The organism is Faecalibacterium sp. HTF-F (assembly GCF_023347535.1).
Lineage (GTDB): Bacteria > Bacillota > Clostridia > Oscillospirales > Ruminococcaceae > Faecalibacterium > Faecalibacterium wellingii.
Map to the genome: position 1 here is coordinate 1198301 of NZ_CP094473.1, position 461373 is coordinate 1659673.

General features: G+C 56.5%; 421 protein-coding genes, 12 tRNA genes, 2 other RNA genes, 5 pseudogenes, 1 riboswitch and 1 other annotated feature (1 of these 442 running past the window's edge). Of the genes and pseudogenes, 248 read left to right on the forward strand and 192 right to left on the reverse strand.

All coding sequences use genetic code 11. From position 1 onward, the window contains the following. Positions 1-162 precede the first annotated feature (162 nt). The 6 genes from rpsL (at position 163) to guaA (ending at position 7304) form a co-directional block, all read left to right on the forward strand. Positions 163-591: a 30S ribosomal protein S12 gene (rpsL, locus tag MTP37_RS05780; protein WP_005926182.1), complete on the forward strand. Its 429-nt coding sequence runs from the start codon at positions 163-165 to the stop codon at positions 589-591. Positions 592-752: 161 nt separating this feature from the next. Then, positions 753-1223 carry a 30S ribosomal protein S7 gene (gene rpsG / locus MTP37_RS05785; RefSeq protein ID WP_005930552.1) on the forward strand — a complete coding sequence of 157 codons (471 nt, stop codon included), beginning with the start codon at positions 753-755 and terminating at the stop codon, positions 1221-1223. Positions 1224-1247: 24 nt separating this feature from the next. Next, positions 1248-3374 carry an elongation factor G gene (gene fusA, locus MTP37_RS05790; protein ID WP_256469125.1) on the forward strand — a complete coding sequence of 709 codons (2127 nt, stop codon included), beginning with the start codon at positions 1248-1250 and terminating at the stop codon, positions 3372-3374. Between the two features lie 175 nt (positions 3375-3549). After that, positions 3550-4755, forward strand: a complete 1206-nt coding sequence (gene tuf, locus MTP37_RS05795; protein ID WP_249238530.1) for an elongation factor Tu — start codon at positions 3550-3552, stop codon at positions 4753-4755. Between the two features lie 266 nt (positions 4756-5021). Continuing rightward, positions 5022-5651, forward strand: coding sequence for a GyrI-like domain-containing protein (locus MTP37_RS05800; protein WP_249238531.1), 630 nt, complete (start codon positions 5022-5024; stop codon positions 5649-5651). A gap of 102 nt (positions 5652-5753) precedes the next feature. Beyond that, positions 5754-7304, forward strand: a complete 1551-nt coding sequence (gene guaA / locus MTP37_RS05805) for a glutamine-hydrolyzing GMP synthase (RefSeq protein ID WP_249238532.1) — start codon at positions 5754-5756, stop codon at positions 7302-7304. 157 nt (positions 7305-7461) lie between these two features. On the opposite strand, the gene MTP37_RS05810 is transcribed toward guaA, so the two are convergent. After that, entirely contained in the window at positions 7462-7965 is a 504-nt protein-coding gene (locus MTP37_RS05810; RefSeq protein WP_097770294.1) for a helix-turn-helix domain-containing protein, read from the reverse strand. 333 nt (positions 7966-8298) lie between these two features. Between MTP37_RS05810 and MTP37_RS05815 the strand changes: the two genes are divergently transcribed. The 6 genes from MTP37_RS05815 (at position 8299) to MTP37_RS05840 (ending at position 14506) form a co-directional block, all read left to right on the forward strand. Beyond that, entirely contained in the window at positions 8299-8484 is a 186-nt protein-coding gene (locus MTP37_RS05815; RefSeq protein ID WP_015538532.1) for a hypothetical protein, read from the forward strand. A gap of 4 nt (positions 8485-8488) precedes the next feature. Further along, positions 8489-8926 carry a tyrosine-type recombinase/integrase gene (locus MTP37_RS05820; RefSeq protein WP_249238533.1) on the forward strand — a complete coding sequence of 146 codons (438 nt, stop codon included), beginning with the start codon at positions 8489-8491 and terminating at the stop codon, positions 8924-8926. Then, complete coding sequence (locus MTP37_RS05825; protein ID WP_396343912.1) at positions 8923-9882, forward strand: AAA family ATPase; 960 nt, start codon at positions 8923-8925, stop codon at positions 9880-9882. Before MTP37_RS05820 ends, MTP37_RS05825 begins: the two co-directional genes overlap by 4 nt. A 44-nt stretch (positions 9883-9926) precedes the next feature. Then, positions 9927-10160: a complexin-2 gene (locus tag MTP37_RS05830; protein ID WP_097778380.1), complete on the forward strand. Its 234-nt coding sequence runs from the start codon at positions 9927-9929 to the stop codon at positions 10158-10160. 253 nt (positions 10161-10413) lie between these two features. After that, on the forward strand, positions 10414-11682 hold the full coding sequence (locus tag MTP37_RS05835) for a plasmid recombination protein (RefSeq protein ID WP_249238534.1): 1269 nt from the start codon (positions 10414-10416) through the stop codon (positions 11680-11682). Between the two features lie 268 nt (positions 11683-11950). After that, complete coding sequence (locus MTP37_RS05840) at positions 11951-14506, forward strand: DUF262 domain-containing protein (RefSeq protein WP_249238535.1); 2556 nt, start codon at positions 11951-11953, stop codon at positions 14504-14506. A gap of 792 nt (positions 14507-15298) precedes the next feature. On the opposite strand, the gene MTP37_RS05845 is transcribed toward MTP37_RS05840, so the two are convergent. The 5 genes from MTP37_RS05845 to MTP37_RS05865 form a co-directional block, all read right to left on the reverse strand. Beyond that, positions 15299-16942: a CTP synthase gene (locus MTP37_RS05845; RefSeq protein ID WP_249238536.1), complete on the reverse strand. Its 1644-nt coding sequence runs from the start codon at positions 16940-16942 to the stop codon at positions 15299-15301. Between the two features lie 137 nt (positions 16943-17079). After that, the gene (locus MTP37_RS05850; RefSeq protein ID WP_005937320.1) at positions 17080-17658 is read right to left on the reverse strand and encodes an ANTAR domain-containing response regulator; all 579 of its coding nucleotides are present in this window, start codon (positions 17656-17658) and stop codon (positions 17080-17082) included. 41 nt (positions 17659-17699) lie between these two features. Beyond that, positions 17700-19019, reverse strand: a complete 1320-nt coding sequence (locus MTP37_RS05855; protein WP_249238537.1) for a glutamine synthetase family protein — start codon at positions 19017-19019, stop codon at positions 17700-17702. A gap of 149 nt (positions 19020-19168) precedes the next feature. Then, the gene (locus MTP37_RS05860) at positions 19169-21256 is read right to left on the reverse strand and encodes a glutamine synthetase III family protein (protein WP_249238538.1); all 2088 of its coding nucleotides are present in this window, start codon (positions 21254-21256) and stop codon (positions 19169-19171) included. 663 nt (positions 21257-21919) lie between these two features. Beyond that, positions 21920-23146, reverse strand: coding sequence for a class I SAM-dependent rRNA methyltransferase (locus MTP37_RS05865; protein WP_249238539.1), 1227 nt, complete (start codon positions 23144-23146; stop codon positions 21920-21922). A 141-nt stretch (positions 23147-23287) separates the two neighbouring features. Here MTP37_RS05865 and MTP37_RS05870 point away from each other — a divergent pair, with 141 nt between their 5' ends. The 8 genes and pseudogenes from MTP37_RS05870 to trpA all read left to right on the forward strand — a co-directional run bounded on the left by MTP37_RS05870 (position 23288) and on the right by trpA (position 29769). Continuing rightward, positions 23288-23776 (forward strand): CYTH domain-containing protein, encoded by a 489-nt coding sequence (locus MTP37_RS05870; protein ID WP_249238540.1) that lies wholly within the window; start codon positions 23288-23290, stop codon positions 23774-23776. A 319-nt stretch (positions 23777-24095) separates the two neighbouring features. Further along, a complete protein-coding gene (locus tag MTP37_RS05875; protein ID WP_249238541.1) occupies positions 24096-24683 on the forward strand; it encodes a rhomboid family intramembrane serine protease in 588 nt (195 codons plus the stop codon). Between the two features lie 511 nt (positions 24684-25194). Then, positions 25195-25374, forward strand: a pseudogene (locus MTP37_RS05880) (glutamine amidotransferase-related protein); the annotation flags it as partial. A gap of 4 nt (positions 25375-25378) precedes the next feature. Continuing rightward, entirely contained in the window at positions 25379-26410 is a 1032-nt protein-coding gene (gene trpD, locus MTP37_RS05885; RefSeq protein WP_249238542.1) for an anthranilate phosphoribosyltransferase, read from the forward strand. Then, entirely contained in the window at positions 26407-27189 is a 783-nt protein-coding gene (trpC, locus tag MTP37_RS05890) for an indole-3-glycerol phosphate synthase TrpC (protein WP_249238543.1), read from the forward strand. The genes trpD and trpC overlap by 4 nt, the downstream gene beginning before the upstream one ends. Beyond that, complete coding sequence (locus tag MTP37_RS05895; protein ID WP_249238544.1) at positions 27186-27806, forward strand: phosphoribosylanthranilate isomerase; 621 nt, start codon at positions 27186-27188, stop codon at positions 27804-27806. Before trpC ends, MTP37_RS05895 begins: the two co-directional genes overlap by 4 nt. Positions 27807-27812: 6 nt before the next feature. Beyond that, complete coding sequence (gene trpB, locus MTP37_RS05900; RefSeq protein ID WP_249238545.1) at positions 27813-29003, forward strand: tryptophan synthase subunit beta; 1191 nt, start codon at positions 27813-27815, stop codon at positions 29001-29003. Then, the gene (gene trpA / locus MTP37_RS05905) at positions 28996-29769 is read left to right on the forward strand and encodes a tryptophan synthase subunit alpha (protein WP_249238546.1); all 774 of its coding nucleotides are present in this window, start codon (positions 28996-28998) and stop codon (positions 29767-29769) included. The genes trpB and trpA overlap by 8 nt, the downstream gene beginning before the upstream one ends. A 240-nt stretch (positions 29770-30009) precedes the next feature. Here the strand turns inward: trpA and MTP37_RS05910 are convergent, their stop codons facing one another. The 7 genes from MTP37_RS05910 to thiD all read right to left on the reverse strand — a co-directional run bounded on the left by MTP37_RS05910 (position 30010) and on the right by thiD (position 36772). Beyond that, positions 30010-30723: an ABC transporter ATP-binding protein gene (locus MTP37_RS05910; protein ID WP_249238547.1), complete on the reverse strand. Its 714-nt coding sequence runs from the start codon at positions 30721-30723 to the stop codon at positions 30010-30012. Continuing rightward, entirely contained in the window at positions 30716-31558 is an 843-nt protein-coding gene (locus MTP37_RS05915; RefSeq protein WP_249238548.1) for an ABC transporter ATP-binding protein, read from the reverse strand. The genes MTP37_RS05910 and MTP37_RS05915 overlap by 8 nt, the downstream gene beginning before the upstream one ends. Beyond that, entirely contained in the window at positions 31555-32715 is a 1161-nt protein-coding gene (locus MTP37_RS05920) for a branched-chain amino acid ABC transporter permease (protein WP_396343905.1), read from the reverse strand. Before MTP37_RS05920 ends, MTP37_RS05915 begins: the two co-directional genes overlap by 4 nt. Then, complete coding sequence (locus MTP37_RS05925; RefSeq protein ID WP_005943319.1) at positions 32715-33593, reverse strand: branched-chain amino acid ABC transporter permease; 879 nt, start codon at positions 33591-33593, stop codon at positions 32715-32717. Before MTP37_RS05925 ends, MTP37_RS05920 begins: the two co-directional genes overlap by 1 nt. Positions 33594-33689: 96 nt before the next feature. Continuing rightward, a complete protein-coding gene (locus MTP37_RS05930; protein WP_249238550.1) occupies positions 33690-34907 on the reverse strand; it encodes an ABC transporter substrate-binding protein in 1218 nt (405 codons plus the stop codon). 394 nt (positions 34908-35301) lie between these two features. Next, a complete protein-coding gene (locus MTP37_RS05935; RefSeq protein WP_249238551.1) occupies positions 35302-35979 on the reverse strand; it encodes a thiaminase II/PqqC family protein in 678 nt (225 codons plus the stop codon). Then, positions 35972-36772: a bifunctional hydroxymethylpyrimidine kinase/phosphomethylpyrimidine kinase gene (thiD, locus tag MTP37_RS05940; RefSeq protein ID WP_249238552.1), complete on the reverse strand. Its 801-nt coding sequence runs from the start codon at positions 36770-36772 to the stop codon at positions 35972-35974. Before thiD ends, MTP37_RS05935 begins: the two co-directional genes overlap by 8 nt. A gap of 262 nt (positions 36773-37034) precedes the next feature. Here thiD and MTP37_RS05945 point away from each other — a divergent pair, with 262 nt between their 5' ends. Beyond that, entirely contained in the window at positions 37035-37571 is a 537-nt protein-coding gene (locus MTP37_RS05945) for an LOG family protein (RefSeq protein WP_249238553.1), read from the forward strand. A 42-nt stretch (positions 37572-37613) separates the two neighbouring features. Here MTP37_RS05945 and MTP37_RS05950 read toward each other — a convergent pair whose 3' ends face one another. Further along, entirely contained in the window at positions 37614-38510 is an 897-nt protein-coding gene (locus MTP37_RS05950; RefSeq protein ID WP_249238554.1) for an NAD(P)-dependent oxidoreductase, read from the reverse strand. Between the two features lie 15 nt (positions 38511-38525). After that, entirely contained in the window at positions 38526-39326 is an 801-nt protein-coding gene (locus MTP37_RS05955; RefSeq protein ID WP_249238555.1) for an aspartate dehydrogenase domain-containing protein, read from the reverse strand. A gap of 108 nt (positions 39327-39434) precedes the next feature. On the opposite strand from MTP37_RS05955, the gene MTP37_RS05960 reads away from it, so the two are divergent. Both MTP37_RS05960 and MTP37_RS05965 read left to right on the forward strand, forming a co-directional pair. After that, positions 39435-40007: a chromate transporter gene (locus tag MTP37_RS05960; RefSeq protein ID WP_249238556.1), complete on the forward strand. Its 573-nt coding sequence runs from the start codon at positions 39435-39437 to the stop codon at positions 40005-40007. After that, a complete protein-coding gene (locus MTP37_RS05965; protein WP_249238557.1) occupies positions 40004-40576 on the forward strand; it encodes a chromate transporter in 573 nt (190 codons plus the stop codon). The genes MTP37_RS05960 and MTP37_RS05965 overlap by 4 nt, the downstream gene beginning before the upstream one ends. Before the next feature lie 175 nt (positions 40577-40751). On the opposite strand, the gene MTP37_RS05970 is transcribed toward MTP37_RS05965, so the two are convergent. Beyond that, on the reverse strand, positions 40752-41027 hold the full coding sequence (locus MTP37_RS05970; RefSeq protein ID WP_249238558.1) for a hypothetical protein: 276 nt from the start codon (positions 41025-41027) through the stop codon (positions 40752-40754). Between the two features lie 447 nt (positions 41028-41474). On the opposite strand from MTP37_RS05970, the gene MTP37_RS05975 reads away from it, so the two are divergent. Both MTP37_RS05975 and MTP37_RS05980 read left to right on the forward strand, forming a co-directional pair. Beyond that, positions 41475-42218, forward strand: coding sequence for a ZIP family metal transporter (locus MTP37_RS05975; RefSeq protein WP_249238703.1), 744 nt, complete (start codon positions 41475-41477; stop codon positions 42216-42218). Between the two features lie 269 nt (positions 42219-42487). Further along, a complete protein-coding gene (locus tag MTP37_RS05980; RefSeq protein ID WP_249238559.1) occupies positions 42488-44002 on the forward strand; it encodes an alanine/glycine:cation symporter family protein in 1515 nt (504 codons plus the stop codon). Positions 44003-44050: 48 nt separating this feature from the next. Here MTP37_RS05980 and MTP37_RS05985 read toward each other — a convergent pair whose 3' ends face one another. After that, positions 44051-45136 carry a mechanosensitive ion channel family protein gene (locus MTP37_RS05985; RefSeq protein ID WP_249238560.1) on the reverse strand — a complete coding sequence of 362 codons (1086 nt, stop codon included), beginning with the start codon at positions 45134-45136 and terminating at the stop codon, positions 44051-44053. Positions 45137-45298: 162 nt separating this feature from the next. Beyond that, positions 45299-45500, forward strand: a riboswitch (FMN riboswitch). Positions 45501-45726: 226 nt separating this feature from the next. On the opposite strand from MTP37_RS05985, the gene MTP37_RS05990 reads away from it, so the two are divergent. Then, positions 45727-46326 (forward strand): ECF transporter S component, encoded by a 600-nt coding sequence (locus MTP37_RS05990; RefSeq protein ID WP_249238561.1) that lies wholly within the window; start codon positions 45727-45729, stop codon positions 46324-46326. A 125-nt stretch (positions 46327-46451) separates the two neighbouring features. Here the strand turns inward: MTP37_RS05990 and MTP37_RS05995 are convergent, their stop codons facing one another. After that, positions 46452-47870 carry an MATE family efflux transporter gene (locus tag MTP37_RS05995; protein WP_249238562.1) on the reverse strand — a complete coding sequence of 473 codons (1419 nt, stop codon included), beginning with the start codon at positions 47868-47870 and terminating at the stop codon, positions 46452-46454. A 313-nt stretch (positions 47871-48183) separates the two neighbouring features. Between MTP37_RS05995 and MTP37_RS06000 the strand changes: the two genes are divergently transcribed. Continuing rightward, positions 48184-49137, forward strand: a complete 954-nt coding sequence (locus tag MTP37_RS06000; protein WP_249238563.1) for a phospho-N-acetylmuramoyl-pentapeptide-transferase — start codon at positions 48184-48186, stop codon at positions 49135-49137. Between the two features lie 106 nt (positions 49138-49243). On the opposite strand, the gene MTP37_RS06005 is transcribed toward MTP37_RS06000, so the two are convergent. The 3 genes from MTP37_RS06005 to MTP37_RS06015 form a co-directional block, all read right to left on the reverse strand. Further along, entirely contained in the window at positions 49244-50098 is an 855-nt protein-coding gene (locus MTP37_RS06005) for a bifunctional 5,10-methylenetetrahydrofolate dehydrogenase/5,10-methenyltetrahydrofolate cyclohydrolase (protein WP_249238564.1), read from the reverse strand. Between the two features lie 162 nt (positions 50099-50260). Then, positions 50261-50896, reverse strand: a complete 636-nt coding sequence (locus MTP37_RS06010) for a cyclodeaminase/cyclohydrolase family protein (protein WP_249238565.1) — start codon at positions 50894-50896, stop codon at positions 50261-50263. Continuing rightward, entirely contained in the window at positions 50887-51459 is a 573-nt protein-coding gene (locus tag MTP37_RS06015; protein WP_249238566.1) for a 5-formyltetrahydrofolate cyclo-ligase, read from the reverse strand. The genes MTP37_RS06010 and MTP37_RS06015 overlap by 10 nt, the downstream gene beginning before the upstream one ends. Positions 51460-51701: 242 nt before the next feature. Here MTP37_RS06015 and glyA point away from each other — a divergent pair, with 242 nt between their 5' ends. The 4 genes from glyA (at position 51702) to MTP37_RS06035 (ending at position 55069) form a co-directional block, all read left to right on the forward strand. Then, positions 51702-52955, forward strand: a complete 1254-nt coding sequence (gene glyA, locus MTP37_RS06020; RefSeq protein ID WP_249238567.1) for a serine hydroxymethyltransferase — start codon at positions 51702-51704, stop codon at positions 52953-52955. Positions 52956-53056: 101 nt separating this feature from the next. Further along, positions 53057-53572, forward strand: a complete 516-nt coding sequence (locus tag MTP37_RS06025; RefSeq protein ID WP_249238568.1) for a cob(I)yrinic acid a,c-diamide adenosyltransferase — start codon at positions 53057-53059, stop codon at positions 53570-53572. 240 nt (positions 53573-53812) lie between these two features. Beyond that, the gene (locus MTP37_RS06030) at positions 53813-54073 is read left to right on the forward strand and encodes a heavy-metal-associated domain-containing protein (RefSeq protein ID WP_249238569.1); all 261 of its coding nucleotides are present in this window, start codon (positions 53813-53815) and stop codon (positions 54071-54073) included. A 36-nt stretch (positions 54074-54109) separates the two neighbouring features. Continuing rightward, complete coding sequence (locus MTP37_RS06035) at positions 54110-55069, forward strand: ketopantoate reductase family protein (RefSeq protein ID WP_249238570.1); 960 nt, start codon at positions 54110-54112, stop codon at positions 55067-55069. Between the two features lie 83 nt (positions 55070-55152). Here the strand turns inward: MTP37_RS06035 and MTP37_RS06040 are convergent, their stop codons facing one another. From MTP37_RS06040 to MTP37_RS06050, 3 genes are read right to left on the reverse strand one after another with little or no spacing between them, the layout of a single operon-like run. Then, positions 55153-57642 (reverse strand): ATP-dependent DNA helicase, encoded by a 2490-nt coding sequence (locus tag MTP37_RS06040; RefSeq protein WP_249238571.1) that lies wholly within the window; start codon positions 57640-57642, stop codon positions 55153-55155. 45 nt (positions 57643-57687) lie between these two features. Continuing rightward, the gene (locus MTP37_RS06045) at positions 57688-58773 is read right to left on the reverse strand and encodes a hypothetical protein (protein ID WP_249238572.1); all 1086 of its coding nucleotides are present in this window, start codon (positions 58771-58773) and stop codon (positions 57688-57690) included. A gap of 57 nt (positions 58774-58830) precedes the next feature. Next, entirely contained in the window at positions 58831-59400 is a 570-nt protein-coding gene (locus MTP37_RS06050; protein ID WP_249238573.1) for a uracil-DNA glycosylase, read from the reverse strand. 198 nt (positions 59401-59598) lie between these two features. On the opposite strand from MTP37_RS06050, the gene pta reads away from it, so the two are divergent. The 8 genes from pta to ssrA all read left to right on the forward strand — a co-directional run bounded on the left by pta (position 59599) and on the right by ssrA (position 65861). Further along, positions 59599-60624, forward strand: coding sequence for a phosphate acetyltransferase (gene pta / locus MTP37_RS06055; RefSeq protein ID WP_249238574.1), 1026 nt, complete (start codon positions 59599-59601; stop codon positions 60622-60624). Between the two features lie 681 nt (positions 60625-61305). Further along, a complete protein-coding gene (locus tag MTP37_RS06060) occupies positions 61306-61629 on the forward strand; it encodes a helix-turn-helix domain-containing protein (protein ID WP_249238575.1) in 324 nt (107 codons plus the stop codon). A gap of 135 nt (positions 61630-61764) precedes the next feature. Further along, positions 61765-61863: signal recognition particle sRNA small type (gene ffs / locus MTP37_RS06065), an RNA gene on the forward strand. Positions 61864-61949: 86 nt separating this feature from the next. Next, positions 61950-63812, forward strand: a complete 1863-nt coding sequence (dnaX, locus tag MTP37_RS06070) for a DNA polymerase III subunit gamma/tau (RefSeq protein ID WP_249238576.1) — start codon at positions 61950-61952, stop codon at positions 63810-63812. Between the two features lie 88 nt (positions 63813-63900). Next, a complete protein-coding gene (locus MTP37_RS06075) occupies positions 63901-64239 on the forward strand; it encodes a YbaB/EbfC family nucleoid-associated protein (RefSeq protein WP_249238577.1) in 339 nt (112 codons plus the stop codon). A gap of 19 nt (positions 64240-64258) precedes the next feature. Continuing rightward, complete coding sequence (gene recR, locus MTP37_RS06080) at positions 64259-64858, forward strand: recombination mediator RecR (RefSeq protein ID WP_249238578.1); 600 nt, start codon at positions 64259-64261, stop codon at positions 64856-64858. Between the two features lie 99 nt (positions 64859-64957). Then, positions 64958-65440, forward strand: coding sequence for an SsrA-binding protein SmpB (gene smpB / locus MTP37_RS06085; protein WP_249238579.1), 483 nt, complete (start codon positions 64958-64960; stop codon positions 65438-65440). Positions 65441-65510: 70 nt separating this feature from the next. Further along, positions 65511-65861: a transfer-messenger RNA gene (ssrA, locus tag MTP37_RS06090) on the forward strand. A 60-nt stretch (positions 65862-65921) separates the two neighbouring features. On the opposite strand, the gene MTP37_RS13205 is transcribed toward ssrA, so the two are convergent. Next, positions 65922-66386 carry an IS3 family transposase gene (locus MTP37_RS13205; RefSeq protein WP_396344068.1) on the reverse strand — a complete coding sequence of 155 codons (465 nt, stop codon included), beginning with the start codon at positions 66384-66386 and terminating at the stop codon, positions 65922-65924. Between the two features lie 9 nt (positions 66387-66395). Then, on the reverse strand, positions 66396-67028 hold the full coding sequence (locus MTP37_RS06095) for an IS3 family transposase (protein WP_249238580.1): 633 nt from the start codon (positions 67026-67028) through the stop codon (positions 66396-66398). A gap of 231 nt (positions 67029-67259) precedes the next feature. Between MTP37_RS06095 and MTP37_RS06100 the strand changes: the two genes are divergently transcribed. Further along, a complete protein-coding gene (locus MTP37_RS06100; RefSeq protein ID WP_249238581.1) occupies positions 67260-67940 on the forward strand; it encodes a DUF3800 domain-containing protein in 681 nt (226 codons plus the stop codon). Between the two features lie 235 nt (positions 67941-68175). On the opposite strand, the gene MTP37_RS06105 is transcribed toward MTP37_RS06100, so the two are convergent. Further along, positions 68176-69045, reverse strand: coding sequence for a tRNA 2-thiocytidine biosynthesis TtcA family protein (locus MTP37_RS06105; RefSeq protein ID WP_249238582.1), 870 nt, complete (start codon positions 69043-69045; stop codon positions 68176-68178). Between the two features lie 17 nt (positions 69046-69062). Then, entirely contained in the window at positions 69063-70184 is a 1122-nt protein-coding gene (locus MTP37_RS06110; RefSeq protein WP_249238583.1) for a cysteine desulfurase family protein, read from the reverse strand. Positions 70185-70576: 392 nt separating this feature from the next. On the opposite strand from MTP37_RS06110, the gene MTP37_RS06115 reads away from it, so the two are divergent. From MTP37_RS06115 to MTP37_RS06140, 6 genes are all read left to right on the forward strand, one after another. Further along, positions 70577-71938 carry a uracil-xanthine permease family protein gene (locus tag MTP37_RS06115; protein WP_249238584.1) on the forward strand — a complete coding sequence of 454 codons (1362 nt, stop codon included), beginning with the start codon at positions 70577-70579 and terminating at the stop codon, positions 71936-71938. A 255-nt stretch (positions 71939-72193) separates the two neighbouring features. After that, positions 72194-72745, forward strand: coding sequence for an NADH peroxidase (locus tag MTP37_RS06120; RefSeq protein WP_005926148.1), 552 nt, complete (start codon positions 72194-72196; stop codon positions 72743-72745). A 156-nt stretch (positions 72746-72901) separates the two neighbouring features. Beyond that, positions 72902-73672 carry a heparan-alpha-glucosaminide N-acetyltransferase domain-containing protein gene (locus tag MTP37_RS06125; RefSeq protein WP_249238585.1) on the forward strand — a complete coding sequence of 257 codons (771 nt, stop codon included), beginning with the start codon at positions 72902-72904 and terminating at the stop codon, positions 73670-73672. A gap of 151 nt (positions 73673-73823) precedes the next feature. Further along, positions 73824-74240 carry a flavodoxin gene (locus MTP37_RS06130; RefSeq protein WP_005940293.1) on the forward strand — a complete coding sequence of 139 codons (417 nt, stop codon included), beginning with the start codon at positions 73824-73826 and terminating at the stop codon, positions 74238-74240. Positions 74241-74571: 331 nt separating this feature from the next. After that, positions 74572-74928, forward strand: a complete 357-nt coding sequence (locus MTP37_RS06135; RefSeq protein WP_249238586.1) for a nitrous oxide-stimulated promoter family protein — start codon at positions 74572-74574, stop codon at positions 74926-74928. 58 nt (positions 74929-74986) lie between these two features. Beyond that, entirely contained in the window at positions 74987-75145 is a 159-nt protein-coding gene (locus MTP37_RS06140) for a DUF1540 domain-containing protein (protein ID WP_249238587.1), read from the forward strand. A gap of 66 nt (positions 75146-75211) precedes the next feature. Here the strand turns inward: MTP37_RS06140 and MTP37_RS06145 are convergent, their stop codons facing one another. Continuing rightward, positions 75212-75826 (reverse strand): HAD family hydrolase, encoded by a 615-nt coding sequence (locus MTP37_RS06145; RefSeq protein ID WP_249238588.1) that lies wholly within the window; start codon positions 75824-75826, stop codon positions 75212-75214. A 130-nt stretch (positions 75827-75956) separates the two neighbouring features. Between MTP37_RS06145 and MTP37_RS06150 the strand changes: the two genes are divergently transcribed. From MTP37_RS06150 to MTP37_RS06170, 5 genes are all read left to right on the forward strand, one after another. Beyond that, positions 75957-76256 carry a PRC-barrel domain-containing protein gene (locus MTP37_RS06150; protein ID WP_249238589.1) on the forward strand — a complete coding sequence of 100 codons (300 nt, stop codon included), beginning with the start codon at positions 75957-75959 and terminating at the stop codon, positions 76254-76256. A gap of 135 nt (positions 76257-76391) precedes the next feature. Continuing rightward, positions 76392-78329, forward strand: coding sequence for a sulfatase-like hydrolase/transferase (locus MTP37_RS06155; protein ID WP_249238590.1), 1938 nt, complete (start codon positions 76392-76394; stop codon positions 78327-78329). A 202-nt stretch (positions 78330-78531) separates the two neighbouring features. Beyond that, positions 78532-79254 (forward strand): 30S ribosomal protein S2, encoded by a 723-nt coding sequence (rpsB, locus tag MTP37_RS06160; protein WP_022257112.1) that lies wholly within the window; start codon positions 78532-78534, stop codon positions 79252-79254. A 48-nt stretch (positions 79255-79302) separates the two neighbouring features. Then, positions 79303-80226, forward strand: coding sequence for a translation elongation factor Ts (gene tsf / locus MTP37_RS06165; RefSeq protein WP_249238591.1), 924 nt, complete (start codon positions 79303-79305; stop codon positions 80224-80226). A gap of 191 nt (positions 80227-80417) precedes the next feature. Next, on the forward strand, positions 80418-81110 hold the full coding sequence (locus MTP37_RS06170) for an alpha/beta hydrolase (protein WP_249238592.1): 693 nt from the start codon (positions 80418-80420) through the stop codon (positions 81108-81110). 287 nt (positions 81111-81397) lie between these two features. Here the strand turns inward: MTP37_RS06170 and MTP37_RS06175 are convergent, their stop codons facing one another. Then, positions 81398-83125: a carbon starvation CstA family protein gene (locus tag MTP37_RS06175; RefSeq protein WP_249238593.1), complete on the reverse strand. Its 1728-nt coding sequence runs from the start codon at positions 83123-83125 to the stop codon at positions 81398-81400. A gap of 701 nt (positions 83126-83826) precedes the next feature. Here MTP37_RS06175 and MTP37_RS06180 point away from each other — a divergent pair. The 12 genes from MTP37_RS06180 (at position 83827) to hslO (ending at position 96506) form a co-directional block, all read left to right on the forward strand. After that, complete coding sequence (locus tag MTP37_RS06180) at positions 83827-84144, forward strand: YerC/YecD family TrpR-related protein (RefSeq protein WP_249238594.1); 318 nt, start codon at positions 83827-83829, stop codon at positions 84142-84144. Positions 84145-84218: 74 nt separating this feature from the next. Continuing rightward, positions 84219-84542: a hypothetical protein gene (locus tag MTP37_RS06185; protein WP_005940334.1), complete on the forward strand. Its 324-nt coding sequence runs from the start codon at positions 84219-84221 to the stop codon at positions 84540-84542. A gap of 335 nt (positions 84543-84877) precedes the next feature. Beyond that, on the forward strand, positions 84878-85522 hold the full coding sequence (locus MTP37_RS06190; RefSeq protein ID WP_249238595.1) for an HAD-IA family hydrolase: 645 nt from the start codon (positions 84878-84880) through the stop codon (positions 85520-85522). A 121-nt stretch (positions 85523-85643) separates the two neighbouring features. Beyond that, complete coding sequence (locus tag MTP37_RS06195) at positions 85644-87536, forward strand: SGNH/GDSL hydrolase family protein (RefSeq protein WP_249238596.1); 1893 nt, start codon at positions 85644-85646, stop codon at positions 87534-87536. Between the two features lie 56 nt (positions 87537-87592). Further along, positions 87593-87814 (forward strand): hypothetical protein, encoded by a 222-nt coding sequence (locus MTP37_RS06200; protein ID WP_249238597.1) that lies wholly within the window; start codon positions 87593-87595, stop codon positions 87812-87814. 146 nt (positions 87815-87960) lie between these two features. Further along, complete coding sequence (locus MTP37_RS06205; protein WP_249238598.1) at positions 87961-88701, forward strand: YjjG family noncanonical pyrimidine nucleotidase; 741 nt, start codon at positions 87961-87963, stop codon at positions 88699-88701. Between the two features lie 34 nt (positions 88702-88735). Beyond that, positions 88736-90628 (forward strand): ABC-F family ATP-binding cassette domain-containing protein, encoded by a 1893-nt coding sequence (locus MTP37_RS06210; RefSeq protein WP_249238599.1) that lies wholly within the window; start codon positions 88736-88738, stop codon positions 90626-90628. Positions 90629-90641: 13 nt separating this feature from the next. Next, a complete protein-coding gene (locus tag MTP37_RS06215; protein ID WP_249238600.1) occupies positions 90642-91190 on the forward strand; it encodes a Gx transporter family protein in 549 nt (182 codons plus the stop codon). A 314-nt stretch (positions 91191-91504) separates the two neighbouring features. Continuing rightward, complete coding sequence (gene lon / locus MTP37_RS06220) at positions 91505-93964, forward strand: endopeptidase La (RefSeq protein WP_249238601.1); 2460 nt, start codon at positions 91505-91507, stop codon at positions 93962-93964. A 274-nt stretch (positions 93965-94238) separates the two neighbouring features. Beyond that, a complete protein-coding gene (gene yihA, locus MTP37_RS06225) occupies positions 94239-94838 on the forward strand; it encodes a ribosome biogenesis GTP-binding protein YihA/YsxC (RefSeq protein ID WP_249238602.1) in 600 nt (199 codons plus the stop codon). A gap of 3 nt (positions 94839-94841) precedes the next feature. Beyond that, a complete protein-coding gene (locus tag MTP37_RS06230; protein WP_249238603.1) occupies positions 94842-95591 on the forward strand; it encodes a class I SAM-dependent DNA methyltransferase in 750 nt (249 codons plus the stop codon). A gap of 3 nt (positions 95592-95594) precedes the next feature. Then, the gene (hslO, locus tag MTP37_RS06235; RefSeq protein WP_249238604.1) at positions 95595-96506 is read left to right on the forward strand and encodes an Hsp33 family molecular chaperone HslO; all 912 of its coding nucleotides are present in this window, start codon (positions 95595-95597) and stop codon (positions 96504-96506) included. A gap of 403 nt (positions 96507-96909) precedes the next feature. Here the strand turns inward: hslO and MTP37_RS06240 are convergent, their stop codons facing one another. Beyond that, positions 96910-98052, reverse strand: a complete 1143-nt coding sequence (locus MTP37_RS06240) for a sporulation protein YqfD (RefSeq protein ID WP_249238605.1) — start codon at positions 98050-98052, stop codon at positions 96910-96912. A gap of 11 nt (positions 98053-98063) precedes the next feature. After that, positions 98064-98348: a YabP/YqfC family sporulation protein gene (locus MTP37_RS06245; protein WP_249238606.1), complete on the reverse strand. Its 285-nt coding sequence runs from the start codon at positions 98346-98348 to the stop codon at positions 98064-98066. A 72-nt stretch (positions 98349-98420) separates the two neighbouring features. On the opposite strand from MTP37_RS06245, the gene MTP37_RS06250 reads away from it, so the two are divergent. Beyond that, positions 98421-99515, forward strand: a complete 1095-nt coding sequence (locus MTP37_RS06250; RefSeq protein ID WP_249238607.1) for a hypothetical protein — start codon at positions 98421-98423, stop codon at positions 99513-99515. A gap of 43 nt (positions 99516-99558) precedes the next feature. On the opposite strand, the gene MTP37_RS06255 is transcribed toward MTP37_RS06250, so the two are convergent. The 5 genes from MTP37_RS06255 to rpmB all read right to left on the reverse strand — a co-directional run bounded on the left by MTP37_RS06255 (position 99559) and on the right by rpmB (position 104041). Then, entirely contained in the window at positions 99559-102129 is a 2571-nt protein-coding gene (locus MTP37_RS06255) for a heavy metal translocating P-type ATPase (protein WP_249238608.1), read from the reverse strand. A gap of 43 nt (positions 102130-102172) precedes the next feature. Next, positions 102173-102565, reverse strand: a complete 393-nt coding sequence (locus MTP37_RS06260; protein ID WP_249238609.1) for a metal-sensing transcriptional repressor — start codon at positions 102563-102565, stop codon at positions 102173-102175. 187 nt (positions 102566-102752) lie between these two features. Next, positions 102753-103508 (reverse strand): esterase family protein, encoded by a 756-nt coding sequence (locus MTP37_RS06265; RefSeq protein ID WP_249238610.1) that lies wholly within the window; start codon positions 103506-103508, stop codon positions 102753-102755. 98 nt (positions 103509-103606) lie between these two features. Then, on the reverse strand, positions 103607-103783 hold the full coding sequence (locus tag MTP37_RS06270) for a DUF4250 domain-containing protein (RefSeq protein ID WP_097777911.1): 177 nt from the start codon (positions 103781-103783) through the stop codon (positions 103607-103609). A gap of 69 nt (positions 103784-103852) precedes the next feature. Beyond that, complete coding sequence (gene rpmB, locus MTP37_RS06275) at positions 103853-104041, reverse strand: 50S ribosomal protein L28 (protein ID WP_080545321.1); 189 nt, start codon at positions 104039-104041, stop codon at positions 103853-103855. A 182-nt stretch (positions 104042-104223) separates the two neighbouring features. On the opposite strand from rpmB, the gene MTP37_RS06280 reads away from it, so the two are divergent. The 11 genes from MTP37_RS06280 (at position 104224) to MTP37_RS06330 (ending at position 114994) form a co-directional block, all read left to right on the forward strand. Continuing rightward, entirely contained in the window at positions 104224-104898 is a 675-nt protein-coding gene (locus tag MTP37_RS06280; RefSeq protein ID WP_249238611.1) for a site-2 protease family protein, read from the forward strand. 2 nt (positions 104899-104900) lie between these two features. Then, entirely contained in the window at positions 104901-105623 is a 723-nt protein-coding gene (locus tag MTP37_RS06285) for a segregation and condensation protein A (RefSeq protein ID WP_249238612.1), read from the forward strand. Beyond that, complete coding sequence (scpB, locus tag MTP37_RS06290; protein ID WP_249238613.1) at positions 105620-106171, forward strand: SMC-Scp complex subunit ScpB; 552 nt, start codon at positions 105620-105622, stop codon at positions 106169-106171. The genes MTP37_RS06285 and scpB overlap by 4 nt, the downstream gene beginning before the upstream one ends. A gap of 3 nt (positions 106172-106174) precedes the next feature. Continuing rightward, complete coding sequence (locus MTP37_RS06295) at positions 106175-106909, forward strand: DUF2953 domain-containing protein (RefSeq protein ID WP_249238614.1); 735 nt, start codon at positions 106175-106177, stop codon at positions 106907-106909. A 118-nt stretch (positions 106910-107027) separates the two neighbouring features. After that, complete coding sequence (ytfJ, locus tag MTP37_RS06300) at positions 107028-107432, forward strand: GerW family sporulation protein (protein ID WP_249238615.1); 405 nt, start codon at positions 107028-107030, stop codon at positions 107430-107432. A gap of 248 nt (positions 107433-107680) precedes the next feature. After that, positions 107681-108511 carry a pseudouridine synthase gene (locus MTP37_RS06305; RefSeq protein ID WP_249238616.1) on the forward strand — a complete coding sequence of 277 codons (831 nt, stop codon included), beginning with the start codon at positions 107681-107683 and terminating at the stop codon, positions 108509-108511. A gap of 64 nt (positions 108512-108575) precedes the next feature. Beyond that, the gene (locus MTP37_RS06310) at positions 108576-108875 is read left to right on the forward strand and encodes a hypothetical protein (RefSeq protein ID WP_249238617.1); all 300 of its coding nucleotides are present in this window, start codon (positions 108576-108578) and stop codon (positions 108873-108875) included. Further along, positions 108857-110227 (forward strand): sodium-dependent transporter, encoded by a 1371-nt coding sequence (locus MTP37_RS06315; RefSeq protein WP_249238618.1) that lies wholly within the window; start codon positions 108857-108859, stop codon positions 110225-110227. The genes MTP37_RS06310 and MTP37_RS06315 overlap by 19 nt, the downstream gene beginning before the upstream one ends. A gap of 219 nt (positions 110228-110446) precedes the next feature. Continuing rightward, positions 110447-111169: a LytR/AlgR family response regulator transcription factor gene (locus tag MTP37_RS06320; protein WP_249238619.1), complete on the forward strand. Its 723-nt coding sequence runs from the start codon at positions 110447-110449 to the stop codon at positions 111167-111169. Next, positions 111162-112448, forward strand: coding sequence for a sensor histidine kinase (locus MTP37_RS06325; RefSeq protein WP_249238620.1), 1287 nt, complete (start codon positions 111162-111164; stop codon positions 112446-112448). The genes MTP37_RS06320 and MTP37_RS06325 overlap by 8 nt, the downstream gene beginning before the upstream one ends. A gap of 689 nt (positions 112449-113137) precedes the next feature. After that, a complete protein-coding gene (locus tag MTP37_RS06330) occupies positions 113138-114994 on the forward strand; it encodes a hypothetical protein (RefSeq protein ID WP_249238621.1) in 1857 nt (618 codons plus the stop codon). 83 nt (positions 114995-115077) lie between these two features. Here MTP37_RS06330 and MTP37_RS06335 read toward each other — a convergent pair whose 3' ends face one another. From MTP37_RS06335 to MTP37_RS06345, 3 genes are read right to left on the reverse strand one after another with little or no spacing between them, the layout of a single operon-like run. Then, positions 115078-115515, reverse strand: coding sequence for an aspartate carbamoyltransferase regulatory subunit (locus tag MTP37_RS06335; protein ID WP_249238622.1), 438 nt, complete (start codon positions 115513-115515; stop codon positions 115078-115080). Position 115516: 1 nt separating this feature from the next. After that, positions 115517-116458 carry an aspartate carbamoyltransferase gene (gene pyrB, locus MTP37_RS06340; protein WP_249238623.1) on the reverse strand — a complete coding sequence of 314 codons (942 nt, stop codon included), beginning with the start codon at positions 116456-116458 and terminating at the stop codon, positions 115517-115519. Positions 116459-116474: 16 nt separating this feature from the next. Beyond that, complete coding sequence (locus MTP37_RS06345) at positions 116475-117230, reverse strand: GntR family transcriptional regulator (RefSeq protein ID WP_249238624.1); 756 nt, start codon at positions 117228-117230, stop codon at positions 116475-116477. A 201-nt stretch (positions 117231-117431) separates the two neighbouring features. Between MTP37_RS06345 and MTP37_RS06350 the strand changes: the two genes are divergently transcribed. Continuing rightward, positions 117432-117980, forward strand: coding sequence for a GNAT family N-acetyltransferase (locus tag MTP37_RS06350; protein ID WP_249238625.1), 549 nt, complete (start codon positions 117432-117434; stop codon positions 117978-117980). Between the two features lie 40 nt (positions 117981-118020). On the opposite strand, the gene MTP37_RS06355 is transcribed toward MTP37_RS06350, so the two are convergent. Both MTP37_RS06355 and MTP37_RS06360 read right to left on the reverse strand, forming a co-directional pair. Continuing rightward, positions 118021-119385, reverse strand: a complete 1365-nt coding sequence (locus MTP37_RS06355; protein WP_249238626.1) for an MATE family efflux transporter — start codon at positions 119383-119385, stop codon at positions 118021-118023. Positions 119386-119591: 206 nt separating this feature from the next. Continuing rightward, entirely contained in the window at positions 119592-121607 is a 2016-nt protein-coding gene (locus MTP37_RS06360) for a glycoside hydrolase family 31 protein (RefSeq protein ID WP_249238627.1), read from the reverse strand. 419 nt (positions 121608-122026) lie between these two features. Here MTP37_RS06360 and MTP37_RS06365 point away from each other — a divergent pair, with 419 nt between their 5' ends. From MTP37_RS06365 to spoIVA, 3 genes are all read left to right on the forward strand, one after another. Continuing rightward, positions 122027-122650, forward strand: coding sequence for a sugar transferase (locus MTP37_RS06365; protein WP_249238628.1), 624 nt, complete (start codon positions 122027-122029; stop codon positions 122648-122650). A 343-nt stretch (positions 122651-122993) separates the two neighbouring features. After that, positions 122994-124328, forward strand: a complete 1335-nt coding sequence (gene aspS / locus MTP37_RS06370; protein WP_249238629.1) for an aspartate--tRNA(Asn) ligase — start codon at positions 122994-122996, stop codon at positions 124326-124328. A gap of 733 nt (positions 124329-125061) precedes the next feature. Continuing rightward, positions 125062-126552 carry a stage IV sporulation protein A gene (gene spoIVA, locus MTP37_RS06375; protein ID WP_249238630.1) on the forward strand — a complete coding sequence of 497 codons (1491 nt, stop codon included), beginning with the start codon at positions 125062-125064 and terminating at the stop codon, positions 126550-126552. 263 nt (positions 126553-126815) lie between these two features. Here spoIVA and MTP37_RS06380 read toward each other — a convergent pair whose 3' ends face one another. Together MTP37_RS06380 and MTP37_RS06385 are read right to left on the reverse strand one after the other, a co-directional pair. After that, positions 126816-127367, reverse strand: a complete 552-nt coding sequence (locus tag MTP37_RS06380; RefSeq protein WP_316543760.1) for a DUF4364 family protein — start codon at positions 127365-127367, stop codon at positions 126816-126818. Positions 127368-127417: 50 nt separating this feature from the next. Further along, positions 127418-128353 carry a S1 RNA-binding domain-containing protein gene (locus tag MTP37_RS06385; RefSeq protein WP_249238632.1) on the reverse strand — a complete coding sequence of 312 codons (936 nt, stop codon included), beginning with the start codon at positions 128351-128353 and terminating at the stop codon, positions 127418-127420. Positions 128354-128581: 228 nt separating this feature from the next. Between MTP37_RS06385 and MTP37_RS06390 the strand changes: the two genes are divergently transcribed. From MTP37_RS06390 to MTP37_RS06415, 6 genes are all read left to right on the forward strand, one after another. Next, a complete protein-coding gene (locus MTP37_RS06390) occupies positions 128582-128770 on the forward strand; it encodes a DUF951 domain-containing protein (protein WP_249238633.1) in 189 nt (62 codons plus the stop codon). Between the two features lie 123 nt (positions 128771-128893). Further along, on the forward strand, positions 128894-129985 hold the full coding sequence (prfA, locus tag MTP37_RS06395) for a peptide chain release factor 1 (RefSeq protein WP_249238634.1): 1092 nt from the start codon (positions 128894-128896) through the stop codon (positions 129983-129985). An 86-nt stretch (positions 129986-130071) separates the two neighbouring features. Next, the gene (locus MTP37_RS06400) at positions 130072-131100 is read left to right on the forward strand and encodes an L-threonylcarbamoyladenylate synthase (protein WP_249238635.1); all 1029 of its coding nucleotides are present in this window, start codon (positions 130072-130074) and stop codon (positions 131098-131100) included. Then, entirely contained in the window at positions 131097-131714 is a 618-nt protein-coding gene (coaE, locus tag MTP37_RS06405; protein WP_249238636.1) for a dephospho-CoA kinase, read from the forward strand. Before MTP37_RS06400 ends, coaE begins: the two co-directional genes overlap by 4 nt. Next, on the forward strand, positions 131711-132379 hold the full coding sequence (locus tag MTP37_RS06410; RefSeq protein ID WP_249238637.1) for a lytic transglycosylase domain-containing protein: 669 nt from the start codon (positions 131711-131713) through the stop codon (positions 132377-132379). The genes coaE and MTP37_RS06410 overlap by 4 nt, the downstream gene beginning before the upstream one ends. A 15-nt stretch (positions 132380-132394) precedes the next feature. Continuing rightward, the gene (locus MTP37_RS06415) at positions 132395-133801 is read left to right on the forward strand and encodes an aminopeptidase (protein ID WP_249238638.1); all 1407 of its coding nucleotides are present in this window, start codon (positions 132395-132397) and stop codon (positions 133799-133801) included. 250 nt (positions 133802-134051) lie between these two features. Here the strand turns inward: MTP37_RS06415 and MTP37_RS06420 are convergent, their stop codons facing one another. The 3 genes from MTP37_RS06420 to spoIVB all read right to left on the reverse strand — a co-directional run bounded on the left by MTP37_RS06420 (position 134052) and on the right by spoIVB (position 137194). Further along, positions 134052-134888, reverse strand: coding sequence for a polysaccharide deacetylase family protein (locus tag MTP37_RS06420; protein WP_249238639.1), 837 nt, complete (start codon positions 134886-134888; stop codon positions 134052-134054). A 183-nt stretch (positions 134889-135071) separates the two neighbouring features. After that, entirely contained in the window at positions 135072-135830 is a 759-nt protein-coding gene (gene spo0A / locus MTP37_RS06425) for a sporulation transcription factor Spo0A (protein ID WP_249238640.1), read from the reverse strand. Positions 135831-135964: 134 nt separating this feature from the next. Continuing rightward, positions 135965-137194, reverse strand: coding sequence for a SpoIVB peptidase (spoIVB, locus tag MTP37_RS06430; RefSeq protein ID WP_249238641.1), 1230 nt, complete (start codon positions 137192-137194; stop codon positions 135965-135967). Positions 137195-137346: 152 nt separating this feature from the next. Here spoIVB and MTP37_RS06435 point away from each other — a divergent pair. After that, positions 137347-137428, forward strand: a tRNA-Leu gene (locus MTP37_RS06435). 71 nt (positions 137429-137499) lie between these two features. On the opposite strand, the gene MTP37_RS06440 is transcribed toward MTP37_RS06435, so the two are convergent. Both MTP37_RS06440 and MTP37_RS06445 read right to left on the reverse strand, forming a co-directional pair. Beyond that, positions 137500-137826: a sporulation initiation factor Spo0A C-terminal domain-containing protein gene (locus MTP37_RS06440; RefSeq protein WP_249238642.1), complete on the reverse strand. Its 327-nt coding sequence runs from the start codon at positions 137824-137826 to the stop codon at positions 137500-137502. A 164-nt stretch (positions 137827-137990) separates the two neighbouring features. Further along, a complete protein-coding gene (locus tag MTP37_RS06445) occupies positions 137991-138194 on the reverse strand; it encodes a hypothetical protein (RefSeq protein ID WP_249238643.1) in 204 nt (67 codons plus the stop codon). 333 nt (positions 138195-138527) lie between these two features. Here MTP37_RS06445 and MTP37_RS06450 point away from each other — a divergent pair, with 333 nt between their 5' ends. Beyond that, positions 138528-138773: a hypothetical protein gene (locus tag MTP37_RS06450; protein WP_249238644.1), complete on the forward strand. Its 246-nt coding sequence runs from the start codon at positions 138528-138530 to the stop codon at positions 138771-138773. Here MTP37_RS06450 and MTP37_RS06455 read toward each other — a convergent pair. Continuing rightward, entirely contained in the window at positions 138754-138918 is a 165-nt protein-coding gene (locus tag MTP37_RS06455) for a hypothetical protein (RefSeq protein ID WP_249238645.1), read from the reverse strand. The genes MTP37_RS06450 and MTP37_RS06455 overlap by 20 nt on opposite strands. Before the next feature lie 166 nt (positions 138919-139084). Between MTP37_RS06455 and MTP37_RS06460 the strand changes: the two genes are divergently transcribed. From MTP37_RS06460 to MTP37_RS06480, 5 genes are all read left to right on the forward strand, one after another. After that, positions 139085-139468, forward strand: coding sequence for a helix-turn-helix domain-containing protein (locus MTP37_RS06460; protein ID WP_249238646.1), 384 nt, complete (start codon positions 139085-139087; stop codon positions 139466-139468). A gap of 272 nt (positions 139469-139740) precedes the next feature. Further along, positions 139741-140544 carry a hypothetical protein gene (locus tag MTP37_RS06465; RefSeq protein WP_249238647.1) on the forward strand — a complete coding sequence of 268 codons (804 nt, stop codon included), beginning with the start codon at positions 139741-139743 and terminating at the stop codon, positions 140542-140544. Positions 140545-140616: 72 nt separating this feature from the next. After that, positions 140617-140883, forward strand: a complete 267-nt coding sequence (locus MTP37_RS06470; RefSeq protein ID WP_249238648.1) for a DUF4177 domain-containing protein — start codon at positions 140617-140619, stop codon at positions 140881-140883. Further along, positions 140883-141320: a virulence RhuM family protein gene (locus MTP37_RS06475; protein WP_249238649.1), complete on the forward strand. Its 438-nt coding sequence runs from the start codon at positions 140883-140885 to the stop codon at positions 141318-141320. Before MTP37_RS06470 ends, MTP37_RS06475 begins: the two co-directional genes overlap by 1 nt. Positions 141321-141334: 14 nt before the next feature. Continuing rightward, positions 141335-141868: a site-specific integrase gene (locus tag MTP37_RS06480; protein WP_249238650.1), complete on the forward strand. Its 534-nt coding sequence runs from the start codon at positions 141335-141337 to the stop codon at positions 141866-141868. A 182-nt stretch (positions 141869-142050) separates the two neighbouring features. On the opposite strand, the gene MTP37_RS06485 is transcribed toward MTP37_RS06480, so the two are convergent. The 3 genes from MTP37_RS06485 to MTP37_RS06495 form a co-directional block, all read right to left on the reverse strand. Continuing rightward, positions 142051-142126: transfer RNA gene (locus tag MTP37_RS06485), tRNA-Thr, on the reverse strand. 154 nt (positions 142127-142280) lie between these two features. Continuing rightward, positions 142281-142520: a GlsB/YeaQ/YmgE family stress response membrane protein gene (locus MTP37_RS06490; protein ID WP_249238651.1), complete on the reverse strand. Its 240-nt coding sequence runs from the start codon at positions 142518-142520 to the stop codon at positions 142281-142283. An 18-nt stretch (positions 142521-142538) separates the two neighbouring features. Then, positions 142539-143231, reverse strand: coding sequence for an endonuclease III domain-containing protein (locus tag MTP37_RS06495; RefSeq protein ID WP_249238652.1), 693 nt, complete (start codon positions 143229-143231; stop codon positions 142539-142541). A 178-nt stretch (positions 143232-143409) separates the two neighbouring features. On the opposite strand from MTP37_RS06495, the gene MTP37_RS06500 reads away from it, so the two are divergent. From MTP37_RS06500 to nrdR, 35 genes are all read left to right on the forward strand, one after another. Beyond that, complete coding sequence (locus MTP37_RS06500; RefSeq protein ID WP_249238653.1) at positions 143410-144684, forward strand: replication-associated recombination protein A; 1275 nt, start codon at positions 143410-143412, stop codon at positions 144682-144684. A 39-nt stretch (positions 144685-144723) separates the two neighbouring features. Further along, complete coding sequence (locus MTP37_RS06505) at positions 144724-145116, forward strand: Fur family transcriptional regulator (protein ID WP_249238654.1); 393 nt, start codon at positions 144724-144726, stop codon at positions 145114-145116. A gap of 134 nt (positions 145117-145250) precedes the next feature. Beyond that, complete coding sequence (miaB, locus tag MTP37_RS06510) at positions 145251-146630, forward strand: tRNA (N6-isopentenyl adenosine(37)-C2)-methylthiotransferase MiaB (RefSeq protein ID WP_249238655.1); 1380 nt, start codon at positions 145251-145253, stop codon at positions 146628-146630. Positions 146631-146682: 52 nt separating this feature from the next. Beyond that, positions 146683-147090, forward strand: a complete 408-nt coding sequence (locus tag MTP37_RS06515) for a YlbF/YmcA family competence regulator (RefSeq protein WP_097775655.1) — start codon at positions 146683-146685, stop codon at positions 147088-147090. A 219-nt stretch (positions 147091-147309) separates the two neighbouring features. Then, on the forward strand, positions 147310-149925 hold the full coding sequence (gene mutS / locus MTP37_RS06520) for a DNA mismatch repair protein MutS (RefSeq protein ID WP_249238656.1): 2616 nt from the start codon (positions 147310-147312) through the stop codon (positions 149923-149925). A 35-nt stretch (positions 149926-149960) separates the two neighbouring features. Then, positions 149961-152120, forward strand: a complete 2160-nt coding sequence (gene mutL, locus MTP37_RS06525) for a DNA mismatch repair endonuclease MutL (RefSeq protein ID WP_249238657.1) — start codon at positions 149961-149963, stop codon at positions 152118-152120. Further along, positions 152104-153048, forward strand: a complete 945-nt coding sequence (gene miaA, locus MTP37_RS06530; protein WP_249238658.1) for a tRNA (adenosine(37)-N6)-dimethylallyltransferase MiaA — start codon at positions 152104-152106, stop codon at positions 153046-153048. The genes mutL and miaA overlap by 17 nt, the downstream gene beginning before the upstream one ends. A gap of 5 nt (positions 153049-153053) precedes the next feature. Further along, complete coding sequence (locus MTP37_RS06535; RefSeq protein WP_249238659.1) at positions 153054-154373, forward strand: HlyD family efflux transporter periplasmic adaptor subunit; 1320 nt, start codon at positions 153054-153056, stop codon at positions 154371-154373. 111 nt (positions 154374-154484) lie between these two features. Continuing rightward, positions 154485-154952 carry a cell division protein SepF gene (locus MTP37_RS06540; RefSeq protein WP_249238660.1) on the forward strand — a complete coding sequence of 156 codons (468 nt, stop codon included), beginning with the start codon at positions 154485-154487 and terminating at the stop codon, positions 154950-154952. Continuing rightward, entirely contained in the window at positions 154936-155763 is an 828-nt protein-coding gene (locus tag MTP37_RS06545; RefSeq protein ID WP_249238661.1) for a YlmH family RNA-binding protein, read from the forward strand. The genes MTP37_RS06540 and MTP37_RS06545 overlap by 17 nt, the downstream gene beginning before the upstream one ends. A 15-nt stretch (positions 155764-155778) precedes the next feature. Further along, positions 155779-156612, forward strand: coding sequence for a DivIVA domain-containing protein (locus MTP37_RS06550; RefSeq protein ID WP_396344272.1), 834 nt, complete (start codon positions 155779-155781; stop codon positions 156610-156612). Between the two features lie 39 nt (positions 156613-156651). Continuing rightward, the gene (gene ileS / locus MTP37_RS06555) at positions 156652-159447 is read left to right on the forward strand and encodes an isoleucine--tRNA ligase (RefSeq protein WP_097775650.1); all 2796 of its coding nucleotides are present in this window, start codon (positions 156652-156654) and stop codon (positions 159445-159447) included. Positions 159448-159537: 90 nt separating this feature from the next. After that, on the forward strand, positions 159538-160011 hold the full coding sequence (gene lspA, locus MTP37_RS06560; RefSeq protein ID WP_249238663.1) for a signal peptidase II: 474 nt from the start codon (positions 159538-159540) through the stop codon (positions 160009-160011). A 3-nt stretch (positions 160012-160014) separates the two neighbouring features. After that, complete coding sequence (locus MTP37_RS06565) at positions 160015-160947, forward strand: RluA family pseudouridine synthase (protein WP_249238664.1); 933 nt, start codon at positions 160015-160017, stop codon at positions 160945-160947. After that, a complete protein-coding gene (locus tag MTP37_RS06570; protein WP_249238665.1) occupies positions 160944-161774 on the forward strand; it encodes an HAD hydrolase family protein in 831 nt (276 codons plus the stop codon). The genes MTP37_RS06565 and MTP37_RS06570 overlap by 4 nt, the downstream gene beginning before the upstream one ends. Positions 161775-161840: 66 nt before the next feature. After that, the gene (locus MTP37_RS06575; RefSeq protein WP_249238666.1) at positions 161841-162200 is read left to right on the forward strand and encodes a ComEA family DNA-binding protein; all 360 of its coding nucleotides are present in this window, start codon (positions 161841-161843) and stop codon (positions 162198-162200) included. 30 nt (positions 162201-162230) lie between these two features. Next, positions 162231-164666 carry a polyphosphate kinase 1 gene (gene ppk1 / locus MTP37_RS06580; protein ID WP_249238667.1) on the forward strand — a complete coding sequence of 812 codons (2436 nt, stop codon included), beginning with the start codon at positions 162231-162233 and terminating at the stop codon, positions 164664-164666. 209 nt (positions 164667-164875) lie between these two features. Continuing rightward, positions 164876-165322: a M23 family metallopeptidase gene (locus MTP37_RS06585; RefSeq protein WP_249238668.1), complete on the forward strand. Its 447-nt coding sequence runs from the start codon at positions 164876-164878 to the stop codon at positions 165320-165322. Beyond that, the gene (locus tag MTP37_RS06590) at positions 165309-165794 is read left to right on the forward strand and encodes a zinc metalloprotease (protein WP_249238669.1); all 486 of its coding nucleotides are present in this window, start codon (positions 165309-165311) and stop codon (positions 165792-165794) included. Before MTP37_RS06585 ends, MTP37_RS06590 begins: the two co-directional genes overlap by 14 nt. Before the next feature lie 65 nt (positions 165795-165859). Beyond that, positions 165860-167722, forward strand: a complete 1863-nt coding sequence (locus tag MTP37_RS06595; RefSeq protein ID WP_249238670.1) for a TIGR03960 family B12-binding radical SAM protein — start codon at positions 165860-165862, stop codon at positions 167720-167722. Beyond that, positions 167697-168341 carry a TIGR03936 family radical SAM-associated protein gene (locus MTP37_RS06600; protein ID WP_249238671.1) on the forward strand — a complete coding sequence of 215 codons (645 nt, stop codon included), beginning with the start codon at positions 167697-167699 and terminating at the stop codon, positions 168339-168341. The genes MTP37_RS06595 and MTP37_RS06600 overlap by 26 nt, the downstream gene beginning before the upstream one ends. Positions 168342-168556: 215 nt before the next feature. Then, the gene (gene rplS / locus MTP37_RS06605) at positions 168557-168898 is read left to right on the forward strand and encodes a 50S ribosomal protein L19 (RefSeq protein ID WP_022257134.1); all 342 of its coding nucleotides are present in this window, start codon (positions 168557-168559) and stop codon (positions 168896-168898) included. Next, positions 168895-169026, forward strand: a complete 132-nt coding sequence (locus MTP37_RS13125) for a hypothetical protein (protein WP_256469128.1) — start codon at positions 168895-168897, stop codon at positions 169024-169026. Before rplS ends, MTP37_RS13125 begins: the two co-directional genes overlap by 4 nt. Positions 169027-169068: 42 nt before the next feature. Beyond that, positions 169069-169617 carry a signal peptidase I gene (gene lepB / locus MTP37_RS06610; RefSeq protein ID WP_249238672.1) on the forward strand — a complete coding sequence of 183 codons (549 nt, stop codon included), beginning with the start codon at positions 169069-169071 and terminating at the stop codon, positions 169615-169617. Next, on the forward strand, positions 169614-170537 hold the full coding sequence (ylqF, locus tag MTP37_RS06615) for a ribosome biogenesis GTPase YlqF (protein WP_249238673.1): 924 nt from the start codon (positions 169614-169616) through the stop codon (positions 170535-170537). Before lepB ends, ylqF begins: the two co-directional genes overlap by 4 nt. Continuing rightward, positions 170534-171181 (forward strand): ribonuclease HII, encoded by a 648-nt coding sequence (locus MTP37_RS06620; RefSeq protein ID WP_249238674.1) that lies wholly within the window; start codon positions 170534-170536, stop codon positions 171179-171181. Before ylqF ends, MTP37_RS06620 begins: the two co-directional genes overlap by 4 nt. Continuing rightward, entirely contained in the window at positions 171178-171540 is a 363-nt protein-coding gene (locus tag MTP37_RS06625; protein WP_249238675.1) for a YraN family protein, read from the forward strand. The genes MTP37_RS06620 and MTP37_RS06625 overlap by 4 nt, the downstream gene beginning before the upstream one ends. 99 nt (positions 171541-171639) lie before the next feature. Further along, complete coding sequence (thrC, locus tag MTP37_RS06630) at positions 171640-173100, forward strand: threonine synthase (protein WP_249238676.1); 1461 nt, start codon at positions 171640-171642, stop codon at positions 173098-173100. 35 nt (positions 173101-173135) lie between these two features. Continuing rightward, positions 173136-173819 carry a metallophosphoesterase gene (locus MTP37_RS06635; RefSeq protein ID WP_249238677.1) on the forward strand — a complete coding sequence of 228 codons (684 nt, stop codon included), beginning with the start codon at positions 173136-173138 and terminating at the stop codon, positions 173817-173819. 251 nt (positions 173820-174070) lie between these two features. Continuing rightward, the gene (tig, locus tag MTP37_RS06640) at positions 174071-175387 is read left to right on the forward strand and encodes a trigger factor (protein WP_249238678.1); all 1317 of its coding nucleotides are present in this window, start codon (positions 174071-174073) and stop codon (positions 175385-175387) included. Positions 175388-175534: 147 nt separating this feature from the next. Next, entirely contained in the window at positions 175535-176134 is a 600-nt protein-coding gene (gene clpP, locus MTP37_RS06645) for an ATP-dependent Clp endopeptidase proteolytic subunit ClpP (RefSeq protein ID WP_249238679.1), read from the forward strand. A 41-nt stretch (positions 176135-176175) separates the two neighbouring features. Next, on the forward strand, positions 176176-177501 hold the full coding sequence (gene clpX / locus MTP37_RS06650; protein ID WP_249238680.1) for an ATP-dependent Clp protease ATP-binding subunit ClpX: 1326 nt from the start codon (positions 176176-176178) through the stop codon (positions 177499-177501). A gap of 218 nt (positions 177502-177719) precedes the next feature. Continuing rightward, entirely contained in the window at positions 177720-179003 is a 1284-nt protein-coding gene (locus tag MTP37_RS06655) for a PLP-dependent aminotransferase family protein (RefSeq protein WP_249238681.1), read from the forward strand. Positions 179004-179188: 185 nt separating this feature from the next. Further along, positions 179189-181525 carry a protein translocase subunit SecF gene (secF, locus tag MTP37_RS06660; RefSeq protein ID WP_249238682.1) on the forward strand — a complete coding sequence of 779 codons (2337 nt, stop codon included), beginning with the start codon at positions 179189-179191 and terminating at the stop codon, positions 181523-181525. A 38-nt stretch (positions 181526-181563) separates the two neighbouring features. Then, on the forward strand, positions 181564-182034 hold the full coding sequence (gene nrdR, locus MTP37_RS06665; RefSeq protein ID WP_249238683.1) for a transcriptional regulator NrdR: 471 nt from the start codon (positions 181564-181566) through the stop codon (positions 182032-182034). A 60-nt stretch (positions 182035-182094) separates the two neighbouring features. Here nrdR and MTP37_RS06670 read toward each other — a convergent pair whose 3' ends face one another. Further along, entirely contained in the window at positions 182095-182463 is a 369-nt protein-coding gene (locus MTP37_RS06670) for a DUF4363 family protein (RefSeq protein ID WP_249238684.1), read from the reverse strand. Between the two features lie 9 nt (positions 182464-182472). After that, complete coding sequence (locus tag MTP37_RS06675; RefSeq protein ID WP_249238685.1) at positions 182473-183165, reverse strand: DUF421 domain-containing protein; 693 nt, start codon at positions 183163-183165, stop codon at positions 182473-182475. A gap of 80 nt (positions 183166-183245) precedes the next feature. On the opposite strand from MTP37_RS06675, the gene MTP37_RS06680 reads away from it, so the two are divergent. From MTP37_RS06680 to MTP37_RS06690, 3 genes are read left to right on the forward strand one after another with little or no spacing between them, the layout of a single operon-like run. Next, positions 183246-184748, forward strand: a complete 1503-nt coding sequence (locus MTP37_RS06680; RefSeq protein WP_249238686.1) for a spore germination protein — start codon at positions 183246-183248, stop codon at positions 184746-184748. Then, positions 184706-185503 carry a hypothetical protein gene (locus tag MTP37_RS06685; RefSeq protein WP_249238687.1) on the forward strand — a complete coding sequence of 266 codons (798 nt, stop codon included), beginning with the start codon at positions 184706-184708 and terminating at the stop codon, positions 185501-185503. Before MTP37_RS06680 ends, MTP37_RS06685 begins: the two co-directional genes overlap by 43 nt. Further along, complete coding sequence (locus MTP37_RS06690; RefSeq protein ID WP_249238688.1) at positions 185500-186471, forward strand: hypothetical protein; 972 nt, start codon at positions 185500-185502, stop codon at positions 186469-186471. The genes MTP37_RS06685 and MTP37_RS06690 overlap by 4 nt, the downstream gene beginning before the upstream one ends. A gap of 18 nt (positions 186472-186489) precedes the next feature. Here MTP37_RS06690 and MTP37_RS06695 read toward each other — a convergent pair whose 3' ends face one another. Genes MTP37_RS06695 through MTP37_RS06705 form a run of 3 tightly spaced genes read right to left on the reverse strand, consistent with a single transcriptional unit; the run spans position 186490 to position 190309 of the window. Next, positions 186490-187839, reverse strand: coding sequence for a sensor histidine kinase (locus MTP37_RS06695; RefSeq protein WP_249238689.1), 1350 nt, complete (start codon positions 187837-187839; stop codon positions 186490-186492). After that, entirely contained in the window at positions 187836-188525 is a 690-nt protein-coding gene (locus tag MTP37_RS06700; protein ID WP_249238690.1) for a response regulator transcription factor, read from the reverse strand. The genes MTP37_RS06695 and MTP37_RS06700 overlap by 4 nt, the downstream gene beginning before the upstream one ends. Next, positions 188522-190309, reverse strand: a complete 1788-nt coding sequence (locus MTP37_RS06705; protein ID WP_249238691.1) for a Na/Pi cotransporter family protein — start codon at positions 190307-190309, stop codon at positions 188522-188524. Before MTP37_RS06705 ends, MTP37_RS06700 begins: the two co-directional genes overlap by 4 nt. Before the next feature lie 367 nt (positions 190310-190676). Between MTP37_RS06705 and hprK the strand changes: the two genes are divergently transcribed. From hprK to MTP37_RS06745, 7 genes are all read left to right on the forward strand, one after another. After that, entirely contained in the window at positions 190677-191612 is a 936-nt protein-coding gene (hprK, locus tag MTP37_RS06710; protein WP_249236580.1) for an HPr(Ser) kinase/phosphatase, read from the forward strand. Positions 191613-191629: 17 nt separating this feature from the next. Continuing rightward, on the forward strand, positions 191630-192526 hold the full coding sequence (gene murB / locus MTP37_RS06715) for a UDP-N-acetylmuramate dehydrogenase (RefSeq protein WP_249236581.1): 897 nt from the start codon (positions 191630-191632) through the stop codon (positions 192524-192526). Positions 192527-192563: 37 nt separating this feature from the next. Next, positions 192564-193427, forward strand: coding sequence for an RNase adapter RapZ (gene rapZ, locus MTP37_RS06720; RefSeq protein WP_249236582.1), 864 nt, complete (start codon positions 192564-192566; stop codon positions 193425-193427). A 15-nt stretch (positions 193428-193442) separates the two neighbouring features. Next, positions 193443-194384, forward strand: a complete 942-nt coding sequence (gene whiA, locus MTP37_RS06725) for a DNA-binding protein WhiA (protein ID WP_249236583.1) — start codon at positions 193443-193445, stop codon at positions 194382-194384. After that, entirely contained in the window at positions 194368-197886 is a 3519-nt protein-coding gene (locus MTP37_RS06730; protein WP_249236584.1) for a DNA polymerase III subunit alpha, read from the forward strand. Before whiA ends, MTP37_RS06730 begins: the two co-directional genes overlap by 17 nt. 158 nt (positions 197887-198044) lie before the next feature. Further along, complete coding sequence (gene pfkA, locus MTP37_RS06735; protein WP_249236585.1) at positions 198045-199019, forward strand: 6-phosphofructokinase; 975 nt, start codon at positions 198045-198047, stop codon at positions 199017-199019. Positions 199020-199323: 304 nt separating this feature from the next. Then, positions 199324-199854, forward strand: coding sequence for a terminase TerL endonuclease subunit (locus MTP37_RS06745; RefSeq protein ID WP_316543667.1), 531 nt, complete (start codon positions 199324-199326; stop codon positions 199852-199854). A gap of 371 nt (positions 199855-200225) precedes the next feature. On the opposite strand, the gene MTP37_RS06750 is transcribed toward MTP37_RS06745, so the two are convergent. Then, positions 200226-201128 (reverse strand): zinc ribbon domain-containing protein, encoded by a 903-nt coding sequence (locus tag MTP37_RS06750; RefSeq protein WP_249236586.1) that lies wholly within the window; start codon positions 201126-201128, stop codon positions 200226-200228. Between the two features lie 132 nt (positions 201129-201260). Between MTP37_RS06750 and MTP37_RS06755 the strand changes: the two genes are divergently transcribed. The 10 genes from MTP37_RS06755 to MTP37_RS06800 all read left to right on the forward strand — a co-directional run bounded on the left by MTP37_RS06755 (position 201261) and on the right by MTP37_RS06800 (position 215206). Continuing rightward, the gene (locus MTP37_RS06755; RefSeq protein ID WP_249236587.1) at positions 201261-201833 is read left to right on the forward strand and encodes a hypothetical protein; all 573 of its coding nucleotides are present in this window, start codon (positions 201261-201263) and stop codon (positions 201831-201833) included. Positions 201834-202132: 299 nt separating this feature from the next. Continuing rightward, positions 202133-204133 (forward strand): NAD-dependent DNA ligase LigA, encoded by a 2001-nt coding sequence (gene ligA / locus MTP37_RS06760; protein WP_249236588.1) that lies wholly within the window; start codon positions 202133-202135, stop codon positions 204131-204133. Between the two features lie 340 nt (positions 204134-204473). After that, complete coding sequence (locus MTP37_RS06765; RefSeq protein WP_396344397.1) at positions 204474-206741, forward strand: hydratase; 2268 nt, start codon at positions 204474-204476, stop codon at positions 206739-206741. 177 nt (positions 206742-206918) lie between these two features. Further along, the gene (locus MTP37_RS06770; RefSeq protein WP_249236590.1) at positions 206919-207776 is read left to right on the forward strand and encodes a PHP domain-containing protein; all 858 of its coding nucleotides are present in this window, start codon (positions 206919-206921) and stop codon (positions 207774-207776) included. Between the two features lie 98 nt (positions 207777-207874). Then, positions 207875-208138: a TIGR03905 family TSCPD domain-containing protein gene (locus MTP37_RS06775; protein WP_249236591.1), complete on the forward strand. Its 264-nt coding sequence runs from the start codon at positions 207875-207877 to the stop codon at positions 208136-208138. Between the two features lie 138 nt (positions 208139-208276). Next, positions 208277-210577, forward strand: a complete 2301-nt coding sequence (locus tag MTP37_RS06780) for an ATP-dependent Clp protease ATP-binding subunit (RefSeq protein ID WP_249236592.1) — start codon at positions 208277-208279, stop codon at positions 210575-210577. Positions 210578-210700: 123 nt separating this feature from the next. Then, positions 210701-211690, forward strand: coding sequence for a diacylglycerol/lipid kinase family protein (locus MTP37_RS06785; protein ID WP_249236593.1), 990 nt, complete (start codon positions 210701-210703; stop codon positions 211688-211690). Between the two features lie 332 nt (positions 211691-212022). Further along, entirely contained in the window at positions 212023-212310 is a 288-nt protein-coding gene (locus tag MTP37_RS06790; RefSeq protein WP_249236594.1) for a co-chaperone GroES, read from the forward strand. A 51-nt stretch (positions 212311-212361) separates the two neighbouring features. Then, positions 212362-214002 carry a chaperonin GroEL gene (groL, locus tag MTP37_RS06795; protein ID WP_249236595.1) on the forward strand — a complete coding sequence of 547 codons (1641 nt, stop codon included), beginning with the start codon at positions 212362-212364 and terminating at the stop codon, positions 214000-214002. A gap of 454 nt (positions 214003-214456) precedes the next feature. Further along, positions 214457-215206, forward strand: coding sequence for a hypothetical protein (locus MTP37_RS06800; protein ID WP_249236596.1), 750 nt, complete (start codon positions 214457-214459; stop codon positions 215204-215206). Between the two features lie 87 nt (positions 215207-215293). On the opposite strand, the gene MTP37_RS06805 is transcribed toward MTP37_RS06800, so the two are convergent. Both MTP37_RS06805 and MTP37_RS06810 read right to left on the reverse strand, forming a co-directional pair. Next, positions 215294-215671: a type II toxin-antitoxin system HicB family antitoxin gene (locus MTP37_RS06805; RefSeq protein ID WP_249236597.1), complete on the reverse strand. Its 378-nt coding sequence runs from the start codon at positions 215669-215671 to the stop codon at positions 215294-215296. Between the two features lie 96 nt (positions 215672-215767). Next, positions 215768-216070 carry a helix-turn-helix domain-containing protein gene (locus tag MTP37_RS06810; protein ID WP_118657350.1) on the reverse strand — a complete coding sequence of 101 codons (303 nt, stop codon included), beginning with the start codon at positions 216068-216070 and terminating at the stop codon, positions 215768-215770. Positions 216071-216244: 174 nt separating this feature from the next. Between MTP37_RS06810 and MTP37_RS06815 the strand changes: the two genes are divergently transcribed. From MTP37_RS06815 to MTP37_RS06865, 11 genes and pseudogenes are all read left to right on the forward strand, one after another. After that, positions 216245-218230: an Eco57I restriction-modification methylase domain-containing protein gene (locus MTP37_RS06815; protein ID WP_249236598.1), complete on the forward strand. Its 1986-nt coding sequence runs from the start codon at positions 216245-216247 to the stop codon at positions 218228-218230. Further along, complete coding sequence (locus MTP37_RS06820) at positions 218230-221538, forward strand: DEAD/DEAH box helicase family protein (protein ID WP_249236599.1); 3309 nt, start codon at positions 218230-218232, stop codon at positions 221536-221538. Before MTP37_RS06815 ends, MTP37_RS06820 begins: the two co-directional genes overlap by 1 nt. A 1625-nt stretch (positions 221539-223163) precedes the next feature. Beyond that, positions 223164-224189, forward strand: coding sequence for a hypothetical protein (locus tag MTP37_RS06825; protein WP_249236600.1), 1026 nt, complete (start codon positions 223164-223166; stop codon positions 224187-224189). Between the two features lie 76 nt (positions 224190-224265). Next, positions 224266-225628, forward strand: a pseudogene (locus MTP37_RS06830) (virulence-associated E family protein). Between the two features lie 212 nt (positions 225629-225840). Then, complete coding sequence (locus MTP37_RS06835; RefSeq protein ID WP_249236601.1) at positions 225841-226035, forward strand: excisionase; 195 nt, start codon at positions 225841-225843, stop codon at positions 226033-226035. 127 nt (positions 226036-226162) lie between these two features. Beyond that, positions 226163-227317 (forward strand): site-specific integrase, encoded by a 1155-nt coding sequence (locus MTP37_RS06840; RefSeq protein ID WP_249236602.1) that lies wholly within the window; start codon positions 226163-226165, stop codon positions 227315-227317. A 438-nt stretch (positions 227318-227755) separates the two neighbouring features. Then, positions 227756-229351, forward strand: coding sequence for a peptidoglycan D,D-transpeptidase FtsI family protein (locus tag MTP37_RS06845; protein ID WP_249236603.1), 1596 nt, complete (start codon positions 227756-227758; stop codon positions 229349-229351). 101 nt (positions 229352-229452) lie between these two features. Then, the gene (secG, locus tag MTP37_RS06850) at positions 229453-229704 is read left to right on the forward strand and encodes a preprotein translocase subunit SecG (RefSeq protein ID WP_249236604.1); all 252 of its coding nucleotides are present in this window, start codon (positions 229453-229455) and stop codon (positions 229702-229704) included. A 166-nt stretch (positions 229705-229870) separates the two neighbouring features. Beyond that, a complete protein-coding gene (gene rnr / locus MTP37_RS06855) occupies positions 229871-231991 on the forward strand; it encodes a ribonuclease R (RefSeq protein ID WP_249236605.1) in 2121 nt (706 codons plus the stop codon). Positions 231992-232208: 217 nt separating this feature from the next. Further along, entirely contained in the window at positions 232209-233981 is a 1773-nt protein-coding gene (locus tag MTP37_RS06860; RefSeq protein WP_249236606.1) for an oleate hydratase, read from the forward strand. Positions 233982-234247: 266 nt separating this feature from the next. Next, complete coding sequence (locus MTP37_RS06865; protein WP_249236607.1) at positions 234248-236008, forward strand: bifunctional metallophosphatase/5'-nucleotidase; 1761 nt, start codon at positions 234248-234250, stop codon at positions 236006-236008. Between the two features lie 98 nt (positions 236009-236106). Here MTP37_RS06865 and MTP37_RS06870 read toward each other — a convergent pair. Further along, positions 236107-236180: transfer RNA gene (locus tag MTP37_RS06870), tRNA-Gln, on the reverse strand. A gap of 256 nt (positions 236181-236436) precedes the next feature. On the opposite strand from MTP37_RS06870, the gene MTP37_RS06875 reads away from it, so the two are divergent. The 9 genes from MTP37_RS06875 (at position 236437) to MTP37_RS06915 (ending at position 245357) form a co-directional block, all read left to right on the forward strand. Further along, positions 236437-236730, forward strand: a complete 294-nt coding sequence (locus MTP37_RS06875; RefSeq protein ID WP_249236608.1) for a DUF2508 domain-containing protein — start codon at positions 236437-236439, stop codon at positions 236728-236730. 122 nt (positions 236731-236852) lie between these two features. Continuing rightward, complete coding sequence (gene scfA / locus MTP37_RS06880; RefSeq protein WP_005926683.1) at positions 236853-236999, forward strand: six-cysteine ranthipeptide SCIFF; 147 nt, start codon at positions 236853-236855, stop codon at positions 236997-236999. A gap of 66 nt (positions 237000-237065) precedes the next feature. After that, entirely contained in the window at positions 237066-238517 is a 1452-nt protein-coding gene (gene scfB / locus MTP37_RS06885) for a thioether cross-link-forming SCIFF peptide maturase (protein WP_249236609.1), read from the forward strand. Next, on the forward strand, positions 238514-239935 hold the full coding sequence (locus MTP37_RS06890) for an aminotransferase class I/II-fold pyridoxal phosphate-dependent enzyme (RefSeq protein WP_249236610.1): 1422 nt from the start codon (positions 238514-238516) through the stop codon (positions 239933-239935). The genes scfB and MTP37_RS06890 overlap by 4 nt, the downstream gene beginning before the upstream one ends. A gap of 109 nt (positions 239936-240044) precedes the next feature. Further along, on the forward strand, positions 240045-241565 hold the full coding sequence (locus tag MTP37_RS06895) for a DUF3794 domain-containing protein (RefSeq protein WP_249236611.1): 1521 nt from the start codon (positions 240045-240047) through the stop codon (positions 241563-241565). Positions 241566-241703: 138 nt separating this feature from the next. Then, a complete protein-coding gene (locus tag MTP37_RS06900) occupies positions 241704-242489 on the forward strand; it encodes an AzlC family ABC transporter permease (protein ID WP_249236612.1) in 786 nt (261 codons plus the stop codon). Further along, a complete protein-coding gene (locus MTP37_RS06905; RefSeq protein WP_249236613.1) occupies positions 242479-242784 on the forward strand; it encodes an AzlD domain-containing protein in 306 nt (101 codons plus the stop codon). Before MTP37_RS06900 ends, MTP37_RS06905 begins: the two co-directional genes overlap by 11 nt. Before the next feature lie 81 nt (positions 242785-242865). Then, the gene (locus tag MTP37_RS06910) at positions 242866-243708 is read left to right on the forward strand and encodes an SDR family oxidoreductase (RefSeq protein WP_249236614.1); all 843 of its coding nucleotides are present in this window, start codon (positions 242866-242868) and stop codon (positions 243706-243708) included. Between the two features lie 299 nt (positions 243709-244007). Continuing rightward, on the forward strand, positions 244008-245357 hold the full coding sequence (locus tag MTP37_RS06915; RefSeq protein WP_249238705.1) for a uracil-xanthine permease family protein: 1350 nt from the start codon (positions 244008-244010) through the stop codon (positions 245355-245357). A gap of 3 nt (positions 245358-245360) precedes the next feature. Here the strand turns inward: MTP37_RS06915 and MTP37_RS06920 are convergent, their stop codons facing one another. Next, positions 245361-246020 (reverse strand): nucleotidyltransferase family protein, encoded by a 660-nt coding sequence (locus MTP37_RS06920; RefSeq protein ID WP_249236615.1) that lies wholly within the window; start codon positions 246018-246020, stop codon positions 245361-245363. Positions 246021-246117: 97 nt separating this feature from the next. Between MTP37_RS06920 and MTP37_RS06925 the strand changes: the two genes are divergently transcribed. The 10 genes from MTP37_RS06925 to yqeB are packed head-to-tail and all read left to right on the forward strand — an operon-like array spanning position 246118 to position 255317. Beyond that, positions 246118-246921: an FAD binding domain-containing protein gene (locus MTP37_RS06925; RefSeq protein WP_249236616.1), complete on the forward strand. Its 804-nt coding sequence runs from the start codon at positions 246118-246120 to the stop codon at positions 246919-246921. Further along, positions 246922-247392 carry a (2Fe-2S)-binding protein gene (locus MTP37_RS06930; RefSeq protein ID WP_249236617.1) on the forward strand — a complete coding sequence of 157 codons (471 nt, stop codon included), beginning with the start codon at positions 246922-246924 and terminating at the stop codon, positions 247390-247392. Next, a complete protein-coding gene (locus tag MTP37_RS06935; RefSeq protein ID WP_249236618.1) occupies positions 247389-249677 on the forward strand; it encodes a xanthine dehydrogenase family protein molybdopterin-binding subunit in 2289 nt (762 codons plus the stop codon). Before MTP37_RS06930 ends, MTP37_RS06935 begins: the two co-directional genes overlap by 4 nt. A gap of 8 nt (positions 249678-249685) precedes the next feature. Then, a complete protein-coding gene (yqeC, locus tag MTP37_RS06940; RefSeq protein WP_249236619.1) occupies positions 249686-250393 on the forward strand; it encodes a selenium cofactor biosynthesis protein YqeC in 708 nt (235 codons plus the stop codon). Beyond that, a complete protein-coding gene (selD, locus tag MTP37_RS06945) occupies positions 250390-251424 on the forward strand; it encodes a selenide, water dikinase SelD (RefSeq protein WP_249236620.1) in 1035 nt (344 codons plus the stop codon). Before yqeC ends, selD begins: the two co-directional genes overlap by 4 nt. Before the next feature lie 26 nt (positions 251425-251450). After that, on the forward strand, positions 251451-252056 hold the full coding sequence (gene yedF / locus MTP37_RS06950; RefSeq protein ID WP_249236621.1) for a sulfurtransferase-like selenium metabolism protein YedF: 606 nt from the start codon (positions 251451-251453) through the stop codon (positions 252054-252056). Beyond that, the gene (locus MTP37_RS06955; protein ID WP_249236622.1) at positions 252053-253195 is read left to right on the forward strand and encodes an aminotransferase class V-fold PLP-dependent enzyme; all 1143 of its coding nucleotides are present in this window, start codon (positions 252053-252055) and stop codon (positions 253193-253195) included. Before yedF ends, MTP37_RS06955 begins: the two co-directional genes overlap by 4 nt. Before the next feature lies 1 nt (position 253196). Further along, entirely contained in the window at positions 253197-253427 is a 231-nt protein-coding gene (locus MTP37_RS06960) for a DUF3343 domain-containing protein (protein WP_249236623.1), read from the forward strand. 22 nt (positions 253428-253449) lie between these two features. Then, positions 253450-254505 (forward strand): XdhC family protein, encoded by a 1056-nt coding sequence (locus tag MTP37_RS06965; RefSeq protein ID WP_249236624.1) that lies wholly within the window; start codon positions 253450-253452, stop codon positions 254503-254505. Next, positions 254502-255317 (forward strand): selenium-dependent molybdenum cofactor biosynthesis protein YqeB, encoded by an 816-nt coding sequence (yqeB, locus tag MTP37_RS06970; RefSeq protein ID WP_249236625.1) that lies wholly within the window; start codon positions 254502-254504, stop codon positions 255315-255317. Before MTP37_RS06965 ends, yqeB begins: the two co-directional genes overlap by 4 nt. A 94-nt stretch (positions 255318-255411) precedes the next feature. Here the strand turns inward: yqeB and MTP37_RS06975 are convergent, their stop codons facing one another. Then, positions 255412-255606: a DUF3873 family protein gene (locus tag MTP37_RS06975; RefSeq protein WP_249236626.1), complete on the reverse strand. Its 195-nt coding sequence runs from the start codon at positions 255604-255606 to the stop codon at positions 255412-255414. Between the two features lie 369 nt (positions 255607-255975). Between MTP37_RS06975 and MTP37_RS06980 the strand changes: the two genes are divergently transcribed. The 6 genes from MTP37_RS06980 (at position 255976) to MTP37_RS07005 (ending at position 262821) form a co-directional block, all read left to right on the forward strand. After that, complete coding sequence (locus MTP37_RS06980; protein WP_249236627.1) at positions 255976-256935, forward strand: PhoH family protein; 960 nt, start codon at positions 255976-255978, stop codon at positions 256933-256935. A gap of 55 nt (positions 256936-256990) precedes the next feature. Then, positions 256991-257482: an rRNA maturation RNase YbeY gene (gene ybeY / locus MTP37_RS06985; protein WP_249236628.1), complete on the forward strand. Its 492-nt coding sequence runs from the start codon at positions 256991-256993 to the stop codon at positions 257480-257482. 49 nt (positions 257483-257531) lie between these two features. Then, entirely contained in the window at positions 257532-258470 is a 939-nt protein-coding gene (gene era / locus MTP37_RS06990; RefSeq protein ID WP_249236629.1) for a GTPase Era, read from the forward strand. Between the two features lie 195 nt (positions 258471-258665). Beyond that, complete coding sequence (recO, locus tag MTP37_RS06995) at positions 258666-259412, forward strand: DNA repair protein RecO (protein ID WP_249236630.1); 747 nt, start codon at positions 258666-258668, stop codon at positions 259410-259412. 16 nt (positions 259413-259428) lie between these two features. Further along, the gene (locus MTP37_RS07000; RefSeq protein WP_249236631.1) at positions 259429-261840 is read left to right on the forward strand and encodes an endonuclease MutS2; all 2412 of its coding nucleotides are present in this window, start codon (positions 259429-259431) and stop codon (positions 261838-261840) included. A gap of 114 nt (positions 261841-261954) precedes the next feature. After that, the gene (locus tag MTP37_RS07005) at positions 261955-262821 is read left to right on the forward strand and encodes an N-acetylmuramoyl-L-alanine amidase family protein (protein WP_249236632.1); all 867 of its coding nucleotides are present in this window, start codon (positions 261955-261957) and stop codon (positions 262819-262821) included. 611 nt (positions 262822-263432) lie between these two features. Here MTP37_RS07005 and MTP37_RS07010 read toward each other — a convergent pair. From MTP37_RS07010 to queA, 7 genes are all read right to left on the reverse strand, one after another. Then, positions 263433-264632: a tyrosine-type recombinase/integrase gene (locus MTP37_RS07010; protein WP_249236633.1), complete on the reverse strand. Its 1200-nt coding sequence runs from the start codon at positions 264630-264632 to the stop codon at positions 263433-263435. Between the two features lie 15 nt (positions 264633-264647). Further along, positions 264648-265994 carry a DNA repair protein RadA gene (gene radA / locus MTP37_RS07015; protein WP_249238706.1) on the reverse strand — a complete coding sequence of 449 codons (1347 nt, stop codon included), beginning with the start codon at positions 265992-265994 and terminating at the stop codon, positions 264648-264650. A gap of 153 nt (positions 265995-266147) precedes the next feature. Continuing rightward, positions 266148-266897, reverse strand: coding sequence for a hypothetical protein (locus MTP37_RS07020; protein WP_249236634.1), 750 nt, complete (start codon positions 266895-266897; stop codon positions 266148-266150). A 28-nt stretch (positions 266898-266925) separates the two neighbouring features. Next, complete coding sequence (locus MTP37_RS07025) at positions 266926-267321, reverse strand: TIGR04086 family membrane protein (protein WP_249236635.1); 396 nt, start codon at positions 267319-267321, stop codon at positions 266926-266928. 75 nt (positions 267322-267396) lie between these two features. Further along, complete coding sequence (yajC, locus tag MTP37_RS07030; RefSeq protein WP_005942086.1) at positions 267397-267708, reverse strand: preprotein translocase subunit YajC; 312 nt, start codon at positions 267706-267708, stop codon at positions 267397-267399. 73 nt (positions 267709-267781) lie between these two features. After that, a complete protein-coding gene (tgt, locus tag MTP37_RS07035) occupies positions 267782-268927 on the reverse strand; it encodes a tRNA guanosine(34) transglycosylase Tgt (RefSeq protein ID WP_249236636.1) in 1146 nt (381 codons plus the stop codon). 96 nt (positions 268928-269023) lie between these two features. Next, positions 269024-270052, reverse strand: coding sequence for a tRNA preQ1(34) S-adenosylmethionine ribosyltransferase-isomerase QueA (gene queA / locus MTP37_RS07040; RefSeq protein WP_249236637.1), 1029 nt, complete (start codon positions 270050-270052; stop codon positions 269024-269026). A 174-nt stretch (positions 270053-270226) separates the two neighbouring features. Here queA and asd point away from each other — a divergent pair, with 174 nt between their 5' ends. The 5 genes from asd to MTP37_RS07065 all read left to right on the forward strand — a co-directional run bounded on the left by asd (position 270227) and on the right by MTP37_RS07065 (position 274943). Next, the gene (asd, locus tag MTP37_RS07045; protein ID WP_249236638.1) at positions 270227-271309 is read left to right on the forward strand and encodes an aspartate-semialdehyde dehydrogenase; all 1083 of its coding nucleotides are present in this window, start codon (positions 270227-270229) and stop codon (positions 271307-271309) included. Positions 271310-271351: 42 nt separating this feature from the next. Further along, positions 271352-272245 carry a 4-hydroxy-tetrahydrodipicolinate synthase gene (gene dapA, locus MTP37_RS07050; RefSeq protein WP_249236639.1) on the forward strand — a complete coding sequence of 298 codons (894 nt, stop codon included), beginning with the start codon at positions 271352-271354 and terminating at the stop codon, positions 272243-272245. Between the two features lie 91 nt (positions 272246-272336). Continuing rightward, positions 272337-273095 (forward strand): 4-hydroxy-tetrahydrodipicolinate reductase, encoded by a 759-nt coding sequence (dapB, locus tag MTP37_RS07055; RefSeq protein WP_249236640.1) that lies wholly within the window; start codon positions 272337-272339, stop codon positions 273093-273095. Between the two features lie 111 nt (positions 273096-273206). After that, on the forward strand, positions 273207-274424 hold the full coding sequence (locus tag MTP37_RS07060) for a CapA family protein (protein ID WP_249236641.1): 1218 nt from the start codon (positions 273207-273209) through the stop codon (positions 274422-274424). Between the two features lie 51 nt (positions 274425-274475). Then, positions 274476-274943 carry an ACT domain-containing protein gene (locus MTP37_RS07065; RefSeq protein ID WP_249236642.1) on the forward strand — a complete coding sequence of 156 codons (468 nt, stop codon included), beginning with the start codon at positions 274476-274478 and terminating at the stop codon, positions 274941-274943. Between the two features lie 133 nt (positions 274944-275076). Here the strand turns inward: MTP37_RS07065 and tyrS are convergent, their stop codons facing one another. The 39 genes from tyrS to MTP37_RS07265 all read right to left on the reverse strand — a co-directional run bounded on the left by tyrS (position 275077) and on the right by MTP37_RS07265 (position 313023). Then, positions 275077-276297, reverse strand: a complete 1221-nt coding sequence (gene tyrS, locus MTP37_RS07070) for a tyrosine--tRNA ligase (RefSeq protein WP_249236643.1) — start codon at positions 276295-276297, stop codon at positions 275077-275079. A gap of 64 nt (positions 276298-276361) precedes the next feature. After that, positions 276362-276619 (reverse strand) — a binding site (T-box leader). A 67-nt stretch (positions 276620-276686) separates the two neighbouring features. Further along, the gene (gene recN, locus MTP37_RS07075) at positions 276687-278351 is read right to left on the reverse strand and encodes a DNA repair protein RecN (RefSeq protein ID WP_249236644.1); all 1665 of its coding nucleotides are present in this window, start codon (positions 278349-278351) and stop codon (positions 276687-276689) included. A gap of 15 nt (positions 278352-278366) precedes the next feature. Next, positions 278367-278855: an arginine repressor gene (locus MTP37_RS07080; RefSeq protein ID WP_249236645.1), complete on the reverse strand. Its 489-nt coding sequence runs from the start codon at positions 278853-278855 to the stop codon at positions 278367-278369. A gap of 18 nt (positions 278856-278873) precedes the next feature. After that, positions 278874-279725, reverse strand: coding sequence for an NAD(+)/NADH kinase (locus MTP37_RS07085; RefSeq protein WP_249236646.1), 852 nt, complete (start codon positions 279723-279725; stop codon positions 278874-278876). 40 nt (positions 279726-279765) lie between these two features. Continuing rightward, entirely contained in the window at positions 279766-280569 is an 804-nt protein-coding gene (locus MTP37_RS07090; RefSeq protein ID WP_249236647.1) for a TlyA family RNA methyltransferase, read from the reverse strand. Continuing rightward, entirely contained in the window at positions 280566-282449 is a 1884-nt protein-coding gene (gene dxs / locus MTP37_RS07095; protein WP_249236648.1) for a 1-deoxy-D-xylulose-5-phosphate synthase, read from the reverse strand. Before dxs ends, MTP37_RS07090 begins: the two co-directional genes overlap by 4 nt. A gap of 46 nt (positions 282450-282495) precedes the next feature. Further along, entirely contained in the window at positions 282496-282963 is a 468-nt protein-coding gene (locus tag MTP37_RS07100) for a divergent PAP2 family protein (protein WP_249236649.1), read from the reverse strand. A gap of 31 nt (positions 282964-282994) precedes the next feature. Beyond that, entirely contained in the window at positions 282995-283876 is an 882-nt protein-coding gene (locus MTP37_RS07105; RefSeq protein ID WP_249236650.1) for a polyprenyl synthetase family protein, read from the reverse strand. Beyond that, on the reverse strand, positions 283876-284091 hold the full coding sequence (gene xseB, locus MTP37_RS07110; protein ID WP_249236651.1) for an exodeoxyribonuclease VII small subunit: 216 nt from the start codon (positions 284089-284091) through the stop codon (positions 283876-283878). Before xseB ends, MTP37_RS07105 begins: the two co-directional genes overlap by 1 nt. After that, positions 284069-285292, reverse strand: coding sequence for an exodeoxyribonuclease VII large subunit (xseA, locus tag MTP37_RS07115; protein WP_249236652.1), 1224 nt, complete (start codon positions 285290-285292; stop codon positions 284069-284071). Before xseA ends, xseB begins: the two co-directional genes overlap by 23 nt. Then, positions 285280-286221, reverse strand: coding sequence for a tRNA (adenosine(37)-N6)-threonylcarbamoyltransferase complex transferase subunit TsaD (locus MTP37_RS07120; RefSeq protein ID WP_249236653.1), 942 nt, complete (start codon positions 286219-286221; stop codon positions 285280-285282). The genes xseA and MTP37_RS07120 overlap by 13 nt, the downstream gene beginning before the upstream one ends. Next, complete coding sequence (gene nusB / locus MTP37_RS07125; RefSeq protein WP_249236654.1) at positions 286218-286664, reverse strand: transcription antitermination factor NusB; 447 nt, start codon at positions 286662-286664, stop codon at positions 286218-286220. The genes MTP37_RS07120 and nusB overlap by 4 nt, the downstream gene beginning before the upstream one ends. A gap of 75 nt (positions 286665-286739) precedes the next feature. Then, complete coding sequence (locus tag MTP37_RS07130) at positions 286740-287126, reverse strand: Asp23/Gls24 family envelope stress response protein (RefSeq protein WP_249236655.1); 387 nt, start codon at positions 287124-287126, stop codon at positions 286740-286742. Between the two features lie 193 nt (positions 287127-287319). Further along, positions 287320-287943: a SpoIIIAH-like family protein gene (locus MTP37_RS07135; RefSeq protein ID WP_249236656.1), complete on the reverse strand. Its 624-nt coding sequence runs from the start codon at positions 287941-287943 to the stop codon at positions 287320-287322. 32 nt (positions 287944-287975) lie between these two features. Next, positions 287976-288497: a stage III sporulation protein AG gene (locus tag MTP37_RS07140; protein WP_249236657.1), complete on the reverse strand. Its 522-nt coding sequence runs from the start codon at positions 288495-288497 to the stop codon at positions 287976-287978. Then, a complete protein-coding gene (locus tag MTP37_RS07145; RefSeq protein WP_249236658.1) occupies positions 288494-288964 on the reverse strand; it encodes a hypothetical protein in 471 nt (156 codons plus the stop codon). The genes MTP37_RS07140 and MTP37_RS07145 overlap by 4 nt, the downstream gene beginning before the upstream one ends. Position 288965: 1 nt before the next feature. After that, positions 288966-290042 carry a stage III sporulation protein AE gene (locus tag MTP37_RS07150; RefSeq protein WP_249236659.1) on the reverse strand — a complete coding sequence of 359 codons (1077 nt, stop codon included), beginning with the start codon at positions 290040-290042 and terminating at the stop codon, positions 288966-288968. A gap of 376 nt (positions 290043-290418) precedes the next feature. Beyond that, positions 290419-290613, reverse strand: a complete 195-nt coding sequence (spoIIIAC, locus tag MTP37_RS07160) for a stage III sporulation protein AC (RefSeq protein ID WP_249236660.1) — start codon at positions 290611-290613, stop codon at positions 290419-290421. Between the two features lie 18 nt (positions 290614-290631). Further along, positions 290632-291090, reverse strand: coding sequence for a stage III sporulation protein AB (locus MTP37_RS07165; protein ID WP_249236661.1), 459 nt, complete (start codon positions 291088-291090; stop codon positions 290632-290634). Next, complete coding sequence (locus tag MTP37_RS07170) at positions 291087-291989, reverse strand: ATPase, T2SS/T4P/T4SS family (RefSeq protein ID WP_249236662.1); 903 nt, start codon at positions 291987-291989, stop codon at positions 291087-291089. The genes MTP37_RS07165 and MTP37_RS07170 overlap by 4 nt, the downstream gene beginning before the upstream one ends. 284 nt (positions 291990-292273) lie before the next feature. Continuing rightward, positions 292274-292357: transfer RNA gene (locus MTP37_RS07175), tRNA-Leu, on the reverse strand. Positions 292358-292432: 75 nt separating this feature from the next. Continuing rightward, complete coding sequence (locus MTP37_RS07180; RefSeq protein WP_249236663.1) at positions 292433-293950, reverse strand: nicotinate phosphoribosyltransferase; 1518 nt, start codon at positions 293948-293950, stop codon at positions 292433-292435. Between the two features lie 203 nt (positions 293951-294153). After that, positions 294154-295668 (reverse strand): IMP dehydrogenase, encoded by a 1515-nt coding sequence (locus MTP37_RS07185; protein ID WP_249236664.1) that lies wholly within the window; start codon positions 295666-295668, stop codon positions 294154-294156. A gap of 573 nt (positions 295669-296241) precedes the next feature. After that, entirely contained in the window at positions 296242-296970 is a 729-nt protein-coding gene (locus tag MTP37_RS07190) for an acyl-[acyl-carrier-protein] thioesterase (RefSeq protein WP_249236665.1), read from the reverse strand. A gap of 140 nt (positions 296971-297110) precedes the next feature. Further along, positions 297111-298343: an ABC transporter substrate-binding protein gene (locus MTP37_RS07195; RefSeq protein ID WP_249236666.1), complete on the reverse strand. Its 1233-nt coding sequence runs from the start codon at positions 298341-298343 to the stop codon at positions 297111-297113. Continuing rightward, the gene (locus tag MTP37_RS07200) at positions 298343-299188 is read right to left on the reverse strand and encodes an ABC transporter permease (protein WP_249236667.1); all 846 of its coding nucleotides are present in this window, start codon (positions 299186-299188) and stop codon (positions 298343-298345) included. The genes MTP37_RS07195 and MTP37_RS07200 overlap by 1 nt, the downstream gene beginning before the upstream one ends. Further along, complete coding sequence (locus tag MTP37_RS07205; protein ID WP_249238708.1) at positions 299188-300003, reverse strand: ABC transporter permease; 816 nt, start codon at positions 300001-300003, stop codon at positions 299188-299190. Before MTP37_RS07205 ends, MTP37_RS07200 begins: the two co-directional genes overlap by 1 nt. Before the next feature lie 9 nt (positions 300004-300012). Further along, positions 300013-301059: a spermidine/putrescine ABC transporter ATP-binding protein gene (gene potA / locus MTP37_RS07210; protein WP_249236668.1), complete on the reverse strand. Its 1047-nt coding sequence runs from the start codon at positions 301057-301059 to the stop codon at positions 300013-300015. Positions 301060-301376: 317 nt separating this feature from the next. Continuing rightward, entirely contained in the window at positions 301377-302372 is a 996-nt protein-coding gene (locus tag MTP37_RS07215; protein ID WP_249236669.1) for a DUF4340 domain-containing protein, read from the reverse strand. Positions 302373-302384: 12 nt separating this feature from the next. Beyond that, on the reverse strand, positions 302385-303818 hold the full coding sequence (locus MTP37_RS07220; RefSeq protein ID WP_249236670.1) for a Gldg family protein: 1434 nt from the start codon (positions 303816-303818) through the stop codon (positions 302385-302387). A gap of 15 nt (positions 303819-303833) precedes the next feature. Then, positions 303834-304706: an ABC transporter permease gene (locus MTP37_RS07225; protein WP_249236671.1), complete on the reverse strand. Its 873-nt coding sequence runs from the start codon at positions 304704-304706 to the stop codon at positions 303834-303836. After that, a complete protein-coding gene (locus MTP37_RS07230; protein ID WP_249236672.1) occupies positions 304703-305677 on the reverse strand; it encodes an ABC transporter ATP-binding protein in 975 nt (324 codons plus the stop codon). Before MTP37_RS07230 ends, MTP37_RS07225 begins: the two co-directional genes overlap by 4 nt. Before the next feature lie 188 nt (positions 305678-305865). Further along, a complete protein-coding gene (rpmE, locus tag MTP37_RS07235; protein WP_005937210.1) occupies positions 305866-306066 on the reverse strand; it encodes a 50S ribosomal protein L31 in 201 nt (66 codons plus the stop codon). A 235-nt stretch (positions 306067-306301) separates the two neighbouring features. Beyond that, a complete protein-coding gene (locus tag MTP37_RS07240) occupies positions 306302-307642 on the reverse strand; it encodes a TRAP transporter large permease (protein ID WP_249236673.1) in 1341 nt (446 codons plus the stop codon). 1 nt (position 307643) lies between these two features. Further along, entirely contained in the window at positions 307644-308165 is a 522-nt protein-coding gene (locus MTP37_RS07245) for a TRAP transporter small permease (RefSeq protein WP_097774911.1), read from the reverse strand. A gap of 99 nt (positions 308166-308264) precedes the next feature. Next, positions 308265-309347 (reverse strand): TRAP transporter substrate-binding protein, encoded by a 1083-nt coding sequence (locus tag MTP37_RS07250; protein ID WP_249236674.1) that lies wholly within the window; start codon positions 309345-309347, stop codon positions 308265-308267. Positions 309348-309692: 345 nt separating this feature from the next. Continuing rightward, positions 309693-310703 (reverse strand): TRAP transporter substrate-binding protein, encoded by a 1011-nt coding sequence (locus MTP37_RS07255; RefSeq protein WP_249236675.1) that lies wholly within the window; start codon positions 310701-310703, stop codon positions 309693-309695. Beyond that, positions 310700-311503, reverse strand: a complete 804-nt coding sequence (locus MTP37_RS07260) for a response regulator transcription factor (RefSeq protein WP_249236676.1) — start codon at positions 311501-311503, stop codon at positions 310700-310702. The genes MTP37_RS07255 and MTP37_RS07260 overlap by 4 nt, the downstream gene beginning before the upstream one ends. Continuing rightward, positions 311500-313023, reverse strand: a complete 1524-nt coding sequence (locus MTP37_RS07265; RefSeq protein WP_249236677.1) for a sensor histidine kinase — start codon at positions 313021-313023, stop codon at positions 311500-311502. The genes MTP37_RS07260 and MTP37_RS07265 overlap by 4 nt, the downstream gene beginning before the upstream one ends. Positions 313024-313162: 139 nt before the next feature. Between MTP37_RS07265 and MTP37_RS07270 the strand changes: the two genes are divergently transcribed. Continuing rightward, the gene (locus MTP37_RS07270; protein WP_249236678.1) at positions 313163-313696 is read left to right on the forward strand and encodes a YcxB family protein; all 534 of its coding nucleotides are present in this window, start codon (positions 313163-313165) and stop codon (positions 313694-313696) included. Positions 313697-313832: 136 nt separating this feature from the next. Here MTP37_RS07270 and MTP37_RS07275 read toward each other — a convergent pair whose 3' ends face one another. The 8 genes from MTP37_RS07275 to MTP37_RS07310 form a co-directional block, all read right to left on the reverse strand. Continuing rightward, the gene (locus MTP37_RS07275) at positions 313833-315419 is read right to left on the reverse strand and encodes a mannitol dehydrogenase family protein (RefSeq protein ID WP_249236679.1); all 1587 of its coding nucleotides are present in this window, start codon (positions 315417-315419) and stop codon (positions 313833-313835) included. A gap of 5 nt (positions 315420-315424) precedes the next feature. Continuing rightward, complete coding sequence (uxuA, locus tag MTP37_RS07280; RefSeq protein WP_249236680.1) at positions 315425-316525, reverse strand: mannonate dehydratase; 1101 nt, start codon at positions 316523-316525, stop codon at positions 315425-315427. Positions 316526-316852: 327 nt separating this feature from the next. Next, the gene (locus tag MTP37_RS07285; protein ID WP_249236681.1) at positions 316853-317962 is read right to left on the reverse strand and encodes a DegT/DnrJ/EryC1/StrS family aminotransferase; all 1110 of its coding nucleotides are present in this window, start codon (positions 317960-317962) and stop codon (positions 316853-316855) included. Positions 317963-318002: 40 nt separating this feature from the next. Beyond that, positions 318003-318998 (reverse strand): NAD-dependent epimerase/dehydratase family protein, encoded by a 996-nt coding sequence (locus tag MTP37_RS07290; protein ID WP_249236682.1) that lies wholly within the window; start codon positions 318996-318998, stop codon positions 318003-318005. Next, a complete protein-coding gene (locus MTP37_RS07295) occupies positions 318995-319957 on the reverse strand; it encodes a hypothetical protein (RefSeq protein WP_249236683.1) in 963 nt (320 codons plus the stop codon). The genes MTP37_RS07290 and MTP37_RS07295 overlap by 4 nt, the downstream gene beginning before the upstream one ends. Positions 319958-319970: 13 nt before the next feature. Continuing rightward, the gene (locus MTP37_RS07300; protein WP_249236684.1) at positions 319971-320675 is read right to left on the reverse strand and encodes a WbqC family protein; all 705 of its coding nucleotides are present in this window, start codon (positions 320673-320675) and stop codon (positions 319971-319973) included. 84 nt (positions 320676-320759) lie between these two features. Beyond that, positions 320760-322223: a lipopolysaccharide biosynthesis protein gene (locus tag MTP37_RS07305; protein ID WP_249236685.1), complete on the reverse strand. Its 1464-nt coding sequence runs from the start codon at positions 322221-322223 to the stop codon at positions 320760-320762. After that, positions 322210-323175: a glycosyltransferase family 2 protein gene (locus tag MTP37_RS07310; RefSeq protein ID WP_249236686.1), complete on the reverse strand. Its 966-nt coding sequence runs from the start codon at positions 323173-323175 to the stop codon at positions 322210-322212. Before MTP37_RS07310 ends, MTP37_RS07305 begins: the two co-directional genes overlap by 14 nt. Before the next feature lie 278 nt (positions 323176-323453). Here MTP37_RS07310 and MTP37_RS07315 point away from each other — a divergent pair. Continuing rightward, positions 323454-323537 (forward strand) — tRNA-Leu (locus MTP37_RS07315). Positions 323538-323870: 333 nt separating this feature from the next. Here the strand turns inward: MTP37_RS07315 and MTP37_RS07320 are convergent. From MTP37_RS07320 to MTP37_RS07395, 16 genes are all read right to left on the reverse strand, one after another. Next, a complete protein-coding gene (locus MTP37_RS07320; protein ID WP_249236687.1) occupies positions 323871-324506 on the reverse strand; it encodes a thiamine diphosphokinase in 636 nt (211 codons plus the stop codon). A gap of 18 nt (positions 324507-324524) precedes the next feature. After that, the gene (gene rsgA / locus MTP37_RS07325; protein ID WP_249236688.1) at positions 324525-325403 is read right to left on the reverse strand and encodes a ribosome small subunit-dependent GTPase A; all 879 of its coding nucleotides are present in this window, start codon (positions 325401-325403) and stop codon (positions 324525-324527) included. Between the two features lie 11 nt (positions 325404-325414). Then, positions 325415-327322: a Stk1 family PASTA domain-containing Ser/Thr kinase gene (gene pknB, locus MTP37_RS07330; protein WP_249236689.1), complete on the reverse strand. Its 1908-nt coding sequence runs from the start codon at positions 327320-327322 to the stop codon at positions 325415-325417. After that, the gene (locus MTP37_RS07335) at positions 327322-328062 is read right to left on the reverse strand and encodes a Stp1/IreP family PP2C-type Ser/Thr phosphatase (protein ID WP_249236690.1); all 741 of its coding nucleotides are present in this window, start codon (positions 328060-328062) and stop codon (positions 327322-327324) included. The genes pknB and MTP37_RS07335 overlap by 1 nt, the downstream gene beginning before the upstream one ends. A 17-nt stretch (positions 328063-328079) precedes the next feature. Continuing rightward, on the reverse strand, positions 328080-329120 hold the full coding sequence (rlmN, locus tag MTP37_RS07340) for a dual-specificity RNA methyltransferase RlmN (protein ID WP_249236691.1): 1041 nt from the start codon (positions 329118-329120) through the stop codon (positions 328080-328082). Between the two features lie 51 nt (positions 329121-329171). After that, positions 329172-330494, reverse strand: a complete 1323-nt coding sequence (rsmB, locus tag MTP37_RS07345; protein ID WP_249236692.1) for a 16S rRNA (cytosine(967)-C(5))-methyltransferase RsmB — start codon at positions 330492-330494, stop codon at positions 329172-329174. Beyond that, positions 330494-331414, reverse strand: coding sequence for a methionyl-tRNA formyltransferase (gene fmt / locus MTP37_RS07350; RefSeq protein WP_249236693.1), 921 nt, complete (start codon positions 331412-331414; stop codon positions 330494-330496). Before fmt ends, rsmB begins: the two co-directional genes overlap by 1 nt. Further along, positions 331414-331950, reverse strand: coding sequence for a peptide deformylase (def, locus tag MTP37_RS07355; RefSeq protein WP_249236694.1), 537 nt, complete (start codon positions 331948-331950; stop codon positions 331414-331416). Before def ends, fmt begins: the two co-directional genes overlap by 1 nt. A 16-nt stretch (positions 331951-331966) precedes the next feature. Continuing rightward, positions 331967-334225: a replication restart helicase PriA gene (priA, locus tag MTP37_RS07360; protein ID WP_249236695.1), complete on the reverse strand. Its 2259-nt coding sequence runs from the start codon at positions 334223-334225 to the stop codon at positions 331967-331969. A gap of 20 nt (positions 334226-334245) precedes the next feature. Further along, complete coding sequence (gmk, locus tag MTP37_RS07365; RefSeq protein WP_249236696.1) at positions 334246-334818, reverse strand: guanylate kinase; 573 nt, start codon at positions 334816-334818, stop codon at positions 334246-334248. Continuing rightward, positions 334808-335086, reverse strand: coding sequence for an extracellular matrix/biofilm regulator RemA (remA, locus tag MTP37_RS07370; protein ID WP_249236697.1), 279 nt, complete (start codon positions 335084-335086; stop codon positions 334808-334810). Before remA ends, gmk begins: the two co-directional genes overlap by 11 nt. 23 nt (positions 335087-335109) lie before the next feature. Beyond that, positions 335110-335988 carry a YicC/YloC family endoribonuclease gene (locus tag MTP37_RS07375; RefSeq protein WP_249236698.1) on the reverse strand — a complete coding sequence of 293 codons (879 nt, stop codon included), beginning with the start codon at positions 335986-335988 and terminating at the stop codon, positions 335110-335112. A 230-nt stretch (positions 335989-336218) separates the two neighbouring features. Further along, a complete protein-coding gene (locus MTP37_RS07380) occupies positions 336219-336560 on the reverse strand; it encodes a transposase family protein (RefSeq protein ID WP_249236699.1) in 342 nt (113 codons plus the stop codon). 229 nt (positions 336561-336789) lie between these two features. Beyond that, complete coding sequence (locus MTP37_RS07385; protein WP_249236700.1) at positions 336790-338193, reverse strand: oxaloacetate decarboxylase subunit alpha; 1404 nt, start codon at positions 338191-338193, stop codon at positions 336790-336792. Between the two features lie 16 nt (positions 338194-338209). After that, positions 338210-338590 carry a biotin/lipoyl-containing protein gene (locus MTP37_RS07390; RefSeq protein ID WP_005940233.1) on the reverse strand — a complete coding sequence of 127 codons (381 nt, stop codon included), beginning with the start codon at positions 338588-338590 and terminating at the stop codon, positions 338210-338212. Positions 338591-338638: 48 nt separating this feature from the next. Continuing rightward, positions 338639-339958: a carboxyl transferase domain-containing protein gene (locus tag MTP37_RS07395; protein WP_249236701.1), complete on the reverse strand. Its 1320-nt coding sequence runs from the start codon at positions 339956-339958 to the stop codon at positions 338639-338641. A 482-nt stretch (positions 339959-340440) separates the two neighbouring features. Here MTP37_RS07395 and MTP37_RS07400 point away from each other — a divergent pair, with 482 nt between their 5' ends. From MTP37_RS07400 to MTP37_RS07450, 11 genes are all read left to right on the forward strand, one after another. Then, positions 340441-342399: a glycerophosphodiester phosphodiesterase gene (locus MTP37_RS07400; RefSeq protein WP_249236702.1), complete on the forward strand. Its 1959-nt coding sequence runs from the start codon at positions 340441-340443 to the stop codon at positions 342397-342399. A 97-nt stretch (positions 342400-342496) separates the two neighbouring features. After that, the gene (locus MTP37_RS07405) at positions 342497-344992 is read left to right on the forward strand and encodes a LuxR C-terminal-related transcriptional regulator (RefSeq protein WP_249236703.1); all 2496 of its coding nucleotides are present in this window, start codon (positions 342497-342499) and stop codon (positions 344990-344992) included. Positions 344993-345129: 137 nt separating this feature from the next. Then, on the forward strand, positions 345130-346782 hold the full coding sequence (locus tag MTP37_RS07410) for an InlB B-repeat-containing protein (RefSeq protein ID WP_249236704.1): 1653 nt from the start codon (positions 345130-345132) through the stop codon (positions 346780-346782). A 272-nt stretch (positions 346783-347054) separates the two neighbouring features. Beyond that, positions 347055-347873: a hypothetical protein gene (locus MTP37_RS07415; protein WP_249236705.1), complete on the forward strand. Its 819-nt coding sequence runs from the start codon at positions 347055-347057 to the stop codon at positions 347871-347873. A gap of 3 nt (positions 347874-347876) precedes the next feature. Further along, positions 347877-348314 (forward strand): hypothetical protein, encoded by a 438-nt coding sequence (locus MTP37_RS07420; RefSeq protein ID WP_249236706.1) that lies wholly within the window; start codon positions 347877-347879, stop codon positions 348312-348314. Between the two features lie 39 nt (positions 348315-348353). Further along, positions 348354-348944, forward strand: a complete 591-nt coding sequence (locus tag MTP37_RS07425) for a hypothetical protein (protein WP_249236707.1) — start codon at positions 348354-348356, stop codon at positions 348942-348944. A 15-nt stretch (positions 348945-348959) separates the two neighbouring features. After that, positions 348960-349790 carry a hypothetical protein gene (locus MTP37_RS07430; protein ID WP_249236708.1) on the forward strand — a complete coding sequence of 277 codons (831 nt, stop codon included), beginning with the start codon at positions 348960-348962 and terminating at the stop codon, positions 349788-349790. A 16-nt stretch (positions 349791-349806) separates the two neighbouring features. Continuing rightward, positions 349807-350433: a hypothetical protein gene (locus MTP37_RS07435; RefSeq protein WP_249236709.1), complete on the forward strand. Its 627-nt coding sequence runs from the start codon at positions 349807-349809 to the stop codon at positions 350431-350433. Positions 350434-350444: 11 nt separating this feature from the next. Continuing rightward, positions 350445-350636, forward strand: coding sequence for a hypothetical protein (locus MTP37_RS07440; protein ID WP_249236710.1), 192 nt, complete (start codon positions 350445-350447; stop codon positions 350634-350636). Between the two features lie 19 nt (positions 350637-350655). Beyond that, positions 350656-351699, forward strand: a complete 1044-nt coding sequence (locus tag MTP37_RS07445; protein WP_249236711.1) for a hypothetical protein — start codon at positions 350656-350658, stop codon at positions 351697-351699. Positions 351700-351724: 25 nt separating this feature from the next. Continuing rightward, positions 351725-352459 carry a DUF3137 domain-containing protein gene (locus tag MTP37_RS07450; RefSeq protein ID WP_249236712.1) on the forward strand — a complete coding sequence of 245 codons (735 nt, stop codon included), beginning with the start codon at positions 351725-351727 and terminating at the stop codon, positions 352457-352459. A 187-nt stretch (positions 352460-352646) separates the two neighbouring features. Here the strand turns inward: MTP37_RS07450 and MTP37_RS07455 are convergent, their stop codons facing one another. From MTP37_RS07455 to murD, 4 genes are all read right to left on the reverse strand, one after another. After that, positions 352647-353825, reverse strand: coding sequence for a pyridoxal phosphate-dependent aminotransferase (locus MTP37_RS07455; protein ID WP_249236713.1), 1179 nt, complete (start codon positions 353823-353825; stop codon positions 352647-352649). A gap of 17 nt (positions 353826-353842) precedes the next feature. Next, a complete protein-coding gene (locus MTP37_RS07460; RefSeq protein WP_249236714.1) occupies positions 353843-355111 on the reverse strand; it encodes a methionine gamma-lyase family protein in 1269 nt (422 codons plus the stop codon). Positions 355112-355395: 284 nt separating this feature from the next. Further along, on the reverse strand, positions 355396-356154 hold the full coding sequence (locus tag MTP37_RS07465) for a GNAT family N-acetyltransferase (RefSeq protein WP_249236715.1): 759 nt from the start codon (positions 356152-356154) through the stop codon (positions 355396-355398). Next, complete coding sequence (gene murD, locus MTP37_RS07470; protein ID WP_249236716.1) at positions 356151-357554, reverse strand: UDP-N-acetylmuramoyl-L-alanine--D-glutamate ligase; 1404 nt, start codon at positions 357552-357554, stop codon at positions 356151-356153. Before murD ends, MTP37_RS07465 begins: the two co-directional genes overlap by 4 nt. A 253-nt stretch (positions 357555-357807) precedes the next feature. Here murD and MTP37_RS07475 point away from each other — a divergent pair, with 253 nt between their 5' ends. The 5 genes from MTP37_RS07475 to MTP37_RS07495 all read left to right on the forward strand — a co-directional run bounded on the left by MTP37_RS07475 (position 357808) and on the right by MTP37_RS07495 (position 361967). Then, on the forward strand, positions 357808-359379 hold the full coding sequence (locus MTP37_RS07475; RefSeq protein ID WP_249236717.1) for a peptide ABC transporter substrate-binding protein: 1572 nt from the start codon (positions 357808-357810) through the stop codon (positions 359377-359379). Between the two features lie 53 nt (positions 359380-359432). After that, positions 359433-359508, forward strand: a tRNA-Gly gene (locus tag MTP37_RS07480). Between the two features lie 176 nt (positions 359509-359684). Next, on the forward strand, positions 359685-360059 hold the full coding sequence (locus tag MTP37_RS07485) for a hypothetical protein (protein ID WP_249236718.1): 375 nt from the start codon (positions 359685-359687) through the stop codon (positions 360057-360059). A gap of 3 nt (positions 360060-360062) precedes the next feature. Beyond that, positions 360063-360977, forward strand: a complete 915-nt coding sequence (locus tag MTP37_RS07490; RefSeq protein ID WP_249236719.1) for a DnaD domain-containing protein — start codon at positions 360063-360065, stop codon at positions 360975-360977. A 9-nt stretch (positions 360978-360986) separates the two neighbouring features. Next, positions 360987-361967 carry an ATP-binding protein gene (locus tag MTP37_RS07495; protein WP_249236720.1) on the forward strand — a complete coding sequence of 327 codons (981 nt, stop codon included), beginning with the start codon at positions 360987-360989 and terminating at the stop codon, positions 361965-361967. A gap of 38 nt (positions 361968-362005) precedes the next feature. On the opposite strand, the gene MTP37_RS07500 is transcribed toward MTP37_RS07495, so the two are convergent. The 3 genes from MTP37_RS07500 to MTP37_RS07510 form a co-directional block, all read right to left on the reverse strand. Then, positions 362006-362794 (reverse strand): MBL fold metallo-hydrolase, encoded by a 789-nt coding sequence (locus MTP37_RS07500; RefSeq protein ID WP_249236721.1) that lies wholly within the window; start codon positions 362792-362794, stop codon positions 362006-362008. A gap of 67 nt (positions 362795-362861) precedes the next feature. Continuing rightward, entirely contained in the window at positions 362862-364145 is a 1284-nt protein-coding gene (locus tag MTP37_RS07505) for a UDP-N-acetylglucosamine 1-carboxyvinyltransferase (RefSeq protein ID WP_249236722.1), read from the reverse strand. A 266-nt stretch (positions 364146-364411) separates the two neighbouring features. Further along, the gene (locus MTP37_RS07510) at positions 364412-366430 is read right to left on the reverse strand and encodes a fructose-1,6-bisphosphatase (protein WP_249238709.1); all 2019 of its coding nucleotides are present in this window, start codon (positions 366428-366430) and stop codon (positions 364412-364414) included. Positions 366431-366589: 159 nt separating this feature from the next. Here MTP37_RS07510 and MTP37_RS07515 point away from each other — a divergent pair, with 159 nt between their 5' ends. Further along, a complete protein-coding gene (locus tag MTP37_RS07515) occupies positions 366590-367510 on the forward strand; it encodes a 4Fe-4S cluster-binding domain-containing protein (protein ID WP_249236723.1) in 921 nt (306 codons plus the stop codon). Between the two features lie 347 nt (positions 367511-367857). Further along, positions 367858-368946 (forward strand): sugar kinase, encoded by a 1089-nt coding sequence (locus tag MTP37_RS07520; protein ID WP_249236724.1) that lies wholly within the window; start codon positions 367858-367860, stop codon positions 368944-368946. A gap of 148 nt (positions 368947-369094) precedes the next feature. On the opposite strand, the gene MTP37_RS07525 is transcribed toward MTP37_RS07520, so the two are convergent. Both MTP37_RS07525 and MTP37_RS07530 read right to left on the reverse strand, forming a co-directional pair. Next, complete coding sequence (locus MTP37_RS07525) at positions 369095-369259, reverse strand: MATE family efflux transporter (protein WP_396344334.1); 165 nt, start codon at positions 369257-369259, stop codon at positions 369095-369097. A gap of 18 nt (positions 369260-369277) precedes the next feature. Then, positions 369278-370267, reverse strand: a complete 990-nt coding sequence (locus MTP37_RS07530) for a helix-turn-helix transcriptional regulator (protein ID WP_249236725.1) — start codon at positions 370265-370267, stop codon at positions 369278-369280. A gap of 170 nt (positions 370268-370437) precedes the next feature. On the opposite strand from MTP37_RS07530, the gene MTP37_RS07535 reads away from it, so the two are divergent. After that, the gene (locus tag MTP37_RS07535; RefSeq protein WP_249236726.1) at positions 370438-371601 is read left to right on the forward strand and encodes an MFS transporter; all 1164 of its coding nucleotides are present in this window, start codon (positions 370438-370440) and stop codon (positions 371599-371601) included. Positions 371602-371685: 84 nt separating this feature from the next. Here the strand turns inward: MTP37_RS07535 and MTP37_RS07540 are convergent, their stop codons facing one another. Further along, positions 371686-372063, reverse strand: a complete 378-nt coding sequence (locus tag MTP37_RS07540) for a PH domain-containing protein (protein ID WP_249236727.1) — start codon at positions 372061-372063, stop codon at positions 371686-371688. Positions 372064-372208: 145 nt separating this feature from the next. Here MTP37_RS07540 and MTP37_RS07545 point away from each other — a divergent pair, with 145 nt between their 5' ends. Then, positions 372209-373198 carry a nucleoid-associated protein gene (locus MTP37_RS07545; protein ID WP_249236728.1) on the forward strand — a complete coding sequence of 330 codons (990 nt, stop codon included), beginning with the start codon at positions 372209-372211 and terminating at the stop codon, positions 373196-373198. Positions 373199-373390: 192 nt separating this feature from the next. Here MTP37_RS07545 and MTP37_RS07550 read toward each other — a convergent pair. From MTP37_RS07550 to MTP37_RS07570, 5 genes are all read right to left on the reverse strand, one after another. Then, a tRNA-Gly gene (locus MTP37_RS07550) sits at positions 373391-373466 on the reverse strand. A 3-nt stretch (positions 373467-373469) separates the two neighbouring features. Then, a tRNA-Phe gene (locus MTP37_RS07555) sits at positions 373470-373545 on the reverse strand. Between the two features lie 164 nt (positions 373546-373709). After that, positions 373710-373783 (reverse strand) — tRNA-Asp (locus MTP37_RS07560). A gap of 3 nt (positions 373784-373786) precedes the next feature. Further along, positions 373787-373862 (reverse strand) — tRNA-Val (locus MTP37_RS07565). Between the two features lie 5 nt (positions 373863-373867). After that, positions 373868-373943 (reverse strand) — tRNA-Gly (locus tag MTP37_RS07570). Positions 373944-374281: 338 nt separating this feature from the next. On the opposite strand from MTP37_RS07570, the gene MTP37_RS07575 reads away from it, so the two are divergent. Then, positions 374282-375124: a sulfide/dihydroorotate dehydrogenase-like FAD/NAD-binding protein gene (locus MTP37_RS07575; RefSeq protein WP_249236729.1), complete on the forward strand. Its 843-nt coding sequence runs from the start codon at positions 374282-374284 to the stop codon at positions 375122-375124. A 1-nt stretch (position 375125) separates the two neighbouring features. Next, on the forward strand, positions 375126-376520 hold the full coding sequence (gene gltA, locus MTP37_RS07580) for an NADPH-dependent glutamate synthase (RefSeq protein ID WP_249236730.1): 1395 nt from the start codon (positions 375126-375128) through the stop codon (positions 376518-376520). Positions 376521-376601: 81 nt separating this feature from the next. Here the strand turns inward: gltA and MTP37_RS07585 are convergent, their stop codons facing one another. The 4 genes from MTP37_RS07585 to MTP37_RS07600 all read right to left on the reverse strand — a co-directional run bounded on the left by MTP37_RS07585 (position 376602) and on the right by MTP37_RS07600 (position 384569). Further along, the gene (locus MTP37_RS07585; RefSeq protein ID WP_249236731.1) at positions 376602-377258 is read right to left on the reverse strand and encodes a sortase; all 657 of its coding nucleotides are present in this window, start codon (positions 377256-377258) and stop codon (positions 376602-376604) included. Continuing rightward, complete coding sequence (locus MTP37_RS07590) at positions 377255-378154, reverse strand: pilin N-terminal domain-containing protein (protein ID WP_249236732.1); 900 nt, start codon at positions 378152-378154, stop codon at positions 377255-377257. Before MTP37_RS07590 ends, MTP37_RS07585 begins: the two co-directional genes overlap by 4 nt. Positions 378155-378161: 7 nt before the next feature. Then, positions 378162-383363 carry a SpaA isopeptide-forming pilin-related protein gene (locus MTP37_RS07595; protein ID WP_249236733.1) on the reverse strand — a complete coding sequence of 1734 codons (5202 nt, stop codon included), beginning with the start codon at positions 383361-383363 and terminating at the stop codon, positions 378162-378164. A 210-nt stretch (positions 383364-383573) separates the two neighbouring features. Next, positions 383574-384569, reverse strand: coding sequence for a Na/Pi cotransporter family protein (locus tag MTP37_RS07600; RefSeq protein ID WP_249236734.1), 996 nt, complete (start codon positions 384567-384569; stop codon positions 383574-383576). A gap of 199 nt (positions 384570-384768) precedes the next feature. On the opposite strand from MTP37_RS07600, the gene MTP37_RS07605 reads away from it, so the two are divergent. From MTP37_RS07605 to MTP37_RS07615, 3 genes are read left to right on the forward strand one after another with little or no spacing between them, the layout of a single operon-like run. Beyond that, the gene (locus MTP37_RS07605) at positions 384769-385275 is read left to right on the forward strand and encodes a MarR family winged helix-turn-helix transcriptional regulator (protein WP_249236735.1); all 507 of its coding nucleotides are present in this window, start codon (positions 384769-384771) and stop codon (positions 385273-385275) included. Beyond that, complete coding sequence (locus MTP37_RS07610; RefSeq protein WP_249236736.1) at positions 385272-387578, forward strand: ABC transporter ATP-binding protein; 2307 nt, start codon at positions 385272-385274, stop codon at positions 387576-387578. The genes MTP37_RS07605 and MTP37_RS07610 overlap by 4 nt, the downstream gene beginning before the upstream one ends. 1 nt (position 387579) lies before the next feature. Next, complete coding sequence (locus MTP37_RS07615; RefSeq protein ID WP_249236737.1) at positions 387580-389391, forward strand: ABC transporter ATP-binding protein; 1812 nt, start codon at positions 387580-387582, stop codon at positions 389389-389391. Between the two features lie 203 nt (positions 389392-389594). Here the strand turns inward: MTP37_RS07615 and MTP37_RS07620 are convergent, their stop codons facing one another. Then, positions 389595-390521 (reverse strand): LysR family transcriptional regulator, encoded by a 927-nt coding sequence (locus MTP37_RS07620; protein WP_249236738.1) that lies wholly within the window; start codon positions 390519-390521, stop codon positions 389595-389597. A gap of 172 nt (positions 390522-390693) precedes the next feature. Here MTP37_RS07620 and MTP37_RS07625 point away from each other — a divergent pair, with 172 nt between their 5' ends. The 4 genes from MTP37_RS07625 to MTP37_RS07640 all read left to right on the forward strand — a co-directional run bounded on the left by MTP37_RS07625 (position 390694) and on the right by MTP37_RS07640 (position 396660). Further along, positions 390694-392724, forward strand: a complete 2031-nt coding sequence (locus MTP37_RS07625; RefSeq protein ID WP_249236739.1) for an FAD-binding protein — start codon at positions 390694-390696, stop codon at positions 392722-392724. 201 nt (positions 392725-392925) lie between these two features. Beyond that, positions 392926-393846: an AAA family ATPase gene (locus tag MTP37_RS07630; RefSeq protein ID WP_249236740.1), complete on the forward strand. Its 921-nt coding sequence runs from the start codon at positions 392926-392928 to the stop codon at positions 393844-393846. Beyond that, positions 393846-395600 (forward strand): vWA domain-containing protein, encoded by a 1755-nt coding sequence (locus MTP37_RS07635; protein WP_249236741.1) that lies wholly within the window; start codon positions 393846-393848, stop codon positions 395598-395600. Before MTP37_RS07630 ends, MTP37_RS07635 begins: the two co-directional genes overlap by 1 nt. Positions 395601-395898: 298 nt before the next feature. Continuing rightward, on the forward strand, positions 395899-396660 hold the full coding sequence (locus MTP37_RS07640; RefSeq protein WP_249236742.1) for a hypothetical protein: 762 nt from the start codon (positions 395899-395901) through the stop codon (positions 396658-396660). 83 nt (positions 396661-396743) lie between these two features. Here the strand turns inward: MTP37_RS07640 and MTP37_RS07645 are convergent, their stop codons facing one another. The 20 genes from MTP37_RS07645 to MTP37_RS07735 form a co-directional block, all read right to left on the reverse strand. Then, on the reverse strand, positions 396744-398027 hold the full coding sequence (locus tag MTP37_RS07645) for an amidohydrolase family protein (protein WP_249236743.1): 1284 nt from the start codon (positions 398025-398027) through the stop codon (positions 396744-396746). 136 nt (positions 398028-398163) lie between these two features. Further along, on the reverse strand, positions 398164-399123 hold the full coding sequence (locus MTP37_RS07650) for a substrate-binding domain-containing protein (protein WP_249236744.1): 960 nt from the start codon (positions 399121-399123) through the stop codon (positions 398164-398166). 71 nt (positions 399124-399194) lie between these two features. Further along, positions 399195-399944 (reverse strand): amino acid ABC transporter ATP-binding protein, encoded by a 750-nt coding sequence (locus MTP37_RS07655; RefSeq protein ID WP_316543719.1) that lies wholly within the window; start codon positions 399942-399944, stop codon positions 399195-399197. Between the two features lie 6 nt (positions 399945-399950). Further along, positions 399951-400625 (reverse strand): amino acid ABC transporter permease, encoded by a 675-nt coding sequence (locus MTP37_RS07660; RefSeq protein ID WP_249236745.1) that lies wholly within the window; start codon positions 400623-400625, stop codon positions 399951-399953. Beyond that, on the reverse strand, positions 400606-401265 hold the full coding sequence (locus MTP37_RS07665; RefSeq protein ID WP_249236746.1) for an amino acid ABC transporter permease: 660 nt from the start codon (positions 401263-401265) through the stop codon (positions 400606-400608). Before MTP37_RS07665 ends, MTP37_RS07660 begins: the two co-directional genes overlap by 20 nt. A gap of 443 nt (positions 401266-401708) precedes the next feature. Further along, entirely contained in the window at positions 401709-403868 is a 2160-nt protein-coding gene (locus MTP37_RS07670; protein ID WP_249236747.1) for an S-layer homology domain-containing protein, read from the reverse strand. Between the two features lie 85 nt (positions 403869-403953). Then, positions 403954-404298 carry an ABC transporter permease gene (locus MTP37_RS13155; protein WP_316543720.1) on the reverse strand — a complete coding sequence of 115 codons (345 nt, stop codon included), beginning with the start codon at positions 404296-404298 and terminating at the stop codon, positions 403954-403956. Next, positions 404295-405152, reverse strand: a complete 858-nt coding sequence (locus MTP37_RS07675; RefSeq protein WP_316543722.1) for an ABC transporter permease — start codon at positions 405150-405152, stop codon at positions 404295-404297. The genes MTP37_RS13155 and MTP37_RS07675 overlap by 4 nt, the downstream gene beginning before the upstream one ends. Further along, on the reverse strand, positions 405149-405898 hold the full coding sequence (locus MTP37_RS07680; RefSeq protein WP_249236748.1) for an ABC transporter ATP-binding protein: 750 nt from the start codon (positions 405896-405898) through the stop codon (positions 405149-405151). Before MTP37_RS07680 ends, MTP37_RS07675 begins: the two co-directional genes overlap by 4 nt. Next, positions 405898-407685, reverse strand: coding sequence for an efflux RND transporter periplasmic adaptor subunit (locus MTP37_RS07685; protein ID WP_249236749.1), 1788 nt, complete (start codon positions 407683-407685; stop codon positions 405898-405900). The genes MTP37_RS07680 and MTP37_RS07685 overlap by 1 nt, the downstream gene beginning before the upstream one ends. Before the next feature lie 227 nt (positions 407686-407912). Further along, entirely contained in the window at positions 407913-409292 is a 1380-nt protein-coding gene (locus MTP37_RS07690) for a HAMP domain-containing protein (RefSeq protein ID WP_249236750.1), read from the reverse strand. Continuing rightward, entirely contained in the window at positions 409289-410014 is a 726-nt protein-coding gene (locus MTP37_RS07695; RefSeq protein WP_249236751.1) for a response regulator transcription factor, read from the reverse strand. Before MTP37_RS07695 ends, MTP37_RS07690 begins: the two co-directional genes overlap by 4 nt. A gap of 119 nt (positions 410015-410133) precedes the next feature. After that, complete coding sequence (locus MTP37_RS07700) at positions 410134-411120, reverse strand: TRAP transporter substrate-binding protein (protein WP_249236752.1); 987 nt, start codon at positions 411118-411120, stop codon at positions 410134-410136. 123 nt (positions 411121-411243) lie between these two features. Then, a complete protein-coding gene (locus tag MTP37_RS07705) occupies positions 411244-412545 on the reverse strand; it encodes a TRAP transporter large permease (protein WP_249236753.1) in 1302 nt (433 codons plus the stop codon). A gap of 3 nt (positions 412546-412548) precedes the next feature. After that, positions 412549-413103: a TRAP transporter small permease gene (locus tag MTP37_RS07710; protein WP_249236754.1), complete on the reverse strand. Its 555-nt coding sequence runs from the start codon at positions 413101-413103 to the stop codon at positions 412549-412551. 11 nt (positions 413104-413114) lie between these two features. Further along, positions 413115-414152 (reverse strand): TRAP transporter substrate-binding protein, encoded by a 1038-nt coding sequence (locus MTP37_RS07715; RefSeq protein ID WP_249236755.1) that lies wholly within the window; start codon positions 414150-414152, stop codon positions 413115-413117. Between the two features lie 216 nt (positions 414153-414368). Next, positions 414369-415160, reverse strand: a complete 792-nt coding sequence (locus MTP37_RS07720; RefSeq protein WP_249236756.1) for a response regulator transcription factor — start codon at positions 415158-415160, stop codon at positions 414369-414371. Next, entirely contained in the window at positions 415157-416644 is a 1488-nt protein-coding gene (locus MTP37_RS07725; RefSeq protein WP_249236757.1) for a sensor histidine kinase, read from the reverse strand. The genes MTP37_RS07720 and MTP37_RS07725 overlap by 4 nt, the downstream gene beginning before the upstream one ends. 121 nt (positions 416645-416765) lie before the next feature. Next, on the reverse strand, positions 416766-418082 hold the full coding sequence (locus MTP37_RS07730; protein WP_249236758.1) for a sensor histidine kinase: 1317 nt from the start codon (positions 418080-418082) through the stop codon (positions 416766-416768). A gap of 21 nt (positions 418083-418103) precedes the next feature. Further along, on the reverse strand, positions 418104-418826 hold the full coding sequence (locus MTP37_RS07735; RefSeq protein WP_249236759.1) for a LytR/AlgR family response regulator transcription factor: 723 nt from the start codon (positions 418824-418826) through the stop codon (positions 418104-418106). 354 nt (positions 418827-419180) lie between these two features. Between MTP37_RS07735 and MTP37_RS07740 the strand changes: the two genes are divergently transcribed. The 4 genes from MTP37_RS07740 to MTP37_RS07755 all read left to right on the forward strand — a co-directional run bounded on the left by MTP37_RS07740 (position 419181) and on the right by MTP37_RS07755 (position 422037). Next, a complete protein-coding gene (locus MTP37_RS07740) occupies positions 419181-420266 on the forward strand; it encodes an acyltransferase family protein (protein WP_249236760.1) in 1086 nt (361 codons plus the stop codon). After that, positions 420259-420702: a helix-turn-helix domain-containing protein gene (locus MTP37_RS07745; RefSeq protein WP_249236761.1), complete on the forward strand. Its 444-nt coding sequence runs from the start codon at positions 420259-420261 to the stop codon at positions 420700-420702. The genes MTP37_RS07740 and MTP37_RS07745 overlap by 8 nt, the downstream gene beginning before the upstream one ends. A 181-nt stretch (positions 420703-420883) precedes the next feature. Continuing rightward, the gene (locus MTP37_RS07750) at positions 420884-421237 is read left to right on the forward strand and encodes a hypothetical protein (protein ID WP_249236762.1); all 354 of its coding nucleotides are present in this window, start codon (positions 420884-420886) and stop codon (positions 421235-421237) included. A 170-nt stretch (positions 421238-421407) separates the two neighbouring features. Next, positions 421408-422037 (forward strand): TetR/AcrR family transcriptional regulator, encoded by a 630-nt coding sequence (locus MTP37_RS07755; protein WP_249236763.1) that lies wholly within the window; start codon positions 421408-421410, stop codon positions 422035-422037. A gap of 92 nt (positions 422038-422129) precedes the next feature. On the opposite strand, the gene MTP37_RS07760 is transcribed toward MTP37_RS07755, so the two are convergent. Continuing rightward, the gene (locus MTP37_RS07760) at positions 422130-422333 is read right to left on the reverse strand and encodes a helix-turn-helix transcriptional regulator (RefSeq protein WP_186851585.1); all 204 of its coding nucleotides are present in this window, start codon (positions 422331-422333) and stop codon (positions 422130-422132) included. Positions 422334-422335: 2 nt separating this feature from the next. Beyond that, positions 422336-422743 carry a hypothetical protein gene (locus MTP37_RS07765; protein ID WP_249236764.1) on the reverse strand — a complete coding sequence of 136 codons (408 nt, stop codon included), beginning with the start codon at positions 422741-422743 and terminating at the stop codon, positions 422336-422338. A 291-nt stretch (positions 422744-423034) separates the two neighbouring features. Between MTP37_RS07765 and MTP37_RS07770 the strand changes: the two genes are divergently transcribed. The 9 genes from MTP37_RS07770 to MTP37_RS07810 all read left to right on the forward strand — a co-directional run bounded on the left by MTP37_RS07770 (position 423035) and on the right by MTP37_RS07810 (position 428236). Next, complete coding sequence (locus MTP37_RS07770; RefSeq protein ID WP_015536987.1) at positions 423035-423460, forward strand: RNHCP domain-containing protein; 426 nt, start codon at positions 423035-423037, stop codon at positions 423458-423460. Positions 423461-423617: 157 nt separating this feature from the next. After that, the gene (locus MTP37_RS07775) at positions 423618-424055 is read left to right on the forward strand and encodes a LytTR family DNA-binding domain-containing protein (RefSeq protein ID WP_249236765.1); all 438 of its coding nucleotides are present in this window, start codon (positions 423618-423620) and stop codon (positions 424053-424055) included. A gap of 10 nt (positions 424056-424065) precedes the next feature. Next, the gene (locus tag MTP37_RS07780; RefSeq protein WP_249236766.1) at positions 424066-424515 is read left to right on the forward strand and encodes a hypothetical protein; all 450 of its coding nucleotides are present in this window, start codon (positions 424066-424068) and stop codon (positions 424513-424515) included. Further along, entirely contained in the window at positions 424508-424693 is a 186-nt protein-coding gene (locus MTP37_RS07785; RefSeq protein ID WP_249236767.1) for a cysteine-rich KTR domain-containing protein, read from the forward strand. Before MTP37_RS07780 ends, MTP37_RS07785 begins: the two co-directional genes overlap by 8 nt. A gap of 95 nt (positions 424694-424788) precedes the next feature. Continuing rightward, positions 424789-425535, forward strand: coding sequence for a GNAT family N-acetyltransferase (locus tag MTP37_RS07790; protein WP_249236768.1), 747 nt, complete (start codon positions 424789-424791; stop codon positions 425533-425535). A 22-nt stretch (positions 425536-425557) separates the two neighbouring features. Then, on the forward strand, positions 425558-426052 hold the full coding sequence (locus MTP37_RS07795) for a cysteine hydrolase family protein (RefSeq protein WP_249236769.1): 495 nt from the start codon (positions 425558-425560) through the stop codon (positions 426050-426052). Positions 426053-426098: 46 nt separating this feature from the next. Continuing rightward, a complete protein-coding gene (locus MTP37_RS07800; protein ID WP_396344356.1) occupies positions 426099-426530 on the forward strand; it encodes a GNAT family N-acetyltransferase in 432 nt (143 codons plus the stop codon). A 17-nt stretch (positions 426531-426547) separates the two neighbouring features. Continuing rightward, complete coding sequence (locus tag MTP37_RS07805; RefSeq protein ID WP_249236770.1) at positions 426548-427291, forward strand: CPBP family intramembrane glutamic endopeptidase; 744 nt, start codon at positions 426548-426550, stop codon at positions 427289-427291. A gap of 36 nt (positions 427292-427327) precedes the next feature. Next, positions 427328-428236 carry a class I SAM-dependent methyltransferase gene (locus MTP37_RS07810; RefSeq protein WP_249236771.1) on the forward strand — a complete coding sequence of 303 codons (909 nt, stop codon included), beginning with the start codon at positions 427328-427330 and terminating at the stop codon, positions 428234-428236. Here the strand turns inward: MTP37_RS07810 and MTP37_RS07815 are convergent. From MTP37_RS07815 to MTP37_RS07850, 8 genes and pseudogenes are all read right to left on the reverse strand, one after another. Then, entirely contained in the window at positions 428209-428478 is a 270-nt protein-coding gene (locus tag MTP37_RS07815; RefSeq protein ID WP_249236772.1) for a DUF6036 family nucleotidyltransferase, read from the reverse strand. The two genes, MTP37_RS07810 and MTP37_RS07815, sit on opposite strands and share 28 nt — an antisense overlap. A gap of 99 nt (positions 428479-428577) precedes the next feature. After that, positions 428578-428733: pseudogene (locus tag MTP37_RS13210) on the reverse strand (type I restriction enzyme endonuclease domain-containing protein); the annotation flags it as partial. 149 nt (positions 428734-428882) lie between these two features. Beyond that, positions 428883-431042 (reverse strand): 1,3-beta-galactosyl-N-acetylhexosamine phosphorylase, encoded by a 2160-nt coding sequence (gnpA, locus tag MTP37_RS07825; RefSeq protein ID WP_249236773.1) that lies wholly within the window; start codon positions 431040-431042, stop codon positions 428883-428885. A gap of 39 nt (positions 431043-431081) precedes the next feature. Next, complete coding sequence (locus MTP37_RS07830) at positions 431082-431270, reverse strand: DUF6903 family protein (RefSeq protein WP_005926920.1); 189 nt, start codon at positions 431268-431270, stop codon at positions 431082-431084. A gap of 11 nt (positions 431271-431281) precedes the next feature. Beyond that, positions 431282-432178: a carbohydrate ABC transporter permease gene (locus MTP37_RS07835; protein WP_249236774.1), complete on the reverse strand. Its 897-nt coding sequence runs from the start codon at positions 432176-432178 to the stop codon at positions 431282-431284. 12 nt (positions 432179-432190) lie between these two features. Beyond that, positions 432191-433075 carry a carbohydrate ABC transporter permease gene (locus MTP37_RS07840; RefSeq protein WP_005926926.1) on the reverse strand — a complete coding sequence of 295 codons (885 nt, stop codon included), beginning with the start codon at positions 433073-433075 and terminating at the stop codon, positions 432191-432193. A gap of 87 nt (positions 433076-433162) precedes the next feature. Then, positions 433163-434533: a carbohydrate ABC transporter substrate-binding protein gene (locus tag MTP37_RS07845; RefSeq protein ID WP_249236775.1), complete on the reverse strand. Its 1371-nt coding sequence runs from the start codon at positions 434531-434533 to the stop codon at positions 433163-433165. Further along, positions 434530-434766: a hypothetical protein gene (locus MTP37_RS07850; RefSeq protein WP_249236776.1), complete on the reverse strand. Its 237-nt coding sequence runs from the start codon at positions 434764-434766 to the stop codon at positions 434530-434532. Before MTP37_RS07850 ends, MTP37_RS07845 begins: the two co-directional genes overlap by 4 nt. Before the next feature lie 185 nt (positions 434767-434951). Here MTP37_RS07850 and MTP37_RS07855 point away from each other — a divergent pair, with 185 nt between their 5' ends. The 10 genes and pseudogenes from MTP37_RS07855 (at position 434952) to MTP37_RS07900 (ending at position 441627) form a co-directional block, all read left to right on the forward strand. Continuing rightward, a complete protein-coding gene (locus MTP37_RS07855; RefSeq protein WP_176923278.1) occupies positions 434952-435818 on the forward strand; it encodes a helix-turn-helix domain-containing protein in 867 nt (288 codons plus the stop codon). A 19-nt stretch (positions 435819-435837) separates the two neighbouring features. Then, positions 435838-436947 (forward strand): phosphotransferase enzyme family protein, encoded by a 1110-nt coding sequence (locus tag MTP37_RS07860; protein ID WP_249238712.1) that lies wholly within the window; start codon positions 435838-435840, stop codon positions 436945-436947. A gap of 392 nt (positions 436948-437339) precedes the next feature. Then, entirely contained in the window at positions 437340-437543 is a 204-nt protein-coding gene (locus MTP37_RS07865) for a helix-turn-helix domain-containing protein (RefSeq protein ID WP_249236777.1), read from the forward strand. After that, a complete protein-coding gene (locus tag MTP37_RS07870; RefSeq protein ID WP_249238735.1) occupies positions 437462-437668 on the forward strand; it encodes a hypothetical protein in 207 nt (68 codons plus the stop codon). The genes MTP37_RS07865 and MTP37_RS07870 overlap by 82 nt, the downstream gene beginning before the upstream one ends. A gap of 229 nt (positions 437669-437897) precedes the next feature. Then, positions 437898-438434 (forward strand): flavodoxin family protein, encoded by a 537-nt coding sequence (locus tag MTP37_RS07875; protein WP_249236778.1) that lies wholly within the window; start codon positions 437898-437900, stop codon positions 438432-438434. Positions 438435-438467: 33 nt separating this feature from the next. Continuing rightward, the gene (locus tag MTP37_RS07880; RefSeq protein WP_249236779.1) at positions 438468-439628 is read left to right on the forward strand and encodes an iron-containing alcohol dehydrogenase; all 1161 of its coding nucleotides are present in this window, start codon (positions 438468-438470) and stop codon (positions 439626-439628) included. 35 nt (positions 439629-439663) lie between these two features. Further along, positions 439664-440509, forward strand: a complete 846-nt coding sequence (locus MTP37_RS07885; RefSeq protein ID WP_249236780.1) for an aldo/keto reductase — start codon at positions 439664-439666, stop codon at positions 440507-440509. A gap of 79 nt (positions 440510-440588) precedes the next feature. Further along, positions 440589-440954: pseudogene (locus MTP37_RS07890) on the forward strand (aldo/keto reductase); the annotation flags it as partial. Between the two features lie 129 nt (positions 440955-441083). Beyond that, positions 441084-441434: pseudogene (locus MTP37_RS07895) on the forward strand (family 1 glycosylhydrolase); the annotation flags it as partial. 49 nt (positions 441435-441483) lie between these two features. Beyond that, entirely contained in the window at positions 441484-441627 is a 144-nt protein-coding gene (locus MTP37_RS07900; protein ID WP_249236781.1) for a tyrosine-type recombinase/integrase, read from the forward strand. Between the two features lie 134 nt (positions 441628-441761). On the opposite strand, the gene MTP37_RS07905 is transcribed toward MTP37_RS07900, so the two are convergent. From MTP37_RS07905 to MTP37_RS07920, 4 genes are all read right to left on the reverse strand, one after another. Further along, positions 441762-441839: transfer RNA gene (locus MTP37_RS07905), tRNA-Pro, on the reverse strand. Positions 441840-441974: 135 nt separating this feature from the next. Then, positions 441975-444839 (reverse strand): excinuclease ABC subunit UvrA, encoded by a 2865-nt coding sequence (gene uvrA, locus MTP37_RS07910; protein ID WP_249236782.1) that lies wholly within the window; start codon positions 444837-444839, stop codon positions 441975-441977. Further along, positions 444826-446883 carry an excinuclease ABC subunit UvrB gene (uvrB, locus tag MTP37_RS07915; protein ID WP_249236783.1) on the reverse strand — a complete coding sequence of 686 codons (2058 nt, stop codon included), beginning with the start codon at positions 446881-446883 and terminating at the stop codon, positions 444826-444828. The genes uvrA and uvrB overlap by 14 nt, the downstream gene beginning before the upstream one ends. A gap of 169 nt (positions 446884-447052) precedes the next feature. Next, positions 447053-447772: a JAB domain-containing protein gene (locus tag MTP37_RS07920; RefSeq protein ID WP_249236784.1), complete on the reverse strand. Its 720-nt coding sequence runs from the start codon at positions 447770-447772 to the stop codon at positions 447053-447055. Between the two features lie 164 nt (positions 447773-447936). Here MTP37_RS07920 and MTP37_RS07925 point away from each other — a divergent pair, with 164 nt between their 5' ends. Both MTP37_RS07925 and MTP37_RS07930 read left to right on the forward strand, forming a co-directional pair. Further along, the gene (locus tag MTP37_RS07925; protein WP_249236785.1) at positions 447937-448944 is read left to right on the forward strand and encodes an RluA family pseudouridine synthase; all 1008 of its coding nucleotides are present in this window, start codon (positions 447937-447939) and stop codon (positions 448942-448944) included. Next, on the forward strand, positions 448937-449557 hold the full coding sequence (locus tag MTP37_RS07930) for a CatA-like O-acetyltransferase (RefSeq protein ID WP_249236786.1): 621 nt from the start codon (positions 448937-448939) through the stop codon (positions 449555-449557). Before MTP37_RS07925 ends, MTP37_RS07930 begins: the two co-directional genes overlap by 8 nt. 50 nt (positions 449558-449607) lie before the next feature. On the opposite strand, the gene MTP37_RS07935 is transcribed toward MTP37_RS07930, so the two are convergent. From MTP37_RS07935 to MTP37_RS07950, 4 genes are all read right to left on the reverse strand, one after another. Further along, entirely contained in the window at positions 449608-450012 is a 405-nt protein-coding gene (locus tag MTP37_RS07935; protein ID WP_097775441.1) for a hypothetical protein, read from the reverse strand. A gap of 12 nt (positions 450013-450024) precedes the next feature. Beyond that, entirely contained in the window at positions 450025-451311 is a 1287-nt protein-coding gene (locus MTP37_RS07940) for a diaminopimelate decarboxylase family protein (RefSeq protein ID WP_249236787.1), read from the reverse strand. Positions 451312-451444: 133 nt separating this feature from the next. Further along, positions 451445-453340: a nucleoside-diphosphate sugar epimerase/dehydratase gene (locus MTP37_RS07945; RefSeq protein WP_249236788.1), complete on the reverse strand. Its 1896-nt coding sequence runs from the start codon at positions 453338-453340 to the stop codon at positions 451445-451447. A 227-nt stretch (positions 453341-453567) separates the two neighbouring features. Continuing rightward, a complete protein-coding gene (locus tag MTP37_RS07950; protein WP_249236789.1) occupies positions 453568-455151 on the reverse strand; it encodes an oligosaccharide flippase family protein in 1584 nt (527 codons plus the stop codon). Positions 455152-455344: 193 nt separating this feature from the next. Here MTP37_RS07950 and MTP37_RS07955 point away from each other — a divergent pair, with 193 nt between their 5' ends. The 4 genes from MTP37_RS07955 to gltB all read left to right on the forward strand — a co-directional run. Beyond that, positions 455345-456175, forward strand: coding sequence for an Mrp/NBP35 family ATP-binding protein (locus MTP37_RS07955; RefSeq protein ID WP_249236790.1), 831 nt, complete (start codon positions 455345-455347; stop codon positions 456173-456175). Positions 456176-456553: 378 nt separating this feature from the next. Then, positions 456554-457906 (forward strand): NADP-specific glutamate dehydrogenase, encoded by a 1353-nt coding sequence (gdhA, locus tag MTP37_RS07960; RefSeq protein WP_249236791.1) that lies wholly within the window; start codon positions 456554-456556, stop codon positions 457904-457906. 113 nt (positions 457907-458019) lie between these two features. Continuing rightward, entirely contained in the window at positions 458020-459600 is a 1581-nt protein-coding gene (hcp, locus tag MTP37_RS07965) for a hydroxylamine reductase (protein ID WP_249236792.1), read from the forward strand. Between the two features lie 251 nt (positions 459601-459851). Continuing rightward, positions 459852-461373, forward strand: partial view of a glutamate synthase large subunit gene (gltB, locus tag MTP37_RS07970; protein ID WP_249236793.1) — the beginning only. 3014 nt of this gene lie beyond the right edge of the window; 1522 of the gene's 4536 nt are visible here — the first part of the coding sequence; the start codon lies at positions 459852-459854; its stop codon lies off the right edge, out of view.

Genomic DNA, 461373 nt, shown 5'->3' on the forward strand with positions numbered 1-461373 from the left:
CTAAAAGAAAAAAACTGGAATAAACGAAAAAAACTTTGCAAAAACTGTTGACATCCGCCTGTAAAGCGAGTATTATATAACTGTTGCGCGTCCCTCATGGGGATAGTGCGGCAAAAAAGTCGGAAAAAGTCCGATGTTCATCATTAAGAAAGGAGAAACAAAATGCCTACTTTTAACCAGCTTGTACGCAAAGGCCGTGAGGTTCTGACTACCAAGAGCACCGCTCCCGCCCTGCAGAAGACCTACAACTCTCAGAAGAAGCAGTATTCTGATCTGAGCAGCCCCCAGAAGCGTGGCGTGTGCACCGCTGTTCGTACCATGACCCCCAAGAAGCCTAACTCTGCTCTGCGTAAGGTTGCTCGTGTCCGCCTCACGAATGGTATCGAGGTCACCTCTTACATTCCCGGTATCGGCCATAACCTGCAGGAGCACTCCGTCGTGCTGATCCGTGGCGGTCGTGTTAAGGACCTGCCCGGTGTGCGTTACCACATCATCCGTGGTACCCTGGATACTCAGGGTGTGGCAGGCCGTAATCAGGCCCGCTCCAAGTACGGCGCAAAGCGTCCTAAGGCCGGTGCTGCAAAGAAGTAATTGAGGACAACCGCCATAAACGGCTTTCCATTATATAAATAACAAGTCCGCTGATAAAGCGGAGGGCAACAGTTTATGTAAAGGTCAGCTCTTTGTGACACAACGGGAGTTTTATTACTTTCGAGTACCGATGATATCATTCTGTGAAGGAGGGAAGAAAGATGCCTAGAAGAGGTAACATTGCTAAGCGCGATGTCTTAGCTGATCCTATTTACAATTCCAAGATGGTCACTCGTCTGGTCAACAGCGTTATGCTGGATGGCAAGAAGGGCGTCGCTCAGAAGATCGTTTACGAGGCTTTCTCCATGATTCAGGAGAAGACCGGCAACGATCCTCTGGAGACTTTCGAGAAGGCGATGGAGAACATCATGCCCAGCCTCGAGTGCAAGACCCGCCGCGTTGGCGGTGCTAACTACCAGGTTCCTCTGGAAGTCAGCCCGGCTCGCCGTGAGACTCTGGGTCTGCGCTGGCTGACTGCCTACAGCCGCAGCCGTGGTGAGAAGACCATGGCTCAGCGTCTGGCTGCTGAAATCATGGATGCTGCCAACAACACTGGTAACGCCGTGAAGAAGCGTGAGGACACTCACAAGATGGCAGAAGCTAACAAGGCTTTCGCTCATTTCCGTTATTGATCTGTTCTGTAGGAGGTTAATTTCATGGCTACACCCAGAGAAGTTTCTCTTCAGATGACGAGAAATATCGGCATTATGGCCCATATCGATGCTGGTAAGACTACGACTACCGAGCGTATTCTGTACTACACTGGCATCAATCACAAGATCGGCGAAGTTCATGATGGCGGCGCTACCATGGACTGGATGGTTCAGGAGCAGGAGCGTGGTATCACCATCACTTCCGCTGCTACCACCTGCTACTGGAGCCACTCTGAGACCCAGAAGGATCCGGTCGCATTCAAGAAGAACCGTCACCGCATCAACATTATCGACACTCCGGGCCACGTGGACTTCACTGTTGAGGTTCAGCGTTCCCTGCGCGTGCTGGACGGTTCTGTGACCGTTCTGGCTGCTAAGGGCGGTGTCGAGCCTCAGTCTGAGACCGTCTGGCGTCAGGCTGACGAGTACAAGGTCCCCCGCATGGTGTACGTCAACAAGATGGATACCATGGGTGCTGACTTCTTCCGCTGCATCAAGATGCTGCACGATCGTCTGCACGCAAACGGCGTGGCGATCCAGCTGCCCATCGGTCAGGAGGATACCTTCCGCGGTATCGTTGACTTGGTCGATATGAACGCTGAGGTCTACTACGACGATATGGGCAACGACATGCGCACTGAGCCCATCCCCGAGGATATGCGTGAGCAGGCCGAGGAGTACCACAACATTCTGGTCGAGGCTGTTGCCGAGAACGACGAAGAGTTGATGGAGAAGTACCTCGAGGGTGAGGAGATCACCCGCGAGGAACTGAAGAAGGCTATCCGCAAGGAAACCATCGCCAACACTCTGGTGCCTGTGACCTGTGGCTCTTCCTATAAGAACCGCGGCGTGCAGAAGCTGCTGGATGCTATCGTTGACTATATGCCCGCACCTACCGATGTCGAGGACATCAAGGGTGTGAATCCTGAGACCGAAGAGCAGGAGACCCGTCCGTCTTCCGACGACGCACCCTTCGCAGCTCTGGCCTTCAAGATCGCTACCGACCCGTTCGTTGGTAAGTTGGCATACTTCCGTGTTTACTCCGGTAAGGTTGAGGCAGGTACCACTGTCTACAACTCCGTGAAGGACAGCAAGGAGCGTATGGGCCGCATCCTGCAGATGCATTCTAACCACCGCAAGGATATCGACTGCTGCTATGCAGGTGATATCGCTGCTGTTGTCGGTCTGAAGAACACCACCACCGGTGACACTCTGTGTGATGAGAATCATCCCATCATTCTGGAGTCCATGAAGTTCCCCGAGCCTGTTATCCGCGTTGCCATCGAGCCTAAGACCAAGGCCGGCAACGAGAAGATGGGCATCGCGCTGGCAAAGCTGGCTGAAGAGGATCCGACCTTCAAGACCTACACCGACGAAGAGACCGGTCAGACCATTATCGCTGGTATGGGCGAGCTGCATCTGGAGATCATCGTTGACCGTCTGCTGCGTGAGTTCAAGGTTGAAGCAAATGTGGGTGCACCCCAGGTTGCTTACCGTGAGACCATCCGCAAAGAGGCCAACCAGGAGACCAAGTACGCACGTCAGTCCGGTGGTAAGGGCCAGTACGGTCATGTTAAGATCAAGATCGAGCCCAACGAGCCCGGCAAGGGTTACGAGTTCGTCAACGCCATCGTTGGCGGTGCCATCCCGAAGGAATACATCCCGGCTATCGACAATGGTATCCAGGGTGCTATGAAGTCCGGCGTTCTGGCTGGTTATCCTGTCGTTGATGTCAAGGTCACCCTGTGGGATGGTTCTTATCATGAGGTCGACTCCTCTGAAATGGCCTTCTCCATTGCTGGTTCTATGGCATTCAAGGATGCTATGCGCAAGGCTGATCCGATCATCACCGAGCCCATCATGAAGGTTGCAGTTATCGTTCCCGATGAGTATCTGGGCGATGTTATCGGCGACCTGAATGCACGCCGTGGTCAGATCCAGGGCATGGAGGCTATGGCCGGTACTCAGCGTGTCAATGCATTTGTGCCTCTGGCTCAGATGTTCGGCTACGCTACCGACCTGCGTTCCAAGACTCAGGGTCGTGGCCAGTATGTCATGGAGCCGTCTCACTACGAGCCGGTGCCCAAAAACATTGCTGACCAGATCATTGCTGGCCGCACCAAGGGCTGATTCCTGAAAAATGGATAAAGATTTTGCCGGGGTAGTGTAACTCCGGCAAAATTTCCTGTAAAAGCACTTGATTTTACAGGACAAATTTAGTAGAATAGCCTTGCAATGCAATGTCTGCATCTTGCAGGGTTGTTGTAACCAAATATCAAAACCTAAATTAAGGGAGGATATTCCAATGGCTGAAAAGGCAAAGTTCGACCGTTCTAAGCCGCATGTGAACATCGGCACCATCGGTCACGTTGACCACGGCAAGACCACTCTGACCGCCGCTATCACCAAGTACCTGGCTCTGAAGGGCGACGCAGACTTCATGGACTATGCCAACATCGATAAGGCTCCTGAGGAGCGTGCTCGTGGTATCACGATCAACTCCGCTCACGTTGAGTATCAGACCGAGGCTCGTCACTATGCTCACGTTGACTGCCCGGGCCATGCTGACTACGTTAAGAACATGATCACTGGTGCTGCTCAGATGGACGGCGCTATTCTGGTCGTTGCTGCTACCGATGGTCCCATGCCCCAGACCCGTGAGCACATCCTGCTGGCTCGTCAGGTCGGCGTGCCCTATATCGTCGTGTTCATGAACAAGTGCGATATGGTCGACGACGAAGAGCTGCTGGATCTGGTCGAGATGGAGATCCGTGAGCTGCTGAGCGAGTACGACTTCCCGGGCGACGATACCCCGATCATTCGTGGTTCCGCTCTGAAGGCTCTGGAGTCTACCTCTACCGATCCCAATGCTCCCGAGTATGCTTGCATCAAGGAGCTGATGGACGCTGTTGACAGCTATATCCCCAACCCCGATCGTGAGGAAGACAAGCCCTTCCTGATGCCCATCGAGGACGTCATGACCATTTCTGGCCGTGGTACCGTTGCAACCGGTCGTGTTGAGCGTGGTATTGCTAAGGTTGGCGATGCTATGGAGATCGTCGGCATCAAGCCCGATCGTCTGAGCACCACCATCACCGGTCTGGAGATGTTCCGTAAGTCTCTGGACTTCGCTGAGGCTGGCGATAACATCGGCGCTCTGCTGCGTGGTGTTGATCGTACCCAGATCGAGCGTGGTCAGGTTCTGGCTAAGCCCGGTTCCGTGCACCCCCACAAGACCTTCGAGTCTCAGGTGTACGTTCTGACCAAGGACGAAGGCGGCCGTCACACTCCGTTCTTCTCCAACTATCGTCCTCAGTTCTACTTCCGCACCACCGACGTGACCGGTATCATCACTCTGCCCGAAGGCACTGAGATGTGCATGCCCGGCGATAACGTCATGATGCACGTTGAGCTGCTGACCCCTGTTGCTATGGAAGAGGGCCTGCGTTTCGCTATCCGTGAGGGTGGCCGTACCGTTGGTTCTGGCGTTGTTGGCAAGATCATTGAGTGATTTTGACCCTTCGCGCCTTTCCTAAGGCTAAAGGTTAAACTTACGAGAGACCTTCCCATTCCGGAGAGTGGGAAGGTCTCTTTTTGCTTTAGATCCTCTGTCCGTAAGGGCAGGGGATTTTTTTGCGGCATGTCACAACTCTTTGTTTACAAAACAAGGTTGTTCTGGTATACTGAAAAAGGAAATGCCGGAAAAGTCCTATCGGCTGGTGCTGAGGGGATTTAGCAAAAAGAAGCAGTGAGAACTTCCGGAAGGGGTAAAGAGTAATGCCGTTTGATTATAAGAAAGAGTACAGGGAATTTTATCTCCCGCCGAAAAAACCGCATCTGATTACGATACCGCGTATGAATTTTGTGGCAGTGCACGGCAAGGGCGACCCGAATGCTCCGGGTGGAGCCTATCAGGAGGCTATGGGAGTGCTGTACGGCATTGCTTTCACCATCAAAATGAGTTATAAGGGCAGCCACAAGATGGACGGCTATTTTGAATATGTGGTTCCACCGTTGGAGGGCTTGTGGCATCAGAAGGGCGTGGATGGCGTTGACTATGCACATAAAGAAACATTTGAGTGGACATCCATGATCCGACTGCCAGAATTCGTGACGTCGGAAGCGTTTGATTGGGCCGTACAGGAAGCAACGGCAAAAAAGAAAAAGGATTTTTCCAAGGCGGAATTCCTGACCTATGACGAGGGACTTTGCGTTCAGTGCCTGCATATCGGCCCTTATGATGAAGAACCGAAAACGCTGGCGCAGATGGATGCCTTTGCCGTAGAGCAGGGGTATAGGCTTGATTTTTCAGAGACACGCTTCCACCACGAAATTTATCTGAGCGATCCTCGCCGTGCTGCACCGGGGACACTGAAAACGGTGTTGCGGCATCCGGTGAAAAAATAAATACAGGAAAATTCACAAATGATGTCGCTTTTATTTGGCAGATGTGCTATACTAAAGTTACCTGTAGAAACACATTGAATGGATAAGGGAGGAGAGAATATCATGCAGCATGAAACTGTTATCGTGCTGGATTTTGGCGGCCAGTACAATCAGCTGATCGCGCGCCGTGTCCGCGAGAACAATGTCTACTGTGAGATCTATTCCTATAAAACCGATCTGTCGGTCATCAAGGCAAAGAACCCCAAGGGCATCATCTTCACCGGTGGCCCCAACAGCGTTTATTTGGAGGATTCTCCCACGATCGACCCAGAGATCTTTACATGGGGTGTGCCTGTGCTGGGCATCTGTTATGGCAGCCAGCTGATGATGCATCTGCTGGGCGGTCATGTCTGTCGCGCACCGGAGCGTGAGTACGGCAAGACGGAGGTGTTCGTGGACAATAACAGTAAAATGTTCACGGATGTACAGCCGTCCACCATCTGCTGGATGAGCCACAACGACTACATTGAGCAGGCGGCCCCGGGCTTTAAGATCACAGCCCACACGGTCAACTGCCCTGTAGCTGCGGCAGAGAACGAGGAAAAGGGCCTGTACGCAGTTCAGTTCCACCCGGAAGTGCTGCACACTGCGGAAGGCAAAAAGATGCTGCGCAACTTCGTGTACAACGTCTGTGGCTGCACCGGCGACTGGAAGATGGATTCCTTTGTGGAGAACAATGTCAAGGCCCTGCGTGAGCGCATCGGCGATGGCAAGGTGCTGTGCGCCCTGTCCGGCGGCGTGGATTCCTCCGTTCTGGCAGCTATGCTGGCTAAGGCCATCGGCAAACAGCTGACCTGTGTGTTCGTGGACCACGGTCTGCTGCGTAAGAACGAGAAGGAAGAGGTCTGCGCAGTCTTCGGCCCGGGCAATGCCAATGGCTTTGATATCAACTTTATCTGTGTAGATGCCCGCGAGCGCTATTTCAGTAAGCTGGCAGGCGTCACGGAGCCGGAACGCAAGCGTAAGATCATCGGTGAAGAGTTCATCCGTGTGTTTGAAGAGCAGGCCAAGAAGATCGGCAAGGTGGATTTCCTCGCACAGGGTACGATCTACCCTGACGTGGTCGAGAGCGGTCTGGGCGGCGAGTCTACCGTTATCAAGAGCCACCACAACGTAGGCGGTCTGCCCGACACCGTGGACTTCAAGGAGCTGGTGGAGCCGCTGCGCAACCTGTTCAAGGATGAAGTGCGTCAGGCCGGCCGTGAGCTGGGCCTGCCCGAATATCTGGTCAGCCGTCAGCCGTTCCCCGGCCCGGGTCTTGGCATCCGCATCATCGGTGAGGTGACCCCGGAGAAGGTGGCTATCGTGCAGGACGCCGATGCCATCTGGCGCGAAGAGATCGCAAAGGCTGGTCTGGATAAGGAAATCAGCCAGTACTATGCAGCCTTGACCAACATGCACAGTGTGGGCGTCATGGGCGACGAGCGCACCTATGATTACGCTGTGGCGCTGCGTGCTGTGACCACCACCGACTTTATGACGGCCGAGAGCTACAATATGCCTTGGGATGTTCTGGGCACTGTCACTAGCCGCATCGTCAATGAAGTCAAGCATGTGAACCGCGTGTTCTACGATTGCACCGGCAAACCGCCGGCAACGATCGAGCTCGAGTAATCTGCAAAACCTGAAAAGTATTGATACAATGCGATATTTTGAGAACCAAAAGGTGCTCTGATACTGCTTTGATACTATCAGACGATTATTCATAAAGAGAGACATGAAAATGCCCTCTGAGAAACGGTAAGTTTTTCAGGGGGCATTTTTGTGTCTTTTATTCTTTACGCCACTTTTTCTTCGGCTCGTACCGGCCGCAGCCGTCGGCGGTCTGTGGCCAGTTGAGCTTCCATTCCAGATACTCTTCCTTGGTGATCTCGCCCTCCCGGAGCTGCTTCTTACGGAGCTGCCACTCCTTTAAGAAGTCATCCAGCAGACGATACCGGAAACTGACTGCCATGTGCTTTTCAGGGAAATCCGGGTCGGTGGTGTCTGTGACCTCGTAGAGCCGGGTGCCGGGATAGTGCTCGTCCAGCTCGAACAGAGTGTACATCACATCCTCTGCGGCGTACAGGGTCGGCTCATAGAGAGACCGATAGTTCACATCCAATACCTCCGCAATCTTGCGGAGCAACTCTTCCTTGGGCGTACGGGTGTTGCTTTCGTATTGTGCGATACGGATGTCTGCGCTCTTCTCCTCAAACCCGATGGCAATGCCCAGTTCTTTCTGGGTCATACCTCGGAGGTTGCGGGCACGTTTGATGCGGTCACCGACTGCCATGCGATTGCCTCCTGACTTAAACATATTTGTTGAACCTAGTATAGCACAGAAAAATAGGAGGTGCAATAGAAAATAAACAAAAAAGTTTAATATTTTACCCGAAAGCCTCTTGACTTAACGGAATGTGTTTAGTATAATGAGAGCACAAAAAGATAAGCAAAAATGCTTAGTAAAATTGAATGGCCGCCAAACTGACCCAAACCGCCAAGACCTTCCGAAAGGAAGCGAGCGCTCCGCAAGGGGACGGCACAGCACCGCAAAGGGGATATGCCTGCCGGAAGTCAGCGTGGATGAAGCGGCACCGAAACGAAACCGACAAAGAAAGGACAAAAAATGGCAAATAGCATTTTTATCAAGGCAGACGAGCTGGCAAAGGAGCTGGACATCTCGCAGGGTCTGGCGTACAAGATGATCGCCCAGTGGAACGAAGAACTGAGAGCCAAGGGCTACACGACCGTGGGAGGCCGGGTGAGCAGGAGGTACTATCAGGAGAAAATCTACGGGGCAGGAGAGGAGTGATAGGATGCCAGCCTACAAGGACAGCAAACAGGGCACATGGTACGCTTCCTTCTACTTTGAGAACTGGCAAGGTGTGAAGCAGAAGAAGCTGAAACGGGGGTTTGCCACCAAGAAGGACGCTCTGACGTGGGAGCGGGAGTTCCTTCTTCAGCAGGCAGCAGACCTGACCATGACCTTTGAAGCCTTCGTGGAAATTTATGTCACGGACAAGAAAAAGCGACTCCGGGAAAACACATGGTTTACCAAGGAGCATATCATCCGAACGAAAATCTTACCGTATTTCAAAGAAAAGCGGCTCAGCGAGATCAAGCCGCGGGATGTAATCGCATGGCAGAACGAGATGCTGAACTACCGGGACAAAAACGGCAAGGCCTACTCGCCGACCTACCTCAAGACGCTGCATGGACAACTCAGTGCCATCCACCCCGGAAGCCCATCGTGAACGACCTGCTGTACAGCGGCACCTACCTCTTTGTAGGTGCGCCCAAGGTGGGTAAGTCCTTCTTCATGGGGCAGCTTGCCTACCATGTGGAGATGGGGCTTCCGCTGTGGGAGTACGAGGTGCATCAGGGCACCGTCCTCTACCTGGCATTGGAGGACGATTACGCCCGGCTGCAGCGGCGGCTCTCCCGGATGTTCGGGGTAGAGGAGACCAGCAATCTCTACTTCGCAACGCAGGCCAAGTCCGTGAGCGAGGGACTTGACCAGCAGTTGGAAGGCTTCATCCGGGAGCACCCGGATGTACGGCTCATCATCATCGACACCCTGCAGAAGGTGCGGGAGATCGGCGGTGACCGATACAGCTACGCCAGCGACTACGAGATCGTGACCAAACTGAAAACTTTCAGCGACAGGTACGGCATCTGCCTGCTGGTGGTTCATCACACCCGGAAGATGGAAGCCGAGGACAGCTTTGATATGATCTCCGGTACCAATGGCCTGCTGGGTGCAGCGGATGGCGCGTTCATCATGCAGAAGAAGCGGCGCACGGACAACACCGCCCTGCTGGACATCGTGGGGCGTGACCAGCCGGATCAGGAGCTGACATTGGAGTTCAACCGGGAACGCTGTGTGTGGGAGTTCCAAGGAGCCGAAACGGAACTCTGGAAACTGCCGCCCGACCCGCTTCTGGAAGCGGTGGCAAAGGTGCTCACCCCGGAACAGCCGGAGTGGAGTGGTACGCCCACGGAACTGCTGGAACGGCTGTCGGGTGTGAGCATACAGGCAAACATCCTGACCCGGAAGCTGAACGTGAGTGCCGACAGGCTCTACAACGATTATGGAATTCGGTACGAAAGCAGGCGCACTCATGAGGGCAGGGTAGTCAAATTAACGCTGGAAAATTCTGGGGGCGTGACGATTCGTGACGGTTGTGACGGTATTTTTGCTACTATGTAAAATACCGTCACAATCGACACAACCGACACGGGATGGTGATAATGATGAAAAATGTGCAGATTTCGCAGGAACTTTTCGTCGCCTTGCTGCATTATCATTTGAGCGGCGAAAATGAGTACGAAGAGGTCATTGAGCAGGGTCTGGAGCAAAAATTGGATGCGATGCTGCGGCATGAGCTGTATGCCCAGTACAAGACAGCACCTACCGAGGAACAGCGGGAGCAGGCTCGGCAGGAGTATCTGGACAGACGAGGCGTGCCAGAAAGCTTCCGCTGGTGAGTCCCTCTATTGGCAAAGTACAGGAGCGTGTCACGCTCCTGTGAATGCAATCACGCAGGAAGGTGGTGTTGGACCGGGCAACGGCGAGGTACAGCGAAACCCCGTCCGCAGACGGAAGCCCCCGGCAGGGCGCAAAGGCATCTTTTGATGGACGGAACGTCTGTCAAAAGTGCTTTTGCGTTACTTTCGACGAAAGTAACAAAGCCTTTGCCGTGTCCGGCACCAGTTACTTCCACAGAGAAAGGACGTGCGATTGAAAAGAACCATTTCCGCAATGCGGGGTCCCGGCTCCCTCAACCATAACCGGAGAAGTTTCACCGCTGAAAACGTAAACCCGGAGCGCAGCAGCCTGAATGTTGTGTACCGGGATGAACCGATTCAGAAGGTGTACCACGAACTGTTTGACGAGGCAGTGAACCGCTACAACGCCAAGCAGAAGCGCAAGGACCGCTGTATCAACGACTACTATGAGCACCTGCGGACAGGCAAGCAGGAAAAGCTCTTCCATGAGTTGATCGTCCAGATCGGCAACAAAGATGATATGGGCGTCCTGACCGAGAACGGCGCACTGGCAAAGAAACTGCTGGACGAGTATATGCAGGGCTTCCAAGAGCGGAACCCGACACTGCGGGTGTTCGGAGCATTCCTCCACATGGATGAAGCTACGCCCCATCTGCACATCGACTTCGTGCCGTATGTGTCCGGCTGGAAGGGCGAAGGACTGGACACCAAGGTCTCCCTGAAGCAAGCTCTGAAGGCCTTGGGCTTTGCAGGCGGCTCCAAGCGAGAATCCGAGCTGAACCAGTGGATCAACGCCGAGAAAGAGCAGCTTGCTGCCGTGATGGAGCGGCACGGCATCGAGTGGGAACAGAAAGGCACCCACGAAGAGCACCTGTCTGTACTGGACTTCAAAAAGCAGGAGCGTAGTAAAGAGGTAGCGGCTCTGGAAACTGCCAAGCAGGAGTGCCAGACCGATCTGACCGAGATGCAGGAACAGCTGGAAACAGCGCAGACAGCCGTAGAAGCCGCTGAACAGCGGGTACAGAAAGCAGAGCTGACCTACCAGAAGCAGAGCCAGAAGCTGAACAAGCTGGCTCCCATCATGGAAGGGTTGGAAAACCTGTCAGCGCAGTACTCCCAGCGGCCGGAGGAATGGGTGCCGGAAGCAGCCACGTTTGAAACAGCCAAGAGCTACCGGGAGAAAAAGGCCATACCGCTGATCCAGAAGCTGGTGAAGGTACTCTTTGCCCTCCATCGGAAGTACTGGGAGGTCAAGGATGAGCGGGATAAGTATCTGCACTTCTATCAGGACGAGAAGAAAGCTACCCATCATCTAAGCCAGCGGCTGAAAGAGGTGGAGGCTGAAAACTCTCAGCTCTATGCGATGAAACGTGATTTCAGGCGAGTATGGAACTATTTCGGTGCCGAAAAGATGCAGCAGGTCATTGGGCTTATGAGGGAGCAGGAGCAGACCACAGATAGGAGCCAGAAGAAGAACAGGCAGAACAGCGTAGAACTGTAAGCATAGCAGACCCCCGCCAGCATCTGCTAGCGGGGGTCTGTACATATAGGGGCAACTTTTCGGAAATTCCGAAGAGTTCAGGGCAGTTGTTAAGCGTTGCTTAATAACTTGGGCGGTCTGTCAACTATCCGGGATTTCCAGATGGTTCGAGTTTGGTGATGGGAATCATTAAGAAAAACTTAATGGTTGGAGCTTTTGAACAGGAAAGATTGAAAGAAAAAAGCATATTTGGTATAATCAGAAAAAATGATGGGAGATGGACTGCGGCGTGAAAATTGAAGAAGGTCGAATTATAAATGACTTTATCGAACCGAATAAGTGCCAATATGCAATTCCTGTTTACCAACGCAACTATGAATGGTCAGCTGAACAGTGTAGGAAACTGTTTGTCGATGTAGTAACTGCGCATAAAAGAGATCGTAGACATTTTTGCGGATCGGTTGTATATGCGCCTTTGAAGAGCGAAAAGAAAATCAACTACTATGTTGTTATTGATGGTCAGCAGCGACTGACAACAATTTATATTCTGATAAAAGCACTGATAGATAAAGCTGTTACAGATGAGGAAAAGAAATCGTTGGCGGAAGTTCTATTCAATGTTGACAAATTCAAAAGATACAATATTGATGATTCTAGCAAACTAAAGCTAAAGCCAATAAAAAGCGATAATAATCAACTCATGCTGTTGATGGAAGATCATGCTGAACAGATGGATAGGACGAGTGGCATTTATCGGAACTATGAGCTGTTTTGCGATTTGATTCAGGAATTTTTAAATGATAACCCGGACATGGGGGTTGGCAATATCTACGATGGTCTTGAACATTTGACCTGCGCAGAGATTAAGCTGGATGATGATGACGATAATGCACAGGAAATTTTTGAACGAATCAATTCTACAGGCGTTCCGCTAAGTTTGTCAGATAAAATCCGAAACTTTGTTTTAATGACAGATACAGACCAAGATCGTTTATATGAGGATTACTGGCTGAAAGCAGAGCAGATGCTGTCCAAAGATCAGTTGGAGGGATTCTTCCTTGACTATCTGAATTTCAAAATGGATGGATTTGCTAAGGAGAGTACGGCCTATGATGAGTTTAAGGCTCTCTATGCACGTGGGCAGTATACCAATGAATCTATGCTGGAAGAGATTTACCACTATGTCCAGCAATATCATGCTTTCTATTATGGCGATGAAAAACGGTTCAGCAGTACAGTAAACCATTTGCTGAGAAGTTTGCAGACCCTGAAACAGACTACGGTGTATCTGTTCCTGTTCAGTGTGTTTGATGACTTCGATGCTGGCGTAATCGATGATGAAACACTCTGCAAAGTTCTTCGGTTGCTCCTGAATTACAGTATCCGCCGCTTGATTTGCGAAGTAGGTTCAAACTCGCTGCGTGGCTTGTATAAGACCCTTTACGGACGGGTGTTCAATCGCCCGGAAAATAAGAACAACTACTATGATTCCATCGTGTCTTTCCTACTTCAGCTGACATCTAAGGATGTGATGCCCAGCGATGCAGAGTTCGTGGCAGCACTGAAAGAACGTAATCTTTATCGGAAGAACGCGCTGTGTAAGTATTTGCTTGTGGCAATCGAAAATCAGGGTAAAGAGCAAATCAAGACAGATGCTTTGACCATCGAGCATATCATGCCGCAGAACAAGAATCTATCGACTGCATGGCAGAGAATGCTCGGTACGGATTGGGAGTTAGTGCGAGAACGATATCTGCATACATTGGGTAATTTAACGCTGACAGGTTATAACAGTGAACTAGGTGATCTGCCGTTTGCAGAGAAACTTGATAAGCTTGCAGAGGAAAATACTCATGTTACCGTCCTTTATAGTGATGTAAAGAACAAAACAGAGTGGAATGCGCAGACAATGGAATCTCGTGCAGAGCGTCTATCTGAAGAAGTTTTGAAACTCTTTCCCATTGAGTTGCCAACAACAAAGGTTGATTTTTCTGATCCGCGCTATCGGCTGTACACGGTGTCTGACCCACATAATGCGACCTATAAGTTCGTCAACTACTATGAGCTTCTAGGTGAAAGGGTCAGTGCTGATAGTTTTGCCTTTATGGTTCGTTCGGTGGCTGGTAAGCTGTACGACTTAAACAGTAGCATTATTGATCGTATGGCGCGAAATTTGGAAGTGTTTCCAGCGTGGCAAAATCCGGTATTTGCTTACGATAAGGACGCCATCCGAAATGCAGTAAAGCTGAAAAATGACAGCGATATTTACATCAGCACGGGATATTCTGCGTATGACTGCATCTGTTTTATCAAGGCACTTTTGAAGAAGTATGACCTTGATTTGGAAGAAGACTTTGTTTACAGTGCTCGGCCAAATAGCACAGCATTGACTGGAATAAATTGGAAAAATATTGCACAGGAGTGGTGCGAAGAACGGGACAAGAGAGGTGAAATTGTATTTGATATAAAGAATTGCGAAGGCAGATATGTCCGTTTTACAACCCCATTCTTGAATAGCGTGATACCGACAAATGAAGACATACTAAGTCCATGGAAGACAAACAATTACTATTTCTATGAAATTACGAGCGATAAAAATGAGTTGTATGTACAACTTTATTTTTACTGTAAGGGCATTACCGACGAAATGCGAACGGCATTCCAGAAGTTGGCTAATCTAACCGATGGAGGAAAGTTGACACAGGGATACAGATTATTCTTCAAATCATCTGTATTTACTCAGGCAGAGAATAGTACGAAGTCGGAAATCAAGAATCACTTATATCGATGCTTAGAAGAAGTGCGTGCGTTTGAAATGACGATTCAAGATAAATGGGACTCCTAAAAGGCAGTTGCATCTTGAACGTAAATACGTTATAATACTCACAGAGATCCCGCTGGTTGTGTGATACTATCCTGATACTAAAAAATCAACAAACCACATCTACCACGGCAATCTCATGAAAAAGTGAACATCCAAGAATAGACTTACTAAACAAATTTGTTTAGTAAAAATCCGGACTTACCGAGCTCGAATAATGGAATTACGCGAACTTTCAACGTTGCTATGAGCAAAATTGAAAGATAAATCGCACCGTGACATTAGTTTGACATTAAGCCGCGAAAAAGCACACAGAATTATAATTCAACGAGCCTTCGCAGTTTAACATTTGAGAATAATTTGAAAGACCCCTGAAAGTGACGAGAAATCGAAACTTTCAGGGGTCTTTTTGACATTATTGACATTAAGAAATGACCGTGACATTATCGAAAATAAGGCACTGTTGCCTGACAGTGGGGTGATACTATATCGCTGATATGTGGCCGTTGGCTTCATCGTCATTCTCCTGCTCAGCCCGAAGTTCTTCGAAATCTTCCACGGCTATTTGGCTGATCTGAAGCGGAAAGAACGTTCCTAAGCCATATCATACCTCCCCCAATAAACTTCATGGAAGTCTTGGCTGCGGCGCAGACAGTCCACGCTTGTCCATCGTTACCAGTGCTATGTATGATACTATATAAAACCAAAAGAAACCCGGGGCCCTCTGAGTCGTTTGACTTTGAAAGGGTTCCGGGTTTTGTGCGATGTATTCTTGAGAAGCTGTTCTGCTGCAGCGACCCTCATTTATTGGAGACTTTACATGTGCAGCAGGCTGCGCTGCTCGCTGGCGCGAAACTTGAGCGCAGCAGCGATAAAGGCCTTGAACAGCGGGTGAGCGCGGTTGGGACGGCTCTTGAACTCCGGATGGAACTGTGCGCCCAAATGGAAGTCACGGCCGGGCAGCTCCACAGTCTCCACCAGACGACCGTCCGGGCTGGTGCCGGAAATGACAAGACCGGCATCCTGCATTTCCTGACGGAATTCGTTGTTGAACTCGTAGCGGTGGCGGTGGCGCTCCCAGATCTCGGCCTCGCCGTAGCATTCGGCCATCTTGGTGCCGGGTGCAACCTTGCAGGGATATTTACCCAGACGCATGGTGCCGCCTTTGGGAATGTTGCCCTGCTGGTCGGCCATCAGCGCGATCACGTTGTGCTTGCCGTCCGGGGTGAATTCGCTGGAATTGGCGTCCTTGTAGCCCAGAACGCCCCGGGCAAACTCCATTACCATGATCTGCATGCCAAGGCAGATGCCGAAGTAGGGAACATGGTTCTCGCGGGCATACTGTGCAGCCTGGATCATGCCCTCAATGCCGCGGTCGCCGAAACCGCCCGGCACGATGATGCCGTCCACATCTGCAAAGGCCTCCCGGCAGGCGGCCTGATCGGTCAGGTCCTCACTCTCCACCCAGCGGATCTCTACCTGACTGTCGTTCTCAAAACCGGCATGATACAGGCTTTCCATCACAGAAAGGTAAGCATCATGCAGCTTGACGTACTTGCCCACCAGTGCAATGCTGCAGGTCTTGCTGCGGGTGGCAATGCGGGACACGACCTGCTTCCACTCGGTCAGGTCGGCAGGAGGAACGTCCAGCTTGAGTTTCTTCACCACGACCTCGTCCAGACCACCGGTGTGCAGCATCAGCGGGCACTGGTACAGGCTGGGCATGGTCAGGTTCTCGATCACACACTCCGGCTTCACATTGCAGAAGGTGCTGATCTTGCGGCGGATGTCGCCGCCCACGCTGCCGTCCGCACGCAGGATGATAATGTCGGGATTCACACCCATGCCCTGCAGCTCTTTCACAGAGTGCTGTGCGGGCTTGGATTTGTATTCGTCCGAGCCGGAAATGTAGGGCACCAGCACCACATGGATGTAGCAGCAGTTGTCACGGCCCTGCTCCAGACCCACCTGACGGATGGCCTCGAGGAAGGGCTGGCTTTCGATATCACCGGTCGTGCCGCCAATCTCGGTAATGACCACGTCAGCCTCAGTGGAGGAAGCCAGATTGTAGATGTAGCTCTTGATCTCGTTGGTGATGTGGGGGATGATCTGCACGGTCTGGCCCAGGTATGCACCCTGACGTTCCTTGTTCAGCACGTTCCAGTACACCTTGCCGGTGGTCAGGTTGGAGTATTTGTTCAGGTTCTCGTCGATGAAGCGCTCGTAGTGGCCCAGATCCAGATCGGTCTCGGTGCCGTCATCCGTCACGAACACTTCGCCGTGCTGCAGCGGGCTCATGGTACCCGGGTCTACGTTCACATAGGGGTCCAGCTTCTGGCTGGCTACCTTCAGACCGCGGCACTTGAGCAAACGGCCCAGCGATGCGGCCGTGATGCCCTTGCCCAGACCGGAAACGACACCGCCGGTGACAAAGATGAATTTGGTTTGTTTCTCTGCCATAGAATTTCCTCCTCTATTTTTGCTTTTCTGAATTTTTCCCTTATAAACCTTTGTAAATTCTTTCAGGCAAACGGTCTTGCTCTCTGCCTCTCCCAAAATGAGCCGGTGAAAGCAAGGATACTTTTCCCAATCCAATATTATACACCCATGTCCTCATAATTTTCAAGGACTTCCTGTGCAATTTCTGTGCGGTCACGACGGGTATCCATGGCCTGTTTTTCTATGTAGCGGTGTGCTTCGGCTTCGGTCATGTGCTCGTGCTCCACAAGGCAGCACTTTGCACGGCTGACCAGCCGCACCTGTGCGATCTTTTCCTGTAAGCGGGCGTTCTCCTGCCGGGCACGCAGCAGCCGGTGATTGCCGGCCGCTGCCATGTGCATGGCCTGCACAAAAAAGGCAGTGCTGAAGGGCTTTGACAGCAGCAATACCCCCTGCTCGCTCAAAGGGCCCAGCAGCTGCTCAGCCTGTGCGGCTTTGACCAGAAACACAACGCCGGCATCTGTTTTTTCCACAGCATTGATGCACACCTCATGCCCGAATTCATCGGGCAGGGGAGAGTTGACCACGATCAGCTCAAAATCCGATTCCGTCATGCGACGCCGGGCTTCGGCTCCGCTGGGAATGATCACCGGGCGGCTGTAGCCCATTTCGGTCAGCCGTGCAGCGATATACTCGTTGGAGCTTGCACCGGCACTTACGATCAGTGCACGTCCCATTTCCCTCGCTCCTTTCTCCTACACACTCTTTTTTGCAGGGGTCAGATGGCGTTGAAGTAATGGGTGCGCTCGTATTCAGCAGGGTCGGATGCATGTTTCAGTGCTTCACAGCGCTTGAGCTCCTCGGTGAAGTACCGGGTGGCAAGCTGCTCGGGCAGCACTCGGCGCAAAAATTCGCTCTCCTCAGCGGCCTGCACGGCCTCTTCCAGACTGGCGGGCAGAGTCTCAAGACCGAGCCCCTCAGCCATGGAGGGGTCGAACAGATTCTTGTTCACGGGGGCAGGAAGCACCATGCGGTTCTCAATGCCGTCCAATCCGGCAGCCAGCACCAGACCAATGGCCAGATAGGGGTTGCAGGCAGGGTCCGGGCTGCGCAGCTCCATGCGGCAGTTGTCGCCCTTTACCTGCGGGATGCGCACCAGCTGGCTGCGGTTCTGGCGGCTCCAGCTCACATAGCGGGGCGCTTCATCGCAGCCAAAGCGCTGATAGCTGTTGGGCAGAGGGTTGGTGAACACGGTCAGCTCCCGGCTGTGGGCCAGCACACCGGCCATAAAGCTTCCTGCAATGCTGTCCGGGGCAATGTCGCCCTCAAACAGGTTGCGGCCATCCATGTAAAGGGACAGGTTGATGTGCAGGCCGCTGCCCGCCTGATCCGGCAGGGGCTTGGGCAGGAAGCTTGCGTGGATGCCGCTGCGGGTGGCAATGGCGCGCACGATCTGCTTGAACATCATCACGTTGTCGGCGGTCTTGAGGGGGCCTGCGTGGTGGCAGTCGATCTCGTTCTGGCCGTTGCCGCTTTCGTGATGGCTGTGCTGAGGGCTCATGCCCATCTGCTCCATGGTCAGGCAGATGTCCCGGCGGAGGTTCTCGCCTGCGTCCAGCGGGGCCACGTCAAAGTAGCCGCCAAAGTCGATGGGGATACGGGTGGGGCGGCCCCGGTCATCGTTCTCGAACAGGTAAAACTCACACTCTGCGCCCACGTTGCAGGTGATGCCCAGCTTTTTGAATTTGCGGTTCACGCTGCGCAGAAAGCCGCGGCAGTTGCCGCCAAAGGGCTGGCCGTCCGGCTTTTCCACATCACAGAAGAACTGCATCACCCGGCCCTCGGTAGGGCGCCAGGGAAGAATGGTCACGGTGGACAGATCCGGCCGCAGCACAAGGTCGCTTTCCTCCACCTTCATGAAGCCGGCAATGGAACTGCCGTCGAAGCAGACACCGTCTTCCAGAGCTTTGGGCAGATCGTTTGCCAGCACGGCAATGTTCTTCTGAGTGCCAAAGATATCGCAGAAGGCAAAGCGCACAAATTTGACGTTGTTGTCCTCCACAAAATCAAGGATGTCCTGTTGGGTCGAATAGCTCATAATGGTTTCCCTTTCAAATAAAACGCCTAAAGGCCTGCCCTCAGAATGGGAGCAGGTCTTTAGGCTGGTGTAAGAAATAGGAAAAGGAGAATGGCAATTTTAAATTCCGCAGCCTACGGATGCTATTCTGCTGTTACGCTGATGAAAGATCAGACGTAGTAGAGCATCTTGCTGTAGCTGGGCAGAGGCCAATAATCCTCACCGCAGATGGTCTCGGCGTCGTCCGCAGCGGCACGCAGAGCATCCATTGCAGGCAGCACGTTGTCGTGGAAAGCAACGGCCTTTTCTGCCTCGGTGGGCAATGCCTTGGAAGCATCCACTGCATCCTGCAGGGTATCGACGGCGTCGCTCATAGCATCGGCATCGGCAGAGAGCTTGGTCAGAGTCTTGGTCTCACTGCGCACGCTGATGTTCTCGCTGACGGCCAGCTTGGATGCGGCGGTATTGGCAAGCTCGCTCATGTAGGAGTTGACGGCAGGCAGCAGCTGCTTGCGGGCCATTTCCAGCATGGTCAGAGCCTCGATGTTGATGATCTTGGAGTAGTGCTCCATTTCCACCTCGTAGCGGCTCTCCATCTCCACCTTGGTCAGCACGCCGAACTCTTCCATCAGGGCGATGTTCTTGGGCTCGATCAGGGCAGGCAGGGCAGCAGGGGTGTTCTTCTTGTTGGGCAGACCGCGCTTTGCAGCTTCCTCTTCCCACTCGGCAGTGTAGCCGTTGCCGTTGAAGATGACGCGGCGGTGGTCGCGGATGGTGCGCTTGACCAGAGCGATCACAGCGCTGGTAAAGTCCTCAGCACCCTCCAGCTCGTCGGCGTAGCCCTTCAGTTCCTTTGCAACGGCGGTGTTCAGGATGGTGTTGGCATCGCTCAGGTTCTCAGCGGAACCGGGCATACGGAACTCGAACTTGTTGCCGGTGAAGGCAAAGGGAGAAGTACGGTTGCGGTCGGTGGTATCCTTGCTGAACTTGGGCAGGACATCAACACCCAGATCCATCTTCATCTTGACGGGGCCGGCATAGGGAGAATCGGATGCGATAGCATCGATGACGGCTTCCAGCTCTTCGCCCACGAAGATGGAAATGATAGCCGGAGGTGCCTCGTTAGCACCCAGACGGTGATCGTTGCCGGGAGTGGCAACGGAAGTGCGCAGCAGATCGGCGTACTCGTCAACAGCCTTGATGACAGCAGCCAAGAACACAAGGAACTGCAGGTTCTCCATGGGGGTGTCGCCCGGGTCGAGCAGATTCTCGTGGGTGGTGGACATGGACCAGTTGTTATGCTTGCCGCTGCCGTTGACGCCCTCGAAAGGCTTCTCATGCTGCAGGCAGACCAGACCGTACTTGGGAGCAATCTTCTTCATCATCTCCATCGTCAGCAGGTTGTGGTCGATGGCAACGTTGGTGGTGTCGAAGATGGGAGCCAGCTCATGCTGGCAGGGAGCAACTTCGTTGTGCTTGGTCTTGGCGGGAATGCCCAGCTTCCACAGCTCTTCGTCCAGCTCCTTCATAAACTCGGAGACCTCGGGACGAATGACACCGAAGTAGTGCTCTTCCAGCTCCTGACCCTTGGCAGAGGGAGCACCGAACAGGGTGCGGCCGGTGAGGATCAGATCCTGACGGGCTTCGTAATCCTCCTTCTTAATAAGGAAGTACTCCTGCTCGGGGCCGACGGTGGTAGAAACGTAATCCACATCCTTGCCGAACAGCTTCAGGATGCGAATTGCCTGATTGGACAGTGCGTTCATGGAACGCAGCAGCGGGGTCTTCTTATCCAGAGCCTCGCCGGTGTAGCTGACGAATGCGGTGGGGATGCACAGCACATCATCCTTCACAAATGCGTAGCTGGTGGGGTCCCATGCAGTGTAGCCGCGAGCCTCGCAGGTGGCGCGCAGACCGCCGGAGGGGAAGGAAGATGCATCGGGCTCGCCGCGCACCAGCTCCTTGCCGGAGAACTCCATGATGGCGGTGCCGTCGCCCACAGGGGAAACAAAGCCATCGTGCTTCTCACTGGTGATGCCGGTCAGCGGCTGGAACCAGTGGGTGTAGTGGGTGGCACCCAGCTCCATGGCCCAGCGCTTCATCACGCTGGCCACAACGTTTGCCACCTCAATGTCCAGCGGAGCACCCTTGTGCAGGGTGTTCTTCAGGCTCTTATAGGTTGCGCTCGGCAGGCGCTCCTTCATCACATGTTCGTTAAAGACCTTGCTGCCGTAGATTTCCATAACATTCGCTGCCATAAATCCTACTCCTTACTTGATCTTATTTTTCTTACCCTTTCGTCTGCATTCTGGTCTGCCGCAATGCCGCACCCAGAAGTACGAAAGCTTCTTAACAAAAACAGCGCTGCGAGTCAGGAGGTGACCCACAGCGCCGTTGCTGTCTATGGTTTGATTATAGCCGCTGCCGGGCAAAAAGGCAATTGACAAATCTGACGATTCTGCACAAGCAGCTTCCGGCATTTTTGGAGCATCCGCACTTGGTATGACTTTTTAAGAGGACGAACCCTCTCCGCCCGATGGGAGAAACCCTCTCAGTCATTGCTTGCGCAATGCCAGCTCTCCCGAAGGGCGAGCTTTTATCCAGCTGCTGGGTAAGTTTATTCATCATCGGAAAAAATCGTTGTTTTCCGTCCCTGCTCATAAAGCTCCCCCCTCGGGGGAGCTGGCAAAGCCGTCAGGCTTTGACTGAGAGGGTTCAGGCAGCGCAGCAAAAAGATGCATTTACCCGATGGGGTCCCTTCTGGTGAAAATGTGTTTTTAATATACGGTGCCATTACCCGCTACGGCCCCGCTTCGTGAAAAAGAGCTTCCGGAAAATCCGCAGATTTTCCGGAAGCTCAAACATTAAAAATAAAATTTCCGCTGAAGATGCCCAGAGTGAAACGGAGGGCATTCAAATCGTCAAATTACCTGAAAGAGGAAGAACTTCAGATAATTCGTTTCCGGCACGCCCCACAGGATCGGGTGATCCGGAGCCTGCTGCTTCACTTCGATCTGCCGCAGCTGGCGGTGCGCATCCTTTGCTGCTGCACGCAGCATCTTGATGAACAGCTCCTCGGTGGCAAAGTGGGAGCAGCTGGCAGTTGCCAGATAGCCGCCGCGGGGCAGCAGCTTCATGGCGCGGTAGTTGATCTCCTTGTAGCCGCGCATGGCGTTTTCTACGGTGCGGCGCGCCTTGGTAAAGGCCGGCGGGTCCAGAATGATAAAATCGTAGGGGTGCCCCTCTTTTTCCAAGCGGGGCAGCAGCTCAAAGGTGTTCTCGCACAAAAAGTCCATATTGGTCAGACCGTTGCGCTGGGCATTGCGCTGCGCCATGGCAATGGCCTCGGCGCTGATGTCGGCGGCGGTCACACGGGCAGCGCCGCCCGCAGCGGCGTTCAGTGCAAAGCTGCCGGTGTGGGTAAAGCAGTCCAGCACGGTGTGGCCTGCGGCAAGGCGTGCCACAGCCCGGCGGTTGTACTTCTGGTCAAGGAAGAAGCCGGTCTTCTGCCCATTCTCGAAGTCCACATGGTAGTAAACGCCGTTCTCGCAGATCTCGGTCTGGGTGCTTGACGGATGAGTCTCACCGGGCAGCTCAAACCAGCCTTTGTTCTGCTCAAGACCTTCCTTGGCGCGCAGAGCCTCATCGTTGCGCTCGTAGATGCCATCGATGGTCTGGCCGTCGGCACGCAGGACTTCTGCCAGAATGGGAAAGAGGACGGGCTTGAGCTTTTCCATGCCCACGCTCAGGGTCTGGGTGACGAGGATGTTGCTGAACCGGTCCACCGTCAGCCCGGGGAACTGGTCGGCCTCGCCAAAAATGACGCGGCAGGCAGAAAGGTCTGCGGGTTCCAGCACGGTTTTGCGGTAACTCCATGCATATTCCACCCGGCGGCGCCAGAAAGCTGCATCAAAGGTGTCATTGGCGTTGCGGGAGATCAGCCGCACGCGGATCTTGCTCTTGAGCGAAACGAAGCCGGTGCCAAGGTAGGAACCCTTGGTGCTGACCACATCGGCCAGAGTGCCGTTTTCCGGCTCATTTTCCGGGGAATTGAGGATGTCGTTCTCGTACACCCATGGATGCCCGCCCACCAGCAGGCCCTCGGCGTGTTTGTTGACGGTATACACAGGGTAAGCGCGTTCTTTCATATGGTTCTCCTTATCATGAACGAACTCCCTTCGTCCCGCGTTTGCAGACAGAAGGAGTAAAAATCTACTCTTTATAATAGCACAAAATCATGTTATTATAAATAAGAAATGCCAAAAAACCGCATGAAAGAGGGATGCATTATGGAAATCGAACGCAAATGGATGGTGAAGGGCTGGCCGGAGGGGCTGCCCCTCAGGGAGGAATTTGCCATGCGGCAGGGCTATATCAGCGTGCGGCCCACCGTGCGTATCCGGGAAGAAGCCCTCACCGGCGGCAGAACGGACTACATCCTCTGCTTCAAATCCGGGGGCGGCCTTGCCCGCGAGGAGATCGAGCGCAGCATCGACAAAGCGCTGTTTGAGGATCTGGAACACAAGATCATCGGCAAACCTCTCATTCCGAAGCTGCGCCGCAGCTACACCCTGCCGGACGGTTCTGTGCTGGAAGTGAACCATGTGGACGAAGGCCAGCCCACCGAGTTCTGGTATGCCGAGGTGGAGTACCCCACGGTGGAAGCGGCCCTTGCATGGCAGCCGGAAAACTGCGGCCTTGGTGCATACCTCAGCGATGAGGTGACCGGTCAGCCCGGCCAGAGCATGGGTGAATACTGGGTGGAGACGAGGGGATAAACGTCGGCCAGCGGGTCGGAAGTTTCCTCCTCGGACACGAAATACGGGTTGCGGTACCCAGCAGCTGCTTCGCATCCGCTTGCATCTCGCTGTCCGCGGCCTCAACAACAGCTCCCTGCTTCCGCCACTGGCGGCGGTCACTGTTGTTGCAAGCCATTCCATCGCCCGCCCTATTGCCTGCGGCAACAGGGTCCCACCCCAGCGGACGGTCCTCGGAGAAACTTCCGACCCGCTGGCATGTCCTACAGATATACAAAGAAGGGAATGACAACTCACGAAAAAAGTCAAATTAAAACTGGAGCTGCAATACAACTCCCCTGTGATCCTCACATTTTTCCTGCTGTCACTTCTGGTGCTGTTCCTCGACCAGTGGACGGACGGGTGGACAACCATGCACCTGTTCTGCGTCTACCGCTCCTCGCTGAAAGACCCGCTGTTCTACATCCGGCTGTTCGGCCATGTGCTGGGCCATGCCAGCTGGGACCACTTTCTGAACAACATGCTACTGCTGCTCGTTGTTGGCCCGCCAATGGAAGAAAAGTACGGCAGCAAGCCGCTTTTGTGCGGCATGGTGTTCACTGCTCTGGTCACCGGTGTGCTGCAATGCGTGCTGTTCCCGCGTTCGGGGCTGCTGGGCGCGTCCGGCATCGTGTTCATGCTCATCATGCTCTCCTCGCTGGCGGGCTTTTCCGGAGGCATCCCGGTCACCATGCTGCTGGTTGCAGCGCTGTACTTTGGTCAGCAGGTGTACGATATCATTTTTGTGCATGATAATGTGGCAAACTTCATGCACATTGTGGGCGGCTTATGTGGCACAGCCTTTGGCTATTACAGTGCACTGCACAGCCGCCGCAGACCGGCAAAAGCGGTGAAGTTTTCCAGCACGAACGGCCGCCGGAAGCACTGAACCCACTGCAAACATAGGCTGATTTTGAAAAATTTGCAAACAGGTATTGACAAACGAAAAATCCGTGGTTTAATATAGCCAAATTCAATACACTAAACCGTTGAAGCGGAGATAACGGCGAACCACGCCTGTACAGAGAGCCTGCGCAGCTGAGAAGCAGACCGGAAACAGTTCGTCAAGGAAAGTGTGATTTTGCGTCACTTTTCCCGAAATGGACCGCTGAGGGTGCAGGGAACTGCGGTGCTTTTACCGCACAGTATTCTGCAACGTGAGGGCGTACGTCAGTTGCCGGGGATGTGTTGGCATCCCGCCAAGTGCATGGGGTCATACCCATGAAATCAGGGTGGTACCGCGGATAAAAGGCCAAGCTTTATTCGTCCCTGACAGAAGAGCGTTCTTCTGTCGGGGGCGTTTTGTTTTATACTCCTTCGGCAGAAGAGCCGGGGGAGTTTTTGTTTTACCGGGAGGGAAAAAGCCATGAAGATACGGCCCACACTGGACGAAGTATCACTCGCTGGCAGCAGACCCCGCCACCATGCCGCCGGAACTCAAAGTAACGGCCCGCACCGCCGATGGCGAAGTGATGGCAGTGCAGCACACAAAATATCCCATTTACGGTGTGCAGTTCCATCTGGAATCCATCCTGACCCCGCAGGGCCGGTCGATCTTGAAAAATTTTATGGAGGGTTAAGAAAATGATCAAGGAAGCAATCGTGAAGATCGTCAGCAAACAGGACCTGACCTATGACGAAGCCTACGCCGTGATGAACGAGATCATGAGCGGCGAGACCACGCCCACCCAGAACGCAGCCTTTCTGGCGGCACTCTCCACCAAGAGCGCCAAGGCGGAGACGACCGACGAGATCGCAGGCTGCGCTGCTGCCATGCGGGACCACGCCACCAAGGTGGATGCCGGCATGGAGCTTTTCGAGATCGTAGGCACCGGCGGCGACAACGCCCACAGCTTTAATATCTCCACCACCTCGGCGCTGGTGGCGGCGGCAGGGGGCATGAAGGTGGCCAAGCACGGCAACCGGGCCGCATCCTCCCAGTGCGGCACCGCCGACTGTCTGGAAGCACTGGGCGTGAACATTCAGCAGAGCCCCGCCCGCTGCGTGGAACTGCTGAACGAGGTGGGTATCTGCTTCTTTTTTGCCCAGAAGTACCACGCCTCCATGAAGTACGTGGGCCCCATCCGCAGGGAACTGGGCTTCCGCACCGTGTTCAACATCCTTGGACCGCTCACCAATCCCGGTTCGCCTGCCATGCAGCTGCTGGGCGTCTACGATGAATACCTTGTAGAGCCGCTGGCACAGGTGCTCATCAGTCTGGGGGTCCGGCGCGGTATGGTGGTCTACGGCAAGGATAAACTGGACGAGATCTCCCTCAGTGCTCCCACCAGAGTGTGTGAGATCAAGGATGGCTGGTACAAGTGCTACACCATCACGCCGGAGCAGTTCGGTCTGACCCGCTGCGAAAAGGCCGACCTTGTGGGCGGTGCCCCGGCAGAAAATGCCGCCATCACTCGCGCCATTCTGGCAGGCGAGAAGGGCCCCAAGCGTGACGCCGTTCTGCTGAACGCGGGCGCATCCCTCTACATCGGCGGCAAGGCCGAGACGGTGGCGGAGGGCATCGCACTGGCTGCACAGCTGATCGACAGCGGCAAGGCAGCGGCTGTGCTGGAAAAGTTCATCGAAGTGAGCAACCGTCCGGAGGAAAATGCATGAACATCTTAGACCAGATGGCCGAACACGCCCGGCAGCGGGTGGAAGCGGCAAAGCAGACCCTGCCGCTGGCCGAAATAAAGCGGCAGGCGCTGTCCCTGCCCAAAGGGGACTTCCGGTTTGAAAAAGCCCTTGCAAAGCCGGGGCTTGCTTTTATCTGTGAGTGTAAAAAAGCATCGCCCTCCAAGGGGCTCATCGCACCGGAGTTCCCATACCTGCAGATCGCAAGAGAATACGAAGCCGCCGGGGCAGATGCCATCTCGGTGCTGACCGAGCCAAAGTGGTTCCTTGGCAGTGACGACTATCTGAAGGAGATCGCTTCTGCTGTCTCCACACCCTGCCTGCGCAAGGATTTTACCGTGGATGCGTACATGATCTACGAAGCAAAGCTTCTGGGCGCTTCGGCGGTGCTGCTCATCTGCGCGATTCTGAACGATGCACAGCTCAAAGAGTATCTTGCCATCTGCGAGGACTTGGGACTCTCCGCTCTGGTGGAAGCCCATGATGACGCCGAAGTGGACCGGGCACTTGCCGCCGGGGCACGCATCCTCGGTGTGAACAACCGCAACCTGAAAACCTTCACGGTGGACACCGAAAACAGCCGCCGCCTGCGGGCCCGTATCCCGCAGGATGTGCTTTTTGTCTCGGAAAGCGGCGTAAAAACTGCCGAAGATGTTTCCGGGCTTGCAGCCATCGGGGCAGACGCAGTGCTCATTGGTGAAACGCTCATGCGTGCGCCGGATAAGACCGCAAAGCTGCGGGAATTGAAAGGACTGCTATGACAAGGATCAAATTGTGCGGCCTGACCCGTCCGGAGGAGATCGCAGCGGCAAATGCCCTGCAGCCGGAGTACATCGGCTTTGTGTTTGCCCCCAAAAGCAGACGGTATGTTTCCCGGGAATTGGCCGCAGAATTAAAAGCACAGCTTTCCCCCGGGATCCAGGCCGTGGGCGTGTTCGTGAACGAAGCACCGGAAACGGTGGCGGGCCTGCTGAATGCGGGCATTATCGATATTGCCCAGCTCCACGGGCAGGAGGATGCTGCTTACCTTGCCCGGCTGCGGGGGCTGACCGCAAGGCCGCTCTGGCAGGCATTCCGCGTGACGGATGCCGAAAGCCTTGCAAAGGCGGAAAAAAGCCCGGCAGACCTTGTTCTGCTGGATTCCGGCGCAGGCGGAACGGGCAGGGCCTTTGACTGGGCGCTGCTGGAAAATTTCAAGCGGGATTATCTTCTTGCCGGAGGGCTTGGCCCGGAGAATGCGGCCGATGCTGTGGAGCGTCTGCACCCCTATGGGGTGGATGTGAGCTCCGGCATTGAGACGGCAGGGAAGAAGGACCCCGAAAAGATGGCGGCATTCGTGGCCGCGGTACGCAAAAACGACCAATCAGGAAAGGAATGAACGACCATGACAAACCCCAACGGACGCTTTGGCATCCACGGCGGACAATATATCCCCGAAACGCTGATGAATGCCGTCATTGAACTGGAAGAGGCCTACAACCATTACAAAGATGACCCGGAGTTCAATCGGGAGCTCACCGAACTGCTCAACGAGTACGCAGGCCGCCCCAGCCGCCTGTACTATGCAAAAAAGATGACCGAGGACCTCGGCGGTGCAAAGATCTACCTCAAGCGCGAGGACCTGAATCACACCGGTGCGCACAAGATCAACAATGTTCTCGGGCAGGCGCTGCTGGCCAAAAAGATGGGCAAGACCCGCCTCATCGCCGAGACCGGTGCCGGTCAGCATGGCGTTGCCACCGCCACTGCCGCTGCCCTGATGGGCATGGAGTGCGTGGTGTTCATGGGCGAGGAGGACACCAAACGTCAGGCACTGAACGTCTACCGGATGCGTCTTTTGGGCGCAGAGGTCATTCCCGTCACCAGCGGCACCGGCACGCTGAAGGATGCCGTGTCCGAAGCCATGCGCGAGTGGACCAGCCGCATCAGCGACACCCATTACTGCCTTGGCTCGGTGATGGGCCCGCATCCGTTCCCCACCATCGTGCGTGATTTTCAGGCCGTTATTTCCAAGGAGATCAAGGAGCAGATGCTGGAAAAGGAAGGCCGCCTGCCGGATGCCGTCATTGCCTGCGTGGGCGGCGGCTCCAACGCCATTGGCAGTTTCTACAATTTCATCAACGACAAAACCGTGCGTCTCATCGGCTGTGAGGCCGCAGGCCGCGGCACCGATACCTTTGAGACTGCCGCCACCATCAATACGGGCCGTCTGGGCATTTTCCACGGCATGAAGTCCTATTTCTGTCAGGATGAATACGGTCAGATCGCGCCGGTCTACTCCATTTCTGCCGGTCTGGATTATCCCGGCATCGGCCCGGAGCACGCATGGCTGCATGATATCGGCCGCGCCGAGTATGTGGCAATTACGGACGACGAAGCTGTGAACGCATTTGAATATCTGGCACGCACCGAGGGCATCATCCCGGCCATTGAATCGGCCCACGCCGTGGCCCATGCCATCCGGCTGGCACCCACTATGGACAAGGACCAGATCATTGTCATCACCATTTCCGGCCGCGGCGATAAGGACTGCGCCGCCATTGCCCGCTACAGAGGGGAGGATCTTCATGAGTAACATTGCAAAGGCCTTTGCCAACGGCAAGGCGTTCATTCCGTTCATCACCTGCGGCGACCCGGATCTGGAAACCACTGCCGCCGCCGTCCGCGCCATGGCGGCAAACGGTGCCGACCTCATTGAGCTGGGCATCCCGTTCTCGGACCCCACCGCCGAGGGCCCGGTCATTCAGGGGGCCAACATCCGCGCCCTGAAAGCGGGGACCACCACGGATAAGGTCTTTGACTTCGTCCGCGAGGTGCGGAAGGATGTTTCGATCCCCATGGTGTTCATGACCTATGCAAATGTCGTGTTCTCCTACGGCGCAGAGCGGTTCATCTCCACCTGCGCGGAGATCGGCATTGACGGGCTGATCCTGCCCGATCTGCCCTATGAGGAAAAGGACGAATTTCTGCCCATCTGCCGCAAATACGGCGTGGACCTGATCTCAATGATCGCCCCTACCTCTGAAAACCGCATTGCCATGATCGCCAAAGAAGCCGAGGGATTTTTGTATATCGTGTCCAGTCTGGGCGTCACCGGAACCCGCAGCGAGATCAAGACCGACCTTGCGTCCATCGTGAAGGTGGTGCGGGAAAACACCGCAGTGCCCTGTGCCATCGGCTTTGGAATCTCCACACCGGAGCAGGCGGCAAAGATGGCGGGCATCGCCGATGGTGCGATCGTGGGTTCCGCCGTCATCAAGCTGCTGGAGCAGTACGGCAAGGATGCCCCGGAGCAGATCGGTGCCTATGTCAAGCGCATGAAGGATGCCGTAAGAGGATAAGAATATTCATAGAATATAACTTTACCGTTTGCGAAGAAGAAATGACTGGGGGTCATTTCCTCTTCGCTTTTTGCTGTAAATTTTGGAGCTCAAAATGCATTGAACGGAACGGCCTTTCTCGTGAAAAAAGTGGTCTGGAAACAACCGCGGTTGTTTCCAGACCACAAATAAAATTATAAATTCCTCTGCTTATGCTCAAAGCGAAGCGGAGAGCATTCAAATCGTTCTGAAAGCAAAAAATCAATTGCGCTTTTTGCCAAGGTAAGCTGCCTTGACGCTTTCGTCTGCCAGCAGTTCGGTGCCGGTACCGGAAAGGGTCAGAGTGCCGGTCTCCAATACGTAAGCGTAGTCGGCCACCTTCAAGGCCATGTTTGCGTTCTGCTCGTTCAGCAGCACGGTGATGCCCTGCTGGTTCACGGTGCGGATGATGTCAAAGATCTCCCGCACCACAATGGGCGCAAGACCAAGGCTGGGCTCGTCCAGCATCAGCAGCTTGGGCTTGCTCATCAGAGCGCGGCCCACGGCCAGCATCTGCTGCTCGCCGCCGGAAAGGGTACCGGCGCTCTGCCAGCTGCGCTCTTCCAGACGGGGAAAGAGCTTGAACACCCACTGCAGGTCTTTCTCGGTTTCAGCTTTGTCCTTGCGCAGGTATGCGCCGATCTTCAGGTTTTCCAGTACAGTCAGGTCGGCAAACACCCGGCGGCCCTCCGGCGACATGGCAATGCCGCTGGCAACGATCTGGTCAATGGGCTTGCCCAGTATTTCCTGACCGTTCCACAAAATGGAGCCGCTCTGTGCCTTTACAAGGCCGGAAATGGTGCGCATCAGGGTGGACTTGCCTGCGCCGTTGGCACCGATCAGGGTGACGATCTTTCCCTCGGGTACGGTCAGCGACACGCCGCGCAAAGCCTGAATCCCGCCGTAGGAAACATGTAAATCCTTGATCTCAAGCATCTTCGTCCACCCCCAGATAAGCGTCAATGACCCGCGGGTCGTTCTGCACCTCGGCAGGCGTGCCCTCGGCGATCAGACGGCCAAAGTCCAGTACATAGACCCGGTCAGAAATATCCATCACCAGATCCATATGGTGCTCGATCATGAACACCGTCAGTCTGAAATCGGTGCGGATGCGGTCGATAAAAGCAGTCAGCTCTTCGGTCTCCTGCGGGTTCATACCGGCAGCAGGCTCATCCAGCAGCAGCAGCTTCGGTTCGGTGGCAAGGGCACGCGCGATCTCCACACGGCGCTGCAGGCCGTAGGGCAGGCCGGTAGCCAGTTCATTGCGCACATCCTCAAGGCCCAGCACATGCAGCAGGTTTTCGCACTCCTCACGCTGACGCTTTTCCTCATCTGCATTCAGCCGGAAGGTAGCGCTCAGCAGGTTGGCCGAGCGACGGCAGTGCTTGGCGATGAGCACGTTCTCAAACACGGTCTGGCTCTTCCACAGACGGATATTCTGGAAGGTGCGGGCAATGCCCATTTGGGTGATCTTATCGGGCGTGGGGGTAATAATGTGGGAATACTTGCCCGCGTTCTGGCCCTTATAGAGCTTTTTCATCTTGCCGTGGGGCGTGTTCTCAATGATCTTGCGCCCCTCGAACCACACTGCGCCATTGGTGGGCGCATACACGCCGGTAACAACGTTGAACGCGGTGGTCTTGCCGGCACCGTTGGGGCCGATGAGGGAGACAATCTGATCTTTATCCACCTTCAGGTTCAGATTGTCCACAGCCACCACGCCGCCAAACTGCATCGTGGCGTTTTCAATGGTCAATACGTTTTCACTCATTTGGAACGCGCCTCCTTTTTGGCAGCTTTTGCAGTGGATGCGGGCTTTTTCTGGAACAATTCACGGTCGCCCATGATGCCCTTGCGGAAGAACAGCACCACCGCCATAATGATGATGCTGAACACCACCATGCGGAAGCCGGAACGCAGCAGCGGCACACGGAAGCCGCCGATCCAGGTCTCGTTGTCGAGGAAGCGCAGCAGCCATTCGGAGCTGGCAATGAACAGGAAGGACGCGATGATGGAACCGGACACCGAGCCGATGCCGCCAATGACCACGATCAGCAGGATCTCGTAGGTCATGCTGGATTTGAAGGTGGTGGCCTGCACGCTGGCCTGATACATGGCCAGCATTGCGCCGGAGATACCGGCAAAGAAGCTGCTGATGATAAAGCTCATGCGCTTGTGGCTGGCAAGGTTGATGCCCATGGCTTCGGCAGCGATCTCATCGTCACGGATGGCCTTGAAGGCACGGCCATAGGTGGAGTTGATGAGCAGCAGGATGATGGCGATGCACACACCGGAAAAGAGAAAGGGCATCACCGTTTCCAGATGCAGGGTCGTGCCGCCCAGCGAAAGGTTGAAGCTGGCAAAGCTGGTGAAACCGTACAGAAGGTTGGAGCCGTTGGTCAGCGGGCCAAAGCCTTCGTAAACCACGGCGGCACGGATGATCTCGGCAAAGCCCAGTGTGGCAATGGCAAGGTAGTCACTCTTCAGCTTCAGCACCGGCAGGCCGATGAGGAAGGCGAACAGCGCTGCGATAAAACCGGCCAGGATCAGGCAGAAGACAACGCCCAGCAGCAGGCCGAAGCCGCCCAGAGGTTTGGAGAGCAGCTCCGGGATGGAGAAGCCGATGCCGCCGTTTGCATAGCGCTGGTAGATGGATTTCTGCGAAGCGGCGGGAATGGTGAGGATGGCGTAGGTGTAGGCACCCAGCAGCATAAAGCCTGCCTGCCCCAGACTGAACAGGCCGGTAAAGCCGTTCAGCAGGTTCATGGACACCGCCACCAGCGCATAAATGGCGCCCTTGCGCAGCACGGTCAGCAGCATGGAGGGCACAAAGCTCAGGTTATCCAGTGCCAGCAGCACCAGCAGCAGGGCGGCCAGCGCCAGCGCAGCCCGGAGATAGATGCGTTTTTTCTCTTGTTTCATGGTCATCACACTTTCTCGGTCAGGTTTTCACTGAACAGGCCGGTAGGCTTTACCGCCAGCACCACGATCAGCAGTGCAAAGGTGAAGGCATCGCTGAAGGTGGTGGCACCGGCACCCTTGATCAGGCTTTCACAGATGCCGATGATGAAGCCGCCGATGACAGCGCCCGGAATGGAACCGATGCCGCCGAACACGGCTGCCACAAAGGCTTTCAGGCCCGGCATGGCACCCACGGTAGGCGTGACCGCCGTGTAATTGGAAAAATACATCATGGAACCGATGGCCGCAAGAAAGCTGCCTACCGCAAAGGTAAAGGAGATGACATTGTTGATCTTGATGCCCATCAGCTGAGCGGTCTCAAAATCGCGGGAAGCTGCGCGCATTGCCATGCCGATCTTGGTCTTCTGGATCAGGGTGACAAGCGCTGCCACCAGCACAATAACGAGGAACGGCGTTACGACTGTGACCCGCTTGGTCTGGCAGCCCAGCACCGTGACAGTGTCGCTGATCCAGGGCAGAGCCGGGTACTGCTTGGCCAGACCGCCGGTGACATACCACATGGAGTTCTGCAAAAGGTAGGACATACCGATCGCAGAGATCATCACCGACATGCGCGGCGCAGTGCGCAGGGGCTTGTAGGCGATCTTTTCCACTGCGATGCCCAGCAGCACCGTTGCCACCACCACCAGCGGGATGGAAATGGTCAGCGGAAGGGAAGCAGTAGCGTACACCATCAGAAAACCGGCTACGGTAAAGATATCGCCGTGGGCAAAGTTGATCAGGCGCAGGATGCCGTACACCATCGTGTAGCCAATGGCAATCAATGCATACTGGCCGCCCACCGAGATACCTGCCAGCAAATAGGGCAGAAACTTTGCAGCCATAAGGGAAACCCTCCATTTCTTACAACTTTTATTTTGATACAAGCAAAGCGCAGGCGGAGAATGGCTCCTGCCTGCGTTTTGCGGTTTAAAACCTTATCAGCCTTCCACGCTCTGGGTCTTGACGAACTCGAATGCGCCGTCGGCGGCCTTCTTGATGTAGGCCATATCCTTGTTGGCATCACCGGTGGTCTGGTCAAAGGTGATGCTGCCGGTCACGCCGTCGTAGTTTACGCCGTACAGGGCATCGCGGATGGCGGTGCCGTCGGTGCTGCCTGCTGCCTTGATGGCTTCCAGAGCTACCATGTAGGCATCGTAGCCCAGAGCGGAAACAGCTGCCACGATGTCGTTGCCGCCGTTGTTGGTCAGCTTCTGGCTGTCGGCGTTCAGCCACTCCTTAAAGCCGGTGACGAACTCCTTGGCTGCGCCGGAATCATCGTTCTCGTCGAAGAAGGTAGAGCAGTAGACCTGCACGCTGGTGCCCTTCTGTGCGTCCAGAATAACGCTGGACTCCCATGTGTCGCCTGCGGTAATGGGCTTGTCAAAGCCTGCAGAGGCGGCCTGTGTGATGATCTGGGCGGCATAGGTGGTGGCGCAAGGTGCAAAGATCACATCTGCACCGGCGTTGATGGCGTTCTGGATGTAGGCAGAAAAGTCCGAGGTGCCCTCGGGGAACTGCTCGCTGGTAACAGTGCCGCCCAGATCCTCAAAAGCGTTGACGAAGTAGGTGGCCAGACCGGAGCCGTAGTCCTCGCCCAGCATGCTCAGCACGTAGGCGTTGGCAGCACTGAACTCATCCTTTGCAAAGTTTGCCATGACCGAGCCCTGGAACGGGTCAAGGAAGCAGACACGGAAGTAGTAGGGGTTGGCCTCGGTCACGGCGGGGTTGGTGCAGGAGCAGCCGATGGCCGGGATGGAAGCGGACTGGAAGGTGGGAGCGGCTGCAATGGAAACACCGGAGCCGTAGCTGCCCAGCACGATGGACACCTTCTTGGAGACCAGCTCCTGTGCAGCAGTCACGGCCTTATCGGTGCTGGACTGGTTATCCACCTCTACCAGTTCAACGTTATAAGTCTCACCGCCGATCTCCACGGTGGGAGCAAGGCTGTTGGCGTACTCGACGCCCAGCACTTCCTGCTTGCCGCCTGCGCCATTATCACCGGAAGCTGGCTCAAACACGCCAACGCGGATGGTCTTGCCGCCTGCAGAAGAGCCGCTTGCGGAACCGCCAGAAGAAGAGCAGCCTGCCAGAGCTGCCGCAGCTGCGGTAATGCCTGCAGCCTTCAGAAAATCACGGCGAGAAATGAATGCTTTCATAAGAAACGCCTCCTCTAATTTCTTAACACTTTCCCAGAAAAACAAAAAGCCCGCAATGGCGCACGTGACCTGAAGGCCTGCACCATTGCGGGTTCCTGACATTGTTTTAGCACAGCCGGGCGGCATTGTCCAGCAGAAAATGCATTCCGGGCAAAACTTTGGCAGATGAGAAGAATCTGCCGCGCTTTTTGCAGAGGCATTTTGTTCACTTTTTGCAAGAAGTGTACTCCGTGGAAAAACAGAAACTGCCCGCAGTGGTTTGCACCACGGACAGCGTTTGCGAAAAAATCACGAGAAGTCGGACTTTTAATGCCTGCCTGACTGCGCAAAAGAAAATGCACCCGGCTGCTGTGGTCCTGCCCACACGCCGGGTGCATTTTTATGTTCAGAATAATTACAGGTCGCTGCGGGGCAAAGCCGCCATGGCCCAGAAATCCAGCTCATACACAGAGCAGGCATGGAAGATCTCGCGGCAGCGGGCAAGGCGCTCCGGGCTCAGGCCCTTACAGGTCTTTTCTGCAAATGCAGCCCAGTCGCGGCAGGCTTCCTCGTAGTCCCTGCCTGCATAGTCTGCCACCAGCGCACCATAGGGGGCATCCTGCACAGCGGGGTGCTCTTTCAGCAGCTTCTGGAAGATCCAGCTGTAGCTCAGCATGCAGGGCAGGCAGGCCATCATGCACTCGGCTGCGTCCTCGCTGTTTCTGGCGGTGTCGATCATGTAGTCCACATAGGCGCGGTTCTCCGGCCGCAGCGGCAGGCTCTGGATGCCCTCATCGGTCAGCCCGAACTGCCTCAGGCAGCGCAGGCGTTCGGCGTCCTCGTTCTCGTTTACGAAGGACAGCAGGGAATAGTAGGTGCGGATGGTCTGCATATCTGCCGCCTTGGTCATGCCCCATGCGAACACCTTGGCATATTCCCGCAGGTAAAGGCTGTCCTCTACAATGTAGCCCTTAAAGCAGGCTTCGTCCAGCGTGCCGTCCGCAAGTCTTTCCAGAAATTCCGAATGCAGGCACTGCTCCCACACGGGCAGGCTTTCCTGTACCAGCTGCTGCACAAAAGACTGCTCACTCACCAACAAATTCTCCCTTCAGTGCAAACATGTGGTTCATGGGGCCGGAGCCATGGCCCAGATCCAGCATGGCAGAAAGACAGCCGGAAATATAGGCTTTTGCCCGCTCCACAGAAGTATCCAGATCATAGCCCTTTGCCAGATTGGATGCAATGGCGCTGGACAGGGTGCAGCCGGTGCCGTGCGTATTGGGGTTGTCAATGCGTCTGCCCCGGAACCACTTGCCGCAGCCGTTCCGCCACAGCAGGTCGTCGGCGTCATTGATCTGGTGGCCGCCCTTGCACAGCACGGCGCAGTGATATTTTTCACTGATGCGCTGTGCGGCAGCTTCCATGCCTGCCGCGTCGGTGATCTTCATGCCGGAGAGGATCTCGGCCTCCGGGATATTGGGGGTGACGACCTCTGCCATGGGCAGCAGCTTTTCGGTCAGTGCCTGCACGGCGTCATCCCGCAGCAGCTTGGAACCGGAGGTGGCTACCATCACGGGATCCACCACGATATGCTTTGCATCATAGCTGCGCAGCTTCTCAGCAATTACCCCGATCAGCTCAGCCGAGGATACCATGCCGATCTTGACGGCGTCCGGGTAGATGTCGGTAAAAATGGCGTCGATCTCCTGCGCCAGAAATTCCGGGGTGGCTTCAAAAATGCCGGTAACACCGGTGGTGTTCTGGGCGGTCAGGGCGGTGATGGCGCTCATGGCATACACGCCGTTGGCGGTCATGGTCTTGATATCGGCCTGAATGCCGGCACCGCCGCTGGAATCGCTGCCGGCAATGGTCAATGCGGTTTTCATAGCAATAACTTCCTTTGCATCAAAATGCGGAAATGCCCACAAGGAGACATTTCCGCATGCTGAAGCAGTGGTATCTCCCTACGTTGGCATTATCCAAATCAGGTCACAGGTCTGGGCAGACAGCCCACTCTCAGCCTGCTTTTGCAAGCTCCCTTTTCTGTGCACAAGCATACCACAGTGCAGCTTTATTTGCAAGTAGTGCCGGGCTTTGCAAAGCGTAGCGAACGTGGTAAAATGAGAAAAAACAAAAAGGGGAAACACCATGAACATTACAGTCTATCTTGGGGCAAATGAAGGCAGCGATCCGGCATTGGCAGCGGCTGTCCGGGAGCTGGGCAGCTGGATCGGCGCAAACGGGCATCACCTTGTATACGGCGGTTCCCGCAGCGGTCTGATGGGCCTGCTGGCGCAGAGCGCACTGGATGCGGGCGGCACCGTGACCGGTGTAGAGCCGCAGTTTTTTATTCAGCAGGAGCTGCAGCATGATGGCCTGACCGAATTGATCGTTACCAGAGACATGGCTGAGCGCAAGACGAAGATGATCGAGCTGGGGGATGCCTTTATCGCATTCCCCGGCGGCACCGGCACGCTGGAAGAAATTGCAGAAGTGATGTCCCGGGTCTCGCTGGGTCAGTTGGATGCGCCCTGCATCCTTTATGATCTGAACGGCTACTACGACAGCCTGAAGGCACTGCTGGACAAAATGATCGAGAAGGGGCTTTCCACGCCGCAGCGCCAGCGGGGCATCCGATTTGCGGCGAATCTGGAAGAGATCACAACAATTTTGAATAAAGCCTAAAAGGGAACGCTTCTCACGGCCGGGAAGCGTTCCCTTTTTATATCATTCTCCCAGAGCAGTGCGGATATTTGCCAGCACCTTCTGGCTCAGCAGCACAAAGGCCTGCTTGGTGCGCCCGGCGGAAACATTGGCGCAGTGTACGTTCTCGCGTTCAAAAAAGCCCTCGCCCACCGGGCCTGCAGCGGCGCGGGTATCGCAGAAGAAATGGGTGCCTGGCAGAGTGAGCCAATCTTCCAGTGCGGCCGAGTCAAAGCCCGGACCGATGGAGGTGTTGAACAGCACCTTTCCCTCGCCCAGCTGCGCAAATTCGTCTTTGCCCAGCAGCAGGACGTTTTTGTTCAGGCAGGTGAACACCACCTCGCTCTCGGTCAGCAGCTGTGCCAGCGGCTTGTAGGCCATGCCGGAGGCTTCGGCATCGGACTTGCGGGTGCGGCTGTAATAGGCAATGTCGGCACCCATAAACTGCAGCGCATCGGCGATCATTTTGCCGGACACACCCAGCCCGACGATGCCGACCTTCAGCCCGGTGATCTCCACAGGCTCGTCCCGCAGCATGGGCATTCCAAAACCGTGCAGGATGCCGATGAGCTCGTGCAGAACGTACTCCACAACGCCGCGGTCGCCGTAGTCCCGGATGCCCAGCACTTTGATGCTGCGGGTGCGGGCATAGGCGATATCTACGTTGGCGCTCTCCTCCGAGTACAGACTGCAGCACATGCCGATGTAACGGATATTCGGGCAGCGCTCGATCACGCTTTTGCCCATGCGGGAGGTATAGCTCAGAAGCGCGGCATCTGCATCCCCGATACGCCGCACGATCTCGTCATCGTCCGCCGGGATATCGCGGTACAGGGTCACCTCTTCTGCATACTGATGCAGCTCCTGTTCAGCGGAGGGGATCAGGCTGACCGGCTCAATGGCTACCAGTTTATGGAACATGTGCAGATCCTCCTTTTAATAGAAACACACAGGGGAAGCGAGATTGCGCAGCAGGGAAACCACACTCCAGCCAGCAATGGCGCTGGTGGAAGAGCAGATGTCCACCACAGCCTTCACACCCTCGATCTCGGCAGTGATGCGGTGATCGTCACCCACCCAGCCGGGGACCGAATGCATGGTCACGCCGGTGATCTCCGGGCCGGTGGTGGCCAGAGAGGTGGCCACGGCTACGTTGACCCGGCGCGGGAAGGTGGCAATGGCTTGCTTGGCATTGCCGGTGAACACAGTGGTCTTTTCCGTATCGGTGAGCAGGTGCTCCTCCCATACGGGCGTGTTGCGGAAGCCCCTTGCGCCGGTGTGGGTCTCGATGCCTGCGGTCTCGGCCAGCTGCTGGGCCTGAGCCATCAGGGTGACGGTCTGCAGTACATCAAAGCCGCCGATGGCACCGCTTGCCAGATGCACCTTGGCATCACCCTCTGCGGCAGCGGCCTTGACCTGCTCATAAAAGGCAAGGTCTGCAAACGCGCCAATGGAAATGATGACCAGGTTCACGCCTTTTTTCAGCACAGGCACAGCCATGGCGCGCACAGCCTCCACCGAAGCGGTCTCCACGATGTACTCTGGCTCCAGCGCCAGCAGAGCATCCACATCGTCACACACGGCACAGCCCACTGTTTCGGCAGTCTTTTCTGCCGAAGCACGGGTGCGGCTGGTCACGCCCACCAGCTCGTAGTCCGGCAGAAGACCGTTCTTCCATGCATCGGCCACAATGTTGCCCAGAAATCCGCAGCCTACGATACCAAATTTTGTTTTCATATCCTAAACTCCTTTTTCTGCTTTTTCCAAAGAAAGCAGCATATTCCATTAAAGTATATCATATGAAAACAAAAAATGATATAATAAGGTGCAAGAAAGGAGAAAGCTATGTCGAAAACAAAGGAGCTTTTCTGGACGTTTTTCAAAATTGGAGCGTTCACGTTTGGCGGCGGCTATGCCATGGTGGCTTTGCTGCAGAATGAATTTGTGGAAGAGAAAAAGTGGTTGACAAAAGAAGAATTTCTGGACATGGTGGCAATTGCGGAGTCTACGCCCGGCCCGGTGGCGGTGAACAGTGCCACCTATATCGGCTACAAGATCGAGGGTGCGGCAGGCGCGGCGGCGTCCACGGTGGCGGTGTGTCTCCCGTCCTTCGCGGTCATTTATCTGATCTCGCTGTTCTTTGACCAGTTCCTCCGCCTTTCGGTGGTGGCAAGTGCGTTCCACGGTATTCAGGTGTGTGTGATCTATCTGATCCTTTCCGCCGGACTGAAGATGCTGAAGGAGCTGGAACACAGCGTCTTCAATATCGTCATCCTGACCACGGTTGCGGCAGCGATGGTGGGCTGTTCCATTGCAGCAGTGTCCTTCTCTTCCATTTTTTACATCCTGTTCAGCGGTGCGGCCGGGCTGCTGGTGTATGCAGTACAGCAGCTGCGGAAGGGGGAGAAGAAGCCGTGATCTATGTAGAACTTTTCTGGAATTTCCTCGTGATCGGTGCGCTGTCCTTCGGCGGCGGCTACGGGATGATCTCGCTGGTGCGGGAAACGGTCTTAGGACACGGCTGGCTGACGGAAGGCGAATTTCTCAGCTTCATTGCCGTGTCGGAATCCACACCCGGCCCGCTGGCCATCAATATGGCCACCTTCATCGGTGCTTCACAGGGCGGCTTCTGGGGTGCGCTGTGCGCGACATTGGGCGTGGTGCTGCCGTCCTTTGTCATTATCCTGCTCGTTGCATCGGTGCTGCAGAACCTGATGAAGTATGCGGGAGTCAACGCAGTTCTTGGCGGCGTTCGTCCCTGTGTGGTGGCGATGATCCTGGCAACTGCTGTCAACATGGCGCTTTCTACGCTGGCCGGGTTTGCAGCGGACAAGGCAGGCATTGCACCGGATCTCCGTTCCATTGTGGTGTTCCTGCTGCTGTGGGGGCTGCATGCCCTTTGCCGCCGGAAAAAGGGCAAAGCACCATCGCCCATTGGGATGATCCTGCTCTCTGCAGGACTGGGGATCCTGTTCTGGGGAATATAAGAATAAGCATTGCACGCTGCCTGAGGGGCATCCTGCTTCGGATGGCAGCTCCTGAAAAATGCGCCGGGAGGTTCCCAATAAACCTTTCCGGCGCATTTTTGCTGCAAAAAAACCGGGCACAGAAAAAGTTCCGTGCCCGGTTTGATCGTTCCTTGAACTAAGAGTGCTGCCTGAATTATGCGGCAACAGAAGAAGCAGCTTCGCTGGAAGCAGCCTCACTGGAAGCGGCCTCAGAAGAAGCAGCCTCGCTGGATGCAGCCTCAGAAGAAGAACCGTTCTCCTCTGCAACAGCGGAAGAAGCGTCCTCCTCGGCCTCAGCAGCAACAGAAGTGCTGGTAGAAGCAGCCTCGGAAGAGGATGCAGCAGTGGAGGAAGCAGAACCGCCGCAGGCAGTCATGCCAACAGCCAGAGCCAGAGCGACAACAGCAACACAAACATTCTTGAGTTTCATATCTAAAATCTCCTTGCTTCATGCAAAAGTATTCTTGCAGCTGCCCCACAGGAGGAGCCTTGCTGCAAGAAGATATTCTAGTCTTTTTATTTGAAAAATCAAGAGCTTTTTGGGCAAAGAAGTGATATCTTCAAGAAAATCTACGCTTTTGTTATAATTTGTTGACGAAAGTCAAAGGCTTTTTGGCAAAATTGAACCGGAAGGCAAAGAAACGGCAGATGAGCTGGAACAACTTTTTATGAGGGTGGAAGGGTCGTATAATTTGTTCAGATAAAACCTGCGGAATAAGACTTTGCTCCGGACAGAAATAAAGCTGAGAGAATCTCGGGTGCGGATGCGGCCGACGCATTGCACGGGAAAGCTTTTTCAGGGCGTTCCGGACAGCTCTGCACCTTTTTACCTTTGCGCACATACAACGGGCAAAGGGGGAATGCTGTTTTGAACCGGATGATCTTGACTGCATGGGTGCTGCTGTTTCCGGCGGCGTGCACTACATTGGGCGCAGCGGGGGTGTTTTTGCTGCGGCGGCAGGCCCGGCCCTGCACACAGCGCATTTTGTGCGGCATGGCGGCAGGCATTATGCTGGCGGCCAGCGTGTGGAGCCTTTTGCTGCCCGCCATTGAGCGGGGACGCGGTCTGGCACTGCCTGCGTGGATCCCATCGGCGATAGGGCTCGTACTGGGCGCAGTGGGCCTTTTGCAGGTGGAGCAGTTTGCCGGGCAGCTGCTGGCAGGCGGGGCAGGGCACAGCGGCCGCATGATCCTGGCTGTGACCTTACACAATCTGCCCGAGGGCATGGTGGCAGGGCTTGCCGCTGCCATGGCGTCGACCGGGGAGCCGGATGCCATCAGCGGGGCACTGGCACTGAGCCTTGGCATCGGCCTGCAGAATATCCCGGAAGGTGCGGCGGTCAGTCTGCCGCTGGCCCATGGCTCCTGTACACGGCTTCGGGCGTTTCTGGCGGGCGCTGCGTCCGGGCTGGTGGAGCCGCTGGGCGCATTGCTGGCCTTCGCCCTTGCGGAGCAGGTCGGTGCTGCACTGCCGTGGCTGCTCAGTGCGGCGGCAGGCTGCATGGTGTGCGTGACCGCGCAGGAGATGATCCCGCAGGCGGTGGAAGAGGATGAGCCTGCCGGTGTGGTGAGCATCGTGCTGGGGTTTGCGCTGATGATGGCGCTTGATGTGGCATTATAACCGATGAAAAGTCATACGATAACAAAATTCAGCACAGGCGTGGTCAAACTGAAAATTCCTGCATTTTTCGGAAAATCTTGCGTATGCGGAAATTTTATGATACCCTGTATGCAACGTATCCGCAAGAGGGTACGGGGCAAGAACGAACAGACACAAAGGTGTGACTGCCTGCTGAGGTGCGCACCGGAGTGTGGAATAAGCATCCTGACATGCGGGCAGAGCCTTGAAAGGTTCCTGCCCGCATTTTTTAACAAGAGGGGGAAATCAGGATGCTGGATACCATCACAAGCATCAACAGCGCGGTCAATGGAGTGGTCTGGGGGCCGATCGGTCTGGCGCTGCTGTTCGGCACCGGTCTGGTCATGACGGTGCGGACAGGCGGATTTCAGTTCGGGCACGTTGGCCACTGGATGAAAAACACCATTGGAGCCATCTTTACCAACAAAAAGGTAACGGCCCATACGAACAAAGAGGATATGGCCATCAGCCAGTTCCAAAGCCTTTGTACGGCGCTTGCGGCCACCATTGGTACGGGCAACATCGTGGGTGTTGCCACGGCGATCATCAGCGGCGGCCCGGGTGCCATCTTCTGGATGTGGGTCATGGCGATCCTCGGCATGATGACCAACTACTCCGAGAATGTTCTGGGTATTTTCTACCGCCGTAAGAACGAAAAGGGCGAGTGGTCCGGCGGTGCCATGTATTATCTGGCTGACGGTCTGGGGGCCAAGAAGGGCTGCAGGGCTCTGGGCCGGGTGCTGGCGGTCCTGTTCTCCTGCTTCTGCGTGCTGGCATCTTTCGGCATTGGCAACATGAGCCAGATCAACTCCATTGCAGGCAATATGAGCTCTGCGTTCAACATCCCGAACGTGGTCACAGGCGTTGCGCTGGTGCTTCTGTCCGCTCTGGTCATTCTGGGCGGTCTGAAGCGTGTGGCGGCTGTCACAGAGAAGATCGTCCCCGTTATGGCGATCATGTACATTGTAGGCGCGCTGATCGTGGTGGGTGCACATTTCACGGCGATCCCTGCCGCATTTGCAGCCATCTTCAAGGGTGCGTTTGCACTGCCTGCAGCGGGCGGCGGTATTCTGGGCTACGGCATCTCGCAGGCCATCACATGGGGCTTCAAGCGCGGCGCATTCTCCAACGAAGCGGGCCTTGGCTCATCGGTCATGGTGCACTCGTCCTCCAATGTCCGGGAACCGGTGCAGCAGGGCATGTGGGGCATCTTTGAGGTCTTTGCTGACACCATCGTGGTCTGTACGCTTACGGCGCTGGTGGTGCTGACCACTGGCTTTGTGGATCTGGAAACCGGACACATGCTCTCCGATGTGCAGGGCAGTGCACTGGTGGGGCAGGCATTCTCCACCGTGTTCGGGCACTACGGGCCCAAGTTCGTTGCAGTATCCATCCTGCTGTTTGCCTACTCCACTGTGCTGGGCTGGAGCCACTACGGCACCAAGGCCTTTGAGTATCTCTTTGGCACGAAGGCCAGCGTTGGCTACAAGGTCGTGTTCGTGGGCATGGTGATGGTAGGTGCCACCATGAAGCTGGGCCTTGCATGGGACCTGTCCGATACCTTCAATGGTCTGATGATGCTGCCGAACCTGATCGGTGTGCTGGCACTGTCCGGCACGGTGGCAAAGATCACGAAGAACTACATTGAGCGCCAGCTCTGCGGCAGGAACATTGCCCCCATGTGGTCGGCATTTGAAATCTATCAGAAGGAAGAAGAGGCGCAAGAAGCTGCAGAGGTGCAGCTGGATAAGGCTGCAAATGAATAAACAAAAAAATGCCGCTCCGGTTTGGCTGGAGCGGCATTTTTTCTGGTGTCAGGAATTTTTTTCAATGTACACGCTGGTGGAGGGAAAGGCAAAATCCACACCGTCAGCCTGCATGATATCCATGATGTTCAGGTTCAGGTCGTTCTGCATCTGCAGGAACTCGGCGTAGACATTGGTCACCAGATAGGCGGAGACCAGAATGTTGATGCTGGAATCCCCAAAGTTTGCCAGCTGCACGATGTTGGTGCCCTTGTTGGTATACGGGCTGGCATCCAGCATGGCCTGCAGGTCTTTCATCAGCTTTTCCAGCTTGGGACGGGTAGTATTGTAGGTGACGCCAAGGTTGAATTTATAGGGACGCATGGTGCGCAGGGCCGCGTTCTTTACCGTGGAAGCACAGATCTGGCTGTTGGTGACGATATTGATGGTCTTATCCAGAGAGCGGATGCGGGTGGAGCGGAAATTGATGTCGATCACTTCGCCCTCCACACTGCCCACGGTGATCCAGTCACCCACCGAGAAGGGCTTATCCAGCAGGATGACGATGCCGGAAAACAGGTTGCTGGCGCTTTCCTGTGCAGCCAGCGAAATGGTCAGGCCGACAAGCCCGGCACCGGCTACGATGCTGCCGATGGGAAAGCCCACCTCCTGCGCCAACGCAGCCACGCACAGCACGATGACCAGCACCTTGTAGGTGGTATCCAGCAGAGAGCGCAGCGTTTTGTTGGAGCGGATCTCCGGGCTGCAGGAAGCCAGCAGCAGGTCGGCCAGATCGGATGCGGCATGCAGCCCTTCGCAGACCAGAAGGGTCATGGCGAGACGGAAACAGAGCAGCAGCAGCTTTGGAATGCCGGAAATGGCCCATGGCAGGGAAGCGGCGGCCAGATACACACCAATGACGCTGCACATGCGCAGGATGGGGGTGGAAAAACTGCGCAGCAGGATGGGCGTGCCGGTAAAATACCAGCTGCGGGCAAGCAGCGCCGGAATGCCCTTTTTGTTCAGCCAGCGGCGCACGAGCCATGCGGCCAGCAGGATGAGCAGGGCGCACACCGCACGCGCAGCCAGCGCCAGCCAGCCTTCCAGAAGCAGCGAGCCAAGTTCAAACGAGAGATCACGGATCGAGAAAATCATTTTAACCTCCTGAATTTTTACAGCGCATCCATGATATCATATCACACCCGCCGGAGCAAGGCTGAGAGGAAAACAAAAAAGGAATACTTTGATAAAAAATATACAAATCAAAAAGTTTCCTCTTGACAAGCCGGGGCCGGCACGCTATACTCTGTGCCAGAAAGTTCGTTTCAGGGCGGGGCGTGATTCCCCACTGGCGGTAAGGAAGTTGCTTTCGTTGCCGGAGCGTGCCAAAGGAACAAAAAAGTTCAAACGGCGCGCAATGACAATGAGAGAGATCTCCAAGTCCGCGACCACCTTTTGTGGGTGCTGACCCGGTGCGATTCCGGGACCAACGGTATAGTCCGGATGTAAGAAACGGCAGGCAAATTGTTGTCTACGCGCCCTGTTGCAGTGTTTTTTGTTGCAGCAGGGCGCTTTTCTGTTTGTCCTTCCCGTTCCAAAATAAGAAACTGCTTTCATGAGCAGGGCGTAACGAATGACAAAGACGCTCAGGCGGTGTGCAATGCTTACGGGAACAGCTTCTGCGATACGAAAAGAGCTTTCGGAACATTTTTACAGGGCCTTTTGCCCGGGAAGGAATCATAACCATGAAAAAGAACACGACCCACAATCTTACCGTTGCCGCCATGCTCAGCGCGGTGGCCTTTATCCTGATGTTCATTGAGTTTCCCATCCCGATGCTCATCCCGTCCTTCGTCAAGATGGACTTCTCCGACCTGCCCGCTCTGCTGGGCGCATTCGCACTTGGCCCGGTGTACGGCGTGGTCATCAGCTTTATGAAGAACCTGCTGCACATCGTCATCAAGGGCACCTCCACCGCGTGTGTGGGTGAGCTGTGCAACTTTATGCTGGGTGCGGTTTTCTCCGCTGTGGCAGGCGTTGTCTATAAGCACCACAAGAGCCGCAAGACCGCCATCATTGGTGCTATTGCAGGCGCTGCAGCCATGGCTGTGTTCAGCGTACCGTCCAACTACTTTATTACTTATCCGGCCTATGTCACCTTCTACCATATGCCGCTGGAGGCGATCCTTGGCATGTATCAGGCGATCCTGCCCTCCGCAGACAGCCTCATCAAGTGTCTGGTCATCTTTAACATGCCCTTTACGCTGGTCAAGGGCCTGCTGGACGCAGCACTGTGCCTGCTGATCTACAAGCCGCTGTCTCCCATCCTGCACGGCAGAAAGTAACTTGTTCTCCACTTTTTTCTTCTCAAATCAAATAACCACAGCAAAACTCCCCGGTCAGGTCCCGCAGTGCGGTTCCCGGTCGGGGAGCTGTTTATTTACAGGAAAATAGATTCGCCAGCAGTCGATCAGGCCAGTGCGCCCTTGTCCAGCCATCTGCCGCGTGCCAGCCGCACAAGGAACAGCACGCCGCGCATGGTCAGCTCAAAGCTCATGGCAAACCACACGCCCACCAGCTCAAAACGCGGGGCCAGCAGGGTGGCAAGGGTGAGCCGGATGCCCCACATGCTGACGAGGTTCAGCACAAAGCAGCCGGCACTGTCGCCGGCGCCCTGCATGGCCCCGCTGGCAACGATGCTGGCTCCGAACATGGGCTCGGCCAGAGCTTCGATCCGCAGCACCTGCGCACCCAGTGCAATGACTGCGGTGTCTGCGGTGAAGATGCCCATCAGATTGGGCGCAAACAGATACATGCCTGCACCGGTCAGAGCCATGATGCCTATGCCCATGCAGGTGCACAGCCATGCAAAACGTCTGGACATATCCCGGCGGTTTGCGCCTACAGCCTGACCGACCAGTGCAAGGGCGGCATCCTGAATGCCGTAGCCTGCCATATAGCACAGGCTTTCGGCGCTTACGCCCAGACTATTGGCAGCAATGGCAGTGGTGCCAAGGCCGGACACGATGCGGATGAGCAGGACCTGTGCGGAGGAAAGGGCCGCGCGTTCGGCGGCCAGCGGTGTGCCCACCTTCCAGAGGTTCTGCAGGCAGGCTCTGGTGATCTGCCAGGAGCCGGGCTTGCGGATGCACAGCGGGCCATCGCGGAGCAGCAGCAGTGCCAGCGTCAGCGTGCCGCTGATGGCAGTGGCAAAGGCGGTGCCCAGCGCCGCGCCCGGCACGCCCCAGCCGAGACCCCATACGGTCATGGTGCGGCCCAGCACCGTCATCTGCCGGGTGGGGTTGATGAAGAAGAAGTTGAAGATCACATCCAGCACGCAGGTCAATACGCTGATCAGGCCCGGCGTCAGGGCGTCGCCGCAGGAACGCAGCATAGAGGAATAGGTGCCCATGACCATCAAAAAGGGCAGGGAAGCGGACCAGATGGCAAAATAAGCCGATGCATCCGCCCGCAGGGACGGGTCTGCCCCCAGCCATCCGGGCAGAAACCGGCTGATGCCGATGCCAAAGGCGGCTGCCGCAAGGCCCACTGCAAGGTTGAAGATCATAGACTGGCGCAGCACACCGCGGGCGTCTGCCTGCCGGTCGGCCCCCAGATACTGCGCCACCTGAATGGCAAAGGACATGTACAGACCGGCCAGCATCCCATGCATGAGCCAGGTGCTGGAGCTGACGATGCCGATGGAGGCTGTAGCCGATGCACCGATGTGGCCTACCATGGCCGCGTCGATGTATTCCACCGCTGTTACCACGATCTGCTGCAGGATGGACGGAATGCTCAGAGTCAGCACCACCTGCATGGTGTGCCGCAGCGGTACCTGTTCGCCCCGGCGCATCTGTGCCGAGAGCTGCTCAAGGGAAATGGTCATTGGTTCTCCTTATCCTGATTACACATTAAAAAATGGCGCCGCATACGCTTTGCCATATTCAGCGGAAAATATATTTTTATAGTTTGCGTTTGCTGTGGGCTGCGGCCCGCTCCAAACGCTTTTTCACGAATAAAAGCCCGGAAAGCAAGCAACAGCCCAAACAGCAAAATTTGACAAACTAATACACTATTATAGGTGCAGGCACGACAAAAGTCAATCAAAGACACATTTTTCGCTGTGAGTGATTGATTTTTTACGGGCAGCGTGATACACTTCTTTCACAGTAAGAATAAAAGAAAGAGGAACTTTGAATATGATCGAACTGCTGCTTTCGGTCGTGGGACAGCGCGGCGTGGATGCTCTGGCATTTCTGCTGGCATTTGCTCTCACGGCTCTGATGGATTCCGTTTTTCATGACAGGCTCCCCCATGACCATGGCCGCGAGTTTGCGGTGAATGGTGCACTTTCCAAGGGCAAGGCCCGCGGTTCCGGCCTGATCTTCGTGCTGTGCATCGCGCTGGTGTCGATGGCCTTCCTGCCCTTCAAGGTGGAGTATGTCATCTATACCGTGCTGCTTATTGCGTCCATGCTGTCCGGTTACTTTGACGATGCGGCAGAGACCGCATGGAATGAGTACAAAAAAGGCCTGATCGATTTTGTGATCGCCATTGTAGCCGGTGCCACTTACCTGAACTTCAACGGCTGCGGCGTGCACTTTTTGCAGTGGAGTTTCACCCTGCCGTATGCAGTGTACCTGCTGCTCATCGTCATTCTGATCTGGGCCAGCATCAATGTGGTCAACTGCACCGACGGCGTGGACGGTCTGTCTGCCAGCGTGGCAGTCGTGACCATCGGCACCTACCTGCTGGCCTATAAAACAGAGCTGGCCGAGTACGGCACTGCAGGCGTTGTGTTCATGGGTGCACTGCTGGCCTATCTGTGGTCCAACGCAAAACCTTCCAGCCTGCTGATGGGCGACGCCGGAAGCCGCGCCATGGGCTTTTTCATTGCAATGCTGTCGCTCAAGTGCGGCCACCCCTTTGCCTTCCTGCTGGCTGCCATCGTGTTCATCGTGGATGGAAGTCTGGGCATTATCAAGATCAGCCTGAAGCGCTTCCTGCATATTTCGATCCTCAAGAACACCCGCACCCCGCTGCACGACCATGTGCGCAAAAACAAGGGTTGGAGCGACGAACAGGTGGTGGCCCGCTGGCTGATCCTGCAGTGCGTGGCGTCGGCCTTGCTGCTGCTCCTTGTCCGCGGCTAAAATATAGCAATAAAAAAGACGCTTGGCCTTGTCTGAATAGGTTTCCCCGGCAGGGAAGCATACAGCAGTGGATCAAGCGTCTTTTATTTTATAGTTCTATGATTCGTTACAGCCCGGCCTTTTTCGCTGCGGCCTGCACCACGTGGCCTACCAGCACCGAGGTGGTCACAGTGCCAACGCCGCCGGGCACAGGGGTAATGGCATCCACGATGGGTTCAGCCTCGGCAAATTTCACGTCACCGCACAGCCTGCCCTCTTCGTTCACATGGATGCCCACATCCACCACGGTCTGGCCCTCCCGCAGGCAGTCGGCACCCACGGCACCCATTTTGCCCATGGCGACCACGACCACATCGGCTTCTCTGCACAGGGCGGGAAGATCCCGGGTGCGGGAATTGCAGATGGTCACAGTGGCGTTCTCACGATCCAGCATCATGGCGGCGGGCTTGCCCACCACAAGGCTGCGTCCCACTACGACAGCACGCCTGCCGGAAAGCGGAATGTTGTAATACTTCAGGATCTCAAGGCAGGCCTGTGCAGTGCAGGGAGCGTAGCCGAGGTCGGTATTGGTGAATACTCCGGCCAGCGATCCGTCTGTGATGCCGTCAATGTCCTTTTCCGGAGCCAGAGCCGCACGCACAGTGCGGTCGTCAAACTGTTTGGGCAGAGGACGGAACAGCAGACAGCCATGGATGGCATCCTCTGCGTTGATCTCTGCGATCACCTTCAGCAGCTCGTCCTGAGAGGCATCGGCAGGCAGCAGAAACTGCTTTACCTCCACGCCGACCTTGCCGCAGCGGGCGATCACGCCGCGCTCGTAGGAGAGGTCGTCCTCCCGTTCGCCCACACGAACTACGGCCAGCGTGGGCACGACGCCTTTTGCTTTGAGCTGCTCGCACAATGCGGCGTTGCGCTCGTTCATGGCGGCCACAACCGGCGCACCTTTTAAAATCGTTGCCATAATACTTTCCCTCTCTCGATGATTGATAGTAAAAGCAGCTTCTCAGGTCGGAGGGCAGGAAATTTCTCCGGCGAATGTCCTGGGGCCCCGGCGCGTAAGCGTTGGGGCGGGACTGGAGTCCCGGGCTGTTCGCGGAGAAAGCTTCCTGCCTTCGACCGTAGGTCACCGCATCCGTAATTTCTCCGTCACCGATGCAAACACGGCATCTGCTTTCGGTACAAATTCACCCAGCAATTTATCCGCCTTGGCATCCAGTTCCGCAGCGTGTGCACGGTCTGTCATCAGCTTTGTGTTGATGAACACATTCAGGCTTGCGGCCTGCAAGGCTGCCTTGCACAGAGCGGCTGCGCAGCCTGCGTCCGAGACGGCCAGCACGCTGCCCTTGGCGGCGTATTCTTCCACCAGCACAATGCCCTCGGCGCATTTTTCCATGATCTGCAGCGGCACCGCACAGGCGGCGTCCAGTGCGCTTTCCAGCACGGCGGCTTTGTGTGCGGCCTGTTCCGGCGTGTCCTTTGGCAGGCCATAGGCTGCGGCCAGCGGCGCAAAGGCCTCCGCGTCGGCCTGCACCAGAGCTTCCAGCTCTTTGCGCAGGATGTCAGACCGGGCATTCAGGGCCTGAATGTCCGCTTCCGCAGCAGCATATTTCTTTTTGCCGATGGTCAGGCTGCCCACCATGCTGCCCAGTGCTACACCGGCGGCACCCACCAGTGCCGCTGTGCCGCCGCCGCCCGGCGTGGGCGCTTTGCCGGCCAGTTCTGCCAGAAACTGCTCACAGCTCCGCTTCATCATTTCCATTGGTAAATACCTCTCTCTGTTACATAGGCGTCCAGCCGCTGGTCATGCCCGTCCACGGCGGCATGGGTGACCCGCTGCGCTTCAAATGCAATGCCGATCTTTCCCGCATGGGTGCAGCGGGGAAGAAAGCGGTCGTAATAACCCTTGCCCATGCCGACCCGGAAGCAGTCTGCATCAAAAGCCGTGCAGGGCACAAGGACCAGATCCAGCGCTTCCGGCAGCAGGATCTCCGACCGGCTCAGGATGGGGGTGCGGATGCCGTACTGCCCCACCTCCCAGCCGTCCGGGCCGGGCACAGCGGCGGTAAGGGAATACGCCTCGCCGCATACCGGATAGGCCAGCGTTTTGCCTTGCGCCTGCGCCTTTTCCGCAAAGGCAGAAAGGTCGGCTTCGGAACCAGACGCCGCGTACAGCAGGATGGTCTGCGCATTCTGTACGGCATCCAGCCGCCAGAGGTTCGCACACAGGGCTGCATTTGCTGCGGCGCGTGCCTGAGCAGAAAGCGCCCTGCGTGCGGCACGGCCTGCCCGGCGCTGTGCCTGCTTTTGTTCACTGACCGTCACCGGAGAACACCTCGCTTCATCTGAGGGTTGACTGATTTGAAAAATATACAAAAACAACATTGCATTTTTATACAAGTATAATAAACACTTCAGACGAAAAAAGCAAGCCTTTTGTCAAAATGGAAGTTGAAGATTCTGCAGCTTTCTGCTATGATAAGAGAAAGCAATTCGGTTCGTGCGCGGAGCAGGGTGGCTTGAAGAGATCCGGGGCTTTCTCCGGAAATTGAGAGGGGTAGAATATTATGTACAATGAAATGATGGACACCATCGGTCTGGTCAATACCGTTGATCCGGAGCTGGCTGCAGCCATGGATCGCGAGCTGAACCGTCAGCGCCAGAACATTGAACTGATCGCCAGCGAGAACATCGTCTCTCCCGCCGTCATGGCCGCAATGGGCAGCATCCTGACCAACAAGTACGCCGAGGGCCTGCCCGGCAAGCGCTACTATGGCGGCTGCGTCTATGTGGACGAGGTGGAAAACATCGCCATTGAGCGTGCCTGCAAACTGTTCGGCGCAAAATATGCCAATGTTCAGCCGCACTCCGGTGCACAGGCCAATCTGGCAGTTTATTTTGCTCTGCTGGATCTGGGCGATACCGTCATGGGCATGGATCTGTCTCAGGGCGGTCATCTGACCCACGGCTCTCCGGTGAACATGTCCGGCAAGAACTATAACTTCGTCTCTTACGGTGTCAACGCCGACGGCGTGATCGATTACGCCGAGCTGGAAAAGCAGGTCAGGAAGGTCCGCCCCAAGCTGATCGTAGCCGGTGCATCCGCCTATCCGCGTGCCATCGACTTTGAAAAGATCGCTGAGATCGCCCACGGCTATGGTGCATATCTGATGGTGGATATGGCCCACATTGCCGGTCTGGTGGCAGGCGGCTATCACCAGAGCCCCGTGCCCTATGCAGATGTTGTGACCACCACCACCCACAAGACCCTGCGCGGCCCCCGCGGCGGCCTGATCCTAACCAACAACCCGATCCTTGCAAAGCGCATCAACTCCGCTGTGTTCCCCGGCACGCAGGGCGGCCCGCTGGAGCATGTCATTGCTGCAAAGGCTGTCTGCTTTGGCGAGGCGCTGAAGCCTGAGTTCAAGGAGTATGCCCGCAAGATCGTAGAAAATGCAAAGGCTCTGGCAGATGCGCTGCAGGCTCGCGGCGTCAAGCTGGTATCCGGCGGCACCGACAACCATCTGATGCTCATTGACCTGCGCGACGAGGAGTGCACCGGCAAGGAACTGGAAGCACGTCTGGACAGTGTGCACATCACCGCCAACAAAAACACCGTTCCCGGCGAGACCCGCAGCCCCTTTGTGACTTCCGGCGTGCGTCTGGGCACTCCGGCTGTCACCACCCGCGGCATGGGCGTGGCCGAAATGAAGGTCATTGCGGACTGCATTGCCGACTGCATTTGGCATTATGACGAAAAGAAGGACGAGATCAGCGACCGTGTGCTGAAGCTGACTCAGGACTTCCCGCTGTATCAGTAAATATCGCTCTGTTTGAAAGAGGAAGCGCCTTCGGGCGCTTCCTCTTTCTTTTTTGCTGGGTTTGTGTTACCATAAACGCAAAGACAAAAGGAGAAATGACTATGGAGCGTACAGGGCTGTTACATCTATACTACGGCGACGGCAAGGGCAAGACCACCGCTGCCATGGGCCTTGCGCTGCGAGCGCTGGGCAGCGGAAAAAAGGTGGTGGTCCTGCAGTTTCTCAAGGGAGGACAGAGCGGCGAGATCCCGCTGCTGGAGCAGCTGGGCGCAAAGATCTACCGGGGCAAGGCCGGGCAGAAATTTGTGTTCCAGATGGACGAAGCAGAAAAGGCCGCCACCCGCGATCTGCAAAACCGGAACCTTGCTGCTGCTATGACCGAAGACGCTGACCTGCTGGTGCTGGACGAAGCGGGCAGTGCGTGGGAACTGGATATGGTGGATAAGGCCCTGCTGCAAAAAGCTGTGCTGGCCCGGCCTGCAGCACAGGAGTGTGTCCTGACCGCTCATGCCGCTCCGCAGTGGATGCTGGACGCTGCGGACTATGTGACCGAGATGAAGTGCTGCCGCCACCCGTACCAGAAGGGCATCGCGGCCCGGAAGGGCATTGAATACTGACACAGACAGGACACCGGTGCGGGGTATTTTTATCTTGCATTTATCCGACCGGTGTGATATGATGAAAGCAAGAAACCATGCGTGCATTTTTCTGAGCAGACCCGACAGCAGAAAGGGAACCGCTCCGCACCGCTGCCGGGGCAGTTCCCGGCGGCGTTTTGTTTGAAACGGCGGTTAGCATTTCCTAACAGAGCGGATACCTGTGGGCCGGTGTGCGCAGGACATCTGGAGGGGAATAAAATGATTGAAACGATCGTAAAAGTAGATGGTATGATGTGCGGCATGTGCGAGAGCCATGTCAACGAAGCTGTGCGCAAGGCCTTTCCGGAGGCGAAAAAGGTCACATCCTCGCAGGCCAAGGGGCAGACCGTGATCCACTCGGAGCAGCCGCTGGATGAGCAGAAGCTGCAGGATGCCATCAATGCCACCGGTTACGAGGTCAAAGGCGTAAAGAGTGCACCTTACGAGAAAAAAGGCTTTTTCTCGTTCTTGAAAAAATAAGCGGACCCTAACACACATCAAGGGAGGCGTATCGGTATGAGGATCCTGGTTTATGGTGCGGGCGTTTTGGGCTGTGAGCTGACACATGTGCTGCTGCAGAACAAAAAGAACGTTGTGACGCTGCTTGCACGCGGTGAGTGGAAGGAGATGATCGACCAGAAAGGTCTGGTCATCCGCCACTGGGCGCAGCGCAGAACGACCACAGAACGTGTAAAGACCATTGATGTCCTTGCACCGGATGACTTCTATGACCTTGTTTTTGTGGTGGTGCAGGCAGGGCAGCTGCCGGATGTGCTGCCTGTGCTCAAGGCGAACAGGAGCCAGTACTTTGTGTTCGTGGGCAACGACCCTCATGCAAAGCAGGTCTTGGAGTACATGCAGCGTCCGGCTGATAAGATCGCATTCGGCTTCCAGAACTCCGCAGGGCACCGGGAACATGGCCGCGTGGTCAGCGCACACGTCGGGGTGGGCATGACGGCAGGCGGCGCAACAGCACCGCTGTCCGGTGCGTTCCGCATCCGGCTCAAGACTGCCTTTGACGGCACGAAATATAAGCTTACCTTCTACAGTGATATGGACGAGTGGCTCAAGTGTCACATTGCTTTTATCCTGCCGGTGTGCTATGTCTGCTACGCCTGCAATGGAGACCTGACCCGCGCCACCCGACAGCAGCGCGGAGCGATGATCGATGCCGCCTATGAAGCCTGTCTGATGCTCAAGGATGCCGGCATCCCGGTGAATGACAAGGAAAACACGGATGTTTACAAGCCGGGTTCTGCAGGCCGCCGTCAGGTGGAAGCCATGGTGCTCGTGATGGCAAAAACGCCGCTGGGCCGTTTGTGCGCATCGGACCACGCAATGAACGCGGTGTCCGAAATGAAATATCTGGATGAGGCCTTTGAGGCTCTGCGCAGGCAGACCGGTACGGCAATGCCCATGTGGGAAAAGCTGCGCAGCGAGATGCCGCCCTGGGAGACGCTGCAGCACCAGAAATGATGCCGGGCCGTCGCAAATAAGACAAAATAAAACCACCGCCGGACCGATCAGAAGATCGGAAAGGCGGTGGTTTTTGTCTGCGGCTATTTCTGCCAGAAATCCTGCAGCGCCTGCCCAAGCTCCTCGGCGCTGTGCAGATACCGGATGTGCTGCCAGTGCGGCGGGAACAGCCGGGCATAATCCGGCCGGGCAAAGCGGTCGTCCAGCAAAAGCACTACACCCCTGTCCTCCGGTGTGCGGATGACCCTCCCGGCGGCCTGCAGCACCTTGTTCATGCCGGGATAGCGGTAGGCATAGTCGAATCCGGAGCCGTTTTGTGCATCGTAATAGCGGCGCAGCATTTCCTGCTGGGGGTTCACCTGCGGCAGACCGACCCCCACGATCGCACACCCGATGAGCCGGTCGCCTGCAAGATCCACACCTTCGCCAAAAACACCGCCCAGCACCCCAAAACCCAGCAGAGTTTCTTTTGGCTGCGGCACAAATTGTGCAAGAAATTCTGCCCGGGCAGCATCGTCTGCGCCGCTCTCCTGCACAAGCGTGCGGATGTCCGGGTGACGTGTTGCAAAATCTTCATATACCTGCCGGAGATAGGCGTAGCTTGGAAAAAACGCCAGATAGTTTCCGGTTTTTCCACTGGTCAGCCGGGCCAGTGCGTCCGAAACGGCCTGCACACTGGTTTCCCGGTCGCGGTAGCGGGTGGAAATATTTGCCATGCAGTAAAGACCGAGATTTTCGGCGGGGAAGGGACTGGGCAGTGCCACGGCCCGGGCATCCGCGCAGCCCAGTACACCGCGATAATAGCTGGGCGGGGTAAGTGTTGCACTGAACAATGCGGCACAGCGCCCGGCGGAAAGGCTGGCCTCCACAAAGGGCGCCGGGTCCAGACACAACAGCTGCAGTTCCAGCTCACTGCTGCGGGCAGTCAGCTGGGTGACAAAATGGCTGTCGTACCGTTCGGAAGAGCGGAGGATATCCTGCACCGCAAAATAAAGCTCCAACAGCTGTGCATGGGCATCCGCGTCCGGGTTCGCTTCCAGCCAATCCTGCAAGGGAGCCTGCACCGCCCGCAGCGGGCTGAGCAGGGCAGACGGAAGCTCCCGCAAAAACACGGTACCGTCCTGTGCATACAGCGGCTCGGGCAGTTCCGGCACAGGGTCCTGCAAAGACGGCAGAAGGGTGGTCTGAGCGGTGTCGGTTTCCGGTGCGCCGGTCTGGCCGCGGCGCGGTGCCAGACGCACGCAGGCTTTCCGGATATCCAGAAACGCCCGGTCTGCGCGGGTCAGCGCGGTCCGGAGGGAACTTTTCCCTTTGCCAAGGGCGCGTTTTGCCTCGGTCAGACTGCTTTTGAAAAAGCGTGCGGAGTACATGGCTCTGGCCCGGTCCGGAAGATTGTGTGCCTCGTCGATCAGGAACAGCCAGTCGCCGGAAGCATCAAAGAACCGCTTCAGGTGTACGACGGGGTCGAACAGATAATTGTAGTCGCCGATCACCACATCGCACCATTCGCTCAGGTCCAGCCCCAGCTCAAAGGGACACACCGAAAAACGCTTTGCCGCCCCGGCCAGCGCGGCGCGGTCAAAGCTGCCGGTATCGTCCAGCAGTGCGGACAGGGCATCTTTGATGCGATCATAGTAGCCGTTGGCATAGGGACAGAGTTCCGGCAGACAGGCGGGATGCCCTTCTGAGTCCGGGTGAAGACAGACCTTTTCCTTGGCGGTCAGGGTCACGCTGCGCAGAGCAAGCTCCGGCGCGGCAGTGCGCAGCCGGGCAATGGCATCCTCGGCCGCGGCCTGAGTCGTATTGCGGGCGGTGAGGTAAAAGAGCTTTTCGCCGCTGCCCTCACCCATGGCCCGCAGGGCGGGGAAGAGGACGCTCATGGTCTTGCCGATGCCGGTGGGTGCCTGACAGAACAGACGGCTGCCGCCTTTGTGGTCGGCATCCCTTCCGGCGCGGCAGGCACGGTAGACTTCCCCCGCCAGTGCCCGCTGCCCGGGGCGGTACTGCGCAAAAGGAAACGGCAGAGCGGCAAGGCTCTGGCTGCGCCTTGCCGCCCAGTCCAGCTGCTGCCGTGCCCATGGTGCGTACTGACAAAGAAGTTTGTGCAGAAACTGCTCCAGCTCCGGTGCGGAAAAGCGGCGCATAAAGCGGATGATCTGATCCGTATCGATCTGATAATAGGTCAGCTGGACGTTCAATTCCGGCAGACTTTGCCGGGAACAGTAAATGGCACCGTATACCATGCCCTGCGCCCAGTGACAGGGGTTCATATCCTCGGTGATCGCTTCATAGGGGACAGCGGTGGTCTTGATCTCGTCAATGACCGTCGTGCCGGAACCGTCGGTAAAAATGCCGTCTGCACGTCCTTCCAGAAGGAACGTGAGCCCCTCTGCCTGCCGCTCGGCAGAGAAAAACACCTCGGCCTGATAGTCTTCTCCGGCCGCTTTTTGCAGCTTGCGGTGAATGCGTGCACCTTCCAGTGCACGGTCAAAGCCGGTAAAACGGCTGTCGATGCTGCCGGTGCGCAGCAGAAACTCCACCAGCTGGCGGATGGGCAGATGGATAGAGGACAAGGCGGTTCACTTCCTTTGCTTTGAAATGCTCTTTCCGTAAAAAAGCTAATCCAATTCAAACATTCTAATGCATTCCTTTGCTGCTGCATCCACCTTGCCAAAATCCACGGCTGCACGGTAGTAGGTCTCCAGCTCGTCGTGGCAGCTCTTGGCCTGTGCCATCAGGGCACTGGCCTGTTCCAGCAATTCTGCAGCCGCACGCTCGTTGAAGCGCAGCCGTGCACGATACCCGGCCAGATTTTCCCGGTCAAGGAAGCGGCTGCATCGCACGGCCTGCACGCCGGGCAGCTGCACCGGATGCCAGCGATTGTCCGTGAGGAAGGCAAGCTTCAGCTCCGGGATGAGGATGTGGTCGATCTTGTCATCCGGGTGCATGGCGCAGGGGCAGGTGATGAGGTGGTAGCCCCGGGTCAGGGCTTCGGCGCGGATGAGTTCCAGCAAAAGCCGCGACACTGCGCCGTAATCGTCCCGGAACACGATGAACTTGCTGGCAAGTGCCTGCACGGTGCCCTGATAGAATACCTCACCCTTGGGCGTGACGGCGGAGAGCAGCCGCAGCTCCTCGGTGCCGGTGCCCTCGGTGCGCGGCAGCATCCGGGCGCACAAACGCTTGACGTAGCGGCGCACCTTGTCAAAATTGGCACTGCATGCCTCGGCCCGGCGGCTGTCCAGGAGCAGACTGCCCGCCGAAGCGATATACCGTGCCGCCCGGATGCGCAGGATGGCGTTGCGGGCAAACAGCGCTTTTACCTCCTCAGTGTGCAGATGCAGCTTTTCAGCATCGATGGTATGATACAGGCTCACCACCACCTCATCCGCTCCCGGGGCATCCGGTTCCACCACGTGGGGCGCGGTGGCGTCCACAATGGCCCGATGCTGCCCGGGCAGGATCACGCCGTCCAGACTGTCCGGGTCGCTGGCACAGTGGATGCGCTGGGTAAGCAGCCCGTTCTGCTCTGCAGCACGGGCCAGCCGCTTCATCAAAGTGGATTTGCCGCAGCCCGGCCCGCTTTTGATCAGGTACATCTGCATCCCGGGTTCGCGGCGCAGCGGTTCAAAGTAGCCCTTGAACCCGGCGGGTGTGGTCGCACCCAGAAAAAAATCAATGGGATCGTGCCGTGTGGTTTCCATAACTGAACACCTCTCTTTTGCTTTACAGTATGCAAAAGGGAAGGGTTTGGTTCGTTCTTATTGATAGGTATGGTCACACACCTTTTCAATGGTCTCCCGCAGGGCGACAAAATCCTCGAAAGCAGTGGGCTTGTTCTGCGGCTGACGCAGCAGGGCAGCAGGGTGGAAGGTGCCCATGAACAGGATGCCGCCCTTCTCGATGAACTGTCCGTGCTCCTTTGTCACCGAAAAGTCCGGGCGGATCATCCGCTGCGCGGCAATGCGGCCCAGACAGACCACGATCTTTGGCCGCAGCAGACGGAACTGTTCCCGCAGCCAGGGCATGCAGGCCTCGCTCTCGGCGGGCAGCGGGTCCCGGTTCTGGGGCGGGCGGCATTTGACGATGTTGGCAATATAGCAGTTCCGGCTGCGGTCCAGATCGATGGCGAACAGATATCGATCCAGCAGCTGGCCGCTGCGGCCCACAAAAGGCAGGCCCTGCTCATCCTCGCTCTGGCCGGGGCCTTCGCCTACAAACAATACTTCGGCATTTTCAACACCCTGACCGAACACCACGTTGGTGCGGGTCTTGCACAGCTCGCAGCGTGTGCAGGCCAGACAGCCCGATCGCAAAGTTTCCCAATCCATGACGACACGATCTCCTCTTGAAACAGTATGATATTTTATTCACAAATGGAAACGCTTTTTCTCCTAAAATAATAGCACAAAAAGCTAATTTTGTCTTGAACTTTTTGCCGGGTGTGCTAGAATAAAGAAGAAAGGCATCCTTGTGTCCAACAGACGCCGGGATGCGAATATTGGAAAGTTAATTCGGAGGTAATCACAATGGCTGATATGTTTGCACCGCTGGTAGCACAGCTGAAGGCAAATCCCAAGACGATCGTTTTCACCGAGGGCAATGATCCCCGTATTCTGGAGGCTGCTGCAAAGCTGCTGGCTGAGGGCGTGCTGAAGGTCGTCATGGTGGGCAACGAGGCTGAGTGCAAGGCTGCTGCCGCCGCCGGTAATTTTGATATTTCCGCTGCCGAGATCATCGACCCTGAGAACTACGCAGGCTTCGATGAGATGGTCAGCACCATGGTGGAGCTGCGCAAGGGCAAGCAGACCGCTGAGGAGTGCACTGCTCTGCTGAAAAAGTCCAACTACTTTGGCACCATGCTGGTGAAGATGGGCAAGGCTGACTGCCTGCTGGGCGGCGCTACCTACTCCACCGCCGATACCATCCGTCCCGCCCTGCAGCTGGTCAAGACCAAGAAGGGCGCACATCTGGTGAGCTCCTGCTTTATTCTGGACCGCGACTGCGGCGAAGAGGGCCTGAAGCGCATTGCCATGGGCGACTGCGCCGTGAACATCGACTACACCGATACCGTTGATAAGGCTACCGGCGAGGTCAAGATCCCTGCTGCCGCAAAGCTGGCTGAGGTCGCTGTTGAGACTGCCAAGACCGCAAAGCTGTTCGGCATTGACCCGAAGGTCGCAGTGCTGAGCTTCTCCACCAAGGGCTCCGGCAAGGGCGGCACGGTCGCTCTGAGCCATGACGCTGTCATCAAGGCTCAGGAAATGGATCCCGAGCTGGCTGTGGACGGCGAGCTGCAGTTTGACGCTGCCGTTGCTCCCGAGGTTGCACAGGTCAAGTGCAAGGGCAGCAAGGTGGCTGGTCAGGCCAACACCTTCATCTTCCCCTGCATCGAGGCCGGCAACATCGGCTACAAGATCGCTCAGCGTCTGGGCGGCTACGCAGCTTACGGCCCCATCCTGCAGGGCCTGAACGCTCCCATCAACGACCTGTCCCGTGGCTGCAACGCCGACGAGGTCTACAAGATGAGCCTGATCACTGCCTGCCAGTCCTGATAAGGCGTTGAGTACGTCTCATAAATAATTGAAAATACACAGCATCTCAAAAGGGATGCTGTGTATTTTTTGTCTGTAAGAGTTATGAAACTTGATTTCACATAAACAGAGCAGGAGCCGCTGCCCGTAACAAGGGACAGCGGCTCCTGCTCAAAAGATAAAACGATTCTTTATCCGTAAGTTTTAAATTGAATTACTGAAATCTGCTCGGAAGATAGCTGCTGAAAGTGATTCTTTCACGGACACAAAGGGAGCAGAAATTCTTGTGAAGCGCAACTGCTGAATACGCAAAAGGCTGAGTGAAATAACTATTGCTTGTTACGTAGTTCTGGCAATACGGGCTGGTAGTATACCAGTATGTTACTGTTCCGCCACCGGAAATCTCGTACTGCTCTTCTTTCGGAATCAAAGTCATCATATAATTCCACCTCAACATTCTTGACGAAGATGATTTATACTGCCTGCAAATGGAATCGTCATTTGTCAGCAATATGCAATATAATGAAAATTGAAAAATATAAAATGAAGCAATAAAAACTATAGAATTATCGTAGTTTTCAATATAATTATATGATACATGCAATAGCTTGTCAAGCAAAAATATAAAATAAGGAATAGTTTTACAATTCGACTATCAAGACTGACTATACTTAAAACAGTTTGACAGTTGGAGGCTGAATCGTGTTTGGCGAATTGTTGTGTGAATTGAGAAAAGACCGTGGAATGACTCAGGCAGAGCTTGCAAGATTGCTCTCGCTTTCTCCACTGACGGTTTCTTCTTATGAGTGCGGGCGCAGTACGCCAGACGATGCGACAAAAGTGAAAATTGCAAAAATCTTCAATGTTTCGCTGGATTATCCACTTGGACTGATTCGGGAACCATTGCCGTATGAGAGAGATGCTCACATCATTTATTGCGTGCCGGAATTTACACCAGAAGAAATTCAAAAAGTACAAGAATACACGGAATTTCTACAGTATCGCAAGGAAAACAATAAAAAATAAAAGTTAATTGAAGGGAAGATTCAAGAGGGGAAAATTGAGAAGTTTTACTCTTGCAATCTGCCTGCGTTTATGGTACAATATTCTAGCATTCAATGAATGTGTCGGACAGCGCCTGCTGCGTGGTTCGGCATACGGATGCGGGTCCTGTACGATGGATTCGCTGTGAACCAGGTCAGGTGGGGAACCAAGCAGCCTTAAGCAGTGCGTTCGTGCGTTTCAGTAAGCCTGCATCCGTATGCCGAGTTACGCAAGGCGGGGACAAAACCCCGTCGTGCGCTGTCCTTTTTGTTTGCAGATTTGCCGGGAAGGGGGAACAGACCATGTATCGCGCATTGTACCGTAAGTGGAGACCCCAGCGTTTTGAAGACGTGGTGGGCCAGCGGGCCATCGTCACCGCTCTGAAAAATCAGATCACGGCAAACCGTGTGGGCCACGCCTATCTGTTCACCGGTGTGCGCGGCACCGGCAAAACCACCTGCGCTAAAATTTTTGCAAAGGCGGTCAACTGCCTGCATCCGGTAAATGGCGACCCCTGCGGCGAGTGCGAGATCTGCAGGGGCATCGACAACGGCAGCATTCTGGATGTGGTGGAAATGGATGCCGCCTCCAACAACGGCGTGGATGATATCCGCGACCTGCGCGATGAGACTGCTTACACGCCCAGTGCCTGTAAATATAAGGTATACATTATCGATGAGGTGCACATGCTGTCCACAGCAGCCTTCAATGCACTGCTCAAGACACTGGAAGAGCCGCCTGCCCATGTCATCTTTATTCTGGCAACGACCGAGATCCAGAAGGTGCCTGCCACCATTCTGTCCCGCTGTCAGCGGTATGACTTTACCCGCATCGGGCCGGAGGACATTGCCCGCCGGGTGGAGTATATCGCAGGGGAGGAAAAGCTGGAGCTGACCCCGGACGGAGCTGAGCTGATCGCCCGTCTGGCAGATGGCGCACTGCGTGATGCGCTGTCCATTCTGGACACCTGCGCCGGCGTGACGGCGAAGATCGACGCAGATGTGGTGCGCCGTATGGCCGGCGTGACCGACCGCAGCTATTTGTTCCGTATTTCGGATGCGCTGGAAGCGCAGGACGGTGCTGCGGCACTGGCACAGCTTGCCCAGCTGCGTCAGCAGTCGGTGGACGTTAAGCGCCTGACAGAGGAGCTGATCGCCCACTATCGTGCTCTGATGCTGGCGGCACTGCCCGGCGGACAGGCCCTGCTGTCCGGTGTTTCGCCGGAAGAGGAAGCACTTTATCTGGAAAAAGGCCCTCAGCTGGGACAGCGGGAGGCCATCCGTGCGATCCGTGCTCTGGGCAGTGCGCTGGAGCACATGACCCGCGGCAGCGACCAGCGCATTGAGCTGGAACTTGCCTTGTTCAGCCTTTCGGAGCCGCCTCAGCAGATGCAGGCGGTACCCGTACAGGCCGTGCCTGCCCGTGCGGCGGCTCAGCCTGCAGTCGTGCAGCCGTTTGCTTCGGCACCGGCGGCGCAGCCATTTGCAAGTGCTCCGGCCCGGCTTGCTCCGACCGCCGAACCGACACCGGCGCAGCCCCAGGAAGCTGTTCCGGTGCAGCCGGCGGTGCCTGCTGCATCCGTGCCGCAGACTGCAGTATCGGAACAGGCAGAAATATCTTCTGCTCCGGCAGAGGAAACACTGCCGCTTCCCGAGGAACCTCCGGTGCAGCAGACAGAAACTCCTTTGCCGTGGGAGGAACCACCCGCATCGGTGGAGCAGCCCACTGCCCCGGAACCGGTTCAGCAGCCGTCTGTCCCGCCGGTGCAGGAAAAAACGGCAGACCCTGTACCCGGCAAGTCCGATAAGACGGTACAGGAGGGAATCGCTCCCTTCCCGTACTGGGAGCAGGTGGTGCAGCAGCTGCAGGAAAAAGACCCCATGCTGTATACCTACCTGCGCAAGTCAAAAGCCTATTTCGACGGTACCCGTGTGCTGATCGACGGCGGAAAGACCTTCCGGGATTTTATCCGTGCCAATAGAGACAGCCAGCGGCTCATCAAAAAGCTGATCGCCAATGTATCCGGCGTGGCAGTGCCCATCGGACCCTATGAGCCCAAAACGGCAGGCAAGGCTGTTTCCAATGCGGAACAGTCTCTCCGAGCACTGGAAAAACTGGGCCTGGATGTGTCCATTGAAGATTCCGCAAGAAAAAAGAGATCATAAGCAATAAAATCCTCTCAGGCGCATGCGCGCCAGCTCTCCCGAAGGGGTTGACTGAGAGGGTCAAATAAATAAAAGGAGTAAACCAACTATGAAAGCAAGAATGCCCGCAGGCTTTGGCCGCCCCGATATGAACGCCCTCATGCGTCAGGCACAGAAGATGCAGGAGGACATGAAGGCAAAGCAGGCCGAACTGGAAGCTGCTGAGTACACTGGCAGTGCTGCCGGTGAAATGGTCACGGTCAGGATGAATGGCAAGCACGAGGTGCTGTCCATCAGCATCAAGCCGGAGGCTGTGGACCCGGATGATATTGAAATGCTGGAAGATATGGTGGCTGCAGCCATCAATGCTACCGTCAAGCAGGTGGACGAAACGGCCGAAGCTGAAATGGGCAAGCTGACCGGCGGCATGAACATCCCCGGTCTCTGATCCGGCAGGAGGGAAGAACATGGGCTATACTGCAGCCCCGCTGGAAAAGCTGATCGAAGAGTTCAGCAAATTTCCGGGCATCGGGCGCAAGGGTGCTACCCGTATGGCATATCAGGTGCTGAGCATGTCGGATGAAGACGCTGCAGCTCTGGCAGGTGCGATCCAGGGTGCTCACACCAAGCTTCATCGCTGCCGCATCTGCCAGAACTATACGGAGGCAGAGCTTTGCCCCATCTGTGCCAGCACAAAGCGGGATCCCTCTGTCATCTGCGTGGTGGAAACGCCCCGCGATGTTCAGGCATTTGAGCGCACCCGGGAGTATCATGGCCTGTACCATGTGCTGCACGGTCTGCTCAGCCCGATGGACGGCATCACCGCAGAGCAGCTGTGCGTCAAGGAGCTTCTGGCCCGCCTGGGGGATGGCAAAGTGAAAGAGGTCATCATGGCTATGAACCCGACGGTAGAAGGAGAGGCTACTGCCATGTATCTGGCAAAGCTCATCAAACCGCTGGGCATCAAAACCACCCGTCTGGCCTACGGTCTGCCGGTAGGTGCAAGTCTGGAGTACACAGACGAGACCACCTTGTACCGTGCACTTTCTGGCCGTGGCGAGCTGTAATTTGGAAATAATTTACAGTTTCTTCAAAAAACAGCTCTTGCAAAACCGTGAAAAAATGGTATACTGATACAACAGAAACGGAGAAAGGAGGCGCGCAGCATGGCATCCACCAAAGAGCGTCCGGCGACCAAAACCATCGCCACAAACCGTGAAGCGCGCCACGAGTATTTTGTTCTGGAAGCGCTGGAAACAGGTGTGGAGCTGAAAGGCACAGAGGTGAAAAGCCTGCGTGCCGGAGGCGTCAACCTGAAAGACAGCTGGGTCGATATTGAAGATGGTGAGCTGCTGGTGAAGGGGATGCATATCAGCCCCTACGACCACGGAAACATGTTCAATCAGGACCCCATGCGTGTCCGGCGTCTGCTGGCACACAAAAGTGAGATCCGGCGGCTGCACCAGCAGTGCAAGCTGCAGGGCTACACCCTTGTGCCGCTCTCGCTTTATTTCAAGCATGGCCGCGTAAAAATGGAAGTGGGCCTTTGCAAAGGCAAAAAGCTCTACGACAAGCGTGCAGACGCCGCACAGCGCGACGCAAAGCGTTCCATTGACCGTGCCATGAAGTCCAACGGCAAGTATTATTGATCCTTTCAGACCGCTTCCTGAAGCGGAACTTTTCCAAAGCTTTCTGCACACCGCAGGGTGTGCTTTATAAGGGGGCGTAAAGGTTTCGACGGGGAGAGCGAGGTCTGGGCAGCGGGTAGCAGTGGGGGAACTGCTCTATAACTCCTCCAAAAAAATTAACTGACAATAACAATTCTCAGTTGCTCGCAGCCTGAGTGCTGCGCGTTCCGCCCACTCTTGTGTCGTGTGGGGCCGGGGCGTCCTTTAGACACAGCACCTGAACGGACCTAAGCTTTGCGGACCGGCAGGAACTCATGAAGCTACCAATGCGCTAGCCTGACGATCGGCGTGGCGCGGCGGGAATGTTGTAGATCGCCTGCACCCGGAGACACCTGCACTGAACTCTTTTCGGACATGGGTTCGACTCCCATCGCCTCCACCACTTGAAAGGGCGAGGGTATTTAGTACTGTTATTTTCGGACAGTATCGGATACTCTCGCCTTTATTTTTGTTGCTGATATGATTCCTCAAATTGATTTGGGGTTTGCTGTTTAAGACATTCATGTAGTCGGTAATTGTTATAAAAATCAATATATTCTGATAGACTTTCCTCTAATTCGGAGACAGTTTCATAAAAATGAAATTTGAACTGTTCCTTTTTAAGCGAAGCAAAGAAAGATTCCGCCACAGCATTATCAAGTGGATTGCCTATATTGGAAAAAGATTGGTGTACATTAAAGTCAAGAAGTAGTTGACGAAAGTTGAAGGCGGTATACTGTGCGCCTTGGTCACTATGAAATGTTACCCCTTGCGGATGGTTCCGATTTTGATAGGCCAATTTGAATGTGTGGATCGTGAGTTCTGCATCGGCGAATTCGGCAACGGCATGTGAAACGACTTTTCGAGAAAACAGGTCGATGATAACACAGACATATGCGACAGAAGTGTTTACCTTAACATAGGTGATGTCACTGACCTAAATGCTGTTTGGTTTTTCAACGATAAAATTTTGCTTTACGAGATTGGGACGATAAGTATAGTGCCGCTGAAAAGTAGCATTCTCTGGAAGTGCTTGTTTACGTTTTAATCCGTGCTCTTTCATGAGCCGCACAATACGTTTTGTGCTAACGGTATAGCCTTGCTCCATCAATTTTGCGCGAATCTTTTTTGCACCGAAACGGTAATCGCTTTTCTGGAAGATGATAGCGATTCTTTCTTTCAAAAGCGTATCTTCTACATCTAGTTGTTTTTCAATCAGTGCACTTTTCTGCCTATTTATGTAAGTGGATTTTGAAAGATTCAGCAAACGGCAAAGTGTGTAGAGGCTGTATTCTGACTTTAAGGCATCAATAATTTGCACCTTGTTGTCTATGGACAAATCAAGAGCAGCAAGAGATTTTTGATAGATGGAATTTTCATTTTCCAAGGTTGCAACATGGCGTTGAAGCGTTGCAAGATCGCGTTTAGAAATGTTTGAGACTTTTGCTTCTTCGATCCATTGGTATAAGATACTGCGAGAAATATGGAACTGGGCACAGAGATCAGCGGTACTTGTGCCACCGTTGTATAGCTGGACAACATGATTTCTAAGGTCAGCAGAGTAAGTCATAGTGTTCTCCTTTGTAATATGAAATATTGTTAGTATCTCACAAAGAAGAAAATATGTAAACTTTATATGAAGTACTTGACAATTAACGAAAAGTAACATATACTATTCTTGCAGGTAGAAATACGCTGTATACTCGTGTATCCGAATTTACGTTTAAGCGACATGTAATGTCGTCGGGCACGAGGGATGAGCCGCCTTCGGGCGGCTTTTCTGTTTATATGGAGGATTTTCATGGACGTTTATGTATATTCGGATGAGTCTGGAGTATTTGATAAGAAGCATAACGACATATATGTGTTTGGCGGACTTATCTTGCTAGGAAAAGACTCAAAAGATGAATGGAGCAGGCGTTATATTGCAGCGGAAAAAGCAATTCGGTCTAACTATGAGGAAAAGGCTGAATTAAAAGCATCTTACGTTCGCAACAAAGATAAGTATAAGCTATTCCGATCATTAAATGGTTGCTATAAGTTCGGAGTGGTTATTCAGCAGCAAAGAGTCCTTGATCGAATTTATAAAAGTAAAAAGGACAAGCAGCGATATTTAGATTACGCATATAAAATTGGATTAAAGAGAGCGATGGAGGCTTTGATTCGAGATGGCCTTGTTTCGGATAAGGATGTAAAAAATTTGAGGGTGTATGTGGATGAACATACAACAGCGACAAATGGAAGGTATGAATTAAGAGAAGGTCTTGAACAAGAGTTTAAGAATGGTACATATAATTATAACTATGGAACATTCTATGAACCACTGTTTGGTGGCTTGCAGAGTGTACAACTTACGTTTTGTAACTCGGCAACAACTACGTTAGTACGGGCAGCGGATCATGTTGCAAATAGAATATATCATGAATCGTTGACATGTATTCCGGCTAGTAAAGAAAAGATGACGATTACGATTTTACCTTAGTTAGAAAGACTGTAATTGTTACAGAATAAGGACAGATAATAATCGAACAGTTCGTCTGGCGTTGCAGTTCGTCCACCAAATGTGAATCAGGCGAACCACCCACGATCTGCTTCGTGGGCGCGTTCTTCGTCCTGACCATGCCGCTCTTCGAGCGGTAAAAAATAAGCACTCGGCTTTCGTTGCCGGGTGCTTATTTTTTGCTCGCATCGTTTTGACAGAATGCCTCTAAAAGAGATCAATCTTCGGCATGAAATTCCTGCTCTTTTTCGTTGAAGCGTTCCAGAAAGCTGTGCTCCACACCTTCGGACTTATAGCCCGGCATGGTGTCCAGCGCCACAGCGTGGATGCTGCGGAAAATGCTGTTTTCGATGTTGGGATTCTCACGCTTCAGGCGGCGCAGCAGAGTCTTGACCTCCTGCCGTTTGGAACCGCCGCCGCCGTTGTCGCACATGGTGCAGTTCTCCGTAAAGCGGCAGGCGCACTGGATGAATTCCAGTTCGTTGTAGCGCTTCCAGGCCAGAATGTCCTCTTCACGGATGCAGTACATCGGGCGGATGAGGGTCATGCCGGGGAAACTGGTGCTGTGGAGCTTGGGCGGCATGGCCTGCAGCTGGGAACCGTAGAACATGCTCATCACGGTGGTCTCGATCACATCATTGAAGTGATGGCCCAGCGCGATTTTATTGCAGCCCAGCTCCCGGGCCTTGCTGTACAGGTGGCCGCGGCGCATCCGGGCGCAGAGGTAGCAGGGGTTTTTGTCGGTGTTGTTGGCTACGGCAAAGATGTTGCTCTCAAAAATCGTTACCGGGATGTGCAGCAGTTCGGCATTGCTCTCGATCTTCTGGCGGTTGATCTCGTTATAGCCGGGGTCCATGACCAGAAATACCAGCTCAAAGGGCACATCGCTGTGGCGCTGCAGCTCCTGCATGAGCTTTGCCATAAGCATGGAATCCTTGCCGCCGGAAATGCACACGGCAATGCGGTCGCCGGCCTGCACCAGTTCGTAGCGCTTTACCGCCACGATGAAGGGGGTCCACAGCTCTTTGCGGTATTTTTTGATGATGCTGCGTTCGATCAGCTGATAGGGCTCTAAAGTCTTTTTCATGGGTCACCTCATATATCTCACTGAGTCAGAGCGTTGTAACAGACATCGAAGGCCTGCATAAAATCGTTGAGTTCCTGTTCGGTGGTCAGGTGGCTCAGGCTGATGCGCCACGAGGACAGTGCGTTGCGCCGGTCATGGCTCACGGCAAATACCGCTCGGGAGGGCAGACCGTCCGAAGAACAGGCAGATTTGACCGAGACGCAGACGCCTCTGGCGTCCAGCTCCCGCTGGAACACGGTGCCCTTTACATTCTGCACACTCAGATTCAGGATCTGCGGCACAGCCCCTTCCGGACTGTTGATGCGCACCTTGGGGTATTTTGCAAGGACGGTGCGCAGGCGGGCGTTCAGGGCGCGGATGTGCTCCACCCGGGCGGGCAGCTCGGTGACGGCCTTATCCAGCGCCAGCGCCAGCGAACAGGCCAGCGCCACGGTAGGGGTGCCGCTGCGGTAAATGGTGGTGCTCTCGCCGCCATGGATGAGCGGCTCCAACGCAAGGCCGCGCCGTTTGACCAGCACACCAATGCCGTTCAGCCCGTAGAACTTGTGGGCAGTCAGGCTCATGGTGTCGATGCCTTCAAAGCTGACCGGAAGCTTTCCGATGGCCTGCGTGGCATCCACATGGAAATGGCAGTGGGGATAGGCCTTTAAGATCTCTGCGATCTCGGCCACCGGCTGCACCACGCCCAGCTCGCTGTCCACAGCGGTGACGGCCACCAGAATGGTGTCCGGGCGCAGCAGTTCTTTCAGGTGGGCAAGGTCCACCGTGCCGTTCTGCCGGATGTCCAAAAGATCGATCTCGTAACCCTGCTCCTGCAAAGCGGTCAGACTGCCGCTCACCGAGGAATGCTCCAGCGGCGTGGAAATAATGTGTTTGCCATGGTGGCGCTCCAGCCGGGCGATGCTTTTGATAGCAAAGTTGTTAGCTTCACTGGCACCGGATGTATAGATGATCTCGGCGGGCTGCACATTCAGACTGCGGGCAATGCTCTGGGTGGCGGCGTCGATGGCAGCCTTTGCGGCAGTGCCTGCTGCATGGCGGGAATTTGCATTGCCCGGGCAATTGCGCTCTACTTCGCAAAAACGCTGCAAAACCGCTTCGTCTACCGGGGTATTGGCGGAATAATCCAGATAGATCATAAACTCTCCTGATAATTCTCTTATAATACAGATTGCAATGGTAGGTTATATTATAGTGCGATTTGGGTTGGATTGCAAGAGAGCAGGCGCGATCTTCCGGGCTGAAAATACAGGAGAATTGTGCAAAATGGTTGCACACGGGCCAAAAGTCTGCTATAATCTCTTGAAGGACTGCCCGCTGCGGCCTTTTGCGGGGCTTGGGCGGTGGTTTGGAAAGAGCCTGAATGAAAGGGGGAGCGCACCATGCTGCACAAGAATCATCGACTGCGCTGCATTGCACTTCTCATTTCCGGGCGGAATCATTGTTCCCAAATTTCAAGGGCATTGCCGTTTTGCTGACGGCGGTGCCTCTTTTTTTGGGCTGCGAGTTCTGTAGGAGGCAGAAAAACTTCATGAGTGAAAAGATCGATTACTCCAAAGGCGTTTACGACGCGCGCCAGCTGGGCGCAGGCCGCATGTTCATTCTGGGCGTGCAGCACATGTTTGCCATGTTCGGTGCAACGGTGCTGGTGCCGCTGCTCACCGGCCTGAGCGTTTCCACCACCCTGCTGTGCGCAGGTCTGGGCACCCTGCTGTTCCACCTCATCACCAAAAAGAAGGTGCCTGCTTTTCTGGGCTCTTCCTTTGCGTATCTGGGCGGCTTCTCCATCGTGGCCCCCATGCTGGCTGATGCGGACGGCAACCTGACCGTGGCCAATACCAAGATGCTGCCTTATGCCTGTGCAGCCATCGCATTCTCCGGGTTGGTGTATCTGGCAGCCAGCGTGCTGATCTCCACCTTCGGCATCCGCCGCATCATGAAATTCTTCCCGCCGGTGGTCACTGGCCCCATTATCATTTCCATCGGCCTGATCCTGGCCCCCTCTGCTATCAACAACTGCCAGTCCAACTGGATCCTGGCCTTTGTGGCGCTGGGTACCGTCATTGCATGCAATATCTGGGGCAAGGGCATGGTCAAGATCCTGCCCATCCTCATCGGCGTGCTGGTATCCTACGCAGTGGCGCTGGTCACCGGTGCGGTGGACTTCCAGCGCATTTCTGAGGCAGCATGGGTGGGCATCCCCCTGCACAGGGAAGCCATGGGTCTGTTTGCGATCGACGGCAGCCCGGAGTTTATCAGCGCCCTGTTCACCATCATCCCCATTGCACTGGCTACCATGATGGAGCATGTGGGCGACATCGCCGCCATCAGCGCTACTGTTGGCCACAACTATATCAACGACCCCGGCCTGAACCGTACCCTGCTGGGTGACGGTCTGGCAACCACCATGGCCGGCCTGCTGGGCGGCCCGGCCAACACCACCTACGGCGAGAACACCGGCGTGCTGGCTCTGAGCAAGATCTACGATCCGCTGGTCATCCGCATTGCTGCCGTGCTGGCCATCATCCTGAGCTTCAGCCCCAAGTTTGAGGCTGTCATCAACACCATCCCCACCGGCATCATCGGCGGTATCAGCTTTGTGCTGTACGGCATGATCTCCGCCATCGGTGTGCGCAATGTGGTGGAGAACCGCGTGGACTTTACCAACAGCCGCAACCTGATCGTGGCCGCTGTCATTCTGGTGTGCGCTCTGGGCTTCAACTCTGTGGGCGGCGTCAGCTTTGCCGTTGCAGGCGTCACCATCAACCTGTCCGGTCTGGCTGTGGCCGCGATCGCCGGCATCCTGCTGAACGCTGTGCTGCCCGGCAACGACTACGAGTTCGATGCTGCCGATGGCTCCGAGGCTGCTTCCAGCAGCAACCTGCAGGTGTGATCGGACCTGACTGAAATACAGCAGTTCTTTCTGGGCACGCTTTCCCGGTTCCGCTTTGGCGGGGCCGGGGAGGGCGTGCCCTTTTTGGAATGCCAACGGGTTTATTTTTTAAAAAGTAGGAATAATTCTTAAAATTATCCTTGACTAACTAGGAATCATTCGCTATAATAGAGCCATGAGAAGGGCCGGTGAGTACCAACACCCGCACTTCAAAAACCAGTGAATGATAAAAGATAATGATGGAGGTCAATTCTTATGAAGAAATATGTTTGCACCGTCTGTGGTTATATTGCTGAGGGCGAGATCCCCGCTCAGTGCCCCGTTTGCAAGGCTCCTGCTTCCGCTTTTGTGGAAAAGACCGGCAACACCTATGTGACCGAGCATGTTGTGGGCATCGGCAAGGCTGAGGGCGTGCCTCAGGAGATCGTGGACGGCCTGCGCGCAAACTTTGAGGGTGAGTGCAGCGAGGTCGGCATGTATCTGGCAATGGCTCGTGTGGCTGAGCGTGAGGGCTATCCTGAGATCGCCGAAGCTTACAAGCGCTATGCCTACGAGGAAGCAGATCACGCTTCCCGCTTTGCAGAGCTGCTGGGCGAAGTTGTCACCGACAGCACCAAGAAGAACCTGATGATGCGTGCTGAGGCCGAGTGCGGCGCCTGTGCCGGCAAGATGGACCTGGCCAAGAAGGCAAAGGCTCTGAATCTGGATGCCATCCACGACACTGTCCACGAGATGGCAAAGGACGAGGCCCGTCATGGCCGCGGCTTTGAGGGCCTGCTGAAGCGCTACTTCAACACCGAAGTCTGATAAGGTTTCCCCAGTTATCCATTTGACCGCTGCATGGCTTTGCCGCTGTGCAGCGGTTTTTTGTTCAACCTACGGAACGGTTCCGTTGACAGACACAGCGGCGGCGGGTTATAATTTATCTCATGTCAAATGAACTGCGAAAGGGGAGACGGGGGAATGAAAAACGGACACACCACCCGGCAAAAGGCCCCGGCGGGCCGCTACGCCCTGCTGGACGAGCTGCGCAGGCTGGATCTGATCAGCATGATGCTGTTCCATGTCTGCTGGGATCTGGTGTTTCTGTTTGACGTGAATATGAGGTGGTATGCCGGTACGCCGGGCCGTTTGTGGCAGCAGACCATCTGCTGGGTGTTCATTCTGCTGTCCGGCTTCTGTGCGCCCTTTGGGCGGCATATGCTGCGGCGCGGTGTTACCGTGTTTGCCGCCGGAGCGCTGGTAACGGCGGTGACGCTGGTGTTCATGCCGGGAGGCCGGGTCGTTTTTGGCGTGCTGACCTTTCTGGGTACGGCCATGCTGCTGACCGGTGTGCTGGAACCGCTGCTGAAAAAAGTGATGCCCGCTGTGGGCCTTGCGGTGTCGGCGGTGCTGTTTGCGGTGTGCTACCCGGTCGGCTTGGGCTGGGTGGGCCTTGGCGGCTGGAAGCTGATGCTGCCGCAGAGCCTGTATGCCAACTACTTTACTGCATTTTTTGGCTTTTACCCGGACTGGTTCTACTCCGCCGATTACTTTGGCCTGCTGCCGTGGCTGCTTTTGTTCTGGGCGGGGTACTACCTGCACAAGGCGGTGGGCCGCAGACGCATGGAACCGCTGCGCCGCTCGGTGTGCCCGGCGCTGGGCTGGATGGGCCGGCACTCGCTTTTGCTGTATCTGCTGCATCAGCCGGTGATCTATGGCGTACTTTCGGCTGCGGCAGTTCTTTTTGCATAAAAGGCTTGACACAGCCGGGAAGCTGTGGTATTCTATCGGTGGTTAGAAGACACTAACCAAATGGGAATGCGTCTGCGTGGTTGGACGCATTTTCATGGAACATAAAGTTAGATATATCTAACTAATATTGATTTGAGAGAGGACGATCTTTATGAGCAAAGTAGCAGTCGTATTCTGGAGCGCAACCGGCAACACCGAGACCATGGCAAACTGCGTCGCAGAGGGCGCAAACGGCACCATCGTGCCCTGCAGCGAAATGAACGCCGCAAAGCTGGCTGAGTTTGATGCAGTTGCTTTTGGCTGCCCTGCAATGGGTGCTGAGCAGCTGGAGGAGAGCGAGTTTGAGCCGATGTTCTCTGATCTGGAGGGCTCGCTGAACGGCAAGAAGATCGCCCTGTTCGGCTCCTACGGCTGGGGCGACGGCCAATGGATGCGCGATTGGGTGGAGCGTGCTCAGGGCGACGGCGCGCAGGTGCTGAACGGCGAGGGCCTGATCTGCAACGAGGCTCCGGACGATGATGTTCAGGCTGCATGCCGCAAGCTGGGCGCTGATCTGGCTGCATGGTAAGCCGGAGAAGCTTCTCTTGACAAACAGAGACTGCTGCGATAAACTATGAGAGCACCGCAAAACGGTGTTTTTACAGAACAGAAAGTTAGTAAACACTAACTTTCACGCAAAAGCAGCAGCCTCTGTACAGGATGCATCAAAACTGCGGCAGGGGACGGCAGACGGAAAGGTCTGTGCTCCTGCCGCTTTGATTTCAGAAGGCGGTGTATATGGCAGTGGCTGCAGCAATTGGTGTTACAGTAGGCTTTGCACTTCTGCGCAGTATGGTGCGCCGCGCTGCGATCCGGTCGGGCCGCTGTAAAAAGGAATAAAACTACAGGAGGCCCGCCCCATGCAGGATACCCCAAAGGATCTGGACAAAAAACGCGCAGACGAAAAGCTGCTGGTCAGTGAAATGATCGCTCTTTACTGCCGCAGGCAGCACAGAACACCCAAAGGAACCCTGTGCCCGGAATGCAGGCAGCTGCACGACTATGCCCTGATGCGCATTGATAAGTGCCCATTCATGGAGACCAAGAGCTTCTGCTCAGCCTGCAGGGTGCACTGCTACCAGCCCGCCATGCGGGAAAAGATCCGCACGGTGATGCGCTGGGCAGGCCCCCGGATGCTGCCGGTGCACCCGGTGCTGTCCATCCGGCATGTGGCAGTCACACTCCGGTCTAAGCGCGAAGCAAAAAAGGCTGGATGATATTTCCAGTATAAACCCGCTGCCTGCGGGCCATGCTAAGGGCAGTGAGGTGATAAATATGGAAAACATCGGCGTTACCTGTGATGTCTGCGAGTGCAGCCACAATGTGAGCGGCTGCAAGTGCGAGCTGCCCCAGATCAAAGTGACAGAGCAGTGCACCTGCAATACGCAGCAGGTGGAGACCCCGCACTACTGCCAGAACTACGAGAAAAAGTAACCCCAGCGCACAGCAGCCCCCGCCGGATGGACCATCCGGCGGGGGCTGCTGCTGGTTCTATGGAAATTACCGCAGGGTCACATTGCAGGTGGCAAGGCTGCGCACCAGAGTGCCTACGTTCTCCTTCATCTGGATGCCGGCAAAGCCCAGCGCAAAGGCGGCCTGCACGTTGGCCAGATTGTCATCGATGAAAACGCACTCGCTGGCCCGGAGGCTGTATTTGTCCAGCAATGCCTGATAGATGCGGGGGTCTGGCTTGTTGATGTGTACCTCACAGGAGGCCACGCCGCCGTCGAAGTTGTCCAGAATGCCCCGCGTCTGGAACAGCTCCAGCACGTCCTGCGGGATGTTGCTCAGGTAATACACGCTGTAGCCATGGTTCTTCAGGCGCTGTACCAGCTCCTGCATCCGGCGGCGCGGACGCAGAATGTGCAGCCAGTCGTCCAGCACGCCCTGCACCTCGAACTCACGCCCGGCGGCCTTTGCCTTTTTGAGCATGGAGCTGTTGCCGTTAAAGCGGGAGACCAGCCCGGCATCCAGCTGCTGCCATTCTTCACTGCCAAAGGTCAGGTCGTAGACCTGCTCTTCAATGGCGGCGTTGCACAGGCGGTCTACCAGATAGGCTTTGGGATCAAAATCCACCATGACGCCGCCCAGATCAAAAATGATGCTTTTATACATTTATAATATCCTCGATTTTCTGATGGAATGCTTTCTCTCAGTATACCACAATCTGCCATGCGGTTTCCACTGCTTTTTGCATGAGCAGCCCGGCGGCTGCATAAGCTGTGGCAGAAAGGGGAGAGCAGCATTGACCATCCGGGAATTGTGTGAAAAGGAAGTGGTGCAGCTGGAGCAGGGCGTCTGCCTTGGCCGGGCCGATGATCTGGCCTTTGACCCCGCCACCGCCCAGCTGCAAAACCTGATCCTGCTGGGCAGGCCCCGGCTGTTTGGGCTGCTGGGCCGGGATGAGAGCCTGACCATCCCATGGCAGGAGATCGAGACCATTGGCGCGGATGCCATCCTGGTGCACACGGCCCTGCCGCAGGCACCACCGCAGCCGGAAAAGCCCGCGTTCTGGCGAAAGCTGCTGGCAAAATGGGGAACATGAAAATTTTTTGTAAAATCGGGGTAGACTTTTTCGGTAAAGTGACTATAATAATCGCAGGAGCTTTGTGCAAAAAGCGTAGAAAACGTTGTTTCTGCGTTGAATGAAACCATCGGGATGAGGAAAGGAACAGGAACTATGAAAACTCCAAAACCGCTTTTGACGCTGCGGATGGTGTTTCCGCTGGCGGCATCGCTGATCGCGCTGCTGCTGGGCGAATGGATCGCCCGCGGAAGCCTGAGCGCAGATGTATTTGCAGAATTTATCTTTCCGCATATCGGGGCCTACCTGCTGGCATGGCTGCTGCTGTTTCTGGTGTGGCTGCTGCTGGACTGGGTATTCCGCTGCCCGCCGCTGTCCACGCTGGGCATGGCGGTGCTGGGCTGTGCGCCCTGTGCGGTGAACTTCTATACCTTGCAGCTGCGCGGCGAGCCCTTTCTGCCGTGGGATCTGGCACAGGTGTCGGAAGCTGCCGGTGTGGCGTCCGCTGCAGGCCTCAAGATCCAGACCAGCATGGTCGTCACCATCATCGTGGTGCTGGCACTGACGGTGGGCAGCTTCTTCCTGTTCCGCGGCCGTCACAAACAGCGCTGGCTGCCCCGGCTGGCGGGCTCTGCCGCCACGGTTGCAGCCCTCTGCCTGCTGGTGTTCGGCGTGTACTTACAGCCTGCCGTCACCCGGGCCGTCGGCATTGTGCCGGACGCATGGATGCAGGATCGTTACTATCGCTACTATGGCGTGATCACCGGCTTTATGACGAACCTTACCAATCTGGAGATCGACAAGCCTGAGGAATACTCGCAGGAAGCAGTGGATGCTCTGCTGGACAATGTGGACGAGAGCCAGAAGTTCAACACCAGTCCGCTGTATTCCACCAGCTACAGTGCCGTCACTCCCAAGGACGAGCAGGTGAAGGACCCCACCATCATCTATGTGATGGACGAGTCCTATTGGGATGTCTCGGAGCTGGAACAGTACGGCATCACCTTTGATACGGATGTCTCCCAAAACCTGCATGCATTGCAGCAGACCAGCGCCTACGGCCGGGCCTACAGTCCCAGCTTTGGCGGCGGCACCTGCGATGTGGAGTTTGAGGCGTTGACCGGCTATTCGGTGTCCTTCCTGCCCAGCGGCAGCAAGCCCTACCAGCAGCATGTGACCAAGCCCATGTTCGCCATGCCCAATTATCTCAAGAGCCGGGGCTATCAGACCGCTGCCGTGCACTGCTTCTGGGCAAAATACTGGAGCCGCGACAAGGCTTACCCCAATCTCGGCTTTGACGATTTTATCAGCCTTGAGGATATGCATGGCGTGACCAAGGTCCGGAAACACTACTGGACGAGCGGCCTTGTTACCGATGATTCCATGGCAGACCAGATCATCCAGCAGTACGAGAGCATGAAGGCATCCTCGGATAAGCCGGTGTTCCTGCACGCCGTCACCATGCAGAACCATACCAATTATAATAAGGACAACTACCCGGACGACGAGCGCGTAAAGGTGGTGTCCCATCCCACGGGCCTCAAGCCCAGCACCGTGGGTGCACTGGAGGACTTTGCCACCGGCATCCGGGACGCGGACGCCATGCTGGGCAGGCTGACCGAATACTTCTCTCAGATAGACGAGCCGGTCATTCTGGTGCTCTGGGGCGACCACTACAACCCTATCGACTCCAATTATGACGTTTATACCGCCACCGGCTATGCCAGCGATTCCAGCGCAGACCCCCGCCTGCACCAGACCACCCTGCTGATGTGGTCCAACTACTCCGACCAGCAGGTAGACCTTGGCACCATTGCCGCTTACGATATCTCGCCGGTGATGATGGATATCTACGGTCTGGAAGAGCCGCTCTACTTCCAGTTCCTGAACCGTCAGCTGCGTGTGGCCAGCCGCACCAACACCCGCGGAACCACCATGAATCTGGACGGCACCACCACGCAGGAGCCCACAGAGTTCCAGCAGCGGTGGTGCGCGGAGCACTGGCTGCTGCAGTACGATCTGATGTTCGGCAAAGGATATGCGCTGGATCGCATGGGCCTTTCGGCCTTCAGCGCACCGCCAAAGGGCAAATAAGAGAAAAATAACGTTTTTCTTTGTAAAAAACAGAGAAAAACACTTGCAACCGCATTCTTTTTGTGGTACTATAACAAAGCATTACACACGCATCACTATGCCCTTTTGTGCTCTTACGAGTGGAGGGCAGTCTGCCGGTACCCGATGTACTGTGCAGATCACGGTGTGCGGAGGCAAAACAATATCTGGAGGTATTTTTATTATGGCAGTCGTTTCTATGAAGCAGCTTCTCGAGGCAGGCGTGCACTTCGGTCACCAGACCCGCCGTTGGAACCCCAAGATGGCTAAGTACATCTTCACCGAGCGCAACGGCATCTATATCATCGATCTGCAGAAGACCGTGAAGAAGCTGGACGAGGCTTACAACTACGTGAAGGAAGTTGCAGCTGAGGGCGGCGACATCCTGTTCGTCGGCACCAAGAAGCAGGCTCAGGAGTCCATCCGTGACGAGGCTCTGCGCTGTGGCATGCACTATGTCAATGCTCGCTGGCTGGGCGGTATGCTGACCAACTTCCGCACCATCCGCAAGCGCATCGACCGTATGGATCAGCTGGCTAAGATGAAGGAGAACGGCACCTTCGAGCTGCTGCCCAAGAAGGAAGTTGCCAAGCTGGAGCTGGAGATGGAGAAGCTGGACAAGTACCTGGGCGGCGTCAAGAACATGAAGACCCTGCCGAAGGCTATGTTCATCGTCGATCCTCACAAGGAGCGCATCGCTGTTGCTGAGGCCCGCAAGCTGAACATCCCCATCGTTGCTATCGTTGATACCAACTGCAACCCCGACGAGATCGATTACGTGATCCCCGGCAACGACGACGCAATCCGTGCTGTCAAGCTGATTGCTGGCGCTATGGCTGACGCTGCGCTGGAAGGCAAGCAGGGCAACCAGGAGGCCGCTCCCGCTGAGGATGCAGCAAACGCCTGATTTCCCATCCCACAAACAACAAAATAACGTGTAAGGGAGAATACGAAAATGGCTATTTCTGCAAAGGACGTTATGGAACTGCGCAAGCAGACCGACTGCGGCATGATGGAGTGCAAGAAGGCTCTGACCGAGGCTGACGGCAACTTCGAGAAGGCAATCGAGATCCTGCGTGAGCGTGGTCTGGCTACCGCTGCCAAGAAGGCAAGCCGCACCGCTGCCGAGGGTATGGTCTACGCTGACTACTGCCCCGAGTGCAAGGTGGGTGTTGTCATCGAGGTCAACGCTGAGACCGACTTCGTTGCCAAGAACGACAAGTTCGTTGCTTTCGTCAAGGAGGCAACTCAGGTCATCATGAAGCAGAACCCTGCTGATGTTGAGGCTCTGATGGCTTGCAAGACCGAGTCTGGCGAGACCGTTGACGAGGCTCTGAAGAACCTGATCCTGGTCATCAAGGAGAACATCAAGGTTCGCCGTTTCGTCCGTTACGAGGGCGTCTGCTCTGCATACGTCCACGGCGGCGGCACCCACGGCATTCTGGTCAACTTCGAGACCACCAACGGCATCGAGGCTAAGGACGAGTTCGCTGCTTACGGCAAGGACATCGCCATGCAGGTCGCAGCTGCAAACCCCGGCTATGTCGATGAGGCTTCTGTCCCCGCTGAGGTCGTGGCTAAGGAGAAGGAGATCATGCTGGCTCAGATGGCTGGCGATCCCAAGACCGCTAACAAGCCCGAGGCTGTGAAGCAGAAGATGATCGAGGGCAAGATCAAGAAGTTCTTCAAGGAGAACTGCCTGGTCGATCAGGAGTTCGTCAAGGACGGCGACCTGACCGTTGCTCAGTACACCGCTAAGGTCGCTAAGGATCTGGGCGGCGACATCAAGATCGTCAAGTTCACCCGCTTCCAGAAGGGCGAAGGCCTGGAGAAGCGTGCTGACGACTTCGCTGCTGAAGTTGCAAGCATGGTGAAGTAATTTAACCTTTGGGTTGAATCTGGGAGCTGCAGTACCCGTAACAGGGCGCTGCGGCTCCTTTTTTGTTTGTGTTTGCCGGGCGGATGTGCTATCATAGAGAAAACAGAAAGAAGGGAGGACGAAAAGCAATGCGCAGTGTAAACAAAACGTCTCTCCGAATGGAGAGCATGATCGGATAAGGAGAATCCCTTATGAAAAAACAAACCATGACTCTTGCGGGCGTCCCTGCCGTCCTGTACGGCGAACGGAGCCGCAGAGCCTATCTCTATCTCCATGGTAAGAACGGCTGCAAGGAAGAGGCAGAACGTTTTGCTGCTACAGCCTGTGAAGCTGGCTGGCAGGTGCTGGCTATCGACCTGCCCGAGCATGGCGCACGGAAAAACAGCCCGGAGCAGCTACTGCCATGGGTGGTGGTCCCGGAACTGCAGGCTGTCTATGCCCGCATGAAGCCGGTGTGGGCGCATATCCGGCTGTATGGCGTGAGCATCGGCGCATGGCTTGCCATGCAGGCACTGCAGGCCGACGCCCCGGAAAAGACCCTGCTGGTCTCTCCGGTGGTGGATATGGAAGCTCTCATCACGAATATGATGCAATATGCCCATGTGACCGAGGAACAGCTGCGGCGGGCAGGGGAAATCCCCACGGATCTCGGTGAGACCCTCTCATGGCCGTATCTGTGCTGGGTGCGGGAACATCCGCTGAGCTGGCATGGCCGCACGCAGGTGCTCTACGGAGATCAGGATGCCCTGACCAGCCGCACCATGATCGAGCGCTTCCGTCAGGAAAGCGGGGCGCATCTGACGATCATGGAAGGCGGGGAGCACTGGTTCCATACCCCGGTGCAGATGGCGGTCCTTCAAACGTGGGAAGAAGCGAATTTTTGATTTAGAATGCCCTCCGTTTCACTCTGGGCATAAATAGAGGTATCATTATCTTTAGTTTCTGTATTTTAGAAACGACTGCGGTCGTTTCTAAAATACTTTTTCACGGGAAGAGTCCCAAAGGCAAAATGCAGCTATGTACAGTTACAATTCCTCTGGTGAAAAAGTGTTTGGAGCGGCCCGCAGAACGCCACAAACACGAATCATATAAAATAAAAATGCCGCCGACGGCTTTTATTCCGTCAGCGGCATTTTGCCTATTCTGTTAAGCGATGCTCAAACCTGAGAGATCAGACCTTTGCCTCGCTGTTGTGCTCAGCGTTTTTATAGGCCTTGAAGGAGTGGAACACGATGTTCAGGCCCAGAACGATCAGCAGCACAGCCAGGATCAGCTGCAGGCCGTTTGCAATGAACACAGCACCCCAAGTGGTCTCGCCAGCGGGGATGGTGACAGCAGCGGCATTGCTGATGGCCTTGACCATAGCAATCAGGCGCTGCACCAGAGCGGTGAAGGTGACGCACAGCATGATGACCAGCGGAGGGAAGATCATCTTGTTGCTGCGGCCGGTGACCTTCAGGAACACGCACAGAGTGGCCAGAACCAGAGCGCTCAGCAGCTGGTTTGCAGAACCGAACAGGGGCCAGATGTTGGCGTAGCCGATCTTGGTCAGCAGGAAGCCGAAAGCCAGAGTCAGGAAGGTGGAGAAGTACACGTTGCACAGCAGCTTGCGCCAGCCCTCAGCATGCTCCATGTCATCCACGCTGAACAGCTCCTGGAAGCTCATGCGGCCGATACGGGCCACAGCATCCAGACTGGTCAGAGCCAGTGCGGAAACGCACATGGTCATAAACACAGAGGCAAAGTGCTGGTTCAGGCCGAAGCCCACGAAGAAGCTGGCAACGCCGCGGCTGAAGATCTGGAACGGAGTGCCGTCTGCGGGGGTGCCGTCTGCAGCAGCAGAAGCACCGGCAACACACAGAGCGATGACAGCCAGCAGGCTTTCCAGCACCATGGCACCATAGCCGACCTTCAGCATATCCTTCTCATTGGTAACGGTCTTGGAGGAAGTGCCGGAAGACACCAGACTGTGGAAACCGGAAACAGCGCCGCAGGCAACGGTAACGAACAGGATGGGGAACATGGTGCCCAGCTTGGCGTTGGTAAAGCCGGTGAACACCGGCAGGTTCATGACGGGATGGTTGACGATCAGGCCCAGAACAGCGCCCACGATCATGGCCACGAACATAAAGGTGGTCATGTGGTCACGGGGCTGCTTCAGCAGCCACATGGGCAGGACAGCGGCAAAGAAGATGTACACAAAGGTGATGTAGCTCCATGCAGCCTTACCCAGAATGATGGGGAAGTTTGCACCCACCACAAAAGACAGCACGATGAATACAATGCTGATCACATTCTCTTTCCAGCCGGTGAAGTGCAGGTTCTTCTGCAACAGGCCAAAGACCACGGCGAACACCATGAACATGATGGAGACCATGCCAGCAGCACCGTTGGTCTGGGCAGCCTCCACCAGAGCACCGTCAGCACCGTAGGCATTGAAGGTGCCGGCCACCATGTCGGCAAAGGCGGCAATAACAATGCCGCAGAACAGCCAGCAGAACAGCAGGAACAGCTTGCGGCCGGTCTTGCCGATGTACTTTTCGATCAGCATGCCCATGCTCTTGCCGTCGTTCTTAACGGAAGCGTACAGAGCGCCGAAGTCGGTGACGGCACCGAAGAAGATGCCGCCCAGCAGCACCCACAGCAGCACCGGCAGCCAGCCGAAAGCAGCGGCCTGGATCGCACCGGTGACAGGGCCTGCACCGGCAATGGAGCTGAACTGGTGTGCAAACACGGTCCAGCCGTCGGTGGGAACATAGTCCCGGCCGTCCTCATGGACAACTGCCGGGGTCTTGGCAGAGGGGTCGATGCCCCACTTGTTAGCCAGCCAGCGGCCGTAAAGCATATAAGCGCCAAACAGACACACGGCTGCGATCAATACGATGACCAGCGTATTCATTGTTTTTACCTCTTTCCTTTCTTGGCATCCGGCAAATGTCAGCGGCATGGGCTCTTTTGCGGCGGCAGGGTGTAAAAAAGGCCCCGTCCTCCCGGGCTCGTTCCATTTGGGACGAACCATCGAAGACGAAGGCCTTCACATACACTGCACATTGTGTATGGAATACTCCGCGGTACCACTTCGTTTGCTGCACAGGCAGCCACTCCCAGCGTACATACATACGCAGCCCCGTAACGTGGGCAAAACGGCCATACATTACTGCGGACGGGGTCGGCGTCCGGTTCACACAGGCTGCTCGCAGGGGAGAACGCTTTGCTCCTGACTACCGCCGTTGCATCAGATGGGCGGCTCTCTGGGAGAGGGTGCTGCAAAGAATCATGTCCTGTTCATCGCATTTGCCGAATGATTGTCCGTATTTTAGTGCGGAATTCACAAATTGTCAATATCTTTGGCACAAGTTCGGAGGATGCACTAATTCAGAAAAGCGTTCTGCAAAAATTTTTAGGTGATTTTTGTTCATGCGTGAAACGAAAAAAACTATACACGTCCACGAATGAAAAGAGTTCACACTCAGGGCTTGACTTTCACACTTTGATGTGCTAAAGTGATGATGCAAGAAAGAATCTGAATATTTCCGAAACATTTAAGATAGGGAACGCCCCAAAACCGGACAGTCCGCTGCGGCGGCAAGGAGAACATTTATGGCAGAAAAAAATTCCAGAAGAAACCAGACCACTGATGCACTGTTTGATGCGATCCTCAGCCTGAGAACACGGGAAGAATGCTACAATTTTTTTGAGGATCTGTGCACGGTAAAGGAGATCTCCGATATGGCGCAGCGGCTGGAAGCGGCCAAAATGCTGCTGGACGGCAGTACCTACGACCAGATCGTGAAGGCGGTGGAGATCAGCACGGCGACCATCAGCCGCATCAACCGCTGCATCCAGTACGGCTCCGGCGGCTACCGCGCGACCATTGAAAAGGTGCGCGGCACCCAGAATCCACAAAAGCAGGAGTAACACCGGCACACCCGGCAGACATAGAATGGGGCGTACACCGCCCCTGACCTGATGAACGAAAGGAAGGTTTTGTCATGTCTGCTGAAAACTGTATCGATACCACCCGCTGCCCCTGCCCCTGCCTGCCCAAGGTGACGCTGGAGCAGGCGGTCGTTGATCTGGTAGAGAGCATCGCGCTGCAGGAAAATGCCCTGAGCCACATCCTCTGTGCCGAAAGCCGGAAGATGGACGCCGCCATGAAACTGGACGGTCTGGATCTGTGCAAGCTGCTGGAAGTAAACGATTCGGCCACCAACATGGTGCACGCCGTGGCAAATCTGGAACTGGTGCTCAAGGATAAGCTGGAGTTCGTCTCCAACAACCTGTACTATCCGCCTGCGGATGCCGCAGCGAAGTAAGAAGATGTTGAAAGGCCTGTCCGGATGCCGGGCGGGCTTTTTATATTAACGGGCTCGCCCTCTCAGTCTCGCATTCGCTCGACAGCTTCCCCAAAGTGGGAGCCTTTGGCAGTCCATGCAAAGTTTATCTATATGCCAAGGCCTCTCCCTTTGGGAGAGGTGTCACCGAAGGTGACGGAGAGGGCGAGGACGCTGGCCTTGTGCTGCGGCTGTTTGAAATACTGACAATAACCAAATGCATAATTTTTGTAAAAACCATTTGTTGGAATTGCTGATAACGGGATTCTGTGCTATACTATAGGATGTATCACCATGAAAGTGAGGAAAGTTGAACATTGCTGAATTACGATGCGATCCTGTTCGATGTGGACGGAACCCTGATCGATTCTGCCCCGGGTATTATAAATACATTAAAAGAAGTCTTTGATAAGATGGGCGTGGACACCACGCACGTCAACCTGCGCCGCTATCTCGGGCCGCCGCTGCGCAAAAGCTTTGGCGAACATTTCACGGACCCGGCCCTCATTGAAAAGGCCACGAACCTTTACCGTGACAGCTACGCCGTCAAGGGCAGCCACGAGTGTGCCGCCTATCCGGGCGCAGCAGAGATGCTGCAGCACCTGAAGGCTGCGGGCCTGATCCTGTGCACGGCCACCTCCAAGCCCACGCAGGTCGTTACGCCGATTCTGAAAGAAAAGGGTCTTGCAGATTATTTTGATTTTATCGGCGGCGCGTCCATGGACGAGAGCCGCGATACCAAGACCGATGTGGTACGCCATGTGCTTGCTCAGCCCATGATGCAGGGCAAGCGGGTGCTGATGGTGGGCGATCGCAACGATGATATGCGCGGCGCAGCAGACTGCGGTCTGGACGCCGCCGGTGCGCTGTATGGTTACGGCAGCAGGGAGGAACTGGCCCCCTTCCACCCCATGCTGCTGGCAGAAAGCTGTGCCGACCTTGCAGCGCAGATCCTGGACTGAAGTGGAAACGCATAGACCCAGTGTTTACGCCGGAAAATAAGAAGCCGCTCCGGGAGCAGAAAGAACCGCGTAAACGGTACGATGCTCCGGAAAAACGGTTTTCAGGTGAATGGTGAGAGATATGAAAAAAACACAACCGGAAAAGCAATCACTTACCCCCATGCAGAAGCAGGCGGTGCTGGTGTGCGCGGTGTGCGCGCTGGCCGCTGTTTTGACCATCGGCATCACGCTGACCCTGCTCAAGCGCGGCAAGAACCCCTCCGCCCCGGTGGAGCAGCCCTCCAGTGAGGTTCTGGTGCCGGGTGAAGAGGATATCTCGGATCACTATCAGATCAACGAGACCTCCAGCGCCCTGCTGCCGGAGACCGCCGATGCGGGCGAGGACTATCAGAAAGAGACCCTGTTCATCGGTGATTCCAACACGGTGCGCCTGTATGCAAACGGCCTTGTCAGCCTGCAGCAGTTCTGCGCCAAGGAGGGCATTGGCACCCACGCGGCCCTGACCGAGGGCATCGTCACCTTTAAAAAGGACAACAACAGCTACACCATCGCGCAGGCAGTGGCCAAAATGAAGCCCCGCCGCGTGGTCATTATGCTGGGCACCAACGACAACGGCATGGCGGTGGAGGAGTTCATCAATAATTACACCGCGCTGGTGCAGGCCATTCAGGAAAGCTACCCCTATACCGACATCATCGTGAACACGGTGCCGCCGGTGCCTGCAAACCACGCAAACTATCCCAATATGGATCAGACCAAGATCGACGACTTCAACATGGCGCTGCTGTCCATGTGTGAGCAGATGGGCCTGAAGTTCCTCAATACGGCTGAGGTGCTGAAGGATGCCAACGGCTATGGCCGTGAGGACTACTATCAGAGCGGGGACATTCACCTGAAGCCCGCCGGCCTCAAGGCATTGCTGAGCTACCTGCGCACCCATGCTTACCAGACCGACGACCGCCGCCCGGACACCGCCAACATTCCCAAACGCGCGGAATACACGGCAAATCCCAGTTCTGCGGTGGCAGCACCCAGCAGCTCGGAGGCTGCGAGCTCTTCCGAAGGGCAGAGCGTGCTGTATCAGGCCGCCTATCGTGTGGATAAGAACGGCGGCGGTACCCTGTCCAGCGGCAGCGACAGCGGCAAGACGGCACTGACCTATGATGTGACCAACACAGCTCAGTCTGTCAGCGTGACTGCCGTGCCGCAGGAGGGTCATGTGTTCGTCCGCTGGAGCGACGGCGTCACCCAGAAGACCCGCACAGACACCAATTTCAAGCAGAATGTGGATGTGACCGCCATGTTTGCACAGGCATCCATCAGCATCAGCAGCACCGGCAAGGCGGTTTTGGGCGATTACTACACCTTTACCGCAAAGCTGGGCGGTAAGCATCTCACTGCCGACAGCATCCGCTGGTACGCCAACGGTGTGGAAGTGCCGCAGGCTGCGGGCAAGACCGCTGTGAAGGTGGAGATCGATCCTTCCATGCTCAATGCGACCTTCAAGGTCTATGCAGTGGCAAGCTACAACGGCTGCACCGTTGCCAGCAACACCCTGAACGTGACGGTCAGCGGCGTGAGCGCTGGCTCTGCCAGCTCTTCCGGCAGCACGTCCAGCTCTTCCAGCGGCAGCACCAGCAGTTCTGGCAGCTCTTCCGCTGCTTCGTCCGGAGCTTCCTCCGGATCTACATCCGCTTCCGACAGCACCTCGCACGGCACTTCCAGCAGCGAGAGCACGGCTCCCTCGGCAAGCACGTCCAGCTCCAACGGTGAGTCCAGCTTCTCCCACAGTACGAGCAGCAACACCTCTTCCGGCTCTTCTCATAGTACGGGCAGCAGCGTTTCTTCCAGTGAGAGCACCTCGTCCTCCCATAGCAGTTCTGCGACGGAGAGCGGTTCTCACACAGGCAGCAGTTCCACGACGGAAAGCGGTTCTCACACAGAGCCTTCGGAAGCAAATGCCAGCAAGGAAACTACCAACGAGCAGGCAGCACCCACGGACTCTGTGTCCTGAGGCTGTCACCCCTTCCTGCCGTGCCGCATAGGCTGGCAGGAAGGGAGGCGTTTTGATTGTACTACGAGGAGCCCCGCACCCCGGCTCTGCCGGGCGAAGAGAACGTGACCGACGGCAGTGTGGACGATTACGGCACCGATTGGGAGAATGTGGACAACGGCGCGCTGGAAGAGGAAATGGCAAAGTGCGCCGCCACCCCCTGCGATGCAAAAACCACCTGCCCGGATAACGACCCGGAGCAAACCGATGCACCGATGTACGAAATGATCTCAGAATAATATGAAGCTGTTTTTGCAGCCAGTGCAGAGCGCCTGACGATGAAAGCAGCTTCCGGAAGCCAGCTCTGCGGGGGCAGGGCTGGCTTCTCCCTGTTGTTGAGCGCATGGCATTTGCGGCCATGGCAGAAGGAAAAGAGGGAAGACATATGGCAAAATACTATTGCATCCTGTTCGATGCAGACAACACGCTGCTGAATTTTGACGTAGCAGAAAGCAAGGCACTGGCCGAAACGCTGGTGAACTACGGCATTGAGCCGGACGCTGAGACCGTGCAGACCTACCGCACCATCAACGAGGAGCTGTGGCGTCAGCTGGAAAAGGGCCAGATCAAGCGGGAAAAGCTCATGGCGGAGCGGTTCACCCGCTTCCTCAAGGCCGTTGATGCCGCCGGTGACGGAGCCGAGATGAACCGCTTCTATCTGGAGCAGCTCTCCACCCACCCGGATCTGATGGGGCCGGAAGTGCTGGATGTGCTGCGGGAGCTCTCCGAGGTGGCAACGCTGGCCGTTGTGACCAACGGCTTCCAAAAGGTGCAGACCCGCCGTCTGGCAGAAAGCGGCATCCTGAACTTTATGGAGGATGTATTCGTTTCCGAGAAGATGGACGCCGAAAAACCCAACCGGAAGATCTTTGACGCAGCCCTGCGCGCCCTTGGCGTGGAGAACCGGGAGCATGTGCTGATGGTGGGCGACGGCCTGAGCAGCGACATTCAGGGCGGCGCGAATGCAGGTCTGGACACCTGCTGGTATAATCCCAATCACGCTGAGAATCCCGGCAAGGTGGTGCCCACCTACGAGATCGCAGACCTGAAGGAGCTGTATCCTCTGGTGATGGAGCAGGAAGAGCTGGTCAATGTGGGCCTGAAAAACCGCCGCCACCAGTGTTGAGCCAATAAGTGGATAGAGAACGGATCATAAAACTATGCTGATACATTTGGAAAAACTAGGCAAAAGCTTTGGCGAAAAGATCGTCCTGCATGATGTGACCGCCAGCGTCGAGCGGGAGGACCGCATTGGCATTGTGGGCCAGAACGGCGCGGGCAAGACCACCCTGCTCAAGATCCTTACCGGCGAATATCAGGACTACGACGGGGAATTCAGCGTGACCCACGGCGTGATGCTGGGCTATCTGGAACAGAACGCAAAGCTGGATGCCACGCTGGATATCTACGGCGAAATGCGCTCCACCTTTGCGCCGGTGCTGGACGCCATGGCTCAGATGCAGGTGCTGGAGCGCCGGATGGCTGCAAACCCGGAGGACGCATCCCTGCTGGCCCAGCACGACCAGCTGCAGAACATCGTGGATGCCGCCGACGGCTACAACATGGATGTGAACATCAAAAAGGTGCTGTCCGGCATGGGCTTTCCGCAGGATACATGGCAGAAGAACATTGCGGTGCTCTCCGGCGGCGAGCTGACGAGACTGCGGCTGGCCAAGCTGCTTTTGAAAAAGCCGGATGTGCTCATTCTGGACGAGCCCACCAACCATCTGGACTTTGCCACCATGGAATGGCTGGAAAACTACCTTAAGGGCTATTCCGGCGCGGTGCTGGTGGTCAGCCATGACCGCTATTTTCTGGATAACGTGTGTACAAAGATCTGGGAAGTCTCGTTCCAGACCATGACCACCTACAAGGGCAACTTCTCGACCTACCTGCCCCAGAAGGAAGCTGCCGATGCCCTGCGCCAGAAGCAGCACGATGCGGACGTGGCGCTGGCTGAAAAGCTGCAGGACTACGTGGACCGCAACCTTGTGCGCGCCTCCACCACCAAAATGGCCCAGAGCCGCCGCAAGCAGCTGGAAAAGCTGGAGATCACCGAAGCACCCAAGGACGAGACCAACCAGCTCAAGTTTCGGTTTGAATATGACGTAGAACCGTGGAATGAGCTGGTGCTGCTCAAGAACCTGACCATCAAAATAGGGGAGCGCACCCTGCTGGAGCCCTTCACCTACACGGTGTGCCGCGGCCAGAGACTGGTGATCGCAGGTCCCAACGGCGCAGGCAAATCCACCCTGATGCAGGTGCTGGACGGCAAGCGCCGTCCTTCCGGCGGTATGGTGCGGCTGGGCACCGGTGCACGGCCCAGCATTTTTGCTCAGCAGCAGAACCGTCTGGGTCAGGGCCGGGTCATCGATGTGATCTGGAACAAGTATCCCCGCATGACCGAGCTGGAAGTGCGCAGCCATCTGGCAAAGCTGGGCTTCCGGGGGGAGACGGTGTTCAAGCCCTGCGAGGCGCTTTCCGGCGGCGAGCTGGCACGCCTGCGCTTTGCGGAGATCGTGCTGGAACGGCCCAATCTGCTGTTTCTGGACGAGCCCACCAACCATTTGGACATTTACACCCGCGAAAATCTTACCGAGGCCCTCATGGCCTACACCGGCACGCTGCTGCTGGTCACCCATGACCGCCACCTGATGAACAGTCTGGCCTGTCCTATCCTCTACCTTGAGGACGGCAAGGCCACCATCTACCCCAGCTACGACGCGCTGATGGGCCGCAGCGCCCCGGCCCCTGCCGTGCAGAAGGCCGCCGAGCCCGCTAAGATCGGTTATGGCAAGGAACAGCGCCGCCGCCGCGCCGAGCTGAGGGCCAAGATCAAAGCCTGTGAGGATGAGATGGAAGCCTGCGGTGCCCGCGAGGTGGAACTGGACAACGAGATCAACTCCCCTGAGGTGTACAACGACCCCGACCTGCTGCGCCAGAAGAGCGACGAGCTGAGCGACCTGCGCTTCCATCAGGAGGAGCTGTTTGCCGCATGGGAAGCTGCCATGGAAGAGCAGGAAAGCTACGAGCAGAGCCAGACCGAAGAATAAAGGAGGGGACAGAATGCCAGGGAATCGACGCAGCTATGAAAAAACACGGCACATTGCGCTTTCCGGCCTGCTGTTTGCGCTGGCCATGGCGCTGTCCTTTATTGAGGGCACACTCACCATCCCGGGCCTGCTGCCGGGTATGAAGCTGGGCCTTGCTAACATCGTAGTGATGTACGCGCTGTTTTTCATGGGGCCAAAGCAGGCACTGGTGCTGGATGTGCTCAAGGCGCTGTTCATGTTTCTGGTGTCCGGCTTCACGGCGGGCTTCCTCTCGCTGTGCGGCGGCCTTTTGTCCCTGCTGGTGATGTGGGTGCTCTACTATCTGCTGCCGGTGCGGCCCACATGGTTCATCCTGTCCGTATGCGGCGCACTGGCCCACAACATCGGCCAGCTGCTGGGTGCAGGTGTGATCATTTCGTCCTCGCTGTCCTTCTACTATGCGCCGGTCATGCTGGTGCTGGGCCTTGTGATGGGCGCACTGACCTCCATCACCCTCAGGGCCCTGCTGCCCGCTCTGGGCAAAATGGGTTTTTCCACGCAGGAAAAACGGAAGGAAGATTAAAGAATTCTTTGTTTTTAACGGCCTCGCCCTCTCCGTCACGGCTTACGCCGTGCCACCTCTCCCAAAGTGAGAGGCCTTGGCAGTACGGTAAACTTTCCGGTTTTGCCAAAGGCTCCCCCTTTGGGGGAGCTGGCGAACGGAGTGAGACTGAGAGGGCGAGGACGCTGACGAAAAAACCAACGAGCCATGCACCACAGTTGCATTTTGGCCGGAAATCAGTATAATAAGGAAACAACATACTTTATAGATAGGAACTCTTGCATACGGCGCTGCCGCCGTGGGAAAGTACGCGGCAGCCGGGAGGTGTTTGCACAATGAGTGAAAAAGTTACCATCAAGGTGGAGCGCAAAACGCTGCATCTGCCCACCATCGCCCTGCGGGGTCTGGTGGTGTTCCCCAACAATCTTGTCCACTTTGAGGTGGGCCGCGAAAAAAGCATTGCCGCCGTGGAGTGGGCAATGGCAAATAATTCCAACGTTTTTCTGGTGGCGCAGAAGTCCATGGATACCACGGACCCCGCTCAGGCCGACCTGTTCACCTACGGCGTAGTGGCCGAGGTGAAGCAGGTGCTGCGGGTCTCCGAGGACCTTGTAAAGGTTCTGGTGGAGGGTAAGTACCGTGCAAAGCTCACGGAGCTGGATGCCAGCGGCGATTTCCTGCTTTCGGAAGTGCGCCCGGCCCCGGTACGCCCCGGCAAGCCCGAGGAAGCCGTGGAGACCGAAGCGTTGCTGCGCGCCCTCAAGACCGGGTTTGACGAGTATCTCGGCATGAACCCGCGCCTTGGCAAGGACGTGGTGTTTGCCATCGTTTCCAGCGACGACCCTGCCTTCCTCAGCGAGTATATGCCCGCGAACCTGCTGTTCCGCTACGAGGACAAGCAGGCTGTCATGGATGAGGGCACCCTGAACGGGCGGCTGAAAAAGCTGGTCGAGATGCTGCGCCGCGAGTGTCAGGTGATGAAAATTGAAAAGGAGATCGCGGAAAAGGTCAACGAGTCCATGGACAAGAACCAGCGCGATTATTACCTGCACGAACAGCTGCACATCATCAGCGATGAACTGGGCGAGGGCGACGACACCCACGCTGAGGCCGACGAGTACCGCCGCAGGATCACGGAACTGCACCTTGCAGAGGACAGCGAGAAAAAGCTGCTCAAGGAGGTAGACCGTCTTTCCAAGATGCAGGGCTCCAATCAGGAGGCAACGGTCATCCGTACCTATCTGGACACCTGTCTGGATCTGCCGTGGAACACTTTCACGGTGGATGACCTTGATATCGGCCGTGCGCAGCAGATTTTGGACCGCGACCACTATGGCCTGAAAAAGGTGAAGGATCGCATTCTGGAAACGCTGGCCGTGCGCAAGCTGGCACCGGACGTCAAAGCCCAGATCATCTGTCTGGTGGGCCCTCCGGGCGTCGGCAAAACCAGTATTGCACGCTCCATCGCTGAAAGCCTTGGCCGCAAGTATGTGCGCATCAGTCTGGGCGGCGTGCGGGATGAAGCTGAGATCCGCGGCCACCGCCGCACCTACATCGGTGCCATGCCCGGCAAGATCATCAATGCCATGATCACCGCCAAGAGCGCGAACCCTCTGATGCTGCTGGACGAGATCGACAAGCTGGCAGGTGACTTCCGGGGAGACCCGGCCGCAGCCCTGCTGGAAGCGCTGGACCCGGAGCAGAACAGCACCTTCAACGACCATTTCATCGATATCCCGTTTGATCTGAGCCATGTATTCTTCATTACCACGGCCAACGATTTGGGCAGCATCCCCGGCCCCCTGCGTGACCGCATGGACGTCATCGAACTGCCCAGCTATACCCGTGTGGAGAAATATAACATTGCCCGCAAGCATCTGCTGCCCAAGCAGCTCAAGGCCTGCGGCCTGACCGGCAAGGTCACTCTGAGCCAGAGCGCGCTCTACGGCATCATCGACGGCTACACCCGCGAGGCCGGTGTGCGCAATCTGGAACGCACCATCACCAGTGTACTGCGCAAGTGCGCCCGTAAGATCGCCTCCGGCGAGGTGGAGAGCGTGTCTGTCACCGGCACCATGCTGGAAGATCTGCTGGGCCCCCGCTTTGTCAAGCCCGATTTCCTCAACCGTACCAATATGGTGGGCGTTGCCAACGGTCTGGCATGGACCAGCGTAGGCGGCGAGACCCTGCCCATTGAGGTGCAGGTCATTCCGGAGGGCAGCGGCAAGATCACCGTCACCGGTTCGCTGGGCGACGTGATGAAGGAGAGCGCTCAGCTGGCCGTTACGTGGGTGCGGGTGCACGCCGACGAGTACGGCATCGACCCGGAAAAGCTCAAGAAATGTGATCTGCATATCCATGCCCCCGAGGGAGCAGTGCCCAAGGATGGCCCTTCTGCCGGTGTCACCCTGACCACGGCGCTGGTATCCTGCCTGTCCGGCATCCCGGTGCGCGGCGATGTTGCCATGACTGGCGAGATCACCCTGCACGGCAATGTGCTGCCCATCGGCGGCCTGCGGGAAAAGAGCATGGCAGCCTACCGCGAGGGCATGAAAACGGTGCTCATCCCCAAGGACAACGAGCCCGACCTCTACGATGTGGACGATGAGGTGAAGAAGAGCCTTACCTTCCTGCCCATGCAGAGCCTGACGCAGGTGCTGAATGCAGCCCTGCTCAAGCCCCAGAACGCAAAGAAGACCAAGGCTCCCAGCCGCACCCATGCAAAGAAAAAGGCGGCAGACGCCGCCATTGTGCCGCCTACCGCAGAAAAGCCCCAGCCCGGCGCGGTGTGCTGAGAATAGGGCAGGAATCTGCCCGGCCTGCGGGTCTGGAGTTTCTCTGAGAAATGAGAGAATTGTAAGCATCCTCGCCCTCTCAGTCACCTGCGGTGACAGCTCTCCCAAAGGGAGAGCCCTTGGCATAAAGATGCACTGTATGTGGATTGCCAAAGGCTCCCACTTTGGGGGAGCTGTCGAGCGAATGCGAGACTGAGAGGGCGAGGCCGCTGTCCGGGAGAATCTGTCCCGACGGGATATATTTGAAAGACGTACCACAAGAAAGGAAAGCTCCATGAATTACAACAAAGCTGATTTCATTGCCAGCTACGGCATTTCCAGCCAGCTGCCCGAGAGCGACCGCCCGGAACTGAGCTTTTCGGGGCGGTCCAACGTGGGCAAATCCAGCCTCATCAATAAGCTGTGCAGCCGCAAAAACCTCGCCCGCGTGTCCAGCACGCCGGGCAAAACGGCCACCATCAATTTCTATTCGGTGGACGACTGCTATTTTGTGGATCTGCCCGGCTATGGCTACGCCAAGGTGAGCAACGCTGACCGTGAGCGCTGGGACGACCTCATCAACAGCTATTTTGAGGCCCCGCGCAACCACACCCTGCTGGTGCAGCTGCTGGACTGCCGCCATGCACCCAGCGCTGACGATGAGCAGATGCTGCGCTACCTGCACTATCACCAGATTCCCTATGTGGTGGCCCTGACCAAGGCTGATAAGCTCAAAAAGAGCCAGCTGGCCAAGACGCTGGAAGACTTTGAAAACCTCTGCCGCCCCTATGGCTGCCAGAAGGTGGTGCTGACCAGCGGCGAGAATGGCTACGGCATCCCGGAGCTGCAGGCGGTGCTAAACGCCGCTGTGGCCGGGGAACAGGAAGCGGAGTAAACCATGGCCTACAACGAATTTGCCTATTTCTACGATGAATTCAACGGCGAGGCCGATTATGACGCGCTGTATGCGCACATCCGTGCCGAACTGCAAGCCCATGGCATCCAGGACGGCATCCTTGCCGACCTTGGCTGCGGTACCGGTGAGCTGACCCTGATGCTCACGCAGGCGGGCTATGATATGATCGGCATTGACCAGTCAGAGGAAATGCTCTGCGTTGTGCGGGACAAGGCCGAACAGCTGGGCCTTTCCGGCAGGCTGCTGCTTTTGCGGCAGGATCTGCTCAAGCTAGATCTGTACGGCACCATCCGGGGCGCAGTGTCCACCTTTGACACCTTCAACCACATCCCGGATCTGGACACGGCCATTGCCAACGCAGGCTTCTTTATGGAGAAGGACGGCGTGTTCCTCTTTGATATGAACACGCCCTACAAGCACCGGAACGTGTTGGGCGACAACGAATTCACCTTTGAGGAAGAGGATGCCGCCTGTGTGTGGCGCAACCACTACGATGCCGTGAACCGCCGTGTGGAGATCACCGTGGACATCGACTACCACGAGACCGGCGAGCACTTCCACGAGCAGTTCTACGAGTACACCTACGACCTTGACACCATCCGCACCGCGCTGGAAAAGCACGGCTTTGCGCTGGAAAGCGTCTGCGATGGCGAGACCTTCGGCCCGCTGACCGAGGACAGCCAGCGCTATTTCTTCTGCGCAGTCAAGCAGTATACACAATTGGAGGAATAACCTATGGCAAATCTGATCCGCGGCCTGTCGGAGAACGGCGGCGTCGTGTTCTGCGGCGTGGACTCCACCCAGATCGTCCGCAAGGCCGAAAAGCTGCACACCACCAGCGCCACCTGCAGCGCGGCACTGGGTCGTCTGCTCACCGGCGCAGCCCTGATGGGCTCCATGCTCAAGGACGACCGCGATAAGATCACCCTGCGTGTGTCCGGCGGCGGCCCCGCCGGCGTGGTCATTGCCTGCACCGACGGTACCGGCAACGTGAAAGGATGCATCGATAACCCGCTGGTGGAGCTGCCTGCAAAGCCGAACGGCCATCTGGATGTGGGCGGCGCTGTGGGCAAAGACGGTGTGCTCACCGTCATCCGGGACAACAGCCTGCAAAAGGAGCCTACCGTGGGTCAGGTGCCGCTGGTCTCCGGCGAGATCGCCGAGGATCTGACCGCCTACTACGCCTACAGCGAGCAGGTGCCCACCGTCATGGCACTGGGCGTGCTGGTGGACAAGGACCTGTCCATCCTGTGCGCAGGCGGTTTTATGGTGCAGCTGCTGCCCGGTGCTACCGATGCAGAGATCGATCAGCTGGAAAAAAATATCGCAGCCATGCCTTCCGTCACCACCATGCTGCACGAGGGCAAGACCCCCGAGGACATGATGCAGCTGGCTCTGGCGGGTTTTGAACCCAACGTGCTGGACGAGCGCGACGTGCACTACCAGTGCGACTGCAGTGCGGAACGCACGAAGGAAATGCTGTTCAGCCTTGGCCGCAAGGAGCTGGTGAAAATGCGTGACGAGGACCCGAACTGTGAAGTGGTGTGCCACTTCTGTCACAGCAAGTACCAGTACGACCTGAACGACCTGATCGCGGAGTATGACGCGCAGGCAGCGGAACGTGCCGCTGCAGAGCAGGGGACTTGACAAACCGCTAAAAAACAACTATACTACAAATAGAAAAGGCGCTGTCCGCAATGGTCAGCTCCTTCCGGTTAGATCAATAAGAATGACCGCCACGGTTTGGAGATTGGGGCGGTCATTTCTTATTGTTATGGATCTCTTTGAAGATTGCCCATGCGATCTGAAATGTAATCCCAACTGTGCCGCCAACAATGACGAACAGCTGCAGAACATCGTTCAACACCATGATGCATCCCCCCTTCCGCGTTTGCGAACGGGGGAACAAACAATAAGCTTTTACGTCCCCCGGACGCTTGCCGGAGGGAAGCATGACCACCTGCGCTTGCAGACAGCACCTTAACGCCACCCTTTTGGGGTGGCATTTTTAGTTTAGCATACTTTTTGACGAATTACAACGGGAATCCTTTCACCCGCAAATATCAGCCACAACGGTATACGTCACGGTGTAATTCAACCTGCCGTCGTTCACAGTGCAGTCCTCTTTGCGGGCAATGCGCTCCGCATCCGGCCATGCGGCGTACAAAGCCTGCAGGCTCTGCAGCCGGGCCAGTGCCGCCGCCTGCTCCTCGGTGCGGCAGAGCGTTTCCGGCTGCTGCCCGTACCGGCAGGTCTCCCGGATGGAGCAGGGGAGCGCAAGGCCAAGCAAAGGCAGCTCCGGCTGGTAATGCCGGGCGGTGAGAACGGCGTTTTTCGGCGCAGACGCGGCAGGCAGGGCAAATGCCTGCCCGAACACCAAAAGCTCTATGCTGTGGGTACAGCCTCCGGTGTATTGAAAGATATTCTCTTCCAGCAGCACAGTGCGGGTGTCGTTCCATTCAAACTGCGCAAGCACCGTCCCGGCGGCGGGGGCAAAGATCAGCGTACCGTCGCGCTCACTGCGCGCCGTGCCAATGAGGCCCTGCCCGGCTTCCACCTGCTGCCCGGGCACCACCAGCATGGTGCCGCTGACAAGGTTCGTGCGCACCACGGTGCCGCTGCATCGGGCCCGGATGCCGTGCAGCGTCCCGGCGGCAATGTCGGGCTTGGGCTTGGCCGCAGCGGCTTCCACTTCCAGCCGTCCTTTGGCAAAATTCAGGCTGGCCCATGAGAACTCACCACTGTGCAGCAGGGCGTATTCCCCGGCGGCGAGCTTTGCTTCGGTCACGGCAGAGCCGGGCTGCAGGCCCGCCTCTCGCAGGATGGCAGACGTCCGCGCAGCCTGTCCGGCGGTGAGGGTGGAGACGTCAGCAAACCAGATGAACTGCTGCGTCCAGAGCAAAAGCGGCAGAAACACCGCCAGCCCGGCCCAGAGCCCGGCCCGGCGCAGCAACGGGCGCACCCGGAAGTACAGCCCCTGCTTCTTGCGCACCCGCAGCCGTACCCGGTATCTGTGGGCCAAAGCAGCAAGGCGCGGATACTGCCGGGCGGCACAGTGGCCGCAGAAGCCCCCGGGCAGAGCCGTCACGCCGTAGAGATGCAGCCCGGCCCGGGCGGCAGCGGTGAGCAGGGCCTCGGTGCTGCCGCTGCGTGCAGTGAACTCCACTGCGGCCCAAAGCCTTACCGGTTCCATGGGGGCACCTCCTATTCATCTGCGAAGTCCGTCCGCAGAAAGCGGCCCCGCAGGGTCAGGCGGGTGGCGGTGAGGGTGATGATCTTCAGCTCATCGCCGTGAACGGTGAAACGGCCATGGGGCATCTGCAGGCAAAGACAGTCCGGGCTGTAGGTCAGGATGCACCGGAAATGCTCGATCTCCATCTGTCCGCCGCTCAGGTAGACGGCGGGTGTGCGGTAAAACCCCTTGGGCGGCTGACGGAACAGTGCTGCAAGCCAGCGGTGCGGCGGCTGCGTTTTGTGCTTGGCCCACATGCCACTCCCTCCCATCCCGCAGTTCTGCCCGCGGCGCGCTGCTACATATATATGGATGCGGAGGGCTTGCTTATGAATCGAACCCACAAATTCCGGCAGGGGCTGCTGCTGGCGCTGGCAATGTTCACGGCAGTTTTGGTGTTTGCCGCACCGCAGCGCTGCGCGGATGCCCTGCATGCAGGCCTTGTGCTCTGCGGCGGGCCGCTGCTGGTATCGCTGTTTCCATTCCTCATCGTTTCGGCGCTGCTCATGGGCTGCGGGGCCGGACCGCTGCTGGGCTTTGCGTTCCAGCCGGCAGCCCGGGTCATCGGGGTGCGGGCAAAGGCCGCAGGCAGTGTGCTGCTCATAGGTTTTCTGGGCGGGTTTGCACCGGCAGCGGCCGCAGCGGCACAGGCGGTACGCACCGGTCAGCTGACGCCCCGGCAGGCATCGGCGCTGCTGCCTGCCTGTGTGTGCAGCGGGCCGTCCTTTGTCATCCTCACGGTAGGGGAGCAGATGCTGGGCAGCCGGGCGCTGGGGGTGCGGTTGTTTGCAGCCCAGCTGCTGGCGGGGTATCTTACGGCTGCGCTGCTCTGCCGGATGCAGGGCGGTGCCGGACAGTGTCTGCCCGCAAAGGCAGAGGATATCCCGCCGCCCACTCTGGATGCCGTGGTGTCGCAGGCAGCGGTCACGTACCTGAAACTGTGCGGTTTTGTGCTGTATTTCCGGCTGCTGGCGGCGGGAGTGGAGACTTTGCTGCCAAAACCGTGGTCGGTGCTGCCTGCAATGTTGCTGGAGGTTTGCTCCGGCTGCGACTGCGCGTCCCGCACCGGACTGTGGGCCAGCACCCTTTGCTGTGCAGCCCTCAGCATGCAGGGAGCCTCGGTGCTTTTGCAGGTGCGTACTATCTGCCCGCCGGAGGTGTCACTGAGGCCATTGCTGGCCGCGCGGGTGCTGCATCTGCCCCTGTCACTGGCACTGTTCTGGCTGGTGATGCCGGGGACAGAGCAGGCTGTGCAGGCGTTCAGCACCCTGTCCGGGCGGGTGGCGGTCATGCACCGCGTGCCGCTGGACTGCGCGCTGCTGGCCTTTGCCGTGTGCTGCATTACTGTGGCAGAGCTGCAGAAGAGGTGCAGCGGACAGTGCGGGGCGCTCCATGACCAACACAAAAAGACCGCTGCACGTTGATGTTTCGTGCAGCGGTCTTTCGCTTGCGGTCAGGCTGTTTGGGTCACTGGATGTCGGTTACGGGATAGTCCTGATCCTCAACGGCCTTTTTCAGCACGTCATCGGCGACATCGGCGTTCAGGGTGACTATGGCGGTGCCGGCCTCGTGGCTCACCACGGCCTCGGTCACTTCGGGCAGGGCTTCCAGAGCCTTCTTTACGCGGGCCTCGCAGTGGCCGCACATCATGCCTTCAACCTTCAGGGTCTTTTTCATAGCAGTGTCCTCCTTGATGGAACTCTCTTTATTCTCATCCACTGCGGGCTGCGTGAGGGCAGCAGGCAGGGAAGCGGCGTTTTTGGGTGCACGGTCATGCTTGGTGCTGTGCACATCGAACAGATTCAGACGCAGGGCATTGCTCACCACGCAGAAGCTGGAAAGGCTCATGGCGGCGGCACCGAACATCGGGTTCAGGGTCAGGCCGAAGGGGATGAACACACCGGCCGCCAGCGGGATGCCGATGATGTTGTAGATAAAGGCCCAGAACAGATTTTCGTGGATGTTGCGCAGGGCAGCGCGGCTCAGGCGGATGGCAGCAGGTACGTCCGAAAGACGGGAGTTCATCAGCACCACGTCTGCCGCGTCAATGGCAACATCGGTGCCTGCGCCGATGGCAATGCCGGTGTCGGCACGGGTCAGAGCCGGGGCGTCGTTGATGCCATCGCCCACCATCGTCACCTTGCCGTAGGCCTGCAGCTGGCGGATGACAGCTTCCTTGCCGTCAGGCAGCACGCCTGCAATGACCTCGTCCACACCTGCCTGCCTGCCGATGGCGTCGGCAGTGCGCTGGTTGTCGCCGGTGAGCATCACCACGCGGATGCCCATGGCCTGCAGCTCCCGGATGGCACGGGGACTGTCCTCCTTGAGGGTGTCGGCCACTGCAATGATGCCCAGCAGATGGCCCGCCCCGCCGAAGAAGAGGGGAGTCTTGCCCTGTGCGGAGAGGGCTGCGGCCTTCTCCTGCAGCTGTGCAGGCACGGTGACTTTGGTACCAATAAAGGACGCGCTTCCGCCAAAGATCTCCACGCCGTCTAGCTTTGCAGCCAGACCGTTGCCCGGCAGTGCAGTAAAGTCGGATACCTCGGGGGCGGCGAGCTTCTGCTCGTCGGTGCAGGCCAGCACGGCCTTGGCCAGCGGATGCTCGCTCTTGCGTTCCAGTGCGGCGGCAAGGGTGAGCAGCTCGGTCTCGGAAACGCCACCGGCGGGCAGAATGTCGGTGACCTTGGGCTCACCGCTGGTGATGGTGCCGGTCTTGTCCAAAGCCACGATCTGGGTGCGGCCTGCAGCTTCCAGCGAAGCGGCGGTCTTGAACAGGATACCATTTTTGGCACCCAACCCGTTGCCTACCATGATGGCAACGGGCGTAGCCAGACCCAGCGCACAGGGACAGCTGATGACCAGCACGGAAATGCCGCGGGCCAGTGCATAGCCCAGCTCACGGCCCAGCAGCAGCCACACGATGGTGGTAATCACTGCAATGGAAATGACCGCAGGCACGAAGAAACCGGACACGGTATCGGCGATCTTTGCAATGGGGGCCTTGGTGGCAGCGGCATCGCTGACCATCTTGATGATCTGGGACAGGGTGGTGTCCTCGCCCACACGGGTGGCCTGACACCGGAGGAAGCCGGACTGGTTGGTGGTGGCGGCACTTACCTTATCGCCCTCGGCCTTGTCTACGGGGATGCTCTCGCCGGTCAGGGCGCTCTCATTCACGGCGCTGCTGCCTTCCAGCACGATGCCGTCCACGGGCACATTCTCGCCCGGGCGCACCACAAAGATGTCTCCCTTCTGCACCTGCTCGATGGGCACAGTCATTTCGGCACCGTCCCGCAGCAGGTTGGCGGTCTTGGGGGCCAGCTTCATCAGGCTCTTAAGGGCATCGGTGGTCTTGCCCTTGGAACGGGCTTCCAGCATTTTGCCCACCGTGATGAGGGTCAAAATCATGGCAGCCGATTCGAAGTAGAACTCCATCATATAGTGCATGACCAGCTCATTGTTGCCGTCCACCTGAGCGCGGGTCATGGCGAACAGGGCGTAGGTGCTCCACACAAAGCTTGCCATGGAGCCCATGGCCACCAGCGTATCCATGTTGGGAGCGCCGTGGAGTAGCCCTTTGAAGCCGCTGATGAAGAATTTCTGGTTGATGACCATTACGATGCCTGCCAGCAGGAGCTGCACAAGGCCCATGGCAATGTGGTTGCCATCAAACCAGTGGGGCAGGGGCCAGCCCCACATCATGTGCCCCATGGAAAAGTACATCAGCACCAGCAGAAAGCCCAGTGATGCGATCAGGCGGCGCTTGAGCTTGGGGGTCTCGTGGTCGGTCAGGGCATCAAGGTCGGCACTGGTGCCGGGCGCAGCCGAAGCCGTCCCCGCCTTTTTGGGGCTGGCACCGTAGCCTGCATCCTGCACGGCCCGGATGATAGCGGCGTCGGATGCTGTGCCTTCCACACCCATGGAGTTGGTCAGCAGGCTCACCGAGCAGCTGGTGACGCCGGGCACCTTCTTCACGGCCTTTTCCACCCGGGCAGAGCAGGCCGCGCAGCTCATGCCGGTAACATTGAATTGTTCCATAAAATCTCACTCCTGCGTTCAGTATGCTTGTAAAAGGAGCTTTTTATTTCATGAGCTTGGGCAGAAGCTTTATCAGTTCGTCCAGCTTTTCCTCGCTGCCCGCGCGCAGGTCGTCAGCGACGCAGGTGGAGATGTGCTGTGCCAGCAGCTCTTTGGAAAAGCTGTTCAGCGCGGAGTTTGCTGCTGCCACCTGCACAAGAATGTCCACACAGTAGGCGTCTTTTTCCAGCATTCCGCGGATGCCGCGCACCTGACCCTCGATACGGCTGAGCCGATTGAGCAGGGCCCTGTGCTCCTCAGGGGTGCGGTCTTTGTGGCGGCAGCAGGCTATACCTTCGGTGTCGGCTGCAGCGGGACAGCAGCTTTCGGCAGCTGCCTCGGGGGCTGTTTGGGCGGGTGTGCCGCAACGGCAGCAGGATTTTTTTTCGTTATCCATAAAAATCTCCTTTACCCTAATGGGGTATATAGCTTACAATGTGAGTATAGCACGGCATATCCGATAAATCAAGTAGGGATTTGAAATTTTCACAAATAGGGTAGCAGGGTATACAACAAAACAAAAAAGAACCCTCTCAGTCTTGCTGACGTTGCGCAGCAATGACTGAGAGGGTTAAAATGCTATTTTACTGTTCCAGAATCCGCGGCACGAACAGGCCCAGCATCTTGCCCCACCAGTACCACTCGTGGGAGACATCGCCGCCCCACAGTTCCAGATGTGCAGGCAGGCCTTCCGCCTGCAGCAGGTCGGCCAGCGCCTGCGTGTCGGCTTTGGCATCGTCCTCGTAAGCACCCTGACCGGCACAGAGCATCAGGCTGTTTTCTTCGGCCTTTGCCAGAGTCAGCTTGTTGGCAATGCCCTTTTCGTCCAGATACAGCAGGGGAGAGGATCGCAGTACCAGATCATCCTTCTCGCTGCCCCAGAAGCGGGCCAGATCATAGATGCCGGAAAGGCCGATGGCCCCCGCAAACTGCTGCGGGCGGCGCAGGCGGCAGTTCACTGCGTGCACAGCGCCCAGATCAATGCCTACACACCACAGCCGGGTGCCCTTTGCGGCACCGTTCAGGGCCAGCACACGGGGAGCCAGCTCAGCGGTAAGGTAGACGAAATACTTTTCTTCCATCTCGGCTCGGCGGCGCACCGGGGCATCGCCGTTCAGCACGGCCTCACCATCGATGCTGTCAGCGCAGAACAGCTGCACCTTGCCTTCATTCAGCAGCTGGGCGATGGCGTCCGGCATACCGTTGTTCTCCCAATCGTAAAAGCGGCCGCCGCGGGCGGGCAGAGCCAGCACCGGAACACCGGCACTGCCATACACCTTGAACTCCATTTCGCGGTTCAGCACACTGCTCCACTCTTTGTAATAGGTACCCTGGATCATAAATCAAGCACTCCTTGTTTCTATATTCACCAGCCCGGGCACAGTCGCTGCGCACCGGCACTGATCGTTAGCGATCAAAAGAAAGCTTTCTGGTAAAATCACACAAACTGGTTGCGCTGGGCGTCGTACTCGTAGCCCACAGCTTTGAGCTTTGCACACAGATCTGCCTTGTCGGCATCCAGATCTTCGCACAGAGCATCGAGATTTTTGTAAAAATCCCGCAGCTTCAGGTTCACCACGCTCAGCAGCATGATGGGGTCATTGGGCAGAGCCATTTGTTTTGCCTCCTTACAGCAACAAAAAAAGCCGGCCACTCGACAAAGTGACCGGCCACATACACCAAATTAGACAGCGCGGGTAACTTTGCCAGCGCGCAGGCAACGGGAGCATGCGTAGACGTACTTGGGAGAACCCTCAACGACCGCCTTGACACGACGGACATTCGGCTTCCAGGTACGGTTGGAACGACGATGAGAGTGAGAAACCTTGATACCAAAGGTAACACCCTTGCCGCAGCATTCACATTTAGCCATGGTACTTGCACCTCCTGCAGTGAAGTAAGGAATCAAAATAATCAGCTTGACTATTGTAACAGATTGACCTGCAAAATGCAAGCCTTTTTTCAAAAAATATCCGTGTTTTTTGCCGGGGACTTGTGTGCAGGGCAAAAAGATAGTATTATATATGGTATAATGAAAAAAGGCAGGAATATCGCATGACCTCTCAGGGCATCTATTATCTCATCCGCGCACTGGTGGCACTGGTGGCCATCCCCTTCCACGAAGCGGGCCATGCGCTGGCCGCGTGGCTGCTGGGCGACGACACCGCAAAGCGGCAGGGCCGTCTTTCGCTGAACCCTTTTGTACACTTTGACCTGCTGGGTACGCTGTGCATGGTGTTTGCGGGCGTGGGCTGGGCAAAGCCGGTCTCCACCGATCCCCGCAACTTCAAAAACCCGAAGTGGGGCATGGCCCTTACCGCGCTGGCAGGCCCTGCGGCAAACATGATCCTTGCCTATGTGGGCATGGTGGCGTGGAAGCTCATGTACTACTGGGCCCCGGTGAACGATGCCACCCTGTATGTTGCCATGTTCCTGCAGTACCTTGTGCTGATGAATGTGAGCCTTGCCGTGTTCAACTTCATCCCGGTGCCGCCGCTGGACGGCAGCCGCATCCTGCTGGTGGTGCTGCCCCGGCAGATGTACTTTGGCCTGATGCGGTACGAGCGCTACATCATGATCGCCCTGCTGGCTGCAGTGTGGTTTGGCGCGCTGGATACGCCGCTGTACTATCTGAACAACATTGTGTGGGATCTGCTGGGCAAGGGCACCGGATACATCGATAAGATCGCGTATTCCATCTACTACGCAGGCCTTGGGACGGTGGTGTGAGCGTGGCAGAGGAACTGACCTTCCATCTGGAAGATTTTGACGGCCCGCTGGAATTATTGCTGGCACTTGTGGCCAAACATAAGATGGATCTGCACAACATCCCCATTCTGGAGCTGATCGATCAGTACACCCGCACGGTGGAGCAGGCAGACCCCGACCCGGAAGCCGCCAGCGCTTTTATTGAAATGGCTGCGCGGCTTGTGGAGATGAAGAGCTATCTGCTGTTGCCCCGCAGCGAAGAGGGCGAGCGGCTCAAGCAGGAGTTTACCGGTCAGCTCATTGAGTACGACCAGTGCCGCCGTATGGCTGCGCTGCTGCGCGAAAAAGCGGAGGCCGCGCCGGTGTTTGTGCGCCCGCCTGCAGAAATGGAGTTCGATACCGCCTATGACCTGCACCATGCGCCGCAGGTGCTGGCAGACTACTGGGCCGCACTTTCGGGCCGCACCAAACTGCGCAGGGAGCCCACACAGCAGCAGTTCGAGCCGCTGGTAACGGCACCCATGGTGTCGGTGACGAGCCGGGTGGTGTACATTTTGCGGCACCTGATCAGCGGTACAGCGGCGAAAATGAGCCAGCTGTTCAGCCGCCAGCAGACCCGCAGCACCAATGTGGCCACCTTTCTGGCCCTTTTGGAACTGGTGCGCGGCGGCCGCGTAAAGTTGGACGAACAGGGCCAGCTGACCATGCAGCGGGGCCGCATCCAACGTGACAAGGAGAAAGAATGAACCAGAAACAGATCCGTGCAGCCGTGGAGGCTATGCTGTTTGCCTGTGGGGACCCCATTGGCGCAGACAAGCTGGCTCAGGCGGTACAGCTGCCGCAGGTCAGCGTGGAAGCCGCGCTGGAAGCCTTGCGGGAGCATTACACCAGAGAGGACAGCGGCCTGTGTCTGCTGCATCTGAACACCCGCTGGCAGCTTGCCACGAAAACGGAGTGGGCCGACTGCATCCGCCGCCTGCTGGACAGCCGTCGCTCGGTGCCGCTGGGGCCTGCCGCCATGGAGACCCTGACCGTCATTGCCTACAATCAGCCGGTGTCCCGTGCCTTTATTGAGCAGGTGCGCGGCGTGGACTCTTCGTCCAGTGTGTCCGGTCTGCTGGAAAAGGGCCTCATTGAGGAAGCCGGACGTCTTGACCTGCCGGGCAGGCCGGTGAGCTTCCGCACCACGGATACCTTTTTGCGGGTGTTCGGCCTTTCCAGCCTGGCGGATCTGCCGCCGGTGCACGGCGCGGAAACAAAGAGTGACACGGCATCGAAGGAAAGTGAGGGGTAACGCATGGGAGCATTCCTCGCCGCGCTGGGCGCAGTGCTGTTGTTTGTGCTGAAAGCCGTCGGCATCCTGCTTTTGGTGGTGCTGGTGCTTGTGGTGCTGCTGCTTTTGTGCCCCTTCTGTGCGGATCTGTGCTGGGAGCACGGTGTGCTCACCGTAAGAGCCGGCGCACTGGGGATCACCTTCCCGGTGTTCCAGTACCCGAAGCCGGAGACGCCGCCCGCGCCGGAAAACCCGGAGCCGCCCAAAGGCTTTGGCAAAGTGAAGGCAAAATTTGCTGCATGGCGCGCTGAGCGCAAGCGGAAAAAAGCCGAAGAAAAGGCCCGCAAAAAGGCTGCCGCCGGCAAGCCTGCCCGGCCCCGCAAAAAGGCAAAGATCACGCTGGAGATCCTCTGCACCATGCTCAGGGGGGCGGGCAGGTTGATGAAGGCTGTGTTCGGGGCCCTGCGCATCACAAAAATACAGGTGCGCCTTGGCGTGCGCGGGGAGGACCCTGCTGCAGCGGCCCGCGATTACGGCAAGCTGCAGGCGTGGCTGTATCCGGTGCTGGGCGTACTGGATCGGTTCCTCTGGCTGCAATTTGACGAGCTGCGCATCCTGCCGGACTTTGGCAGCAGTCAGCCCACGGTAGAAGACCGGGTGTCCTGCCGGGTGAGCGCGCAGGCACTGTTCATTGTGATCGCGGCTCTGCGCGTTTTGTACGAATTTTGGCGCAAAAAAGTGTTGGACATCTTCCTGTAAAATGTGGTACACTATATAAAAATATCAATGCAAGTTTTCCGCTCTGTCTGCCGCAAGGCAGAGAAGAGTGCTGACACGGGCACACTGCCCGAATTGAATGAAAAAGGAGCACTGTTTTATGGCTGAACATCCCATTCAGGGCCTGATGAACGTTACCATGGAGAAGATCCACCAGATGGTGGACTCCAACACCATCATCGGCAAGCCCATTACCACCGAGGATGGCATCACCATCCTGCCGGTGTCCAAGGTTTCCTTTGGCTTTGCCTCCGGCGGCACCGATTTTGACGGCAAAAATGCTGCCAACAAGGATCTGTTCGGCGGCGGTTCCGGCGCGGGCGTAAACATCCAGCCCGTGGCATTTCTGGTCATCAAGGATGGCTGCGTGCGCACCATCCAGCTGTCCGATACCTCCAACACCATCGACCGTGCGCTGACCATGCTGCCTGAGCTGGTGGACAAGCTTGCCGCCATGGTGAAGAAGGACGATAAGACCCCGGAAGCCGCACCTGCGGAGAAGTAAAATATACCAGCAGGACGGCAGGGAGTTTCTCCAGCGAATGTCCTGGGGGTGGGGCCCCGGCGCGCAAGCGTTGGGGCGGGACTGGAGTCCCGGGCTGTTCGCGGAGAAAGCTCCCTGCTGGCCTGCCGATCACCATCGCCGTAACTGTGAGCTTCCAACTCATAGTTTTGATACAGGCGCATCCGCACCCCAAAGCAGGGGAAAGGTGCGCGTTTTGAGCGCCGGGAGGCGCACAAGGAGTTTGAATTATGGCAGAAGAACGTATTCAGAAGATCATGGCCGAGCAGGGGCTTTGCTCCCGCCGTGCCGCCGAACAGATCATCGCCGAGGGCCGCGTCAAGGTCAACGGCCATCCCGTCAAGGTGGGCGACAAGATGGACCCCAACCGTGACGTGCTGCATGTGGACGATGAGCGCATCTATATCCGCAAGGATCAGCAGATGTACTATCTGGCACTGTATAAGCCCCGCGGCTATGTGACCACCGCCAGCGATGAGCTGGGCCGCAAGACCGTGATGGAGCTGGTGAGCGATATCCCTGCCCGCCTGTACCCGGTGGGCCGTCTGGATAAGGACAGCGAAGGCCTGCTGCTCATGACCAACGACGGCGCTTTTGCACAGGCTGTCACCCATCCGTCCGGCGGCATCTCCAAGCTGTACCGCGTCACCGTGCAGCCCCGCGCCGATGAAAGCCAGATCCTGAAGCTGAGCAGCGGCGTTGTGCTGGATGATGGGACCAAGACCATGCCTTGCGCCATCAACGTTGTTACCGACGAGCCGGGCCGCACCGTGATGGAAATGACCCTGAAAGAGGGCAAGAATCGCGAGATCCGCCGTATGTGCGAGACCGTAGGTCTGGAAGTGGTGCGTTTGAAGCGCAACGCCGAGGGTGTCGTGAAGCTGGGAATGCTCAAGCCCGGCACCTATCGCGAGCTGACCAAGGCGGAGATCAACGGTCTGCGTGCCGCTGCCGCCAAGGGCCGCGCCCAGACCCGCAGCGCCGCAGTGCAGTCCAAGGCTGCCGAGCGCCGCCCCCGCGGCCCGGTGGGCAAGGGTAATGCCCCCAAAAAGCGGAAGTAAATACACCTGTAAAGGGGAGAAGCGTCCAAAGATGCTTCTCCCTTTTTTGCTGCGGGGTAGAAAGATGAATAACTGTCAGCTCTTCACCTTTCAGGTGAGAAAAATTGCAGTCCACCGCAAATACACCGAAAACGGACGCACCTGCAACGAAAATTGCTGCGTGACCCTGCGGCAGGACGGGCTGTGCATGCGAGAAATACAAAAAATACTTTTGACAACAAAAGTTCATCTTTCTGAAGCAGACCTGTTCATCGACAGAATTTGTGCTATAATACAAAAGCAACGCTTTGTCCGGCCTGATGAAGGCGGGGCGGAGCAGATCGGAAAACAAGGAGTTTTGGAATCATGGAAAGAGAAAAACTGAAGTCCCGGCTGGGCTTCATTCTGCTTTCGGCAGGCTGTGCCATCGGCATCGGCAACGTGTGGAAGTTCCCTTATATTGCCGGTCAGGGCGGCGGCGGCGCATTTGTGCTGTTCTACCTGCTCTTTCTGGTCATTCTGGGCCTGCCCATCATGACGATGGAGTTTGCGGTGGGGCGTGCTTCCCGCAAGAGCCCGGTGCGGGCCTATCAGGCACTGGAAAAACCGGGCCAGAAGTGGCACATCCACGGCTATCTCACCCTCGTGGGCTGCTACCTGCTCATGATGTTCTACACCACCGTTGCAGGCTGGATGCTGCACTATTTCTACATGACCGCAGTCGGCAAGCTGGCGGGTCTGGACGCCGATCAGGTGGCCGGTAAGTTCACCGAAATGCTGGCAGACCCCGGTGTTATGACCTTCTGGATGGTCTTTGTTGTGGCGCTGGGCGTTTTTGTGTGCGCCAAGGGCCTGCAGAACGGCCTTGAGCGCGTGACCAAGGTCATGATGATCGCCCTGCTGGTGATCATGGTGGTGCTGGCCGTCAACAGCCTGTTTATGCCCGGTGCAAAGGAGGGCCTGAGCTTCTTCCTTGTGCCTGACTTCAAGCGGATGGAAGAGGTGGGCGTGGTCAACACACTGGTGTCCGCCATGAATCAGGCCTTCTTCACCCTGAGCCTTGGCATCGGCGCAATGTCCATCTTTGGCAGCTACATCGACAAGGAGCACTCCCTGCTGGGTGAGTCCGTCCGCATTGTCATTCTGGATACCTTTGTGGCCATCACCGCCGGTCTTATCATTTTCCCGGCCTGCTTCACCTACGGCGTGGACCAGACCAGCGGCCCCAGCCTGATCTTCATTACCCTGCCCAACATCTTCGCCAATATGGCCATGGGCCGGTTGTGGGGCTCCCTGTTCTTCCTGTTCATGGCCTTTGCGGCGCTTTCCACCGTGCTGGCCGTGTTCGAGAACATCATCTGCTGCGGCATGGAGCTCACCGGCTGCAGCCGCAAAAAATCCAGTCTGGTGAACCTTGTGCTCATCACGGCGCTTTCGCTGCCCTGCGTGCTGGGCTACAACCTCTGGGCATGGGACGGCTTTGCCGTGTTCGGCGGCGCTGTGCTGGACTTTGAAGACTTCCTCGTCAGCAACCTGTTCCTGCCGCTGGGCAGTCTGGTGTATCTGCTGTTCTGCGTTACCCGTTACGGCTGGGGCTGGGACAACTATAAAAAGGAAGTCAACACCGGCAGCGGCCTCAAAATGCAGGACTGGATGCGCGGCTACCTGACCTATGTGCTGCCGGTCATTGTGCTGTTCATCTTTGCCTTTGGCATCTACGATAAATTTTTTGCGTAAATAAATGACTTCGACCTCTCCGCCACCTTCGGTGACGCCTCTTCCAAAGGGAGAAAACCGGACAGAAAGATGCACTTTGCATGGACTGCCAAAGGCTCCCACTTTGGGAGAGCTGGCAAACCCGAAAGGGTCTGGCTGAGAGGGCAGGCAGGTTAACGAAAGGCTCCTCTTATTCCATAAATAAGAGGGGCTTTTTGCAGAAGAAAGGAGTTCTCCGGGATGCACATTCTGATCTGTGATGACGATGCGGCCTTTGGCACCCGCATGGCAGAATATGTGGCCGCTTACTTTGCGGCCCGCAGCATTCTGGTACAGACTGCCGTCTGCACCAGCGCGGGGCAGGCGCTGGAAACGCCGGAGCTGGAGCTGTACCAGCTGGCGTTTCTGGATGTGGACATGCCCAACGTGAACGGTATGGTGCTGGGGCGCCAGCTCAAGCAGAAATGCCCCGGGCTGAAGCTGGTATACGTATCGGCCTATCTGGAATTTGCATTGGAGGGCTATACGGTCAATGCATACCGCTACCTGCTCAAGCGGGACATTGCGCACACCCTGCCCAGCTGTCTGGACGACCTGCTGGCCGAACTGACCGACCAGCGCAAGACCCTGACGGTGCACCACAACCGCGCCGCCACAGAGATCCCGCTGGATCAGATCTATTATCTGGAAAGTGATCTGCGCCAGATCAACGTTTATGGCGACATCCCCCGCCAGCCCATCTGCACCTACTACGGCAAAATTGCCGACCTGCCGCAGATGCTGTACGAGAACGGCTTTTTGCAGGTGAGCCGCAGCGATGTGGTCAACATGAAATATGTGTGCGGCATCCGCAGCTATAAGATGACGCTGAAAAACGGGGTGGAACTCAGCATCAGCCGCCCGGGCTATGCCGCTATCCGCAGCGCATATCTGGAATGGAAGGGGCAGTACGTCGATGAGTGAGGTGTTCACAGATGCGCTGCTCGGGCATCTGGTCTGTCTGGTTCAGGCGAATGCTTTTATTATGGTAGAATGGGCCTACCTTGGCAGGGGGAAATTGCGCTGGCCGGTGCTGTGGGCAGAGCTGCTGTGTATGGGGCAGCTCTGCCTGTCATTCGTGACAGAAATGCCTTTTTTCAATGCGCAGACCATTCTGCTCAATGTATTGTATCTGTTCGTTACCGCGCAGCTGTTTGGCGGAACAATGACGGATAAGCTCACGGCCTGCCTCATCAACGGCACCATGTGCCTGCTGGTGGAGAACACGGTCAACTATACCTATTCCTGGTTCACAGGAGTGCGCACCGGCGAAGCATGGCAGCACCCCGGCTGCCTGATCGCGCTGTGCGCCGCAAACTTCATCGTGGGTGCAGCAGTTGCGCATTCCCTGTACAGCTGGAACCAGAAGTGTGCTTTGCAGCCGCTGCAGGCGCTGGTGATGTCCTTTTTCCCCGGGGTGGCTGTGGTGCTGAACATTGTGCTGATGGTCACAGGGACCCGGCAGCCCGCCACCCTGGTGACCATGCTGCTGACCTTTGGCATGAGCGTGGCGGTGCTGGTGCATATCGCCATCGTGCAGATGTTCAACGATCAGGTGGTGCAGCGGGAAAACTCCCGCTACCGTGCCCGGCTGGAGCAGCAGCGTGCAGAAGCACTGCTGGATTCCTACACGGAGCAGCGCCGCCTGACCCACGAGTTTACCAACCACATGAGCGCTCTCAGCGCGCTGCTGGATCAGGACGACCTGAAGGGAGCCCGCACTTACATTGCAAGTGTGAGCAAACTGGTGGCGGCAGGCACCACCATCATGGACACCCACAACCCGCTGCTGGATTCCATCCTGAGCAAAAAGTACGAAGAAGCGGCCCAAAAGGGTGTGACGGTCTATTTTGACCTGTGCGACCTCAAGGAGATCCCCTTTGATGGCATGGACATGGTCATCGTGCTGTCCAATCTGCTGGACAATGCCATCCGTGCCGCAGCGCAGGCCCTGCCGCCGGAGGTGCATGTGCGCATCCGCAAAACACCGGAGGAGTACCTGCTCTCGGTGCGCAACCGCGTGCAGGATGATCTGGATCTGGAGGACAACAAGCTGCCCGGCACCACCAAAAAGGAGAGCGGCCACGGCATGGGCTTAGCCAATGTGCAGGAGGTGCTGCGCAAGTACGGCGCAGAGTATACGGTCAGCTGCCGCGACCGCTGGTTCCGCTTCACCTGCGCCATCCCGGTGTGCAATTCATGACATGGGCACCGACAGTTTATGACAAGTTTTCTGCAACAGGACCGCAACCGTGCTATACTGAAAACGGTAAAGGTGATGCCTGCACGGGCAGAGTGGATTGCGGCTGAGGCAACTCGGGAAACACTTTACATACGGTGCGGTGCTTCGGACAGCGGTGCGTGTTAAGCTGTCCGCCTTCCCTTTGCTGATTTCCTGCCGGCCTACGGGCCGCGCAGTGTATCCGATGGCGCTTTTGGCGGCGGTCCTTGGGGCTTTGCTGTACATAAAGGTTCGCCCGGCCCGTGCCCTGTGTGGGAACGGAGCATTGGCCGGGTCTGTGATTCACGCCGCGAAAAGCTTCATCGGAATTTTCTGAAGATCGTTGCAGCGGAAGAACAGCTGCTGCAAAATGGAAAGGCTGTTGTGCAAATTTTGCGCGGCAGCTTTTTTGTGTGACAAAATTTCACCTAAAATTCCCCGGAAACTGTAGAATCTTGACGAAAAAAGTGCTATATTGGAACTTGTAAAGCATTTTTGCATCAAATTGGCAAAGCGTGCAAAAGACTGCACGGTGTTTGCCCAATTATGAAGGAGGCAGTGTTCTATGATCTCGTATCGAAATCTTGCCATGCGTGCTCTGAACCACGAGCCCTGCGTTCGGGGGGGGGGGGGGAGGGAAGCCACTGACCCGGAGACTGGCGGCGCTGGCCGTGGCGGCGGCACTGATGGCGGGAACGGCTGTTCCGGCCTTTGCCGAAGTTTACGACATCGGCGCGGGCAGCATCACCATTGAAGCCAACGGCGACGGCACCGCCAAGGTGACTCAGAACGAAAACGTGACCGACAAGGACGACGACGTGGCGGTGACGGGCAGCAATGCAGGCACCAGCAACGCGGTGGACATCATCAACAACACGGACGACGACCTGAAAGTCACCCTCTCGGATGTTACCATCACGGACACAAAAGGTGACGCAGCCGTGAGCGTCTCCGGCACCGGCGACACCACTATTGAGCTGAACGGCAGCAACACGCTGGAAAGCAGCGGCTGGCACGCGGGCTTGGAGCGGAACGAGGAAAAGGACTCCGCCGGGAACGTGGTCAGCGGCAAGCTGACCATTCAGGATGAGGACAAGAACGGCAGTCTGGACGCCACCGGAGGCTACGGCGGCGCAGGTATCGGCGGCGCAAACCTCAAAAATTCCGGCGCCCTCGAGATCACCGGCGGCACCATCACCGCCACCGGAACGCAGGACGGTGCAGGCATTGGCGGCGGTGGCAGCGGCGGCGACGGCACGGTGATCATCTCGGGCGGCAATATCACGGCCCGGGGCGGCTCCTCGGACAACCCGAACGCTATCTGCGGTGCAGGCATTGGCGGTGGCGGCGGCTACGGCAACGCCACGGTGACCATCACCGGTGACGCCGTGATCGAGGAAGCCACCGGCGGCGGTGGGTGCGCAGGCATCGGCAACGGCTATTACGACTCCAAGACTGACATCACCATCTCCGGCAATGCCGAGGTGAAAAACGCTCAGGGCGGTGCCCAGGGTGCGGGCATTGGCGGCGGTGGTTTCGGCGGCACGGGTACGGTGACCATCACCGACAACGCTAAGGTAGACAATGCCACCGGCGGCGAGGGTGCTGCGGGCATCGGCAGCGGTGTGTTTGGTAATGTGACGGTGAATATCTCCGGTAATGCCACGGTCAACGCCGAGGGCGGCGCAAATGGCGCAGGCATTGGCGGCGGCTATGCATCAGCAGGCGATGTGACCATTGAAGGCGGCACGACGGTCAGCGCAGCTGGCGGTGTGGGCGGCGGTGCCGGAATCGGAGGCGGCGCGGATCTGGAAGGAGACGAGGATACCCGGAACCGTGTCACCATCCGCAGCAACGGCGACGGCTCCCCGGATGTGTCCGCTGTGGGCGGTGCCCCGGAGCCGGGTCAGGACGGTGAAGATGCCAGCAAGGGCGGCGCAGCCATCGGCAGCGGCGCACTCATTGACCCAGACGAGGACGCTGCGGAAGCGGATGCCGACATCACCATTGAGGGCAAGGTCACCATCTCTGCCGTTGCAGGCAAGGATGGCGTTGCCATTGGTGCAAACGGCGAAGAGCAGGCTTTTGACGGCCTGCTGCCGGGCTCTTCCATTGACCGGAGAAATACCGACGGCAAGGATATCTCTCTGCCGGGCGACAAAACAGCAGAGGAAACACCCGCGGTGGAGTCAGCCAACAGCGGCCGTCTGGATGCGCTCACGGGCCTGACCGTCACGGATGCGGCGGGCAAGGCAGTGGCGTACACGCTGACATGGCAGGACGGCACGGTGACCGTGAAGGCGGATGCCGCGTTTGCATCCCTGCAAATGACCTATGATGCACTGTGCTGGCTGCGCAGCCACGGGATGCAGACCATGCTCTTTTGCACGCAGGAGCGCACGGCGTCGGTCTCTGCCGTGGAGCTGCTGGGCGTGTGCACTCAGGGCACCACGGTGGTCTGGAACAACGACGGCGCATCGTCGGCTCTGCGAGTGAACGGCGCAGACCACAGCACACTGCTGAAATGACAGCCGATAAAAGATCATAAAGCAATAAAAAAGACCGCTGCATCGTGTGAAATCACGTGCGGCGGTCTCTTTTTTGGTTCGATTTACTCCGGCTTTACCTGCAGTTCCTGCTCGCAGTAGATGCAGCGATACTTGCCGTTGGAGCTCAGCTCAAAGATCTGATCGCACCCTTCCTCAATGGAGGAGATGCAGCGGGGGTTCTTGCACCGCACGATGTTCACCAGACGCTTGGGAGGCTTGGGTTTTTCCTTGCGCACAGCCTTGCCGTTTTCGATGATGGTTACGCTGATGTTCGGGTCAAGGTAGGCCAGCACATCCAGATTCAGCCAGGAAGCATCGCCCTCCACCTTGAGGATGTCCTTGCGGCCGTTCTCGCTCTTGTTGCTGCGTGCATTCTGGATCAGTGCCACGCTGGCGGTGCGGTTGCCCGCAATGCCCAGCAGGTCCATCAGGCCGACGGCGGTGCCTGCCTTGATGTGGTCGATCACGATGCCATTCTGGATCTCGTCAATGTTCAGCATATCAGTTTTCCTCCTTAGATGCCTTGGGGTCGCGCAGGCCCAGCAGGGTCATAATCAGCGCCATGCGGACGTACACACCGTTCTGCACCTGCTCAAAATAAGCGGCGCGGGGGTCATCGTCCACATCCAGCGCGATCTCGTTAACACGGGGCAGGGGATGCAGCACCGCCATATCCGGCTTTGCAAGGCTCATCTTTTCCTTGGTGAGGATGTAGCTGTTCTTCAGGCGGATGTAGTCCTCCTCGTTGAAGAAGCGCTCCTTCTGCACGCGGGTCATGTACAGAATATCCAGCTCCGGCATGGATTCCTCCAGACTGCGGGTCTCCTTGTAGGGGATGCCGTTGGCCTCCAGCACGTCCTTCACGATATAGTCCGGCACCCGCAGCTCTTCCGGGCTGATGAGCACGAAGCGGATGTTCTTGCAGCGTGCCATGGTCTTGATGAGGGAGTGCACGGTGCGGCCGAACTTCAGATCGCCGCACAAGCCGATCGTCAGATCATCCAGCCGTCCCATGCGGCGGCGAATGGTCATCAGGTCGGTCAGGGTCTGGGTGGGGTGCTGGTGTCCGCCGTCGCCCGCGTTGATCACCGGAATGCGGGAGTAGCGGCTTGCACGCAGCGGTGCACCCTCTTTCGGGTGCCGCATGGCCACGATGTCCGCATAGCAGGACACCACGCGGATGGTGTCGGCTACGCTCTCGCCCTTGCTTGCACTGGATACGTTCTCACTGGGGAAGCCCAGCACATGTCCGCCCAGATTCAGCATGGCAGCCTCGAAGGAAAGGCGGGTGCGGGTGGAAGGCTCATAAAACAGGGTGGCCAGCTTTTTGTGGCTGGCTGCGTCCTGATAGGCTGCCGGGTCATCGTGGATGCGGTCGGCCAGATCAAGCAGCGTGGAGATTTCCTGCTGGGTAAAATCCAACGGGTCGATCAGATGTCGCATGGGTACATACCTCCGTTTAAAGCAGTTTGCGTAGGATAGAAAAATCAAAGAAGTTTGTGTAGTAGCTCAGCGAACGCATCACCGGGCGGCACAAACGATTGAAACACACTTCGTCCAGCAGCAGCATGGCTTCGCCGGGAGCAAGGCGCATGGCCGAGCGGATGGCGTCATCGCCGCAGCTTGCCTTCAGGTGGGCAACGTTGGAGGAGATCTGCTGGTGGCATTCCCGTTCCAGAATATCGAACACCCCGCCGGTCAGGTCGATGCGGGTATAATCCCGTGTACCGAACAATGCCCTGGGCAGGTAGTCGATGGAATAGATCACCGGGGTGGTGTCGGCCAGAATGCGCTTTTTGATGCAGATCACATCATCGCCGGGTGCGATGTCCAGATTGTGGGCCAGTTCCTCCCCGGCACGGATGGGAAAGACCTGAATGCCGTCAGCGTGGGGATAGCTGCCAAAGCTGCGGATCAGCGGGTAGTATTCCAGCTTCTGGTCCAGACGGCTGCGCAGGCTCAGCACCGTACGGTTCACCACCGTGCCAATGCCGCGCACTCGCTCCACGTAACCAGCGCGTTCCATTTCGCTCAGCGCATCACGGATGACGGTGCGGCTCACGCCCAGCTCGGCGGCAAGGTCCACCTCGGCAGGCAGACGGTCGGCCCGGGCATAGCGCCCGGTGCGCAGCTCTTCAAGCAGACTGGCAACGATGCGGTCGCTGATGACAGCGCCGCCCAACCGGCTGGAAGATGCAAGTGCAGATTCCTTCATGGTTTGGTTCCTCCGTTCACAGGCAGCGCAGGGCACTGCCGGGACTTGGAGCCCTGCGGCGCACGGCCCCGTTTTGTGACCACGGCCATGCACCGCAAAACCCCTTTCTACTTTATTATAGCATAAATTGACATTTATAAAAGCGGCATTTATACTGGAATCGGCCCAAAAGTACGATTTTATTTTGGAGGGGATAGCAAGATGGAAATTTTTCTGCACAGGATATGCGGCAAAACCGCAGAGCCGCCGGTGCCCATGCTGCTGCGCCGCTGTACGGCAGAGGAAGCCCCGGCGGTGTACGCTTTGCAGAATGAGGTGCGCGCCGCCATGCCGCACCCCGAGCAGTTTGTGCCAGACACGCTGGAAAATATCACGACCTATGTCCGCAAGGACCTGTGCATTGGTGCATGGCAGGGCAGCAGGCTGGGCGGGTACCTCATCGTGCGCTTCTGCGGGCAGAGCGAGCACAACTACGCGGCCTTCATGGACGTCCCGCGTACCGAGTGGGAGCACTGGGCCAATGCCGACAGCGCCATCGTCCACGCAGACTTTCGCGGCAACGGCCTGCAAAGGCTCATGCTGGAAGCAGCCCTGCCGCTCTTCCCGGGCAGGATCACCCACATCGGGGCCACCGTCAGCCCGGAAAACCAGTACAGCCTGAACAACGCCCTTGCATCGGGCTTTGCCATCGTCTCCCGGCGGGAAATGTATGGCGGATACGACCGGTATCTGCTGAAAAAAGACTTGTAAAAAACAGGGCTGCGTCCCCAAACGGATGCAGCCCTGTTCTTCAGTCGATGGATAGTTTAAGTTTGTTTTTCATCTTGTGCCGCACCACAAGCAGACAGGCCAGATGCACGGCGGCGGTCAGCACCCAGCTGATGGGGTAGCTGATGTACAGCATGAACGGTGTGCGGTTCAGCTGGAAGATGGTAGCGATCCACACCAGACGCAGCAGGCAGCTGCCCACAAGGCTCACCACCATGGGCAGCACGCTGTAGCCAAGGCCGCGCAGGCTGCTGGCCAGCGTGTCCATGATGCCACACAGCAGGTAGGTGCCGCAGATCACCCGCAGGCGCTCATATCCGGCGGCAATGACCGCCGCATCCGAGGAGTAGAAGTGCAGCAGCCGGGTGCCTGCCAGCACTGCGCCGCCGCCCAGCACCACGCCGGTGACGATGGCGCACAGCAGGCAGTTGAGGACAACACGGTTCAGGTTCTGGTACTTGCGTGCACCCATGTTCTGGCTGGTAAAGGTCACCGCTGCCTGCGCAAAGGCGTTCATGGCGGTATAGACGAAGCCCTCCAGATTGGCGGAGGCCGAACTGCCTGCCACCACCGTGGAGCCGAAGGAGTTGATAGCCGACTGGATGACCACGTTGGACAGGCTGAACACGGTGCTCTGCAGACCGGCAGGCAGGCCGATGAGCAAAATCTGCTTCAGGGCACCCATGTGGAAGCCCAGATGATGCAGATCCAGATGCAGAGCGCCCTCCTCCTTCATCAGCATCCGCGTCACCATGCAGGCAGAGACGGTCTGACTGATGATGGTAGCCAGTGCCACGCCTGCCACGCTCATGGAAAAGCCAATGACGAACACCAGATTCAGCACCACATTGATGATGCCTGCCGCCGCCAGACAGTACAGGGGACGCTTGGTGTCACCCACGGCGCGCAGCAGTGCCGAGCTGAAGTTGTACAGCATGGTCATGGGCATTCCGATAAAATAGATTTTAAGATACAGCGCAGAGAGGTCGATCACATCCTCCGGGCAGCTCATCAGCTCCAGCAGGCCACGGGCCGCAAAGAACCCCACCACAGCCAGCAGCACGCCGCTGACAAGACCCAGCGTCACCGAGGTCTGCACCGTGTTCTGAACACCGCGCTCGTCCTTTGCGCCAAAACAGCGTGCGGCCACCACATTTGCGCCCAGCGAAAGCCCCACGAACAGATTCACCAGCAGATTGATGAGGGAGCCGTTGGAGCCCACTGCCGCCAGTGCGGTGCTGCCCGCAAAGCGGCCCACGACCACTACGTCCGCTGCGTTGAACAGCAGCTGCAGGATGCTGGAAGCTGCCAGCGGGATGGAGAACAGGATGATCTTTTGGAGCATCGGGCCGCTGGTCAGGTCAGCGGAGCGGCTTGTCTGAGCCATGAGAAGAGTGCCTCCTTTTTATCGTTTACGCGGAGAAGCTGTTTTCCTGAGCATTGCACACTGCTTAGGAGGACGGCATCTGAAATGTAAATATTTCGTAAATAAAGGGAACCGAAGGCATATTATAACGCGCGGCGCAGAAAAATACAAGTGGCACCGCCGAAAAAAGACAGCTTTTTCCGGCAATGCCACAGGAAAACGGCTTTTCAGTTGGATTCAAGCACCTTCCAGTGCTCCGGTGCGGCAAAATCGCTCGTTTCGCCATCATCGGTGTACATCCGGCAGCGGGCGCTGCCGTTTTCGTCCGGGCAGGCCCACAGGGTCAGGCTGGTATCGTCCAGCTGGGCGGTGCAGCTGGCGGGTCTTGCCACCGGTACGGCATGGCCCGGGCGGATGAACAGCAGGACCTCGTCCAGTGCACAGCGGACATAATGGTGCCCGGCGGGCAGAAGCTCGGTGTCGTAGTCGTCCACACTGCGAATGCGGTAGAGCTTCATGGTCTCGGGCAGGTAGACATGGCGTCCGCTGGCGTTCTGGGTGTAGACGGGTGCCACCATCACACCCTCGCCCAGCAGCAGCTGGTCCTGTACCTCGCGGGCGTCCGGGTCGGCGGGGAAGTCAAAGCCCAATGGCCGGAAGTAGCTGGTATTTTCCAGTGCCGCCTTCATGAACTCACTATAAAGGTAGGGCAGCAGGGCATACCGCAGCCGGAGCATCTTCCGCAGGGCGGGCAGCATGTCCGCAAAGCGGTAGTATTCCTGCATCCGGGAACCATCGGTGGAGTGATTGCGCATCAGCGGCGTGAACAGGCCGAACTCCAGCCAGCGTAGGGCGAGATCAGGCGTAGTATCGTAGGAAAAACCGCACAGGTCGGCACCGGTATAAAGAAAGCCGCACAGCTGCACGTTGGGCATCATCTGGATGTTGGCCAGAAGCTGTGCCCATGTGGAAGCGTTGTCACCCAGCCAGATGCCGCCGTAGCGGTGGCTGCCGATGAAGCTGGAGCGGCTGTACAGCAAAGTGCGTCTGCCGGGCCGCAGGCGGGCAAAGGCTTCGCCTGCCGCGCGGGTCATATTGCCGCCGTAGAGGTTGTGCACCCTGTCGTGGCGCACCCGTCGGCCATCCACGTCGTGGTAGAAGCTGGCGTAGTCCGCAGGGGCGTTCATCAGGCCCAGCGCACCGCCTACCACCTTGCCGAAGAATTCATCCTGCACGATGTTGTCCTTCCGGCTCAGTTCGTCCATGCTCTCAAAGAAAGCCTTGAGCCGCTCCGGCGAATAAAACAGCGCAGGCTCGTTCATATCATTCCAGAAGCCATCGATGCCGCAGTCGGTCAGCGCCTTGTACTGCCGGCCGAACCACTCCCGCACCTCCGGACGCAGGAAGTCCGCAAAGTAAGCCTTGCCGGGCCACACCGCCGCCACAAAGGGCGTGCCGTCGGCTTTGGTGCAGAAGTAACCGTTTGCAAGGCCCTCGGCACAGACGGGATTTGCCGGGTCGATGCGCACACCTGCATCGATGATGGGCACCAGCCGGATGCCCTGCGCTTTCAGTTCGGCGCTCAGGGCGGCAAGGTCCGGGAAGCGCTGTTTGTTTACGGTAAAATCCGCGTAATCCTGCATATAATCGATGTCCATACAGATCATATCCAGCGGCAGATCGTTCTCTTTGTACTGACGGGCCACCTCCCGCACGTCCTCAGCGGTTTTGTAGCCAAAGCGGCTCTGTGCCAGACCAAAGGCCCACTTGGGCGGGATATAGCTGCGGCCGATGAGCTGCCGGAACTGGCGGCTGATATCGTTCAGGCCGCCGCCGGTAATGATGTAAAGCTCATAGTCCGGCTCTTCGGTAGAAAAGCGCAGGGTGTCGTATTCGGTGTAGCCGATATCGTAACGCACTTTGCCCGGGAAATCGATGAACACACCAAAGCATTCACAGCCCGCACCGCCATCAATGAGCAGAAAATTGTGCGCACCATAGTAGGAAAGCTTATCCTCGCTGTGGCGGGCTTCATCGGTGTTGTTGGTAACGTAGTGCCAGCCGCGCTTGTTGATGCCGCGGGGCATTTCGCCCAGACCGTACACGATGGCATCCGGAGCCATCCGGTATTCCCAGCCGCCATTCTCAGCGGTGAGAAAGGGCACCGGCCCGGCGAAAACGGGAATGTCCTGCACCACACTGTCGGTGGGCAGGGGAGCGCCAAAACGGAAATGCTGGATCATAAGCGTGAAACCTCCTGTTGGAACTCCTTCAGTCAAACCCTGTGGGTTTGCCAGTGTTCCCCACTCTGTCGCCTTTGGCAGGGCGTTAAGCTTTCCCTCTTTGCCAAAGGCCCCATCTCCGAGGGGGCTGTCGAGCGAAAGCGAGACTGGGGGAGTTGACTTCTTATTTTCTTTATCTTACGTCCTTCTGCCGCACAAAACAAGAGACAAAACCGGCGTTTTTCTGCAATAAAACCGGCAGAATGCGGCCAAATTATCAAAATACCGGCATCTGTTACGGTATACGATTGCAAATGGAGAGGGATGCTGGTATACTGGTAACGCTGTTCCAGGGTGTATCTGAAAACAAAGAAATAGACGATCTTTTCGACTTTTCAGGGACACCTTGGCAGAACAATGGCAAAAAATGGAGGAAGCTCATGTATCGTAACGGTATCAAGCGCCTGCTGGCGATCGTGCTGTCCCTGTGCGGCATGGTCTGCCTGTCATGGCTCTTTCTGATCCTGGCCGTGGCTATCAAGCTGGATTCGCCCGGCCCGGTGTTCTTCAAACAGAAACGTGTGGGTATTGGCAAAAAGCACTTTTACATTTTAAAGTTCCGCACCATGCGCATCGACACGCCCCACGATATGCCTACCCACCTGCTCCACGACCCGGACCAGTATATCACCCGGATGGGGCATTTCCTGCGCAAGACCAGTCTGGACGAGCTGCCCCAGCTGTGGAACATCTTTGTGGGGGATATGGCGGTCATCGGCCCGCGGCCTGCGTTGTGGAACCAGTATGATCTGCTGGCAGAGCGCGACAAGTACCATGCCAACGATGTGCGCCCGGGCCTGACCGGCTGGGCACAGATCCATGGCCGTGATGAGCTGGAGATCGCGGAGAAAGCCAAGCTGGACGGCTGGTATGTGGAGCATCTGAGCTTTGGGCTGGATGTGAAATGCTTCTTCGGCACCATTGCGGCTGTGCTCAGGCACGACGGCGTGGTGGAGGGCGGCACCGGCACTCTGCACGAAGAAACAGGCAAAGAGAACCATTAAGAATAGCCGCGGCCCTTTCACAGAAGGAGTCGGGAGCAGAAACTGCATTTTTCCTCGTGAACCCGAAATCATACGGAAATCAATTTTTGCGGCTTGACCCAGAGCTAAAGCCTTCACCCCTTGGGGGGAAGGTGGCGCGTAGCGCCGGATGAGGGGTATTTAGGGTAAAATGCAGCTGTCCTGCGCCCTCATCAGTCACCTTCGGTGACAGCTTCCCCCGACCGGGGGAAGCCTTTATTCGGAAAGGTGATTTCCGTGCCGAAATCACCATATCTCTTGATTTATCCCCGGAAAAGCGTATAATAAAACAGTACACAAGACGTCAAAGGAGGATTCCTGTATTATGGAACGCACCTATATCAACGAGGCCCAGAAGGCCATCGGCGGCACGGTCAAGGTGCAGGGCTTTATCGAGAACCTGCGCAACAGCAAGTATATGGCCTTCATCGTGCTGAAGGATATTACCGGCAAACTGCAGATCACGGTGGAAAAGGAAGATCACCCCGATCTGGTGGATACCATCGATAAGCTCACCCCGGATTCCGTCATTACCGTCACCGGCAAGGTGATGGAAAACGACTACGTCAAGATGGGCGGCGTGGAGATGATCCCCGAGTCCATCGAGATCGAGAGCATTGCCGATGCACTGCCCATCGTCCGCAAGGAGATCGCAGCCACCAAGAAAAAGAAGGCTGTGGAGCGCTCCAGCATCGACCAGCGCATCGACTACCGCTGGATCGACCTGCGCACCGACGAGAACCAGCTGATGTTCAAGGCACAGAGCTGCTTCGTCAACGCCATGCGCAAGTTCCTGCTGGACCGTAACTTCATCGAGATCCACACCCCCAAGCTGATCGCTGCTGCCAGCGAGAGCGGCTCTGAGGTGTTCAAGGTGGATTACTTCGACCGCAATGCCTATCTGGCACAGAGCCCCCAGTTCTACAAGCAGATGGCCATGGCTGCAGGCTTTGAGCGCATCTTCGAGACCGGCCCTGTGTTCCGCGCCGAGAAGAGCTACACCAACAAGCACTCCACCGAGTTCTCCGGCTTCGATCTGGAGTTCAGCTACATCACTTCCTATAAAGACGTGATGAAGATGGAAGAGGAGCTGCTGACTGCCGGTCTGCAGGCCGTCAAGGACAACTACGGCGATCAGATCAAGGAGATGTTCGGTCAGGAAGTCATCGTGCCCACCACTCCGTTCCCGGTGGTCAAGCTGGCAGACCTGTACAAGGGCTTGGAAGAAGAGTTCGGCTATACCGTCGATGAGAGCGAGAAGGGCGACCTGACCACTGAGGCCGAGCGCCTGAGCTATGAGTGGGTGAAGAAGCACTACGGTCACGAGTTCCTCTTCATCACCGATTATTCCGCCGAGAAGCGTGCCTTCTACCACATGCGGGATGAGAACGGTGTGCCGCAGGGCTACGACCTGATCTGGCGTGGTGTTGAGATCACCACCGGTGCCCAGCGCGAGCACCGCTACGAAGTGCTGAAGAAGCAGGCTGAGGAAAAGGGACTGGCTGAGGACGTCAAGTTCTATCTGGAGTTCTTCCAGTACGGCTGTCCGCCCCACGGCGGCTTCGGCATTGGCATCGACCGCCTGACCATGCTGCTGTGCGGCCTGACCATCAAGGAGGCCGAGTTCCTGTTCCGCGGCCCCAACCGCCTGACCCCGTAATTTCATAGGAACCATACCGAGAGCTGCTGTGCATTTTGCGCGGCAGCTCTCTTTTTGTTGGACGATTTAAAATGGCTCCGCTTCGCTCTGCCATTCTTAGCGGAAAATAATTTTTAGATTTTGGTCTAGCGGAATGCCTGCGGGCATTCCGCTAGACCATTTTCACAGATGGGGCTGTGACGGAAAACGGCTTTTGCATGGCATCAGTATCGATTGCAATAAGAAGGTGTCCGGCTTTGACAGAGGGAGTTCAGCCGTCCCCTTGGGAGAAGGGGAAGCATCCTCGCCCTCTCGGTCAAATCCTTCGGATTTGCCAGCTCCCCCGAAGGGGGAGCTTCTGACGCATCCGCAAGGCTTGAATTTTATCTGGAAACTGCGCCGTTACTGCAAAAAGCTCCCCCTTCGGGGGAGCTGGCGAACGAATGTGAGCCTGAGAGGGTTCAGCATGCTGAAAGCAAACAGGTAGCCCCTCCACAGCGCCGCGCTTTCGCAGAAAGCGGCGCTGTAAATGCTGTTTCCCTCTACGACCCCATCTGTGAAAAAGCAATTCAGGAAAATCCGCAGATTTTCCTGAATTGCAATTATAAAGTAAATTTTCCGCTGAATATGCCCAGAGCAAAGCGGAGGGCATTCAAAATCGTTCCGGCATAATGCCCCGTCCTGTTTCATACGATACAACAAGCGGACCGGAAACCTGTCCGGTGCACAGCGCAAACGGGAAGGGGAGAGCAATTTGGCAAATCAGGAACAGAATGGCATCTGCCGTGAGATCGGCGCACGCACCGGCGGAGATATCTACATTGGGGTGGTGGGCCCGGTGCGCAGCGGCAAATCCACCTTCATCAAGCGTTTCATGGAGCAGCTGGTGCTGCCGGCCATCGGCCCGGCGGCAGCCCGGGAACGTGCCCGGGACGAGCTGCCTCAGTCGGCCGCAGGCCGTACCATCATGACCACCGAGCCGAAATTCATCCCGGAAACGGCCGTGCCCCTGCAATTGGAGGGCGGCGGCGAGTGCAGGGTGCGGCTCATCGACTGCGTGGGCTACATGGTGGAGGGGGCCATGGGACACGAGGAAAACGACAGGCCCCGCATGGTCAAGAGCCCATGGTTCGACCACGAGGTCCCCTTCGATCTTGCCGCCGAGACAGGCACCCGCAAGGTGATCTGCGAACATTCCACCATCGGCATCGTGGTCACAACCGACGGTTCGGTAAGTGACATCCCGCGGGAGGGCTATGCCAGAACCGAGAAGCGCATCGTGGAAGAACTGGATGCGCTGGGCAAGCCCTACATCATCCTGCTCAACAGCACCCACCCGGATGCCCCGGAGACGAAGCAGCTGGCCGAGGGCATGGCCCGGGACTATGACCACACCGTTCTGCCGGTGAGCTGCGTGGATCTGGACGCGGAGGCACTCGGCAGCATTCTGCGGCAGGTCCTGTACGAGTTTCCGGTGAGGGAGCTGGATTTTGCCCTGCCGCGCTGGGTCACGATGCTGGAAAACGGCCACTGGCTGCAGACGCAGGTGTATGATGCCGCCATGCAGCTGGCAGAGAAGGTCTCCCGCATGAAGGATGTTCCGGCCGGGAGCGACACATCGGCATTGGAATGCGACGCGGTGCAGCGGTCGTCCATCAGCGGCATCGACCTTGCGGCCGGCAGCGTGCGCATCACGGTGGAGCTGAAGCCGGAGATTTTTTATCAGGTGCTGAGCGAGCAGACCGGCCTTGCCATTGGCGACGAAGCGGGCCTGATGCCCTGCATCATGGAGCTGGCGCGGGCGAAGCGCGAGTACGAGAAGGTGCGCAGTGCCCTTGAGCAGGTGGAAGCCACCGGCTATGGCATCGTGATGCCTTCGGTCAGCGAACTGAAGCTGGAACAGCCCCAGATCGTGCGACAGGGGGCAAGCTATGGGGTCCGTCTGGAAGCCTGCGCGCCCTCCATCCAGATGCTGAAGGCGACCATCCACACCGAACTCAGCCCCATCGTGGGCACCGAAAAGCAGAGCGAGGAGCTTGCCCGCAGCCTGTTGGCCGGTTTTGAGGACGACCCGGAGAAACTGTGGGAGTCCAACATCTTTGGCAAGAGTCTGCACGAGCTGGTGAACGAGGGCCTGCAGAGCAAGCTGCTGCATATGCCGCAGGAGGCCCGCACCCGGCTGCAGGAAACGCTGGAACGGGTCATCAATGAGGGCTGTACCGGGCTCATCTGCATCCTGATTTGATTTTTTATTGAGAATGGCCTCCGTTTCACTCTGGCCATGCTCAGCGGAATTATTTTTATATTCAAAAACCGGAAAAGTCTGCGGACTTTTCCGGTTTTTGACTTTCACAGTAAAGGTCGTAAGGAAAAATGCAGTTTGAAATTTGGATACTTCTCGTGAAAAAAGCGGTTTGGAGGTGTCCGCAGACACTTCCAAACCGTAAATAAAATCATGAAATTTCCGCTGTTTATGGCTAAAGCGTGCGCGGCAGCCATTCCGGATCGTTACTTTTCTTCTTCGGTCAGCTTATTGATGAGCATCTGATAGATCTCGTTGCCCTTGAGGATGAACTGCTTTTTGATCAGGTCAGCCGAAAGGCGGTCGGGAGCCCCCAGCTCCAGACAGAACAGCTCCGCATCCAGTCCCTTTACGGTGCAGCGCACGGTGCAGTGACCGTCTGCCTTTTCGGTGATGCTGGCGCTGTACTTGGCCTCCTTGCGGGCCCAGGTCTGGCAGCGCAGCACAGCAGCCACAGCGCGTTCCCGCACACTGCGGGGCAGGTCGTAGGCAAGCTCCTGCGCGACCTTGCGGCCCTTATCGGTAATGGTGTAGCTGCCCTTTGTCAGGGTGACGAGCTGCTGCTTGGTGATATCGTCCAGACACGAGCCGATCTCAAAATAATTCACCAGAGCTTCTTCCATCAGGGCGTTTTCAATCTCCTGCCGGGCAATGGGTCCGGCATTTTTGACCAGATAGCACAGCAGCAGCCGGATCTCGGTGCTGCTGGTCAGCCCGCCGGGACGTACACCGGCGGTAAAAGCATCATTAGCGGCCATCGTTCCATACATCCCCCTTGCATTCCTTTTCTTTTATAGTATAAAGGGTTTCACGCCGGATTGCAAGCCGCAGCGGCAAAATCTGTCTCGATCCGCTTCGGGCTTTCCGGTGTGGAGTAGACCCACCGGTCAAGACGGCCCTCGGTGATGAAGTATTTCAGCTCGAACCGGTGGCGCTGGTTCAGGGAATGGTTCACGATCACCAGCTTGATCTTCATCTTTTCCGGCAGGATGTTCTTGATGTAGACGCTGACAGCCTGCCCGGGGGTCAGGTCGGCACAGCTCTCCGCAAGGCCGGCCAGATTGGGTGCGATCTCAATGAAGGTGCCGTATTCCTCCACACTGCGCACGATGCCCACCACGGTCTCGCCCACGGTGAACCCGGCGGCGTTTTCCTCCCAGGTGCCCAGCAGCTCCCGGATGGTCAGCACAAAGCGGCCCTGCAGGTCCCGGCTCTTGATGGCGCATAGGATCTGCTGCCCCACACTCACCCGGTCGGCAGGGGAGGAGATGCGACTCACCGACATGCAGTCGATGGGCAGCAGGGCGCTGATGCCGCAGCCTACATCACAAAAGGCACCAAAGGGTTCAATGTGGGTCACCGTGCAGGGCAGGATATCGCCGGGCTGCAGGGCGTCCAGATAGTCGGCCTTGCACATCCGCTGTGCCTCAGCACGGGAAAGCCGGTACACCGGCTGTCCGGTCTCGTCGGTGTCCAGCGACTCAATGACAAAGCAGGTGGGGCGGCCTACCCGGGTCAGTACGGCAATGTCCCGCACGGTGCCGTTCTCGGCGCCGTCGGCGCACTGGGCAAAGGGCATCACGGCCTTCACTCCGCCCAGCTCAAACCGCAGCTGACGCTGGGTATCAAAGGCCAGAGCGGTGGATTGCAGGATCTCACGGTTGGCCATGGCGGCACGCAGCTCGGCGGCGGTCATGCGGGCAGCAGAACGGTAGCTGCCTTCGGTACGATATGCATGCATCATCTTTCATTCCTCTTTCTGTTGTTTTTGGGAGCTGGACAGGTGCCGTCTGGGAAAGCCAGCTCCATTTCATTAAAACTTATGCATCTGCTATTGCGGATATTTGCATTTTATGCGGCTTTGCATTATACTATATTTGTATGCGCTGTGCCCGGCACACCGGGGGCGCGCACACGCGCCGCCTGCCCACAGACGACTGAAAAAGGCAGGCAGAAGGGAGAAGCCAAGGTTATGGACATTGCTGTAGGCGATACCATCCTCACCCGCAAAAAGCACCCCTGCGGTGCGCAGAGCTTTGAAGTGCTGCGCGTCGGCATGGATTTCAAGATCCGGTGCACTGGCTGCGGGCATGAGGTGATGCTGCCGCGTGCTAAAATTGAAAAGAACATCAAAAAGGTGATAAGGCCCGGGCAGGTCTAGCGTCCGGCACAGCTCGCATGGGAAACGTATGCCTTTGCATGTGCGGGTGTGAGACGTGCCCTGCCGGGGCGTCCTGCTGCGCTGCAGATGCAGATTTGAGTTGTTAGGAGAACTGCCGGAATTATGCCGAACATGTTTACCCAAATGGATGCTGTCTGCCATCGCTTTGAGGAGCTTTCCGTCCGCCTGAACCAGCCGGATGCCGCTGCCGACCCTGCGCTGTTCCGCAAGCTGATGCGGGAGTATCACGACGCAGAGCCTGTTGTGCAGGCCTACCGGGAGTGGCAGACTGCACAGGATCATCTGGAACAGGCAAAAGCCCTGCTGGAAGAGTCTGGTGCTCTTGACCCGGACTTTAAACAGATGATACAGCAGGAAATCAGCGAAAAAAGTCAAGATGTGGAAAAACTGGAAAATAATCTCAAAATTATGCTGCTGCCCAAAGATGTGAACGATGGCAAAAATGTCATTGTGGAGATCCGCAGCGGCGCAGGCGGCGAGGAAGCGGCCCTGTTTGCCCACAGTCTGCTGCGCATGTACACCATGTATGTGCAAAGCAGGGGATGGAAGCTGGAAATGCTCAACCTGAACGAGACCGAGCTTGGCGGCGTGAAGGAAGCCATCTTCTCGGTGGATGGTGCCGGGGCCTACAACCGCCTCAAGTACGAGAGCGGTGTGCACCGGGTGCAGCGCGTGCCGGAGACCGAGACCCAGGGCCGCATCCACACCTCCACCGCTACGGTGGCCGTTATGCCTCAGGCCGAGGAAGTGGACTTTGCACTGGACCTGAAAGACCTGCGCATCGACACCTTCCGTTCCTCCGGCGCGGGCGGTCAGCACATCAACAAAACCTCCAGCGCCATCCGTGTGACACATATCCCCACCGGCACGGTGGTAGAATGCCAGAACGAGCGCAGCCAGTTCCAGAACAAGGATAAGGCACTGGAGATCCTGCGCAGCCGCCTGCTGGCACAGAAGCAGAAACAGCAGCAGGACGCCATCAATTCGGAGCGGCAGGGGCAGGTGGGCACCGGTGACCGCAGCGAGAAGATCCGTACCTATAACTTCCCGCAGGACCGCTGCACCGACCACCGCATCGGCCTGACCGTGCACAATCTGGATAAGATCATGGACGGCAATCTGGACGACGTGATCGACGCGCTTGCCACCCGGGAACAGACCGAAAAACTGCAGAAGCTCAACGAACAACACTGAAAATATGATTTTAAAATAACACGTTATCCTGTTGAAATACGCCGAAAAGCAAAAATACTTTACAGATAGAAAGAACGATGATCCGTATGGAATTTAAGACTGAAGTTTTATCCGCTGCAGAAGAAAAAAGCATTGAAAAAGCGGCTGCCCTGCTGCAGAAAGGCGAGCTGGTGGCGCTGCCCACCGAGACGGTTTACGGCATTGCTGCCGATGCACGCAACGGCGAGGCGGTCAAAAAGATCTTTGTGGCGAAGGGACGTCCGCAGGACAATCCCCTCATCGTCCATGTCACCGGCCCGGAAATGCTGCCCGGCCTTGTCAGCGAGGTGCCGGAGCGCGCCCAGCTGCTGATGGCGGCGTTCTGCCCCGGCCCGCTCACCATCATCATGCCCCGCGGCCCGGAGGTGGCAGCGGAGTGCTGTGCAGGTCTGGATACCGTGGGCATCCGGATGCCCAGCCACCCGGTGGCCCGTGCAGTCATTGAAAAGAGCGGCTGCGCCTTTGCCGCCCCCAGCGCCAATCTTTCCGGCAAGCCCAGCCCCACCAACGCGCAGGATGTGTTCACCGATATGGACGGCCGCCTGCCGCTGATTCTGGATGGCGGCGAGTGCGATGTGGGCGTGGAAAGCACCGTGGTGTCGGTGGTAGGCGAAAAGCCCACCCTGTTCCGCCCGGGCCACATCACGCTGGAAGACCTCGAGCGTGCCCTCGGTGAAGAGGTGGAAGTGTCCAAGGCCATCCTTGAAAAGCTGCCGGAGGGTGCTGTGGTGCGCAGCCCCGGCATGAAGTACAAGCACTATGCGCCCAAGGCAGATGTGACCCTGCTGGACGGCACCTTTGAGCAGTTCAAGGCATATGTGGACGCCCACGCTGACCAGAATCCCAGCTGCCTGTGCTTCACCGGCGAGGCAGAAAAGCTGGGTGTGCCCTGCGTGGAGTATGGCCGCGAAGGGGACGGTGCCGATCAGGCAAAGCACATTTTCCGCTCTCTGCGTGCGCTGGATGAGCAGGGGGATGCGGTGGTCTACGCCCGCTGTCCCAGAAAAGACGGCCTTTCCATGGCGGTGTACAACCGCCTGATCCGCGCTGCGGCTTTCCGGGTGATCAAGCTATGATCTGTTTGGGAATCACCGGCCGCAGCGGCTGCGGAAAATCTACGGTCACCTCGGTGTTTTCGGCCCACGGCGTGCCGCTGGCCGACGCCGACCAGATCAGCCGCGAAATTTTGCTGCCCGGCTCGCCGCTGCTGCCAAAGCTGGCGCGGCGGTTTGGCGCGGACATTTTAAAGCAGGATGGCACATTGAACCGCCGCCTGCTGGCCGACTGTGCTTTTGCCACCCCTGAGGGCAAAGCAGCGCTGGACAGCCTGACCCATCCGGAGATCGTCCACCGCATCCGTGCGGCAAAGCAGGCGGCACTGGATGCCGGAGCACCGCTGTTCGTGCTGGATGGTGCGGTCATCGTGGGGACTGCGGCACAGGCCGAGTGCGACCGCCTGTGCGTGGTCACGGCACCTTTTGAGACCAGTGTGGCCCGCATCGTGGCCCGGGACGGCATTTCGGCTGAAATGGCTGCCCGCCGCCTGAACGCACAGACGCCGGAAACCGTGCTCACCGCACAGGCAGACTATGTTCTGCGCAACGACGCAGACCTTGCACATCTGCAGGCTGCGGCTGAGGAGCTGTGCGGGAAGCTTCTGGCAGAAGGAGGTGCGGGAAAAGAGCTTTGAACGAACGATATAACGAACAAGATCCTGCACCGCAGTACGACCCGGAGGCGGCCCGCATCCGCCGCGCTCTCCGCGCCCAGAAGGCACGCCGCCGCAAAAAAATGCGCAGCCGCAGGCTGTTCCTGCTGGGCATGGCGCTGATCCTGCTGTTTGTGCTGGTGCCCAACTTGTGGGGCAGGGCAGAACGGCTTTTATACCCCCGTAAGTACGAAGCGCTGGTGGAGCGCTGGGCCGACACCTACGACCTTGACCCGCTTCTGGTGGATGCCTTCATCCGCACCGAAAGCGGCTTTGACCCGCAGGCCACCTCCACTGTGGATGCCCGGGGCCTGATGCAGATGACCGAGGAGACCTTTATCTGGCTGCGCAGCAAGATCGCACCGGACGAAGGGTTGCTCTTTGCAAATCTCTACGACCCGGAGACCAGCATCCGGTTCGGATGCTATTACCTGCACCTGTGCATGGAGCGCTACAACGGCGATGTTGCCACTGCCGCTGCTGCTTATCACAGCGGGTGGGGCACGGTGGATGCTCTTTTGCAGATGGAAGAGCACTCCGCAGACGGCGAAACGCTGCAGGGCTTCCCTTACAGCCAGATGAACCACTACGTAAAAAAGATCACTTTCTGCTATGCGGAATATCAGCGCATCTATGCAGGAAGCTGAGAGGAGATAAGGAAAATGAGCGAAAAACTTACCGCAAAGCAGGCTGCCGAACAGCTGCTTTATAAGCCAGAGTATGCTGCCGACAAGAACACCGGTGTCAAGAAGGAAGCCGCAGCCTTTGCCGAGGGCTACAAAGCGTTTCTGAACACCGCCAAAACCGAGCGCGAAGCGGCTGCCGTCAGCGAAAAAATGCTGCTGGAAGCCGGCTATGAGAAGTTCGAGCCGAAAAAGACCTATGCCCCCGGCCAGAAGATCTACTTTGTGCAGGAACACAAGGCGGTGGTGGCCGCTACCATCGGCCAGAGATCTTTTGAAGAGGGCTTCCGGCTGGTCATTGCCCACATCGACAGCCCCCGGCTGGACCTGCGCCCGAATCCGCTGTACGAGGCCGACCATTTCAGTTATTTCAAGACCCACTACTACGGCGGCATCCGCAAGTATCAGTGGGGCACCATGCCGCTGGCCATCCACGGCGTGTTCACCCGTGCAGATGGTTCCAGCGTTTCGGTGTGCGTGGGTGAGGATGAGAGCGACCCCGTGTTCTGCATCACCGACCTGCTGCCCCATCTGGGTGCCGAGCAGAACGACCGCAAGCTCAGCGAGGGCATCAAGGCAGAAGAGCTGAACGTCCTCATCGGCTCCGATGCCGTGGAGGACGCCGACATCAAGGAAGCAGTCAAGCTCAACACCCTGATGCTGCTGCACGAAAAGTACGGCATCACCGAGCGGGACTTCACCCGTGCCGAGATCGAGGTGGTGCCCGCCCACAAGGCCCGGGACGTGGGCTTTGACCGCGCCATGGTGGGCGGCTACGGTCACGACGACCGGGTGGACGCCTATCCCGCACTGATGGCAGAGATCGAGACCAAAGACCCGGTGCACACCACTGTCTGCGTGCTGACTGATAAGGAAGAGATCGGCTCCGACGGCGTCACCGGTATGCAGAGCATGTATGTGTTCCACTTCATGCAGCTGCTGTGCCGCGCAGCCGGTCAGGACGATATCCTTGCCTTCCGCAACAGCGTCTGCCTGTCTGCGGACGTGACCGCTGCCTATGACCCGTCCTGGGCAGGTGCCTTTGAAAAGCAGAACGGCACCTATGCCGGACGCGGCGTGGCGTTCTTCAAGTATACCGGTAGCCGCGGCAAGAGCTCTGCCAGCGATGCCAACGCCGAGCTGGTAGGGGACATCACCCGCCTGCTGGACGCCAACGATGTGGCGTGGCAGATCGGCGAGCTGGGCCGTCTGGATCTTGGCGGCGGCGGCACCATTGCCAAGTATGTGGCAAACCGGGGTATTCCCGTGCTGGACATCGGTGTGCCGGTGCTGTCCATGCACTCGCCCTTCGAGGTCATCCACAAGACCGACCTGTACATGGCCTACCGTACCTTCTCGCTGTTCTGCCAGAACGCGGACGAATGATTTGAAAATGGCTCCGTGTGCGCTCGGCCATTCTTAGCGGAAAATCGTTTTAACTTGCAAAAGGGAAGCGTCTGCGGACGCTTCCCTTTTGCTTTTTCACGAAGGAGCCGCAGAGGAAAAATGCAGCTATCCCGGTTAGTCCCTATTCGTGAAAGAGTGTTTGGAGCGGCCCGCAGGCCGCGACAAACACGAATAAAAATAATTTTTCCGCTGAATATGGCCAGAGTGAAACGGAGGCCATTAAAATCGTTTACCCAATCGGCAGCGCTTCGGCCACCGTCAAAAACGCAAAACCCTGATCCGCATACCACCGGATGATGTCGGGCAGCGCCTCGGCGGTGGTGCGGGTGGTGGCGGAATCGTGCATCAGAACGATGCAGTTCGTCTGCTGCCCGGTCTCCCGCACCACATTGCGGTAAATGGTGTCCGCGCTTGGATGCCCGCCTACGGCGTCCTCGGCGCAGACGTTCCAGTCCACCCACTGCCAGCCCTTCTGCTCTACTTCGGCTTTCAACTGCTTCATCAGGCCTTTCCCGCCGTAGCGTCGGCTCACCGTGTTGGTGCTGCCGCCCGGGAACCGCAGATACCGGATGCTTTCTGCGTCCACATAGGGAGCAATGCGCTCCTTCAGCAGTGCAATGTCCGCCCAGTAGGCTTCGCTGCTGCGGTAGATATCGCTGTACTCGTGGGAAGCAGAGTGCAGTGCGATCTGATGCCCGGCGCTGACCGCTTCGGTGAGCAAGGGCAGATACTTTTCGTTGTGGCCGGTAGCCACCACAAAAAAGGTGGCGTGCACCCCTGCAGCGTTCAGGGCATTGAGCACATCCGGCGTGGTTTTGCTGGGGCCGTCATCAAAGGTCAGACAGACCCACTTTTCCGGAAGAACAGGAGCAGCGGGCTCGGCCTGCACCGGAACAGAAATGGCAGGGGAGAGCACCGAGGTGTCCGGTGCCGGGGTCAGATCCTGCGCCTGACATCCGGTGACGACTGGCGGCGCAGCAGATACAAACCCCATGATAAGGGCAAACAACATCATCGCCGCAACTCTGGCCCGCCTGCGCCGGGCAAGGTATTCTGATCGTTTCAAGGGCAAAACCTCCTTTGCCTGCATGGCTTGCTCTTATCAGAATATGAACGGCAGCGGATTCTATGAAAGACAGGAACCCAAAGAAAAAGCCGGTGCGTGCAGCATCGGCTTTTAAGCAGGAAGATTATGGAACAACTTGTGTCAATAAAAACGGTGGAACGCTGAATTGTGCGGAAGCAACACTCACCCCACCCTCTGCCGTTTATCCAGCCGCATCTTGTCAGCTATCATTGCAATGAACTCGCTGTTGGTGGGTTTTCCGCGCAGGTTATGGATGGTGTAGCCGAAGTAGCTGTTGAGGGTGTCCACATCACCCCGGTCCCACGCCACCTCGATGGCGTGGCGGATGGCGCGCTCCACACGGCTGGCGGTAGTGCCGTTTTTCTTGGCGATTTCCGGGTACAGACGCTTGGTCACAGCGTTGATATACTCCGGCTCGTTCATGGTGAGCAGGATGGCATCCCGCAGGAACTGGTAGCCCTTGATATGGGCAGGCACGCCGATCTGGTGCAGGATCTCGGTCACGGTCAGTTCATCGCTGTCCACGCTGGTGTGCAGGATGCGGTTTTCCGTCCCGAGCGCAGCCTTGAGGACCCGGGCGGCAAGCACGGTCTCATCAAAGGGCTTTACAAAATAGTAGGAAAAGCCCTCATCCAGCAGCTCCTGAACCATCTCTTCGCTCTGGAAAGCGCCTGTCACGAAGAAGGAAGTGTGCCGTTCCCCGGCGGCATTGTAGCGCTGCTTGACTGCCAGGGCATCCAGCCCGGGCATAAAGGCATCCAGCAGCACTACCTGCGGACGCACAGCCAGCATTTTCTGCAGCACCTTGTTGCCGTCCTTTTCCACGACGGTCACATCCACACCCTTCTGCTCCAGTGCCTCACGGCAGGCGGCAGTAATTTGTGCACCAGTGTCTGACATCAAAAATCTCACTTTGTCCATGGTTGTTTCCTCCAATGTGTGCAGTTCCCTTAACACCATGGATTTTACCATAATTTTCCAGAACTTTCAACGGCTTATATTGGTAAATTTTGGCAAAGAAAATCGAAATGCGCAAATTTTTTTGCAAATCAGCTTTATGGCTGCGCAGCATCGTCTGTTTTTTCAATGGAATGCGCCTGTTTCAGCATGGTCTGCGCAAAAATGCCGTAGCCGCGTGTCGGGTCATTTACCAGTACGTGGGTCACGGCACCCACCAGCCTGCCGTTCTGCAGGATGGGACTTCCGCTCATGCCCTGCACAATGCCGCCGGTCTTTGCCAGAAGCCTCCGGTCCGTCACATGCAGGATCATGTTGCGGTGCGGGTCGGCATCGTTTACCTTTTCAATGCGGATCTGGTAATGCTGAGGCGCTTCTCCGTCCACTGTGGTCCAGATCTCTGCATCGCCGGGCACGATCTCCTGCGCAAAAGCGATCTCTGCTTCCGGGCCGGAAAATACAGTGCGTGTCCGGCCATAGACCCCGGTCTCGCCGTTGATGCAGATACTGCCCAGCGCATGGGTGCTCAGAAAGCGGCCCTTCAGCTCACCCGGGCTGCCCACAGTGCCGCCGGTACACCCCACGATCTGGCAGGGGACGATCTCGCCGCTGCGCAGCGCAACGCTTTCGCCGGTGTCACTGTCGCTGATGGGATGCCCCAGACCGGCAAACACCTCAGCATCGTTGTCCACAAAGGTCATGGTGCCTACGCCTGCGGAGGAATCACGCACCCACATCCCGGCGCGCCACTGCCCGGCGGTGCTGTCCCATGCGGGCGTGAGCTGAGTCTGGAACTGTTCACCCTCGCGGATATAGATCAGCCGCACCGGGGCGCCTGCTGCGGCTTCCAGTGCATCGTGCACCGCATCGTTGGTCTCGGTCAGAACGCCGTCCATGCGCACCACGCGGTCACCCAGCCGAAGCCCGGCTTTCTTGGCGGGGTTTATGGTGCCTTTGGCCGTGTTCAGATCGGAAAAGCCCACGATGAGTGCGCCTTCTGAGAACATTTTGACTCCGAAAGGTGTGCCGCAGACTGTGACAGCAGGCCGGGTCTCCACAAGGGCGCGCACGGTTTTGATGGGCAGCCAGCCGCCCAGCGACAAAGTGACCTGATAGCTGCCTACAGCCTGCGTGCTGGCTGCATTGCGGGAGCCGGTGCTGCGCAGAGGCTCGATGAAAGAAAAGCGGGGCAGGGAAAGGGACTGCCCGGGCTCCAGCAGGATCTCAGAAGGCAGACTGTGCCAGAGCCATCCCAGCGCAGCCAGAATAGCAACCAGAAGATAAGCTGCCGCAATGCGGAAAAAGCGGCGGAGTTTTGCTCTGCGCATGGGGACCCCCTTCCGGCGTCGCAGAATGATACGACTGCCCGGCGATAGTATGCGCGGGAGCGGGTGAAAATATCAGTGCAGAGATTGACTTTTGTGCATGGAACTGATACTATATTAGAGCAGTTTCTTTAAAGTTGCACAAATACACATTTGCGGGTATGGTGGAATTGGCAGACGCGCAGGATTTAGGTTCCTGTGCCGCAAGGCGTGTGGGTTCGACCCCCACTACCCGCATGAGAGAAAAAGCACGTTGGTTCGTACAGAACCTGCGTGCTTTTTCTTATCATGGTAACACTATTAAATTTTCAGACTGCTCTCACCGCCGCGTTGTACAGCATCTCCAGAAACTGCACCGCGCTGGGCGCACCGGTCAGCGGGTAGCCTGCCAGCTGCTGCACATAGTCGGGGTTTGTGTCCCACGCGGTTCTCGTAGCCCTGCGGATCGCGCTTTGGATCGCCTTAGGGTCACAACATCGCTGATCTGCGATCGGAGTGTAGATCTCTTTCTCCACAGCCTGCAGGCGGTCCTCCTGCTCATAGGTCAGTTCGATACACCGGAGCAGGATGCTGTAGGCGCTCACATTGCGTGTGATGCCCATCGGGCGCAGCAGGTCATTGACTTGAGCGGACAAATCGGAAACGATCATGCAATCATGAAGAACAGCCGGGCACCGTTCAGCAGAACGATCTCAAGCAGCGCGAGGATCATCAGAGTGATAAGAACTGTAGTAACCATAGTGTACCTCCTGAAAAATTGGCAAAAGAAAACCACCGTCCGGGTGGATGGCGGTTAAGATTATTCGATGCCGGGCGGGAGCTTGCCAATCCCTTTCAATGCATCATAGGCACAGCGCGATGCAAGTTGCTCAGGCGGAACATCATTGTCGTATGCTTCACATTCTTCATCATACGAGTGGTCAATCGGATGTTTCAGCAATGTTTCTTGAAGTTCTTTAATTACTTCTGGTGTGAAATAATCACTCATAGAACCGGATGCCATATTTTTTCATCTCCTTGATTGAATCACGAATTATGGATTCGGCTTCCTGAAGCAGTTGTTTGTCGGGCAATTGTTCCCTTGGAATGTCACTCAATGCGTTTACTTTTGTGAAAAGCCGGGAAGAAATAGCCTTGATGGTATTCGAATCATACTCTGACGTTTTCTCAATCGCGTAAATGTGCCCGTTATGACCAACTGCAGTCAGAAGCTTTATAGAATCGTCGTGTGCGAAGTTGTATAAATCGCCCTGCGAAAAAATACTGCAATCAGGATGGGTGTGAATGAAGATATCCTGATGAAGCCTTTTCCATTTATCAGATGGGAAAGTGTGGCATGACCGTCAACTTTGAAACGATGCAATGGCTGACGGACAAAAATATGGTTTTTCGTTATGAAGATGAGGATGCGTTCCGGTATGAGTATGAAGAACCGGAGTACACCTATCAGATCAATGCTGGTGGTCGTGTTGCGCTGGAAGAACAAAAGCATTTCACAAAGACTGAAAGGCGTGCCAACATTGCTCTTGGTTTGTCGGTTTTGAGCCTGCTTGTTGCCATTGCTACAGCCTTAAAAGGTTGATGACGTTGATGAGCAGCGCAATGATGGACAGAGCGAAAGCAATACCGTATTTCAGGTCAAGGCGTGCATAGTATCGCTCGGTTTCCTCCAGCGTCTTCTTGTCAAGCTGCTCCTGTTCTTCCGGCGTGCGGGGAGAGTGATCCATCTTCTTCACCTCCTTTCGCTGAGAGTTCGTTACGATTTGTTGATTACATGACAAGTATAGGCCGTTAAACAACATTTGTCAAGAGCAGGTTTGTTGATTTTTCCAACAAATCATCTTGACGTGCTGATTTGTACCTGCTATAATGATGGCGAAGGAGGTGAACAAAATGACGATAGGCGAACGAATTAAAGAAGTTAGAAAAAATGAAAAGCTGACTCAACAAGAGTTTGCTGACCGGCTGAACCTTAAACGGAACACCGTCGGCAGCTACGAGGTTAATGTTGTTGAACCCAGCGACCGTACTATTAAAGACATCTGCGATAAGTTCGGCGTCCGGGAAGCGTGGCTGCGTACCGGCGAGGGTGAAATGTTTGTGCAGGACACCCAGTCGGAGCAGGTGGCGGCTTTTCTGGCTGAGCTGACCAAGGATGACAGTGACACCTTTAAAAAGCGTTTTGTTGAAATGCTGGCAGGCCTGAGCCCGGCGGACTGGGAGCTGCTGGAGCACATGGCCGAAAAATTGACGCAAAAAAAAGAGGAAAGCCCATAAAGGCTTCCCTCGCGTGGTGGCTGGTTGCTTATCCGATCAGGTGGCTTGCGTACACCCACACAAGCCGCAGCTGGCGGAAATCGGCTTTTTCCAGCAGTTTCAGAATGGCGTTGATGGTTTCTTGTCGTGTCATGTTGCAATCCTCCGATCGGGTTTATGTTCAAGAACATTATACAACAATTTGGAGTTACATACAACAACTTTTGACAACTGAAAAGGCGCGAAAAATCCACAAAAAATGGATTCTTTTCAACAGAAAAGGAGTGTCATGTATGAAAAAAGTAGTTAAAGCACTCGCTGTATCACTGTGTATTGCGGCAACATTCATGTCTGCTACGGTGCCTGCGATGGCTGTTAGCCCGGCAGAGTATACAAGCACAGCCGTTCTGGAACAGTGCAACACAGCAACAGTGGCCGCGGTAGAGAACCTTATCAGTCAGATTGGAACAGTAACAACTGCCCGCCGCCCGGCAATTGTGGCTGCCGTAAATGCCTATAATGAATTGGACGATGCAAGCAAGGCGCAGGTCAGTAACTTTGCGGTTCTGGCTGAAGCCCAGCAGGTGCTGGGACTGAAAGACGCTCTTGCAAAGCTGAAAATCAGTTACGATAAGGTCGAGGACGCAAGAAGCTATGTGTCACCCACGGAAGACCGACTGAGCAATCAAGGCAAAAGCTATATACTGCCCTTCTTTGTAAATGGCAGCACCAATGATCCGTCAATGTTTTTCATGGTCCTGTGTAGCGGCAACAAATATGTGTACTTGGACACGATCACGATTCGCGCAGGCGAGTATAAATACACCTACACGATCGATTGGACGGATGTGGACTGCGGCTATGATGGAAAGCATTACTGGGAACTGACATCTTTTATGGGCGATGATGAAGATATCCAGTGGTTTAAGAATATTTTGAGCGCTGATGAAATCATTATCCGATACAGCGGCGATGGTGGCAGCATCGACCACACAGTCACCCCGGAAGAGCGTCAGGCAATTACGGATGTCTTGAACGCATATGATCTGTTCAAGGCAGCAAGCCCGACTGTGCGCGCAAAGGCTTTGAATAACTGATGTAAACTAAACAAAAACTCCCCCGGCGCGCCAACGCCGGGAGAATCAACAAGAATACAGGAGGACAAAATCATGGGCTTTATGGATACTTTACAGAAAGAATCTTCTTACTCTACTGCATCCGGCAATTCGTACCAGTATGTGGTGCTGCAGGTGACCTTGAAGGAAAAATTCATCGGTACTGGTTCCGGCAACCTGACTGAGCTGGAGAATGTCATCAACGAGCAGGCGGCCAAGGGCTATCGGCTGCATACCATCACCACAGCCAACGGCGGCAGTAAGGGTCTGATGGGTGGTGACCGCATTCAGGCAACCATGGTGTTTGAAAAAGTGAACTGATGGAGAACCAGAACAAGGGCGAGATCATCATGTATCGGACCGAGGACGGTCTGACTGAGATACAGACCACGCTGGTGGATGATACGGTATGGCTGAACAGAGCGCAGATGGCAGAACTGTTTCAGCATGACCGTTCTGTCATTGGAAGGCACATCAAGAACGTATTTGAAGAGGGTGAACTTGACCGAGAAAGGAATGTGCAAAATTTGCACATTCCAAATTCTGACAAATTGGTTGAGTTCTATAGTCTGGATGTTATCATCTCCGTTGGCTACCGTGTCAAGTCTCTTCGCGGCACCCAGTTCCGTATCTGGGCCAATGGTATTCTGAAAGAATATCTGAAGAAGGGCTTTGCCATCTGCAAAAGGCAATTGACATGTCTTTCAAAAAGCGCTGCCTCAAAAAAGGGGGAAAGCGCACGAGTGATAAACCTCTGAGCCGCAAGACCCTTATGACGATCCGCTCAACAGAGATCAGCTTTGTGAAATGGTGCCGCCGGAACAAGTACAGCGCCCTGTTCCCTGAGCTGTCTATCCCGAAGAATGCCCGCATGGGGAAGAAAAATATTTTACAGCCGTCTGCATTGAAAATCCTGTTTGACGTGGACACCCGCCTTTACTATGGCAAGCTGGTCTTTGACGAGTATATCTATGCCTACCGGTTTGCAGTTGCTACAGGTGTACGCCCCGGTGAACTTGTGGGGCTCTGGTACGGCGACATTAAGGGGAACACGGTCAATCTGCGCCGCAGCATCAACCGGATGGATGAAGAAACCACCGGAAAGAATGAAAACGCTATTCGTTCGTTCGACATGGGGAAGAAAGCCTGTGAGGCATACGAAGCGCAGGTGGCCTTGCTGAAGGCTTCCGATATCCCGCTGAACTATACCACCCCTTTGTTCCAGATCCCGAACCAGAGGGCTTTATTCAAGCGCTGGAAGAAGTACCAGATGGTGCGCTTTTTGACGATAGCACATCAATTTTAATTGCTCACCCCCACTACCCGCACTAAAAAAGCACGCTGATACGTTTGTATTGGCGTGCTTTTTCTTTGTACCATTTTGCAGGCAGCGTTGGGTTTTGCGCTGTATTTTTTTTTGAAAACACCAAAATAGAAACAAAAAATCCTACGGACATTGCGTTTTCCAACGCAAATCCGTAGGATTTTTGGAGCTACTGACCTGATTCGAACAGGCGACCTGCTCATTACGAGTGAGCTGCTCTACCAGCTGAGCCACAGTAGCACACAGGCCTGATAACGAAAAATATTTTATCATACTTCCGGAATACTGTCAAGGCCGGATTTTTGCGCCTGCAATGGTGCGAAAGATGCATTTGATAAAATAAAACTGCCCTTCGAGAAAAACTCAAAGAGCAGCCATGGCATAAAGTGAAAAATTACTTGAACAGCTTGCGGCCGATCCAGATGCAGACGCAGGCACCCACAACGGACACGAGGATCTCGCCCACGATGCCAGTAGCACTCAGGCCGATCAGGCCGAACAGGATGCTGCCCACAAAGCCGCCCAGAATGCCCAGCACAATGTTGCGCAGGGTGGAAGTTTCGCTGCCCATGATGCGGCCCGCAATGTAACCGGCCAGTGCACCGACCAGCAGACTGAAGATGAAACCTAACATATCAATACCTCCTGAAATTTATGATCCTGCCGTCTGCGTACCGGATTGCTCCTGCGCATAGCGGCAGATGGCCTTCAAACAACAGTGTTCGCATTCCGGTTTGCGCGCATTGCACACAGCCCGGCCATGCATCACAAAACGATGACACAGATCGCTGCCTTCCTCGGGCGGGATGATCTTCCACAGGGCCATTTCTACTTTCTGCGGCTCCTTGATGCCGTCCACAAGGCCGATCCTGTTGCACAGCCGGATGCAGTGGGTATCTGTCACGATGGCTGGCTTGCCAAACACATCGCCCATGATGAGGTTTGCGCTCTTGCGGCCCACGCCGGGCAGAGCCAGCAGTTCTTCAAAAGTGGCGGGGACCTGACAATCGTATTTGTCCCGCAGCATCCGCATACAGGCAGAGATATCCCGCGCTTTGGAGTGCCCAAGGCCGCAGGGCTTCACAATGGCTTCGATGTCCTCCGGTTCTGCGGCAGCCAGTGCGGCTACACTGGGGTACTTGGCGAACAGGTCCTCGACCACGATATTCACGCGGGCATCCGTACACTGCGCGGCCAGCCGGACACTGACAAGCAGCTGCCATGCATGGGCGTAGTCCAAGGTGCATCCGGCATCCGGATACTCTTTTTTCAGACGGTCAATGACCTCCAATGCCAGAGCCTTCCTGGCGGTAAGATCCTCCGGCACTTTTTGGCGAACAGACATTGTTCCACCTCCTTTGACAAAAAGCTAAGATGATAATACCATGTTTTGCATTTTTTGTAAACTGCAGCCGGGCATTATCTGAGAATGATTTTCAGATAAAGTATTGCTCTCGCCGCATAAATGCGATATACTATAGAAAATACCGGGTTCTTTGCCCGGTATGGGAGGAGGGAACACGATGAACGAACCATTGGCGCAGCGCCTGCGGCCCAAAACTCTGGCAGACGTCTGCGGCCAGCAGCATCTGCTGGCACCGGACAGGGTGTTCCGCCGTACCATCGAGAGCGGGCGTATCCCCAATATGATCTTCTATGGCCCATCCGGCACGGGCAAGACCACCGTGGCCCGCATCATTGCAGAAAACAGCGGTATGACGCTGCACAAGCTGAACGGCACATCCTGCGGCACAGGGGACATCAAGGCGGTGCTCAAGGACATCGGTACGCTGGCGGGAGCGGGCGGCATCCTGCTGTATCTGGACGAGATCCAGTATCTGAACAAAAAGCAGCAGCAGAGCCTGCTGGAATGCATTGAGGACGGCTCGGTGACGCTGATTGCATCCACCACCGAAAATCCGTACTTCTACATTTATAATGCGCTGCTGTCCCGGTGCACGGTATTCGAGTTCAAGGCCCTGTCTGCAGCGGATGTGGAGCGCGGCCTGCACAATGCGGTGCAGAAGCTCTCGGGAGATGGGGAACCGGAGCTTGATATGGACGAGGATGCCTGTGCCTACCTTGCAGAGAGCGCAGGCGGCGATCTGCGCAAAGCACTGGGCTGTCTGGATTTTGCGGTAACGGCGGCACCCATCGAGGACGGAAAAAAGCATATCACGCTGGAGATGATCCGGCAGGTCACCCGCCGCACAGCCATGCGCTACGACCGGGAGGGCGACGACCACTATGATATCGTGTCAGCCTACCAGAAGTCCATGCGGGGCTCCGACCCGGATGCGGCTTTGCACTATCTGGCCCGTCTGCTGGAAGCAGGTGACCTGCCTTCGGCCTGCCGCCGTCTGATGGTGTGCGCCTGTGAGGATGTGGGCCTTGCCTACCCGCAGATCATCCCCATCGTGAAGGCAGCGGTGGATGCCGCCAATATGGTGGGCCTGCCGGAGGCGCGGCTTCCGCTGGCAGACGCCGTTGTTCTGGTGGCCACCAGTCCCAAATCCAACAGTGCTTACGATGCCATCAATGCAGCCATTGCGGATGTGCAGGCGGGCCGCACCGGGCCGATCCCGCGCCAGCTGCAGAACAAACACTATGATGGTGAGGATGCACTGGTGAAGGGCCAGAATTACAAATACGCCCACGACTACGATCATCACTGGGTGGAACAGCAATACCTGCCGGATGCAATCAAAGACGTGAAATACTACACCTTTGGCGACAACAAAAACGAGCAGGCTGCCCGGGCCTACTGGGCAAAGATCAAGGGCGAAGAGAACGTCTGAACAAGACCTTTTGTATGAGGAGAAAGCAAAGGAGAAGTTATGCGATATTCCAAACAGCGCGAGCTGGTCATGCAGACCGTACAGGCCTTGTGCGACCACCCCACCGCCGAGGAAATTTATGATGCTGCGGTCAAGGAGTGCCCGGGCCTGAGCCTTGGTACCGTGTACCGCAACCTGAACAGTCTTGTGGATGCGGGCCGGGTGCGCCGGGTCTCCATCCCGGGCAAGGCAGACCGCTTTGACCACACGCTGCCCTGGCACAGCCACCTGTACTGCACGGTATGCGGCAGCGTGACCGACGCCGAGGTGGACGAAGAACAGGTGATGAAGCTGGTCAGGAACCAGAAGGGCTGCGTGCAGGACTGCGCTGTGGTGCTCATTGGCGTGTGCGAAGCCTGCTGTGAGGCACAGATGCAGGAAAATATGCAGTGACCTTTGGGAAAATTGCGCACTACCCCTTGCCCGAAACGCGCAAAGAGCGTATACTAAAGAGAGCTTTCTGCAAAGGCAGAAAAAAGAGTTTCGCCGTGCGGGGAGAAGCTTCCCGGCGGAGAAGGATGGTTTGATTGGAATACATTAGTTTTGAACATAATAACATCGCCGCTGAGCTGGTAAAGCAGGCCTATGATACGCCGCCGCTGGCCTTTGTGCACAGCTATGGCTGTCAGCAGAACATGAACGACGGCGAGCGGATCAAGGGCGTGCTGATGGACATCGGCTATGGCCTGTGCGATAAGCCCGAGGACGCCGACCTGATCCTCTTCAACACCTGCGCCGTGCGTGAGCATGCCGAGCAGCGTGTGTTCGGCAACGTAGGTGCCCTGAAGGGACTCAAGGAAAAAAAGCATGACCTCATCATCGGGCTGTGCGGCTGCATGGCGAACCAGAAGCATGTGGTGGAAAAGCTGCGCAAGAGTTACCCCTATGTAGACCTTGTGTTTGGCGTGGATGGCATCGACACCCTGCCGCAGCTCATTGCCCAGAAGCTGCAGAAGCATAAGCGTGTGCTGATGGAGCCTGCCCAGCGCCCGGTCATCGTGGAGAATATCCCCATCCGGCGTGAGAGCGAGTTCCGCGCATGGCTGCCCATCATGTACGGCTGCGACAACTTCTGCACCTACTGCATCGTGCCCTATGTGCGCGGCCGTGAAAAGAGCCGCAAGCCCGGCGATATCCTTGCCGAGTTCCGCGGTCTTGTGGAGGCAGGCTATAAGGAGATCACATTGCTGGGACAGAACGTCAACAGCTACGGCAAGGGTCTGGAAGAAAAGGTGGACTTTTCCGATCTGCTCAACCTGCTGTGCACGGTGCCCGGCGATTACCACATCCGCTTTATGACCAGCCACCCCAAGGATGCCAGCCACAAGCTGATCGACACCATTGCCGCCCAGCCGAAGCTGTGCAGGCACCTGCATCTGCCGGTGCAGTGCGGCTCGGATGAACTGCTGAAGAAGATGAACCGCCACTACACCGTGGAACAGTATCTTGAACTCATTGAATACGCCCGCAAAACGGTGCCCGGCATCACCTTTTCCAGCGACATCATCGTTGGCTTCCCCGGCGAGACCGAGGAGGATTTTGTCAAGACGCTGGAGCTGGTGCAGAAGGTGGGCTATATGCAGCTGTTCACCTTTATCTATTCCAGGCGCACCGGCACCAAGGCTGCCGAAATGCCCGATCCCACCCCCCGCAAGGAAAAGACCGACCGCATGACCCGCCTGCTCAAGCTGCAGGACGAGATCGCCATGTCGCTGGTCAAGGCGCAGGTGGGCCAGACCGTGAAGGTGCTGGTAGAGGGCTTTGGACGCAGCGAGGGAAGCCTTTCCGGCCGGCTGGATAACAACCTGACCGTAGAATTTGCCGCAGATGCTTCCCTGATGGGCAGCTATGCCAACGTACATCTCACGGGCGCACGGGCGACTGTGCTGCTGGGTGAGCTTGCCTGAGTGATTCCGGGGCAGTGCCCCTGAACGTATAAATAAGAAGGAGACCATTCAAATGGATTGCATTGATCTTTTCAAGCGCGCAGCCGTTGCGCTGCAGACCGATAGCCGCTACCTCGTTCTGGATCAGACCCGGAAGGCAAACGATAAGGACGAAGAGCTGCAGAACCTGATCGGCGAGTTCAACCTCGCCCGCATGGATCTGAACAACGAGATCGGCAAGAGCGAGCGCAACGATGCCCGCATCGCCGAGCTGAACGAGAAGGTGAACAGCCTGTACGGCCAGATCATGGGCAACGAAGGCATGGTGGCTTACAACGAGGCCAAGCGTGACTGCGAGAACCTTGTGAACTATATTGATGCCATCATCAACACTGCCATGAATGGCGGCGACCCCATGACGGTACAGGAGCCTTCTGCTTCCTGCACCGGCAGCTGTTCCACCTGCGGCGGCTGCCACTGAGAAGTTCATTTCATAACGCATGAAAACCGGTGTGCCGGTGCTTCTTTCCGGCAAAACAGCCGCAGCCTGATTTTTGGCAGGCTGGCGAGAGATGTGGGATGAAAACGACTTTCGAGCCAAAAACTTCGACAGAACGCGGCTGTGCAAAACAGACCGCGTTTTGTTTGCCGCAGCGGTTACAAGCCGCAAACTATGCACAGAACGGGAGAGGGAAATAACATGGCAGAGCTGTCGCCCATGATGCAGCAATATCTTGAGATCAAAAAACAGCATAAAGACGAAATTCTCTTTTACCGCATCGGTGACTTTTACGAGATGTTCTACGATGATGCCCTCACGGCATCCAAAGAGCTGGATCTGACTCTGACCGGCAAGCAGTGCGGTCAGGCCGAGCGTGCGCCCATGTGCGGTGTGCCCTTCCACAGCTACGAAGGCTATGTGGCCCGGCTGATCGCCAAGGGCTACAAGGTGGCCATCTGTGAGCAGGTGGAAGACCCGGCCAAAGCCAAGGGACTTGTCAAGCGGGACATCATTCGTGTGGTCACGCCCGGCACGGTCATTGAGAGCAGCATGCTGCAGGACGACCGCAATAACTACATTGCCAGCATCTTCCTCAAGGGGAAAAAAGCCGGTCTGTGCTTTGCAGATGTCTCCACCGGCACGGCGCATATCACCGAGCTGAACGCGGATAAAACGGCACCGGCTGTGATCACGGAGCTGTGCCGCTATCATCCCAGCGAAGTCCTGATGAATCCGGGCCTTCTGGACTGCCGCGAGGTGACGGCGTACATCAAAAAGAACATGACCTGTTCGGTGGAGCTGATCGAAGAGGAACGCTATGCACCGGGCCTTGTGGCGGCATCACTGGAAAATCAGTTTGGCCGCGACTGGACGCAGACCACCGGCGTTGCCGCCGACGGCCTTGTGCGCTTTGCCATGGCAGCGCTTCTGGAATACCTCCACGATACCCAAATCAAGGGCGTCGAGCGTCTGAAAACGGTCATCAGCTACAACAAGGCGCAGTTCATGCGGCTCTCGCCGGTGACACGCGCCAATCTGGAGCTGACCGAGACCCTGCGCGGCCGCGAAAAGCGGGGAACACTGCTCTGGGTGCTGGATAAGACCAGCACCTCCATGGGCAAGCGTATGCTGCGCAGCTGGATCGAACAGCCGCTTGTTTCCAGCGCACTCATCAACCACCGCCTGAACGCTGTGGAAAGTCTGGTAAAGCAGACCATGGCCCGGGGCGATCTTGTGGAAGAGCTGCACTACATTGCGGACATGGAACGCCTGATGACCCGGACGGTCTATGGCTCGGCCACACCCAAGGAGATCTATACGCTGGCCCAGACCTGCGACCGTCTGCCCGGCCTGCGCAGGCAGGCTGAAGCCTGCAGCTGCCCGGAGCTTTCCGGGCTGGCAGCACAGATCGACCCGTTGGAGGATATCAAGGCCCGCATCTATGCGGCGGTGGACCCGGAAGCACCTTCCACCCTCAAGGATGGCGGTGTCATTGCCAAAGGCTACCATGCCGAGGTGGACGAGTTGCGCTCCATCCGCGACAACACCAAGGGCGTTCTGGCGCAGCTGGAAGCCCGTCTGCGGCAGGAGACCGGCATCCCCAAGCTGAAGATCGGCTATAACCATGTGTTTGGCTACTATATCGAGGTCAGCAATTCCTACAAGGCACAGGTGCCGGAGACCTACATCCGCAAGCAGACCCTGACCAGCGGCGAGCGCTACATCACGCAGGAGCTCAAGGAGCTGGAAAGCAAGATCTTAGGTGCGCACGAGCGGCTGATCACGCTGGAACACCGCCTGTTCAGTGAATTGCTGGAAAGCATCAGCGCTCAGCTGGACCGCATCCAGCGCACGGCAAACGCGGTTGCAGAGCTGGATGTTCTCACTGCACTGGCGCAGGCGGCGGCAGAAAACAACTATTGCCGCCCCGTTGTGGACGACAGTGACGAGCTGACCATCACGGAGGGCCGCCACCCTGTGGTAGAGCAGATGCTCAAGGGCAGCCTGTTTGTGCCCAACGACACCACCCTCAACTGCACCACCGACCGCTGCCTGATCATCACCGGCCCCAACATGGCGGGTAAATCTACGTATATGCGTCAGAATGCACTGATCGCTCTGATGGCGCAGATCGGCTCCTTCGTGCCGGCATCCAGCTGCCATGTGGGCGTGGTGGACGCCATCTTCACCCGCATCGGTGCGTCGGACGATCTGTCTGCCGGTCAGTCCACCTTTATGGTGGAGATGACCGAGGTGGCAGAGATCCTGAAAAATGCCACCGCCAGAAGCCTTGTGGTGCTGGATGAGATCGGCCGCGGCACCTCCACCTTTGACGGCATGAGCATCGCCCGTGCAGTGGTGGAGCATATTTCGGACCCGGCCAAGGGGCTTGGCTGCAAGACCCTGTTTGCCACCCACTACCACGAGCTGACCGAGCTGGAAGGCAGCGTGGACGGCGTGAAAAACTACAATATTGCAGTGAAAAAACGCGGCGAGGACATCACCTTCCTGCGCCGCATCGTGCGCGGCCCCGCGGATGACAGCTACGGCATTGAGGTGGCAAAGCTGGCAGGCCTGCCCGGCAGCGTGACCCGCCGCGCCCACGAGGTGCTGCGTGCGCTGGAAGCTGCCGCTCCCAAAAACAAGGTGGAGCAGATGGATTTTGACGCATTGCAGGAGTACAACTCTCCGGCGGTTCCCAGTGAGATGATGGAGAAGCTGGAAGCACTGGATGTGGAAACGCTGACCCCCATTGAAGCACTGAACTTCCTCTACGAGCTGAAAAAGACCCTGAAGGGCAGCCTGAACAGCTGATAGCCTGCCCGAAAAAACCATAAGGAGGGAACACCATGGCAGTGATCCATGTTCTGGATAAGCACACCGCCGAGCTGATTGCCGCTGGCGAGGTGGTCGAGCGGCCTGCGTCAGTGGTCAAGGAGCTGCTGGAAAACTCCATCGATGCCGGAGCTGCGCAGGTGACGGTCAGCATTGAATCCGGCGGCGTCAAGCTGATCGAGATCAGCGACAACGGCACCGGCATTGAGGCGGAATACATTTCCACGGCGTTTATCCGCCATGCCACCAGCAAGATCGAAAAGCCGGATGACCTGAACAGCATCCACACGCTGGGCTTCCGCGGCGAAGCACTGGCATCCATTGCCAGCGTGGCGCGTGTGGAGCTGACCACCCGCACCGAAGCAGACGAGTTTGCCACCGTCTACCGCATCGAGGGCGGGGAAGAGATCTCCCGGGAGCCGGGTGCCCGTGCGGTGGGCACTACCATCCGGGTGAAGGACCTGTTCTACAACACCCCCGCCCGCATGAAGTTCCTCAAAAAGGACTCTTCCGAGGGTACCTTTGTGGCGGATACGATCGCCCATGTGGCCCTCAGCCACCCGGAGGTCAGTGTCAAATTCATCCGGGAGGGCAAGCTGCAGTATGTCACCCCCGGCGACGGTCAGCTGCGCAGCGCGGCCTATGCAGTTCTGGGCCGGGAGTTCAGCCGGGACCTCATCGAGCTGAAAAATCAGGAGGGTGTGTACCGCATCACCGGCCTGATCACCCCGCCCAAAAGCTGCCGCGCCAGCCGGAGCATGCAGCATTTTTACATCAATGGCCGCTACGTGCGCAACCGTACCATGATGGCTGGCATGGAGATGGCCTTCAAGGGCACCATGATGCAGGGCAAGTTCCCGGGCGGCATCCTTCTGCTGGAAATGCCGGCAGACCTTGTGGATGTCAACGTCCATCCGGCAAAGGTGGAAGTGCGTTTTGCCCGGGAAAATGATATTTTTGATGTGGTCTACCACGCTGTCAAGCTGGCACTGGCTCAGCCCGGCACCGGCGAACGGCTTTTCACCTTTGATGCAGATGAAAAGGTCGAAAATGAAAAAACAGTCGATAAAAAGATTGAAAATGATGTAAAGCATGACAACTTTGCAGGACTTTCTGCCATTATTCCCGGGCAGGCGGACCCGGGTACCCTGCCGCAGCAGCGCCGGGAACCGGCAAAAACGGAGGAACGGCCCGCTCTGCGGCCGGAGCCGGTAGGGAAAGCCGCGCCGACCGCTGTGCCCCGCTGGCAGAGCGGCACGCAGAATGCTCCCATGCTGGACCCCTTCGTGACGCTGCACAGTCCGGAAGCGGAAAACCCCCGGACGGCAGAACCTTTCCGTGCTGCAGCCAGCGAGGCACAGCTGGACGTAGAGCCGGAACTGGCTGGACAAGAGAATGCAAAAATCCATGCGGCGCAGGATCACATGGCGGCATGGGATGCAGTGCCTGCGGTACAGGAAAACAAGTCGGTGCCTTCCGCGCCGGAGAGCCCGGATGGACCGGTAGAGAAAAAGTGTGCCGCTGCTGCATGTCCGGCAGAAGAACTGTCGGCGGAAGCAGCAGAGCCGGAGCAGCTGAACTTTGACCCGACAGCCGGTCAGCCGGAGCCTCTGCACTATGTGGGTGAGGTGTTCAAGACCTACATCCTTGCAGAGCGCGGGGACGAGCTGTGCCTGATCGATAAGCATGCTGCCCATGAACGCCAGCTCTATGAGAAGCTGGCGGCCAGCTATGGCAATGTGCCCGGTCAGCTGCTGCTGGAGCCTGCTGCCATCGATCTGTCGGCAGAGGAAAAGCAGGCGCTGCTGGACAACATTCCGCTGCTGGAAAATGCAGGACTGGAAATTGCAGATTTTGGCGGGAACACGGTCGTGCTGCGGGCGGTGCCTGCAGATGTGGAGCCGCAGAATGCAGAAAGTCTGCTGGTGGAGATCGCAAATAAGCTGCTCAAGGGCGGCCATGATGCGCTGAATGAGCATACCGAGTGGGTGCTGCATTCCATCTCCTGCCGTGCAGCCATCAAAGCGGGGGATAAGTCCTCGCCGCAGGAGCTGCTGGCGCTGGCCGAAAAGATCCTTTCCGGCGAGGTGCCGCCCTTCTGCCCGCACGGACGCCCCTGCGTACTGAAATTGACCCGAAAGGAGCTGGAAAAGCAGTTTGGACGCATCGTGTAAACATCCGGTCGTAGCCGTTGTGGGCCCCACTGCCACAGGCAAAACCGCTCTTGGCGTGGCGCTGGCAAGGCGCTTTTCCGGCGAGGTCATCAGCTGCGATTCCATGCAGATCTATCAGGGGCTGGACGTCGGTACCGCAAAGGTGACGCCGGAGGAGACCTGCGGCATCCCGCACCACGGCGTGGACATCCTGCCGCCGGACAAAACTTTCAGTGTGGCAGATTTTACGGCTATGGCCGCAGCGCTGGAACAGGAAATCACGGCACGGGGAAATCTGCCTATCCTCGTGGGCGGCACGGGCCTGTATGTCCAGAGCTTTCTATACGGGGTGCGCTTTGCCGAGGAGAAATCGCCTGCCGGCCTGCGGGAGCAGCTGGCGGCGGAGCTTGCCGAAAAAGGCGGCGCGGCCATGTACGAAGAGCTGCGCCGGGCCGACCCGGAGGCCGCAGCGGCCATCCACCCGAACAATCAGGTACGCGTGCTGCGCGCACTGGAACATTACCGCGCTACGGGCAGACGTCTCAGCGAACAGAAGGCAGACTCCCTTCCGCAGGAACGGCCCTACCGCAGCCTGATCCTGGGACTGGATTTCCCGGACCGTGCGGCCCTTTACCGCCGCATCGATCTGCGGGTGGACAAGATGCTGGAAGCGGGCCTTCTGGCAGAGGCAGAGTACGTCTGGCGCAGCCGCGAACGCTTCCGCACGGCGGCGCAGGCCATTGGCTATAAGGAATTCTTCCCGTATTTTGAAGGTACGGCTCCGCTGGAAGCCTGTACAGATAAACTCAAGCAGGCGTCCCGCAACTATGCCAAGCGCCAGCTGACATGGTTCCGCCATATGGACGGTGTGGTCTGGCTGGATGCCGGTGCACCGGATGCGGCAGAGACTGCCATCCATCAAGTGAGTGAATTTTTATCGAAGGGGTGATCGATATGCCGGACGAGACCCGGAAGGAGGGCCGTGCAGCGCATGGATTTGCCACGCTGGCAGGGGTGCTGATCGCATTTCTGCTGCTGGCTGCAGGGTATGTGCTCTATCAGGCCATGCACGTCCTGTTCCCGCAGAATGTCTATGAAACGGCACTGCCTGCGGTCATTTCGGATACCGTGGATGCAGACGGCGTGCTGCTGTTTGACGAAAGCTATGTGGCAGGCAGTGGAAACCTTGGATATCTTGCGGCGGACGGTGAGCGCGTTTCCGCAGGCACTGCGGTGGCAGAGATCTACAGCGATGCATCGCAGGCCACGCTGCGCCAGCAGCTGACCCAGCTGAATGACCAGATCGATCTGCTGCAGAGATCCCAGAACACGGCAGCCCTGCAGCTGGACAGCCTTTTAAAAGAACGCGCTGGCGCACTGTATGATCTGCTGGATACACTGGATGACGGCGACTACGAGGCAGTGGATGATGACTCCAATGCCTATCAGCTTGCACAGAACAAGCTCTGGGTCGTCACCGGTGATGCTGCAAACTTTACCGATCAGATCACGGCTCTGGTCCAGCAGGCCCAGAGCGTGCAGGCCCAGCTGGGCAGTCCCACCCAGATCGCTGCGCCGCAGACCGGTTACTTTGTACGGGCTTCCGGCAGCGGCAGGCTCAATGCCGGCGCGGACGACATCCTTGCGTTAAGTGCGCAGGAGCTGCAGGGCTATCTGGATTCCGACCCGGTGATCGCACTGGATGGCTGCGCCGGTAAGATCGTAGCCGGTTTTACATGGCGCTATGTGGGCGTGTGCAGCGCAAAGCAGGGAGAAAAGCTGCTGGGTCAGGACGGCAAGCCGCTGCGCTCTGCGGTGGAGATCAGCTTTCCGGGACGGATGGAAAACGGCCTGAAGGCGACCGTTACCGAAGTGAGCATTGATGCGGACAGCGGCCTTGCACGCTTTGTGCTCACCTGCAACTCCATCAACGGGGATGTGCTGTGCCTGAACCGGGCTGCCGCACGGATCTCGGTAGGGGAGCACAGCGGCCTGCGGGTGCCTGCAGCAGCGGTGCACTATCTGAAGGAGGACGGGACCGAGGCCGAGACCGAGACACAGGGCGAGAACTATGTTCCCGGCGTTTACGTCAAGCTTGGCAACATCGCACGCTTCTGCCGGATCGACCCGGTGGATGCAGACCATCCGCTGATCACAGACGGCGATTACATCCTTGTTTTGCCCGAAGGGACCGAGGGTTCGGTCAGCAAGGTGAGGCTTTATGACGAAATAATCGTCTCCGGACAAAATTTGTATGACGGAAAGCTTTTGTAGTTATTGACATCTGAGGCAAAAAATCCGATAATAGATAAAGCTATTATCTGCATTCTTTATGCAGAGAACGCCAGGCAGCACCAAGCTGCCGGAATGAAAGGAGCAGATTGTATGTCTTTTCTTGACAGCATCAAGAAGGGTCTGTTTGACCAGGAAGACGATTATGAGGACCAGTACATCGACGATGGTCCCCAGATGGTGAACAATAACAACGGCGTCGGTCTCGGTGCGGACGACGAAGCTGAGGAACATACCGAGGGCACCAACAAGAAGAACGGCAAGGTGGTCAACATCAATGCCACCACTCAGCTCAAGGTGGTGCTGGTAAAGCCGGAACGCTTTGAGGATGCAAGCACCATTGCCGACCATCTGAACAACAAGCGCACGGTCGTGCTCAATCTGGAGTCTACCAACAAGGAAGTCTCCCGCCGTCTGGTGGACTTTTTGTCCGGTGTTGCCTATGCCAACAACGGCCAGATCAAGCGGGTGGCCAACAGCACCTTTATCATCACACCATATAATGTAGACATCATGGGCGATCTGCTGGACGAGCTGGAGAACAATGGCGCGTTCTATTGATCTGCATGATCCACAGCCCAAAGCCGTGCGCGGGTTCATTCCCGCACGAACGGATGAAGAACGCTATCTCATGCGGCATATCGAGGATCTGGCCCGCACGGCCTTTTCCCGGGAGATTGCACGGTACTCTGGTTTTCTGAGCGACCGTGAGCAGGATCTTGCCCGTGCAGCGCTGGGGCGTGCGGACATAGAGGAAGGCTTCCGCTTTGAGGGCGGCTGGCCGCAGGCGGAACGCCGGATTCTCTGTCTGGAGCCCGAGTACAGCTATGGGGAAAACCCCATCCGCTGCGTGCGGCTGCAATGCCGGGCTCTGCCCGGGGCCGCGCTGCCCGCGCACAAGGACTATCTGGGCAGCCTGATGGGTCTGGAGCTGAAGCGCGAAGCGCTGGGAGACATCGTTCTGCCGGAGGATCAGCCGGGCACAGCTTATGTGTTTGCGCTGGAACCGGCAGCACAGCTCATCTGCCGGGAGCTGTTTCAGGCCGGGCACACCGAGCTGACCACTGAGCTGCTGGAACCGGACGAGATACCGTCCTTCCCGCAGGCCCGGCGCGAGCTGCGCAGCGCTACCGTGTCGTCTCTGCGGCTGGACGCTGTGCTTGCGGCCATGCTGCGGTGCAGCCGGGGGCAGGCATGTGAGCTGATCGCGGCCGGCAGGGTGGAGATCAACCATCTGCCTGCCGAAAAACCCCATGCGCCGGTGTATGAGGGTGATGTTTTTACCGTGCGGGGCAAGGGCCGCTTTGGCCTGACGGCACTGCCCGGAAAAAGCAAAAAAGACCGGTCGATCATCGAATTTTTTCAATATTAAAAGCAACGGGAGGAAATGACTATGCTGACTCCGCAGGATGTCCGTTCTGTGCAATTTGAAAAAAACCTCCGCGGCTACCGCACAGAGGACGTGGATCGTTTTCTGGACAAGGTGGAAGAACAGCTGCAGGAGGACGATGCACAGGCGGAACAGCTTCGCAAGCAGATTGCGGATCTGACTGCTGAAAACCAGAAGCTGCACGAGGAGCTGAAGAGCTTTGAGGCAGACGGTGAAATGCTCAAGAGTGCATTGATCAACGCTCAGCGCATGGGTGAGAATGTCATCCGTGAAGCAAACCAGAAGGCGGAAGAGATCATCCATCGTGCAAATCTGCGCGGTGATGATATCATCCGCGATGCCAACGAACTGCTGCAGAAGGCCAACGACCGTGCAGATGAGATTGAGAACGAGGCAAACGAGAAGCGCCTTGCAGAAGAGCGCGAGTATGATCGTGTGCGTCTGGAAGTGACCCGCTTCAAGTCCGATGTTCTCAATCTGTACCGCAGCCATGTGGAGTCGCTGAGCCGTCTGCCGGAGTTCCAGAAGGAAACGGCTGCACAGGATGCCGAACAGGCAGAGCCTGCTGCAGAGGAAAGTGAGCCTGCCGCTGCAGCCCAGCCGCAGGCCGCAGATGTGCAGCCTGAGGCAGAGCCTGTTCCGGTTGCAGAAGAAGATGCAGAACCTGCCGCCTCTGCTGAAGATGACAGCGAGACGGCTGACAGCAGCGAGGATTTCTGGGCAAAGGACGAAAGCCAGCTCAAGCTGGACCCTCCGCCCGCGCCTCCTGCTGATTTTAAGCCCGACGAACCGGACTACGATGCTTTTCAGGGCGTCAAGTTCAGCGAGTAAGGCGACCCCATAAGGAAATATAGAGGAGAGTGTAAACCATTGGCTAAGAACAAATCGCAGTACGATAGTACTCTGAACCTGCCCAAGACCCTGTTTGAAATGCGTGCCGGCCTGCCCAAGAAGGAGCCGGTCATGCTCAAGGATTGGGACGACAACGACCTGTACAATCAGCTCATGAAGCACAACGAGGGCAAGCCGCAGTTCATCCTGCACGACGGCCCTCCGTACGCAAACGGCAATATCCACATGGGTACTGCCCTGAACAAGATCATCAAGGATATCATTATCCGCGACAAGAACATGGAGGGCTTCCAGGCTCCCTACGTGCCCGGCTTTGATACCCACGGCCTGCCCATCGAGCTGAAGGCTCTGTCCTCCGTCGGTGATAAGAAGAAGGACATCTCCAAGCTGGAGCTGCGCCAGATCTGCGAAAAGTTTGCTACCGAGCACATCGATATCATGAGCGACCAGTTCAAACGTCTGGGCGTTATCGGCGATTTCGAGCATCCGTATCTGACCCTGAAGCCTGAGTTTGAGGCACGCCAGATCGAGATCTTTGGCGAGATGGCCAAGAAGGGCTACATCTACAAGGGCCTGAAGCCTGTGTACTGGTGCCCGGACTGCCGCACGGCTCTGGCAGAGGCCGAGATCGAGTACGGCGAGGACGACTGCGATTCCATCTTCGTGCGTTTCCACGTCTCTCAGGACCCCAACGGTGTGCTGGCAAAGCACGGCATCCCGATGGACAAGACCTACTTCGTCATCTGGACCACCACCACTTGGACTCTGCCCGCCAACGAGGCAATCTGCCTGAACGGCCAGTTCGAGTACTCCTTCGTCAAGATCGGCGATGAGTTCCACATCATGGCCACCGAGCTGGTCAAGAGCGTCATGGACGCCTGCCACATCGAGAACTACGAGATCGTGGGCGAGCCGGTCCCCGGTACCGAGTTCGAGCTGATGCGCTACAACCATGTCTACCTGCCCAAGGAGGGCTGGGTCATTCTGGGCGACCACGTCACACTGGAAAGCGGTTCCGGCTGCGTCCATACCGCAGGCGGCCACGGCGTGGACGACTTCAACGTCTGCCAGAAGTATCCGCAGGTGCCCATCACCGTCCCCGTGGACGATGGCGGCTATCTGACCGAGCTGGCCGGCAAGTATGCGGGTCAGCGCGTGTGGGCTGCCAACAAGACCATTCTGGCCGACCTGACCGAGTCCGGCGCTGTCATGGGTCAGGTGCACATCAAGCATCAGTACCCGCACTGCTGGCGCTGCCATCACCCCATCATCTTCCGTGCAACGGAACAGTGGTTCTGCTCCATCGCAAAGTTCCGTGAGGACGTCTACAAGGCCATCGACACCGTTACCTGGATGCCGGACTGGGGCCATGACCGCATGAAGGGCATGGTGCGCGACCGCAACGACTGGTGCATCAGCCGCCAGCGCACCTGGGGCGTACCCATCCCTGCATTCTACTGCAAGAAGTGCGGCACCTACCACATCACCGATGCCACCATCAAGGCTGTCAGCGACCTGTTCCGCAAGGAAGGCTCCGATGCATGGTATAAGTATGAAGCCGAGCAGATCATCCCTGCAGGCGAAGTGTGCGAAAAGTGCGGTGCTTCCGAGTGGACCAAGGACACCGACATCATGGACGTCTGGTTCGACTCCGGCTCCACCCACGCCGCTGTGCTGGAGGAGCGTCCGGAACTGCGTTTCCCCGCCGATATGTATATGGAGGGCGGCGACCAGTTCCGCGGCTGGTTCCAGTCCAGCCTGCTGACCAGCGTTGCAAGCAAGGGCTGCGCACCGTATAAGTCTGTTCTGTGCCACGGCTGGGTCGTGGACGAGCAGGGCAAGCAGATGCACAAGAGCGCCGGCAACGGCGTGGAGCCCAGCGAGATCATCAAGGACTACGGCGCTGACATCATCCGCCTGTGGGTGGCTTCTTCCGACTACACCGTGGATGTGCGTGCCGGCAAGAACATCTTCAAGCAGCTGAGCGAGGCTTACCGCAAGATCCGCAACACCGCCCGCTTCATTCTGGGCAATCTGGACGGCTTTGATCCCAACACCGACTGTGTGGCTGACGATCAGCTGCAGGAGATCGACCGCTGGGCACTGGCTGCTCTGGATGACCTGATGGTCAACACCAGCGCAGGCTACGCTGTGTACGACTTCAACAAGGTCTACCATGCAGTGTACAACTTCTGCGTTGTTGCAATGTCCAACTTCTATCTGGATGTGACCAAGGACCGCCTGTACTGCACCAACGGCGCAGGCCGCAAGGCTGCTCAGACCACCATGTACAAGATCCTGGTGGCTCTGGACAAGATCATTGCGCCCATCCTGTGCTTCACCAGCCAGGAGATCTGGGACTTCATGCCCAAGACCGAGGGCATGAACAAGTACGTTGTCTTTGAGGAGATGCCCAAGGCCGGCCAGTATGCCGCCGATGAGGCCTTCAAGGCAAAGTGGGCTCAGCTGATCGCCGTCCGTGACGAGGTGAAGAAGGTTCTGGAGCAGGCCCGTGCCGAAAAGGTCATCGGTGCTTCTCTGGAGGCTGCCGTCACCCTGTACTGCAATGACGCGGTGTATGATCTGCTGAACAGCATCCCCATGGACGAGCTGGCCGACCTGATGATCGTCTCTCAGGTAGAGCTGGTCAAGGGCGAAGGCGGCGCTGCAAGCGCTGTTGAAGGTCTGGGCGTTGCTGCTGCACATGCCACCGGCGAAAAGTGCGAGCGCTGCTGGAAGTATTCTTCTTCCATCGGCAGCCATGCCGCACATCCCACCCTGTGCGCACGCTGCGCCAGCGTTGTGGAAGCCTAAGCGTTCCGCATAAAACAATGTTTTAAAGGGCGGCGCTCCCTTATACCGGGGAGCGCCGTTTTTTATACCGAATGATTTTGGGAGTATCCTATGGCATATGTTGTTTTTAATCTGCTCGCGGCTGCGGCACTCATTGGCATCGATCAGGCCATCAAGCTGTGGGCCACAAATGTGCTGCAGCCGGTGGGAGCCATGCCGCTGATCCCCCATGTGGTGGAGCTGCGGTTCGTGCTCAACCCGGGCATGGCGTTCAGCCTGCTCAGTGGCAAGCAGCTGTTCCTCATCATCGCTACCAGCATAGCGCTGATTCTTGTGGCCTACGGGCTGTTCTTCCGCAGCCGCGGCAGATACCTGCAGCAGGCCGCACTGCTGCTGATCCTTGCCGGCGGTATCGGCAACCTGATCGACCGTGTGCTCAACGGCGTGGTGGTGGACTACATCAATCTGCTGTTCATGCAGTTTGCGGTGTTCAATTTTGCGGATATCTGCGTGTGCGTGGGCGTGGGTCTCTGGGTGCTGGAGATCTTTCTGGAAGAGCTGCACGGCGGCGCAAAGGAGCAGTGAGCCATGGAGCAGCGTGAATTTGTGGTGGAGCAGGAAACGGCCGGCCAGCGCATCGACCGCTTTCTCAGCGGCGAGGATACCGGCCTTTCCCGTTCTGCCCTGCAGGCCCTTGTGGCGGATGGCCATGTGCTGTGCAACGGCAGGCAGGTGGCCAAGAGCCTGAAGCTCAAGGCAGGTGACACCATTCTGCTGGAGATCCCGGACGCCAAGCCCATCGAGGCCGTGCCGCAGGACATCCCGCTGGAGATCGTCTATGAGGACGAGCATCTGCTGGTGGTCAACAAGCCCAAGGGCATGGTGGTGCACCCGGCTCCCGGCAACCCGGACGGCACGCTGGTGAATGCGCTGCTGTGGCACTGCAAGGGAAGCCTGTCCGGCATCGGCGGTGAGATCCGCCCCGGCATCGTGCACCGCATCGATAAGGACACCAGCGGCCTGCTGGTGGTGGCAAAGGACGATGCAACGCACATCGGCCTTTCCCAGCAGATGGCGGTGCACAGTGTGGAGCGCGCGTATCGCACCATCGTGTACGGCGGCTTTGCACAGGATGAAGGCTTTGTGGAGTCCAATCTGGGCCGCAGCAAAACCGACCGCAAAAAAATGGCAGTCTACCCGGCCGATGAACCCCACACCAAATATGCCTACACCGGTTATCAGGTGCTGGAACGGCTGAACAACTTCACCATGCTGGAATGCCGCCTGAAGACCGGCCGCACCCATCAGATCCGTGTGCACATGGCGTCCATCCAGCATCCGGTGGCAGGCGACCCGGTCTACGGCCCGCACAACTGCATCACCAGCCTGCACGGGCAGTGCCTGCACGCAAAAACACTGGGGTTCATCCACCCCATTACCGGCGAACAGCTGCGCTTTGATTCGGAGCTGCCGGAATACTTCACTCATTTTCTTGCAACGCTCAGGAGGGAAACCCTATGAACCAGCTGAACCAAAGGCTTGTATTGTGTGATCTGGATCACCTGCTGCTGGGAGCGGATGGAAACCTGACTCAGGTTGTGCGTGACGTGCTGCAGCTGTTCGTCCGCCGCGGCGGCCGTTTTACGGTGTTCTCGCAGCGCACGCCCCGGGCAGTGCGTTCCATTCTGGGCAGTGTGCGGCTCAATGCCCCTGCGCTGGTGTGCGGCGGCGCGATGGCCTACCATTTTGCCGATGGCACCAGCCGGACGCTGTGCAGCTTTGCCGGGCAGGACGCCGATCTGTTCACCCGCCTGCCGGACGCAGCAGGCGTGGGCGTCGCTTTGCAGATGACCGATGGCACCACCCGGGTGCTGCGCATGAGTGAGGCGCTGGAACGCCATCTGCGGCAGGAATGGACCCCCTATCTGCTGGCGAATGCAGCGGATATCAAGGGGGAAGAAGTGCTGCGGGTGCTGCTGTATCAGGACAGCAAGGCCGTGCCCATGATCTCGCTGCTGGAAAAATCGCTGGGGGATCGTACAGCGGTGCTGCTGGGCGAGCGTGCCGCAGCAGATACCCTGATCCTGACGCCCAGAACCGTTTCCGGCCACGAAATGCTGGATGCTGTGTGTATGCCGGTGGGCATCAATCCGGAGGATGTTCTGGTGCTGGCGGGCGGCATGTCCATGCTGGAGCTGGTGCGCAATGCCAGCCAGAGCGTGGCGGCGGCAGATGCTCCGCCAGAGCTGCGTCTTGCTGCGCAAAAGGTCACCCTGACCGATGCTGCGGCAGGCTCTGCGGTGGAAGTGCTGTACCGTATGGTACGGGATGCTGAAAATTTAGCGTAAAATTTGTGCAAGGCTTCTGCATATTCTTTCGCAGAAGCCTTTCTTTTTGGGGGAAAGTCAGGTACAATGAAAGAAACACATCTGCCGGAGTCCCAAAAACGGGAGGCGGTTTTTATCTGCCTTTCGGTGGCTGCAGTGATCCTATGTGCAGCGCTGGCGTTTTATTTTGCCGTGCCGCTGCAGGACACTGCGGTCCAGCCGCTGCCGGATACAGCAGGGCTGGAACAGCACATGCTGGTGGATCTGAACACAGCCGGGCTTTCTGCGCTGTGCACCCTGCCGGGCGTAGGAGAAAGCCGGGCCAGAGCCATTCTGGAATACCGGGAGCAGAACGGCCCGTTTGCACGGGTGGAGGATGCAGCCTGCGTTCCGGGCCTGACGCAGACTGTGGTGGATTCCTGGAAAGGGCAGGCAACCGTGAGCTGAGCCGCAAGGCAGCTGGAAAAGGGGAATACTATGAGTGACGAAACCATTTTTATCAACCGGGAACTGAGCTGGCTGGATTTTAATCAGCGCGTTCTTGCATTGGGCAAAGATAAAAATGTTCCGCTTGCAGAACGGGTCAAGTTTCTTGCGATCTATGGCTCGAATCTGGATGAATTTTTCATGGTGCGCGTGGGCTCTCTGCAGGAGCGCGCCAATCTGGAACAGGAGCAGGGCAAAAAGGTCAAGAGGGAAAACAAGACCAACATGTCCGCGGCGGAACAGCTGACTGCCATTATGCCCAAAACGGCACAGCTGCAGGAAGAATGCGACAAATACTACGCAAAGGCGCTGGAAGCACTGGCGGAATGCGGTTATCGCAAGGTGGACTTTAACCATCTGACCAAGGAGGAGGAGCATTTCTGGAAAAAATATTTCCAGACCGAGCTGTTCCCCATCCTCAGCCCGCAGATCGTGGATAACCGCCATCCGTTCCCGTTCCTGCGCAACAAGGAGATCTATCTGGGCGTACTGCTCAGGGAAAAGCACCCTGCAGGGCAGAGCCTGGGCATCATCCCCATTTCCAGCCAGATGGAACGAATGCACATTGTAAAAAAAGATGGCGAGACGCTGTTTGCCCTCACCGAGGAGCTGGTGCTGCATTTTGCGGCCAGCATTTTTGGCAAGGATGCCATTCAGGAAAAGTGCCTGTTCCGCGTGACCCGCAATGCGGACATCGATGTGAAAGAGGGCATGATGGATCACGATATCGATTACCGTGAGATCATGTCCGATCTGCTCAAGCGCCGCCGCAAGCTGGCGGCTGTGCGTTTGCAGATCACAACTGCATCTGCCCCGGAGGTGGAACGCCTGCTGTGCAACCGCCTTGTGCTGACCCATAAGCGGGTGTTCGTGCAGAAAAGCCCGCTGGATCTGAGCTTCTTCTATAAGCTCACCGGCAGGATCGAGGCAGACGGACATCCGGAGCTGTTCTACCCGGCGGCGCGGCCCATGCTGCCGCCGCCGCAGTACGATCTTGCCGCCGAGGTGCAGAAGCATGATGTGCTGCTCAGCTACCCGTACCAGTCTATCCGGCCCTTCATTGCCATGCTCAAAAAGGCGGCACATGACCCGGAGGTCATTTCCATCAAGATGACCCTCTACCGTATGGCGCGGGAATCCCAGATCGTGCAGGCGTTGATGGAAGCGGCTGAAAACGGCAAGGAAGTGGTGGCTCTGGTGGAGCTGCGCGCCCGCTTTGATGAACAGAACAACATTGACTGGTCCAAGCAGCTGGAAGGAGCAGGCTGCACCGTTATCTATGGCTTCGATGATTACAAGGTGCACTCCAAGCTGACTCTCATCACCCGCAAGGGCGCACAGGGCTACTCCTACATCACCCAGATCGGCACCGGTAACTACAACGAAAAAACCAGTGAGCTGTACACCGATTATTCCTTTATCACGGCCGATCCCGTCATTGGCGAGGAAGCATCCAACGTATTCCAGAACCTTGCCGTACAGCGCCTGACCGAGGACAGCAGCAAGATGCTGGTAGCACCGCTGCGGTTCAAGAGCGTGCTTCTGGAAGAAATGGATCACCTGATCGCCGCCGCCCGCATGGGCCGCCCGGCGTCCATGATCCTGAAGAACAACTCCATCAGCGACCGCGACATCATCCTGAAGCTGCAGGAAGCCAGCTGTGCCGGTGTGCGCATCGACATGATCGTGCGCGGCATCTGCTGTGTGCGTGCAGAGGTGCCCGGCAAGACCGAAAACCTGCACATCCGCAGCCTTGTGGGCCGTTATCTGGAGCATGGCCGCATTTACAGCTTCTTTGATGGAGTGCACACCCGCATTTATATTGCTTCCGGCGACTTCCTCACCCGCAACACGGAGTGCCGCGTGGAGGTGGGCGTCCGGGTGGAAGACCCGGTGCTGGTGCAGAAGCTCACCGATATTCTGCAGCTGCAGCTGCGGGATAACGTCAATGCCCGCGAGATGCGCCCGGATGGCAGCTACCAGAAGGTGAAGCCTGCCGAGGGCGAAGCACTGGTCAACGGCCAGATGGATATGTATGAGCTGCTTCGGGATGACTGGACTGGAAAAGTTCCTGCCTGTGAAAAAACGGCACAGGCGGCTGTGGAGGCTCCGACGGCACCGTTGACTGCAGAAGCTCCCGCTGCAGAACCGTCTGCAGAGAAACCGGAGGCAAAGGCGGTGGAGTTCCCCGTACAGAAGCAGGAGCCGCAAAAGGCTCCCGAACCGTCGGCACCCATCCATCTGGATGCGGCCCCGAAACCGGAGGAACACGATCACTTTGACGAACTGGAACAGATGGTAAACCGCAAAAAACCGGCACCCCGGCCTGCTTCTGTGCCAAAGCCGGCAAAACCGGCCATCGCTGAAGCGCCTGCACAGAAGAGCCGCCTGAAGCAGTTCCTGGACCTCTTCAAGTTCCGCAGATAACAGCACTGCAAGACCCGGCAGGGAAAAGCCCCGCCGGGTCTTTTTGAACCGCCGCCTGCATACAGTGGACTACAGCGGAAAGGGGAAACGGTATGCAGACGAAGCGGAGCGGACGAGCAGGATGGCGCATAAAACACGCAAGATATGGGAAGAAATCGGCCCTTTTCCGGGCGGCGGTCCTGCTGGGAGCACTGCTTTGCGTCAGACTGGTGCTCCCTGCACGGGCGCAGTCGAAAACGGAGGATGATGCCTTTTGCTTTCCGCTGGAAACCACACAGTGGCGCATTTCGGACGGATACGGCTGGCGGGAGGATCCCTTTACGGGCAAACGGGCATTCCACAAGGGCATCGACCTTGCCTGCGCCGAGGGCACCGGCATCCTTGCGGTGCAGGGCGGCACCGTGCTCCGCACAAAGCGAAGTGCCAGCTATGGCAGCTGCATAGAGCTTCTGCTTGCGGATGGAACAGCGGCGGTGTATGCCCATCTGCAGTATATCTATGTCCGTCCGGGCGAAGCCGTAGAGGCCGGGCAGACCCTTGGCACGGCAGGGCAGAGCGGCCGGGCCACCGGGGCACATCTGCATTTTGAGCTGTATCGTCAGGGAAAAGCCTGTGACCCGGCAGATGCACTGGGCCTTTCGCATGAAGCATCCTGATGCCCTGCGGCTGGGGCCTCTGGTGTTCCGGGACCCGGTGCTGCTGTGCGGTTCCCTGTATTTTCTGCTGTACTTCGATGCCAGCGGCTTTCTGCGGCTGGGCCTGCTGGCGGCGTTCCTGCACGAGTGCGGGCACATTCTGGTGTATTGTGCGCTGCTGCGCCGCTTTCCGGTCATTGAGGTGACCATGACCGGCTTTTGTATGCGGATGGACGCTCCGGCCCGGGGCCTTTCACCGGGGCGGCTCTTCTGGCTGGCTGCTGCAGGCCCGGCGGTCAATTTCATGCTGGCAGGCATCTGGGCGCTGCGGCTGGAACAGGAACTGACCATCCGCGGCAGTGCCTTCTGGGCGGCAAATCTGCTGACCGGGGGATTCAATCTGCTGCCCGTTCCTCCGCTGGATGGGGCGCAGCTGGCGTCCTGCCTGCGCGAAATGCGGTGTGCAGGCAAAAAGTTTAGGGGAAATGATTGAAAAAACAGCTCATTTCGGGTACAATAAAATGACGTGTAAAAATGGACTGTTTATTGGAGGACTCGATGTTTGATCCAAAACTGAAAGAAGCACTGGGACGGGTACAGAAGCCCGGCCGTTATACCGGCGGAGAACCCGGCAGTGTATATAAGGACAAAGAAAAAGTGGATGTCCGCTTTGCGTTCTGCTTTCCGGACACCTATGAGGTAGGCATGTCCTTCCTCGGCGAAAAGATTCTCTATGAGCTGCTCAACCGCCACGAAAACTGGTGGTGTGAGCGCGCTTTCATGCCATGGCTGGACATGAAGGCTGAAATGGAACGCCTTGGCCTGCCGCTCTACACCATGGAGAGCAAGGACCCGCTCACCGCCTTTGACGCAGTGGGCTTCACCCTGCAGTACGAGCTGTCCTATACCAACATTCTGGCCATGCTGGATCTGGCCGGCATCCCGTTCTATTCCAAAGACCGTGACGAACGCTGGCCGCTGATCGTGGCGGGCGGCCCCTGTGCCTGCAATGCGGAGCCGATCGCAGACTTTTTTGATGTGATCCAGCTGGGCGAGGGCGAAAACCAGCTGCCCGGCATCTGCGCCGAGATCGAAAAGGCCAAAAAAGAGGGCGGCGTCTCCAAAAAGGAACTGCTGCTGCGCATCGCAAAGATCCCCGGCGTCTATATCCCGGCGTTCTACGATGTGGAGTATTACGAGGATGGCCGGGTCAAGGCCATCACCCCCAACGAGCCGGGCATCCCGGCGCGCATCACCAAGGCCATCATCAAGGACCTGAACGAGTTTGCCCCGCCCACGAATTTCGTGGTGCCCATGGTGGGTGCCATTCAGGATCGCGCCAGCATCGAGGTGCTGCGCGGCTGTGTGCGCGGCTGCCGCTTCTGTCAGGCGGGCTTTCTGTACCGCCCCATGCGTCAGCGTGACGCGGGCCTTCTGAACAGGGCGGCGCAGGAGCTGTGCGCCAACACCGGCTATGAGGAGCTGAGCCTTTCCAGCCTGTCCACCTCTGACCACGGACAGCTGGAAGAGCTGCTGGATGATCTGAACGAGTGGGCACCCAAAGAGCATGTCAGCCTGTCGCTGCCGAGCCTGCGTGTGGACAACTTCTCCCAGAGTCTCATTGAAAAAACCACCAAGGTGCGCAAGAGCGGCCTGACCTTCGCTGCCGAAGCCGGCACCCAGCGCCTGCGCAATGTCATCAACAAGAATGTCACATGGGACGAGATCGAAAAGACCTGCACCATTGCATTCAACGCGGGCTACACCTCGGTCAAGCTCTACTTCATGATGGGCCTGCCCACCGAGACCATGGAGGACATTGAGGGCATCGCAGAGACGGCGCAGAAGGTGGTCGATCTTTACTATTCTCTGCCCAAGCGCGGCAAGGGAAAGGGCGTTCAGGTGACGATCAGCTGTGCCTGCTTTGTGCCCAAGCCCCATACGCCGTTTGAGTTTGTGCCCATGGATACGGCCGAGACCCTGCAGGCCAAGCAGAAGCATCTGCTGGAAAGTGTGCGCAGCCGCAAGATCAAGGTGAACTATCACGACAGCACCACCAGCTTTCTGGAGGGCGTGTTTGCCAAGGGCGACCGCCGCCTTGCCCCGGTCATTGTGGAAGCCTACAAGCGCGGCTGCTACTTTGACGGCTGGGAAGAGTGCTTCAAGTACGACACATGGCTGCAGACCTTTGCAGATCTGGGCATCGACCCGGCGTTCTACTGCCAGCGGCCCATCGGTCTGGACGAAGTGACGCCCTGGTCCCACATGGATTACGGCGTCACCCACGAATATCTGGTGCGGGAGTACCAAAAGGCGCTTGCCGCCCAGACCACCCAGCCCTGCAACCGTGCCTGCCACGGCTGCGGTGCAAATCATCTGTTAGGAGGTCCCTGCTTTGATTACAGTCAGAATCTCGTTTGAGAAAAAGAATGAGGCCTCCTACATCTCCCTGCTGGACCTGCAGCGGGTGATGCAGCGGGTGCTCAAGCGCAGCGGCCTGCCGGTGTGGCATACGCTGGGCTTCAATCCCCACATCTATATGACCTTTGCCTGCCCGCTTTCGCTGGGGCAGGAGAGTGAGTGCGAGTGTGTGGACGTCAAGACCGAAGCGGAAGCCCCGGATTTTGAACAGTGGAAAGCGGCCCTCAATGCCATCATGCCCGCAGGCATCGTGATCACGCACGTTGGCCCGGTGCAGATGAAGGCGGACCTCATTGCCTACGCATGCTATCGCATCACCTACCCGGCAGCAGCGGCAGCGGCGCTGGATGCGTACAACGCGCTGGAAAGCGCTCCGGTGGAAAAGCACGGCAAAAAAGGCAACAAGATCATTGAGCTGAAGGATCACATCCCGCAGGTGGAGTACACCACGGAGGGGGACAGCCTGCACATTGATCTGTGCATGCCGGCCGCACAGGAACTGAACCTGAACCCTTTGCTGCTCACCGGCTTTCTGGAAGAAAAATTCGGTTTGCCTGCCGTCAGCGCCAACATCCTGCGCAAAAAGTTTTTGGCGGCAGATAAGCAGCTGTTTGTCTGATCGGAGCGTGAAAGACCGTCTGTTGGGCAAAACAGAAAATTTTTGCATTTATTTTGGTCAGAACGCTTGCATTCACGCAGGTTTTGTGATATCCTATTTAGGCGTTAGTGTCCGCTGAGACCACAGCGGGGTTAATGACAATATCATTAAACGGGCGGTCCTCTGACGGCAAGGTGCCGTGCATGAACGTCTAAAAACAAATGGAGGATTCAAAAATGGACGCACTGAAGATTATTTCTGAAGGCAGCATCAAGGCTGAAAAGCCCCAGTTCAACGTTGGCGACACCGTCCGCGTTGATGTTCGTATCAAGGAAGGCGACCGTGAGCGTATCCAGGCCTTTGAGGGCACTGTGATCGCAAAGAAGCACGGCGGCGTTGCTGAGACCTTTACCGTTCGCCGCGTTGCTTACGGTGTTGGCATCGAGCGTGTCTTCCCCATCAACAGCCCCTTCGTTGAGAAGGTCACCGTTGTCCGCAAGGGCAAGGTCCGCCGCGCAAAGCTGTTCTACCTGCGTGGCCGTACCGGCAAGGCTGCCAAGGTCAAGAGCGATATTTGATCATCCCCGATTTGAAACGGGAGAAAAGGGACAACCTCGTTGTCCCTTTTTTCTTTATCAAAAATTTGAAAAAACTGTGCGGCCAACAGGTGATCTGGCTTGCAGAAAGCCTGTCGGCTGCGGTATAATCGGGTCAGCAGTGTAAAACCAGAAGGTGAGGTGTACCGGATATGGAAAAACAGGAACAGACAAAGCCCGTGCGCGGGCAGAATCTGCTGGAATGGTACGAGGCCCTGATCTCGGCAGCGCTGGTGCTGGTGCTGATCTTTTCGTTTTTCTTCCGCATCATTCAGGTGGACGGCAGCTCCATGGTGCCTACGCTGGTCAACGGCGACAAGCTCATCGTGTGGGGGGCGGGCTACGAGCCTCAGCGCGGTGATGTGGTCATTGTGGACAGCTATACCTCCTACGGCAAGCCGCTGGTCAAGCGTGTCATCGCCAAAGGCGGCGATACGGTCTCCATCGATTATGCGACCGGCACCGTGGCGGTGAACGGTGAGGTCTTGCAGGAGGACTACATTGCAGAGCCTACCTATCTTGGCTACGATGTGCAGTTCCCGTACACAGTGCCGGAGGGCACGGTGTTCGTGATGGGCGACAACCGCAACCAGTCGCTGGACAGCCGCTCCACCTATGTCGGCTGCATCGACGAACGGGATATTCTGGGCAAAGTGCTTGTGTGCTTTATGCCCTTTACAGATTTTGGGGTGGTAAAATGAACGAAATGGATACCCGCTTTGCAAACCAGTACAATATTCAGTGGTTCCCGGGCCACATGACCAAGACCCTGCGCATGATGGAGCAGGAGATCCAGCATGTGGATGCAAGCCTTGTGCTGCTGGATGCCCGCATCCCGCTTTCCAGCCTGAACCCGGAGATCGAGCGCATCACGGCCCACAAGCCGAAGCTCTATGCGCTGAACAAGGCAGATCTGGCCGACCCGGCTGTAACGGAAGAATGGATCCGATACTTCCGTGCAGCAGACGCCGGCTGTGTGGCGATCAGCGCCAAGCAGAAGGGCGGCGCCAATGCCGTTAAGACGGCGATCGAAAAAGAACTGGCCGGCCTGCTGGAACGCCGCCAGAACCGCGGCATGGGCGGTGCCAAGACGCAGGTGATGCTGTGCGGCATCCCCAATGTAGGCAAGTCCACCTTTATCAACACCTTTGCAGGCTCTGCCCGCGCCAAAGCGGCAGACCGCCCGGGTGTGACCAAGGGCAAGCAGTGGGTCAGCACCGACAAATTTGATCTGCTGGATATGCCCGGCGTACTGTGGAAGAAGTTTGACTCCAAGACCATTGCATCCAATCTGGCCTTCATCGGCTCCATCAAGGACGATATTCTGGACGTGGAAGAGCTGGCCATGAACCTGCTGGATGAAGTACGCCGCAACTACCCCGACCTTGTGGCCCAGCGCTACAAGCTGGACGCCGAAACGCTGGCACTGCCGCCCTATGAGCTGATGGAAGCCATTGGCCGCAAGCGCGGCCTGCTGGTGCGTGGCGGCGAGGTGAACACCGAGCGCTGTGCCATTATGCTGGTGGATGAATTCCGCGCCTGCAAGTGGGGCCGTATTTCGCTGGAGCGCCCGCCGCAGCGGGATGACCTGACGGATTTTGCCGAGGAGGAAGAGGAATGAAGCGCCGTTCCGACGAGGAGATCTCGGCTCCGCTGTATGAATACGATGCCGCTGTACGCAGTCAGTACGGCTGCTTTGCAGGCGTGGACGAAGCTGGGCGCGGCCCTCTGTGCGGCCCGGTGTGCGTAGCGGCCTGTATTCTGGACCCGGAAAATCCGGTCTATGGCATCAACGACTCCAAAAAGCTCACCGAGAAAAAACGGGAAGCCCTGTTTGACGAGATCGTTGAAAAGGCGCTGGCCTACAAAATTATTTTTGTGGGGCCGGAAGTCATCGACCGGGAAAACATCCTCAACGCCACCATGGGCGGCATGAAGCAGGCCGTGGAAGAGCTGGACATCGTGCCGAACCTCGTGCTGGTGGACGGCAACCGCACCCCGGCGGGTTTGCAGATCCCGGCACAGCCGGTGGTCAAGGGCGACGCCACCAGCGCCAGCATCGGCGCGGCATCCGTCCTTGCCAAGGTCAGCCGTGACCGCTATATGCTGGAATTGGACAGACAGTACCCGCAGTATCAGCTGGCAAAGCACAAGGGCTACCCGACCAAGCTCCACTATGAGCTCATTGCGCAGTACGGCATCCAGCCATTCTATCGCCGCAGCTTCCTGAAAAAACAGGGCTACTGGCCGGAGAACGGAAAGTGAACCGCGCTGAGACGGGGCACAGGGGAGAAGCCGCTGCGGCCCGCTGGTATCAGAAGCAGGGCTGCAGGCTGCTGGCACACAACTTCCACACCCGGATGGGGGAACTGGACGTGGTGGTACAGGAACCGGATGGGACCATTGTCATCTGCGAGGTAAAGACCCGCAGCTCGGACGCCGTTTCGCGCCCGGCTGCTGCGGTCAATGCCGCCAAACAGAAGCGGCTGATCCTTGCAGCACAGCACTATCTGCAGTGTACCGGACAGAGCGATGCACCGGTGCGATTTGATGTGGCGGAAGTGTTCCCTCTTGACAGCGGGCGCTGGATGGTACATATTATAAGGGGCGCTTTTCTTGCGTAAAGCAAGCGCCCCGGTGGGAAATGTACGGGCAGGGATCTTCTCTGCCGTAGCAGCAGGAACGTGTTTTCAGCGTTCCACGGCGAAAAAGGAGCGACAACAATGCAGTTTTTCAGTACCAGAGACCAAAACCGCAAAGTGACTTCCTCGGAAGCGATCGCACAGGGCCTGTCCAACGAGGGCGGCCTGTTTGTCCCTGAAAGCTTTCCGCAGGTGGATGTGAAGGCGCTGTGTGAGCTGGATTACCCGGCTATGGCAGCTGCTGTCATCAAGGAATATCTGACCGACTATTCGCAGGACTTTCTGACGGAAGCGGCCCGCAAGACCTATGGCGATGCTTTCGGAGGCAAGGCCGGATACCTTGCTCCGGTGGAGGGAGACACCTATGCGCTGGAGCTGTGGCATGGCCCTACCTGCGCATTCAAGGATTACGCTCTGCAGCTGATGCCGAAGCTTCTGGTGGAAGCCAAAAAGAATCTGGGCCGCACGGAAAAGACCCTGATCCTTGTGGCGACCAGCGGCGATACCGGCAAGGCAGCTCTGGACGGCTACCATGATATCCCGGGTGTGGAGATCGCGGTGTTCTATCCCACGGGCGGCACCAGCGAGATCCAGCGTCTGCAGATGGCAACGCAGGAGGGTGCCAACGTGGCAGTCTACGCGGTGCGCGGCAACTTCGACGATGCCCAGACCGGTGTGAAGAAGGTCTTTGGCGATAAGGCCATCGCGGCCGAGCTGGCAAAGCGGGACATCCGCCTGTCCAGCGCCAACTCCATCAACTGGGGCCGTCTGGTCCCGCAGATCGTCTACTACTTTGCCGCCTATGCCCAGCTGCTCAAGGCGGGCAGCATCGCCTTCGGCGATGAAGTGGATTTCTGCGTGCCCACCGGCAACTTCGGCGACATTCTGGCAGGCTACTATGCAAAGCGCATGGGCCTGCCCGTGGGCAAGCTGGTCTGCGCCTCCAATGAGAACAACGTCCTCACCGATTTCCTCACCACCGGCACCTATACCGCAAAGCGGGAGTTCTTCAAGACCACCTCGCCCAGCATGGACATTCTGGTGTCCTCCAATCTGGAGCGCTTGCTGTACCATGTCACCGGCAGTGATGCCGAGGTGGCGGGCCTGATGAAGAGTCTGACTGAGACCGGCAGCTACACGGTGCGTCCGGAGACGCTGGCCGCCATTCAGGAGAGCTTTTCCTGCGGCTGGAGCAGCGAGGAAGAAGTGGCAGGGGAGATCCGTGCCCGCTATGAGAAGGACAACTACCTGTGCGATACGCACACCGCAGTGGCCTTCCATGTGGCTGCACAGAAAAAGCGCGAAGGGGTGCCCATGGTGGTGCTGTCCACTGCGTCTCCCTTCAAGTTCCCGCGCAGCGTGCTGGCGGCTCTGGGACAGTCTGCACCGGAAAATGATTTTGAAGCAATGCAGCAGCTGGAAGCAGCTACCGCGCATACCGCACCGGCAAGTCTTGCTGCGCTGCGCCAGAAGCCGGAGCGCTTCAGCACTGTGATCGAGCCTGCGCAGATCGCCGAAGTTGCGCTGGGCTATCAGGAATAATACATCCTGCTGCATTTTAGAACAGGAGTAAAAACATGGCACTTTTTGTGCTTGGCGATCCCCATCTTTCTCTGGGCGCTTCCAAGCCGATGGATATTTTTCCCGGCTGGAACGATTATGTGGAGCGTCTGGAAAAAAACTGGCGGAAGCTCATCAAACCGGAAGACACCATCGTGCTGGCAGGAGATATCAGCTGGGCCATGCGCCTGACCGATACCCGCAGGGACTTTGAATTTTTGCAGAGCCTGCCCGGACAGAAGATCATCATGAAGGGCAACCACGATTACTGGTGGTCCACTGCCAATAAGATGAACGCCTACCTCAAAGCAGAGGGGTTCGACACCCTGCACATCCTGCACAACAATTCCTACAGCGTAGAGGGCTATGCCATCTGCGGCACCCGGGGCTGGCTGTTTGATGTAGGCGAGGCCCATGATGAAAAGGTGATGAACCGCGAGATCGGACGGTTGCGCATGAGTCTGAATGCCGCTGAACCGGGACTGGAAAAGCTGGTGTTCCTGCACTATCCGCCGGTATACACCGGCACCAGTGCTCCGGAGATCGTAGCCACCTTAAAAGAATATGGCATCAGGACATGCTTTTACGGCCATCTGCACGGCAACGCGATCCGATATGCGGTGCAGGGCGATGTGGACGGCATCCACTACAAGCTGGTAAGTGCGGATGGGCTGCGTTTCTGCCCATACCGCATCAATTGATCGTCCGGGACAGAGACGTTCTGACCGGGCAGAAGCTGCAGCAAGGGCAGAAATGATAAAAATTCACAATTTGGACTGGCAATTGTGTCCAAAGCGTGCTATAATAAGTTTTGACGCGATTGTTGCACCCAATTGAGCGCGCGCGTCCCCGCATGTTGCAAAAGCAAGTTCATTCAGGACGCAGTGCGCGGTTGCAAAGGGCAAAAATTTCCTGCCCCGAGCAATAGATTTTTTGAGTGGAGGAAAAACAAATGAATCTCATCAAGTGTGAAAAGCTCGAGAAGAGCATGGCAGAGCTGCAGTTCTCCATCGATGCAGAGGCTTTCAAGAAGGCCACTGCCGATGTTTTCAAGAAAGAGGGCAAGAAGTACCCCGTTCAGGGCTTCCGCAAGGGCAAGGCACCCCGCGCTCTGATCGAGAAGTTCTACGGTAAGGACGTCTTTACCTACGACGCCATCAACGAGCTGTTCCCCGAGGCTTTCGAGGCTGCTGTCAAGGAAGCAAACGTGGAGCCGGTCGGCCGTCCGGAAGTCACTGTTGACTCTGCTGACGAGACCAACGGTGTCACCCTGACCGTCAAGGTCGCTGTCAAGCCCGAAGTCAAGATCGGCAGCTACAACGGTCTGACGGTGGAAAAGACTGTCCATACTGTCTCTGACGAGGCTGTTGAGGCAGAGCTGAAGCGTGTGCAGGAGCGCAACGCCCGTGAGCTGACCCGTGAGGGTGCTGCGGAGAATGGCGATATCGCTGATATCGACTTCGAGGGCTTTGTGGACGGCGTCGCATTCGAGGGCGGCAAGGCTGAGCACTACAGCCTGACTCTGGGCAGCGGCAGCTTCATCCCCGGCTTTGAGGATCAGATCGTGGGCCACTCCGCTGGCGAAGAGTTCGACGTGAACGTCACCTTCCCCACTGAGTATCAGGCTGCTGAGCTGGCTGGCAAGGCTGCTGTGTTCAAGATCAAGCTGCACGAGGTCAAGTACAAGGAGCTGCCTGCTCTGGATGACGAGCTGGCAAAGGACTGCTCCGAGTACGACACTCTGGACGAGTTCAAGGCTTCCATCCGCAAGAACAATCAGGAGCAGCTGGACAAGCAGGATGACCTGGCTGTTGAGAATGCTCTGGTCGATCAGGTCATCGACAGCATGGAGGGCGAGATCCCCCAGGCAATGTACGATGAGCGCATGGACGAGATGGTTAACGACTTTGCATTCCGCGTGGAGCAGCAGGGTCTGCGTCTCGAGGACTACCTGAAGTATATGGGCCAGACTATGGAGCAGTTCCGTGCCTCCTTCATGCCTCAGGCTGAGAAGCAGGTCAAGATCCGTCTGGCTCTGGAGGCTGTTGCCGCTGCTGAGAACATCGAGGCTTCCGAGGAGGAAGTTTCCGCTGAGATCAAGCGCATCGCTGACCAGTACAAGATGGAAGAGGACAAGGTCCGTGGGCTGGTCAATGTTGACGACCTGAAGAAGGATCTGGCCATCAACAAGGCCATCGACTTCATCAAGAGCCACGCAAACATCGTGGAGAAGGCTGCTGAGGAAGAGAAGGCGGCAGACGCTGAGTAATCAGTCGGCTGCACTCCTTTGAAGCTGGCGGCGCGCTGCACGGTTTCAATCAAAGGTTGTAAAAATTGACCGATACGGCAGAACCGGCAGGGAAACCGTATCGGTCAATTTTGCAAATACTATATTCCATTTCAGGAGGCGAACTTTATGAGTTTTGTTCCTTACGTTGTAGAGCAGTCGTCCCACGGCGAGCGTTCCTACGATATTTTCTCCCGTCTGCTGAACGATCGTATCATCGTTCTGAGTGAGGATGTCAACGATACCACGGCCAGCCTTGTTGTGGCACAGCTGCTGTATCTGGAAGGGCAGGACCCGGATAAGGATATCAGCCTGTATATCAACAGCCCCGGCGGTTCCATCAGCGCCGGTATGGCCATCCACGATACCATGCAGTATATCAAGTGCGATGTTTCCACCATCTGCATGGGCATGGCTGCTTCCATGGGCGCTTTCCTGCTGGCAAGCGGTACCAAGGGCAAGCGCTTTGCACTGCCCAATGCGGAGATTATGATCCATCAGCCGCTGATCGCAGGCGGTCAGGGCGGCGGCCTGTCCGGCCAGACCACTGATATCAAGATCCACGCTGAACACATGGTGTATATCCGCGATAAGATGAACCGGATGCTCAGCGAGTACACGGGTCAGCCGCTGGAAAAGATCCAGCTGGATACCGAGCGCGATAACTATATGTCCGCACAGCAGGCAAAAGAATACGGCCTGATCGATGAGGTCATTGCCCATCGCTGAGCCGCTGACATTTAATTTACCCAGGATAAGGAAAAACAGCTATGGCAAATAACAATTCCGGCAGAGACAAAAATGAAAAGGATCTGGTCTGCAGCTTCTGCGGAAAGCATCAGGACGAAGTGGAGCGTATGATCATCGGCCCCGGCGTCAACATCTGCAGCGAATGCATCGGCCTGTGCCACGATCTGCTTTCCGATAAGCCGGATCAGCCCAAAAGCGCACGCCCGGCACGGGGCGGCGCAAACCGCGCACACATCCAGCCCGCAGACGGTCTGGATATCAACATCCTGACCCCGGCCGAGATCAAGGAAGGTCTGGACCAGTATGTGATCGGTCAGGACGAGGCAAAGCGTGTGCTGGCTGTCTCGGTCTATAACCATTACAAGCGCATCCTCAGCGGCAAGGGCGGCGACGTGGAGCTGCAGAAGTCCAATGTACTGCTGCTGGGCCCCTCCGGCGTGGGCAAGACCCTGCTGGCGCAGACTCTGGCCAAGATGCTGGGCGTTCCGTTCGCCATTGCCGACGCCACGACCCTGACCGAGGCCGGCTACGTGGGCGAGGATGTGGAGAACATCCTGCTCAAGCTCATTCAGGCAGCGGACTTCGATGTGCAGAAGGCACAGATCGGCATCATCTATATCGATGAGATCGACAAGATCACCCGCAAGAGCGAGAACCCCTCCATCACCCGCGATGTGGGCGGTGAAGGCGTGCAGCAGGCCCTGCTGAAGATCCTTGAGGGAACTGTGAGCAATGTTCCTCCGCAGGGCGGCCGCAAGCACCCGCAGCAGGAGTTCATCCAGATCGACACCACCAATATCCTGTTCATCTGCGGCGGTGCATTTGACGGTCTGGACAAGTATATCCTGCGCCGCACGGATAAGTCCGCGCTGGGCTTTGGCAGCAGCCTGAAGGATAACTCCAGCGAAGCCGAGCGCGCTTTGCTGCGCAAGGTGGAACCTCACGATCTGGTCAAGTTCGGCCTGATCCCGGAGCTGATCGGCCGTCTGCCGGTCATTACCGTGCTGGATGATCTGGACGAGGATGCTCTGGTGCGTGTGCTCAAGGAGCCGCGTAACAGTCTGGTCAAGCAGTACAAAGAGCTGCTGGGCATGGATAATGTGGAGCTGGAATTCACCGATGAAGCACTGCATGCCATTGCCCGCAAGACCATTGAGCGCAAGACCGGTGCCCGCGGCCTGCGTAGCGTGATGGAAGGCATCCTGCTGCCCATCATGTATGATGTGCCCACAGATGCTACCATCATCCGCGTGACGGTGGATGAAGACACTGTGGAGGGCGGAGAAGCCCATCTGGAATACGGCGCGGTGCGCAAACGCTACAAAAACCAAGCCTCTCTGAGCTGACGCTTCGGCGCACAGCAGGGGAGTGAAAGCCCTGTTTTAAAAGCTTTTTGCTTTTAGCAGGGCTTTTTGCTTTAATATTCTTGTTTCCGGGCTGAAAATGTACTATAATATTAAGGTCTGGATTGCAGTACGGAGTCGGTTCCCTGGCAGGAAGGCTCCCTCGGATGCAGCGCCAGCGCAATGGGTAACAGGAAGTACGATAAAGGAGTGTGTTTCCAATGGCAAATTATCTTGCAATGAACCGTGATGAACTCACTGCTGAAAAGGCAGCGCTTGAAGCAAAGTACAAAGAATTTCAGGCCAAGGGCCTCAAGCTGAATATGGCCCGCGGTAAGCCCGGCCCTCACCAGATGGATCTGGCCATGGACCTGCTGAAGATGAACGATTACACCACCGATGCCGGCACGGATGCCCGCAACTATGGTGAGCTGGAAGGCCTGCAGGAAGCCCGTGTGCTGTTCGCGGATGTATTCGGCGTGCAGCCCGGCGAGGTGTTCGTGGGCGGCAACTCCAGCCTGCAGCTGATGTACAACCTCATCAACATCGGCTATGTGTTTGGTTTCCCGGAGTCTCCGTGCCCCTGGTCTCAGGTGGAGAAGCGCAAGTTCCTCTGCCCGGTGCCCGGCTATGATCGTCACTTTGCCATCACCGAGGAGTTTGGCTTTGAGCTCATCAGTGTGCCGATGACCCCCAACGGCCCGGACATGGATATTGTGGAAAAGCTGGTGGCCGAGGATGCCGATATCAAGGGCATCTGGTGCGTGCCGCAGTATTCCAACCCTGATGGCTACACCTACAGCGATGAGACCATCGAGCGTTTTGCGAAGATGAAGACCGCTGCGCCTGATTTCAAGATCTTCTGGGATGAGGCCTACATCGTCCATCATCTCACCGATGAGATCATCGAGACTCCGGTGCTGCTGAACGAGAGCAAGAAGTACGGCAACGAGGATCGTGTGTTCATGTTCACCTCCACCAGCAAGATCACCTTCCCGGGCGCAGGCGTCTCTGCCATTGCCTGCAGTGAGAGCAGCATGAAGTATATGTGCAAGCGCTTCTCGGTCATGATCATCAGCTACGACAAGATGAACCAGCTGCGCCATGTCCGCTTCCTGAAGAACAAGGAAGGCGTTCTGGCCCACATGGCAAAGCATCGCCGTCGTCTGGTGCCCTGCTTCGATGCCGTCAAGACGGCATTCAAGAACAACCTCATTCCCTGCGGCGACATTGCCCACTGGACGGACCCCAAGGGCGGCTACTTCATCAGCCTGTATGTGATGCCCGGCTGTGCAAAGCGCGTGGCAGGTCTGTGCAAGGATGCGGGCCTGACTCTGACCGGTGCCGGTTCTGCCTATCCCTACCACAAGGATCCTCAGGATTCTCACCTGCGCATTGCACCTACCTATCCCAGTCTGGACGAGGTAGAAATGGCATCCGAACTGCTGTGCGTCTGCGTGCGTCTGGCGGTCGTGGAAAAGCTGCTGGCTGATAAGGCGGACTAAGATCTAACGATTCCTGATTTTATCTCCTCTGTGCGGCTCGCTTGAGCCGTCAGGGGAGTTTTGTCGCAGGAAAGCCGGCATGACGGCTGCCCTGCGGAAGAAAGACGGCCCGCAGAAGGCGGGTCTGTACCAGAATACGGGCAGCGGCTGTCTGCGCCGCTGCTTTTGGAGGTTCCCTGAATTTTATGAAAACAAAAGGCAAAGCATGGCATCTTGTCGCCGCAGTGCTGCTGATCGCAGTGTTCGTCTACACTGCCTTCTTCGGCGTGTATGCCAAGTATGGCGATACGACCACGACCTACATCAAGGGCGCAAAGGATATCCGCTTCGGTGTGGATATCAAGGGCGGCGTAAACGTCACCTTTGTGCCGTCGGATGGCTACGATGCCACCGAAGAACAGCTGGAGGCTGCGCAGCTTGTAATTGAGAACCGTCTGGTCGCTTTGAACGTGACCGACTATGAGCTGTATGTGGACAACACCTCCGACAGCCTGATCCTCGAGTTTCCGTGGCAGTCCGGTGAGACAGATTTTGACCCGGAAGCGGCGATCGACGAGATCGGCACCACCGCGTACCTCACCTTCCGGGAGGGCAGCAGTGCCGACGGTGAGCTGATTTTGGACGGCTCCATGATCGAGAGTGCCGCAGCCCAGTATGGCCCTGTGACCAGCGGGGGTGCATCGGAGTATTTCGTCTCTCTGAAGTTTACGGACGACGGTGCCAAGGCATTCGGCGACGCGACCACCCGGCTGGCCGCGTCCAAGGGCACCATCAGCATCTGGCTGGATGACGAGAACGTGAGCACCGCAACCGTGAACACTGCGATCACCGATGGTTCTGCCATCATCACCAGTTCGGCATCCAATCCCTTCACGCAGGAGCAGGTCGTCAAGATGGCCCGCCAGATCAACTCCGGCGCACTGCCCTTTGCACTGACTGTGGACAGCTACTCTACCGTCAGCCCCAGCCTGGGCGAAAACAGCCTGAGCGCCATGGTGCTGGCCGGTCTGATCGCATTTGCGCTGATCGTGGTATTTATGACCATCCTGTACCGCCTGCCGGGCTTTTTGGCCTGCATGGCACTGGCCGGTCAGGTGGCGGCAACGCTGGCGTTCGTGTCCGGTTATTTCCCGGTGTTTGAAAGCTTCACCATGACCCTGCCCGGTATCGCCGGTATCATTCTGGCCATCGGCATGGGTGTGGATGCCAACGTTATCACCGCAGAGCGCATCAAGGAAGAGCTGAAAAACGGCAAGTCGCTGGACGGTGCACTCAAGAGCGGCTTTGCCCGCGGTCTGACGCCGATCATTGACGGCAATGTGACCATCGTTATCGTGGCGGTCGTGCTGATGGGTGCCTTCGGCCCCTCGGACGGCCTGTTTGCCAAGGCACTGCACTTTGTATTCTTTGCCTTTGGCCCGTCCACTGCCGGTACGATCTATGCTTTCGGCTATACGCTGCTCACCGGTGTGCTGCTGAACTTTGTGTTTGGCGTGTTTGCTACCCGTGTGATGATCCGCGGCGCAGCTTCCATTAAGGCACTGCGCAACCCCTGGCTTTACGGCGCTGAAAAGCCCGGCAAGGAAACGGCAGAAAAGAAGCCCATCGATTTTGTGGGCCTGCGCAAGCGCTTCCTGACCATTTCCACCTGCCTGATGGCAGCCATCGTGCTGTGCGCTGTGGTGTTCGGCGTCCATCTGGATACCGAGTTCACTGGCGGTGCCATGATCACCCTGAGCTACGAGGGCAGCTTTACCACGGCGGATGTGCAGAAAACGGCTTCCGCTGCACTGGACAGCACCGGCCTGACCCTGCAGACCGGCGAGAACGTTGCCACCGGCGACCAGACCTTGAAAATTTCCATGCCCGGTACCGAGACGGTGACCACGGAACAGGTGGCCGACCTGCTGGACAGCCTGAACGAGAGCTATCCGGAAAACCACTTTGAGCAGCTGTCCCTGAGCAATGTCAGCGCTGCCATGGGCATCAAGTTCCTGCAGAAGAGTCTGGTGGCTGTGGTGTTCGCGCTGGTGCTGATCCTGCTGTACATTGCCCTGCGCTTCAAGAACATCGGCGGCCTGACCGGCGGCATGATGGCGGTGCTGGCATTGGTGAACGACCTGATGGTGGTGTTTGGCACCTTTGTGCTGCTGCGCACTCCGCTGGACGGCAATTTCATTGCAGCCATGCTGACCATTCTGGGCTACTCCATCAATGATACCGTTGTGGTCTACGACCGTATCCGTGAAAACCGCACCCTGATGGGCAAGAAAGCCTCGTTTGAAGAGCTGGTCAACCGCTCGGTCAATCAGTCTGCACGCCGCACCCTCATCACCACCATTACCACGGTAATGGCACTGGGTGTTATGTGTGTCGTGGCAAAGCTGTACGGTCTGGACAGCATCTTTACCTTTGCGTTCCCGCTGATGATGGGCATGATCAGCGGTGTGTATACTTCGCTGTGCGTTTCCACCTCTGCGTGGGTGCTGTGGAGCGAGCGCAAACCCAAGACCAAAGCATAAAAACACAGCCCGGTCAGACCGGACAGGAGGAACAGAACATGAAATGTCCCTATTGCGGAGCTGAGGAATCCAAAGTGATCGACTCCCGCCCCACTGAAGACAGCGAACGCATCCGCCGCCGCCGCGAATGTCTCAGCTGCCACATGCGCTTTACGACCTATGAGGTCGTGGAGACTGTTCCGCTTGTGGTCATCAAAAAGGACAGCTCCCGGGAACCCTTTGACCGGCAGAAGCTGCTCAATGCCATGGTGCGTGCCTGCGCCAAGCGCCCGGTCAGCTATGAGTCATTGGAGCGGGCGGTCAGCAGCATTGAGCAGACCCTGCTCAGCTCCTACGACCGTGAGATCCCCAGTGTGCGCATTGGTGAGCTGACCATGCAGGAACTGAAAAAGATCGATGAGGTGGCGTATGTCCGTTTTGCCTCCGTCTACCGCCAGTTCGCTGATGTGGAGAGCTTTTTCAATGAGCTGCAGAAGCTGATGGGCGACCGCAGGGAACCACAGAAATAACAGAATAGACCCTATGAGCACCGGAACTGTGTCCGAACAGGCACAGTTCCGGTGCTTTTGTCATACCAGCCGATGGGAGAGCCATTCCAGCGTTTCCACCTGTACCTGTGCGCGCCGCAGCTCACCAAAGGCTTCCTCGGGAGCGTTCATTTCCAGATGGCCGTCCGCAGCGCGCAGGGCGGCTTCCAGTTCGGTAAAATCTGCAGTGCGCAGCAGGTGATTCATGCTTGTCCGCATCTGGTCGCACCGGGCGGCACCATCGGCAAGGGCCTGCCGCGCAGCAGGATGATCCGCATTGCGGATGGCCTCGGCAGCTGCGTCAAGGTCTGCCGAGATCACTTCGGCAAAGCTTTGCACCTTCCAGCTGCTGTAAAAAGCCACACCCAGCAGCACGGCCACGATGGCGATACACGCATAGATCCGCTTCATCCACTCACCTCACCGGGGACCGCTTCCATGGCGATCCTCTTTTTTTAACAGAAAATAGTCTTCGGTCTCGCTGCCAATCAACAGCAGAATCTCCTCGGGCAGCAGGGTGTTGGCCTGTGCAGTCCGCTCCAGCCATTCGCGGTCTTTGCCGCACCAGCGCAGATTATCCTCCAGCACCTGACCGTCCAGCACAAAGGGGATGATCGCGTTGGCATGGTTTACCTTGATCTGCAGGTCGGAAAGTCGGACAGGTTCTTTCTCCGGCCGCAGGGCCGCCGAGAGGGTCCCGTTTGTTTCGATCACGGCGTAGGAGACCTCACGCGGGTCAAAGATGTTTTTGCCGCGCAGCGCCTCCATCAGATCGGCGGTGGTCAGGCGCAGCATCCGCAGAGCGTTCTGGTCGATCTTTCCATCCAGAATGACCGTTTTGGGCCTGCCGGATAGAAAATTGAAGAATTTCTGGCTGCGGAAACTCAGCACAGAACCCAGCAGTTCCAGTGCCGCAATAAGGAACAGAGGAATGAGGCTGGATGTGATGGGCACCTCTTCCGATTCGATGGAGATGGACGCCAGATTGGAAATGAGGATGGTGGACACCAGCTCTTCCGGCTGCAGTTCACCCAGCTGGCGTTTGCCCATCAGCCGCATGGCAAACAGAACGCATAGATAAATGATGATGGTTCGGCAGATCAGAAGCTTCAAAAACAAGACCTCCTGTCGGTTGCAAAGGGAATGGAATGTGCATCATACGGGCATACTGCTGTGCAAAGGAGTGGACATGGATGCAGCAGTTATCACAGAACCTGTCGGCAAATCTGGCGGCACTGGACCGGATGTTTGGCCCTTCTGCGGATTATTATGCCAAAGAGATCACGATTTATCATTGCAAAGCCGTCATTCTTTTGTTTGACGGCATGGCCAGTCTGGATTCGCTCTGGACGCTTTTGCTGGATGCGGCCAGCCGCCAGGCCCCGCCGGTGCAGCCCGGACAGTGCTGCACCGGGATGCAGGCCTACGAGCTGATCCTGCACGACTCGGCTTTTCCGGCAGAGAATGCGCCGGTAGAGGATATGGACGAGCTGACCAAACGGCTGACAGCAGGTATGGCGGTGCTGCTTCTGGACGGCTGCGCAAAGGGCATTGCATTCTCGGTGCAGGGGCTCAAGTTCCGCTCGGTGGGCGAACCCTCGGGCGAAGGAAATCTGCGCGGTTCCCGCGAGGGCTTTGCCGATCTGCTGCGGGTCAACCTGAGCCTGCTGCGGCGGCTCATCCGCAGCGAACAGCTGGTACAGGAAGCGGCACAGGCAGACACCGGAATGCGGACGGAATATGCCATCTGCTACTGTAAAAACAAAGCAGACCCTGCTATGGTGCAGCGTGTGCGCAAAACGCTTGCGGCGGCAAAACCGGAGCTTCTGCTGGATTCCAGCTACTTTGTACCGTGGCTGCTGCCGGGCAAGGCGCGGCTGTTCACGCCGGTGAGCTATACCGAGCGGCCCGCCGTGGCGGCAGCAAAGCTTTGTGAGGGAAAAATCGTGGTTCTGGTCAATGGCAGCCCTTCCGCCATGGTGCTTCCGGCCCTCTTCTGCGAAAACTTTGAATGTCTGGATGATTATGCATCCACCGCGGTGTTTTCCTCTTTTCTGCGCGTCCTGAAATATATTTCGTTTTATCTGACCGTATTTCTGCCGGGGGTGTTCGTGTGTCTGGCGGTCTATCTGCCGGAGCTGATCCCGCCGCAGCTGCTGTACAGGATCGAAGCGGCAGAAAAGGCAACGCCGCTGCCGCTGTTTGCAGAAATGCTGCTGGTCATGCTTATTCTGGAAGTCATCCGGGAAGCGGGTCTGCGGATGCCTCAGTCGCTGGGGCACTCGGTCAGTCTGGTGTCGGCCCTCATCATTGGGGATGCCGCCATTGCCACCGGGCTTATGAGCACGCCGGTGATCTTTGTGGCAAGCATCACGGCCATTGCGGTGTTCGTCACGCCCTCTTTGTACGAGCCTGCGACGCTGCTGCGTCTGGGCGTGGTGCTGGCTGCAGGTCTTGCCGGGCCGGTGGGTCTTGCGGGGGCTTTTTTTGCGTTTCTGCTCAGCCTTTCCGGCACGGCCTGTCTGCAGGTACCGTATCTGGCGGCGCACCCGTTTCCGCAGCGACCCATGGCAGAGGATGGCGTGATCCGCCGCAACTACCGCCGCCTTTCGCAGAAGGGCTTTAACATTTGGCAAAGACGGGAGGAAAAGGAATGCAAGGGCAGAAGAAACTCTCTTTTTCCGCACTGGCACTGAGTGTATGGACGGCAGCTCTGGCAGAAGGCCTTGAACCGGGCGTTTCCCTGCGCGGGATGCTTCTTTATGGAGGGCTCGGGGCACTTTTGCTGACCGGGATCAGCGCGGTGCTGTGCGTCTGCTGGCAGCAGACGGCAGTGCGGCAGGTCTGGCTTTTTGCTGCGGTCCTCGGACTTCTGGCAGAGGCGTTCAGGACGGCAATGCAGGCGCAGAGCGTCTGTCGGCAGGAGTTTCATTCCATGGCAATGATCGGCTTGCTCCCGCTGCTGCTCTGGGTGGGATGCCGCATTCCACTTTCCGGCTGGGATGCCCCGGCAAGGGTGCTGTGGTGGTTTGTGCTGCTGGGGGAGGGGCTCTGTCTGGCAGGCATTGCAGGCCAGATGGAATGGTCCCATCTGCTGGAACCGGATGCAGTGCAGCTGGCCCGGCTGCCGCGTGTACCGCTGTACGCGGAGTATCTGCTCTGGCCCCTTCTGATAGAAGAACCTGCGCCGCGCCGCGTTCTTTTTCTGCCGTGGCTGACCTTTTTTGCACAGGTGTGTCTTGCCGCCGGCATCTGCCTTGTGTTTGGCGAAACGGACTATCCGGAGCAGGAATTGCTGCGTGCATGGAGCGTGGGCATCTTCTCACGTATGGATGCGCTCCTGCTTCTGATCTGGCTTACCTGCGCTGTTTTCCGTATCGGCTTCCTCTGCGCAGCGGCAGGTAAGCTGTGGAAAAAAGCCACAAACTGCAGGAAAGGAGCAGCAGGATGAGGCGGCGGCTCCTGCGTTTGACCGGCATGCTTTTGCTGGCGGGCTGGTGCCTGCTGTTTCTCCGCTGCGAGACCACGGAGAAAAGCATGGTAAGAGCACTCTATCTTGCACAAAACGAGGCAACGGTGACAGTCGGGCTTTTGTATCAGGCACCGGAAGCATCTGCGGATGCATCCGAAGCGTCAGCTGCAATGCAGATGCGGCTGGCCGAAGAAAGTACGCTGGAAAAGGCACTTTCATCCGTGCAAAAAAAGCTGCCGCAGAAGGCAGACTATCGCCTGTGCGACTTTCTCATAATCAGTGAGAACACCTCAGAAGAACTGCTTTCTGCCTATGAGTCCATCGTTCTGGAAAGCGGGCGGGGGCGTGCGGCGGCAAAAGCTTCCATCCTTGCAGTTTCCACGGAAGAACTGGAAAAACAGCTTGAAGCTGCAGAAGGGCTTCCGGACAGACTCCTGAATGAATTGAAGCAGGAATCGGGCCGGATGCCGCGCCTGTACCAGCATCGGGATGGAATGTTCTGGCCGCAGCTTACCTTGCAAGATGAGGAGCTTTCCGCTGCCGGAACAAGTGTTTTCCGGAAAGGGGAGCAGCGCATCAAGCTGGACGCCCAGCAGACGGCAGTGGTTCAGCTTCTGTCCGGGATGTACGGGACGCATACGCTTTGGCTTGCAGAAGAACCGGTGACGATCCGCCGGTGCAGCGTTTCGGTCACGTTAAAAGGAGAATCGGTGCGCCTGCGTCTGGACTGCCAGCGTGGAGATGAAACCCCGCAGCCCGGTGCCGCACAGTGCGCTCAGCTGGCCCGGCTGTGCACACAGACCGTGCAGAGTTTCTGGCAGCAGGGGATAGACCTTGTGCATCTGCAGCAGCGCAGCGCGTTGCAGTATGGTGTGGGCAGAGAGAAGATCACAATAAAAAACGACTGTCCGCAATTACAGACAGTCGTGAGATTTTTACCGGAATAGCGCAGAAGCTACTGCTTCTCAGTTTGCAGTCGGGAAAGTAACGGTAATGGTGGTACCCACATCCACCTGACTTTCCAGCTTGATGCGGGCGCCATGGATCAGCGCAATATGCTTGACGATCGCCAGTCCCAGACCGGTGCCGCCGGTCGCTTTGCTGCGGCTCTTATCCACACGGTAGAAGCGCTCAAACACGCTGGTCTGTGCTTCTTTCGGAATGCCGATGCCATTGTCCGTCACAGTCAGGGTGCAATGGCCGTCCCGATTGCAGGCAGTGGTGATCTGCACTTTTCCGCCGGGCCGGTTGTAGCGGATGGCGTTATCACACAGATTCTGGCACAGCTCATCCAGCAGGGGACGGTTGCCGTGTACAAGAGCGCTCTCCCCCAGACAGGTCAGCGAGATATAAGCCCGGCGGGCATTCAGCTTCTGACGCTCCACACACTCCTTTGCAACGTTCAGCAGATCGACCGTTTCCATTTCAGGCTCCGAGCCGGTCTCGCTTGCGTTGTCCAGACTGGAAAGCTGCAGGATATCATTGACCAGCTGGATCATGCGGCTGGCTTCCACATGGATCTTCTGCGCAAAGCCCGGCACATCCTCCGGCTTTGCAATGCCGGTCTCAATGAGCTCGGCGTAGCCGGAAATGCTGGTCAGAGGGGTCTTGAGTTCATGGCTGACATTGGCGGTGAATTCCTGCCGCATCTTCTCATTGTTTTCGCGCAGGATGCGGTCAGAATGGATGCTCTCTGCAAAGGGGATCAGCTCTTTGTAGGGCACATTGTCCTGAATATGGTCAAGGTCTTCGGTCATGCTCAGCACCGGCTGCACCAGCGCACGCGTCAGCAGGGTGGCCAGCACAGCGGCAGCCAGCATCAGCGCAACACAGCTCAGCACGATGGCGGGAATGGAGGAATCGTAGATAGACCACACAGTTTCGGCGTCCTGTGCAGTGCGCAGGATCTCGCCGTTCGGCAGCAGCACTGCATAATAGTAGGTCTCATACCCCATAGTTTGCGAGTCCCGGATATCCCGGCCGATGCCGCTGGCCATGGCCTGCCGGATCTCCGGCCGGGAAAGATGGTTTTCCATGGGCTGATCCGTGGCGGATTCAAACAGCACGCTGCCATCCTGCGAGATCAGAGTGATGCGCAGATCATTGGAAACAAAAGAAGTAAGCTGCTGCGGATCCTGCACCAGATCGTATCCGGCACTGACCAGTTCCGCCTCCCGCTCAAGGCCGGTCCATGCCTGTGCAGTAAAGGCTTTATGAAACACAAAGATACACAGTGCCGCTGTAAACAACAGACCAAAGAAACCCATCAGAAACAGTCGGTAGCTGATCTTTTCTTCCATGCTGCGCAGCTTCATTCTTCACCGGCCTCCTCTTCATCGGTCAGCTTATAACCCACCTTGCGCACAGTGCAGATGTATTTGCCGGCATCCCCCAGCTTTTTGCGCAGGGTGCGGATATGCATATCCACAGTACGGCTCTCCACCGAAATGTCGGTGCCCCACACCACCTGCAGAATGGTCTCGCGTGTCACCACCAGATTGGTGTTCTCCAGCAGCAAACGCAGCAGGCTGTACTCCTTGTAGGTCAGCTCTACCGGCGTTCCGCTCACAGTCACGTTGTGACGGGCATTGTCCAGCAGGATCTCGTGAAAGCTGAGCACATTGGGACGTGCTTCCGGAGCCGAGCGGCGCAGGGCAGCACGCACCCGGCTCAGAAACTCCATGATGCCAAAGGGCTTTGTGATGTAATCATCTGCGCCGCAGTCCAGCCCGCGCACCGTGTCCAGCTCGCTGGACTTGGCCGTGACCATGATGATGGGCAGCCGCCGCAGGGAAGGGGTGTTGCGCAGCTTTTTCAGGATAGAGAAGCCGTCCTCACCGGGCAGCATCACGTCCAGGATCACCAGCTCCGGCTCTGCAGCGTGCATGGCCTGCCAGAAGGGCTCCGAGCTCTCAAAGCTGGCCACCTCGTATCCGCTGGACTGCAGGGCATACTGCTCCAGCTCCCGGATGGCGGCATCGTCTTCCACAATATAGATCATTTATCAAAATCCTCCGCAGACTGATTTTCAGGGAAAAGATAGCGCTCACGGTAACGGTCCAAACGACGATGGAATTCCTCGCTTTCCTTGGTGTCACTGCCGTGACGCAGCTCGTTGAGGTAAGCGTGGGTATCAAAACTGTCCTGTGCGACCTCGATCTGTGCAACGGCAACATTGCTGCAGTGGTCGCACACGCGCTCATAGTTGGTCAGCAGGTCATCCAGAACAAAGCCGTACTCGATGGAGCAGTTGCCGGCCTGCAGGCGGGCGATATGATGGGCTTTGATGGCGCGCACCAGCTCATTGACCACGGCTTCCAGCGGTTCCACCTTGCTGGCAAGATGCAGGTCGCCTTTATGGAAAGCATCGGTGGTGCGGTTCAGGATATCCTGCACGGCATCTTCCAGCACCTGCAGCTCGTCCCGGGCATCCTGCGAGAACTGGATGTCTTTGGTGTGCATCTCCTCGGCGGATTCCAGCAGGTTTACGGAATGGTCGCTGATACGCTCAAAATCGCTGATGGTGTGCAGCAGGGTGTTCACGCTCTGGCTGTCGGTGTGGTTCAGCTCACGGCTGGAAAGCTTGACAAGGTAGGTGCCGAGAGCGTCCTCGTAACGGTCTACCTGCGTCTCCTCATCACGGACCTTCTGCGCAAGTGTGTCGTTCCACTCATGGGTCAGGCTCATGGCCTGCATCACGCCCACACGGGCAAGCTCTGCCATCTCAGCCGTAGCAGAGCGGGCGCGCTCCACAGCCACGGCAGGGGTGTTCAGCAGGCGGTCATCCAGCAGCGCAAAGCTTTCCTTTTCCGGCGAATCCGGAATGGTGAGGATGGCCAGCTTTTCCAGCAGGCTTGCGAAGGGCAGCAGCACCAGCGTTGCCACGATATTGAACACCGAGTGCACCACAGCGATGCCCCATGCCTCGATGGTGGTGTTCACAAAAGCAAAGTGACAGACCGTATTCAGGCCGTAAAAACCGACAAGGAAGATGCTTACACCGATGATGTTGAAGTACAGATGGACCATGGCAGCACGGCGTGCATTCTTGTTGGCGCCCACAGAGGAGATCAACGCGGTGACACAGGTGCCAATGTTCTGGCCCATGATGATGGGAATGGCACTGCCGTAGGTGATGACGCCGGTGGCGCTCAATGCCTGCAGGATGCCGACGCTGGCGCTGGAGCTCTGGATGATGCCGGTGACAAGGGCACCCACCAGAACGCCCAGAAGGGGGTTGGAGAAGCGGGTAAACAGGCTGGTGAACCATGCCTCGTTCTGCAGGGGCAGGACGGCGTTGGACATGGCAGTCATGCCGGTCATCAGCACGGCAAAGCCGATGAGGATGGTGCCGACGCCCTTTTTCTTCTCACTCTTACACATATACAGCAAAATGCCGATAAATGCAAGCAAAGGACTGAAAGAAGTGGGTTTGAGCAGATTGATGAGGAGACTGTCACCCTGCAGGCCGGAAAGGCTCAGGATCCAGCTGGTGACGGTGGTGCCCACATTGCTGCCCATGATGACGCCAATGGCCTGATGCAGTTCCATGATGCCGCTGTTGACAAAGCCGACCACCATAACGGTGGTAGCGCTGGAACTCTGGATCACAGCGGTGACGCACAGGCCAAGGAAAAACCCCTTGAGGGGGTTATCGGTCAGCTTGCTCAGGATCTTCTGCAGCTGGCCGCCGGCCTGCTTTTCCAGGGCCTTGCCCATAATGTCCATGCCGAACAAAAACAGGGCAAGGCCGCCAAGCAGGGAAAAGACATTGAAAATGGTCATAAAGATTTCCTCACTTTTGATTTCAGAAGCTGCTTTCACCCGCAGTGCACACCGCCGGAACAGCGGCGCTCTGCTTACAGAAAGAGCATCCTGCGTGTTTTGATGGTTCTCTCCTGTCTGAGAGTATACTGTTGCAATGTAAAATCCAAAATCCGCGGAATGTAAAATCCGTGTAAAAGTAAGAAAAATGTAAAAATAAAGTGTATGGACACGCTGCTGCGTAGGTTTCTTTCCGGCAAAGGAAAAAGAAAGAGCGGCTGTATTGTTTTTTAGGAATCATTCTATTATAATAAAAGGAAAGAATGCTGTGCCCGCCCGGCGGAATGGCGGTGCTGCACGGCAAAAGGGAGCACAGGAGGAAACAAGGATGGGCACATTCAATGTCTCGCTCAAAACGCTGACCGACCGTGTCAGTATGGAAGTTGTCTATACGCCAAAGGAACTGGATCAGATCTGTGTGGAGATCGCTGAGGTCAACCGTCCCGGTCTGTTTCTGGCGGGTTATTACGATTATTTTGATAAGCTGCGCCTGCAGATCATGGGTCTGGCAGAGATGAACTTTCTGTCCGGCCTTTCGGCCGAAAAACGCTACGAAGCACTGGATCAGCTGTTTCGTCAGCAGCCGCCGGCTGTTATCGTCTGCCGCAGCGAGGAGTTGACTCCCTTCCCGGAAATGCAGGAACTGGCCCAGAAGCATGGCGTAGCGCTGCTGCGCTCCAACGAGACGACCTGTACGCTGATGGGCAGCCTGATCAGTGTGCTGAATCTGGAACTGGCACCCCGCATCACCCGGCACGGCGTGCTGGTGGAGGTGTATGGCGAGGGCATCCTGATCTTGGGCGACAGCGGCATCGGCAAAAGTGAGCTTGCCATCGAGCTGGTCAAGCGCGGCCACCGTCTGGTAGCAGACGATGCTGTGGAGCTGCGCAAGGTGTCCAACCGCCAGATCATGGGCACCGCACCGGAAAATATCCGCCATTTTATTGAGCTGCGAGGCATTGGCATCGTCAATGTGGCCCGTGTGTACGGTGTTGGTGCGGTCAAACTGAGCGAAAGTCTGGATCTTGTTGTTCAGCTGGAGACATGGGACCCCACCAAAAACTACCAGCGCACCGGACTGGAAAACGAGTACTACGATATTCTGGGCGTCAGCATCCCCAGCACCAGCATTCCGGTCTCGCCGGGCCGTAATCTGGCTGTCGTGCTGGAAACTGCCGCCATCAACAACCGCCAGAAAAAGATGGGCTACAATGCAGCGCGTGAGCTGCTGATCCGTCTGGGTCTGGATGACAAAATGGACTGATTTAGGAGCTACCCACTATGGAACGATTCAAACAGAAGCTGCTGCAGGCAGGCATCCCGTTCCGGGAGAACGAGCCGCTTGCGGCACACTGTACCTTTAAAATCGGCGGCCCTGCACAGCTGTTCGTGCAGCCGCAGACGGAACAGCAGCTTTGCAGTGCGGTTGCGCTGTGCAAAGAACAGGCTGTCCGCTATTATCTGCTGGGCAACGGCAGCAATATCCTGTTTGCGGACGAGGGTTTTGCTGGTGTGGTGATCGACATTTCTGCACTGGGCAGCGATATTGCCGTTGAAGGCAATATGCTGACAGCCGGTGCGGGCGTCCGGCTCGCAGCCCTGTGCAGGGCTGCGCTGGAACACGGCCTGTCCGGTCTGGAATTTGCCTACGGCATCCCCGGCACGGTGGGCGGTGCAGTGTATATGAATGCGGGTGCCTATGGCGGCGAAATGAAGGATGTCCTCACTGTGGTGCGGTATCTGACCGCAGAGGGAGAGGTCGTGCAGGCATCGGCAGCAGAGCTGGACCTGAGCTACCGCCACAGCATTTTTGAAGAAAATGGCGGCTGCATCCTTTCGGCGCAGTTTGCGCTGCAGCCCGGGAACGCAGCGGACATCCGTGCAAAAATGGATGAACTGATGGCAAAGCGTGTGGACAAGCAGCCGCTGGATAAGCCCAGCGCCGGCAGCACCTTCAAGCGCCCGGCAGGTGCTTTTGCAGCTGCACTCATCGACCAGTGCGGCCTGCGCGGTTTTCGTCACGGCGGTGCCGCCGTCAGCGATAAGCACTGCGGCTTTGTGGTCAACCTCGGCGGTGCCACCTGTGCCGATGTGCTGGCCCTCTGCGATGAAGTGCGTGCCATCGTGAAGGAAAAGACCGGCTATGAACTGGAAAAAGAGATCCGTGTTGTGAAATAAAAATATTGGGCAAGATAAAAGGAGCGGGATATCAATTATGGAGCTGTTGATCGTCAGCGGACTTTCCGGTGCAGGCAAATCGGTCGCCATGAATGCACTGGAGGATATCGGCTTTTTCTGCATCGATAATGTTCCGGCCGGACTGCTGCCCAGCATCACTGCGTTCTCGGAAGCAGGCGACAGCCAGCTGGAGCGGGTGGCACTTTCTATGGATGTGCGCGGCTGCCGCACCAGCGAGGAGATCGAGCAGGCGCTTCATAAACTGGACGAGCAGGGGATCCTGTATAAGGTCCTGTTTCTGGATGCCCCGGATGATGTGCTCATGCGCCGCTACAGCGAGACCCGCCGCCGTCATCCCATCAGCATTTCGGAGGGCATTTCCACGCGGGAGGCCTTTGCAAAGGAACGCAAGATTTTGAAGCCGCTGCAGGAGCGTGCAGACTATACCATCAATACGGCACTGCTCTCCACTGCGCAGAACAAGGAGCGCATCTGCGATCTGTTTGTGAAAAATGGCGGAGCAAAAAGTGCAATGCGCCTGACCGTGATGTCCTTTGGCTTCAAGTTTGGCATCCCGCCGGAAGCAGACCTCGTGTTGGACGTGCGCTGCCTGCCCAATCCTTTCTATGTCCCGGAGCTCAAGCACAAGACGGGACTGGATCAGGAAGTGGTGGACTTTGTCATGGCGCACCCGGAAGCGCAGGAGCTGCTCAAGCGCTACGAAAGCTTTTTGCAGTATGCACTGCCGCTTTACGTCAAGGAGGGCAAAAGCCAGCTGACCATTGCGGTGGGATGTACCGGCGGCAAGCACCGCTCCATTACATTTGCGCGTAAGATCGCGGAGTATTGCACGGCACTCGGCTACGAGCCGGGCGTGCAGCATCGTGATGCCATGCGTTGACAGAATTGAGGAAATATGAGTAGTTTTGCGTCCCGTGCGCGGGAGGAGATCGCTGCACGCAGCATCCAGAAGGATTGCTGTGTGCGTGCGGCGGCCTATGGCATTGCGTGCTTTGCCAAATATTTTGATGCCAGGGGCCTTGTGGTGCAGACCGAACAGCAGGAGACGGTGCAGGCTGCACAGCAGCTGTTTGCCCGCTGCGGCGTGCAGGGCGAAATTTTGCAAAAGCAGCGGCCCAGCGGTGTTTTGTACGAGTTCAACATCCGTGCGCCGGAGCAGGTGGCCCGGATGCATGAGCTGTTCGGCACCACCGGCAGTGAGACCAGCCTGCAGATCGATCCCCGCCTTATCCGCTGCCAGACTTGCGTCAGTGCGTACATTGGCGCAGCTTTTTTGTGCAGTGGAACAGTCATTGACCCGCAGAAGGAATATAATCTGGAGTTCCTTACCTCCCGCACCAACCTTGCACGGGACTTTGAAGCATTGCTGGCAGAGCATGAGTTTGCACCGCACCGCACCCGGCGCAACGGTGTGAACCTGATCTACGTTAAAACGGGAGCCAATGTAGAACGGCTGCTCAGCTTTATGGGGGCAGTGAATGCCGCTGAGGAGATGCACGCGCAGAAGGCGTTCAAGCAGGTGCGCAACCAGACGAATCGTCAGACCAACTGCGACACCGCAAACCTCGGCAAAACGGCCCGCGCCAATGCGCAGACGCTGAAGGCGATCCGATTTCTGGAAGAGCAGGATGCCCTTTCCACCTTGCCGGAGGTGCTGCAGCAAGCTGCCGCCAAACGGATGCAGTACCCGGACCTTTCGCTCACGGCACTGTGCGGCTGCTTTGAGCCTGCGGTGAGCAAATCCGGCCTGTCACACCGGATGAAGAAACTGGAAGCGTTGGCCGAAAATCTGCGGAAGAATCTGGAACAGGAGGCACAGCGTGAGCGAGATCAGTGAGAACAACCGTCTTGGAAGGGACTTCGTTCATCTGCACATCCATACGGAATACAGCCTTCTGGACGGTGCCTGCCGCATCGACCAGCTGATGGAGCGCGTAAAAGAGTGCGGGCAGACCGCCATTGCCTGCACAGACCATGGCGTTATGTACGGCTGCGTGCAGTTTTACAAGGCGGCTAAAAAGGCGGGCATCAAGCCTATTATCGGCTGCGAAGTCTATGTTGCCACCCGCACCCGCTTTGATAAGGTGAACAAGATCGATGGCAATAACCATCTGATCCTGCTGTGCAAAAATGAGACCGGTTACAAAAACCTTATCAAAATGGTATCGGCCTCTTTTGTGGAGGGCTTTTACTCCAAGCCCCGCATCGATAAGCAGCTGCTGGAACAGTATCACGAGGGACTGATCTGCCTGTCTGCCTGTCTGGCCGGTGAGATCCCGCAGGCCATTCTGGCAGGCGACTATGAGCGTGCCAAAACCAGCGCCTTGTGGTACCGCGACCTGTTCGGCGAGGGCAACTATTACATTGAGCTGCAGGATCATGGCCTGAAAGAGGACAACATCGTTCTGCCGCAGCTCATCAAGCTTGCGCGGGAAACAGGCATCCCCATGGCAGCCACCAACGACTCCCACTATCTGCGCAGGGAGGATGCCAAGATGCAGGGCATCCTGCTGTGCATCCAGACCGGCAAGACCATTCAGGATGCGGATAAGATGGAGTTCCAGACCGATGAGTTCTATGTCAAAACGACAGATGAAATGTATGATCTGTTCTCCATGGTGCCGGAAGCCTGCGAAAATACGGCCAAAATTGCGGAGCAGTGCAGCTTTGATTTTGATTTCGGGCACACCAAAATCCCCTATTATAAAGCACCGAACGGGATGGATAATCAGGCGTTTTTTGAAAAGCTCTGCTGGGAGGGTCTGGAACGCCGCTATGGGCCTGATGTACCGCAGGCCAACAAAGACCGTTTGACCTACGAGATCGGCGTGGTCAAAAAGATGGGCTACACAAACTACTACCTCATCGTGTGGGACTACGTCAACTACGCCAAGAGTCAGGGCATCCCGGTGGGCCCGGGCCGCGGCTCCGGCGCAGGCAGCATTGCGGCTTACAGTGTGGGCATCACGGATATCGACCCCATCCGCTATAATCTGATTTTTGAACGCTTTTTGAACCCGGAGCGTGTCAGCATGCCGGACTTCGATGTGGATTTCTGCTACGAACGCCGACAGGAAGTCATTGATTACGTCAACCGCAAATACGGTGCTGACCATGTGGCGCAGATCGTCACCTTCGGCACCATGGCAGCCCGCAACGCCATCCGCGATGTTGGCCGTGTAATGGGGATCCCGTATCAGCAGGTGGATGCGGTGGCAAAGCAGGTCCCCATGGAACTGAAAATGACCCTGAAGCGTGCGCTGGAGGTCTCGACAGAGCTGAAGCGGATGTACGACACCGACCCGCAGGTCACGGAGCTGATCGACACGGCCCTGAAGGTGGAGGGAATGCCCCGCCATGCATCCACGCATGCGGCGGGCGTCGTCATTACCCCGGAGCCTACGGACTACTATCTGCCACTGGCCACCAATGATGGTCTGCCCGTGACCCAGTTCAACATGACCGAGATCGAGGAGCTTGGACTTCTGAAGATGGACTTCCTTGGGCTGCGCACCCTGACGGTCATCCGCGATGCGGAAATTGCCGTGCAGAAGCACGACCCGGAGTTTTCCGTCCAGAAGCTGGACTATGACGACCCGAACACCTACAGGATGCTGGGACAGGGCGATACCGAGGGCGTGTTCCAGCTGGAATCTTCCGGCATGAAGCAGGTCCTGGTGGGCCTGCAGCCGCAGAACCTTGAAGATGTCATCGCTCTCATCAGCCTGTACCGTCCCGGCCCCATGGACTCCATCCCGACCTATCTGCGCAACCGCCACGAGCCGGATAAGATCAGCTACAAGACCCCGCAGCTGGCGCACATTCTGGACGTGACCAACGGATGCATCGTGTATCAGGAACAGGTGATGCAGATCTTCCGTGAGCTGGCAGGCTTCTCGTTCGGGCAGGCAGACAATGTCCGCCGCGCCATGAGCAAAAAGAAACATGCTGTTATGGAGGCAGAGCGTGAGCACTTTGTGCACGGCTGCACCGACCCCGGCAACGAATGCCCGGGCTGTGTGGCAAACGGCATTTCGGAAAAAGTGGCAAACGAGATCTACGACGAAATGTCCAGCTTTGCCTCCTATGCATTCAACAAAAGCCACGCTGCCTGCTATGCCTATGTGGCATTTCAGACAGCCTATCTCAAGTGCCATTACCCCAGCGAATTCATGGCTGCATTGCTGACCAGCGTGCTGGACAACACCGATAAAGTCATCGAGTACTCCGGTGAGTGCGCACGGCTTGGAATTAAGGTGCTGCCGCCGGATGTGAATGTTTCAAACGGCGGATTTACGGCAGATGACAACGGTCAGATCCGTTTTGGACTGAACGCGGTCAAGAACGTGGGCCGCAACCTTATTGAGAATGTGGTCAGAGAGCGGCAGAATAAGCCCTACACCAGCTTGTACGATTTCTGCAAGCGGATGCATGGTACAGAATTGAACCGCCGGGCGGTCGAAAGCCTGATTAAGGCCGGTGCCTTTGACCATATGGGCAGCAACCGCCACAGTCAGGTGGAGGCGGTGGAAGGCATTCTGAAAAGCATCGAAACAGACTCCCGCCGCAATCTGGACGGCCAGCTGGATCTGTTCTCGGTCATGAGCGGGGAAGCGCAGGATGAAGCATCTGCAGACAGCTATGAGATCAAACAGCTGTCGGAATACAGTCACAAGGAGCTGCTGCAGCAGGAAAAGGATGTCAGCGGCCTGTACCTGTCCGGCCATCCGCTGGACGCCTACCGTGAGCAGTCGGCGCGGATCGCGTCCCACTCCATCAAGGATCTGACCGGCGAGGATGCCCATGTGAAGGACGGCGAAAGGGTGCGCATCGTGTGTGCAGTGGTAAAAAGCCGCATGATGACCACCAAGTCCAACAGCATGATGGCCTTTACCAGTGTGGAAGACCTGACCGGTACGATGGAGGTGATCGTGTTCCCCAGAGTGCTGGACACCTTCCGTGATTCGCTGCACGAAAACGCGGTCGTCGTGATTGACGGCAAACTTTCTGTGCGAGAGGACGAAGCCTCCAAGCTGCTGGCAGAGAGTGTTGTCCCTATTGAAAGCTATGATCCTTCCCGGCCGGACAAGGGCCGCCCGGACCCGATGCGGAAGGCTGCAAAAAAACTCTATATCCGTGTGCCGTCCCGCAGCAGCAGGGAATATGCAAAGGTGGTAAATCTTCTGCATATTTTCGATGGCGATATGCCGGTGCTTCTGTACCTGATGGACACCAAGCAGTATCTGCAGGTGCCGCGTCATCTTTACACTTCCGGCCATCCGCTGCTGTTTGAAGAACTGGAAAGACTGGTCGGCACAGACAATATTGCAACAAAATGACATTTCTGTGCACGAATCTTAACAGGCAGAATGTTTTCAAAACGGTGCGTTTGTGTTATAATGATTCAAGGCAAGTGAAGTGCTCTGAGCAGCGTTGAAATGGAGAGCGCTGTGATATTACTGGGTAAATGAAGACAAAATTGGAGGGAATCTCTCGTATGGAAAAGCAGATCAAAACGATTGGTGTGTTGACAAGCGGCGGTGATGCTCCCGGCATGAACGCTGCTGTGCGCGCCGTAGTCCGTACCGGCCTGCATAAGGGTTACCGTATGATCGGCATTCAGCGCGGCTATAACGGCCTGCTGAACGGTGAATGCTTTGAAATGAACCTGCGCAGTGTCTCGAACATCATTTCTGCAGGCGGTACGATCCTTTACACTGCCCGCTGCCTGGAGTTCAAGACCAAGGAAGGTCAGGACAAGGGTGCCGAGAAATGCCGCGAGCTGGGGATCGATGCACTGGTGGTCATTGGCGGTGATGGTTCTTACCGCGGCGCTCGTGAGCTGGCCCACCGCGGCATCCCGATGATCGGCCTGCCCGGCACCATCGATAACGATATTTCCTGCACGGATTATACCATCGGCTACGATACTGCGATGAATACCGCGCTGGAAATGATCGATAAGCTGCGCGACACCACCCAGAGCCATGACCGCTGCAGTGTGGTCGAGGTCATGGGCCGCAATGCCGGTTACATTGCACTGAACGTGGCCATCGCTTCCGGTGCTATGGCTGTTCTGCTGCCGGAGAAAGAGTTCGACATGCAGCGCGATATTCTGGATAAGATCGCAGAGACCCAGAAGACCGGCAAGCGTCATTTCATCATCATCGTGGCCGAGGGCGTCGGCCATGCGCAGGAGATCGCAAACGAGATCCAGGCCCGTACCGGCATTGATTCCCGTGCAACGATTCTGGGTCATGTCCAGCGCGGTGGTTCTCCCACCCTGCGTGACCGCGTGAATGCGTCTGCAATGGGCTATCACGCTGTCTGTCTGCTGGAGCAGGGCAAGTATAACCGTATCGTTGGCATGAAAGGCGAAAAGCTGGTGGACTATCCGGTGGATGAAGCCCTTGAAATGACCAAGACACTTGACCCGGTGCTGCTGGACGTTTGTAACACCATTTCTATCTGATATTTATAAAGTCAATACCATGGAGCTGTTCTCTCGAGGAATCGGGAGGACGGCTCTTTTTTACGTTTTGACGCAAAAAATACATGAACCGACTGGAGCTTTCTGCATTTTAAAAAAAGAAAAATCGTGAATCAAAAGGGCATAACTATAAATGGAAATATATGGAAGAAAATGTGGCTCGAATTGTAATATTTCGACCCGGTGCTGGATTGATGCTAGAACATCAGGGGATCTTATCAAGCTCGCTGATGAGCCATTCGACGGTACGCCTAGTGTAAACACGCTCGGTAAGGTCATCGATTTTATGACCAACGATTCGCTTGAGAGCATATTCGTCTATCTCCGCTTTCTTGGCTACACCCTCTCGAAGCTGCCGCAGTCCATGCGCCAGAAATATGACGAGTTCATGAGGGAGGGGACGCTGGCCGTGATGGAAGGCACCGTGCTTGACATGATGGAGGTTTACGACGACCATGACGCCTTTATTGAACAGAGCCGGTACGATGTGCGGTGCTTTGGCTACGATCCCTACAATGCAAAGGACTTTGTGGAGCGGTGGGCCAGAGAGAACGGCGAGTACGGCATTGAAAAGGTGATACAGGGCGCAAAGACCGAGAGCATGACGCTGGGTGAGCTGAAGAAGCTGAGTGAACAGAGGAAACTGTTGTTTGACGAAGCACTGATGCAATTTGCCATGGGCAACTGCATTACGCTGGAAGACACAAACGGCAACCGCAAGCTTCTGAAACAGAGGTATGACCAGAAGATCGATGCGGTTGCCGCTATGATGGATGCGTATGTAAGTTACAAGGTGAACCGGGATGCGTTTGAGTGATTAAAGTACAATGATTGCCAAATATATCAGAAAAAGGACTGACCATACAGCTTCTGTGATACCTTGTGTCAGAAAAATTTCAGCGTGAGGCTCGTTTGGACTATCAAGATACTTATGCCTCAACAATTTTACAAGAGATCTTATTCCAAGAATTGGCGCTAAGACATCATGAGTAGTTCCGTAAAAAAGAGTATCACCTATTGAAATATGGTCTTTAGAAAGTTTACGAAGTACGCCATGGATGGCGAGCATTATCAAGTACAGAAGAAGTAATTGAAAAGAATGCTCTCTAACAGCAGAAATAAAACCGAGATACAAAATTGTGGAACGTATAAGCCCTATGATCAAGTACATAATAAAATGCCTTTCTGTTAGTCCTGTTTACCGTGTAGAAGGCCCTGCGCGATGGAATAGGCTTCTTCCTGCGGAGTAAGGATGGTATCTCCAACGGTGTGGTATGTAATGACGATAGGGACATCGACTTTATACCAGTCGCCGACATTCATGCGAGGAACACCATCTACGGTGACTTCGATGACGGCGTTATAGCGTTTGGTCGTGGTGTTGGTGAGATCAGGCACTGGCTCGACGGTGATGTTGATGAAACCGGCATTCTCGAAGTCCTGCTTGACAATACGGTAGTCGGTGGCCATACCGATCTCAATTTCAGGCATCTTGACTTCGCCCATAGCAAGGTGCGATGCGGCTATTTCTTCATCCTTCAGGCGGGCAAGCTCGGCCTGATGTGCGGCGAGTTCCTGTTCCTGCTTTTGATTGACGGAATCGTAAACGCCGCGGCAAGCAAGAAGAGCAACAATGAGAACGACACTGATGAGGATTTTCCGTTCATTGGCACGATAGTAATTGATTGCCTTAGCAATTGCGCGCCCAGCCTGGCGGGCATGTTTTTCGTGCTGAGCGGAGGCCCATTCTTCGTAAGCACGCTGTTCTTCAGCGTCTTTTGCCTCCTGCTCTTTGCGGATACGCTCGGCTTGGTCTGCTTCGCGCTGGATACGCTCTTCTTCCGCCTTCTTTTTGGCGCGGCGCTCCTCGATGGGAGAGGCAAAAAGGTTGATGACACGATCAACATTTTGGGCCTGCTTGATTTTTGCATCATCGACGATATGCTCGGTATGCTCTGATTTGGAGTAGTTATAGTTCACGTTGATATTGACGCGGACCTGTGCTCCGCAGGACGTACACTGAATGACTTTTGCGTTGGCATCTTCAAGCAGGATCTTTGCTCCGCATTTAGGGCATTTAGCACTCCACATACACGATTTCCTTTCCTAATAAGATGGCTGTTAAAGCCAGTATAGCACTGAAACGGGGATAAAAGCAACAGACTATGAAAGAAATCAGTTCAAAGCCATAAGACGCAAAAAGAAAAGGAGGAGTTTTTCAAAATGGATTACTGGGAATACCTTGCGCACGGCCAGAAAGGTGCCGAGCGGGACGGCCACCGATACTATGCTCGCGAGCTGGTGGGTAACAGGGGCGGAAAGAACGTTTACCGCTACTTTTACTCGGCAGAAGAGTATGCTTCGTACCGGAGGAGCAAGGGCAGCCATGCTGGTGCTGCAACAAATGAGAAAGAGAGCCTGCTGGACAAGGCGAGAAAATCGCACCGTGAAAACCGGTGGAGACCTGACAAAATCGTTAGCACTGGAAACACCGCAAGTGTTACATACAAAAACAGTGCTAGTAAAAAGCGTCATACTGATTATATGGGCACGGATGCAACCCGCAAGGCTGAAAGCGAGTTTAAGCGTAAAGGCGATGAGAATTACACGAAAAACCGCGACCGGATGGAGCTTGTGTACCAGACTGACAAGGTGCTCAGACGATCAAAGCGCAAGGCACAGAAGCTTGGAATAAAGTCAATACCATGGAGCTGTTCTCTCGAGGGATCGGGAGGACGGCTCTTTTTTTATGGCGTGAACGGAGGAGCGTGCTCGCATCCTCCATTGCAGATTTGACCGAGAAAGTCTCTTGTAATTGCTGGAAATCCAATGAAAGATGTGGCAAAAATAAAACGGTGGTATGTGTTAAAATTGCAATAATCAACAAAGAGTATCTCTTCTGAATTGATTATAAATCAACTGAAGAGGCAAAATGAAACCGATTTCAACTGTGGTGGATAAATGATCTATACAAACCGTATTCCTTTGCAGAGGGCGGGAAAATGTGGTATACTAACAAAAATGAAGCCTGTGCTGCAGCATCGTCCAGCCAACAAGTCTGGACTGCAGCGCAGGAAAAGTCGGAGAGCGGGAGAGTGGATTTCTTGGAGTTGGAACAGGCAAAGCAACGCGTGGAAGAGCTGCGAACGATCATTGAAAAAAATAATCGTCTTTATTATGATCAGGATGCGCCGGAACTGGAAGATTTTGAGTATGATGCCCTGACCCGGGAGCTGAAAGCGCTGGAAGCACAATTTCCACAGCTGGTAACGGCGTCGTCTCCTACGCAGAAGGTGGGCGGTACCGCCAGCAGCAAACTGCCCAAGGTGACCCACACGGTCAAAATGGAGAGCCTTCTGGATGCTTTTTCGTATGATGAACTGCGCGACTTTGACCGCCGTGTGCGCGAAGCAGGCGCAGAGCCGGAGTATGTGGTCGAGATCAAGATCGATGGTCTTTCCTGCAGCTTGGAATATGAGAATGGTGAGCTGGTTCGTGCCTCCACCCGCGGCGATGGCGTAGTAGGCGAAGACGTTACAGCCAATGTCCGTGCCATCCGCAGCATTCCCAAAAAATTGAAGAATGCACCAGAGTTTCTGGAAGTGCGCGGTGAAGTGTATATGCCGCACGGAGCGTTCCAGAAGCTCTGCGCAGAGCAGGAGCTGCAGGGCGCTGCGCCTTTCAAAAATCCGCGCAATGCTGCTGCCGGTTCCCTGCGTCAGAAGGATGCCAAAATAACCGGCAGCCGGGGGCTTTCTATTTTTATTTTTAATGTGCAGCAGATCCGCGGTAAAACCCTCACAAAGCATTCGGAAAGTCTGGACTATCTCAAGAGTCTGGGGTTGCCGGTGTCGCCGCGTTATCATGTGGTGCATGATATTGAGCAGGCCATTGCAGAGATCGAGCAGATCGGGCAGAACCGTGCAAAGCTGGACTTTGATATGGATGGTGCTGTTATAAAAGTGAACAGCTTTGCACAACGTGATTTGATGGGCTCCACCAACAAATTCCCGCGCTGGGCGATCGCTTTCAAGTATCCGCCGGAGGTCAAGGAAACTACGCTGCGCAGCATTGAGGTCGCAGTGGGCCGCACCGGTGTGCTGACGCCGACTGCCTGCTTTGATCCCGTATTTCTGGCAGGTACCACGGTTGCCCGCGCAACGCTGCACAATGAAGATTTTATCCATCAGTTTGGTCTTTGCATCGGCGATACCATTCAGGTGCGCAAGGCTGGCGATATCATCCCGGAAGTGATCGGTGTCACCCGCCATGCAGAGGATGCGCAGCCCTACGAAATGCCAACTGTCTGTCCTTCCTGCGGCGCACCGGTCGTTCATCTGGAAGATGAAGCGGCTCTGCGCTGTGTGAACCCCGAATGTCCGGCACAGGCTCTGCGCAATATCATCCACTTTGCATCCCGGGATGCTATGGATATTGAGGGCCTTGGTACGGCTGTTGCCACTCAGCTGGTGGAAAAGAATATGGTGCATTCTGCTGCGGATATCTACACCCTGACCCGGGAACAGCTTTTGACGCTGGACAAATTCAAGGAGAAAAGTGCGGAGAATCTTTTGAGCGCGATTGAACGCTCCAAGCAGAATAATCTGGATAAGCTTTTGTTCGGTTTTGGCATCCGCAACATTGGTGACAAGGCAGCAGCTCTGCTGGCGGAGCATTTTGGAACATTGCAGGCCCTCCGGGAAGCCACCGTGGAGAAGATCAGCGAGATCGACGGATTTGGCGGCGTGATGGCACAAAGCGTAGTAGAATTTTTTGCAAAAGAAGGCACCACCGATCTTGTGCACCGCTTGGCAGATGCCGGCTTGAACATGCAGTGGAAGGGCGAACCGAAAGGCGATAAGCTGGCAGGAAAAACGCTGGTGGTCACGGGTACGCTGGAATCGCTTTCCCGCAACGAAGCCGAGGCTCTGATCGTGAAAAATGGCGGCAAGGCCAGCGGCTCCGTCTCCAAAAAGACGGCTTACGTTGTGGCGGGTGCTGCGGCGGGTTCCAAGCTGACGAAGGCACAGACACTCGGGATCCCCGTTCTGACCGAGGCAGAATTTCTGGCAATGCTTCGGGATGAAAATACCTGACAACGAGACAGGCAATCCTTTTCGGGAAAGCCTGTCTCATTTTTTGCAGGGGCTGTTTTGCAGCAGTTCGGGCTTGTTTCTTTTGTGCCGGATGAGGGGAGAGAATGGCGCAGAGTCCGTCTCTTCATCCTCCCTTCACAGTTCATTTGAAAAAAGTGCTTTTTCTTTCCGGCGTTTCATGCTATAATAATATTCAAACACGGCTTTGGGGCCGTCGCCGCCTGCTTTGGCAGTGCGGCAGGATAGGGCAGATCAGACGGTGTACCGTTCTGCCGGGGCAGTGCCCGCAACAGAGGGCGGGCGGGAAAATCAAAAAGAGAGGCGAATCGAGATGTTGGATATGATCAAGTGCAGCACCGGCGGTGCATACTATGCCCGCGGGGAGTGGGTGCCGGCAGACGGCAATGCATCTGCCGCGCTGGCCGCAAAAGGCTTTGATGCAGCAGCCGTTGCAAACGCAAAGACCGGTACCATGGCTTACAGCATTCTGCAGGCCCATAACACCAGCGGCGATGCCGATAACCTGAAGATCAAGTTTGATGCCATGGCCAGCCATGACATCACCTTTGTTGGCATTATCCAGACAGCCCGCGCATCCGGTCTGGAGAAATTCCCCATTCCATATGTGCTTACCAACTGCCACAACAGCCTGTGCGCTGTGGGCGGCACTATCAACGAGGATGACCACCGCTTTGGACTGTCCGCTGCTAAAAAGTACGGCGGCATCTTTGTGCCCCCGCACCTTGCAGTCATCCATCAGTACATGCGCGAAAAGTTTGCGGGCTGCGGCAAAATGATCCTGGGCTCCGACTCCCACACCCGCTATGGCGCTTTGGGCACCATGGCTATTGGCGAGGGCGGCGGCGAGCTGGCAAAGCAGCTGCTGGGCCGCACCTATGATGTTGCCCGCCCGGGCGTCGTGGCCATCTACCTCACCGGCTCTCTGCCCGCAGGCTGCGGCCCCCACGATGTGGCGATCGCACTGGTGGGCAAGCTGTTCAAGAGCGGCTACGTCAAGAACAAGGTCATGGAGTTCGTTGGCCCCGGCATTGCGTCCCTGCGTCAGGATACCCGCAATGCCATCGATGCGATGACCACCGAGACCACCTGCCTGTCCTCCATCTGGGAGACAGACGAGACCACCCATCGCTTCCTTGCTGTGCACGGCCGCGCTGCCGACTATAAAAAGCTGGCCCCGGCGGATCTGGCCTACTATGACGGCGTGGTGGAAGTGGATCTGTCTGCGATCCGCCCGATGATCGCACTGCCCATGCACCCCTCCAATGCATTCACCATTGAAGAACTGAACGCAAACCTTGAGGATATTCTCCACGCCTGCGAACAGGATGTGCAGAAGCTCATCGGCCGCAAGGACGTCAGCCTTGACCTGTGCAGCAAGATCGAGAACGGAAAGCTGCGTGTGGATCAGGGTGTCATTGCAGGCTGTGCAGGCGGTCTTTACGACAGCATTTATGAGGCAGCCTCCATCCTCAAGGGCCATACCGGCGGCTGCGGCGACTACGCACTCAGCGTGTACCCCGGCAGCCAGCCGATCATGATGGAGCTGGTGCGCACCGGCGTGATCAGCGACCTGATGGCAAGCGGTGCAACCATCCGCACGGCTTTCTGCGGTCCCTGCTTCGGTGCAGGTGATGTGCCCGCAAACGGTGCGCTGTCCATCCGCCATACCACCCGCAACTTCCCAAGCCGTGAGGGCTCCAAGCCTGGCAACGGCCAGCTTTCCGGCGTAGCACTGATGGATGCCCGCAGCATTGCAGCCACCACGGCCAACGGCGGCATCCTGACCCCGGCCACCGACATTGATTACGATCCCACTGTGCCTGAGTATCAGTACGATCCTTCCAGCTACAATACCCGCGTGTATCAGGGCTTTGGCAAAGGCGATTACGATGCACTGCTCAAGCTGGGTCCCAACATCAAGGACTGGCCCGAGATCGCACCGCTGGGCGAGAATCTGCTGCTGAAGGTGGCTTCCTACATCACCGATCCTGTTACCACCACGGACGAGCTCATCCCCTCCGGCGAGACCTCGTCCTTCCGCTCCAATCCGCTGGGTCTGGCAGAGTTCACCCTCAGCCGCAAGGACCCGGAGTACGTGGGCCGCGCCAAGGCTGTGCAGGCTGAGGAAAAGGCCCGCCGTGCAGGCGAGGGCAGCGCTGAGGTGCTGGCTCAGCTGCACAAAGTGCCCGGCTGCGAGGCCCTGACATGGGATGATGTGCAGATCGCATCCACCATCTTTGCCGTCAAACCCGGCGATGGTTCTGCCCGTGAGCAGGCTGCCAGCTGTCAGCGCGTGCTGGGTGCCGGGGCCAACATCGTCACCGAATATGCCACCAAGCGCTACCGCTCCAACCTCATCAACTGGGGTATGCTGCCGCTGCAGCTGGTGGGCGCAACGCCCTTCGGTCTGGGCGATTATGTGTTCATCCCCAACGTCTGCGAAGCTCTCAAGGGCGATCTGCAGGACATCAAGGCCTATGTGCTGGGCGATTCCGTCAAGGAGTTCAGCCTGTACATGGCCCCGCTGACCGCCGATGAGCGCAAGATCCTGGCAGATGGCTGCCTGATCAATTTCTATAAGAACTAATAAAGATCCTCTCAGTCATTGCTTCGCAATGCCAGCTCTCCCGAAAGGGAGAGCTTTTTAGCAGAACGGAGCACGGCAGCTTTTGCGGATAAAAAGCATTTGGCAAAAGAAAAGCCCCCCTCGGGGGAGCTGACGCCGCAGGCGGCTGAGGGGGTTTTCATGGAGGTTTCAATTTCTATGCCCGGCGATCTTCACAATCATTCTACCTGTTCCGATGGCTCGGTGCCCATCCACCGTCTGCCGCTCATGGCGGCGCGGGCGGGTCTGGACACCATGGCCATTTCCGACCATGATACCCTGCTCAGTGTGAATTACTGCTATGAGCACCCGGTGCAGGACGGGGTGCATCTGCTCCCGGCGGCTGAACTCACCGGCTACGACCACGAGCATCATCACCGAGTGCACCTGTTGTGCTATTACCCGGATCCGGAAAGCCGGGAGCTGAGGGAGCACTGCGACATCCTGCGCCAGCGCCGCAACGAGTGCGGTCTGCAAAGCGCAAAGGAGATCGAAGCGCTGTATCCGCAGTTCCGCACGGAACAGGCACTGGAATACGCAAAAGACAGCGGTGTACTGTTCAAAAGCGGCATTATGGAGGCACTGCATCAGCTGGGCCTGTGCGATGCCGTATATGGCAGGCTGTACAGTTACCTTTTTGGCTGGGAGCCGCGCGGCGTGGTGTTGCATCAGGTAAAGTATCCTTCGGTGCAGGAGGTGCTTGCCACAGCCAAGGCAGCCGGTGCGGTGGTGGTGTTTGCGCACCCGACCGTTTACAAAAGCATGCCGCTGGTACGCCAGCTTGCCAAAGAGGGAATGATCGATGGCATCGAGGTGGAGCATCCCCGCAACAGCCCGGAGGACAAGGCTGAGTGTGCGGCGCTGTGCGAGCAGTACGGTCTCATCCATACGGGAGGCACCGACTTCCACGGGGCTAACCACAAGGTGCCGCACCCGGTGGGCACCTGCACCACAGAGGAGGATCAGATCGCCCGTATTCTGGAGCTGGCCCACCAGCGCCGTGGAATCGATGTATGACCGTGCAGCAGGTCACATTGACATTCCAACAGACCGGCCTATAATAAATGAAGACGAATACCGTCGGAATGTCTGTCAAAAAGAGAGGATTTTGAACTATGAGCAAGGAATTCAGCTTCCCGAACAGCGGCACCTGCTCCAAGCAGACCAACTTTGTACTGAACGATGACCACACCATTGAGAGCATGGAAGTCATCGGCGGCTGCAACGGCAACCTGAAGGGCATCTGCAGCATCGTTCGCGGCATGAAGGCCGAACAGGTCATCGAACGCTTTGAGGATGTGAAATGCGGCTTCCGCAGCACCAGCTGCCCGGATCAGATCGCAAAGAACCTGAAAAAGGCTCTGGCTGAAATGAACTGAATATGATCTGCCAAAGAGGAGATGCCACACCGGTATCTCCTCTTTGCTTTTCCCATCCCGACACAAACGACTGATTTTTTTCGGTGCTTTGGGACTATACTTCTTGTGCAAACGAATTTTTCAACAAGGAGCAGGCAAATGAGCATCTGGGAAAAAATGGGCTTTGGCGGTTACAAAGGCTTTTCGCACGAGGCGGACAGATTGCTGCGCAGTGCAGTGGAGCTTGCCGGGAACCTGGGCTGCGAAAAGGCAGATACCAGCCATCTGCTGCTGGCGATCCTGCAGCAGGATCAGGGCGCAGCAGCGCGGTTTCTGGCAGGCAAACAGATCTGTGAGCCGGAAGTGCGCCGTCAACTGGCTCAGACCCGCCGCGCCCCGGCTCTGCATCTGGACCGCCATGACCTTGCACCGGATCTCAGGCGTACCATGGACTATGCTATCATCGGGGCGCAGAACGCTCACCTGAACCGTGCTGAACCGGAACACTTGCTCTGCGCGATGCTGGAGGATGATGGCTGCACGGCAGGCGTGCTGCTGGCGTCCATGGGGCTGCAGCTCACAGAGGCTGTGAGAGAATGCCGCCAGTTGTCCGGGCAGTTCGTTCTGCCGTACCAGACACGGGCGGCAGCCGGTGCACCACGCGGCAGCCGGGCCAGTGATAAATACTGCCGTGATCTGACCCGCCGCGCCGCAGAACGGGAGCTGGACCCGGTGTTCTGCCGGGAGGCGGAGCTGGACCGCATGGTAGAGATCTTATGCCGCCGTCAGAAAAACAACCCCTGTCTGGTGGGGGAGCCGGGCGTTGGCAAGACGGCGTTGGCAGAGGGCCTTGCCCAGCGCATTGCCGGGGACCGCGTGCCGCGCGCGCTCAAGGGGCGCCGCCTGCTGGCACTGGATATGGCCAGCCTTGTGGCAGGCACAAAATACCGCGGCGATTTTGAAGAGCGATTCAAAAACCTGCTGGAAGAACTGGTCCGGGACGGCAGTGCCATCCTGTTCGTGGACGAATTCCATACCATTGTAGGTGCCGGTGCAGCGGAAGGTGCCATTGATGCAGCCAGCATTTTAAAGCCGGTGCTGGCACGCGGAGAGCTGCAGATGATCGGTGCCACTACCACCGAGGAATTCCGCACCCATATCCAGAAGGATGCTGCATTGGAACGCCGTTTCGGCAAGGTGCAGGTGGAGGAGCCTACGCCTGCACAGGCCGTCGATATCCTCAGCGGTCTGGCCCCGCGCTACGAACGCTATCACAACGTAAAGCTTCCGCAGGAGACCCTGCAGGCGGCAGTGGAACTCTCGGTACGGTATCTGCCGGGGCGTTTTCTGCCGGATAAGGCCATCGACCTTGTGGATGAAGCCTGCGCAGCGGCACGCATCCGTGCGGAACGGGAAAAGCAGCCCCAGCCCGTGCTGACCCCGGATGATATCGCCCATGTAGTGGCACAGGCCAGCGGCGTGCCCACAGAGCGCGTTGGAGAGCAGGAACGGGAACGGCTGGAAAAGCTGGAACAGCGCCTGAACGAGGAGATCGTCGGGCAGAGCCGCGCAGTCGCTGCCGTGGCAGGGGCCATCCGCCGCAGCCGTACCGGCCTTGGGGAGCCGGGAAGGCCCATAGGAGCAATGCTGTTCCTTGGCCCCACCGGCGTTGGCAAAACAGCCCTTGCCAGGGCGCTGGCCGTCAGCTGGTTCGGCAGCGAAAAGGCACTGCTCAAGTTTGACATGTCGGAATATCAGGAGCAGCACACCGCTGCCCGGCTGCTGGGTGCCCCGCCGGGCTATCTGGGCCATGATGAGGGCGGGCAGCTCACCGAGGCCGTGCGCCGCCGCCCCTACAGCGTGGTCCTGTTTGATGAGATCGAAAAAGCCCACCCGGATATCCAGAACATCCTGCTGCAGATCCTGGAGGATGGGCAGCTCACCGATGCCATGGGGCGAAAAGCGGATTTCCGCAACACCATCGTACTGCTCACATCCAACCTTGGCGCGCGCTTTCTGGCAGGTCAGAGCGCTCCGCTGGGCTTTGCTGCGGGCAGTGAAGCCGTATTTGAAAAGCAGTCGGCGCAGGCCGTTGAGGAAGCGAAAAAGTGGTTCCGGCCAGAACTGGCAGGCCGTCTGGATGAAATGATCGTGTTCCGTCCGCTGGCAGATGACAGCCTGTGCGCCATTGCGGAAAAACTGCTCTGCCAGCTGGAACAGCGTGCAGCAGGCAGTGGCTATCAGCTGCACCATACGCCTCAGGTGGGCAGGGCACTGGCGGCAAAGGCACGGTCAGCCTATGGTGCCCGGGAACTGCGCCGCGCCGTGGACAGGGCAGTAGAGCAAGCCCTTGCAGACCGCATTGCCTCCGGCACAGCCAGTACCGGCCAGCACTGGACAGCGGACTGCTCGTCTGATGGCTCTATCATCCTGCGGGAGGATGAAACCGTAACCATGTAAAAATTGGACAGTAGTGGCTTCCCCGCCGTCCTGCCAAGTAAAAATGCATCTTGCAACCTGCTGGTTTTCTGTTATCATAGAATCAGGGTGTATCTGAAAAAACAGAATTGCAGGAGGAAGTTCATGCGCACTTTATTTCTTTTGAACCCCACTGCCGGCAAGGCAGACTGTACCCGTGCTCTGCCACGGCAGATCGATGCGGCTGCGGCGCGGGCCGGTCTTGCCATGGGAGAATATACCATTCGGATCACTGCCCACGCAGGCCACGCCCGGGAGCTTGCCAATGTCGCAGCCCGACAGGCCCGGCAGGCAGGGGAGCAGCTCCGCATCTATACAGCAGGCGGCGATGGCACCTTCAATGAAGCCCTCACCGGCGTCTATGGGTTTGAAAATGCGGCTGTGGGCTGCCTGCCCTATGGCAGCGGCAATGATTTCCTGCGTACTTTTGGCACAAAAGCGGAATTTCTGGATCTGGACGCCCAGCTTGCAGGCGGGCCGGTCGCCATTGACCTGATGCAGACCAGTCTCGGTCTTTCGGCCACCATCTGCGCTGCCGGTCTGGATGCGCAGGTCGCCTACGGCATCCCGAAGTTCCGGCGCATCCCGCTGTGCGGCGGCGAAGCGGCCTATGCGCTTTCCATCGTAGAACAGCTGTGCGGGCATATTGGCCGAAGAGTAGAGTACACCATTGACGGCGAGACTCTGACAGTGGACTGCCTTATGTGTGCCGTCTGCAATGGCCGCACCTATGGCGGTGGTTTCCGTGCAGCGCCGGAAGCCCAGCCGGACGACGGCTGGCTGGATGTGTATATCATCCGCAAGGTGAGCCGTTTGACCATCGCAAAACTTCTGGGAATGTACAAAAACGGAGGGCACTTCCGGAATGGTCAGCTGGTCAGGGCGGCAGAACCGTACTTTATCTACCGGCGGGCAAAGCAGGTCTCTCTGCGCGCCGTGGATGGCCGCGGGCCTATCGTTGCTACGGCAGACGGTGAGTGTGTGCCCAAGGAGCAGATCACTGTGCAGGTACAGCCGCTGGCTGGCCGTATTCTGCTGCCAAAGCCTGCTTTTGAGCGCTTTGCAGCGCAGCGGTCCGAACAGAGTGCGACCTGACCAGACGCGAAAAAATTCAGCCTTCAGGATCTCCTGAGCAGTCAAAGGGTCGGAAGCCTTAAAACAGGGTTTCCGACCCTTTGTTTTGCAGAAAAAAGAAAGGAAATCCGGAAGGTTTTGAATCAGGTTTTGCTGATGATACGTTGATTGGACGAGCTGTCACAAATTGTTAATAAAGAATTGCAAAAAAAGCCTTGATTTTTCGGGTCAAGATGAGTACAATACTCTTAGCACTCAGAGAAAAGGAGTGCTAAACAACCGGAAGGGCGCACGCGAGGCTTCCGGTTCATGGCAAAGTTTAAATTATATTTTATTATAGGAGGGCAAGAACTATGAAGATCATTCCTCTTGCAGACCGTGTTGTTATCAAGACTGTTGAGGTCGAGGAGACCACCAAGGGCGGCCTGATCCTGACCGGCAGTGCCAAGGAGAAGCCTCAGGTGGCTGAGGTCATTGCTGTAGGCCCCGGCGGCATTGTGGACGGCAAGGAAGTCAAGATGACCGTTAAGGTCGGCGACAAGGTCCTCACCAGCAAGTATTCCGGCACCGAGGTCAAGGTGGACGGTGAGGAGTGCACCATCGTCCGTCAGGGTGATATCCTGGCAGTCGTTGAGGACTGAGCACAGCCCCCTCTGTATTAAGAAATTGAGCTTTAAAGGAGCGATTAGATTATGGCTAAGCAGATCAAGCAGGGCGAGGACGCCCGCAAGGCACTGTGTGCCGGTATCGACACCCTGGCAAATACCGTTAAGATCACCCTGGGCCCCAAGGGCCGCAATGTGGTGCTGGGTAAAAAGTTTGGCGCACCGGTCATCACCAACGATGGCGTGACCATTGCCAAGGAGATCGAGCTGAAGGACGAGTTTGAGAACATGGGCGCACAGCTGGTGCGTGAAGTTGCCACCAAGACCAACGATGCAGCAGGCGACGGCACCACCACTGCAACCGTTCTGGCACAGGCTATGGTTACCGAGGGCATGAAGAATGTCACCGCCGGTGCAAACCCCATGGATATCCGCCGCGGCATGAGCAAGGCTGTTGCCAAGGCTGTTGAGACCATCAAGGCACACAGCCAGAAGGTGAAGGACAGCAACGATATCGCCCGCGTCGGCACCATTTCTGCCGGTGATCCCGAGATCGGCCGCCTGATCGCTGAGGCAATGGAAAAAGTTACCTCTGACGGCGTCATCACCATCGAGGAGAACAAGACCACTGCTGAGACCTACAACGAGATCGTGGAAGGCATGCAGTTTGACCGCGGCTATCTGACCCCGTATATGGTCACCGATACCGATAAGATGGAGGCTGTTCTGGACAACGCCGCCATCCTGATCACCGATAAGAAGATCAGCGTGATTCAGGATCTGGTTCCCCTGCTGGAGCAGGTCATGCAGAATGGTATGAAGCTGCTGATCGTGGCTGAGGATATCGAGGGCGAGGCTTTGTCCACCCTGATCGTCAACCGCCTGCGCGGCACCCTGAACGTGGCCGCTGTCAAGGCTCCCGGCTTTGGCGACCGCCGCAAGGAAATGCTGCAGGATATCGCCATTCTGACTGGCGGCACCGTAGTCTCCTCCGATCTGGGCTATGAGCTGAAGGACGCTACCGTCCAGATGCTGGGCCATGCACGTCAGGTCAAGGTCACCAAGGAGAACACCACTATCGTGGGCGGCGCAGGTGACAAGGATGCGATCGCAGCCCGTATTTCTCAGATCCGCAGCCAGATTGAGGTCGCTACCAGCGATTTCGACCGTGAGAAGCTGCAGGAGCGTCTGGCAAAGCTGGCTGGCGGCGTAGCCGTCATCAAGGTCGGTGCTGCCACCGAAGTTGAGATGAAGGACAAGAAGCTGCGCATTGAGGATGCTTTGAACGCAACCAAGGCTGCTGTTCAGGAAGGCGTCGTTGCCGGCGGCGGTACTGCTCCCATCAATGCGATTCCCGCTGTGCGTGAGCTGTGCGACACGCTGGAAGGCGACGAGCGCACCGGTGCCAAGATCGTCCTGAAGGCTCTGGAAGCTCCTCTGCGCCAGATCGCTAAGAATGCCGGTCTGGAAGGCAGTGTCATCATCGACAAGATTATTTCTGCCAATAAGCCTAACTACGGCTTCGATGCGCAGAATGAGGTCTTTGTGGACGATATGATCGCTGCCGGTATCGTTGACCCCACCAAGGTCACTCGTTCTGCTCTGGAAAATGCAGCATCTGTTGCAGAAATGGTCCTGACCACCGAGAGCCTGGTTGCAGATCTGCCGGAACCTCCGGCACCCGCAGCACCTGCCGGTGATATGGGCGGCATGGGCGGCATGTACTAATAACTGCCTAAAAACCGCATGAATCCTTGATTTTTGGAGCACGCAAAAGCGGATTTACGCCAAACTTACGCCACTTACGCCAAAAATCAAAGCGCACTATAGGGTAACAAAATCGGCACTCGCTGAAAAGCGGGTGCCGATTTTTGTGTCTAGGGGATTTGAAGACTCATGAAACCCACTGATGGATTCTGCGAGCGGCAGACTATCAGCGGCTTTATTGTTGACGAAAAACAAAGGTAGGGATACAATAATAAAAAAGAACGTAAAACCGGAAGGGAGCGTGCCGCCATGGAAAATCAGAGGGACTTCTGCAACGAATGCGGCGGCGAAATGGGGATTCCCGGCCTGATGGACTACAACATGAAGGAAATTGACGAGCAGTATCATGCTATGCAAGCATAAGAGGGGGGTTGCATAAATGCTCTTGAAATACTTTTATATAGGAAAGGACAAGATGGTGAAGAGACTTAAACAAAATAGCTTTGGGTTGTGGATGGTAATAAGTGTTATATTTGCAGTACTTATTCATATCCTTTTTTCAATAAAAGCACCGGTTAGCTGGCTAGAAGCCAAATGGTCGGCAGGCGACATTCTTACATATGCGTCTGGTGTATCACTTGGACTATTAGCTATGTGGCAAAATCAGAGATTCAAAGAGGAAAATGATAAATCGCAGGAGAGACTGGAAAAACTAACGATTCAGGCAAATGAACTAAACATAATAGACAAAATTATAGAAAATGAAACTCGAAAATTGCAGGAAGCTCAGATTTGTTGGGATGATTTTTGCGATGCGTGTGAGTTTGCAACCATAAGTGGATTTTTTATAGAATCTAAAGGCGATGAAGATACTATTTTAGGAAAAACACGAAACCATATTGCTTTAATAAATCGCCTTTATGCGCAATTACAAAGAATTGTTCAAAATGACCCTGATGATGTTGCTCGAAGTTGCTTTACTGGAATATCAAATGCAGCAAACCATGCTGAAGACCTATGCCATTTCTTTGAAAGGTGGAAGGAACAAGATGAAATTGCAGACAATGACTATATAAAAAAATACTATAAAGAGTATAAAGAACTGCTCTTGGTGCGAAATGTGTTTTTGAGCATTCAAGAAAAACGATTGAATGCAATTTTATATAAAAATATGAGTTTGGATGAAATTCGCAAAGAGTTGAATCCGGAGAAAAAGACAACGTGAACTAACAGATAATAGACGGCAAACAGCCGCCCAGCAAGACCATAGCGGTCAACTGCTGGGCGGCTGTTGCTGTACTTATAACTATACTTACGCCAGATGGAGTTTCTCTTTCAGCGCATCCTGAAGGACGCCGGAAAAGTTGATATGTGCCGATTCGGCGGCATCGTTGAGCCAGCCGGGAATGGAAAGGGGTTTCTTTACGGGTCTGTACCGCTTTTCGTACTCTTCCATATCGAAAGGCACCATCACCACAAAATCTTCCGGGTCAACATGGAGCGCAGAAGGGACAGAAGGCTCCGGGCAGACTTTGCAATCTTCCAGCATAAGGCCGATGGCATCCTGTGCCATGCGGACGGCTTCGTCCATGGTATCGCCTTGGGTGAAGCAGCCCTCAATATCGGGGATATCAACAGAGTACCCGGTTTCTTCCGGGTGAAAAATTGCGGGATAGAAAATAGCATTCATAATGTGACCTCATTTATTGTATCAAATACGTATTTTACGTATTTGTCAAGAGGGCAAATAAGCCGCCCAGCGACCTTTACGGTCTCGCTGGGCGGCTTATTTTTTGCGTTTCCAGAGCAAATATTCTTCGTAGCGGTGCATCTCGTTTTGTTCTTCTTCGGTCAGGCGCTGGCGCTGTTTGCGAGCCTCGTCCGAGGGGTCGATGTCGGTCAGACCCAGTAGGTAGTCGGCGGAGGTGCCGTAGAGCTTGCAGATGGCAAGCAGCGCGTCACTAGGAGGCAAGTTCTTTTCCTGCTCCCATGCACGGACAGCCCAGACCGAAAAGCCAATCTTATCTGCAAGGATTTGCTGCGTGTCATCATTTAACTTGCGAAGTTCAGCTAGCCGTTCCCCGAACATAGTTTTCCCACCCTTCTTTACCTACTAGTATATGTGGCACTACTACTTTCTATAAAAAGTGGTGTAAATATGCTAGACATGAACAAAAGTAGCAGTATAATACTAGTATAGGGCGAAACTAGTGAAATGATGCTACTTCCGCCGCAACGCTAAGGCAAAGCGAGGGAATCCCCGTTGGAACAACTGATCGACTTTCACGCACCGGAAGTGCAGGCGGTGCTGGATACACTTCTAAAAGACCGCTCCACCAGTAAAAACATCATCTGGGCCACCGACCCGCCGGAGGAACTGCAAACGGTGATGTACGAACCTGTCACGGATAGATCGCAGATCACCACCCAGCAGCTCGGGCTGACCCACTACGAGGTGGTGCTGCCCCGGATGATGAAGCAGACCGACACCCAGCAGCAGCGCACCCGCAAAAAGGGCGAAGTATTCTCGCCCGCATGGGTCTGCAACAAGATGAACAACGCACTGGACGCCGACTGGTTCCGTGGGCTGGGGGCAGAGGAGAGCGCCGGGCAGTTCACGGTGGAGCTGCCCCAAGGCTGGCAGACGGTAGAAACGCCGGTGCAGTTTCCGGTTTGCAAGGACAGGACCCCGGCATGGGTGCAGTATGTGCAGAGCCGCCGCTTGGAGGTGACCTGCGGCGAAGCCCCCTTTCTGGTGTCCCGGTACGATGCCGCCACCGGCGAGATGATCCCGGTAGCCCGGCGCATTGGCATTTTGGACCGCAAGTTGCGGGTGGTAAGCGAGAACGCCGCCACAGAGGACGAGTGGCGCAAATATGCCACCCATGCGGTGCAGTCTACCTACGGCTATGAGTATCAGGGAGATAATCTTTTGCTGGCGCGGGTCAACCTGCTGCTGACCTATGCAGAGCATCTGCAAGCCCGGTGGCAGCGCAAACCCACAAAAGAGGAACTGCAACCCATCGCCAACATCATCAGCTGGAACCTGTGGCAAATGGACGGCTTGCACCTGTCTGTGCCCGGCGGCAAGCCCCAGCCGGAGACAGAACAGCTTGACCTCTTTTCCATGTTCGGGGCGGCAGAGCCGCAGCCGCCAACGGTGTCCTGTAAAGTGAAAAACTGGCGCAAGGGCAGCCATGGAACCGCCCAGAACTTTGAAACCATTCAGGAAGGGAGTACCAGCATGAAGTTTGATTATGTTATCGGAAACCCGCCGTATCAGGATGAACGTCAAGGAACGAGTACAACAGCACTTCCAGTATATAATAATTTTATGGATGCTTCCTATAAAGTGGGAAGTTCGGTGATGCTGATTACCCCAGCTCGGTTTTTATTCAATGCAGGTCGAACACCAAAGCAATGGAATGAACAGATGCTCAATGATGAGCACCTGAAGGTTTTGTACTATGAAAAAGACGGTGAAAAAGTCTTTCCAAATACGGATATTAAAGGCGGCGTTGCAATTACATATCGTGACGAGAAACAATCTTATGGGGCAATAGGTACATTTACGATTTTTCCTGAACTGAATCTAATCTTGCGAAAGGTTAAAAATAAAATCGTCAAAGGAAACAGTCTGGCAGATATCATGTTCGTAGCATCAAAGTTTAATACGAACACACTATTTGACGACTTCCCGATATACGCTGGACATGAGAGAAGAATGTCTAGTAATGTTTTGACCTTTGATTGTTTTCATGAGGTCGAAGAAGAAAATGACATTTCAGTTTATGGCATAGTAAAAGGAAAACGACAGCATCGCTATATTAGTGCACGCTATGTTGATTTGACGGATACAAATATTGAACGCTACAAATTGATTCTTCCAAAAGCTGATGGAAACGGAACATTCGGCGATACATTGACAAATCCAGAGATTTTGCCGAAACGTTCAGGGTTTACGCATACATTTCTCGGCATTGGCAGCTTTATGACCGAGGTAGAAGCAAAAGCTGAAATGAAATATGTGAAAACAAAGTTTGCAAGAGCACTTTTGGGAGTTTTGAAAGTAACTCAGGATAATAATGCTGATAAATGGAAATACGTCCCCCTTCAAGACTTTACTGCCCATTCCGACATTGATTGGAGCAAGTCGGTGGCGGAGATCGACCAGCAGCTTTACCGCAAGTATGACCTGACTGCAGACGAGATCGAATTTATCGAGACCCATGTAAAGGAGATGGCATAATGGCTGGCATAACCCTGCGCACTGCCCGGCAGGTGGTGCCCATGATCTACGCCTATACCACCCCGGAAATTGCCCGGCACAACGGCTGGACGAAGATCGGCTACACCGAGCAATCGGTGGACAAACGCCTGAAACAGCAGACCCACACCGCCGATGTGCTGTTCCACGAGGAGTGGCGGGGCAATGCCGTCTACGATGACGGCAGCGGCGAGGTGTTCACCGACCACGATTTCCACGCCTACCTCCGCAAGCTGAACGTGGAGAACGACCGCAAAAACGAGTGGTTCCATCTGGATGGGCAGCAGTCCCGGCGGTATTTTCAGGATTTCCGCATGAACCGGGGCCGGGTGCAGCTGGATGCCGCCATCGCCTACACCCTGCGGGAGGAGCAGGCAAGGGCTGTCCACGACACCAAAATCTATTACCAGAGCCACCCCGGCGGGGAATACCTCTGGAACGCCAAGCCCCGCTTTGGCAAGACCCTTTCCGTCTACGATTTCTGCAAGCAGGTGGATGCACAGACGGTGCTCATCGTCACCAACCGCCCAGCCATCGCCAATAGCTGGTACAGCGACTATGTGCGCTTTCTGGGCAGGGAGTCCGGCTATCTGTTTGTCAGCCATGTGGATGCTCTTGCCGGGCAGCCCCATGTGCTGGACGAGCAGGGCTATCTGGATGCCGCCGCACAGGGCGAGGAGCTGTATAAGCGCATTGAGTTCGTCAGCCTGCAGGACATGAAAGGCTCCAAGTATTTCGGCGGCGAGTACGACAAGCTGCGCCACCTGACCGAGTTGAACTGGGATGTGCTGGTCATCGACGAAGCCCACGAGGGCGTGGACACCTACAAGACCGACCTTGCCTTTGACCGCATCCGCCGCAAGTTCACGCTGCACCTGTCCGGTACGCCCTTCAAGGCACTGGCAAACGATAAGTTTGCCGGGGATGCCATCTTCAACTGGACCTACGCCGACGAGCAGGCCGCCAAGCGGAACTGGCAGGGCGCACCGGGGCAGCAGAACCCCTACGCAAACCTCCCCATGCTCAACCTCTACACCTACCAGATGTCCGAGATCATCCGGGACGAGATCCAGCGGGGCGTGGAGATCGACGGCGAAACGCAGGAATTTGCCTTTGACCTGAACGAGTTCTTCAAGGTGAAGCCCAGCGGCAGCTTTGAGCATGAGGCCGAGGTGGACCGCTTTCTGGATGCCATGACCACCCAGAACAAATTTCCGTTTTCCACCCCGGAGCTGCGTGCCGAACTGAAGCACACCTTCTGGCTGCTGAACCGGGTGGACAGCGCCAGAGCGCTGGCGAAAAAGCTGCAGGCGCACCCGGTATTCCGGGACTATGAGGTGATCCTTGCCGCCGGTGACGGCAAGTTGGACGACACGGACGAGAACCAGAAGAGTTTTGACCGGGTAAAAGCCGCCATCGCACACCACGAAAAGACCATCACCCTGTCGGTGGGGCAGCTGACAACCGGTGTGACTATCCCGGAGTGGTCGGCGGTGCTGATGCTCTCCAACCTGAAAAGCCCAGCGCTGTATATGCAGGCGGCGTTCCGTGCCCAGAACCCCTGCCTTTTCCACGAAAATGGCACTTTCCGCCGCAAAGAGAACGCCTATGTGTTCGATTTTGACCCCGCCCGCACCCTGCTGATCTACGAGCAGTTCGCCAACGATCTTTCTCAGGACACCGCCAGCGGCAAGGGCGACACCGAGGAGCGCAAGGCGCACATCCAGAATCTGCTCAACTTCTTCCCGGTCATCGGCGAGGACGAGGAAGGGGAGATGATCCCGCTGGATGCAGAAAAAGTCCTCAGCATCCCCCGGAAGATCAAGTCCAAAGAAGTGGTGCGGATGGGTTTCCAGAGCAATTTCCTGTTCCAGAACATTTCCAACGTGTTCAGTGCCCCGCAGGAGGTGCTGGACATTCTGCAAAACTTCCAGCCTATCAGCGAAGCCAAGGCAAAGCCCATCCAGATCACCCCGGACACCGGCGCAGACCTCTCCCTGAACGACAAGGGCGAGGTAGACCTGGACGAGGGTTACGTCATCGGCAAGGCAGCGGATGTGTTCGGGGCGAAGATCTACGAAAGCACCCCGGCGCTGGACACCGCCCTGCAAGACCTGACCGATGCCCCGGCTCCTGCCAAAGAAGAGCATCTGGAACCCCTGAAAAAGAGCATCACCAAGGAGATCATCACCCCCATGGTGGAGCAGGCAAAGCAGGAGTATGGCCGCGACCTGAAGCTGTCCGACCAGAAGCGGTTTGAGAGCGCCGCCAAAGCCAAGATGGACGTGGCGGTGAACAAGGTGGTGGACAACTACCGCATCGACCAGAGCCAGTTGGAGACCCAGCGTACCCAGCAGTTACAGAACTGCACCACCGCCCAGCAGCGCCAGCAGGTGAACCGGGAGTTTGACGCAAAGCAGCAGCAGAGCACCGCCGCCCTCATGGAGACGCTGCAAACCACCATCCAGCAGACGGCGCAGGAGATGCAGCAGACCATCGTGCGCACCGTGGAGACCAACCAGAAGGAGCAGGAGAAAAAGGGCTACGAGGACACCGTCCGTGACCATCTCCGGGGCTTCTCCCGCACCATCCCGTCCTTCCTCATGGCCTACGGCGACGAGACCGTGACACTGGCAAACTTTGACCGGATCATCCCGGACAAGGTCTTTCAGGAGGTCACCAGCATTACGCTGGAACAGTTCCGCTTTTTGCGGGACGGTGGACCGTACATCAACCAGACTACCGGACAGGAGGAGCATTTTGCAGGTCACCTGTTCGACCCAGTGGTGTTTGACGATTCGGTGAAGGAGTTTCTGAACCTGAAGGTCAAGCTGGCGGATTACTTTGACGAGAGCCGCACCGAGGATATCTTCGATTACATCCCGCCCCAGAAAACCAACCAGATCTTCACCCCCAAGTGGGTGGTGAAAAAGATGGTGGACTTGCTGGAACAGGAAAACCCCGGCTGCTTCGATGACCCCGGCAAGACCTTCCTGGACCCCTACATGAAGTCCGGCCTGTACATTACGGAAATCGTCAAGCGCCTTTACCGCAGCGAGAAGATGCGGCAAGCCTTCCCGGACGATAACGCCCGGCTGGAACATATCTTTGCCAAGCAGGTCTATGGCCTTGCTCCGACCGAGATCATCTACCGTATTGCCATCAGCTACATTCTGGGCTTTGCAAAGGGTCACGGCATCACCGCCCACCATATCCGTCAGGCGGATACGCTGGAATTTGCCAAGGCGGGCACCATGGAAAGGGAACTAGATAAGATTTTCAGAGACTGACAAATAGAATACAAAAACCAAAGGCGGCTGTCTGCATGGGTGCAGATGGCTGCCTTTTTTGTGCTATTCGCGCAACTTTTATGGAAATTTGTTGAAATGGTTATTTTTTGGCCTTTCTCGCCGGCTACCTATTGAGAGGACTTTTTCAAAGTGGGTACTTATGACAACTTTATTACAAAGAGCTGTCAATGGGTGTCAAGTGACCTTTCTCGATGCCTACCAAGTGAGAGCATCTTTTTCAAGGTTGCTTCAGCCTTGAATACTTCCGTCGTGGCGAATTGCCGGTTTTCAATGGTCACTCGACCAACCAACGATATTTTAACTCGGCGCTTGCTTCAACTATATTTTCTAAGAACTTTTTAACAAATTTCTTTTTCGGGTAACAAAAAGCCCTTTTTCGATGCCTACCAAGTAGAGGGATAATTTTTCGGAAGCCCTAAATTCCGAGGATTTTCTATAAAAATCTGCTCCTTGAAAACAGAATAGTTCAATCGTCCGGTACTTCACAAAAGGTACTTCTGTAATTCGCAGCCCGGCCATAACGAAGGCGGGGTGGCTGAAATGCCAATGGTGCGGTGCAAGCCCGCCGCCGGACGATTCCCCACTCCTAGGGTGCCGAGGGCGAATATGGGAGACCTTAACATATTAAGCAGACCAGTGTGCTGATCTGCAATTGAGAGGACTGGCGAATACGCTGGTTCTCGATACATATTGAAGCCGGACGAGCTGTTCTTCTGGACAGCTTGCCCGGTGCAGGAGTGCAGAGGACGCAGTTCTTTGCCCCAGTGATATGATGCTGTGCGTCATATCCTACTAGGTATTATCTGGCGCAAAACGGCGGCAGATCCAGCAGCTCCACTGCTGCGTTCTCCCACGCCAAGCTGTTGAAATGAAAGAAGCTCCTGCTAAACCTTATACCAAAATCAGGAAAAAGTAATCAAAACGGGTTCACCTAGGGGCCAATAATAGGCCTGCGAAGCCCACGACTTTAGTGATTTCAGGTGCTATGATAATTGCAGAGATACAGCATCTTAATGATTTTCCGCAAAGAAAGAATAGCGATGCAACAAGAAATGGGAACGATGCTTCCTACTTTCACTGAAAATTAGGAACTCACAGTTCCTGTTCGACTATGAGTTTCTCTGTTATACTTTTCTTGCAGAGCGAAAGCAAACTCTTCTAAGCAGAAAGCGACAAACGCCATGATCTCCCACTGAGGGAAGGAGCGGTAGGCCACTTTCTTTGCAGTATAACAAACACATAAATCCTTTTCCGAAAGGATTACCTCTCGATTCCGAGAGAAGATTTCAAGACACGGTCTTGAAATGCGAGACCCGTTGCTTAGAAGAATTGTATCACTCCTGTGATTTGATCGCACGAGTGGCCGTACACAAAAAATACAGGAAAAGAGGGATGTCTATCTGAAATTAACACGACACAACGGACGAGCCGGAACCCACGGCACTTACAACCCCAAGCACAACGACCGCAGTTTCAATCTTGCCAACAGTGAGCACATCGACCCGGAACGAGCCAAAGGCAACATCTACTGGGACTGCTTCCACGGCTTCCGATCGGCTCTCAATCCGCAAGACCCGGACGATCTGGGGGCGACCTTCTCGGATGTGGAACGGCAATTCTATGAGAGCCGCTATTCCAACTTTGTGGAAAGCCAGAACGAGCGCAACGCCAAGATCCGGCACACGGAGCGCAACCGCTCCATTCTTGACCTGCTGTCCAGCCGCAAGACCTGCCCGGAAGAGACCATCTACCAACTTGGAACGTTGGATGAACACGCTTCGGCAGAGGACTTGCTGAGCGTCGTCACAGAGTTCATCGAGGAGTTCAAGGCCAAGTATAGCGACCACGTTCATGTGCTGGACTGGGCGCTGCATCTGGATGAAAGCACACCGCATATCCATGAGCGTCATGTATTCGACTGCGAGAACAAATACGGCGAGGTGGCACCCCAGCAGGAAAAGGCATTGGAAGCATTGGGCTTCGACCTGCCTGACCCAAACAAGCCTCTCAGCCGCCGCAACAACCGCAAGATCGCCTTTGATGCCGCCTGCCGGAAAATGCTGTTCGAGATTGCAAAACGGCACGGGCTGGAACTGGAGGAAGAAGCGGAGTACGGAAACCGCAAATATCTGGAAAAGCAGGATTTCATCCTTGCCAAGCAGAAGGAGCGGCTTGCCGCCCAGCAGAACAAGCTGGACAAGCTGACCCTGAAAGTTTCGGACATGGAGACCCTGCTGGAAGATGTTTCGGCTGCGGCCTATGACAAGGCGGTGGAGGTCGTGACCGACGTGGTGCGCACCGAGACCCGCAAGGAGGATATGCGGATGATCGAGGACACGAAGAAGTGGGTGCTGTCCCCGGAGCGCAAGGCTCCGCAGGCCACGAGAGAATACGCCGCCCGTCGGTTGGATACCGTGCTGGACAAGTTCCTCAAGACCATGCAGACCACTGCCACTCGCTTGCAGGAAAAACTCCTGAGACCGGAAATCCGGCAGAAAGGCAAGGAACAGGTCAAGGAGAAAGCACGGGATTCCGTTTTGCAACTGCTAAGCCGATTGCAGGCAGAGCAGACACAGCGGAAGCCATCTGTCCCGCCTACCGCCGAAAAGTCAGAAAATCGTTTTCAATAATAGTACGAGGTGATGTTTATTGAGCAAAGAAGTCAACGAAGAACGTACTCCCAGAACCGTTGAAGATGTGAAAGAGATGCTGACCAAGCACTCCAACGGAGAGATCCAGCGGACGATCCAAAACTGCATCACGATTTTGCAGAATGACCATGTGCTTGCCGATGCCATCCGGCTGAACCTGTTGAGCGAGCGCATTGACATTGTAAAGCCCGTGGGCTGGCCGAGATCTGGCAAGACGCTGAACGACACCGATATGAAGTATATCCTGCGGCGAATGGAGAAGTACGGCATCTCCAGCGAAAAGAAAATCGAATCTGCTATCCGTATTGTTGCAAACGAGAACCGCTACCATCCCATCCGAGATTACCTGAACGGCCTGCAATGGGACGGCACGGAACGGATAGCCCACGTCTTGCACCATTTTCTCGGTGCTGCGGAGGACGAGTACACTTGCGAAGCCATGAAGATCTTCTTGCTGGGAGCCATCAAGCGAGTATTCCAACCGGGATGCAAGTTTGAAACTATGCTCTGTCTGGTGGGTGGGCAAGGGTGCGGGTCGCCAGTGGCGACCTCAAAATGCTGCAAGCATTTTGAAGCACCGACCGAGCCGACAGGCGAGACCGGGGAAGTCCACCTTTTTTCGACTGCTGGCCGTTAAGGACGAGTGGTTCTCGGACGACCTGCGGCGACTGGACGACGACAACGTGTACCGCAAACTGCAAGGACACTGGATCATCGAAATGTCGGAGATGATTGCCACCGCCAACGCCAAGAGCATCGAGGAGATCAAGAGCTTTCTCAGCAAGCAGAAGGAAACCTATAAAGTCCCCTACGAGACCCATCCTGCCGACCGTCTGCGCCAGTGCGTCTTTGCTGGCACGACCAATCGGCAAGATTTTTTGCCCCGTGACCGCACGGGCAACCGCCGCTTTATCCCTGTCCCAGTGGATGCGGAACTGGCCGAGGTGCACATTCTGGACAACGAGGAAGATTCCCGCACCTATATCGACCAGCTCTGGGCAGAAGCTATGACCATCTACAACAGAGGCAACTACAAGCTGGCGTTCAGCCCCGCTATGCAGGAAACGCTGCAAGCCCACCAACAGGACTTCATGCAGGAGGATGCGCAGGCTGGCATGATCTACGCCTTTCTGGAGGACTACACGGGTGACCGGGTGTGTTCCAAGCAGCTTTACGCGGAAGCACTGGGCAACACCAACATTCCGGCAGAATGGGAGACTCGTGCTATCTGCGAGATCATGAATACGGGAATTTCGCGCGGCGATATCCAAGGCTGGCAGGCGCACAAGACCGCCAAGCGTTACCTGAAGTACGGCGTTCAGAAAGGCTGGGAGCGCGTAACCAGCCCCGAAACCGGGGCTGAAAATTTCTCTGAAATAATGGATGCGGAAGCCCAGCAGATGGGCTTTCCCTTCTGATGGACACCGGTTACACGTCTGGTTACAAATTCGGTTACGCTGCAGTTACACCGAAAAATCCGCATGATTGCTGCGTTTTCCGCTTTCTGTAACCATGTAACCTTAAAAAGATAAGAAAAAGTATAAAGTCCACCGAATGCCCTGTGTGCAGAAAAAGTGAGTTTTCCTGCCAGGTTACAGGCGTTCGGTTACAAGGAATTGGAGGTCTGCCTATGAAAGACGTCCCTATTTGGGAAAAGAGCAATTTGACGCTGGAAGAAGCTGCGGCTTACTCCGGCATTGGCATTAACAAACTGCGTGAAATTACGAATGAAGATAAATGCAAATTCGTCCATTGGGTGGGAAACAAGCGTCTGATTAAACGTCGCCTGTTCGATTGCTTTGTCGAGCAAGCATATTCTATTTGAGAGGTTGCCAAAGGCTGCAAATGTGAAACCGTCCTTTTCTCGTTCGCTGCGGGTGGAAATCGCATGGTTGATGTGTTATACTGACACTGACCTTATAGATGCGCTTTTCACAGAAAGGAGTTTCTAAATGTCTGAAAAGCGCAAAGATAGCAAGGGTCGTGTTTTGAAGGATGGCGAAAGCCAAAGAGCAAACGGCACCTACGACTATCGTTATACCGATATCCACAAGAAACGGCGTTGTATTTACGCTAAATCCCTGACAGAGCTGCGGAAAAAAGAGGAAGAACTGTGGCGCGATCTGGCAGACGGCATCGACTACGTCGCCGGAGAGATGACGGTGGCTGATCTGGTTGACCGCTATATGAACCTGAAACGTGGGTTGAAACCCAATTCACTTCGGTCGTACAACACAGCGGTCAAGCGGATTCATGCTGACCCTTTCGGGCAAAAAGCCATCAAAACGGTAAAATTGTCCGATGCGAAAGGCTGGTTCGTGTTTCTGCATGACAGCGGTTTCAAGCAAAACACCATAGGAATCCTGCAAAGCGTTGTCAGACCGGCATTCGAGATGGCGGTAGAGGATGACATTATCCGCAAGAATCCATTCAAGTTCAAACTGTCCGATGTTGTGCCGAAGGACGCTTATGTGCGTGATGCACTGACCAGAGAGCAGCAGGAGAAATATCTGCAATTCGTTCAGGACTATGGCGGCAACTATTATGATGATATCGTCATTCTTATGGGAACCGGCTTGCGCGTGAGCGAGTTGTACGGCCTGACACGAGCAGATATCGACTTTGAACGGCACTGCATCCATGTGCGGCGGCAGCTTTGCCGGACGGCTGAAAAGCCCTACTTCGTCACGCCGCCGAAAACCAAAAGCGGCATCCGCAATGTTCCCATGACGGATACTGTTCGAGCAGCGCTGTTGCGTGTGGTAAAAGCCAGAGCATCTACGAAGGTGGAAGCACTAGTGGATGGTTGCAGCGGATTTCTCTTTCTGGACAAGTCCGGAATGCCGAAGGTGGCAATGCACTTGGAAAACTATATGCGTGGTGTGCAGGGAAAGTTTGAGAAGGCGTACGGAAAACCTGTTCCGCGCATTACACCTCATGTGCTGCGACACACCTTCTGCACCAATGTTCAGCAGGCCGGGCTGGATGTAAAAAGCCTGCAATACCTGATGGGACACTCTAATGCCAGTGTGACGTTGGATGTCTACACGCACAGCAGCTTTGAATCGGTTGAAAGGGCCTTTGAACAGATCGCCGGCAACCTGTGATTTTCGACGTATGAAGCGGAATTGCTTACGCCGAAACTTACGCCAAAACTTACGCCAATCACCTGGTAAGTGGCGTAGATTTGCGTAGAAAAGCGTGGATCGTGCAAAAACGGAGAATCCGGAAAAATCGGTTTATGGCCTTGATAATTCTACAAAAGTCTACGTTTCCCGATATTCGTGATTCGGCTCCAAAAGTGTGGTTTGGAAGGGCGGCATGTACTAAGCCTCAAAAGCGTCTTGCGCGAATAAACAGCATGAAGGAGACGGATCTTCTTTGGAGGGTCCGCCTCCTTTTTTAGTTAAAAATTGCTTCGGATTACATTCGCAGTTAGCATAAAACAGCATCTCTGCGTCAGAAACGGAGACGGCCCAAGATGGTATGATCGCATATTCAGCTGCTGTTCCGCCCACCCTTATAAAAAGAGGAGGCGGAATTTTATGTCCGGCAAGAGGGTTCTGGCGCTGTATGCGGCCATTCTGTTCAGCTTTGCAGTGATTTTGTGCCGCCTGTATTTTCTGGCACAGAACCAGACTTATGCAGCCCGCGCCAAAGCGCAAAGCGCGGTTCGGCTTGCGCTGCCTGCACGGCGTGGAAATTTTTACGATCATACCGGTGCACTGCTCACCGGGCTGGAAACGCAATATCTGGCCCTCTGCTTTCCGGGTGAAAACAGCTATTCCCGCCTGTATGCCTATACCGATGAGGACGGGCAGGCACTTTTGTACCGGAATCGGAATCGTTCCATGCCATTTCTGCTAAGGGTGGAGCGTGATCTTTACTGGCAGGGAGTGTCGTGCTATCCGTTTGCCCGGCGGTATGCGTCAGCACCGCTGTGCCAGCAGCTGATCGGATATCTGGATGGCGAAGGCCATGGAGCTGCCGGACTGGAAAAAGCACTGGACAAGCTGCTGACCGGGACGGGGGAACATGACGTCCTGCTGTGCGCTGTCACCGCTCAGGGACAGCTGCAAGCCGGAGAAACACCGCAGTATCTCCGGCAGGACAGCAAGGCTGTGGGGGTGCAGCTGACCATTTCGCGTCAAATGCAGCGCGCAGCGGAAGCGGTAGCAGTGGAGACTATGACCAGCGGGTGCATTTTGGTTCTGGATACAGCTTCTGCCGCCGTGCGGGCCAGCGTCAGCATGCCGGGCTATGACCCGGATAACCTTGCCGCCAGTCTGGACGCACCTGACAGCCCATTCCTGAATCGCGTGTTGGAATGCTATACCGTCGGCTCGGTGTTCAAGCCGGTGCTGGCAGCGGCGGCACTGGAACAGGGCGCTTTTCCGGAATATGAGTGTACGGGTGCCGCAGTGATAGATGGACAGACCTTCCGCTGCGCAGGCGGTGTGCCGCATGGGCAGATCGGACTAGAAGAAGCACTGGAAAAAAGCTGTAATGGCTATTTTGTACGGCTGGGGCAGCAGCTGGGTGCGGAGAATTTACTGCAAGCGGCGCAGCGTTTTGGATTTGGGCAGGAGATAAGCTTGGCAGGAAATCTGCATGCTGCATCCGGGAACCTGCCGGGCGCAGCCGAACTTGCCCAGAGCGGTCAGCTTGCCAATTTCAGCTTTGGGCAGGGCAGCCTGCTGGCATCACCGGTGCAGATCGCCGCCATGATGAATGCCATCGCCTCCGGCGGGGTGTACCACACACCGTTTTTTCTGGAATGCACGGTTGACGAAACCGACGGTACACCGCTGGAAACGCTTGCGCATCCACAGTCGAGGCGGGTGATGAGTGCGGAAAATGCAGCGCTTCTGCGTGAAATGCTTTGTCAGGTGGTGGAAGAGGGCACTGCACAGGATGCTGCAGAGCTGGAAGACGGTGCGGGCGGCAAGACCGGCACGGCTCAGACCGGACAGTTTGATGCAGGCGGAACAGAACGCAAGAATCTGTGGTTTGCAGGCTTTTACCCGGCAGAAAAGCCCCGCTGGACGGTGATCGTGCTGCAGGACGGGCAGACCGAAACGGCCTATTCCAGTGCAGCCATCTTTGCCCGGCTGTGCGCCATGCTTCGTACTCTGGCGTAAAATGCGCGGTTTTTGCTTGCTTTTTCACGCTTGTTATGCTACTATATATTTGTATTTTTGCGTGGTTTTCATTGAATTATAATAAAGGAGCGTTTCAATCCATGTCTGTTATCGAAATTGTTGGCGGTGTGATCCTGCTGGTCGCTTCGCTCGTCATCGTCCTTCTCACTCTGATGCAGCACACGCATGGTCAGGGCCTTTCCGGTGCGATCAATGGCAGCGTGGGCGGTGCAAACAATGCCCGCCTGACCCCGGCTGACCAGATGCTGGCCAAGGTGACCCGCATTGCAGGTGTCGTTTTCTTTGTGGTCGCTATTCTGGCATGTCTGTTTGCAGGCCGTCTGGCAGGCTGAAAAGGTTCGTGCAGCCCCGTGTAAAGGACGGGGCTGTTTTTCTGTATTATGATAGGATGTCGGCGGAAGTCTGACCGCCGGGCAGGGTGGGGCAGTTGGCCCACAACCGGCAGCGCTGCGGCACGTTGGAGGCTGCGGCCATGGAAGAGCAAGGAGAAAGATTATTATGGCAATGCGCGATAAAATTGAGCACGCGATCCAGAATCAGCCGTGCACAGTTAAAGACCTTAAGGCAAAGTTCGGCGGGGACCGCAGTGCGGACCGCAAGGTGATGGAGGCTGTGGACCAGCTGGTGCACGAGGCAGTCATCTGCCAGCGTCAGGGCGTGTTCTTTACGGTGCGTTCTGGCCGTGCAGACAAGGCTCTGCTGTGCAAGGTGGTCAAACTGGGCAAAAATTTTGCCTTTGTAATGCTGGAGGACGGCACCAGCGATATCTTTATCCCGGGCCGCTTTACCCGCGGTGCAATGCCCGGTGACATGGTGCTTGTGGAAAAGTTTGAGCATCCCCGTGTGGAGGGCAGCGATGAAGGCGAGATCCTTGCCATTCTGGAAGAGAAAAATTCTCTGGTGGGCACTGCCCGCCGTATCGAGGGCCGCTTGAAATTCGTACCGGATGACTGCCCGGCCATCTCCATGCAGCTGATGCGTGACTGCGAGGGCGGCGCAAAGGACGGCGACAAGGTGGCCGTGGAGATCCTGCAGCGCGGCAACCGTCAGGAAGATCACCGTGTGGGCGTTGCCATGCGGTTCGGCAATTCGGATGAAGCCAAGCGCTGCGCCAAGGCCCTGCTCTATGCGCAGGATATCCGCAGCCGCTTCCCGGATAAAGTCCGCGATGAAGCCAAGAAGCTGGAGAATGCCGAGGTCTCTGAAAAGGACACCGAGGGCCGCATGGATCTGCGTGCACTGCCCATCTTCACCATTGACAGTGCCGAGACCAAGGATATCGATGATGCTATCAGCCTGACCAAGACCCCGGAAGGCGGCTTTGAGCTGGGTGTCCACATCGCGGATGTTTCCAACTATGTCAAGCCCGGCACCGAGCTGGATAACGAGGCATTCAACCGTGCTACCAGCGTCTACTATGCCGATCAGGTCGTTCCCATGCTGCCCAAGCAGCTCTCCAACGGCATCTGCAGCCTGAACGAGGGTGCGCTGCGTCTGGCGTTCTCCTGCCTGATGCGTCTGGACAAGGATGGCAACCTGACCGACTATCGCTTTGCGAAAACGGTCATCCGCAGCCGCGTCAAGGGTGTTTACTCCGAGATCAATGCTCTGCTTGCCGGCAGCGCAGACGACGAGCTGAAGGGCAAGTACCACGAGGTGCTCAGCCAGCTGCCTGCTATGAAGGAGCTGTATGGCCACCGTGCCCGCCTGCGCAAGGAGCGCGGCTGCATGGACATTGAGAGCGGCGAGGTAAAGCTGATCCTGGACGAGGATGGCCACTGCATCGACGTGAAGAAGCGCACTTCCGGCGAGAGCGAAGCCATGATCGAGGAGTTCATGCTGCTGGCCAACCAGTGCGCCGCCCACTTTGCCCGCGTGAAGCAGATCCCCTTTGTGTACCGTGTGCATGAGGAGCCCAATGCCGAAAAACTGGAACGCCTGCACACCCTGCTGCAGGCCTGCGGCATCAACGACCACTTTGCCAAGGATGTGCCCACCCCCAAGGAACTGAGCGCGATCCTGGAAGGTGTGCGCGGCGGCCCGTATGAGCAGATCATTAATACCGGGATGCTGCGCTGCATGTCCAAGGCTGTATATGAGGAAAAGCCCAAAGGCCACTACGGTCTGGTCCTGCAGGACTACGCACACTTTACCAGCCCCATCCGCCGCTATCCGGATCTGGCCATCCATCGCATCATGACGGCTCAGCTCAAGGGCATCGATAAGGAGACCATGGTGCTGCGCTACAGTGACTTTGCCGAAAAAGCAAGCAAGCAGTCCAGCGAACGCGAGGTCATCGCCATGCAGATCGAGCGCAAGGCAGAGGATTGCTATAAGGCCGAATACGCCCGCCGCCATCTGGGCGAGTGCTACGAAGGCCGCATTTCCGGCGTGACCCAGCGCGGTCTGTTCATCGAACTGGAAAACGGCGTGGAGGGCTTTGTGCCCGCTTCCAGCCTGACCCCTTCCGGCACCATGCTCACCGAGGGCATCCGCCTGTCCGACCCGGTCTCCGGCAAAAACTGGAGCCTTGGCGACACCATGATGATCACCATCGTGCGCGCAGACGTCAATCTGGGCAAGATCGATTTTGAAGTTGCTCCGGCAAACGTAAAATAAGCTGTTTTTCCCGAAGGAGAAAGGACCAGTCCGGTTCTTCCTCCTTCTTTTTTTGTCACATTTTAGACGTATTTCCAGCAAAACAGGATGATTGTATAAAGTTTATACACGGATGAAAATTTGTTTGTTGTTTGCTGCGTCTGCGCAGGGTATACTGTTGCCATAAGGACGGCGCAAGGATGCCGAAAAACGCAATAAAAAGCAGGGAGGCTTTTCTATGTACTATTCCAGTGGCAACTATGAAGCTTTTGCAACCCCTAAAAAGCCGGAGGGTGTCGATCATAAATCCGCTTATATCATCGGTTCCGGTCTGGCAGCACTGACGGCTGCCTGCTATCTGGTCCGTGACGGTCAGATGAAGGGTGAGCATGTGCATGTGTTCGAGAAAGACCCCATCCCCGGCGGTGCCTGTGATGGCTATAAGTACGACATCGGTTATGTGATGCGCGGTGGCCGCGAGATGGACAACCATTTTGAGGTAATGTGGGATATGCTGCGCTCCATCCCGTCTCTGGAGACCGAGGGAGCCAGCGTGCTGGATGAATATTACTGGCTGAACAAGGAAGACCCCAACTACTCTCTCTGCCGCGCTACCGTGGACCGCGGTCAGGACGCCCACACCGATGGTAAGTTCGGCCTGTCCGATAAGGGTGCCATGGAGATCATGAAGCTGTTCTTTACCCCTGACGAGCAGCTGCAGGATAAGAAGATCACCGACTTCTTTGACGATGAAGTGCTGAACTCCAACTTCTGGCTGTACTGGCGCACCATGTTTGCCTTTGAAAACTGGCACAGTGCTCTGGAAATGAAGCTCTATCTCAAGCGCTATATCCACCATATCGGCGGCCTGCCGGATTTCACCGCCCTGCGTTTTACCCGCTACAACCAGTACGAGTCCATCATCCTGCCCATGGTCACTTACCTGAAGGATCACGGCGTGCAGTTCCACTATGAGACCAAGGTCGTGGACGTGAAATTTGATATCAATGGCAAGCGCAAGCAGGCAAGCAGCGTGGTCGTGGAGCATGCGGGGGAGACCAGCACCATCGACCTGACCGAGAACGATCTGCTGTTCATCACCAACGGCGGCTGTGTGGAGAGCTGCACCGTGGGTGCGCAGGACAAGGCTGCAGGCTTTGACCCCACCATCAAGCCGGGCAACGGCTGGGATCTGTGGAAAAAGATTGCTGCACAGGATCCCGCTTTCGGCCATCCCGAGAAGTTCTGCTCCGACCCGGAACATTCCAACTGGGAGAGCGCTACCATTACAACTCTGGACGACAAGATCCCGCAGTATATCCAGAAGATCTGCAAGCGTGACCCGTTCAGCGGCCACACCGTCACCGGCGGCATCGTCACCGTTAAGGACTCCAACTGGCTGCTCAGCTGGACACTGAACCGCCAGCAGCAGTTCCGCGACCAGCCTAAGAACCAGCTGTGTGTCTGGGTCTACGGTCTGTTCAGCGACAAGCCCGGCAACTATGTCAAGAAAGCTATGCGTGACTGCACCGGCAAGGAACTGTGCATGGAGTGGCTGTACCACATCGGCGTGCCCGAGGCTCAGATCGAGGAGCTGGCAGAGCACAGCGCAAACACCGTGCCTGTGATGATGCCCTATATCGACGCCTTCTTTATGCCCCGTGCCATGGGCGACCGCCCCGATATCGTGCCCGAGGGCGCTGTGAACTTTGCCTTCCTCGGCCAGTTTGCCGAAACCGCCCGCGACACCATCTTCACCACCGAATACTCCATGCGCACCGGTATGGAGGCCGTGTACACCCTGCTGAACATCGACCGCGGCGTGCCCGAGGTCTGGGGCAGCACCTACGACGTGCGCGCTCTGATCGATGCAACGGTCAAGCTGCGCGACGGCAAGAAGATCACCGACATGGATCTGCCGCTGATCCCGCGCCTTGCCATGAAGGAAGCTCTGAAAAAAATCGAGGGTACTGACCTTGAAAAATTCCTCAAGGAATACAATGCCATCTGATTCGGTTCTCCGTTTCGTTTTTGGATCCCCCTAAAATCAGGCCCGCATTTGTAAGTCAGCGACTGACTGCAAGTGCGGGCTTGGTTTTTGTTAAAAAATGAGACTTTTTGCACAAAAAGTATGACTTGCAAATATCAAATTTGAATAAATTGTGCCATTTTGGCTTGCTCTTGGGCGGCATATATGTTATGCTTAATGCAACAAGTGTCGGGCTGGATCTGTACGCCCGATGAAAACAAGAAAGTTCTAAGAGGAGGTCGTTTTCCATGAAGCAACTTATCTCCCGCCGCAGCTTTATGAAGGCCGCAGGCGTCACCACAGCCGTTGCTGCCGTGAGCCTTGGTGCTCCCGCTGCATCTGCCTGCTTCCCGGGCAGCGTGAAGGACATCACCATTCTTTACACCAACGATGTCCACACCTACATCGACAAAAAGTCTCCGGAACTGACCTATGCCGCTATTGCCGCCCTGAAAAAGAGCTATCAGGATGCAGGCAAGGACGTTCTGCTGGTGGACGCAGGCGACCATATTCAGGGCACTGCTTATGGTTCCATGGACGAAGGTGCCTCTATCATCCAGCTGATGAATGCCGCAGGCTATGATGTTGCTACGCCCGGCAACCATGAATTCGACTACGGCATGGCCCGTGCAAAAGAGGCGATGGCTGAGGCAGATTTCCCGTACCTCTCCAGCAACTGGGTCAATCTGCCGCTGGGCAATCGCGTTCTGCCGGATGTCAAGTACTTTACCATCGGTGGCCGCGTGATCGCATTTGTGGGCATCACCACGCCCGAGACCTTCACCAAGTCCACTCCGGCTTACTTTATGGACAAGAGCCAGAAGCGCTACATCTATGATATTCTGGGCGGCGATGATGGTCAGAAGCTGTATAAGGCTGTGCAGAAATCCATCGATAAGGCAAAGCTGCTGGCAGATTACGTGATCGGTCTGGGCCATCTGGGTGTTGACCCGTCCTCTTCGCCCTGGACCAGCAGGGAAGTCATTCAGCACACCTCCGGCCTTGATGCATTCATCGACGGCCACTCTCACACCAAGATGGAATGTGAGTGGGTGAAGGATCTGTCCGGCAAGGCAGTTGCTCTGACCCAGACCGGTTCCTATTTTGCCAATGTGGGCGAAATGACCATCAAGACCGATGGTTCCATTGCTACCCGTCTGATCTCCTCTTACGAAGGCTCCGACAGTGTGGTGGAAGGCATCCAGACTGCGTGGGTCGCTTCTGTGGATGATATGCTGGGCGAGAAGATCGCTGCTTCCGAGATCAACTTCTATGTCACCGATCCGGAGACCGGCAATCGCCGCATCCGCACAGCCGAGACCAATCTGGGCGACTTTGTGGCCGATGGCATCTACACCTACTTCAACGAGGTAGAGCAGCTGCACTGCGATATCGCCATCATGAACGGCGGCGGCATCCGTGCAGATGTGAAGGCAGGCTATTGGACCTTCAAGACCTGCAAGCAGGTCAGTCCGTTCGGCAATGTGGCCTGTCTGATGTCTGTTACCGGCAAGCAGATCCAGGATGCACTGGAATTTGCAGCCCGCTTTGCAGGCGAGGGCGGCAAGGAGAACGGCGGCTTCCTGCAGGTGGCCGGTGCTACCTACGAGATTCACGCCGATATCCCCAACACGGTGCAGACCGACGAAAAGAATGTCTGGATCGGCAGCGCTACCGGAACTCCGCGCGTGCAGAACGTGAAGATCTATGACAAGGCTTCCGGTTCTTATCTGCCGCTGGACCCGAACAAGACCTATGCACTGGCTGGCATGAACTACACGCTGCGCAATCTGGGCGACGGCTTTGCCATGTTCGATGGCGCAGAGCTGATCAAGGACTATGTGTCTGAGGATTACCTTGTGATGTCCACCTATGCAATGACCTTTGGCGGCGTAGACGCTGAGGGTCTGCCGCATCTGGCGACAGCCAACAGCCCGCTGGCAGATTACCAGGGCTACCTGCTGAATTACGAAGATCCTTACGGCGCAGGCCGCATCAATATCCTGTAAAACCGCATAAAAAGGCGCACCGTCCGGCAGGGCGGTGCGCTGTTTTTGTATAACGAAATAGAACGAAAAAAGCCATCCGATATAAACCGGATGACTTCTGGTTGGGGATGAGAGAATCGAACTCCCACAAGTAGAGTCAGAGTCTACCGCACTACCACTATGCAAATCCCCAAAATCTTTGGTGTTGTTTGGCTCGTGAGCCGCTCAACGTGTGCTATTATACGCACAAAAGCAGGCTTTGTCAAGCATATTTTTCAAATAAATTCAGACTTTTTCAAAATGCACGCAAAACCGCAGAAGTTTTTCAATGCCCGGCACACCCGGCAGGACGTTTTTTTGCATCCACCCATAAACCGGCATATTCCGCACGCCGCTCATCATAGAATGAAATGTACAGATTTTCAGATGCACAAAGAGGAGGATGGCTTATGCTGGAACGAACCCACAATCAAACTACGCAGACCCTGCTTTCGAGCCGTATCCCGCGGGACACCGAGCACGAGCGCTACCACCCGGAACTGGAAGAAGAGCTCAAGGAATGCCTGTTTTGTCTGAAACGCAACGAAATGATGTTTGATCTGGAGGTGGACACCGATCTGATCGAACAGCGCATCTATGAGAGACAGGCACTATTGTGCCGCTACCGGTACTTACTGGCCAGGGCGCGGGAGCTTGGCCTGCATACTGTCCTGACGAAATATCAGCCTGCCGGGCAGCTTTAAACAGGTTAGCGGCATAAAAATCTTGACAGAAAGCTCCTTGCGTGTTATCATAGGCAAAGATAAATGCGTACCGGGCTTTGCCCGGCGCGATGAAATTTTGAGAGCTAGAGAGGTTTTCTATTATGGAACGTATTAAGACCATTGCTACTCGTGACCTGACCAAGAGCGTTAAGACCGGCGGCTGCGGCGAGTGCCAGACTTCCTGCCAGTCCGCTTGCAAGACCTCCTGCGGCGTGGCTAACCAGCAGTGCGAGAACAGCAACAAGTAATTTTTGCAAACCCCATGCCGCCTTTGCCGGGCGGCATTTTTTTGTGTAATTGGAATGGAGAGTAAAATGGTACATCAGTATCAATTGAATGGCTATAACATCGTGCTGGATACCTGCAGCGGCTCGGTGCATGTGGTGGACGATGTGGCATATGATATCATTGCCATGTACCCGGAGCATTCTGCCGATGAGATCGTCTCTGCCATGCTGGCAAAGTATGGCGACCGCGAGGATGTGACCGAGGAAGATCTGCGCCAGTGCATCGATGATGTTACTTCTCTGAAGGAGGCTGGCAAGCTGTGGACGCCGGATACCTATGAGAACATGGCTTTCGACTTTAAAAACCGCAATACCGTGGTCAAGGCCCTGTGCCTGCATGTTGCACATACCTGCAACCTGAACTGCTCCTACTGCTTTGCATCTCAGGGCCGCTACTGTGGCGACCGTGCGCTGATGAGCTTTGAAGTGGGCAAGCGTGCCATGGACTTCCTGATCGAAAACTCCGGCACCCGCCGCAACCTTGAAGTGGACTTTTTTGGCGGCGAACCGCTGATGAACTTTGATATGGTCAAAAAGCTGGTGGCTTACTGCCGTGAGCAGGAGAAGATCCACAACAAGAACTTCCGCTTTACCATGACCACCAACGGTATGCTGATCGATGACGATGTGATCGATTTCTGCAACAAGGAGTGCCACAATGTGGTGCTGAGTCTGGATGGCCGCAAAGAGGTCAACGACCGCTTCCGCAAGGACTATGCAGGCCATGGCAGCTACGATACCATCGTGCCCAAGTTCCAGGAATTCGTGAAAAAGCGTGGGGATAAGGGCTACTATATGCGCGGCACTTACACCCACTACAACACCGACTTTACCAACGATATCTTCCACATGGCAGACCTCGGCTTTACCGAGCTGAGCATGGAGCCTGTGGTGTCCAAGCCCGGTGAGCCCAGCGCTCTGACCGAGGAGGATCTGCCCATTCTGAAGGAACAGTACGAGATCCTTGCCAAGGAAATGATCAAGCGTGACCGCGAGGGCCGCGGCTTTACCTTCTACCACTACATGATCGACCTGACCGGCGGTCCCTGCATCTACAAGCGCATCTCCGGCTGCGGTTCCGGTACCGAGTATATGGCCGTTACTCCCTGGGGCGATTTGTATCCCTGCCACCAGTTCGTGGGTGACCCCAAGTATCTGATGGGTGACATCTGGAAGGGCGTTACCAACACCGCTGTGCGGGATGAGTTCAAGCACTGCAACGCCTATGCCCGCAAGGAGTGTCAGGACTGCTGGGCAAAGCTGTACTGCTCCGGCGGCTGTGCAGCCAACTCCTACCATGCCACCGGCAATATCACCGGCGTGTACGAGTACGGCTGTGAGCTGTTCAAAAAGCGCATGGAGTGCGCCATCATGATCAAGGTGGCTGAGAATCAGGAACTTGCCGCCAAGGGCATCGAAGTTCCCATTGAGCTGGGCTCCACCTGCAGCGCCTGCGCAGACGGCGAAGCCTGCGAATGAGTATGACCACGCCCATTGTGGATTTTGTGCGCCGGTACGCCCAGTCCGGCACCTCCCGGCTGCATATGCCCGGCCACAAGGGCCAGAGCCTTTTGGGCTTTGAGTTGTGGGACATTACCGAAATAAAGGGTGCGGATGAACTGTATGGGGCTGACGGCATCATTGCCCAGAGCGAAGCCAACGCTACCCGGCTGTTCGGCACGGTGCATACCTATTACAGCACAGAGGGTTCGTCCCAGTGCATCCGTGCAATGCTGTGCCTTGCACTGCAGGCTGCGCCCGCAGCCGGACAGCGCCCGGTCCTGCTGGCAGCGCGCAACGCTCACAAAGCGCTGTTGTATGCGGCAGCACTGCTGGATTTTGATATCCAGTGGCTCTGGCCTGCGCCGCAGGATGCCGGTGCGCTTTGCAGCTGCCCGGTGTCGGCTGCAAAGCTGACAGGTGCTCTGCAGGGTTTGGCACAGCAGGGCAAAAGCCCCTTTGGCGTCTACATCACCAGTCCGGATTATCTCGGCGGTGTGCAGGATATTGCAGAGCTGGCCGAAGTGTGCAAGGATTTTGGCGTTCCGCTTCTGGTGGATAATGCCCACGGTGCTTACCTGCGTTTTCTGCCGCAGGGCGGTCAGCATCCCATTGCACTGGGCGCAGCCATGTGCTGCGATTCCGGTCACAAAACGCTGCCTGTTGTCACCGGGGGCGCATACCTGCATCTGGGCAAAAACGCTCCTGTTCAGGATGAGGCTGCTGTGCGCAATGCGTTGGCACTGTTTGGCTCCACCAGCCCGTCCTATCTGATCCTGCAGTCGCTGGACAAATGTAACCAGATCCTGTCGGAGGGTTATCCGCTGCGGCTTTTGCAGTGCTGCGGTCATCTGACACGCCTGCGCCGGGAGCTGAACGAAGCTGCTGCTGCAAAACACTGCCCGGGGCCGCTGGCACTGGAAAGCGAACCACTCAAGGTCACGCTGGATGCTGCGGTTTTGGGTCTTTCCGGAACAGAGCTTGCTGAAAAGCTGCGCGCCGCAAAGATCGAGTGCGAATACGCCGACCCGCGTTATCTGGTGCTGATGTTCACACCGGATAATCCGCCGCAGGACTTCGAGCGGCTTACCGCAGCCGTTCTCCGCATTGCGGAAGAACTTGCTGGCCCGGTGACGCTCCCGGAAGAAACTGCCGGTGAATTTGCGGAGCTGGAGCGCGGCCTGCACCGCCGCTGTACCATCCGGCAGGCCGTTTTCGCACCGCAGGAACAGCTGCCCGCAGAGCAGGCAGTCGGCCGCATCTGTGCCATGCCTACGGTCTCCTGCCCGCCGGCCATTCCCATCGTGGTGAGCGGCGAACAGATCACACCGGCTGCAGCAGCATGGATGAAGCGCTATCATGTGGAAGAGGTCTCGGTCATCCGTGAACCCCAATAACCTTTCCCAAGGCATCGTGCGTCTGGCACGGTGCCTTTTTTACGGGCATATCCAGCCCGGCAGCCGCATACCTTTCCAGTAGAAACGGACAGGGAAAGGAGCACACTGCATGGAACTGAAGATCTTTCGGGACACCCTGCCGCAGGCGGGCGCAAGCTGCACCGTGAAGGCAGAACTCCCGCTGGAAACCGAGATTCTGATCTCGGACTATCTGCCGCCGGTATTCAAGCTGGTCAAATGCTTTGCAAAACCGGTGGTGCTGCAAAAACAGCTGCAGCCCGGGCGGCTGACGCTGGAAGGCTATCTGCGCTGCACCGTGTTTTATCAGGGCGAAGATGGCGCAGGCCTATGCCAGACCGAACAGAAACTGCCCTTTACAAAACAGTTGGAAGTGCCGGAATTCTCCTTCACCAGCTGGACGGCCATGGTGGAAGGCCAGACCGAATATCTCAACTGCCGGGCCGTGAACCCGCACCGCATCGAGGTGCGCGGAGCCTATGGTCTGGTGGCCACGCTTCATGCACAGGACAAGGCAGAGTTGATCACTGCGCTGGCGGACGGCGGCATTGAGCAGAAGCTGCAAACCCTGACCGGGGTGCGCAGTGCGGCGGTGCTGGAAAAACTGGTCACAGTAGAGGGAGAAATGGTGTTCGCAAAGCCTCCTGCCGCCATTCTGGATATTACCGGCACGGCATCTGTACGGGAGATAAAGCTTCTGGCGGGCAAGGCTGTTGTCAAGGGCGAGGTACGTGTCCAATGCGCCTGGCGCGCGGAAGGCGATAGCAGCCTGCAAAGTCAGGCGGCATCCCTGCCATTCAATCAGGTGGTAGATCTGGACGGCGTGGCCGAGGACTGCAAGTGCCTGTGTGTTTTGGAACCGGTTGGTTTTGCGCTGACGGAAGGGGAACAGGGAGCCGGTGGTCAGCTGACAGCCAGTGTGATGATGCATCTGCACGCATGGCGGTCTTGCCAGCTGCAGTACGTATCGGATGCGTTTTCCACCCGGTTTGAGACTACCGTCACGCCGCAGGAGCTGGCGGTGGAGGATCTTGCCTGCATGCTGAACGAGACGGCTTCCGCCACCGCTGCCGGATCTCTGCCGGATGCCGGTGCACAGCTCCGGGCCTGCTTTGTGGCCTACGGACCGGCACAGGTGGTTCCTTATCGGGACGGCTGGGCTTTTACCGTGCGTGCTGTTGCCACAGCCTTTGCAGAAAACAGCCTTGCCGAGCTGGAAAGTTACGAAAAAACGCTGGAGCTGGTCTTTCCGCTTGCGGTGGATGCACCGCAGGGTGCACAGCTCAGCCCGGAGTGCTGGCTGAGCACTGAGAACATCCAGTGCAGCTGTACCGGCGGTACGCTGGAGGTCACAGTGACAGCCCGCGCAGAGGGAGCCATCCTTTGCCGCAGCACCCATCAGGGCATTGGCGGCGCGGAGTTGGGTGAGCCGCTGACCGTGCCAGACCCGGAGATCGCACTGCGCATTTACTACGCGCAGGCCGGAGAAGAGCCTTTCGGCATTGCAAAACGGTTCCATGTATCACCGGCACAGATGCTGGCCGCAAACGGTCTGGATGCAGGAACACAGACCCTGCCGCAGGCGATGCATTTTCTGGTGCCGGGCGCATAAATCGACGAAGAACGCTGCCTTTTCAGGCGGCGTTCTCTTATTATGCCGAAAAGAAAGTGAAAAAGTCCTTTCTTCTCTGTGTGCGGGAGAGTATAATAAGAAGCGGTGTTTGAAATAGGAAAGGAGTTAAAAACAAAGATGAATTCCAAAAGTAAGCTCCTTGCCCCGGAGCTTGTCAATGCAGAAAGGCCGATTTGGGCTTTCAGCAAAAAGATCTTCTGTGAGGGTATGCGGGATGGCGTGCCCATTGCACTGGGGTATTTTGCAGTCTCCTTCTCGCTGGGCATTGCAGCTCGCCGGGCGGGATTCACCCCATTTCAGGGCTTCCTGGTCAGCCTGCTGAATAACGCTTCGGCCGGTGAGTATGCTGCGTTCGCCATCATCATGGCAAACGCAACCTATCTGGAAGTAGCAGTCATTACCCTGATTGCAAACGCACGCTATCTGCTCATGAGCTGCGCGCTGGCCCAGCGCTTTGCACCGGGCACGCCCTTCTGGCACAGGCTTGTCATCGGCTATGATGTGACAGACGAGCTTTTTGGCATCACCATTGCACGGCCTGGCAGCCTGAACCCATATTATACTTACGGTGCCATTCTGCTGGCTGCTCCCGCATGGGCCATCGGTACGGCGCTGGGCATCATTGCGGGCAATCTGCTGCCGCTGCGGGCTGTCAGTGCGTTGAGCGTTGCCCTTTACGGCATGTTCCTTGCCATCATCATTCCTCCGGCGCGTAAGAGCAGGGTGGTAGCTGCACTTGTGGCCATCAGCTTTGCGCTGAGCTTTCTGTGCAATTACCTGCCGGGAATATCCGCTCTCTCGGAAGGCACCCGTACCATTCTGCTCACCGTGCTGATCTCCGGTACAGCGGCAGTGCTTTTTCCGGTAAATCCAGACGAGCAGGAGGCAGAGCATGACGCATAACAATTACATCTACATTGCAGTGATGGCGCTGGTGTCCTACACCATCCGCATCCTTCCGCTCACACTGATCCGCAAGCCCATCAAAAACCGCTTCATTCAGTCGTTTCTGTATTATGTGCCCTATGTGACGCTGGCGGTCATGACCTTCCCAGCCATTGTCAACGCGACCCAGAGCCCGGCTGCCGGTGCCATGGCGCTGGTGGCCGGCATTGCGGCTGCATGGCTCGGTGCAAGCCTGTTTCAGGTATCGGTGATCTGTTGTGCCGTTGTGTTCGTGCTGGAGCTGTTCCTTTAAAACTTCTGTGCCCGGAGGCATCGTGCCGCCGGGCGTTTTTTGTGCTGGGTTCATATTCTCAAAACGAAAGGAAAGATGACGATGAAAAGGGTTCTGATCACGGGTGCAGGCGGCTTTGTGGGCTCTCGTGTATTACAACAGTGGCAGGGAAAATACGAACTTTGCGCTTTCCCCAAGGGCTTTCTGTGCACCGCCACCGAAACGGAAGTCCTTACGCAGACGAGGGCGCGGGATCCGGACGTGATCCTGCACACCGCTGCGCTTTCCGATACCGGCTACTGCGCACAGCATCCGGCAGAAGCTTACCGTGCCAATGTGGAGCTGCCGGTCTGGCTGGCACGGGCCGCGCAGCAGACGAAGGCAAAGCTGGTGGCATTCAGCTCAGATCAGGTCTATGCGGGAACGAAGCAGCAGGGCCCGCTGTCAGAAGCGTTGGATCTGCATCCGGCAAACATTTATGGCCGGTATAAATTGGAAGCAGAGCAGCGCGTGCTGGAGCTCTGCCCGGACTCGGTCCATCTGCGTGCCAGTTGGATGTATGACCTGCCCGGCTATGGGCTGCCCATCCGGGGCAATCTGCCGCTGAATCTTCTGCGTGCCGCGCTGAAGGGGGAGGCTGTTCGTTTCTCCCGGAACGACTTCCGCGGCGTGACCTATGTGCGGCAGGTGATCGAAAATCTGGAACTCGCCATGGACCTGCCCGGCGGCGTATACAATTTTGGCAGCGGAAATGCAGAGGATATGGTGTGCACAGCCCGGCGGTTTGCCAAAGCACTGGGCATTACCGTAAAGATCACCGAAGAAAGCTGGGAGCGGAACCTTGTGATGGACGCTGCAAAGCTGGAGCGTTCCGGTATCCGGTTTGCTGCCACGCAGCAGGGGATCCGGTGCTGCCTGCAGGATTACGGACTTTCGGATCTGTAAAATTTCCATATCGCACAAAAATCAAATAAAACGGAACAAAAAAGCAGGAGTTCTGCGCGAAATTTTTCCGACCAAAGCGGAAAAAACGCACAAAACGCCCTGCTTTTTGTGTTTCTCAGCGGGAAACAACCGTTCACGGAAAAGTCATACTTAATTTACAAGAATTCACAGTTTTGCTATAATAAATCCGCTTTTTTGGTAAAGCAGTCGAAAAGAATGATTTTTGTCAAGATTTGAGGAGAGTGGAACATTTGAAGGAAGTCAAGCTCGAAGAGTCGGCGTATCAGTTCGACGCAAAAATGTCCCTGAAACAGGCGATCCCGCTGGGTCTGCAGCATGTCTGCGCCATGTTTGTGGGCAACCTGACCCCGCTGCTGATCATCACCAGTGCCTGCGGCATTGCGGGTGGTGAGTTCGCAGATCTGCAGGTCACGCTGCTGCAAAGTGCCATGTTCGTGGCCGGTGTGGTCACGTTGGTGCAGCTGTTCACCATCGGCCCCGTGGGCGGCGGCGTGCCCATCATCATGGGTACCAGTTCCGGCTTTATTGGCGTGTTCAACAGTGTTGTCGGCAGTATGGGCGGCGGTGTGCTGGCCTATGGTGCCATTATGGGTGCATCCATCATCGGCGGCATTTTTGAAAGCGTGTTGGGCTTCTTCCTCAAGCCCCTGCGCAAGTTCTTCCCGCCGGTCGTCACCGGTACGGTTGTGCTTTCCATCGGTCTTTCGCTGATCTCGGTGGGTATCAATTCCTTTGGCGGCGGCAACAGCGCAAAAGACTTCGGCTCCATGGAAAATCTGCTGCTGGCCCTGTTCGTTCTGGTGGTCATTCTGATTTTCAAGCATTGGACCACGGGCTTCCTCAGCTCTTCCGCGATCCTGATCGGCATTCTGGCCGGTTACGTTGCGGCCTTTGTCATGGGTCTGGTGCTGCCCACCACCGGTGTCACTGCCGATGGTGTAGAGTTTACCAAGGCATGGGTGCTCAACTGGAATAAAGTGGCACAGGCCTCCTGGTTTGCCATTCCCAAGCTGATGCCGGTCAAGATCGTGTTTGATATGCGCGCCATTATGCCGGTGATGATCATGTTCGTTGTTACCGCTGTTGAGACTGTGGGTGATATCTCCGGTGTCATGGAGGGCGGCATGAATCGTGAACCCACCGATAAAGAGCTGTCGGGCGGTGTGATTTGTGACGGTCTGGGCTCCTCCTTTGCGGCTTTGTTCGGCGTACTGCCCAACACTTCCTTCAGCCAGAACGTGGGTCTGGTGGCCATGACCAAGGTGGTCAACCGCATGGCTCTGGCCTCCGGTGCCATCTTCCTGATCCTGTGCGGCCTGATCCCCAAGCTCGGAGCTCTGATCTCCATTATGCCGCAGGCCGTTCTGGGCGGTGCTGCCGTTATGATGTTCTCTTCCATCGTGGTCAGCGGCATCCAGCTCATCACCAAGGAAAAGATGACCCCGCGTCAGCTTACCATCGTCTCGGTGGCTCTGGGTGTTGGCTACGGCATGGGTGCCAACAGCGGCATTCTGGCACAGGCTCCGCACGCTTTCCAGCTGATCTGCGGCGAATCTGGCATCGTCCCGGCTGCGTTTGTGGCGATCCTGCTGAATGTGCTGCTGCCGAAGGATGACAAGGCAGTATAAAGCTCAAAGCTTCTGCCGGGCCAGTGCTTCCAATTGCGCCAGTGCTTCGGGCGTGTCGGCGTCGGCCAGTTCATTCCGATCCGCAATGTAAACGGTGTGAACATGTGCGGGATATTTCCGAAGCAGAACGCTGCCGCCCATGCCCTGCGGCAAGGTGAGCAGTTCCTGAAAAAGTCCTTTTTCAAACAGAACGGGGCTTCCGGTAAGGGGAGACGGGTCGTTACGGACCCGGAATCCCAGACGGAAGATCTCCCGTTCTGTTTCTTTTTGTCGTTCCAGCCAAGCCCCGTGGTCCCGCCCGGAGATGCCTGCCATGGCTTCCACTGTCTTGCGGCACAAAAGCGGCTGGTCTCCCGGCAGGAACATGCAGCCAAAAAGCTCCGGCACCTGTTCCAGCAGCGCGGAAAGTCCCAGCCGCACCGTATCGTTTCGGCCGGGCAGATCGTGCAGCAGCACCGGAACATTGCGGGAGCGGCAAAGCTGCGCAACTTCGTCCGAGCGTGTCACCACGATGCGGGCCGAAAGCCTTGGAGTATCGGTCGCCGCAAATGCGCGGCAAAGCATCGGTTCCCCGCAGAAATCTGCCAGCAGCTTGTTGGAACCAAAACGGCGGCTTACCCCGGACGCCATGATGACACAGCCCACCGGAAGAAGTTCTTTCATATAATACCACTCCTTCTGAAACGAATTGACAATAGTATTATATCGAAATCTGTGTTAAAATAAAAGAACAGAGAAAAAAAGAGAGGAACCTGCAGCTATGATGACGATCCGAGAATATAAGCGGGCCGAAACTCTGGAAGAAGCGTGGCAGCTGAACCAGAAAAAGGCCAACCGTGTGCTGGGCGGCATGATCTGGCTCAAAATGGAGAACATCAATGTCGGCACAGCCATCGACCTGTCCGGTCTGGGACTGGACGCCATAGAGGAGACCGAGGACAGTTTTTCCATCGGTGCTATGGTCACACTGCGGCAGCTGGAAGAGCATCCCGGCCTTGCCGCCTATACCCGCGGCGCAGTAAAAGAAGCGCTGCGGCATATTGTGGGCGTGCAGCTGCGAAATCTGGCCACTGTGGGCGGCAGCATCTACAGCCGATTCGGCTTTTCCGATGTGCTCACACTGTTTATGGCCATGGATTGTTCGGTAGAGCTGTACAAGGGTGGCATCGTGTCCCTGCGGGAGTACGCCGAGCGTCCCTATGACCGGGACATCCTTGTGCGGCTGATCGTCAAAAAGGAAAACGCGGAGTTTTTCTATCAGTCTGTGCGCAACAGCCAGACCGATATCCCGGTGCTCACCTGTGCCGCCGCCCGTCTTGCAGATGGGTGCTATCGCATTGCGATCGGCGCACGCCCGCTTAAAGCGGTACTGTATGAGTTCCCGGCGGAAAACGGTGTGCCTGCACAGGAGCTGGCGCTGAAATGCGCCGATGCAGTAAAGAACGATATCATTACCGACTCCAATATGCGTGGCAGTGCGGAATACCGCCGCCATCTGGCGGGCGTTCTGACAAAGCGTGCTGTTGTGGAGCTGGAAGCACGCACGGCACAGGAGGAAAATTAAATGCAGATCACTCTTACATTGAATGGCGTCAAGGTCACAGAGGATGTGGCCGCAGATATGCTGCTGATCGATTTTGTACGTGCCCACGGCTGCAAGAGCGTCAAGCGCGGCTGTGAGACTTCCAACTGCGGTCTGTGCACGGTGTTTCTGGACGAGAAACCGGTGCTGTCCTGCTCGGTGCTGGCAGCACGTGCCAGCGGCCACAGCATTACCACACTGGAAGGCCTGCAGGAAGAAGCAGCGGAGTTTGGCGGTTTTATCGCGGATCAGGGCGCAGAGCAGTGCGGCTTCTGCAACCCGGGCTTTATCATGAACGCACTGGCCCTCTTCCGCGAGAATCCGTACCCCAGTGAGGAAGAGGTCAAGGAATATCTCTCCGGCAACCTCTGCCGCTGCTCTGGCTATGAGGGCCAGCTGCGCGGCATCATGAACTTTCTGGCGTGGAAAAAGCAGAAGGAGGCCGCAGAATGAGTACCATCAATAAACCCTTCCGTAAAAAGGATGCGATGCAGCTGGTCACCGGCCAGCCCGTTTATATGGATGATGTGATCCCGCAGGACTGCCTGACCGTGAAGTTGCTGCGCTCTCCGCACGCGAATGCCATCGTCAAAACCATCAACACCGCTGTGGCAAAAAAAGTGCCCGGGATCGAAGCGATCTTTACATGGGAGGATGTGCCGCAGGATGCGCCGCGCTACACGCAGGCAGGCCAGACCTATCCGGAAGCCAGTCCGCATGACCGCCTGCTCATCGACCGCCATGTGCGCTTTGTGGGCGATGTGGTGGCCATCGTGGCCGGTAAGGACGAAAAGTGCGTGGACAAGGCCCTCAAGCTCATCAAGGTGGAATATGAGGTTTTGGAAGCAGTGCTGGATTATCACACTGCCAAGGATAACCCCATTCTGGTGCATCCGGAGGACAACTGGGCCAGTCTGTGCCCGGTGGGAGCCGATAACAAACGCAACCTCTGTGCCCACGATGAATGCGGCTCCGGCGACATTGAAGCCGTTCTGGCAGGGTGCGATGTGGTCATCGATCATGTGTACCACACCAAGGCCTGTCAGCAGGCTATGATGGAGACCTTCCGCACCTACTGCTCGATCGACACCTATGGACGCCTGAACGTGCTCAGCTCCACCCAGATCGTATTCCATGCACGGCGCATTATTGCAAATGCACTGCACATTCCCAAAAGCATGGTGCGCGTGGCAAAGCCCCGCATTGGCGGCGGCTTTGGAGCAAAGCAGACAGCAGTCAGCGAAGTATATCCGGCCTTCGTGACATGGAAGACCAAAAAGCCCTCCAAGATCATTTTCAGCCGTATGGAAAGCCAGACGGCCTCTTCGCCGCGTCACGAGATGGAACTGCATGTCCGGCTGGGCGCTACCAGAGACGGTATCGTGAAGGGCATCGACCTGTACACCCTTTCCAATACCGGTGCCTACGGCGAGCACGGCCCCACAACGGTAGGCCTTTCCGGCCACAAATCTATCCCACTGTACGGCAAGGCAGAGGCTTTCCGCTTTATCAGTGATGTCGTGTATACGAACCACATGTCTGCCGGTGCTTACCGCGGCTATGGTGCAACGCAGGGCCTGTTTGCGGTAGAATCTGCTGTCAATGAGCTGGCTCACAAGCTGAACATGGATCCCTTTGAGCTGCGTTTGAAAAACACCGTGCAGGAGGGCGATGTGATGCCAGCCTATTATGGTGCCGTCAATACCAGCTGTGCACTGGACCGCTGCCTTGTCAAGGTGCGGGATATGATCGACTGGGAGCACAAGTATCCTGCCCGCGATATGGGCAACGGCAAGGTGCGCGCTGTCGGCATGGGTATGGCAATGCAGGGCTCTGGCATTTCCGGCATGGATGTGGGCAGTGCGACCCTGAAACTGAATGACGACGGCTTCTATACCCTGATGATCGGTGCAGCCGACATGGGCACCGGCTGTGACACTACACTGGCGCAGATCGCTGCCGAGGTTCTGGACTGCCCGCTGGACAATATCACGGTCTTTGGAGCTGATACAGATACCTCGCCCTATGACTCTGGCTCCTATGCGTCCAGCACCACTTATGTTACCGGCAAGGCCACTGAAAAATGTGCCATGAAGCTGCGCACTCAGATCTGCAGGCTGGGCGCAGAGCTGTTGGGATGTGCTGAGGACGAGGTGGAATTTGACGGCAGGGATGTTTTTATGAGCAGGGACCCTGCACAGAAAAAAACGTTGTCGGAGATCGCGTATGCTTCCCAGTTCGGCCACATGGTACCGCTGGAAGCCACCGAAACGCATACTTCGCCTTTGTCGCCGCCGCCGTTCATGGTCGGTGCTGCTGAGGTGGAAGTGGATACCGAGACCGGTGAAGTAAAGCTGTTGGAGTTTGATGCCTGCGTGGACTGCGGCACTCCCATCAACCCGAACCTGACCCGTGTGCAGACCGAGGGCGGGCTGCTGCAGGGCATCGGCATGACTTTGACCGAAAACATTACCTACGATAAGAATGGCTATCCGCAGGAAAACTCGCTGTTCCAGTACAAGATCCCTGCCCGTACCGATGTGGGAAAACTCAAGGTGGAGTTTGAGAGCAGCTACGAACCCAACGGTCCCTTTGGCGCAAAGTCCATCGGCGAGGTCGTCATCAATACGCCGCTGCCGGCCATTTCCGATGCGATCTATAATGCCATTGGTACCCGGTTCTATGAGCTGCCCATTACGCCGGAACAGATCGCCATGGCTGTTGCCAAAAAAGAGTAAGCGTTTGTATGCCGATTGAAAATGACTTTCCGTTTCTGACGGAAAAAGGCCACATTGTATCACTTGTGGGCGGCGGCGGCAAAACGACACTGATGTACGCCATGGCTGCGCACTGTGTCCGTAAGAACTGGCATGTGCTGGTGACCACCACCACCCATATCATGCGGCCGCCCGGCACTGTCTGGGCGCGGACGGACGCGGACCTTTTCCGCCTGTGGGAACACGGCAGCTATGCCGTTGCCGGAACAGCGGCTCCCGGCGGGAAATTGACAACTCCGCCGCAGAAACAGCTGGAGCATTGGATGCAGCTGGCCGATATCGTTCTCATCGAAGCGGATGGTTCCAGACGGATGCCCTGCAAGGCCCCGGCTGCACATGAGCCGGTGCTCTTGCCGCAGTGCGATATCGTGCTTGCGGTTGCAGGCGTTTCTGCACTGGGGGAATCACTGGAAAAAGGATGCTTCCGGGCAGAACTGGCACAGCAGATTTTGCGTGTCCCGGGAAATGCTGTACTGACGCCAACACTGCTGGCAAAGCTGCTTGTCAGCGAGTCCGGGGGGAAGAAAGCGGTGGGGGAGCGCAGCTTTTATGCGGTGCTCAATCAGGTAGACACCGAAGAGCAGGCCGTGTTGGCCCGTCAGACCGCTGATATCCTGAAAAAGCGTTACAGCGTGCCTTGCATTCTGACTCATTTTGAAAAAGGAGAGCGTGCATGAGCAAAGAAGAAAGAATCGTGTTCTGTACCGGCGGCGGATGCACTGCAAAGCTGGGAGCAGGTGTGCTGAGCCGCATTCTGGAAAAACTGCCGCGCGGGGAAAAAGACCCGAACCTGCTGGTGGGCTACGACAGCCGGGATGATGCCGCCGTGTACCGCATAACAGATGATATTGCGCTGGTGCAGACGGTGGACTTTTTTCCGCCAATGGTGGACGACCCTTATACCTTCGGGCAGATCGCTGCTACCAATGCCTTGAGCGATATCTATGCCATGGGAGGCGAGGTAAAAACTGCGCTGAATCTGGTCTGCTTTCCTGAGAGTATGGATCTGAACATTCTGGGGGAGATCCTGCGCGGTGGTGCAGAAAAAGTTGCCGAAGCAGGGGGAAGCCTGGCAGGCGGTCATTCCATTGCCGATACAGGCGTAAAATATGGTCTGTCCGTCACCGGTCTTGTGAACCCCAAAAAGATGTATACCAATGATTCCGGCCAGCCCGGCGACAAATTGATCCTGACAAAAGCTCTGGGTGTAGGTCTGCTCTGCACGGCAAACCGCGTAGGCGAAGCCGCTCCGGAACATATGGCAGGTGCCATCGCGTCCATGACGACGCTGAACAAAACAGCTGCTGAGATCAGCCGCCGCTATGCTGTTCACGCTGCTACCGATGTGACAGGATTCAGCTTTCTGGGCCATCTGCATGAAATGATGGGAGGAAAGCTTTCCTGCGTCATTGATGCACGGTCGATTCCTGTCCTTCCGGGGGCTGAAAAGGCGGCAGACGAGTTTCTGTACACTGCCGCCGGGCAGCGCAACCGCAACCACACCGGACCCTATGTCACATTTGAAAATCTGCCCTTTGCCATGGAGGAAGTGTTGTTCGACCCTCAGACCTCCGGCGGCCTGCTGATGGCTGCTGCATCGGAAGATGCATCTGCGCTGGAAGCAGAGCTGCAGGCGGCCGGTCTGCCTGCAAAGATCGTGGGGGAGATCGTTCCTAAAACGGAACACGAAATTACCGTAAAATATTAAAAATATCAGTGGAGGACAAAAAAACGATGCTGAAAGTAGATGCCCGCGGTGATGCCTGCCCGCTGCCTGTTGTAAAGGCAAAAAAAGCGATCTCTGAGCTGAAAGGTGCCGGTGAGGTGGAAGTGCTGGTGGATAACGAGATCGCCGTGCAGAACCTGACCAAGATGGCCCAGCAGAAGGGCTATCAGTACAGTGCTGAAAAGCTGGCGGAGCAGGAATACCGTGTGCTGTTCACAGTGGGGAACGCTGCGGCAGTACCGACCGAGGAAGTGCCTGTCTGTGCACCGGATCTCCGCACCGATACAGTGGTGGCTGTCAGCTCAGATAAAATGGGCGCAGGCTCGGAAGAGCTGGGCAGGGCCCTGCTCAAGGCCTTTGTGTTTGCGCTCACTCAGCAGGACAAGCTGCCCAAAACGATCCTGTTTTACAATGGCGGTGCAGCCCTTACCTGTGAGGGCTCGCCTATGTTGGAAGACCTGAAGGCACTGGAGGCACAGGGCGTGGAGATCATGACCTGCGGGACCTGTCTGAATTTCTATGGCCTGACGGAAAAGCTGGCTGTTGGCAGCGTGACCAACATGTATGCAATCGTGGAAAAGCTGACGCAGGCAGGCAATGTGGTGAAGCCGTGATCTATCTGGATAATGCTGCTACCACTTTGCACAAACCGCCGCAGGTGGAGCAAGCCGTGCTGGATGCTCTGCGCACAGCAGGCAACCCGGGCAGAGGTGCCCACGAACCCACTCTGCACGCAAGCCGCCTTGTCTATGCAGCACGGTGCGCAGTATCAAAGCTTTTGAACGCACCGGACCCATCCTGCATCGCGTTTGCGGCGAACGCCACTCAGGCGCTGAATACGGCGCTGGGCGGGCTGTTCGCGCCGGGAGACCACATCATCACGACAGTTTGTGAGCACAACTCCGTTCTGCGGGCGCTCTACCGTTTGCGGGATCAGGAGGGGGTTCAGCTCAGTTTTGCCGGGGTGGACGAGAAAGGACGCCTGCAATATGACGGCTGGCAAGGGTTGATCCAGCCTAATACGAAGGCGGTCGTTGTTACGTGCGCTTCCAATGTGACGGGCAATGGCACCGACCTTGCCCGGGTCTCGGAATTTGCACACCGGAACGGCCTGCTTCTGATCGTGGATGCTGCCCAGACAGCCGGGGCTCAGCCTGTAGATGTGCAGGCACTGGACATTGACGTGCTGTGCTTTACCGGTCACAAGGCACTGCTTGGCCCGCAGGGAACAGGCGGCCTGTATGTGCGGCCGGGACTTTCTGTCCGTCCGCTGGTAGTGGGTGGAAGCGGTGTGCACAGCTTCGATGAGCGTCATCCGGCACAGATGCCCACTGCGCTGGAAGCGGGCACCCTCAATGTTCCGGGTCTGGCGGGCCTGTGTTCCGGTGTGGAGTGGATCCTGGCTCAGGGCGTGGAAACGCTGTGTGCGCAGGAATCTGCGTTGGCAGCACTTTTTTATGAGCGCATCCGTGATCTGCCAAATGTAACGCTTTACGGCGACCCGGAAATGGCACCGCGCGCCCCCATTGTTGCACTCAATATCGGAAACGAGGATTCGGCCCGCATTGCGGACATCCTGTGGGAGGACTACGGCATCTGCGTACGTGCTGGTGCGCATTGTGCACCGCTGATGCATAAAGCTCTTGGCACCGTCCGGCAGGGCGTAGTACGGTTCAGTTTTTCGCACTTCAATACCGAGGCAGAGGTGCTTTTGGCTGCAGGTGCGGTACGCGAGCTTGCGCAGGAGTTATGACATGCGTGTAAGAAAGACTTATATCGTGCTCTCGTTCCGCACTACGCTGCAGGCAATGGAATGGGAGAAGCAGTGCCTTGCAGCAGGCGTTCCGGGCAGACTGATCCCACTGCCGCACGAAATATCTGCGGGCTGCGGTCTTGCATGGCGGATGCTGCCGGAAGAGTTTGAGCAATGGCAGCACAGGCTGGATGCAGCCGGGTATGACCGTGCAGCAGCGGTGGAACAATAAGAGCAAAACAGGAGAATAACACATGAGCAAAACACCGCTTTATAAGATGCTTCAGGACGTTCCGTCCTCAGGCGGCTGGACACTGGCGACCCTGCTGGACGGCAGCGTTTCCGGCAGTCAGCTGCTTTTGCAGGCGGGTAAACCGGTATGGCAGGCAGGCCCGGCTGACTTTATGCGCAGAGATCTGTCCGGATTGCAGAGCTGCACCGCCACGGGTGTACAGCTGATCGAGGGACAGCATGTATTTGTGGAGCGCTTTGGTGCAGTGCCTCAGCTGGTCGTCTGCGGCGGTGGTCATGTGGCAGCTGCAACGGTACGGCTTGCCAAGCTGCTGGGGCTGCCGGTCCTTGCGATAGACGACCGCGAAGAATACGCACAGCAGCTGCGGGATGCCGGAGCCGATATTGTGCTCTGCCTGCCGTTTGAACAGGCGTTGAAGCAGGTGCCCGGCAGCGCGGAAACTTATTTTATTGTCGTTACACGCGCACATGCTTTTGACGTGATCTGCCTTGAGCAGATCCTGCGAAAGCCTGCGGCCTATGTTGGGATGATGGGCAGCCGGGGACGTTCTGCACTGGTGCGCCGTCAGCTGCTGGAAAAGGGGCTTGAGGAAAAGCGGGTGGAAGCCTTGTATGCGCCCATTGGGCTGTCCATCGGGTCTCAGACGGCAGAGGAGATCGCACTGTCTATTCTGGCACAAGTCGTTTCGATCAAGAACGCCCGCTCACAGACCGAGGGATTTTCTTCGGCCATTCTGGATGCAATGGCTCAGGCAGACCACACGGGGCAGCGTGCTGTGCTGGCGGTGATCACGGCACGGCATGGTTCCACTCCCAGAGAAGCGGGGGCAAAAATGCTGGTCCTTGCGGACGGCACGGTCGTTGGCAGCGTGGGCGGCGGTATTATGGAGCACCGCACGATTCTGGCTGCGCAGGAAATGCTGGCGGGAAATGCTCCGGCACAGCAGCTGATGCATTTTTCGGCAGATGGAAAAGACGAAGACGCTGCAGCCGCTGCCTGCGGCGGTTCGATGGAAATTTGGTTGGCCATTCTGCAGGCAGGAGAGGAGCTCAAATGAAACAGGATGCATTGATCCTTGTGCGCGGCGGCGGCGATCTTGCCACTGGTACGATCCACCGCTTGTGGTCTGCCGGTCTGCGTGTCCTTGTACTGGAAGCAGAGCACCCGGCGGCGATCCGGCGGCAGGTCTCGCTGTGTGAGGCAGTCTATGAAGGTGAAGCAACCGTGGAAGGTCTGCGTGCTGTGCGCATTGAAGCGCTGGCGCAGGCAGAAGAGGTCTGGAACCAGAATGCGGTTCCTGTTTTAGTAGACCCGAAAGGCGAGAGTATCGCACAGGCAAGACCGGATGTTCTGGTGGATGCAATCCTTGCAAAGAAAAATCTCGGCACTGCCCGGGATATGGCACCACTTACCATTGCGCTTGGCCCGGGCTTCACTGCCGGGCAGGATGTGGATGCAGTGGTGGAAACAAAACGAGGCCATCGGCTGGGACGTATCATCTGGGAGGGTTCAGCCATTGCCAACACCGGCATCCCGGGGATCATCGGAGGCTATGGCAAAGAGCGCGTGATCCATGCCGCTGCAGCGGGTGTGTTTGAGGATGTACGCAGGATCGGCGATATTGTAGCAGAAGGAGAGACCATCGCTCAGATCAGAACGGCAGATGGAACCATCACTCCTGTGACCACACAGATCACAGGCATTCTTCGCGGACTGCTGCGCAGCGGCTACCCGGTAACGCCCGGCTTCAAAGTAGCAGACGTAGACCCGCGCAAAGAGGAACTCTCTAATTGCTTTTTGATCTCAGATAAAGCTCGCTGCATTGCGGGCAGCGTGCTGGAACTGGTTTGTGCCCAGCTGTGGAAATAACTGAAAAGCGAAAAACCTCCGCTTCCCGGCGGTGTCACCAGCAGGGAAGCAGAGGCTTTTCTTTGTTTACAGACGCTATCAGAAATTCCGAAATTCAATTGCGATAACAGCGATCCTGACCGACCAGCCAGTCCTCGCACAGGCGCTGCGCTTCTTCCAGACTGCGGCTTTCACAATCAAAGAAAGCACCGCGCATCGAGCAGTAAGAATAATGGACACGGGGAGCACCATTGGCATCCTTAAAGCGTTCACAGCGTTCCTGTCCGGGCATCAGAAAAAGTTGTTCCATAGTCCATTCTCCTTTTTTGCAACGATCAGCGGTAAGCACACAACGTTTGCTATTGTAGCACGGCAGGAGAGAATATGCCATTGCCGTTTTGCCCAAAGATTCGCTGCTTTTTTCTCCCGGATGTCACTTGACAACGTAGGAACGCAGTTTGCCGACACACGGACCACCAACTGCATATCCGTGCGGCCGGCGGTTACTGTTTTGGGCTGCAAATAAAGAGAACCGGCACATCATCTGGCTGTGCTGCGAGAGGCTCCATGGAAAAACGCTGGATACAATAAAAATATTTTGTGCAATTTTCATAGTTTTCTAAATGATGTTTTGGTGGTACAATAGAAGCATTAAAATAGGTCTTTTCAGGAGGAGCACATGGCAGAAAAGAACATTGAACTGGATAGCGTAGAGGTGGCTGCGGCGGTCTTTGGCAATTGTGACCGCAACATCCGTCTGCTGGAACACGAATTTTCGGTTACGGCGGTCTGCCGAGGCACGCAGCTGCGGCTCTCGGGCGAGCCTGCCAACGTTGCTGCTGCGAACCGTGCCGTGGAAGGAATGCTGCTTCTGATGGAAAACCATACGCCGCTGGAGGACCAGACGGTGCGTTACTGCATCAGTCTGGCTCACGACGGTGCGGAAAAGCGGGTCAAGGAACTGACCGAGGACTTTGTAACGGTGACGGTCAAGGGCCGTCCTATCCGGCCTAAGACCTTGGGACAGAAGGAATACCTGAATGCGATCCGCAGCAATGCCATCACCTTTGGCGTTGGCCCGGCGGGCACAGGCAAGACCTATCTGGCTGTGGCCATGGCAGTGAAAGCGTTCAAGGCCAAGGAAGTATCCCGCATTGTGCTGACCCGCCCTGCAGTGGAAGCTGGCGAAAAGCTGGGCTTCCTGCCCGGTGACCTGCAGCAGAAGGTAGACCCTTATCTGCGCCCACTGTATGACGGCCTGTTTGATATGCTGGGTGCCGAGACCTATGAGCGTCTTGTGGAAAAACAGATCATTGAGGTGGCGCCTCTTGCCTATATGCGAGGCCGCACGCTGGACGATTCCTTTATTATTCTGGACGAGGCGCAGAACACCACGCCCGAGCAGATGAAAATGTTTCTGACCCGCATGGGAGTGGGTTCCAAGGTCGTGGTCACCGGTGATGTGACCCAGATCGACCTGCCGGAGCGAACACGCAGCGGCCTTGTAGACGCACTGCATGTGCTCAAGAATGTGAACGGCATTGCGCAGTGCTACTTCACGGAAAAGGACGTTGTGCGTCATCGCCTTGTGCAGGAGATCATCAAGGCCTATGAAAAAGCTGCACACCCTGAAAAATAAGATCCTCAGAGTTGAGATAAATAATTATCAAAAGCAGAAAGGAGTGGACTGATTTATGTCCAATAAAGTTTTGATCACCAATTCACAGAAGGCCGTCAAGGTTCCTTCTGGTCTGCGTATCCTTATCCGCCGTGCCTGCAATGCTGTACTGGAATATGAACACTTTGAAGCACCTGCAGAGATCAGCGTTACCTTTGTGGATAACGCTGCCATTGCAGAGCTGAACAACCAGTACCGCAACAAGCCCATGCCCACTGATGTGCTGAGTTTCCCTCTGGGGGTGGATGGCAAATACGATGTGGATGAGAACAACGGCTGCAAGATGCTGGGAGATATCGTCATCAGCATGGAGCGTGCACAGGAGCAGGCCAACCTTTACGGCCATCCGCTGCAGCGTGAGGTGGCTTTCCTGACCGTGCATTCCATGCTGCATCTGCTGGGCTATGACCACGAGAATGGCGGTCTGGAAGCGATGCATATGCGGGAAAAAGAAGAGGCCGTTCTGCTGCAGCTGGGTCTGCCGCGCACCGTCAGCTATACCGAGTAATTCACTTATCACCGTGCGGCTGCCGCACAAAACAGACAGGAGCTAAATTTTGAGTAACGCAACACCCATTCAGGGGCATTATGATACGTCGTCCGTTTTTGTAGCGGTCATTGGCCGTCCCAATGTAGGCAAATCCAGCCTGACCAACCTTCTGGTCGGCGAAAAGGTGGCGATTGTCACCTCCAAGCCTCAAACCACCCGTACCCGCATCACGGGCGTCATTACCCGCGGGCCACTGCAGTATGTTCTGCTGGATACGCCCGGTGTGCACAAGGCACGCAACAAACTGGGTAAGCGGATGGACAAGACGGCCAGCGACTCCATTGCAGATGTGGACGTTTCCATGATGCTGTTTGAGCCCTATGGCGCATTGAACGAATCCGAAATGGTGCTGGTGGATATGCTGCGCAGCAGTGGTGGCCCGGCTATTGCCGTCATCAACAAGACGGATCTTGTCAAGGAGCCTGCCGATCTGGAGGCCCGCCGGGAAGAGCTGAAAGCGCTGGGCGTGTTCGATGATATCTACACAGTCAGTGTACGGGATAACGACGGCTGCGAGGTGTTGTTCGATGCACTGAGCCGCTATGCCGTGGAGGGCCCACATTACTTTGATGATGACGCCTACACCGACATGCCGGAAAAAGAGCTGGTGGCAGAAGTCATTCGTGAGAAGGCACTTCTGTTCATGCGGGATGAGATCCCGCACGGCATCGCCGTTGTGGTGGAACGTTTCAAAGAGCGCCCGGACACAGACCTGATCGATATTGATGTGAACATTTACTGTGAGCGTGAAAGCCACAAGGGCATGGTTATTGGCAAGGGCGGTGCAATGCTGAAAAAGATCGCCAGTGCAGCCCGTGCAGACTGCGAGGAGTTTCTTGGCTGCCGGGTCAATCTGCAGTGCTGGGTCAAGGTAAAGTCAGATTGGCGGGATAACGAGTTCTTGCTGAACAACTTTGGTTTTAAGCAGAACAATAACAATCGCTGACACTTTCCAGATCAGGACAGATTTCCCTTGGATGAAGGAGCAGAATAAAACTGAAACTATCCGCAAAAGGGAAGAGGTGCTGTAAGATGGATGCGCAGACAAGCTGGCAGGCGTTTGCCTGCACGGGCAATATCCTTCGCTATCTCGATTATAAGCAAAAGCAGCCGGAAGAAGCCACAGCAGAGGACAGGGAAAATGGAAGCCTTTGTAACCACGGGTCTGGTACTGAAGGAGACCCGCTATAAGGAATCGGATCGGATCCTGACAATCCTGACGCCGGAGCTGGGCGTGATCTCAGCCTCTGCACAGAGCAGCCTGCGGCTGAAAAGCAAATTGTTCAGCGCCTGCGGGCTGTTCTGCTATTCAGAGTTTACGCTGGTGCCGGGCCGCAACATGTATACCGTGCGGGAAGCCGAAGTGAAAAACGTCTTTCACGGCATTTCGGCCAGCATTGAAGGCATGAGCCTTGCGATGTATATGGCTGAAATGGCAATGACTCTTTCGCCCACCGGGCAGGAAGCACAGCGGGAACTCCGGCTTTTGTTAAACTGCTTTTATATGGTCAGTGAGAGCAAAACAGACCTACGGGTGGTCAAAGCCGTTTTTGAGCTGCGCACAATGAGTGAATGCGGCTTTATGCCGCAGATCGTATGCTGCCGTGACTGCGGTGTGTACGATGGAGCCGCCTTTTATCTGGATGTGCAGGAGGGGCATCTGCTTTGTGCGGATTGTGCCGCAAAGCAGGGTAAGACCTGCAATCTGGATCAGGGTGCTTTGTATGCATTGCGGCATATCTGTCTTGTAGACGACAAAAAAATATTTGCATTTAAAATATCTGTGGGCAGTCTGGAAAAGCTTGCTGCGGTGGCAGAGCGGTATGCTCTGGTCCATCTGGATAAGCCCTTGAAAAGCTATGACTTTTTAAAATCACTGTTGCCCTGAACATAAAGGAAACCCTATGGAAACAAGTTACTTAAAAACACTGGAACTGGATAAGATCATCGCCCGTGCAGCAGAAGGCTGTGTGTGCAAGGAAGCACATGAGATGCTGCTTGCCCTTCAGCCGCAGTGCGACCCAGACGAAGTGCGCTATGCGCTGGAGCAGACCGACGCGATCAATACCCTGCTGATCAAGAATGGCTCGCCTCGTTTTGGCGGTGTAGAAAATGTCAGCCAGCTGGCGGCACGCGCGGTCAAGGGCGGTGTGCTCTCAATGGGTGAGCTGCTGATGGTAGCCGGTGCGCTGCGCAATTTTCAGAATCTTTCAAGCTGGTATGGAGCATCGGAGCACGATGCTCTGCCGACAGATGATCTGTTCTATGCACTGGCACCGCAGCCAAGTCTGGAACAGCAGATCTCCAGCGCCATTTTGGCACCGGATGCCATGGCAGACACGGCTTCCCATACGCTGAATGACCTGCGCAAGAAGATCCGCGCCACCGAAAACAGCATCCGAGACCGCTTGGAAAGCATGGTGCGCAACATGGACACCTCCAAATACCTGCAGGAGAGTGTGGTATCCATGCGCAACGGCCGGTATGTTGTGCCGGTCAAGAGTGAATATCGCGGCGAAGTGAGCGGCATTATCCACGACGTATCCTCCACTGGAGCCACGGTTTTTGTGGAGCCGCAGGCCGTTGTGGAAGCAAATGCCCGCATTTTGCAGTATCGCGCACAGGAAGCCCAGGAGATCGAACGCATATTGGTGGCGTTTACTGCACAGGTGGCCGCCATCGAACCGCAGTTCCAGTACAGCTATAAGGCCATGCTGGAAATTGACATTCTGCTGGCAAAAGCGCGTCTGGCGCTGGATCTCAAGGCCTTTAAGCCTGCTGTGCGTACAGACAATTCTTTCTCTCTGATCCGTGCGCGGCATCCGCTGATCGATCCTAAAAAGTGCGTGCCGGTAGATATTGCATTGGGCAGGGAATACGATTCGCTTATTATCACCGGCCCGAACACCGGCGGCAAGACCGTCACCTTGAAAACCGCCGGTCTGCTGTGCGCTATGGCGCAGTGCGGCTTTTTGATCCCGGCTGATGAGCGCAGCGAGATCTGCGTATTTGACGAATTTCTGGTAGACATCGGCGACGAGCAGAGCATTGAGCAGAGCCTTTCCACCTTCTCCGGCCACATGAAAAAGATCACCGGAATCTTGGAGCTTGCCATGCCGCATACGCTGGTGCTGCTGGACGAGTTGGGTGCCGGCACCGACCCCGCTGAGGGCGCTGCATTGGCTGTTGCCATTATTGAGGAACTGCGCCGCCGCGGCGTTTTGCTGATGGCCACCACCCATTACGCAGAGCTCAAGGTGTTTGCACTGGAAACAAAAGGCGTGGTCAATGCCAGCTGTGAGTTCGATCTGGAAACACTGCGCCCCACCTACAAACTGAGTGTCGGCGTACCGGGCAAATCCAATGCATTCCTCATCAGTGAAAAACTTGGCATCCCGGAGCGTGTCATTGAAGCGGCGCAGCAGCACCTGTCCGCAGAGGATAAGCGGCTGGATGCTGTTCTGGGGCAGCTGGACGATTTGAAATTACAGCTGAAGGAAAGCCAGAACGAGGTGGAAGAGCTGAAAAATGAGGCCTCGCATCAGCTGGAAGCTGCCCAGAAAAAACGTGATGAGCTGATCCAGCAAGGCGAAAATGAGCTGGAAGCCGCCCGTGCCAAGGCCCGCGCACTGGCTCAGCAGGTGGAAAGTCAGGCCTACGCTCTGACCGATGAGCTGCGCCAGCTGCAGAAAGATGAACGCATGAGCACCCAGCAGAAGGCACAGCGTGCACGTGAGATTGCAAAGAAAGAATCCGAAAAACTCTTTATCGGCACAGAAGTGGTGCACAATCCCGTCAAGGAGTTTGTGCCGCTGAAAGAGGTCAAAGTAGGGCAGGAGGTCTGCATTGCAGAGCTGAACCAGCTGGCCACCGTGCTGGCTCTGCCAGATAAAAACGGTGATGTGCTGGTGCGTGCCGGTATCATCAAGACCAAGGTTCCGCTCAAGGGATTGAAGCAGCCAGAAAAACTGGTCAAGGAAACGAAACCGCAGACCAAGGCGCAGCAGCGCTACTCCCGCCTGACCGGTGATGCCAACCGTCCAAACGGCAGGGTAGAGCGTGTGCAGCGTTCTGCTAAAATGGAATGCAATCTGCTCGGTCTGACCGTGGACGAAGCGTTGCCGGAGGTGGATTCCTTTATTGACCGTGCGATTCTGAACGGGCAGACGGTGGTCTACCTGATCCACGGCAATGGAACCGGTGCGTTGCGCACAGCCATTCATAAGCATCTGCGCGGAAACCGCATGGTCAAAAGTTTTCGTCTGGGCCGCTACGGCGAAGGTGAAAGCGGCGTGACCGTGGTAGAACTGAAATAACAAAAAGCTATCCGGAGTATGATCTGGATAGCTTTTTTCTCTTGATCTGCAGGAATTTGCTGCGCAAGATCGTATTCTATAAGGAATACTGATATTAGAAGGAAGTAGGCCAACATGGCAAAACGATATTCCAAAGCCGCACATGCAAAAAGACACAAACAAACTTCTCACAAAATCAAAAACGTCATCATCCTGATTTTTTGCGGGGCGGCTATCTGGTTTGGCTGTTCACTTTGGTACGCAGCACGGACGCTGCAGGCGGCTCACCCCGCTGAAAGCATTGCCGGTGAAGAGTTTCGGCCACAGGTAGGCGACCCGCCATACCGGGTGGTGATCGATGCCGGGCATGGTGGTGCAGACCCGGGTGCAAGGGGAGTCGTTGAAGAAAAAAATATGACGGCTGCCACAGCAGCAGAACTGATCCGATTGTTACAGCAGGATGCAAATTTTATCCCGCTGCAGACCCGTAACAGCTTCGATGAGACCGCAACGCCTGCACAGCGTGCGGCTCGGGCTTCGGAGCAGTCGCCGCAGCTGCTGCTCTCTATCCATGGCAACTCTGCTGCAAATGGCTCCACGGCATCCGGCTTTGAATGCTATCCGTCCGTACCGGGCCGCACCTGGCATCAGGAAAGCTTTTATTTTGCACAGCTGCTTGCGGAAGGGATGCAGGCCTCAGGCGCAGCATTGCGCGGGCACGGGGGAGTCCGGTACATCTATTATCTGGAAAACGATCAGAAACAACTGGTGGAGAGCACCCATACCGAAATACGGGAAGAGCGCAGCTTTACATTGTTAGAAGACGTGAACTGTCCGGCTGTATTGGTAGAACAGTGCTTTGTAACGAATGAAGCCGATGCAGCACGATTCGGCAGCGAAGAAGGCTGTAAAAAAGCGGCACGCATTTATTATGAGGCGATCTGTGAATACTTTGGCACACAGCCGCAGTCTGAACAGTTGGCCGGACTTTCCCTGAATTGAACAAAAAGAGATGTACCGGCAGAACGATCCTGTTCCAGACGATGCACTCACAAACGGGTCTCCGAACTCGAAAGTGGAAGAGAGAGGGGATCTGCTTTTTTGATTACATGTATTTCGTATAATGCACGTTATGTGAAATATAGGGGAGTGAAAAAGGCCTCTTTTCTCAGATTCGGCTTTTTCGGCAGTCTGTGGACCTTTCGCTGACTGCAGTGCTGTTTTATCGGCTTTTTGCAGTTTTTCATCGTTTGATGCATTTCATTTGCGTTTTACTGTTGTAATTCTTTTTTCGAATCATTTTCTATAACGGGTTTTACCGGACACACATACATTCGCTTTCTGCGTACAGTATTCTTTTTCAGGCACACATCTTTTACATTCATTATGCATTATGGTATCCGTGTTAGAACCATTCTGATCATTTTATTTTTCTGTGTATGACCATTCGTTCGTGCTATTTTAATTCGTTGGCTGGATTCCGGCCTATGATTCCATGATAACCTAGATAACCTATAAAAAACGTCTATGACAGATCCGAGTCCTAGACCTGTCACAGACGGTGCAGATTCATTTTGCATCATAATGATGTGTTTCTTGCTTATAAATAAAAATCAGCTGTTCCGGTTTTCAACGTCAGCATTCTGCGCCATGGCAAGCGCAGCAGCGTCCAGACCAATGCCATCCTTGGCTGTACCGTCAAACGCTTCCATCGGCACAGGCTCTTGCTCCGGCATTGTTTTCTCGCGGCTCTTCCCTGTTTCCTGTTCTGTTGTATCCAAGACTTTGGCCTCAGATTTTGGCTTTTTGAGTTTACCCAGAGGGTTTTCCTCAATAGCGGCACGCACCTGAAATTCTTGCAGATGCGTGTAAATTTGGGTAGTAGAAACGCTGCTGTGGCCCAGCAGCTGCTTTAAAGTCAGAATGTCCACATTACCAGTCTGATACATCAGCGTGGCTGCAGTGTGTCGCAGCTTATGGGTGGAAAAGCCCTTCAGTCCGGCAGCCTTCATGGCACCGGTAACAAGCTGCTCTACCCTGCGGTTTGAGATGCGTTCCTTGCGCCGCCGGGTGATGAATACGGCTTTTTCCTGCGGCAAAAGGCCTTCCATCGTGTTGCGCTTGCTTAAATAGAGCTGCAGTGCCTCAATGCATGCGTCATTCAGATAGACCATGCGCTCCTTATGGCCTTTGCCGAACAGCCGGATCTGGCGGTTTTCCAGATCGATATCGTCAAGATTCATTCCTACCAACTCGGCCAGACGCATCCCACAGTTTAGGAACAGCACGACCATGCAGTAATCTCGTTCTGGAAAATCGCTTTGTGTCTGCGTGCTTTCCAAAAGTTCAATGGACTGTTCCGCTGTCAGGTATTTGGGCAGAACTTTATCCTGCTTGGGTGGATGGATGGCGGCTGTGGGGTCCGCATCCAGCCGGTTGACCTGATTGACCAGATAATCGTAAAAGCCGTGCAGACTGGCCAGCCGCCGGGCGGTCGAAGATTTTTTGTTGCCGCATTCACGGCTCAAAAAATACAAATATTCATAAATATCTTCTTTTGTGACCGTTGCCCAGAATGCGGTATCCAGACCTTTCGGGTCGATGTCCTTCATTTCGCTGTCATCCGGAACAAGGCCGCGGCGGCGTTTCATGAAACGGCTGAAGCCGCGCAGGTCACAATAATAACTGAATGCCGTATTGGCGCTTTTGCCCGCGATCACTTCCAGGTAGCGGACATATTCTACGATATCCTGTGAAGCATCATCGAATGGCTTATGCTTGCCAGGATTTTTTTCATCCAGATAGATCGACATAGTTCCCTCTTATATTTATAAACGGTCCGATTTCAGCGCGTTGATGGCATCCGTGATATAGGCTGCACCGACCAGCTGCATTCCCGGGTAATCTGCCAGGCTCAGATGATTCAGGCTGTGCTTCGGGATCACCGCGCGTTCAAAACCAATACGTTCTGCCTCGTGCAGGCGCTGTTCCAAATTGGGAACGCTGCGTACTTCACCGCCAAGGCCGACCTCGCCAATGGCGATCAGCTTATCGCTGACAGGCCTGTCCAGCAGCGATGAGACCATGCTCAGGCAGACCGAAAGATCACAGGCTGTATCCCGCAGTGCAATGCCGCCCACAATATTGATATAGACATCCAGATTGCCAAAGAAGTAGCCTGCACGCTTTTCCAGCACAGCAATCAGCAGATTCATGCGGTTGTAATCGTAGCCGCTGCAGGCACGGCGCGGTGCCGGAAAATTTGTTTTGGTGGCGAGAGCCTGAATCTCGCTCAGGATGGGCCGGCTGCCTTCCATGGTACAGGCCACACAGTTGCCGGAAACGCCCAGGGGCCGCCCCTCCAAGAGCATCTGCGAAGGATTTTCAATTTCTGCAAGGCCCTGCCCTGTCATATCAAACATGCCAAGTTCATTGGTGGAGCCGTAGCGGTTTTTGGCCGCACGCAGGATTCGGTACGGCAGCATTTTATCGCCCTCAAAATAGAGCACCGTATCCACAATGTGCTCCATGACCTTGGGTCCTGCAATGGCACCGTCCTTGTTCACATGGCCCACGATAAACATGGGAATCTCCTGCTTTTTGGCAACGGCCAGTAAGCGCGCAGCGCTCTCCTTTACCTGACTTACGGTGCCGGAAGAGGACGAAATATCCATACAGCGCATCGTCTGGATAGAATCGATGACTACCAGATCCGGCTTTTCCTTTTCGATCAGGCCGCAGATCTCATCCACATCGTTTTCAGCTGCCAGAAAAATGTTGTCCTGCGGCACCTTCAAACGGGCCGCACGCAGCTTGACCTGCCGCACCGATTCCTCGCCGGTGATATACAGCACGCTGTGCCGGTTGGAAATAGCACCGCACAGCTGCAACAGCATGGTGGACTTGCCTACGCCGGGCTCACCGCTCAGCAGCACCACGCCGCCCAGCACAATGCCGCCGCCCAGCACGCGGTCCAGCTCGGAAATGCCCGTCAGGATACGGCTCTTTTCTTCTGTGGTGCTGATTTCAGAAAGGCGCTTGGCTGTCAGGCTGGTCACGCCCTCGGGCCGTGCCGCTGCTGCCTGCTTGGCTGCGGCGGTGCCGGGTTTGGGGGCTTCGGCCACAACGTCTTCATTCATGGTGTTCCAGCTGCCGCAGCTGGGGCAGCGGCCCATCCAGCGGGGGCTTGTCTCCCCGCAGTTGGAGCACACATAGACTGTCTTTATTTTCATCAAAAGCTCCTGTTTTCATTGTATCGGTTTTAGTTTTCTCTATTGTAGCATACAACATGCAAACCCGCAAGAAAAGCATCTTCAGATGCTCCCTGATCAAAGCCGACTGCTGATAGCGGCAAGCGCAGTGGAGACCCCGCATAGAGGCAGGAACAAAACGATGGTGAGCAGATAGGCACGCATCAGCGTATTGAGCCGGATTCTTTCGTGCCCCGCACAAAAATCCGGAGTGAAAAAAGAACAGGCGCGTATCTGCCCGCTTACCCGCAGAGCATCCGCTCCAAAGATACATAGCCCATCGGCTGCCACAGCAGCAGGCAGCAGAGCAACAAACAATCTCCCTGCGTTTCGTTGCAGTTCAAACAGCTGGACGGTCAGCATTCCGCTTCCCAGCCCGTAGAACATGGCAAACAGGAAGATCAGAACCGGTCCCAGTGCAGAAAACCCCAGCAGCAGAAGGACTGTTGCCGCAAAAACCAATGTAAGATACTGTATACCAAAAAGATCGATCGTCGCCTGTGGACCTGCGGCAGCAAACAGCTTGCTCCATGCCTGAAAATAGTGGGCTGTCCAATCCAAAGGCTGCGCTGCGCACATTGCCTCAATCACTCCGGCAGCCGTGCTGCCAAGCAAAAATGCACAGACGAGCAGCCAGCAATTTTTCTGCCCGGATATCTGCCGGGATGCAGATTTTTGTATAGACGAACGCGTTTGAGACGGTGATCCTTCATCCGGCAATTCCGGCCGCAAGGGTTCGGCTGACCCAAGGGCCGGAGCCATGCTGACCTCCGGGCATGGATGCCCTGTAAATTCTTGATCGGCTGCAGTCTGCTGATAGACCCACATTACAAAACCTCCTGTGAACTTTCTCCTGTCAGCTGCGGCGCTTGCTCTCACGGCTCTTCATACCAAGAAAGCCTCCGATGCTGCCGCACAAGATCACGATTGCAAAGCGCATCTGTGCACCACTTTCGGTGATAGCTCCGGATGGGATGCTGAGCACACAGAGCAGTGCGGCATAAAACACGCCCTGCACAAGCCCGCAAATCAGCCCGCGCTCTTTTTTACAGAATGCTGCTACCCAGCCGCCGCAGAAGCTTCCGACACCAACGGCAGCTGCGGCAAGAGGTTCGGCGGCTGTACCCGGACATTTTTGAGCGACCATCCATGCGGCCATTGCTGCCAGACATACCGCCGTTACTATAAAGGCAGTCCCACCTGCCAGAAAGAGAAAACGGAGTTCCGCCGGGGAAAACTTTTTCTCAGACATAAAAACGCGCCTCCCTGCCAGTAATCTATGCAGGAAGACGCGTTTGATATGCTCTTAATTGTTTGAAGAAAAAGCTTACTTCTTGTCAGCCTTGTCCATGTTCAGCTTTTCAACTGCAGAAATTGCAGTCTTGGTAAAGCGGATCTTCACACGGTCGGCACCGGTCTCAAGAACAAAGGTATCGTCCTTGATTGCAACCACACGGCCAATGACGCCGCCGATGGTCGTGACCTGATCGCCGATCTCCAGACTGCTGCGCATTGCAGCGTCCTTCTTCTCCTGCTTCTTCTGGGGACGATAGATCATGAAGTACAGCAGGACCAGCATCAGAGCCAGTGTGAAGAACAGGCTGATGTAGCCTTCGGACGTAGTAGTCAGAAATTGCATGGGGCAAAATCTCCTCTCAAAATTCAGATAAAAATATTATACCTTTTTAAACGACAGGTTGCAAGGGCTATTCTCAAATTCGGGTATCCAAAAGCTTTACATAGTTGTCGTGGAAGGCTGTAAAGGTACCGGCATCCAGTTCATCGCGGATGCGCTCCATCAGATGGTTATAGAACCACAGGTTGTGCATGACAGCAAGGCGCATTCCCAGGATCTCTTCTGCTTTGAACAGGTGACGAATATAAGCGCGGGAATAGCTACGGCAGACCGGGCAGCCACAAGCAGGATCGATGGGGCGTTCATCACGCTCATACTTTGCATTCTTGATGTTGATGATACCGCCCCAGGTGTTCAGGTGACCATGCCGTGCGTTGCGGCTGGGCATTACACAGTCAAACAGATCCACGCCGCGGGCAACTGCCTCGATGATATTGCCCGGCGTGCCCACGCCCATCAGATAGCGGATCTTATCCTTGGGCATGTGGGGCTCCACCTGACTGATCATTTCGTACATCACTTCGGTAGGCTCGCCTACAGCCAGACCGCCGATGGCGTAGCCGTCCAGATCAAGGTCTGCGATCTGCTTCATGTGCTCTACACGCAGATCCGCAAAGGTGCAGCCCTGATTGATGCCGAACAGAAGCTGATCGGGATTTACGGAGATGCCCTCATGCTTCAGGCGGGCCATTTCATCCTTGCAGCGCTTCAGCCAGCGGGTCGTGCGTTCACAGCTGGCTTTGGAGTAATCGTGCTGGGCGGGGTTTTCCACGCATTCATCAAAGGCCATGGCGATGGTAGAGCCAAGGTTTGCCTGAATCTGCATACTCTCTTCCGGGCCCATAAAGATGCGGTGGCCGTCCAGATGAGAGGCGAAGGTCACCCCCTCTTCGGTGATCTTGCGCAGCTTGGCCAGACTGAATACCTGAAATCCACCACTGTCAGTCAGGATGGGGCCGTTCCAGCGGGTGAACTTGTGCAGACCGCCCATGTCTGCCACCACCCTGTCGCCGGGACGAAGGTGAAGATGATAAGTATTGCACAACATCACCTGCGCACCGATCTCCTTAAGGTCATGGGCCGAAAGGCCGCCCTTGATAGCACCGGCAGTAGCCACGTTCTGAAAAGCGGGCGTCTGCACCGTGCCATGCACGGTCTTGAACTCGCCCCGCCGGGCGTCATGTTCCTGCTTGAGCAGCTTGTAGGTCGTCAAAGAAGGCATAGTTTTTATTCCTTTCTGTGCACGGAAAACAGCCGTGCGATCTTCATGAAAAAGCCCAGAATCAGGCTTATCAACAACAGAATGCCGGGAAAAGGATCAGATAATCAGCATCGCATCGCCGAAACTAAAGAAGCGATAGCGTTCCTCCACAGCTACTTTATAGGCAGCCATGGTCTTTTCGTAGCCGTACAAGGCCGATACCAGCATGATAAGGGTGCTTTCCGGCAGATGGAAGTTCGTGATAAGGCCATCGATGCAGTTGAACTTCACGCCCGGGTACAGAAAAATGGAGGTATTGCCGCTGCAGGCGCGGATCTCGCCGTACTTTGCGGCAACAGCTTCCAGCGTGCGGCAGCTGGTGGTGCCCACAGCGATCACACGATGGCCGGCGGCTTTGGTGTCACGAATCATCTGCGCGGTCTTTTCATCGATGCAGTACCATTCGCTGTGCATTTTGTGATCCGCGATCTCATCCTCCTGCACAGGGCGGAAGGTGCCCAGACCCACATGCAGGGTCACTTCAGCAATGTTCACGCCCTTGGCACGGATGGTATCCATCAGCTCCGGCGTGAAATGAAGGCCGGCCGTAGGGGCTGCAGCACTGCCAAGCTCCTTTGCGTAAACAGTCTGATACTGGCTCTGATCCTCCAGCTGCTTTGTGATGTAGGGCGGCAGAGGCATTTTGCCAAATTCGTCCAGCTTTTCATAAAGCGTCTCAGTATCGTAATAAAATGTAACGTACTTGTTGCCATCTTCCATGGTCTCATCCACCACAGCAGTCAGGGAGCCATCGCCAAAGCTCACTTTGGTGCCGGGCTGCATCCGCTTGCCGGGCTTTGCCAGACATTCCCACTGGTCACCTTTGACCTGACGCAGCAAAAGCAGCTCACACACAGCACCGGTGGGCTGCTTGACGCCCACGATGCGGGCAGGCAGAACCTTGGAATTGTTTACCACCAGCAGGTCGCCCGGCTCTAAAAATTCCGGCAGATCGTGGAAGATCTTGTGCTGGATGCTGTCGTCTTTCTGGCTCAGCACCATCAGCCGTGCAGAGTCTCTGGGGTCAGCCGGCTCCTGTGCAATGAGCTCTTTGGGTAAATCATACCAAAAATCTTTTTTTAACATAGCGTGCAATTTGCCTTTCCGATGATTGACACGGATACCGTATCAATGATATCATAAAATCTGTATAAACAGTATCTATTATATTGCATCGCTGTCCGGTTTGCAAGCCGTGAATCTATGTAATAGAAATATTTATTGATTGAGTTCGCTTTCACGAAAGGAAAGGTGCTGGAAATGGAAAAACAGTATAAAGTGGGTATCGTAGGTGCGACTGGTATGGTCGGTCAGCGTTTTGTGACGCTGCTGGAAAATCACCCCTGGTTCAAGCTGACCGTTCTGGCCGCATCCGGCCGCAGCGCTGGCAAGACCTATGAGGAAGCTGTCGGTCCCCGCTGGGCCATGACTGTCCCCATGCCGGAGAGCGTGAAGAAGATGATGGTTCTGGACGCTTCCAAGGTAGAGGAAGTTGCTTCGCAGGTGGATTTTATCTTCTGTGCAGTCAATATGCCCAAGGACGAGATCAAGGCTCTGGAAGAGGCTTATGCCAAGGCTGAATGCCCGGTGGTGTCCAACAACAGTGCAAACCGCTTCACCCCGGACGTGCCCATGGTGGTGCCCGAGATCAACGCCGACCACATCGAGATCATCCCCGCACAGCGCAAGCGTCTGGGCACCAAGCGCGGCTTTATTGCCGTCAAGTCCAACTGCAGCCTGCAGAGCTATGTTCCCGCACTGCACCCGCTGATGAAGGACTTCGGCGTCAGCAAGGCACTGGTGTGCACCTATCAGGCCATTTCTGGTGCAGGCAAGACCTTTGACCGTATGCCGGAGATCGTGGACAATGTGATCCCCTACATTGGCGGCGAGGAAGAAAAGAGCGAGCGCGAGCCGTTGAAGCTGTGGGGCCACATTGAGGGCGACCACATCGTCAACGCCGAGAAGCCCACCATCACTGCACAGTGCTTCCGCGTGCCTGTTTCGGATGGTCACACGGCTGCCGTGTTCGTGAGCTTTGATAAGAAGCCTACCCAGGAGCAGATCCTGGATGCATGGGCAAACTTCCGCGGCCCCGCACAGGAGCTTGACCTGCCCAGCGCACCCAAGCAGTTCCTGCATTACTTCACCGAGCCGGATCGCCCGCAGCCCAAGCTGGACCGCAACACCGAGAACGGCATGGCTGTGTGCATCGGCCGTCTGCGCGAGGACACCCTGTTTGATTACAAGTTCGCCTGCATGAGCCACAATACTCTGCGCGGTGCCGCCGGCGGCGGTGTTCTGCTGGCTGAGCTGCTGGCCGCAAAGGGCTATTTTGACTGAGTATATTTTGCGTGCAAACGCATCAAAAGGAGTTTTTAGTCTATGAAGAATCCTGTCTTTACCGGCGCGGGTGTTGCCATTATCACCCCGATGTACGAGGACGGAAGCATCAATTTTGACGAGCTGGGCCGCATCATTGAGGACCAGATCGCCCACGGTACCGACGCTATCGTGATCTGCGGTACCACCGGCGAGTGCTCCACCATGACCGACGAGGAACAGCTTGCTACTATCAAGTATACCGTGGACGTTGTAAACCATCGTGTGCCCGTCATTGCCGGTGCCGGCTCCAACGATACCGACCACGGTTGCGCACTGGCCGCAAAGTCTGCCGAATGCGGCGCAGACGCTCTGCTGATGGTAACACCCTACTACAACAAGACCTCTCAGGCTGGTCTGGTGACTCACTTCACCGCCATGGCTGAGGCTGGCGGCATCCCGGTGATCGTGTACAATGTGCCCTCCCGCACCGGATTGAATATTGCACCCGAAACTGCACTGGAGCTGAGCAAGCACCCGCTGATCAACGGCATCAAAGAAGCTTCCGGCAACATCTCTCAGGTTGCAAAGATCGCCCAGCTGTGCGGAGACGAGCTGAACATCTATTCCGGTAATGACGATCAGGTGGTTCCCCTGCTCTCTCTGGGCGGCAAGGGCGTCATCAGTGTTGTCTCTAATGTCAAGCCTGAGCTGGTGCACAACTGCTGCAAGGCTTTCTTTGACGGCGATACCGCCAAGGCACGTCAGCTGCAGTTGGAAATGCTGCCGCTGGCTGATGCGCTGTTCTGTGAAGTGAATCCCATCCCGGTGAAGTATGCTATGAACGTGCTGGGCTGGGAGGCCGGCGAGTGCCGTCTGCCTCTGGTGGAGCCCAGTGACGCCCACAAGGAGAAGATTGAAAAGGCTCTGCGTGCAGAGGGTCTTATTAAGGAATAAGTTTTTTGGCTGCAAAATGCCCGGCGGAGCGCTCTGTCCGGGCATTTTGCGATATGTCGATATGCAAAGCGGGCAGGAAAGGATAAAAAATATGACAGATATTGTGATTCAGGGCATTGGCGGCCGTATGGGCCATGTGCTGTGTGATATGATCGCACAGCGTGAGGACTGCCGCGTGATCGCCGGCATCGACCTGAAGGACGGCGACCAGAACGGTATCCCCGTGTACGACAGTCTGGAAAAGCTGGATGGCAAGGGCGATGTGGTCATCGATTTCAGCTCCCCTGCGGCTGTAGAAAAGGCTCTGCCCTACTGCGAGGCCCACAAGCTGCCCATTGTGGTATGCACTACCGGCCTTTCGGAAGAGCTGCAGCTCAAGGTGGTGCAGCTGTCCCGCACCGTTCCGGTATTCAAAAGCGCGAACATGTCCATGGGCATCAATGTGCTGTCTGAGCTGTGCAAGCGCGCTTCGGCGATTCTGGGCGCGAATTACGACATTGAGATCGTGGAACAGCACCACCACAACAAGCTGGACGCTCCCAGCGGCACTGCACTGATGCTGGCTGATGCCATCAACGAGCAGAATAATGGCGAATATCACTATGTGTATGATCGTTCCTCCGTTCGTCAGAAGCGCGACCCGAAGGAGATCGGTATCAGCTCTGTGCGCGGCGGCAGCATCGTGGGTGATCACGAAGTGCTGTTCTGCGGTCCGGATGAAGTGATCACTCTCAAGCACACCGCTTATTCCCGCAATATTTTTGCAAACGGCGCGGTAAATGCTGCTGTTTACCTTGCAAAAAAGGAGCCAGGCCTGTACAATATGGGTGACATGATCGCTGCACTGTAAACAACGATCCACCCAGATGAAAGGATGTGGCCCTGAATGAGCAAGCTTCCCGCTCAGCATTATCGGCGACGGCCTCCTACAAGGCGGCGTATGAGGAAACATGCGTTTCAAATGGTGATCTCTGTTCTGGCCATGTTTCTGCTCTGCATTTTCTTCCTTGCATGGACATTTCCGCGGGATCTGCTTCCGTCTGCCGGTTCTGTGACAGCTATTCCAGAGCCGCCTCCCAGTCCGGCTGCAGCATCACCAGCGGCAGAACCGGAGCCTCAGCCAGTCGTGCAGACGGTACGCTTTTCTGCCACCGGCGATAATCTGATCCACTCCCCTATTTACAAGCAGGCAAAGCGCCGGGCTGCCGGAACAGAAGGCTACAGCTTTGATTACTGCTATGAGCACATCGCTCCCTTCTACGCGCAGCAGGACGTGAACTGGATCAATCAGGAAACGCTCTGTACGGACGAGCTGGAGCCATCCACCTACCCGTGCTTTTCCACTCCGGGCGATTGCGCACGGGCGCTTTATCGGGTTGGTGTACGGGTATTCAGCCTTTCCAACAATCACACTTACGATAAAGGCGCTTCCGGCATTGCTGCTACGCTGCGGTTCTGGGACAGTATGCCGGAGGACGTTGTAACGACCGGTTTGTGGAAGGGAGAAAGCGACTACGGCCGCATCCCGATGCAGACGGTCAACGGTGTGACCATTGCATACCTCTCCTATACAGAGCATACGAACGGTATTCCACAGAGCAAAGCCATGACGGCCAACATCATCTACACCAGTCAGACGGATGTGATCGAACAACAGGTCCGGTCAGCACGCCAGCTGGCAGATTTTGTAGTGGTGGGTGTGCACTGGGGCGTGGAAAACAGTCATACCGTTGTGGATGGACAGCGCGCATTGGCACAAAGCCTTGCGGATTGGGGTGCTGACCTGATCGTAGGTACGCATCCACATGTATTGCAGAACGCGCAATGGCTGACTGCGGCAGATGGCAGAAAGGTATTCACCGCCTATTCTCTGGGCAATTTCATCAGCACACAGGCAAAGCCGGATCAACTGGTGGGCGCACTCCTTACTGTGAAGCTTGAGAAAACAACAGAACCCGATGGCTCTGTTCGGTGCGCAGTGCGGGATCCCAGACTCTGGCCGACTGTAACGCATTACGATGCAGGCAAATCCAATGTGCGCACCTATCTGCTTCAGGACTACACTGCTGCGCTTGCTCAAGCGCACGGTGTGCGGAATGACTATCCGGATTTCAGTCTGGAATGGATCCGGGCGGTTGCCCAGAAAAACATAGACCCGGAATTTTTGCAGCTTACCTGAGTGAATTTTACGTTGTTGAAGCCCGCTTTTCGGGCAGAACGGAGGTTCTTTATGTACGGAGTATCGAAGATCAACATTGAGACCAGCCTGATGATGATCAGTGTGCAGGACGTGGAGTTCAAGGGCAACAGTCTGGCACGGTATTTGCAGATTTTTGCGGATAACGGCGTGGTCGTAGATATGATCAGCCAGAGTGCACCCCATGGTACTACCATTGATTTCAGCTTTACCGCTTCCAGCAGTGATCTTCCGCTGGTGATGAAGGCCATTTCCGTTGCAAACTTGGACAAGGATGCCAAGGCTTCCCCGCTGATCAGCGTGGGCTACTCCAAACTGAACCTGTTTGGAGAGGAAATGGTCGCCAGCTGCGGCGTGGCCGCCCGTGCCCTGAACGCGCTTGCAATGGCGGGCATTGAGGTTCTGCTCATTACCACCAGTGATCTGGATATTTCACTGCTGGTCCATGCAGAAAACGAGGATGCCGCTTATGAGGCTCTGAAGAAGGCTTATGAGCTGTAAGCTGTTTTCTTGATGCAGTAAACATGAAAAGGCGCAGATGAGTCAACAAACTCACCTGCGCCTTTTATTCTGTGAAAGAATCAGCCTGCACCGTTTTATCGGTGTGCAGACTGATTCTTTCAGGATGTTTTCATTACAGGGTGACCTTATGATAGATCTTTTTGCCCTTTTTGATCACAATGCCCTTTACCAGCTGCTCAGCAGTAAAGCTTACAGTAGGAGCTGCGGCTTTCTCACCGTCCACCAGCACACCGCCCTGCATCACCAGACGGCGTGCCTCGCCGTTGGATGCAGCCAGACCAGCCTTGACCATCAGGGTCAGGATACCGATGGATCCATCGGTCAGATCGGCCTCGGTCAGCTGAGTGGAAGGCATGTGCTCGGTATCCATGGCGTTGCCGCTGAACAGCGCGCGGGCTGCGTTCTGAGCCTTTTCGGCTTCTTCCTTGCCATGAACCATGCTGGTCAGCTCGTAAGCCAGAATTTCCTTGGCCTCATTCAGGCGCTGATCCTTCCAGGTGCTCATCTCATCGATCTGCTCCAGCGGCAGGAAGGTAAGCATCCGGATGCACTTCATCACGTCGGCGTCGCCCACATTGCGCCAGTACTGGTAGAACTCGAAGGGGCTGGTCTTATTGGGATCCAGCCAGACTGCATTGCCGGCGGTCTTGCCCATTTTCTTGCCCTGAGAATCGGTCAGCAGGGTGATCGTCATGGCATAAGCGTCTTTGCCCAGCTTACGACGGATCAACTCTGTACCGCCCAGCATGTTGCTCCACTGGTCATCGCCGCCGAACTGCATGTTGCAGCCGTAGTGCTGGAACATATAGTAGAAGTCGTAGCTCTGCATGATCATGTAGTTGAACTCGAGAAAGGACAGGCCTTTCTCCATGCGCTGCTCATAGCACTTGGCGCGCAGCATGTTATTCACAGAGAAGCAGGCACCCACGTCACGCAGCAGCTCAACATAATTCAGGTTCAGCAGCCAGTCAGCATTGTTCAGCATCAGGGCCTTGCCATCGGAAAAATCGATGAACTTTTCCATCTGCCTTTTAAAGCAGGCCGCATTGTGGGCAATGTCTTCCTTGGTGAGCATCTTGCGCATGTCGGTACGGCCGGAAGGATCACCGATCATGGTAGTGCCGCCGCCGATCAGCGCAATGGGCTTGTTGCCTGCCATCTGCAGGCGCTTCATCAGGGTCAGGGCCATGAAATGGCCAGCGGTCAGGCTGTCGGCAGTGCAGTCAAAACCGATATAGAAGGTTGCTTTGCCGTTGTTGATCAGGTCGATGATCTCATCATCGGTGATCTGAGCCACCAGCCCGCGAGCCTTGAGTTCTTCGTACAGAGTCATAATCATTTCCTCCTGTTGTATGGGCAGAGGGAAAATAAAACGCCCTCTGCCAAAAATAAATTTGGCAGAGGGCGAGAAAAATCGCGGTACCACCTCTGTTTGCCGTTTCCTCACAGAAACGACCTCACGAGTGCACACCCCAGAGTAGAGTGACACTCCTGCGTTTGTAACGCTCGCACGCGGCACAGCCTACCAGCCTTGTAAAGGCATTCGACCTGCAGCTCCGGGAGGTATTTCCCCTGCTGCTCTGCGGTCCCTTGCACCAACCGGGACTTCTCTGAGCAGAGCGCTTCAAGGTACTTGTTCCCTTCAACGCCATTAACAATAGCTACTTTATCACAATACCGGATACTTGTCAACCCCTGTTTCCAGCAGCAGCCGAAACAGGCTTACTGCGCTCCGAGACCCAGCATTTCCCGGGCATTTGCACGGGAAATGTCGGTCACATGGTCACCGGAGATCAAGCGGGCCAACGCTTCCACACGGCCTTCCTCATCCAGCGGGTGAATTTCGGTATAGGTGCGGTCATTGGCCACATTTTTCTGGATCAGCAGATGGCAGTCGGCCAGTGCAGCGATCTGGGCTGTATGGGTGATGCACAAGATCTGGTGGCCCTGCGCACTCTGACGCAGAACTTCGCCGATGCGCCCAGCAGCCTTGCCGGAAACACCGCTGTCAATCTCATCATAAATCACCGTAGGCACAGCATCTTTATCTGCCATTGCGTTCTTGATGGCCAGCGTAATACGGCTCAGCTCGCCGCCAGACGCAATTTTTGCAAGGGGTTTGGGCGCCTCACCGGGGTTTGTGGAAATGTAGAACTCGATGCTGTCCTGTCCATGGCTGGCCAGCGGGCCGCGGGTGTGCCGCAATGTCATGCGTACACCCGGCATATTCAAAAAATCCAGCGTGCCGGAAATGCGTTTGTTCAGTGCTTCAAAAGCGTTCAGCCGCGTCTGGGTCAAGGCCTCTGCCTTTTCACGGGCCAGCGCATAAAGACGCCGCTTTTCTGCCTGCAGATGGTCGTGCCGTTCCTGAGAGGACTGGATGCGTTCCAGTTCCTCCCTTGCATTCTGTCCGAATTCGATCACATCTTCTACTGTATCACCATATTTACGCTTGAGCTTATAGATGAGATCCAGCCGCTGCTCGATCTCATCCAGCTCAGCGTCATTGGTATCGTAGGCGTCCAAACGGCCGATCAGGTCAGCAGCAACATCCTTTGCATTATAGTAAAGATCCAGCAGTTGGCTGGATGCAGCAGCAAGTGCATCGTCAAGCTGCGCTGCCGTGTCGATTGCATGGGAAGCTTCGCCCAGCAGATCGACAGCACCGGACGATTCGTCATCGCCCGAAAGCAGAGCATAACTCTGTGCGATCTTATCCCGGATAGCCGATGCATTGGCCAGAATTTTTCTGCGGCTTTCCAAGGTCTGTTCCTCGCCAGCCGTCAGCCCGGCGTCTTCGATCTCCTGTACCTGATAGCTCAGCAGATCGATTTTTCTCTGCTTTTCGGCCTCGTCGGTGATCATGGCATCCAGTTCTCGCTTGATGCGCACAAGCTCCCTGTACAGTACATAGTATTCCTGAAATTCCGCGTCGTTCTGTGCATAATCATCCAGAATCCCCAGATGCCTTGCCGGGTTCAGAAGTCCCACGGAGTCGTGCTGACCGTTAATGTTGATAAGTCCGCCGCACAGCTCCCGCAGGACGGACGCAGTCGCGGGCATCCCGTTGATGCGGCAGGTGCTCTTGCCCTCGGCGGTGATCTCACGGCTGAGCATCAGCGCATCCGAACGTTCGTACCCCGCCTTCTCCAGACTGTTCAGCACGGCATCCGGCACCTGTTCAAAGGCAGCACGGATGACGGCCTTAGATGCGCCCGTGCGCACAAGGTCTTTTGAAGTGCGGTTACCAAGAATGGCATTGATGGAATCGATCAGGATGGACTTGCCTGCACCGGTTTCACCTGTGAGGACATTCAGACCAGGCTTGAAATGCACTTCAGCCTTCTGGATAACTGCAACATTTTCAATTTGCAGGCTGCTTAGCATATACTCTCTCCCGCATTATTTTTGTACGATGTGCCGGATCAGCTCTGAGCAGATCGTTTTTGCATCGCGCTCTGACCGCGCAACGATCAGGAACGTGTCATCGCCTGAAAGAGTGCCGACCACATTTTTCCACTGCAGTGCGTCAAAAACTTCGCAGGCCGCATTGGCCATGCCCGAGTAGCACTTTACCAGTACAACATGCCCGGCATAATCCACGCCCAGCACAGATTCATGAAAGATCGTTTCAAAACGGCCCTGTGCCTTGGGGTTAAAGCCTTCGTTCCGGCTGGAAACATAGCGGTATCCCTCGGCCGTCGCGGCTTTTACCAGACACAGCTCCCGGATATCGCGGGAAACTGTGGCCTGTGTTACCTCAAAGCCTTCTTTGGAAAGATAGTCCAGCAAAACTTCCTGCCGACTGATCGGGTACTCCCGTACAAGTCGAAGGATCGCCTGCTGACGTTCTCCTTTACTTCTTACATCTTCCTTGCGGCTGCGCGCCATATCAAACTCGCCTCCCGTTTATCGTCTGCTGCGAAGCTTCTGGTCGATTGCCTGGAACTGATCGGCTTTTCCGAAGGTGATCAGCTTTACCACCTGATCCGAAAGCCGTACTTCAGCTGTTGCGCCGGCTTTGAGTGGATAACCGGCTGCTCCATCACAGCTGATAAAAACCTCATCGTCTGCCACCTGCCCGACACAGATGTTCAATTTACGCTCCTGTGCAAAAACCATGGCCGGGCTCGCCAGACTGTGCGGACAGATCGGCGTTACGACGACGCCTTTTGTCTGTGAATCCAGAATGGGGCCGCCCGCTGCCAGTGAATACGCGGTGGAACCCGTAGGCGTGGCAACGATGACGCCATCCCCGCGGTAATGTTCCACAAGGATATCGTCACAGTAGATGCTGAAATCAATCGCCTGCTGCAAACGGCCTTTTGTGACCACGACGTCATTCAGTGCATGTCCCTCCCAGCCATCATGGCCCAGAACATGCACATACAGCAGCATCCGGTGATCCAGACTGAACTCTCCTCTGGCAACAGCGGAGAGTTTGGTCTCCATTTCGTTGACCTCACAAGTTGCCAGAAAACCGCAACGTCCCAAATTGATGCCAAGGATCGGCTTTGCATACCGGAGCGACAGGTTTGCCTCGTGCAAAATGGTACCGTCTCCACCGATGGTCAGGATCACATCTGAGCGCTCAAGGCATTCCTCCTGCGGCAGATAGACCACACCCGCGGTACTGCATTCCGCACACAATTCTTTGCACATCAGAACAGCCGCACCATGCGTCAACAGGATCTGTGCCGCACGCAGCGCGATCTCATTGGCAGAAGTTTTGCCGGGGTTCGGCGAAATATAGATCGTCATACCGGAAGCTCCTTTTGCATTTGAATTTTTTGCGTATCCCTCAGCGGTCCAGCGTACTGTGGCTTGCAGCTACCACCTGTTCTACAGCACTGTCGTCCAGCACGGCAGGCTCTGTACTCTTCTGCACGAACATCAAATATTCAATATTGCCTTCCGGGCCCTTCACCGGACTGAAATCCAGTCCGCGCACAACAAAGCCGTTTGCAGCAGCATAACCCATTGCATTGTGCAGGACCTCACGGTGGGTAGCCGGGTCGCGCACAACACCGTTTTTGCCCACTTTTTCGCGGCCTGCCTCAAATTGAGGCTTGACCAGACAAACGCCCATGGCATCCGGTGTGGTGATGGCCTGTGCCACCGGGAAAATGTGATGCAGTGAAATAAAAGAAACATCCACACTGAAAAACTCGATGGGCTCTGCCAGATCTTCCAGCGTGACATTGCGGATGTTCGTGCGTTCCATATTCACAACACGTTCATCGGTGCGCAGACTCCATGCAAGCTGACCATAGCCGACATCCACGGCATAGACCTTGGTGGCACCATTCTGCAGCATACAGTCCGTAAAGCCGCCTGTAGATGCACCGATATCCATGCAGACTTTGCCATTCGGCGTCAGCGGAAAACACTGCATGGCTTTTTCCAGCTTCAGACCGCCGCGGCTCACATAACCGATATCATGTCCGCGCACTTCTACCTTGGCATCCTCTTTGATCATTTCGCCGGCCTTGTCCACCTTCTGTTCATTGACAAATACGATGCCGGACATGATCAATGCCTTTGCACGCTCCCGGCTCTGTGTCAGGCCATGCTGAACAAGATATTGATCCAACCGAATCTTCACGATAAACTTTCTCCTTTCGTCACGGCCATCTGAACCGTCTGTACAAGGCTGGCAGCATCCAGTCCTGTTGCCTGTTTGATCTGCGCCACACTGGCATGAGGAAGACGCACATCCCGCACAGAAAGATGGATAAAACATCCATTCCATCCTTTTTGCTGCAAAGCATACTCCAAATGCTCACCGATGCTTCCGTTTGCAATGCATTCTTCCGCAAACAGTATTTTCTGATATTTTATCAGTTCATCGAGAACTTTTTCTGTAAAGGGATATAGCTTTACAAGCTTCAGCACGTCACACACGATATCTTTTTGCTTCAGTTCCTGTGCAGCCTGTAAAACATCGGTCAATTCATCCGCATAGCTCACCAGAACGATTGTTGCATTCTCGTTCTTATACAGATAATCGTACTCCTGACCGCTGCAGCCAAATCCTGCCAGCACAGCATCCTGTCCACCGCGCGGATAACGGATCGCACGCGGGCCATGGAAGCGGTCGCTCAGCAGTTGCTGCAGCCAGTAGGTCAGTTCCTGATAATTGGAAGGTGCATACAACGGGATATTGATCTGGCTCAGAAAAGCCGGGTCATAGATTCCCTGATGGGTCTCGCCGTCCCCGGGAACAAAGCCTGCGCGGTCGATCGCAAACACCACATTTTCCTGCAGCAAATTGACATCGTGAATGATCTGATCATAGGAGCGCTGCAGAAAGGTGGAATAAATGCAGACTACCGGCAGCATTCCCTGACTTGCAAGGCCTGCTGCAAAGGTGACAGCGTGCTGCTCTGCCATTCCGACATCAAAAAAGCGTGTTGGATGGCTGTGTGCAAAAAACTGAAGACCGGTGCCATATTTCATCGCTGCTGTAATGGCACAGAGATCCTGATTTTTCTCCCCTTCTGTCACGAGTGCTTTGCCAAATACAGTTGAGAATGACTCCTTGGGCGCCACTTCCGGGTCGGGCATCCCGTCCAGATCGAAAGCAGAAACTCCGTGATAGTTGCCGGGGTTCACTTCGGCGGGCTGATAGCCCTTACCTTTTTTCGTGATAACATGCAAAAAGTGCGGCCCCGGCCGACCGCGGAGCGTGCGGAGTGTGCGTTCCAGCTCTTCCACATTGTGGCCATCCACAGGGCCAAGATATTGGAATCCCATATCCTCGAACATCGTGGAGTGGTACATCGCACGGCGCAGGAGCGTTTTACAATCGGTGAGGGTATTTTTCAGCGGGGTGCCCACCAGCGGAACGGCATCCAAAAAACCGCGCACATTATCCTTGGCATCCACATAGGCGGTGGTCGTACGCAGATGGGTCAGATAACGGGCAAGTGCACCAACATTCTTAGAGATCGACATTTTATTGTCGTTCAGGATCACAAGCAGGTTGTCCAAGTGCTCGATGTTGTTCATGCCCTCGTAGACCATGCCGCCGGTAAAGGCACCATCACCAATCACTGCCACAACAAGCCCCTGCTCATGATGCAGCTTTTTGGCCCATGCCATGCCAATAGCAAGCGAAAGGGCTGTGTTGCCATGCCCGGCAATGAATGCATCATGCACACTTTCGTTCGGGTTTGGAAATCCGGAAATGCCGTCCAACTGACGAAGCTGCTCAAACTGTCCGCGCCGTCCTGTAAGGATCTTATGGGTGTAGCATTGATGGCCCACATCGAATACGATCTTATCCTGCGGGGTCTCCAGCACGCGGTGCAATGCCACCGTAAGCTCTACCATGCCAAGGTTCGACGCCAGATGTCCACCGGTTTTAGAGATGTTTTTCAGCAGAAAGCTGCGGATCTCCTCACAAAGCTGTTCTACCTGCTTTTCATTTAATTGTTTTAAATCTGCGGGCTGATTGATGCTGTCCAGCAGCAATACTCCCATAAAATCACACGTCCTTCAAATGCAGAGTCTAGGCCGATGCCATTCATCACACCAGCGGATACAGAAAACCAACTGCTATACCCACCAGAACACCTGCCACTACCTGCAGCGGTGTATGGCCGACCATTTCCTTCAGATGCATATTCTGAAGGAACGGTGCGTTCTTTTCGCTGATGTCGATCCACTGATCGATCATCTGATTGAGCACCTTGGCCTGCTCACCAGTCTCATGCCGCACGCCCATTGCATCGTGCATCGTGATGATCGCCACAACGCTCGCCACGGCAAAAATAGCAGAATCAACACCTACACAGCGCCCGGTAGCAATAACCATTGCACAGACCGTTGCGCTGTGCGCGCTGGGCATGCCGCCATCGCCCCACATGCGCTCCAGCTGGAATTTACCCAGCAGGATAAAATTGATAACGGTTTTGAGCACCTGGGCCACAAACCAGCCAAGCAGGGAAACCGTCAGGATCTGATTGAACGACAGGATGTTTTGAATAAACTGCATAGTCTTTTTCCTTTATTCTGTATGGATCGTTTTAGTTTTTGCGCACAAGAAGCTGCTGTGCAAGCTGTTCCAGAAATGCAGCCTTGCCGCCAAAGTTCCGGCGCAGCTCTGCACAGGTCTCATTGTTCAGATCCTGTGCAAGCTGCATAGCCCCTTCTGCGCCATAAAGGGTCACGAAAGTAGTCTTGCCATTCTCGCTGTCGCTGCCGATGGGCTTGCCCAGCTGTTCCGGAGTACTGGTAACGTCCAGCACATCGTCCACAATCTGAAAAACCAGCCCCAGACCGTAAGCATAGTGCTCCAGTGCCCGGCACTGAGCGTCATCTGCCCTTGCAGCAGCAGCACCCATCTGAATCGCCGCATTGATCAGTGCGCCCGTTTTGTTGCGGTGGATCAGCCGGAGCTGCTCTTCCGTAGCGGCCAGCGCTTCGTACTTCAGATCCAGCTCCTGTCCATAGACCATACCGCGGCTGCCCGCACCTGCACTCAGTGCAGCTGCGGCCCGTACACAGACATCGGCATCTGCCGGGGCATTGGCGATCACTTCAAATGCCTCTGTCAAAAGAACATCGCCGGCCAGCATAGCGGTCGCCTCGTCAAAAGCTTTATGGCAGGAAGGTCTGCCACGACGCAGATCATCATTATCCATGCAGGGCAGATCATCATGGATGAGCGAGTAGCAATGCAGCATTTCCACTGCAGCCGCAAACTGCTCTGCCGCCTGCATATTACCGCCCAGCATATCACAGACACTGAGCACCAGAACGGCGCGGATCCGCTTGCCGCCGCCCATCAGACTGTAGCGTGCTGCACGGCACACCTCAGACTCTTCCGGCAGAAAGTGGGCACAGGCATGTTCCAGTGCGGACATTGCCTGTGCAAGGTAACTCTGATACTGCTCTTTGTGATCCATCAGCTTTCCTCCTGCACTGTACCTGCAAGCTTTGCATCGATCTCGCTGATCTGCAGAGATGTCTTTTCCAATGCAGCATGGCAATACTCCATCAGAGAAGCCGCTTCTGCGTACAGCTTGACCGAATCTGCAAGGGTGGTCTCTTCACTCTGCATCTGAACAAGGATCGTATTCAGCCGTTCCATGCCCTCTTCAAAACTTTTGGGTGTTCTCATTGATCTCCTCCACCGCTTCTACCCGGCATTTTGCCCGGTGAGAAACGCTGCGAACATATATTGTTTTTTCCGGCTGCAGACCTTCTGCATCCAGAATGGCTCCATTTGCTGCTGTGACCATAGCATAGCCGCGGGCCAGCACCTTATAAGGGTTCAGTGACCCGGCAAGCGCTGCGGCATGCTGGAGCTGAAGCTCTGCATCATTCTGCTGCGTCTGCATCTGCTGTCGGATCTCATCTTTCGCCTGTTGCAGCAGGTCATGCTTTTTCTGCCAGCTTTGGCGTGCAGGCCCCTGCTCCAACACAAAGTTGTATTGTTCCAGACCATTATAGCATAAATCGAGACGGTTTTGCATATTTTTACGAATATTTTGCTGCAAATCCAGTAATATCCGTTTCTGCTCTTCCCGATCCGGCACGGCAAGCTCTGCCGCAGCGGAAGGTGTAGGGGCTCTCCGGTCGGCTACAAAGTCCAGGATCGTATAGTCGATCTCATGGCCGATCGCGCTGATCAGTGGTTTTTTGCAGCGGTAGGCCGCCCGTGCGATCACTTCAGCATTGAACACCCACAGATCTTCCCTGCTGCCGCCGCCGCGGGCCACGATGATCTCGTCCACCTCTTTGCGCTGGTCCAGCTTCCGGATCGCATCTGCGACCTGCTGTGCTGCCTCAAAGCCCTGCACCGTTACCGGACACAAAAGCAGCTGTACCGAGGGCCAGCGCCGGGTGAGTACATTGCGGATATCCTGCAATGCGGCTCCCGTTTTGCTGGTGACAACACCAATGCATTTAGGGAATGCCGGCAGCGGCTTTTTATGTTCCAGGGCAAACAGACCCTCCTGCTCCAGCTTTGCTTTGAGCTGCTCCAATGCAAGCTGTGCGGCACCAACGCCATCCGGAAACATATCGTTCACATACAGCTGAAAGGCACCGTCGCGCTCATAAAGGGTCGCACGGCAGCGTACCACAACGCGCATCCCCTCTTCCGGGCGGAAGGCAAGACGGCGGGCATCTGCACGGAACATTACAGCCTTCACGCTGCTGGCTTCATCCCGCAGGGAAAAATAGCAGTGGCCGCTGCGTGCGTTCTGTACAAAGTTTGCGATCTCACCGCGCAGGGCAATGTCAAACAATCTGTCGTTTGCATCCAGCAGCATTTTAACGTAGTGGTTCAGGGCCGAAACGGTAATCACTTCAGCCATAATCCGGCCTCCCGTGCTGCAAGGATCGAAACGCCGATGGCATTATCGCTGGAATACATTCCCGGCACAAAATACACCTGCGGCAGCCGCTTTTGCACCCATGCGCGGATGATATCGCTGCTCATCACGCCGCCGGCACAGACCACCGGAAGACCGGGGTATTCCTTCTGCGCGGCCTTTGTCATTTTGACCACCGTATCTGCCACACAGAGCAAACAATATTTGCAGACATACTCCGGCGTTTTGCCTGCGGCCAGCAAACCGTTGCACTGGTTTTCCAGCCCGGAAAGGCTGCACTGCATTCCCTTTACACTGGACTTCGGCCGGATCTCTTCCCCGCACTGCGCAGCCAGACGGGAAACTTCAGCACCCGCCGGGAAACCAAAGCCCAGTTTGACCCCCACACGATCCACAGCCTGTCCGGCGTAGAGATCGGTGCTGGTGCCAAGAGTCGTGATCTGACGCACCTGATCGCAGAGCAGCAGGTCCGTCGTACCGCCGGAAATATGGAACAGCAGAACTTTTTCAGCAAACAGCTGTTCCCCCTTGGCTGCAAACAGTGCTGCCGCAGCGTGACCCTGCTGATGGGTGGTCCGCACAAGAGGGATGCCCTTTGCCTGCGCAAAGGCCGCAGCCGCACTGACGCCCGCCAGAAAGCATGGCATATAGCTGCCCTCCACTGGGCGCGGCTTCTGCGACACTCCGACAGCATCGATCTTTGTCAGATCAAATTCCTGCGCAAGCTCCTGCATCATTTCCGGCAGCGCGACCGTATGATGAAACAGTGCATCGCTCTGCCGCAGGCCCAGCTGGCCTTCTTTTACCGGCAGAAAACGTTTTTTTGCGCAAACAACCTCTCCAGCTGTATCAAACACTGCCAGAGAGGTTGCGTAGTTGCTTGTATCAATGCCAAGCGTATAGCGGCTCACTGTTCGGCCTGCTCCGCTGCGGCATCTGCATCCAGACCATGATCCCGGGCCACTGCGCCAAGCAGACCGTTCACGAACTGGTAATCTTCGTCTGCACCATACTTTTTGGTCAGCTCGACTGCCTCGTTGATGGCGACGCCGGGCTTGTTCTCACCGCCAAACAGCATTTCTGCAATTGCCAGACGAAGAACTGTCAGGCTCACCCGGGGCAGACGCTCCATGGTCCAGTTGCGCAGATGTGCGCGGATCTCGTCGTCCACTTCGGCAGAATGATCGTAGTATGCATTCAGCAGATGCTTGCTGAAGCCATCCACCGGATGTTCTTCATCGTTTTCTTCGTGGTTGATGATGGCTTCTGCCAGCGGGATATCACCAAAGGTCTGCGAAAATGCCAGCAAAAATGCATTCTCGCGGGCTTCTCTACGGGGCAAAATGTTTTCCATAATGTTCCTCTCGCAACACGAACCCCCTCTGCCTGAAGCGGCAGAGAGGATCGGTCTTTCCTGTTTGATTTTGTTTTATTCCTGCGCTGCTGCAGCATCTGCCAGACCGGCAATGACCAGATTGACCCGGCTCACCGTAACATTGGTCATGTTCTGCACAGCGGTCTTCACGTTTTCCTGTACCTTTTCTGCCACGGCAGGGATCCGTGCTCCAAAGCTTACCATCAGGTTCAGGGTGATGCTTGCGGTACCATCCCGCATTTCCACCGTGACCGGAGACTGGATGCTGGAAGCTTCCAGCAGATCCTTGAGCTTTTTATTCTGCTTGCCGCAGGAGACCTCAGCAACGCCGTCAATTTCCAACGCTGCACAGCGTGCGATCTTGCCAATAACCTCGGTGGAGATCTGAAGGCTGCCGCCCTGAAGATTCGTATTCTGAAAATCCATTGTGTTGTCCTCCATCCAAAAGCGGGCAGTCCGCCTGCTTTTTCCTGTTTAAAATGGTCCTGCCTGAAACGATCAATGCCATACGCAGGACAACATCATGCTTGATTGATAGAGTTATTATACCATCAAAGCGGGGGTGATTTCAATACTTGTTTGGGAAAACTCTGCCTTCTGCAGCTATGCTGGGACAAAATGGCAGGACTGTGTCCTATTTGACCTCCACCACTGTGATATTCTGTGCCGTCACACTGCTTTTGCTCAGCACCACATCGCGGATCTGCGCCACCTGTGTGGCAGTGAGCGGCTGGCCTGAGGTCATAACGGTCAGATCTGCCCGGCCAGACTGCAAAAAGCACAGGCAGTCGGCAAAGCCTTTGGCCCTGATTAGGGTCTCGATCTCATTTTCTGCATTCAGGTCTTCCAGATTCGCTGTCAGCTGGGAGGTGTATTCCTTCTTTTCTTCTGCGGAAAGAGAGGAAGCCTTCATCGTCTTTTTAATGGAATCCATCGCTTCATCGTGGGCTTTCTGTCGTTTAAGACGGGCCTGCTCAAAGAACTTTGCACCGCTGTCACTGGCAACACTTACCAGCTGTGCCTCGCCATAATTTTTATTTGCACTGGAAACCGCTTCCGCTTCGGTAGGCAATTCATCCAGAATGGCATCGGCCTGCACCGGAACATCCTCCACCTGCGCCGCGACAGCAGCAGTGCTTTCCAGCTCCGCAGGTACATCGCTGCGGGCATACTGCCAGTTTAAGTACACGGCGATCACCAGCGCTGCGGCCAGTGTAACGGCAGTAGCTTTGCGGGTATTTCCAGAAAGTGCTCTCATAGATCGTTCCTCCTTATAAAAGTTTCCGGGACTCAGCCCTTGCGCTGCTCCACACAAATGTGATTGGACGGCAGATCCAGCAATGCGCTCACCAGTTCTGTGATCCGGGCCGCGATCCGGACATCACCGCCGCCCTCGCACAGCACTGCCACGCCGCAGACCTGCGGCACGCAGACCGTCTCAGTCAGGGCAGAACCATCCTCCAGCAAAACATGCGTCTGCTGCGACTGCAAGTCTCCGGACTGCGTGTCCAATGCATAGATCACTTCCTCCCCGGTCCCCAGTGTGACCATCACAGTGGTCTTGCCCGCACCGCTCATATGAGAGATCAGCCGTTCCAGCCGCTCCTCCAATTGTGCCTGATATTCGGTGTTGCTTTGCGTGCTTTTGGCTTTCTGGGTGCTGCCTGCCGCAGAAGGCTGCGGGAAAAGCTCCGACAGCAGGATCAACAGCATTGCCAGCAGTCCTACTGCAGCCGCAAGCCTTGCCCTGCCCTGCTTTCCTTTGCATTTTTCGGCAAAGAGACGGATGGAAAAGCCCTCTGTTTCTTTCATCCGACTTCCTCCTGCATCTCCCGTACCGATGCCGTGCCGAGTGCTTCCTGCAGATATGCGGCGACCTGCTGCTTTTCTGCGTCGGTACATTCTGATAGGATGGTAAAACCTGCAGATCCAGCCTGTACGGTCTGCCCCTCCTGCGTCAGCGTGATGTCCAGTTCTATCGGTACCCCAAAGCGCTGCATACACTCTGTCCGCAGGGAGCTTTCCAGCCGCTCCTGCGCTTTCTGCAGGATCGATATTTCGACACTCTGGATATGGACAGAGGACGGTACCGCCTCCATGGCGCTTTTCAGTTCCGGCTTCACACCCGGTGCCAGCCGGAAAAGGACTACTAGAATATATAGCCCGGCAACAGCTTTTATGCATCTGCCCGCCCAGCCTGTGCCTGTCAGCAAAGCAGTGACCTCTGCGCAGATGCAGGCGATGCAAAATGCAGCTGCAGCGTTTTGGAATGCCTGCACTTCATCCGCCTCCTGTCATCATCAAAAGCCCGACGCCCACCGTCAGCAGTTCAAAATACAATGCTGTGATGGCAGCCATGCATTTTACAGCTTCTGCCATACAATCAAACAACGCCTGACAGCGGCTGTTCGCCGCAAGCCCGCACAAAAGGCTGCAGACTGTGAGGAACGCCAGATGGAGCATCAACTGCACATACAGCGGCAAAAACTCCGCACCGATCACCATGAGCGCCGCAAGGCCCAGACTGCTTTTCAGCAGCCCCATTCCGGTCAGAAAGACCTCTGCCGTATCGCTCAGAGCCTGTCCTATGACCGGCACACTGCCGGTGAACAGCTCTCCGAGCCGCAGCGCCGAACGATCCAACTGCACCGTTATTGCACGCTGCAGCCCCAGTAAAACTGCAAAAAGGCGGCCGGCCCAGCGCAGCCCTTTTTGCAGCAGTACACCTGTGGCGCGGCAGGTGTCGGAAAGTCCTCTCTGGGTACTGATGCAGCACGCCATGCTGACCGCAAGATAGCTTTGCAGCAGCGGACTGATAACTGCGGCCGTGCACTGTGCAAGGAAACACAGCCCTGTCAACAGCAGACCGCTTGCCGCTGCACCGGCATTTGCTTCTCCTCCTGCGGTGAGCACCCCGCTGTAGATCGGAAGGAACCCCAGAAGGTAGTCTTTCCATCCTGTCATCCGCTCGCACACCTGCTGCGCGAGGGTCATCAGGTCGCCCCATAAAAGGGTACCGCACCCTACAGCCGCTGCCAGTTCCAAAAGCGCATTGTCTGCCGCTTCTCCGACCAGAAAAGAAAGCAGGATCAAAAGCAGCAGGAATAGCAGGACATCTGCATAGCAATGCGCCATCTGCCGGATCATTTCCAGCGGAGAAGCCGGCAAAAGGGAAAGCAGCGCTCCGACCGGATCGTGGACAAATGAATCCGCATCCTGCGGCGCAGCATTCAGATAGGGTTGCCAGAGCTCCTGCCCGGGCAGATCCTGCAGCCCGGCCGCCTGCGCACCCGGGACCGCAGACAAAACTCCGCAGACGGCAAGCACAGCAGCGGACGCCTTTTGAAATAATTTCATGCAGCAAGCCCCCAGATCCGTTGACAGATCTCCTCCAGCAAGGGGAATGCCGCTGCCAGAACAAGGAGCCTCCCCGCCAAACCTGTACACCACGCCAGTGAATCTGCGCCTGCTTCTTCACACAGTGTCCGGGCGTAATCCGTAATCAGCAGGATCCCTGCACAGCGCAGCAGACAGGAAAAGGCAGTACCATCCACCCGGCGGCTGAGTGCCCATACTCCCCGCATCAGATCTTGCGCAGCCGCGCCAAGCCTCAGCAGTATAAATACTGCGGCACCGATCGAAAGCAAAAATGCATAAGACGGAGAATCCTTGCGCAGCAAAAGCTGTGCTGCCGCAAAAACGACTGCCGCCCCAAGGATGGAAACGGAGGTACTCATAGCGCAAACAGCGACTTGATGGTGACAAACAGGACGCTGATCTGCTTGACAAGAATGGACAGCACTACGACAAGGCCTGCAAGAGTGGTCATCATGGCCTGATCCTCCCGTCCGGAACGGATCAGCAGCTGATTCAGCACCGCCACAATGATGCCAATGGCTGCAATTTTAAAAACAAGATCGATCTCCAATTCTGCATCCTCCTGCGCTTACAAAAAAATCAGCGCCAGAACAGCTCCTGCCGCAAACCCCAGCCTGCAGGACAGGCCAGCACAGGCGGCTGCTTCCTGCTGAGCCTGCTGCAGAAACGCTTCAAAGCGCGCGGTATAGTAGTCCAGCCGTTCACACTCCTGCGCAGCTTCGCACTGGCCGAGGCCGGAAAAGCATTGTTCAAAGCAAAGCCGCTCCTCGGCGCGGAAGCTTGCAGGCGGCGCGAGAGCCTGCAATTTTTCCGCAGGCGTCAGCAGCCCTTCCTGTATCAGACAGCGGCAGAGCAGCTCCATATCCGGCCTGCGGTATGCCACTTCCTGCCGGATGCGCCGCAGCAATTCCACAGTATGCCGCAGCTGCAGGATATGCTGCTCTTTTCCTGCCTGAAGGGCTGCTCCGGTCAGCCATCCGCACAGCGGAAGCAGCGCTGCTCCCACCCAATGAAACAGTTGGATCATAACTCATCGATCTGCCGGACCCTGCCCGGCTCGGCGCAGCCCTGCAGCAGCACCAGTACACGCAGCATTCCCTGCTGCTGCAAAGCCTTTATCTGCGGTCGTCTGACTGCTTCCTCCGCACTTGCGGCATGAACGCTTGCAATAAAATCCACCCCGCTGAAAAAGCCCTGCTCCAGCGCTGCTGTTTCAGCCAGTGAACCCAGCTCGTCCAGAACGATCACCTGCGGTGAAAGAGTGCGCAGCGCCATCTGCACGGCACGCTCCTTTGGAATGCCGGACAGGGTATCCACTGCGGGTAGCTGCTGATCCGGACCTGAAAGTTCTTGCGGATAAATTTCACCACGCTCGTCCACCACGCAGACTCTCCGCTGCATTCCGGCAAGGCTTTGAACGATCTGCCGCAGAAATGTTGTTTTGCCGCTGTCCGGTTCACCGACTACAAGCATCCCGATAAAATGCCTTTGCAGGATCTCGCAAAGCCTGTCCGGCAGCATCAGAGGAACTGCACGCGCGATCCGCAGATTCAACGACTGCACCTGCTGCAGGATCATCTGCCCGTCGCGGTCCACATAGCGGCCGGCAACTCCGACCCTGCAGCCGGACGGTGTGGTAAGGAACCCCTGCGTCAGTTCGTTCTGATGTGCATGGACCGCACCACCGCACAGAGTGTGAAAGATTTCTTCGAGCTGCAGTTGATCCAGTATGCATTCCCGCAGTGACTGCGGACACTCAGAAAGTTCCTTCAGGCAGACCTGCCGACCTGACATCGTAAGAAAAATGCCATGCCCTGTCCGGAATCGCAGCTCATGGATCTGTGCCGCTGTTGATGTCGGAAGCTGCCCCAAAGGCTGTGCCAGCCACGAAGGCAGCTGCCGTACTGCACGGTAATACTCGTCCACAATTTCTTCCTCCTTTTTGGGGTTGCCAGCTTGCTATGAGTATATGCCTGTCCCGGGCAGATAGAACTGTGGCTTACAAAAAGCACCCCTCGCCCCTTCAGAGCGGAAAGCGCAGGAAAAGTAAAATGCCCGGCCGAAAAAGCCATACATCGCAACAGCCCCGGGGAGCCTGACGGTCCCTCGGGGCTGCTTTAGTATTTCATTTCCTGCAAGTGGGTTATCCGGCGGGTTTTGGGCAAACAAAAAGCACCCGAAATCAAGCGATTTCAGGTGCTTTTTGTCCATGCCGCCGACGGGGGTCGAACCCGTACTCTGTCTCCAGAAAGGGATTTTAAGTCCCTCGTGTCTGCCAATTTCACCACAGCGGCATAAGAAGAGCCACCGTCTTTTCAAACGGCAGCTCTTATAATACAACAGGCTTGCTTTTTTGTCAAGAAAAGCTTTTATACCTTACCGCCGTGCAGCTCTGCATACATCTTGGAACGGCACTCGGCCACAGCCGGCGTCATATTCACATAGTGCTTATGCGGGCATTCCAGACGCAGCTCGCTTTCCCAAGTCTCCTCAGTGAGCTGCTTTGCAATGTAGGCCTTCTTCTCCGCAATAGAGGGCAGCTCAATGGCCAGCTGGCCGTTCAGGATGTGGGGCACCAGCAGCTTTCTGACCTTGGTGGGTGTGATGGTCACGGTGCGCTCGATGGCATCCGAGTCCAGATTGACCATGGTGATGGGTTTGCCGGCCTCGATGACCTCATCATCCATAGCAATCAGGTCGCACTGCGCCTGACCGTTCTCATCGTAGAGACGCCACGGCATCTTCTTGCCCGGAATGATGGCCTTGCTGGCAGAATCCGAGCACTTCATTTTGGGGGTATAGCTGCCATCCGGCTTCTTGACTGCCACCAGCTTGTACACACCACCGAACACGGGGTCGGAAGCGGAAGTGATCAGGTTTTCGCCCACGCCGTAAGAGTCAAAATGAGCGTGTTCGTACAGCTCCATGTTGGCGATCTTCTTCTCGTCCAGACCGTTGGACGCCACCAGCTTGATGTAGGGCTTGCCTGCTGCATCCAGCGCCTTGCGCAGGCGCTTGGAGCCGCGGGCAAGGTCACCGGAGTCGATGCGGGCGCTCTTGACACGACGGTTCGGGTCGTTGGGATATTTTTCGATGAGGTAATCGTCCAGCTTAATGAGGTTGGGCAGACCACTCTCCATAATATTGTAGGTATCCAGCAGCAGGCTGACCGAATCCGGATAGGTATCTGCAAATGCTTTGAAAGCATCGAACTCGGTCGGGAAGAACTCAATAAAGCTGTGCGCCACAGTGCCAACGGCCTTGACATCTGCGCCGAACTTCATCTCCGCCAGACAGTTTGCCGTGCCGACACAGCCGCCCAGAACAGCAGCGTATGCGCCATCGTTGCCAGCGCTCTTGCCCTGTGCGCGGCGGGTGCCGAACTCCATGACGCTGCGGGGCGTATGGGTGTTCAAGCCGGTGACACGGGTGGCCTTGGTCGCGATCAGGCTGTGGAAGTTCATGGTCTGCAGCAGGTAGGTCTCGATCAGGATCGCACCCACAAGGTCGCACTCAATGCGTACCATCTGCACATGCGGGTAGGCCACCGTGCCCTCGGGCAGTGCATACATGTCACCCTTCCACTGATAAGTGCGCAGATACTCACAGAATTCCTCGCTCATGCCCTTGGTGCGCAGCCACCAGATATCCTGTGCATTGAAATGATAATTCAGCAGAAAACGGGTCAGCTTACGCTGACCGGCACTGATGGAGTAGCCCTGATTGTCCGGGTTCTTGCGGAAGAACATATCGAACACCAGTGTAGTATCCTTGAATCCGTGCAGGAAAAGGCAGTTGGCCATAGTAAATTCGTAAAAATCCACGACCATTGCGGGGTTGTCGTAGTCCTCATCCGGGATGTAAGGCACAACCTTGATTTCGTCCATGAATAGTATCCTCTCTTCTTTGCACCTGACAAAGGCTTCCTCCGGCCTTTGCCGTTCCTCTTCCTTGTGGGAAGGTTTGCATGCCTGCCTGTCTTGACAGTGCGTTTCTATCATGATATCACCAAATGCGGGCTTGTTCAAGAGTTTTTATGCAAAAAACCGCCCATGCCAGACGGCACAGGCGGCTTTGCAATCAAAAAAGCTTAGCCATTGATGATGTTGGGGGTAGCATTCTTGAGCACGACATCGTGGCTGCCGCCCTCCACAATGGAGGTGGAAGAAACAACCGTCAGCTTGGCCTTCTGCTGCAGCTCGGGAATGGACAGGGCACCGCAGTTGCACATGGTGCTCTTGACCTTGTACAGAGTGGTCTGCACGCCATCAGCCAGAGGGCCGGCATAGGGCACGTAGCTGTCCACGCCTTCCTCAAAGCTCAGCTTGGTGGAGCCGCCCAGATCGTAGCGCTGCCAGTTGCGGGCACGGTTGGAACCTTCGCCCCAGTACTCCTTCATATACTGGCCATTGATGCGAACCTTGTTCGTGGGGCTCTCGTCAAAGCGGGCGAAGTAGCGGCCCAGCATGACGAAGTCGGCACCCATAGCCAGAGCCAGCGTGATGTGATAATCGTGAACGATACCGCCATCGGAGCAGATCGGCACATAGATACCGGTCTCCTTGAAGTACTCGTCACGAGCCTTTGCTACCTCGATGACAGCGGTAGCCTGACCGCGGCCAATGCCCTTGGTCTCGCGGGTGATGCAGATGGAGCCGCCGCCAATGCCGATCTTTACAAAGTCTGCGCCTGCCTCGGCCAGGAAGCGGAAGCCCTCGGCGTCCACAACGTTGCCTGCACCCACCTTGACGGTATCGCCGTAATGCTCACGGATCCAGCCAATGGTGCGGCTCTGCCACTCGGAATAGCCCTCAGAAGAGTCGATGCACAGCACATCCACACCGGCTTCCACCAGTGCAGGCACGCGCTCGGCATAGTCGCGGGTGTTGATGCCGGCACCCACCACATAGCTCTTGTTGGCGTCCAGCAGCTCGTTGGCGTTCTTCTTGTGAGAATCGTAGTCCTTGCGGAACACCATATATTTCAGGTTACCCTCAGCATCCACCAGAGGCAGCGTGTTGATCTTGTTGTCCCAGATGATGTTGTTGCAATCGTGCAGAGAGGTATTCTCCGGGGCAGTGACCAGCTTTTCAAGCGGGGTCATGAAGGTGGTGACAGGGGCATCATCCGGGGTGTGGTTGATGCGGTAGTCACGAGATGCCACAATGCCCAGCAACTTACCGTTGGGCGTGCCATCGGCGGTAATGGCAATGGTGGAGTGGCCGGTGCGTGCCTTCAGCTCCAGCACATCGTGCAGGGTGGCAGTGGGGGCCAGATTGGAGTCGGACACGACATAACCAGCCTTGAAGCTCTTGACGCGGCGCACCATAGCGGCTTCGTTTTCGATGCTCTGAGAACCGTAGATGAAGGACACACCGCCCTGACGAGCCAGTGCAATGGCCAGCTTATCGCCGGAGACCGACTGCATGATGGCGCTAATCATGGGGATATTCATCTGCAGAGGGCACTCTTCCTGACCCTTGCGGTACTTGACCAGAGGGGTCTTGAGGCTGACAGCAGTGGGAACGTTTTCAGCGGAGGAATAGCCGGGGATCAGCAGGTATTCACCGAAAGTGCGGGAAGGTTCTTCATAGAAATAAGCCATGTTCAAACTCCTTTTCTCTCAACGCATCAAAAACGGAAACAGCAAAAGCATAAAACGAATTTCATGTTTGCGGTGTATAAATTGATTGAATATACTTTACCACAAAGACAGCCAGAATACAAACCCCTGCCGCGCCAAACTTTGTAAATGTCCTTTGCGGAAAAACAGACAAATTGACCACCAAAACGAGGTAAGGTCATACTTTCCTGTGCGGAAAATCATTTTGAGGGTGCAGAGGATGCAAAAAAGCTCGTCCAGAACGGACGAGCTTTTTTGCACACGAAGCGGGATACCGCCTGTGCGGCACATGGCTCACGAACTGTGAAGGAGAACAGTCGGAGGAGGAGAACCTGTGCCCGATATCCCTAAAACAAGAAGAAAAAGATTTCACACTCAGCTGGGCTTGTGCCCTTGCTGTAACCATATTGTAACTCTTTTGAAACCAATTTGCAATAGCTTTTCTGTAATTTCTTTGTAATAATTTTTGAACTTTTTGTGGACAGAAAAAATCCCCTTCTCAGATCTCCCTTTGGGAGCAGCTGGCGCTGCGCGTTCACCGGCAGTATTTCTTTTTTACTTTTCCAGCTCCAGATAGCATTCAAAGCTGGTCTGGCCGTTATGCCTGCCGATAACATACCAGCCGTCTGCGGAGGGCGCATAAAGCACTTCTACCGTCTCCCCCAGAGGAATTTCCCGGTGATAATTGATAGAGGCAAAGGTAACAGGGGCCTTGCGCACTATTTCCAGCGGCAGGGCGTCGCAGACAAGATCCAGATAGAAGGCATTGTTCAGGTGGCCGTTCAGGTCGCACTGGGAATAATGCACTGTCCACTCCCCTGCGCTGATCAGACCGTCCTTGCACTTATGCAGCAGCAAAGGAAGTTCGTCCTCTACGGTGTCGTTCCAGAAACCTTCCACCGTCCAGCCCGGCTCCCGCAGGATGCGGCCCTCCGTAAGGCTGGCCACGATCCAGCGGCAATCCACCATTGCCACCTCTTTGCCCTCGGCATCGGTAAGGGTGGTGATGCGTTTGACGGAACCGTGTTTGCTGACCTGCGCCCGGGAGGTAAGGGTCAGCGTTTCGGCACGCTGCGGCACACGGCTGAACTTCAGAGCCTGTTTGCCCACCAGAAAGGCCACGCCGCGATCTTTGAAGAACCGGTCATCCATCCCAAAGGCGCGGGCGTGGTCTGACGAAACCTGCTCCACATAGCGCAGCAGAGCGCTGGGCTTGAGCAGGCTGCGGAAGTCTGCATCCGCATTCATAACGGTCATCGTTTCCGTGTAAAAATATTGTTCCATGGTTTTCCCTCTTTCTATAAAAAAGGCTGCCGCACCTTGTTCTGTGCAGCAGCCTCCTTTGCGTTCAGAACCTGTTTTCGTAAGCAGTATTGGCTCAAAAGGCCCTTCATGCAGTGGGCAATACTTATGAAAACGATTCCTCAATACTGATTGCGGGCACGCCTGCGCACCTTGCGCCAGATGTTAAAGCAGGCCAGCGCCACCATCGCTGCCAGCAGCGCAAGGAACAGCAGACTGCTGCCACCTTCGTCGTAGCTCTTCATTTCGCTCCACTTTACATCCAGTTCGCTGTTCACATCGTCGCTCAGGGCGGTGAACACCTTTTCCTTAGCGGCAGCTTCCTCCGGCGGATAAGCGATCTCGCTCTCCTTCAGATCCTCGTCCAGCACCTCCCACACATCATGCATGGGGGTGGTGTAGCCAATGTACTCGGCGTTTGCCTTGCCGATATCTGTCTCGCACATGAAGTTGATGAACATTTCTGCAGCTTCCTGATGCTCACTGGCAGCAGGAATGGCCATGCAGTCCACAGACAGCACGCTGCCCTCCTCCGGGAACACCCATGCAAGGTCGGGGTTGTCATCGATCATGGTGATGGCATCGCCGGAGTAGTACACGCCGATGGCTGCCTCGCCGCCGATCATCTTATCGAAGATCTCGTCCATGACGTATGCCTGCACCAGCGGCTTCTGCGCCTTGAGTTCCTCCACCACCTCGTCCACTTCTTCGGTGGACTGCGGGTTGATGTTGTGGCCGCTCTTAAACGCAGCAATGGCGTAGGCATCGCGGCTGTTGTTGAACATCAGGATATTGCCTGCGTACTGCTCGTCCCACAGATCAGCCCAGCTGGTGGGTGCTTCGTCCACCATGGTGGTGTTATAAATGATGCCGGTGGTACAGAGCATGTAGGGCACGGTGTAGGCATTCTGCGGATCGTAATCCGGATCTATATATTCCTGATCGATCTTTTTGAAGTTCGGGATATTGTCGTAGTTCAGAGGCTTGAGCATCCCCTCAGCGATCATTTTCGCCACCATGTAATCCGACGGAATGACCACATCGTAGTCGGCTGCGCCGGACTTGAGCTTGGCGTACATGGATTCGTTGGAGTCAAAGGTGGTATAGTTCACCTTGATGCCGGTGAGCTGCTCAAACGCAGACACCACATCCACGCTGTCGTCCGAACCGTTGGAGATATACTCGCCCCAGTTGTAAACGTTGATGGCGACATTCTGGCCCTTGAAGCGGGTCCAATCGTAATCATCCGATACCGAGACATCCTCCGTGACTTCGATGGTGCCGGCAGCAAAGGCAGGCAGTGCACAGCAGACCGTCATTGCCAGCGCCAGCAGCAAAACAGCAAAACGTTTCATCACACGCCCTCCCCTCTCAGCGCCTTCTGATCGCGGCGGTAATTGCGGCTTTCCATTGCATTGGAGAACAGGATGATGCACAGAATGACCACAAACATAATGGTGGACAGTGCATAGATCTCCGGGCTGACCTTTTTACGGGTCATGGAATAGATGGCAATGGGCAGGGTCTCCACCGTGCCGCAGTTGAAGTAGGAGATCATAAAATCGTCGATGGAGTAGGTCAGGCAGATCAGGAAAGCGGACAGGATGGCCGGGCTGATCTCCGGCAGAATGACCTTGAAGAAGGCCTGTCTGGGGTCACAGCCAAGATCCAGCGCAGCCTCATACAGCTTGATGTCCAGCTGCTTGAGCTTGGGCGTCACGTTGAAGATAACATATGGCACATTGAACGCGATATGTGCAATGAGCAATGTCGGGAAGCCCATGATGGTATCCGGCAGCCATGAGACGCCGCCGGCGAAGCGCTGGTAGGCTACGAACAGCAGCATGAGCGAAATGCCGGTGATGATCTCCGGGTTGACCACCGGGATATAGGTGATGTTGGTGACGACAAGGCGGCTCTTGCGGCCCATGGACGCAATGCCCAGACTTGCCGCTGTACCCAGCACAGTGGCAATGACCGCGGAGATCAGAGCCACTTCCAGCGAGACCAGCAGCGCATGCAGGATAGCGGAGTTGTGCAGCAGGCTGGAGTACCACTTGAGGGTAAAACCGGTAAAGAGCGAATAGCCCTTGGACTGGTTGAAGCTGAATACGATCATGTATGCGATGGGCAGATACATGAAGCAGAAAAACAGAATGATATAGACACGCTGCATCAGGCGCAGATGTTTCGTTTTCATCAGGACACGCCCTCCATTTCATCTTCATCAAAGCTGGAGGTAAAGCTCATGCACAGCAGCACAATGATCATCAGTACAAGGCTCATAGCAGAGCCTACGTTCAAGTTGTAGCTGTTGCCCAGAAACTGCATTTCGATCAGATCACCAATCAGCAGATTGGAACCGCCGCCCAGCATACGACTGATGACAAAGGTGGACACCGCCGGGACAAACACCATGGTGATGCCGGTGCTGATGCCGGGCACGCTCATGGGGATGAGTACCCGCACAAGGGTCTTGGTGGTAGAAGCGCCCAGATCCTGCGCAGCTTCCACAAGGCTCTGGTCGATCTTGGTCATGCTGGTGTACAGCGGCAGGATCATATAGGGCACATAGTTATACACCATGCCAAGCACCACCGCGCCGGAGGTGTTGAGCATATTGAAGGGGCCAAGGCCGAACACGCCCAGCACGGCATTCACGGGGCCGTTGACACTGAGCAGGCCCATCCATGCATAGGTCCGCAGCAGGAAGTTCATCCACATGGGCAGCATGACCAGCATGAGCATGATGTGCTGTTTGTTCACCCGCAGGCGGGAAAGAAAATAGCCCACCGGGAACGCAATGACCAGACAGATGACCGTGGCAATGAGGGCCAGCAGCAGGCTGCGGGCAAACACCGAGCCGTAGCCGCTGATGGAGGTGAGGTTATCCAGCGTAAAGGCGCCGTTTGCATCGGTGAACGCATAGTACACAACGATAATCAGCGGCACCACCGTGAACAGCACCATCCATACAAAGTAGGGATAGGCCAGTTTTTTATCGTAAATCTTCATCATCGCGGCTCACCCCTCCGAACGCGCCATGATATGGATCTCGTTGGGGCCGATGCGCATACCAATGGTCTCACCGGGTGTGCAGGCGCGGGTGGAGTGGATGAGCCATTCACGGCCCTCGCATTCCACATGCATTTCAAAGTGGACACCCTTGAAAATGACGTCGTTCACAACGCCTACCAGCTGGCCTTCCACAGGCGATACCACCTCGATATCCTCGGGGCGCACTACCACCTGCACGCTCTGCTCGCGGGCAAAGCCGCGGTCCACACAGGGGAAGTCCACGCCGGAGAATGACACCAGAAAATCCCGGTGCATCACACCGTCCACAATGTTGGAATCACCGATAAAGTCTGCCACAAAGGCGTTCTTCGGTTCATTATAAATATCCTCGGGTGTGCCGATCTGCTGCACCTTGCCGCCGTTCATGACCACAACGGTGTCGGACATGGTCAGGGCTTCTTCCTGATCGTGGGTGACATAAACAAAGGTAATGTTCATTTCACGCTGCAGGCGCTTGAGCTCCAGCTGCATTTCCTTGCGCAGCTTGAGATCCAGCGCACCGAGGGGTTCGTCCAGCAGCAGGATCTCCGGCTCGTTCACCAGACTGCGGGCAATGGCAACGCGCTGCTGCTGACCACCGGACATCTGGCTGATGCTGCGGCGCTCGAAGCCTTTCAGGCCCACGACTTCCAGCATATTGCGCACCTTGCGGCGGATGGTCTCTTCGTCCAGCTTTTTCAGACGCAGGCCAAAGGCCACGTTCTCGAACACATTCAGGTGCGGGAACAGTGCATACTTCTGGAAAACGGTATTCACCGGGCGCTTATAGGGCGGCACGCCGGTGATGTCCTCGCCTTTCAGCAGTACTTTGCCGGCATTCGGCTCCAGAAAACCCGCGATCAGGCGCAGAGTGGTGGTTTTGCCGCAGCCGGAGGGACCCAGCAGAGTCACGAACTCTTTGTCATGGATGTCCAGATTCAGCCCATCCAGAATGCGCTGACCATCAAATTCCACTACGATATCACGCAGTGAAACGATCACCGAGTTGTCCATATTTTACTACATCCTCCTTGTAACTCAGATACGAAAAAAGACAGGGCTCTGCCCCATCTCTCGTACCAGGGCGACTGGGAGTCTGCTTGCCCAACCATCGCACTTTGGCGGTAAAAGCAGACTCGACCCCGCACAACCTCCATGACGAACCTTAAAAATATAAAAACATTGCGCAGTTATTCTACCCTGTCCCGTCTATCTTAATCAATCTTTGCTGAAAAGTCAATCACTCTGCCGCTGTTTGCCGAAACTTTACACGCTGCAACAAAAAAACATACGCCGCAGCGGAGTTTCCGCATACGGCGTACATGGATTTTTCATTCTGTTTTCAGCTCGGCAGCTGTTATCAGAAGGGCCTGCACAGTGTCAAGGTCAACCGCATAGACGGAGCTGTCCCCATCCACCATCATCCAGCAGCCGTCTGCATTTTCGGCGTAGTGGAGGGTCACGCTCCCATCGGCAGAGGCGGCCCGCACCGTTGCAAGGGATGCATCAAAGCCGTAAGCGGCAGGATCAGCATTCGTCACCTGCGCCGAGACGTATCCGCCAAGGGCTGACAGGATGCTCTGCAGCTTGGCTTCGTCCAATTCAGCCGCCGGGTCCTCGGTCAGCCGCCAGACCGTCTGGTAGGCAGTGAAAGCAGCGGCGCTTTCGGAAGAAGTATCTGCTGAATTGCTGTCCGTTTCCGCCGTTTCCGATACGGCTGTCAGAGAGAGTGTTCCTGCATCTGTTGCGATGGAGACGCTCTCCAGCGCAGAAGCTGTGAATCCTGCCGGGTTGAACACGCCAAAGAGATCCGCTTTAGTCTGTTCAAAGCAGGCTGCCTTGTTGCCGGAGACGGTGTAAATGGCATCATCTCCGGTTTTTTGCACGTACAGATCCCCTGTGACAGGTTTCTGGCTGCCAAAGGCAAAGGTATTCGTCTCGCCTGCCGCTGTTACCGTGACCGTAACGGCCGGGTCTGCAAGGCCGTAGTCCTCACCGGGCTGAGAGGCGAGCTGACGCTTGGCATTCAGAGATGCCAGCGCTGTGACCATGGTGTTGCAGGCAGATGCATCCAGGTGATAGCCCGGGTCACCCGCCAGCGTCCAGCTTCCGGAATCACAATTCAGGGTAATCGTCTCATTCTGATAAGTGTACCGGATCTGCTCTGCATCACCCGCCGCAAAAGAAGAAAGCACAATGCTGCCTTCTGCGGCAGCGCTGGACGCTGCTTCTTCTGCAGCATTGCTGCGGGTGATGAGCCACAGCAGCCCGCCCAGCACAAGCACCATTGCCAGAAGGACGGTCAAAGTACGCTGTTTCGTTTTCATGCTGCGGCCTCCTTATCTGCGGCGGCGCAGCAGCACGAACACGGCACCCGCAATGAGCACCGCTGCAGGCAGCACGAACACGAACACCATGGCCAGCGCCATGGAAGTGGAAGCTGCCACTGTGATGGGGGCTGCTTCCAGTGCTTTTGTATCGATGAGCATGCTCTGTCCCACCAGCGCAGCGGCGCAGCTCTGCAGGAAGGTCAGGTTGCCCGGGATGGACTGGTATACCTGCTCACTGTCCACATTGGGGCAGCCCACCCAGATCACCTCCGAACCGGCAGACTCATTGCGTGCCCACGCGGCCAGCGCAAAGGGGCCGTCCGTATCGCCGGATTCTTTGGCAGTGGTGGCCGCCTCATTATAGTTCAGCTTGCTGTAGGCGTTCCCGGTGGTGTTCAGCAGGGGTTCTGCCGTAACGCCGTCCGTTTCGGCAATGGTGATGCCCTGTGCCACCGAAAGCATTACATGGGTATTCTGGCTCACGCCGTCCAGAACGGTGCTTTCGTCATCGTTGGAGGCGTGATCCGGAAACAGCGAATACGGGTAGCCGTACAGTGCATGGCCTGCATCGCCCTCCACCACGATGCCCGGCTCACGGGCAAGGCCGAACTGCGCCATTACGGCGTCCAGATTCGGCGTATCGACAAAGGCACTGGTCATCAGCAGCACTTTGCCGCCGTTTTCCAGATAGGCCTGCAGCTGCGCGATCTCGTCCACAAGACCCTCGGAGGCAAAATCCGAAGCGGGCGCATTGATGATCAGCAGCCCGCAGTCCTCCGGGATGGTGCCTGTGAGCAGATCCAGCGGCTGCAGGTCGATATTCTGGGCTTCCAGCGCTTCGGTCAGCGAGGAAGTAGGGGCCTGCTCACCGTGGTTGGTGGTGTAGAAGGCATGGCTTTCTGCCCCAGAGGTCAGCTTGTAGATGGCCGAACTGATCTGCTTTTCGCCTGCAAACGTCACATTTGCAGAGCCGGTGGTGTAGTAATCGGAGTAGTCGTATTCGTAGAGCTCAGCGGCGTCCAGCACCACGCTGTTCTCGCCGCTGACCACGATCAGGCTGCCGGTGGATACATTCTCTGCACCGTACTGGGACGCAAAGGCCGGATAGAGGGTGGGGTCTTTCTGTTCCCAGTGGAAACGGCTGCTCTCATCGGCATAATGATCCAGCAGCTTGCTCACAATGGCGTCTTCGCTGCCGGTCTCGCAGAGGTAGTAGACCGTCACATCCTGATCAAGGCTCTGCATCAGCTGTCTGGAGCTGTCGCCCAAAGTGTACATCTTGGCGGCAGAGAGATCGAACTCGGTGTACTTAGACGGGATCGCACCTACCAGCAGGTTGACCAGCACCGCCAGTACGATCGCTGCCGCCAGAATGGCCGTGGAATACAACCCGCTGCGGAATACTTTGCCGTTTGCGGAGGAAGTGAGCTTGAATTTTTTCATATCATTGTCCTCCTCTCAGTTCCAGCGGCGTTTTTCCAGCCCCTGCGCCGTAAAAAACAGAAACAGTACGATCACGGTGAGGTAATACACCAGCGTCGGAATGGAAAAGCTGTTGTTGACGAACTCTTCAAAGGGAGTGAACAGACACAGCGCGCTGAGCACTGCGCTGAAGGCTTCGGTCAGCCAGCTGCTTTGCAGCAGGAACAGTGCCGTCAGCACCACACAGCAGCCTGCAAAGGTCAGACAGCCCAGCGTGAAGCTGCGGGTGCGCAGACCAGCCACCACACTGAGCACTGCCGCGATCGCGGTAAACAAGGCCAACGCCACCGCGCTGCCGGCAGTAAACAGGTTGCGCAGGCTGGGCATCATATAGGCCAGCAGCAGTGCAGCCACACCTGCCACGGCGGCAATGATCTGGTTCTCGGTCAGACTGGAAAGAAACACGCCGATGGCAATGGCCGCACAGCCCATAAGAAAATAACAAAGCAGTGCAGCAAAATTTGCCGCTGTAGCAATGCCGGATGCACCCAGTGCAGCCAGTACCAGGATCATGACTGTATCCACAAGGCACGGCAGCGCAAAAATGACACACAGTGCCAGAAACTTGCCCAGCACGATGCCCCACACGGATACTGGACTTGTGAGCAGCAATTGGTCGGTGCGGGTGCGGCGTTCCTCCGCAAAGCAGCGCATGGTCAGCACCGGGATATACAAAAGCAGCACAAAAACCGTGCGGTACAGCGTATAGTAACCAAAATCCGTCAGGCCATAGCCCAGATTCAGGGCTATAAAATAGATGGCCGTTGCCGCCAGCATAAAGGCTGTGAGCACATAGCCGATCATGCCATGAAAGCTGCTGCGGACCTCGCGTTTGAAAATGGCGATCATTCAGCCTTTCCCTCCTCTTCTTCATCGTTTTGATCGGACTCGCCCTCGGTCAGGGCAAGGAAGATCTCTTCCAGCGTCCTGCTCTCGGCGGCAAGGGCCAGCACCGTGCATCCGGCCCGCGAAAGAGCCCGGGATACCTCAGCACGGCGATCGGCAGCATCCACGCTTTCTGCGGTAAAAGTCACCTGACCGTCAGCTTCACTTTCCAGCGCCACCCTGCGGATGCCCGGAATCTCACCCACTGCTTTGAGCACGGCCTTGCCTTCGCCCAGCACGGTAGCGTGCAGCCGGCTGCCGGAATCCAGCATACCGGCCAGCTGTTCCGGTGCGCCCACCGCCACCAGATGCCCCTTGGACAGGATCAGTACCTGACTGCACACCGCCTGCACCTCGCTGAGGATGTGGCTGGACAAAATGACCGTATGGGTCTTGCCCAGTTCCTGAATGAGTCTGCGGATCTCAATGACCTGCGCAGGGTCAAGGCCTACGGTGGGCTCATCCAGAATGATGAGCTGCGGCGCACCCAGCAGTGCCTGCGCAATGCCCACACGCTGGCGGTAGCCCTTGGACAGGCTGCGGATGAGCCGGGGCAGAACATCCTCCAGCCCGGTGCGGCGGGCGGCGCGCAGCACCTGTTCTTTGCGCTCTGCTTTCTTTTTGATGCCCTTGAGCTCTGCCGCAAAGTCCAGATACTCCTGCACGGTCATTTCCGGATAGAGCGGCGGCTGCTCGGGCAGGTAGCCCACACAGGCCTTGGCCTGCTGCGTCTGTTCCGGCAAACTAAAGCCCGCCACCTTTACTTCGCCGCTGGTGGGTGCAAGGTAGCCGGTGAGGATATTCATAATCGTAGATTTTCCGGCGCCATTGGGCCCCAGCAAGCCGAAGATCTGACCGTCCCCCACTGTAAAGGACAGATCCTCAATGGCAGGGTGTGTGCCGTATTTTTTGCTCAGATGAGATACTTCGATCACAGCAAACGCTCCTTTATTCGTCTAATTCAATGCTGGTATATTTTAGACGGAAAATGTGTAAAAATTGAGACAATCCTGTGGTGAGAGGCCAAAAGAATTCTTAAGAATCATTAAATCTGCATTTTTGTATACAAAATAAAACAAAAAAGCACCGTCTCCCGAAGGAAACGGTGCTCAGAAAACCATAATTACTTACGGCCGAAACGCTTGTTGAAGCGCTCAACACGTCCGCCGCTGTCAACCAGCTTCTGCTTGCCAGTGTAGAAAGGATGGCACTTGGAGCAAACTTCGACGTGGATCTCAGGCTTGGTGGAACGAGTCTTAATGACGTTGCCGCATGCGCAGGTGATGGTGCAGTCAACGTAGTTCGGATGGATACCCTGTTTCATTCTTTTCACCTCATTTCTGGTTCTGACTTATCGGGGCCATATTGTAAATGTATGTGCCCATCACAACCTTCAATATCGGCTACCCCGTCGAGCGGCCTTGGAAACGATTGCCTTACTATTATAGCACGATTCCGACAGAATGCAAGAGGGAAAATAAAGTTTTTTTGCATACAAAAAAGCCCCCTGCACTTTCATGCAGAGGACTTTTGCAGTTTTGCCTTACACCGTCAGGCCATCAGTGGATGAACACCGGGCCCAGCGGGTTGGTGATGGGGCTGACGTAGCCGCCCAGCAGCTTGGGGATCGCCAGGCTGATATCGGGCACGAAGGTCAGCAGCAGCAGTGCAACGAACATGCACAGGTAGAACGGCAGGGTCGCCTTGACGACCTTTTCCATCGGGCGCTTTGCAACGGCAGAGCCGATGAACAGCACAGCGCCGACAGGAGGAGTCAGCAGGCCGATGCCGCAGTTCAGGACCACGATGATACCGAACTGAATGGGATCGATGCCGATGGAGGTTGCGATGGGCAGCAGGATGGGGGTAGCGATCAGGATAATGGGAGCCATATCCATGATGCAGCCCAGAACCAGAATGATCAGGTCAATCAGCAGAGCAATGATGTAGGGGTTATTAGTGACGCTGGTGATGGCATTTGCAGCCAGATCCGGCACATGCAGCATGGTCAGGCAGTTGCCGAAGACCGCAGAGGTAGCAATCAGGATCAGCACGATGGACAAAGTGTTCACGCACTCATCCAGTGCATACCAGACGCCCTTCCAGTCCAGACCCTTGTAGATGAACACCGACACGAACAGAGAATAGATAACTGCAATAGCTGCAGATTCGGTAGCGGTGAACACACCGCCAACAACGCCGAACACAACGATGACAACAGCGGCCAGTGCCCAGATGGAAGTGCCCAGCTGCTTAACGAAGCCCTTGATGCTGAACGGAGAGCCCTTGGGATAATTCTCCTTGACCGAGATGATGTAGGAACCGATCATCAGGACGATGGCCAGCAGAGCGCCGGGCAGATAACCTGCCAGGAACAGGCTGCCGACCGAGATGCCGCCGGCAGTGGTGGCATAAATGACCATATTGTGGCTCGGAGGAACCAGCAGGCCCTCGCAGGAGGAGGTGATGGTAACAGCGGTGGAGAAGTCGGCGTCGTAGCCCTGATCGACCATCATGGGGATCATGATGGAACCGATGGAAGCGGTATCTGCAGATGCAGAACCGGAAATGCCGCCGAAGAAGTAGGAGGCAACGATGTTGACCATTGCCATGCCGCCGCGCATCCAGCCCACGCAGGCGTCAGCCAGAGCAATCAGCTTTTCAGAAATACCGCCGGAGCCCATGAGCACACCCATGGTGATGAAGAACGGCACGGCCATCAGGCTGAAGGACGAGATGCCCTTGACCATCAGACGGCAGACATCGGTCAGTGCCTGTCCCTGCACCATCAGGCACAGCACGCTGGAAAGACCAACGGCGTATGCAATGGGGAAACGCAGGAAGATCATTACAAAGAAGCTGACAAGAAGGACAATGATTGCCAGTGTCTGAACTGTCATATTACACTTCCTCCTTTACAAAAATGCTCTTGATGTGGTTGTACAGTGCCTCGATCTCGAAGATGATCATGGCAACACCGGCCAGAGGCACCGGGAAGTACATCCAGAAGCGGCTCAGCCAGGGCATGGACACGTAGAAGCCACGGCCGCCCAGAGTAGTGGCATAGTTCCAGCCGACCACCATCATGATGACGCCCAGAATGCACACGGCGAGGTCGGCCAGAATATCCAGCACCTTGACGGCGATCTTGGGCAGATACACGTCAAACGCAGTCATGCGGATATGGGCGCCGCGGCGGATGGCCAGAGCAGCACTCAGCACAGCCATGTAGCTCATGCAGGTCAGCACAACTTCTTCCGACCATGCCGGGTCCGGGATGAACGAGACGTAACGACCGATGACCGACATGGTAGTGATGAGGATATCTGCGATCAGCAGCAGCTTGCAGATAAACAGAACCACTTTGTAGGTGATGTCGTACGCCGGCTTGATCTTATCCAGAGTGGTAAAGATTTTCGGCATATGAATTCCTCCATATAAAAAACCCGGCAGGTCTGCGGGCGTATCCCGTAGTCCCCCGCCGGGCTATGTACTATCTCAGAACAGGAAAGGCTTTTTCAATTATGCCTTCATGTCCAGCAGCTGCTGATACAGCTCAGCCTGATCGGAGGTGTTCTCGCTGATGACCTTAGCGCAGGCCTCCTGCCAGGGTGCCTTGTCGTCAACATCCACAACATTGCAGCCGGAGCTCTTCAGCTCCTCCAGAACCTTGTTCTCAGCGGTCTCGGACAGGTCTGCATTGAAGGCCTGCGTATCAGCACCAGCCTCCATGATGGCAGCCTGCTGGTTCTCGGTCAGCTTGCCCCATGCGTTATCGGTGATAACAGCCTGAACAGCACCCAGAGTGTGGCCGTCCAGGATCAGGTTGTTGGCAACCTCGGGGAATGCATTGGACTTGTAGTTTGCGATGGGCTGCTCAGCACCATCCACAACACCGGTCTGCAGTGCGCTGTACAGCTCACCGAAGGAAACGACGGTGGGGTTAGCGCCCAGACCCTCGACCAGGCCGTTCATGACGGGGTCGTTGGACACGCGCAGCTTCAGGCCCTTGAAATCATCAATGCCGGAAACAGGGTTGACCGTGAAGAAGTGACGGAAGCCCTCTTCGCCGTAGAAGACACCACGAACGGGCAGGCCCAGCTCCTGAGGCTCGTTCAGGAACTCAGGTGCCAGATCGCTGTTGGCAAAGTTCCAGAAGTGTGCGCGGTTCTCGAAGGTGAAGGGAATGGACAGCAGCTTGGACTTGTTGCAGCCGTAGCTGGTCAGTGCAAAAGCGGAGATACGGCTCATATCGATGGAGGTAGAACCGCCCAGGATTGCGTCCAGAACGTCGTTCTCAGAGCCCAGAACACCGGAAGCCTGCACATCGATGACGACGGAACCGCCGGTCAGCTCTTCCACCTTCTCCTTGAAGTGGGTAGCGGTCTGGCCAACGATGGTGTCCAGCGGGTTGACCTCGGCGTAAACCAGAGTCACCTTGGGATCGTTTGCAGCAGCAGTAGCATCACCGGCAGCGGAAGCAGCTGCAGAAGAAGCGGTGGATGCAGCAGTAGAGCTGCTGGAACCGCCGCATGCGGTCAGAGCAGCAGCAGCGGCAGCGGCACCTGCGACTGCCAGAAAGCTACGACGAGAAATCTTTTTCATAAGTAAGTCCTCCTTAAATCTCCCGAACAGCACGGCCTGCACAGGGCCCGGATGCTGTTCATTTACTGTACACACTTTAGCAAATTTTTTTAACTGAAACAAGGGCTTTCAAAAAATGTCCTGTTTTTTGAAAAAATGTCAGAATTTCTTTTGTGAAAAACGCCAAACGCTTTACTTTTTGTTTGTGCACCTTCTCCTAATATATGGATACATTCATGTATTCAATAGAAAAACAAAGTGCTGGATGCCCTCCCCTTTTGGGTCCAGAGCACACAGCACTTTGCCGGTTCTTTATTCTGTTTTTCTGATTTCTTTGCCCATCTTTTCCGGGCTTTGCTGTAAGGCTTATGCCTGCTGAATGCGGGCGATAAGCCCGCTCTGCTCTGCAAACAGGTCGTACATGGGCTGAACCGCCGCACAGAACTTTTCTTTTTCCGCCTCATCCAGCTCGGTCACTTCAATACCGACCGCACGCATGTTCTCTTCGGATTCCGCTTCCTGCTGCGCCCAGAGCTTCCGCTCCACCTTGGCGCTCTCCCGGGCGCACATGCGGATGATCTCCGGATAGCTCTCACCCAGTTCGGCCAGCTTTTCCATCACCATGGGGCTTGCCAGCTGCACTTCCGGCACGCGGGTGTGCTCGTCCTTCAGGAAATACGGTGCCACCTCGTAGTGACCCATGGCCTCGTAGCTGGGCCAGTTGTTCTCCGCACCATCGATCTCACCGTTGTGCAGAGCGGCATACACCTTGCTGTACACCACCTTTACCGGCTTTGCGCCGAGGTCGGTGATCATTTCGCTCATCATATCCGATTCCTGCACGCGGATGGTCAGGCCCTGCAGATCCGCAAGGCCTGTCACCTTCTGCCGGGTGTAGATGCTGCGCACACCGGCATCAAACCACGACAGTCCCGTCAGCTCCAGCGACTCCAGCATGGAGAGAAATTCGTCGCCGATGGTCCCATCCAGCACGCGCCACATCTGGTCAGCGTCGGTGTAAAGGTACGGCAGCTGCAATACGCTCAGCGCCGGCTCGTACTCTGCCAGCTGGCTGAGGGACACGCGGGAGAAGTCAATGCCGCCAAACTGCATCTGCTGGATCACGCTCTGCTCCGCGCCCAGCTCTCCCCCGCTGTACACCAGCACTTTGACCCGCCCATTGGTGCGCTGGGCTACAAGGTCTGCAAAGGCCAGCGCTGCCTGCGTAGTAGGATAATCCTCCGGCTGGTTCTCCGCATAGCGCAGGATCAGCTCTGCCCCCGGCTCGTCCTGTACCGGCTGGTGGCCGCAGCCGGCCATCGGCAGGGTCAGCACCGCCGCGCCGAACAGGGCGGTGAGCATCTGACGGCGGGTCACAGGCGGGCCTCCCGAATCGTCTTTGCCGCCTCTTTGCGGTACTGGGTAGGCGTCATGCCGGTGCGCTTCTTAAAAGTACGGGCAAAATAACTGGAATCCTCGTAGCCCACCATGGAAGCTACCTCCGCTGCCGAACGGAACGGGTCGGTGAGCAACTCCTTGGCGGCGTTGATGCGCAGTTCGGTCAGGCAGTCCAGAAAGTTGGTCTTCTGGTATTTTTTGAACTGCGCGGAAAGATACGCCGGGCTGATATGCAGGATCTCGCTCACGCTGTCCAGTGAGAGGTCAAACATATAGTTATCCTCCATGTACTTGCGTACGTGGGCCATGACCAGTGCGTTGCGGTCATTTTCCCCTGCTTCGGCGGCATCACCCTCCGGATCAGCTTCCGGCTCCACCGGAGCCAGCTCTGCAAGGCGGCGGCCCGCTTCGATCTGGCGCATGGCTTTGCGGATGGAAGCTTCCACTTCGTCCGGGTTCACCGGCTTGAGCAGATAATCGCAGGCACCCAGATGCATGGCCTCGTGGGCGTACTGGAACAGACTGTAGGCCGTAACAAAGATCACCTTGCACTCCGGGCGCTGTTCCAGCACGGCGCGGGCTGCATCCAGACCGTTCATACCGGGCATCTCAATGTCCATCAGGATCAGGTCTGCGCCCCACAGCACCGCCGTATCCGCCGCCTTGCGGCCGTTTTCAGCTGTCTCAATGGTGATCTCGTGCTCAAAGCGGCGGGCAACGATATCCGCCAGAGCTTCTCTTTCCAGTACTTCGTCATCCGCGATCAACAGGCGAATCATTCCTCAAACTCCTCCTCATTTTCCACCAATGGCAGGTACAGCACCACCGCCGTACCGCGTCCCGGATGGGACCGTATCACAAGGCGGCTGTTCCGGTCCAGCAGACGCAGACGGGCTGCCACATTATAGATGCCAATATGTTCCCAGCGCTCACCGGGCTGACTGAGCGCCCCGCGCAGCTGCTGTAATCGTTCCGGCTGGATGCCCACGCCGTTATCCACTACACGGATGCACAACAGGTGTTTCTCCCGCAGCGGGTTGACCCGGATGCGCACCACACCGCCCTCCTCTTTGGGGCAGATGCCGTGCTTGAAGGCATTTTCCACGACAGGCTGCAAAATAAAGGACGGCACCATGGTCTCGGTTAGATCCAGCAAATCGGAAAAGCGCCACTCCATGCGCACACGCTCGCCAAAGCGGACATGGTAGATGGAATAGTATTCATCCACAATGCGCACCTCGCGGGAAAGCGGCACCTGTTCATCGTTGCTCATCAGACTGTAGCGCAGCAGATGCGAAAGCGCCATGATGAGCGCCTGGGTACGGTAGGCCGTCTCGGTGCCGGCAGTCTGCTGGATTACGTTCAGGGTGTTGAACAGAAAGTGCGGGTCGATCTGGCTGCGCAGCTGCTGCAGCCTGCTGCGCTCCATGCGGTTCTGCAGTTCCAGTGCTTCGGTCTTCTGGCGGTGCAGCTCCCGCTCGATCTCGTTTTTCTCCTGCAGGGTCGTCATCTGCTGGGCCATGGAGTGCTTCATAATGTTGAAGGACTCCGCCAGCTGGGCGATCTCCGGCTGCTTGGGCAGTGGAATATCCGGGATGTCGAATTTGCTCCGGCCAATGGCGCGGGATGCTGCGATCATCTGCTGCACCGGCGTGAGCAGCCGCATAACCATCAGGCCAGTAACGCAGCCCAGAGCCACGCACAGGGCCACCACGACCGTCTGCAGCAAAACAATGCGCTCGTTCAGAGCCGAGATGACGGTGTAGGAACCCTGTGCGTCCAGAATGGCCGTTTCCAGCAATTGCAGGGTGTACTGGCTCAGATAATCCCCGCAGGGCAGGATCTTTGCATAGTAAAGCTGCGAGGCTGCAGCGTCATTCCCGCTGCGCAGGTCGCTCTGCAGCTCTTCCAGCAGGCCAGTATAGGTCTGGTAGACGGTATCCACCGCGCCGTACAGAACCCGCTGCTCATCACTGACATTCTCCAGCTCTTCCAGACTGGTGCCGATGCGCCACAACCACGCATTGCAGGTCGAGGACGCAGACTGAAGCCGTTCCATGAGCTCATCCGTTTCGCTGTTCTCCCAGCGGTAGTTTTCCAGCACGGAAATAGAGCTTTCTACACCGCCCTGAAAGCGGCTGATGGCATTGAAGCTGCCCATCTGCGCGTCCTGTACCGCCTGCACTGCTCTGGACTGGTAGCCATTGAGCGCGAGCTGCATGGCAAAGGCCGCAAAAAATGCTGCCAGACACAGGCCCATGCGCTGCTTGAGGGTAAAACGCCATTTGCGGTGCTGCAATACCTGCCGCCTCCCTTTGTTTTATAATAGCTTATTCTACCACGCATTGGGCCGGATTGGCAAGGTTTGTGCGGGTTTCTCTTGCCTAAACCTCGCAATTGTGGTACGATGCCTATAAATACAAATAGGAGGCGACTCTATGTCCCATACCATTTCCGTTTCCACCACCATGGATGGACCCGGCTTCCATGATTTTGCCGTGTTTGACGCATTCCATCACCGCAAAGCATGGCTGCGTCCCGCCATTTTTGCCGCCATCATGCTGGCTTTTGCCGCCGTCTGCCTTTCGCAGCTGGGCAAGCGCCCGGGTGCCGGGCTGCTGGCTGCTGTGCTGGCCATTGTGGGCATCGGCCTGCCGGCAAGCTACTTTTACTCCTTTTTTCACAGCGTATCCAAGCAGATCCGGCAGATGCACCTGCCGCGAGCCTTCTACCGCGTGGAACTGGCCGACACCGGCATCGCCGTGTGGATGTACGGTCAGCAGGACAAACCCGAACCTACCAACCGCCACGCATGGGACAATTTTTACTGTGCCTACCGCACAGACAACGCTGTGTACCTCTACGTGGAAAAAGAAAAGGCCTACTTACTGAATGACCGCATGGAAGCGGTATGGCAGTTTTTGACCGGCATCCTGCCAAAGGAAAAGCTGCATGACTGCCGAAAAGCATAAGATCCAGCATACATACAGACAAAAAGAACTGCTGATGAGATGTCAGCAGTTCTTTTTTGTATATAAAAAACCCACGCTGCGGCAAAGCAAAGCGCAGCGCGGGTGCGAAGATATCTTAAATTATCGTGTCAGCAGATCAACGGGCCAGCGTATACTTGTGCAGGGTCTTGCGCACAGCGCCGGGGCCTGCAAACAGCTCCTTGGCCATGGACTCGATTTTCTCGCCCAGACCAACGGCATACAGATCCACACCGAACACGTCAACACGGCTGTACAGCTTCTTCAGGCAGCTGAAGTCCTGCTCGCCTTCCTTGACCTCCAGCGGAGCAACGATGGCCTGCAGTTCAGCCAGCAGCGGATCGGTGGAAGGCTCAAAGGCCTGACCATTGTCGTCGATGCCCTTCAGGTAGCGGGCATAGCCTGCCAGCACCAGCGGGATCAGGATCAGGTTGCTCTTGTCCAGACCACGTGCCTCGTATGCCTTGATCGTCTCACCAAAGCGGATGGCCAGCTTCTGAGAGGTATCGGTTACAATACGCTGGGGAGCATCGGGCATGAAGGGGTTGGGCAGACGGCGGTTGATGACAGCGCCGATGAACTCATAGGGGTTCAGCACGCCGGGATCAACGACCACAGGCATAGCCTCGATATAGCCGATCTTCTGGATGAAAGCACGCAGATCCTCGTCTGCCATCTCGGCAGAGATGAGGGTGTAGCCCAGCATGCAGCCATAGATGGACATGGCAGTGTGCAGGGGGTTCAGGCAGGTGCAGACCTTCATCTTCTCGATCTTGTCAACGGTCTCGCGGTCGCAGTACAGCACACCGCCCAGCTCCAGCGGAGGACGGCCATTGGTGTAGTGATCCTCGATGCACAGGTACTGGGTCTCCTCGGCGTTGACGAAGGGTGCAGTGAAGGTGTGCTTCTCGGTGACGATGGTGTAGTTGTCCTCAAAGCCGTCGTCAGCCAGCATCTTCTGCACCTTGGCGTCCGGGCGCGGGGTGATCTTGTCGATCATGCTCCAGGGGAAGGTGATCTTGGTCTCGTCCTGCACATAGGCCAGGAACTCGGCGGGTACCAGACCCTGCTCCACCCACTTTGCGGCGTAGGCGTGGACAGCATTCTTGACCTTATCGCCATTGTGAGAGCAGTTGTCCATGCTCTGAACGGTCAGGGGCAGCTTGCCGGCCTTGAAGCGCTCGTACAGCAGAGCAGTGACCTTGCCCATAGCCAGCACGGGGGTCAGGCCGCGCTCCAGATCAGCAGGAGCAACGCCGTAGCCCTTCTCGGTAATGGTGAAGGAGATCATCTGCAGGCTGGGGTTCTGGAAGATCTCCACCAGACGTGCCCAGTCCTCGCCGAAGGAGTAGTCAGCCTTCAGGCTCTCGGTGACGGAAGCCACGACCTTCTTTTCGATCTCGCCGGTGGACTTCAGGCAGACCAGCAGGCTCATATTGTCGTAGGGACGATAAGCCTTGTCGACAATCTCGTAGTCGAAGCTCTCGGCCACGATGACACCGCGGTCATACTTGCCGGTGTTCAGCGCATCGTTCAGGATGGCAGCCGGGAAAGCGCGGAAGATGTTGCCTGCACCGAAGTGCACCCAGGTGGGCTCGGCGTGGGTCTTGGCCTTGACAGCCTCGATATCGAATTTGGGCAGCTCATAGCCCTTTTCTGCCCATTCGGCAGACAGATTGCCATTTTTGATCTCAGACAGCTTCATATTCATCAGCCCTTCTTTTTCTCTTCATCCAGACGATCCAGCAGATCCCAGACACCCAGCATGTACTGGACGCCCAGAGCACGGTCATACTTGCCGTAACCGGGACGGCAGTTGCCGGGGCCTTCCTCCCACAGCTGACGGCCGTGGTCGGGACGGATGTAGCCCTCAAAGCCGCAGTCATGGTAAGCACGCAGCACCTCGATGATGCCGGTCTCGCCGCAGCAGTCGCGGTGAGCAGCCTCGGAGAAGTCGCCATTGGGGAAGTGGTGGATGTTGCGGATGTGACCAAAGGCAATGCGGTCGCAGTGCTTGCGCACGATCTCGGCACAGTTGTTGTTGGGGTTTGCGTTCAGGCTGCCGGTGCACAGGGTCAGGCAGTTGTACGGATCATCCACCATGCTCAGGAAGCGGTCGATGCTCTCAGCATCCACCAGCAGACGGGGCAGGCCGAAGATATCCCAAGGGGGATCGTCCTGATGGATGGCCATTTTGATGTCGCACTCATGGCAGGTGGGCATCAGTGCTTCCAGGAAGTACTTCAGGTTTTCCCAGAGCTTTTCCTTGGTGACAGGAGCATAGGCCTTGAACAGCTCGTCCAGCTTTGCCATGCGCTCCGGCTCCCAGCCGGGGAAGGTCATGTTATACTTCTCAGTGAAGGACATGATGTACTCGGCCATAGCCTTGTAATCGTCCTTGATCTTATCCTTCTCGTAGAACAGTGCAGTGGAACCGTCGCCCACGGGGTGGAACAGGTCGGTACGGGTCCAGTCGAACACCGGCATGAAGTTGTAGCAGATGACCTTGACGCCGAACTTGGACAGATTGCGGATGCACTGCTTATAGTTCTCGATGTACTTGTCGCGGGTGGGCAGGCCGATCTTGATGTCATCGTGAACGTTGACCGACTCAACAACATCCATATCAAAGCCGTAGGCGTGGATCTGATCGGCTACCTTCTGGATCTCGTCCACTTCCCAGATCTCACCGGGCATTTTGTCGTGCAGCGCCCAGACGATGCTGGTCACACCGGGGATCTGCTTGATGTCGCTCAGGCTGACGGGATCGTTGCCCTCGCCATACCAGCGCCAACCCATTTTCATAGGCATAGGAAAATCCTCCTGTTTTATATTTTTTGCTTTGCATTTTCCGCGCAGCCGTGTGCCGCGCTCTTGTACTTATATTCTAGTATATCAGTTCATTTTTTTCAATGGACGCTTTGCCGGATTTTAGTGTTTATTCTTGTATACTTTGGACAAAAAGAACAAAAACGTCCTCTCATGCAGGCAAAAATCCGAAAGTTCGTTTAGAAAATCACGATCTTTACGCCCTCGCGGCGGGACAAACAGCTCCCCTTCTGCGAAGTATTTCTCCCCTGCCCCACAAAAAATCCGCCGGGCACAGACACCCGGCGGACAGTTTTTCCTATATTGATATTACAGTTTCTGCTCTAAGACGATCTTGCAGATGCGGTCCGCATCCTCCATGGAAAGGTCGGCATACAGCGGCAGGGTCAGCACCCGTTTTGCCACATGCAGAGCCACCGGCGTTGCGTCCACATCGTATTTACCGTGGAAGCACTCGAAGGTGTTGGTGAGCGGATAAAAATACTTGCGCGCGCCTACTCCGTTTTGGGCCAGTGCATCCATTACCTCATTGCGGCTGGCACCAAAGAGATTTTCGTCAAACACCACCGGGAAGTAGGCATAGTTGGACCTGACCTCTGGCTGCTGCACATTCAGGCGCAGACCGTCCACGCCTTCCAGATGCTCACGGTAGCGCTCCACCACAGCCCTGCGCTTGGCGATCTCCTCATCCACATGGCGCAGGTTGCACAGACCCATAGCGGCACAGAACTCGTTCATCTTGGCGTTGGCGCCCACGGCATCCACCGCTTCCGGGCCGTGGATACCAAAGTTTTTCAGCTCGTACAGCCTGCGGCCCATATCCGGGTCCCGATAGCAGACCGCACCGCCCTCAATGGTGTTGAACACCTTGGTGGCATGGAAGCTGAAGCAGGAGGCATCGCCAAAATTACCGATGCCCTGCCCCTTATAGGTCTCGCCAAAGGTATGGGCGGCATCATACAGCACCTTCAGACCATACTTGTGGGCGATGCGCTCGATCTCTTCGATGTTGCAGACATTGCCGTAGACATGTACCGGCAGGATGGCACAGGTTCGGTCGGTGATGAGCCGCTCGATCTGGGTCACATCCATGGTGTAGGTCTCGGGGTCGATATCACAGAACACCGGTTCCAGCCCATTGCGCACGATGGCGTGGGTGGTGGACGCAAAAGTGAACGGCGTGGTGATGACCTCGCCCTGCAGATTCATGGCCTGCAGAGAAAGCTCCAGTGCCATGTGGCCGTTGGTGAGCAGCTCCACAGCAGGCACGCCCATGTACTTTTGCAGTTCAGCCTGCAGGGCTTTGTGTTTTTCGCCCATGTTGGTCAGCCAGTGGCTGTCCCAGATGGAGCGGATCTCTTCAATGTATTCTTCCATGCTGGGCATGGAGGAACGGGTAACAAGGATTTTGTTGTCCATTCTCAGTGCCTCATTTTCCGATTCCATTTTTCACAAAGGATTATTCATCTCGTAGCTCTTTGAATCGGTCGATCTGCATTTCTTCTTTGTAATTTTCAAACAATTTCAGGCAGGTATATTGTGGCTCGTAACCCAGCTCTCTTTTCGCGTTTTCCACATCCATCAGGAACCCTCCGCCTGCGATTTTATCCGGGCGGTAAACAATCTGTGACGGATGATCTTTGGGGGAAAACACCTTGATAATCGTTTCAATCTGCTCTTGCAGTGTGACTGGGATACCGGTTCCGACATTGTAGAAGCCGCCATCCCGATCTGCTTCAACGGCTTTACAAAGCATCTGTGCGCAGTCGTAAACATGAACCATGTCTTTCGAGTAGTTTGGGTCGCCCCACAACTCGATAGGCTCGCCCTTCTGTGCAAGATCAATCATCCGGTAAACCGGGCGAAGTGTTTTGACTCCATTCGGATGGTAATAATGATATGGGCTATAGCTGTAAATCGTCGGGAAGCGGAAGATGAACTTCTTGAGACCATATTGTTGGTAGTAATGCTCCATCAGTTCAATCGCTGTGTTTTTGCTGATAACATAAACCGCATGATCCCCCCGATAACTAAAATTATACGGAAGATCCGGTTTGAGTACGACACCCGGCTTTGCATACAGCGAGATGTCAAACACTGTCGTCGAGAACAGAATGCGGTCTGTATGGGTACGGCGGCAGTATTCTAGCACATTAAAGGCACCAATAATATTAGACTGCAAATACTGTTCCGGATGATAACCCTCCATATAGGAAGGAATCTGTGCCGCCAAATAGATTACTGCATACACATCTTCCTGCGGCAGAACAGAAAAATCCTCAGCCCGGGAAATATCCACGGAATAGTATGGAATGCCCCGTTTAGCAAAGAAATCCGTTTTTCTCCTACCGGAAGCGATTACCTCATATTCAGCCGGGTCAAAATACTCTCGTGCATATTTCAACACATAAGAACCCACATTTCCTGTCGCACCAAAAATCACGATCTTTTTCATTTTCTGGTTTCCTCCATACAATTAAAAACGGCTTGCAAAACGCGTTTCATATCGTTTTCAGTATACCGTTGGTCTATCGGAAGCGGCAGGATATTCTCTGCCAGCTGATGCTCTGCCTCTGTCTCTGGCAGGCTCTTTAGTACATTGGGCCAAAGAATCGGAATATAGATTTTCTCTGTCTGCAGTCTCTTGCGAATTTCCGCGCCATTTTGAAGCCACAGCGGATACATATATGGCCCTTCCGGAAGCCGGACATTCAGGCGGTTCACCGCACCAAAACCTTTGTGGAGATATGCAAAATTATTTTCCCTTGCATGTTTCGCCCGCTCATAGTCGATTGTGCGCAACAAATTGTGTGTTCCCTTTGACATCCACCGAATTGGCAGCGTTCCAAGCTGTTCCTCGTGCTGCTGATATGCACCATAGAATGCATTTGCAGAGTGTTCAAAGCGCCCCATCAGATATTCCAGCCGGGTGCAGGAACTATCCTGCTCCAGTTCTTCCGGCAAAACGCTCTCCGTATACAGGTAGGCACCATCCGGAACCCCAAAGAACTTGCGACAGGTATACACCGTATCCAGTCCATCCAGCGGCTTTGTGTAGAACGCCTGCACATTATCCAAAATCAAATGAAACTGCTCTGCCCATTCACAAATTTCGCTTTTCTGGTATTGTCCGTAATAGTTGATCAGATAAACCCACTCTGTTCTCGCAATCTCTGGCAGAAAAACCGGCCGCAACGATGCATCTACTGGGTAATACCGAATTTCTACATTTTCTGCCCGGCAGGCTTCCTCTATCACCTCACACAGCAGGCGTGGCAACCAGATTGAGCGAATCTTCCGGGCACGAAGCAAAAACCTCAGAGCATTGCGCGCACTATTCAGAGCAAGCGCTTCCTGATGATATTCCGCGCCGGAGTAAGTTTCCCACTCCAGGAAACCTCCAATCTCTTTCACGATTCGATCTCCTTCACTTGCAGACCAACTGATACCGGCCCAGCATTTCTCGGACAGTGTCTACTGAATTGAACATCATCACATCGACGATGGATAGATTCGGCTGAAATTCTCCGCCGAACTGATCGTAAGTGATAGGTTCTGTTTTCAGAAAGCTAAGCTTGACTCCTTGCTGACGGAAATCCGCAAACGAGTAAAGTTCCTGTCCTCCGATGGCATTGTAGTATTCTGTCGCGCCCAAAAGCTTGCAGATTTCCAGAACCTTGTCCTGTCCTTTCAGAGTGCAGTCTTTTTCCAGCGTCGAAGAAACAATCAGTTTTGTCGTGATTCCCAGATATTTGTTGATAAGCCGGAAAGATTCGGCATTGTACTGTGCAAGATTTTCCTTTTCACTGGTAAGAATTTTCTCCATAAGTGGGAATACTTTATCATAATATGGGGCCTTGCTGTATGCCCGCATCAGCTGATCCAGATTTTTCCGGATCAGTTTTGGGTCATTGTTAACACCTACTTCGTTGATATGTTTCATAGAGCTTGCACCAAGCATTGGTACATTAAAGTATTTTGGCTGGTCATTGACCAAAATACGGTTCCGGTTAATCCAACCGCCCTTGATAAAATTCACATCATCGTAAATCACATATTCATCGACCGCATTCATCAGCTGCCAATAACCAATGTACGGCACAAAATACGGTTGCATAATACCAAGTTTCACAGAAACGATCCGCTCCTTTGCAGAAAAGTATCAATGATATGCATTGCATGCTAAAACTCTTCCCGTTTTAAGCCCCTGCGCTGTTCACTCTTCATTATCAGCCCACGGCTTTTTCTGAATTTTGGGCTTCACGACATTCCAGAGATACTCAAACGTATCCAGCTTCAGCAGTGCAGAACCGCCCAGATACACCGCTGCGCCGATCAGGATCTGAATGACCAGCGTTACGATGTCTGGCAGATGTGCAAGATTGACCAGCCACATGCAGCAGCCCATGAAAACAGCCAGCAGAATGCTGGGCAGGATGTCTTTCAGCTGTTCCAGATAGCGGTAATCCAGTAATTTTCTGTTCGGCCATGTATTGATGAGCTGGCTCAGCAGGCTGCTCAGGATCAGGCTGTAGGCCATTGCCATCACGCTGATGCGGTAGGTCAGCAGGAGCAGGGTCAGGCCCATGATCTTCTTGATGATCTCCAACTTCAGATACACTCCGCTGCGGCCCATTGCCTTGATCGCATTCAGGTTTGCCGTGTGGATCGGATAGAACATGTAGGTGATGCAGAAAATCCGCAGATACGGCACGCAGGGCAGCCACTTCTCCGTCAGCACCAGCCGGACGAGCGGCTTTGCGCAGAAGAACATCGCCATCATCAGCGGCGCAATGACGTAAACGCAGGTCTTGATGGCACGGCGGGTCATGTTTTTCACCCGCGCAGGCTCGTCCTGCACGGCAGACATTGCCGGGAGCAGAACGCTGTCAATGGAAGAATCCACGTTGACCGCGATCGTATCCGGTGCAAGCATACCCTCATTATAAAAGGCAAGATCAGCCGATGTGTAAACGCGGCCGATCACAAGGCTGCGCAGATTATTGTATACGGTATCCAACAGGGAGGAAGCCAGCAGTCTCCAGCCATAGGACAGCAGCCCTTTCAGCCGCTGCCAAGAAAAGACCGCTTTCGGTCTCCAATGCACCGTGAGCCAAAGAATCAGCGTATCAATGGCCGTGTTGGAAAGCTGCTGTGCCACCAGCGCCCAGACGCCAAAGCCGGCATAAGCCATACCCAGCCCCAGAAATGCGGAGAACAGCGTACCGCCCAGCGTTGCAAAGAAAAAGCGTTTAAACAGCATATTGCGGGACACATAGGCCTGCTGGATGCCTTTGACACCGGAAAACACCAGCGTCAGGCTGGCAACGCGAACCACGGGCGTCAATGTAAGGTCTTTATAGAATGCCGCAATATAAGGTGCCGCAATAAACATTCCGGCGTACAACACCAAACATACCGCAAAGTTGAAATAGAATACCGACGAAAAATCCAGATCGTCTGCATCTTTTTTCTGGATCAGTGCTGTACCAAGACCGCTGTCGATGAACACCTGCAAAATGTTGATGAACACCGCCACCAGCGCCGTCTTACCGTAATCTTCCGGCATTAGAATACGGGCCAGCAGCAGCGTTACAACGGCTGTCACAAGCTGGGCACCGCAGCGCTCTGCAAAGCGCCAGATAAAGTTGTCAAGAATAATGTTCTTATCTTTTTTCATTTCGTTCTGTCTTAAACTCCGTCCGTACCGTATCCAGCACATGTATTTTCTTTTCCAGCGACAGTCCCATAAAAATGCCCAACTGCGGACCATGCAAAAGGCATCTGCCGCCTTTCTGGAGAACTGCCAGCTGCAGCTGGTCACGGTTCGCCACATCATTTACCGCCTTCTGGTATTCGGGCGCAACCCCCTGTTCACGGCAGTACCGGCGGAGCTTTTCTGTAAAGTCCGTTCTCGCTTTCTGGCTGCAAATGCGCTGCTGCTTAGACGCGTTGTTCTGGTTCCGGGCAGTCCACGAACCGGCGGTAAACATCCGGTAGACAGACATGATATCCTTTAAATAGTGGATCTTCCCGTTCAGCCGCATATAAACTGCACGCGGATAATCGCCGAATCCATTTGCTCTGAGTTCATCCGGTATGCAGAACCACTCTCTCCTGCATAAAATCGAGGACGTATGGAAACAGGCTGCACTGTAATTGACGACCTCCTTGAATGTGAGATCACGATCCTGTTCTCCTTTATACATCGGCCACGAACCGCCCGTGCGGCAGTCCAACAGCCGGGTATTGTGCACACAGGCCGCATACCCCTCATGCGATTCCAGAAAATCCACCTGCTTTTGCAGTTTGTTTTCATCGCACCAATAGTCGTCGCCTTCACAAATCGCCGTATACTTTCCCTTCGACCGAGGGAAAAGAATGCTTTTCGTGATGAATACTCCCTTAGAATACTGATTTTCAGTCTGGTAGACCGGTTTAATGATGTCCGGATACTTTGCCTCATATTCTGCGATGATCGCAGCAGTGTGATCTGTGGACGCATCATCATTTATAAGAACTTCATACCGGAAGTTCGTCTTTTGATTCACGAATCCGTCCAATGCGCTACGGATGTATTTTTCATGGTTATATGCGATACAAAGAACGGACACCACTACATCATCGTTCATTTTTATCTCCCCCGATGCTTCAACCGCACCGTTGCTTTTCCATAGTTGTACTTATAATATCACATGTCCCGATGCATTTCAACTTGTGCGTTTTTTCTGGGCATGAGTTTTCCGGCGATCTCCCCTCATACAACCGCTGTATCTATGCTTACACCGGATTTTTTTCAAAAAAGGGAAAAAGAGCTTGACTATCCGACAGGAACGTGGTAATATATTCAAGCAGTCCGCAAGCACAGCTTCAAACCTCAGAAGTTGGATGGACAGCACCAACAGAATATGCGAGGGTGGCGGAACTGGCAGACGCGCACGTTTGAGGTGCGTGTGGTTTATCCTTGGGGGTTCGAGTCCCCTCCCTCGCACCAAAAGATACCCGCGAAGTTACGTTAAAAATTCGTAGCTTCGCGGGTTTTTCGTTTTTGGCGGTGGTCAAATACTGCCAGATACTGCCCAATACTGCCTGATTTTGCGGGAGCAGAAAAAACACCAACAACAAGATCCCCTCTCTGACGGTACGTCCAGAACAGAGAGGGGATCTTTCAGTTTTCCTTTTTGATACCGAACAGCCTGCGCAGAATCCCGCGCAAGGCCTTGGGGCTCTGGATCACAATTACCTGCATATGCTCTCCCTGCCTTTCCGTTTTCTGCTCCATCCTATGCGGGCAGCAGACAAAACGTTCCGGCAGAAGCAGCAGGCATCAGTCCGGGATGGTCTCCACTGCCACCAGCGCACCGCTGCGGGTGCTGATGGTGATGCAGTCCGAACCTTCGGCGTACTCGTTGCTGACACCCAGCGGATACGCGGCGGTCAGCTCTGCGTTATCCAACTCATAATAAGAGCCGTGTTCGCACACGCCCTCTGCCCTGCCCTCCATCGGAAAGGCCGAGAAAAAGAAATAATTCTCCTTCGGGTAGCGGCGGGTCTCGCCGGGCATCACGTAGGTGATGCGGCTGCGCTCGTCCAGCAGAGTGGTGCGCACGCCGCGCCGCTCCAGCCCAAGGCCGGTGCACAGGTTTGCAAGCGTATGCTCTACCCGTCTGCCACCAAGGCCGCCCAGCAGCAGCACCTCGTCAAAACCTTTTTCTGAGGCCAGCTTTGCGGCATACTCAGTGTCGGTATCATCCTTGACGTGGGGCAGAACGATGATGTCGTCATCCTGCTTTTCCGGGCAGGGGGCGGTGTCAAAATCGCCCAGGATGATATCGGGCTTACAGCCCAGCGGGACACAGTTGCGATAGCCTGCATCACAGGCAATGATAAAATCGTCCGGCCGCAGGGCCTTTGCCAGCTCCGGCGTGACCGGGCAGGCCGAAATGATCACACAGCGTGACATGAATCTCTTCCTTATCCTTTATACTTTCGGGCGCTGCCAATCCTTCACGTCCTTGACTTCCTCGTACATGGCGCAGTAGCTGTCGTACCGGGTCTGAGAGAGCCTGCCATCTGCCAGTGCCGCGCGCACGGCGCAGCCTTTTTCGCTGCGGTGGGAGCAGCCGGTGAACTGGCACTGTCCCAGATAAGGCCCGAACTCCGGGAACGCATGCTCCAAATTTTCCTTGGAGATGAACCCGGCGCGGTTCGCTTCCAGACTGGCAAAGCCCGGCGTATCCGCAATGCGCCCGCCAAAGGCTTCAAAGATGGTCACCTCACGGGTGGTGTGGCGGCCGCGGCCCAGCTTCTGGCTGATGGCGCTGGTCTCCCGCTCGGCTTCCGGAAGCAGATGGTTCAGCAGGGTGGACTTTCCCACGCCGGAGTTGCCGCAGAAGGCGCACAGCCGGCCATTGATCCACTGCTTCACCTCGTCCAGTCCTGCACCGGTCTCATAGTCGATGCGGATGAACGGCAGGGTGGATCTTTCGTAGGCAGAGCGCAGGAACTCTGCCTCGGCCAGATCGCCCTTGGTGCACACGATCACCGGCTGCACGCCCTTGTCCACCGCAATGGCAGAAAGCTTATCCAGCACCAGCGTGCTGGGGGTGGGCTGGGTGGTGCTTGCCACCAGAAACAGCAGATCGAGGTTTGCCATCGGGGGGCGCACAAAAACGTTCTTTCGCGGTGCGATCTCCGCAATGACCGAAACACCGTTCTCGGTTTCCAGCGTCACTTCGTCGCCTGCAACCGGCGTGATCTTCTGTTTGCGGAAGATGCCGCGGGGCTTGCACTCCACAATGCCTTCCGGCGTTTTTACGTAGTAAAAGCCGCCGATGCCCTTTGTGATATATCCTTTCATGTGCGCCTCCGTCAGCTCAGCAGCGAGGACCACCAGTCGGTCAGAGGAGTCTGGGAAGGCTCCCCGCTGCCCGCTGTGCCCTGCTCACCACTCGCTGTTGTGCTGGAGGAAGAGGAGGACGAACCACCGCCGAACAGGCCGCTCCACCAGTCGCCGCCTGTCGTGCTGTCGCTGGGTGCTTCCGGTTCCGGTGCAGGCTCCGGCCCGGCACTGACCACGATGTTCACTCGGCCATTCAGCTTTGCGGTAGCGCCTGCCGCCGGGTTCTGACTGATGACGGTGCCCACCGGCTGGTCGCTGTACTGCTCAGACTGGCTGCCCAGACCCAGATGATTCTGCACCAGCAGGGTGCGGGCATCCTCGGCGCTCATGCCAATGAGCGAGGGCACCTTGGTGGTGGTCGCCACCTGCGGGCGGCTGATATAGACCACTATCGTGCTGCCTGCTGCCACCTGACTGCCTGCTGCCGGGTCGGTGCGGATGACCGCACCGGATGCCACTGTAGTATCCACAGCCTGCGTCACCAGCACCGAGACTCCCAGATCTTTAAGCTGCTGCTCTGCATCTGCCTGCACATAGTTGGTCAGATCGGGCACCGTGACATACTGGGTGCCCAGACTGACAGTAAGGGTCACATTCTGGCCCTCACGCACCGTGCGGCCGGAGACCGGCGACTGCTTGTAGATATAGCCCGCCGCATAGTCGCTGTTGTATTCCTGCTCCCAGGTAACACTGATCTGACCGGAGACAACCTGCTCGGTGGCGGCAGCCTCGTCCTGCGTCATTCCGATATAATCGCCCAGCGTGATATCTGCTTTGTTGTTCATCAGGTTGGAGGAGTCGTTCAGGATCATCCAGCACAGTGCAAGACAGGCAAGGGCAAATGCAATGGTGATGCCCAGCAGCGCCGGAAGATAAATGGTACGGCGCTTCTTTTTGCGGGATGCAGTCTTTTTGCTGCGGGGCGCAGGTTTTTCGGCAGGTCGATTTGTGCGGTTCTGGCTCATGGTACGTTTCACCACCTTTTCGGGTGCATCTTCTGTAATATATTTGTACTCGAACATCACGGAGGGATTCTGCACGTAGGCGTCCAGTGCATCCAGCATCTCGCGGGCAGAAGCATAGCGGTTCTGCGGCAGCTTTGCCATGGCTTTTTCGGTGATCTCCACCAGTGCGTTCGGTACCTCCGGCGCGATCTCGTGCAGAGACTTCGGCTTATCCGAGATCTGCTTGATGGCAACCTCCACCATGTCGTCTGCATCAAAGGGCAGATGACCGCTGAGCATCTCGTACATCATCACGCCCACCGAGTAGATATCGCTGGTGCAGTCGGTCTCATCACCTTTGGCCTGCTCCGGGCTGATATAATGCACGCTGCCCATGGCCTTGCCGCTGAGCAGCTGATTCTCGGCCCGGGAGATGCGCGCGATGCCAAAATCCATCATGCGCAGCTGACCATTGTCCAGAAGCATGATGTTCTGGGGCTTGATGTCCCGGTGCACCACACCGTTGGCATGGGCATGTTCCAGCGCCTTTAAGATCTGAGAGATAAAATGCACGGTCTCCCGGTTGGTCAGCTTGCCGCCGCGCTGGTTGAGGTACTCGCGCAGGGTCATGCCGTCCACATATTCCATCACGATATACTGCAGATCATCGTTCACCGAAACATCATATACCTTGACGATGTTCGGGTGGTTCAGCAGCGAGATGGCCTTGGATTCATTTTTAAAACGGCGCACAAGATCCGGGTCATGCATATACTCCTGCCGCAGCACCTTGACCGCCACCACTGTCCCGGCGGGAACAGGGCCGTTCTGGCCAAGCATGACCGCCTTGTAGACGTTCGCCATGCCGCCGGAGCCGATCAGCTCCTTCACCTCATACAGGCCATCCAGCTTTTTGCCGATCAGGTTGTCCATCAGCGCACCTCCTCCACACACAGAAGCAGCGCGGTGATGTTATCCGGGCCGCCGTTTTCGTTGGCAGTGCGGATCAGCAGATCCGGCAGATCATAGAACTTTCCCGTGCGCAGCAGCTGTTCCAGCTGTTCTTTGGGCACCGCATTGGTCAGGCCGTCCGAGCACAGCAGCAGGATATCTCCGCTGTGCAGCTGTGCGGTGGCAAACTCCGGTTCCAGCCGGTAGTCCACACCCAGAGCACGGGTGATGATGTTCTTCTGGGGGTGATGCTCGGCCTCCTCCACGGTAATGGTGCCGCAGTCCACCAGCTCCTGCACGTAGGAGTGGTCGTGGGTGAGCTGGGCAAGCTGTCCATCCCGGTACAGGTACGCCCGCGAGTCACCTGCATGGCACAGATACACCCTGCCAGAGCGCACCAGTGCGCACACCGCCGTAGTGCCCATGCCTGCCAGTGCTTCCTCCCGCAGGGCCTTCTGGAACACAAAGCGGTTGGCGCTGAGCAGTGCTTTTTTCAGGAAGGTCTCTTCCTCGCCGGGCAGGCACTTGGAAGCATACTGCTCCTGAAAGCAGCGCTCAATGACATCACATGCGCTCTCACTGGCTTCCCTGCCGCCGCGTGCACCGCCCATGCCGTCACACACCAGCAGCCATGCGGCATCGCCGGGCAGCTCTCCTGCGCGATAATCGTCCTGATTATCCTGCCGGACCCGGCCGACATCCGTTTTTCCTGCAAGTTTCATAGGATACTCCCTCTATTTTACGCTTTCCCGTTCATTTCGTCCCGGCGCAGCTGGCCGCAGGCGGCGCTGATCTCGCTGCCAAGACGTCGGCGCACCGTAGCATTGACGCCAAGGCTTTCCAGCTTCTGCTGGAAGCGGCGCACATTGGCGGCATCGGTAGCCGAATACGGGCTGCCGTCCACAGGGTTGATGGGGATCAGGTTCACATGAGCCCCCATGCCCCGGATGAGGTTTGCCAGCTGCTTTGCACAGGCATCCGAATCGTTGACGCCGCGCACCATGGAATACTCAAAGCTCACCCGGCGTCCGGTGGTATCCTGATAGCGGCGCACGGCCTGCATCAGCACTTCCACGGGGTAGGCGTCGTTCACCGGCATCATGCCGCTGCGGATCTCGTTGTTGGGCGCGTGCAGCGATACCGAAAGGGTGAGCTGCAGCTTTTTCTCGGCCAGCAGATCGATCTTTGGCACAAGGCCGCAGGTGGAAAGACTGATGTTGCGCATCCCGATGTTGACGCCCTCGGGCGAGGTGATATTTTCCAGAAACTTCATCACTTCGTCAAAGTTGTCCAGCGGTTCCCCGATGCCCATGAGCACGATGTGGGAAATGCGCTCGCCAATATCCTTCTGTGCGGTGTAAATTTCGGAGCAGATCTCGCCGGCTTCCAGATTGCGCACCCGGCCTGCCTGCGTAGAGGCACAGAAGCGGCAGCCCATGCGGCAGCCCACCTGAGTGGACACACACACGGTATTGCCGTAGTGGTAGCGCATGACAACGGTCTCGATGCAATTGCCGTCTGCCATGCGCAGCAGATATTTTACGGTGCCGTCCTTTGCTTCCTGCCGGCGCTCGATCTGGGGTGCTGCGATATAGAAGCTTTCTTCCAGCTTTGCCAGCAGGGTCTTGGGCTGGTCGGTCATAGCAGAAAACTCGGTGACCAGCTTCTGGTGCACCCAGTGGAAGATCTGCTTTGCCCGGAAACCCGGCTGGCCCATCACTTTCAGTTCAGCGGTCAGCTCTGCCAGCGTCAGGGAAGAGATACAGCGTTTTTGTTCCATTGTGTTCTCCTATTGGTTTTTACGAATAAGCTGCCTGTTTCATTGCAGCTCTCACCCGTTTTTCTGCATGGCGCACAGGAAAAATCCATCCATGCCGGTACGGGTGGGCACCGAAAGCGCACCATGCTCCCCTGCCGTCATCCCGGCGGGCAGCGCCACGGCGGGCTTTACCACCGTAAACTCCGGGTGACGGACCAGAAATGCCGCGATCTGCTGCTGGTTCTCTGCCGGGTCGATGGTGCAGGTGGAGTACACCAGCCTGCCGCCCGGTTTGAGCAGCTGTGCCGCCGTATCGAGGATGGCCGACTGCGTGGCCAATAATTCAGCTTCGCGGGCCGGTTCCAGCTTTTTGTAGCGCAGATCCGGCTTTTTAGCCAGAATGCCCAGACCACTGCAGGGCACATCTGCAAGGATGCGGTCGGCCTGCGGCAGAGCCGGGTTTCCCTTGGTGGCATCACTGCACAGGACCTCCACATTGGTCAGTCCCATGCGCTGCACCGTCGTGCGGATCAGACCCACGCGGTTCTCGGCGGCATCGCAGCTGTAGAGCCTGCCGGTATTCTGCATCTGCTCGGCCAGCAGGACGGTCTTGCCGCCGGGGGCCGCGCACAGGTCGATGACCGTTTCACCGGGCTTTGCTTCCACGCAGAGCGCTGCCAGCTGGCTGGCCTGCCCTTCCACATGGAAATATCCCTGCCGGAACAGCTCGTTTTCCGCCGGGCTTCCCTCGAACCGGGCCAGCACACTGCCGGGCATAACGCCGGGCTTCGCTTCCTTTGCTCCGGAAGCCAGCAGCTTTGTGCAGAGTTCTTCTGCGCTTGTCTTCAGCGGGTTTGCCCGCAGGCTGGTCATGCCGCCATCGGCTTTGTAGGTGAGGATATCCAGTGCTTCATCCGGGTAGTTTTTGTGCAGAAATTCCGCCACATCCTGCCCGGCAGAGCCCAGCACCATGAGCCGCTCCACTTCGTTTTTGAAGCTTGCGGTGCTCAGGTCGTAGCTGCACGCCTTGCGCAGCACAGCGTTGACCAGACCGGATGCGCTGGATTTTTTGAAGGTGCGGGTCAGCTTGACCGCTTCGTTCACCGCTGCGGATACCGGCACCTGCATATAGCGGGCCTGCGCCAGCGCAGCACGCAGGATCTCGCGCACCGGTGCATCCAGCTTTGCAAGGCCCTTGGGCAGGAACTGGCACAGGATGTGATCCAGCGTGCCCTGATGTTCCAGCACGGTATAAAAAATGGCACTGGCAAAAGCTTTATCGCGGTCTTCCAGCCGCTGGCGCTTGAGTTCAGCATCCAGAACAAGGTTGGAAAAACCGGCCTGCTCCTGCCGCACCAGCGCCGCCACAGCTGCCGCGCGCGGATTTGCCGCCATCAGAGGATATCCCCCGTTTTGAGGCGCTGACCGGCGGCAAATGCGGTGCCGTCCATGGGCTTTTTGCCTTCAGGCACCACATTCAAAAGCTGGACAGCACCTTCTCCGCAGGCCACGGTCAGCGGCTTTGTCGCCAGCACCGTGCCGGGCGCTTTGCCGGAAGCTTCCACCGCACGGCACTCCATCACCTTGAGCTTCTTGCCGCCGGAGGTGACAAACCATGCACCGGGCCACGGGTTCATGCCGCGCACCCAGTTGTGGATGTGGGCGGCAGATTCGGTAAGGCGGAACTCCGCCATCTCTTTATTGAGCATGGGAGCAAGGCAGGCGTTTGCATGGTCCTGCGGCTGGGGTTTCAGCGTTCCGGCGGCGATGGCGGGCACTACCTCACACAGTACCCGTGCACCCACGGCGGTCACGCGGTCAAACAGCTCGCCGCTGGTCTCCTCCGGGTCAATGGTGATCTTCTCACAGCAGAGCACATCGCCGGTATCCAGTCCCTCGTCCATCTGCATGATGGAAACGCCGGTCTCAGCGTCGCCGTTCAGCACGGCCCACTGCACCGGAGCGCTGCCGCGATACTTGGGCAACAGGGAGACATGCAGGTTGATGCAGCCATATTTCGGCGTTTCCAGCACCGACTTCGGCAGGATGCAGCCATAAGCCACCACCACGATCAGCTCCGGGGCCAGTGCGCGGATATTTTCATCTTCGCTGCCGTCCCGCAGGGTACGGGGCTGGAACACCGGCGTGCCGTGGGCAAGCGCCACTTCCTTGACCGGGGGTGCGGTAAGCACCTGCTTGCGGCCAACCGGCTTATCCCGACGGGTATACACTGCACAGATGTCATGCCCGGCAGCATACAGGGCTTTCAGGCACTCGGCGGCAATATCCGGCGTGCCCATGAACAGAATGCGCATCAGTTGTTTCCTTTCGCTTCGCGGGCAGCTTTTTTGCCCTCTTCGGTATCCTCATAGAAATACTCACTGGACTGCATGATGGTGATGCCGTCCAGATGGTCGTTCTCATGCTGGATGCAGCGGCCCAGCAGATCCTCGGCTTCCAGCTCAAACCACTCACCGTGGCGGTCCTGTGCGCGCACCTTGACAGCGACGGGGCGGGTCACGGCGCCGTTATGGCCCGGGAAGGACAGACAGCCCTCATAGGCGGTCTCCTCTTCCTCGGATACGGCCAGGATCTCCGGGTTCACAAAGTCGATAAACTTGTACTCGTAATCCTCCGGGATCTCCTCCGGGGCATCGGTGGTGTCCCACACCACGAACAGGCGGCGCAGCATGCCCACCTGCGGGCCGGCCAGACCCACACCGTCGGCGGCGATCATGGTCTCGTGCATGTCATCCAGCAGGGTAGCCAGACGGTCATCAAAGGTAGTCACGGGGCGGCAGACCTTATTCAGGATGGGGTCGCCCTCTTTTACAATATTACGGATTGCCATTTATGGTACCTCCTAATCAGATATCTCCGTCCGAATGCAGATCCACCGCAACGGTGGCCTTGGACGGAAGTTTTTCCTGTTCATACAATTCCAGTGCGCTGCGCACGAGGTCGCGGAAGCGGCGGTCGTTGCGGCACTTGATGGTAAGCTTATAGCGATAGGTGTCGTTGATCTTCTCGATACTGCCGGGGGTCGGTCCCAGCACCCGCAGGGGCAGGTCCGGCTGTTTTGCTGCCTGCTGGCCCAGAAGGGCCGCAAAGCGTGCTGCGGCCCTTGCCACCTCAACTTCTTTTGCACCCGCAAAGCCGATGACGCACAGCCCGCAGAAGGGCGGGTAGAGGCCCAGCTTGCGATATGCAATTTCCTGCTCGAAGAAGGCGTCGTAGTCCTGCGCGGCGGCGAGGTTGAGGACGGGGTTGTCGGGGTCGGTGGTCTGGATGATGGCAAAGCCCGGGTCTTTGGCCCGGCCGCTGCGGCCTACCACCTGCGTGATGAGGCTGAACACGTTTTCGTAGGCACGGAAGCCCTGCGCAAACAGCAGTGAATCGATTCCCAGCACGCCCACAAGGGTCACGTCCTCAAAATCCAGTCCCTTGGCCACCATCTGGGTGCCCACCATGATGTCGTATTCGTGATCTGCAAATTTTGCCAGCAGCTTTTCGTGAGCGTCCTTGGCCGCGGTAGAATCCTGATCCATCCGCAGCACCCGTGCATCCGGGAAGAGCTTTGCCAGCTCTTCCTCCGCTTTCTGGGTGCCGAACCCCCGGTACTGCAGCTTGCCGCCGCAGGTGGGGCAGACGGTGGGCGGTTCCATCTGGCTGCCGCAGTAGTGGCACAATACCTTATGCGCCGATTTATGGTACACCATGGGCACGCTGCATTTTTGGCACTTGAGCACCTCGCGGCAGTCCTCGCACTGGGCCATGGTCTGGTAGCCCCGGCGGTTCAGCAGCAAAATGGTCTGCTTGCCTGCGTCCAGATTGCGGCGGATGGCGTCCTCCATGGCAAGGCTGATCTCCCGCGGGTTGCCCGATGTCAGCTCGGCGCGCATGTCCACGATCTGCACCTTCGGCAGCGGGTTGCCGCCGTAGCGCTGAGTGAGCCGCACCAGCTGGGTGCGGCCGTGCTGGGCCGCGTAAAAGCTCTCGGTGCTGGGGGTGGCGCTGGCCAGCAGCAGCAATGCACCGTTCTCTGCCGCACGCTGCCGGGCCACCTCGTGGGCAGAATAGCGGGGCGCGGATTCCGAGCGGTAGGTGTGCTCCTGCTCTTCATCGATGATGATGAGCCCGATGTTTTCCAGCGGCGAAAAAATGGCACTGCGGGTGCCCACCACAATATCGGCTCCGCCGTCCTGGATCATCTGCCATTGCAGCAGACGTTCCGTGTGGTTGAGGGCAGAGTGCTGCACCGCCACCCGGCGGCCAAACTGGCTCTTGAGCCGCAGGATCATCTGCGGCGTCAGGCTGATCTCCGGCACCAGCACCAGCGCTTTCCGGCCCTGTTCCAAACAGTGTGCGATCAGCTTTAAAAACACAAGCGTTTTGCCGCTGCCGGTTACACCGTACAGCAATGCCGAGTGGGGCGCATCATCCTCCAGCTTTGGCAGCAGCGCATCATAAGCCGCCTGCTGTTCTGCCGTCAGGCAGATGGGCTCGTTTTTGAGCGGAATGGACGAATACAGGTCGATGGACTTGTTCACCTTGCTGCATTCCAGCACGCCTTTGGCGCACAGATTATCCAGCACAGCACGGCTGATGCCCTTGTCCTCCAGCTCGTTCAGGGTGCGGGGCCCGCCGCCCAGCAATGCCACTGCCGCCAGCTGCTTGGCAGTCGGTTTGGGCTTTTGCGGCAGCCCGCCCACAAGGCGGTAAGAGTTTTCTGTGTGGCGGGTGAGCTGCTTTTGCAGCACCGGCGTCACACCGTCTGCCGCCACAGCGGGCTTGTACTGCGCACCATAGGGAATGACCGCCTTGACCGCTTCATAATAGGTGCAGAAGGTGCGTTCCTTCAGAAAATGCACCAGCCGCAGCAGTTCCGGGGTCAGGCAGGCGGATGCCGGGGCCACGTCGAAAAGATATTTCAGCTTCGCGCTTTCCGGCTCGGCATCGCAGGCCAGCACCACGCCCATGCGGGCGCGGCTGCCGCGGCCAAAGGGCACCAGCACCATGCTGCCCAGCTTTACGGTGTCCTGCTGGTCCGGCATGACCGCGTAGGTATACAGCTTATCAAAGTGGAAGGTCGCATTGCTGACGGCAACACCTACCGTTTTGGGCATTCGTCCAGCTCCTTCAAATATTATTCTGCGCTTCCGATGCGGCGGCAGATCGCCTCATACAGTGCATCGGCGCAGGTATCGACCCGGTCATTGACCAGCTTCAGGGTGAATTTATCCTGCTGGGCCAGCTCCTGCCGAGCCGTAGCAAGACGTTCCTGAATGCTGTCCTCGGTCTCGGTGCCGCGGCCGCGCAGACGGCGTTCCAGCTCCTCCACCGAGGGCGGCAGCAGGAACACGGTGGTCGCGCCGGGGAACATGCGGCGGATATTCGCTGCGCCGTGCACATCAATGACCAGAACGACCACCTTCCGGGCTGCCAGACGCTTGTCCACCTCTTCGCGCAGGGTGCCGTAGTAGTTGCCGTTGTAGAAGTTGTGCTCCACCACCTGATCGTTCTCGATCAGCTGCTGGAACTGCTCCCGGGTGCGGTAATAATAGTCCACGCCCTCCTGCTCACCGGGACGCGGTGAGCGGGTGGTGGCGGAGACGGTCTTTTCGATCTCCGGGTGTGCTTCGCGCAGTGCCTTCACCACGCTGTCCTTGCCGGTGCCTGCCGCACCGGAAACTACAAACAGATATTTATCATTCGCCATGGGACGGTTCCTCCTCTGCTGTCACTCTGCTCTCCTGCCCTGCCGCGCGGTTGGCCACCGTTTCCGGCTGGAGCGCCGAGAGCACCACGTGATCGGAATCCATGATCAGCACCGCACGGGTGCTGCGGCCATAGGATGCATCGATCAGCATCCCGCGCTCCCGCGCTTCCTTGATCAGACGCTTGACCGGGGCCGAGTCCGGGCTGACGACAGCCACCACGCGGCCCGCACTGACCATATTGCCAAACCCGATGTTGATCAGCTTCATAAATTCCTCCGGATCTTACTTCATCATTCCAGATTCTGGATCTGTTCACGGATCTTTTCGATCTCGGCCTTCATGTCCACCACGATGCGGGTGATGTCCAGATCCTGACACTTGGAACCAATGGTATTGGTCTCACGGTTCAGTTCCTGCGTCAGGAAGTCCAGCTTGCGGCCCACCGGCTCGTTCAGGGCCAGAATGTCCCGGTACTGTGCGATATGACTGCGCAGGCGGACGGTCTCCTCGTCCACAGCAGTCTTGTCGCCAAAGATGGCGGCTTCGGTCAGCACGCGGGCATCATCGATATCGCGGTCTTCCAGAATGACCTTGAGCTTTTCATACAGGCGGGTGGTGTAAGCCTCCACACGGCCCGCGCTCAGGGTCTCCACTTTGCCGACGCATTCCTCCAGAAAATTCAGGCGGTTCTCCACATCGGCCTTCATCTTGGCACCCTCGGCGGCGCGCATTTCCACAAAGCGATCCAGCGCCTGTGCCGTAACGGCAGACACATCCTCCCACAGCTGTTCCTCGTCCACATCCGCATGGCGGGTGGTGAGCACATCCGGGAAACGGGTGATCACCCCGGCAGAGATATCATTTTTGACGCCCAGCTGCTCGGAGATATCCCGCATGGCCTGCTGATAGCTGCGGGCCAGTTCCATGTTGACCGCAACCACGGTATCTGCGGCATCTACATTCTGTACCGTCATGCTCAGCTCCACCTTGCCGCGGGTGATGCGTTCGTTGAGCTGCTTTTTCAGTCGACTGTCCAGATAGCTGCAGGTGCGCGGGATGCGCGAAGAATACTCAAAGTAGCGAGAATTGACGCTGCGCAGTTCCACCGTGATCTCACGGCCATTGCGCACAGCAGTCCCACGGCCAAAGCCGGTCATGCTTAAGATCATAACGTTCTCCTATTTTCTGTTTTTCAATGTTTTTGCATACAGATTCCGGTATATGTATCCGCCTTTGGGTGCACAAGCCCATGTTACGATACATATAGCTTCATTTTACTATTCTTCGGCCCAAAATTCAAGGTGCACTGTTGTGCATTCCGGCCAAAATGCTCGCAATGAACGCCAATAAGTAAAAAAGCTCCGGCACAGAATCCAAAGATTTTGTGCCGGAGCCTGTTTCAGTTGGTTTTGTACACACAGGTAACGCTTTTCTGGATCAGATCTGCGTTCAGCAGGGTCTGCTCCACCCAATGAACATTCACTTCAATGGTATCGCGGGAGACCTCGTATTCTGCAGCAATGCTGTCCATGCTGCGGTATTCATGACGGTAGATCAGGGTCAGCACCAGCTTATCCAGCATGGTGATCTTGGTAAAGCGCGGCTTACGCTTATGCTCCCTACGATAAGCGTCTTCCAGTGCTGCCAGCATCCGGTCAAATTCCCTTTTTCCAACGCCAAAGGTCAGCACATAGTCCCGCTCCGTAAATTCCGCAAGGCGCTGGGCAGTAACTTTTCTCATAGGGGTCCCCTCCTTCTTTTGTGGCAATATCCGAATGCCGCGCGCATCCATTTTTATCCATTATAGAGTGGGGATGTTTTCAAGTCAATGCATTTCATTGCCTTTTGGGGCAGATTTTTGCAAAAACATTTTCTGCCGGTTTATACGACCCATGTCATCTCCTGCCCACCGCCCTGCTATGCAAAAAGGGCCTCCCGCTCACAGCGGGAAGCCCTTAAAATACCGTTACTTAGACGGGGTGAGACTGATTGGCGTAGTCCACATGATCGCCATCAACGCCCTGCTTCTTGGCATTGCGCTTGTCGAAGAACTTGGGTGCCACCTGCGGGAACATTGCGTAGGTCAGCACATCCTCTTCCTGCGTTGCCCACTTGGCAGCTTCCGCCTTCAGCTTGTCCATTTCGGGAGCAAGCGTATCGGCAAAGCGGCAGGTGATGGGCTGCTCGTCGCCCAGGATCTTCTTGGTGAACTCCGGCTTGATGGGAGCGGGAGTCTTGCCGTAGTCGCCATGGACCAGACCCTTGAACTCCTTGGTGACCATCTTGTAGCGCTCACCAAGGATGACATTGAACACAGCCTGCGTACCAACGATCTGGCTGGTGGGAGTGACCAGCGGCGGATAGCCTGCATCCTCGCGGACACGGGGGATCTCAGCCAGCACTTCATCCAGCTTGTCTTCCTTGCCGGCATCCTTCAGCTGCTTGAGCATGTTGGAGAACATGCCGCCCGGCACCTGATACAGCAGGGTGTTGGCATCAACGCCCAGACTCTTGGGGCTGATCTGGCCGTTGGCGATGTACTTTTCGCGCAGCTTTGCAAAGTATGCGCGGACAACGTTCAACTGCTTCAGATCCAGACCGGTGTCATAATCGGTACCCTGCAGGGCAGCGACCAGACTCTCGGTGGGCATGTGGCTGGTGCCCAGGCTCAAGGGGCTCATGGCGGTATCGATGATGTCGGCACCTGCCTCGATGCCCTTCAGGATGGACATGGAAGCCAGACCTGCGGTGTAGTGGCTGTGGATGTCAACAGGGATGCTGACGGTCTCCTTCAGCTTCTTGACCAGATCGTAGCAGGTATAGGGAGTCAGCAGACCGGCCATATCCTTGATGCAGATGGAGTTTGCACCCATCTCCTCCAGAGTCTTGGCGTAGGCTGCAAAGTACTCGTTGTTGTGCACGGGGCTCAGGGTGTAGCTGATGCAGCCCTGCACATGAGCGCCTTCCTTGTTGGCTGCCTTGATAGCAGTCTGCAGGTTGCGCGGATCGTTCAGTGCATCAAAGATGCGGATGACATCGATGCCGTTTGCAACAGACTTCTGCACAAAGTACTCAACGGCGTCATCTGCGTAGGGACGATAGCCCAGCATGTTCTGGCCGCGGAACAGCATCTGCAGCTTCTGGTGAGGCAGTTCCTTGCGCAGGATGCGCAGGCGGTCCCAGGGATCTTCGTCCAGGAAGCGGATGCAGCTGTCGAACGTAGCGCCGCCCCAGCACTCCACGGAGAAGTAGTTGATCTTATCCATTTCCGGCAGGATGGGACGCATCTCATCCATGGTCATGCGGGTTGCCAGCAGAGACTGGTGGGCATCGCGCAGGACGACCTCGGTAACCTTGATCGGCTTTTTGGCCATGATTGTCACCTCTCCCTTAGTTCATGGAAACCAGAACGTCACCGGAGTTGACGGTGTCGCCCTTGTTGACGTTGATGGAAGCCACAGTGCCGTCCTGCGGAGCAACGATCTCGTTCTCCATCTTCATAGCCTCCAGGATCACCAGCACATCGCCGGCCTTGACGGATGCACCGGCCTTGACCTTGACATCCAGAATGTTGCCGGGCATGGGAGCCTTGACGGCAACAGCACCGGCAGCGCCTGCGGCAGCCTTGGGTGCAGCGGCGGGAGCCGGAGCAGCCTTAGGAGCAGCGGGTGCGGCAGGAGCTGCAGCAGCAACGGGAGCAGCACCAGCGGCAGTCTCCTCCACGGAGACGCTGTAAGCAACGCCATTGACGGTAATATTGTAGTACTTCATGGAAGGATCCTCCAAATCAAAATCGTATCTAAAGATTTATACAGACGATTACAGGGCCATGTTGCCGTGCTTCTTGGGCAGGCGGGCAGCACGCTTGGTGCTCAGCAGCTCCAGTGCAGCAACCACGCTTGCACGGACATTCGCTGCATCGCAGGTCAGGTCAGCAGCACCGCAGGCAACCGCATTTGCTGCGCTGCACACCTCAGCGGTGTAGGCAGCAGCCTTTGCGTTGGTGGCTGCAATGATGTTGTCGGAAGCATCGATCTCTTCCTTGTACAGTACGCTGACAGCAGCACTGGGTTCCAGCGCGCTGACAGTGCAGCCGGTCACAGCAATGCGCAGATCAGCAGCGGCCAGTGCGGTGTAGACAGGGCCCACAGCCTTGCCTGCCAGCACAGCCACCTTTGCAGTGGTAGCGTCGGCATAGGTGGCAGCCAGACGGGCAGCCTCGCGGATGCCGCCTGCAATGTCATCGGTAGCGCTGGGCACGAAGCCCTCGGTATCCACAATGGTGATCACCGGCACGCTGAAAGCATCGCACAGGCGCACAAAACGGGAAGCCTTGGCTACGCAGTTGTGGCACAGGTTCTTGCCGGTGGCCACAACACCCACAGCGTTGCCGCCCACGGTTGCAAATGCGGTATAGACAGACTTGCCAAAGCCTGCATACAGCTCCACGGCGCTGTCCTTATCGACCACAGCGGCAGCAGCCTTTGCAGGCTCTGCACCAGCAGCCAGAACAGCAGTGGGCTGCTCGAACTCAAAGATCGCAGGGCCGGTCAGGTTGTTGGCCGGCAGCAGGCCCACGATGTGAGCAGCCTTCTCGGCAGCTTCCGCAGCAGTGGACTCCACGATAGCAGCCACGCCAGCCTTTGCAGCGGCGGCGGCGGTACCGGCATCGGCCACCTTGTCGCCCTTGGCGGCAGAGGTGAACGGAGCGGTGAAGAACAGCTCTGCGCCCTCAGCCATGATGCAGACATCTGCATTGGCTGCGCTCAGTGCGCTGGTGCCGCCGCAGACACCCAGAACAACAGCCACCTGCGGGATCACGCCGGAAACCTTTGCGATCTGCGCATTCAGCTTTGCACTGGCGGTCAGCACGTCCAGACCCTCAGCCAGCTTTGCGCCAACGGAGTTGTAGAAGGTGACGACCGGGCAGCCAGTCTGTGCTGCCATTTCCAGAACCTTGATGTTCTTTTCAACATCCTTTACGGTAACAGCTTCGCCATTCTGATAAACAGCGTAAGCCTGCTGACCTGCAGCATAGCCGCAGGCAGCGCTCACTGCACCATCAGCAAACAGCGCAGTGTATTCCCCGTCATCGAAAAACTTGGCGAGGATTTCTCCCTTATTGATCTTTGAAGCCATGGTAAGACCTCCTGGTTGTCTGTGTGAGCTTTCAAAATTGGTTTTATTATACTGAATTTTCCATAAAAATGCAAGAGCTTCTATAAAAGTCCATGCAAATCAACATCCGTCACACCCCGTTATATAATTTTTTAACGATTCTGCGTTCCTCTGCCAGAGTCTCCTTCTTCTACAGTTCCGGGCCATGTACGGTGCCTGCCAAATTTTTTCCTGCATTTTTGTTGATTTCGTTTGTCTCTGCCACATTTTATTTTAAAGAAAGATATGTTACACTATATTTATATTATATTTGCAGAGTTTTTCCGGCTGGCTCAGCCGGATGCTTTGTTTTCTCAGGCGGCAGCCCCCGGCTGCACGGCGCAGGATGTCTGCTGTTTTCCGGTCTGCTTCTGCCGATCATGTAAAAAATTTTCACAGGATAGCCCGTTCCAACGCTCTGCGACCGGCTGTCCCGCAAATTATAAGAAGAAGGTTCTGCTAAATTGAAAGATCTGTTCATTTCGTTCCGCACTGCAAATCAGACCTATTCTGTCCTGCGGCGCTCCGTCTTTTCCCTGATGCACCGCGCCGAAGCTGCACTTTTCTCCATTCTCATCCTCTGCAAGCTTGCCACAAACCTGTTGTTCGTTTCCCTGATGCAGCAGGTCTGGTCCCTGACGCTGCGGTTCGCTCCCATGCACTATTTGAGCAACAGCAATGCTTCGGATATTTTTACCTCCCCTGCCATTATCGGCTGTATCGTTCTCATCGCCGTTCTGACGGCCTTCTGGTCGCTGTTTGAATGTTCCGTCCTGCTGCATGGACTGGACCTTGCCCGCAAGGGCGAGAGCATCCGCCTGCCTGCACTGCTGTGCACCTCCCTGCTGGACGCCTGTCATGCCTTTCTACCGCAGAACTGGCTCATTCTGGTCTACAGCGCCACGCTGATCCCTTTCACCAATTTTTTCCTTGCCGTGAATTATATCACTCAGCTTGCAGTGCCGGAATATATCATGGGCGTCATTCGTGCCAACAGCCGGTATCACCTGCTTTATCTGGCCCTCTGCGCCGCACTTCTGGTTCTCCTGATCAGCTGGGTCCTGGTGCTGCCGCTGTTCCTTCTGGAGCACAAAAGCCTGTGGCAATCGGTTCGTGAAAGCGTCGGCTATGTCCGCACGCGCATTCTTCGCACATTTCTTCTGCTGCTGCGGTGGAATGTTTCGGCCCTGCTGCGTTCTCTGCTGCTGACTGCAGCCGTCGCGCTGCCGCTGTACGGCATTATCATCGGCATCGGGATGCAGAGCACGCAGGCCATGTTTGCACTGTCCCGTGCCGCGCTGACCATTGAGCTTCCCTTCTTCCAGTTTCTCATCGACTGCACCATCACCCTTGCACAGTGCACGGTTATTACCGCGCTCTATGACCGCCTGCGGGATAACTTACCGTTTGAAGCGGAGGCAGACCCGGACCGCAGACCCTGCCGCTCCAATGGCAGGTTGCTTCTGACCGCCGCCATTGCCGGTGCCACTTTGCTCACCTTCGTGCTTGCCGCCTGCTACTTTGTTCTGCCGGAGGACGATGCGCTGCGCTCCATGCTGGGCGGCACTGTGCCGATCGTTACGGCACACCGCGGCTATTCCGCCGCCGCACCGGAAAACACCCTGCCCGCCTTCCAGCTTGCCATTGACCACGGCTGTGAGCGCGCTGAGCTGGACGTCCAGATGACAAAGGACGGTATTGTGATGGTGACGCACGACGCCAACCTGCGCCGCTGTGCCGGCCGGAACGAAAACATTTATGACCTGACTTATGATGAAGTGCGGAGACTGGACGCCGGGCGCTGGTTCGGCCAGAAATACACCGGCACCCGGATCCCCACGCTGGAAGAAGTTCTGGAGCAATGCAGGGGCAGGATCCAGCTGAACATTGAGATAAAGCCCAATGCGGCCACACCTGAGCTGGAGGCAGAGACCGTCCGGATCATCTATGAAAAGGGCTTTGAGCATGACTGCGTGATCACCTCGCAAAGCTACGATACCCTTTGCAAGGTCAAGGAGCTTGCCCCGGAGATCCAGACCGGCTATATCCTTGCTTTGGGCGTGGGCAGCTATTACGACCTGCCCGCCGCAGACTTTTTCAGCGTGGAGTCCACCTTCATCACCCCCGGCATGGTCCAGCAGATCCACCTGCGCGGCAAAACCATCTCTGCATGGACGGTCAACCGTCAGGAAGACGCCAGCGATCTGCTGAGCCTTGGCGTAGACGACATTATCACGGACAAACCCGAAATGGTCCAGCAGCTGATGAATGCCGATGCCGATCTGGACAACGATCTGCTCTTTATCCGTGACACGATCCGCAGCCTGATCGGACGGTTCGACGCTGGGGACGAGCCCACACCGGAGGAAGAGGTGATCGAGGAAGCGATCGAAGACCCCGAAGAGCTGCTGGATGCGGCATGATCCGTCAAAGAAAAACAGGATGCAGCTTTTCTGCAGTTATGTTATACTTGATGCAGTGAATCACAGAGCCTCCGGATGGTGAGAAGGAGCAAAAACGATGCGGAAAACAGACTTGAACGCGATCTATATTTCGGAGCGGGTGCAGGAGACCCTGCGCCCTGTTTCGGTCAGCGCACTGACGGCGGTGGTAGCTCCCATGGGCTACGGCAAGACCACGGCGGTCAACTGGTTTTTGAACCAGCGCAGGCAGACGGAAGCGGCCGTCATCCTGCGGGTGAATATCTATTCCGACAATCGCTTCATCTTCTGGAAAAGTGTTCAGAACGCCTTTGCGGCAGCAGGGCTGACAGCACTGGCGGGCTGCGAATACCCCGAAGATGCCAGCAGCGCCGCCCAGTTGATGGATGACCTGTGCGCCGTGCTGGCAGGAGACACGCCCTGCTACCTGTTTCTGGATGATTTCCACCTGTTAAAGGACGAAAAAGCGGCAAAGTTCCTGTGCGGGCTGGCAAACCGCCTGCCGGCGAACATTCACCTGATCGTGGCAAGCCGGAACAACTTCCTGCCCAAGGAAGAGATCCTCCGGCTGGGGCACCGTCTGCACCGCATTGGCAGGGAGCAGCTGCGGCTCAACCATACCGAGCTTGCCCACTACGCCCACCGCTGCGGCATGGACCTGACCGAGGCACAGGTGGAAAGCCTTCTGCGCTCCTGTGAGGGGTGGTTTTCTGCCATATACCTGAATCTGCACTCCTTAGCCGAGCGGGGCATCCTGCTGAGCGAGGATGTCGATATCTATTCCATGTTCACGGCGGCGATGCTGGAAAACCTGCCGCCCCAAAAGCGGGAGTTCCTTGCCATAATGGGGCTTGCGGATGAGTTCACGGTGGAAATGGCACGGGTCGTGACCGAAATGCCGGACGCAGAGGAGATCCTGCTGACCCTGACCGAGCAGAATGCCTTTGTGACCCGCCTGCCGGACGGAAAGGCCTTCCGGTTCCATCACATGCTCAAGGAGTGCGCCATGCGGCTGTTTGCCCGGCTGACGCCGGAAAAACAGGATGCCTGCCGGGAACGGTACGGGGCGTGGTATGAGGCAAAGCAGCAGTATCTCCATGCCCTGACCGCCTACGAAGCGTGCAAGGACTACGATGCAGCGCTGCAGGTCATCGAACGGGATGCCGGGATCCTGCTGTCCACCCTTGACCCGGCAGAGCTGCTGGAACGGCTGGGACGCTGCCCGGTGGAAACGCTCAAGCGGCACCCCTTTGCCATTCTGGTGCTGATGCGCTGTATGTTCAACTGGCGGCAGATCCCGAAAATGATGGAGCTGAAGCAGCTCCTGCTGACCACGGTGGCAGAACATCCGGAGTGGTCTCAGGAAGAAAAAGGCAGCCTTCTGGGAGAGTGCGACCTGATCCTGAGCTTTCTCATGTACAACGATATCTCTGCCATGAGCCGCCTGCACCGCAGCGCCAGTGCGCAGATGTCCCACCCGGCTATCAGCATCCAGAACAGCGGTGGGTGGACCTTCGGTTCTCCCTCGGTGCTGATGATGTTCCACCGTCAGCCCGGTCAGCTGGACCGGGAGCTGGCGGAGATGGATGAATGTATGCCCCACTATTATAAGATCACCAATGGGCACGGCATGGGGGCGGAGACCATCATGCGGGCAGAGGCAGATCTGCAGCAGGGGCGGTTCGACGACGCGCAGATCCTGTTGGAGCGTGCCTATGCACAGATCGAGGGCAACGGTCAGACCAACATGACCCTCTGCTGTGATTTTCTGGCGTGGCGGCTGTCCCTCTGCGGGCCCTACACGCCCCGGGTCCCGCTGGAAGTACGGCGGGAAGAGATGCTCCGGCAGCACAATATGTCATGGCGCAATCTGTTCAACGCCATCTGCGCCTATTACTACGCCCTGCGGGGGCAGACAGGCAGCATCCCGGAGGTGTACGCCGCCCACCGCATGAATACCGTAAACACCCTCGCTCCCGGCAAACCCATGATCGGGCTGATCGAAAATCAGGTCTATCTGGCACAGGGAGAATGGGCCCGGGTGCTGGGCCGCAGCCCGGGGCTGCTGACCCTGTGCGAAGCCCTTCACTATGACCTTGTGGCCCTGCATCTGCGGATCCAGATGGCGGCAGCCTATGCCCGGCTGGGCCGACAGGACGAAGGCCTCGGCCTGCTCCAGCAGGCTCTGGCGCAGGCCGCCCCGGACGGCTTTATCATGCCCTTTGCAGAAAATTTCCGGGATCTGAAACCTCTGCTGGAAGCAGCGCAGGAAGGGCCCCATTCCGATGCTGTCCGGCGCATCCTTGCTCTGGGTGCAGCGCAGGAGGAACGCTGCCGGGCATTGAACCACAGCGAGGCCCTGCCCGAAGCTGCCGCCCGGCTGACAGAGCGGGAGCTTACACTGGCAAGGCTTATTGCAGACCGCTGCACCAACAAAGAGATCGCTGCCAAGATGTTCCTTTCGGAAGGAACGGTGAAGCAGTACACCAACCAGCTTTATTCCAAGCTGGGCATTGGCGGCGGGGTGCGCACGAAGCGTGCCCAGCTGGCAGAATTGTTCGCCAAAAAATACTAACCTCAGGTTAATAGCTTTTTTCACCGGCCCGTTGTACTCTTTTATTAGAGGAATAACAGGCCGGTTTTTCTGCGCCCGGATGCAGACTGAAAAAAGCAGTGCACAGGGCAGCGGAACGGCGGAAGGAGGATGTTTTTATGACAAATGAACTCCGGCACACCCCAAAGCTGCGGCTGCTCAGTGCTTTTCTGGCAGCGGCCATGACTCTGACCACGCTGCCTGCGGCTGCATTCGCGGCGGACGTGACAGATTATGAACTTGCTGTGAATGGAAAGAGGGTAACCTCGGCCAACGCAACGAATATTCTGGACGATGGCAAGGCAAGTTATGATGCTGTCACCCGGACGCTGACCCTGAGTGGAGACATCTCAGCCACAGACAATGCAGTCAACCCATTCGGGGAGCAGATAACTGTTGACGGAAACAGTACACTTACACTGACCGATGGGCAGAAAGAATTGTACGCCGGGCTTTGTGGTACAAAGACGATCAATGTAGCGGCAGGTGCTGATATCACATTGGACGCATTTGGATATGGCATTTCCTATGCGGGCGCAGATATTTCCGGAAATGTAACGATCCGCAATGTGGATTTCGGTATCACAAGTGGTGGTGCCACGATTCAAAGCACTGGTAAATTGGTCATTGAGAAAGCTGACAAAGCAGTTTCCGGCGGCGGTGCAAAAGTTTATGGCACGCTGGAAATTGACGAGACCGGCACAGCCGTCAGCGACAGCGGTGTCACGGTCTATGAGGGCGGCGTGGTGACCATCACCGGAGCAACCAGCGGCCTGAACGGCAGGTCGGAAGTGGACGGCGGCAGCCTTTCGGTGAGCGCCACAACCTGCATTGACAACGGCGAAGTGATATTTAAAAGCGGCACCCTAAAGCTGGATTCCGCCAATAACGAGACGATTGCCCTGAACAAACTGACTGTGAACGCGCCCAACTTCTGGTACCGCACGGCAACGGACGGCGCATGGACGCAAGTGACGGGCGGCAGCTGGACGCGGCCTGACGATGCGGTTTATTTTGAGATCACCACCGATGATCCTGCTGCCACGCACTACACCGTTACCTTCGACCTCAACGGCGGCACAAACTGGGACTGGATCAGCGGCGGCGAATGGAATAACGCCCACGATCGGGTGAGTTTTCCCACTCAAACTGGAGGCCGCGGCGAAGGTCTGTCGATCTCTGTGGACCCCGGCATGGGCCCGAAACGGGAAGGCTATGAGTTCGTTGGCTGGTACACTGCAGCTGTCGGCGGTGAGCCGGTGGAGAATCAGTCCTATTACTATCAAGATCAGCGTCTGGAGCCGATCACAGAAAATATCACCCTCTATGCCCACTGGCAGTGGATCGGCGAGGGTCCTGAGCCTGGCCCCGCCCCTGTCCCGGACGAAACGGTGGTCGACGGCGGAGACGGCTCCGGGTTCGGCGCAGTGCTGGCCGTGGCAGGCGGCGCTGCTGTGGTGGGTGCTGCAGGCTTCGGCGTCTACGAACTGGCCACCCGCGCCATCCTGAAAGACCTGCTGCCTGAGGGCACGGCGATCCCCGCGACCCGCGGCGAGCTGGCCCTGCTGCTGTGGCAGAACGCCGGAAGGCCGGAACCCGCTGCACTGCCCGCCTTTGCGGACACGGCAGATACGGAGACTGCAAAGGCCGCCCAGTGGTGCACCGAACAGGGCCTGCTGACGGCTGAGAACGGCGCGTTCCACCCGGAACAGAAGGTCACGAAGTACCGCGTGATCCGGGTCTGGAAACAGGCTGCGGCACCGCAGCAGTGATGGGGCAGCTGCAGATCTGCACCGGAAAACTCAGGACGGATGTGAAGAGAACCTGCTGATAGATCCCGGCAAAGAGGACCCGCTCCCCGCAGAGCAAAAGGAAGGTTCTCTTTGCCGCAGCGGAAACGGCTTGGGTCAAATGCTTTTCCGTTTTTTAAAACAGCGAGGCCCATGTCCGGCACCCCTGCGATGCGGACATGGGCCTTTTTTCTCGGCTGCTCCACTGCCGGGAAAACACTTTGCAGATCAAAACAGGAAAGGAGAAAAACAAGATGAAATGGAGAAAAACAGCGGCTGTTCTGAGCCTTCTGCTGGCGCTGAGCATCAGCCTTTCTGCCTGTGGAGGAGGCGCGGCAGAGCCCTCCCCCAGCTCAGAATCGGAGGAAGCCCCGTATTCTGAGGAGACCTCGGACGCGACCTCTGCGGCTGAGCTGAGCGATGAGCAGCGGGAAGCGCTGGACGACTGGATCTGGTACGAGCGGGGGGACTACACCTCGGAAAACTGGTACCACATTGCGTCCGACGGCACGGTGGAGATGCACACCGAGTACGGCTCCACCGAGGACACCTACACCGCCTACCCCATGCTGGGATGCTCCTACAACTTTGAGGGCTTTGACGTCGGCCCGGACGATGTGCCTTTCCTGAGCCTTCATATGGATGAGAATGTCTTCAACAGCGTGGAGATCATCGAGGACGGCAGAGCGTTCCTTATCGGAAATGCAAGCTCCTTTGAAAGCTACTACATCCGCTCCGACTACACCGATGACGAGGACCTGCACAACGCCTGCGTGCTGATGTACCGGCAGTGGCGGATGGACGAAGAGCACCTGTACCTCAACTTCTACCCCAACCATGGCTTCATCCTGCATGGCCAGAAGGATCTGGGGGACGGCGTTTACGGCTTTGATGCCGACAGCGTGTATACCGGTCAGTGGATGGTGGACGGCGATACCGTAAGCCTTTTCTGGGACGACGGAACCGAGGACACTGCTGTGCTGATCCCGAATGAGCATCCGGGCGATGTGGGAGAAGACGTAAGCACCCTGAGCCTGAACGGCACCGACCTGCTCTTCAACAACAGGTGGTGAACGATGAAAAAACAAATCGGCGTTCTGCTGGCGGCATTTCTGATCCTGCTGCTGGGGTGGGCCATCCTCCCGGCTCCGGCAGTGCCGTCGGATGATCCACCGGAGGAAGACATTGCCGGAAGCGACTGGCGCACATGGGGCATCATCAACGACTCCGGCACGTTGGTGCAGGACGGAGAGACCATCCCCTTCTGCGCCTGCGTCCACACCGGGGACACGACCCTCTACCATGACACCGAAAGTCAGGTGCTGCTGGCAGAGCTAGTCTACCCTGCCCCTGTGGAGAATGCAGAACAGCGCTACCTCGGCATGGAGACCGCAGACCGGAACGGCGACGGCAGCAGCGATGTCCTGCTCCGCTTTTCACAGGAAGATGGAACGCTGGAACTGTTGTTCTGTTGGGACCCGGAGACTGGGGCCTTTCGATCCGTTCCGGCATGACCGGAGCAAAAACCATTTATTAAAAAAGGAGGCAATTCTATGAAAAACACGATGAAACGCACGCTGGGGCTGTTTGCAGCTGCACTGCTGACCATGTCGCTGGCACTCAGCGTCTATGCATCCGGTCACGACCTGACCTTTACCGACAAAGGCAACCGGATGCATGTCAAGGACAAGACCGTTCATGTGCAGACCTACTACCCCTATGAGTATTATGTGCTGGATGTTCTGGAGGATGCCCTTGTGGTGGCAAACCCCGAATGGGACGACTGCGGTTTTGCGGTCTGCCGCAGGATCACCAATGAATATCTGGACTATACCGGCTCTGATGACGACTTTGTTCTGGACTATGCAGAGGAATATCTGGAGTATGATTTCCAGCAGCTGTACGGTGGTCAGTGGCCCGATACCTCGTGGGAGGTAGTGGACGAGAGCAACGCTTCCAACCGTATCGCCACCATGCGGGGCTACATCTGGAACGATGAGATGGATGCCTACATGTGGACCGTGATCTACTGGGACACCAGTTACAACAACGCCATGGCAAAGACCTTCTTTGTCCCGGAGTACAACGGCTACGATAAGGCCGACAAGATGGGCAAGAAGGTGAGCAGCACCGTCGGGTGCTGATGGGAGTGATACAGTATGAGGACACGGAACCGTGCCCCGCAGGAAAAAATGCCGGATGAAGAGCTTTCCCGCCGCATCCTGTTTTACGGGCATCTGGCAAACCTCTGCGCCTACGGCTGCATTGCAGGTGCCGTGCTGGGCGTTCTGGCCGGCATCCTGCTTGAAAGCTTCACGGCGGGCTGCACCATCGTGATGCTTGTGATCGTAGCAGCGGTCTTTTTGATCCAGCTGATCCACGCCATGCAAAGTTCCCTGATCCTCGGACAGCTGGGGGATGGTTTTATGGCCGCACTGCACAAGGCCTTTGGCCCGCAGCCGGAGCACAAGCAGTGGCCCATGAGCGATGAACTGGCGCGGCGTTCCGGGCTTTTCCCGGAGGAATGGGAATTGGCCAGTGCCCACGGCAGCTACGAGGGCAGCTATCAGGGCATTCCCTTTGCCATGCACAACGCTTCCCTCATCCACGTCTGGGAGGTGCGCGACCCCATGCCCGACGACCCGCACAACACCCGCACCTGCTCCAAAACGATCTTCAAGGGGTTGTTTCTGGTGTGCCGGATGCGCAGGCCGATGGCTCCGGAGCCCTTTGCCCTGCCCGGCGAGTTTGATCTGGCACCGGAAAGCTGGAAGCAGCAGCTGCAGAGGGCCGTGGGCGCTCGGGCGCTGCGGATGAGCTTCCGGGGAGATCTGATGTTTGCCGCCTTTGACACCGACCGGAAGATCATGGCAGTTTCCAAGGACATTGACCCGAAGATCATTGATGAATACCGCCGCAGTTTTCAGGACTCGGTCGACATGATGAAGGATCTGATGGAAGCCGTGGCGCAGAATACGGAGCTTTTCTGAAACAGGAGGAACCAAAATGAAACGTATCGCACTTTTACTTGCCGCCTTGCTGATGTTTTCCCTGACCGGATGCGGCAGTTCCGATGCCGCGGGCGAGGCTTCGGACTCCGACAAGGCCGGGGCTTACGAGGTCATCCCGCCGGAGGATGGCCGGGGCGACCTGATCCCCGCCTCTTCGGACGTGGTGAGCATCCCGGTGCTGGTGGGCGGCGGTCTCCCCTTCACCAGCATGGAAAATCTGATGAACGAGAACTATGAGGATGGCACCTACACCTACGAGGACATGACGCAGGACGGCTCTGTGCTGGTGGTGGATATGGCGTTCCAGTCGCTGCGCACCAACGAGACGGTGGAGGAATACGCAGAATATGCCGCCCGGTTTGCCGCTCTGGATACCGGCGAAGGGGAACCCCGCGATGTCACCTGCTTTCAGGATGAGGACTACACCCAGAACCTTTCCTACCCGGTTTACATCGTCTGGTACACCACCGGCTCGGGGGAGGACCAGCGGGAGTGGATGGTCTACACGGTGGACACCGACGACTACACCTACCTTTATGCCTTCGGCACCATTGCCGATGAAGCGGACGACATGCAGGATGTGTTCTACAACATCTGCGATCATCTTGAACTGGTGGATTGAGGTTTGAGGATATGACGCTGGAACAATCGGTTCTGCTGCTTGCACTGGCTCTGGCCGGGGCCTATGCGCTGCCCCGGCTTTTGCCGCAGAAGCCCCGGCTGCGCCGGGGACTACAGGTCCTGTGCATCGTTGTGGCAGTGCTCAGTGCGGCGTATGCCCTGCTGACGCTGCTGTTCGTCTGGGCAGCAGGACAGAAACTTTGAAGATCGGGAGAAAACGACCATGAAAAACAAAACTCATCTGCTGCCCCTTGCCAGCCTTCTGCTGGCAGGCGGCATCCTTTGTACCGGCTGCGGCGGCGATGCCCCCGCCAGCAGCGTTCCGGCTGACGTCAGTACGGCTTCCTCTGTGGAAGAGGTCGATGCCATGGACGGCTACGACTACATCAATGATTATGTCGGTCTGTGGGGCTATTACGACATCGAGCTCTGGCTCCGTGTCCACGAGGACAGCACCTTTGAATTCGTCAACTCCGAGGACGAGACCATTTACACTGGCACCGCAGATGCGGACAAATACGGCATGGACCTCTACTTCGATGACGACACCCCGCAGATGCGGCTGGATCTTTCGGTCAGCGGCGACCTGTTGGAGGAAGGCTCTTCGGATGCTTTGCACCCGGTGGATGCCATCGTCTCCCGGGCGACCTGCTTTGAGAAAAACGGGCTGGAGATCAATGGCATCGTGGATTCTTCCGACCCCATCCAGCTGGACAGCGGCGTTTGCAGCTTTACCGGAAAGGGCAGTGGCTACAACACCGACGAGTGTTACTGGCAGGTGACAAAGTACAACGACGTGACCCACGACGGCATCCGGGAGATCCAGTTTGATGCCGTGTGCTATATCCCGGATTCCTCTATTCCCTACTTTGGGCAGACCTATGATACCTACATCTCCAGCGAACTCTACGATGCCTATACCGGCACATGGCTCACGGCATCCACCGCCAGGGGGGATACGAGCCGGGGGGACAACCACTATTATCACACGGTGCACTGGAACGACAACGCTTACGACGTCGAGTTCTTCTTCTCTACCGACTGGAACATGAGCAGCACCAGCGATGACAAGATCTTTACCAAGAGCTATGTGGTCTACCTGCCGGAGGATTACGACGGACTGGTTTTTGCCGCACAGGCGCAGCCGGACAACTATGCTGATGCCATGGCGCTGGATAATCTGGAAAATGTAAGCCCCGAAGGCAACATCATGGATCTTGCTCCGCTGGACCCCTACGCCAGCCTGTACTTCAGCATCTGCGGCTGAGCCGGAAAGAGAAAGGGAGGACGCTATGAGCTATGGAATGATTTTTGCGATTGCCGTGGTGCTTCTTCTGGGATGGCTGCATAGCAGCCGGAAAGAAGCCGCCCGACAGGACGTAGACCGCCGCATCGTCCCGGCGGTGCTGGATGCTGCACTGCAGCAGGTGCAGTTTGCACCCAATGGCAGGATCACCTGTTTTGGGGACTCCGGGCTTCCCCTGCCCCAGTATGACCGCATGACCGGCGGGGAGCACGTCCGCGCAAAATACCGGGGCTATGAGGTGGAACTGTGCAGCATCGAGCTGGACCGGGATGTCAGCTATACCGACCCGAACGACCCCACTGTGGTCAACGCGCCGTCCTACGACACGGTATACGCCGGGCTGTGGGGCATCTGCCGTTTTGGTGTGCCGATGCCCGTGAGCCTGACCTTTACCCCGCGGGGCAGGCTGGGACAGCTCGTCCGGGGTGCATCGGTACAGAACTCTGTGGACGGCTTTGAACAGCAGTTCAAGCTGACAGCAGACGATGACACCGCCCTGAAAGCCTGCCTGACGGAGGAGAAATGCCGGAAGCTGCTGGCTCTTGCCGGGACAGCGGAGGGAAGCTTCAGCGGGAGCCTGCACCGGGACGGAACCCTGTATTTTGCCGTGGAAAACAACAAAGGACTTTTCAAGGGCAGCGGCAGTGACGATGTGCTGCGGGAAAAGTTCACCCGGCAGCTGAAGTGGTGCACCGATGTAATGGACGCTTTTGCTCCCTGAAACAGCGGCAGATCGGTCTGTTTTATCCGCATCGATCCCATCGTAAGGTGCGAAATCTTTCAAAAAGACAGATTTTTCGGAACTCAAAATACAAAAAGCTGAGCACCTGATTTTTTGCAGATGCCCAGCTTTTTTGTACTCATTTTGGAGATTTGGTTTTAAGCGACCCTTGTATTTTGATTGTGGCTTATTTCAGCAGCTCAGACAGCTTTTCCAGACGGCGGATTGCTTCGTCCAGAACATCGGTACCACGGGCAAAGTGCATCCGGATCAGATGGTTCACCGGTTCCCGGAAGAAGCTGGAACCCGGCACAGCTGCCACGCCGATCTCCCGGATCATCCACTCGCAGAATTCCAGATCTGTCCATCCCTCAAACTGCGGCAGAGCGAGAAATTCCGAAATATCGATCATCACAAAATAGGTCCCCTGCGGCACATTGTGCTTCAGGCCCACACGGTCCAGCCCGGCAAGAAAGTGGTCGCGCTTTGCGGTGTAAAGGGCCTGCAGGTCTTTGTAGTAGCTTGCCGGCAGTTCCAGACCGGCCACAGCGGCTTCCTGCAGCGGCGCAGCCGCACCCACAGTAAGGAAATCGTGCACCTTGCGGGCACCCTCGATCACCTCTGCCGGGCCGATGAGATAGCCCAGACGCCAGCCTGTAATGGAGTAGGTCTTGGAGAGCGAGTTGCAGGTGATGGTATGCTCAAACATGCCGGGCAGGCTTGCCATGCAGATATGCTCTGCCGGAGCGTAGACGATATGCTCGTACACCTCATCTGTTACCACAAAGGCATCGTACTTGATTGCAAGGGCGGCAATGGCCTCCAGCTCGTCCCGGCGGAACACCTTGCCGCAAGGGTTGGAGGGGTTGCACAGGATCAGTGCCTTGGCTCCCTCGGCAAAGCCCTTTTCGATCAGAGAAATATCAAACTCATAGGTGGGCGGCACCAGAGGGATATAGATCGGCTCCGCGCCGGAAAGGATGGCGTCTGCACCATAGTTCTCGTAGAACGGCGAAAAGATCATCACCTTGTCGCCGGGGTTGCAAATGGTCATCATGGCCGCCATCATGGCCTCGGTGCCGCCGCAGGTCACGCAGATCTCGGTGTTGGGGTCCACAGTGTGGTGCAGGGCGGGGCTGGTCTTTTTGGCCAGCGCCTCGCGGAAGTTCTGTGCACCAAAGGTCACAGCGTACTGGTGCGGGCCGGCATAGGCTGTCCTTGCCAGCGCGTCCAGCAGCTGTTTCGGCGGGTCAAAATCCGGAAAACCCTGAGACAGGTTGATGGAGTTATACTGATTATTGATGCGGGTCATGCGGCGGATGACAGAATCCGTAAAGGTGCCCACACGGTCACTTAAAACAGGCATGTGCTTTCCTCTCCTGTTCAATCCTTAAAATACGCCTTCTGGATGGCCAACAGCACGCCTGCGCGGCTGGCAGCAAAGTTCAGGCCGCCCTGCAGGTAGCAGGTATAGGGCTCACGCAGCGGGCCGTCGCAGGAAAGCTCGATGGTGCTGCCCTGCGTAAAGCTGCCGCTTGCCATGACCACCTCGTCGGTATAGCCCGGCTCCGGAGAAGGCTCCGGGGCGGCATAGCTGTCCACCGGACTTGCAGCCTGAATGCCCTGACAGAAGCCGATCAGGGCGTCTGCAGTGCCTGCATCAAAGCAGGTAACAATGTCGTTGTGGTCATCGCAGTAGCGCGGCACCGGGTTCTTGCCCAGCAGTTCCAGCATACACTGTGCATAGATGGCCGTCTTGATGGCCTCGCACACCACGCCGGGAGCGTAATAAAAGCCCAGATACATATCACGGGGCGTTTCCAGCGTGCAGCCCAGCTCCTTGCCGAGGCCGGGGGCATTCAGACGGTATGCGCACAGCTCCACCAGATCCCTGCGGCCCACAATGTAGCCGCCGGTGGGGGCAATGCCGCCGCCGGGGTTCTTGATAAGGCTGCCCACAGCGATATCTGCACCCACCTGACAGGGCTCCTGCGTCTGGGTGAACTCGCCGTAGCAGTTATCCACAAAAATGATGATATCGGGGTTTGCCGCACGGGCGGTGTCCGCAATTTTACGGATCGTTTCCAGATCAAAGGCATTGCGCTGCAGATAGCCGCGGCTGCGCTGAATATGGCACACTTTGGCCCCCGGAGCCTTTTTTGCAATGAGGTCGTAGTCCGGGGTGAAATCGGCCTTGAGGGGTGCTTCATCATACTGAACACCGTAATCCATCAGGGTGCCGGTGCCCTTTCCCTTCCCGTCCAGACCAATGACGCCTTCCAGCGTATCGTAGGGACGGCCGGTGGCAGCCAGCAGCGTATCCCCCGCCCGCAGCAGACCGAACAGTGCCACTGCCAGCGTGTGGGTGCCGCTCTGGAACTGGCTGCGCACAAGCGCATCCTCCGCTCCCATCACCTCGGCAAAGATCTGTTCCAGCTTTGCACGGCCGGTATCCCACAGGCCGTAGCCGGTGGTGCCCAGCATATCAGTAGAGGACATCTGCGTATCCGCAAAGGCTTTCAGCATCTTGAGCTGGTTGAAGTCCCGGATCTCTTCCATATGACGGAAATAGGGCTGGCACAGCTCCATGGCCTTTTCGTCCAGCGCCAGAACTTCGGTTTTATAATCAAAAAAGTGGTTTAAGATTGACATTATAATGGTTCCTTAATTTATGATTTGGGATAAATCTCACATGAACTGACGCGTCGGCAGCTTTCTCCTCGGACACGAGATACGGGTTGCGGCACCCAGCATCTGCTTCGCTACCGCTCGCATCTTGCTGGCCGCTGCCCCAACAGCAGTTCCCTGTTTCCGCCGCAGGCGGCGGTCACTGTTGTTGCAGGCCATTCCATCGCCCGCCCTATTGCCCTACGGGCAACAGGGTCCCACCCCAGCGGACGGTCCTCAGAGAAACTTCCGACGTGTCAGCCGACAAACTACGATGGCACATAACGAATATACTCCCCCAGCTTTTTAAAGCCGAGCCGGGTATAAAAATGCACCCGCTCCGGGCTGCAGAGGAACACCGGGCGCTGCCCCTCTGCGGAAAGCTCGTTTGCCATCTGCACAATGAGCCGCCCGCCGATGCCTTTGCCGCGCAGGGAGCTTTCTGTCTGCCCGCAGGCCATATACGCCTGCCCATTTGCAAGGGCATAGGCTCCCACCGTGCAGACCGCTTTCCTGCCCTGTCTCAGCGTCCAGACAAGCGCCTTGCCCCGGATACGCTTGGTGCACAGTTCAGAATAAAGATCCTCCTGTCTGGCCGTATCTTCCGGGTACAATGCCCGGGCCACGTCCATAGCCGCAGGTTCCCGGTCAAGGGCCAGCTGTGCCCAGAGGGCTTCGTCTGCGGCAGGCAGCGGCAGCGCCCTGCCGGGGGCAAGACCGAACACGGTCAGTGTCTCAGCCCGGTGCCAGCCGGTGGGCGGCAGACATCCGGCTTCGTCCAGAATGACGCTCTCACACCCGCAGAAGGCCAGAAAGCTGGCCAGTTCCTCGGGATTTGCGTGCCCGGCAACCCATGCAGTGCTGCCGTTGATCTCCAGCGCCAGTGTGGGCCCGGCATAGAACCGCCACGGCTGGCTTTTGCCGAAGAGAGCAAGGTCCAGCGGAAGCACTGCCCCCAGCACCCACCGGCCCCGGCAGGCATTGGCAAAGCGGGCACGCCGCCGCTTTGTATCGACCTGTGCGATCACTTCAGCTCGTTGACGATCTTCTTGAACTCACGGCCGCGCACCTCAAAGTTGGGGTACAGGTCAAAGGATGCGCTGGCCGGAGACAGGATGATGATATCGCCGGGCTTTGCGCAGGCACGGGCCAGCTCCACAGCATGCTGCATGTTGTCCGCATGCTGGATGGGCAGCTCTGCTTCGTTGAAATTCGGGTCCTCACGCACAGCCTTTTCAATGCGGGGGCCGGTAGCACCCATGAGCACAAGCTCCTTCACATGCGCCACCACTTCCGGTGCCAGCGGCTCATACGGGATGTGCTTGTCATAGCCGCCCGCGATCAGGATGACCTTCTGATCGAAGCTGCGCAGACCGGCAATGGTGCGGGTAGGGCTGGTACCGATGGAGTCGTTGTAATACAGCACACCGTCCAGCGTACGCACCGGCTCGATGCGGTGCTCCACGCCGGTAAAGGTGCTGCCCACCTGCCGGATCGCCTCCACAGGCACCTCACCCCACACGGCAGCGGCAGCGGCCAGCAGGTTCTCGATGTTGTGCAGACCGCGCAGCTTCACGTCCTTCTGTGCCAGGAACGGGGTCACAACGCCGTCCTCCGCCATGCAGAGCATGTGATCTTCCTTGCGCAGGAAGGCACCGTTGTCGGTGTCGTGCAGGCGGGTGAACCACACCTGCTTGCCCTTGCAGTCGGACTGCATGCTGCGGCTGATCTCGTTCTCGTAGCCCAGAACGGCGCGGCAGGGCTGCTTCTGATACAGCAGGATGTTGCGCTTGGCGTCGATGTACTCCTGCATATCCTTGTGATGATCCAGATGGTTGGGGGTGACGTTGGTCACAACGGCAATGTTGGGGCTGGAATGCATGCTGATGAGCTGGAAGCTGGAAAGCTCCACCACAGCCACATCCTCGGGGGCCACCTCGGGCAGCATGGGCAGCAGAGCTGCGCCGATGTTGCCGCCCAGATGCACTTTGCGGCCAGCCGCTTCGTAGAACTTGGAGATCAGGGTCGTGGTGGTGGTCTTTCCGTCGGAGCCGGTCACAGCCACGATCTCGCAGGGGCAGAAATCAAAGAACAGTTCCACCTCGCTGGTCACCATGGTGCCTGCGGCCATGGCATCCTGCAAGGGCTTTTCAAAGTAGCCCACAAAGCCCGGCGTGCGCATGATGATGTCCTGCCCCTTGAAGCCGTCCAGATAGTTTTCGCCCAGACTCAGGTCAATGCCCAGCTCCTGGATGGTGGCGGCATAATCGCCAAAGTCCTCTACGCTCTTCTTCTGGTCACACAGGGTGACGTGTGCTCCCAGCTCCACGAACTCCCTGATGAGCGTCTTATGGCTGACGCCTGCGCCGATGAAGGCAACTTTTTTGCCCTTGATGAGCTCGGCCAGTTTCTGCTGATCCTTCTGCATAAAAACAGTTCCTCCTCAATAAGTAATATCGTATCGAACACGCCGCAAAGGGGCGCTGAAACATTCGCTGTATCATTATAGTCCATTTGGCCGCAATTGGCAACGGAAAAACGCCCTTTTTGCCCCAAAAAGCAAGGGAAATTCACAATTCCTCAATTGTATTTTGCCTTCATTTCTGCTACACTTGTCGAAGCAGAGTGCTTTTTGTATCCATACACACTCCCAGCAAATACCATAGAATGAGGTCATTTCCTTGAAACAGTTCCTGCGTATCACCGCAGCGGTGCTTGCCGCTGCGTTCCTGTTTGCCCTTACCGGCTGCAGCGGCGGCTCCGGTGCAGCCAGCTTTACATGGTTTGTGGATACCATCCCCGCAAATCTTGACCCACAGGTCGTGTCTGCTGCGCCAGACGTCATTGCCTGCGAGAATCTTTACGGCGGCCTTGTGCGCAAAAACGCCGACGGCGAGATCGTACCTAACCTGTGCGAAAGCTGGACCGTCTCTCCGGATGGCCGCACCTACACCTTTGCCATAAAAGACGGCCTGACCTACACCGCCGCTAAGGGAACCGCCACAGATTATTCCATCACCGCCGAGGACTTTGTGTTTGCGTTCCGGCGCATCTTTCAGGCACAGACGGGCTCTCCCTATGCGGTAGAGTTTTCTGCCATTGAAAACAGCGCCGCTGTTCTGGACGGTACAGCGGCGCTCAGTACGCTGGGGGTTTCGGCTTCCGGTCCGCTGACGCTGGTGTTCCGCCTGAGTGAAAAGGACGACAACTTCCTCGCAAAGCTCACCCTGCCCGGTGCCATGCCCTGCGACGAGGAGTTCTTCAACAGCACCCGCGGCACCTACGGCCTGACGGCAAAGACCACCCTTTCCAGCGGCAGTTTCTATCTGTACAACTGGACCGCCAGCGGCCTGTTCCTGCGGCGCGATGTCTCTGCGCCCCTGATCGGCAGCCTGCGTCTGGTGCAGAACACCGGCAGCACCGGCAAGAGTGCCGCTCAGCTCATCGCGGACGAGAAATGCTCTGCCGCGCTGGACGACACCGGCGAAGCGACCGCTCTGCGGGCTGTTTCCTACTCCGATACCACCTGGGCCCTGCTGTTCAACAGCGCCGAGGGCTCTGTCTTTGAGAATCAGGCACTGCGGCAGGCACTGGCCGGCATTGCCCGGGAAAATGCAGCAGTGCCTTCTTCCGGCCTGTACACCGCCGCCGAGGGCCTTGTGCCTGCAGGGCTGACTGTAGACGGCATCGCCTACCGCGACACTGCCGGGGATCCCATGCCTGTGATCCCGGACCCGCGTGCATTGTATCTGGAAGCACGGCAGGGCATGGCCAGCTCTGATTTTTCCGGTGTGACCATCCTGCTGCCCAAGGAAGCCGGGCTCACCGAACTGGCCGAGCAGATCAACGGTGCATGGCAGAAGGACTGTTCCCTCTTTTTCTCAGTGGAGGAGGTGCCGCAGGAAGAGTTTGGCAAGCGCCTTGCGGCGGGCGATTACACCATCGCACTGGCACCCATCTGTGCCGAGGGCGGCAGCGTATACCAGATGCTTCAGCAGTTCACTGCCGAGGGTGGTGGTTTGACCGGTTACTCTGACCCGCTGTACACCGAACGTCTGGCAGAAAGCGCACAGCAGACTGGCCGCGCCCGCTGTGCCCTGCTGGCCGAATGCGAACGTCAGCTGCTGGAAAGCTGCACCGTAGTGCCGCTGCTGGGCCAGCAAAAGCGTCTGCTGGTGGCAGACGGCATCAAAGGACTGGTGTTTGACCCGTTTACTCCGGTGCTGGATCTGACCTATACTACAAAAAACTGACACGCTTCAGCTCTTGACAATCCTGCTCTGCTTTGCTACAATAAGTGAGCAATGCAGGGTTAGCTCATCCGGTAGAGCGGCTGCTTCCCAAGCAGCAGGCGGCGGGTTCGGGTCCCGTACCCTGCTCCAAAATAAACGGTGAACCGTGAAATATCGGTTTGCCGTTTTTCTTTTTGTTTTCACGATCACGTTTTTCTGCCCTTGATCCAGCAATTGAGCAAGCAAACCGTTGCAATTTTTCCGGGTGTTTCTTATAATAGGATCAAGCATGCGGTGCTCAGCCTGCCGCAGGAAAGGACTCCATCATGATTTTTGTCCCCTTGCTGCATTATTTCAAATGCAAAAATTCCTACAGCGGCAACGAATACGGCCTGCGGTACCGGATGATCCCCGGCAAGCGCACCGTACCGGATCCGGATGGCGGCGAAGGTGCTGCAAAGGAAGAAAGCATCCTCACTGTAGATTACTGGCCCGACCCCTGGACCATTGAAAAGACCGACCCTGCCCTGCGGGTGCAGAAGGTGTTTCCGCTGTCCGACGAGGGCCGCGAGGCTGCCGCCGCCTTTTTGCAGGACGCTTTCAATGCAGAGCCAGAGCGCTGGAAAAGCTGTCCCAGCATGATGGACTGTGATCCCTGGGAGCCAGCTGCTGAAGATGAACCGGACGAACCGAAGGAATAAAAGATGATCTACCGTTTAAAAGAGCTCAAAGGCGATACCATCGCCGTGCCGCAGCTGATCTTTTCAAAGCTCGGCATCGCAGAGGAATACAACGTACGCGTGGCGCTGTATGTGCTGGCCACCGGCATCACCGACCCGGACAAGATCTGCGCCGACCTCAAACTGCGCAGCCGTATCAGCGCCGAGAGTGCACTGGCTTTCTGGGCAGGTGCGGGCCTGCTGGAGCGCTATGAAGAAAACGCTGCACCGGGCGAGGAACCCAGCGCCCCGACGCCTATGACATGGGCCGAAATTGCTGCCGCAAGCCGCACCGACCCCATGATCTCCAGCCTCATCGACTGCGCGCAGACCGGCTTTGCCCGCCCGCTGACCCACAAGGAAATGGAAAAGCTGGTCAACCTTTATGTGCAGGAGGGCTTTGCGCCCGAGACCGTGATGCTGTGCACCGCTTACGTTGCCAGCACCGGCCGGCGTACCATAGCCGCCGTGGTGCATGAGCTGAAGGTGTGGCGCACCGAGGGCGTGGAGACCGGTGAACAGGCAGACGCCCACCTCAAGCTGCTGGCTCTGCGCCAGAGCCGTGAGCAGTATGTCAGCAGCCTGCTGGACATTGCTCCGGACGAACTGACTCTGGGCGGGCGCAAGGCCATTGCACGATGGTACGAAGTTTACGGCTATGATGACGCCATGGTGCAGGAAGCTGCCGTGCAGGCCGGGCCCAAGCGCGATCTGTGGTACTGGAACAGCATCCTCAAGACATGGAACGCCAAGGGACTGCGCACCGTGCACGATGTGCGCAGCCCGGTAGCTGCTGCGGGCGCAAGCCGGAACATCCGGGTGGATCGCGCAGCCCCCAGCGGAAACGATATCCTGAAAAACGCCACCCGCCGCCGTTCCCTCATCAAGAAGCCTGAATAAGGAGCCGCTATGCGTACCAAAAATGAACTGTATCAGGAAGCTCTCCGCACCGTTGCCCTGCGGCGGCAGACCGCCCGGGCTCTGGCGCAGGATGCACAGGCACAGGCCGAAGCTGCCATTCCCGCCCTGCGTCATGCAGAAGAAGAGGTGCGGGTTCGGGGCATCCGCTGTGCGCTGGCCGGTGCTGCGGGCAAAGACCGCACCGAAGCCGCCGCCGCGCTGGCCGATGCCCGGCAGAAGCTGACGGCCCTGCTGGCCGAAAGCGGACGCCCTGCCAACGCGCTGGAACCGCACTTCACCTGTCCGAAATGTCAGGATACCGGCAGTGTGAACGGCCGCACCTGTGCCTGCGTCCACAAGGTGATGCAACAGCTGCGTCGTCAGGAGATCGAAGCACTGTCCAGCCTGTCCATTTCCAGCTTTGACACTATGAAACTGGAATATTACCCCTCTGTTGCAGATCCCGAGATCGGTGAGAGCATCCGCACCTACATGGCAGAGGTTCTGGCCGATCTGCGCGATTATGCGGCCGATTTTTCACCCGCCACCCGCGAGAGCCTGCTGTTGCTGGGAAATGCCGGTCTTGGCAAGACCCATGCGGCGCTGGCCATTGCCGGAGAGGTGCTCCGGCAGAACTATGATGTGATCTATGTTTCCTGCCCGGATTTCTTTGGTAAGCTGGAAGCGCTGCATTTTGGTTCCGACCCGAACGGCGAGGAAGAAGCGCTGTTCCAGACTGCATCCAATGCCGACCTGCTGATCCTCGATGATCTTGGCACCGAGTTCAATTCCAGCTTCTTTCTCACCAATCTGTACAGCCTGCTGAACAACCGGCTGGGCGCAAAGCTGCCCACCATCGTCACCACCAATGTCACAGATGGCGCTTTGCTGGAAAAGCTTTACACCGAAAAGATCTCCAGCCGCCTTGCCGGTTTCGTCCAGATCAAGTTCTTCGGCAACGATATCCGCGTTCAGAAAGCGAATGAGTAAAAGAAAAAACAACGCAAAAGCGTTGCTTTTTCTTTTATTCAAAACTCCAATGCAGGGCTGACTTCGCTGCGGCGCTGTGCCTGCACGATGCAGTCCCTGTCCGGCACAACGCCCGCTGCGCCCAGCGTATTGAATACGGTCTGCAGCGCAAGGGAGGGGGTATTGTTCTCCTGCGAGAGATGGCACAGTGCAAACTTTTTGCACCCCTCCTGAATGAGCTCCAGCAGCTTTGCAGCGCACTCATCGTTGGAAAGATGGCCCCGGGTGCTCTCGATCCGGGCCCGTAAGTAATAGGGGTACGGCCCGCTGCGCAGCATGTGCAGGTCGTAATTGCTTTCCAGTGCCACAAGGTCGCAGCCGGTCAGCGCTTCATGCACCGGCGGGGTGAGCGTGCCAAGGTCCGTGGCGATGCTCATTGTCTTACCGTCCGGCGTGTGGATGCGGTAGCCTACACAGGGCACGTCGTGACTGGTGGGGAATGCCCGCACGCCGAATGCGCCCACGTCCTCTTCCCTGCCCTCCAGCTCGTGCAGCTCACAGGCTGCCGGGACGATCCCATTGACATCCAGAAAATCCAGTGTAGCTGCCGCGCCATACACCGGCAGCGGGTTCTTTTTGAGAAAGGTGGAAAGCCCCTTCACATGATCGCTGTGCTCGTGCGTGACAAGGATGCCGTCGCAGTCGCTGACGGCAAGGCCCAGCGCCTTGAGCGCCGCCGTAGTGGTGCGCACGCCCTTGCCCATATCCACGATGAGGTAGTGCTCACCGCAGCGCACCACGCTGCTGTTGCCGGAAGAGCCGGAGTACAATGAGATAAATTCTGCCATGAAAAACCTCTGATACACTCAAAAACAGCCCGCCGCATATGCAGCAGGCTGTTTGTTTTCTGATACGTTACAATGCCTGATCCAGTGCGGCAGGCATCCGTTCCACCTTTTTGATATCGGCACCCAGACCGCGCAGCTTTTCCACGATATTCTCGTAGCCACGCTCAATGTGACCGATCTCCTCGATCTCGCTGGTGCCGTCTGCCATCAGAGCAGCCACCACCATGGCAGCGCCCGCACGCAGATCCAGCGCACGCAGCGGCGCAGGGCTGAGCTTGTCCACACCCTCGAACACGGCCACCTGACCGTCCACCTGTACGTTTGCGCCCATCTTGCGCAGCTCGTCCACATAGCGGAAGCGGTTGTCCCACACGCTCTCGGTAACGGTGCTGGTGCCCTTGGCCACACTCAGCAGCACACCCATCAGGGGCTGCATATCGGTGGGGAAGCCGGGGTGCGGCATGGTGTTGATCTTCAGCGGCAGAATATCGCCGGTGCGGCGCACGCGCACTGCATCGTCGAACTCTTCCACCTCCACGCCTGCACGGCGCAGCTTTTCGGTGATCGGCTCCAAATGCTTGGGGGTAACATTCTTCACCAGCACATCCCCGCCCGTAGCCGCAGCAGCCACCATGTAGCTGCCGGCTTCGATCTGATCCGGAATGATGCTGTAGGTGCAGCCGTGCATCTTTTCCACACCGCGCACCTTGATGACATCGGTGCCTGCACCGCGCACATCCGCGCCGCACATATTCAGGAAGTTTGCCAGATCCACCACATGGGGCTCCTTGGCACAGTTTTCCAGAATGGTCTGGCCCTTGGCCATGACAGCGGAGAGCATACCGTTCATGGTAGCGCCCACACTGACTTTATCAAAGAAGATGTGTGCGCCATTCAGCTCCTTGGCACGCACCGTGATCATGCCATAATCCACGCTGTCCTCAGCACCCAGCGCACTGAACACCTTCAGATGCTGATCGATGGGGCGGGGGCCCAGATTGCAGCCGCCGGGCATGGCCACCTGTGCCTTGCCGAAGCGGGACAGCAGCGCACCCAGAAAATAATAGCTGGCGCGCATCTGACGGGACAGATCGTCCGGGACGTTGGTCCCGGTAAGGTGGGTGGTGTCGATCTCATAGGTGTTACGGTCCAGCATTCTGATCTGTGCGCCCAGAACGCTGAGGATCTTCAGGCTCACCGCCACATCACTGATATCCGGCAGGTTCTCGACCACGCAGACATCCGCTGCCAGAATGGTTGCAGGCAGGATGCCTACCGCCGCATTCTTCGCACCCGAAATGGTAACTTCGCCACGCAGGGGCTTACCGCCCGTAATAACAAATTTCTCCAATTTTATGATCTCCTTGTCAAAGGCCCGTTATTTCAGGCCTGTTAAGGTTCCTGAAAGCATTCTCCATAAAAGCTGCTGCAGCCGTGCAATAAACAATGCCGTACTACTACAGCTATCTTATTATACACAACTTTCACAAAAAAGCAAAGCCCCGCTTGGTGATGTTCTATTATTTTCTGTTTTGCCCATTTTCATGCAGAATATTCCAAAATTTTGATTTCTTTTTTAGGTATTTTACAGAAAAATGGTGTACCAATTGTTGCACTTTACCAGATATGGTCCTCGCAGCGGGCCTCGGTGATCCAGCCCAGCTGGTAGGCTGTCACCAGCTGTTTGAGGTCGTGCACCCGCTCCCGCAGCACCTCACCCTCGTCGGTGTCCTCCACAAGGATGCGATGATTCTCTGTTTCCAGGATATTCTTTTGAGAGATGATGTCCAGATTTTCCTTCACAGCCTTTTCCGCGCTTTCAAAGGGCTGGTGGGTGCGCAGGGACATGGTGCGGCTGGAATACACCAGCGTGTAACCCGCAATGCCGGTCTTTTCGTGGTAAGCACGGCAGAAACCGCCATCGATGACCACCAGCCTGCCGCCGCCCTTGATGGGACTTTCGCCGTTCTTTTCCCGCACCGGCACATGGCCGTTGACAATATGGCTGCTGCCCGGCAAGCCGAACTCTGCCAGAATGCGGCGGCACACAGCTTCGTCATTATACCATGTATAATAAGGGTCTTTCACCTCGGTGTGGGTGGAGCTGTCTGCGACATAAAGCCGTTCAAAGGTGGTCATGGCGCTGCGGCCGAACAGCGGCGAGAGCTTGCCGCACCACAGATACCACAAAAAGTCCTGTCCGCTCTGACGTGCGGCACTGCCCTCGGGCGCGTAATAGCCACGGCGCGCCCGGGCGTCGCAGTAGTCCATCAGGGCACGTCCGGAGTAGCGGCGGCCCTCAAAGCGCTCCGTGGCAAAGGTACCCCGGCTGGTCATGGGCACTGCACCGTGGTAGAGCAGGTTGCCGTTCTCAATGTGGTACACGCTGCCCTTGGCATAGAGGAACTCCACATGCTGCTGCATTTTTTCGCTCTGGCGGAAGGATTGCACCAGCTTGGTCAGCACCAGCTGCTCATCCGGATTCAGTGCTGCCGGGGCGGCAGGGTCTACGGTGGGGAACGAGGTATCCCGCAGCGGATACTCCTTTTCCCCGATCCTGACCGTATGCTTCGACCAGTCGATGCGGCGCAGATAATCCCGGCCCCGCATCTGGAAGTCCGGGTTGCGGTCGATCACCTGACATTCCAGCTTGAACATCAGGATGCTGATGGCCTTGTGCATCACAGCACAGCGGTGCAGCATCCCTTCGGTGTAGGGGCCGCGGGCCGCGTCGGTATGGGGCATCCAGATGCTCAGGTCGTCCTCACCGTAAAACTGCTCGGCCATACGCTGCAAATGGCGCAGATTGATGCCATAGCAGTCTTCCAGCATTCCGTGATTATGATAGGCCAGCGTGGTTTTGAGCACCGTGCAGATGCAGATGGGGCTGCCTGCGGCGGCTCCCATCCACACCACATCATGGTTGCCCCACTGGATATCCACATTGTGGTGGCGCATGAGCAGATCCAGAATGATGTCCGGGCGCGGGCCGCGGTCGAACAGGTCGCCCACGATATGCAGCTTGTCCACGGCCAGATGCTTGATCAGTTCGCACAGCCGCACGATGAAGCGGTCTGCACGGCCATTTTCAATAATGCTGCCCACGATCTGACCATAGTAAAGGTCTTTATCGTGGTCTTCAAAGTGAGCGTGGAGCAGCTCGTCCAGAATGTAACCGCAGCTGGCGGGCAGGCAGCTGCGCACATGCTCCCGCGTATGTTTGGAGGACACCAGCCGGCAGATATCGATGAGCCGGAGCAGTGTTTCGGTATACCACTGATCCAGCGCCTCCTCGCTGGTGCAGCGGGCCTTGAGCTGGGGCAGCTTTTCGTTGGGGTAGTAGATCAATGTCGCCAGCTCGGCGCGGGCATTTTCCGGCACGGTATCGCCCAGCACCTGATCCACCTTTTCGCGGATCACACCGGAGGCCGAGTTCAGGATATGCACAAAGGCCTCATTTTCGCCGTGCAGATCACTCATGAAATGCTCGGTGCCCTTGGGCAGTTTGAGCAGCGCCTGCGTGCTGATGATCTCACTGGCCGCTGCCGCCTGCGAGGGGTAGTCCCGGGAAAGCAGGGTCAGATACTTCAGGTTATCGCGGATTTCATCGGTTTCGGTGCGCATGATTTCCTCCATCATGGTCATTTCTCTGCCGCAGCCCATCATTTCGGCCGCATTATGCAAAAATGTTGCTTCTGATATATATTATTCTTTCCACGTCTTATAGTATAGCACGTCCGGTTGAAAAGTGGTATACTGAAGCTGACAAACTTTCTGCAAAGGACTTTGGATATTATGCCGAAAACCGATCTTGTTTCCATTCCCTCTTCCTGCACGCTCTGTCCGCGCCGCTGCGGAGCCGACCGTGCTGCCGGACGCACCGGCTTCTGCGGTGCAGGCAGCACCCTGAAAGCCGCCCGTGCGGCCCTGCACTACTGGGAAGAGCCCTGCATCAGCGGTACAAGGGGCAGCGGCACGGTGTTTTTCTCCGGCTGCACCCTCAAATGCTGCTTCTGCCAGAACTATCCCATCAGCGCCGAAGGCCTCGGCAGGGAGATCACCGTTGAACATCTGGCAGAGATCTTTCTGGACCTGCAGTCTCAGGGCGCCCACAACATCAATCTGGTCACGCCGGGGCAGTGGCAGCCCTGGATCATTGCCGCGCTGGACATTGCGCGCGCAAAGGGTCTGCACCTGCCTATCCTGTGCAATACCGGCGGTTACGAGACCGTGGAGAGCGTGGAAGCCTGGCGCGGGTACATCGACATCTGGCTGGCCGATCTGAAATATGTATCCTCTGCCCTGTCGGCAGAGCTTTCCTCTGCGCCGGACTACTTTGCACAGGCAAAGCCCGCCATTGAAGCCATGATGGCACAGGCCGGACATCCGGCGTTCGATGCGGAGGGCATCCTGCAAAAGGGGGTCATTCTGCGGCATCTCGCCCTGCCCGGCCACATTGATGACAGCTTTGCTGTTCTGGATCAGATGGCTGCGTGGAACGATGCCGACCCGGGGTGCTTCATTCCCAGTGTCATGAGCCAGTATACCCCTTTCTATAAGGCCGCAGAGCACGGCATCGGACGGCGCATCACCACCTATGAGTACCGCCGGGTGGTGAACTACGCCATGGACAAGGGGCTTGCGCAGGGATACATGCAGCAGAAGAGCAGTGCAAAGGAAGAATATACGCCTTCGTTCGATCTGACCGGCGTGTAAAAACGATTCAGAATCGCCTCCGCTTCGCTCTGGCTTTCATCCGTGGAAAATTTATTTTTCGCGTTTGGAGCGCTCCAAACACATTTTCACGGCATGGGGACGTAACGATAAGCGGCATTTACATGGGCCGGTAGGGCAGGCGATGGAATGGCTCGCTTCGTGTCTGAGGAGAAAGTTCCCGGCAGGCTGGCCGTCAGCACACTTTTCGTCAAATCTTCCAAAAATCAGCAATTATTTTTTCTTGCATTTCCGTGGAAGCGCTTGCAATCCCTCTTGTGTCGGATTATAATGGATACAACGATGTGTTAACAGGGCTCTGATGAGCTGTAAATATCAGGAGGAGCGTTATGGAACATTTCAACCCGATCCTTGGCAACGATACCCCCGGCCAGAAATTCATCACCTGCGGCGAGATCATGCTGCGCCTGACCCCGCCGAACTACGAGAAGATCCGTATGGCATCCAGCTTTGAGGCCAGCTACGGCGGCAGCGAGGCCAACATTGCACTGGCACTGGCTAACCTTGGTGTGGACAGCACCTTCTTCAGCGTGGTGCCCAACAACAGCCTTGGCAAGAGCGCCGTGCGCTGGCTGCGTTCCAATGATGTGCACTGCACTCCCATGATCCTTACCGAGCCGAACGAGACACAGTCCAACCGTCTGGGCACCTATTATCTGGAGACCGGCTACGGCATCCGCCCGTCCAAGGTCATCTACGACCGCAAGCACAGTGCCATCACCGAGTACGATTTCTCGCAGGTCGATCTGGACGCTCTGCTGGAGGGCTTTGACTGGCTGCACCTGAGCGGCATCACCCCGGCTCTGGCTCCCAACTGCCGCACCCTGATCCTGGACATGCTCAAGGTCGCCAAGAAAAAGGGCCTGACCGTCAGCTTCGACGGCAATTTCCGCTCCACCCTGTGGAGCTGGGAGGAAGCCCGCGACTTCTGCACCGAATGCCTGCCCTATGTGGATGTTCTGCTGGGCATTGAGCCCTACCACCTGTGGAAGGATGAGAACGACCACAGCAAGGGCGACTGGAAGGACGGCGTACCCCTGCAGCCCAGCTATGAGCAGCAGGACGAGATCTTCCAGCATTTCATCGAGCGTTATCCCAACCTGAAGTGCATCGGCCGCCATGTGCGCTATGCCCACAGCGGCAGCGAGAACAGCCTGAAGGCCTTTATGTGGTACGATGGCCACACCTTTGAGAGCAAGCTGTTCACCTTTAATATTCTGGACCGCGTGGGCGGCGGCGATGCTTTCGCCAGCGGCCTGATCTACGCCATGCTGCACGATTACAAGGCTATGGACATGATCAACTTTGCGGTGGCAAGCAGCGCCATCAAGCACACCATCCACGGCGATGCCAACATTACCGATGATGTGAGCACTATCCGCAACCTGATGAACATGAACTACGATATCAAGCGGTAATCTGTATTTTGCTGTCCCCTGCCCCATTGCTGCAAAGCAGCTTTCTGCAAAGATACTGCACAAAACCCGGAACCTGTTCCGAGCCAAGCGGCTCAAGAAGGTTCCGGGTTTCTGTTTTTGTGCCATTTGCTTTTTTAGCGTTTCTTTTTCAGGTAGTACCCAATGCCGCCAGCGCGTCTGCGCCGAGAAAACGGCCTACCACCCATGTATCCGCAATGTTATACATCTGCTGCAGCAGATTGCCCAGCATCAGCGGCAGGACAAACAGCAAAATGCTGCTGGTGATGGGGCCTTTTGTCAGACTACGCTGCATTGTTCCCGATTTTCCTTTTTATAACGCTGTCTCAGCCGGTGCACCGGCTCTGCCGCCGTCCCGCCTTGAAAGAGACTGCTCTCTTCCCGCAAACTTCTGGCGGTACTCTCTGGGCGTGCAGTGCTTGATCTCCCGGAAGGTCTTTGTAAAGTAGCTGGTATCCGAAAAGCCGCATTCGGCACCGATCTCGCCGATTTTCATACTGGTGGAAAGCAGCAGCTCGGCGGCCTTTTCAATGCGGTACTGCTTGACATACTGGATGGGTGTGATCCCCAGCAGCTGCCGGAAGCTGCGCAGACAGGCGCTCTCGCTCAGGGCCACGCAGTCGGAAATGCGCTCCACGTTCAGCTCCTCTGCGTAGTGCTCCTCCACAAAGCGCAGCATCTGCTTCATCCGCCGGGCCGCGATCTGCTCCTGCTGAGAGACCTTTGTTTTTCCACCCTCGCACTGCATTCCCAGCAGATGCACCGCCGCCGAAAGATGGTACCGCGCCTGATTCTCATAGTCAAAGACCTCTTGGGCCACTGCGTCCCAGACTTCCCGCAAATGGCAGAGCACGGCCTTCTGCCCGTCGTCTGCCTCGTCAAGCAGAAAGAAGGCCGGTGCTCCCGGCTGAAGCAGCGGGTGCACGAGCTTTTGCCAGAAGATGGTGTCCATGCCGCCGATCAGGCGCGGATGGAATACCCCGGAATGCAGCAAAGCATCCCCGGTCTCCGCCTGCTCCACCGCATGGAACACTCCGGAATTGACAAACACGCCCTGCCCGGTCTGCAAAATCAGACGGGCTTTGTTCACGTCCACCGCCAGCGGGCCTTTTACGGCAAGGATGTATTCAAACTCTTCATGCCAGTGCCATGCTACCGAATAGCTTTTGAGGTCTTCTGCATAGCAGGCAATGGGAAACAGTGCGCTGCCGTGCTGCACCAGCTCCCTGCCCTCGCTATCCGCCACAATATCCGGCGGGCAGTTGAGCCCGCCCGCTGCTGCACAGCTGGTCTGAAATGCCACGATCAGCCATCTCCTTTCGTTCAAGGTGCACATCCGCATCCGCGCCGGTTTTGTTGTATCAATCGGGCGTTTTTATCCTAACATTCAGCCCTGATGTGTGATATTATTACATCAGCAAAGCACAAGATGCATTGCAAGTATAACATGCTTCCCGGAGGAACTCAAGGTTTATGGTACAGCTTCTGCTTCCGATCATTTACATCTCGTTCATCAGTCTGGGCCTGCCGGATTCCCTGCTGGGGTCGGCGTGGCCCTCCATGTATCCGGCGCTCGGTGTGCCGGTGTCCTATGCGGGGCTGATCTCCATGATCATCTCCTTTGGCACCATCGTTTCCAGCCTGAACAGCGACCGGCTCACCCGTGCGCTGGGCACTGGAAAAGTGACCGTCCTCAGTGTGGCCATGACAGCTGCCGCGCTGTTCGGCTTTTCGGTCTCCACACAGTTCTGGATGCTCTGCCTGTGGGCCGTGCCCTATGGGCTGGGTGCAGGCAGCGTGGACGCGGCCCTGAACAACTATGTTGCCTTACATTATAAAAGCCGCCACATGAGCTGGCTGCACTGTATGTGGGGCATCGGTACCATGATCAGCCCCATGGTCATGGGCCGGGTGCTGGCAGGCGGCGGACCGTGGACGTCCGGATACCGGTGCATCGCCCTGTTCCAGATCCTGCTGAGTGCAGTGCTCTTTTTCAGTTTGCCGCTATGGCAGAGCCGTACTGCAGGCACCGACACCGAAACTGCCTCGCCGCAGGTGTTGAGCCTTGGGCAGGTATTCCGTCTGCCGGGTGCCAGAGAGGTGATGCTGTGCTTCTTCTGCTACTGTGCATTGGAGACCACAGCAGGTCTGTGGGCCAGCAGCTACCTCACGCTGACGAAAGGTGTTGCCGCCGGCACTGCCGCCAGCTTTGCCAGCCTGTTCTACATCGGCATCACCGCCGGGCGCGCCGCCTGCGGCTTTTTGACCCTGAAATTCAACGATACGCAGATGATCCGCATGGGTCAGTGCATTCTGGCTGCAGGCGTGCTGGCCCTGCTGCTGCCCGGGCCGCAGATGCTTGCCCTGTGCGGTCTTGTTCTGGTGGGGCTGGGCTGTGCGCCCATCTATCCCAGCATCATCCACTCCACGCCGGAGCACTTCGGTGCAGACAGATCGCAGGCGGTCATTGGCATCCAGATGGCAAGCGCCTATGTGGGCAATCTGGCCATGCCGCCGCTGTTCGGGCTGCTGGCAAACAACATCACTCCTGCGCTGTTCCCATTTTATCTGCTGGCACTGCTGGTGTTCATGGTGTTCATGCACGAACAGCTGGTGCGCAAAACAAGCCGCTGCTAATTCTGCCATTCTCCCATTTCGTATACAGCAAAAGGCTCCCTGTCCGGTCTCGGGCGGGGAGCCTGCTGTTTTAAGAGGAGTTATTTACAGGATGCACCGGCTGATGGCATTGGCGACCGCAAACAGTTCCTGCTGGCCGATAAAGCCGAACTTTGCCTCGTGTGCGTCCGCAAAGCAGACCGTCAGCTGCGATGCCTGCACCGGGTCGCCAAAGCCTGCCGTCTGAATGCCGAAGTGCAGCACTTTGCGGTACGGCAGCACAAAGATCTGCTGCCGGGTACCGGTGACGCCCTGCATATCCACCATGATGATGCGGTGGGTGGTAAAGATCACCTGATCCCGCACCGTCTTGTAGGCACCCACGACACTCTCACCGTCCAGAAGCAGTGCGCGGGCATTTTTGCAGATATCCTTTTCCTGAAGGCGGATGAGGTTTTCCATTGGTTTATCACGGAATTCCATGGTTTTTGTCCCCTTTCCTTGGTAGTTTTCTACTCTTATTGTAGCATTCCCGCCTGCTGTTTACAAGATGCGGTCTCGCCTTTTGCGTCATGCTGTGCTATACTGTATGCAAAAAAGATTTTGTACGAAATGAGGTTTTGTACCCGTGGAGATCATTATTCATCAGGCTATCCTGCATGTGCTGGACACCACCATGGACGCCCCTGTGCTGAGCGGCGGCGGCATGGAAATGACCGCTGAAAAGACTGCTTACTTCCAGTATCACATCGAAAAGCTGCTTGCCAGCGACGATATCCGCCAGTGCCGCCCGCTGCCGGATTCCGCCTTTAAAAATGAGCTGGAACACAATCACGATTTTGTGGATCTTTCCTGCCGCATTGCCGGGGTGCTGTTCGACTACATGCACGCCCACGCCACCATCCCGGGGGCAGACCTTGCGGTGGTGGATTTTACCCGCGATGGCGAGCCGTGGCTGGGCATCCTGAAGCTGAACTACAAAAACGGCTACACCCACTACACCGAGACCGTAGAGGGTGCCCCGGTGAACTCCATCATACAGCAGCGGGCCTGTCTGCCCAGCCAGAGCGGCAAAGTAGAGGAAGGCGCACTCGTGAATCTCACCGATTACACCATGAAGCTGCTGGAAAAGAAATTCGACATCGACGGGCACAAGGATTTTTATCTTTCCACCGTGGTGTTCCAGTACACCACCGCTCAGCCGGAGAAAAAGAAGCTGCAGGCCATTCAGGAAGCCGCTGTTCAGGCCGTGCAGGAAAACTACGCGGATCAGCCCCACGTAGAGGCTCAGGTCGCGATGCTGATTGCAAATCAGGCCGCTGACAACGACAATCAGGTGTCCATCCAGCAGGTGCGCCAGCAGCTGGAGGAGGAATATCCCCTTGCCGCCGTGCCCTTTGACGACTACGTAGAAAAGAGCGATGTGCTGGAAGCGCCTGAGCAGCCCGTGACCGTGACCCCTGCGCGCATCCGCCGCATGGAGAGCCGCAGCATCCACACTGCAAACGGCATTGAGGTGAAGATTCCCACCGAGCTGCTGAACTCGGAAAATGAAGTAGAGTTTCTGCACAGCGATGACGGCAGCATTTCGCTGCTCATCAAAAATGTGATCCTGTAAGAAACGATTTAAAATTGTCTCCGCACACAGGGTGCGCTCCGACAATATCAGCGGAATAATTTTTTATATTTGCAAAGCCGGAAAATCTGCGGATTTTCCGGCTTTGCTTTTTTCACAGGAAGGAGATGCAATGGGAAACAACAGCAAAAAAGCCATCATCTTTGCATTGCTGCATTGATGATGGCTTCGTGTTGGAGCGGCCGACGAGGCTCGAACTCGCTACCTCCACCTTGGCAAGGTGGCGCTCTACCAGATGAGCTACGGCCGCATATGGTGCCTCCGATCGGAATCGAACCAATGACACGGGGATTTTCAGTCCCCTGCTCTACCGACTGAGCTACAGAGGCATAAGCGGTGCAATTATCCCTGCACCCTCCCGCTCGTATTTCAAGCGGGGCCCCCGCAAAAATTTGCGAAGCAAAGTTTTGTGGGGAAGAGGAGGAATTTCAGAGTTTGTTACGGCAGTTTTACTTGTAAGACTGCCAGACAAACGACTGACATTCCGACGAAGCGACCCGGATCGGGCTCGAACCGACGACCCCCAGCGTGACAGGCTGGTGCTCTAACCAACTGAGCTACCGGGCCACATGGTGGAAGTTAACGGGCTCGAACCGCTGACCCTCTGCTTGTAAGGCAGATGCTCTCCCAGCTGAGCTAAACTTCCACAAATGGAGCGGCCGACGAGGCTCGAACTCGCTACCTCCACCTTGGCAAGGTGGCGCTCTACCAGATGAGCTACGGCCGCACATTCCATGTGTTCGTGCCGGTTGTTTACCGGCGACGCTGATTATTATACCGTACCTCCCGGCAATTGTCAACCACAAATTTGAATTTTTTGCAAAAAAATTCAAAACAGGCCTGTCTGCGCACAAAAAGCCTTCTCTGCACTGGCTGACACCGCCGTTCATTCATGTTTGCCGCAACAGACACGAGGAAAATTTAGTTGCTTTCTCCTGTAGGAACCATTATAATAAGAATGTCATTTTGTCGCCTGCAAAAGCTGCGTCTGTTATGCCGCCGAGGGCATGCAGGCGCGTTTTCGTGCGCAGAAATAGGAAATGCCAGCATAAAGGAGCAAACACGATGTATAAGATCACTGAAAAAGTCGCGCTGAACCCCACCGTGACAAAGATGGTCATTGAAGCCCCTCTGATCGCCAAAAAGGCAAAGCCGGGCCAGTTTATCATTGTGCGCCCGTTTGAGGACAGCGAGCGCATCCCTCTGACCGTGGCCGGTTACGACCGCGAGAAGGGCACTGTGGACATCATTTTCCAGATCGTGGGCGGTACCACGATGGAGCTGAACAGCCTGAAGGTCGGCGAGAGCGTCCACGATTTCGTGGGCCCGCTGGGCCGTGCCACCGAGGTGGAGGGTCTGAAGAAGGTCTGTGTCGTGGGCGGCGGCGTAGGCTGCGCCATTGCCCTGCCCATTGCCCGTGAGCTGCACGAGCAGGGCTGTGTGGTGCACAGCGTGGTCGGCTTCCGTAATAAGGATCTGCTGATCCTGGAGGACGAGTTCCGGGCCTGCAGCGATGAGCTGCGCATTATGACCGATGATGGCAGCTACGGCACCAAGGGCGTTGTTACCGCCGCTCTGGACGAGCTGGTGGCCGCAGGCAACCAGTACGATCTGGTCATCACCATCGGCCCGCTGATCATGATGAAGTTTGTGGTCAAGACCTGCCAGAAGCATGGCCTGAAGAGCATCGTTTCCATGAACCCCATCATGATCGACGGCACCGGCATGTGCGGCGGCTGCCGCCTGACCGTAGGCGGCGAGACCAAGTTCGCCTGCGTGGACGGCCCCGACTTTGACGGCGATCTGGTGGATTTTGACGAAGCAATGGCCCGCGGCACCATGTACCGCCCGTTTGAGGCACACGCCCGTGAAGCGGCATGCAATCTGCTCAATCAGGAGGTAAAGTAAGATGGCTTTCAATATGGACCCGAAGAAGTGCCCCATGCCCACCCAGGACCCCAATGTGCGCAACAAGAACTTCAAGGAAGTTGCTCTGGGCTACACCGAAGAAATGGCCGTGAACGAAGCAAAACGCTGCGTGCACTGCAAGAACAAGCCCTGCCAGACCGGCTGCCCCGTGGGCATCGATATCCCTGAGTTCATCGGTCATGTGGCCGAGGGCGACTTTGAAGCCGCTTATCAGGTGATCAACCGCTCCTCTTCCCTGCCCGCCGTCTGCGGCCGTGTCTGCCCGCAGGAGAGCCAGTGCGAGGGCAAGTGCACCCGCGGCATCAAGAATGAGCCTGTGGGCATTGGCCGTCTGGAGCGCTTTGTTGCCGACTGGCACCGTGAGAATGTGCACACTGCCCCCATCGTGCCCGAATGGAACGGCCACAAGGTGGCCATCATCGGCGCTGGCCCTGCCGGTCTGACCGCCGCAGGCGATCTGGCAAAGCTGGGCTATAAGGTCACCGTTTACGAGGCCCTGCATGTGGCCGGCGGCGTGCTGATGTACGGCATCCCCGAGTTCCGTCTGCCCAAGGCCATCGTGCAGCAGGAGATCGACGGCCTGAAGAAGATGGGCGTTGATTTCGAGTGCAACATGGTCATTGGCAAGGTGCTGACCATCGACGAGCTGATGGACGAGTACGGTTATGAGGCCGTGTTCGTAGGCTCCGGTGCCGGCCTGCCCCGCTTTATGGGCATCCCCGGCGAGAGCCTGAAGGGCGTCTACTCTGCCAACGAGTTCCTGACCCGCTCCAACCTGATGAAGGCTTATCTGCCCACCAGCAAGACCCCCATCCGCACCGGCAAGAAGGTCGCCGTTGTGGGCGGCGGCAACGTGGCCATGGACGCTGCCCGCAGCGCCCTGCGTCTGGGTGCCGAGACCGTGTACATCGTCTACCGCCGCGGCATGGCTGAACTGCCTGCCCGTAAGGAAGAGGTGGAGCACGCCGAGGAAGAGGGCATCATCTTCAGGACCCTGTGCAACCCTGTGGAGATCCACGCCAATGACGAGGGCTTTGTCAAGTCCATCACCTGCATCGAGATGGAGCTGGGCGAGCCCGATGCTTCCGGCCGCCGCCGCCCCATTGAGAAGAAGGGCAGCGAGTTTGAGCTGGACGTGGACACGGTCATTATGAGTCTGGGCACCAGCCCCAACCCGCTGATCCGCTCCACCACCCCGGGTCTGGAGACCAACAAGCACGGCTGCATCGTCACCGACGGCGACGACGGCAAGACCAGCCGTGACGGTGTGTACGCGGGTGGTGACGCCGTGACCGGCGCTGCCACCGTTATCAAGGCCATGGGCGCAGGCAAGGCTGCTGCAAAGGCCATTGACGAGTACATCCAGAGCAAGTAATCCCCTGTGAAGATGGGCCCAGCCCACTGAATACCGGATATAAAAAATCCCCTGTGCCAGCGCACAGGGGATTTTTGCATCTTATTCTGCGGTCTCCGTTGTGAGCACCGGGTAGCCTGTCCGCACGCACCGCACGGCACAGCGGGCACGGCCGCCGGTGGTGCAGGTGAAGAGGGTCAGGTCCCAGTTATCAGAATCTTCCGTCTTTTCGGTCATTTTTTCGATCTGGGTAGGCTGCAGGTTCTCCACATAGGAGACCTCGTAGCTCCACCGCATGCCGTCCATATCGGTAAAATAGACCTGTGCCCCTTCGGCCAGCCATTTGATGGGGCTGAAGTGCTTTGCATAGTTATGGGCGCAGACCACCATGTTGTCCGCGTAGGTGGAGCCGGAGTACCGGCCGGGCGCGATCTTCAGGCCCGCATAGCTCCACTCGCTCATCACAGGCAGGTCGAGTCCAATGGAGGGGATGGACAGATAGCCGATGTAGCTCCAGCCGTCCAGTTCCGTCTCGGTCATGGGCTGGGCAGGGTCCAGCTCCGGCTGCAGCACAACGGTCTCCGACTTTGCCTTTTCCTCAACCGTTGTGGTCAGGGTCTGTTCCAGCTCTCCCAGCGCCTGCTGTGCTGCCTTGTCTGCGCGGGCCGCATCCCACTTGTTGTAGGCAAGCAGCGCTGCTGCCGCCAAAATAAGCAGCGCACCCAGCACCATGCATATCTTTCCAATTTTCTGTCTCATGGCAGCGCTTCCTTTTTGTTCAGCACCCAGCCAGCGGCAAACAGCAGCACACCGCTGACCGCCAGCACCGGCACAGGCCAGTTCAGCTGGCCGGTCTGAGGCAGACCGCTCATGACTGCGCCGTCCGGACGGCCCGCCAGTGCGGGATTATCCGGGTTTCCCGGGGCTACCGGGTTGTCCGGATTGCCGGGAGCCACCGGGCTGTCCGGGCTGCCGGGCGAGACCGGACTATCCGGGCCGTCCGGGTTCTTGGGCGTATCCGGGTTTGTGGGCTCCGTGGGCTGTTCCGGGGTGCCGGGCTTGTCCGGCACGGGAGTGGGCGGCACAGGCGGCGTATCCGGGTTGACGGGGGTGTAGCCGCCCACCTTGGGGGAGGCATCCACCTCATAATTCCATTTCCCGTTTTCTGCCATGGGCAGGGAAACAAGGAACGGTTTGATGGGCGCATAGCCATTGGAGGCCTTGCTCTGCACGATCAGGTACAGGCCAAGTTCCAGATCTTCAAAGGCGGCATTGCCGTCCGCATCAACGGTTTTTGTGGTGCCCTTTGCGCCCTGCGGCATATATTCCAGCAGCTGGTCTGCCAGCGTGCTGTCGGTCAGGTCGCCCAGCGCGATGCCGCAGCCGTAAAAATCGCCGCAGTATTCAAAGCTCAGGTCGCCGTTTTTGCGCTTCACCTCAGCCACGCGGTACAGCGTCAGCTGACCGCCGCTCAGGGCCTTATCCTTCGCGCTGTCGTACAGCGCAACGCGGATGGTGCCGGTGGCGGGGTTCCCGCTGGCATCCACCAGCCGGATGTTCGCACTGGTGGCAAGGGCAGGCAGTGCACCTGCCACCAGAAGGCACAGCATCAAAAGCAGGGCTGCAAGCCGCCTGCGCAAGCTTTTCTGTTCCATCGGCTGCTCACTCCCCTTTCTCTTCGTGTTTTTTGCGTTTGGCCAGCAGCAGGGCCGCACCCACGGTCAGCATACCGCCCACCGCCGCAAAGGGCACCGTGCCCATGCCGCCGGTGGAGGGCAGCACGTAGCCGCTGTAGACTTTGTTGGTGATGAAGATCTTGCCGGTCTGGATGCCACTGTTGTTGGTGATCTCCGCGACCCAGTTGCCGTTAGTCACTTCTTTTACAAGGTAGTAGTACCTGTGGCCCTCTTCATCTGCTGCCGGGATCTGATTTTCGCCGAACCATGTAAACGACCAGCCGTTATCCTTGTTCAGGTACTGTGTATCCATGAGCACAGCGTCCTGTGCCGTCTCGCCTTCCGTATAACGGTACAGCTCCACCTGAATGGATTTCACCGGAATGTCTGCCTCCGCCAGCGGTCTGCCGTCCACTGCACTCAGCCAGTATTTTTTGACAGTGAGCTGATTGTAGGTATTCCTGACTGTCAGCTGTGTGGTATTGGTCGAACATCCGAAGGTCACGTCATCCACCGTCACGGTCTTGTCGTGGTCTGTGATTGGAGTATCGCCCAGAGCCGTCTTGAAGGCTTCCTTGGGATCGGCGCCCTTCTCGTAGAAGAACAGATACTTCGGCGTGCTGTCCAGAATATAGTTGTCCGGAGCCTTCGTCTCAGTCAGGCGGTAGAGCACATTCGGCGACAGCGTCTGTTCCGCACTTGTAATGCTGAAGGTCAGTTCGCCGTTTGCACCGGTCGTGCCAGACATAAATTTTTCAAACTCACCCAAGTTCTTATTGTAGGAGTCGATCGTAAACTCCGCGTCCGGCAGAAACTTGCTGGTTTCCGCATCCATTTTGTGGATGACCAGCTGGCCGCGGGTGATCTGCACACTGCTCTCGTTCGTTTTAAAATTCACGTCCTCCGCTGTACCTTGAGCAACACCCTCCAGCTGAACCGTGTTGCTCAGCTTGGGGTCAGTATAGCTACCGGGGTCGAATTCAATGTCATACTGCAGCAGCAGCGCAACTCCGTCCGGGACGGTCATGCACAGCCAGTAATCGGGTTCGGGGGCGTCAATGTGATAAAGTCCTTCTTTTACCTGCGTCAGGCTCGATACATCCTTGTCGTGCTCGTACTTGTCGTGCTCGTAGTAGTACAGACGGACATTGTGGCCGTAGAAGCTGTTACCGCGTATGATCTTTGCCTCATCCCGCAGTTTCAGTGTTCCAGTGGTTCCCAGCTTCTGCGCTGCCGGGTTGATGATGACAGTATAGGTGACATTGTTCGTCCAGTTACCATTTTTGTCCTTCAGCTGTTTGCCGGTCTTTATCAGCGGAGCGATGTTCTTGTGCACCGTGGTCTTGATAGCCGCAGGCTTACCATCCCATTCTGCTTTGTTGGTGTAGACGACATCCGATGTGAGCAGATCTTTCCAGCGGGAGTCGTTCTTAAAGCTGACCTCATACAGAAGTTCAATGACGTGTTGCTTTCCGTCGTTGCAGCCGTACACCTCTACAGTCAGCTTCTTATTAGTTTCATCATAGGTAACATGCCATCGCTCAGCGGGGTTCCAGCTGCACTGCTCGTTGTCCACGTAGAGCCTGAGCTTATCGCCGTTCACAGTCAACTCGGTTCCCGTCGGCATGGTATCCGTGATAACGATGTTGCCTGTTTCTGTTCCCGTTGTCACCAACCTGATGCGGTACAGCAGCTTCTGATCCTTGACATCGTCATAATTCACAGTGGTATCGCCGGTAATGTAATCCTGCCGCTTACCATCGATAGCCACCGATTTTTCAAAGACACTGCTGCGATAAACATCCTCAGCCGAATCGCTCGCCTTTGTGCTGCCGTCCTGCGTGATCTTTGCGTTGTTGGTGAAGGTCCAATCCGCATTTCCCGGCTTATCACTGCGCACTTCATGAGTGGGCACATCGTTCAGCACCATCTGACGCACAGCAATGGAGCCGCCGTTTTCTGCCTTCTTCACTGCAATGGTAAAGCTCAGCACAGGTGTGTTCTTGTCACTCGCTTCAACCTTATTATTTGATGCGTCCAAATAGGTGATCGTCAGGTAGTCTTTCGCCTGCTGATAGTTCAGCGTACGATTATCCGTCAGAATCAGTGTCAGGCCCTTTTCAATCGCTTCCTGCAGCTCCGAAGCAATGGCGTAGTGTTTGTTCTGAAGAACAGTTCCGCTGCTGTCGGTGGTGTTTCCGATGGTGTCGGTCAGCTCAAAATGGTCGGCACCGGTCACATTCACCGCGCTCAGATCCCAGTAGGCGATATTATTATTATCGGTACGGCTGTGGGTCTTGGTCAGTGTCCAGATGCCCTGATCGAAGGTAACTTTATCAGAAGCCTTGATACCATCAACGGACGCTGTATTCTCAACGCTATTTGTTCCGGTCGGTACAGTGGTCTTGTAGGTAATGGTAAAGCGGTAGGCGGTCTTTGCGTTGTCGTCCAGCGTTGAGAGCTTAACGCCACCTTTCATATCTTCCGGCTTCATCGTTACGTATGTCGTCTGCGCTCCCTCGATTTGGACATTGATGTCACCGGACAGAGTGATGTTCCCCGGAAGAACATCCTGAAATGTATAATCCTTCAGGAAATCCGTGGAGCCATCCAGCGGTGCACGAACTACGACTGTCCATTCGATCAGGCCGTCTGCATTCAACTTGCCTTCCTTTTTGATGATATTGCAGTTATACGTGATCTGCTTTCGGCCAGAGGAGACCGCCTTCACCTTATCGGTTTCCGCCTTAGCCTCGTTATACATTATGCTCGATGTATTATTTTTGCACGCATCTTTCAGCTCTTTGGACGCCGCCTTTGTGGCGTAGTACAGGATGTACTTTTCACCCTCCTTCAGCTCCGGAAGCGCCGCGAAGCTCAACTCGCTGCCATCTCCAGAAACAGTATACTGGTATGGTTCGGTCCCAACCGAAAGCTCAGTCTGGGTATTGTTCGCATCTTGCTTGATCAGCTTGATGGGGATATCCGTGGTATTATGCTTTGCCGGGAAGCCGGTTATTTTGTCGCTAATCTTCACCGGGCCGCCGGAACCGTTCTCGGAAGATACTGTAACCTTCCAATAGGCATAGTAGCCGCTGGTTTCGTTGCTCCACCAGCTTACGCCCTTGCCCTCGTAGTCCGCGAGTTCCTTTTTTATGGACAGATCCGGATCTTTTTTGGTAACTTGCAGCTCCATATTGTTTCCAAAGCTGATCTTGCCGTCCGGGGCCGTGGCGAGGTCCGCTTTGGCTTTGAAGGTCAGTTTTCCGTCAAAGGCTGCGCCGCTGCCGATCCCAGTAAAGTTCATCGTGACCAAGCCGTTTGTGTCGATGGAATAAGTACCCATCGACTTACCGGTTGCTGCATCTATGATCCAGTCTGTTTCGATCTTCTTATCCAGTTTCAATCCGCCCGGCAGCTGATACGTCATCGTGCCGCTTCCCGATGGGAAAGTACCGTATGGCAAATTGAATTCCACCACGAGCTGGATGGTATCGCCATCCTTCACCGTTTCACCCTCGGGGATATCTGTCCATTGCGTATTGCTTCCCGTTCCGATCTCCTTCTGGAATGTTACGCTGGTGATATGTCTATCCAGCGACTGCACCGTTTCTGCAGCTGTGCTTGCATCATCTGCGGCTTCATCGGACAGCAGCGCCACCGCATACGGAGAGACCTGCGATACAGGACCAGTTGCCCAGATCACAAGAGAGGTTTCCTCGTCCCCTGCCGGTTCCACGCCGTCCGGTTCCTCTCTTTCCCCCTCTTCCTGCGCCTTATGGGCTGCGGCCAGATCGATCACATCCGTGATCTCGTCCGCACGCAGGGACACCTCGGCCACCTTGCCGTCCACGTCGCCGGAGATCACGGTCAGGGTGCCGGTATCCGCGTCCACATCCGATACGATGCCCACGGTCTCGGTGCTGACGGTGCGCTCTTCGGTCTGGGGCTCAGCGGCGGCAGGTTCCAGCGAAAGCAGGGCAATGTCTGCATCGGCAGAATCATCCATGATCTGCGGCACGTCCTCTTCCACTGCCACCGTCTCGGTGGTGATGCTGTTGTAGAACACGATATCGCCGGGCACAAGCTCAACCTCTGCCGCCGCCTTCAGCCACTCGGACCCGCGCAGGTCGCTGCGCAGGGCCTGCACACCGGCGCGCTGCGGCACCATGGTCTGCGGCACATCCGCGTAGTTCAGGCAGTAGGACAGGAACATCACATCCCACGCACCATAGGCGTTGCCATACCATGCACCGTAACGGGTGTAGTGGCGCACAGTGGTCTGGTCCTCATCGTCCAGCTGGAAGTTGCGCTCGCTCTGCTGGTAGCCCAGCTGGCTTTTTGCCACAGCGGTCAGGTCGTCGGCCCACGCACCGGTGAGCACAACATTCGTCTTTGCGCTCCATGTCTCCTCGTCCTCCACATCCGCCAGCGGGTCGGACAGGCAGTTCACGGTGTGGTGGTGCTCCGGCAGGCCGCAGACCAGCACTTCCTCATAGCAGGCGTCGGTGTGGTGGTGCACCGGGGTGTCCAGACTGCTGTCGTCCACAACGGGCTGAAGGGCCACGGCATCGTCAAACACCGCAGAGGCTTCCTCATCCACCGGCACATAGTCCGGGTTAGGCTCCTCCACAAGTTCGCCCTCTTCCAGACCGCACACCAGCTCATATTCAATGGAATAGCAGCTGTCGTCGTGGGTGTGCTCGAACAGGTCACAGATCAGGCTGCCATCCTCGGGGTCAAAGCAGTCATCGGTGTGCACATGCTCTTCCTCGTAGCAGGTCAGCGTTTTCACTTCCTGATAGCAGTCGTCGGTGTGCTGGTGGGGCACAAAAATGTACTCCGGCTCCGGCTCTGCCGAATGGGCAGCAATGTCGGCCTCGCTCTGCTCCACACCATAATCCGCATCAGGGAATGCGCTGTCGTCCGGCTTTGTGGCGTTCCAGTCCTCCGGTTCGCCCTCCTCATAGCCGCACACCAGCACCTTCTCATAGCACTCGGCGGTGTGCTGGTGCTCGATCTCGCCGCACTGGTAGTCTGCCGTTTGGGCAATGCCCACGCTGTGCAGCTGCCAGTTAACGAACAGGCTGGTGAGCAGCGCCAATGCCAGCAGCAGTGCCATATACCGCCGCGCCGTCTTATGTTCCCTGCGGAACTGCTGCATCAGTGCCGTTGTGATATCCTTCATGCTTTTCATCCTCACTATACTAAAAACAACGTATTTTCGTCGTTTGCAAAACCGCCAAATCCACGCCCTATTTTTATACTCCTATAACCTATCCAGTGTACCACATTCTTGGCCGGAAATCAACTTTAAAATGCTCGTTATTTGGCTTGAGCGCTGGATTTTTGGCAGGTTTGCCGTGCCAGACCCCGCAGGCGGGATGTGCCGGATTTCTCAGCTATTCCGGGCTTTGGGCGGGCGATCCGGCACAAGGCGGCAGACCAGACGCACCATCAGCGGGGTCAGCGGCAGCCACACCGCAGTGCAGATGAGGTTGAACAGCGTATGCGCGTTGGCGAGCTGCCGGGCAATGACTTCCAGCTCCGGCCCTTTGGGCGAGATCATTGCCACCAGACCCGCATACCACGGCAGCAGGGCGCAGAACGCCGCCGCACCGGTCAGGTTGAACAGAGCGTGGGCCGCCGCCGCCCGTTTTGTGTCCCGACTCTGCCCGATGGATGCCAGCAGCGCCGTGACCGTGGTGCCGATGTTATCCCCCAGCAGCACCGGCAGTGCCCCTGCAAGGCCCAGCAGACTGCCGCCCTGCGGCCCGGGCCGGGCCGCAACGCTCTGAAGCACCGCAATGGTGGCAGAGCTGCTCTGCACTGTCAGGGTCATGCAGAGGCCTGCCAGCAGGCCCATCCACGGACGATGCCGCACCCGTGCCAGCCAGAGCGCAAACACCGGGCTCTGTGCCAGCGGGGCCAGCGCCGTGCTCATACCGGCAATGCCCTCGAACAGCAGACCAAAGGCGAACACCGCCCGGCCAATAGCCCGGGCCTTTTGCCCCGCACAGGCAAAACAGAGCAGCAGCCCGGCCAGCAGCACAAGGCCGCGCACGTCTTCCAGCCGGAAGGCCAACAGCTGTGCGGTAATGGTGGTTCCGATGTTGCAGCCAAAGATCACCGGGACCGCCTGCCGCAGGGTCAGCAGGCCTGCACTTACAAAGCCCAGCACCATCACCGTAACTGCCGAGCTGCTTTGCAGCACCGCCGTGACCGCTGCCCCCGCCAGCACGCCCCGCACCGGGCTGCCTGCCAACACCATCAGCAGCCGCTTCATCCGCTGTCCCGCCGCTGTTTCCAGACTGCGGCTGAGCGCATCCATGCCATACAAAAACAATGCCAGCCCGCCAAAAAGCGCAAAGATTCCTTTCAGTCCCTGTTCCAATGCCGTCCCTCCCGCAGAAACGTTTCTTATTCTATTTATGCAGCTGCCGGGCTGTTCAGGCTTTCTGCCTTCCTTCCCTTTTTGTGAACTTTTTTAAAATTATCCCAAACCGCCCTTGCATTCTGGGTGCAGGAGGAATATTATTGTCAGGCGTTAATAGTTAACAGCTGTTAAGTATTTTGCAATGAGGAGAGATAGAATGTTGAACGAGACCGAAGCCGCCGCGAGCTTTCACGGCCTGTGCCATTTTTTCGGACGGCTGAGCAAGGCGTCCCGGGCCGGCATGAAGGCGGCTCTGCGGGGCTGTCCCAAGTGCCACTTTCCCATGCTGGAGGGTCTGGCTCACACGATCAGCACCCGCGGGCAGGACGGAGCGGTGTATGTTTCCGATTTTGCCCGGGAGGCACACCAGCCGCTGCCGGCCATCAGCCGCGGCCTGCGTCAGCTGGAACAGGACGGCCTTGTTCTGCGCGAAGCGGACCCGGCTGACCGGCGCAAAACGCTGGTGCGCATCACGCCGGAGGGCTACGCCGCCTGCGCCCGGTGTGAAGATGCCCTCAGCGATTATTTTGCCTGTGTGATGGCCCGGCTGACACCGGAGCAGGTGCAGCAGATGAACGTTTTGCGCGGTGCACTGATGGACGCCATTCTTGCGGAAAACGCTTCCCGTGAAGCAAAAAACAACGAAGGGAGAACCGAACCATGACGAAAATTTTCAAGCAGCTGGCCCGGCACTGGGCCGTCTGTCTTGTGGTGTTCGCGCTGCTGTTCGTGCAGGCGTACTGCGATCTTTCGCTGCCGGACTACACCAGCAGGATCGTGGACACCGGCATCCAGCAGGGCGGCATTGAAAGCCCTCTGCCGGAAACGATACGCCAGAGCACGCTGGACGCCCTCACACTTTTGATGAGCGAAGAGGACGCCGATGCACTCCAGAACGCCTACGGGTATTATCTTCAGGACGACGGTGTGCTGAAGCTGCGCACCGACCTGACCGACGACGAGCGCGCCGCGCTGGAGGATGCCGTCACCACGCCGGATATCGTGCTGTATATGGCGGCTGCGCAGGCAGCGAACACCCCCGCCGGGCAGGACACACTGGGCATGACCGGCCTTGCCGACATGCAGGCGGCATCCTCTGGGAGCACCACCACGGATACCGAGACTGTCACCCCCACTGCTGAGGATCTGGACACCGTGTGCGCCCAGTTTGCCGCCATGAGCCAGATGCCCGGGTTTACCCGCGAAGCTGTCCGGCAGCAGCTGGCCGGTGCTTTTGCCAGCTTGGATGATACCCTGATGGAGAACCTCAAAAGTCAGTCCGTGCTGCTGGTGCAGCTGGAATACGAGGCACAGGGCGTTGCCCACGATGTGCAGATGCGCTACCTTTACCGCGTAGGCGGCCAGATGCTGGGCCTCACCCTGCTGATGGCGGCCGTGTCCATTGCGGTGGGCTTCCTCGCCTCCCGCGTGTCCGCCGCTATTGGCCGCGACCTGCGCCGGGAGACCTTTGCCAGTGTCATCGGATTCTCCAATGCAGAGATTGAGAATTTTTCCACCGCATCCCTCATCACCCGCACCACCAACGACATCCAGCAGGTGCAGTTCGTCTGCGTCATGCTGCTGCGCATGGTGGCCTATGCGCCCATTCTGGGCATTGGCGGCGTGCTGCATGTGCTGAACAGCAGCACCGGCCTTTCCTGGATCATTGTGCTGGACGTGGCCGTTCTGCTGCTGCTCATCCTCTTCCTGATGAACATTGCCATGCCGAAATTCAAGATCATGCAGAAGCTGGTGGACCGGCTGAACCTTGTCAGCCGCGAGATCTTGACCGGCATCATGCCGGTGCGCGCGTTCAGCCGCGAACGGTTTGAGGAGGAGCGCTTCGACAAGGCCAACAAAGACCTGATGAGCACCCAGCTGTTCACCAACCGTGCCATGGTGGCCATGATGCCCTTTATGACCCTCATCATGAATGGCACCAGCCTGCTCATCGTCTGGTTCGGCGGCAAGGCCATGGACACCGGCACCATGCAGGTGGGCGAGATGATCGCCTTCATCACCTACACCATGCAGATCGTCATGTCCTTCCTGATGCTGGCCATGGTGGCCGTCATGCTGCCCCGCGCCGGTGTGGCTGCGGAGCGCATCGATGAGGTGATCCGTACCAAAGCCACCATCAACGACCCGGACGAAGCTGCTGCAGAGCCCGCGCAGGAGCACAAAAACTGGCAGGGTGAGGTGGCGTTCCACGATGTGAGCTTCCGCTTCCCGGGTGCGGACAGCGATGCGCTGGAGCACATCAGCTTTACTGCAAAGCCCGGCGAGACCACCGCTATCATCGGCTCCACTGGCTGCGGCAAATCCACCCTGCTCAACCTTATCCCCCGCTTTTACGATGTGACAAACGGCAGTGTAACCGTGGATGGCATCGATGTGCGCAATATGCCGCAGGCACAGCTGCACGATCTGCTGGGCTATGTGCCCCAGAAAGGTGTGCTGTTCAGCGGCACCATCGGCTCGAACCTGAAGTTCGGCGGGGAGCACATCACCGATGCCGACGTGAAAAAGGCCGCTGCCATTGCGCAGGCCACCGAGTTCATCGATGCAAAACCGCAGGGCTACGAAAGCCCTATCGCACAGGGCGGCTCCAATGTGTCCGGCGGCCAGAAGCAGCGCCTTTCCATCGCACGTGCCATTGCGAAAAAGCCAAAGATCTACCTGTTCGACGACAGTTTCTCTGCCCTCGACTTCAAGACCGATGTAGCCCTGCGCCGTGCGCTGAAAGCTGAGACCGGCGACTCCACTGTGATCATCGTAGCACAGCGCATTTCCACCGTACTGCATGCAAACCAGATCCTGGTTCTGGACGAGGGCCGTCTGGTGGGCAAGGGCACCCATGCCCAGCTGATGGTCACCTGCCCGGAGTATCAGGAGATCGCACGCAGCCAGCTGAGCCAGAAGGAGCTGGCTCTGGATACTTTGAATACGGAAAAGGAGGGTGAGTGATATGCCAAGACCCGGACGCATGACGACCGAACGCGCCAAGGACTTCAAGGGCACCCTGCTGCAGCTTGTGCGCACCCTTGGCCGCTACCGCCTTTCGCTCGTTACCGCCATTGTATTTGCCATTCTTTCTACCATCTTCAACATCGCAGGCCCCAAGGTGCTGGCAAAAGCCACCACGGCCCTTGCCACCGGCTGGATCGCCAAGCTGCGCGGCACCGGCAGCATCGACTTTGTGTATATCGGCCGCATCCTGCTGTTCTTGCTGGGCATGTACCTGCTGAGCAGCGCATTCAGCTTTATTCAGGGCTGGCTGATGACCGGTCTTTCGCAGAAGGTGTGCTACGACTTCCGCCGTCAGATCAGCGAAAAGATCAACCGCCTGCCCCTTGCCTATTTTGAAAAGCGCACCGTGGGCGAGGTGCTGTCCCGCATCACCAACGATGTGGACACGCTGGGCCAGAGCCTGAACCAGAGCATCACCCAGCTCATCACCAGCGTGACCACCATGATCGGCGTGCTGGTCATGATGCTATCCATCAGCCCGAAGATGACCCTGATTGCCCTGCTGATCCTGCCCGTCTCGCTGGTGCTCGTGCTCATCGTAGTTCGGTTCAGCCAGAAATACTTCAAGTCCCAGCAGGCCATTCTGGGCGTCGTAAACGGTCAGGTGGAAGAAGTCTACTCCGGCCACAACGTGGTCAAAGCCTTCAACCGCGAAGCCGTGGTGCTGAATGACTTCAACGCCGCCAACGACAAGCTGTATGAATCTGCGTGGAAAAGCCAGTTCCTCTCCGGCCTGATGATGCCCATTATGAACTTTGTGGGCAATCTGGGCTATGTGGCGGTGGCCATCGTGGGCAGCATTTTTGCGGCAAACGGCATCATTACCATCGGCGACATTCAGGCCTTCATCCAGTACGTCAAGAACTTCACCCAGCCCATCCAGCAGCTTTCTCAGGTGTCCAACATGCTGCAGAGCATGGCCGCTGCCGCTGAGCGGGTGTTCGAGTTTCTGAACGAGCCGGAAGAGGACCAGCAGGCAGACCCGGCCCGCCGCGCGGACCCTGCCTGTATCGACGGACAGGTGACATTCAGCCATGTCCGCTTCGGCTACACCCCGGACAAGACCGTCATCCACGATTTCAGCTGTGAGGTCAAGCCCGGCCAGAAGGTGGCCATCGTCGGCCCCACCGGCGCAGGCAAGACCACCATGGTCAAGCTGCTCATGCGCTTCTATGATGTAGATTCCGGTTCCATCACCCTGAATGGCCACGATGTGCGGGACTTTGACCGCAGCGCCCTGCGTGAGGGCTTCGGCATGGTGCTGCAGGACACATGGCTGTTCAAGGGCACCATCATGGAGAACATCCGCTATGGCCGACTGGATGCCACCGATGAAGAAGTGATCGCCGCCGCCAAGGCTGCCAACGCCGACCACTTTATCCGCACCCTGCCCGGCGGCTACCAGATGGAGCTGAACGAGGATGCTTCCAACGTAAGTCAGGGCCAGAAGCAGCTGCTCACCATCGCCCGCACCATTCTGGCCGACAACCGCATCCTGATTTTGGACGAGGCCACCAGCAGTGTGGATACCCGCACCGAGCAGCGCATCCAGACCGCCATGGACCGCCTGATGGAGGGCCGCACCAGCTTTGTGATCGCCCACCGTCTTTCCACCATCCGGGACGCCGACCTCATCCTTGTGATGCGAGATGGCGACATTGTGGAGCAGGGCACCCACGACCAGCTGATCGAAGCTGGCGGCTTCTACGCCGATCTGTACAACAGCCAGTTCGAGGACGTGGTGGAGTAAGCTGCCGCCATCGCAGTATAAGCACAAAAATAGCACCTGCCGCCTTCCTTTCCGAGGGCAGCAGGTGCTATTTGTTTACCCTCTCAGTCATCGCTACGCGATGCCAGCTCCCCCGAGAGAGGGAGCTTTTCTACATCTGTCGGTCAAGTTCTCCCTTCGGGAGAGCTGGCACGAAAGTGCCTGAGAGGGTTTTCGTCTTTTCTTTATGATTCCTCCACCGGTTCCAGCTTCAAGCCGAACAGCTTTTCTGAGAGAGACGGCAGCTGTTGCTGCAACGCGCGGACATAGGCCATTACCACCGGATCCTCGCGCTTTTGCCCCAGCACGATGCCAAACCGGTGTCCCCTGCCCCAGTCCAGTACCCGCACAAAACTGAGGTCCGGTCTGCGGTAGTAGAAAGGCGGGATCATCTTGATTGCCGGGTCGCCGTAGGCTGCACTGCGGATACCGCCCACCGGCGTAAACTCCACCCCTCGGTCCATTCCCTCCTGCAGCAGGTTTGTTTCGTAGACAGTCTGGTACATCTCCTTGATGGGCAGCCAGCGGTATTGCAATGCCTGTTCCAAGGTCAGTCTGCCCACCGGCATATCAGCGGGCGGGTGGATGGGGATGCAAAGTTCCGGCATATAGAACAGCGGCACAAAGGTAAGCCCCTGCGCGTAGAACTCTGCACTTTCCAGCTGGAAGGAAAGATCCATCTCCCCTTTTTTCAGGCTGCGCCAGACCTCGCTGCGGTTGGCACACCACCCCAGAATAGGGGTATATTGCAGGCACAGGTCACTTGTCAGGGAAAACAGGTCGTACACGAACATCCGCATTGCCTCATGACACCCTGCGATGATCAGATGCCGTTCCGGCGGGTTTTCCTGCTGCTGTATCGCACGGGCATGGCGCACCGCCTCCTGATACAATGCCACCAGCTGCTTTGCCTTGGGGTAAAAGTCCCGGCCTGCCGGGGTCAGGATCACCCGGCGCGGTACATGCTGAAACAGTTCAAACTGCAGCTGCCCCTCCAGCGTGCGAATCTGCTGCGAAAGCGCTGACTGCGAAAGATACAGTGCCTCTGCTGCTGCCGAAAAGCTGTCCATCTCTACGATCTTCACAAATCCTTCCAGTGCACTCTGGTTCATCTGCGCATCCTCGCTTTTTTACATTAGGATTTCCTAAATTATAATATAACATAATTGAATTGTAAAGTGCGTCACTCTACGCTACAATTGTTAAAGATTCAGCAAAGTGGTTTTTACCTTGCTGCGCGATGAGAAGAAAAGCAAGAAGAGAAAAGAGAAAGAGAGCGTACCTATGAACAAGATCTCCCGCAAGGGCTTTCTGAAGATCGCCGCTGCCGCCGCCATGAGCGGTGTCACTGCCGGCGCACTGGCTGCCTGCAATTCCGCCTCCAGCTCCACTGCCTCCGGTGCTGCCGGTCAGTACATTCCCGGCACCTACGAGGGCACCGCCGAGGGCATCTCCTCCACCGTCAAGGTCACCATGACCTTCTCTGACAGCGCTGTCACCGACGTGGTGGTGGATACCTCCGGCGAGACCGCCTCTTTCGGCGCTGCCGCTGCCGATGAGCTGCGTGAGCAGCTGATGGCTGCCGGTTCTGCCGAGATCGACGGCGTTTCCGGCTCTACCATCACCTCCGACGCCGTGATGAAGGCTGCCAAGAGCTGCTACACACAGGCAAAGGGTGAGGCCGTGGTGTCCAGCGTGCAGCTGCCCACAGGCGACGCAAACGACTGGCTGGGCAAAGAGCCTGATATCGATGAGGCTGCCATCACCGAGACCGTGGACACCGACATCCTCATTGTGGGTGCAGGCAACGGCGGTATGTTTGCTGCCGCCTATGCAGCTGCGAACGGCCTGAATTTCCGCGTTATTGAGCAGAATGCCAACGTACAGGACACCCGCCACTGGTACGGCGCTATCGACTCCGCTGCCGCCAAGGAGGCCGGTGAAAAGCCCGCCGACCGCGCCAAGCTGCTGAGCGAGATCTCCCGCTACGCCTCCGGCAAGTGCGATCAGCGCGTTGTCAAGACCTGGATCAACGAGTCTGCCGCCATGCACGACTTCATGCGCAGCATTCTGGAAGATAAGTACGGCTGGGTATGCGATTTCACCTCCGGCAGCGAGGCTGCATGGCCTGCAGGGAATGCCGAGCACAATACCGACTACCTCTTCCCTGTGCAGGAGCATAACTACATGGCCAGCGAAAGCGCATCCGGTCTGGCCCGCAACGAGCTGCTGCTGCAGTACATTCAGGAGCTGGGCTACGATGTAGACTTCAAGACCAGTCTGGCCAAACTGGAAAAGAACAGCGAGGGCCGCATTACCGGCATCATCGCCCAGAGCACCGAAGATGACCACTTTATCCGCTACAACGCCAACAAGGGCGTGCTGCTGGCCTGCGGCGGCTTCCCCGGCAACCCCTACATGATGGAGCAGCTGGACCCGCTGGGCACCAGCGTGACCACTGCCTGCTCCTACTCCCCCGCCGACAAGGGCTACGGTATCCGCGCTGCTGTGTGGGCCGGTGCCAATCTGGACAAGGAAGCCGCTCCCATGCTGTTTGACCGCGGCGTTGTTGCCCCCGGCGTGGATGGCGGCTATGTGGATAGCGACTCCGCCTTTGGCGGCAAGGCCTTCCCCGGCAAGATCCGCCAGTACAACCCCGGTACCCAGCCCTTCCTGAAGGTGAACCGCAACGGCGAACGCTTTGCCAACGAGAGCTGCCCCTACAACGATATCGTCTACGCTGCTGCCCACCAGCCGGGCCGCGTCTATGCACAGATCTGCGATGCCAACATTCTGGAGGACGCAAAGCGTTTCCACACCATCGGCTGCTCTGCCCAGACCCGCAACGGCGGCGAGAAGTACATTCAGGGTAAGATGGACGAGGCTATTGAGGCCGGGGCATTGTTCAAGTGCGATACGCTGGACGAGCTGGCCGACAAGATGGGCTTTACCGGTGCTGCCAAGGACACCTTCCTTGCTACCGTGGAGCGTTACAATGAGCTGTACGACAAGCAGAACGACGAGGATTTCGGCAAGCCCGCTTACCGCCTGAGTGCCATCCGCACTGCGCCCTTCTACGGCTGCTGGCTGGGTGCCTCTCTGCTGACCACCGAGCAGGGCATTGCCATCAACGAAAAGGGTCAGGCGCTGGACAACAACAACCAGCCCATGGAGGGCCTGTACATCACCGGTGATATGTCCGGCAGCTTCTTTGCCAACAACTATCCCTGCCTGATGGCCGGTGTGGCCATGGGCCGCACCCTGACCTTCGCCATGAAGGCTGTCAAGCAGATGGCAGGTCTGGATAACGCCTGATCCAGCGCGATTTTTCGGCATAACTTAAGCGTTTTTCCATTTCTTCTTTCTTCATAAAGAGAGGCGGTCCCTGTTTGGGGCCGCCTCTCTTTGCCATTTTTTCGCCACATGCCCCCTACACAAATCCCCACGATTGTGCTATGATAAAGCTGAACAGCCGGTTTGTGCCAGACAACCGGCAAAATCGAGGTGTTTGTACAAATGTCTGATCTCCTTGAAACTCTGCGGCAGGAAGGGGTAGACCCCGCCCTGCTGGAAGCAGTCCAACAGTACCGCGCTACCCATGCCCTGCCGGACGCACTGCGCCCGCGCATCCCTTCCCCTGCCTTTACCTACTACGGCAAACAGGTGTGGGAGCAGGCGCTGGCGGCACTGCTCTGCGGCGAAAACCTGCTGCTGGCAGGCGGAAAAGCCACCGGTAAAAACGTGCTGGCCGAGAACCTTGCCGCCGCCTTTGGCCGTCCTGCGTGGGACATCTCCTTCCATGTGAACATGGATGCGGCGTCCCTCATCGGCATGGACACTTTTGCGGACGGTCAGGTGGTGTTCCGGCCCGGCCCGGTATACCGTTGCGCCCAGTGCGGCGGCTTTGGTGTGCTGGACGAGATCAACATGGCCAAAAACGAAGCGCTGGCCGTGCTGCACGCGGTGCTGGACTTCCGCCGCGCCATCGATGTGCCCGGCTACGACCGCATCCCGCTGGCGGAGGAGACCCGCTTTATTGCCACCATGAACTACGGTTATGCCGGTACCCGGGAGCTGAACGAGGCCCTCACCTCCCGTTTCGTGGTCATCCAGATGCCCACCATTACGCAGGACGATCTGGAAAAGCTGCTGCGGACGCAGTTCCCCGATCTTGCTTCCAAGTATGTGCGCCAGTTTGCACTGCTGTTCCTTGACCTGCAGAAAAAGTGCGACAGTGCGGAAATTTCCACCAAGGCGCTGGACCTGCGCGGCATGCTGGATGCCCTGCGGCTGATCCGGCGCGGCATCCCGGCAGGCGCGGCACTGGATATGGGCATCACCAACAAAGCCTTTGACTCCTACGAGCAGGGCCTGATCCGTGATGTGATCGCGGCGCGTATTCCTGCCAAGCTGGATGCCGCCAAGCTCTTTGGCTGATGGACGCCCAGAGCTACACCGCTCAGGAGCGGCGTGCGGCCAATCAGGTCTGGGCTGCTGCAGGAGCCTATGGCTTTGAGCCGTTGTTTCTGGCCCGCTATACCGACGGCACCACCGATTTTTACATGAACACCGTCGTGGGCCTCATCCACAAATATTACGGTGACGCGCTGATCCGCAGCATCTTTGATGCATGGGACAGTGATCTGCGGCAGACGATGCTGGACGACATGACATGGCTGTATCTGGAAAATGCAGCCTATCGGCTGGAGCTGCCCCGCCGCCCGGTGCTGGAAGCACTGCGCCACGCCCATGCAGATTATTTCTTTGCCATCCAGTACAAGCTTTCGCGGCAGGAGTGGATGGCAAAAAATCAGCTGGTCTACACCATGCAGGCCGCACGCTGGCGGCGTGTACTGGGCCGCACCGACCCGGTGATGACCCCTTACGAGTCCGGCCTTGCCGCCGCGCTGGCCCCGCAGCATGTGCCGGAGCCGGAACAGCTGAAAGCTGAAATTTTATCGATCTACGCAAAATTCAACCTGTTCGACGGCACTGTGCACCAGAAAGCAGCTTTGCATCTGCATCTGGACGGCCTGCTGGCAAAACTTGCCACCAAAGCCATGCCCACCCAGATGATCAAAACGGACCGCGTGACCGTGGAGCACTCAAGCTCCGTGGATGCTGTGGGCGGCGGACTGGCGGTGGACAAGCGCAGGGCCCACATCACCCTGAAGCAGGATGCGGCGCAGGACAGAGCCTACATCGAAAGCTGCTTCGGCCGCTCCCTCTACCCGCCGGAACGGCTGCGCAAGGCTGAGCAGGAGCTTTGCGTGGGCGACCATCTGGGATGCCATTTGTGGTTCAGCGCCGGTGTGCCAAGCCCGGAGCAGGCCCCCACCCCGGAGGCAAAACATCTGGCTGAGCAGGCCGAACTTCAGGCTGACCGCAATCGCGCCTACTACGCTAAGAACAGGGAACTGCACCGCAGCGTCGTGCTACGGCTCACCGAACAGATCCGCAACTGCATTCTGGTGCATCAGCAGCCCAACGCCCGTGTGGCCCGCAGCGGAAACCTGAATGCCGGACGCATCTGGCGGGCCCCACTTTTGAACGATGACCGGGTATTTTTATGCGCCGAGGAGGAAAACCAGCCTTCCTTCACGGTGGATCTTCTGCTGGATGCATCTGCGTCCCGCCTGCACTGTCAGGAGGTCATTGCGGCGCAGGGCTCTATTCTGGCCCAGAGCCTTGCAGCCTGCGGGATCCCGGTGCGGGTGTCCAGCTTCAGCAGCCTGCGGGGCTACACGGTGCTGCGTGTGCTCAAGGGCTTTGCGGACAAAAACCTGCAGAACATCAACCGATATTTTGCTTCCGGCTGGAACCGTGACGGCCTTGCCCTGCGGGCCGCAGGCGACCTTTTGCAGTATGCGCCCGGCCCTGCGCCGCGGCACCTGCTCATCGTACTGACGGATGCTTCGCCCAACGACAGCCGCCGTATCCCGCCCAGCCCGGAAAAACCGCTGGGCTGCGGTTACGAGGACGCCGCCGGTGTGGCCGACACTGCCGCGCAGGTGCGTGCGCTGCAGCGCATGGGCATCCGGGTGTCTGCCGTGTTCATGGGCGAGGATAGCTCTGCCGGTGCCGCTGCACAGATCTACGGCAAAAATATGGCACGCATCCGCGGCATGGACCAGCTGGCTCGTGCTGCCGGGCGGCTGATCCAGAACGAGATCCGGGAACTGGGCGACTGAAATAAGAGTTTTATAAGAGCAACGGCCTGCAGACGAGAGAGTTTTCTCCGTCTGCAGGCCGTTTTATACAACCGCATCACAACCGTGTTTCGTCCGGGTTTTGCTTACCCTGCCGCATCCTGCAAATTTCTTCATTTTTTGATAAACTTATAGTTGTTTTTCGTTGTGAGATATGCTATACTAGGTTCACAAGATAAAACAATCCTGCGTAAGCCGCCCCGTGCACAGGGCTGTCTGCTGCAGAACCCGCCTGTTATACAACGAACCGCTGTATCAGCCTTTCAGGGAGGAACTCACGATGGACGCCAGCCGTTATTTTACCGCAATGCACAACGCCATGTCTGCCCAGCACCCCCGTGCGCAGCTTCTTTTAACGGTAAAGCTGCAGGATACCTGCGGCAACGATGCCTGTCTGGAGCTCAAGCAGCTGCCCGGTGAGAGTACCTCCATCCTGTGCTACTCCACCATGGGGCGCCGCTGCCTGAACTTCCAGCTGTTCCGCAAGGGCTGGCAGCTGTGCCACAATGCTGATGGGCAGCTGGTAGGCCGCTTCCCTTCCAGTGCAGACGGCCTGATCGACGAGACCGATTTCCGTGCCTACTGCCGGGAAGACCGGCTGGATCTGGCACGCACCCAGCGCATCCTGTCTGAGCTGCGCGCCCTTGCAGGAGCCGATCATCAGGGCAGCATCCCCCAGAACGCCCGCACCGGTGCCGTTATTACCGTGGAGAGTTTTGTAGGGGCCGGTGCCCGCTGGACCTACTGGAGTCAGGGCCCTGCACCCAGTCAGCCGCTGAGCGCCATCCTCTACTGGCTGGCAGATTTTCTGGCCGGAAGCGAGCGCCGCGCCTTGCAGGCAGACCCGCAGGCCGCGCACCTTGCGGCCCAGTGGCTGGCCAGCGATACCGCCGTATTCTTCCATCCGTCTGTGCCGCTGACTGCCATGGGCCCTGCCGCTTCCGGCACAGCCACAGCTGTCAGCCGCAGCCGTTCGGCTCACACTTCCCCCGCCCGGAACAAAAGCTGGCAGAGCATTCTGGCTGTGATGGCAAGCATGTGAATCTTCCGCTGCAAAGCAAGGGGCTGCCGCACGTCATCTGGTGCAGCAGCCCCTTGCTTTTCTTTTGATCGCTTTCCGCAATTTTATGCCAGATACGGGTCCAGCAGGGCATCGACCGTTTTATTGCGCTTGGGATTCGGCTTTTTGACCACATGGCCCCGGCACACCACCAGCTCCAGATGCTGCAGCGCACGCAGGTCTTTCAGCGGATCGTGCTTCGTCACAATAAAGTCTGCGCTCTTGCCCGGCTCAATGGAACCAGTCACATCTCCTGCTCCGGCCAACTGTGCATTGCGCAGGGTCGCCGTGTAGAGGGCAAACCGATTGCTCACACCGCAATACTTATGGAAATAGCACAGTTCCCGCCAGAAATCATACTGGGTGATGTAGGGACAGCCCACGTCATTGCCCAAGCCCACCGGGATGCCATTGGCAAGCGCGGTCTTTGCGCTTTCCACCACGCCGTCAAACACGATCTTGCCGTTGTACTGATCCTTTTCCGAGGCACCGGAAATCGCTGTATCGAACAGCGCATAAGGCAGCGCCGGGGAGATGGTCGTGCACAGGAAGGCTCCCCGCTCCTTATACAGGCGGACCGTCTCATCGTCCATCTTTGCACCGTGCTCGATGGAATCCACCCCATTTTCCAGCGCCACCTTTACGCCCTCCGGCGATTCGGTGTGTGCCGCTACGGTGTAGCCCAGCCTGTGGGCTTCGGCACAGACGGCTTTGACCATCTCCGGCTTCATTTTCAGCTCTCCGGGCGTTCCCTTTTCCGTGGCATCCAGCACACCGCCGGTGATCATCAGCTTGACAAGATCCACCTTCTGACCGCTGGCCTTTCTGAGCTGAGCCAGCGCTTCGGCATTGTTATGGGCCGCAACTGCCACCGAACCCGCCATGTGTCCCCCGGGCACCGAAATACCCTCGTTGGCGGCAAGAATGCGCGGTGCCAGCAGTCTGCCTGCAGCGGCATCGTCCCGGCAGCGAGTGTCAAAATCCGCAATGCCGCCTACGGTACGGATGGTAGTCACGCCACCCAGCAGTTCCAGCTTCGCGTAGCTGCACACCAGCCTGTAGGCCACCGCACGGGTCAAGCCATTGCTCAGAATTTTGCGCACCAGCGCAGCATTGTCCCGCGGCTTTGCGCTGGGCTTGCCGTTGCCCGCCAGATGCACATGCAGATTGACCAGACCCGGCATGATATAGCTGCCGTGCAGATCGATGACCTCATAGCCATCCAGATCCACACCCTCATCGGCAATGGCAGTGATCTTATCATCCTCGGTCAGCAGGATTTTGTGCGCTACCGGCTGCATCTGCTCGGTGCCATCCAGCAGGATCCCGTTCGTATAGGCACGTTTCATTGGGAACATCCTCTCTTTTTCAGGTTTTTTCGGACAGGAGTTGTTTTGTTCCAGTATAGCACGTTCCGGCAGATGGTGCAATGCAAAAACGGGCAGGAAAGGTTCAGCCCTCTCCTGCCCGTTCGGTGTTTTTTATTTACTGTGCGGCTGCGCTGGAAGCCACTTCGGAAGCGGCCTCAGAAGCTGCTGCCTCGCTGGAAGCGGTCTCGCCGCCCTCAACGACCAGCTCGTCCTCATAGTCAAGGCCGTAGGTATCCACCAGAGTCTCCTCATAGTCCTTGTGGAAGAAGTTCTCTTCGCCCAGAGCCTTGATCTCCTCGTTCAGCCAATCCAGAACGGTGGTGTTGCCCTGGCTCACAGCGGGAGCAATGGTGTCCTGACTGCCCAGAGAGGGAATGCCGACCGTGTAACCGGGGTTCTGCTTTGCAAATGCAATGACCTCGGTGTTGTCGTTGGCCCATGCCACGCCGTTGCCGTTCTCCAGTGCATTCTTGGCCGTTGCATAGGAATCGTACTTCTGCAGCGGAATGTCGGGGTACTCCTTGGTCAGGTAGGTCTCGGCAGTGGTGCCGGAAATGACGATCATCTGGTCGTCAGCGCTCCAGTTGTCCAGAGTGGTGATAACATTGCTGTCCGGAGAAATAACGCCCAGTGCAACGTTCATGTAAGGCAGAGCGAAGTCCACTTCCTCTGCGCGCTCGGGGGTCACGGTGAAGTTTGCCAGGATCACATCCACCTTGCCGGTCTGCAGATACTCGATGCGGTTGGCAGCCTCGGTAGAAACAAAGTTGATCTCTACGCCCAGATCCTCGCCCAGACGGCGGGCAAAGTAGACATCATAGCCCTGATACTCGCCGTTCTCATCCACGTAGCCGAACGGGTTCTTGTCGGAGAATACACCGATATTGATGGTGCCGGACTCCTTGATCTGATCCAGCGTGCGGTAGACCACGCTGCTGCCGGATGCTGCGCTGCCAGATGCTGCAGTTGCGGTGGAAGCAGAAGAAGAGCCGCCGCATGCGGTCAGAACGGCAGCAGCGGACACTGCGCCCAGACCCAGCAGGAAGGAACGACGAGAAATTTTAGACTGTTTCATAGTGGATTCTCCTTTACAAAATCTTTCCCATTGGCTGCGGAACACCCGCAGTCTTTATCTTGATCTGTGACTCATTTCACAGCATCAAACGTGAATGTGCGCAGGAAGCGCTGCGCGCGCTCGGTCTTGGGCCGGTCAAAGAACTCGGCCGGTGCAGCCTCTTCCACGATCTTGCCGCCATCCAGGAAGATGACACGGTTGGCAATGGCGCGGGCAAACTGCATTTCGTGGGTGACGATGATCATGGTCTTGCCCTGCTTGGCAAGGTCCAGCATAACGTCCAGCACCTCGCGCACCATTTCTGGGTCAAGGGCAGCGGTCACTTCATCAAACAGAAGGATCTCCGGGTGCATACACAGTGCGCGCACGATGGCAACGCGCTGCTTCTGTCCGCCGGAAAGCTCACGCGGGTAGCTGTTTTTCTTGGCAAGCAGGCCCACGCGGTCCAGCAGGGCCTCGGCCTCCTGCTGCACCTCTGCTTTGGGGCGCTTCTGCACCTTGGTGGGAGCCAGCAGGACATTGTCCAGCACCGTCATATGCGGGAACAGCTCGTAGCTCTGGAACACCATGCCGATCCGCTGGCGCAGCTGGGTGAGGTTTTTGCCGCCGTAGGCAACGGTCTCACTGCCCAGACGCACACGGCCGCTCTGGGTGGGTTCCAGACCGTTCAGGCAGCGCAGCAGCGTGCTTTTGCCGCAGCCCGAGGGGCCGACCACCACGATGACCTCACCGGGCTTGACGGCAAAGCTGATATCGTCCAGCACCGGGGTCTCGCCGTAAGCTTTAATCAAATGTTCAACGGTCAAAATAGGTTCTGCCATACACGGTCACTTCCATTTCTTTTCCAGATAGCTTGCCAGCAGGCTGATGGGCCAGCATGCAAGAAAATATAGCACAAAAACTGTGAGATAGATGCCGAAGGCTGCATTGGGGCTTGCGGTGCGGTTGGCCTCAATGATCTGCTGGGCCACCTTGATCACCTCTACCACACCGATCATCAGCACCAGACTGGTGGTTTTGATCATACGGGTAATCAGGTTGATGGACAGCGGGATCAAGCGGCGCACCGTCTGCGGGATGATGATGTACCAGTAGGTCTGGATGCGGCTCATACCCAGCGCTTCAGCGCTCTCGTACTGGTGCTTCGGAATGGCGATCAGCGCACCGCGCACAAGGTCGCTCATTTCGGCAGTGCCCCACAGCACGAACACGATGATCGATGCCGTCTCGCCGGAAAGGTTCCACCCGAACGCGCGGGTGGTGCCAAAGTAGACGAGGAACAGCAGCACCATCTGCGGCATGATACGGATAAATTCCAGATACAGCCGCAGGATCGCCTTGATGATGGGATTGCGGAAGGTCATCAGCACACCCAGCAGAATGCCGAGCGGCAGGCTGATCAGCACGGATGCCGCGCTGATCTTGAGAGCTACGCCAAGACCTCCCATCAGGCGGGCCATGTTTTTGCCCTTGAACAGGACGTCAAGACCCAAATCCAGCATAGCGCAGCCTCCTTTCGATCAGGCTGCCCACGATGGACACCGGCAGCAGGATGATGAGGTAGAACGCCACCAGCAGGAACAGGCATTCGATGGTCTTGGAATACATGCCGATGAGATCCTTGGCCGTGAACATCAGGTCCATCAGGCTGATGGCGCTGAACACGCTGGTCTCCTTGAGCAGGAAGATCACGTTTGCCATGAAGGCCGGCATACTGGTGGACATTGCCTGCGGCAGGATCACATACCGCATGGTCTGCAGACGATCCATGCCCAGACTGTAGGCACTCTCGGTCTGGATGGGCTCGATGGCTTCCAGACCGCTGCGAAATGCTTCGGCCATATAGCTGCCGCCCAGAAACGCCAGACCTGCGATGCCGCAGATCTCGGCATTGGTCCGGATGCCCACCTTAGGCAGGCCATAGTAGATAAAGAACAGCTGCACCAGCAGCGGCGTGTTGCGGGACAGCTGGATGTAAACACCCACGATCTGCCGCAGCACCGGCACCTTGTCGTATTGGATCACCGCACACGCAAGCCCGATGATGATGGCAAAAATGATGCCTGCAACGCCCAGCCGTACCGTCAGCACGGCTGCTTTCTGGTAGAGCGGCAAATATTGCTGGATCGCATTCCAGTCCATTGCCGGATTCCTCCCTTGTATCCTGATTTGCGGGTCAAAACAAAACGCCCGGAAGCTCCCTCTTCGAGTAAGCTCCCAGGCGGTCAGCGTCAGATCTCTCTGCGTGTTCCCACACAGAATTTGCAGATATGCTCACACGGCATACCATACTGCAGGGCGGCCGGTCCGGGAAGCGTTTGCGGTACAACAACACATTGCGCAACAACACATCATAGCCGTTTCCTCCCTGAATGATCTCAATTTTCGGATTTGCTCGACCCGATGCATGTAGTTTACACCCCATTACCCATTATGTCAATATGATTATGGGACTTCTTTCGATTCTTTGCTCAATCAGCCTAAAATGATATCATCACGTGCGTAAATTTTATTCATTTTTCAGCTTGACCGTATGCGCTGTGCGGACAGCAAAAGCCCTCCCATCGGGGAGGGCGGGGCCGGATTCAGTTTTTCCTGACCGCGATCAGCACGCGGATCTTGCCGCCTGCCGCGCGCAGGCCGCCATCGTACCAGCCGATGAGGGTGTACTCCTCACCGTTCACCTGAGAAAGAGTGGTGGGATAGTAGGTGCCTTTATACCACAGATACACCTGCATCTCATCGGCAGTTTCGTACTTTTTGTTTCCGCTCATGACCGAGGCCGCACCCACCTTGTCAATGACTACGGGCAGCAGCTGCGTCATGGACTTGACCGTACCGGAGGTGCTGGTGCCAATGGCGATGCCGCCTGCCAGCACCGGATATTTGGTACTGGTCTTGTAGGTCGTCTGTTTGCCGTTCACGTAGCACACGTAATCTGCACCGCTTCCCAGATAGTTGAGCACGGTGCTCAGGCTGCCGCTGGTATTGTTGGCGCCCAGTTTGAGCAGGTAGCTTGCCAGTTTATCGGTGCTGCCGGTCACGCTTTCCCACAGGCTGCTGCCAATGCTGCCGTCCACAAGGCCCCACAAAAGATCGCCGGTGCTGGGCAGCACGATATCCGCCACATCGCTGATGATCTGGGAATCATCTGTCGTGGTGGTGGTGCTGCTGCCGGTCGTGCCAGTGGTGCTGTCGTTCCCTGTAAGTTTTTTGATCGCCGTGCTGACCGTCATGCCGGAGGAGGTCGTTCCGCTGGTGGTGGTCGTGGTGTTGTTGATGAGGTTCTTCACATCATCCAGCACGCCATAGGTCCACAGATCACCGGTCACATCGTTCAGGATCAGGCGGTCGATCTGGCCGTTTTCGTTGGTGGTGTAGTAGCGCACATCGGCGTCAGAAAGTGTTACCCCCGATAGGCGGCTGGGACTTACCGTCCCAGCCACACCCTCCGATGTCGTATCCAGAATTTCTACGTCGTCTGCAAGGGCAGTGCCGCCCAGAGCAGTGCTGTCTGCATTGATGGTGCCGGAGGTGCTGGTTTTGGTGATGGTCTCCACCTGTTCACCCTCAGCGTTCACCGTGATCTTCACCATCCAGCCTGCCGGGTAATTCAGGCTTTTATCCACATTCACGGTGCGGGTAACGCCGTCGGTGCACTTGACTGCCACCGCCTGCCGGACGTCCGCACCGTTTTCCTCCACAAGGCTTCGGGCGGCGGTCTGCACCACACCGTAGAACACTTCGTCCGCTTCATCGCCGGTCAGCACCGCAACGGCCTCGTTGTTCATGCCCAGCAGCAGGGTGACCACCTGCCCCACACCGCCGCCGTTCAGGCTGGACAGCTGTGCCGCCGCCGAGGAGCTTGCAATGGTGTAGCTAGTGCCCGCCACGGTAACAGAGGTGGGTGCGCTGGCGCTGGGCGACACCGCCGTGATCCGGCCTGCTGCCTTGCGGGTGTAGATCCACACCGTCTTTGCGCTGGCATTGTAATAGTATACGTCATAGGCGGAAAGCTGTGCCGAAGTGCTCACACTGCCATTGCGGTAGATGGCCTCCGGCACAAAGGGCAGGCTCTCACCCTCGGATGCCACAAAGGGGCCCTCCAGACTGCTGAGCAGGATGGAGGAAACATCCACCTGACCGTTCGTCACGGTGTAGCCCAGCGTGGTGCCGTACACACTGCCGTCTGCCGTATTTGCGGTAAGGGCATTGTACAGCAGCACTGCGCCCTCTTCCAGAGTCATGGTCTGGCCCTGCGTGCAGCCCAGATTGCTCCGCAGGCCGATGGCATTGGCCTTGTTCAGCTGTGCTGCCGGAAAACCGCCGGTCAGGGTGGTGATATCGTAGCCCAGCAGGGTCAGGGCGGCAGTGCAGGCTTCTTCCAGCGTGACGGTGTTATCCGGGCGGAAGGAACCGTCGGTGTAGCCGCTCATCCAGCCCTGCTGCACTGCAATGCGGATATAGAGTGCATAAGCGCTGCTGCCGTTCACATCGGTATACAGGGTGCCGATGCTGCCCTGCGTATTGGCGTTATCGTGGTAGGCAGAAAAAGCCACCAGCAGCTTTGCCAGCTGCCCGCGGGTGAGCGGCGTGCTCAGCCCGGCCGCTTCCTCGGTGGAGAAAGCGCCCAGCGTCACCGCCGTCTGCACCGCCGTGTTGGAGCCCGCTGCCGAAGCCGGCAGCACCAGCACGGACACGCCGATGCACACCGCCAGCAGCAGTGCGAGAAATCGTTTTTTCATAGTTGCCTCCTTAATTTTGGGCTCGCCCTTCGAGAGAGCTCCGGCATTGCGCCGCTTCAAGCGGACCGTGCCGGTGAGAGGGTTATCAGTCATAGCGCAGCGCTTCGATGGGGTTCAGCCGGGCCGCACGCTTTGCGGGCAGGTAGCCGAACAGCACGCCGATGCCCACCGAAATGCCAAAGGCCACAGCCACCGAGCCAAGGGACGGCGACACGGTCATTTCCATATCGCTCATGACCAGCGGCAGGATCCTGTTGGCAAGCGCGGAAAGCAGATAGCCGAGACCGATGCCCAGCACACCGCCGAGGGCGGAAGTGGTGGCAGCTTCGGTGACAAACAGGCCCAGAATGACCCGTTCCTTCGCACCCAGCGCCTTGCGGATGCCGATCTCACGGGTGCGCTCGGTGACGGACACCATCATGATGTTCATGATGCCGATGCCCCCACCAGCAGCGAGATTGCTGCAATGGCTGTGAGGATGGTGACGACCATGTTCACCATGGAGGTCATCATATCCAGCATTTCGCTCATGCTGGTGACCATGTAGCCCTCATCGGAATTGAGCAGCTCCTGCAGGCCGTTTTCCAGTACGGTCTTCGCTTCGGAAATGTTGTCCTCGCTGGTCACGGTGACAGCGTAGGAGCTGGCGGTGCTGGTCTTTGAAACGCGGAGCGCCGTGGTGTAGGGCAACAGAACGATATCATCGCTGCTGCCCTCCTGATCCGAGGTGTCTGTCACCTTGGCTCCCAGTACGCCCACAATGGTATATTTCTCCGAGCCGATCTTGATGGTCTGGCCCACGGCATTGCCGCCATAGGCCACACGGCTGATATAGTCGCCCACAACGCAGATCTTCTTGTTGTCGGTCAGATCCACATAGTTGATACCGCGCCCGACGCGGACGGTGTAGCCGCTCATCCCAAGATAGCTCTCGCTCACGCCCTTGACGGAGGTGTTGCTGTAGCTGGTGGTACCCACCTTCACGGTGCCGTTGATGCTGGCTGTCGGCGACACCGCCTCGAACAGATCCGGGCGGGCATCCACGAGGCTGTAAACATCCTCCACCTCCACCGAGCGGGAGCCGTAGCCCATGACCTGCACGCTGATGATATTGGTGCCAAGGTCTGCAAAGCTGGACGCGATGCTCTGGGTCATGCCGTTGCCCAGACCCACGATGACGATGACCGCCGTCACGCCAATGATAATGCCCAACATGGTGAGGAAGGTGCGGAACTTGTTGCTCCAGATGTTCTGGACAGCCTCGCGGAAGGTCTCATAGATCATGATGCGCTCCCCTCCTGTTCCGTCCTGATTCCACAGCCGGGCTGCACCACGGCTTCGGGTGCGTGGGCATCGCCGTCGTACACCACACGGCCGTCTTCCAGTCGGATGATGCGCTGGGCCTGCACGGCGATGGAGTTATCGTGGGTGATGAGCACCACGGTATTGCCCTGCCGGTGCAGCTCCTGCAGCATTTTCAGCACCTCACGGCCGGTGTGGCTGTCCAGTGCGCCGGTGGGCTCGTCGGCCAGAATGACAGCCGGACGGCCTGCCAGTGCCCGCGCGATGGAAACACGCTGCTGCTGACCGCCGGAAAGCTGGTTGGGCTTATTCCGGAGCTTATCGCCAAGGCCCACCCGTTCCAGTGCGGCGGCGGCACGGCGGTGACGCTCCCCGCGCGGCACCCCGGCATACACCAGCGGAACCTCCACGTTTCCCATCAGGCTGAGCTTGGGCAGCAGATTATACTGCTGAAAGATGAAGCCCAGCAGCTCGTTGCGGATCTCGGCCAGTTCATCGCGGCTCATTCTGCCCACATCCCGGCCATTGAGTTTATAGGTGCCCGCCGTGGGCACATCCAGACAGCCGATGATGTTCATGCAGGTGGATTTGCCGGAGCCGGACTGGCCCACGATGGCCACGAACTCGCCCTTGTTAATCTGCATCGAAATGTGATCTGCAGCCTTTACAAGGGTATCGCCCATCTGGTAATACTTGCACACATGATCAAATTCAATAAGGGCACTCATCAGAAGCCACCTCCCGGGCCTCTGCCGCCGGGGCCTCCGTTCCCTCCGCCGTGCCCGCCGCTGTCGCTGGCGTTCTGTTTTTCAGCAGCGTCGGCATCGTAGGCGATGGTGCCGCCCGGGCCCACCATGAATTCCATGCTGTCGCTGGCGTTCTGCTTTTCAGCAGCGTTGGCATCGTAGGCGATGGTGTCGCCCTCCTGCAGGCCGCCGGTCACTTCGATCGAATCGTTGTCGCTGGTGCCGGTGGTGATCTTTACGTACACATAGCCGTCCGGCGCAGTCATATCCTGCACAGCGTTGACGGCACTGGGCGAGTCCCTGGTGACAAGCACGTAATTGCCGCGCACCACCGCGCCATTGGGAATGGTGAGGGCGTTCTCGGCACTGCTCACCTCGATCTCGGCCGTGGCATTCATGCCGGGCAGCAGGTCGCCGGTGTCATCAATGCGGATGGTCACCGGGTAGGTCGTAGTGCCGCCGGTGGTGGTGCCTGCAGCGGAAACGCTGGTGACCACGCCGGTAAAGGTGCGGTCCGAGATGGCATCTGCGGTGATGGTGACGGTCTGTCCCTCCTTGATGGAGAGGATCTCCAGCTCGTCCACATTCAGGGTCATTTCCAGATAGCTCAGGTCGTAGATGGTGCACAGCGTCTCGCTGGAAGCCGTGTCGGTGCCCACAGTGTCACCGGCCTTGACATTCTTCTGGATCACGGTGCCGCTGATGGGCGAGGTGATGGTATAGTTTTCCATCTGCTTTTCGGTGTCGCTCATGGAAAGCTGTGCGTTCAGCAGGCTATCGGCAGCGGACTGCACCTGCCTGCTCAGCTCGGTGCCGGAAAGCTGCACAATGGCCGTGTTCGCCGCAACGACGGTGCCCTCTTTGACACAGACAGCGGACACCGTGCCGCTGGCGGTGGCTGTGACGGTCTGCTGGTGCTGGTAATCGAACCGGGCCGAGGCCAGCGCACTGACGCCATTGATGGAGGCCGATGCTGCCTGTGCGGTGGTCAGGCTGCCGTTGTTCGGCACCGCAATGGTCACGGTGCGCACCAGCAGATTGCCGCTGCTGATGGTGTCGGTGCCGGCCACAGCCTGCACCGTGCCGGAAAGGGTCTCAAAGGTACCGTTGAGCATGACCTGTGCAGCCTGACCCACGGCAAAATTGGAAGCATCTGCCGCCGGGAATTCCAGCGTGAGCAGCAGGCTGGAATCATCCCGCACGGTGGCGATCTCCTGCCCGGCGGTCACGTAGTCACCGGCCTTGACCTTGATGGAAGCTACTGTGCCGCCAATGACACTGCGGATGTACTGGGCATCGGCGGCATCGTCGTAGCTGCGCTGCGCCTGCTCCAGAGCGAGCTGGGCCTTTTCCACGCTGGTAGCAACGTCTGAGCTGTCGATGGTATACAGCACCGTTCCCTTTTCGATGGTATCACCCACCTCGAAATCGGCGGTGAGCACGGTACCCTTCACCAGCGACTTGACCGTATAGGTATTGGCTGCGGAAATGGTTCCGGAACCGCTGAAGGTGTTGGTGATATCCCGCCGTTCCAGCGCTGCTTCCACATACTGGGTGCTGGCCTGCACGTCCTTTTTGCTGGTTTTGGGCAGCAGCACCGCAGCGGCCACCGCCGCCACGCACACCACCGCCGTGATCTTTTTCCAGTTGTGCTTCAAAAACTGTTTCGGGTCTTTTTTGCCTGGCTGCGCCGCTGGGCTTTCAAATTCCAGCAGCTCCTGCCGGGCCTCCGGCAGCTGCGCCGGCTCGCTGTTTTTCTTTCGCAGCATTGTATCGCCCCTCCTGTATTGTGTACAGCGGTGGTACTCCCCCGCCAATATCTGGAAGTATACAGGATGATTCTTAGGAAAAGGGGCAGGAATTTCTTAAGAGTGGTTAAGATGAAAAAAGACAGCGTCAGCTTTTCTATGGGGAAAGCCCCTGCAAAGCCACATCCTTTTCCGCACCGCCAAAGCTGAGAGGGTACAGCAGCTGACAACAAAAAACTGCCGCACTCTCATGCAGCAGTTCTAAATTTACTCTTTTGCTGTTTTTTTGCTGTTTTGAACAGCAGTGTCATGCGGAAAACGCCCTCCGGCTGCTCAATGCGGCAGACACCCTGCATTTTTTCCATCATGGTTTCGATGCTGGGCAGGCCCACCTTGGTGCTCTCTGAGGAAGCAGGCACCGGCAGCACGCAGTTCTCAAAACAAAGCCCCGCTCTGCTTCCCTCCTGCACGAAGCGCACGACAACATCCCTGTCCGGATCTGCATACTTGAGCAGATTGGAGGTGATGTTATCCAGAATGCGGCGCACATACTGCCCGCTGACCGAGAGCAGCACGTCCTCATCGCCCAGTTCCAGCGCGCAGGCAAAGCCGCGCTGCTGCAGCGTTTCCACCATTTCCGTGAGCGGCTCTTCAAACACAGCTGAAAAATGTGCGGGCGGGTCCAGCACGGCCACGGTATCCCGGGTGACCAGCGCATACTCGAACAGATTATCCGAAAGCTGCTTGATCTGCCGGGCCTTCGCGTCGATCTTGTTCAGGTAATTGTCGGCCTGTTCCGGCGTTTCGTACTTGCGGCAGCGCAGAATCTCGGTATACAGCAGCAGGGTGGTCAGCGGCGTGCGCAGGTCGTGAGACATTTCTGTAATGAGGTTCTTCACCTTGGCCGATGCCTGTGCCTCCTCTTCCTGCTGCTGGCGCAAGGTCACCCGCATGGAGTCCAGACAGGACGCCAGCGTGGTGATCTCATCGCTGCCGCGGATGGTAATGGGGTGATCCAGATCGCCGCCCTCCATGGCCTGGATCTCCTCGCTGAGCTGCACGACGTAGCGCACGATCCTGCGGCAGTGCAGCAGGAAGAGGCTCGGGAACCACCATAAGATGCACAGGCAAAGCAAGATTTCGCACCCGGTACCGTAATAGGTATTAAAGCCGTTGTAATAGAGCATCGCGCTCACCTCGCCGTCTGCAAAGGTGAGCGTGTAGCAGGGCAGCCAATCGTAAAAGTCGGTCTTATCCACCAGAACACCCGGGTTCTGATCCGATGTGCCGTTCTGCGGCAGAAACGAGATCATCCCGTCTTTGGGTGCAAACGAAGAGTAGATCATCGTCTGGCCCCGGTAGAGTTCCAGCAGGGTATAGCGCCGCTTATGGCTCCAGTCTGTCAATTCCTTTACATCGGTACTGGCAAGGTGATGTTCGGTCACATAGCTTTGCAGCTCCTGCACCTGTTTCTGGGTGGCGTGCTGCTGTACCTCCGTGCGGCTGAACCAGAAGCGCAGCCCCTTGGCAAGCACCACCTGCGATACCGTCAGCAGCAGCACGCTTTCCAGCGCCGCCAGTGCAATGATGCGTATGAACTGCTTTGCAAGACCGTGATGCTCTTTCATAAGCGGCCTTCCTCTCCGGCAGCAAAGCGGTAGCCTTTGCCCCACACGGTACAGATACGGGCGGGTTTTTGCGGATCATCCTCCACCTTCATGCGCAGATTGCGGATGTGCACCATCACCGTGCCGTTGGAGACATAATAATAAGGCTCGTTCCACACCGTTTCGTAGATGACCTGGATGGAATAGATGCGCTGCGGGTTCTGCATCAGCAGCCGCAGGATCTTGTATTCGGTCTCGGTCAGGTCCACCTCCCGCTCATCCACCCATACCCGGTTGCAATCCAGCGCAAGCCGCACGCCGTGCGCTTCCAGCGTGGTGTTGCGCGGCTTCTGCGGTGCCTGCTCCTTGCCCAGATAGACGCAGTACCGGCGCAGCAGTGCCTTGACCCGGGCACTGAGCTCCGTAAAGGAGAAGGGTTTTGCCAGATAGTCGTCGCCGCCCGCAGTCAGGCCCAACAGCTTATCGGATTCCTGCGATTTTGCGGTGAGGAACAGGATGGGCACCGTTGAGCTCTTGCGCAGTTCCTCACACACGCGCAGACCGCTCATGCCCGGCATCATGATGTCCAGAATAACAAGATCCACCTCCGGGTTGAACAGTTCCAATGCCCGCAGGCCGTTTTCCGCCTCCAGAATATGATAGCCTTCCCCTGACAGCAGGATGCGCACACCGTCCCGGATGTCCGGGTCGTCCTCCACGATCAGGATCGTCTGTCCTGCCATTCTCTTTTCCTCCCAGTTTTCATTCATTTCTTTCAGTATACCAGCCCGCTGCCGCGTTTTCCACGAAAGATTTCTTAGGAAATATTAAGAGAGTCTTTTTGAATCATTCTTTAGCGGCCTCAATTCCGCTGTATCTCTTCCACCAGCGGCAGATAGTCGGCACAGTATTTCTGGTACAGCGGCTGCACCATCTGACGGAAGTTCTGCATTTCTTCTTCGGGCAGCGGCAATTCCCGGCACCCACCCGCCAACGCCGCTTCGCGGGCCGTTGTTTCCTCCTGTGCCCAGAGCTGGCGCTCATACTGTGCCGATGCCCGGGCGCATTCCTGCAGGATCTGCCGGTATTCCTCCGGCAGTGCATTCCATGTGCGGCCGGAAGCAAGCTGCACCTCCGGCACGCGGCTGTGTTCATCGGCCATGTAGTACCGCGCCACCTTGTAGTGCTCCATGGAATAGTAGGCCGGCCAGTTGTTCTCGGCGGCATCGATCTGTCCGGTCTCAAAGGCCGAGTAGACGTCACTGTAGGCCGAAGTTTCCGGCACTGCACCCAGCAGGCGGATCATATCGATCACGATCTGGGAGTCCTGTACGCGGATGATTTTGCCCTGCAGGTCGCTCATGCTGCGCACCGGCTGACGGGCATAGAAGGAGCGGGCGCCTGCGTCATACCAGCTCAGGCCCACCATGCCCTGCGCGGTAAAATCCTGCAAAAACGCCTCCCCGATGCTGCCATCCAGCACACGCCACATATGGTCGGCATCCCGATAGAGGTACGGCAGCAGCAGCACATTGAGCCGGGGCAGATCATCGGCGGCCACCGACAGTGACACACGCGCAAAATCCACGCCGCCAATGGCAAGCTGCTCCCACACCTGCTGTTCTGAGCCGTACTCGCCGTTCGCCTTGACCTGAACGACCACCCTGCCCTCGGTCTGCTGCTGCACAAGGTCTGCAAAATACTGCGCACCCTGCGTAGTGGGATACCCGGCAGGCTGATTGTCGGCATAGGTCAGCACAAAGTCCGGCACGGTCTGCGGCTGCGCGGCACAGCCTGCCAGCTGCAGCGCAGCAAGGCCCAGCCCGGCCAGAAAAGTCCGTCTGCGCATCTTGTCTCACTCCCCTTTTGCTGATAGTATACCGCAGCGGCACAGGTTCGTGCAACAGGAAAAGGCGGTGCCCGCCGCAAAGCAGGTACCGCCTTTTAGGAGAAGAAAAAGGAGGTGTCTTTGTTACATCAGGCCCATTGCCTGAGGCAGTGCGGTAGACACTGCCGGGATAAAAGTGACCAGAAGCAGGCCGCCGATGATGGCCACATAGTACATAAGCATATACGGCATGACCTTAGAAAGAGAGGTGCGGCCCACCTTGATGCCCACGAACAGTGCATTGCCCACGGGCGGGGTAATGTTGCCGATGCACAGGTTATACACGAGGATCAGACCGAACTGTACCGTGCTCATGCCAAAGCTCTGGCAGATGGGCAGGAACAGCGGGGTGAAGATAAGGATGGCCGGGGTCACGTCCATGAAGGTGCCGGACACCAGCAGGATCACGTTCATGATGAGCAGGATCACATACTTGTTGCTGGTCAGGCTGAGCAGGGCAGCCGCCACAGCATCCGGGATCTGCAGGAAGGCCATGACCCAGCCCAGAATGTTGGAAACGCCCACCAGAAACACCACCATGCCGGACATCTTGGCAGAGTCCACGATGATTTTCCACAGGCTCTTCAGGTTGATGGAGCGGTAGCAGAAAGCCAGCACCAGCGCGTAGACGACCGCAATGGCAGAGCCCTCGGTGGCGGAGAACACGCCGCCGATGATGCCGCCGATGACCACGATGATCAGGGACAAAGAAGGCAGGGCGCGCAGGGTGCATACGCCGAGATTTTTCCAGTCGAACTTGCCGGGAGTGCCTTTATAGCCCAGCTTGACAGCCAGCAGCACGCCCACCACACAGCAGCACAGTGCCCAGATAATGCCGGGGATGTAACCGGCCATGAACAGCGCAGCCACAGAGGTACCGCCGGACGCCAAAGAGTAGGTGATCAGAGCGTTGGACGGCGGGATCAGCAGGCCAGAGCAGGAAGAAGCGGCGTTGGTGGCAGCAGTAACGGCGGGGTCGTAGCCCTGCTCCTCGGCACCGTCGCGGATCATGGAGCCGACGGCGGCAGCCGCGGCGGAGGCGGAGCCGGAAATGGCGCCGAACAGGGCGTTGGTGCCGATGTTGGTCACCAGCAGTGCGCCGGGCAGCTTGCCCAGAATGGCCATGACGAAATCCACCAGGCGCTTGGCGATGCCGCCCTGATTCATGATGTTGCCCGCCAGAATGAAGAACGGGATAGCGGTCAGGCTGAACTTGCTCATACCCACAAAGGTGCGCTGAGCAGCCGTCAGCACAGCCACGTTCAGATCGATGGAAGAAAGGATGGCAGTCAGCGAAGAGACTGCAATGGCGTACGAGATAGGCACGCCGAGAAACAGCAGCGCCAGCAGCACTGCCAGGATCACGAGTAATGCTTGAATTGCCACAGCTTAGTCCTCCTTGTTTTCCTTGTCAGCATCGGCGGCCATTTCAGCTTCCACCTTTGCAAAGTCTGCATCTTCCGGGGCATCCAGACAGATGGAACCGTTGGCGATGCCGATAATATTCAGCACGGAATACACCAGAATGATCACGCCGCAGACCGGCATGACCCAGTAGAACACACCCACGGCCACGCCCAGCGAGGAGGTCTGCTGGCCCATTGCCAGCTTGGACACCTGAAAACCGCCGAAGACCAGAATGGCAGCAGAGAAGATGAAGGCGATGACCTCAGCAAAGATGTGGAATGCCTTGCGCATGGTGGGGTTGAACCGGTCTACCAGCACGGGGATGTTCATGTGGCCGCGCTCACCGGAAACGATGGTAGCGCCCAGCATGGTGCTCCAGCCGAACAGATAGCCCACCAGCTCTTCCGACCATGTGGAGGGCGAATTGAAGATGTAACGGACGATGACCTGATAGGCAGTCAGCACCACCATAACCGTCATGCTCAGGCCTGCCAGCAGGTTGAGCAGCTTGTTCAGAGTATTTCTCAGTTTTTCCATGATGCTCCTCCTCAGTCCGCAGTATGGGCAGCGTTGTGCTGCTGGATCCGATCATAAATGGGCTGCAGCTCCGGATTTGCTGCCAGCACGGAATCGTGCAGGGGGGCCATGGCCTCCTGGAACGGTGCAGTATCCGGATAGATGAAGTTGACATGCTGCTCATTCTCAGCCTTGTCCTTGGCCTCGGCCACAGCATCCTCCCACGCATCCTGCTCGGTGCTCTTCACGATCTGAAAGCCCTCTTCAAAGATGGCGCGCTCCTCGGCGCTGAGCCCGTTCAGGAAGGCGTAGTTTGCCACCAGAAGATCCGGCACCATCTGGTGCATATCGTAGGAGTAATACTTGCAGATATCACCGTGGCCGTTATCGGTCAGGGCCAGCTCGTTGTTCTCGGCACCATCCAGAATACCGGCCTGCAGTGCGGTGTACACATCACCGAAGCCCATGGGGGTGGCCGTGCCGCCCAGCAGGCGCATCATTTCCACGTTGGTGGGCGACTGCTGCACGCGGATCTTCAGTCCCTTCAGGTCGGAAGGCTGGTTGATGGGGGTCTTGATGGTGTAGAAGTTGCGGGTGCCTGCATCCAGCCATGCAACCGTTTCCAGACCGGCCTTGGAGGTAGTCTTGAAAATGGGATCGGTCACCTCGGGGTCGTCCATTGCCTCGTGGTAGGCTTCCACGCCGGAGAACAGATACGGCAGGTTGAAGATCTGGTACTTTGCACTGAAGGTCTCCATGATGGCAGTGGATGCCACCACAAAGTCGATGGCGCCGGTCTGGGTCAGCTGCACCATTTCGGTCTGAGAGCCAAGCAGCTCGCTGGGGTACACTTCCACGCGGTACTTGTCGCCCAGTTTCTCGTTGATGTAGTTGGCAAAGGCTTCCAGACCCAGATGATCCGGGTGGGTCTGGGACTGCACATGGCCGATGCGCACGATCTTGCGGTCATCGCCGTCGGAGCCTGCTCCGCAGCCGGTGAACATCATGCCGCTGGTCAGTGCCGCAGCGCCCATCAGCGACAGAAACGTTCTTCTCTTCATGAATTGCATCCTCTCTTTTCTCTCTTTTTCTATGATTAGATTTTAACAAACCGTGAATTTTTGCGAAACCGGATTATTTTGCGAAACGCAGCACGATTTTATCTTTGTTGTATCCAAGTACAATTTTTGCATCCCTCAGACGAAAGAAACTGGCAAAAACAAAGAAGCACCCGTCCTTCTCCTGCTGACAGGCAGGAAAGAACGAGTGCTTCTTTTCTATCCGTTTTATCCTTGTACCGCTTTTTCCGCTGCGGCCATACGGTACTCCGAAGGGGTCTGGCCCGTCAGGCGCTTGAACACCCTTGTAAAATAGTTGGCATCGCTGTAGCCCACAGCCGCACCGATGTCCTTCATGTTCAGGCGCGGGTCCAGCATCAGCTGGCGGGCCCTGTTCACCCGGTATTCGTTCAGATAGGCCGAAAAGTTCACCTTGAAGCACTGTTTGAACAGCTTGCAGAAGTAAGCATCCGAGTAACGCAGGGCAGCTGCGGCATCCTGCATGGAGATGTCTTCCCGATAGTGGGCATCGATAAAGCTGCCGATCTCGGCCCGGATGATGGCGGTGCGCATGTCCCCGTCCTCCTCTGGGCGGACAGGCTCCTCCGGCACAGGGGCTTGCAGCGGGCGGGCAGGCAGCTGCACCGACACCTGCCGGATGGCTTCCTCCACCGCAAACACCAGTTCCTGCTCGTTGTAGGGCTTGAGCAGATACTCCATGGCCCGCACGGAGATTGCCTGCCGCGCGTAGTCAAACTTGTCAAATCCGGTCAGGAACAGGATCGCACAATTTTTGTCTGTCTCGCGGATCTTGCGGGCCACTTCCAGCCCGGTGAAGCCGGGCATTTCAATGTCCAGAACCGCCACCTGCGGTGCTTCGCGAGCAAAGAGCTCCATGGCTTCCCTGCCGTTTTTCGCCTCGTACAGGCTGATCAGATCCCCCAGATATTTCTGCAGCGTCTTGCACAGCACCTTGCGCTCGATCAATTCATCCTCTGCCACCAGCAATTTGCACTTCACGAAGGTTCTCCCTCCCTTTCTTCCGTCCACTGCGTCTGTGGGATCTCAAACCGCACCACTGTGCCGCGGCCTGCGCGGCTGTATACCTGCATTTTGCCGCCCGGATACAGCATCCCGATGCGGCGGGAAATATTGCCAAGACCAATGCTGCGGCCGGTCTGCTCGCTCTGGGCGATCCGGGCCTGCAGGGTATCCAGTTCCTCTGCCGTCATTCCCCTGCCGTTGTCCGCGACCGTGAGCACCAGCACGCTGCCCTGCATCCATGCCCGCAGCAGGATGCGCCCGCCTTCCTCGCAGGACTTGAGCCCGTGAGAGTATGCATTTTCCACCACCGGCTGCAGTATAAAGGACGGCACCAGCACCGCCGCAGGCTGCACCCGGATGCTCTTTTCCACCGTAATGCGTCCATCGAACCGCATCTGCTGCAGATAGATATAATCTTCCAGCCCGTCCAGTTCCTCTTCCAGTGTGATCTGCTGACGCTTGGTGCGCAGATTGTGCCGGAACAGGCTGCCCAGATGCACGATCATCTGGTCGGTGGTGGAAGCGTCCTCCAGCCGGGCCATGCAGGAGATCATGTTCAGGGTATTGAACAGGAAATGCGGGTTCACCTGACTCTTGAGTACTTCCAGCCGGGTGTGTTCCAGATCTTTTTCCAGTGCAAGGTTCCGCACCTCTTCCCGGTGCAGGGCCTGCTGGGTGCTCAGCTGCTGGGCCATGGCGTGCTTCATCTGGTTGAAGGTGCCTGTCAGCCGCCCCACCTCGTCGCTGCTTTTTATCGGCAGATCCGGACCGGAAAGATCCCCCTCGGCAATGCTGTGGGAAGCCTGCGCCAGCTCCAGCAGCGGGCGCACCACCGCGCGGCTCAGTCCCCGCACCAGCAGCACCATCAGTGCTGCCGCCGTCAGGAACAGCCCCAGATACAGCCACGGCAGATGCCGGATGTGGGCCGCCGTGCTGCTGTAAAGGGTATTTTCCTGTTCCAGTGTGGCCTGCGTCAGCCGCAGTGCATACTCGGCAAGATAATCCTGCAGGGCCATCACATGGTACATCCGTTCAATGTAGGTATCCGCTGCGGGCGAAAGCCGTAAAAAGGCATCCCGCTCCTGCCGGTAGCCCTCGTAGCCCTGCAGAAGGTTCCATGTGCGGGCATAGCGTTCCGCACCGATGCGGGCATAATCGAAGGGCAGGGCCGCAAGGCTCTGTTCGGCCGCAGCGCAGGCGGCGGTGTAGGCCTGCTCACTTTCCGAGGTGGGCTGCCGCACATAGCGTGCAAAAGCCTGTGTTTCGTTCTTGATGGCATCCTGCACCGTGTAACAGGCGGCGTTGTCGGCCAGCAGCGCGTCAAAGGCGCGCACGGCCCACTGACCCGCCACCGTGGCGATACCGTTGGAAAGCATCGTTACCAGCAAAATCGCGGCAAGCCATGCCGTGACCCTGCGGCGCAGGGAGATCCCGCCCCGCGTGGTTTTGTTCGGTGCCATACGCTCCCCTCCTGCCCTGCTGTACCCAGTCTTTCGTTTAAGTATACCGATTTCCCGGGGAAAGTGCAACCAAAAAGCACCGGCTTGTGCAAAAAAGCCGGTGCCTGAGGGCAGGAATATTCTACAGGTTCAGCAGCACATTGGCCCGGAAAACGTTGCCGCCCGTTTCCACCGTCAGATTGCCGTTATACCTGTGCACAGCAGTTTCGACGGAAATAAGGCCGATGCCCTGTCCGTCATGTTTGGTGGAGTGCAGAACGCGGCCCTGCTTTTTCAGCACGCCATCGTAGCGGTTCTCCACCATCAGGCCCATCATGGCCGGACTGAGCATCCGGGCCAGCACCTTGACCTGCCGTTCTTCCGGCGGCAGCTTCTGGCTGGCATGGAGCGCATTTTCCAGCAGATTGCCAAGAATGGTGCACAGGTCGGCTTCCGGCAGGGGCAGGAATCTGGGCAGTTCCAGTTTCCATTCCACCGGAATGCCTTGTCTCCGGGCCTCATAATCGTAGTGGCCGGCAAGCGCATCCACCGCAGCGTTGGCACACAGGGTGGGCCGGGCATCGCTGAGCTCGCTCTCGTACTGGCTCAGGTAGCTTTTCAGTTCGTCCAGCCGCCCGGCCTCGGTCAGGCCGGAGATCACATGCAGATGCTGGCGGAAATCGTGCCGCAGGTGGCGGGTCTGTTCCAGATAGCTGCGCAGCTCCATATAGCGGCGGGACTCCACGGCCAGCAGCTGGTTTTCACGATCCAGCTGAGAACTGCGGGTGTATTCCTTTGCCACGTGGTACATCTCGTACAGCAGCAGAAAGATGCCCAGCAGTGAGATACTCACCGCCAGCACTGCAATGATGCGGATGCGGTTCATCAGGACGATACCGATTTCCTTCGGCATGCAGAACACCAGAAACGCCGCGTACAGCGCCGGCAGCGGCCATGCCGACTCCCAGAACGCTTCGCCGTGGTACTCCTGCAGCAGCCACCGGCTCCAGCGCACTGCTGTAAAGCGGAAGATGATGCTGAGTATCACCGAGAGGGTCAGGCAGATGACCGAGGTGCTGGGCAGAAACACCGGCAGTGCATTGTCCAGCTCGGCTTCTGCGTTCAGCACGACGGCAAGCAGGGTGCACACAGATATCATCACTGCCGACACCGAGAACAGAAACATGGTCTGACTGATCGATACTTCCCGGTCGGTGCGCCAGCGCAGCAGCCAGAAGCTGATGATGAGCAGCGGGATGAGCAGGAGGTTCGTTTCTATGTCCAGCATGCTGCACACCGCTGCGCCAGCCAGACTCATCAGTGTGATCACCGATGCACCGATGGCATAGGTTTTACGCGGCGCACGCAGGTGCTCCTGCAGCGAGGCAAGGCAGAGGTATTCTGCCGGATACATCATTGCAAATTCCAGAAAAAAACGTCCAAACAATGCAAAATTCACAAACGTTCCTCCTCTCCGGGCTCACATCTGCCGCTGCATATTGCGGAACTGATACTGCGTGAACTGTGCCAGCAGGCTTTTTTTATCCTTCTGCCGCACTGGCAGGCGGGCTCCATCCAGCATTTCAATGCATTCACCGTCGAACCGCAGCACCTTGGACATGTTGATGATGACTCCTCGGTTGCACACCAGAAAGTCCGGCTGGGTCATCAGCTGTTCCTGCACCTGTGCAAAGTTTGCCGCAGCGCGGCACTCGCCGTCATCGGTAACGACCTTTACAAAATGGTTCTGGGCCATGGCATAGTAGATCTTTTTCAGCGGCAGATGCACGGTCTGGCGGGCAATACGCACCTCCAGCTCCGGCTGCTGCCGCCCCAGCACCCGCCGCAGCTCCCCTGCCAGATGGTCAAACTTTTCTTCTTTATACGGTTTGAGCAGGTAGTCGAACGGATGCACCGGAAAGGCATCCCACACATACTCCGGCGAGGATGTCACAAACACGATGAGCAGCTCCGGATCTGCGGCGCGCAGCTGCCGCGCCGTCTCGATGCCGTTTGTGCCTTCCATACAGATATCCAGAAACACCACCTGATATCCCTCACCCGGAAATTCCTTCAAAAAATCGTCTCCGCACACAAACCGCCTGCAAAGGATCTCTTCCTCGCCAAATGCCTTTTTCAACAGTTGTTCCAGCCGCTCGGCATCCGGTTTCTGATCTTCCACGATCGCTGTCCGCAGCTTCATTGCTGCACCCCCTGTTCCTTCCACGTCCTGATACTTATATTATAGCACAGCTTCCGCATTCTGTGGCCAGTAATTCGCGCACAAAACAGGGCGATTCACGCAGGATACAGAGAAAAACAGGCAGTACACCGTCGCAGGAAGTGCTGATTTTTTTGTTCAGACCATTGACACTCGTTAGCAGGTTTGCGTAAGCTGTGTTCCTTATACGGCGCGGTCTTTCGTTTTGTTTGCAGATTTAGATGAACCGCAACGATTCTTAACAGGAACCGAATGCTTTTGCCAAGGAAAGTTGGTCGCAAAGAAAAAGACTTTGTGCTATACTGTGTTAAAAATCATTGCAAAGGTGGGAATGTCATGACCCCTGCAAGAAAGCTGTATCTGGATAACATTCGCTGGATGACGGTTGTTCTGGTGGTGATCTACCATGTGGTCTATATGTTCAATGGCGTGCAGCCTTTTGGTGTGATTGGCCCCTTCCGGGAGCATCAGTTACAGGATTGCTTTCAATATCTGGTTTACCCCTGGTTCATGGCATTGCTGTTTGTTGTGTCGGGGATGAGCGCACGGTACTATCTGCAAAGCCATACCACAAAACAATTTCTGAAAGATAAAACCCGCAAGCTGCTGGTTCCATCCACGATTGGCTTGTTCGTATTCCAGTGGCTTCTTGGTATCTATAACCTGAAAATTGGCGGCGGACTGAACATAGCTGGTCTTCCGATGCCTATAGTATATCTGATCACCGTGCTGTCCGGTGTAGGACCTCTGTGGTACATCCAGATGCTCTGGCTGTTCTCCATGTTTTTGCTGGTGGTTCGGAAAATCGAAAAAGACCGGGTCTGGGACTTCTGTTCCAAAGCGCCGGTCTGGAGCATCCTGATGCTGACGGTCGTTGTTTATGGTTCGGCACAGGTATTGAACACCCCAGTCGTCACCGTTTATCGGTTCGGCATTTATGGATTCTGCTTCTTTGCAGGCTATTTTCTGTTTTCCCACGAGGAAGTAATGGAACGGCTGTGCAAGTGGTGGTGGATGTTTGACGCAGCCTCGGCTGTGCTTGGCATCTCGTATACCGTGCGCTATTTTGGTAGAAATTACGCCATTGCACCGGTTCTGAACAACATCCATGCCTGCGTTTACTGCTGGTTTGCCATTCTTGGAATCCTTACAACGATGAAGAATTATGCCGACATCTCAACCGTATTCACACGCTGGATGGCAAAGAAGTCATGGGGTTTGTACATTTTTCATTATCTGCCCCTTGCTGTGATCTCGTACGAACTGCACGAACACGCCCCCAACACGCCGGAAGTGCTGGTCTATCTGCTGGTGGGCACCGGAGCCTTTGTGGGCGCATTCCTGCTGGATGAACTCATCAGCCGGATGCCCATTCTGCGCTGGTGCGTCCTTGGAATTAAAAAGGAGAAAAATCATGTTTAAGGACAATCTGATCTCGCTTCGTAAGATCCACGGTTACTCACAGGACGAACTGGCGGAAAAAATCGGAGTGACCCGCCAGACTTTATCAAAATACGAAACCGGAGAATCTCTGCCGGACATTGAACGGTGCAAGCGGCTGGCAGATGTTTTCGGTGTTTCTATGGATGACCTCGTGAACTACGAGAAAACCGACCGGGAAAACCTAGGGCTGGAAGTGCCACCCAAAGGAAAACACATTTTCGGCATGGTGAAAGTGGGAGATAAAGGGCAGATCGTCATCCCCGCAAATGCACGGAAGATATTTGACATACAACCGGGGGATAATCTGCTGATCCTTGGGGACGAAGAACAAGGCATCGCCATCCTCAAGGAGAAAAGTTTTCTGGAACATCTGCGGCTGATGGAACGTATGCGGCACATGGAATCCGGCGAATGATCAAACTCTGCGGAAAACACCCTCCCTGCACAGAATACTGCGAAGCTTCGTATGATTTATTGACACGAAGCGTATCACTTTTGTGATGAGCTGATGCTTTCGTGATAATCGTTGTTGGAATCTGCCTGTTGGCAGTTCAAATCATATCTCTTACATCTTTTATCCAAGGAGGTTGTCAATTATGGATCTTATCTTGAAAAAAGCAGTTCCAGTGATCTGTATTGCTCTTGCTGCACCACTCATTCTTTCTTCTTGCAGCCGGACAGTAAGTTCTTCCGAAGCAACTGCTCCTGCAAGCAGCGTAGTTCAGGAGCAGGTATCCCCTGCCGAATCGGAAGATTTGGCAGAAAGCGCAGCTCCTTCTGATGAAAGCTGGAAAACCGATTTTGAAAAAAGCCTTTGGGAAAATTACAACGTCACCCCGGAATACTACGAAGATCTGGGGGATGGCATCTATCAGGTCTACGTCAAAATTGATGGAAAAACCGTGCCCTATGTTTGCGTAGATTCTGCTACGGGAGACTATCACGGTTAAGTTGAGCACGACTGGGGAAATCAGCCTGTGGAAAGCATTGAAGTAATTATGGACGCTGTTGGTCTGCGGTAACGATTTTGTTTCCATTGTCTTTGAAAACTTCTTGACATTGGTAACTTTTTTGATTATAGTAGAACTAACGAATATTAGTTAGTAAAGGGCGAAGGAAAATGGAAGATACCAAACAGCGCATTCTTAAAAAGTCTCTGGAACTGTTTTCGACCAAAGGATACGATGCCGTCAGTGTGGGCGAGATTGCAAAGGCGGTCGGCATCAAGGCGCCTTCGCTTTACAACCACTTCCCCAGCAAGCAGGCGATTTTTGATGCCATCGTGGAATCAACGGCTGCCCACTACGAAAAAGATACGGGCAGGATCGACATTCATGTGCAGAATGTAAAGCAGGACTGCCCTACGTTTTCTCATATCCCGGAGCAGGCTCTTGCGGACAAAGTCCGGCAGATCTTCCTGTATTCTTTGCACGATAAGCAGATCAGTCAGTTCCGCCGGATGATGACGCTGGAGCAGTTCCGCTCCCCGGAGCTTGCGGCACTGTTCTCAGAACGCTATGTGGACCGTATGATCTCTTACCATGCAGGTATTTTCCGTTCCCTGATCGCAGGCGGCGAAATTCGGGACGAGGACCCGGATACATTGGCATGGATGTACGTTTCCCCGGTCATCACCCTGCTCAGTGTCTGCGACCGCCAGCCGGAGCGGGAAGCCGAAAGCCTTGAAAAGCTGGACGCCCATGTAAAGCTGTTCTTCCGTACCTTTAACATCGAGCGAGGTGAAAAATGAATACGGCAGATGAAAAATGGATCTTGTGTCTTATTTGCGGAGCAAAGACGCAGTGCCGGTTACGGCCCTGCCGTAATCTGCACTGCGTCTTTTTAATCCTCTGTATACGCAAACAATTCTTCCACCGTGGTGTGAAAGACCTTTGCAATGTCCATCGCCAGCTTCAGGGATGGGTTGTACTTCCCTTTTTCAAGGTTGACAATGGTTTCCCGGCGCACCCCGACCAGCTCGGCCAGCTCCGCCTGCTTGAGGTCGTCCCGTTCGCGGTATTCTTTCAGTTTTGTGACCAGTGCCATGCTCAGAGTCCTTTCTCGTCCATCAGCCAGAATGCAATCGTGCGCACGACTTCGATCAGGATCAGCGTTCCCATCAGGCAGTAGCCGATGACCTCGGTGGTAAGCACGAGCCGACCGATGGCACAGGCAAAGCCAATCCCAATCAGGGCGGCCATGCAGACCTTCAAGCAGATGCTGTCGCACCGGTGGAGATTGGCTTCGGCCATTTCGTCGGTAGCTTCCTGCTTATATTTCCGCACCCGGATAGCGCGGAACACAAAATACCAGAACGTGAAGCCACCTACAATGGTCTGGATGGTGGGATAAAAATCCTTCCAGTCGTTCCGTGCCCACATCCAGTAGTAGAGCGCGACCAGAACGGCAAAGATGATCTTGCCGGCGACCAGTTCTTTCAACGTGACTTTTTTCATAGGAAAGTTCCTTTCTTGTGAATGAAGATATACCATACAATGAAATGAGGTGAGAAATTTCGCACACATTGTGTGATAAATATATCACACGGCGCAGAGCATGTCAATGGCAAATGTGCGAAAAATATAACTTTTTCCCGGAACGCATGATGAACTATGATTTCAAAGGAGAGCTTTTTGAAACACAACAACTTTGCACTGGAGCTTGTGGGCTGACCGGGAGGTCTGGTAAATACCACAAGCCACGCCTCCCGAAGACGGACAGACGCAATTCTTCAGGAGGACCATACCATGAATCGTGAAAATAAGCGCAAGACCTTTGAAAAAGGTTACTATAAGACCCACGCCTGCAACGATACCTTTACCTGCAAAGTCTGCGGACGGGTCTGCACCCCGCAAAATGCCGGCAGCGACCACCGCAACCATTGCCCCAACTGCCTGTCCAGCCTTCATGTGGACGAAGAACCCGGCGACCGTGCCTCCGACTGCGGCGGCATCATGGAGCCGGTGGCCGTCTGGGTGCGCAAAGGCGGTGAGTGGGCCATCATCCACCGCTGCAAACGCTGCGGAAAGCTCAGCTCCAACCGGGTGGCGGCAGACGACAACCCCATGAAGCTCATGAGCATTGCCATGAAGCCCCTGTGCTCTCCGCCGTTCCCGCTGGACTATATTGAAGAAATGACCGCCTTGATGGGCGGCGATGGACGGATGCGATAAGCCGCAGCCAAAAACGAAAAGGCCGCTGTGTCGGAGAAGCGCTCTGCGACACAGCGGCTTTTTGCAACTTACCCCCTGATTTTTACAACTTACTGCACCTATCATGGAACAATCGGGCGTTCTGTGCTATATTCTTTACAGGGAAAGGAGTGAGGACATGAAGGTAACGGTGGAACAGATTACCCCAGAGCGAGCGGAAGAAGTTTTGCTGCGGTGCCACGACCCCAAAGAGCCTTGGGTGGAGGAGATCCAAAGCATCGCTGCCGGGCAGATCACCGTCAACGGTATGGCAGACGGGAAACTGTGTCGGCTGAAACTTGCCGACATCTATTATTTTGAAGTGGTGGACGGAAGCGCTTTTTTCTACTGCCAGAAAGAGGTGTTTTCCAGCAAGCAAAAGCTCTACGAATTTGAAGCTTTGTGTGTGGGCACCATGCTGTTCCGGTGCAGCAAGTCCATGATCCTGAATGCCGGGAAAATAGATTATGTCCTGCCCTCTCTTTCCGGCCGCTTTGAGGCAGCTCTGGACAATGGCGAAAAAGTGATCATATCCCGGCAGTATGTCAGCACGCTCAAACGGCTGCTGGGACGATAAGGAGGAGCATATGAAAAAGATCGAATTCTGGCTGCATCGGTTTGTTTTTGTGTATGGACTTATCATGCTCAGCACCTTTTTCATGTGTCTGCTGTTCAACCCTACCAGCGAACTTCCCGTCGTCACGTTTTTTGGACGCTGCATCCTGCTGACGCTGGTCAGTATGCTGACCCTTCTCATCTATACCTCCGGCGAAGAATTGAGCAATCGTGCATGGTGGGCCCGCACCTTCTTGCACGCAATTTTGCTGGAAGCAGTGTTGCTCCCTCTTGCCCATAACTGGGGTTTTTGGTACAACACGCTGGATGGGCTGATCTACGGCACGTTTATTCTGGCGGCAAAGGTGATGTGGCATCTCATCGACTTCGGACAGAGCTTTTACATTGCAGCAGCGTTGAACGAGCAGATCCGGAAGCGCAAGCTAGAGGAGATCCAGAAGGAAGGTACGAACAATGGATAAAACGGATTGGATACGCTGCCCAAAGTGCAGCAGCAAAACACGCACCATGATCCGGGAGCATACAGTACTGGAAGATTTTCCACTGTTCTGCCCCAAGTGCAGGTATACCTGCGTGATCCGCTTCATGGATGGAAAACTGGAAGAAATCAAACAGCCGGACGCTAAGACGCAGAGCTGAACTGGATGTGAGGTCAAGTCCGTTCTGCGTTTTTTGACGCTGCCCTGCAAAACCGGAATGAGAAAAGGAAAAAAGGACCTAGGAGGAACCGCAAGATGGACTATATCAGAGTTACCAAAGAAAACATCGACAAGGAACACATCTGTTGTGCCATGTCCGGTCAACAGAGCCTTGCCAAGAAGGAATGGCTTAAGCAGCGATTTGAGGAGGGGCTTGTTTTTTACCGCAGTGCGGAGCGCGGCAAGTGCTTTATCGAGTACATCCCGGCAGAAAACGCATGGGTGCCCATTGAAGCGGCAGGCTGGCTTTATATCAACTGTCTGTGGGTCTCCGGCTCCCTGAAAGGGCACGGCTATTCCAGCGAGCTGCTGGAAGAATGTCTTCGGGATGCCAAGGCGCAGGACAAAAACGGCGTTTGCATTCTGTGTGCCGAGGGGCGCAAACGGGAGTTTCTCGCGGACCCCAAGTTTTTGACCCATAAGGGCTTTAAGGTTTCGGACATCTCCGATTGCGGCATCAACCTCATGTGCCTGCCCCTTGCAGAGAGTGCCCAGCCGCCAAAATTCAAGGCCTGCGCCAAGCACCCCAGGGTGGAGGAAAATGGTTTTGTCCTCTACTATACCGACCAGTGCCCCTACACCTATTATTGGGTGCCAAAGGTGCAGGAGGCTGCAGAGGAACATGGGATCCCGTTCAAAGCCATCCACATCACCGAGAAAGAGACGGCTCAGAATGTGCCTGCACCGGTCACAACATACGCATTGTTCCGGGATGGAAAGTTTGTGACTCAGAGCATCCAATCGGACAAGAAATTTTTGAAATTGGCAGGCGCAGCGGATTGAACAAATTGGGAGGAATATTATCATGCAACATAGCGCACTGGTCGTGATCGACCTTCAAAACGACATCACAAAAAACTACAAGGAAATCATCGAAAAAGTCAACACGGCTATTGACTGGGCAGTTAAAAAGAACCTGTGGGTCATTTACATTCAGCACAACAATTTGTCTGCGGGAACAAGGACTTTCAAGCCCGGAACCCGTGGCGCAGAGCTTGTGCCGGAGATGAATATCGTATCCGAGCATATCTTTACAAAGACGAAAAGTAATGCACTGACCAGCGAGGCTTTCACTGCCTTCCTTCAGGAACACGGCATTACCGATTTTTATATTGCCGGTGCTGACGCAGCAGCCTGCATCAAGTCTACCTGCTATAACATGGCCAAAAACGGCTATACCGTTCATGTCCTGTCGGACTGTATTACCAGCTACGATAAAAAGAAACTGCCCGAAATGCTTGCATATTATGAAAGCAAGGGCTGCGCTGTTGTGGAACTTCATGAGGTTACGCAGTGCTGACAGAATAAATAGCCGATACATTACCTGTTGCTTTTAAGAGGAAAAAATGAAATACGATCAAACGATTATAACCCCAAAAGGACTGGCAGTCCACATCCGAAACGGCGTGGCATCCGATGGAAGCGCTGTGCTTGATCTGACACACGCAGAAACAGATTATCTGCTGAGTTATCCTGATGAAAATCGCTTTGATGTGGAACAGGAAAGCCGCTACTTAGAGAAAAAAGAAACTAGCCCGAATGAGATCGAACTGATTGCCTTTGTGGACGGTAAAGTGGCAGGAACTGCCGGGATCGATGCAATTGGACCGCAGTATAAAGTGACGCATCGTGCCGAATTTGGCATCAGCATCCTAAAAGAGTATTGGGGTCTGGGGATCGGGCAAGCCTTGATGGAAGCCTGTATCCATTGCGCTAAAACCGCCGGATACCCCATTTTCGTGGAGGCGCATCGCGCAAAGGGAATCATCCAAGTTTAGCGAAGAGAGGAAAGAAATTGAAAAAACTCTACGAGAAAAACGAGCTGACCTTTGCGCTCCTGTGGATCGTGGTTTACTGCGTCCTGCAATCTCTGGCCAATCCGCTCAACAAAAGGATTGGAATCGGATATTCGGCAAGTGCTGCTTTCTGCATCTTGCAGGCGGTCATTCTTATTGCCTTTATCCGAAAAAACCATTTGCAAAAGCGATACGGGCTTTGCAAATTGCCCGTTCCCGCTTGCCGATTTCTCTACTATGTGCCGCTGCTTCTCTTGGCATCCGGGAACCTTTGGAACGGCATTGCGCTCAATTATTCACTGCCAGAAACCATTTGCCGTATTGTGTGTATGCTATGCGTTGGTTTCTTGGAGGAAGTGATCTTCCGGGGCTTACTGTTTGCAGCGATTGCAAAGGATAATGTCAAGTCTGCCATTGTCATATCAAGCGTAACTTTTGGCATCGGACATATCATCAACCTGTTCAATGGCAGCGGTATGGAGCTGGTCAACAATCTGTGCCAGATCGTCTTTGCAACCGCAGTCGGCTTCCTGCTGGTCACGATTTTTTATCGCGGCGGCAGTCTGCTTCCCTGCATCCTCGTCCATTCCGCCATCAACACCCTTGGTACATTTGCCAGCGATGCTGGTCTGACTATGGAAATGCGCTTGCTGCATCTCGGTGCCCTGATTGCAATTACGGTTGCCTATACACTGATCCTGACAAGAACGCTCCCGGAAAAAGCAAAGAAAATACACAAATGATGACTTTATATAAGAAAAGTATAGGAGGACAGAAGAATGAAAAGCCAAGCCAGCATTACCGCCCTGATGAGTTCCTTCGGGCGCGCGTTTCATACGGAAAACGAAGTGCATCCGGTTTTTGTAGACCCGCTTGCCAAAGAGCTGATGACGGCAGAAGAATACGAGGCTGTGCAGGGGTACATTCTGAATGGTGCTCACTTTTTTGAACCGGATCTTAACACAAGCGGGCTTACGGACAAAGAAATCGTCCGGCTGCTCGTCAACAAACACATTGCCCCCTCCCCCTTGTGCCGTGCTGCATATACCGAAAGCCTGCTGAAAAATATAGCGCAGACCGGGATCTCGCAGTATGTCATTTTGGGTGCAGGCATGGATACCTTTGCTTTCCGGGAAAAGGAATTTGTATCGGGGCACAGGGTCTACGAGGTTGACCATCCACTGACCCAGAAAGACAAACAAGCCCGCATTGCCCGTGCAGGATGGCGCACCCCGGAAAATCTTACTTTTGTACCGGATGATTTTGCAAAAGACCGCCTTTCGGAACGGTTGGTTACAAGCGGCTTCGATAAAAGGAACGAAACGCTGTTTTCGTGGCTGGGTGTAACGTACTATCTTTCTGCGGAGGAGATTGATAAGACTCTTAGCGAAATTGCCGACCTTTCCGCAGAAGGGAGCGCACTTGTGTTCGACTGCCCGGACGAGGGCTTCTTCTCCGCATCCGAAAAAAGAGTGCAAAACACCATTATGATGGCAAAGGCAGGCGGTGAACCGATGCAGTCGGCGTTTTCGTATGCGGAACTGGAAAAGCTGCTGGGCAGACACGGCTTTCGGATCTATGATTGGCTGACTCCCTGCAACATTCAGACCCGCATCATAGAAAGTGCCGGGGCCAATCTGAAAGCATTTGAACACGTCAATTATTGCCTTGCGGTCAGAAAAAATTGAACCTTTATGTAGGCTTCCACATCCGTGTTGATGTCGTACTTGCCGAGCAAACTGTACAGTTCTTTTGGAACGCTCAAGGCATCAATATCATGGGTAGCACGGGTCAGCTTGCCCAGCAAAATGAACTCACTGCCGCCCACGATCACCATCTGATAGCGGTCGTTATTGTCGATCATCAGGTCTGCATCTTCGTCCAGACGTTCCAGATGCTTGCGGAGGTCATCTAAGATCATCTTTCCCATAAAACAGCATTTCGTATTTTCAATAATAGTATTTTCTAAAATCATTTTACAGAAAAGAAATCCGATTGCCAAGCACAAATCAACGACATTTCATACAATTCATACTACCATGTTGTCAGTCCACATCTCACACTGGCTAATGACCGTGCTGATTGCCGTATCATATGCCACCGGTGGATACTTAAATTTTTTCAGTAAGTGTTTCACCATCTTACGCATACTCGCACGGGCAGTTTCTTTTTTCTGCAGGTCTATTACGCTTGCATTACTGAATTTCTGCGTTTCCAGCCATCTCCATTGCAGCGTTCGATTGACACAGGTTGAGTTATCGGCAGATACAGCAAACACAACGGGCAGCTCTGGTAACAGAGCTGCCCGTTGTGTTCGTTTATGAAAAGGAGAACTTAGATCTCATACCACTTGATCTCGTTGGCATCCAGATGCAGAGCAAAGCTGCTGCCGTCTGTGGTGTAAACGGTGGTGTCCTGCGGCTCGTACGTGTTGTTCACCACACAATACTTGCCGTTCTTGACGTAGGCGTGAACTTCTACATTATAATTGGAGCTGAACCATGTATGCAGTTCCTCCTCGCTGTGGGCACTCCACAGGATAGCGCGGTAAAGGGTGCGGCTGTTGGCAAAACTGTAAGGCACACCGCTGATGTACACGGCACGACCCTTGCCGAAGTCGTGTGCCGCCATCTGCACTTCTTTGTTCCGCTGCACCAGCACCTCGGTGCCTTCCAGCGCATAGATGTTCTTCTTACCTTCGCCAAAGTCGATGGGCTGGTCGGCGTCTTTCAGGATGAAGTGGTCCGGGTGTTCTTCCCAGTTGTACTTGTCGTAGTTCAGGGTGAAGCCGTTTTCTTCTTCCACGCCCAACACGCTGGCAAGCTGGAGAATGTGGCCCTGATACGGGTGACCGGAAGGCTCACCCACGCCGATAAAGCCGCCGCCGTTCCAGACGAACTTGCGGATAGCGGAGGAGATCTCCGGGTCTTCCCACCAGATGCCGCCGGTGTGTGCGGTGTCGGCATCGCCGACATTGATAATGACATCCAACGAATCCAGCAGATGCGGGTCGTTCTTGATATCCTCAAAGCTGATAAACTTCACATCAAAGGGCGCACCGGACAGCATCTCAATGACACCGGCATAGCTATAGTTCTGCTTGTAATAGAGGGCGTGATGTACCATGTGACAGCCCCAAGCCCGCATTTTACCCCAACAGTTCAGCACGGCCACTCGCTTGACACAGTAGGGTGTAGTGCCCTTGATGTTCTCGTACAGTTCGCGGAACTCGTTGCAGACGCTCTCCACGTAGTCCACGAACTCCGGGAACTGCAAGGCCAGTTTCAGATAGCCGCCATAGCCGATGCGGTCGATGGGCTTGCGCAGGATAGCGCGGCGGGCTGTAACCCAGTTCTCCTTGGCTTCCCGCACCGGGTCGCCGCCCTCGTGGAAGGTGTCGGGGAAGAAGTACGGCAGGAAACGGCCCTCGGTGTACTTCACGCCCTCAATGTCAGAGATCAGGCGCAGGGTGGAGCCGTTGCCCACGCTGCCCACTACGGCATCCAGTCCGATGGTCTTGAACTCCGGCATGAAAGGTTCGGTGCCGATCCAGTGATCGCCGAGGAACATCATGGCTTCGCACCCGCACTCGTGGGTGATATCCACCATCTCCTTGGCAAGCTTTGCCACCTCGCGGCGCTGGAAGGCCTGAAAATCCCGGAATTCCTTGCTGGGTACCCGGTACTGGTTGTTGTAGTAGCCCTGATCGATGATGTACTCCGGGCGGAACTTATAGCCAACCTCCTGCTCGAACTGGCTGAGGATATAGGGGCTGACCGAGGCGGAATAGCCGTACCAGTCCACGAACTTCTCCCGCTTCAGCTCGTCGAAGATCAGGGTGAACTGGTGGAAGAAGGTGGTGTAGCGGATAACGTTAACATAGGGGTGCTCTGCAATGAACTTGCGCAGGCGCTCCATGGAATACTTGTGGGTCTTGGGCTGACGCACGTCAAAGGTGATCTGGTGCTCAAAATTCGTCCAGCCGTTGGTGGTAGCGTTGTACATATGCACCGGGTCCCAGATGAGGTAAGCCAGAAAACTGACGGTATACTCATGGAACGGTACGGCCTGTACGGTCACACTGCCGTCGGCGTAGCTCCACTGCTCCGGCGGCACGGGCTGACCGGTGGTTCGATCCATGACCTCCCACCAGCGGGTGATGTCGTCGTTGGTGTTCACCTGCATCAGCTCCGGGCTGATGCCCTTCATCAGCGGGATGGTCACGGTGTCGCCGGGGGCGGTGTAAAAGCCGGTCATGATGTAGCACTGCTGCACCTCGTCCGGGTTTGCCTTTGCCCATGCGTTGTCCTTGCGGGTGGTATAGTAGGTGGAGTAGATCTTGGCGTCCGCATCCTTGAGCTGCTGCGGGAAGTCGGTGCCATCGCAGTCGCGGATGGCATCGGCACCCCACTTTTTTAAGATCTCCAATGTTTCGGGCACAACGTCCAAGTCTGTGGGAATGGTCACGCGCCCGGTCTTTCTCAGTTCGTCCATGGGAAACTCTCCTTTTGCCTCTCTTTGAATTGTAGGGGGTCAATCGTAGGCGGCGTTATACAGCGCCAGCACTGCCAGCAGCAGCGCTACGCCCACCAGCATGATGCCAAGCCCTGCCAGTTGTCCGGTCATTTTCCAGCCGGACACCACCAGCACCAGTGCCAGCACGAACAGCACCAGCATCAGGATCATGCGCAGGGCGGGATGGTTTTTCCAGTATGCTTTCATCGTTTGTCACCTTAACCTTTCAGGCCGCCCACGGTCATGCCCTGCGTCAGCTGCCGCTGCACGCAGATGTACAAAATCAGGGTGGGCAGCATCACCAGCACAAGGCCTGCGTACATGGTACCGTACTGGGCGGCGCTCTGCTGCGCCTGCATCAGGTTCAAAAGACCTACCGGCAGGGTGCGGGGTGCCTTGGTGGAGCTCATCAGGGTCATGGAGATGATATACTCGTTCCAGAAGGACAGGAAGTTGAACAGGATAATGGTGATGATGGAGGGCTTTGCCATGGGGAAGATGATGCGGGTCATGGTGGAAAAATAGCTTGCACCGTCGATATAGGCGGCCTCCTCAAAATCGTGGGGCAGGGTGGCAAAGTAGCCCGACAGCAGGTAGATGGTAAAGGGCAGCGCGGTGGCGGCGTATACCACCGCCAGCACCACCAGATTGTTCAGCAGAAAGCCGCTGCCGAAGTGGCTTTTCAGCCACACATCGCTGTCCCGCAGCATCAAAAAGATGGGCACCACGATGTAGTTCACGTTGATGAACAGGCCCGCCATGAACAGGGTGTTCAGTACCTTGCACCCCTTGAAGTGGAAGCGGGACAGGCAGTAGGCGGCGGGCAGGGCAACGACCAGCAGCAGTGCCAGCGCCAGCGCGGTGACGATGACCGAGTTGAGCATATATTCGCCCATTTTCGCGCCGTTCCATGCGTTGACGAAGTTCTGCCAGTAGAACCCGGCGGGCAGTGCCCAGGGGTTGCCGTAGAACTCTGCATTCTGCTTGATGGAGGCCATGAACACCCATGCCACCGGCACGATGATGGTAACGGCCAGCAGAACCAGCACAAAATAGATGAAAAACTTGTACAGACCTTCCGCAGAGCGGGAAGATTTTTCGGTGGTATTCTGCATCTTCTTCCCTCCTTAAAATTCCAGCGTATCGCGGTTGGTGACCTTGTTGACACAGGCAGACAGGGCAAACGAGAACAGGAAGATGACCACGCCGATGGCCATACTGTAACCATACAGGCCAGCGTCTTTCTGGCTGTACATATAGCTCAGCGCCACATCCGATGCGCCGTTGGGCCCGCCGCTGGTCATGGCCTTGACGAAGAGGAAGGCCATGTTGATGGTAGAGATGATAAAGAAGGTGAGGGTGGTGCGGATATTCGTCCAGATGAGGGGGATGGTGATCTGGAAGAACTGGGTCAGCCGCCCGGCACCGTCCAGATTGGCGCTCTCGTACAGGCTGATGGGCACGGCAGACATGGAGGCCATGTACATGACCATGTAGTAGCCGATGGCCTGCCACACCATGGCAATGATGATGGAGGGGATGACCAGTTTTTCGCCCTTCCACAGGATGGGGTCGCTCATGTTGCGGAACAGGCCGATGATGCTGTTCAGCATGCCGTTTTCCGGCTTATAGATGGCAGAGAAGATGCCGGAGATGACGACCACCGACAGGATGTTGGGGATGTAGAAGATGATGCGGAAAAAGTTCTGGCCTTTGATCTTCTCCCGGGTGAGGATGGCGGCAAATACCAGTGCAAAGGCGAAAGTAATCAGGGTGACCGTTACCACCAGCAGGATCATATTCTGCATGGAGCGGATGAACTGGGCGTCCCGCAGCAGATGCTGGAAGTTTTTAAGCCCCACAAAGGTCTCGTTGGGAGAATAGGCACCCCGCTCATACAAACTCATGCGGAACACGTTGAGGGTGGGCAGGATCATAAAGAGGAAAAACAGGATGGTAGCCGGTGCCACACAGAGGAATACGAACCGTTTGCGGCTTTTATCCGTTCTCATAGGGGATTGACCGCTCCTTTCTTGATGGTACTGTACAGCCCAAAAAAGCGGAGGCGGTAAAAACCGCCCCCGCTGGGCAGGGCTTAATTACTCGATGATGTTGGCGCGCATCTGGTCGCTGGCGGACTTGATGCCGTCGATCCACTGCTGCTCGGTCATGCTGCCGGACACCAGAGAGTTGACAGGGTCGAAGAACACGGTGCGCACTTCTACGCCGGGGATGGCGCTGAAGGCTGCAAAGTTGCCCATGGCGGCCTTTGCGCCGTTGTCGTAGATGGAGTAGAACATCTTGTTGTCGCCTTCCAGACTGTCGGCGATGCCCAGCACAGGCTGGATAGCGCCGCTCTCGGCAAACAGCTTGCAGGCTTCGTCGCTGTACAGGTAAGCCACGAACTGCTTGGCGGCATCCTGATGCTCGGCACCGGCGGGGATCCATGCCTGCTCGAACCAGGTGTAGCTGTAACCATCGCCGCCGGCCTTGACAGCGGGCAGGGCGGTCATGCCCCACTCAAAGCCGTCTGCACGGGGAGCCTCGGCCATCTCGCCCACGATCCAGGTGCCGTTGGGCATGAACAGGGCCTTGTTGTCCAGCACCAGCTGCTGGTTCTGGGTAAAGTCCTGATCGTTGGCCTGTGCGGGGGTGATGGGGTTGGTGTAGGAAGCCAGCTTTGCCACGATATCAAAGCAGGTCTTTGCCTCGGGGGTGTCCCAGATGCCTTCTTCGTAGTGGGTAGCCTTGTTGAAGAAGTCGGGGCCGCCGGCAGCGTACATCAGCGCATAGAAGAAGGCGTCGAAGTAGCCGGTGGTGGGGTAAGTGAACAAGTAGGTGCCCTCAGCGGCAGCCTTGTCGCCCAGTGCCCACATCTCGTCCCAGGTCTTGGGCACGTCCCAGCCCTTTTCCTTCAGGAAACCGGCGTTGTAGAACAGGCCGCAGGGGCTGTAGAACATGGGAGCCAGATAGGTTTTGCCGTCGCCGTAGGGGTTGGTCAGGGAGGTGTCGGTAAAGCCGCCGGCGATCTTCTCGCTCACCTTCTTGCTCTCGCCGGGCACGGTCATGCTCAGCACATCGGTGATGTCGGCGATCAGGTTGCCCTTGATGAACTGCTCGGTCAGGGCAGCTTCACGGCCGGTGGCCAGATGGACCACGTCGGGGTAGTCGCCGCCCTGCATGGAGGGGCCGATGACGTCCTCCAGCTTTTTGTCGGTGGTCAGGTCCACCTTGATGCCGGTCTGGGCGGTAAAGGCCTCGGTGACCTTTTTCCACATCTCAGCGCCGTAGCCGGTCTCGATGGCAGCAACCTTGATGGTGACGTCCGCAGCCACTGCGGAAGAAGTAGCGGCAGAAGATGCCGTGCTGGACGCGGTGGAGCTGGCAGCACCACCACAGGCAGCCAGGCTCAGTGCAGCGGCACCCACGCCAGCCGCTTTCAGAAAATTGCGACGAGAAATGCGTTTCATAGTGTATCCTCCATCATAAAATTCCGTTCAAAACACAGCCGGGGCAAACAGGCTTCGTCCGAGAGGGCTGTGGTTTTTTCTGGTTCCAATATAGAGGTTTTTACGGTTTGCAACAAGGTCTTTGTTGTTTCGTTTTTTAGAAATATTGCTTTTCGGAAATTTCTTTCAGCAAAAGCAATAAAATTTGTACTGTGGTTTTGGTACATTCTCCCCGCTTGTAACCAGTTTGACATATTTTTTGCACTCTATCGAAGGCAAAAGTATTGAACCCGTCCAAAAATCAGGGCTTGCATTTTTTCTTCATTGCCTCTATAATAAGAAAAAACGTACGAAGCAACGCATCGTTTTTAGACTCGTATTTTTAGTATCTTGCTTTTATTTTTATGTTTTTTGTTCTTCGCCTCAAAAGGAGCCATTTATGAGTACCGAGCGATTTGATATCCGCCATGCTCCCGCTCCACGGGAATCCTTCCGGCTGCTGTACATCAGCAAAAGCAAATTTGGCGGCGATTGGAACAGCACTGCCCACACCCATTCCTGCACAGAGCTGTTCTACTGTCTGAGCGGAGAAGGTCAGTTTTATTTAAGCGGTCAGCTTTATCCGGTCAAACCGGATGATATGATTATCGTCAATCCGCAGGTAGAGCATACCGAGTTGAGCCTGAATGCTTCACCGCTGGAATACATTGTATTGGGCGTTGCTGGCATCGAGATCTTATTTGGAAAATCAGATTCTTCCTACGCCATATTCAACTGCCGGGAAAATCGGGAGCGGATGGTGACGCTGCTCCATATGCTGCTGGCCGAAGCAGACCGCAGTCTGGACGGCTGCGAAACGGTCTGCCAGGATCTGCTGGAAGTGCTGCTCATCTGGCTGGTGCGGTGTACCACGCTTTCTTTGCAGGTAGAGGAAACGCCCCGCTCCGACAGCCGGGAGTGTGTGGAGATCAAGCGGTATCTGGACAGCAACTACCGCGAAGATATCTCGCTGGATATCCTTGCTGAAATCGCCCACATCAACAAATACTATCTGGCCCATACCTTCCAAAAAGAGTATGGCATCTCTCCGATCACCTATCTGAACCGCCGCCGCATTGAGGAAAGCAAATATATGCTGGGCAACACCGGTTACAGTCTGGCGCAGATCAGCGAGTTGATGGGCTTTTCCTCTCCCAGCTATTTTTCCCAATGCTTCCGCAAGGCGGAAGGCTTGACCCCCAATGAATACCGCCGTCAGGTGCGGCAGGGACAACGCCCTGCCCCGTCAAAACGGCATGAAGTATAACGAAAACGAGGAATTTATGATGAAATCCGTTACCCTTTCTCTGCTCCAGTCTGCCGCAAATGCCTTTGATTTTGGCGGGCCTGTGCTCTGCGATGCTCACCACTATGGTGAGGGGCATATCAACGACACCTTTGTGGTCTGGCGGGAAGATCATTCCAAACGCTTTATTTTGCAGCGCATCAACACAGATACCTTTACTAACCCGGTGGGCCTGATGGAGAATATCTGCGGCGTGACCCGGCATCTGCGGGCGAAAATTCTTGCCGAGGGCGGCGACCCAGCACGGGAAACGCTGAATGTCATCCCAACTTTGTCGGGGTCGACTTGCTATCTGGATGCAGACGGCGGCGCATGGCGTGCCTACGACTTTGTAGAAGATACCATCTGTTTGCAGCAGGTCGGCAGCGAAACCGACTTCCGCACCGTGGCCGAGACACTGGGCAAATTCCAGAACCAGCTGGAGGATTACCCGGCCTCCACCCTCCACGAAACCATCGCCCGCTTCCACGACACGCCCAACCGCTATGCCAATTTTGAAAAAGCCCTCGCCGCCGATGCACTGGGCCGAGCAAAAAATATCACGTCGGAAATCGAATTTATCCATGCGAGGGAGCAGGACTGTCATGTCCTGCTGGATCAGCTGGCAGCTGGCGAAATTCCTCTGCGTGTCACCCACAATGACACCAAGATCAACAATGTCCTCATCGATGCCGCTACCGGAAAAGGCATCTGTGTCATTGACCTCGACACCGTGATGCCGGGACTTTCGGCCTACGACTTCGGCGATTCCATCCGCACCGGTGCCAACGACTGCGCTGAGGACGAACCTGACCAGAGCAAAGTCCATTTTGACCTGCATCTGTACGAAGTGTTCGCCAAAGGGTATCTCTCCACTGCCGGGGCATCCATGAGCATGGCAGAAAAAAAGAGCCTTGCATGGGGTGCAAGGCTCATGACGCTGGAATGCGGCATCCGTTTTCTGACTGACTATCTGGAGGGCGACCACTATTTCCGCATTGCCCGCCCGGATCACAACCTCGACCGCGCCCGCACCCAGTTCACACTGGTGCGGCAGATGGAAGAGGTTTTCGATCAGATGCTGGAAATCGTCTGCCCGGACAATCACTGATTTCGCAATCTCCTCCATTCGGATACAGCAAGAAGCATGGACGCTCTCCTTTTCGGGGGCGTCCATGCTTCTTTTTACAGCTTATCCCTACACACCCATCAAATCGTCCTTTGAGGACGCTGGGAGCGTCGAGGACATGATGCGCTGCAGCAAATTATGAAAGCCCTTTTCAGCCCTGACCAATCGCAATCCCCCAATGGCTATCATTGTAGCTGTAAATAGAAAAAACAGCTCAAGCAGCCTCCTATAAGTCCTACTATCACCGCTTTGCCGCAATAATTTTTTTCAAATTATCTTGACGCACCGTTCAATCTCGCTAGAACACTTCTTGATTTTAACACAATCGGATGTTATCCTATTCTTATAGAAATCTCCGAAGGGCAGGTGTTTTCATGTACAATCATCAGCTGGAAACCTTCATCCGTGTGGCGGATGCAGGCAGCTTCAACAAGGCGGCAGAGGAAAGCTACATCACGCCAACGGCCATCATCAAGCAGATCAACCTTATTGGAAGATGGACATCTTCAACCGCTGCGAAAACACCAACGATGTGCTGCTGGCAATTCCGGGCTGGGCCAATGTCCACCCATTGCTGAAAGTGATTCCAGTAGATTGGGATTACGGCATCCCCTATGGTATCCTGCACTCCCCGAATCCAACGCCTGCCGTTCAGCGTTTTCTGGATGCGGCTAAAATAGCCAGCAAGGAATTGTATAGCTGATACGCCACTGCAACGAGAAGCTGCTGCATGAGAAATCATGCAGTGGCTTTTTCTTTTTACAAAAGATGCACTGGACCTAAAGCTGACTCTAAGTGTTACAATCAAAGGGTCAAGCGGGTTGTTTGAACCTTTGAGTTCAAACAAGTGAACAAAGTGGAGATTCCGGGAAATGCAGACTTGCGCTATACTGGAACCAGAAAAAGAGAGTACCTCAAAGGAGGAACGACCGATGAAGAAAGTCTTGATTTTGTCCGGCAGTCCCCGCAAGGACGGCAACTCCGACCTGCTGTGCAGTGAGTTTATGCGTGGTGCGCAGGAGAGCGGCAACGAAGTGCAAAAGATCTTCGTGCGCAGCAAGAAGATTGTGCCCTGCAATGCCTGCTATTACTGCCGCGACCACGGCGGCAAGTGTGCCCTGAACGATGACATGAGCGAAATTCTGGACGCAATGCAGGCGGCGGATATTATCGTGATGGCAAGCCCAGTGTACTTCTACTCCATTGATGCACAGATGAAGATCATCATCGACCGCAGCCTTGCCCGGTGGACGAACATTCCGAACAAGGAGTTCTATTTCATCATGACCTGCGCGGACGATAACCGTGCTGCCATGGCCTGTACCTTGGAGTGTTTCCGGGGCTTTACCGCCTGCCTGAATGGTGCCAAGGAAAAGGGGGTCATCTACGGCACCGGCGTATATCGGCCCGGCGAGGTGATGTCCTCCCCGGCCATGAAGGAAGCCTACGAGATGGGCAAAAACGTCTGATTTTCCAGTTTTATATAAAGGAGTGTAACGGCTATGAACAATTTTCTGTTTGAAAACAAGACCAAGGTTTATTTCGGCAAGGGTGGCGTGAAGGAATATCTGGGCTGTCTGCTGGAGCACTACGGCGATACCGTGATGCTGGCCTACGGCGGCGGTTCTATCAAGCACAATGGTGTCTATAATGAAATCGTCGGTATTCTGAACGCCGAGGGTAAGCGCATCGTGGAGTTTCCCGGCATCATGCCCAATCCCACCTACGCCAAGGTGCAGGAGGGTGCAAAGCTGGCCCGTGAGAACCATGTGGATTTGATCCTTGCCGTGGGCGGCGGTTCCGTGTCCGACTGCTGCAAGGTGGTGTCCGCACAGGCCAAGGCGGACGAAGATTTGTGGGAGCTGGAAAACACCAAGCATACTCGTCCCACTGAGTTCATCCCGCTGGGCACCATCGTCACGGTGTTCGGTACCGGCTCCGAGATGAACAACGGCACGGTCATCACCCATGAGGAAAAGAAGATTAAGGGGGCCCTGTGGGGTGCACAGGCCGACTTTGCTTTCCTCGACCCCACCTACACGTTGTCCGTTCCCATGAAGCAGGTCATTTCCAGTGCGTTCGACACCCTGAGCCACGCGATGGAAACTTACTTCGGCAAGCCGGACGAGAACAACCTCTCCGATGACATCAACGAAGCCGTCATGCGCAGCGTCATCCGCAACATCCGCGTCCTGTTGACCGACAAGGACAACTACGAGGCCCGCAGCGAGCTGGCATGGGCTTCGGCTATGGCCGAAAACGGCATCCTGAAAATCGGCAAGGTCACCGACTTCCAGTGTCACATGATCGAGCATCAGCTGGGTGCCTACACCAACTGCAACCACGGTGCTGGTCTGGCGGTCATTCACCCGGTACTGTACCGTCACCTGCTCCCGGCCAACACCGCACGGTTCGCCCGCTTTGCACAGAACGTCTGGGGCATCGACCCGGCGGGCAAATCCGAGCTGAAACTGGCACAGGCTGGCGTGGAGGCTCTGGCGGCCTTCATCAAGGAGATCGGGATGCCCACCACCTTTGCAGAACTGGGCATCCCTGCCGACACCGACCTCAAGGCTGTGGCCGATTCCACCGTGCTGACCGGCGGCTGCTGCAAGAAGCTGAGCCGCGAAGAACTGCTGGACATCTTCAACGAGTGCAAGTAATCAAGGAACGAAAAATACAAAAGGAGCTATTTATTATGGAATTCATTACTCTGAACAATGGCGTCAAGATGCCGGCAGAGGGCATCGGCACCTTCCTGCTGACCCCGGACGAAGCTGAAACTGCCGTGCTGAGTGCGCTGAAAGACGGCGCACGGCTCATTGACACCGCCAACGCCTACTGCAACGAAAAAGCCGTGGGCCGCGCCATGAAGAAGTCCGGTCTGCTGCGGGAGGAAATTTTCCTCGAAACCAAGCTGTGGCCGACCTTCTACACCGATGCCGACGCTGTGGACAAGACGCTGGCACGTCTGGACACCGACTACATCGACCTGCTGCTCATTCACCAGCCTGCCGGTGATTACGTTGCCGGTTATCGCCTGATGGAAAAGGCTTACAAGGAGGGCAAAGTCCGTGCCATCGGTCTGTCCAACTTCAACGAGGAGCAGATCAAAGAAATTCTGAGCATCTGCGAAGTCAAGCCCACCATCCTCCAGACCGAAGTTCACCCCTACGCCCAGCAGAAAAAACTGAAAGCCTTCCTCGCCGAGAATGGCATGGTGATTCAGGCATGGTATCCGCTGGGTCACGCTGACAAGGGCCTGCTGGAAGAGCCGTTGTTCACCCGCCTTGCAGCAAAGTACGGCAAGAGCAACGTGCAAATTATTCTGCGCTGGCACATTCAGGCAGGCAATGTGGTCATTCCCGGCTCCAAAAACCCGGCCCACATCCACGACAACTTCGATGTGTTCGATTTTGCGCTGACCGATGCAGAAATGCAGGAGATCACCACGCTGAACAAGGATAAACGGTATTATGAGGTCACGGAGGATAAGCTGGCGGCATTCGCCACCATGTTTCCTCCCGTGGACGATCAGAAGTAAATTTCAAGCAGTTTGCAGCTGGGTGCGGAGAGTTTTTTGCGGAAAACGAACCAGATGAAAGGGTAAATTCTCGCCGCTTGCAAACGGTTTTCTCTCCGGCAAATACGATAAGACTTCCAAGTTTGAAGCAGGCACGGACTACCGCAGCGTCATGCCGCAGTTCCAGCCAGACAGCATTGACCAGAACCGCGCCCTGCTGGAACTGTTACACCGTCTTGCCGCCGAGAAAAATGCAACACCTGCCCAGATCTCACTGGCGTGGATGCTGTGCAAAAAGCCTTATATCATACCAATCCCCGGCACCCGGAAACTTAACCGTTTACAGGAAAACGCCGGTGCAGCGGATATTGTGCTGTCTGCCGCAGAAGTGGCTCTGATTGACGAAGCACTGGCGCACATGGAAATGTCGCATGTGTTTGGCGGGAGCCGCATTGTGAAAGAGTAAATTTTATGGAAAACTCATCCGGTAATCTTGCACGGATGGGCTTTCCGGTCTATAAAATACCGCCAGAAAAGGGAAATTTTTATGATCAAATCCAACTACCCGGAACGTACCGGCAAACACTTTGTCTGCTACCAGAAGCCGCTGTTCATTGTAGAAAACGGTCTGGGTGCCATGGATAAGCTGGTGCCGGACGGCAAGGGCAGCTATACCGTCCACGATGATTACCGCATCGACTATATGCGCCGCCACCTCATTGAGGTGGGCAACGCCCTCCGGGACGGTGTGGACATCATGGGCTACACCAGCTGGGGCTGTATTGACCTCGTAAGCGCGTCTACGGCACAGTTGAAAAAACGGTATGGCTTTATCTATGTAGACCGCAACGATGACGGCACCGGTACGCTGGAACGCTACAAAAAGGATTCCTTTTACTGGTATCAGAATGTCATCAAAACCAACGGCGCATGCCTGAATGAATAGGTAAAAAAGATAACAAGGCATTTTGTCTTGCGGAAGGAGAAGATTGTTCATGCAGGCGTTGGGCGTGGATATTCAGACCATCCAGAGCATCGTAGGCCATGCCGATACCGAAATGACTGAGCATTATCTCCATGTTCAGGAATCCATTCGGCAGGGTGCGATCCAGTTGTTCAGCGAGGCATTTTCGGCCTGAAAATTGGACGGAACGGCACTAATTAGACCAGATAAAATCTTTGGCATTGTGGTCAAAATTGTGGTCAAAACCAAATGAGACCAGCCTATAAACAAAAAAAACCAACGATTTCTAACGTGAAATCGTTGGATTTATGGTCCGAGTGGCGAGAATCGAACTCACGGCCTCTTGAACCCCATTCAAGCGCGCTACCAAAACTGCGCTACACCCGGATATCGACCGCCGCTTCCCTACCGAAGCGTGGCGACATGAAATATTATACTCAGATACAGCAGTTTTGTCAACAGATTTTTGCAATTTTCTTTACTTTTTTCGCAAAAAGTCTGATTTTTGCGAAAGTACGCGCTTTATTTATTATGCTCTTTTTCTTGCAGGATCTTGTCTTTTTCCAAAAGTGGTTTCAGATACTGGCCGGTAAAGCTGCCCGGCACCTCTGCCACCTGTTCCGGCGTGCCCTCGGCCACGATTTCACCGCCTGCACTGCCACCCTCAGGGCCAAGATCGATAATATGATCGGCACACTTGATCAGATCCAGATTGTGCTCAATGACAATGACCGTGTTGCCCGCATCCACCAGCTTTTGCAGCACCTCGATCAGGCGGTGCACGTCTGCGATGTGCAGGCCGGTAGTAGGCTCGTCCAGAATATACACGGTCTTGCCGGTGCTGCGGCGGGCCAGCTCGTTTGCCAGCTTCACGCGCTGGGCTTCGCCGCCGGAAAGGGTGGTGGCGCTCTGGCCCAGTGTTACATAACCAAGACCCACGTCCAGCAGGGTCTGCAGCTTGCGGGCGATCTTGGGCTGATTGGCAAAGAAGACCACCGCTTCCTCCACCGTCATGTTCAGCACATCGGAGATGGTCTTTTCCTTATACTTCACTTCCAGCGTTTCACGGTTGTAGCGTGCACCCTTGCACACTTCGCAGGGCACATACACATCCGGAAGAAAGTGCATTTCGATCTGTAGGATGCCGTTGCCCTCGCAGGCTTCACAACGGCCGCCCTTGACGTTGAAGCTGAAACGCCCCGGGCCGTAGCCGCGCATTTTGGCATCCTGCGTCTGGGAGAACACCGTGCGGATATCATTGAACACACCGGTATAAGTGGCAGGATTGGAGCGGGGCGTACGGCCGATCGGCTGCTGGTCGATGCCGATGACCTTATCCACAAATTCCAGCCCTTCTACCCCATCACACTTGCCCGCGCGGGAACGGGCACCGTTCAGCTCGCAGGCAAGGGTCTTATACAGGATCTCGTTGATCAGGCTGGACTTACCGGAGCCGGAAATACCGGTGACGCAGATAAACTCGCCCAGCGGGAATTTTACGTCGATGTTGCGCAGGTTGTTTTCCCGTGCGCCCTTCACGGTGAGGAAATTGCCGTTGCCGGTGCGGCGGGTCTGCGGCACGGCAATGCGCTTGCGGCCGGAGAGGTAATCGCCGGTGATGCTGCGCTTTGCCTTACAGATATCTTTGACAGAGCCCGCAGCCACGATCTCGCCGCCATGAACACCGGCCCCCGGGCCTACATCCACGATATAATCCGCGCTGCGCATGGTGTCCTCATCGTGCTCTACCACGATCACCGTATTGCCGAGGTCCCGCAGATTTTTCAGGGTGGCAATCAGCTTATCATTATCACGCTGATGCAGACCGATGCTGGGCTCGTCCAGCACGTAGAGCACACCGGAAAGTGCACTGCCGATCTGGGTGGTCAGACGGATGCGCTGGCTCTCGCCGCCGGAAAGGGTGCCTGCGGAACGGGCCAGCGTGAGGTAATCCAGACCCACGCTCTGCAAAAACTGCAGGCGGTTCCGGATTTCCTTCATGATCTGCCCGCCGATCTGCTTCTGTTTTTCGGTCAGGTGCGGCTCATTTTCTTTGATGAAGGCCAGCTCATCCCGGATGGACATTTCGCAGAAATCACTGATATTCTTATCCCCAATGGTCACGGCCAGAACTACCGGTTTCAGACGCTTGCCGTGACAGTCCGGACACTCCACGCCGGACATGAAACTGCCGATCTCCTCCTTCATCCACTCGCTGTTGGTCTCGCGGAAGCGGCGCTCCAGGTTCTCCACGATGCCCTCGAAGGTATTATAATACACTCCGCTGCCGAACTCGTTGGTGCGGTGCATCTCAATTTTTTCGCCATTGGTGCCGTACAGCAAAGCATTGACAGCCTCGGTGCTCATCTCTTTGATGGGCGTATCCAGCGTGAAGCCGTACTTTTTCCCAAGGCCCAGATAATACATTTCGGACACAGACCCTTCAGCATAGTACCAGCCGCTGGCCTTGATGGCTCCCTCCCGGATGGAAAGATTCCGGTTGGGCAGGATGCGCTCCTCGTCCACCCGCATAAAGGTGCCAAGGCCGGTGCATTTTTCGCAGGCTCCCAGCGGGTTATTGAAGGAGAAGAGCCGCGGCGACAGGTCGCTGATGGAAATACCGTGCTCCGGGCAGGCAAAGTTCTGACTGAAGGTCATGCACTCGCCGCCGATCACATCCACCTCGGCGATGCCGCCGGTGAGGGCCAGCGCAGTCTCCAGAGAATCGGCCAGACGGCCCCGGATGCCCTTGCGCAGGGCAAGACGGTCCACCACGATCTCCACTGTGTGCTTGATGTTTTTTTCCAGCTTGATTTCTTCGTCCAGATCATACATGTTTCCGTCAATTTTCACGCGGGCATAACCACCGCGGCGGGCGGCATCCAGCTCTTTCTGCTGGGTGCCCTTTCGCTGCCGCACCACCGGTGCCAGCACTTGAAATTTGGTGCCTTCTTCCAGTTTGAGCACCGCATCTACCATTTCGTCCACAGTCTGCTGGCTGATCACCCGCCCGCACACCGGGCAGTGGGGCACGCCCACGCGGGCGTACAAAAGACGCAGGTAATCGTAGATTTCGGTCACAGTGCCCACGGTAGAGCGGGGGTTGTGGCTGGTGGTTTTCTGGTCGATGGAAATTGCCGGCGAGAGGCCGGTGATCTCGTCCACATCGGGCTTATCCATGCGGCCCAGAAACATGCGTGCGTAGCTGGAAAGGCTTTCCACATAGCGGCGCTGACCATCGGCGTAGATGGTGTCAAAAGCAAGGCTCGACTTGCCCGAACCGGAAAGTCCGGTCATGACGATCAGCTTTTCCCGCGGAAGGGTCAGACTTACATTTTTCAGGTTGTGCTCGCGGGCACCTCTGATGACGATCTTATCGTTTGCCAAGGTATTTTCTCCCTTTTCGTTGTGTCTGTGAATGGTTCTGTTTGCGCTCTGTCTCAGCGGCAGAGTCTACTGTCGGGTTCTCGCCGCGGCGCAGGCGGTCGATCTGATCACGCAGGAAGGCTGCATGTTCAAATTCCAGCAGCTTCGCCGCCTCCTTCATCTCGCGGGTCAGGCGCTCGATGGCGGCTTCCCGCTCCATCCTGCCCATGCGGCGGGTGTTCAGCTTAGCGTTCTCCGCTTTATCGCTGATCTCAATGCTGTCTGCAATGGCCTTGACGATGGTTTTGGGCACGATGCCGTGTTCCTGATTATAGGCCATCTGGATGGCGCGGCGGCGTTCGGTTTCGGTGATAGCGCGGTCCATGCTGTCGGTGACGACATCCGCATACATGATCACAAGGCCCTCGGCGTTGCGGGCTGCGCGGCCAATGGTCTGGATCAGGCTGGTCTCACTGCGCAGGAAGCCCTCTTTATCCGCGTCCAGAATGGCCACAAGGCTCACCTCGGGCAGGTCCAGACCCTCGCGCAGCAGGTTGATGCCCACCACAACATCGATGCTGCCCAGCCGCAGATCCTTGATGATCTCCATACGCTCGAAGGTATCCACTTCGTGGTGCATATACTTGACCTTGATCCCCTGCTCGGTGAGGTAATCGGTCAGGTCCTCGGCCATTTTCTTAGTCAGGGTGGTCACAAGAACACGCTCATGCCGCTGGATGCGGGTGTTGATCTCGCCCAGCAGATCCACCACCTGCCCTTCCACCGGGCGCACCGAGATCAGCGGATCCAGAAGGCCGGTGGGCCGGATGACCTGCTGCGCCACCTGCGTGCTGTTCTGCCGCTCGTAGTCGCCGGGCGTAGCCGAAACAAAGATCATCTGGTTAAGCTTGGATTCCACTTCCTCAAACTTGAGCGGTCGGTTATCAAAAGCCGACGGCAGTCGGAAGCCATACTCCACCAGTGTTTTTTTGCGGGCGTAGTCTCCGCCGTACATGGCGCGCACCTGCGGCAGGGTCACATGGCTCTCATCCACAAACAGCAGAAAATCGTCCGGGAAATAATCCAGCAGGGTGGTGGGCATACTGCCCGGTTTTCGGCCGGAGAGCACTGCCGAATAGTTCTCAATGCCCTTGCACATGCCCACCTCGTTGAGCATTTCAATGTCGTAATTGGTGCGCTGAGCAATGCGCTGGGCTTCGATGAGCTTGCCCTCTCCGGTGAACTGCTTCACCTGCGCGTCACACTCGGCACGAATCTTTTCCAGCGCGGCGGCCTTCTTCTCGGCGCTGACGATATAGTGGCTGGCCGGGAAAATGGCCACATGCTTGACCACATTCTGCTTGGCACCGGTAAGCGGATTGAACTCGGTGATGCGGTCGATCTCGTCCCCGAAAAACTCCACCCGGATGGCAAGCTCGCTCATATAGGCAAGGTAGATGTCCACGATATCGCCGTGGACGCGGAACTTATTGCGCACAAAATTCACATCATTGCGTTCATATTGCAGAGTGACCAGCTTCTGGCACAGCGCATCGCGCTCCATCTGCATGCCGGGGCGCAGGCTGATGACCATGCTGCGGTAGTCGATAGGGTCGCCCAGCGAGTAGATGCAGGACACCGAAGCTACGATGATCACGTCCCGCCGCTCTGAAAGTGCCGCCGTGGCCGAGTGGCGCAGACGGTCGATCTCGTCATTGATGGCGCTGTCCTTTTCAATATAGGTGTCGGTGCTGGGGATATAGGCTTCCGGCTGGTAGTAATCGTAGTAGCTGACGAAATACTCCACCGCATTGTTGGGAAAAAAGGAGCGGAACTCGGTGCACAACTGCGCCGCCAGTGTTTTATTGTGGGCCAGCACCAGCGTGGGGCGGTTGCATTTTGCAATCACATTTGCCATGGTAAAGGTCTTGCCGCTGCCAGTAACGCCCAGCAGGGTCTGGCAGCGGTCGCCGCGCTCCACGCCCTCCACCAGTGTTTCAATAGCCTGCGGCTGGTCGCCGGTGGGCTGGTAAGAGGATACCAGTTCAAATTTTTCGTCTGCCATCTTCCCTCTCCTCTCCGGCCCTTGCGCAAAGAACCACAATCAGTTGTATTTTACATTTCAATTATAGCACAGCAGTTTTATAATGTAAACAGTTCTTTGTAAAAGCCATCCTGACAGCTGTTAATTCGGCCGGCACATAATGAAAGCCGCTTCCCGTTTCCGATAAAGTTCACGGCCAGAACAATGTACCGGTCCTGAAATCATAGATTGGCAGGCGGTTGGCATCCCGCATGGAGAAATATTCCGTATCGGTCAGGATGAAGTGGTCCAGCAAATAGATGTTTACAAGACCCAGTGCCTGAGCGATGCTGCCGGTGGCTTCTATGTCCTCCATGGAGGGCATTGCCGCACCGTTGGGGTGATTGTGGCAGAGCACTACCGTGTCGGTGCCGCCCTTGATAGCCGCAGCCACCACGCTCTTGATCTCCAGACTCACCCGGTCAGAGGTACCTTCCCGCAGCCAGACCGCCGCCCGCACCCGTTTGCGGCTGTCCAGACTCACCAGCATGGCGCGCTCGTAGTCTGACCATGCAAACTTTGCCATGAGGTAGCTGCCCATCTGCTCGGTAGTCTTGATGCAGCGGGTGGTGCTGGTTCGGCTGCGGCTGTAATAACGGCAGATCTGCGGCAGCAGATGCAGCATCCGGGCGGTGGCAGGGCCTACACCCTCCACGGTGCACAGCTCCTCCTCACTGGCCTCCAGTACCGCCGCAAAATCACCAAAACGATCGATGAGGTCATGTGCGATGCCGTTGGTGTCCTTCTGCGCATTGGTGAGATACAGCACATATTCCAGTGCTTCGTGCTCGGCCAGACTGTCCAGCCCGTAGTTCTGCACCCGTTCGCGCATCCGCTGGCGATGCCCCTGATGCCGTTTGTGTTCTGCCATTGCCGGTACTCTCCTTCTTGTTCATTCCCTATAATAGTACCCATTTTGCATCGGGAACTCAAGGCTTTGGGGAAAAATAGTTTTGATCCGGGACGTTTCCGCGTTGACTTGCAGCCGTGGCTGTATTACTATAAAGGTATCTTTTGAGATTTGAGGAACCATTTATGAAACAGTATACCGCAACCGCCAACGACGACGGCGTTCGTCTTTCCCGCTTTGTGCAGAGCGTGACCCGCGATTTTCCCACCAGCCTGCTGTACAAGAGCTTCCGCAACAAGCGTGTGAAGGTGAATGGAAAAAAGGCCGCGCCGGAGTACCGCATCCAGACAGGGGATCTGATCGAATTGTACATCAACGACGAGTTTTTCCCGCCGGAGGGTGCAAAGCCGGTGCAGAAGGCTGCCCCCAAAAAGCAGCCCAATCAGCCCAAGGTGACTGTCATCTACGAGGACGAAAACATTGCTGTTCTGTACAAGCCCACCCACCTGCTGTGCCATAGTGACCGCACCGGCGACGCAAACCTTGTGGACGCTTTTACCCAGTATCTGGCCGAAAAAGGCGAATACGACCCCCACGGCGAGAACCGCTTCAAGCCCGGCATCTGCAACCGGCTGGACCGCGGCACCGAGGGCCTTGTGATCGCAGCCAAGAGCTATACCGCCCTGCGGGACATGAATGAGATCATCCGCACCGATCTGCTCAAGAAGGAATACTACACCATCACGGTGGGCATCCCGCAGTCGGGACGGTTCACCGCATGGTGGGAGCACGACGAAAAGAACAATAAGGTGAGCATCCACGCACACCAGTCGCAGGACGAGCGCCGCAAGCAGATCATTACGGATGTAGACGTACTGCGTACCGCCGGGCCTTTTGCGCTGTGCCGGATCGGCCTTATCACCGGCCGCACCCACCAGATCCGCGCCCACCTTGCCTACCTTGGCCGCCCGGTACTGGGCGACATCAAGTACGGCAACCGCAAAATGAACGAGCGCACCGGCACCAAAACGCAGGCCCTGTGCGCCGTGCGCGTCAGCTTTCTGGACATTCCTGAAGAGAACAGCCTGCATTACCTCTCCGGCAAGGTCATCAAGCTGAAGGACCCGCAGATCGTGAAGCAGTTTGATGCACTGGATAAAAACAAGGCAGATGGAGAAAACAGCCATGCATAAAATCGACATGAACACGTGGCCGCGGGCAGAGCTGTTCCGGTTCTTTTCCGGAGTGTCACAGCCATTTTACAGCGTCACCTTCCGGGTGGACGTGACGAATCTCCATGCCTACACCAAAGCCCGCGGCATTTCCTTTTATTATGCCCTCGGCTATCTCGTGACCGATGCCGTGAACAGCGTGGTGAATTTCCGCTATACCATCCGGGACGGTGAGGTCTGGCTTCTGGATAAGCGCATCCCCAGCCTGACCGACCTGAAGCCCGGCAGTGAGCAGTTCCACATCGTCACACTGCCCAAGACCGGCACGCTGGACGAGTTCTGCTGCGCCGCAAAAGCTAAGAGCGCAGCACAGCAGAGCTTTCTGGATCAGGACTGCGAGACGGACGCGCTGATCTACATTTCCACCACGCCGTGGTTTGATCTGACCAGCTGCACCAACGAGCGGGATTTTGACAAAGACGACGCCATCCCCCGCATCACATGGGGCAAGTATGTCCCGGAAAACGGCCGCGAAACGCTGGGCATGAGCCTTGAGGTGAGCCACCGGTTCATCGATGGGTATCACCTGGGGCAGTTTTATCAAAAGCTTCAAAAAAGCATTGATGAATTGTAAAAAACGGCTGCTGTACTTTACCGTACAGCAGCCGTTTTTCTCTTTGTTCTTTACTTTTTGTCGGAGTCCTGCTCCGCCTTTTCCTGCGATTCCTGTTCACGGCGCAGCTCTTTGATGCGCTTTTTCTCGCTCTGGACATGGGGCCATGGCCAGCTGAAGCCCTCGTTCTCACGGCACCATTTGACCAGCGGATAGAACGCGAAGGCCAGACCGAAGAGGTACAGCAGAGCGTACAGCAGGGCATCCAGCGTGATGAGTGCATCCAGTGCACCGATCACCGCAACCACGCAGCCTGCCTTCAAAAAGAACAGGCCGTTCTGGCGGCAGTATTCCTCAAAGTGTTCCGCTTTGACGGCGCGGCGGCCCTGATCGCCCCAGACACGGGGATTTTTCATGACCGAATAGCCGTAGAATACCATCATCAGGCCAAGGGTGAGCTGAAAGCCAAAAAACATTTATGATACCTCTTAATCTTCAAACAGCGGCTTCATCAGGGGCAGGAAGTCCAGCGTTGCAAAATAATCACGCGGCGTCTCGGCACGGCGGATCAGACGGTGGGTGCCGTCCTCGCACAGCAGCACCTCTGCGCTGCGCAGCTTGCCGTTGTAGTTGTAGCCCATGGCAGAGCCATGTGCACCGGTATCATGGATATAGACGATATCGCCAATGTCGATCTTGGGCAGCATACGGTCGATGGCAAACTTGTCGTTGTTCTCGCACAGGCCGCCCACCACATCATACATGTGGTCGCAGGGCTCGTTTTCCTTGCCCAGCACAGTGATGTGATGGTATGCGCCATACATGGCGGGACGCATCAGGTTGGCAGCGCAGGCGTCCAGACCAATGTACTCCTTATAGATATGCTTTTCGTGGATGGCCGTTGCCACCAGAGCACCGTAGGGGCCGGTGGTAAAGCGGCCCATCTCGGTAAAGATGGCCACATCACCCATGCCGGCGGGCACCAGAATCTCCTCAAACTTTCTGCGCACGCCCTCACCGATGGCCATGATGTCATTTTCGGTCTGCTCCGGACGGTACGGGATGCCCACACCGCCGGACAGGTTGATGTAGCCGATGTGCACGCCGGTGGCCTTCTGCACCCGGACTGCCAGCTGGAACAGGATGCCTGCCAGCTCCGGATAGTATTCATCGGAAATGGTGTTGGAGGCGAGGAAGGCGTGGATGCCGAAGTTCTTGGCACCCTTTGCAGCCAGCTTCTTGTAGCTTTCGACCATCTGCTCCTCGGTCATACCATACTTGGCATCGCCGGGCTTGTCCATGACCTGAAAGCCCTCTTCGCTCTCGCCCAGACTGAAGGTGCCGCCCGGGTTATAGCGGCAGAAGATGTTCTCCGGCACGCCGGCGACACGCTCCAGAAATTCCACCATGGTGGCATCGTCCAGATTGATATAGGCGCCCAGCTCGTAGGCCTTCTTCATATCTTCCACGGGAGTTTGGTTGGAGGAGAACATGATATCGCTGCCGGAGAAGCCGCACACCTCGCTGAGCATCAGTTCGGTCAGGGACGAGCAGTCCACGCCGCAGCCCTCCTCCTTGAGGATCTGCAGGATGACAGGGTTCGGCAGAGCCTTGACGGCAAAATACTCCTTGAAGCCTTTGTTCCAGCTGAATGCCTTGTTGATGCGGCGGGCATTTTCACGGATGCCCTTCTCGTCGTAGACATGGAACGGCGTGGGCACATCCTGAATGATCTCCTGTGCCATCGCCTCGGTCAGAAACGGTTTCTTTTCCATAGTAACATCCCTCTCATTTTATATACACGCGGCCGATTGCCGCAGTGACGTTGGTAGAAGCTCCTTCCGTCATCGCTGACGCGATGCCACCTCCCTCTTTGAGGGGGCTGTCTGCGCAGCAGACTGGGGGAGTTCACAGCTTCAGATTCTGGCGGGTGGGGGTGAAGGTGGGGATCATCTTTGCCAGCTGCTGCACCACACCCTCATCGTTGTGCTGGGCGGCTTTGGCAAGCTCCTGCAGCTGCTCGTAGAACTCGGCAAGGTCGATGCTGCGGGGCGAGGCCACAAAGATCTTGTTATGCTGGGTGCGGCGCATCTTGTCCTGCTCCTCGTCCATCATCAATTCTTCGTAGAGCTTTTCGCCCGGGCGCAGACCCACGATCTTGATCTCCATATTCACGCCCGGCTCATAGCCGTAAAAGCGGATGAGCTGCTTTGCAAGATCCATGATCTTGACCGGCTCGCCCATATCCAGCACATAGATATTGCCGCTTTCGGCCAGCGCACCAGCCTGCAGCACCAGCTGGGCCGCTTCCGGAATGGTCATAAAGTAGCGCTCAATGTTGGGGTCTGTCAGGGTGACAGGCCCACCTTTTTTGATCTGGGCCTCAAACAGCGGAATGACGCTGCCGTGGCTGCCCAGCACATTGCCAAAACGCACAGCCACACACTTCATATCCGTGTTGCCCGCAAAGGTCTGGATGAGCATTTCGCAGATGCGCTTGGTACATCCCATCACACTGGTGGGGTTCACAGCCTTATCGGTGGAAAGCTGCACAAACCGCTCCACGTCGTGCTCGCTGGCGCTCACCAGAAGGTTCTTGGTTCCCAGAACATTGTTCTTCACGGCCTCGGCAGGGCTCACCTCCATGAGCGGCACATGCTTGTGAGCCGCCGCGTGGAACACCACCGTGGGGTGATAGGTCTCAAACACCTCGTCCAGCCGTTTTTTGTCCCGGATGGAGCCCACCAGCACCGTTACCGGGATATCCCGGCCGTACTTCTGCTGCAGCTCCATCAAAAGCTCATAGGCGCAGTTCTCGTAGATATCAAAAATAAGCAGCTTGCCGGGCTTGAAGCGCATCACCTGACGGCACAGTTCGCTGCCGATGGAGCCGCCGCCGCCCGTGACCAGAACGGTCTTGCCGGTAAGGTAGCCGGAGATCTGGTCCGTATCCAGCGTCACCTCATCGCGGGAAAGGAAATCCGCCGGGTTCAGCTCGCGGAAGGCTCCCTGCTGGGGTGCGCCGCTGCCCACCAGCTGCGGGTCGCTGAGCAGCTGCACCGCACAATGGGTGCTGACACACAGGTCGATGACATGGTTCAGTTTGCTGCCTTTCAGGGTAGGGATGGCAATGATGATGCTGTGGATGCCGTAGCGATTGCACAGCTCCGGGATATCCTCCAGCGTGCCCTTCACCGGCACCCCGTGGATGGTCTGGTTCAGCTTTGCGGGGTCGTCATCAACCGCCACCACAGCATGCCCGTATTCCTTATTGGACTTGCACACGTTGATGGCCCATGCACCGGCCTCTCCTGCACCCACGATCATCACGGGCCGGTTGGGGTCTCTGCTGGCAGAGCCGCGCAGCTTTTCGCCCAGCGGGTGGTTCAGGAACAGCCGCCATGCCAGACGGCTGCCGCCCACCAGCAGGAAGATGAGAACCGCTGCCATGCAGTTGGCAGAGTTGAACAGCACACCGTGGATGCACAGACGGTTGACACCGTAGACGATAACGGTAGGCACAGCCACCGTTGCCGCCAGACGCATCAGGTCGCGTTCACCGGCGTACTTCCACAGTACGGAGTACAGCCCGCTGAACAGAAAGCTGGCAATGTACACCGCCACGATCCATGGCAGATTTTCGTACAGAAGCTCACGGTTATGCGGCCACCAGGCAGCTTCCACTGCTCCGTCTGCCCGCAGCAGAAGCGCAAAATAAAAGCTGAATGCAACAATGGCTGCATCCAGCAGCACAAGCAGCGCCCGGCGCGCAAGCACCTGCGGCGTGTTCTTTTTATCTTTCACAAAAAAGTCCTCTTTTTGCACACGGCGTAAAACGCCGCTGTTTTTTCCGGAAGGAGCTTCCGGCGTTCCGTCCTGCCCGGCGCACCGGACAGCCCTATCTTTATATTATACTCAGAAGCGCAGGGAATGTCCAGAAAATTTGCAGGAAAGGCGTCCCCTTGCGGGAAGCTGCCGCCTCAGGCGGCTGATGAGGGCGCAGGACAGCAGTATTTTACCCTAAATCCCCCTCATCCGGCGCGGGTGCGCCCCGCAGCAGGCTGCCTGCTTTTTGTCCGGAGGGCTTTCACTTCCTCCCCCAGCCCCAGCGGCCATGCCGCCAGCAGGAATACTGCCGCCGTCATGCAGCCGCCCGCCCCCAGAGCCGCCAGCTGCATGGGCAGTTCCGACCTCAGGCCGTCCGCAAGCAGCTCTTTCAAAAAAGCACCCGCCCCTGCAGCCAGCAGCGCCGCCAGAGCAGGCGCACCCAGCCAGCGGCGGAAAGCGTGCCGCGTGCCGCTGGAAAACAACAGCCGCCCGGTGTTGGCAATGCAGGTGTACAGGCTGGAAAGCAGGATCACTGCCAGAAATCCTTTCATGCCAAAGCGCGGCAACAGCACCACCACCCCGCCAATGCGCAGGACGGAGTCCCACACGCTGTAGCGGAACGCGGCCTTCTGCTCCCCCACCCCTTTCATGGCTCCGTCCACCATGCTTTCCAGATACATCAGCGGCATGGCGGGGGCCAGCGTTTCCAGATAAAACCCGGCTTCGGCGCTGCGGTATAAAAGCTGTGCCAGCGGGCGTCCCCACACCCAGAACAGCGTCCCCGCCAATGCAGAAAAATAACCGGTGAGCCGCAGCATCCGGTCCAAAAGCGCATTGAGACGTTTGGTTTGGCCCAGAATATGGGCCTGCGTGATCTCCGGCATCAGCAGCACCGAAAGGCTCCCCAGCAGCCCAAAGGGAAAGGTGAGCAGCGGCAGAGCCATGCCCTTGAGCACCCCGTACTGCTTCAGTGCTGCGCTGCGCCCGCCTGCGTTCGCCAGATATACCGCAAGGCAGGCGGGCACCAGCATGTTCTCTGCGGTGTGCAGGGTGCTTGCCAGCACCCGCCCACCCTCCACCGGCCACAGGATCTCCCACAGACGGCGGGCCGGGTCTGCCGGGCGGACGGCTCTCTGCCCCACAAAAGCGCTGCGGGCATCCCGCCGGTAAAAAGTCAGCATACACAGCGCTGACACCGCTTCGCTGACGGCTGTTGCCCCCAGCACCAGCATACAGCGCACGCCCACGGCAGCCCCTTCGGTACGGGTGAGTGCCAGAGCTACCAGCGCAATGCGCACCGTCTGTTCAGTAAGCTGGCTGAACACATTGGGGGCCACATGCCGCCGGGCGATGAAAAAGCCCCGCAGGACCGCAGACACTGCCATCCATGGCATTCCCAGCGCTGAAACGCGCAAAGCTCCGGCAGCGCGGACATCGCCCAGCCACCACCGGGCTGCAAGATCTGCTGTTGCCAGCTGCAGCAAAGCGGCAAACAGCCCCAGCAGGAGCCCCGCCGCCAGCAGACGCCGCAGCATTCCCCGGGCCGCACCGCGGGCAGAGTCCGGGCCGCTGAGTTCTTCGGCCATGAGCCGGGTAGCTGCCACCGAGACGCCCGCCGTTGCCAGCGTGATGAACAGCGAATACACCGCCAGCACCAGTTGATACAGGCCCATCCCCTCGCCGCCCAGCTCGTTTGCCAGCCAGATGCGCAGCCCCATACCGGCCAGCCGCAGCACCACGTCTGAGCCGGTAAGCAGCGCCGCGTTTTTTAAATAGCTCTGCCGCATGGCACACCCCCTCCTGACGGTCACAGTCTCTCTTTTCAGCCTATGCATCTGCGCTCTGAAAAAGACGAGCGGCGCGGCGGGTTGTTTCCCGCGCACTTTTATGGTATAGTAAAGGGGCGGCCTTTGCAGCCGTATTCTGATCAAGGAGGAAGCACACGGCAAACGCCCCGCGCCCGCCGTGCGCAAAAAGAGAATGAGCGAAGAATGCACCCATGACTGCTCCAGCTGCGGAGCAGCATGTTCTTCCCGCGATGCAGCGCCCAAGCATGACGCACCCAACCCCAACAGCAGCGTCAAAAAGGTCATCGGCGTTGTGTCCGGCAAAGGCGGCGTTGGCAAAAGCATGACCAGCGCCCTGCTGGCCTGTGCCATGGCACGCCGCGGCTACCACTGCGGCATTCTGGATGCCGACATCACCGGCCCTTCCATCCCGAAGCTGTTCGGCATCCATGGCCGCGCCATGGCCGACGACAAGGGCTGCTGGCCCATCCAGAGCCGCATGGGCATCGATGTCATGAGCATCAACCTGCTGGTGGAAAATGAGGAAGACCCCGTTGTGTGGCGCGGCCCGGTCATTGCCGGCGCCGTCAAGCAGTTCTGGACCGATGTGGTCTGGAAGGACGTGGACTTCCTGTTCGTGGACATGCCTCCGGGAACCGGTGATGTGCCCCTGACCGTGTTCCAGAGCCTGCCGGTGGACGGCATCGTGGTGGTGGCAAGCCCGCAGGAGCTGGTGAGCATGATCGTGGCCAAGGCCGTGAACATGGCTGAAATGATGAAGGTGCCCATGCTGGGCATCGTGGAGAACATGAGCTACATCGTCTGCCCCGACTGCGGCAAGCACATCAATGTGTTCGGCAACAGCCATGTGGACGAGGTGGCCGCAAAGCATCACCTGCCCGTGCTGGCAAAGTGCCCCATCGATCCCCAGTTGGCTCAGTTGTCCGATGCCGGCATGATCGAAACCTACGGCGGCGAGTATCTGGAAGGTGCCGCCGATGCCTGCGAAAAGCTGCTGAAATGATCTGACCCTCTGGCTGCTGCACAAACTGCTGTGCGGCAGCCTTTTTGCTGTCGGAAGCGGCATCTGTGCAAAAGGCATTCTTTTCCGCTTTAAAAAACAAGGCATCGTGCGGTTTTTTTCTTTTATTTTTCGTTTTGTGAAGCGGTTTCAACTTTTCATCTGTTTTTTTGAAACATTTTCTGCTTTTTCGCTATTGTCAAACCCACAGGAAAGCTTTATAATAATAAAGCGGTCTGCAGCCATAAGCAGGCCGGTGTGTAAGAACGGAAATCCGGGATCGTCCCAAAGCGTTTTAGCAGTGCGTCCGCTGTGCGGCGGGCCGGGCAGTCTCGTCTTTTTCAAATTTTATAGAGTAATTGGGAAAAGGAGTATTCTACTATGCTGACAAATGAATACCTGAAGCGCGTTTACGAAGGTCTGGAAAAGCGCAATGCCAACGAGCCTGAGTTCCTGCAGGCTGTGCGCGAGGTTCTGGAGAGCATCCAGCCCGTTGTTGAGAAGCACCCTGAGTACGAGAAGGCCGCTCTGATCGAGCGTCTGGTCGAGCCGGAGCGCATCATCACCTTCCGTGTGCCCTGGGTTGACGATCAGGGCAAGGTTCAGGTGAACCGCGGCTACCGTGTGCAGTTCAACAGCGCCATCGGCCCCTACAAGGGCGGCCTGCGCTTCCATCCCTCTGTCAATCAGGGCATCCTGAAGTTCCTCGGCTTTGAGCAGACCTTCAAGAACAGCCTGACCACCCTGCCCATGGGCGGCGGCAAGGGCGGCTCTGACTTCGACCCCCACGGCAAGAGCGACATGGAAGTGATGCGCTTCTGCCAGAGCTTCATGACCGAGCTGTACCGCCACATCGGCCAGTTCGTGGACTGCCCCGCCGGTGATATCGGTGTTGGCGGCCGTGAGGTCGGCTATATGTTCGGCCAGTACAAGCGCCTGACCAACAGCTTCCAGGGCGGCATGCTCACCGGCAAGGGCCTGACCTTCGGCGGCTCTCTGGCCCGCACCGAGGCTACCGGCTACGGCCTGTGCTACTTCACTGCTGAGGCTCTGAAGTGCATGCGCAACGACAGCTTCCAGGGCAAGACCGTGGTCATCTCCGGTTCCGGCAACGTGGCGATCTACGCCTGCGAGAAGGCTACCCAGCTGGGTGCCAAGGTCGTGACCATGTCCGACTCCAACGGCTATGTCTACGATCCCAACGGCATTGATCTGGCCTACGTCAAGGATCTGAAGGAAGTCCGCCGCGGCCGTATCAAGGAGTACGCCGAGACCCACGAGGGTGTAACCTATGTTGCAGATTGCAGCAAGGTCTGGACTGTCCCCTGCGACATTGCCCTGCCCTGCGCAACCCAGAACGAGATCAACAAGGAGTCCGCTGAGGCTCTGGTGAAGGGCGGCTGCACCGTAGTGTGCGAGGGCGCCAACATGCCCAGCACCCCGGAGGCCATCGAGGTCTACCTGTCCAACGGCATCCTGTACGGACCTGCAAAGGCTTCCAACGCAGGCGGCGTGGCTACCTCCGGTCTGGAGATGAGCCAGAACTCCGAGCGTCTGAGCTGGAGCTTTGAGGAAGTGGATGCCAAGCTGAAGGGCATCATGGAGGGCATCTTCCATGCTTCCTACGATGCATCTGTGGCTGCCGGTTCCGAGGGCAACCTGATGGTCGGTGCAAACTGCGCCGGCTTCCTGAAGGTTGCCACCGCCATGATGGCACAGGGCATCACCTACTAAGTCATACCGCGTCGTCTAAGAGCCGCGCCCGCAGGGGTGCGGCTCTTTTTTGGTATAACCCCGCCCCGCTCTGCCCACACTGGCAGTATCTTATGGCAGAAAGGGAGTTTTGTATGGACGAGCAGATGTTTTGTTTTCAGTGTGAGCAGGCGGCGGGCTGCACCGCCTGCACCGGCGCAGCGGGGGTGTGCGGCAAGTCGGCCGAGACAGCCGCCGCACAGGACCGGCTCACCGGGGCGCTCATCGCGTTTGCCGGGCAGCTCATCGCGGCGGGGCGCGGCCCGGCCCCGGAACAGGCCCGGCTGCTGATGCAGGGGCTGTTCACCACCATTACCAACGTGAACTTTGACCCCGCCGCCGTGGACGCGCTGACCCGCCGGGTGCACGACGCCAGCCCCGGCACCGGCCCGGACTACGACATGCAGGCCCTCTGGCGGGAACCGGACGCCGACCGGCGCAGCCTGAAATGCTTTGTGCTGTTCAGCCTGCGGGGCATGGCCGCCTACAACTACCACGCCCGGGTGCTGGGCCGCATCGACCCGGAGCTGGACCGGTTCTTCTGTACCGCCCTGCAGGCCGTGGGCGACCCCGGCCAGACCACCGACGCCCTGTGGCAGCTGGTGCAGGCCACAGGAGAAGCCAGCTACCGCTGCATGGAGCTGCTGGACGCGGCCAACACCGGCGCGTTTGGCGACCCGGTGCCCGCAGAGGTGCCGCTGACCATTGAAAAAGGGCCGTTCATCGTGATTTCCGGCCACGACCTCTACGACGCACAGCAGCTGCTGGAACAGACCGCAGGCCGGGGCGTCAACGTCTACACCCACTCGGAGATGCTGCCCGCCCACGGCTACCCGGAGCTGAAGCGCCGCTACCCCCACCTCAAGGGCAACTTTGGCACCGCATGGCAGAACCAGCAGCGGGAGTTCGAGGACATCCCCGCGCCCATCCTGTTCACCACCAACTGCATCATGCCCCTGCGCGCCAGCTACGCCGACCGGGTGTTCACCACCTCGGTGGTGGCTTACCCCGGCGTGCCCCACATCGACGAAGGGCGCGACTTTTCCCCGGTGATCGAAAAGGCGCTGGAGCTGGGCGGCTACGCGCAGGACACCCTGCTGCCCGGCCTGAACGGCGGCTCCACGGTGACCACCGGTTTTGCCCGCACCGCCGTGCTGCAGCACGCGGACGAGATCGTGCAGGCGGTGCGGGACGGCAAGATCCGGCACTTCTTTCTGGTGGGCGGCTGCGACGGCACCCGGCCCAGCCGCCGCTACTACACCGAGTTTGCCCGCCTTACCCCGCCCGACACCATCCTGCTGACCCTGGCCTGCGGCAAGTTCCGCCTGAACGACCTGCCCCTTGGCACCGTGCCGGGCACCGGCCTGCCCCGCATCCTGGACGTGGGCCAGTGCAACGACGCCTACAGCGCCATCCGCATCGCATTGGCACTGGCCGACGCCTTTGGCTGCGGCGTCAACGACCTGCCCCTCTCGCTGGTGCTGTGCTGGTTTGAGCAAAAGGCCGTGTGCATCCTTATTGCACTGCTGGCGCTGGGCATCCGGGGCATCCGGCTGGGGCCCACCCTGCCCGCTTTCCTCTCGCCGGGCGTGGTGGCCGCCTTGCAGCAGAAGTACGACTTAAAAGCCGTAACAACGCCGGAAAAGGACCTGCAAGCCATTCTGGGCCGGCACTGAGCGCGCATTGTTTCCGCTACGCGCACAATTGACCTCCGATGGCAACGTTTCGCACAAGAAGCAGTGGAAAGCTGTTGTTATATTTGGTGCAGCTGTCACTTGAAGATTCTTCACGAGCCGCTATAATAATAAGTACCGGAACAAAGGCGTTCCGCAAGGGTAAAGTCTGCCCTTGCGGGGCGCTTTTCTTTTTTGTCAGAATGCGGAGGGTGCCGCATCCGGTGAGGATTTTATAAAGGATGGGAAAGTCTATGGAAAACTTTACAGAGCAGAAAAACACCCTTGGTCTGTATGACCCACAGTTTGAGCACGATGCCTGCGGCATTGGCGCTGTGGTAGACATCAAGGGCCGCAAGAGCCATCAGACGGTGGACGATGCGCTGTCCATTGTGGAGCGGCTGGAGCATCGTGCCGGCAAGGATGCTGAAGGCAAGACCGGTGACGGCGTGGGCATCATGCTGCAGATCAGCCACAAGTTCTTCTCCAAAGTGGCCGAAGAGCTGAACATCAGCCTTGGCAACGAGCGTGAATATGGCGTGGGCATGTTCTTCTTCCCGCAGAGCGAGCATCTGCGTGCGCAGGCCATGAAGCTGTTCGAGGTGGTCACCCGCAAAGAGGGCCTTGAGTTTCTGGCATGGCGCAAGGTTCCCGTGAACCCGGATGCTGTTGGCCAGAAGGCCCGCGACTGCATGCCCGCCATCTGGCAGTGCTTCATCAAAAAGCCCGCCAAGGTAAGCAAGGGCATTGATTTTGACCGCAAGCTGTATATCGTGCGCCGCGTGTTCGAGCAGGCCAGCAACGGCACCTATGTGCCCAGCCTGTCCAGCCGCACCATCGTTTACAAGGGCATGTTCCTCGTGCATGATCTGCGCCTGTTCTATACCGACCTGCAGGACCCCGATTACGAGTCTGCCATTGGCATGGTGCACAGCCGCTTCTCCACCAACACCAACCCCAGCTGGATGCGCGCCCACCCCAACCGTTTTATCCTGCACAACGGTGAGATCAACACCATTAAGGGCAACACGGATGCCATGCTGGCCCGTGAAGAGAGCATTTCCAGCTCCATCATGCAGGACGACATGAACAAGATCCTGCCCATCATCACCACTTCCGGTTCTGACTCCGCCATGCTGGACAACGCGCTGGAATTTATGGTGATGAACGGCATGGATCTGCCGCTGGCCGTGATGATCACCATCCCGGAGCCCTGGGAGAACAACAAGAACATCAGCCAGAAAAAGCGCGATTTCTACCAGTATTACGCCACCATGCTGGAGCCTTGGGACGGCCCTGCCGCCATTCTCTTCTCGGATGGTGACGTGATGGGCGCTGTGCTGGACCGCAACGGCCTGCGTCCCAGCCGCTATTACATCACCAAGGACGGACGCATGATCCTGTCCTCCGAGGTGGGTGTGCTGGAATGCGAGCCGGATAACATTCTGGTCAAGGATCGTCTGCGCCCCGGCAAAATGCTGCTGGTGGATACCGTCAAGGGTGAAGTGGTAGATGACGAAAAGCTCAAGGAGTTCTACGCCAGCCGTGAGCCCTACGGTGAGTGGATCGATCGCAATCTGGTGCAGCTCAGCAAGCTGAAGATCCCCAATGTGAAGGTGGAAAGCTACACCGGCAGCCAGCTCACCCGCCTGCAAAAGGTGTTCGGCTACAAGTATGAGGATGTGAACACCATGATCCTCTCCATGGCCCGGGCAGGCGCAGAGCCTTCCGGCGCTATGGGCACCGACACCCCGCTGGCTGTGCTGAGCAACCAGC

Coding starts and splice junctions, on each gene's coding strand:
- MTP37_RS06110 (WP_249238583.1), bottom strand. CDS start 70,184: ATGATCTATCTGGATTATTCCGCCAATACCCCGGTAGACGAAGCGGTT.
- MTP37_RS07130 (WP_249236655.1), bottom strand. CDS start 287,126: ATGGAGGACAACACAATGGATTTTCAGAATACGAATCTTCAGGGCGGC.
- gltA (WP_249236730.1), top strand. CDS start 375,126: ATGGCTTTCAATATGGACCCGAAGAAGTGCCCCATGCCCACCCAGGAC.
- MTP37_RS05865 (WP_249238539.1), bottom strand. CDS start 23,146: ATGAAAGAACGCGCTTACCCTGTGTATACCGTCAACAAACACGCCGAG.
- rlmN (WP_249236691.1), bottom strand. CDS start 329,120: ATGGAACAAAAACGCTGTATCTCTTCCCTGACGCTGGCAGAGCTGACC.
- MTP37_RS06875 (WP_249236608.1), top strand. CDS start 236,437: ATGCTGGAACGAACCCACAATCAAACTACGCAGACCCTGCTTTCGAGC.
- MTP37_RS07925 (WP_249236785.1), top strand. CDS start 447,937: ATGAAACAGTATACCGCAACCGCCAACGACGACGGCGTTCGTCTTTCC.
- MTP37_RS06690 (WP_249238688.1), top strand. CDS start 185,500: ATGAGGCGGCGGCTCCTGCGTTTGACCGGCATGCTTTTGCTGGCGGGC.
- MTP37_RS06310 (WP_249238617.1), top strand. CDS start 108,576: ATGAATAACTGTCAGCTCTTCACCTTTCAGGTGAGAAAAATTGCAGTC.
- MTP37_RS07080 (WP_249236645.1), bottom strand. CDS start 278,855: ATGGCGCGCAGCCGCAAGGAAGATGTAAGAAGTAAAGGAGAACGTCAG.
- MTP37_RS06545 (WP_249238661.1), top strand. CDS start 154,936: ATGGCGCGTTCTATTGATCTGCATGATCCACAGCCCAAAGCCGTGCGC.
- MTP37_RS06550 (WP_396344272.1), top strand. CDS start 155,779: ATGACTATGCTGACTCCGCAGGATGTCCGTTCTGTGCAATTTGAAAAA.
- MTP37_RS07445 (WP_249236711.1), top strand. CDS start 350,656: ATGAAAAACAAAACTCATCTGCTGCCCCTTGCCAGCCTTCTGCTGGCA.
- MTP37_RS07690 (WP_249236750.1), bottom strand. CDS start 409,292: ATGAAAGAGCATCACGGTCTTGCAAAGCAGTTCATACGCATCATTGCA.
- MTP37_RS07290 (WP_249236682.1), bottom strand. CDS start 318,998: ATGAAAAAGATCGTGATTTTTGGTGCGACAGGAAATGTGGGTTCTTAT.
- MTP37_RS07660 (WP_249236745.1), bottom strand. CDS start 400,625: ATGCTGGATTTGGGTCTTGACGTCCTGTTCAAGGGCAAAAACATGGCC.
- MTP37_RS07755 (WP_249236763.1), top strand. CDS start 421,408: ATGGAAGATACCAAACAGCGCATTCTTAAAAAGTCTCTGGAACTGTTT.
- MTP37_RS07900 (WP_249236781.1), top strand. CDS start 441,484: ATGCAGGCGTTGGGCGTGGATATTCAGACCATCCAGAGCATCGTAGGC.
- MTP37_RS07515 (WP_249236723.1), top strand. CDS start 366,590: ATGCCGAAAACCGATCTTGTTTCCATTCCCTCTTCCTGCACGCTCTGT.
- MTP37_RS06975 (WP_249236626.1), bottom strand. CDS start 255,606: ATGGAACAACTTTTTCTGATGCCCGGACAGGAACGCTGTGAACGCTTT.
- MTP37_RS06500 (WP_249238653.1), top strand. CDS start 143,410: ATGAACGAACCATTGGCGCAGCGCCTGCGGCCCAAAACTCTGGCAGAC.
- MTP37_RS05920 (WP_396343905.1), bottom strand. CDS start 32,715: ATGACCATGAAACAAGAGAAAAAACGCATCTATCTCCGGGCTGCGCTG.
- MTP37_RS07065 (WP_249236642.1), top strand. CDS start 274,476: ATGTACGGAGTATCGAAGATCAACATTGAGACCAGCCTGATGATGATC.
- MTP37_RS07425 (WP_249236707.1), top strand. CDS start 348,354: ATGAAAAACACGATGAAACGCACGCTGGGGCTGTTTGCAGCTGCACTG.
- MTP37_RS06360 (WP_249238627.1), bottom strand. CDS start 121,607: ATGATCCAGCATTTCCGTTTTGGCGCTCCCCTGCCCACCGACAGTGTG.
- MTP37_RS07630 (WP_249236740.1), top strand. CDS start 392,926: ATGTCTGATCTCCTTGAAACTCTGCGGCAGGAAGGGGTAGACCCCGCC.
- gdhA (WP_249236791.1), top strand. CDS start 456,554: ATGCTGACAAATGAATACCTGAAGCGCGTTTACGAAGGTCTGGAAAAG.
- whiA (WP_249236583.1), top strand. CDS start 193,443: ATGAGTAGTTTTGCGTCCCGTGCGCGGGAGGAGATCGCTGCACGCAGC.
- MTP37_RS07005 (WP_249236632.1), top strand. CDS start 261,955: ATGGCAAAACGATATTCCAAAGCCGCACATGCAAAAAGACACAAACAA.
- MTP37_RS06755 (WP_249236587.1), top strand. CDS start 201,261: ATGGATTACTGGGAATACCTTGCGCACGGCCAGAAAGGTGCCGAGCGG.
- xseB (WP_249236651.1), bottom strand. CDS start 284,091: ATGAGAACACCCAAAAGTTTTGAAGAGGGCATGGAACGGCTGAATACG.
- MTP37_RS06465 (WP_249238647.1), top strand. CDS start 139,741: ATGAAAAAAGTAGTTAAAGCACTCGCTGTATCACTGTGTATTGCGGCA.
- guaA (WP_249238532.1), top strand. CDS start 5,754: ATGCAGCATGAAACTGTTATCGTGCTGGATTTTGGCGGCCAGTACAAT.
- MTP37_RS05800 (WP_249238531.1), top strand. CDS start 5,022: ATGCCGTTTGATTATAAGAAAGAGTACAGGGAATTTTATCTCCCGCCG.
- prfA (WP_249238634.1), top strand. CDS start 128,894: ATGCCGAACATGTTTACCCAAATGGATGCTGTCTGCCATCGCTTTGAG.
- fusA (WP_256469125.1), top strand. CDS start 1,248: ATGGCTACACCCAGAGAAGTTTCTCTTCAGATGACGAGAAATATCGGC.
- MTP37_RS06845 (WP_249236603.1), top strand. CDS start 227,756: ATGTCCGGCAAGAGGGTTCTGGCGCTGTATGCGGCCATTCTGTTCAGC.
- MTP37_RS06130 (WP_005940293.1), top strand. CDS start 73,824: ATGAGCAAAGTAGCAGTCGTATTCTGGAGCGCAACCGGCAACACCGAG.
- MTP37_RS06765 (WP_396344397.1), top strand. CDS start 204,474: ATGATCAAGTGCAGCACCGGCGGTGCATACTATGCCCGCGGGGAGTGG.
- MTP37_RS07100 (WP_249236649.1), bottom strand. CDS start 282,963: ATGCAGTTTATTCAAAACATCCTGTCGTTCAATCAGATCCTGACGGTT.
- MTP37_RS07195 (WP_249236666.1), bottom strand. CDS start 298,343: ATGAAACGTTTTGCTGTTTTGCTGCTGGCGCTGGCAATGACGGTCTGC.
- MTP37_RS07140 (WP_249236657.1), bottom strand. CDS start 288,497: ATGAAAGAAACAGAGGGCTTTTCCATCCGTCTCTTTGCCGAAAAATGC.
- MTP37_RS06805 (WP_249236597.1), bottom strand. CDS start 215,671: ATGAATGCTATTTTCTATCCCGCAATTTTTCACCCGGAAGAAACCGGG.
- MTP37_RS05910 (WP_249238547.1), bottom strand. CDS start 30,723: ATGCTTGAGATCAAGGATTTACATGTTTCCTACGGCGGGATTCAGGCT.
- MTP37_RS07595 (WP_249236733.1), bottom strand. CDS start 383,363: ATGAAGGATATCACAACGGCACTGATGCAGCAGTTCCGCAGGGAACAT.
- MTP37_RS05925 (WP_005943319.1), bottom strand. CDS start 33,593: ATGGCTGCAAAGTTTCTGCCCTATTTGCTGGCAGGTATCTCGGTGGGC.
- MTP37_RS06460 (WP_249238646.1), top strand. CDS start 139,085: ATGACGATAGGCGAACGAATTAAAGAAGTTAGAAAAAATGAAAAGCTG.
- MTP37_RS07490 (WP_249236719.1), top strand. CDS start 360,063: ATGATCTACCGTTTAAAAGAGCTCAAAGGCGATACCATCGCCGTGCCG.
- pta (WP_249238574.1), top strand. CDS start 59,599: ATGGCTGATATGTTTGCACCGCTGGTAGCACAGCTGAAGGCAAATCCC.
- MTP37_RS07865 (WP_249236777.1), top strand. CDS start 437,340: ATGTACAATCATCAGCTGGAAACCTTCATCCGTGTGGCGGATGCAGGC.
- MTP37_RS05870 (WP_249238540.1), top strand. CDS start 23,288: ATGGAAATCGAACGCAAATGGATGGTGAAGGGCTGGCCGGAGGGGCTG.
- MTP37_RS07025 (WP_249236635.1), bottom strand. CDS start 267,321: ATGTCTGAGAAAAAGTTTTCCCCGGCGGAACTCCGTTTTCTCTTTCTG.
- MTP37_RS05960 (WP_249238556.1), top strand. CDS start 39,435: ATGTCGAAAACAAAGGAGCTTTTCTGGACGTTTTTCAAAATTGGAGCG.
- trpA (WP_249238546.1), top strand. CDS start 28,996: ATGAGTAACATTGCAAAGGCCTTTGCCAACGGCAAGGCGTTCATTCCG.
- MTP37_RS07725 (WP_249236757.1), bottom strand. CDS start 416,644: ATGGCACCGAACAAAACCACGCGGGGCGGGATCTCCCTGCGCCGCAGG.
- MTP37_RS06590 (WP_249238669.1), top strand. CDS start 165,309: ATGAAGCATCCTGATGCCCTGCGGCTGGGGCCTCTGGTGTTCCGGGAC.
- MTP37_RS06785 (WP_249236593.1), top strand. CDS start 210,701: ATGCGCACTTTATTTCTTTTGAACCCCACTGCCGGCAAGGCAGACTGT.
- lepB (WP_249238672.1), top strand. CDS start 169,069: ATGGAAAAACAGGAACAGACAAAGCCCGTGCGCGGGCAGAATCTGCTG.
- MTP37_RS06700 (WP_249238690.1), bottom strand. CDS start 188,525: ATGATCTATATTGTGGAAGACGATGCCGCCATCCGGGAGCTGGAGCAG.
- MTP37_RS06980 (WP_249236627.1), top strand. CDS start 255,976: ATGGCAGAAAAGAACATTGAACTGGATAGCGTAGAGGTGGCTGCGGCG.
- MTP37_RS07735 (WP_249236759.1), bottom strand. CDS start 418,826: ATGAAGCTGCGGACAGCGATCGTGGAAGATCAGAAACCGGATGCCGAG.
- MTP37_RS06255 (WP_249238608.1), bottom strand. CDS start 102,129: ATGGAACAATTCAATGTTACCGGCATGAGCTGCGCGGCCTGCTCTGCC.
- MTP37_RS06215 (WP_249238600.1), top strand. CDS start 90,642: ATGCCAGGGAATCGACGCAGCTATGAAAAAACACGGCACATTGCGCTT.
- ytfJ (WP_249238615.1), top strand. CDS start 107,028: ATGGCTGAACATCCCATTCAGGGCCTGATGAACGTTACCATGGAGAAG.
- rpsL (WP_005926182.1), top strand. CDS start 163: ATGCCTACTTTTAACCAGCTTGTACGCAAAGGCCGTGAGGTTCTGACT.
- MTP37_RS07765 (WP_249236764.1), bottom strand. CDS start 422,743: ATGAAAAAAGTCACGTTGAAAGAACTGGTCGCCGGCAAGATCATCTTT.
- MTP37_RS06480 (WP_249238650.1), top strand. CDS start 141,335: ATGACGATCCGCTCAACAGAGATCAGCTTTGTGAAATGGTGCCGCCGG.
- MTP37_RS06495 (WP_249238652.1), bottom strand. CDS start 143,231: ATGTCTGTTCGCCAAAAAGTGCCGGAGGATCTTACCGCCAGGAAGGCT.
- hprK (WP_249236580.1), top strand. CDS start 190,677: ATGGGCACATTCAATGTCTCGCTCAAAACGCTGACCGACCGTGTCAGT.
- MTP37_RS06860 (WP_249236606.1), top strand. CDS start 232,209: ATGTACTATTCCAGTGGCAACTATGAAGCTTTTGCAACCCCTAAAAAG.
- MTP37_RS05830 (WP_097778380.1), top strand. CDS start 9,927: ATGAAAAATGTGCAGATTTCGCAGGAACTTTTCGTCGCCTTGCTGCAT.
- selD (WP_249236620.1), top strand. CDS start 250,390: ATGAGCAAAGAAGAAAGAATCGTGTTCTGTACCGGCGGCGGATGCACT.
- MTP37_RS06770 (WP_249236590.1), top strand. CDS start 206,919: ATGCCCGGCGATCTTCACAATCATTCTACCTGTTCCGATGGCTCGGTG.
- tyrS (WP_249236643.1), bottom strand. CDS start 276,297: ATGACTCTGTACGAAGAACTCAAGGCTCGCGGGCTGGTGGCTCAGATC.
- MTP37_RS06135 (WP_249238586.1), top strand. CDS start 74,572: ATGCAGGATACCCCAAAGGATCTGGACAAAAAACGCGCAGACGAAAAG.
- MTP37_RS06895 (WP_249236611.1), top strand. CDS start 240,045: ATGGAACTGAAGATCTTTCGGGACACCCTGCCGCAGGCGGGCGCAAGC.
- MTP37_RS07220 (WP_249236670.1), bottom strand. CDS start 303,818: ATGAAAAAATTCAAGCTCACTTCCTCCGCAAACGGCAAAGTATTCCGC.
- MTP37_RS07645 (WP_249236743.1), bottom strand. CDS start 398,027: ATGAAACGTGCCTATACGAACGGGATCCTGCTGGATGGCACCGAGCAG.
- MTP37_RS06415 (WP_249238638.1), top strand. CDS start 132,395: ATGAGCGAAAAACTTACCGCAAAGCAGGCTGCCGAACAGCTGCTTTAT.
- MTP37_RS07650 (WP_249236744.1), bottom strand. CDS start 399,123: ATGAAACAGTCTAAAATTTCTCGTCGTTCCTTCCTGCTGGGTCTGGGC.
- MTP37_RS06535 (WP_249238659.1), top strand. CDS start 153,054: ATGCCGGACGAGACCCGGAAGGAGGGCCGTGCAGCGCATGGATTTGCC.
- MTP37_RS06865 (WP_249236607.1), top strand. CDS start 234,248: ATGAAGCAACTTATCTCCCGCCGCAGCTTTATGAAGGCCGCAGGCGTC.
- MTP37_RS07830 (WP_005926920.1), bottom strand. CDS start 431,270: ATGAAAGCATACTGGAAAAACCATCCCGCCCTGCGCATGATCCTGATG.
- MTP37_RS07310 (WP_249236686.1), bottom strand. CDS start 323,175: ATGAACGATGATGTAGTGGTGTCCGTTCTTTGTATCGCATATAACCAT.
- MTP37_RS06260 (WP_249238609.1), bottom strand. CDS start 102,565: ATGGATAACGAAAAAAAATCCTGCTGCCGTTGCGGCACACCCGCCCAA.
- trpB (WP_249238545.1), top strand. CDS start 27,813: ATGACAAACCCCAACGGACGCTTTGGCATCCACGGCGGACAATATATC.
- tsf (WP_249238591.1), top strand. CDS start 79,303: ATGGCTATTTCTGCAAAGGACGTTATGGAACTGCGCAAGCAGACCGAC.
- MTP37_RS06925 (WP_249236616.1), top strand. CDS start 246,118: ATGATGACGATCCGAGAATATAAGCGGGCCGAAACTCTGGAAGAAGCG.
- dapB (WP_249236640.1), top strand. CDS start 272,337: ATGACAGATATTGTGATTCAGGGCATTGGCGGCCGTATGGGCCATGTG.
- pfkA (WP_249236585.1), top strand. CDS start 198,045: ATGGAAAAGCAGATCAAAACGATTGGTGTGTTGACAAGCGGCGGTGAT.
- MTP37_RS07440 (WP_249236710.1), top strand. CDS start 350,445: ATGACGCTGGAACAATCGGTTCTGCTGCTTGCACTGGCTCTGGCCGGG.
- MTP37_RS06750 (WP_249236586.1), bottom strand. CDS start 201,128: ATGTGGAGTGCTAAATGCCCTAAATGCGGAGCAAAGATCCTGCTTGAA.
- MTP37_RS06960 (WP_249236623.1), top strand. CDS start 253,197: ATGCGTGTAAGAAAGACTTATATCGTGCTCTCGTTCCGCACTACGCTG.
- MTP37_RS06900 (WP_249236612.1), top strand. CDS start 241,704: ATGAATTCCAAAAGTAAGCTCCTTGCCCCGGAGCTTGTCAATGCAGAA.
- MTP37_RS06620 (WP_249238674.1), top strand. CDS start 170,534: ATGAAGCGCCGTTCCGACGAGGAGATCTCGGCTCCGCTGTATGAATAC.
- MTP37_RS07105 (WP_249236650.1), bottom strand. CDS start 283,876: ATGGATCACAAAGAGCAGTATCAGAGTTACCTTGCACAGGCAATGTCC.
- MTP37_RS07840 (WP_005926926.1), bottom strand. CDS start 433,075: ATGAGAACGGATAAAAGCCGCAAACGGTTCGTATTCCTCTGTGTGGCA.
- coaE (WP_249238636.1), top strand. CDS start 131,097: ATGATCTGTTTGGGAATCACCGGCCGCAGCGGCTGCGGAAAATCTACG.
- aspS (WP_249238629.1), top strand. CDS start 122,994: ATGGAACGCACCTATATCAACGAGGCCCAGAAGGCCATCGGCGGCACG.
- spo0A (WP_249238640.1), bottom strand. CDS start 135,830: ATGGACAAAGTGAGATTTTTGATGTCAGACACTGGTGCACAAATTACT.
- MTP37_RS06680 (WP_249238686.1), top strand. CDS start 183,246: ATGCAGCAGTTATCACAGAACCTGTCGGCAAATCTGGCGGCACTGGAC.
- lon (WP_249238601.1), top strand. CDS start 91,505: ATGAGTGAAAAAGTTACCATCAAGGTGGAGCGCAAAACGCTGCATCTG.
- MTP37_RS05950 (WP_249238554.1), bottom strand. CDS start 38,510: ATGTTCCATAAACTGGTAGCCATTGAGCCGGTCAGCCTGATCCCCTCC.
- gmk (WP_249236696.1), bottom strand. CDS start 334,818: ATGGCGAATGATAAATATCTGTTTGTAGTTTCCGGTGCGGCAGGCACC.
- spoIVB (WP_249238641.1), bottom strand. CDS start 137,194: ATGCGCAGAGCAAAACTCCGCCGCTTTTTCCGCATTGCGGCAGCTTAT.
- MTP37_RS06230 (WP_249238603.1), top strand. CDS start 94,842: ATGGCCTACAACGAATTTGCCTATTTCTACGATGAATTCAACGGCGAG.
- MTP37_RS07750 (WP_249236762.1), top strand. CDS start 420,884: ATGGATCTTATCTTGAAAAAAGCAGTTCCAGTGATCTGTATTGCTCTT.
- MTP37_RS07260 (WP_249236676.1), bottom strand. CDS start 311,503: ATGATTCGCCTGTTGATCGCGGATGACGAAGTACTGGAAAGAGAAGCT.
- MTP37_RS06115 (WP_249238584.1), top strand. CDS start 70,577: ATGAGTGAAAAGATCGATTACTCCAAAGGCGTTTACGACGCGCGCCAG.
- MTP37_RS06345 (WP_249238624.1), bottom strand. CDS start 117,230: ATGAAGGAATCTGCACTTGCATCTTCCAGCCGGTTGGGCGGCGCTGTC.
- MTP37_RS07285 (WP_249236681.1), bottom strand. CDS start 317,962: ATGGACAACAAAATCCTTGTTACCCGTTCCTCCATGCCCAGCATGGAA.
- MTP37_RS07585 (WP_249236731.1), bottom strand. CDS start 377,258: ATGAGACAGAAAATTGGAAAGATATGCATGGTGCTGGGTGCGCTGCTT.
- MTP37_RS06210 (WP_249238599.1), top strand. CDS start 88,736: ATGCTGATACATTTGGAAAAACTAGGCAAAAGCTTTGGCGAAAAGATC.
- MTP37_RS06355 (WP_249238626.1), bottom strand. CDS start 119,385: ATGGCTCAGACAAGCCGCTCCGCTGACCTGACCAGCGGCCCGATGCTC.
- MTP37_RS06935 (WP_249236618.1), top strand. CDS start 247,389: ATGAGTACCATCAATAAACCCTTCCGTAAAAAGGATGCGATGCAGCTG.
- MTP37_RS06120 (WP_005926148.1), top strand. CDS start 72,194: ATGAAGAAATATGTTTGCACCGTCTGTGGTTATATTGCTGAGGGCGAG.
- MTP37_RS07700 (WP_249236752.1), bottom strand. CDS start 411,120: ATGCGCAGACGGACTTTTCTGGCCGGGCTGGGCCTTGCTGCGCTGCAG.
- MTP37_RS07715 (WP_249236755.1), bottom strand. CDS start 414,152: ATGCAATTCATGAAGAGAAGAACGTTTCTGTCGCTGATGGGCGCTGCG.
- yqeB (WP_249236625.1), top strand. CDS start 254,502: ATGAAACAGGATGCATTGATCCTTGTGCGCGGCGGCGGCGATCTTGCC.
- MTP37_RS07835 (WP_249236774.1), bottom strand. CDS start 432,178: ATGCAGAATACCACCGAAAAATCTTCCCGCTCTGCGGAAGGTCTGTAC.
- MTP37_RS07675 (WP_316543722.1), bottom strand. CDS start 405,152: ATGATCTATGAGACCTTCCGCGAGGCTGTCCAGAACATCTGGAGCAAC.
- MTP37_RS06315 (WP_249238618.1), top strand. CDS start 108,857: ATGGAAAGAGAAAAACTGAAGTCCCGGCTGGGCTTCATTCTGCTTTCG.
- MTP37_RS07875 (WP_249236778.1), top strand. CDS start 437,898: ATGAAGAAAGTCTTGATTTTGTCCGGCAGTCCCCGCAAGGACGGCAAC.
- MTP37_RS06280 (WP_249238611.1), top strand. CDS start 104,224: ATGACCTCTCAGGGCATCTATTATCTCATCCGCGCACTGGTGGCACTG.
- yqeC (WP_249236619.1), top strand. CDS start 249,686: ATGCCGATTGAAAATGACTTTCCGTTTCTGACGGAAAAAGGCCACATT.
- MTP37_RS07780 (WP_249236766.1), top strand. CDS start 424,066: ATGAAAAAGATCGAATTCTGGCTGCATCGGTTTGTTTTTGTGTATGGA.
- MTP37_RS07870 (WP_249238735.1), top strand. CDS start 437,462: ATGGACATCTTCAACCGCTGCGAAAACACCAACGATGTGCTGCTGGCA.
- MTP37_RS06305 (WP_249238616.1), top strand. CDS start 107,681: ATGGCAGAAGAACGTATTCAGAAGATCATGGCCGAGCAGGGGCTTTGC.
- xseA (WP_249236652.1), bottom strand. CDS start 285,292: ATGGCTGAAGTGATTACCGTTTCGGCCCTGAACCACTACGTTAAAATG.
- rpsB (WP_022257112.1), top strand. CDS start 78,532: ATGGCAGTCGTTTCTATGAAGCAGCTTCTCGAGGCAGGCGTGCACTTC.
- MTP37_RS06205 (WP_249238598.1), top strand. CDS start 87,961: ATGGCAAAATACTATTGCATCCTGTTCGATGCAGACAACACGCTGCTG.
- scpB (WP_249238613.1), top strand. CDS start 105,620: ATGAACCAGAAACAGATCCGTGCAGCCGTGGAGGCTATGCTGTTTGCC.
- MTP37_RS07935 (WP_097775441.1), bottom strand. CDS start 450,012: ATGTTTTTTGGCTTTCAGCTCACCCTTGGCCTGATGATGGTATTCTAC.
- MTP37_RS05845 (WP_249238536.1), bottom strand. CDS start 16,942: ATGGCAGAGAAACAAACCAAATTCATCTTTGTCACCGGCGGTGTCGTT.
- radA (WP_249238706.1), bottom strand. CDS start 265,994: ATGGGCCGCTGCCCCAGCTGCGGCAGCTGGAACACCATGAATGAAGAC.
- thiD (WP_249238552.1), bottom strand. CDS start 36,772: ATGAAAACCGCATTGACCATTGCCGGCAGCGATTCCAGCGGCGGTGCC.
- MTP37_RS07150 (WP_249236659.1), bottom strand. CDS start 290,042: ATGAAATTATTTCAAAAGGCGTCCGCTGCTGTGCTTGCCGTCTGCGGA.
- MTP37_RS05860 (WP_249238538.1), bottom strand. CDS start 21,256: ATGGCAGCGAATGTTATGGAAATCTACGGCAGCAAGGTCTTTAACGAA.
- MTP37_RS06390 (WP_249238633.1), top strand. CDS start 128,582: ATGGACATTGCTGTAGGCGATACCATCCTCACCCGCAAAAAGCACCCC.
- trpC (WP_249238543.1), top strand. CDS start 26,407: ATGAACATCTTAGACCAGATGGCCGAACACGCCCGGCAGCGGGTGGAA.
- MTP37_RS07695 (WP_249236751.1), bottom strand. CDS start 410,014: ATGGCAGGACAGACGATCCTGATCGTGGAGGACGACCCGGACATCCGG.
- MTP37_RS07000 (WP_249236631.1), top strand. CDS start 259,429: ATGGAAACAAGTTACTTAAAAACACTGGAACTGGATAAGATCATCGCC.
- MTP37_RS06920 (WP_249236615.1), bottom strand. CDS start 246,020: ATGAAAGAACTTCTTCCGGTGGGCTGTGTCATCATGGCGTCCGGGGTA.
- MTP37_RS13155 (WP_316543720.1), bottom strand. CDS start 404,298: ATGAACATCATGATGGTGTCCGTCACCGAGCGCACCCGTGAGATCGGC.
- MTP37_RS06100 (WP_249238581.1), top strand. CDS start 67,260: ATGGACGTTTATGTATATTCGGATGAGTCTGGAGTATTTGATAAGAAG.
- MTP37_RS05955 (WP_249238555.1), bottom strand. CDS start 39,326: ATGAAAACAAAATTTGGTATCGTAGGCTGCGGATTTCTGGGCAACATT.
- MTP37_RS07955 (WP_249236790.1), top strand. CDS start 455,345: ATGAGCGAAGAATGCACCCATGACTGCTCCAGCTGCGGAGCAGCATGT.
- MTP37_RS05855 (WP_249238537.1), bottom strand. CDS start 19,019: ATGAGCTATTCGACCCAACAGGACATCCTTGATTTTGTGGAGGACAAC.
- MTP37_RS05930 (WP_249238550.1), bottom strand. CDS start 34,907: ATGAAAGCATTCATTTCTCGCCGTGATTTTCTGAAGGCTGCAGGCATT.
- MTP37_RS06095 (WP_249238580.1), bottom strand. CDS start 67,028: ATGACTTACTCTGCTGACCTTAGAAATCATGTTGTCCAGCTATACAAC.
- MTP37_RS07790 (WP_249236768.1), top strand. CDS start 424,789: ATGGACTATATCAGAGTTACCAAAGAAAACATCGACAAGGAACACATC.
- MTP37_RS07450 (WP_249236712.1), top strand. CDS start 351,725: ATGAGCTATGGAATGATTTTTGCGATTGCCGTGGTGCTTCTTCTGGGA.
- MTP37_RS07685 (WP_249236749.1), bottom strand. CDS start 407,685: ATGCTGCGAAAGAAAAACAGCGAGCCGGCGCAGCTGCCGGAGGCCCGG.
- mutL (WP_249238657.1), top strand. CDS start 149,961: ATGGCAGTGATCCATGTTCTGGATAAGCACACCGCCGAGCTGATTGCC.
- MTP37_RS07655 (WP_316543719.1), bottom strand. CDS start 399,944: ATGGCAGAACCTATTTTGACCGTTGAACATTTGATTAAAGCTTACGGC.
- MTP37_RS07920 (WP_249236784.1), bottom strand. CDS start 447,772: ATGGCAGAACACAAACGGCATCAGGGGCATCGCCAGCGGATGCGCGAA.
- secF (WP_249238682.1), top strand. CDS start 179,189: ATGAAAACAAAAGGCAAAGCATGGCATCTTGTCGCCGCAGTGCTGCTG.
- recR (WP_249238578.1), top strand. CDS start 64,259: ATGGGCTATACTGCAGCCCCGCTGGAAAAGCTGATCGAAGAGTTCAGC.
- ylqF (WP_249238673.1), top strand. CDS start 169,614: ATGAACGAAATGGATACCCGCTTTGCAAACCAGTACAATATTCAGTGG.
- MTP37_RS07525 (WP_396344334.1), bottom strand. CDS start 369,259: ATGCAGCGTAGTCTGACAAAAGGCCCCATCACCAGCAGCATTTTGCTG.
- MTP37_RS07215 (WP_249236669.1), bottom strand. CDS start 302,372: ATGAAAACGAAACAGCGTACTTTGACCGTCCTTCTGGCAATGGTGCTT.
- MTP37_RS07380 (WP_249236699.1), bottom strand. CDS start 336,560: ATGAGAAAAGTTACTGCCCAGCGCCTTGCGGAATTTACGGAGCGGGAC.
- MTP37_RS07205 (WP_249238708.1), bottom strand. CDS start 300,003: ATGAAGATTTACGATAAAAAACTGGCCTATCCCTACTTTGTATGGATG.
- tuf (WP_249238530.1), top strand. CDS start 3,550: ATGGCTGAAAAGGCAAAGTTCGACCGTTCTAAGCCGCATGTGAACATC.
- MTP37_RS07200 (WP_249236667.1), bottom strand. CDS start 299,188: ATGAAAACGAAACATCTGCGCCTGATGCAGCGTGTCTATATCATTCTG.
- rnr (WP_249236605.1), top strand. CDS start 229,871: ATGGCAATGCGCGATAAAATTGAGCACGCGATCCAGAATCAGCCGTGC.
- MTP37_RS07385 (WP_249236700.1), bottom strand. CDS start 338,193: ATGGCCAAAAAGCCGATCAAGGTTACCGAGGTCGTCCTGCGCGATGCC.
- MTP37_RS07020 (WP_249236634.1), bottom strand. CDS start 266,897: ATGTGGGTCTATCAGCAGACTGCAGCCGATCAAGAATTTACAGGGCAT.
- rpsG (WP_005930552.1), top strand. CDS start 753: ATGCCTAGAAGAGGTAACATTGCTAAGCGCGATGTCTTAGCTGATCCT.
- MTP37_RS07670 (WP_249236747.1), bottom strand. CDS start 403,868: ATGAAAAAACGATTTCTCGCACTGCTGCTGGCGGTGTGCATCGGCGTG.
- MTP37_RS05810 (WP_097770294.1), bottom strand. CDS start 7,965: ATGGCAGTCGGTGACCGCATCAAACGTGCCCGCAACCTCCGAGGTATG.
- clpP (WP_249238679.1), top strand. CDS start 175,535: ATGAGTTTTGTTCCTTACGTTGTAGAGCAGTCGTCCCACGGCGAGCGT.
- MTP37_RS07460 (WP_249236714.1), bottom strand. CDS start 355,111: ATGTCAATCTTAAACCACTTTTTTGATTATAAAACCGAAGTTCTGGCG.
- MTP37_RS06245 (WP_249238606.1), bottom strand. CDS start 98,348: ATGTGGGCCAAGCACAAAACGCAGCCGCCGCACCGCTGGCTTGCAGCA.
- MTP37_RS06800 (WP_249236596.1), top strand. CDS start 214,457: ATGGTGAAGAGACTTAAACAAAATAGCTTTGGGTTGTGGATGGTAATA.
- MTP37_RS06195 (WP_249238596.1), top strand. CDS start 85,644: ATGAAAAAAACACAACCGGAAAAGCAATCACTTACCCCCATGCAGAAG.
- hslO (WP_249238604.1), top strand. CDS start 95,595: ATGGCAAATCTGATCCGCGGCCTGTCGGAGAACGGCGGCGTCGTGTTC.
- MTP37_RS06445 (WP_249238643.1), bottom strand. CDS start 138,194: ATGGCATCCGGTTCTATGAGTGATTATTTCACACCAGAAGTAATTAAA.
- MTP37_RS06075 (WP_249238577.1), top strand. CDS start 63,901: ATGAAAGCAAGAATGCCCGCAGGCTTTGGCCGCCCCGATATGAACGCC.
- MTP37_RS06475 (WP_249238649.1), top strand. CDS start 140,883: ATGGAGAACCAGAACAAGGGCGAGATCATCATGTATCGGACCGAGGAC.
- MTP37_RS07455 (WP_249236713.1), bottom strand. CDS start 353,825: ATGCCTGTTTTAAGTGACCGTGTGGGCACCTTTACGGATTCTGTCATC.
- MTP37_RS07250 (WP_249236674.1), bottom strand. CDS start 309,347: ATGAAAAAGATTTCTCGTCGTAGCTTTCTGGCAGTCGCAGGTGCCGCT.
- MTP37_RS06470 (WP_249238648.1), top strand. CDS start 140,617: ATGGGCTTTATGGATACTTTACAGAAAGAATCTTCTTACTCTACTGCA.
- dapA (WP_249236639.1), top strand. CDS start 271,352: ATGAAGAATCCTGTCTTTACCGGCGCGGGTGTTGCCATTATCACCCCG.
- MTP37_RS06295 (WP_249238614.1), top strand. CDS start 106,175: ATGGGAGCATTCCTCGCCGCGCTGGGCGCAGTGCTGTTGTTTGTGCTG.
- MTP37_RS07540 (WP_249236727.1), bottom strand. CDS start 372,063: ATGGAATTCCGTGATAAACCAATGGAAAACCTCATCCGCCTTCAGGAA.
- MTP37_RS07275 (WP_249236679.1), bottom strand. CDS start 315,419: ATGAAGCTGTCTGAGATCAAAAATGGCAATCTGTCTGCCGAATGGGCA.
- lspA (WP_249238663.1), top strand. CDS start 159,538: ATGGCATATGTTGTTTTTAATCTGCTCGCGGCTGCGGCACTCATTGGC.
- MTP37_RS05945 (WP_249238553.1), top strand. CDS start 37,035: ATGAACATTACAGTCTATCTTGGGGCAAATGAAGGCAGCGATCCGGCA.
- gnpA (WP_249236773.1), bottom strand. CDS start 431,042: ATGGACGAACTGAGAAAGACCGGGCGCGTGACCATTCCCACAGACTTG.
- MTP37_RS06140 (WP_249238587.1), top strand. CDS start 74,987: ATGGAAAACATCGGCGTTACCTGTGATGTCTGCGAGTGCAGCCACAAT.
- nrdR (WP_249238683.1), top strand. CDS start 181,564: ATGAAATGTCCCTATTGCGGAGCTGAGGAATCCAAAGTGATCGACTCC.
- MTP37_RS06905 (WP_249236613.1), top strand. CDS start 242,479: ATGACGCATAACAATTACATCTACATTGCAGTGATGGCGCTGGTGTCC.
- MTP37_RS06595 (WP_249238670.1), top strand. CDS start 165,860: ATGTTTGATCCAAAACTGAAAGAAGCACTGGGACGGGTACAGAAGCCC.
- MTP37_RS06565 (WP_249238664.1), top strand. CDS start 160,015: ATGGAGCAGCGTGAATTTGTGGTGGAGCAGGAAACGGCCGGCCAGCGC.
- MTP37_RS07800 (WP_396344356.1), top strand. CDS start 426,099: ATGAAATACGATCAAACGATTATAACCCCAAAAGGACTGGCAGTCCAC.
- yihA (WP_249238602.1), top strand. CDS start 94,239: ATGAATTACAACAAAGCTGATTTCATTGCCAGCTACGGCATTTCCAGC.
- MTP37_RS07185 (WP_249236664.1), bottom strand. CDS start 295,668: ATGGCTTATTTCTATGAAGAACCTTCCCGCACTTTCGGTGAATACCTG.
- MTP37_RS06335 (WP_249238622.1), bottom strand. CDS start 115,515: ATGCTGAACATTGACGAGATCCAGAATGGCATCGTGATCGACCACATC.
- MTP37_RS07885 (WP_249236780.1), top strand. CDS start 439,664: ATGGAATTCATTACTCTGAACAATGGCGTCAAGATGCCGGCAGAGGGC.
- MTP37_RS06385 (WP_249238632.1), bottom strand. CDS start 128,353: ATGATGCATGCATATCGTACCGAAGGCAGCTACCGTTCTGCTGCCCGC.
- MTP37_RS06050 (WP_249238573.1), bottom strand. CDS start 59,400: ATGGATTGGGAAACTTTGCGATCGGGCTGTCTGGCCTGCACACGCTGC.
- yajC (WP_005942086.1), bottom strand. CDS start 267,708: ATGCAATTTCTGACTACTACGTCCGAAGGCTACATCAGCCTGTTCTTC.
- def (WP_249236694.1), bottom strand. CDS start 331,950: ATGGCAATCCGTAATATTGTAAAAGAGGGCGACCCCATCCTGAATAAG.
- MTP37_RS07060 (WP_249236641.1), top strand. CDS start 273,207: ATGGTGATCTCTGTTCTGGCCATGTTTCTGCTCTGCATTTTCTTCCTT.
- MTP37_RS07930 (WP_249236786.1), top strand. CDS start 448,937: ATGCATAAAATCGACATGAACACGTGGCCGCGGGCAGAGCTGTTCCGG.
- MTP37_RS07245 (WP_097774911.1), bottom strand. CDS start 308,165: ATGCCGAAAATCTTTACCACTCTGGATAAGATCAAGCCGGCGTACGAC.
- MTP37_RS07950 (WP_249236789.1), bottom strand. CDS start 455,151: ATGCGGCAGAGCTATTTAAAAAACGCGGCGCTGCTTACCGGCTCAGAC.
- MTP37_RS07510 (WP_249238709.1), bottom strand. CDS start 366,430: ATGGAGGAAATCATGCGCACCGAAACCGATGAAATCCGCGATAACCTG.
- uvrB (WP_249236783.1), bottom strand. CDS start 446,883: ATGGCAGACGAAAAATTTGAACTGGTATCCTCTTACCAGCCCACCGGC.
- scfA (WP_005926683.1), top strand. CDS start 236,853: ATGGAACGTATTAAGACCATTGCTACTCGTGACCTGACCAAGAGCGTT.
- yedF (WP_249236621.1), top strand. CDS start 251,451: ATGCTGAAAGTAGATGCCCGCGGTGATGCCTGCCCGCTGCCTGTTGTA.
- MTP37_RS07770 (WP_015536987.1), top strand. CDS start 423,035: ATGAATCGTGAAAATAAGCGCAAGACCTTTGAAAAAGGTTACTATAAG.
- MTP37_RS07135 (WP_249236656.1), bottom strand. CDS start 287,943: ATGAGAGCACTTTCTGGAAATACCCGCAAAGCTACTGCCGTTACACTG.
- MTP37_RS07635 (WP_249236741.1), top strand. CDS start 393,846: ATGGACGCCCAGAGCTACACCGCTCAGGAGCGGCGTGCGGCCAATCAG.
- thrC (WP_249238676.1), top strand. CDS start 171,640: ATGCAGTTTTTCAGTACCAGAGACCAAAACCGCAAAGTGACTTCCTCG.
- MTP37_RS05915 (WP_249238548.1), bottom strand. CDS start 31,558: ATGAGTGAAAACGTATTGACCATTGAAAACGCCACGATGCAGTTTGGC.
- murB (WP_249236581.1), top strand. CDS start 191,630: ATGGAACGATTCAAACAGAAGCTGCTGCAGGCAGGCATCCCGTTCCGG.
- priA (WP_249236695.1), bottom strand. CDS start 334,225: ATGCCCAAAACGGTAGGTGTTGCCGTCAGCAATGCGACCTTCCACTTT.
- MTP37_RS07435 (WP_249236709.1), top strand. CDS start 349,807: ATGAAACGTATCGCACTTTTACTTGCCGCCTTGCTGATGTTTTCCCTG.
- MTP37_RS06655 (WP_249238681.1), top strand. CDS start 177,720: ATGGCAAATTATCTTGCAATGAACCGTGATGAACTCACTGCTGAAAAG.
- MTP37_RS07680 (WP_249236748.1), bottom strand. CDS start 405,898: ATGAGTGCCCTTATTGAATTTGATCATGTGTGCAAGTATTACCAGATG.
- MTP37_RS06835 (WP_249236601.1), top strand. CDS start 225,841: ATGAAAGACGTCCCTATTTGGGAAAAGAGCAATTTGACGCTGGAAGAA.
- MTP37_RS07845 (WP_249236775.1), bottom strand. CDS start 434,533: ATGAAACGCATTTCTCGTCGCAATTTTCTGAAAGCGGCTGGCGTGGGT.
- MTP37_RS07420 (WP_249236706.1), top strand. CDS start 347,877: ATGAAAAAACAAATCGGCGTTCTGCTGGCGGCATTTCTGATCCTGCTG.
- remA (WP_249236697.1), bottom strand. CDS start 335,086: ATGAAGCTGATCAACATCGGGTTTGGCAATATGGTCAGTGCGGGCCGC.
- asd (WP_249236638.1), top strand. CDS start 270,227: ATGGAAAAACAGTATAAAGTGGGTATCGTAGGTGCGACTGGTATGGTC.
- rplS (WP_022257134.1), top strand. CDS start 168,557: ATGGACGCACTGAAGATTATTTCTGAAGGCAGCATCAAGGCTGAAAAG.
- MTP37_RS06515 (WP_097775655.1), top strand. CDS start 146,683: ATGGATTGCATTGATCTTTTCAAGCGCGCAGCCGTTGCGCTGCAGACC.
- MTP37_RS07520 (WP_249236724.1), top strand. CDS start 367,858: ATGGAACATTTCAACCCGATCCTTGGCAACGATACCCCCGGCCAGAAA.
- fmt (WP_249236693.1), bottom strand. CDS start 331,414: ATGCGCATTCTGTTCATGGGCACGCCGGATATTGCCGCCGAGTGCCTG.
- MTP37_RS07395 (WP_249236701.1), bottom strand. CDS start 339,958: ATGGCTTCAAAGATCAATAAGGGAGAAATCCTCGCCAAGTTTTTCGAT.
- MTP37_RS06780 (WP_249236592.1), top strand. CDS start 208,277: ATGAGCATCTGGGAAAAAATGGGCTTTGGCGGTTACAAAGGCTTTTCG.
- ppk1 (WP_249238667.1), top strand. CDS start 162,231: ATGAGTGACGAAACCATTTTTATCAACCGGGAACTGAGCTGGCTGGAT.
- MTP37_RS07270 (WP_249236678.1), top strand. CDS start 313,163: ATGTCCCATACCATTTCCGTTTCCACCACCATGGATGGACCCGGCTTC.
- MTP37_RS07535 (WP_249236726.1), top strand. CDS start 370,438: ATGGTACAGCTTCTGCTTCCGATCATTTACATCTCGTTCATCAGTCTG.
- MTP37_RS06965 (WP_249236624.1), top strand. CDS start 253,450: ATGAGCAAAACACCGCTTTATAAGATGCTTCAGGACGTTCCGTCCTCA.
- MTP37_RS07415 (WP_249236705.1), top strand. CDS start 347,055: ATGAAATGGAGAAAAACAGCGGCTGTTCTGAGCCTTCTGCTGGCGCTG.
- MTP37_RS07190 (WP_249236665.1), bottom strand. CDS start 296,970: ATGGAACAATATTTTTACACGGAAACGATGACCGTTATGAATGCGGAT.
- mutS (WP_249238656.1), top strand. CDS start 147,310: ATGGCAGAGCTGTCGCCCATGATGCAGCAATATCTTGAGATCAAAAAA.
- dnaX (WP_249238576.1), top strand. CDS start 61,950: ATGTATCGCGCATTGTACCGTAAGTGGAGACCCCAGCGTTTTGAAGAC.
- MTP37_RS07390 (WP_005940233.1), bottom strand. CDS start 338,590: ATGAAGTACTACAATATTACCGTCAATGGCGTTGCTTACAGCGTCTCC.
- MTP37_RS05985 (WP_249238560.1), bottom strand. CDS start 45,136: ATGATTTTCTCGATCCGTGATCTCTCGTTTGAACTTGGCTCGCTGCTT.
- MTP37_RS06045 (WP_249238572.1), bottom strand. CDS start 58,773: ATGGAAACCACACGGCACGATCCCATTGATTTTTTTCTGGGTGCGACC.
- groL (WP_249236595.1), top strand. CDS start 212,362: ATGGCTAAGCAGATCAAGCAGGGCGAGGACGCCCGCAAGGCACTGTGT.
- MTP37_RS07615 (WP_249236737.1), top strand. CDS start 387,580: ATGCCAAGACCCGGACGCATGACGACCGAACGCGCCAAGGACTTCAAG.
- MTP37_RS07180 (WP_249236663.1), bottom strand. CDS start 293,950: ATGGACGAAATCAAGGTTGTGCCTTACATCCCGGATGAGGACTACGAC.
- MTP37_RS06000 (WP_249238563.1), top strand. CDS start 48,184: ATGATCGAACTGCTGCTTTCGGTCGTGGGACAGCGCGGCGTGGATGCT.
- MTP37_RS05895 (WP_249238544.1), top strand. CDS start 27,186: ATGACAAGGATCAAATTGTGCGGCCTGACCCGTCCGGAGGAGATCGCA.
- MTP37_RS05970 (WP_249238558.1), bottom strand. CDS start 41,027: ATGAAACTCAAGAATGTTTGTGTTGCTGTTGTCGCTCTGGCTCTGGCT.
- MTP37_RS07485 (WP_249236718.1), top strand. CDS start 359,685: ATGATTTTTGTCCCCTTGCTGCATTATTTCAAATGCAAAAATTCCTAC.
- MTP37_RS06745 (WP_316543667.1), top strand. CDS start 199,324: ATGACCAACGATTCGCTTGAGAGCATATTCGTCTATCTCCGCTTTCTT.
- recN (WP_249236644.1), bottom strand. CDS start 278,351: ATGCTAAGCAGCCTGCAAATTGAAAATGTTGCAGTTATCCAGAAGGCT.
- MTP37_RS07880 (WP_249236779.1), top strand. CDS start 438,468: ATGAACAATTTTCTGTTTGAAAACAAGACCAAGGTTTATTTCGGCAAG.
- MTP37_RS06380 (WP_316543760.1), bottom strand. CDS start 127,367: ATGGCCGCTAATGATGCTTTTACCGCCGGTGTACGTCCCGGCGGGCTG.
- MTP37_RS07225 (WP_249236671.1), bottom strand. CDS start 304,706: ATGATCGCCATTTTCAAACGCGAGGTCCGCAGCAGCTTTCATGGCATG.
- tgt (WP_249236636.1), bottom strand. CDS start 268,927: ATGCCTTCTTTGACGACCTACAAGCTGCTCAAGCAGGAACATGACGCC.
- MTP37_RS07815 (WP_249236772.1), bottom strand. CDS start 428,478: ATGGGAAAGATGATCTTAGATGACCTCCGCAAGCATCTGGAACGTCTG.
- MTP37_RS06455 (WP_249238645.1), bottom strand. CDS start 138,918: ATGGATCACTCTCCCCGCACGCCGGAAGAACAGGAGCAGCTTGACAAG.
- MTP37_RS06365 (WP_249238628.1), top strand. CDS start 122,027: ATGTATCGTAACGGTATCAAGCGCCTGCTGGCGATCGTGCTGTCCCTG.
- MTP37_RS06125 (WP_249238585.1), top strand. CDS start 72,902: ATGAAAAACGGACACACCACCCGGCAAAAGGCCCCGGCGGGCCGCTAC.
- MTP37_RS07320 (WP_249236687.1), bottom strand. CDS start 324,506: ATGTCACGCTGTGTGATCATTTCGGCCTGCCCGGTCACGCCGGAGCTG.
- MTP37_RS07940 (WP_249236787.1), bottom strand. CDS start 451,311: ATGGAAAAGAAACCGTTTCTGACCGAGGCGATGGCACAGGAGATCATT.
- MTP37_RS07405 (WP_249236703.1), top strand. CDS start 342,497: ATGCGGAAAACAGACTTGAACGCGATCTATATTTCGGAGCGGGTGCAG.
- MTP37_RS06175 (WP_249238593.1), bottom strand. CDS start 83,125: ATGAATACGCTGGTCATCGTATTGATCGCAGCCGTGTGTCTGTTTGGC.
- MTP37_RS07775 (WP_249236765.1), top strand. CDS start 423,618: ATGAAGGTAACGGTGGAACAGATTACCCCAGAGCGAGCGGAAGAAGTT.
- MTP37_RS06010 (WP_249238565.1), bottom strand. CDS start 50,896: ATGGAAATGATGAAGCGGAGCTGTGAGCAGTTTCTGGCAGAACTGGCC.
- MTP37_RS07010 (WP_249236633.1), bottom strand. CDS start 264,632: ATGTCGATCTATCTGGATGAAAAAAATCCTGGCAAGCATAAGCCATTC.
- MTP37_RS07785 (WP_249236767.1), top strand. CDS start 424,508: ATGGATAAAACGGATTGGATACGCTGCCCAAAGTGCAGCAGCAAAACA.
- MTP37_RS06705 (WP_249238691.1), bottom strand. CDS start 190,309: ATGACCATTTTCAATGTCTTTTCCCTGCTTGGCGGCCTTGCCCTGTTT.
- scfB (WP_249236609.1), top strand. CDS start 237,066: ATGGTACATCAGTATCAATTGAATGGCTATAACATCGTGCTGGATACC.
- MTP37_RS07665 (WP_249236746.1), bottom strand. CDS start 401,265: ATGGACTGGAATGCGATCCAGCAATATTTGCCGCTCTACCAGAAAGCA.
- MTP37_RS07625 (WP_249236739.1), top strand. CDS start 390,694: ATGAACAAGATCTCCCGCAAGGGCTTTCTGAAGATCGCCGCTGCCGCC.
- MTP37_RS06775 (WP_249236591.1), top strand. CDS start 207,875: ATGAGCAAGGAATTCAGCTTCCCGAACAGCGGCACCTGCTCCAAGCAG.
- hcp (WP_249236792.1), top strand. CDS start 458,020: ATGGACGAGCAGATGTTTTGTTTTCAGTGTGAGCAGGCGGCGGGCTGC.
- ybeY (WP_249236628.1), top strand. CDS start 256,991: ATGTCCAATAAAGTTTTGATCACCAATTCACAGAAGGCCGTCAAGGTT.
- pknB (WP_249236689.1), bottom strand. CDS start 327,322: ATGGACAACCTGATCGGCAAAAAGCTGGATGGCCTGTATGAGGTGAAG.
- MTP37_RS07375 (WP_249236698.1), bottom strand. CDS start 335,988: ATGATCTTAAGCATGACCGGCTTTGGCCGTGGGACTGCTGTGCGCAAT.
- MTP37_RS06570 (WP_249238665.1), top strand. CDS start 160,944: ATGAACCAGCTGAACCAAAGGCTTGTATTGTGTGATCTGGATCACCTG.
- rpmE (WP_005937210.1), bottom strand. CDS start 306,066: ATGAAACAGGGTATCCATCCGAACTACGTTGACTGCACCATCACCTGC.
- nusB (WP_249236654.1), bottom strand. CDS start 286,664: ATGGAAAACATTTTGCCCCGTAGAGAAGCCCGCGAGAATGCATTTTTG.
- MTP37_RS07850 (WP_249236776.1), bottom strand. CDS start 434,766: ATGTCAAACTGGTTACAAGCGGGGAGAATGTACCAAAACCACAGTACA.
- MTP37_RS06790 (WP_249236594.1), top strand. CDS start 212,023: ATGAAGATCATTCCTCTTGCAGACCGTGTTGTTATCAAGACTGTTGAG.
- MTP37_RS06840 (WP_249236602.1), top strand. CDS start 226,163: ATGTCTGAAAAGCGCAAAGATAGCAAGGGTCGTGTTTTGAAGGATGGC.
- MTP37_RS07710 (WP_249236754.1), bottom strand. CDS start 413,103: ATGGAAAAACTGAGAAATACTCTGAACAAGCTGCTCAACCTGCTGGCA.
- MTP37_RS05815 (WP_015538532.1), top strand. CDS start 8,299: ATGGCAAATAGCATTTTTATCAAGGCAGACGAGCTGGCAAAGGAGCTG.
- MTP37_RS07165 (WP_249236661.1), bottom strand. CDS start 291,090: ATGATCCAACTGTTTCATTGGGTGGGAGCAGCGCTGCTTCCGCTGTGC.
- MTP37_RS06320 (WP_249238619.1), top strand. CDS start 110,447: ATGCACATTCTGATCTGTGATGACGATGCGGCCTTTGGCACCCGCATG.
- recO (WP_249236630.1), top strand. CDS start 258,666: ATGGAAGCCTTTGTAACCACGGGTCTGGTACTGAAGGAGACCCGCTAT.
- secG (WP_249236604.1), top strand. CDS start 229,453: ATGTCTGTTATCGAAATTGTTGGCGGTGTGATCCTGCTGGTCGCTTCG.
- rapZ (WP_249236582.1), top strand. CDS start 192,564: ATGGAGCTGTTGATCGTCAGCGGACTTTCCGGTGCAGGCAAATCGGTC.
- MTP37_RS06240 (WP_249238605.1), bottom strand. CDS start 98,052: ATGGAACCGGTAAGGCTTTGGGCCGCAGTGGAGTTCACTGCACGCAGC.
- MTP37_RS06450 (WP_249238644.1), top strand. CDS start 138,528: ATGACCGTCAACTTTGAAACGATGCAATGGCTGACGGACAAAAATATG.
- MTP37_RS05980 (WP_249238559.1), top strand. CDS start 42,488: ATGCTGGATACCATCACAAGCATCAACAGCGCGGTCAATGGAGTGGTC.
- MTP37_RS07855 (WP_176923278.1), top strand. CDS start 434,952: ATGAGTACCGAGCGATTTGATATCCGCCATGCTCCCGCTCCACGGGAA.
- MTP37_RS06180 (WP_249238594.1), top strand. CDS start 83,827: ATGGCAGAAAAAAATTCCAGAAGAAACCAGACCACTGATGCACTGTTT.
- MTP37_RS06145 (WP_249238588.1), bottom strand. CDS start 75,826: ATGTATAAAAGCATCATTTTTGATCTGGGCGGCGTCATGGTGGATTTT.
- pyrB (WP_249238623.1), bottom strand. CDS start 116,458: ATGCGACATCTGATCGACCCGTTGGATTTTACCCAGCAGGAAATCTCC.
- MTP37_RS05850 (WP_005937320.1), bottom strand. CDS start 17,658: ATGGGACGTGCACTGATCGTAAGTGCCGGTGCAAGCTCCAACGAGTAT.
- MTP37_RS07590 (WP_249236732.1), bottom strand. CDS start 378,154: ATGGAACAGAAAAGCTTGCGCAGGCGGCTTGCAGCCCTGCTTTTGATG.
- MTP37_RS07860 (WP_249238712.1), top strand. CDS start 435,838: ATGAAATCCGTTACCCTTTCTCTGCTCCAGTCTGCCGCAAATGCCTTT.
- MTP37_RS05975 (WP_249238703.1), top strand. CDS start 41,475: ATGATCTTGACTGCATGGGTGCTGCTGTTTCCGGCGGCGTGCACTACA.
- MTP37_RS06270 (WP_097777911.1), bottom strand. CDS start 103,783: ATGGCTCTGCCCAATGACCCCATCATGCTGCTGAGCGTGGTGAACCTG.
- MTP37_RS06635 (WP_249238677.1), top strand. CDS start 173,136: ATGGCACTTTTTGTGCTTGGCGATCCCCATCTTTCTCTGGGCGCTTCC.
- MTP37_RS07085 (WP_249236646.1), bottom strand. CDS start 279,725: ATGACGATCTATATTTCGCCGAACCCCGGCAAAACTTCTGCCAATGAG.
- MTP37_RS07305 (WP_249236685.1), bottom strand. CDS start 322,223: ATGAAAAAAGATAAGAACATTATTCTTGACAACTTTATCTGGCGCTTT.
- MTP37_RS06685 (WP_249238687.1), top strand. CDS start 184,706: ATGCAAGGGCAGAAGAAACTCTCTTTTTCCGCACTGGCACTGAGTGTA.
- MTP37_RS06695 (WP_249238689.1), bottom strand. CDS start 187,839: ATGAAGCTGCGCAGCATGGAAGAAAAGATCAGCTACCGACTGTTTCTG.
- MTP37_RS07575 (WP_249236729.1), top strand. CDS start 374,282: ATGTATAAGATCACTGAAAAAGTCGCGCTGAACCCCACCGTGACAAAG.
- MTP37_RS07795 (WP_249236769.1), top strand. CDS start 425,558: ATGCAACATAGCGCACTGGTCGTGATCGACCTTCAAAACGACATCACA.
- potA (WP_249236668.1), bottom strand. CDS start 301,059: ATGGACAACTCGGTGATCGTTTCACTGCGTGATATCGTAGTGGAATTT.
- MTP37_RS07620 (WP_249236738.1), bottom strand. CDS start 390,521: ATGAACCAGAGTGCACTGGAAGGATTTGTGAAGATCGTAGAGATGGAC.
- MTP37_RS05820 (WP_249238533.1), top strand. CDS start 8,489: ATGCCAGCCTACAAGGACAGCAAACAGGGCACATGGTACGCTTCCTTC.
- MTP37_RS07495 (WP_249236720.1), top strand. CDS start 360,987: ATGCGTACCAAAAATGAACTGTATCAGGAAGCTCTCCGCACCGTTGCC.
- MTP37_RS06890 (WP_249236610.1), top strand. CDS start 238,514: ATGAGTATGACCACGCCCATTGTGGATTTTGTGCGCCGGTACGCCCAG.
- MTP37_RS07740 (WP_249236760.1), top strand. CDS start 419,181: ATGACCCCTGCAAGAAAGCTGTATCTGGATAACATTCGCTGGATGACG.
- queA (WP_249236637.1), bottom strand. CDS start 270,052: ATGTTAAAAAAAGATTTTTGGTATGATTTACCCAAAGAGCTCATTGCA.
- MTP37_RS06025 (WP_249238568.1), top strand. CDS start 53,057: ATGGAGCGTACAGGGCTGTTACATCTATACTACGGCGACGGCAAGGGC.
- MTP37_RS06155 (WP_249238590.1), top strand. CDS start 76,392: ATGAAAACTCCAAAACCGCTTTTGACGCTGCGGATGGTGTTTCCGCTG.
- MTP37_RS06930 (WP_249236617.1), top strand. CDS start 246,922: ATGCAGATCACTCTTACATTGAATGGCGTCAAGGTCACAGAGGATGTG.
- uxuA (WP_249236680.1), bottom strand. CDS start 316,525: ATGCCTATGAAAATGGGTTGGCGCTGGTATGGCGAGGGCAACGATCCC.
- MTP37_RS07430 (WP_249236708.1), top strand. CDS start 348,960: ATGAGGACACGGAACCGTGCCCCGCAGGAAAAAATGCCGGATGAAGAG.
- MTP37_RS06820 (WP_249236599.1), top strand. CDS start 218,230: ATGGCTGGCATAACCCTGCGCACTGCCCGGCAGGTGGTGCCCATGATC.
- MTP37_RS07810 (WP_249236771.1), top strand. CDS start 427,328: ATGAAAAGCCAAGCCAGCATTACCGCCCTGATGAGTTCCTTCGGGCGC.
- MTP37_RS06170 (WP_249238592.1), top strand. CDS start 80,418: ATGAAAAAACAAACCATGACTCTTGCGGGCGTCCCTGCCGTCCTGTAC.
- MTP37_RS06915 (WP_249238705.1), top strand. CDS start 244,008: ATGTCCCTGAAACAGGCGATCCCGCTGGGTCTGCAGCATGTCTGCGCC.
- MTP37_RS06910 (WP_249236614.1), top strand. CDS start 242,866: ATGAAAAGGGTTCTGATCACGGGTGCAGGCGGCTTTGTGGGCTCTCGT.
- rsgA (WP_249236688.1), bottom strand. CDS start 325,403: ATGAAAGGATATATCACAAAGGGCATCGGCGGCTTTTACTACGTAAAA.
- MTP37_RS06105 (WP_249238582.1), bottom strand. CDS start 69,045: ATGAAAAAGACTTTAGAGCCCTATCAGCTGATCGAACGCAGCATCATC.
- MTP37_RS06490 (WP_249238651.1), bottom strand. CDS start 142,520: ATGTTAGGTTTCATCTTCAGTCTGCTGGTCGGTGCACTGGCCGGTTAC.
- MTP37_RS07745 (WP_249236761.1), top strand. CDS start 420,259: ATGTTTAAGGACAATCTGATCTCGCTTCGTAAGATCCACGGTTACTCA.
- MTP37_RS07640 (WP_249236742.1), top strand. CDS start 395,899: ATGGACGCCAGCCGTTATTTTACCGCAATGCACAACGCCATGTCTGCC.
- MTP37_RS06575 (WP_249238666.1), top strand. CDS start 161,841: ATGAAAGAAACACATCTGCCGGAGTCCCAAAAACGGGAGGCGGTTTTT.
- clpX (WP_249238680.1), top strand. CDS start 176,176: ATGGCAAATAACAATTCCGGCAGAGACAAAAATGAAAAGGATCTGGTC.
- smpB (WP_249238579.1), top strand. CDS start 64,958: ATGGCATCCACCAAAGAGCGTCCGGCGACCAAAACCATCGCCACAAAC.
- MTP37_RS06035 (WP_249238570.1), top strand. CDS start 54,110: ATGAGGATCCTGGTTTATGGTGCGGGCGTTTTGGGCTGTGAGCTGACA.
- trpD (WP_249238542.1), top strand. CDS start 25,379: ATGATCAAGGAAGCAATCGTGAAGATCGTCAGCAAACAGGACCTGACC.
- MTP37_RS05990 (WP_249238561.1), top strand. CDS start 45,727: ATGAAAAAGAACACGACCCACAATCTTACCGTTGCCGCCATGCTCAGC.
- MTP37_RS07335 (WP_249236690.1), bottom strand. CDS start 328,062: ATGAAACTTGCAGGAAAAACGGATGTCGGCCGGGTCCGGCAGGATAAT.
- murD (WP_249236716.1), bottom strand. CDS start 357,554: ATGCAGAAGGATCAGCAGAAACTGGCCGAGCTCATCAAGGGCAAAAAA.
- tig (WP_249238678.1), top strand. CDS start 174,071: ATGAATCTCATCAAGTGTGAAAAGCTCGAGAAGAGCATGGCAGAGCTG.
- MTP37_RS07605 (WP_249236735.1), top strand. CDS start 384,769: ATGTTGAACGAGACCGAAGCCGCCGCGAGCTTTCACGGCCTGTGCCAT.
- MTP37_RS07500 (WP_249236721.1), bottom strand. CDS start 362,794: ATGGCAGAATTTATCTCATTGTACTCCGGCTCTTCCGGCAACAGCAGC.
- MTP37_RS07410 (WP_249236704.1), top strand. CDS start 345,130: ATGACAAATGAACTCCGGCACACCCCAAAGCTGCGGCTGCTCAGTGCT.
- MTP37_RS06005 (WP_249238564.1), bottom strand. CDS start 50,098: ATGGCAACGATTTTAAAAGGTGCGCCGGTTGTGGCCGCCATGAACGAG.
- MTP37_RS06670 (WP_249238684.1), bottom strand. CDS start 182,463: ATGAAGCGGATCTATGCGTGTATCGCCATCGTGGCCGTGCTGCTGGGT.
- MTP37_RS06265 (WP_249238610.1), bottom strand. CDS start 103,508: ATGATCCAGGGTACCTATTACAAAGAGTGGAGCAGTGTGCTGAACCGC.
- MTP37_RS06400 (WP_249238635.1), top strand. CDS start 130,072: ATGGAATTTAAGACTGAAGTTTTATCCGCTGCAGAAGAAAAAAGCATT.
- MTP37_RS05995 (WP_249238562.1), bottom strand. CDS start 47,870: ATGACCATTTCCCTTGAGCAGCTCTCGGCACAGATGCGCCGGGGCGAA.
- MTP37_RS06505 (WP_249238654.1), top strand. CDS start 144,724: ATGCGATATTCCAAACAGCGCGAGCTGGTCATGCAGACCGTACAGGCC.
- rpmB (WP_080545321.1), bottom strand. CDS start 104,041: ATGGCTAAATGTGAATGCTGCGGCAAGGGTGTTACCTTTGGTATCAAG.
- MTP37_RS06540 (WP_249238660.1), top strand. CDS start 154,485: ATGTCTTTTCTTGACAGCATCAAGAAGGGTCTGTTTGACCAGGAAGAC.
- MTP37_RS06185 (WP_005940334.1), top strand. CDS start 84,219: ATGTCTGCTGAAAACTGTATCGATACCACCCGCTGCCCCTGCCCCTGC.
- MTP37_RS06030 (WP_249238569.1), top strand. CDS start 53,813: ATGATTGAAACGATCGTAAAAGTAGATGGTATGATGTGCGGCATGTGC.
- MTP37_RS07240 (WP_249236673.1), bottom strand. CDS start 307,642: ATGACAGTTCAGACACTGGCAATCATTGTCCTTCTTGTCAGCTTCTTT.
- rsmB (WP_249236692.1), bottom strand. CDS start 330,494: ATGGCGGCAAATCCGCGCGCGGCAGCTGTGGCGGCGCTGGTGCGGCAG.
- MTP37_RS06250 (WP_249238607.1), top strand. CDS start 98,421: ATGAATCGAACCCACAAATTCCGGCAGGGGCTGCTGCTGGCGCTGGCA.
- MTP37_RS07610 (WP_249236736.1), top strand. CDS start 385,272: ATGACGAAAATTTTCAAGCAGCTGGCCCGGCACTGGGCCGTCTGTCTT.
- MTP37_RS06350 (WP_249238625.1), top strand. CDS start 117,432: ATGGAAATTTTTCTGCACAGGATATGCGGCAAAACCGCAGAGCCGCCG.
- MTP37_RS07760 (WP_186851585.1), bottom strand. CDS start 422,333: ATGGCACTGGTCACAAAACTGAAAGAATACCGCGAACGGGACGACCTC.
- dxs (WP_249236648.1), bottom strand. CDS start 282,449: ATGGGAGTATTGCTGCTGGACAGCATCAATCAGCCCGCAGATTTAAAA.
- glyA (WP_249238567.1), top strand. CDS start 51,702: ATGTACAATGAAATGATGGACACCATCGGTCTGGTCAATACCGTTGAT.
- MTP37_RS06325 (WP_249238620.1), top strand. CDS start 111,162: ATGAGTGAGGTGTTCACAGATGCGCTGCTCGGGCATCTGGTCTGTCTG.
- MTP37_RS06810 (WP_118657350.1), bottom strand. CDS start 216,070: ATGTTCGGGGAACGGCTAGCTGAACTTCGCAAGTTAAATGATGACACG.